The organism is Nonomuraea typhae (genome assembly GCF_009760925.1).
GTDB classification, from domain to species: Bacteria; Actinomycetota; Actinomycetes; order Streptosporangiales; family Streptosporangiaceae; genus Nonomuraea; species Nonomuraea typhae.
In genome coordinates this window covers 227,545-680,822 of sequence record NZ_VRLV01000004.1, presented here as the reverse complement: position 1 = coordinate 680,822, position 453,278 = coordinate 227,545, and the positions used below count along the sequence as shown (strand labels likewise).

The window sequence follows — 453,278 nt, the reverse complement described above, 5'->3', positions numbered from 1 at the left end:
GTGGCGCTTGCCGGGGCCGCGGGGGTGGGCAAGACGCGGCTGGCCCGCGAGACCGTGGCCCGGCTGACCACCGCGGACCGGCGCGTGGAATGGGTGAGCGCCAGCCGTACCGCGAGATGGGTGCCTTTCGGGGCGATCGCCCATCTGATCCCGCCGGGGGCGACGGCGTCCGGGTCGCTGGCGTTGTTGCGGAGCGTCGTGGCGGACTTCGCCGCGCCCGGCCGCGCGGTGCTCGGCGTGGATGACGCGCACCTGCTCGATGAGGGTTCGGCCACCGTGCTGGCCCACCTCGCCCATCGCGGGCGCGTGTTCCTGGTCACGACCGTGACCGTCGGCCTGCCCGCGCCGGACGCCGTGGTGGCGTTGTGGAAGGACGGCCACGTGCCGCGCCTGCGCGTGCCCGCGCTGCCCGCCGGCGCGATGGACGCGCTGCTCGAGCACGAGCTCGGCCCGCACCTGGACGGGATCAGCCGCCACCGCCTGCGCCGCGCCGCCCGCGGCAACCCGCTGGCTCTGCGCGAGCTGCTGGCCTTCGGCAGGCAGTCCGGGGCCTTGCGGCAGCGCGGGGAGTTCTGGCGGTGGGAGGGCACCGATCAGCCCAATGTACGGCTGGCCGAGATCATGGCCGGCGCCCTGGACGAGACCTCACCCGCCACCCGCGCGGTCATCGAGACCGTCGCCTGCGCAGAACCCCTGCCCTTCGGCCTGCTGGAGAAGGTGTCCCACCGCCCGGCCATCGAGGAGGCCGAGCGCCACGGCCTCCTGTCGGTGGAGACGCATGGCGGGCGCGTGCTGGCCTGCCTGACGCCGCCCCTGTCCGCGGCGGCCGTCAAGGCGACCCTCCCGGCCGGCAGGGCTCGCGCCATCTACGGCGATCTGGCCGTGGCGCACGCCTCGGGCCCCCTGCGCCGCGCCGACGACATGCTGCGCCTGGGCCTCTGGCGCCTGCGGGCCGGCCAGGCCGCCGACCCGGGTCTCCTGCTCACGGCCGCACGCCAGGCGGTGGCCAGGTTCGATCTCGGGCTGGCCGAGCACCTGGTGAACGCGGCCCGCGCACTCCGCGCCGATCCGGCCGCCGACCGGCTGCTGGCCGAGGTCCTGGAGTTCCGGGGCAACAGCGCGGGCGCGGCCGGGGTGCTGCCGTACGCGCCGCCCGCCGGTGATGCGGCCGAGCGCACCGCCTGGGCACTGACCAGCGCCGAGATCAGCTACTGGGGCCTGGCAGGGAACGCCGAGCACGCCGAGCGCACCCTCGACGGCGTGGCACACGGCCGGGACCTGGCGGAGGCGACCCGCTCCTGGATTCTGCTGTTCGACGGCCGCTGCGAGGAGGCGCTGGCGGCGGCCGAACGGGTGCTGGCCGCCCCCGGCGCCGAACCACAGGCGCGGATCTGGGCCGCCGCCGCCGGAGCCGCGGCCGCCGGGCTGCTCGGCCGGGCCGTACGAGCTGCCGGGATCCACCGGGACGGGCGGGCGGTGGTCGAGGCCGCGGGCGGCCGGTTTCCGTGGGGTGCGGCGCAGGTCGGCTACGGCGGCTGCCTGGCGCTGCTCGCCCTCGGTACGCCGCGGCCCGCCGGGCGGATGGCGGAGGACGGCTACCGTACGGCGGTGCGGGCCCAAGCTCCATCGATGGCCGGGATATGGGCGGCGTTCATGGGCCTGGCCGCCAAGGCCGAGGGCAGGGTGGCCGCCGCCCGGTCGGCGCTGCACGAGGCCGTCGTGCTGATGGAGGGCGAGGACATCTACCGGCTGCGCCAGCCCTGGATGGCCGAACTCGCCACGGCCACCGCCCTCGCCGGCGCCGCCGAGCCCGCCGAGCGCTGGCTGGCCCTGGCCGAAGGGTGCGAGCGGGGCGGCAGCCGGCTGTTCGAACCCTGGCTTGAGCTGAGCCGGGCCTGGACCCACGCGGCGTCCGGCACCCTGTCGCAGGCCGCGCGCTGTGCGCTGAACGCCGCATCGCTGGCAGAAGAGCGAGGCCAGCCGGCCTATGCGGCGTTCGCCCTGTACGACGCCGCCCGCCTCGGCACACCCGCAACCGTGCACCAGCGCCTGGCCGACCTCGCCGACCGCCTGGAGGGCGAACTCGCCCCGGCCATGGCGTTGGCCGCCAAGGGCCTGGCCACGGGCAACGGGCCGATGCTGGAGGAGGTTCTCCCCGTTTTCGCGAACCTGGGCCACAACCTGCCGGCCGCCGAGATCGCGGCGGCCGCCGCGGCGGCACATCGCGCCGACGGGCGCTGGGCCAGGGCCGGACTGCTGGTGGAGCGCGCCGCCGCACTCGCCGCCCTCTGCGAAGGGGCACGGCCCCCGCTGCTCGCGCCCCGCCGCCTCCACTCCATGCTCACCCCGCGCGAGCGGGAGGTGGCGCTGATGGCGGCCACGCTGTCCAGCCGGGAGATCGCCGAACGGCTCGGCCTGTCACCGCGCACCGTGGACAACTACCTGCAGCGCGCGTACGGCAAGCTCGGCATCTCCGGCAGGAAGGACCTATGCGCCGGCCTGGAGTAGGAGCGACGCAGAGGATGCTCGGCCTCACGCTGACCGTGACCGGGACAACCGCCTCGGCCGGCACGCAGCAGCCCTTTGGCGACCGGTCGCAGGGCAACGGATACGTGTGGGAGGAACGCCTCGACAACGGGTACGAGCACGCGCGCCTCATCGCCGGCCATCGGGGCAACGGCCGCTTCGTCGAGGTCAACGACCTCGACGACCCGACCTGGGCCAACGCCAGGCTGATCGGCTAGGTCACATCAATTGACAACATGTACCCAAAATGACAACATGTGGTCATGCGACAGATTTATCACGCGATTTACGAGACCATGGCCGACTGGGAGACCGGGTTCGCCACCGCCCACATCAGGAACGGCGAGTACCACAAGGAGCCGGGCCGCTACGAGCTGGTGACCGTCGGGCTCACCGCCGAGCCGGTCGTGTCCATGGGCGGGCTGCGCATCACGCCCGACGTCACCCTCGAGGCGATCGAGGACCCGGCGATGCTCATCCTGCCGGGCGCCGCGCTCTGGGACGCCGGTGACGAGCTCGCCCCCTTCGCGATCAAGGCGCGCGACCTCCTGGAGGCGGGTGTCCCGGTGGCCGCCATCTGCGGGGCGACCGCCGGGCTGGCCAGGGCAGGCGTGTTCGACACGCGCAAGCACACCAGCGCGGCCCTGCCGTACCTGCAGATGCAACAGGGGTACGGCGGAGCCGGCTGCTACGTCGAGGCGCCCGCGGTGACCGACAGCAATCTGATCACCGGCAATCCGGTCAAGCCCGTCGAGTTCGCCCGGGAGATCTTCGCCCGGCTGGATCTGTATGAGCCGGCGATCCTGGACGCCTGGTATCGGCTGTTCGCCTTCGGGGACGCCTCCGCGTTCGAGGCGTTGCAGTGACGGGGCGGTATCTCACCGAGGCCGCGCTCACGGTCTACCGGCTCAACGGGCAGTTCCAGGCGGCGGGCGACTCGCTCGCCCGTCCGGTGGGGATGACCGTGGCCTGGTGGCAGGTGCTCAGCGCGGTGCTCGAGGAGCCGATGCCGGTGGCGGCCATCGCCCGGCTCAGAGGGCTCAACAGGCAGGGGGTGCAGCGGATCGCGGATCTGCTGGTGGGCAACGGGCTCGCCGAGTACGAGCCCAACCCGGCCCATCGCCGTGCCAAGCTGCTCATGCCCACGGCCGAGGGTCGGGCCGCGGTCAAGCGGATCGATCCGGACCTGACGGCGCTGGCCGACCGGGTGCTGGAGGAGCTCGGGCACGACGCGTTCATGGAGATCATCGAGGGGATGAAGCGGCTGTCGGCCGCCCTGGACCGGATCTCCGAGCGGTAGTGGTTCAGCGGAGACGGTCGTAGACCATGGCGATCTCGCCCAGGTCGCCGGTCTCCTGGTGGGTGAGCGCCCACTTCGTGGCCGGCAGGCCGTCGTCGAACAGGCGCTGCCCGCCGCCGGCGATCTCGGGGAAGATCATGAGGTAGAGCCGGTCGAGCAGGTCCGCCGCCAGGAGCGGCTTGATGACGCTGGCGCTGCTGTTGACGAGGATGTCGCCCCGGCCGGCGGCCTTGAGGTCGGTGACGACGTCGGCGGCGGGGGCGTTCACCACGCGGGTGCGTTCCCACGGCGCCTCAGTCAGGGTGGTGGACAGGACCACCTTCTCGCTGTCGACCAGCCAGGTGGCGTAGCCGCGATCGCGCGGGTCGGCGGTGGCGTCCTCGGCGACCGAGGGCCAGTAGCCCATGAACCCTTCGGCGTTGATGCGGCCGAGCAGCGCGGTCGTGGCGTCCTCCCAGATGCGGCCCATGTGGTCGCGGGCGACGTCGCTGGTCACGTACGGGGCGAACGCGCTGAAGTCGCCGGGCCCGCCCGGGCCGTTGTAGCGGCCGTCGAGGGTGAGGCTCAGGTTCGCGGTGACCTTGCGGGCGGTCGGGCCGGTCATTTCTTGCTCCTTGTGGTGGTGTCCGCGGCGAGGGTCGTCACGAGCTTGTCGAGGCTCTGGCCGAAGCCGATCTCGATGCCGGCGACGAAGTCCGCGGACTCGACGGTGCTGTCGGTGATGCGGAAGAGAACGTCGAGCTCGGTGCCCGTGCCGGTGGGGCGGAGGTCGAGGTCGAGGTGGGCGGTGAAGGCGTCGCCGCCGCCGGGCAGCAGCGGGGAGAGGCGGTAGGCCAGGTGCTCGTCCGGGCGCACGGCCACGACGACTCCGTGTGCGCGCCCCGCGACGGGGTCGGCGCCGTCGGCGTCCTCGGCGTCGCGGTACTCGTGGACGATCCGCCCGCCCGGCCGTGCCTCGAAGACGAGCTCGGAGACGCGCAGGTCGTCCGGGGTCCACCAGCGCGCGAGCAGGGCGGCTTCGGTCAGGTGGCGCCAGACCAGCTCGGGGCGGGCCGCCAGCGAGCGGTGGAAGGTGAACGAACGGCCGTCGGCCCACCCGTGCTCCCCGGCGGCCAGCCGCTCGGCCTCGAGGCTGAGCCCGTAGCGGTCGAAGGTCTCACGCGAGCCGCCGGCCTGGTCGGCGGTGTCGGCCAGCCGGTTGAGCGCCGCCGCGAGCTCCCTCAGGGGTGCGCCGCGCAGCGCGTAGATGCGGCGCTGGCCGGAGCGCTGGGAGGTGACCAGGCCCGCGCGTTCCAGGGCCTGCAGGTGTTTGGTCGTCTGCGGCTGGCGTGCCTGGGCCAGCTGGGCCAGGACCCCGACCGGCCGGGGCCGTTCGGCCAGCAGGCTCACCAGCCGCCAGCGGGCCGGGTCGGCCAGTGCGGTGAGGAGTGCGTCCATGCTCAGAAGTATTCACCACGACGAATATTCGTGTCAAGGAATACACCTCAGGAGCAGGTCGCCATGTACGGCTCGCCCGGCGGCAGGAACTGGCTCCACTCCTGCTGGGTCAGCGATCGCCCGGCCAGCGCGCACATCGCCCGGAAGGGGTCGGCGGGCAGCCGCAGCGGCCACCGCTTGCCGGTGCCGCTGCCCGCGACGGCCAGCAAGGCGGTGCCGTCCGGGGTGAAGCGCAGGCTTTCCGGCTGCTCGGTGGGACCGACGGGCGGCGCGACCGCGATCTGACGCTGGGAGCGGATGTCCCACAGCCGCAAGGTGCCGTCGGGTTCGCCGATCGCCAGATGGGCGCCGTCGCGGCTGAGGGTCATGGCGGTGATGGGGGCGGGGTTGGGGATGGGGTTGCCGATGTGCGTCCAGTCGCTGGTGCGCCGCACGTGGATGAGGCCGCCGGTGTAGGTGTGGTTGTTCTGCGCCGTCACGATCGCCTTGCCGTCGGGAGTGAAGACGATGACGTCGAGGGTCGCGTCGAGCGAGGGTGAGACCGCGATCTGCCGCAGAGTGGCCATGCTGCGCAGCGTGAGGCGATCTCCCGCCGTCGCGATCACTCTGTCGTCGGGGCTGACGGCGAGGGCGTTGATCTCGCCGGGGACGAAGTCGAGCCGATCTCTCGGGCGATGCGTCGCCAGGTCCAGGACCACGATCCGGCTGCCGTCGACGGTGGTGTATCCCTCCGGGGTGCCGACCTGGTGGCTCGCGCCGACCAGCAGCAGCCGGCCGTCGTGGCTGAAGGCGATGGCGCTGTTCATCTCGAGATGGTCGTCGGACAGCCCGAGGTCCAGCGGGCCGGAGATGACCCGGCCGGTCGCGGCGTCCAGGAGATGAGCGGCTCTCACGGTGTGGTTGTGCCTGATGTCCAGCCAGGTAAAGGCCGCCATAGTGCGGCCGTCGGCGCTGATCGCGGCGCTGGTGAACCGGTCGCCGTCCCCGGTGGGGCCGGGCGTCTGGGCCCAGACGGTGGTGTTCCAGACGCGGGCGCTGCGATCCAGGACCGTGGTCGCCAGACGGCGGCCGTCGGCGGAGTAGGCCAGGCCGTCGATGTAGCTGCTGTGGCCGCGCAGGACGGCGCCCGTCTGCCGCCGGGTCCGGGTGTCGACGAAGCGGACGGCGCCGTCGCCGCCGCCGACCGCGAGATTGCGGCCATCGGGGCTGTAGAGCAGGGAGTACACCGATCGGCCGACGCGGACGGGTTTGCCGATCTTGTGCTGCGCGGCGATGTCCCACTGCTGGGTCAGGGCGGTGTCGTCGCTGAGGTTGTCGTCGGCGGTGGTGATCGTCCGCCTGTCCGGGCTGAAGGCCATCTCCCCCGCGCGGATCGCCGGGCCGTACGGCCGGCGGGCGGCCAGATCCCAGACCTGCCACGCGGAGTCCACGCTGAACCGGTCGGTCTGGACGGCCAGCCTCGTGCCGTCGGGGCTGAGCTTGCTCCAGGTGTCGCGGCCGGTGACCAGCGGCCCGATGGCGGGGCCGAGACGGGTCCAGGTCCTGGTGCTCCACCGCTGGACGATCTGGTGGTCGTCGGCCGTGGTGAGCTTCGTGCCGTCGGAGCTGAAGACGATGGCGCTCAGCGAGCCCTTGTGACCGGTCAGCGGCGCGGCCCGTGGCCGTCCGGTGGCGGCGTCCCTGATCAGGACGATGCCGTCCTGGTTCTCGCCGCCGTCTCCGGAGGCGATGAGGGTGCCGTCCGGGCTGAAGACGATGGGGTAGACACCGGAGTGGTGGCCGGTGAGCGGCGCCCCCTTGGGCCGGCCGGCTCTGTCCCACAGGCGGACGGTCCCGTCCATGTCGCCGGTGGCGACCGTCGTGCCGTCCGGGCTGAGGGCGACCGCGCTGACATCGGCCGACGGGTGGTTGAGCACGGCGTCCAGCGGGGTGGCCAGCGTCGCCAGCATGCCGGTCCTGGCCTCCCCGGTGGGCGCGTACCGCCAGGCCGCCGCGGCGAGCAGGCCCGCCACGACCGCGTCCGCCGTGCGCATCACGTCGCTGCGCGCCGTCAGCAGCCGGGACAGGGCCTGACGGCGCTGGGCCTCGGCCCGGTCGGCCCCGCGCATGGCCAGCACTCCCGCGGCCGAGGCGACCAGGGCCAGCACCGTCACCACGACCAGGGCGGCCCGGGTCAGCCACCGCCCGCGCACCGCCATACGCCGGGCCAGGGCGGCGGCCTCCTGCGCGGCGGCCAGAAACGCGCTGGTCACCGTGTCGGCCTCCGGCTGCGCCCACGACGCCGCCGCGGAGGCGTCACGGGCCGCCTGCAGCCGGTTCCCCGCGTACAGATAGGCCGGGTCGCGCCCGTGCAGCTCCCACTGGGCGGCGTCGGCGTCCAGGCGCTGCAGCACGATGAGGTCTGCGCGGTCCTCCTCCACCCAGGTCCGCAGCCGCGGCCATCCGCGGATCAGCGCCTCGTGCGTGATCTGCACGGTCGTGGCCTCGACGGTCACCAGCCGGGCGTGGGCCAGATGGTCCAGCACCCGCTGGATGTCCGGGTCGTCGGGCAGGTCGGCCAGCGGCAGCCGCCGCGCGGTGTCGGCGGCGTCGACGCCCAGCTGGACCAGCCGGGTCAGCAGCCGCCGTGCCGTATGGCGCGCGGCGCTGTCCAGCCCGTTGACGGTGGCGTCCGCCGTCTGGGCCAGCGACCGGATGATCCCTCCTGACGTCCGGTACCCGGCCAGCGTCAGGCTCGTACCCTCGCGGTGCGCCCACGTCTCGCGCAGCACGTGCGAGAGCAGCGGCAGCACGCCGACGACGTCGGCGTGGTCCCGGTCGCTGCGCAGGTCCTCCAGCAGCAGCTCGGCCAGGCCGTCCTGCAGGGTCAGGCCGCCCGCCCGCGCCGGCCCCCGGATGACCTCCAGCAGGTGCTCGCGGGCCATCGGCGTGACCACGACAGGACGTTCGACCGCGGGGACCAGGCCCGGGTGCTGGGCGCAGCGGCCCAGGAAGTCGGCCCGGACCCCGAGCACGATCGCCATTGGACCGTTCCCACCCGAGCCCAGCGCCGTCAGGACCCGGACGAACGGCCGGCCGTCGTGACCGCCGGTGAAAACCTCCTCGAACTGGTCGATGATGACCGCTCTGCCCGACCACCGCGTCCTGAGGGCCGCGACCAGCTTCTCCGGGCTCGCGTCGTCGTCGAGCTCGGCCAGTTCGCGCAGCGTCCGCAAGGGGTCCGGGCCCGGCGTGAACACGACCGGAGCGCCGGCGGCGTCGCGGGCGAGCGCGGGCACCAGCCCCGCTTTCAGCAGGGAGGACTTGCCCGACCCCGAAGGCCCCATCACGATCAGCGGCCCGTCCGCGCCGGCGACCCGGTCCACGAGCGCGGCCGTCAGCGCGTCGCGGCCGAAGAAGTAGTCGGCGTCGGCGGTGCCGAAAGCCTCCAGACCACGGTACGGCGGGCGTGGGTCGGCCGGGCGAACGGCACGGGCGGCCGGGCGGACCGGCTCACGCTCCTCGATCTGCTCCCGCAGCGCCCGATAGGCCGCGTCCCAGGCATCGCGCTCCCCCAGCCCGTCAGGCAGGGCGCGCCCGGACTCGGCGGCCACCCGCAGGCAGGTGTCGACGAAGACCTCGAAGTTGTGCCGCTCGGGCCGCACCGGCCGGCTCTGGCTGATCATCCCGTCGATCGTGCTGCGCCGCAGCCAGATCGGCTCCTGGCCGGGCCGCCGGCGGGGCGTCCTGCCGCTGGCGATCGTCAGCCCGCGCACCGAAAGGCCCGAGGCGTCCTTCAACGCCCGGAGCCGGAGGGCGAATCGCGCCCTGGCGTCCTCCACCACGCCGCGAGTGTAGGCCGGGCGTCCATGGGTTCGGGGTGACGTATCCCTCTTTGGCCGGACATGGACGTGACCATGGGCGCTTGCCCTCTGACAGCCGATGATTGACACTGCCGACTATCGCGTGAAAAGCGCCATGCACAATCACGTCCATCCCCCAGGGAGTGATCGCTGTGGCACCCTCGAATCGCTACACGCCCTCACGTCGCAGTCTCCTGAAGTCCGGCCTCGCCATAGGCGCCTTCACCGGTGCCGGAGGCGCCACCGTCTGGGAACCTCCTCGCGACCAGCGCGAGAGGAGCATGGTCAAGGTCCCGTTCGAAGGGTTCGAGAAGGTCCGGGCCGGGCTCATCGGGCTCGGCAACCGCGGCGGCAGCCAGGACGTGCGGTTCGGCGCCGTCGCCACGGTCACCGCCGTGTGCGACATCCGGGCCGAGCGGGTCAGCCGCACGATCGGCCGGATCATGCAGCAGGGCCTCCAGGACGTCGAGCCGGTCGGATACTCCGCGGGAGAGGAGGACTTCCTCAATCTCCTCCGGCGCGACGACATCGACCTGGTCTACGTCGCCACCCCGTGGGAGTGGCACTATCCCCAGGCCAAGGCGGCCATGGAGCACGGCAAGCACGTCGCCGTCGAGCTGCCGATCTCGCCGCATCTGGATGAGATCTGGGACCTGGTCCGCACCTCCGAGCGGACGCGCAAGCACTGCATGCTGCTGGAGAACGTCAACTACTTCCGGCCCGAGTTACAGATGTTCGGCATGGTCCAGGCGGGGCTCTTCGGCGACGTGCAACACGGCTCCGGTGGTTACGTCCACGACCTGCGCTGGCCGTACCTCTTCGGCGCGGCCTACTATCCCGAGCACTGGCGGCGGCGTTGGCAGACCCGGATGAACGCCCTGCACTACCCCATGCACGGCCTGGGGCCGGTGTCGGCGGCCATGGGCATCAACCGCGGCGACCGCTTCGACGAGCTGGTCGCCGTGGCCTCGCTGCCCAAGGCGCTGGCGCTGTTCCGGGAGGAGGATCCCCGGGTGGGTCCCGACCATTCGTCGTGGCAGGACAAGCCGTACATCTCGGGTGACCGGCACACCTGCTTCGTCACCACGACCGGGGGCCGGTTCATCCGGGTCGAGCACGACGTGAACTCCCCGCACCCCTACACCCGGGAGACCACGCTCACGGGGACCAGGGGGTCGGTCGAGCTCGACAACGCCCGGATCTACCTCGAGTCGCTCGGCCACAACGACCACGCGTGGCGGACCGGCAGCACGTACGCCGCGATCCTGAAGCAGTACGACCACTGGCTGTGGCCGCTGCTGGAGCGGCTGGCCGACCGCTACGGCGGGCACGGCGGCGGCGACTTCGTGTCCATCTTCCGCCTGGTCCAGCTGATGCGGCTCGGCATGACCCCGGACATCGACGTCTACGACTCGGCGGCGTGGTGCTCGGTGATCCCGCTCAGCCACGAGTCCTTGAAGGCCGAGCGGCTGCGCCCGGTCAAGGTGCCCGACTTCACCCGCGGCCACTGGAAGGAGGCCCGGCCCACGTTCGGGCGTCCGCAACCGGAGGACCCGCTGCTGGCCGGCGCCTAGTGAACCCGCTCGCCGGAGATCACCGCGCGCCCTCGTCGACGGCGCCCAGCGCGCGCAGGGTCTCCCGCTGCGCGTCGGTGAGCCCGTGCGCGCCCGTGATGTCCATCTGCTCGTACGGGCGGTCCGGGACGAGCATGGACACCTGCCGCCCTCCCCCGTCCCAGAGTCGCGCGGTGCCGTCCAGGCTGGCGCTCGCCAGAGCCGCCCCGTCCGGGGTGTAGGCCAGGGCCTGCACCGGTCCCGAGTGGCCCACGATCACCATGGGGTCGGTCAGGCTCTCCGTCCGCCACACCCGGATCAGCCGGTCGTCGCCGCCGGTCGCGACCGTACGGCCGGCCGGGTGACAGGCGACCGCCCGCCAGTAGCCCTCGTGGCCGTGCAGGCTCGTGAGCAGCCGCCGTTCCCCGAGGTCCCAGACGTCTATCGGGCCCTGCCCGACCGCCGCGAAGAGACGGCCGCCGTCGGGGGTGACGGCCAGGGCGAGCACTCCACCGGGGGTGCCGCCGCGCAGGGTCGCCACCGGGGTCCCGTCGCGGGCGTCCCACAGCTTCACCGGGTCGTGGTGGTCGCCGCCGCCGGTGATGAGCAGGCTCCCGTCCGGGGTGTAGGCCACCGCCCCGGCGGCCGACTCCACCGCGGGGACCGAGAACAGGATGTTGCCCGTCGTGAGATCCCAGACGTGGACGAGCTGGTGCTGCCCGCCGCTGGCCAGCCGCTGCCCGTCCGGGCTGAAGGCGAGGTCGGAGACGTAGCCGCGGTGACCGGTCAGCACCCGCAGCGCGCGGCCGGTCGCCACGTCCCACACCCGCACCGTGCGGTCGTCCCCGCAGGACGCCAGCCGCGTGCCGTCGCCGTTGAACACGAGCGGGCCGACCTTGGCGCCGTGCCCGGCGAGGAGCCGCAGGCAGCGGCCGTCCCGGTCCCACAGCCGGATCAGGGTGTCCATGCCGCCCGTGGCGATGATCCCGGCGGGCGAGCACGCCACGGAGTTGATCGGCTGCTCCTGCCCCTCGAACGACGTCTGGCAGGCGCCCGTGCCGATGTCCCAGACACGCAGGCTCTGGTCTCCGCCGCCGCTGACGGCCAGCGGGCCCGCGCCGAGCAGGGCGACGGCGTTGACACCTCGCTGATGCCCCTCCAGCCTGCGCAGCATCCGGCCGGTCGCCACGTCCCAGACGCGGACCAGATGGTCGTCGCCGCCGCTGAGCAGCCGGTCGCCTTCAGGGGTGAAGGCGACGGCGCGGACCCGGTCGGAGTGCCCGAGCCCGAGCTCGCGCGGCGCTCCGGTGGCCCGCTCCCAGACGCGGATGTCGCCGTCGTAGTCGCCCGCCGCCACGAGCTCGGCCGACACCGCCACGTTCCAGTACGCCTCGTCCGGATCCCCGCGCAGGATGCGGACGCACCGCCAGTCACCGGTGTCCCACAGCCGGACGGTGCCGTCCAGGCTCGCGCTGACCAGGATCGTTCCGTCGTCGGCGAAGCGTACGGACCGGACCCAGTTCCCGTGGTCGGCGAGGGTGCCGAGCGGGTCCCCGGTGAGGGCGTGCCACACCCGCACGGTGTTGTCGTAGCCCGCGGTGGCCAGGATGGGGCGGGACGGATGCCAGGCGACGTCGGCGACGATGTGCTCGTGCCCGCGTAACACCCGCACGGCCCGGCCGGTGCGCAGCTCCCACACCCGGACGGTCCGGTCGACGCTGGCGCTGGCCAGCCACCTGCCGTCCGAGCTGAACGCCACCGCGGTCACCGCGTTCATGTGCTCGCGCCAGACGGCGACGGGCTGGCTGTCGGACATCCGCCACAGCCGCACGTCGCCGCCGGCCGTACCGGCTGCGGCGAGCTGCGCGTCGGGTGCGCCCGCGACGGCGTTGACGATGCCGAACGTGTCCGCGAACGACGTCCCGACGAAGCGCGTGCCGCGGAACGACACCCGGCTCAGGCGCGCGCTCTGCAGCGCGGCGTGCCTGACCGTGAGCCCCGACAGGTCGAAGCGCGACAGGTCCGCGCCGACGGCGAGCGCGAGGTGGAGCGCGTTGGCGGCGGCGTACCCGCCGGCCCCCTCCGGTCTGCCGCGCAGGCCCTCCACGAAGGAGCGCAGCAGCTCGCGGCTCCCGTCCGGGCCGTAGACGTCCAGCAGGCGCGCGGCGAGCGGCGCCAGCAGGACGCGCCGCTGCGCCCCCTGGACGTACTCGCGAAACGAGGACCGCAGGAGGCCGTGAAGGGACAGCACGTGCGGCTCGCCCGCGACGAGTTCGGAAAAGGCCAGGTCGAGAAGGTCTTCGATCATGTACTCGGCGATCACCGGGATGACCGTGAAGCGCCCGGGATCCGTGCGCACCGCCAGCGCCCGCGTGAGGAGCGTGCCCATGGCGTCGAGGACCTTGCTCTTGGCGATCACCGACGGCGTCAGGCAGTGGATCAGGTCGTCGAGGCCGAGCGGCTCGCGTCCGAGGGACAACCATCGCAGTACGGCGAGCGCCAAGGGGTTCAGCCGGTTGACCTGACCGGCCAGCAGGCCCCGGACATCCCCGGTTACCGCCACCTCCTCCCGCAGGAACGCGCCCGCGTCGCCACCGTATAGATCGTGGACGACGCCGATCGCGAGGGTCATTTCCCAGGGATTGCCGGAGTACACCTCCGCCATGCGCGCGGCCGCCGCGGCGCCGGCGTCTATCTCCCGCGCGGTCAGCAGCTCGGCGCACGCGGCGGTGTCCAGACCGCCCAGTCGCAGCGTGCGCACCTGCCGTCCCGGGCGATCCAGCAGCTCGGCCGGCGCCTCGCGCGTGGTGATGAGGACGGTCCCCTCGTGCTCGGCGTCCGCGAGCGCGTGCAGGAGGCGCAGGTACCCGCGCTCCTCCGGCGACGGCACGGAGGTCCCCGGCGGCAGCACGGACTCCATGTTGTCGAGGACGACCAGGCAGCGCCGTACCCGCAGCACCCGGAGGAACTCGGCGGTCAGCTGATCGGCCGCGTCCTCGGACACCGCCTCGGGAGCCCTGGCGGGCACCAGGACGCCGGCGAGGTCGCGCAGCAGTTCCTCCGGGGACTGCCGGTCGGCGAGGGAGCGCCAGACCACCACCTCGAACAGGTCCCGCCGGTCGCGGGCGACCCGGGCCGCCAGCGTCGTCTTGCCCATCCCGCCCCGCGCGACGATGACGCCGAGCCGGACTCGGTCATCGAGCCAGCTCGCCAGCGTGGCGACCTCCTGGTGCCTGCCGAAGAACGCGGCGGGCGCGGGCGCCCGCCCCCAGTCGGTCAGCGTGCGGACGGGCTCGGGCCGGCGGGTCTCCGGCGCGGCCTCCGGCTGCGGCGGGAGTTCGGCGGGCGGTTCCGGCGGGCCGGCCGCCCGCCGCGGGTGCGGCGCGAGGGCGCGCGGCTGGCGCGGGCGCAGCCATTGGAGCCCGGCGACGGCGAGACCCACGAGGGTGACGATGGCGGCGCCGAGGGACTGCGTCGTCACGGCGCCGCCCGCGACCACGAGGCCGACGCCGCCGAGCGCGAGCAGCGCCAGCGCGGCTATGCCCAGCCGGGACAGGGCGGGCGACCGGGCGATCCTTCTGAACCACGTCATCGACCTGCGTAAAACGTGCTTCACCGACGTCTCCTCGCGGTGATCTCCTGCGGGCGGCGGCCCCGGCGCAATTCTACGGGGACGACATGCCGCGGAAGGCGGCCCTGATCTCGGAGACCAGGAGGTCCGGCTGTTCGAGACCCGGGAAGTGGCCGCCCCTGTCCACTGCGTGCCACGACCGGACGTCCTGGTAGCGGCGCTCGGCCCAGCGCCGGGCGGTCGGCCACGGCTCGGCCGGGAACAGCGAGCAGGCGGTGGGCACCGTCACCGGCTGCGCGTTCTCCTCTTCGGCGCTGCGCGGCACCCACCGCATGGCCTCCCAGTACCAGCGGGCACTGGAGGCGCCGGTCCCCGTCAGCCAGTACAGCGCGAGGTTGTCCACCTGCCGCGCCACGCTCACCCCGCCGCCGGCCTCCGGGCGGGTGTCGGAGTAGGCGGCGAACTTCTCACCGAGCCACGCCGCCAGGCCGGCGGGCGAGTCGAGCAGGGAGTAGCCGAGCGTCTGCGGGCGCGTGCTCATGATCAGCCCGAAGCCGTATCCGTCCGCGAGATGGAGGTCGCGCCGCTCGAGCATGCGCTGCTCGGCCGGGTCCGGCGAGCTCCGGTCCTCCGGCAGCGGAGAGGCGAGCGGCATCGTCAGGTGCAGGCCGGCGACCCGCTCGGGCACGATGCGCGCCAGTTCGGTGCCGACGTAGGCGCCCCAGTCCCCGCCGTGGGCGCCGAACCGCTCGTAGCCGAGCAGGGTCATCAGCTCGGCCCACGCCCGCGCCGTGCGGCCGGGGTTCCAGCCGCGTTCACGTGGACGCTCGCTGAACCCGAACCCCGGCAGCGCCGGCACGACCACGTGGAAGGCGTCACTGGCCGACCCGCCGTGGGCGACCGGGTCGGTGAGCGGGCCGAGGAGGCTCTCGAATTCGAGGACGGAGCCCGGCCAGCCATGGGTCAGCACCAGGGGAAGCGCCGCGGGCTCGGGCGAGCGCACATGCCAGAACGCGACGTTCAGGCCGTCGAGGCGCGCGCGGTAGTGCGGAATCGCGTTCCACCGCGCTTCCGTGGCCCGCCAGTCGTGCTGCCGCCAGGCGTCCAGCAACGTCCTCAGGTCGCTCAGCCCGATGCCCTGGGTGGCGTCCGGCACCGTTTCCGGCTCGGGCAGCCGGACCTCGTCGAGGCGGGCCCGCAGCGCCGCCAGATCGCGGTCGGGAACGTGCACGGGGAAGGGCTCGATCTCAGTCATGCACGAAACCCTAGAAACGGATCGCTCCCCCGGGCCATGCCGCAGATTGCCGGACGTGCGGTCAGGAATTGCGGTACGCCGAGGGCCGCATCCCCGTGTGCCGCAGGAACGCCGTCGACAGGGCGCCGGGACTCGCGAAGCCGCACAGCGGAGCGATCTGGGCGACCGGAAGGTCGGTGTCCAGCAGCAGGCGTTGCGCCTTCTCGATCCGCAGCCGGGTGAGGAACCGGTGGGGCGTTTCCCCTGTCGCCCGGCTGAACACGCGCACGAGGTGGAACACGCTGAGATACACCTCGTCCGCGAGGTCGGCCAGGGTCAGCGGCTCGGCCAGCCGGTCGCGCATGAAGGCGATCGCCGCCCGGACGCGGGCGTCCTCCCGCTCCGGCGCCTTCTGGGCCGGCGGCCGGGAGTGCCGGCTGAGCAGGTGCACGGCCAGGAAGGCAGCCGCCGACTCGGCGTACAGGTCCCCGATCTCGTCCGCGGCGCCGACGGCGCGCACCGCCTCCTCGATCAGCGGATCACCCGTGGCCACGGACGCCGCCATGCCCGCGTAGTCCACCGCGCCGATGCCCAGGTGCTCCGCGGTGCGTTCGACGGTCCCTCGCGGGATGTGCACCTGCACGCTGCGCAGCGGATCGTCCCCGCGGTAGCGGCGGACGACTGGCCGATCCGGAATCCCCAGCTCGAGCCGCCCCGGCAGCCAGGTGTGGCGGCTCCACCGGCCGCCGCTCCGCGTCTCCATCACGGCCCTGCCGCCCACGGGAAGGATCAGGTGCAGATCCGCCGCGGCCGGCAACGCCATGTCCTCGACCCGCGGAACGTGCTCGAACCGCTGCACCAGCAAGGACTGCCAGCCGAGGTCCGCCCAGCTGCAGTGCGTCCGCCGGACGTAGCGATCCATGTCGAATCCGGCATAGGGCTGAAGATCCAGACGAACGGAGTCGAACACCATGCAACCGAGGCTAGCCATGTCGGGTCAGGACTCGGGGGCCGCCTCTGCCAGAAGGCGGGCGAGGACGGCCGGCTTGGTGATCATGGGCCAGTGGCCGGAGTCGAGGTCCACGAGGTCGAGGTGCCTGGCTTTGGCCAGCTCGGGCAGGTCGCCGGCGGCTATCCACTCCTTGGCCCGGGCGGGGGTGAATTCGGGGCACACGAGGAGGACGGGGATGTCGAAGCGTCGCTCGTCCGCCAGCCGTACCACGCCCTTCACCACCCCGGCGGGGGCGGGGATCGCGGCGGCCGCGAAAGCCCGCCGGGCCTCCTCGCCGAGGTCGGCGGAGTCCGGGCCCTCGAACGGGCCCCATCCGGGGAAGGGCATGACGCCGTCCGTCAGCTCGAAGAAGTCGGCGTACGACTGCCCGTCCGCGGCCGGGAAGCCGCCGATGCACACGACCTTGGCGACCCGCTCCGGGCGCGCGTCGGCGGCCAGCCAGGCCAGGGTGCAGGCGGCGGAATGTCCCACCACCATGGGGTTTCCCGGTGCCGCGTCCACGGCGGCGAGCACGGCGGCGACCTGGTCGTCGAGCGTGGCGTCACGCCGGTTGGGCAGGGTGATCGGCACGGGGCGGTGGCCGAGCGCTTCGAGGGCGGGGACGACGTCGTCCCACGCGGATCCGTCGAGCCACAGGCCGGCGATGAGCAGGATGTCCACGGTCGGTTCCCTTCGTCAGCACGTTCCGGGTCAGGCTAGAGCCGATTCCGGACGTTCTGCTTCCTATTCAGGCCGTGACCTCCTACTGTGCTCGTGTGCCGACCGACCTCAGTCCCACCGCACGAGCACTGCGTGCCCTGGAGCTGCTCCAGGCCCGTCCCGGCCTGACCGGCGGTGAGCTCGCCGCCTGCCTGGGGGTCACCGAGCGGGCCGCGCGCCGGTATGTCGGGATCCTCCGGGAGGCGGGCATCCCCGTCGAGTCGGTCCGCGGACCCTACGGCGGGTACCGGCTCGGGCGCGGGACGCGGCTGCCTCCGGTCGCCTTCACCGAGCCCGAGGCGCTCAGCCTCGTCATGGCGGTGCTCGACGGCCAGCCCGCCGCCGCCGACGCGGACGACCTCGTCGGCGCCGCGCTGGGCAAGGTCATCCGGGCGCTGCCCGAGAGTGTCGGACGGCAGGCGGCCGCGCTGCGCGAGCATGCGTCGGCCGCGCCCGACCGGTTCTCGGCCCGTCCGGATCCCGCCATCACCAGCGCGCTCGTGGCCGCCGGCGCGGGCCGGCGGCGCGTGCTGATCGCCTACCGGAGCGAGTCCGGCGACGAGTGGGAGGCCGAGGTGGACCCCTGGGCGGTCGTCGTCCGCCACGGGCGCTGGTACCTGCTGTGCCACTCCCACCGCGCGGACGCCGTCCGCACCTACCGGATCGACCGCGTCCGCCGGGTCCAGCGGAGCACGCACGCGTTCGAGCCGCCCGGCGACCTCGACCCGGTGGCCGCGCTGGAGGAGAACCTGGGCCTCGGGTGGAAGTTCGCCACGCGGGTCGTGTTCGACGCTCCCCTCGCCGAGGTGGCGCCGTGGATCCGGCCGCCCATGGGACGGCTCGAACCGTCGGAGGACGGGTGCGTGCTCATCGGCAGCACGCGCAATCCGGCGATGTACGCGCAGGAGTGGCTGCCGAACGTGCCGCTCCCCTTCCGGGTCGAAGGCGGGCCGGAACTGCGCGCCGCGGTCGCGACGCTCGCCGCGCGGCTCACCGCCGCCGTGGCGGACCCTCCCGATGCGCGGCGCGGATGATGCGGCCGGCGGCGCGCCGGCCGCTGCGGATCGCGCCCTCCATGAGGCCGATCCGGCTGATGCCCACGGCCACGCCGACGGCGGTGGCGCGTACCTCGGTCGGGAACAGTTCGTTGGGGTAGATCCACTCCAGGATGCTCGGACCGCCGGAGGCGAAGGCGTAGAAGGCGAACGCCGTCACCACGAACCAGGGCGGGCTGCCGGTCCACAGGCCGTGACCAGTGTGGTGAACACCGTGCTGTCCACGTCCCTGCTGACCGAGGCCAGAGGCGAGCAGTTGGTGTCCCTGGCGCTCGCCGGCCAGGTGCCCGCGCACGTCCTGACCGCTCAGGCGCGCGAGCTCGGCCTGGCCGCCCGCATCGGCCCGCTCGCCGCATCGGACGAGCGCAACACGCGGTTCCTCGACACGCTCAGGTGCTACCTGGCCAACGCGCGCAGCTGGGCGGCGACCGCCGAGGAGCTGAGCACCCACCGCCAGAGCCTGGCCTACCGGCTCCAGCAGATCGAGGAGGCGACCGGCCGAAGCCTCAAGAGCTCCCGCGACCTGGCCGAGCTGTGGATCGCGGTGACCGCGCACGATCTGTTCGGGCCCTCCTGACCTGTCAGAGCCGCACCCTTGCCGGGAACCCGGTCCAGCGCAGATCGGGCGGAAGGTGGCTCATGTCGTTGAACATCACGATCGCGGGTGGCAGGCCGGTGCGGTACTCGATGACCGTCAGCGCCGCGTTGGCGCTGTTCAGCCCGAGCCATCGGGACGGCGGCGCGTCCATCGCGTGCCGGAGCAGCCACGCGATCTGGTAGGCGTGCGTCACCAGGACCTCGTGCGTGTCGGGCCCGCCGGGGCCGGGGGCGTAGGCGAACCGCTCGATCAGGGCGTCGGCGAGCCTCCGGCCCGAGGCCGCCTCGGCGTCGTCGAACCCGTCGAAGAAGCCGGCCCAGGCCGGAGGCAGGTCGGCCGGGCCGGGAACGTAGGGGATGTGGTCGGCGAGTTCCGCGGCCTCGGTCACGGGCACGCCCGGAAGCTGCCGGGCGAGTTCGGCGGCGCTGGCCACGGCGCGGGCCAGCGGCGAGTGCCACATGGCGTCGACCGGTACGCCGGCGAGTCGTTCGCCCAGCAGCCGCGCCTGCCGGCGGCCGGTACCGGTGATCGTGCCGAGCGCGTCGGCGTCGCCGTGCCGTACCGCGTAGAGGTGCCGCGTGGTCATGAGCCGTCCGGAGTGGGTGTGACGGTGCCGTTGGTGCCGTCGACGGTGATGAGGGTGTCGTCGCGGAGCGTGCGGGTCGCGCCCGGGATGCCGAGGACGGCGGGGATGGCGTGCTCGCGGGCGACGATCGCGGCGTGGGAGAGCACGCCGCCGGTTTCGGTGACCACGCCGGCGGCGATGCGCAGCAGCGGCGTCCAGGCGGGATCGGTGAAGGGGCAGACGAGGATGTCGCCCGGGCGCACGCGGGCGAAGTCTCCGGGGCCCCGGACGATTCTCGCGGTGCCGGTCGCGCTCCCGCGGCTGCCCGGCGTCCCGGCGAGCGCGGCGGCGGACGTGCCCGTCCCCGGTGGCGGCTGCGCGGCGGCGGACGTGCCCGTCCCCGGTGGCGGCTGCGCGGCGGCGGACGTGCCCGTCCCCGGTGGCGGCTGCGCGGCGGCGGACGTGCCCGCCGCCGGTGGCGGGAGTGCGGCGGTGACCGGGCGGGCCTGCAGGATCCAGGTCTTGCCGCCGGCGATCGCCCACTCGATGTCCTGCGGCCCGCCGAGCACGGCGGCGATCTCCTCGCCCAGCCCGGCCAGGTCCGCGGCGGTCGTGTCGCCGATGGCCGGCCGGCTCCGGCTGCCGGTGGGCACCTCGCGCGTGACCAGCCGCGTGCCGTGCCGGTCGAGGCGGGTCCGCTTGTCCGCGACGGTGCGGCCGACCGCCCCGTCGCCGGCGACGCGGTAGGCGTCAGGGGTGACCGTGCCCCCGACGACGCTGGGCCCGAGCCCCCAGGACGCCTCGATCCGGGTGACGTCGTCCGGGCCCGCGGGCGTGAACATGACCCCGGACACCTCGGCGTCCACATGGCGCTGGACGAGGACGGCCATCATCGGTTCGTCGTACGGCGAGGCGTCGCCGCGATAGTCCACGGCACGCGGCGCGTACAGCGAGGCCCAGCAGGCGCGGACGGCGGTGACGACCGCCCCGGCTCCGTGCACGGCGAGGAAGCTCTCGTGCTGCCCGGCGGCCGAGACCTGGCCGGTGTCCTCGTTCGCCGCCGAGGACCGCACCGCCACCGGCGGGCCGCCGAGCGCGTCGAGCGCGGCCGCCACCGCCTCGGCGAGTGGCTCGCCGGCCGTGATGCGCCGCCGTATCTCGTCGGGATCGCGCCCGAGGCCGCGGACGGCGGCGCGATAGGCGGCGAACGAGACGACGAAGCCATCGGGCACCGGCAGTCCCGCACGGAGCAACGCCCCGAGCGCGCCGGCCTTGCCTCCGCAGGTAGCGGCGGCGGCCTCCTCAAGGGGTACGATCACACGTCCTCCTATCAACGAAACGTTGACAACATTTCGTTGATTCTGCATCCTGGGTCGTATGCCACGCAAGCAGGACATCGCACACCCCGATCACGCCCAGGCCCGCCGTGAACAGGAGGCCCGTGAGCGGCTCCAGCGCCTGGGCGCGGACATGCTCGGCCCTCGCCCGTGGCGGCCCGCGCCCGCCCCGCCCTCCGCGGTCGACCTGGCCCAGTTCGCCGTCTGGCGCTGGGCCGACCTGGGCCCCGACGACATCCTGAGCGCCCTCACCCTGCTGCCCGCCGCCAGAGCCGAGGTCGAGGGACTCGAGTCCGCCCTGCTGTTCACCGCCCGGAGCGCGGGCCTGACCTGGGCCCAGATGGCGCAGGCCATGGGGTTCAACTCGCCGCAGGCCTGCCAGCAGCACTTCACCCGCCTGACTGCCCGGCAGGACACCGGCTCATGACGCGGGACTCCTCGCTCGACCTTCTGGTCCTGCATGCCGTACGCATCACCGGCTTCGCCGACACCCCGGTGATCGCGCGACGCTACGACCTCGACGCCGCCACGACGACGGAGCTGCTGCACGACGCCGAGGCCCGCGGCTGGGTCACGCACACCTCCTTCGCCGGCAGCGGCGGCTGGTCGCTGACCGAAGCGGGCCGGGCCGAGAACGAGCGGCAGCTGGCGGCCGAACTCACCGGCGCCGGCGGCGCGGACGAGGTCCGCGACGTCTACCGCGCGTTCCTCCCGCTCAACGCCCTCCTGCAACGAGCCTGCACCGACTGGCAGCTCCGCCCCGCCGCCGGCGACCGGCTCGCCGTCAACGACCACTCCGACCGGGCGTGGGACGCCAGGGTTCTCGATGAACTCACCAGCGTCGGCCAAGGGCTCACCCCCCTGGCGGGCCGGCTCCAGGAGGTCCTGACCCGGTTCCGCGGATACGACACCCGCTTCACCACGGCCTTGGCGCTCGCCCGGTCCGGCGACGGCTCCCGGGTCGACCGGACGGACGTCGACTCCTGCCACCGGGTCTGGTTCGAGCTCCACGAGGACCTCATCGCCACCCTCGGCCTGAACCGCAACGAGGAACCCTGACCTCGGGGCGCCCGCGTCACCGAAGCCCGTCGAAGAAGCCGGACAGGTCCGCGGCGAGCTGGGCGGGCGCCTCCAGGGCGGGGAAGTGGCGGCCGCGCTCGTGTTCGGTCCAATGCACGCCCTCGCCCGGCTCCAGCAGGCGGCGTACGGTCGGGTCGGCGCCGAAGACCGAGTAGCCCTGCGGCACCGTCGGCGGGGCGCCCCAGTCCGAGGCGTGGTGCTGCTCGTACAGGAAACGGGCGGCCGAGGGGCCGGTGCGGGTGAACCAGTAGATGCCGACGTTGGTGATCAGCTGCTCGTCGTCGATCGGCAGGTCGGTCCAGGCGTCGAAGCTTTCCGCGATCCACGCGAGCTGGAGCGCCGGCGAGTCGCTCAGGCCGAAGCCCAGCGTCAGCGGGCGCGTGTTCTGGACGGCCAGGTAGCCGGAGTCCTCGTTGCGGAACCTCTCCATGCGGTCCAGAGCCAGTTGGTCGACCTCGTCCGCGGGGTCGAGCTTCTGGGCGACCCAGGGCAGGAACGTCGCGGTGGCCGCCGCGGTGAAGGGGTCGGTGACGACGTGGATGCCGACGACGTGCTCGCCGTCCAGGGCTCCGACCGCGCCGGAGATCCCGGCTCCCACGTCGCCGCCGTGCACGCCGTACCGATGGTGGCCGAGCGCGGCCATCAGCGACGCCCACGCCCGCGCGGTGCGGCTCATCGCCCAGCCCGGCTCGCGCACCGGCGTCGAGAAGCCGAATCCGGGCAGCGACGGGATGACCAGGTCGAAGCCGCGATCGAGCAGAAGCGGGATGAGCTTCTCGAATTCGGCGAACGAGCTCGGGTAGCCGTGGGTGATCAGCAGCGGCAGCGCGTCGTCGTGACTGGAGCGCACGTGCACGTAATGGATGCGCTGGCCGTCGATCTCGGCGACGAACTGCGGCAGCCGGTTCAGCCGCGTCTCGGCGGCCCGCCAGTCGTGGCCGAGACGCCAGTACTCGGCCAGCTCCCTGACCCGCTCCAGCGCGATGCCGTCCCCCAGGCCGGGCATCTCGTCGGGCCAGCGGGTACGGCCGAGCCGCTCGATCAGGTCGTCGACCTCGGCCTGCGGGACGTCGATGCGGAAGGTCTGGATGTGCGCGTTCATGGCCTTCTCCGTCGTCGATGGTGCGCGAGGGCCCCCGCATCCCCGCGGAGACCCACGATGCCCGAGGACGACCCGGCCCGGTATCCGGCATCCGCCGGCGCGATTGCGCGTTGCGGATAGACAACGGCAGGATGTGCCCCGTCGGCATAAGGGGGCCCCGTGCTGGTCGATGAAATGTACGAACTGGTCACGCGGCATTTCGCGCCGCACCGGCTGAAGGTGCGCGAGCTCAGCCCGGACGGCGCGCGTTACCGGCCGCTGCACCAGGGGACGCTCACGATGCAGACGCTCGCCTACGGAGCGGAGATCAACGTGGGCGTGTGGGATCTGGAGGACTTCTACATCCACGTGCCGATCCGCGGCCACGGGCGGCTGAGCGTGGACCGCCGCGAGGTCTGCGCCCCGATCACCGTCATCGGCCCGGGGCAGCGGCCGGTCATGAACTGGAGCGTCGATCACGAGGTTCTCATCGTCCGGGTGCCGCAGGCGCAGGTCGAGCGGACGCTGGCGGACTACCTCAGCGGCCCGGCCGCGCGGGTGCCGGTGTTCGAGCCGGAGATCGAGCGTGACGGCCCGCTCGGCGGGGCGCTGCGCTGGCTGGCCGCGGGGGCGCTGCCGGTCCCTGACTCGCCGATGGCCGCGCACCACCTGGAGCAGTTCCTCCTGCACACGATGGTCACCTCGCACGCCGGGAACTTCTCCCCCGGCCCGGCCGATCCCGGGCCGCCCGCGGGACAGGCCGCGCTGCGGCGGGCCCGCCGCTACTGCGAGGACCACGCCGGCGAGCCGGTGTCGCTGCGTGACATCGCCGCGGCGGCCCGGGTCGGCGTCCGCACCCTGCAGGCGGGTTTCCGCCGGCACATGCAGACGACCCCCATGGCGTACCTGCGGGAGGTACGGCTCGCCAGAGCCCATGCCGACCTGCGGGAGATCGCCGAGACCGGCGCGCCGACGAGCGTCACGGACGTGGCGTTGCGGTGGGGGTTCACGCATCTGAGCCGCTTCGCCGGCGAGTACCGCAAGAGGTACGGCGAGCCGCCCTCCGCGACCCGGCGCCGTATCGGCTAGGTCGCGTTGAGGAGCGCCGCGTACTCACCGACGTTCAGATGCTCCCCCTTGAGCTGGGAGGTGAGCTCCGCGCCGAGGATGCCCAGGGCGAGCAGGGTGTCTCCGCGTTCCCTCGCCTGTTGCCCGATGTGCGCGGCGGTGGCGGGGTCCACCTGGTCGCGCCAGTTGGGTGCGTACGTGGCGCCGCCGTGGGGGCCGAGCGGGAGCACGATTCCCGGCGGGCCGGGCTGGTAGGCGGTGAGGGGGCCACCGCCGTCCAGGAGGGTGCGGATGTTCGCCGCGATCACGGGTGCGTGGGCCACCGCCGTACCGGCCTGTTTGGGCTCCTCGATCGCGGTGATGTCGCCGAGGGCGAACACCCGCTGCTGGCCGGCCAGGCGAAGGTCGGGAGTGACCGTGAGCCTGCCGTCGGGCCGGCGGGCCGTCGTCAGGTCGCCGGCCAGGTAACCGGTGTCCGGGGAGCCGCCGAAGCAGCGGAACCAGAGGTCGGCGGTGAGCCGCTCGCCGGACTGCAGGGTGGCGGTGAACGTCCTGGCCTCGCCGGCGGCGGAGGGTGGTTGCTCGCGCAGCCGGGTGCCGAGGATGACGCGGATGTCCATCGCGTCGAGCTGGCGGCGCAGCTCGGCGCGGAACGCGTCGGAGTAGCCGCCCGAGACGATCTCGGGTCCCGGGTCCACGATGGTGACCGACTTGCCGGGCCAGGCGGCCTTGATCTCCCCGGCCAGTTCGAGCCCGACCGGGCCGGCGCCCAGCAGCAGGATCCTTCCGGCCCGGGCGAGGGCCCGGCGGGTGTGGTGGTACCTGCTCTTGGCGGTGGCGCTGTCCTCGGTGTCGGCCTTGGCCGGGAACGGGTAGGCGGAGCCCGTGGCCAGGACGATGTGGCCGGCCTCGATCCGGGTTCCCGACCTCAGCGTCACGGAGCCGGCCTCGACGCGCACGGCCCGGTCACGGATCACCGTGCCACGGGTCAGCAGCCGGTCGTAGGGCAGGAACAGCCGGTCCGTCCACTGCGAATCGGTGAGGCCGCGCAGTGCGGCGACGTTGTGGACGAAGGTGTCGCGGGCTTCGATGAGAACCACGTCGGTGAAGGCGTCGAGTTCCTTGGCGACGGCGATGCCGCCGTATCCGCCGCCGACGACGGCCACGGTCGTGCGCATGGGGTGTTCCTTCTGGTGAGTCACAGCAGGGTGGTCGGGGTGACGGTGCCGACCTGCAGCACGGCGTCGAACCATTCGTCGAGCGGCCCGGTCGTCAGGTAGTGGCCGGAGTCGTCCGCGGCGTCGTAGATCCCGCCGATGATCCGCAGCTTGTGCGGGCCGCGCAGCCACTCGCTCACCGGCCCGGGGCGCGGGGCGCGCAGGCCGAGCAGGTAGCGCTCCGGTCCTGCCGAGGTCAGTACGGCGTCGGCGGACCCGGCCATCGGCGCCGGGACCCACTGGCCCGGATGAAGCCCGCTCACGTCTCCTCCGGCGAACCCGATCAGCAGGGAGAAGTAGCCACTGCCCAGCTGGGCGCGCAGCTCGTTGCCGACGCTCCGGAAGGGGTCGAGCAGGGCGGCGGGAACGACCAGGGCGGCGTTGGCGGTGAACACCATGCCCTCCCAGTAGACGATCTTCGTGTCCCCGCCGTGCAGCAGCGAGGTCAGCTTGGCCACCGACCGCCGCCGTGTCACGCCGTAGTCGAACCCGCCTCCGGCGAAGCTGCCGGTGTGCCAGTCGAGGATGAGCTTCGCCTTCTCCAGCGCGGCGCCGGGGCCGGCGGCCGATGCCACCAGGTCGTAGGCGTCGCGCGCATGCTCGGCGAACGGGCGGCCGGGGTGGGTGCCGCGCGCGTGCTGCACGTGTTCCGGCACCTCGTGCGCGGTCACGATGGTGGCGTAGTGGCCGCGCAGCTCGTCCAGCCGGTCCCCGGCCATCTGGTCGAGGACGGCCTGGTAGTCCGAGGGACGCGCGGCCGGCGGCTCCAGCCCGATCATCCGCAGCGGGTCGGACGGGTGCCGCCGGTTGAACGCCCGCGCCCACTCGAGCACGGCGAGCATCTCCATGGTCCGCCAGGGTGTCCACAGGTCCCCCAGCGCCGCGCGGGCGGTTCCCTCGCCGCCGCGGACGTAGGCGTCCACCCGCTCGACCGCCGTCTCGTCGTCCTGGATCGCGAGGACGCGGAAACCCAGGTTCTCCACGAGGAGGCGGAGCACCCGGTGTCCCTGGGTCACCACCTCGTGCGCCGCCCGGGTCGGCTCGCCCACCCCGACGATCCGCGCACCGGCCAGCATGGCTTCGAGGGGTTCCAGATCGGTGAGCACGTGCGCCGGGTCGGTGGTCGTGAGAGCGTGCGCGTTCTCGGCTGTCCAGTGCCGCACAGTCGTCATCATGGGATTCAGGCTATGAGGGCACCTTGCGACAATGAATACGTGATCCTAGCTGTTTTATGCGCGATCGTATCAATGACATAGGGTTCGGTAGATGGACATCCTGAGCGACGTGATCTCGGCCGTCCGGGCCGGCAGCCCGGGCGGGCAGCGGGTCGAATGGCGGGCGCCGTGGCGTCAGGACTTCCCCGACCTGCCGGGAACCGCCGGCTTCCTGGTGGTGCTCCAGGGCACGTGCCGGCTGATCGAGGGCTCCGCCGCGCCCGTTCCCCTCGGGCCCGGCGACATCGTGTTCTCCCCGCACGGCAACGGATACACCATGACCGACCACGCGGCTTCGTCCACCACCGTCACCCTGTGCGGCGGCTACGAACTCACCCCCGAGTGGACCCATCCCCTGCTGCGGGAGCTGCCCGGGACGATTCACCTGCCCGCCCGCCTCGGCCACGACTCGGGGCTGCGCTCGGCCGTGGACATCCTCGGCGCCGAACTCGGCGGCAGCCGCCTGGGCGCCGCCGCCCTCCTGCCCGTGGCGCTCGACCTGCTCCTTCTGTACGTCTTGCGAGCCTGGTTCGAAGGGCACCCTCACGACGGGACGGCGAGCGGATGGGCCGCGGCGCTGGCCGACCCGGACATCAGCGCCGCGCTCAACGCCATGCACGACGACCCGGCCCACCCCTGGACCGTGCAGGAGCTGGCCGACCGGGCACGGCTGTCGCGCGCCACCTTCTCCCGCCGCTTCGGCGCCCTCACCGGCCAGCCGCCCCTGACCTACCTGACCTGGTGGCGCATGACCACGGCGGCCCGGCTGCTCCTCGAGCCCGCGGCGTCCATCGAGGCCGTGGCCTCCCGCATCGGCTACACCTCGGAGTTCGCCTTCTCGAACGCCTTCAAACGCCACTTCCGCCTCGCCCCGGGGCGGTATCGCCACCAGGTCCTGACGCGCCGCCGTACGACGGCCGCCGGTTGATCACCCTCGCTCGGCTGCGGTTTCGAGCTCGGTGACGGCCTCGAGTTCGGCGACGGCCCGGTCGGTGGCGGTCTCCGCGGCGATCTCGGCGGCCAGCCGCTGCGCCGCCCGCCGGTAGGACGGCTCGCCGAGGACCTGCCGGACGGCACGGGCGATCACGGCCGCCGGAGCGGTCTTGCTCACGGTGATCCCGGCGCCCGCGGCCTCGACCCGCCGGGCCACCTCCATCTGGTCGCGCCCGAGCGGAATGGACACCAGCGGGACGCCCGCGGCCAGGGCCTTGACGACGGTCCCGTGCCCGGCGTGCGTGATCGTCACCGCGGCGTGCCGCAGGGCCTCGCTGTGGGGTACGGAGGTGGTCACCAGGACGTTGCCGGGCGCGTGGACGGACGCCGGGTCCACGGCGGGGCCGGTCGTCATCAGCCCGCGCACCGGCAGCGTGCCCAGGGCCTCGCCGATGCGCCCGAGCAGCGTGGTCTGGTTCATGTACGTCGAGCTCAGGCCGACCAGCGCCAGCGGCGCGTCACCGCCGGGCAGCCGGAGTTCCCCGGCCCAGGCCGGATCCTCCAGCCGTGGCCCGGTGTGCCGGACATAGGAGGGGAAGGTACGGCCGGCGTAGTCCAGCACGCGCGGGGACAGCACGAGAGCCCGATCGACCCGGCCGAACGCCGCCATCACCGACTCCAGCGGCGCCAGCCCGTTCTCCCTGCGGGCGGCGTTGAGCGCGGGCAGCCCCTTCTGCCACGGCATCTGGGTCAGCTTGGTCAGCACGCGATCACGCAGGCGGCCCAGCGGGCCGGTGGCGGGCGCGAGCCCCGGGCCGAACGGTGGCGCACCGGGCGTGGCGAACGGGTACAGCGTCGTCACCAGCGCGACCACGGGGATCCCGGCCGCCTCACCGGCGGTCAGCACGCCGAGCAACGGAAAATCGGTGACGATCGCATCGGCCGGATGGTCGCGCAGCTCGGCCAGCGTGTCCCGGGCGTAGTCCGCCGCGGGGCCGGTCACAATGCGGTCGCGCAGCCGGGCGAAGGCGCCCATCGCCGTGCGGGCCTCGAAATCCTTCAGGATGTCCGCCTCCGGGTTGGCGGCGTCACCCTGGGGCGCCGTCGTCCAGGCGACCGGTTCCACTCCCGCGGCGGCGACCTCGTCGTGCACCGACCTGTCGGACAGCACCCGCACACGATGGCCACGCTCACGCAACGCCCGCGCCACCGACAACACCGGCGGAACGGCACCGCCACCGGACCAGGTGGCGAAAAGGAAACGCTTACTCATCACTGCTCCTTCTCGGATCAATCGCGATCACCATGTCGTGCATCGCGCGCTCGGTCTCCTCGCGCGACAGGCCGAGGTCGCGCCGCCACAGCTTCCAGAGCGCGACGTCGGTCGCGGCGTAGTGCAGGTTCAGCGCGTGCTCGCGCTCGGGGCCGCCGGCCGGGAGCCGGTCGGCGAAGACCTGCTCCAGCCACGCCCGGTGCCGGCTGCGCGCGCCGGCGATCGCGCGGGCGATGGCCGGGACCCGCTCGGCGTCCACTCCCCAGCGCGCGTTGGCGTCGCCGTGGAGCTCGTAGTCGGCGATCAGCACGGCCACGATCGCCTTGACGTCGCCCGCCGGCGCCCGCCGGTCGTCGGCGACCCGGTTGGCCAGCCAGTCCGCCGCGGCGTCGGCGAGACCTTCCTTGCCGCCGAAGCGGTTGACGATCGTCTGCACGGAGACCTCGGCCGCCGCGGCGATGTCGGCCAGCGTGACCTCGTCGTACCAGCGCTGCATCCACAGCGCGACGGCCGTCCGCAGGATGTGCGCGCGCGTGGCCTCCATGGCCGCGGCACGAGCGCCCATGCGGTACGGACGCCTTTCGGCCTTTTCCATGGATCCATACTCTATTCAATTTAGTAAGAAGTCAATCGAAAGTTGTCCTCAGTCGTCGTGGGCGATGAGCATGAGCTGCCGCCACAGCAGCACCAGGAACACCGCCGAACCGCCGAAGGCGAACCAGAACGGCGCCGCGACGCCGAAGCGGGTGGCCAGAATGCCCCCGATCAGCGAACCGACCACCAGGCCGGCGTAGACGCAGATGGTGTTGACGCTGCCCACCCGGCCCTGCAGCTCGGGCGGGACCGCGCGCTGGCGGACCGTGACCGAGGTGGTGCCCCAGATGAACGCGTGCGCGCCGAAGACCAGGAAGATGCCCCCGGCGACCCAGGGGGAATGGGTGAGGGCCAGCCCCAGGTGGGTGAGCGTCTCGATGATGAGCCCGATCCGCATCAGGGCGCCGAGACTGACCTTGCGCGTGATGAGCCCGTACAGACCGGTGCCGATGAGCCCGCCGATCCCCCCGATGGTGGTCATCAGGCCGAAGCCGACGGCCCCGAGGCCGAGCTGCTCCTGGGTGTAGAGGACGAGAACCGACCAGGCCGCGCCGAACGTGAAGTTGAAGATCAGGATCGTGAGCGCCAGCGTGCGGACCGCCGCGTGCCGGAAGGTCCAGCTGAACCCGGCGATGAGTTCCTTCACGGCATTGGGCCTGGCCTCGCCGTCCTGCCTGCCGTGCGGCGGCAGCGTGATCCGGGAGACCAGCACGATCCCCGCCAGCACCAGGAGCAACTGGCCCGCGAACGGCCAGACGAAGCCCAGGCCGAACAGCGCCGCGCCGATCGGCGGCCCCGCGAGCTGGTTGAGCGTGATGAACCCCGTGCCCAGGCGGGCGTTGGCGATGACGAGGTCGTCCCTGCCGACCATCATGGGCGTCAGCGTCTGCGTCGCGTTGTCGGCGAACACCTCGGCGATGGACCGGAGCGTGAGCGCCACCAGCGCCGTCACCACCGTCAACGTGCCGGTCACCATGAGCGCCACGAGCGCCGCCAGCACCACCGCCCGCGCCGCGTTCGCGACCAGCACGATCTTGCGCCGGTCGTAGCGATCCGACAACACCCCGGCATACAGCCCGAACAACAGCGGCGGCGCCCAGCTCACCAGAGCCGACAGCGAAATCAGCAACGGATCCCGGGTCAACGCCGCGATCAGCAAGGGCCCCGCGGCCGCCGCGACCCCGTCACCGAGGTTCGTCAGCCAGCTCGACGCCAGCAGCCACCGAAACCCCGTCCCCAGCCGACCAGGCAGGACTTTCTCCACGAGTGTGATCACGAACGCACTACCCTAGGATTTTCGCCCGATTCGCGGCAACGTGTTTTCCGGGCTCAGGACCAACGCCCGCTGCGGCCACGGCCTCCGCGCCGAGCTGCGCGAATACTCGGAAGTGGGTCCGTGGCCGCAGGGCCGCCCTCGGAGGCGGCCGGGGAGGGGCGACGTGGACAACCCGCACACTGGTTTTCGCCTGCCGCGAGGCGCCACGGGGTTCCGTCGCGCCAAGGATCCGGCGTTGCCGGAAACCGATCCCCGGGTGTGTCGGGCCGCCTGGTACGCGGCGGCGCGAGCGGCCGGCGGGCAGGTCGGGAGGTTCCTGAAGCGGGAGTATCCGCGAAACTTCCACACCGCCACGATCAGCGGCCGGGACGGCGAGCACGTCGCCCTGTTCCACTCCGGCCTTCCACTGGTCGCCTTCGTCGACGAGGAGCGCTACCGGTATGACAAGGAATTCCTGGACCCGCCCGCCTGGGCGGAGTCCATCGGCGACTTCGGGTTCGCCGTCTTGGACAGGTCGCTGCTACTGGCGCCGCTGACGGAGGCGCACACCGCCGAGTTGTCCGGCGCGGAGCCGAGGGAGATCAGGTATTGGCGGGCGGAGACGGTCGGCGCGACACTCTTCAACTCGTGGGACTGACGGACGGGGCCCGCCGCCGGCGCAGCGGGCCCCGTGCGGGTCAGAAGAGGGCCTGGCCGACCGTCGGCCTCGCACAGACGGAGCTGTTCTCGAAGCAGGCTTCGGCCGGCAGGGTGCCGTCCACCATCTTCGTCCACACCACATGGTGGATCATGTTCGCGAACAGGGGTGAGCCGTCGCTGTTCCTGACGTAGATCCTGCGGTTCAGCGGCGCGCCGATGACGGTGGCCCACTTCGCCTTGCACGACGGGCTGTAATAGCCCTGCAGCAGGCGGTCGCGGTACCACACCTCCGCGATCGGCCTGCCGTCCTTGTCGCAGCCGGTGGTGACAGGATCCTTGTTGACGCAGCCCGCCCCCGTGCACGGGGGCGCCGCCGCGGCGGCTGCCGGGCAGGGTACGGACAGCAGTGCCGCGGCGATGAGGCCGGTGACGATGTTCCTAACGCGCATGACTCCCCTTTGACGCGAGCCGATCACTCGGTGTTGTCAGTCAGGAGCATAGGGCAACAATGATCTTGAGCCGGTCAGGCGAAGGGGAGGGTGGGGAGGTCGACGGCGGTGGCGCCGCCGTCGGCGACCACGACCGCGCCGGTCATGATGGCGCTGTCCGCGCCGGCCAGGAAGAGGCAGATGGCGGCGATCTCCTCGGGAGTGGCGGGGCGGCGGAGGGGGACGTCCTTGGTGACCAGGCGGTAGGCGTCGTCCCGGGTGATGCCGTCGCGCCCGGCGAGGACGTCCATCTCGGCGTCGGCCATGGGGGTGACGACCCAGCCGGGGCACAGGCAGTTGGCGCGGACGCCCGCGGGGCCGTAGTCGCGGGCGATCGAGCGGGTGAGGCCGATGAGGGCATGCTTGGTGGTGACATATCCGGAAATGGCGGGGGCGGCGGCCAGGCCGGCGATCGAGGAGACGACGACAATGGCGCCCCTGGCCTCGATCAGCGAAGGCAGCGCTTCCCGGCAGGTCACGAAGCAGGTGTTGAGGTTGGCGTGCAGGGCCTCCTGCCAGGACGCGTCACCGGTGTCGGCGACGGCCTCCCCGCCGTGACCTCCCGCGTTGGCGACCAGGACGTCCAGCCGGCCGAAGCGGTCCAGGCAGGCCGCGACGGCCGCGCGGGCCTGCTGGGTGTCGGCCATGTCGGCGGCGAAGGTCGCCGGTGACCCGCCGTCCGCCGTACCGGCAGACTCCTTCTCCACCTCGCGGGCCACCTGTTCCAGAGGCGCCGGGCGACGGCCGGTGAGGAAGACCCGGGCGCCCTCGGCGGCGAAGCGGCGGGCCGTGGCGGCGCCGATGCCCGTGCCCGCGCCGGTGATGAGCGCGACCTTGCCGTGGAGCCTCATCGGCACTCCTTCTTTCCCCATCGAAACTATATGATTTCATAGACGACTTCATGGAGGAAGGTGCCGCCGTGAGCAAGAACCTCGACGTGGTCCGCGCCTCGTACGCGGCCTCCGGCTCCGGCGACGTCACGGGCATCGTGGCGCCGCTCGCCCCCGACGCGCAGTGGACGGAGATGGCCGGCTTCCCGTACGCGGGCACGTACACGGGACCGCAGGAGGTGCTCGACCACGTCTTCGCCCGCCTCGGCAGCGAGTGGGACGGCTACCAGGCCGACCCCGAGGAGTTCGTGGACGGCGGTGACGTCATCGTGGTCGTCGGCACCTACAGCGGCACCTACCGGGCGACGGGCCGGCACATGCGCGCACGCTTCACCCACGTGTGGCACCTGGAGGACGGCGTCGCCCGCCGTTTCGAACAGTTCACCGACACGGCCCTGGTCAGGGAGGCGCTCTAGCTCGACACCCGGCACATCACCTCGCGGCAGAACGCGCCGACCTTCGCGGGGTCGTCGGTGAACTGGGAAGGCTTGATGCAGAAGGTGGTGTAGCCCTCCGCCATGCGCTGAGGGATGTGCTCCAGCGCGGCCTCCAGCGGCGCAAACGTATGGTTGTCCGGAAATATCGCGCGAGTTCCGCCGACGAGTTCTATTTCGGAGATCGAGCGGCCCTGCGCCGCCAGCCCGGACGCCAGCTTCCGGAGATCCTCCTCGGGGGGATACCCGAGCGGATTGAAGCCGCTCCCCCACCGCGCCAGCCGCCGCAGCAGGTGCGCACTCATGCCCGCCCCGCCGAACCACAGCACGGGCCCGCCCGGCCGGTGCGCCTTCGGCTCGAAGTACACGTCCTTGAACGAGTAGAACTCGCCGTCGTAGGAGACCGGCGACGGCCCCCACAGCAGGGACCAGATCTCCAGGTGCTCGTCGAGCAGCCGCCCGCGCTTGGCGAAGGGCACCCCGAGGGCGGCGTACTCGTCCCTGCTCCAGGAGACCGTGGGCAGCACGATCAGCCGCCCTTCGGACAGCAGGTCCAGGGTCCCGAGTTCCCTGGCGAGCACGAGCGGATGCCGCAGGGGCGCCAGCACCCCCGCGGCCGCCAGCCGCAGCCGGGTGGTGACCGCGGCGATGGCGGCGAGCAGCGTGAGCGAGTGCGGCCAGGGCGTGAACGGATCCTGGTTGCCGGGCAGGGCGTACTCGCGGGGGTTGGCCATCCGCCCGTCGGCGCCCGCGTCGGGGCCGAGCACGACGTGCTCACTGATCATCACGGAGTCGAAGCCCGCGTCCTCCGCCTCGCGTGCCCAGCGCACCAGCACGGGGAGGTCTTGGGTCATCGTCCAGTTCTCGGACAGAACGAGTTGCATACGTGGAGTAGGCACAACAAATTCGTATCCAAACGACGAATGTATGTACAGCCCTTGCCGAGGATCGTTTGGGACCATACGATCCCGTCCACGATCGCACGAGAGGCTCGCGCCATGATCGCTTCCAGGGCATCAGCCGTCCTACTCCTCGCCACGGCGGTCACCGCCTGCGGGCTCTCCGACGAGCCCACCGGCCAGAGCGGCGGCGACGGCACGATCAAGGTGGGCAGCGTCAGCTCGCTGAGCGGCCCCGTCACGTTCCCCGATTCGTCCTCCGCCGCCAAGGCCGTCTTCGACCGGGTCAACAAGCAGGGAGGCATCAACGGACGCACGATCGAGTTCATCAGGGCCGACGACAAGGGCGACCCGGCCGCCGCCGCGCAGGCCGCGAGGGACGTGGTCACCAACCAGGCGGTGGTCGCGCTCGTCGGCTCGGCCAGCCTGCTCGACTGCGCCGTGAACGCCCCCTTCTACCAGCAGACGGGCATCGTCGCGATCCAGGGCACGGGCGTGGACCCGACCTGCTTCGAGTCCCCGGCGATCTCGCCGGTCAACACCGGCCCGTACCTGAACACCGCGATCAACCTCTACTACGCCTCCGAGGTGCTCAAGCACGCCAAGGTCTGCTCGTTCCTGGCGATTCTCGGCAACACCAACGACGCGTACGGCGGAGCCATCCAGAGCTGGACGAAGCTGACCGGCAAGCAGCTCGTCGTCGACGACCGGACCGTCAAGCCCGACTCCGACCCGACGCCGTTCGTGCTGCGCGCCAGGAAGGAGGGCTGCCAGGCGGTCCTCTACAACGGCACGGAGCCGATGGCGATCGCCTGGATGAAGGTGGTCAAGCAGCAGGACGTCACCGGCATCGACTGGCTGATGACCACCGCCCCCTACACCGAGGCGGTGGCCAAGGCGCTGGGTTCCGACGGCGACGGCGCCTACGCCAACGCCGAGTTCGAGCCGTTCACCGACGCGGACTCCCCCGCGCTGAAGGACTGGCGTGAGCTGATGACCTCGGCCGACGTCCCGCTCACCAGCTTCGGCCAGGGCGGCTACCTGGCGGCCACGTACTTCGTGGACACCCTCAAGTCCATCCAGGGCCCCATCACCCGGGAATCGGTCGCCAAAGCCTTCAAGTCCCTCAAGCCCATCCAGACGGGCATGACCGGCACGCCGTACGAGTTCGGGGCGGCGGCCAGACACCTGTCGAACCGGGCGGGCAAGATCGTCCAGCTCCGCGGCGGCACGTGGCACGTGGTCACGCCCGACTGGGTGCGCTACCCGGGGACGCTCGGCTGATGCAGGGGCTGGTCTCGGGGCTGGCCGCGGGCGGCACGTTCGCCGCGCTCGGGCTGCTGCTGACCGCGATGTTCCGGCTGACCGCCACGGTGAACCTGGCCGTGGCGGCGACCGGGGTCGCGGGGGTGTACGTCATGGCCTGGACAACACAGAACGGCCTGCCGTACCACATATCGGCCTTTATTGGGATTGCGGCGGCGGCGCTCGTGTCGGTGATCTGCGGATCCATCGTGACCAGGTGGTTCGCCGACAGCGGGCCGCAGCAGCGCACGGCCGTGTCGATCGCGCAGCTCATCGGGATCATCGCGCTCGCCTACATCGCCTTCGGCGACCACCCGCGCGTGCTGCCGAACCCGGCGCCGCAGCGCGTCGCGACGCTGGCCGGGGTCGTGGTGACGCTCGGCGCGGCCGTGCTCATCGCGCTGGCCGTGCTCATCGGCGCGGGCACGCACCTGCTGCTCACCAGGACGCGGCTCGGGCTCCGCCTGCGCGCGATGGCCGAGCGGCCCGTCACGACCGAGCTGCTCGGCATCGGCACCAAGGCCATGACGGTGACCGTGTGGGGTCTGGCGGGCGCGCTGTCGGGCCTGGTGCTCCTGCTGGTCGCGCCGGTGCGCTCGAGCGACATCCTCTCGCTGAGCATGCTGATCGTGCCGGCCTGCGCGGCGGCGCTGGTCGGCGGGCTGCGCCGGTTGTCGGGCGCGCTGCTGGGCGGGCTGGGCCTGGGGCTGCTCGAAGGGCTGCTCTCGTCATATGCCGCGTTTCAGCAGTTCCGGGATGTGGTGCCGTTCGCGGCGATCCTCCTGATCCTGCTGTGGAGCCAGCGCGGGGAGGTGTGGGATGCGGCTCGCTGACCCCCTCCGCGTGGCCGTCGGGTGCGCGGCGCTCGCCCTTCTGGCGTACGGCCTGGCGGCGCTGCTGCCGGCGTACTGGGTGTTCCTGGCCATGTCGGCGGTGATCTCCGGAGTCCTGCTGCAGAGCCTGGGCGTGGTGGCCGGGCAGGCCGGGATGGTGTCGCTGTGCCAGATGGCCTTCGCCGCGATCGGCGCGTGGACGACCGCCCAGCTCAACGTCTGGGGCGTGCCCGGCGGGCTGTGGGTGTGGACGCCGCTGGCCGGGCTGGCCGCGGTGCCCCTGGGGTTGCTGATCGGGCTGCCGGCGCTGCGGCTGCGCGGGGTGCACCTGGCGATCGTCACGCTCGGATTCGCGGCCACGGTCGACGTGGTGCTGGCGGCGACCTCGTTCCCCGGCGTCAACCAGGGCCTGGCGGTGGGCCGCCCGGCCGGGCTGGCCGCCGACCGGCAGTACTTCCTGTTCTGCGTAGGCGTGTTCGCCCTGGTCGCGGTGCTGCTCGGGCTGGTACGGCGGAGCCGTCCGGGCGCCGCGTGGCGCGCGCTGCGCGAGTCGGAGCGGGCCACGGCCGCCGCGGGCACCGGCGTGCCCGGGGCCAAACTGAGCGCGTTCGCCGTGAGCGCGTTCATCGCGGGCCTGTCCGGCGCGCTGCTGGCCGGGCAGCTCGCCATGGTCGTCTCCCGCAACTTCGACCCGGGCCAGTCGCTGGTCGCCTACGCGGTCGCGGTCTTCGCCGGGGCCCAGTACGCCGAGGGCGCGCTCATCGGGGGCGCCCTCGGCGTGGCGGTCGCCGAGGTGCTGCGCCGCCTCGGCATTCCCCAGCAATGGGCCAACGTCGTCTTCGCGGCCGGCGCCATCCAGGCCCTCACCCAGGGCTCGGGCATCAGCGAAGCCCTGCGCGCCGCCCTCCGCCGCGCACCGGGCTCCGGTGTGGGCGCGGCCCTGCGTGCTGTCCTGGGCCGCGTGCGCGGTTCCCGCCCGAGCCCGGCCCCCCACCCCTCCCCGCGTACGGCGGGCACCCCCGCCCCCGCACACCCGGCACAACCAGGCCCGGAGGCGCTGAAGGTGCGCGGGGCCTGTGTGCGCTACGGGCAGGTGGTGGCCGTGGACGGCGTGGACCTGAGCGTGCCGGCGGGTGCCGTCGCCGGGCTGGTGGGGCCCAACGGGGCGGGCAAGTCCTCGCTGGTGGACGCGATCACCGGGTTCACCGCCGCGCGGGGAAGCGTGGCGGTCGACGGCGAGCCGGTCGACCGCCTGCCGGCGCACCGCCGGGCGCGGGCGGGGCTGCGGCGCACGTTCCAGCAGGACAGGGTGCCCGCCGGGCTGAGCGTCCGTGAGTACCTGCGCTTCGTGGCCCGGCGGCCGTTGACCGACGCCGACCTCGGCGAGGTGCTCGACGGATTGGCCGCGGCGGGTCCCGGCGACCGGATCGCCGAGCTGGACGTGGGCACCAGACGGCTGCTCGAGGTGGCGGGGGCGGTGCTGGCCCGGCCGGCGGTGGCCGTGCTCGACGAACCGGCCGCCGGGCTCGGGCACGCCGAGACCGAGCGTCTCGGGGCGTGGCTGCGGAGCGTGCCGCGGCGGCTCGGGGTCGCCGTGCTGCTCATCGAGCACGACCTGGACCTGGTCAGGGCGGCGTGCGAGCGGGTGACCGTACTGGACTTCGGGCGGGTGATCGCGGAGGGGCCGCCCGCGGAGGTGTTCGCCGACCCGCGGGTCCTGCGCGCCTACCTCGGCGAGGAGGTGGCGGCGTGAACCTGGTGCTCGACGGGGTGAGCGTGGCGCGCGGCGGGCAGCCGGTCGTGCGCGACGTGACGCTGACCGCGGCGGCCGGGCAGGTGACCGTGCTGCTGGGGCCGAACGGCGCGGGCAAGACCACGCTCCTGGAGGCGGTCTCCGGCGTGGTGCCCGTGCGGGCGGGCCGGATCACGCTCGGCGGCGACGACCTCACCGCCTGGCCGCGCACCCGGCGCGCGCGCCGCGGCCTGGCCCACGTCGAGCAGGGCCGTACGGTCTTCGCCGCCCTCACCACCCGCGAGAACCTCGAACTCGTGGCCGTGGACGCCGTCGGCCGGGCCCTGGCGGTGTTTCCCGAGCTGGAGGCCCGGCTCGGCGTGCGGGCCGGGCAGTTGTCCGGCGGCGAGCAGCAGATGCTGGTCCTGGCCAGGGCGCTGGTCGCGAGCCCGGCTGCGCTGCTGCTCGACGAGATGTCCCTGGGCCTGGCGCCGGGCGTGGTGCGGCGCCTGCTGCCCGTGATCAGGACGCTGGCCGGCGACGGCATGGCGGTCCTGCTGGTCGAGCAGTTCGCGCACGCCGCGCTCGCGCTGGCCGACGCCGCGTACGTGCTCGCGCGCGGCGCCATCACCTACGGCGGCGCCCCCGGCCCGCTGCGTGCCTCCGACGACGCCCTCCGCCGCGCCTACCTGGGAGACGGGCCATGACACTCGCCCTGGTCAACGGGCGGATCCTCACCCTGGATCCGGCCCGTCCGCACGCCACGTCCGTGCTGGTCGCGGACGGCACGATCGCCGCGCTGGACGCGGCGCCACCGCGCGGCGCGGAGGTGGTGGACCTGCGCGGGCGCCTGGTCCTGCCCGGCGTCAACGACTCCCATCTGCACGCCTGCGCCTATGGCCTGAACCGCCCGCCGTACTGCCTGGACGTCGCGCGCGACTCGATCGCCGCGATCACGGCGCAGGTCCGCGAGGCCGTACGGCGGGCCGTCCCGGGAGCGTGGATCCGGGGAATCGGCTGGAATCCCGGCTCCCTGGCCGAGGCCAGGATGCCGACGAGGGAGGACCTCGACGCCGTGGCACCCGACAATCCCGTCCTTTTACAGGATTTTTCGGGGCATGCGACGTGGGTGAACACCAGGGTCATGGACGCGGCCGGCGCCAAGGGGGACGGCGTGTTCCACCACGGCGACCAGGGCCTGGTCCAGCGCCTGATTCCGGCACCCGAGGGCGGCCTGCCGGGAGTCCTGCGCGAGACGGTGACCGGCCTGAACCGCCTGGGCATCACCAGCTTCACCGAGCCGGGCCTGGGCCCCGGCGGCGCCGAGTCGTTCGGCGGCGGCATGGGCCCCGGTGTGCTGGCCGCCTACGCGGACCTGGCCGGGGACGGCACGCTGACCGCGCGGGTGAGCGTGCTCGGCCTGCCGAGCCCGATGTCGGGGGCGTCCGTCGCCGACACCCTGGCCTGGCTGGCCGCGCCGCCCGGGCTGGGCGACGTGGACCCGAGGGTGCTGCGGCTGACCGGGGTGAAGGTGTTCGCCGACGGCATCCCGCCCTCCGAGACGGCCTGGATGCGCGAGCCGTACCCGGGCGGCGGGCACGGCGCGCTGTGCGTCCGGGGCGGCAGCGACGGCGAGCGGGTCGCCGAGCTGGCCGAGATCCTGCGCCTGGTGCACGTGGCGGGCTGGCAGGCGGGCGTGCACGTGGTCGGCAGCCGGGGCATCGACGCCGTGACCGAGGCGCTGGCGGCCATCGCCCGCGACCATCCCCGGCCGGACGCCAGGCACTACGTGATCCACGGCCAGTACGCCTCGGGGCAGGCGCTGGCCACGCTGGGCGGGCTGGGGTACGGCATCAACCTGCAGCCGGTGCTGCAGCGCCTGGAGTCGGGCACCACCCGCGCCCTGTTCGGCGACGAGGCGGCCGAGCGCGAGTGGCCGGCTCGCTCCGCGCTGGCCGCGGGGGTGCACACGGCCTGCAGCTCCGACGCCCCGGTCACCAGCCCCGACTGGCGTCCGGGGGTGGCCGCGCTGCTCGCGCGCGCCGGCGAGGGCGTCACGCTGGAGGAGGCGCTGCGCTCCTACACCACGGCGGGGGCCTGGCAGGACTTCGCCGAGACGTGGAAGGGAACGATCACTCCGGGCAAGGTCGCCGACCTGTTCGTCAGCGCGGCCACGGCGCCCGAGGAGCTCACCGACGCCCCTGTCGAGCTGACCGTGTTCGCCGGCCGCATGGTCCATGCTTCGTGAACCGTTCGCTCCCATACGATGTGTCGGTGACCGGACACCACACGCTCCACCAGACCGAGGAGGCCATCGGCCGGCGGCTCGGGGGGATGAACATCGACTTCGAGGCCATGTGGGCGGTCTCGCACATCTACCGGGCCTCCTCCGCGATCCGCAATCATTTCGAGCGGACGGTGCTGCGCGACACCGGGCTGACCTGGACCGGGTTCGTGGTGATGTGGGTGGTGTGGATCTGGGGCGAGAGCGAGACCAAGCACGTGGCCGCCGAGGCGGGCATCTCCAAGGGCACGCTGACCGGCGTGGTGAAGACGCTGGAGTCCTACCGCCACCTGCGCCGCGCCCCGCACCCGACGGACGGGCGGCGGGTCATGCTGTCGCTCACCGCGACCGGCGAGCGGCTGATGCGGGACGTGTTCCCCGACTTCAACCGGCAGGAGGCGTTCGTGGTCAAGGAGCTCGACGGCGAGCAGCGCCGCGAGCTGGCCACCTCGCTGCGCCGCATCCTCGAGCACCTGGAGAACAGCTGAGGGTCACAGATGGTAGGCGTACTCCCGGAACTCCCAATCGGTGACGTACCGGGAAAACCTCTGCACCTCATCCCGCTTGTAGGCCAGGAACGCCGCCGTGAACTCCTTGCCCAGCACTTCGCTGAGCTCGGTGTCGGCCGCGAAGGCGTCCAGCGCGGCGGGCAGGGACATCGGCAGCACCGGGGCCCTGGCCGGGTCGTAGCCGTAGCCGTCGAGGGGCTCCGGCGGCTCGGTCTTGTCCCTGATGCCCAGGTAGACGGCGGCCAGCAGGCCGGCGATGCCGAGATAGGGGTTGGCCGAGGCGTCGCCGAGCCGTACCTCGAGCCGGGTGGCCTCCCCGCGCTCGGGCGGGATGCGCAACATGGCGCTGCGGTTGTCCAGGCCCCAGTCGTTCAGCCAGGGGGCCAGGCTGTCGGGGCCGAAGCGCTTGTAGGAGTTGATCGTCGGGTTGAGCAGCGCCGCCAGCGCGGGCGCGTGCGCGATCACCCCGCCGATGGCGTGCATCGCCTGCTCCGACAGCTGGTACGGCGCGGCCGCGTCGGCGAAGGCGTTGACCCCGTCGGGGCCGAGGCACGACAGGTGGACGTGGAAGCCCGAGCCGCCCTCGTCGTTGAACGGCCTGGCCATGAACGTGGCGTTCAGCCCGTCGGCCCTGGCCAGCTCCTTGACGGCGCTCTTCAGCCGGAACGCGCGGTCGGCGGCGTCGAGCGGCTCGCCGTGCAGCAGGTTGATCTCGAACTGGCCGGGGCTGAACTCGTGGTTGCCCATGGTGACGCCGAGCCAGGTCAGCGAGCGCATGGCGCGCAGCAGGTGCCCGGACTTGTCGCCCTTGTTGCCGACGATGTAGGCGTTGCCCGGCCCGCCGTCGTAGCGGGTGCCGTCGGGTTCCAGCAGGAAGTACTCCAGCTCGGGCCCGACCACCGCGGCCAGCCCGAGCTCGGCCAGCCGGGCGATGGCGGCCTTGAGCACGGCCCTGGGCTCCTCCAGGAAGGGCGGTCCGCCGGGCAGGTAGGCGTCGCCCAGGCAGTGCGCGACGCCCGGCGCCCACGGGAGCTCCTTCACCGTGGCCAGGTCGGGCTTGATGACGATGTCGGGCAGCCCGCGGTCGAGGCCGCCGGGCACCGGGACCACGTCCGCCTGGGGTGAGGTGTAGTAGGCCGCCTGGCAGAACGACAGTCCGTGCTCGACCACCCTGGGCAGGGAGTCGAGCAGCACGTCCTTGCCGCGCTCGACGCCGATGAGGTCGGGGTAGCAGATCCTCACCACGTCCACGCCCGCCTGCCGCAGGCGCTCGACGGTGTCCGCACTCACCGGCGTCTCCTCTCGTTTGGCCACAAACATTACGCAGGCGTGTAGCCACGGACAACCCCTAGCTCATATCGTAAGGATCCAAACGAAATGGAGGGGTTGTGCACGGTTTCTTCACCCCGAAGTCGGCGACGGGCCGCGCGTCGCTGATCCCCCCGCCGCCGTGGCACTACTCGGGCGACCTGCTCACCGTCGAGTACAGGACCGACCCCGCGCGGGTCGCCGAACTGCTGCCACCGCCCCTCGGCCCGGCCCCCGACGACCCCGGCGCGGTCGCGATCATCTGGGCCGACTGGCAGTCGTGCTCGGACTCCCGCGAGGAACTCCTGGACCCGGTGCGGGCGCAGTACAAGGAGTGCTTCGTCGTGGTCCGCTGCTCCTACCGGGACCGGGTGTACTCCCGGTGCGTCTACATCTGGGTGGACAAGGACTTCGCACTGGTACGCGGCCTGCACCAGGGCTACCCGAAGAAGCTCGGCTCCATCCACCAGACCCGGCCGCACCCCTACGGCCCCGCGGCGCCGCGCCTGGCACCGGGCGGGGCGCTCGGCGCCACCCTGGCCGCGGCCGACCGGCGCCTGGCCCAGGCAGTGGTACGGCTGAGCGGCCCGAGCCCGCACAACGGGTTCGTCAACGCCCACCCGATGGCCCACCACCGCTGGCTCCCGTCGATCGCCCCCGGCGGAGGGCTGGCACTCGACGAGCTCATCTCCAGCGGCGCCGAGTCCGCGGAGGGCGGGCAGTCCTGGGCGGGTGAAGCCACCCTCGAGCTGTTCGAGGCGCCCACGGAGGAACTCGCCGCTCTGTCCGTCCACGAGGTCATCGGCGGCTACTACCGGCAGGTCGGCGTGACGTGGAACGGCGGCGCCCTCCTCGAGTCGGGCACCAGCGCAGCGGAGGGGTCATGAACGTCGACCACTGGATAGGCGGCGAGCGCGTGCCCTCCGCCGGACGCTTCGAGGACCGCTCCCCCATCGACGGAACCCTCCTCGCCCACGTGGCCAGGGGCGGCCAGGACGAGGCCGCGGCGGCGGTAAGGGCGGCGACCGGCGCGTTCCCCGCCTGGGCGCGCACCTCCCGCGAGGAACGCGCCCGGCTGCTGCACGCCGTCGCCGACGGGGTCGAGCGCCGCGCCGACGAGTTGGCCATGCTGGAGACCACCGACAACGGCGCGCTCCTGCGCTCGCACCGCCGCAGCGTCATGCCGAGGGTGGCGCACAACTTCCGCTTCTTCGCCGACTGGCTGCTCGGGCTGGGCCACGCCGCGTTCGACACCCGCGGGCACGCCAACCACGTCAGCTGGGATCCCGCCGGCGTCGCCGTACTGATCACCCCGTGGAACGCGCCGCTCATGCTGGCCACGTGGAAGATCGCGCCGGCGCTGGCGGCCGGGAACACGGTCGTCCTCAAGCCCGCCGAGTGGAGCCCGCTGACCGCCTCCCTGCTGGCGGACATCACGGCCGAGGCGGGCCTGCCGGACGGGGTCTTCAACGTGGTGCAGGGCCACGGCACCGAGATCGGCCCGCCGCTGACCGGCCATCCCGGGGTGCGCAGGATCAGCTTCACCGGCTCGGTCGCCACGGCCAGGGCCATCGCCGCCGCGGCCGCGCCCAACCTCACGCCGCTGTCGCTCGAACTGGGCGGCAAGTCACCGCTGCTGGTGTTCGCCGACGCCGACCTGGACCTGGCCGCCGGCCTGGCCGCCGAGCAGTACGACAACGCCGGGCAGGTGTGCCTGGCCGCCGTCCGGCTCCTGGTCGAGGAGTCCGTGTCGGCCGCCTTCCTGGAGCGCTTCCTGGCCAGGACCGCCACTCTGCGCCAGGGCGACCCCCGCGACGCGGAGACCGACATCGGCCCGCAGATCCACCCCCGCCAGTTCGGCAAGATCGACGGCTTCGTACGGCGGGCCGTCGCGGCGGGCGCCACTCCCGTGCTCGGCGGCGGCCCCAACCCTGACCTCGGCGGCCTCTACTACCAGCCGACACTGCTGACCGGCGCCAAGCCCGGCAGCGAGATCCTCACCGAGGAGGTCTTCGGTCCCGTGCTGACCCTGCAGACGTTCGCCGACGAGGAGGAGGCGGTCGCGATGGCCAACTCCACCCACTACGGCCTGGCCGCGACCGTCGTCACCGGCTCCCCTTCACGAGCCCGGCGCGTCTCCGCCCGCCTGGTGGCGGGGACGGTCTGGGTGAACTGCTTCTTCGTCCGCGACCTGCGCGCCCCCTTCGGCGGCGCCCGCCGGTCGGGGGTCGGGCGCGAGGGCGGCAACTGGAGCTTCGACTTCTACTGCGACGTCAAGAACACGGTGAGCGCGCCATGGGAGAAGTGACGGGGGCGGGCCTGCTGGCCCACGTGCCCACCATCGTGCTGCCGGAGGCCACCCGGCGGCAGCTGAACGAGGGCCGCGAGATCAGCCTGGTCACCGGGCTGCGCCGGCTGCGGGCCGAGGTGTTCGACGCCGGGTCCTACGACGCGGTCGTCGTGCTGGACTCGCACTGGGCCACGACCGTGGAGTTCGTGGTGGCCGCGCAGGCGCGCCGGGCCGGGCTGTTCACCTCCGACGAACTGCCGCGGGGGATGTGCCGCATGCCGTACGACTTCCCCGGCGACCCGGAGCTGGCGCGGATGATCGCGGCGCGGGCGGGACGGCACGGGACGTGGATCACCGCGATCGACGATCCGGGCCTGCCGATCCACTACGCGACGGTCAACCTGTGGACCTACCTGGGCGTGCCCGAGCGGCCGTGGGTGTCGATCGGGGTGTGCCAGACGGGCGACGCGGAGGACCATCTGCGGCTGGGGCGGGCGCTCGGGGAGGCGATCCACGCCAGCGACCGGCGGGTGCTGCTGATCGCCTCGGGGGCGCTGTCGCACACGTTCTGGCCGCTGCGGGAGCTGCGCGCGCACGAGTCCTCCGACCCTGTGCACGTCCGTACGCCGGAGGCCCGCGCGGCCGACCTGGAGCGGGTCGCCTGGCTGGAGGCCGGGGACCATGCCCGTGTGCTGGCCACCATGCCACAGTTCCTGAAATATCGCCCGGAGGCGGGCTTCGGGCACTATCTCATGATGTTGGGGGCGCTGGGCGAAGAGTCGTGCACGGCGCCCGGGCGGCTGTTCGGGTCCTACGAGAACTCAATCGGGACGGGCCAGGCCCACCTGTGGTTCGACCGCCCGGACGGCGGCTTTCCCACGCCGAAGGAGACCCATGCCTGAGTACCGCAGGATCCTGCTCGACGGCGCCGTCACCCGGGTCCGCCGCGACGGCTCCGCACTGGTGAGCCCCGACGGCCGGACCACGGGCCTGGACGCGATCCACCTGCCGCCCTGCGAACCCACCAAGATCATCGCCGTGCACCTGAACCACCGCAGCCGGGTGGCGGAGTTCCAGGCCCGGCTGCCCGCCGCGCCCACCTACTTCCACAAGCCCACCTCCGCGCTGAACGCCCACGGCGGGGCGGTCGTCCGGCCCGCGGGCTGCCGGTACCTCAACTACGAGGGCGAGGTCGCGATCGTCATCGGCCGCACGGCCCGCGGCATCACCCCCGCGCAGGCAGGCGCGTACATCGCCGGCTACACGATCGCCAACGACTTCGGCCTGCACGACTTCCGCGACACCGACGCCGGGTCGATGCTGCGGGTCAAGGGCTCCGACACCCTGTGCCCCCTGGGCCCCGGCCTCGTCGACGACTGGGACTTCCGCGGCAAACGCATCAGGACCCACGTCAACGGCGCCGTCGCCCAGGACGGCTCGACGGACGAGATGACCTGGGACATGCACTACCTGGTCGCCGACATCGCCCGCACCATCACCCTCAACCCGGGCGACGTCCTGCTGTCCGGCACCCCCGCCCACTCCCGCCCCGTCGAGCCGGGCGACGTGGTCGAGGTCGAGGTCGAGGGCCTCGGCACCCTCACCAGCCACGTCGTCGAAGGCCCCGTCCCCGTCCCGGCGGAGTACGGCGCCCAGCCCACCGCCTCGGACGAGGTCGTCTCCACCGCCCTGGGTGGCGACTGGGAACACCGCTGACGGATCAGCACACCTTGCGGTAGGGCAGGTCCGGGACGTAGGTCGCCCATTCCTGCTGGGTGAACTCTCGGTCGGCGATCACGCACGCGCTGCGGACGGGATCCGTGACAGGCGGCACCGTCCAGAACCGCACGGTGCCGTCCAGGCTCGCCGCCGCCAAGGTCTTGCCGTCAGGCAGGTACGTCACGGACGTCACGCTGTCCGTGAACCCGGTCAAGGTCCTGCCGACCTGGCGATGGGACACCACATCCCAGAGCCGGACCGTCCGGTCGCGGCTTCCGGTGGCGAGCGTCCGTCCATCAGAGGAGAAGGCCACCGTTTCGATGCCGGCGGTGTGCCCGGTGAAAGGCGGGCCCAGGAGCCATGATGTCGCTACGTCCCAGAGCCAGACCGTCCCGTCGAGGCCAGCCGTCGCAAGGGCCTTGCCGTCCGGGCTGAATGCCAGCGCTAACACGGAATCCATGCGGCCGGAGAACCTGGTCAGCCGGGGCGTCTCGCCGGACATATCCCAGAGGCTCACGTCTCCGCTCGCGTCAGCTCCCGCCAGCATCCTGCCATCGGGGCTGAAGGAGAGGGACTGCAGGGGGGATCCAGAACCGGACAGTCGAAGAGAGGGCCTGCCCGTGGCCGGGTCCCAGACGTGGACCGACCCGTCCTGTCCCGCTGCCGCGAGCAGACGCCCGTCGGGACTGAAGGCGACCGCATGCGCGGCTGCCGAGGAAAGCGTACGTGCGGTCCGCGACGCGCGATCGACCTGCCCCGCCTTGAGGCGCCACCACAGCACTTCGTCGCCGCGTGCGGCGGCGATCCATGAGCCGTCCGGACTGAAGGCCATCGAGCTGACGTCTCCGGCGGCGTCGGTGAGCGCGCTCCCTGCGGAGACCCGCGTGCTGACATCCCACAGGCGGATGACCCCTTCCGTCGTCCCCGTCACGAAGGTCCGGCCGTCCGGGCTGAAGGCCAGGGCCGACACCGGACTCCTAGCGCTAACGCTAGGTTCCGTGACCGGACGGGTCAGCACGCTCTCAAGGCTGACCCGGGCCTCCTGGGTCGGGCTGGTCCGCCAGGCTGCAACCGCAAGGAGGGCGGACAGGCGCGGGTCCGTTGCGAAAGAGGCGCTGCGCTCAGCCAGAAGGCGAGAGGTGGCCTCGGCCCGTTGCTCTCCGGCAACCCTGCTCTCCTGGAGCGCCACGACCGCGGAACCCGTCGCGACGACCGACAGAACGATCAGGGCGATCATGATGAGATTGCGCAACCGGGCGCCGCGGCGATGTGCTCGCATGCTGGCGTCGACAAACGCCTTGGCCGTGCCTGGTACTTCGCCCGACTCCACGTGCTCCCGGTCGTGGAGAACGGTCCCGAGCTGGGTGCCCCGGTAGAGGAAGGCCGGGTCGCGGCCGGAACCCTCCCACTCGGCGGCGGCGTCAAGAAGCTGATGGAACCGGAGCAACTGTTCCCGATCCGCCGCCAGCCACGCCCGGAGGCGTGGCCAGGTCTGCAGGAGGATCTCGTGCGAGATCTGCACGGTTTCCTCGTCGAGGGTGATGAGCCGGGCGTCGCTGAACGCCATCACGACTTTGAAGTCCCCATCGCCCAGCACCTCTGCTCGCCTGACCACGCGGCGCATGGGGACGCCTTCGCGGGTTACGGTGACGAGTTGCCTGAACAACTCTCGCGCGGTGGTCCGCTCTTCGGGCGTCAGCGAGTCGAGGACCTCCTCGGCCCGCTGCGCCACCCCCGCGGCGACTCCCCCACTGCGCCTGTACGCCTGGACGGTGAGCCGCCCGTTCTCGCGTCCCTCCCACACCGTGAACATCGCCATGGCCAGCAAGGGGAGGGCACCGGCCGCATAGGTGCCGCTGGAGGTGCGCAGATCAGCGAGGATGGCCTCGACCAGCCCGGGCTCGACGGCGAGACCCGCCGCCCTGGCCGGTCCTTCGATGGCGGCCCGCAGGTCGATCTCCCGCATGGGACCAAGGACGAACAATCCCTCCCCGAGCGCCGTCACCAGCTCAGGATGGTCGGCGCACCGGTCGATGAAGTCCGCCCGCACCGAGATGATCACGTGTGCCTTGCCCGGCCCGGTGGCGATCGCGTGCAACGCGGTCACCGTCGCCGCCCGTTCAGCCTCCTCGGCCATGGTGAAGAGTTCCTCGAACTGGTCGATCACCAGAATGAGCCCAAGCTCGCCGACCGGTACTCTGCGGCGGGCCGTGTCAGCCGCGAGCGCCTGGCTCGCCAGAAGCCGGGCGTCCTGGGGGCGAGCGAGCAGGGTCTGTCTCACCGTCGGCGCGTCCAAGCCCGACAGGACCGAGAGGTGGACGGCCAGTTCCGACAGCGGGGTTCTGCCCGGGGTGATCAAGATCTGCGGCCAGCGGGCTACGTCCGCGCCCAGGGCTCCACCCGCCAGCGCGGACAGCAGGCCGGCACGCAGCAGCGATGATTTGCCCGCACCAGACGCCCCCGTCACGATCAGCGGACCGGCGTCCCTCTCCGCCAGCCTGTCGACAAGGGCCGCGACTTCGTTCTCGCGCCCGTAGAAGATCCCGGCGTCTTCCTCCCGGAACGGGGCGAGTCCCCGGTACGGCGCCGCCCTCGGGCCGAGCCGGAGCGACGACGCCTCGAGCCCGCGAGCCTGGCCGCGCAGCCGGTCGAGAGAGTGTACGCCGGCGAACACCACCACCTCGTGGGCGACCCGGCGAAGCGCGGAGAGCGCCGCGGGACTCGCGTACCCGGCGACGATCAGCAGGACCCGGGCCGGCCATCCGCGCTCGCGGGCCTGCTCGAGCAGCTTGAACCGCTCTGACAGCCGGGCGGCCTGCGCGATGGTGTAGACCGGCCCCTTGACCTCGATGAGGAGCTGGGGGCCGACGTCGGACAAGACCGCGAAGTCCGCCACGACCCCGTCGCCCCGCCAGTCCCGCACGTAGGCGGCGCGCTCGTCGAGCAGCCACGCCTCGACGGCCAGTTCCACGTCCGCGAGCGTGATGAACGCGGCTCCGACGACCTCTCGCACAAGGTCGGTGCCCACCATGAGCCGCAGGCCGCCCTCCGCGCGGGCCGCCTCCACGACACGGTAGGCGAGCTGGAGCAGGATCCGGATGTTGCCGCCGCTCACCCGGAGGAGGTCGTTCACGGCGGCGACCTGGAACCCGGCGACTCCCGAGGCGTTGCCGACATAGGCCGCAAGCACCTTGCCCGCCTCGCCGGGAGTGATGACCGAGGTGTCCACATGGCTGCCGCCGAAGCGCTGCCGCAGGTCGTCCGGCAGCGCCTGCCAGGCCGCCGTGCTGCCCGCCAGCACCAGCATCCCGGCTTCCTGCGGAATGCGTTCGACCAGCGAATGGAGCAGCCCCAGGTTGGCCGGTCGCCCGAGGACGGGGCGCTCGCACTGGTCGATGATGATGATGATCGGCCACCCGACGCGGGTGCACAGCGCGGTGAGAAGCTGGAGGCCGTACCTGCACCGATCCGGATCGTCGAGAGGCCCGGCGACGCCGAGCCGTTCCTCGTCCGCCGGATCCAGTTCGCGCCCGGTGAACCAGGCGTAGGCCGCCTCCTCGTTCGCCGGTTCGAGCAGCGCCGCCAGCGCGCGCTGGAACTCCTCGCCGTTGCCGGAGACCCGTTCCAGCTCGCCGGCCTCGGCCTCCAGCACCGAGCCCGGCTCCACCAGCAGCTCGTCGTAGAGCAGGGACAGCCGGTCCGGATCGTCCAGGACGGCCGCGAGCAGGCCGGGCTCGGTGCCCGTGCCGGAGCGCGCGCCGAGCTGCTCGACGGCGAGCACGCCCCGGAACCTCTGGCTGAGCTCCCTGAGCCGGTCGCGGCCGACCTGGCTCATCAGCCGCCGGTAGACGGCCACGAAGTCGTCGTCCTGGGCCTTCACGTACAGCCGGAGCGCACCGGTCTCCCGGGCCCGCCCGGCCGTCTGGCCGAGTGCGTAGCGGATCGCGTGCGTCTTGCCCGAGCCGTGCTCGCCGTGCAGGAAGACGGCTTGGCCGCTGTTGCGCGCGCGTGCGGCGGCCTCGTCGAGGTAGCGCTCGACGAGCCCGGTCAGGCGTGCCACCGCGCGGAGCCGGACGGTGGGACCGGTGATCTCCGTGTCCAGGATGTCGGCGTCCCGCACGTGCTCTTCCATGCTCATGGTTCCGCGCGCGGGGAACGGGTTGCGCGGCCGGGCCGTCACGACGCGCCTCCCATCGTCTTGAGCATGTCGAGGGTCGCGGTCATGAAGCGCTGCCCGATCTCGAGGTCGGTGTTGTGCGGCCAGGCGCCCTGCTCGGAGCTGGTCCGGAGCCTGAAGTCGATCCAGGCGCCGAGCATCTTGACGACGGACTTGATCGGAGCCGGTTCGCACCACACCGCTTCGAGGCTGTCGGGCGGGAACGGGCTCGGCAGCGGGGACGCTCCCTTCCAGCGTGCCTCGGCCACGCAGCGGATCTGCGGGCCGTCCAGCGAACGCAGCGAGACGATGTGCACGCCGAGCGAGCGGAGCTCGTCGAGCATCGGCGTGTTCGCGTGTTTGTAGGCGCTGTGGGTGAAGACGGCGATGGACCGGCTGTCCTCGAACACCTTCTGCATCTTGCCGATCAGGTCGGCCTGGCGCAGGCCCTCGAACACGGCCGCGAAGCCGTACTCCCCCGAGGGGTGCCCGGACAGTTCGCCGCGCAGCCGCCTGGCCAGGGTCCGGTAGCGGCTGGGGTAGATCGTCTCCCCGCTGGTGGCGCCGATCGTCTCGATGGCGTCGAGGGCCTCCTGCAGCTTGGGCGAGAGGGTCAGGTCCGCCTTCTCGATCTCGTTCTGCAGCTCGACCATCGCCGCGGTCACCCACTCGACGGCGCGGTTGTTCTCGATCGCGACCCTGGCCACCAGCAGCCGCCGGTCCAGGCCGCGGATCTGGCGGTGGAGGTCGAGGACGTGGTTGGCGACGGAGGTGCGGCCGGTGAAGTCGGTGCCGCTGACCACGACGAAGGCCGACTCGCCCGACTCCGCCCTGGCCTGGAGGTAGGCGCCGAGGGCTTCCGTGGCGGCGGCGTAGCCGTTGACGTCGACGAGCAGGGCCCGATGGCCGGCATGCGTGAGCGGATCGAGCGGCTCGACGCGGTACGGATTACCGCCGCTCAGCCCGTAGAGCTCGTAGCGTAGCGCCGCCTCGGTCATCCGCTAGCTACCGAGCATCATGATGTAACGCGACACATCATCCTGCACCTCGGTGAACACGGTGCCCGAGAAGACGGCGCTCAGATATCCCTGCGATCGGTAGAACTTCTGCACCGCCGTCTTCATCGCCTCGGCCTCGACCTGGCCGTAGATCTCGATGAGCCGGTCGGGGTGGCCGAGCCGCAGGCGCCCGCCGTACATGGCCTCGAGAGCCGCGGCCAGCCCCGGCCGGACGGCGATCGCCGCGTAGAGCTCGGGGCTCTGCACGCGCAGGACCACCAGCCTGATCAGGACGTCGAGGCGCAGGTCGGGGTCGCCGCTCCTGGTCACCGTCCGCAGGATCGAGCACGTGTTCAGCACCCGCTTGATCCGGCGCGGATTGGGCGCCACGATCGCGCGCAGCAGGCCGGCGTGCGCGGCGAGCTCACCGGTGAGGCCCAGCCCGGACAGGTATCCGCCGGCGTCGAGCGGGGGAAGGTAGAGCGGTAACTGGATCATCTTGTCGAGGTACTCGTCGCCGATCTCGACGACCTTGTCGGGACCGAAACCGAAGTCCTTGTACTTGACCGCGACCCCGCGATCGACCACGTTCTTCGCGACCGCGATGACGACGAGGACGTGACGCAGGTCGAGGAAGAGCTTCACCGACTCGAGCAGGTCGATGATCTCGTGCGGCTCGCAGCGGTCGAGGTCGTCGACGAGAATCAGCAGCCGCGCCCCCTTCGCGGCGACGTCGTCGGCCTGCTCCTGCAGCGTCCGCCGGAGATTGCGCATCTCGCTCTCGACCTTGCCGCGCTGCTCGGCGTAGCGCTCGGCCAGCTCGCCGATCCTGTCCATGGTCACGGCTCCGCCCGAGAGCCTCTTGAGCAGCGCGTCGGAGGTCAGGTTGGCGATCACGTAACCGAGCTTGCCGGCGACCTCGCGAAAGCGGTTGCCCCGATCCTCGGCCAGCGCGTCGTGCAGCGTGTGCAGGAGCGGCAGGAGCATGTTCGGCTCCCGGCGGTGGACCCACGGGTTGAAGTGCACGCGGACCACCCGCTCGGCGTGGTCCTCGGCCAGCCGCTGGTCGAGCATCCGCAGCAGGCTCGACTTGCCGCTCCCCCACGGGCCGAACACGCCGATGGTGAACGGGGTCTCGGTGGCCGCGTCGGTGATGACCTCCGCGAGCGCGTCGGCGTAGCGGGTGAAGTCCAGCCGGTCGCCGAGGAGGCTCACGGGCGCGTCCGACAGCACGAGGAAATCGCTCTTCACGCCGGCGCCTTTCGCAGAGCCCGCCCTGTCACGGGGATTATCCAGCCTCGGATCCGCCCGGGCCGCGACTTCGGCCAATCTCGTGCCGCGCGGGTGTCGATTCGGGGCGGCCGGGATTGTCGTGGTCGGTAAAGGGGCGCCGATCCCGGCGGCCCGTGAAGGAAGGAAACGGGCATGCGCAAGCTCATGGTGACGGCGTTCATGTCACTGGACGGCGTCGTGCAGGCGCCGGGCGGCGGCGAGGAGGAGGACGACGGCGGATTCCAGCACAGCGGCTGGGGCGTGCGGTACTTCGACGAGCCCCTCATCGCGGCGATGGCCGAGCTGACCGGACGAGCCGGGGCACTGCTGCTCGGCCGCAGGACGTACGACATCTTCGCGGCCACCTGGCCGCTGGCCAAGGCCGGCGACCCGATCGGGGATCGGATGAACGGCCTGCCGAAGTACGTCGCGTCGCGGACGCTGGACTCCGTGGCCTGGCAGAACGCGAGCCTGCTCACCGGCGACGTCGCCGCGGCGGTCGGCGAGCTCAAGCGGGGCGAGGGCGGTGAGATCCAGGTGCACGGCAGCGCCCGCCTGGTGCAGACGCTGCTCGCCCACGACCTCGTCGACGAGTTCCACGTGCTGGTGTTCCCCGTGCTGATCGGATCCGGCAAGCGGCTGTTCGCGGACGGCACCATGCCCGCCGGGCTCAAGCTGACCGGCACCACCACATCCGCCAGGGGTGTCATCACCTGCACCTATGTGCGGGACGGCGCGCTGGAGTACGGCGTGATGGGCCCGGAGACGGACAACTGGTAACCGCCGCCTGATCCAGACTGCGGGGCCCGCCGTACATCCGCGCACGGACGGCTCACCGGGTTGTCGGTGGCGATCACTAGGCTGCCGGCCGTGATCGAGAACACGGTGGGCCCGGCCGTGCAGTACGTGCTCGGGCGGATCGAGAACGGATCCGTCGCGAGCCTCGTGACGGCCCTGAACGGCCTCGGCGACGACGACCGGCGCGCGCTGGCCCGGCTGTTGCCCGCTCACCTGGCCGAGCGTACGCGCGCCGGGGCCGACGGAGGGCGGGTCGTCACCCGCTACCGCCTGGCCGGGGCGGCCTGTTTCGGCGGGGCGGAGCAGGTGGCCGCCTGGCTCTACCGGCGGGAGCTGGCGTGGGTGGAGACGGGCGACGACACCGGCCACGTCCTGGCGGTGCTGGCCCGCCGGCCCGAGACGTGGCGCCGCGACCTGGCCGTCCGGCTGGTGCGGCGGCTGCGGCCGGGCACCGGGCCGCTGTGGTGGCGCATGCAGGCGCGGGGCAACTGGGAGCTGGCCGCGGCATTGGTGGCCGAGACCGGGGCCGAGCCGCCGGAGAACGACGCGTTCGTGGCCGGGTGGGTGGCACGGCTGGCCTACCGGCAGCGGATGCGGCGCGAAGCGCCGGCGCTGGGCGACGACCGGCTGCTCGATCACATGCTGCCGCGGCTGTTCCAGGCGCAGGGCGTGGCGGAGGTGCTGGAGTCGAACCGGCTCTGGTCCGACGGCCCCACCATCGTCGGCGAACTGGCCGCGCTGTCCGCGACGGGCCGGGTGCCGCGCCAGGCGCTGCTCGACGGGTGCGTGAGCCGGTTCCTGACCGGGGTCGTGGCGGGTGAGGCCGGGCCCTTCGTCGCGCTGTGGCGGGAGCTGGCGCCGCGGGTGGCCGAGATCCCGGTGGCCGACCTCGTGCGGATGCTGCCGTCGGCGTCCTCCCCTGTCGTCCAGCTCGCGGTGGAGGAGCTGCGGCGGGCCGAGTCCGAGGGGGCGCTGGCCGACGAGTTGTTCGCCGAGGCGGCCGAGGCGCTGGCGTACCGGCCGGAGAAGAAGTACATGACGGCCGCGGTGAAGTGGATCGCCGCCGCCCCGCCGCCCAGGGGCGGCCGCGCGGTGGGCGCGCTGGCGGCGGTGTTCCTCGTGGACACCCCCAGCCTGCGCGAGCGTGCCGTCCGGGCCGCGGTCAAGCTCGCTCCGCACGCCTCCGCGCAGGACCGGGACGCGGTCCGTGAGGCGGCCGCGCGGCTCCCCGCCGACCTGCGCGTACGGCTGGCCGCCGGGTTCGGCGCGGTGGAGGAGATCACGGAGGACGCCGGGGCCGCCCCCACGCTGACGGCCAGGCCGCTGCCCGCCCCGGACCCGCCCATCGCCTCGGTGGCGGAGCTGGCCGCCGAGCTGGGCAGGCCGCTCTGGCCGGAGAGCCCGGCGCGCTTCGAGCGCATCCTCGCCGCCCTGGTCACCCTGACCTGTCACGACCGCGACGCCGTCGTGGCCGGGCTGCAGCCGTGGTGGGAGTCGAACTGGCAACATCCGTTCGACGCCGGCGCGTACGCGTCCTGGTACGGCGAGGACATCCGCTTCCTGCTGGAGCGCTGTGCGCTGGCCGTGGTCTCGCCCGCCGACAGCCGCGCGCTGACCGCGGCGTGCGGCGAGCACCGCGGGCCGGACACCGACCCGGCGCCGCAGCGCTTCGTCCGGCGGCGCTTTCTCGAGGTCGTGTCCCTGCTCGAGCGCGGTGAGACGATCCCCGTGCTGCTGGCCACGCCGACCTCGGCCACCGGGCACGTCGACGCCGCCACCCTGGTCGCGCGCATGGAACTCCTCGGCGAGGCCGAGCCGCCGGCGCACGACTTCGCGCAGGCGCTGCTGCGGCTGCCGCGCCTGATCGAGCCTGAGCCGGTCGCGCGGGCGGAGAAGCTGCCGTCCCGGGCGGGCCGGCGGCTGGCGGAGGTGCTGCGGGCCGGCGGGCTGCCCGATCCCGTCGTGACCTGGGCCATGGAGAAACACGCCCGCCCGGCGTACTACCACGAGTCCCTGGAGGAGGCGCACGCCCGGCTCGTGCCGCCGGAGGGCGTGCCCGAGCAGGTGGCCGTGGTGTGGACGCTAATGCCCAAGACCGGCTATCCCGCCTACTCCCGGGACATGGTGTGGTGGCCGCCGATCATGCCCTCCCACCGGGAGGCGGCGGCCGCGCAGGTCCTGGAGTGCCTGCCGTGGTTCATGACCGGCAGCGACGGCCAGGTGGCGGTCGTGGCCGCGCTGGCGCACGGCGACGGCCCGGCGGGCCTCGCGACGGCGAGCGCGATCGTCATCGGCATGGGCCACGACCGGGCCGCCGAGCGGGCCAAGGCCGCCGACGCGATCATCACGCTGGCCGCGCACGGGGAACTGCCCGCCGGCGACCTGGGCCTTGCCGTGGCCCGCCTGGTCCGCGGCGAGCAGGTCAAGCTCAACCGGGTCACCGGCGTCCTGGACGAGGTCACGGCGGCCGGGGCGCACGCCGAGGTGTGGGCCGCCCTGGCTCGGGCGCTGCCGCTGCTGCTGCCCGGGCCGGGCGAGAAGGTCAGGGCGGGGCTGGGCGAGCTGCTCAAGGTCGCCGTGCGGGCAGCCGCGCAGGCGGGGGCCCGGGCCGAGTTGCCGGGGCTGGCGGAGCTGGCCGCGCGCAAGGGATCGAGCCTGGTGCTCCACGAGGCCCGGCGGCTGCGCGAGGTGATCTCCGCCTGATGTGAGGAATCCACATCGACTGGTGACGGGTGCCTCTGGGCGGCGTCTAGCGACATTCCTAGCGTTTGGTGCGAAATGCTCAGCATGCGCCAAGGAGGGAACACCGTGCCACTCATCCGGCGCTCCACCGTCGTGGCCCTGGCCGCGGCGGCCCTCGTCACCTCGCCGGCCGTGGGCGGCGCCGCCCACGCCGCCGCGGGGTCCTACACCTGCTTCGGCGGCACCGTCACCGGCGGGCACATCTCGGCCAACCCGTGCGACGGCTGGGGCGGCGTCAACGTCCTGGTCACGCTCCGGTTCGGCGCCAACGCGGGCACCTATCGCTGCCAGAGCGCCTTCTCCTGGAACGGCTTCCTGGGAGCGGACGGCTGCCGGCGCGAGCCGGCGTCATGAGAAGGCCGAGCCTCGCCCTCGCCGCGGTCGCCCTGGCGGGGATGTACCCCCGGCCGGCGACCTTCGCCTGCCAGAGGGCCCTCCTGACCCAGGGAGGGACGGTGATCGCCGGCGGCTGCCGAGCTACTTGTCCTCGCCGGTCTTCCTGTCGTCCGGGTGCTCGACGACCTGGTCGTAGGTCGTGGGGAAAAGCGCCCGGAACGCGGTGTCCACGCCACCGCCCAGCACGATCTTGCCCTCGCTTGTGATGTCCCGGATGTGATCGACCTGGTACTCGTGGACATCACGCGCGGACGAGTGCGGGAACTCCGGCGGCTGCCCGCCTTCTGCGCTCTCGGTCATGGAACGCCCCTTCACCCGGAATGCGCCTTCTGCTGATCACCCTACTCGGGCCCACCACGCGGCCGAGCAGGATCTCGCCGCACGACGGCCGTTCCCGGCCGTCGTTCCGTTCCGTCAGGACGACGATTCAGGGTGCGATGCGTTCGATCCGGGGCGCCGCCACGCGCCGGTAGTCGTCGGTGGCCAGGGCGATCGAGCGGTCCAGCCGGGCGGCGTTGAAGAACACCTCGGGAGAGCGGAGCAGCGCCGGATCGGCGATCAGCTCCAGGCGGGGGTGGTAGCTGAAGGGCAGGACCGTGCCGCTCACGCTGCCGGCCAGTTCCTCGGCCTTGTCCTTGGCGGCGAAGGCGGCGTAGGTGCCGCCCAGCAGCGCCTTGACCGCCTCCAGGTCCACGCGGGCGTCGCCGGGCACCACGGCCAGGACGTAGCGGGTCTGCTTCTTCCCGGTCTTGACCATGACGACCAGGCATTTGGCGGCGTGCGCGACCTCGTGCCCGCGCAGGGCGCTGACCAGTTCGGTCCGCCCTTCCGGCGCGTGGTCGATCAGCCGGTAGCACGCGCCCGCGGCGTCCAGGTCGCCGATCAGCCGCTCGTAGACGTCGATGTCACCAATCTCCACTCAGCATCTCCTTGACCGCGGCGATGCGTTCCTCATCGCGCTGGTAGAACACCCACTGCTTGATCTTCTTGCTGCGCAGCAGCCCGGCCCGGCCGAGCACCTTGAGATGCTCGCCGCAGGTCGGCTGGCTCACGCCGAGCTTCTCGGCGATGAACAACGAGCACACCCCGTCACGCACCAGGTCACCGTCGCGCTGCGGCGGGAAGTGCGCCTCCGGGTCGCGCAGCCACTCCAGGATCTGCAGCCGGTTGTCGTTGGCCAGCGCCTTGACCAGATCCGCCTCGAGCATGAAGGCATTATGGCAATTAGCTAATTACCTGTCTAGCAAACGGGCCTCGCCGTCGACCGGGTCCGCGTTCAGCCGCCGGTACTCGCTCGGACTGACCCCCAGCACCCGCTTGAACGCCGAGCTGAACCCGAAGGCGTCCGCGTACCCCACCCGCCGCGCCACCGTCGCGACCGTCGTCTCATGCGCCCCCGCCAGCAGGTCGGCGGCCCGGGCCATCCGCCAGTCGGTCAAATAGGCCATCGGCGGCCGCCCGACCGTCTCGGTGAAGTGCTTGGCCAGCGTGGTCCGCGAGACCCCCGCCTCGGCGGCCAGCGACGCCAGGGTCCACGCCTGCTCCGGCGCCGCGTGCATGGCCCGCAGCACCGGTCCGGCGATCTCGTCGCTGAGCGCGCGGTACCACCCGGGCCGGTTGCCGTCCTCCAGGTCGAACCAGTCGCGCAACGTGCACACCAGCAGCCAGTCGAGCAGGCGGTCGAGCACGATCTGGCGGCCGGGGCGGCCGTCGGTGAGCTGTGCCTCCAGGAAGTCCCGCATCGCGGCGCAGCCATGCTGGTCGGGCACCACCAGGGCGGGCGGCAACACCGACAGCAGCCGCCGGGGCAGCTCGCCGCGCAACCGGTAGGTGCCCACCAGGAGCACGGTCTCCTCATCGCCGCCGGGCTCCCCGCCGGCCGTGAACGGCTCCGGGCCGCGCATGATCGCGGTCTCCCCCACCTGGATCACCCGCGTGTCGTCGCCACGCGTGAGGCGGGCCGTACCTCGCAGCGGCGAGCACAGGGTGAGCGAGGAGCCCTCGGCGAAGGACATCTCCCACGGCGGCGCCAGAACGGAACGGTCGAAGATCGCGGAGTCGCCGCGCACACCACGCAGCAGGTCATCGTAGAGGTCCACGCCCCCACGATAGGCGCGCAGACGATCGCCTATGGACCGCGGACGCTCACCGATGCCCCGCACTGACCTGTCCGTATTGACTGGTCGCATGAACGAGATCCTGGTACTTGGCGCGACCGGCAAGACCGGTCGCAGGATTGTCCCGCAGTTGCGCGCGAAGGGCCACAAGGTGCGCGCGGCCTCGCGTTCCGGTGAGACGCTCTTCGACTGGACCCGCCCCGAGACGTGGGCGCCCGCCGTGGCGGGCGCGGGCGCGGTGTATCTCATCGCACCCGACGACCCCGCCCCCGTCCACGCCTTCGTACGGCAGGCCGAGCAGGCGGGCGTGGGCAGGTTCGTGGTGTTGTCCGGGCGCAACATGGACAAGGTGACCAACGGCTTCGGCGAGGGCATGAAGACGGCCGAGGCGGCGGTGCGCGAGACCGGCGCCGAGTGGACGGTCATCCGGGCGAACAACTTCCACCAGAACTTCAGCGAGGACCTCTGGCTGGAGCCGGTGCGCCAGGGACGGCTGGCCCTGCCGGTCGGGGCGATGACCGAGCCGTTCATCGACATCGAGGACGTGGCCGCGGTGGCCGTGGAACTGCTGACCGGCGGCGGCGAGCCCGGGCAGGTCTACGAGGTGTCCGGGCCGGAGGGCCTCACCTTCGCCGAGGCCGCGGAGATCATCGGCGCGGCGGCGGGACGGCCGGTCCGCTTCGAGGAACTGACCCCGGAGGGCTACCGGGCGGAGCTGACGGCGCTGGACTACCCGGAGGAGGTGGTGAGCACCCTGGACACGATGTTCGCCCTGATCCGCGCCGGGCTGGTCACGGGACTCGGCGACGGCGTGCAGAAGGCGCTGGGCCGGGAGCCGGCCGGGTTCCGCGACTACGCGCGCCGGACGGCGGCCACGGGCGTCTGGTCCTGACCGGCATTCCTTGACCTCAATATTGGTTGAGGTAGCAAGCTGCTCTCAGACACCTCGAAGGGAGCAGGACCATGAGCAAGGACCGAGTGATCATTTACGAAGAGGCCGGGGCGGACCCGCAGGCCGACGTCCTGGTGATCGACAACGAGCACGGCCGGACCCGGGTCCGCGCCGTCCCGGAACCCGGACAGCTGGCCGGCCTGGTGAGACAACTGGCCGACGAGGGCGCCGACCGGTTCGAGCTGTGCGGCGGATTCGGGGCCGTGTGGCAGGCCGAGGCGCGTCGCGTCCTGGGCGAGAGGGCCCCGGTCGGCGCGATCTACTACGGCTTCGAGTCCCTGGCCTCCATCGCCTCCTACAAGGCGCGTTTCGAGGCGGGCGAGGTCCTGGCCGAGGCGTTCCTCATCGTGCACGAGGGCGCCGACCCCGGCTCCGACCGCGTGGTGCGCCACCGGGACGAGGGCGGCCGCACCACCCTCGTGGCGGTGCCCGACCTCGCCACCGCGGCCGAGGTGGCCGCCGAGATGGCCGGCGGGCTGCAGCTCATCGAGCTGTACGGCGGGCGCCGCCCGGACGACGCCGAGCCGGTCATCCGGGCCGCCGTGGACGCCGGCGTGCCCGTGGGCATGAGCGCGTTCTGAAGATCGTCCGCACGGCGCAATTCGATGGACAACCCGGAGGTCCATGACCATCGTTGACGGCATGCAGCAGGAGGACATCTGGGACTTCGACGCCGCCCAGCACTATGACACCCCGGGCGTGGGCATGTTCGCGCCCGAGACCCTGGGACCGGCCGTGGACCGCCTGGCCGAGCTCGCCGGTGGCGGCCCCGCGCTCGAGTTCGCCATCGGAACCGGGCGCGTGGCCGTGCCGCTCGCGGCGCGGGGAGTGCCCGTCACCGGCATCGAGCTGTCGCCCGCCATGATCGACCGGCTACGTACGAAGGCGGACGAGTCGGCCATCCCCGTGATCGCCGGTGACATGGCGACCGCGCTCGCCCCGGGGAAGTACGCGCTGGTCTACCTGGTCTACAACACAATCTCCAATCTCCTTACCCAGGCGGAGCAGGTCGCCTGCTTCCGCAACGCCGCCCGCCACCTGCTGCCCGGCGGGCGGTTCGTGATCGAGCTCTGGGTGCCCGAACTGCGCAGGCTGCCACCGGGCCGGCGGGCCACCGTCTGGCAGTGCGAGCCCGGCTACATCGGCTTGGACACCTACGACGTGCTGCGTCAGCACGTGGTGTCCCATCACTTCAGGTTCGGCGAGGGCAAGCAGGCCGAGCTGTTCCGCAGCCCGCACCGCTACATCTGGCCGGCCGAGCTCGACCTCATGGCCCAGCTGGCCGGGTTCGAGCTGGAGACCCGGCACGCGGACTGGTCCGGTGCCGAGTTCACCGCCGAATCGAGTTCCCACGTGTCCGTGTACCGCGTCCCGCCCGGCTGAGGCCGGTCAGCCCCAGGCGCCGGCGATCTGCCGGGTGGTGGCGTTCAGGCGGTTGAACAGGTTGGTGACGCCGATCATCATCACGATCGCGGCCAGTTGCTTCTCGTCGAAGTACGTGGCGGCCGTGTCCCACACCTCGTCGCTCACCGCGTCGGCCCGGTCGGCCAGCCTGGTCGCCGCCTCGGCCAGCGCCAGCGCCGCCCGCTCCTCGTCGGAGAAGTACGGCGCCTCCCGCCAGGCCGCGACGGTGGCCAGCCGCTCGTCGCTCACCCCGGCCTTGCGGGCCGTCTTGGCGCCGCCGTCGACGCAGGCGCTGCACCCGTTGATCTGGCTGACCCGCAGGTGCACGAGCTCCAGCGTCTGCCCGTCCACGCCACCGGCGTGCACGGCCTTGAAGATGTCCTGGATCGGCTGCATCGCGCCGGGCAGGACGTAGGCGGGGTTCTTCATACGGGACTGCATCACGGTTCCTCCTGGTCTGGTCCGCTCCCCGGTTCCCCCGGGGGCGTGACACCATCACAGCCGAACGGCCTCGCCATGACGACGCCGATGGGACACCGTGGGACACCTGACAGGACTCCGACCTGCGGCGACGCGGCCGGACAAGGCTCTTCGGCCATGGGACAGGGGCAGGCTCAACGGCCGCCCTCGTCGAAGCCCTGCGGGAGCGCGGTCAGTCGTGACGATCGTCCTCCACCCGTTCGTCCTCCACCCGTTCGAGGTCCGGCGGCACGAGCGTCGTGGAGTCGACCAGCCCCCTCAGCAGGTTGTGCAGGAGGCTGTTGTCGCTGGGCCGCCCCATCCCCATGTCGTGGGTCAGCGGATACGGGAACGCCATCTTGTTCAGAGTGCGCCGCACGGTCTCCACCCTCGCCTCGATCTTGCGCTCGGTCCAGTTCTCCTCCGGCCGGATGGAGGTGAGGTACTCGGCGGCCTGCCGGTAGGTCAGAGGGCGCGGGTTCTCCTCGTACAGCAGATACCGCCGGCCCAGGACGATGAGAAGGATCCGTTCCATCTCGTCGAGCGGCCAGATCTTCGGCGGCAGCGTCTCGGCCCGGCGGCGCGGGATCAGGCCCTCGTCGTCGTCGCCGGTCACGTACAGCTCGACCAGGTGCTCGCGGTAGCCGGAGCCCTTCACGAACAAGGGCGTGTAGCCGGTGGCCAGCGGGATGGGGTCGGTCGTGGTGTGCATGAGCCGGCCGCGCGGCAGCCGTACCAGCTGCTGGCCGATGTTGCGCAGCCACCACTGCCGACGGCGGTAGGTGAGCTCGCCGTGCCGGCGGCTCACGTGCAGGTCGTCCTCACCGACGCCCAGGTCCACCTCCGGTTTCCCGGCTCTGCCGAACTTGACGGTCGCGCCCGGCCGCGGGGCCGCCCGGACGCCGCCGGTGACGGAGCGGGCGTGCAGGGTGCCGGCAGGAGAAGGCGAGACGCCACGGGCGAGGGTGTCGGGGAAAGACATCGCGAGTCTCCTTCGAAGATCACGGGCACCGGACGGCCCGCGCCTTCAGGATCCATTGCCCGTTTCGGGACCCGTCCCGAGACTCACCGCCGCGGACCCGGTGAGCCTTCTGGCCAGCCCGCAGAGCCGATCGGCGGAGCCCGAGCCGGTGACGCGGACGTTGAGGGTCTCCGCCATCCGGCCGATGCGGTTGGTGTAGGTGCGGTAGACCAGCTGGCCCAGGCAGTCGCCGTCATCGGGGAACAGGTAGGCGCGATACCCGTTGAGCCGGGTGGCCGAACCGTCCGCGGCGTTCGGCGGCCGGCCCTGGTCGAAGCGGACGTCGAGCCAGAGCTTGCTGGTCGTGCTCTCCCACGCGCACTGCCAGCTGCCGAACCCGGCTTCCGGGCTGTTGGCGTCGATGCCGGGGATGACCTCGAGCGCGCGGGCGGGCAGCAGCGCGCAGGCGTCCTTGTGCGCGAGCGACCGCGGAGGGATCGTACGGCGGGGCAGCGGGCCCCGGTTCAGCACGGCCACGGCGCTGCCGGTGGCGACGTCGGCCATGGCGCACAGCGCGTCCCTGCCGCCCTCCTCGCGTTTGGCGGTGACCAGGACGTTGAGGTCACGATCCCCGTCCAGCAGCAACGTCCGCTGGCACGAGTCGCTCTCGGGCCGGTGTTCCACGATGCGGACCCGGCCCACCGCCCGCACGGGCGACGGCTGCTCGGTGTCCGGGTCGCGGTTGAAGTCCACGTTGACGTCCACGACGTCGCCGTCCGGCGGATCCACCAGCACGTCGCACCGGTCGAAGCCGCCGTAGGAAGGGTCCAGCTGGGTGTCGCCGAACCCGCCGAGCGCGGCGGCGTCGGTCAGCGCGCACGGGTCGATCGTCCGGGGGTCGCCGATGACGGACCCGGCCTTCTGCGCCTCCGCCCCGGGGCGGCCGCCCTTGCCGGGCTCCGGGCGGGGCTGGGCGATGGACAGGACCACCGCCACCACCACCAGGGCCCCGACGGTCACGCCGGTCGCCCGCGGGTGGTTCCTGACGGCGGCGACAAGGACGCTGCCGGGCCCGGCGACGGCCTCCCCGGCCGTCCAGAAGTCGTCCGTGTCGCGGGCGAGGGCGGCCGCCGTCGTGTCGCCGGCGATCTCCGTCATCCGGCGCACGACCTCCGCGGCGACCGGGCGATCCTCGGGATCCTTGCTGAGCATCGCGCGCACGACGCCGTCCAGCACGCCGAGATCGGCCTCGAGCGTGACGCGCCCCTGCGCCGCGAGCGAGCCGCTCCCCCGCCGCGGCGGCGAGCCCGCGACGAGCGCGTAGAGCATCGCGCCGAGGGAGAACACGTCCGAGCCCCGCACCAGCCGGCCGCGGATGACCTCGGGGGCGGCGTAGTCGGGCGTGTAGCTGATGGCGTTGTTCGGGGTGATGGTCTCCTGGCCGCCGACGCGGTAGGCGGCGCCGAAGTCGGCGAGCTTGACCGTGCCGTCGCCGGTCACCACGACGTTGCCGGGCTTGATGTCGCCGTGGACGATGCCCTCGGCGTGCAGGACCACCAGGGCGCCGGCAACCTGCGCGCCGACGCTCGCCGCGACCTCGGGGGGTACGGCCGGCCTGCCGTACAGGCTGCCGCCGGAGACGTGCTCCATGACCAGCCAGGACGTGGCCCTGCGCCCGCGTCCGGCCTGGACGGCGTCGAACAGCGTGACGATGTGCGGATGGTTGAACCGGGCCAGCGCGCGGGCCTCGGCCTGCAGCGCGCTGAAGCCGCGGACGCTGTCGTGGCCGGTCAGCATGCGTTTCAGGACGACGCCGCGGCCCAGCTTCTCGTCGCGGGCCAGCCAGACCTCGCTGGTCCGGCTGCGGATGGGACCTTTGGTGAGCCGGTAGCGACCGCCGACCGACATGCCCAGACGCACCGTGGTTCCCTTCGGCGGGGACGGAACACTGCGCACTTTACCGAGCGATGTACCGGGAAGTCAGCGCCTTGGTTCAGGAGATCGGTCCTGCTTCCTTTCTCCACCAATCGAGCAGAACGCCGCGCTCCAGGGTGTTGAACGCGAACACCTGGATCTTCAGCTTTTCGTTGGTCCACGAGAGGTACGTCTCGCCGGAGCCGCTCTCGCCGCACAGGAGGTGGCCGGCGACCTTGCCCCCGATCGTGTACGGGCCGTCGCCGCGGAAGGTCCGCGAGCCCCTGTCGCACGGGCCGCCGTCGGGGGCGTCCGCCGCGTAGTTCCGCCGCATCGTGGCGGCGTCGCCGTACTGGTAGTAGAAGACGACGCCCGCGCCGGCCGTGGGGCCGCACGCCACCGCGATCACCTTCGCTTCGCGCACGTTGCTCTTGACCTGTTCCGGGGTCGGCCTCAGGCAGTTGACCTTGGACGCCTCGGGGACGCGGGCGAGCAGGGCCTGCTCCTCCTCGGTCGGGAAGGGCGGCGTGGCCTGGGCGTTGGCCGCCTTGATCACCGTTGCGGAGGAGGGGTCGCGGGACTCCTCCCACCACGTGCCGAGGTCCTCGGCGTCCTTGCCGGTGGCCTGGCCCATCAGGAGCAGCGGTTCGACGGTCCACTCGACGACCGGCGTGCCCTGCTTGTGGCAGAGGACCTCGCCGAGGCGGACGCTCTTGTTGTCGTAGGTGGAGTGGCCCAGGAACTTCGCGGGCTTCTCGTTCACGCAGTACTTCTTCGGCGCTTTGATCCTGGCGACCTGACCGGCGTGGCTGCGGCGCAGCCCGTCCAGGCTGGCGAAACGGTAGTAGGCGACGTCGTCCACACCCTGGTCGGTCGGCGTGCAGACCACGCCGGCGACGACGTCGCGGAACTGGTCCAGCGTCCCGGCCTCGGCGCGCTTGCAGTCCGTCTGCCCGACCAGGCTCATGATCTCCTGCTCCGGTTTCGCGGGGAAGCCCGGCGCCTTGGTCCAGGCGACCCACGCCTGCTGGAGTTTGAGCACGTCCGCGGTACGGCCCCGCATCCGCGCCAGGGTCTTCTGCCTGTCGTCGGTCCATACGAGCCAGGCCGCCGCGTTCTGCTCGAAGCACAGCAGCCGGCCCTGGGGGGCGCCGACGTTCGGGTAGCGGTGCTCGGCTCCCGACTTGTTGGAGCAGTCGCCCTGTTCCCTGCGCACGTTCGCCTCGCGCAGGGCCTGGTCGTAGGCCCTGGCCAGGCCGGCGTCGGAGTCGTACAGCCCGACCAGGACGACCTGACCCGACGCCCGGCAGCTCAGCGACGCGGCCGGCAGCGGCGGGCCCGCCGCGTCGCCGGCCCGCTCGCACGCCCCGCGCACCGCGGCCGGCACGCGGGCCAGCGTCGCGGGGTCGGCCGCCCACGGGCGCATCAGCGCGACGGCCCCGGCGACCAGGACCAGGACGGCGAGCGCCGCCAGGATCAGCTTGTGCGTGCGCGTGAACCCGCGCACGGGGCCCGCGGCCCTCACCGCCTGGCCGGGAAGGGCCGCGGCCAGGTGGCCGCAGGTGGCGAAGCGCTCCTCCGGCCGCTTGGCCATGGCGGTCGCGACCACGTCGTCGATGGCCGGGGCCAGGTCGGGCCGGCTGTGCGTGACCTTCGGCGGCGCCTTGTGCAGGTGCGCCCACAACACCGCGGACGGCTCGCGGTGCGGGAACGGCTTCTCGCCGGTCAGGCACTGGTACAGGACGGCGCCCAGGGCGTAGACGTCGGTCCGCCGATCGATGCGGCCCGAGCTGAACTGCTCCGGCGCCGCGTAGTCCATCGTCCCCAGGAACTGGCCGGCGGTCGTGAGGGAGGCGGCCGACTCGACCTTCGCGATGCCGAAGTCGCACAGGTAGACGTGGTCGGCGGTGTCGATCAGGATGTTGCCCGGCTTGACGTCCCGGTGCACCAGGCCGGCCTCGTGGGCGGCGTCCAGCGCCGCGGCGACCTGGCCGACGATGCGTCCCGCGCGCGCCAGGCCGAGCCGGCCCTGGTCGCGGATCACCTGGCCGAGGTCCCCGCCGTTCACGTGGCGCAGCACGAGGTAGACCGTCCCGTTGACGTCGCCGCTGGCGTACACGGGGACGATGTTCGGGTGGTCGAGCCCGGCCGCGATGCCCACCTCGCGCGTGAACCGCCGGCGGAAGCCCGGGTCCCCGGCCAGGTTCGGGTTCATGACCTTCAGCACCACCCGGCGCGGAAGCGTGCGGTCCTCGGCGAGGTAGACCGAGCTCATCGCGGTCTGGGAGATGATCCGGAGAATCCGGTAGCCGGGCAGTTGCCGCATCACCTCGGGTGGTGACGCGAACCAATCGACCGTGGAATCCACGCCAGGTCCCTCCGAACGCCGGAATCGTGCCGGTGCCGTCTTAGCATCGCGGCGCCGGGACCGGTCCCAGCCGGGGCGGTGCATCATCGGGGCTGACGATGCCGAATACCGCTGAAAGGGATGCCATGCGCCGTACGACCTTCACCGCCGTAGCCCTCGCCGCCGTCATGGTCGCGACGCCGTTCGCCGTCACCGCTCCGGCGAGCGCCGCGGCCAAGCCGAACCTCCGCGCCTGCTACGACGGAAAGTGCAAGATCACGATCACGAAGGCGGTGAGCTTCCGCGTCGCTCCACGCTACCGCCTGGGCCGCCTGCGCGTCTCCAGGGTCTGGAGCAGCACGTTCAGCCAGTACCTGGTGCGCGTGGAGGCGCCCGGCCTCACCGGGACGATCAGCGAGGGCGGCCGGGGCCGGCTCAACAGCCTCGACTACCGCGTCCTGTCGATCACCGGCAAGGGGGCGACGATCCGCTTCGAGGGCTGACTCGGCGACCGGTCAGACCGGGCGCTTCCGGACTCTTGAGGGGAGCTTTGCCCCTGTCAGAGCCCCGCTGACCGGCCGAATCCCCATTTCCCGATGATCATGGGGAAATGGGGACACAAGATCTGAGCCGCCGCACCGCGCTGCACGGCGGGCTGGCGGCGATCGGCAGCCTCGCCCTTCCGCCGGTCGCACCCGGCCCGGGCGAACCCGCGCCCGTGAAGGAGGAGAACCGGCACCAGGGCGATCCCGGCTGGAACGGCGGCCGCCTCCGCTCCTTCGACGACCTGCGGGACATCCAGGGGTATCCCTCCTCCCCCAGCGTCAACCTGGGCGAGTCCATCGCCTTCCACGTCTCGACCGGTTCGCGGGCGATGCCGTTCCGCGTCGAGGTGCACCGGATCGGCCACTACGCGGGCGCGGGAGCGCGGTTCATGGTGCGGAGCCCCGTGCTGCGCGGGGTTCCGCAGCCGATCCCCCGGCAGGGCGAGCACGGCGTCATCCGGTGCGGGTGGAAGCCGTCCTGGCGGTTCACCGTCCCGCGCTCGTGGACGTCGGGGCTGTACATCGCCTCGTTCGTGGACGCGCACGGCCGCCGGGGGCAGGCTCCTTTCGTGGTGCGCGACGACCGGGCGAAGAGCGCCCTCCTGGTGATCCTGCCCTTCACCACCTACCAGGCGTACAACCTGTTCCCCGCCGACGGCAGCCTCGGGGCCAGCCTCTACTACGGCTACGTGCCGGCCTCCGACACGGCCCGGCTCGGCCAGCCCGCCCCGGACGGCGGCGTCTACCAGGCCAAGGCCGTGCCGGGGAAGAACTACGTCATGCACTACCCGGCCAGGGCCAGGACCGTCTCCTTCGAACGGCCCTTCGCCTGGCACGGGCTGCCGTCGGGATTCCACCTGGACCTGGCCTTCGTCAGGTGGAGTGAGGCCATGGGCCTCGACGTGTCCTACGCCGCCGGCACCGACCTCGACGCGGGCCGGGTACGGCCGGCCAGGCATCGGGCGCTGGTCTTCTGCGGGCACGACGAATACTGGTCCAGCCGCATGCGCGACGCCGTCGAGGGCGCGGTGGACACCGGCGTGAGCGTGGCGTTCCTGGCCGCCAACAACGTCTACTGGCGGGTCCGCCTCAGCGGCGGGGACCGGCCCGACCTCACCTGCTTCAAAACCGATCCCGACCCTCAGGACGAGCTCTCCACCAACACCTGGCGCGCTCTGGGCGACCAGGGCGAGCACGCCGAGCAGCGCCTGCTGGGCACGCAGTATCTGGGCATCGTCACCAGCCCGGCGCCGTTGATCGTCCGCGACCCGCGGCACTGGTTCTGGCGCGGTACGGGCGTGCGCGACGGCGACGCCCTGCCCGGCCTCGTCGCCGGTGAGGCCGACGGCCTGGCGCCCGGCACGCCTCGGCCGGACGCGGCCAGGGCCTGGTTCCTGTCGGAGTCGCCGGTCGCCACGACCCAGGGGACCACGATCCAGCGCACCAGCCTGTACCAGGCGCCCAGCGGGGCCTGGGTGTTCAACGCCGGAACGCTGGGCTGGACCCCGGCGTTGCTGACCGACGCGCGCATCCGGACCGCCACGGCCAACCTCCTGCGGCGGATGGCGAGAACCCGATCCGGCGCTTCGGGTGAAAGCGGGTGACGGCACCGAGGAACGGAGCGCACGCTTGACCCCTGACGTGGGCCTGGACGACGCGGAACTGATCCGGCGATCCGGGAGCGACCCCGCCGGCATCGCCGCCAACCTGATCGGCAAGCACCGCCGTACGGAACAGCGCTTCTACCTCGCGCTGGCGAGGACCGGCGTGGACGAGGTGGCGGAGAGCTACGCCGACCGGGTCGAGGCGCGGGTGTCGGCGTCGGCGGCGCAGCGCGAGCTCGCGGAGGCGCTCGCGGTGTTGTCGCCGGAGGACCGTGAAGTCCTGCTGATGATCGCCTGGGCGGATTTCAACTACGAGGAGGTGGCGCTGGCCCTGGGCATCCCCATCGGCACGGTCCGCTCGCGGCTGCATCGCGCCAGGAAGAAGACGCGCGCGGCGCTGGGCGGCGTCGACCCGTCGGCCATCAAGGAGGCAGACCGTGGATGACCTGAAGATCCTCGCCGAGCTCCGGGCGGACGCGCCGCTACCGGACGCCGACCGGCTGCGCGGGCTGCGCCGCCGCGCGACCCGGCGCCGGCGGTGGCCCGTGATCGTGCCGTCCCTTCTGGTCACGGCCGTGGCGGCGGTGACCGTGGTGATCGTCGCCTCGACGAGCCGGGCGCCGGAGGTGCGGCCCCTGCCCGCCGTGGAGACGGTCCTTCTGAACTCGGAGACCGTCCTGGAGCGGGCGGCCAGGACCGTCGAGAAGCGGGCGGCCGCGCCGGAGCCCCGGCCCGGGCAGTGGCAGTACACCAAGACTCTGAACGTCCAGCCCGCGGACGGCCGGACCACGACGCAGGAGGGCGCGGTCTTCGCCGATGTGTTCCTGGCGGCCGGCATCGTCGACCGGCCCGGTGACGTCCCCTAGTGGGGACGGGCGGCGGTGGCGTACAGCGCCCAGATCTCGTAGGCGACGAAGGCCAGCGCCGGCGCCCCGATCGCCACGAGCAGCCGCCCGGGGCGGCGCAGGCGCTCCTCCCCCTCGGGCGGGGCCGGGTCCGGTGCCGGGATCGGCGCCGGGACCCGCAGGCCGGGGTGCCAGCCGGACGGGAACGAGGTGGCGTGGTAGGCCCCGCACCCGGGACAGCACGCCTCGGCCGACCACGGCGGCTGGACGGTCACCCCGGCGCGCAGCCACACCTGCACCTCATGACCGTGGTCGTCGGTGAGGCGGCGGGCGATGCGGCACGGAAGGTTAGCGAAGACTCACCGTCCGTCAGGGTTCGCGGCCGAGCTGCTTTGATCGGATCATGCGGAAATACATCATCATCGGCGTCCAGGGCAGCGGCAAGGGGACCCAGAGCGCCCTGCTGGCCAAGGGCTACGAACTCGTCCACATCAACGTCGGCGACATCTTCCGCTGGCACGTGCAGCAGCACACCAAGCTCGGCGCGCTGGTCCGGCGCACCATGGCCGCCGGTGAGCTGATCGGCGACGACCACGTGGAGAAGGTCGTGCGCGACCGGCTGGACCAGCACGACTGGAACTACGGCTTCATCATCGACGGCTTCCCCCGCAACCGCCGCCAGGCCGAGTTCTTCCTGGAGTCCTACGACCTCGACGGCGTCATCCACCTGGACCTGCCCGACGAGGAGGTCCGGCGCCGGGTGCTGGCGCGGCGGCTGTGCCCCGGCTGCGGCATGGACTACAACCTCATCTACGACCGCCCCGCCGAAGAGGGCGTCTGCGAGGTCTGCGGTCACGAGCTGGTACGGCGGGCCGACGACACCGAGGAGGCCCTGGCCGAGCGGCTGCGCATCTACCACGAGAAGACGAACCCCATCCTTGACCTGTTGCGCCGCAAGGAGTACGTCTTCACCGTCGATGCCAGCCGATCGGTCGACGAGGTCCAGGCCGCCATCAGGGAGAAGCTGGGGCTTCCCGCGCGGTAGCCGTACCGGATCACCGTGTCCGAGGAAAGGAGCACCATGAGAACATCGAGCCTGACGGTCGCACTGAGCGCGGCGCTCCTCACCGCGTCACTGTCCGCTCCCGCCCACGCGGCGGCGAGCGACGCCGTCTGCTTCTCCGGCGGCCGCACGCCCACCACCGGCGGGTACTACCAGGTGAACGGCAGCGGCTGCGACGGCCACAGCGGCACGACGGTCACCATCCGCTTCGGTTACGCGGCGGGGGACTACTCGTGCGGGTGGACGTTCCTGTGGAACAGCATGCTCGGCGCCGACAACTGCGTCCTCACGTCAGCCGGCACCTGACCGCGGCCAGGTTGGTGGTCGCAAGGAAGAAGATCGCCGAGCCACACCGGTAGACGCCGGCGGCGGAACCCTCCTTGATCCAGACGTCGACGTCGAAGATCCCGGACCCGCCGCAGATCCGTCCGCCCAGCGCGTAGCCCTGGCCGGACGGATCGGGTACGCGCGAGCCGTTCCTGCAGTCGTAGAAGCCCGCCGCCTGCGCGGGCGCGCTCATCAGGGGCACGACCAGCAGGGCCGCGCCGAGCATCGTTGCCATGCGTCTGGGGAACATGACCTGACGGTAGGCGCGCCGGCTGGACGGTCCTATAGGCCGTCGTCACCACCGGATGTGCATATCTCATCGACCTGGTGCCAGATTGCGCGCCCTGGTTTACATATTGACGACTCCGCAGGCAGAGGTTAACGTCTCGAAGTAATTAAAAGGAAACTTTCCTAAGAGTTCCTTAAAGCCTCTCTTCATCCCACCCCCCAAACATCGGATGTCGAAGCCCATGAAACATCGCAAGGCACTCGCAGTCCTGACGGCCTTACTCCTGCCCTTCGGCGCAGCCGTCGCCGCCCCGACCACGGCCTACAGCGCCGCCAGCAACCAGGTGGCCTTCGCCGAATGGGCCCCGTGGACCGCCTACACCGCGGGCACCCGGGTCACCTACCAAGGCGTCGAGTACGAATGCCGGCAGAGCCACACCTCCCAGCCCGGCTGGGAACCGCCGAACGTCGGCGCCCTGTGGCGGACCACGGGCGGCGGCGGCCCGGACACCCAGGCGCCCTCGGTACCCGGCAACGTCCGCTCGACCGGCGTCACCTCCAGCAGCGTCTCGCTCGCCTGGAACGCCTCCACCGACAACGTCGGGGTCAGCGGCTACGAGATCTACCGCGGCGGCACCCTCGTCACCACCGTGACCGGCACCACCCACACCGACAGCGGGCTCAGTGCGAGCACCACCTACAGCTACACCGTGCGCGCCCGCGACGCCGCTGGCAACCTCTCCGCCCACAGCACGGCGGTCAGCGCGACCACCTCGGGCGGCGGCGGTGACACCCAGGCGCCCACCGTGCCGGCCAACCTGCGCTCGACCGGCGTCACCTCCAACAGCGTCTCGCTCGCCTGGAACGCCTCCACCGACAACGTCGGCGTCACCGGCTACGAGATCTACCGCGGCGGCACCCTGGTCACCACCGTGACCGGCACCACCCACACCGACGCCGGGCTCGCCTCCAACACCACCTTCACCTACACCGTGCGCGCCCGCGACGCCGCCGGCAACCGCTCGGGCGACAGCAACGAGGTCTCCGCCACCACCACCGGCGGCCCCGGAGGCGGCGGCAACAAGGTCCTCGGCTACTTCGTTCAGTGGGGCGTCTACGCCCGCAACTACCACGTCAAGAACATCGACACCAGCGGCTCGGCCGCCAAGCTGACCCACATCAACTACGCCTTCGCCAACACCACGGGCGGCAGGTGCACCATCGGCGACTCCTTCGCCGACTACGAGAAGTCCTACACCGCCGACCAGAGCGTCGACGGCGTCGCCGACACGTGGGACCAGCCGCTGCGCGGCAACTTCAACCAGTTGCGCAAGCTCAAGAAGAAGTACCCGAACCTCAAGATCCTCTTCTCCATCGGCGGCTGGACCTGGTCCGGCGGCTTCACCCAGGCCGCGGCCAACCCCACCGCCTTCGCCGAGTCCTGCTACAAGATGGTGGAGGACCCGCGCTGGGCCGACGTCTTCGACGGCATCGACATCGACTGGGAGTACCCCAACGCCTGCGGCCTGACCTGTGACACCAGCGGCTTCGCGTCCTTCAAGAACGTGATGCAGGCCGTGCGCAACCGCTTCGGCCCCAACAACCTGGTCACCGCGGCCATCACCGCCGACGGCACCAGCGGCGGCAAGATCGACGCGGCCGACTACGGCGGCGCCGCGCAGTACGTCGACTGGTACAACGTCATGACCTACGACTTCTTCGGCGCCTGGGCGGCGCAGGGCCCGACGGCTCCGCACTCCCCGCTCACCTCCTACACCGGAATCCCGATCGCGGGCTTCTACTCCGACAACGCCATCCAGAAGCTGAAGAGCAAGAACATCGACGCGAAGAAGCTGCTGCTCGGCATCGGCTTCTACGGACGCGGCTGGACCGGCGTCACCCAGTCCGCCCCAGGCGGCACAGCTACAGGACCGGCTCAGGGCACCTATCCCGACTCACCCGGCATCGACGACTACAAGGTCCTCAAGACCAAGTGCCCGGCGACGGGCACGGTCGCCGGCACGGCCTACGCCCACTGCGGCAACAACTGGTGGAGCTACGACACACCGGCCACCATCGGCGGCAAGATGACCTACTCGAAGAACCAGGGCCTCGGCGGCGCGTTCTTCTGGGAGCTCAGCGGCGACACCACCAACGGTGAGCTGATCACCGCGCTCAAGAACGGCCTCGGCTGATCCTCTGAGCGAGGGCCGGTCCCCGCGCGGGACCGGCCCTCACGCGTGCGCCGCGCCGCACAGGTAGGCGGCGTCCGGGTGGCCCGCCTCGCAGTAGCGGACGTGCAGGTGGTTGTCGTGGTTGGGCCAGTGGTCGGTCAGGCCCTCCTGGATCAGCACCGGGTCGTTGAACCAGATGTACTTGACGTGCCCGGGCGCCGTCGCGCGCACGGCCTGCGCCAGCCGCCGCGTGGCGTCGCGGTCGTAGTCGGCCGAGCGCCAGGTGATCCGCTCCGCCGTACATTGGGCGTTGTCCGAGCGGATCGGCCACAGATCGACGTCGAGCCCGGCCTGATGACTGGCGTGGCCCGGGATGGGCCCGCCGTGCTCGAAGCCCACGTCGCCCAGCGGCACCGTGCCCGTGGCGAACGCGCGGACGGCGGCCTCGAGCTGCCCGATCGCCGCGCCGGTGCCCCAGTTGGCCGGGCCGTTCCCATCGGGGTCCTTGTCGCACATGCCGGCCGGCGCGGGATAGGCGTAGTGCCAGACGAGGTTCCGCCAGGTGATCGGGCCGGCGACGGCGTCGGCGCCGATCCCCGCGTGCGCCTGGAAGGCGCGGACCGCCTGGCCGACCTCGGCGGTGAACCGGCCGTCCACCGGCAGGGAGAGCCGGCGCTTGGCGTTGAGCTGGGCCTGGAGCGCGCGCACCGCCGTACCCGACGCGCCCTCCCGCAGCAGAGGCGTCAGCGCGCGCCACGTCAGCGGGCCGGCGATGCCGTCGGCCGCCAGGCCCTTCGATCGCTGGAAGGCCATGACCGCCGATCTGGTCGTGGCGCCGAAGATCCCGTCCGGGCCGCTCAGGGCGAGAAGGTGCTGGATGGCGAGCACGTCCACGCCACGGTTGCCGAGATCCTGAGTATGGAAGAAGGCGTTGGGGAACACGAAGTCCCATACCCGGTCTAGCCAAGGGCAAAGGCGCTGGGCGAAGATCGAGGCATGGCGACACCGGTGTTCGTCGCAGGCACGGGGTACCCGGTGTTCCGGATCCCCGCGGTCGTGCGCGCCCAGGACGGCACGCTCATCGCCTTCGCCGAGGGGCGGCAGAAGATCAGCGACACGGGCGCCATCGACGTCGTGTGCCGGCGCTCCACCGACGACGGCGCGACCTGGGGCCCGCTCCAGGTGGTGACCAGCCACCCCGGCGACACCGCGGGCAACCCGGCGCCGGTCGTGCTGCCGTCGGGCCGGATCCTGCTGCTCACCTGCCGCAACGCAGGCACGGCCACCGAGCACGAGATCATGCAGGGCGTCGAGGCCCCCCGCCGCGTCTACCAGCAGCACTCCGACGACGCGGGCGCGACGTGGAGCCGGCCCGCCGAGATCACCGCGGCCGTGAAGCAGCCGTCCTGGCGCTGGTACGCCACGGGCCCCGGCCACGGCATCGTCACCGGCTCCGGCCGGGTCGTCATCGGCGCCAGCCACTCCCGCCCGCCCGCGGCCGGCGACACGGGCTCCGAGCCGAAGTACTACGGCGGCCACTGCGTCTACTCCGACGACCAGGGCGCGACCTGGCGGATCGGCTTCACCTCCTCCAACCCCAACGGCTACGTCAACGAGAACGAGACCACGCTGGCCGAACTCCCCGGCGGCCGCCTCTACTTCAACTGCCGCGACCGCGGCGGCACCGGCCCCGGCAACCGCGCCGACGCCTACAGCCACGACGGCGGCCAGACCCTGGAGTTCCCCTATCGCGCGCAGGCCACGATCGTCACCGCCGACGTCCAGGCCAGCGTGCTCGCCCTGCCCGGCGGCGACCTGGTGTACTCAGGCCCGTCCCACCTGGCCGACCGGGCCGCGATGGCGCTGCGCCGCAGCACGGACGGCGGCCAGACCTGGCAGGTCGTCCACCAGGTCTCCGGCCTGCCGGCCGCCTACTCCGACCTGGTGGCGCTCGGCGAGGCCACGGTCGGGCTGCTGTACGAGACGGGGAACTGGTCGCCGTACGACCGCGTCGTGTTCACCACGGCCCGGCTCGACGGCCCTTGACGGGCGGCGGCACGTCGTTACCGTGGAGCAGGTAAAGAAGGGCGCGGGTACGAGCGGTGTCCGACACCGCAACCGCCACATCTGCCGGCAGATTCCCCATGAGGAGGGACCGTGGCCGCGGTGCACCCCGACATGCTCATCGACGACGAATTCACCGAGCTGGACCAACTGGAAGTGATCGACTCCAGCGAGCTCAAGCTCAGCGGGTCCTACCACTCCTACACCTACAAGGCGGCGGAGGACACCGGAGACCTGCCTGCCAGGGCCTGACACGGGCGCCGGCCGGGTTCCCGCCCGGCCGGTGACCGGAATGCGCTTGCCCCGGAGCCCGAGGAGGTTGATGGTGCCGTCCGGGCAGGAGGCGGACTGCGACGGCGCCGACGTCGTGCTCATCTTTCCGCCGCAGACCGAGGCCAGGTTCTTCCCGTACCTGAGCCTGCCGTACCTGACCGGGCATCTGCGACGGCGCGGCCGGCGCGTGCATCAGGCGGATCTGAACATCGCCTTACTGCACGACCTGCTACGGCGCCCGCGGCAGCTCGAGCAGGCGCCGGGCGAGGACGTGAGCGGCTGGTACCGCGCGGCGATGGCCGAGGCCGTCGCCCGGCACGCCGGCGACCTCAGGGCGCACGTCCTGCGCAAACAGGCGTCCGGCGAGCTGGGGGCGGTGCGCGCCGTACGGCTGGCGCACCACGCGATCGAGCTGTTCGTCCGTGACACGTTCCTCGCACGGACGTGGCGGGACCTGCCCGAGCTCGACGCGGCCGCCCAGCAGGCCGCGCGGCTGCCGCCCGCCGCGTCGGGCGCCGCGGTCGCGCGCCTTCACGCCATGGTCGAGGAGCTTCTGGTACGGCGGCGCCCGCGTGTCGTCGGCCTGTCGGTGGCGTTCTTCAGCCAGCTCGCCCCCGCCTTGCTCGTGGCCGCCTGGGTCAGGAAACTCCTGCCGCGGGCCCGGATCTGCCTCGGCGGGCAGCAGGTGATGCTCCGGCACGAGGAACTGCGGCGCCTGCCCGGCGTGCTCGCCACGGTGGACGCGTTGTGCTGGACCGCCGGCGAGCAACCGCTCGAACGCTGGCTGGACGCCCTGGACGGCGCGGCCGCGATGAGCGCGGTCCCCGGCATGATCTGGCTGCCCCGCGGCGAGCGCTCCGCCGAGCCGGTCACGCTGCGCTTCCACGAGCTCGGCCCGCCCGACTTCACCGGGTTGCCGTTCCGGTCCTATCTCAACGAGACCATGGAGGCCGCGATCGTCTCGTGCGTCGGCTGTTTCTGGGGCCGGTGCGCGTTCTGCTCCTACGGCAACCGGTCCCTCGCCCCGGGCGCCTACCAGCAGGGGACGGTCCGGCAGATCGCCGACGCCGTGCAGGCCGTGGTCCGCGACACCGGCGCGGCGTTCGTGGCGATCTCGGATGAGAACACCAACCTGCGGCTGATCGTCAAGGCGATGCGCGAGGTGCGCGAGCGCGGCGTCAGGGTGGGGTTCGGCGTGCGCAGCAGGCTGGATGCGACGCTGGCCGACCCCGGGTTCTGCCGCGACCTGGCCGAGGCGGGCTGCGAGCTCATGTCGGTCGGCTACGAGGGTACGGCGCAGCGGCTGCTGGACCGGATGGACCGGGGCGTGCGGGCCGCCGACTACCAGCGCATCCTGGACAACCTCGCGGCGGCGGGCATCGTGGTGCGCCTGTCGGTGATGGGGCACGTCCTCGACGAGACGCCGGCGGAGTTCGCGGAGTCCCTGCGGTTCCTGCGCGCCAACCAGGAGCGGATCGGCATCGACGCGCTGGAGCTCATGGTGGCCGAGCCCGGCAGCCGGCTCGCGCAGGACCCGGACGGGTTCGGGCTGTCGCTGGGGAGCGCGCCGGCCGGCAATCCCGAGCTGAGCTATCTGTCCGGCCGGGTCGGGCGGAGCATGACCGTGCGGGACGGGCCGACCCGGGGGCAGGCGCTGGACCGGCTGGTGCGCGTCTTCCACACGGTACGGCCCGGCAAGGCGACCGCGGTCGTGCCACGGGGCTCCGGCCCGGCGGACGCCGATCCGGTCGCGGCGGTCCTGCCGTACCCGTGGGTGAGGACGGTGCCCGCGCACGTCGAGATGGGCGGGAACGGGCGGGCCGAGAGGGGCGGGGACGCGCGGACGGAGATGAGCGGAGACGGGCGGATCGTCCTCGCGGACCTGGTGTGGGAGCGGTTCTACGCGCTGCCGCGCCGTGATGTCGAGCAGCGTGCCGACGGCGAGGTGCTCGCGGCGCGCACGGCGCGCGGGCGGCGGCTGCTGGCCCGCCTGGTGGAGGAGACCGCGGGCACGAGGAGGCCGGCATGACGACGTCCAGGATGGGATTCGGCCTGCTCATGGACATGCCGTGGGGCGGCGGGTCCCTGGGCCGGCGCGGCGTCGGGTTCATGGAGAGCGACGACGGCGGTGACGTGATGCCGCGGGTGCGCGCCTTCGCCGACCGGCACGGCAAGGACTTCGGCTACGCCGCCTTCGCCTACCAGCCGCGTTCGCGGGCCAGGCCGCGGGCGGCCGACTACGTGCGCGCTTACGACCGGTTCTTCGCCGCGCTGCCCCACGGGCTCGGCCGGGCCTTTCACCAGACCGAGTTCAACATGGGCACGCCCGAGCGCTACGACCGGCGGCCGGCGGCGGAGTTCACCAACGAGCTGGCCCGGCGGTACGGCTTCCGCTGGGTGGTGGAGGATCTGGGCATCTGGAACCTGCGCGGGTATCCGATGCCCTATCCCCTGCCGCCGCCGCTGACCGAGCCGGGCCTGGAACTGGCCACGCGGAACGTGGCCGAGACGGCGGCGCTGCTGGAGCTGCCGCTGCACGTCGAGTTCCCCGGGTTCACCGAGGGCGGATCGTTCGTGCTGGGCGGCCTGGACGCGTTCGCGTACTTCGCGCGGCTGGCCGACGACGCCGACGTGGACGTGACGCTGGACGTGGGGCACCTGCTCAGCTACCAGTGGCTGCGCGGGCGCACCGGCCGCCACATGGTCGAGGAGATCGAGGCGCTGCCGCTGACGCGCTGCCGGGAGCTGCATCTGTCCGGCTGCCAGATCGTCGGCGGCAAGTTCCGCGACCTGCACCACGGGGTGCTGCTGGACGAGCAGCTCGAGCTCACCGCGTACCTGCTGCCGCGCTGCCCGAACCTGCTCGGGGTCACCTACGAGGATCCGATGTTCCGCGACGACGGCGAGCTGGTCGAGAAGTCGCGGCGCAACTACTGGCGGCTGAAGGAGATGGTCGAGGCGTGGCGGGACGAGGTCGCCCGATGAGCGCCCCGTCGCTCGACGGCGACCGGCTCACCGGCCTGATCATGCGGCTGCTGCTCGACCAGGGGCTGCGCGCGCGTCTGGCCGATGAGGGCGCCGAGGCGGTGGCCACCGATGCGGGCGAGCTGGAGTGCCTGGCGACGATCGACCTGGACGAGCTGGACGCCGCCGCGCGCCGGTTCCGTTCGACGATCTGGCGGCTGGGCGCGCACGGCACCCTGGCCGAGACGTTCCCGCGCAGTGTGCGCATGCTCGGGCTCCCCGACGCCGAACTGCTCGACGGGTTCCTCGCCTCGCCGCACTTCGCCGCCTTCCGGCTGGTCCCCTACGCGGGTCCGGGCGTGTCGGTGGAGGAGGCGTTCGCGGCGTTCCTGCTCGACCGGGCCGGGGAGCGGGTCGTGCGGGAGACGGTGACGCACGAGCTGATGATCGCCCTGTTCGCCGCGCTGTCGTGCGAGCAGCCGCTGTCGTTCGTCATCGGCGGCGACGTGGGCGCGATCGTCGAGACCGGCCGCGGGCACGCCGCCCTGCGCCGGTACGCGCCGTCCGCCCTCGCCGCCTGGGGGGAGAACGCCCCGGGCGGGGCGGCCGTGCCGTACGCCTATTTCGCCACGCCCGCCGGAGTCACGCGCGGTGTGGTGTCGGAGCGGGTGGCGGCGGCGTTCGCGGCGGAGCCGACGGACGAGACCGAGGCGGCACGGCGCGCGCTGGCGCGGCGGGGCCTGTGGTGACACCTGGAGGACGCATGCGCATCGTGCTGGCGGACATGCCGTGGTCGACGGTCGACGCGCCGTCGCTCTCGCTCGGCGTGCTGAAACGCCGGGTCCTCGACGTCTTCCCCGGCGACGAGGTCGAGGTCGTGCACGCCAACCTCGACTACATCGACTGGGTGGACGCCCACGTGGGCTTCAGCTTCGAGGAGTACGACACCTTCGTCAGCTCCTTCTTCTCCGGGCACAGCGAGTGGATCTTCTCGGCGGCGCTGAACGAGCGGGCGCGCTGGAAGGTCGAGGAGTACACCGCGTTCCTCGACGGCAGCGTGCCGGAGCCGATGCTGGCCAAGGCGACGCAGCTGCACGAGCTGGCGCCGCGGTTCATCGAGGAGATCGCCGCCCGGATCGTGGACATGGAGCCGCAGGTGGCCGGGTTCACCGCCACGTTCGCGCAGAACGCCGCCGCGCTGGCGGCCGCGCGCGAGATCAAGAGGCTGGCGCCGGAGATCGTCGTCGTGTTCGGCGGCCCGAACTGCGAGGGCAGGCAGGGCGCGGCGATGCACCGCAACTTCCCGTTCGTCGACTTCGTCGTGCGCGGCGAGGGCGAGCTGGCCTTCCCCCGGCTGCTGGAGGCGATCCGCGGCGGGGACGCGGAGGCCGCAGCGATCCCCGGCCTGTGCTGGCGCGGCCCGGCCGGCGAGAGCGTCACCAACACCGAGGAGGCCCGCCCGCTGCCGCCGGGCGCGCTGGTCACGCCCGACTTCGGCGACTACTTCGAGCGGCACGCCAGATCCGTCGCGGGCGCCTGGGTGGAGCCGCGGCTCACCGTGGAGGGCTCGCGCGGCTGCTGGTGGGGCGAGAAGCACCACTGCACGTTCTGCGGGCTCAACGGCTCGCTCATGCAGTTCCGCAGCAAGGACCCCGGCGCGTTCGTCGAGGAGATCCTCGGCCTCGTCGAACGGCACCGCATCCTCGACGTGTGGGTGACCGACAACATCCTCGACATGGCCTATCTGAGCTCGATGGCGCCCCGGCTGCGGGAGTCCGGCTACGACCTGCGGATCGGCTACGAGATCAAGTCGAACCTGCGCCGCGACCAGCTCGAGATCCTGCGCTCGGCCGGGATCTCCTACGTGCAGCCGGGCGTGGAGAACCTGAGCAGCAGCGTCCTGACCCTGATGGACAAGGGCGTGAGCGGCTGCCTGAACGTGCGGCTGCTGCGCGACTCCGAGACCGTCGGCATCAACCTGAACTGGAACTACCTCTACGGCTTCCCCGGCGAGTCCGAGGCCGACTACGACAACGTGATCGACCAGGTGCCCGCCCTGCACCACCTCATGCCGCCGTCCAACGCCACCCGGATCAAGGTCGAGCGCTTCAGCCCGTACTTCGACCGGCCCGAGCTGGGGTTCGGCGAGCTCCGCCCGGCCGCGCACTACTTCCACATCTACGACCTGCCGGAGGCGGAACTGGCCGACCTCGTCTACGTCTTCGACTCCCCGCACCGCGGCATCGGCGCCGGCTGCCTGGACCGGCTGCGCGCGGCGGTGGCCGCCTGGAAGGACGCCTACCCGCGCAGCCGGCTGACCCACTGCGACCTCGGCGACCACATCGTGCTGGTCGACACCCGGCCCGGGTTCTCGTGGGGGGTGCTGGACCTGACCGATCCCCTGGAGGTGACGGTCTTCCGGCTGCTCGACTCGCCCCACAGCGCGGCGGGGCTGGCGCGCAAGACCGGGGCCGCGCAGGAGCGGATCGACGCGCTGGTGACGGAGTGGCGGGCACTCGGCGTGATCTTCTGCGACGCGGGCCAGGCGGTACACGTCGCGCCCGCCGCGGCCAATCAGGACCTCCTGCGGCTCGAAGGCGAGAACCTCGGGCGCGGCGAGCCGCTGGTGCCCGCGCTGGGACAGGCGGTGGCGGCGCGATGAGCACGCTCACGGTGTGGAGGGACCGCGACCCGGAGGCCATGCGGGTGCCGGGGATGTACGCCGGGCGCGTGGACGTCACCGGCGACCCGGTCGCAACCGCTGCGCGGCTGGCCGCCGGCGGGATTCAGCTCGCCCGGCTGGACGATCCGGTCGATCTGGCCGACGCCGACGGCGCCGCCGCGGTGGCCGCGCTCACCGTCGTCCGCGAGCTGACCAGCCACGGCATCGCGGTGGACTGGGCGGCTGGGGTGCCGGAGGACGGCTGGCGGCCGTTGAGCCACCTGTATCCTCCGGCGACCGTGTACGCGGGCCCGGCGGGTGACGGCATCGCGGCGCGGTGGCGGGACTCCTTTCACGTCGCCATGTGCGGCTACCGGCTGGGGCCCGGCTTCATGGAGGTCCGTGACCGGCGCTCGGGCACGTTCCGGCGGCTGGTCATCCGCGGCCCGCATCGGGAGAAGGCGATCGCGCCGCTGCTGCGGGGCGTGCGGGCGGCGTCCCTGCCGCCCGCGGTGGCCGAGCGTTACCTGAGCGCCGACCTGCTGCATCAGGTGGGCCGGTACGTGTGGTGGACGCCGTACCGGATCCGGCGCTGGCCGCTCAGCTCGACGATTCCATGACGGCCGGCGCGTCTCCGTGGCGGGCGCTGTCGCGCGCGAACCACTCCAGCCACCGCTCGGTGGTCTCGCCCGCCTGCCGCTGGATGCCGGGGTCGGGCAGGCGCCCGGGCGAGTCGACCCCCAGATGCCGCAGGCAGCCGTGGACCGCCCGTCCGTAGTCGGCGATCAGGTCCTCGTAGAACAGGATGTGCGGTACGGCGGAGCGGCTCGCGAAGTAGTCGTCCCACATCCTCGCCTCGCGCTCCAGCCAGGACAGGTGGCCGCGGATCTCGGCGTAGTCGTAGCGGGGCTCGGACGTCGTCCGGCTGATCGAGACGTAGACGCCGTCCACGATCCAGACGCCGGTCTGGTGGGCCAGGGCGAACGAGATGGCCTGCCGTACCCGGTCTCTGCGCTTGAGCCAGATGTAGCGGGGGGACATGAGCAGGTCGTCCAGGTCGGCTTCGAGGCCGATCAGGTGGCCGCCGTGCACCTTGATGCCGAAGACGCCGTTGGGGCTGGTCCGGCAGGTCATCAGGCGTCTGAGATAGCGCGTGACCAGTTCGGCGGGGTCGGCGGTGTCGAAGCCCCAGCGTTCGAAGTAGTCCAGGACGTGGGTGTCGGTGAGGTAGCCGTCGGCGAACCCGGCTTGCCCGGTGTGCCAGAGGGCGCGGGCCAGCATGTTGCTGCCCGAGCGTGGCGCCGCGGCCAGGACGTAGCGGACCGGGGGGAGCCCGGCGTAATCCGGAAAGTCGAATTCTTCGCGATTGGTCCGGACGAAAGGCGGCACTCCTCATACCTACCATCGCTACCGGCGGGCGGTGAAGGACAGCGCGGCGGCCCGGGCCAGCCTGCGGCAGGTGTGTTCGGCGCCGGGGTCGATGCCGAGGGCGCGTAGGTGGTGCAGGTGCAGGAAGGAGTCGATCACCGGTGACCTCGCGCCCACGAGGCCCGTGTACGCGGCCACGGCCCGGCGCCGGTCCCGCCAGGCGGCGGCGAGCTCCGTACCGCCGGGGAGGTTCGCCGGCGCGTTCTCGCCGGTCAGTTCGAGCACCTGGCGGGCGAGCGCCCGGCCGCCCGCGGGGGCGGGTCCGGGCTCCGGGTGCCGGATCAGCCAGCGTGCCCCCTCCGCCCGGCCGCCCAGCAGGGCCGCGGCCAGATCGGCCAGGCTGGCCGCGGTGAGCGCGTGCGGGTGCACCCGGCGGGCCGCCGACAGCGTCGCCACCTGGGCCAGCGCCGCCGCGGAGTCGGCGGCGAAGGCGGCATGCGCGGCGGCCAGCGCCTCGCCCGGGCCGTACCGCGCGGTCTCGGGATGGTAGGTGTCCAGGACCACGTCCCCGATGAGGCCCCGCTCGCGCAGACCGGCGGCCCAGGTCCCGAGGCGGGCGGCGGCCGGGCCGTACGCGCGGGCGCCGGTCAGGTGCAGCCGCAGGCGCAGGTGCGGCCGAGGGTCGCGGTAGCGGACGAACCACCACATCGGCGGCCCGTCCTCCCAGGTCCGGAGCAGCTCGGGCAGATGCCGGGTGAGGATCGTGTCCACGACGGCGGGGTGACCGTACAGCTTGGCGTACACCACGTCCGCACCCGGCGGGACGGCGTGCGCCGGACTGAACAGCGGCCCGATCACGGGCGCCCGGGCGGGCGGGGCGGTGGCGGCCAGGGGGACGACGATCTCGTGCGCGCGCCCGCCGAACAGCTCCGCCGGGCTCGACGCCTCCGCCACGACCGCGGATCCGGCGCGGCCGAGGTGGGCGCGCAGCAGCGCCAGGCTCATGGGCTCGTCCAGGTCGAGCCGCAGGCGCCGGTCGGCGGCGCCCACGGAGACGATGGCGGGCAGGCGCAGGCGCTCGCGCAGATCCCGCAGCGCTCGCGCCCATTCCGGCCCGGCCGCCCGCGGTCCGGGGAGGGTGACGTGCCAGCGGGCGGGGGCCAGCACGGCGCGGCCGTAGCGCACGCGCGGCAGGTACGGCAGGCCCGCGGCCGCCCCCCACGAGAACGGCGACACCACCGCGCCCCGGGCCCGCGGCAGCTCGAACAGCAGGCGGGCCACCGGTGGCATGGCCTCGCGGGCGACCGCGCTGGTCAGGGCGGGTTCCACCACCTGCCGCCGGTCCGGCCGCAGCACGTACATCCGGTCGCGGTCCGCGGTCACGGCCAGCTCGCGCCACGGGATGCCCGGGCGCGCGCGGTGCTCGGCCACGCTGATCAGCTCGGGCAGGAGGAGCGGGGTGCGGGCGAGGTCATGGGCCCGGGGATGCCGGGGCGGGAACGACAGCTGTGCCTTCACCGCGCCCCGCACCGCGACCGGCAGCCGCGCGTCCAGGCCCGCCTCCCCGGGGAGAAGGCCGGCGAACCGGCCCATCAGGCCGCCCGCCGTACCGTCGGCCGCGAGGACCTCCAGGCTGAGGTCCGCGCGCACCTCGGCGACGAGCTCCAGGTACGGCAGGGCCCGCGGCTCATGACCGGCGGCCAGGTCGTCGATCGCGGCGTCGTCCAGGACGACCTCCCGGGCGCCGTCCAGGGCCGCCTGCTGCGCCAGCGCCAGCAGGCGGCGGTCCCGGTGGGTGAGGGGTCCCGGCTCCCATGGTTTCCGGTAGTGGGCGGGGAAGCCCAGGCCCGTCGCGGGGTCGATGAGCTGCCCGATCGGGACGACGGCGCCTTCGCCGTAGCGCTCCAGGAAGGCGAGGTGGTAGTCCTGCCAGGCCGGATGCCCGGCCGGGTGCGGCGTCAGCCGGAGCAGCGCACCGGCCGCCGCCTCGACCTCGGCCGCGACCTGGGCGGGCAGGGTCACGGAGCCGTCCAGCCGCAGGTCCACGCGGAGAGGCTGGGCGTCCTCGGCCGGGTGGAGGGCCCGCATGCGGGCCGCGACCGCTTGCCGTGCGCGGGCGGCGCCCTCGCCGCGCAACCGGTCGGCCGCCGCCAAGGCCGCCTGGATCTCGCGCAGTTCCCGTGCCGCCGGCCCCTCGGGCACGTGGCCGATCAGGTGGGTGAGCGCGTCGGGGCCGGTCGAGGGTGGGCGCAGGCCGGTGATCAGCACCCCGCAGGCCACGAGCTCGGCGACCATCTTCCCCAGCGCCGCGCCACTGGCGCCGGGGAACGCCTCGGTCAGGGCGTCGAGCAGGTCCGCGGTCAGGATGGGCGCCCCGGCCAGCTCCACGAGCTTGCGGACGGCCGGGCCGTACCTGACCGACACCTCGTCCGCCTCCGGCCGCCAGGGCACCACGAGCCGGTCCCCGCGCACGTGGGCCAGGTCGTTCACCATGACCGGCAGGCGCGCCGGCATGGCCGCCTCCAGCCGGGCGATCAGCCCGTCCAGCCATAGGCCGTCCGGGCTCGTCCTGGTGACCGGCTCCCCGAGGCGGCACTCGGCCGCCCCGCCGAACCTCAGCGGCGCGACCCCCGCGAACAGCCCGAAGGGCGTGGCCCTCCCCCGCATCCGCACGAGGTATCCGGCCAGCGACAACGCCATGCGCCGCAGGCGGCCGTCGGCCATCTCCCGCCCGGCGCGCAGCGCCTCGACGCGCTCGGCCAGGACCGGGCTGGCCAGCGTGACGGCCGCGGCCACGCAGGGGTGGGCCCAGACCTGGACGATCCAGTCACGCCACTGCCCGCCGGGCCATGGCGGGAGATCCGCCTCGCCGTAGGTGGTGACGCGGATCAGCGCGATGTCGAGGTGCCGGTACGGCTGCGCCACGCCCCGAGTGTCGCATGTCGCGAAATATCCCCTTGCCACCCGGCGGGAGACCACGTCCACCTGTCCGCCGACCGGGAGACCGCGCTCCGGGTGGGCGGGCGGCGCGGCGTACCCGTCGTCCTGGTCGTGGACGCGGCCGGGATGCACGCCACCGGGCACCCGTTCTACCGCAGCGCCAACGGCGTCTGGCTGGCAGACCACGTGCCGCCCGCGTTCCTCAGGTAGGCGGTCAGTTCTCCACGCTGGTGGCCGCGTGCGCGGCGCCGACCGGTTTGGACTCGGGTGAGCCTTTCTGGCGAAGGTAGACGGACAGGACAACCATCGACAGGACGGCCAGCAACTCCGACTGCCAGTTCTGCAACGTCCGGTTCCAGAAGTCCGCCGAGGTGACGTAGCCGCCCCAGCTGACCGGGTCCTGCAGCTGGGCGAGCCGCTCGTTGTTGTAGGCCGTGGTCCCGGCCAGCGACTGGGCCAGCCACGACAGCACGAAGATCGCGCCCATGACCAGGCCGAGCGAGTTCGCGTACACCCGGCGCCGCCAGCCTTTCGCCCTGGCCCACGCCGGGCTGGCGCGGTTCACCTTGCCGACGCGGGCGCCCTCCTCGCCCGGCTGCTTGGACTCCGGCGAGCCCCGCTGCACCAGCCAGACCGTGACCATGATGAACAGCAGGAACTGCAGGTACTCCGACTGCCAGTTCTCGGCCACGTCGACGGCGAAGTCGGAGGAGGTCACATAGGCGACCCACGGCACCGGCGCCCCGCCCTCGGCCAGTTGCCGCGCGTTGTGGTCGGCCGCCCCGGCGATCGACTGCGCGGCGAGCGTGACCAGGAACCCCATGAGGAAGAACAGGCCGAGCGTGTTCTCCCGCAGGAACCGCCTCATCGACCCAGCACCCCCACGGTGATCATGTACAGGAGTCCCGCGGCGATGATGAACACCGTCACCGCGAACATGATCCGCATCGCTCATCCCCCGATCTCGCACTGGTACGGCAGGCCCGGCCGCGGCCGGCAACCGGCGCCGTGCACCCGCCACCGGTCACCGAATCGGTGCAGGAAGACGGTGTCGCCGGCCAGCCGTACCCGGGCCTCGTCGCCGTACGTCAGCGTTTCGTGCGGCGGCCCGCCCGGCAGCCTCAGCTCCCGGATCGTCTCCTCGCACGCCTTGCCGCCGGTTTCCAGGCCCTCGCGAGCCCGCTCGGTCAGCAGCGCGCACGCCTGCCCCCAGCGGGCGCCCGCGAGCGCGGCGGAGAACTCGGCGGCGGCGCGGGCCGCGCCGGCGTCCGGCCGCGCGCACCCCGCGGCGGCCATGGCCACCAGGAGCATGACGGCTACGCGGTTCATCTTCTCCCTCTTCCCGCCTCCACCAGCCGAAACATGCGCGGCCGCCTGGCGGGGTTTGGGCGGCTCCGGCCGGGTAGCCGCGGGGACGTGACGTGCCGCCTCAGTGGAAAGGTCCACCATGACGTCGTTTCCCGTCTGGCCGACGGTCTCCTCGATCCCCGTCTCCGCGCGGACCGACGATCCCCCCGCTTCCCTGGACGACCTCGCGGGCGTCTCCGGAACCGGCCGCGACGCCGGCCGCGCGCCCGCCGCTCCGGGTGAGAACCGGGGGGCGGGCGCTCGCGGAGCCGAGGCGAACCCCGCCGCCGGATTCGGTTTCTCCGGCGACCCCGAGCAGCGCGGCGAGGTCCGGGAGGACATGGTGCACGCCCAGCGGGTCTGGGACGCGGCCCTGGCCGCGAACCGGCTCGACGACGCGGGCCTCGTGCGCGAGCGGCAAAGGGCGGAGACCGCGGAGCTGACGGTCACGGCCGGGCTGCTCGTCGACGGCCGCCCCGGCCAGGCCGCCGCCTGCCTCGACGCGCTTCTCGCCCACACCACCGCGCACGTGCTCGCCCTGGACCTGGGCGACGTCGACGGCGCCGGAGCCGTCCTGCACGAGCGGGCCGAGCGCCGCCCGGACCGCGTCACCGCCTGGCACACCCGGGAACGCGCCAGCGGACGGGCGGGGAGCGCCACCTGGAGCGAATGCCGCGCCAAACTGCTGCACCTGGACACGGCCGCCGTCCACGTCTTCCTGGACCTCGGCCTGACGATGGACGGCGACGCCATCACCCCGCTCGTCGCCCGGATCGAGCAGGGCGCCGTCGCGGCCGGGTGGGACGAGCCGATCGGACCCGGCCGCCTGCTCGCCGTCCGCCGGTCGGCCGCCCTGCATGCTCTGCCCGAGGACAGCGCCCACGACGCCACCGCGCTCCTCTGGCAGGCGCTGCCGGGAGCCGTGACGCTGCCGATCGCGGCCGGGATCGGCCTGGCCTGACCGTTCCGGACACCGGTACCAATCGGGCCGCCTTTTTCGTATCGGCGTCCAGAGAAACGCCCCCAAGAATTCCCCTAATCTGCACATGCCAGCGCATTGACCCGGGACAGGGGAATTCATGTTCTCGCACGAGGAAATCGTCATCCGGGCCGGTCAGCGCACCGGCCTGCCGATTATCATCGCGATTCATTCCACCGCTCCGGGCCGTTCCGGCGGCGGCTGCCGGGTGAACCACTACGCGGACTGGCGTGACGGGCTGAGCGACGCCCTCCGGCTGTCGCAGGCCATGACGTACAAGTGCGCGATCGCCGGGCTGGACACCGGGGGCGGGAAGACGGTCGTCGCGCTGCCGATCGGGCACGTCTTCACGCCGGACAGCCGTCGGGACCTGCTGCACGACGTGGGCGATGTCATCGACTCCCTCCAAGGGCGCTACGTGACCGGGCCGGACGTGGGGACGGGGCCCGCGGACATGGCGGTGATCAAGGAACGGACCCCGCACGTCGTCTGCACGCCCGTGGAGATGGGCGGGTGCGGCGACTCCTCCCCCGCCACGGCCGCGGGGGTGATGTCCGCGCTCCACGCCGTCTGCGCGCGGCTGGGCGACGGCGGGCTCAAGGGGCGCAGGGTCGGGTTGCTGGGGCTCGGGCACGTGGGCTCGCATCTGGCGCGGCACCTGGCCGAGGAAGGGGCGTGGATCCTCGCGGCCGACGTCGATCCGGGCAAGCGGGCGCTCGCGGAGGACGTGGGCGCGAGCTGGACCGGCCCCGACGAGCTTCTCGGGGCGGAGCTGGACATCCTGGTCCCGGCGGCGCTGGGCGGGCTGCTCACCGAGGAACTGGTGCCGCGGCTCAGGTGCGCCGCCATCGCCGGTCCGGCCAACAACCAGATCGCCACGCCCGAGGTCGCGCAGATGCTGCACGACAGGGGTGTCCTCTGGGCGCCGGACGACATCGTCAGCGCCGGGGGCGCCATCTACGCCCATGCCGTCGAGCTGCGGCGGCAGACCCCCGAGCAGGCCGACGCACTCGTGGCCGGGATCGGCGACCGGCTCGGCCGGGTTCTCGACCGGGCCGGGCGGGACGGCGTCAGCCCGTACTTCACGGCCCAGGAACTCGTGCGCGAACGGCTGAGGGACCGCTAGCCGTCATGCCACCGGACAACGCGCTCGACGACAAGTACACCCGCTCCGACGGCCGCGTGCTGATGACCGGGGTCCAGGCCCTGGTGCGGCTGACGCTGGAGCAACGCCGCCTGGACGAGGCACGCGGCCTCGACACCCGGGTCTTCGTCAGCGGCTACCGGGGATCGCCCCTGGGCGGCGTCGACCTGGAGATGGAGCGGGCCGCCCGCTTCCTCGGCCCCGCCGGCGTGGTCTTCGGCCCCGGCCTGAACGAGGAACTGGCCGCGACCGCGGTGGCCGGAACACAGCTCCTGGGCCGCGCCCCGGGCAGGCTGCACGAGGCCGTCACCGGATTCTGGTACGGCAAGAACCCGGGCCTGGACCGGGCGGCCGACGCCGTACGGCACGGCATGGTCACGGGCACGGCCCCGCTGGGCGGGGTCGTGGCGTGGATCGGCGACGACCCGGCCTGCAAGTCGTCGTCGGTGCCGAGCTCGTGCGAGCAGATGTGCCAGAGCCTGTCGATGCCCCTGCTGGTGCCGGGCTCGGTGGGCGAGGTCGTCGAGCTGGGGCTGCACGCCGTGGCGCTGTCGCGGGCCAGCGGGCTGTGGGTCGGCCTGAAGATGCTCTCCGACGTGGCGGACGGCTCGGCCACCGTGGACCTGACGAGCCCGGGTGACCGGATCCCGATGCCGGACCCCTCCCGGGCGGGGGCGGCGGGCCTGGGCGCCGCCGTGCTGGAGGCCGAGCACGACATGCGCACCCGCCGGCTGGACCTGGCCCGCGCCTACGCCCGCGCCAACGGCCTGAACCGCGTCACCCATGACCCGGAGGGCGCCACGCTGGGCGTCATCGCCCCCGGCGGCGCCTACGCCGCGGTGCTCCGCGCGGTCGCAGACCTGGGGACGGGCGAGAAGCTGCGGCTGATCAAGCTGGCCATGCCGTACCCCCTCGCCGACGACGAGCTGGTGGAGCTGACCCGGGGCCTGAAGACGGTCCTGGTGGTGGAGGACAAGGTCAGTTTCGTGGAGTCCCGTCTCAAGGAGGCGCTCTACCGGTGCCCGGACGCCCCCGACGTGATCGGCCGTGAGCTGCTGACCGCGAAGGGCACGCTCACCGCCGACGACGTCGCCGGCGCGCTGACCGTGCTGACCGGCGGGCCCCGGCGGCGGGAGCCGCTCGCCGGGCGGCCCCTGCCGGTCGTGGCCGCCAGGGCTCCGTTCTTCTGCTCGGGCTGCCCCCACAACACCTCCACACGCACGGACGACGACACCCTGGTCGGGGCGGGCATCGGCTGCCACGCCATGATCGCCCTGGACGGCAAGGGACGCGGCACCCAGCTTGGCCTGACCCAGATGGGCGGCGAGGGCGCCCAGTGGTTCGGCATCGCGCCCTTCACCCGGGACCGGCACTTCGTGCAGAACCTGGGCGACGGCACCTTCCACCACTCCGGCTCCCTGGCGATCAGGGCGGCCGTGGACGCGGGCGTGACCATGACCTACAAGCTGCTCTACAACGACGCGGTCGCGATGACCGGCGGGCAGCGGGCCGAGGGCCGCCTCGACGTCCCGACGCTGACCCGGTGGCTGGCCGCCGAGGGCGTCAGGAAGGTCATCGTCACCACGGCCGACCCGGCCTCCTACAGGGGCGCGCGCCTGGACCCGATCGCCTCGGTCCGGCACCGGGACGAGTTCGCCGCGGCCGAGCGGAGCCTGGCCGCGCTCGACGGGGTCACGGTGCTGATCCACGACGACCGGTGCGCCGCCGAGGAACGCCGGCTCCGCAAGCGCGGCCTTCTGCCCGCCCCGAAGGAGAAAGTGGTCATCAACGAGCGGGTGTGCGAGGGCTGCGGCGACTGCGCGGAGCAGTCGACGTGCCTGTCCGTGCACCCGGTCGAGACCCCGTTCGGCGGCAAGACCCGCATCCACCAGGCGTCCTGCAACACCGATCTCAGCTGCCTCAAGGGCGACTGCCCCTCGTTCCTGCTGGTGACGCCCGGAACCAGGCGGAAGAAGGCGCCGCCGCCCCCGCCGGGCGGCCTGCCCGAGCCGGAGCGCCGCTTCGAGGAGGTGCTGATCCGGATGCCGGGCATCGGCGGCACCGGCGTGGTCACGGTGTCGCAGGTCCTCCAGATGGCCGCCCGCCTCGACGGGCGGCACGCGGCGGGCGTGGACCAGACCGGGCTGGCCCAGAAGGGCGGGCCCGTCGTCAGCGACCTGCGGATCTCCGCGCGGCCGATCGACGGCGCGGTCAAGGCCGGGCAGCGCACCGCCGACGTCCTGCTGGCCCTCGACCTGATCGGCGCCGCCGCGGACGCCAACCTGGCCGCCGCCCGCCCCGGTCACACGATCGCGGTCGTCAACACGACCCTGGTGCCCACCCTCGGCATGATCACCCACCGCGCCGCGCTGCCGAGTTCGCCGGCGGACGCGCTGGAGCGCATCGAGTCCGTGACCGACGCGGACCACAACCTGTACCTGGACGCGCAGGGGCTGGCCGAGAGGCTGTTCGCCGATCACCTTCCGGCCAACCTGCTGCTGGTGGGCGCGGCCTTCCAGCACGGCTGCCTGCCGCTGAGCGCCGAGGCGATCGAGCGGGCCATCCGGCTCAACGGCGCCGCGGTGGAGAAGAACCTGGCCGCCTTCCGCTGGGGCCGCGCCGCCGTGCTGGAACCACCCGAGGCGGTCCCGCCCCAGGACGCGCCGGGCATGGAGCTGTGGCTGGCCGACCTGGCCGACTACCACAGCCCGGCCTACGCCCGCCGCTTCGCCGACGCCGTACGCGAGGTCGAGACCCTGGTGGCCGAGCGGGTGGACGAGGAGACCGGCCGGGCGCTCACGGCGGCCTACGCCAGGAACCTGCACAAACTCATGACCTACAAGGACGAGTACGAGGTGGCCCGCCTCCACCTGGATCCGGCGGAGAAGGCCCGCCGCGTCGCGGAGTTCGGGCCGGATGCGAAGGAAACGGTCCTCCTGCACCCGCCCGTGCTGCGCGCTCTCGGCATGAAGCGCAAGATACGGCTGCGCCGTACCGCGGGACCGATCTTCAGGCTGCTCAGGGCGGCCAGGAAGCTGCGCGGCACCCGCTTCGACCCGTTCGGCGGCCCGCGGGTGCGCCGGGTGGAAAGGGCGCTCATCCCCGAGTACCGGCAGCTCATGGCACGAGCGCTGGAGCGGCTCAACCAGGAGACGGCCGATCAGGTGGCGGCCATCGCGGCGCTTCCCGATCTCATCCGCGGCTACGAGGACATCAAGCTCGCCCGCGTCGCGGAGTTCCGTGAGCGGGCCGCGCAGGCGCTCGCCGAGCTGGCCGCGGGGGTGCCGCGATGATCGTGCGCGACCTCCACGAGCTGACGGACCTCCAGGACGTCGTGGGGTTGTTCAACCGCATCTGGAAACCGCCGCCCGGCGTCGACGCCGTCGGCGTGGAGTGGCTGCGCGCCCTGTCGCACGCCGGGAACTACGTGGCCGGGGCCTACGACGGCGGCCGGATGACCGGCGCGTCCGTCGGGTTCCTGGCCGCGCCCGCCGGGCGGGTGCTGCACTCCCACATCACCGGCGCCGACCAGGGGCGCGGGATCGGCTTCGCGCTGAAGCTGCATCAGCGGGAGTGGGCCCTGGAGAGGGGGCTCGGCGAGATCACCTGGACGTTCGATCCGCTGGTCCGCCGCAACGCCCACTTCAACCTGGTCAAGCTCGGCGCCCGGCCCGAGACCTACCTTCCGGCGTTCTACGGGTCCATGACCGATGCGATCAACGGCGGCGGTGACGACTCCGACCGGGTGCTCATGCGGTGGCGGCTGGCCGAGCCGTGCGTGGTGGCCGCGGCGGGGCGGCAGCCGTACCGGAGCGCGATCCCGCCGGACGCGGTCGCGGCGCTGCGCGACGTGGACGGGCGGCCGGTCCCCGGGAGTACGGCGGCGGCCACGGTGCTGGTCGCGGTGCCCGCGGACATCGAGGGGCTGCGCAGGAGCGACCCCGCCGCGGCCCGGTCGTGGCGGCTGGCGCTGCGCGAGGTGCTGGGCGGGCTGCTCGGTGAGGGGGCACGGGTGACCGGGTTTCACCGGCGCTCCGGATACGTGATCGAGAAGGGGATGCCATGAAGATCAACGGGGTTGAGCTGCGCCGGCTGGCCATGCCGCTGAAAGCGCCGTTCAGGACGTCCTTCGGGGTGACGTCGTCGCGGGACGTCCTGCTGATCCGCGTGGTCACCGCCGACGCCGAGGGGTGGGGCGAGTGCGTGACGCTGAGCGAGCCGCGCTACAACGCCGAGTACGTGGAGGGCGCCGCGGACATGCTGCGCCGCTTCCTGATCCCGGCGCTGGCCTGCGCCGAGCGGCCGCACCTGGCCGGCGCCGCGTTCGCGCCGTTCAAAGGGCATCGCATGGCCAAGGCGGGCCTGGAGGCCGCCGTCCTGGACGCCTGGTTGCGCTCCTCGGGGGAATCGCTGGCCGGGTACCTGGGCGCGGAGAAGAACCGGGTGCCGGCGGGGGTGTCGGTCGGGATCATGGAGACCATCCCCGAGCTGCTGAACGCCGTCGAGGGGTACGTCGCCGAGGGTACGTCAGGATCAAGCTGAAGATCGAGCCCGGCTGGGACTTGGAGCCGGTCCGCGCGGTGCGCGAGATGTTCGGTGACGACCTGCTGCTGCAGGTGGACGCCAACGCCTCCTACTCGCTCACCGACGCCCCGCGCCTGGCCCGGCTCGACGACTTCGACCTGCTGCTCATCGAGCAGCCGCTGGCCGACGACGACCTGGTCCAGCACGCCCAGCTCGCCAGGCGGCTGCGCACGCCCATCTGCCTGGACGAGTCGATCGACTCGGCCGCGCAGGCCGCCGCCGCGATCACGCTGGGCGCCTGCTCGATCATCAACATCAAGCCCGGAAGGGTCGGCGGCTACCTGGAGGCCCGCCGGATCCACGACCTCTGCCGGGCGCACGGCGTCCCGGTCTGGTGCGGCGGGATGATGGAGACCGGCATCGGGCGCGCGGCGAACATCGCGCTGGCGGCGCTGCCCGGATTCACCCTGCCGGGTGACACCTCGGGCTCGAGCCGCTACTTCGCCACCGACCTGACCCCGCCCTTCGAACTGTCCGAGGGCCACCTGGCCGTGCCCGCCGGTCCCGGCATCGGCGTGGACCCGCTGCCGGAGGTGTTGTCCGAGGTCACGGTCTCCACGGAGTGGATCACCAGCTGACGTCCCGGTCGCGGGGCGGCGGCGTGAAGATCTCCATCTGGAGCATGACGTGCAGCCGTGCGCGGTGGTCGTTCAGCTCGATGCCGCTGACCTCGACCGCTCGCTTGAGGCGATACCTGAAGGTGTTGGCGTGCACCTCCATGGCCGCCGCCGCGGAGACGACGTCCCCGAACGCCTCCAGGTAGGCGCGCAGCGTGCCCGCCAGGTCGCTGCCGTGCCCGGCGTCGTGCTCCAGCAGCAGCTGGTACGGCCCGCGGGGTCGTTGTCCCTCGGCCGCGGCCAGGTCACCCAGTTGCAGCAGCAGCGACTCGAACTGGACCGCCGGGTAGGCGGCCACGGCGCCGCTGGCCCGCCGGGAGCGCAGGACCCGCAGCGCGCGATCGGCGTCCGCGCGCGACCTGGCGACCTCGATCAGGCCCGCGGCCGACAGGCCCACGCCGATGTTGGCGGCGTAGCGGTGGCCGACCCGGTGGAGGAAGTCCTCGGCCACGCGGACCGCCCGCTGCCCGGCGTCGCCGGCCGCGGGCGCCGGCAGGATCGCGTAGGCCACCGAGCCGATCAGCGCGGCGGCCGAGCGCGGGTGAATCGTCCCCAGGTGCAGCGCCAGCGCGTCGCCGAAGCGCTGGCGCTCGCTCTCGGCCCTGACCGGATCCTCGTGCTCGGCCTCCGGGACGAGCTGGGCGGCCAGCACGCACAGGCACCCGCCGGAGACGCCCAGCCTGCCCGCCGCCTCTACGGCCTGCGCCCCGCCGGCCAGCACGGTGGACAGCAGTTCGGTCCGCAGACGCCGCCGGGTGTCGGCGCCGGCCCGGATGCGCAGCAGGCGCATGGCCACGATCGTCGCGGCGTCGGCCAGCGCCCGCTTGCGGGCCGGGCTCAGTTCCTCGCGGGTCACGGCCCAGATGGAGCCGAGGATCTCGTCGCCGGAGCGCACCGCGACGGCCGTGCGGTGGATGTCCCCGTGCTGGATGTACACCGGCTCCCGGCTCTTGTAGAGCTCCCGGTAGGTGCCGAGCCGGTCCATGAGCTGCCGCAGGTGTTCCGGCACCTGCCGGCCGAGGATGGTCTCCACCCGCGGGGCGTCGGCCTCGTCCTGCCGCTCCGAGTAGGCCAGCACGCGGCAGGCGCGGTCCTCGATCGTGATCGGCGCGTCCAGCAGCGCGCAGACCGCGTTGGCCAGGGTGAACAGGTCGTCCGGCGGGTCGTCGGGCGCTTCCGGCCCGTCCTCGTCGAGCATCGACCGGATGAGCGCGGCCACGTGGGACCACGAGGCGCTCCGGTTCAGCCCGAGCACCGGGGTCCGCGTCCGCCGCGCGACGGCGCGGACCTCGTCGTCCACCTCGACCGGGTGTTTGACGACCAGCGCCGCACCCGGCTCGGCGGCCCCCAGCAGGTCACGGAGCTGCCGTGCGCCCACGACGCCGACGCCGAGCACCAGCGCGCCGGGCGGCACCAGCGGCTCGTCCGCCGGGTCGTGAATGTGGACGCCGGTGACCTCGGCGTCCAGGTCGCCTTCGGCGGCGGCCACGTCCAGCACCGAACTGCCCAGATACTCCAGGATCCGGTGCACGCCGGTCCGCGACCGCCTCGTCATCAGCGGCGGACCACGGGAAGCACCACGGCGGAGGCGAGCCCGGCCTCGTGGTGGATCTGCTGGTCGGCGACGACGATCGTGTCGTCCGTGAACGGGTTGTCCGCGCCGGAGTTGGTGTTGCGGTCGTAGCGGTTGAAGGCCGAGCTGCTCACCTCGACGCGGATGCGGTGCCCGGGCAGGAAGCGCACGCCCGTGCCGTCCATGGTGAACTCGAACAGGGTGGGCTTGCCGGGTTCGAGCAGCTCCGGCTCGTCGAAGGAGTGGCGGAAGCGGGCCCGCAGCGCGCCGCGGCACAGGAAGCGCGCGCTGCCGTCCGGGTGCACGTCGGTCAGCCGCACGTGCCAGTCGGTGTCGAGGGCCGACGAGGACGCCCAGAGCCGGCAGGTGACCCAGCCGACGACGTCGAGCGGCGCGGTCAGCGGCTCACTGGTGTAGTAGACGGCGTCCTTACGCGGCGTCGCCGGGCCGTCGTCGACGGGGCCGTCGTGCAGGCTCCAGGCGCGCAGCCCCGGCTCGGCCGGGTCGTAACGGTAGGAGTCGGGCGGCTCGATGCCCGGCTGCTCGGGAGAGAGCCCGCCCTCGGCGCGGAAATAGTAGGGCACCTCTTCGGTGCCGGGCAGCGGCCAGTCGTCCTCGGCCCACCACTGGTTGGCGCCCGTGACGAAGACGTGGACCGGCTTCTCGTCCTCGATCCCGTTCCCGACGCCCTTCAGCCACCGGTCGAAGAAGCGGATGACGTGGTCGTACAGCGGGATGACGGCTTCTTCCCCGAAGTCGACGCCGTTCAGCTCGCGGCTGGTGTTCACGACGTGCGGCCACGGCCCGATGACCAGCTGCTGCTTGGCCGCGGAGGGTCCGGCGCGCATGGCCTCGAAGTTCAGCGGCGCGCCGGGGAAGTTCATGTCCCACCAGCCGGTGATGTTCAGGACCGCGAGATCCTCGGGGTGCTCGTACTCCCGCCGCTTCCAGAAATCGTCGCGGACGGGATGCTCCATCATCTCGTCCCACCAGGGCGAGGAGACTCCCGCCGCCCCGGGCACCGCCGCCAGGGGCAGGGTGTCGAAGTACGGCTGATGCTCGCTCAGCATGGTCAGGGGGTTGAGAAGCTGCCAGGATCGCGCGCCCATGGCGACCGCCCATTCCGCGGTGCCCACCAGCCAGCACCCGCCGAAGATCGGCTCGTTGCGCCACAACGACGAAGGCGGTGAGCAGAACGGCACGATCGCCTTCAGGTGCGGCGGCCGCCGGGACGCGGCGTACCACTGCGTCTGCCCGCCGTACGAGCCACCGCACATCCCCACGTTGCCATCGCACCATTCCTGCGCGGCGATCCATTCGACCGTGTCGTACCCGTCGTCGGCCTCGTCGGCCTGCGGGCGGAACACCCCGTCGGAGTTGAACCGCCCCCGGCAGTCGTTGAAGGCGGTGATGTACCCCCGCTGCGCGAGTTTCACGTACAGCTCGCCGTCCCGGCTGGAGACCTTGTCGTACGGCGTGCGTACCAGCACCACCGGCAGCGGGCCGGGAAGGTCGGGCCGGACCAGGTCCAGCGACAGTTCGACCCCGTCGCGCATCGGGACGCGCAAGCCGTGCACCACCCGGGTCGTCTCCGTCAGCACCGGCGACGTCTCGCTGTCATCAAAGAGCACCATGCCGAAAAGCTAGCCAGGTTCACCGGCGCGGCTTTGGGACGAGTGTCGAAAACTGCCGCGTCCGTCTTGAACAGATCGTCAACCCCTGATCTGGCGGGTGATCGACGGGTCGGTGATGGCGGTGTCGTGCGCGAGCAGGAACGCCTTGCTGAGGATGAGCGCCAGCCGCCCGTCCTCCTCGAAGGGCAGGAAGAGCCCGGCGTGGGGATCGACCCCGGCGACGATGCACAGGTAGGCGTCGTTGGGCTCCATGAGGATGTTCCCCGACCCCAGGTGGATCTTGTAGGTGCGCAGATCTCCCCGGACCACCAGGAACCGCCCGGCCACCGTGCACCGATCGGCGATGGCCGTCCGCCCGATGAGCCGCGCCAGCGCGTCCCTGCGCACCTCGGCCGAGGGCGTCAGCTCCGCGAACGAGCCCGTCTCCCAGTACTCCCGCAGCCGGTCGGGCCCGTGGCCGATCCACGTGGGGTCGGCCGCGATCGAGGTGACGGCCACGAACAGGTCGACGTCCCGCATGGCCTCGCTGAACACCAGCGCCGGGACCTCCGGCAACGGGGCCGCCCGCCAGGCGCCGCCGGTCAGCCGCTCGAAGCGGACCGTTTCGACACCGGCGTACTCATGCTCGTAGAGACCGTGATCCAGCACCGCCCGCCACAGGCCGCCCGCCATCACCCGCCGCGCCGTCCCTTCGTAGCCGCCGTCCCACGGCCCGAGGAAGTCGGCCTGCCAGCCGCGCTGCTTGAACAGCGCGTAGAGCCGCCGATAGTGCACCACGTGCCCGGCGAACCGGCCGGAGTGGGTCGCGGTCTCCTCCTCGGCGGGGGTGAGCAGGTAGACCTCGCGAAACGCCTGCTTGAACGGCTGACGCAGCTCCTTGTCCTGGACCGTCTCCCGCCAGGCCCGCACCTCCTCCACCCGCGCGCGGGCCGGATGCCACAGCCGCACCGGGACGTCCGGCACGCTCATCCCCAGCTCGCCGCGCCACACGCCGGGCTCGACCTCGAACTCCCAGATGAGCCGGTCGGTGATCGGCTGCCCCTCCAGCCGCCGGTACGGCGGAGCCGCCGCGCCGGCGGCGTACCCGGCCTCCAGCGCCCTGGCCAGGGTGGCCTGCTGCCGCTGGGTCTGCTTGGCCAGCTCGCGCAGCCGCTTGACCTCGCCGGGATGCTCCCGCCTGACCGCCGCCGGGACCGACTTCAGCTTCTTGTCTCCGTGCCACCACGACAGCTCGACCCCGTCGCCGACCTCGATCACCGCCGTGTGCTCGCCGACGGCCTGCCGTACGCGCCCGTCGGGCAGCCGGAACGCCACCTCCAGCCGGTTGGCCAGCGCGGGCTCGATGCGCTTGAACATGCGGTCGAGCTGCGTGGGCACGCCCGCGTGCCGGGTGGCGGCGCGGGCGGCGCGCAGCGCGGAGATCGCCTCGGGGGTCGGGTGCTCCTCGGTCGCGCGGGCGAGCTCGAACAGCAGCCCCTGGGAGGGCAGGGTCCTGGCCCGGGTGGGCGCCACCGCGATCCCGGGCAGCAGCTCGTCGAGCAGGGCGGGCAGCCAGGGCTCGTCCAGGTGGAGCGCCACCCGGGCGGCCCGGCCGAGGACCGCCTTCTCCGTGCCGGTGACCGCCTTCTCCGCCTGGTAGGCGAGCTCACCGGCGTGGATCGCGGCCACCCTGGCCGCGGCCGCCTCCAGGACGGTCCTGGCGACGTCGCGGTAGCCGGGCAGGCCGCTGAGCCACGCGGTCACGCCGTCCGGCCGGCGGTGCGGCTCGTAGTCCGCCCGGATGCGCACCGCCTCGGCGAACAACGCCCGGCCCTCGACGTCCCAGCCGAGCACCAGCGCCTGCTCGGCGGCCCAGATCGGCCCGTGCTCCGCGGCCAGGCGCGCGCCCACTTCGGCGTCCATGCCCGCGGCCCCTGCCGTGACGAGCACGTCGTAGGGTTCGCGCCCGGGCTCCCGCAGCAGGTGCGCGGTCAGCTCACGGGCCGCCGCGGCCAGCAGCTCCTGGTCCACCCCGGCCAGGCCGGTGCTCCACAGCGAGGTGACGGGCCAGTACGTGGGATCGTTCACAGTCCCGCGCAGGAGCTGGTCCAGACGCTGGGCGAGGGGGGATGGCCGCATGCCGATGATCTAAGCAGCAGCGGGCGACAGAATCGTCACGCCTGCTGGGTGACCACGCCTTCCGGGCCCGCGGCCAGCCGTACCGTGTCGCCCTCGGACAGCGGGTGCCGGGTGCCGGGCGGCAGTTCCGCGCCGTTGAGGAAGGTGCCGTTCGGGGTCGGCTCGGGGTCGATCCACGCCTGGCCGTCGGCGTCGAGTCCCAAGGTCGCGTGCTTGCGCGAGACGTTGCCGTGGGCGGCCAGGGCGGCGCCGAACGGCGACCAGGCGGGGTCGCGGCCCAGCCGTACGGGCGCGCTCGTGCACGGGGTGACGTCCCCGAAGGCGAAGCGCACCACGAGCACGCAGGGCGGGGCCTGCTCACCCGGGCCCGGGCCGGTCACGAGGTCGGAGCCGCACCTCCGGCACATCGTGGTCGGGCCCGGGTCCGGGCAGTTCAGGGGGCACCTCATCGCGCCTCCACCCGCAGGGTCACGGGGTCGCCGCCGTTGACGCCGAGGATCCGCAGCGTGCTCCCGGGTACGGCGTCGCGGTCGAACAGCTCGCGGGCCAGCGGGTTGATGAACGCCGACTCCAGCGCGTTGCCGATGCCCCTGCCGCCGTTCTCCGGGGAGAACGGGCACCGGGCGCGCAGGGCGTCGCGGGCCTGGGCGGTGAGCTCGACGCGGACGCGATGCTGCTCCTCCACCGCGCGGATGATGTTGTCGACCTGCGCGTCGAAGATCAGGGCGGCGACCTCGGGCGAGATGAAGTCGAAGACGACGATGTTGTCGCCGAACCTGTTGAGCAGCTCGGGCCGGTTGAGCCTGTCGGTGAAGTGCTCCTTGATGGTCTCCAGGACGATCGCGCGCACCTCCTCCTGCGCCATCGTCTCGTCCACGGTGCGGACCTTCCGCCGGGTCTCCGGATCCTCGCGGTAGATGCCGAGGTTGGAGGTGAAGACCAGCACGCACTCGGAGAAGTAGGTGGTCATGCCCTGGCCGTCGGTGAGCCGGCCGTCCTCCAGGATCTGCAGGAACTTGTCGAGGACCAGCGGGTGGGCCTTCTCGATCTCGTCGAACAGGATGACCCGGAACGGCATCCTGCGCACCGCGCTGGTCAGCTCGCCGCCCGCCTCGAAGCCGACGTAGCCGGGCGGGGCGCCGATCAGCCGGTCGGCGGCGTGCTCGGCGGCGAACTCGCTCATGTCGAAGCGCAGGAACGAGTCGGCCTCCCCGAACACCAGCGCGGCCACGGCCTTGGCCAGTTCGGTCTTGCCCACTCCCGTGGGCCCGGCGAAGAACAGGATGCCGCGGGGCCGGGTTCCCGGCGAGGTGGCCTGGGCGCCGGACAGGCCGAGCGCGGCGCGTTTGAGGATGTCGAGGGTCTTGAGCACCGCCCGGCGCTGGCCCTTGACCCGGTCGTGCAGCCAGCTCTCGCCCTCCTGGATGCGTTTGCGCAGCTCGCCGCGGCGCCAGAGGTTGTCCTCGATGCCCAGTTTGTAGATGCGCACGGCGTCGGGCAGTTCCACGGCGCCCATGCCGCGGTCCCACGCCAGCCGGACGATCTCGTGCAGGTCCCTGGTGCGCATGCCGTCGGTCTGGCGGGCGAACGCCTCCAGGGCGCGGGCGCCGTCGGAGTCCTTGGGCGGATCCACCAGGCCGAACTCCCTGGCGAGCATCCGGGCGGCCTTGGTGCGCTCGTCCAGGCCGGGGAACGGCACGCCGATCGGCCGGACCCGCGCCCCCGAGGCCATCAGCCAGGCCGGCAGGTCGCGTTCGCCGTCCACCAGCCAGATCAGCGGGTTGAACAGCGCCGCCTGCCGCTCCGGCGGCCCGCCCAGCCGCGGGGTGGCGGTCTCGGCGAGCTTGAGCGCGTAACGGAACAGGTCGTGCTCGTCCTGGCTGAGGTGGGCGGGCGAGACCACCAGGCGGGAGGCGAAGTCGAGGACCAGCGCCAGCCGTGCCGAACCCGCCTGGGTCACGGCGGCCAGTTGCGCCATCAGCCTGTCCATGGACGGCGCCGAGCCCAGCACGCCCGACCCGAGCGCGTGGGCGGCGGCGCCCTTCTCGGCCTCGGCGTGCAGGGAGAAGCCGGTCACGGGGTCGTAGCGGACCAGCGCCAGATAGCCGTCGGGCCGCAGCGCCTCCCACAGGACGTCCACGAGCGGGAGCGAGATCGGCCCCGGCGGAACGAGGAAACGGTCGCGCACGTTGCCGTGCAGGATGTACTGGGCGTGGACGGACAGCGTGCCCTGCAGTTCCCTGGCGAACGGCGGCCAGTCCGTCAGCCGCTTCGACCAGCCGTTCACGAGCGCTCCCGGTAGATCGGGCCCTCGTGGCGGCGGGTGGCCCCGGCGGCCGGGGCCGCGACCTCGACCGCGGCGTCCACGGAGATCTCCGGACGGCTGTGCTCGGCGGGCAGGCGCGCGGCCATGCCGTCGAAGTACCGGGCGAAGTCCGCGCACCGCTCGCGGTCCTGGCGGCGGCCGTCGGCTCCGGCCGGCGGCGCCGTCCTGACCACGTGGCCGCGCACCATGCGGTCGCCGACGTCGACGGTGGCGTGGTGGCCGCTCCAGTCGTCCCTGGTCAGGGTGAGGACCTGCGCGTCACCGGCGACGTCCCAGCCCATGTCCCGCATGAGCGCGGCCACGGTCTCGCGCAGGTACATCTGCTGGGCGCGGCACAACGCCTCGCGGTTCAGCTCCTCGGCCCGGCCGCGCAGGTCGTCGTCGAGGGGCGCGTCACCGGCGACGACGGCGTTCAGCCGCTCGAGCACGCGCGCCGCGCCGCCGTCCCCCGCGTCGGGCAGGCCGGTCGCGTGGAAGGACTGCAGGTACGCGCCGGCGCACACCGCGTCCTCGCGGCGGCGGCGGGCCGCCGCGTTGGCGTCGTGCACCTGCCGGACGAGCTGGTCGAGCCCGGCGCGCTCCGCCTGCACGGAGGTGGCCATGCGGATGCCCGCCGCCGTCTCCAGGATCCGCGCGTAGTCCTCCGCGCTCACCTCGTGGCTCAGTTTGGCGAGCTGGGTGTCGAGCTTGTCGGCCACCCCGCCGGGCGCCGCCGGCGCCGACCTGGGCGTCGTGAGCCTGGCCCTGGCCAGCGCCTGAGCCACGGTGACCAGCGGCGCGGACGTGCCGCCGAGCTTGCCGGCCAGTCTGCGGCAGGCCGCGCCCGCCGTATGACTGCTCAGTACGGCCAGCGCCTGGTCGAGCCGGGCGGTGGTGTCCGCGCACCAGGCGCCGATCGTGGCCAGGTCGGCGCCGGCCACCGTCAGCGGCTCGGGCAGGGCCAGCGCGATCGACATCTTGCCGGCCGCCGCGCGCAGCGCCGCGATGCGCGCGTTGTGCTTCACGACCAGCGCCGCCGCGTCCCGCCACTGGTCGGCGGCGCGGCGTTCGTCGGCCAGCCGGGCCAGCTCCGCCTCCATCGTGTCGCCGAGCACGGCGGCGCCCTCGGCCGCCAGCTCGGCGCCCCGGGACGCGGCCCGCGCGATCAGCAGGGCCGCTCCCCCGATCGCCAGCACACCCACCGCCACCGGCAGCACCGCCGGAACCGCGACCACCGCCATCGCACCCGCGCTCATGTCCGTTCCCCTTCGTCGTCTTCCTGCTGTTCCCGTCGTGCCTGCGCGAGCTGTACGGCCCGCTCCTCCTCGTCGGCGGCCCAGCGCCGCCAGCGGGCCGCCGCCCAGATCGCCTGGGCGGCGACCGTGCCGATGGGCAGCGCCGGAGGCAGCAGAGCCGTCGCCGCCACCACGGCCGCGAACCCCGCCCCCACGAGCACGAGGCCCATCCACGCGGCGCCGCGGATCGGCCGGGCCGCCGCCCTGGCCAGCCGTACGACGCCGCCGATCAGCGAGTACGCCGGGTGGTACGGCCCGCCGACGCCGGCGGCCAGGGCCAGTTCCATCCCGATCACCGGGGCGATCGCCAGGATCGCGCAGACCCAGGCGAGATCGACCATGGCCGTCGTGGCGATCGGGATCAGGTCGCTCACCACGATCAGCCACACCCAGAGCGCCCCCACCAGGCAGCAGCCCGCGACGGCCCAGCCCAGCGCCAGCGGCCGGTCCTGCTCGCGGTACCACAGGTGCGCGTCCTCCTGCCGCAGCAGCCAGGCCCGGCGGGCGCGCGCCGCGTGCAGGTCGGCGGCCTCGGCGCGGGCGGCGGCCTCCAGCAGCAGGGCGCACAGCCGGTCGAGCGGCCCGGCCCGCGCGTCGGCGAGCTCGGTGAACCACGGCACCTCTTCAGGCAGGTCGGCGCGCACCTCCTCGGCCGCCTGGCGCAGGGCCGCGGCGGCGGTCTCCGGGCTGGTGGCCAGCGCCAGGAGGTTCGGCAGCAGGACCCGGGGCTCGATCCCGTCCAGGGCCGGGGCCAGCTCCGGGCGGGTGGCGCGGACCCGGGCGGCGACGGCCTGCCAGTCGGCGTGCAGGTTCCGCCATCGGGCGTCGGCCTCGGCCAGCCCGCCGCCGAGGGGCGCGTGGGCCAGGTCCGGCAGCAGCCGGTGGTTCCACAGCTGGAGGATCAGGTCGGGGACGTTGCCCGGGATGTCGCCGAGCGCCTTGCGGGCCAGTTCGGTGAGCCGGTCGAGGCTGAGCACCTCGTTGCGGTAGACGGCGGGCAGCGTGGGATCCAGCCAGCGCACCAGGCGCAGCAGCTTGACGTCGGGTGGCAGCTCCGTCTCCACGAGCGCGAACAGCTCCGCCGGGTCGCCGCCCACCTGGGAGATCCAGGCACGCAGGTCCCGCCAGGGCGGTGCCGTACCCGTGGGGGTGAAGTAGTGCGCCGCCGCGCTCTCCCACTCCGCGGCCAGCAGCTGGGCGAGCTGCATGCGGCCGGTGACCGTTCTGCCCTGGTGGTCGTACGGCTCGAACTGGGGCTCCTCGACGCCGGAGGCGATGACCGGCGGGGACTCGCCGCGCAGCCACGCCGCCACCTGGCCGGCGCCCCAGCGGTCGGCCGGGTCCTTGGTGAGCAGGCCGCGCAGCAGGAGCCGCACGCGCTCGTCGTCCACCCCCGTGAGGTCGACGTCGCGGGTGGCCAGCTGCAGCATCACCACTTCGGCGTCCAGCAGGTGGCTGTAGGGGTGCCGTCCGGCGCTCAGCTCGAGCAGCGTCATGCCCAGGGCCCACCAGTCGACGGTGGGCGAGATCATCCGGCCGATGAGCTGCTCGGGCGCCATGTAGATCAACGTGCCGTGCCGGCTCTCACGGATCTCGGTGCCGTCGATCGCCCGGCTGATGCCGAAGTCGATGACGGCCAGGTCCAGCGGCTCGCGGGAGCGCAGCAGCAGGTTGCCCGGCTTCAGGTCGCGGTGCGGGACGCCCGCGCCGTGCAGCGCGCCCAGCGCCTGCGCCGCCTGGCGGGCGATCTCGGTCACCGTCGCGGGAGGCAGTCCCGCGGGCGGGTCGCCTTCGCCGAGGAGGACCAGCAGGTCGCCGCCGGCCAGGTGCTCCATCAGCTCGTACGCGCGCTCGGCGACCGCCCCCCGCTCGAACACCTCCACCAGGTGCGGCACGCCCACCAGCCCGGCCAGCGCCGCGGACGCGGCCGGGTCGGGCCCGTGCCCGGCCCGGTAGATCTTGAGGATGCGCTCACGGCCCTCCTCGTCGGTGACCAGGAAGAGCTGCGCCTCGGCGCCGCCGGGCAGCTCCCTGACCAGGTTCAGCCGGCCGGTGAAGGCGCGCGGGAGCCTGCCGGGGCCCCAGTCGTCCTCTGCGGGCGGCTCGCGGCCCGGGTCGAGGGTGGTCGGCGGGGGCACACGCCCTGGATCGAGTTCGGTGGGCGGTGGACGGCTCATCATTCCGATTCCCCGCATTCCATGAATTCCGCCATTTATATGGAACGGCGACTCCCCCATTCCACAAAACAAGCCGCAGATCTGGAATATCACCTCCTATCCCGTCAACCTAGCTGGAGTATGACATAGTTTTTCTATTGTCCCCAGAAAACGTCAATGGCTGGATAAGTCGATAAGGAGCAACGCCATGAAGGCGGTGGACGACACACCGGAGGAGCCGTCCGAGCGCCAGCGCCGGGCGGCCATGCGGGAGGGCAAGCGAGCCTCGCGCCGCATCTGGATGCAGGCCCAGGCCCAGCACAAGCTGATCACCGCGCCGATGACGGCCGCGATGGCCAGCGCGCTGGGCGCGACCTTCGTGCACGAGAGGCAGGAACGTTCCAGAGCCGAGTCCAACGCGATGCAGAAGCGGCTGCTCGACGAGAACGCGGGCCTCATCAGGGCGATCTGCCGCGAGGCCAGCGAGGTGCTGCGCGAGCACGAGGCGAACGGCACCGTCACGCCCAGGACCCGCGTCGCCTTCGTCGACCTGATCGCGCGATGGCGGGTCGGCGTGGCCGCGTGCCGGCACGAGCTGCTGTCCCGGCACGGCCAGGCCGGGCAGCTGGTGGCCTGGTACTGGGAAGGCGTGCTGCGCCGCCGGGTCCGGCGCAGGAGCAAGGGCGGGCTGACCGTCGGATCCGTGCCCGTGCTCGATCACGAGCCGGTGTGGGACACGCCCGACGAGCTGCTGTTCACCCACCTGCAGGGCGCCGCCGGCGTGGTGCGGCGCGCGCTGGAGATCGTCGCATAGTCAGGAGCACGGACATGCCCCCCTTCCACCGGCTCATGGCATCCTTCGCGGCGACCGTCGTGCTCGGCGCCGGGCTCACCGCCTGCGCCGAGGAACGGCTGGCCGGAGTCTGCGACGTCGTCCTGGACGGCTCCGGCTCGGCCAAGCCGGTGACCGGCTTCGACGCCGGGCAGCGGATCAAACAGGAGCTGCCGAGGCTGCTCAACGAGGCGGGCTGCAGGAGCGTGACGTTCGAGCAGATCACCGGCTCGTCCCGTGCGGCCTACTGCCGGGTCAAGAACCTGGACATCGACCCCGACGTCTCCGGCAACGTCGACCGGGACTCGCTGCGGGCCGCCCGGCAGGACGCCGCGGTCAAACGCGCCGACGACCTGCTCGGCTGCGTGCGCACCGACGCCCGGGAGGTCCAGGGGTCCGACGTCCTCGGCGGCCTCTGGCGGGCCGTGGAGGAGCGCCCCGCCCGCGAGGTCCCCTACCACCTGATCGTGTTCAGCGATTTCCTGGCCACCGATCCGAAGGGCAGCACGCACGGGCTGAACCTTTACACAGCGGATTTGACCACCCCGGACAAAAGGCGTGCCCTTATCGAGCAGCTCGCCGCGGGCGGCCGCATTCCCGACCTTTCCGGAGTACAACTCGTCACGATCGGATACGGCATGCTCCAGAGCGCGGACCCGGCGAAATTCGCGGGATTCGACGCCTTCTGGACCGAGCTTCTGAAAGACAAGGCCAAGTGCGCTGTCCCGCCGAAAAAAGTCTGATCGGAGGATTACGGGCATGACCCATCCGCAGCCCCCCGGGACCGAACCCTCCGGGACCGGGCCGGTCGGCTACGACGGCACCGGTGTGATCGAGCGGGCCTACCAGCAGGGCGTGTCCGACGCGCACTCCGGCATCCTGGACAACTGGTCCTTCACGGCGCTGCCACCCCACGTGAGCTACCTGAAGGCCGAGGAGAAACGGGTGCTGGACGGGCTGCCCAGCGACGACCGGACGCGGATGGAGGCGGTACGAGGACGCCTGGCCGGCCTCGCCGCCGAACAGGCCGTGACCACCACCCGGGTCACGGAACTCGAGACCAGGCACGACAGAGCCGAGGAGGACGTCGGCGGCATCCGGACGCGGATCGACAGGATGGCCCAGGACGACGAGCGCAGGCGCCGGCGCAGGCTGCGGCACGAGGGCGACGCCCCCGAGGAGCAGCCGGGCGGCATGGACGTGACCGGGCCGGAGACGACCAGATGGGAGGGGCCCTACACCTCCCCGCCGCTGCCCCAGTGGCTCAAGCTGACGATCCTGGCCGCGCTCGTCGCCATCGACGTGCCGATCCAGTGGGTCATCTTCGACTACTTCCACGGCAACGAGGTGAGCGAGCAGGTGCTCGCCGGGATCTTCGCCGTGTCGGTGGCCTCGATCATGGTGTTGCTGCCCCACCTCGCCGGCTACCTCTACCGGGGCCGCCACGCCACCGGCGAGGAGCGCCCGGTGATCCTGACCGCGCTGATCCTGCTCCTGCCCTGCCTCTACCTGGCCGCCATGCTCGGCTACCTGCGGGCCAGGGTGCTGCTCGTGCCGCCCAAGGTCGCCGACGAGAACAACCGGCTCGTCCCGCAGGAAGGCGTGGAGAGCGCCGCCGAGCCGCTGCACGCCAGCGACTTCAGCATCATCGCGCTGTTCGTCATGCTGCTGTTCATCACCGCCGGGATCTCCTTCCTCCTCGGGACGGCCCGCTTCCACCCGCTGCGGACGGCCTACGAAGGCGCCACCGGCCACCGCGACCAGATGTCCGCCCAGCTCGTCGCCGCCCGCGGCCACCTGGAGACCCTCACGGTCCAGCGCACCGAACTGGAGGCCGCCCGCGACCGCCTGGAGACCTCCGCGCAGCAACGGCTGACCGACGACCGGAACGCCGTCCAGCAGACCTTCAAGGCCGCCCGCGTCCGCTACCTGGACGGCGTCGCCGCCGGCCTGGCCGACCCGAAGGCCACCGAAGCCATAGCCGCCCTCATCGAGACGATGGAATGACCACCACCCTGCGCGTGAACCGCGTCCACAGCCCCGTCACCACCCTCGGCTACGGCCGCCGCCTCGGCATCTGGACCCAGGGATGCCCGCTGGCCTGCCCCGGCTGCATGTCCCGCGACACCTGGGACCCCGCGGCCGGAGCCGAGGTGCCCGTCGACCGGCTCGCCGCCCTCTGGCGCGAAGCCGTGCGCGGCGGCGCCGACGGGCTGACCATCAGCGGCGGCGAGCCGCTCACGCAGCCCGAGGGGCTCGCCGCTCTCCTCACCGCCGCCCACGAGATCAGATCGGGTACGGCCCGCGAACTCGACCTGCTCGTCTTCACCGGATACGAGGAATCCGAGCTGGACGACGCCCAGCGGGCGGCCGTCCGGCACGCGGACGTACTGATCACCGGCCGCTACGAGGCCGGGCGGCCGACCGGCCTGATCTGGCGGGGCTCGGCCGGCCAGCACATGCTGCTCCGCACCGAACTGGCCGAACGCCGCTACCAGCCGTTCGTCGGCCACACGCCGGACAGCTCCCCCATGCAGGTGGCGGCCGACGAGCACGGCGTCTGGCTGATCGGCGTCCCCGCGAGCGGCACCCTGCCCAGGCTGGAACGCGCCCTGAGGACCCGCGGCGTGGAACTCGGCCCCACAAGCTGGCGCCCGGACCGGAGACCGTGACCCCGGTCCCGGCAGGAGACCTCGGCCGTGGTCATCTGCGGGCGGCCAGGACCGCCTGGGCCTCCGCGCAGTACACGCTGTTCTCCGGGAACCAGGCCAGCCGGGCGCGCAGGGCGCGGCGGGCGGCGGCCAGCGCGTCCACCGTGTCCGTCTCGGCCAGGACGCGGGCCAGGGTCAGCGCGGCCAGGCCCGGATCCACGCCGCCCGGCCAGGCTTCGTGTCCCGTGCGGTGGAGTTCGCCGGCCAACCGGGCCTCGACCTCCGCCTCGGCCTGCCGGCCTGCCGCGAGCAGCGCCTGGGACCGCAGCAACCGCGCCTGCAACAGACGCGGCTCCCGCCGTACCTGCCGACCGGCGATGAAGGCGGCGGTCATGCGCACCACGCGGTCGGCCGAGGTTCCGGTACGGCTCAGCTGCGCCTTCCCCAGGACGCCCCGGGCCTCCCAGGTGCGCAGGTCGTCGTGGCCCCAGACGCGGCCGCGGTGCTCGATCTCCGCCTCGCTCAGCTCGATCGCCTCCGCCAGGTCGCCGGCCGCGCTGTCCTTCACGCCGAGATCCAGGTGGCCGAGGCGGGCCCGTTCGCCCAGCGCCGCGGCGAGGTCGAGCCGGGCCACGCCGGTCCAGTAGGCGTGGGCGCCCAGGCCCTGTTCCCGGCGGTGCAGTTCGCCACGCTGATGGCGGACGGCCTGGTCCAGGTCGGCAGGCTCGCCACGGCGGCCGAGCCACCTGCCGTACCTGGAGATGATCTCCAGGCGGGCCGGATCGTCGAGGTCGAGGACGGCGTCCGCGCTCCGGACCAGCCGCGCCCACACCCGCACCGACTCGGCCACCGGACGGGCACGGCTGGCGTGGGTCTCGGACTTGCAGGCGATGAGCAGGGTGACCGGATCCGCCTCGCCGAGTTCGGCCTCGGCACGCCGGTGCAGATCAGCCAGCCCTCGCGGCCGCCCGGTCATCATGGTCAGCATCTGCGCCCGCAGCTCGGCCGCCACCGCCTTCTTCCGCTCGGCGTTCTTCCGCCCGGCCTCCGCACCGGGCCACCGGCCTGGCTGCGCGGGTGTCCCATCGGGGCGCCGGCCCGTCGTCCCGTCGGGCCGCCGGCCTGGTTGCGTGTCCGTCCGCCGATCCAGAGTGCCGTCCGACCGGTGGCCCGGTTTCGCGTCGGGCCGCCGGTGCGGCGTCATGCCGGGCTGTCCGCTTGGGGTCACGTCACGCCGCCGACGAGCCGGCGCGGCCGGATCCGCCCAGCAGCAGTTCGCCGGCGCTTCTCAGCATCTTGCCGATCTCCATGAGCCTCTCGTCGCTGATGTCCGGGTTGCTCAGCACGTTCTCGACGGCCTCGGCGAGGCGGGCCTGTGCCGCCGCGCTGCCGGCCGGTCGCAGCAGGTCGTCCAGTTCGCGTTCCGCGCTGTCGGCCGCCGCCTCGGGTGGCAGCCCGGGGGCGGCGGCGACGGCTTTCAGGAGGCGCGCGAGCGGGTCGTACACGTTCTCGGGCGAAGGGCCGCCGCCCAGGACGATGGCGAAGTCCTCCACCGCGCAGATCGGCGGCCGCCAGTCGAGCGCGTGCATGAGGTCGCGCTGCCCGGCGGCGAAGTCGGCCAGGACGATCACGAGCGAGCGGCAGGCCCGGTCGCGGTCCTGGCCGCTGATCGCGCGCAGCCAGCCGGTGCGGTGCTGCCAGTAGGCCCACACCGCGGTCTCGTGCCCCAGCCAGGCGGCCACGCTGGGGGTGGGATAGCGCTCGGCCAGGGAGGGCAGCGCCGCCCGGTAGCGCGCCAGCAGGGTGTGCTGCGCCTTGGGCCCGGCCACGGTGTAGAAGGTGCTCGTCGGACCGCCGGCCCTGGCCACCAGGGCTCTGCCGTCGGGGTGGCCATCGGCTTCCGCGGTGCACGTGAGGAAGGCTCGGTAGTAGATCTGGGAGGTGTTCCAGTGACGCCGTCGTCGCTCGCCGTCCACCCACCAGCGGGTGGCGACGCTGGAACGTAACGCGTGGATCATGTCCGCCATGACGCCGAACCGTTCTTTAGCTAGCTAAAGTTTTTCATCGCGTATAGCTGAAGGCCACTGTACTACAAAGCCGGGCGAAGCCATTGATACTTCATCAGCATGAATGTCTGCGACATCTGCCATAAGTCGCTGCGCCGCGGGCCAGCGCCGGGTGAGCGCCGACCAGCGCCCGAGCAGATCCCGCCACAGCCGCGCGGGTAACGCGTGCCCGTCTCCGACCGGCGAGGGGCCGTGGCCTGCCGATGCGGGGCCGTGTCCGGCCAGCAGGCGGAGCGGGCCGGTCACATAGGTGGCGGCCAGCCGGGGGAGGTGGGCGAGGTCGGGCGACCGGTGGCCGGCGGCCCGCCGTACCGTGCGCCCGGCCTGGCGCAGCGGACCGGGGAAGCCCGGCAGGCGGCCGATCCGCTCGGCCAGGCCGTCCCGCAGGCAGGCGGCGACCTGGACGTCGCCGCGTTCCAGGCTCTCCAGGAGCGCGACCAGTTCCACCGCCATGGCGTAGGACTCGGCGGCCAGCAGCCCGTGCCCGAACTCGACCGGCCCCTCGCCCGCCAGGGCCAGGTGGTCGAGATGGGCGCCGTCGTGGATGCCCCGCCAGACCCGCCGGACCGGCTCGGGCCCCTGCCGCGGCACGTCGACCAGCACCGCGGGGTGACCGGGCAGGCGGATCCAGGTACGCCGGACCAGCCCCGCGAAGCGCTCCCCCGCGACCACCCGATGCCCCCTCCGGGCGGACGGCCGATACCGCTCACCCCACCGCAGCTGCGCCCGCGCCCGATCGGGAACCGGCACGAACCCATCCCGAGACCATGAGAAGCCGCCGGCCGCCGCACACCCAGACGGCAGCGCGTCGCAGAAGGCGGCCAGGGCCGCGCAGGCCCGCCAGGTGTCCTCCCCGACCGGAGGAACGGGCCCCGGCGGGCCGGCGTCCGGGTAGAACCCGGGCACCGGACCGGCCATCGCGCGCAGGGCACTCAGCCGCTCGGCAGCAGGACCGCCATGCCGTACGGCACCGGCCGCCACGACCTCGTCGAGCCCGGCGAAGGCGGCGGGTTCGCCCAGCACCGCGCAGGCCAGGGCCACCTCGGCCCAGCCGTACACGGTCCAGGCGGCGGCCTCGGCGCCGACCGCGGGAACCTCGGCGGCGGCGCGCGCCGCCTCCACGGCCCAGCAGCGAGCGGCGGCACCCGCGGCGCCGGCGGCCCAGCCTCCGGCGGCGGCAACGGCCCAGCGCCCGGCCGCACCCACCGCGCCCACCGCCCAGCGGCGAGCGGCGCCACCCACCGTCCCGGCCTCCCAGCCACCCATCACCCAGCGGCGGGCCGCGCCACTCACCGTCCCGGCGTCTCTGCCGCCCGCGGTCCGGCGGCGGGCGGTGTTCACGATGCCCACAGCCGTACCCGGAGCAGCAGCCGGCGCGGGTCGCGGAACCAGGCTCGGGCGTGCATCGTCCGGTGGTTGTCGATGATGATCACGTCGCCGGGCCGGTGGTCCACGGTGACCGTCTGCGGCAGCACCTTGAGCAGGCGGGCGAACCACGCGGCCACCCGGCGCTGCTCGCAGGTGAGACCGGCCAGGTTGTCGGCCCGCCAGCGGATGGTCCCGTCGCCGGGCAGGACGGCCGCGGGCGGTGAGAGGCCGGCCACGGCGCCGCCGAACACCTCGGGGACCCGCCAGCGCCACTGCGGCGTGGCGAGCGTGTCCAGGAGGCGGGCGCCGAGGGGGTGTTTGCGGAGTTCCGCGGCCACGGCGGTGGCGCCGAGCAGCAGGGTCCGCCCGCCGTCGGCCGCGGGGCGGACGACGAACATGCAGATGACGGGCTCGGGGTCGGGCCGGTAGGCGGCGTCGGTGTGGAAGCCGGCCGCGCCGGCGCGCTCGGACAGGGTGGCGGCCGGGTCGGTACGGGAGGGCCGGACGGGCCAGATCTCGCGGCCGCCGTCCCGGCTGGACGGCACGCCGAAGTGGCCGGCCAGGCCGAGCACCGCCGCCGAGTCGATCTTGTCACCGTCGGCGAAGCGCCGTCCCGTTCTGAGCACCGCCCATCCCTGCCGGGCGAGATCGTGCTTGGCGCCGTGGATGTTCATGGGAAACCCCCTTAGCTCCTGTGATTCCAGGCAACCAGCGGGGCCGTCCGCGATCCGGTCGCATTCCGGTCGAAAGCCGGGCGACACATCAATTTATAGTTAAGTAGATTCTCTTCCCTTAAATTGACAATAGTCAGATATAGTGGATTTCATGATGCCGTCTGAGGTGTCGTCCGGCCAGGCGCAAGAACGCCGGCTCGCGGCGATCGCGACCGCCGCGGCGGAGGCTTTCCGGCAGACCGCCTACCACCAGGTGCGGGCCGAGGACGTGGCCGAGAGGGTCCGCCTGCCCAGGAAGGGCGAGCGGGGCGGGGCGCGCAGCGCGGTGTGGCTCTACAACGAGGTGCGCAGCCGCCGGGTCATGGTGGCGCTGGCGCTCCAGCACGCGTTCGAGGAGTTCGCCGCCGCCGACCCCGAACCCGAGCCGCCGGAGACGGTCATCGAGGCCGAGGCCATGGTCGCCGCCGCGCTCATGCGGATCGCCGCCTTCCACCAGACGGAGCGGTTCCTCGTGGGCCAGGTCAGGCTCGGCATCGGCGACATCTCCACCTCCGAGAAGCGCCCGGCCACCCAGCAGAGCCCGCCCGAGTGGCCGGACGGCCCCTATGGGCGGGCGGCGGAGTCGGGCTGGGACGGCAGGGTGACCGCCTACGCGCGCTACCTCGCCTCCCGGATCGCGGTGGCGATCTCCTCGGTGGCCGCCGCCCCGGAGAGCTGGGCCGTCGACAGCGCGGAACGGCTGTCCGAGGTGGCCTTCCGCGTGATGGCGGACGACACGGGCGCGGCGATCGAACGGCAGGCCGAGGCGCTGGCCGCGTACTGGTTCGAGCGTGACGTGGTACCGCTCACCGGGGAGTGGGTGAGCAGGCTGCGCACCGCTGAGCGGGCGGCCGCGCTGGCCGTACGCGACCACGCGGGGGGACGGGTCACGTCGGGCTCGCTCAAGCAGGTCCTGCACGTCCTCAACGAGGGCACGCCCCTGACGGCGCGCTCGATCCAGGTGGCCGCGGAGCTGACCGAGCTCCTCGAGAGCTCGGCGGAGGAGGGCCGGCCGGACGACGACGTGCGCCTGCTGTGCGACGTCACCAGCCGCCACGGCCTGTTGCTGCTGCGGCTCGGCGATCCGGCGGGGGCGATCGCGCGGCTGGAGCATTCGCGCGAGGTGGCCGCCCGCCTGCCCGACCGCGACGAGACCACCTCCTACGCGGCCCGCGCGGACCACAACATCGCCGACGCGCTGATCGCCCTGGGACGGACGACGGAGGGCGTCGAGCTGCTGGCAGCGGTCGAGGCGACCCGGACCAGGCGCCGTCCCGGTGAAGGGGCGGAGGCGCAGTGGCGCAGGCTGACGCTCACCCAACAGGCCGCCGCCAGGGCGGCCACCAGGGCCGGACGGGTGGGCCAGGGGGTGACGCGCGCCGAGGACGTGCTGCGCGACCGGGTCAAGAGGCTCGGCCCCGGTGACGTCAACACCGCCTCCGCGCGGGTCACGCTGGCCGAGGCGCTGGCCGCGGCGGGCGACCCGATCCACGCGCGCCGGCACCTGCTCGAGGCCATGAGCCTCCGCGCGCAGTACCTGCCCGCCGACGGCTACTGGCGCCAGTACGACAACGTACGGCTGGCCGAGATCGAGCTGGCCGCCGGCTTCCCCGTCCTGGCGGTCGTCACGCTGGCCGGGGCGGCGGTCAGCACGCCGTGGTTCGGCAGCCGGGTCTCCGGGCGGCTGTGGGAGGAGGGGGCGATCGTCCGCGCCGAGGCGCTGGTGGCCTGCGGGGAGGCGGGGACGGCCCTCGGCCTGCTGGACGAGCTGCCCCCCGGCGATCGCGGGGCGGGACGGGCCAGGGCCGCGGCTCTGCTGGCGCTCGGGCGCCCGGAGGAGGCCGCCGACGTCCTGGCGCGCGTGGCCGCGGCCGAGCGCGCGCTGGGCGACGACTTCCCCGGCCAGGCGCGCACGTTCCTGCTGGCCGCCCGTACGGCCGACGCGCTGGGCCGGACCGCCGCGAGCGAGGAGTCCGCCGCCGCGCTGCAGGCGCTGGCCGGGACCCGCCTGGACGAGCACCACCCGGCGGTGCTGGCCGGACGGCTGGACACCGCGGCGCGGCGGGCGGCGACCGGCGCGATCGGCGAGGCGGCGGAGCTGCTGGAGCCGCTGCTGTCCCGCATCCCCCTCGACCACGCCCGCCCCGCACTGGCCGAGGGCAACCCGCTGCTGACCGAGGCCCGCGTGCTGGCCACCCGGCTGGGCGCCCCGGTGCCGGCCGCCTCCACCGCACAGCTCTGGGAAGACATCTGACGGAGGGCCCCGCCCATGAGCGTTTCGCCCGATTACGACGAGCTCCGCGATGAGCTGGGCGGCTCGCTGCCCGCCGATCCCGTCGATCGCGCCGCGCTGGCCACGGTCGCGGGTGACTGCGGTACGGCGTTGCGGCTGCTGGAGCAGGCGGGAGAAGGCCGGGGCCCCGGCGACCCGGCACTGGTCCGCGCGCTGGCCTGGACCAGGCTGGCCAGGACCGGCAGGTACGCGATGTGGCCCGACGGCTGCGGGGTGATCACGCCCGAGATGGAGGCGATCGAGCCGCAGATGGAGGCCGCGGAACGCGACAACCGGCGTTTCCTCGCGGCGAGCGCGCCCGTGGACAGCTTGGAGCTGCGCCTGGAGACGGTGGTGGTGAAGGACGTGCTGGCCGCGACCCCGGGCGCCCAGGCGGCGTTACGCTCGGCCGCCTTCACGGGCACGGGCCAGGACGCGATGGCCGGGAAGCTCGGTCTGCTGGCCGGGAAGCTGCTGCAGTACTACGACCTGCTGAAGAAGGACGCCCGGCACGACTGGACGACCGCGCTGATCGCCCGCTGCCTGGCGACGCTGTACCACGAGGCCGGTGACCTCGACACGGCCACGGCCAAGCTGGTGGACGCCCAGGAACGCAGCTACCGGATCGGCGACGCCTACGGCGTGGCCGCCACGCTCGTCAGGTTCGGCGACTGGGCGGCGGCGCCGCGTACTTCTCCTCTGCTCCTGGACCTCCTTCCGATGATCACCCTGGGCGCGGACACGGACCGGGCCCACGAGGAGGCCCACGTGCTCGAGCCCGACCTCGAGGCGGCCGAGGCGGTGTACGCGGAGGCCGAGCGGGTGCTGCGCACGCAGGACGCGGACGTGCCCCTGCGCCCCCGGGCGGCGCTCGCGCTGCGGCGCGCGTTCCTGAGCCGCCGCGCGGGCGAGCACGAGCGGGCCGCGACGCTCGCCGGGCAGGCCGAGCGCATGGCCTCGGCCGCCGGGGACCAGCGCCTGCGCTGGACCGCCCGGGTGCACCGGGCGCTGGCGGACCTGGCCGCCGGCGCCTCGCCCGAGCTGGACTCGACCGCCCGCGACCTGGCGGCGTGGGCCCGCGGGCCGGGCAGCATGAGCATCGGCGAAGGGCTCGGCGCGTTGTGCTCGCAGGCCGGGCACCAGGCGGGGGCCGCGGGCCGGTACGAGCAGGCCGTCGGCTGTCACCGGCTGGCGAGCGTGATCCACGAGTCGCTCGGCCTGCGGGGGTCGCGGGCGCAGGCGCTGACCGACCTGGGCGCGCTGCGCTACCGGGCAGGGGACCTCAGCGCCGCCCGGGCCGAGTACGAGCAGGCCGCCCTGCTGTGGGAGCGGCCGGCGCAGGAGCCGGAGGCGCTCAGGCTGTGGACGTGCGTCCGGCTGACCGCGCTCCTGGCGCTGCACGTGCACCCCCTCGACGTGCAGCGCAACGATCCGGACGCGGTCGAGCGCACGGCCGCCCGGATCCGGCGGGCGCTCGGGGAGCTGCGGCACGTCCCGGACGAGGAGGGCGTCGAGGCGGTCCTGGAGACGTCGCGCGCGGCGGAGCGCCTGGTCGCGGGCCTGCCCGACACCGGGCCCGTGGACCGGGACCTCGTCTTCGCCACCTGGTACCACCGCCGTGCCGCGCAGGACGTCCTGGCCTGGAGCGACGTGCTGGCCCCGTCGCTGCGCGGCCGGTCCGCCCTCGTGGCGGGCACGCCCGCGGACGGGCACTTCGCCCGCGCGGCCGAGGCGGCCCGCCGCGCGCCCGCGGGGCAGCGTGAGCACCTGCTGTCCTATGTGTACGGCGAGCAGGGCCGCCGCCCTGAGGCCGCGGCCGCCTACCGCCGCTTCCTCGACCTGGGCGGCGAGGTGGTGAGCGCGACGGCCGAGCTGGACAGCGCCGGCGTGGAGCGCGCCCCGGCCGCCGTCCGGCGGGACCGGGCCCGCGTCCATCAGTCCGCGGCCAGTGCCTTCGTCGCCTTCGAGTCCTACGACGAGGCCGAACGCGAGCTCGCCGCCCTGCGCGAGATCCTCGGCGCCGACTGGTGGGAGCGGGCCGACGAGCCGTGGTCCGGGCTGGAGATCGAGGCCGAGACCGCGCTCGGGCGCGGCGACCCCGCACGCGCGGTCAGCCTGTACGGCGCGGCCGTGACCCGCCTCGAAGGGCTGCGCCAGGGTCTGCGCACCGACGGCGGCCGGGTCGCGCTGGCCGACTCCGCGGCGGTCTCCCGGGTGCGGTTCGGCGCGGCCCGCGCGCTGATGGCGCTGCGGGAGGCGGCGCTGGCCCAGGGGCGGGCCGACGCGGCGCACCGGCACGCCGAGGAGGCGTTCGAGGCGTCCGAGCGGGCCCGCGCCCGGGCGTTCCTGGACCTGCTGCACTCCCGCTGGACGACGGACCTGGCCGAGACGCCCGAGCTGGCGGCGTGGCGCCTGGCTTCGGCCGAGGTGACGCTGCTGCGCCGCACCGCCGAGGAACGGGCCGCCGCGGGCGGGGCGGCGCCGCTGGAGGAGCTACGGGCGGCGCAGGACCGGCTCGCGGCGATCGAGACCCGGCTCAGCGAGGAGCGCCCGCGGCTGTGGCGCTCGCTGGACCTGGCGGCCGAGCCCGCAGGGTTGTCCGAGGTGGTGGCCGCGCTGCCCCGCCGTACCGTGATGCTCGCCTACCACCTGCGCAAGACGCGCCTGATGGCCTGGGCGGTCTCCGGCGAGGGGCTGCTGGCGGCGGGCGCCTGGACCTGCGACGACCTCGAACGGCAGGCGGGCACGTTTGACGGGGCCTGCCGTACCCCCGGCGGCGATCCCGAAGAGGCGGGGCGGCGGCTGGCGGCCATGCTGCTCGTGCCGATGAAGGAGGCGCTGGACGGGCACCCGAACGTCGTGATCGTCCCCTCGGGCATCCTTCACACGGTGAGCTTCGCGGCCCTCCCCTGGTACGGCGGGCGGCTCGGCGACCGGCGGACGCTGAGCACGGTGCCCAGCGCCAGCACGCTGCCCATGCTCAAGGCCGCGGCGCCGCCTTCACCCGGTGGGCTGCTCGTGCTCGGGGATCCGGAGGGCATGACGCTGCCGCCGCTGGACGGTATGCCGGCGAGCGAGGCCAGGCGGCTGCCGGCGAGCGCGGTTGAGGCGTGCGCGGTGGCGGGGGTGCACGGGCGGGGCACCGTGCTGATGGGACGCGCGGCGGGCAAGGAGGAACTGCTGGAAGCGCTGCCGTCGGCGTCGCTGGTCCACCTGGGCACACACGGCCAGTGCAGCGAGCGCGCTCCCCTGGCCTCGGTGGTGCTGCTGGCCGGCGGCGCGTCGCTGAACGTGGCCGAGCTGGCGGGGGTGAGCCTGGGCGCGGACCTGGTGGTGCTCAGCGCCTGCGAGACCGGGCGCGGCGGGCCTTCCCCCGGCGACGACGTGCAGGGGTTGCTGCGCGGGGTGCTGGCCTCCGGCGCCCGGGCGGCGATCGTGACGTTGTGGCAGGTGCACGACGTGGTCACGGCGATGATCATGGTGGAGTTCCACGCGCGGCTCGCGCGCATGTCTCCGGCGGCGGCGCTGCGGGCGGCGCAGTCGGCGTTCGCCGGGCGGAGCAGGGAGGAGCACCGGGCCGCGTACAAGGACCTGGTCGAACGGGCGCGCAACGCCGCCGCGGGCGACCCGGCACTGTCCGAGCGGCTGGAGGACGCGGTGTACCGCCTGGAGTCGCTGGATCCCTGGGAGTGGCTGGCGGACTCCGCCCACCCCCGGCACTGGGCGGCGTTCACGGCCGTCGGGGAGGCGTAGATGCTGGTCGCGTATCTCCTGGCCCGGCTGCCTGAGCTCTGCTCGCATCTCGACGAGCCGGCATGGCTGCTGGCCCGCCAGTTGCTGCTCCGGGTCCGGCTCGACGATCACGAGAGCGCCGTGCGCGCCTGGTCGGACTTCCTCGACCTGCTCAGGCGCCACCTGCCCGAGGATCACGAGGTACGGCTGCGCATCGCGGCCGAGCTCGGCCACCGGGGTCCGGCGCTCTCGCTGGACGACCTGGCCACCCTGCGGGAGGCACTGGCCGGCATGGCCGACCTCGCCGTGGACGAGGAGGTGTTCCGGGCCCGCGAGAAGCTGCTGGAGACGCCCGTGCTCGACGCCGGGCAGGTCCGCGACCCGGACGTGCCGGAGCTGCTGTGGCTGCCGCGCGGGGACGGCACCAAGGTCGCGCCCGCCTTCCAGTTCGACGCCGCGGGCGCGCTGCTGCCCACCGTGCGGGCGGTCAACGAGATTCTCGGCGCGGGCCTGGACCCGTGGGGCGCCGCCGGCTGGTGGCTGGGGGCCAATGCCCTGCTCGACGGCGTCCCGGCCAGGACACCCACCGACGCGCGGCTGGTCGAGGCCGCCGAGGCGCTGCTGGAGGACTGCTGAGATGCCCGACGAGAACCCGCCGGCCGGGCGCGGCTTCGTTCCCCACCGCGTCATCCTGCCGAAGGGGACGCCGCTGTGGCGGGTCCACAGCCGCAAGCGCCCGTGTGAGCAGTTCGTCGACCGCCTCCCCCGGCCCGGCCTGGCCGGCGGGCGGTTCGACGGCACGGCAGAGGACCGCTACCAGCACGTTTACCTGGCCTACGAGCAGAGCACCGCGCTGGCCGAGTTCCTGCTGCGCTCGGTGGGCTTCGACGGGGTGGGGCTGCGCCAGCTGCCGCACGTGACCGTCACCGGCAAGCGGCTGTCGCTGCTGGAGACCACGCGGGAGATCGCGCTCATCACCCTGTCCAGCACCCCTGCCCTGGCGGCGGTCGCCCAGGACGAATGGCTGATCCAGGCCCAGCCGCTCGACTACCCGCGCACCCGGCGCTGGGCGCACTGGCTGCGCGCGATCGACGAGGACGCGGCGGGACTGGAGTGGATCTCGCGCCGGAACCTGCCGCACCGCTGCCTGGTCCTCTTCCGGGACCGGTGCGGCCCCGCCCCGCTGACCCCTACTCCGCTGCACGTGGACCTGGACTCCGAGAGCGGTCTGACCTGGCTGAACGTGATCCTGCGCCCCTACCGGGCCTATGTCACCTCGCCCGTGGCGGATGGATGATCGCATGCCCTCGGTGATCAGGCACGCCGACCTCGTCGCGGAGCTCAGGACGGTGCGTGAGCGCGGGTTGCTGCGGCTGCGCCACTCGCCGCTGCCCGCCCTGGCCGCCGCGGCCGGGGCCGGCGACGAGGAGCTGACGCCGTCGGCGATCACCGCCCTGCTCGAACGGGTGGTGGGCGGCATGGCCGACGGCACGCTCGCCACCGCCTGCGCATACACGTTCGGGGTCGTCGCGGGGACCCGGGACTGGCCGGCCCAGAGCCGCAGGCGGCGCGCGGCCGAGGTGTACGCGGTCTCGCCGGAGCGGTTCCGCAAGCATCACGAGCACCTGATCGTGGAGTACGTCGCCGAGGAGATCCTGCGGCTGCACGACCGGCCCGCGGCCGAGGAGGGACTGCCCGTGGGCGCGCGCCGCCGGCTCACGCTCGGGCACGGGCGATGCCTCACGCTGTGCCGCATGCCGGTGCAGGCGCTGCGCGACGTGGACATCCTGGTCTCCTCCGAGAACGTGTACCTGGAGATGTCCAAGATCTTCAAGTCGTCGCTGTCGGCCGGCCTGCGCGCGGCCGCCGCCCGCAGGAACGAGGCCGGCGAACTGGTCGACGACGTGCTCCAGCGGGAGCTGCGGGACTGGCTGCGCGCGCACGCCCGCGAGGGGCTGGCCGTCGCGCCGGGCACCGTGGTGGCCACCTCTTCCGGCGAACTCGCCTGGACCGGGATCAGGCGGATCTACCACGCGGCGACCGCGATCCCCCGGACCCACACCAACGACTACGACGTGGATCCCACCGGGACGCTGCGCGCGGTGCGCAACGCCTTCCGGCTCGCCGGCCAGGAGCGCGAGACGTTCACCCCGCCGCTGCGCTCGATCTGCTTCCCGCTGTTCGGCGCCGGCCGCGGCGGGCTCGATCCGGCGACGAGCTTCGCCTATCTGTGGGCGGGGCTGGAGGCGGAGCTGCCGGGGCCGTGGGAGGTGCATCTGCTGACGCGCAGCGCCGCGAGCAGCGCGGCGGTGCTGCGGGCGCTGACCGAGCTGGGCGCGCGGCCGGCCGCGTCGTAGCGCGTCGCCCGGGTACGGGTCACGCCGCCCCCGGCCTCAGGCCAGGGCCGCGGCGCCGAAGGACACGCTGAATCGCTTGCACCAGATCGTCACGCTCTTGAGCACGCCGAGATCGGCGCCGGCGGGGATGGCGTAGTTCGCGTTGCCCTTGTTGCCCTTGAGATGGCCCAGTTCCAGCGTCCTGCCCTTGCCCACGCTGAACCAGTCGCCGGTCACCGGCTGATCGGTGAGCCAGACCCGCAGGTCGGGGCCGTCGGAGGTGGAGAGGTTCTCGATCCTCAGCACCCTGTCGCCGTTCGGCAGCCGCAGGATCGTGGCGGTGCCCTTGGTCGGGTGCTCGTGGCTGCGGAACCTGCCCCCGGCCAGCCTCTGGACCGCGGGAGCGCCGGCGGGCGCCGAGGCCGCAGGAGCCGGTACGGCGGGCAGCGCCTCGTTCACCTCGACCGTGGTGAACAGCCGCCACGGCTGGAAGAGGTACAGGCCGATCGACAGGACCACCGCGGCCAGGACGGCGACCACCCAGGTCACGGGCTTCCTGAAGAGGTTCATGACTCCAGGTAACACCCTCCTCCCCCTCCGAGGTCTTACGGCGCCCTTACGAAACGCGTAACCATCATGTTACGCTTTCCGGTATGGACGAGGTGGCCGGCGCGATCGCCGATCCGGTGCGCAGGGAGATCCTGCTCATGCTGCGCGCGGAGCGACTGTCCGCCGGGCAGATCGCCGGGCGTTTCCCGATCAGCCGGCCGGCCGTGAGCCGCCACCTGCGCGTGCTCAGGGAAGCCGGCCTGGTCCACGACGAGCTCGTGGGCAGGCAGCGCCTCTACGAGCTCGACACCCGGCGGCTGACCGAACTCGCCGCCTGGCTCGGCCAGTTCGCGCAGCCGTCCGTCTGGGAGCGCCGCTTCGACGCCCTGGAGACCGAGGTTTACCGGACCCGCCGCGAGCGCCGCACCGGCGAATCGGGCGGGCAGGCCACAGAGGAGACCGCATGAAGCCCACCGCGCAACTCCTGCGCGCCGGCACCGGCAGCAGACTGGTTCTCACGCGCACCTTCCGGGCGCCCATCGACGACGTCTGGGCCAGCCTCACGGAGTCCGAGCGCACCGCCCGCTGGTTCGGGCCCTGGGAGGGCGAGCCGGGGCCGGGCCGTACGATCAAGGTGCAGATGGTGCACGAGGACCAGGCTCCCTGGATGGACGTCCGCATCGACGCCTGCGAGGCGCCGCGCCGGCTGCTGGTCTCCTCGCTCGACGAGCACGGCGTCTGGCGGATGGAGCTGCTGCTGTCGGAGTCGGGCGGGACCACCCGGCTGGAGTTCGTCCACCACCTCGAGACCGAGGACAACCTGGGCGACGTCGGCCCCGGCTGGGAGTACTACCTCGACATGCTCGTGGCCGCGCGCGACGGCTCGCCGCCGCCCGCGTTCGACGCCTACTATCCCGCGATGAAGGCGTATTTCGAGGAGCTCACCCAAGCTCGTCCAGATGGGCCCGCAGCTCCGCCCGCCCCTGAACCCCCAGCTTGACGTAGACCCGCGACAGGGCGTTGTCCACCGTGCGCACCGCGAGCCCCAGACGGGCGGCGATCTGCTTGCTCGTGTGCCAGGGCGCCAGCAGGGCGATCTCCCGCTCCCTCGGGGTGAGGAAGTCCCGGAGCAGCCCGTCCGCGGCCAGCAGCGGCGTCCGCGCGCCCGGGCACTTGGCCCGCAGCTCGTTGGCCGTCGCGGTGAGCAACGGGCCGCGGGCCCGGTCGGCCCGGACCGCCGCGGTGGCCAGTTCGGCCGCGTGCAGGTGGTAGCCGAGCCGGTCGAGGGCGCCCGCCGCGTCGGCCAGCGCCGCGGAGTCGCGCGCCGCCAGCGCCCGCGCGGCCCCGGCCAGCTCGCGCGGGAGGGCGCCGGGCAGCGCCGCCAGCGCGGCCACGTCGGCGGCACCGCCCAGCCGTACCGTCTCGTAGCGCGCGAGCGCCTCCACGTACGGCAGGCCAGCGGCGGCGGCCAGGGCGGCGGCGCGGGCGGCGTGCTCGAGGGCCCCGGCGGTGTCGCCTCCGGCGCGGGCCGCCCAGGCGCGCCACGTCTCGACCCAGGGGGCGAAGATCTGGTTGGTGCCGTTGTCCAGCTTGTCGGCGCGGGCCATCAGGTCCAGCGCCTCGGCGTGCCGTCCCTGGACCGCGCGCGTCCCCGCCAGCGCGGCCAGGCAGCAGCGGTGTAATCGCTGGGTGTCGGCCTGCTCCAGCCCGGCCCGGGCTTCGCGGAGCAACGCCTCCGCCCGGTCGAGGCGGCCTTGGGCGAGCGCGACGACGCCGCCGAAGAACGCCCAGACGTTGACCGGGAGCGGCGCCTCGCCGTCCGGCCTGTTCCGGTACCCGGCGGCGGCGATGGCCGCGGCCCGGCCCGGCTCTCCCGCGGCCAGCCGGGCCAGGCAGGCGCCCGCCTCCATCTGGAACAGGCCGACCGGCAGGGCGGCGGTGTGGGCGGCGGCGACCGCGTGGCCGCGGGCGAAGATCCGCTCGGCCTCCGGCAGGCGGCCCAGGAAGCCCAGCGCGACGGTGGCCGCGGCGGCCGCCCAGATCGTCGCCTGGGCGCTGCTGTCCGGGTCGGCCAGCACCTGCTCGGCGAGGGGCACCACGTCCCGGCACCGGCCCGCGAACAGCAGCACGAACGCCCGCGCCGCCTCGACGACCGGGTGCCCGGCCACGAGGTCCCAGGTGGCCATGGCGGCGGGCAGGTCGCCGCGCGACCAGTACTGCACCTTGGCCCGGATCACCGCCCAGGCGACGCGCTCGCGCGGCTGGTGGGGCGGGGTCGGGGGCAGGAGTCCAGCGGCCTCGGCGCTGCGGCCCTGGTATTCCAGGATCTCGGCCATGAGCCAGTCCGAGCGCGGTCCGGGCTCGGCCGCGCGGAACGCCTGGGCCAGCCGTTCGGCCAGCGTCAGCCCGGCCCGGCCGACCGCCTGCAGCGCGCCGCCCCGCACCAGGTCCGCGCGGACGATGTGGCCGCCTTCCACCTGCCACAGCGCGGCCCGCAGCACGTCCTCGCCGCGGCGCATCGGCGTGGCCATCAGCTCGCGCGCGAGCGAGCGGTAGGTGCTGCGGCGGCGCGCCACCGGCATCCTGGCCCGCAGCACCTCGCTGAACAGCGGATGCTCCAGCCGCGCCTGCACCCGGTTCTCGGCCCGCTCGCAGATCACCACTCCGGCCTCCTCGGCCGCCGCCACCTGCTCGGCGCCCGCCCGGCGTTCCAGGAGGCTGAGCGGCACCGGCTCGCCGCAGGCCACCATCTCGACCACCGTGCGCACCGCGGTGTCCAGCCCGGCCAGGCGGGAGACGACGTGGTCGGACAGGCCGCCCGGCACCGCGCCGTGCAGCAGGTCGCGTAACGCGGCGGGATTGCCCCGCGCGGTCGCCCGCAACCGGCGGCGGGCCGCGACGTCGATCCGGCCGCCGGTGCCGTGGTCGATGAGCCGGTCCATCACCGCCTCGGGCAGCGCGTCCACGTGCACCACGCCCACCTGGCCCTCCACGGGCAGCCGGGCCAGGCAGTCGGCCGGCGCCTCCCCCGCGCGCACGGTCATGACCACGAACGCCGCCCGCGTGGTGATCAGGCCGGCGACGACCGCGGCGGAGATGTCGTCCAGCAGGTGCGCGTCGTCCACGCCGATCGCCACGTGCCGCCGCCCGCCCCACGAGGCCACCTGCCCGCGGATCGCACGGACCAGCTGGGCGAGTTCCGCGGCGATCGGGGTCTCCTGCGGCACCAAAGGTAGGAGGACTCCCAGGGGGATCCGGGCGGCGGCGCGGGTGGCGGCGATCCACTCCGACCGGCGGCCGAGGCGCTCGACCGCCTCCTGCGCCAGCCGCGTCTTGCCCGCCCCCGCCGCGCCGACCAGCACCATGCCGTGCGTTTCCGCACCTGCGAACGCCGATCGGAGCGCCACCAGCTCCCGCTGTCGTCCCTCGAACGGCCACCGACGCACCCGCGGATCCTGCCCTTGCCAGACGTGGGCCTGTCTCACATTTCGCGATCAGTGTCAAGAGTAGTCGGATCTACTCTATTCGCAAGATCCAGGCCCTCTGACAATGCGGATGCGCAATGAGCCGAGGCGGATGCCCCTTCTGTCCCGCCCACGGTCTCCGGGTAGCTGCTCCACCACGTTTTCACCGGTGTTGAGGAGGTGTCCATGGAGCTGCGGCTACTCGGACCTGTCGAGTTGCACGCGAACGGGCGGGTGCTCGCGTCCGGGCGCCCCCAGCAACAGGTGCTGCTGGCCGTGCTGGCCGTGGACGCGGGCCGCCTGGTGTCGGCGGAGTCCCTGATGGACCGGGTGGCCGGACCGGCGCCCGCCAAGCGCACGACCCGGCTCCTGCACACCCACGTCACCCGCATCCGCAGGGTGCTGGAGCAGGCCCAGCCCGCCGAGGGCGCCACGGTACGGCTGTCGCGCCGCGCGGGCGGCTACGTCCTGGACATGCCCGCGCACCAGATCGACGTCCACCGTTTCCACCAGCTGGTACGGCAGGCCGGCCGTACCGGCCTGCCCGCCTCGGAGCAGGTGATGGTGCTGCGCGAGGCCCTCGACCTGTGGCGCGGCGAGCCGCTGGCCGGGTTGTCCGGGTCGTGGGTGGAGACCACGCGCCAGGTCTGGCGGCAGCAGCGGCTGGCCGCGGTCATCGCCTGGGCGCGGTCGGCGCTGGCCGCTGGTGAGGCGGCGGCCGTGGTCGGGGCACTGGTGCCGGAGCTGACCGAGTACCCGCTGGCCGAGCCGCTCGTGGCGGTGCTGATGCGGGCGCTGTCGGCCACCGGCCGGGCGGCGGAGGCGCTGGTGTACTACGCGGCGATGCGCCGCCGCCTGGCCCAGGAGCTCGGGGCCGATCCGGGGATGGAACTGCAGGCGGTGCACCAGGCGATCCTGCGCGGCGAGCGGACCGTGCCGGCGGCCCCGGCGGCGCGGGCCAGGCCGGCGCAGCTGCCCGCCGGGGTCCGCGCGTTCACGGGCCGCGCGGGCGAGCTGGAGCGGCTGGACGCGCTGCTGGCCGGGGTAGCCGCGAGCAGCCCGGCCGAGGTCCCGATCGTGGTGCTCGCGGGCGCCGCCGGGGCGGGCAAGACCGCGCTGGCCGTCGAGTGGGCGCACCGCAACGCCGACCGGTTCCCGGACGGGCAGTTGTACCTGAACCTGCGCGGCTTCTCCGCCGAGCGGCCGATGACCACCGCCGACGCGCTGGCCAGACTGCTGAGCGCGCTGAACGTGCCCGCCGCGAGCGTCCCGCCGGACGTGGACGAGCGGGCCGCCCGCTACCGCAGCGAGGTGGCCGGGCGCCGCATGCTGATCGTGCTGGACGACGCCGCCTCCAGCGAGCAGGTGCGGCTGCTGCTGCCCGGGACCCGCAACTGCGCGGTGCTGGTGACCAGCCGGGACAGCCTGGCCGGGATGGTGGCCGTGCACGGCGTGCACCGGCTGGTCATCGGCCCGCTGCCCGACGCCGACGCCGTGGCGCTGGTGCGCCAGCTGGTCGGGCCGCTGCCGGGCCAGGAGTCGGTGGCCGCCGCCGCGCTCGCGCACCGGGGGGCCGGTTCGCCGCTGGCGTTGCGGGTGGCGGCCGAGCTGGGGGTCTCGCGGGCCACTCCGGAACTGGTCGAGCTGCTGGTCAAGCTGGCCGAGCAGGAACGGCTGAACGTGCTGGACGAGTACGCCACCGGCATCAACCGGGAGTAGCCGCCGCCACCCGGAGTAGCCGCCACACCGCCGGCGTCAACCCGGAGTGGCCGCCACACTGCCGGCGTCGCCGGGCGCGCTCTCCTTGTGCCTGCGCCGGTGCATGTGCTGGGCCAGGGCCAGCCCGGCCGCGCCCACGAGGGCGCCACTCAGCGCGCTGACCACCCGGCTGGCCAGGACGACGGTCCCGGCCAGCGGCAGCGGCATCACGGTGGCCAGACCTGCCACGAGCACCGCCTCCCGCACCCCGATCCCGTCCGGGGCGACCATGACCAGGATCCCGGCGGTGGTGGCCACCGCGAACCCGGCGATGCACACCAGGTACGCCCGCCACGGCGGCGCGCCCGCGGCCACGGCCAGCAGCCAGAGGTGGTGCCCGGAGACCACCCAGGACAGGGACTGGGTCAGGATCGCCTTGCGCAGGCCCGCGTCCGACGCCGAGACCGGCGGCGCCGGGCGGCGCAGCACCCGGGCGGCCGTCCTGAGGCACAGGTTGAGCAGGCTGGGCCGTACCAGGAGGGCGAAGGTCGGCAGCGACGCGGCCAGCAGCCAGCCCGTGCCCAGCCCGGCGACCGCGGGCCCGGCCGCCAGGCCGATCGTCAGCCCGGTCAGCGCGACGATGGCCCAGCTCAGCAGGAACACCGAGGCCAGCCGGAGCGGTCCGACGTCGATCGCCCGGCCCATGCGCACCAGCACCGGCAGCGCGACGAACCGCCCGGGCACGAACTTCGTGAGGAACCCGACGAAGAACAGGCGCGAAGCCGTCCACCCGTCCACCGGCGCGCCGAGGTCGGTGAACAGCGCCCGCCACGACACCAGCCCGAGGAGCAGCCCGGCGGAGTTGATGAGGAAGGCCGCCCCGAACGTGAGCACGATCTCGCCGGCGCCCAGCCGCGCGGCCAGGCGGCCGACGGACGACCAGTCCTGGTCCCTCCACATGATCATCAGGCCGACGCCGAGGGCGGCCACGAACACCGCCACGAGCACCCGGTCGAGCACCCGGACCCAGCGCCGGCGGCTCGTCGTCATCGGGACCGCCCCCGCGCGGGCCGGGCCACGGCGTGCACGGCTCCGGCGAGCATCCCGGCCATCTCGGTGGCGTGCATCACGAAGTGCATCGCGACGAAGTACACGAGGAAAAGCCCGCCTTTCTCCCGCCGGACGAACCCCCACAGCGGCCGGTCGATGGCGACGAACACCGCGAAGAGCGCCAGCGACCCGAGCAGCGCCCACCCGTTGAAGACCGCCAGCGGCAGCAGGAGGGCCGCCAGCGCGCAGCTCACCATGCACGCGACGGCGGCCACGTCGATGCGCCGGGAGGCGCGCCCGGCCTCCGGATGCCGGCTCCGGCCGAGCAGGAGCCGGGCGACGAGCGCCCCGTAGGTGCGGGCCCGGCGCAGGTGCTCGCGCAGATAGGGCCAGAAGCGGTCCACGTCGTCGTGGCGGCCCAGCACCTGGTCGCTCATCCAGATCACGTACCGCGACGGCAGCCGGGTGCCGAACTCGATGTCCTGCGTGTCCCGCATCTCCTCGTCGAAGCCGCCGACCTCGTCGAACACCCGCCGCGGCACCGCGGTGAGCGCGAACAGCGTCGCGTCGGCCACCCCCGAACGCCGGCGCCGCCAGAAGTGCTCGAACAGCGTCTTGTAGACCTCCACCGGCCCGTCCGCGAACAGCGGCTGCGCGGCGTAGATGCCTTGCACGACGCCGGTCTCGGGCCGTTCGCGCAGGATGCGCAGAGCGGTGGCGATCGCGCCCGGGTCCAGCGCGATGTCGGAGTCGACGAAGAACAGCACCTCTCCCGTGGCCGCCGCCGCGCCCGCGTTGCGCGCCGCCGAGACGCCCCGGTTGACGTCGAAGGCCAGCAGCCGGCAGGGGAACGCGGCAGCGATCTCCCGGGAGCCGTCGGTGCTGGCGTCGTCCACGACGATGACCTCGAGCTCCTGATGGGTCTGCGCGTACACCGACTCCAGGCAGGCGCGCAGCGTCTTGGCCTTGTCGTAGTTGGGAATGATCACCGACACGAGCGTGCCGGGATCGGGGGCCGCCGGCGGCCGTTCCCCGACCGGCCGGGGCGCGGCCGTGAATCGCCGCACCAGGGCCTTCCCCAGCCGCTGCCCGGGGAGCTCGATCAGCCGGTACGACAGGTAACTGACCGGCAGCAGCACCGCGAGCAGCCCGGCGAAGGCGACGACCTGGAGCCACCAGTCCGCCCGCCCCGCGGCCCGCAGCCACGGCATCAGCAGCAGGATCGCGCCCATCTGCAGCAGGTAGACCGAGTAGCTGCTGACTCCGGTCAGCGTCAGCCCGCGCGGGATCAGCCGATCGCGCACCAGCGGCGCGACGGCGAACACCAGCAGCCCCGACGCCAGCCCGGCGAACCACACCCTGGCCGCGTCGGCCGCGGGCAGCTCCTTCAGGTAGGCCAGCTCGCCGCCGCCCCACCCGGTGACCACCGCGGCGGCCAGCAGCACGACCGCCGCCACCGCCGCCCGCCACCGGCGCGCCTCACCCTGCCGCGCCTGGTAGAGCGCGGCTCCGGTGAACATCATGGCGAGGATGAGCAGCCCCCACCCGTCCGCGTGCTGCGCGCGGGCGGCCAGCCCCACGATCACCACCACGAGTACGGCGGAGCCGGCGAGCGCGGCCGGGCCGGCCCGCCGTACCGCTGCCCAGAGCGCGACCCCGAGCACCGCCAGCGTCACCGCGACGAACCAGCCGGTGCGCGGCAGCTCGATCGGCCCGGCCACCCGTTTGGCGGCGGTGACCACCACGACGAGCGCGCACAGCCCGACGGCGATCTCGGCGGAGCGGCGATGCAGGCCGAACCGCCAGGCCGCGGTCGCCAGGGCGTAGAACGCCACCTGGTAGCTGAGCGTCCACAGCACGACCAGGAGCGCGGGCACGCCCAGCAGGCTCTGCAGCAGGGTGCCGTTGGCCAGCAGCATCATGAGCGGCTGGCTGCGCACCTCGACCGGCAGCGGCGCCAGCCCGAGGAAGCCGACGGCCAGCGCGCCCGCGGCCACGACCGCCCACATCGGATAGAGCCGGAACGCCCGGCTGACCCAGAACCGCGCGGGGCTGCCGCCGCGCCCCAGCGAGGCCGGGATCACGTAGCCGGTGACCAGGAAGATCAGGGTGACGGCGAAGGCGCCGATGTGCCACCAGCGCATCATCCCCGTCCACGCGTCGCGGAAGGCCAGGTAAGAGGCATGGTCGAAGACCACTCCGAGGACGGCGAGGCCGCGCAGGGCATCGAGCCACCGCTGCCGGGGACGCGGGGTCACAACGGGCTGGGCCGGGGCAGCACCGCCCGCGGGCCGGGCCAGAGCGGGGTCGGCCGTGGGCTGGGTCATAGGGACACCACCAGATACTGGAGCCTGTGGTCGGACTGGCCGGCGGGATCGCGCAGCTCGTACCGGTGCGTCGTCACCTCGGGCGAGACCAGCGCCCAGTCGAGCCGCCACCAGGTGGGGAAGTACACCCCGTTGACCGGCCAGGTGGCCGGGTAGGGCGTGTCTCCCGCGTCGGCCGCGTCGCGCAGCCCGCCGGCGAACGCGTGCCGCTCCCCCATCGCCGGCGTGGTGTTCATGTCGCCGGCGACGAGCTTCGCGTTGCCGTTGGCCGCCAGGTCCCGGTTCAGCGCGGCGAGCTGGGGCCCGCGTTCTTCGTGCAGGTTCCTGATCGTGTCCCAGAAGGCGGCGCTGAGCGGCCCGCCGCCGCCGATCCACAGCGGGGTCGGCAGGTGCACGTTGTAGACCGACAGCACCCGATCGCCCACCCGGAGGTCGGTGCGCAGCGTCTTGTACCGCCAGAACTCGGGGAAGGCGGCGCCGGGCGGCGGGTCCGCGCCGGGCGCGTCGAGGCCGTACCGGGCGGTGATCGGGTAGCGGGAGAGCGTGATGAGCTCACCGGCGACGGCGATGTGGTAGCCGGGCAGCCGGGCGCGCAGCTCGGCCAGTTCGTCGATGCGCAGGGGCGAGTCGCCCGGGTAGCGGAGGTATTCCTGCAGCAGGTAGACGTCGGCCCGTTGCCGGGTGAGCAGGGCGTAGAAGTCGGCGGCCAGGCCGGGTTCGTGCCAGTACTGGGTGTTCCACGACACCACCCGCAGGGCGCCGGCCGGGGCGGGCGGGGCGGCGGTCAGCGGCGCGCCCACGTTGAGCCCGGCCAGGCTCAGCCCGGCGGCGAGGCCGGCGAGCGACAGCACGGCCGCGGGCCGCCGGGACCTCCGGCACGGCCAGGCCGCCAGCGTCAGCAGGATCGGCACGGCCGGGAAGAGGAAAGGGGGCAGCAGGTCCGCCGGGCGCCACCACCAGACCCGCCCGCTGACGAGGAGGTGGGCGAGCACGAACACCAGCCACAGGGCGGGGGCGCCGATGAGCACGACACGCAGGGGGCGCCGCCAGGTCCGGTCCTTCGGAGGGGGAACGGTCACCCCGACAGTCTCCGCGGTGCTCGTCATGCCGTGGACTCCCGGGGGAACGTGCCGTCGTACAGGCGGCGGAACGGCCGGGAGACCGCCCACTGCGCGGCTCCGGCGCAGACGCCGGCGGAGATCGTCACGTTGACCAGGAAGTGCACGGCGGCGAAGTACCCCAGGAACGCCACCCCCCGCCGGCGCCGGACGAATCCGTACATGCCGCGGTCACCGGCGAGCGAGGCGGCGAACAACGCGCCCGGCGCGGCCAGCCACAGCGGGCCGAGCAGCGGCGTCAGGGCCAGCGACGGGAGCACGGCGAGCGCGGCCAGGCTGGACCAGGCGCGCGCGGCCGTCTCGAAGCCCGTCGCGAACTCCCGGGCCTTCGCGTACAACGGCACCCGCAGCCGGGCCCGGTGGAAGAGCTTGCGCAGCAACGGCCCCAGGGCGTGGTCGTGGTCGTGGCGGCCGCGGACCGCGCCGGTCAGCCGGATCCGGTGCCGGCGCGACAGCCGGTAGGCGTAGTCGACCTCCTCGGTCTGCATGAGCCCTTCGTTGAACGGGCCGACCTCGTCGTAGACCGCGCGCGGGATGGCGAGCATCGCCGGGAACAACACGGTCACGTCGCCTTCGCCGCTGGCCGACCAGTAGTGGTACTGCAGGCCCCGGTACTGGGCCACGAGCGTGTCGTGCAGCAGCGGCTCGGGATCCTCCAGCCCGCACACCGCGCCCAGGCCGGGTTCGGCTCGCAGGACGGCGACGGCGCGGGCCACCGCGTCCGGCGCCATCGCCAGGTCGGAGTCGACGTAGAACAGGATGTCGCCGCCGGTGTGCGCCGCGCCGACGTTGCGGGCCCGGCCGCAGCCGCCGTTGCGGGGCAGGGCGAGCACCCTGACGCCGAGCGCCTCGGCGACCGCCACCGAGTCGTCGGTGCTGGCGTCGTCGACGACCAGCACCTCCAGATCCGGGTAGGTCTGCGCCTGGATCGCGCGCAGGCACACCTCGAGCGAGGCGGCGTAGTTGTAGTTCGGCACGATCACCGACACGCGCGGGGCGGCCATTCAGCTCACCTCCGCGGGCCGGTCGTACAGGCGGCGGAACCGGGGCGAGGCCAGCCAGCCCGCCAGCCCGGCCACCGCCGCCGTGGCCATGACCACGTTGAGGAAGAAGTGCACGGCCACGAAGTAGACGACGAAGACGGGTGACCGCCGGGCCGCGACGAAGCGGTACATCGGCCGGTCGCAGCCGAGGTAGGCGGCGAAGATCGCCAGCGGCGCCAGGCCCCAGATCGCGCCGAACGCGACCGGCAGCGCCAGCGTCACCAGCACGGCCAGGGCCGCCACGCTCCCCCAGGCGCGCGGGCCGCTGGTCAGCCCGCCGGGGAAGTCCGGCCGCCTGGCGTACATCGGGATGTGCAGCATGGCCCTGGTGAACACCTTGCGGACCAGCTCACGCAGATCGTGGTCGTGATCGTGCACGCCGCGCACCGCCGGGGTGAGCAGGATCCGGTAGCGCCGGGCCAGCCGGAGGCCGTAGTCGGCGTTCTCGGTCTCGCGCAGGCGCGGGTTGAAGGGGCCGATCTCCTGGAACACCTCGGCCCGCATGGCCAGCAGCGCCGTGTAGAGCGTGGTGATGCGGCCCTCGTCGGCGATCAGCCAGTACGACTGCTGGAGGCAGCGGTACTCCTCCAGGAGGCCGTCCTTGATCAGCGGCTCCGGGTCGTAGTTGCCGCACACCGCCCCCAGCTCCGGGTCGGCGCGCAGCAGCGCGACCGCGTTGGCGACCGCGTCGGGCTTGGCCGCCACGTCGGAGTCGCAGAAGAACAGCACCTGCCCGCCGGCGTGCTCGGCGCCCAGGTTGCGGGCCACCGCGGGGCCGCCGTTGACCGGGGTGCGGACCACACGGACGCCGAAGGACTCGGCCACGGCCACCGAGTCGTCGGTGCTGCAGTCGTCGGCGACGATGATCTCCAGGTTGGGGTAGGTCTGCGCGCGCAGCGCGGCGAGGCAGAGCTTCAGCGCGCGGGCGTAGTTGTAGTTCGGGACCACGACCGACACGAGCGGATCGGACACGGCGAGGCTGCCTTTCTCGGTCAGGGTGCGGGGTTGGCGGCGGCGACGAGGGCGATCAGCACGGCCGCCCCCAGGAGCAGCCCGTCCACGATGATCAGCCGGTCGCGCAGAAGCGTGCGCACGGGGTCGGCGCCGCGCTGCCGTACCAGGACCGCCTGCAGGTAGCGGAAGACGCCGAACAGCGCGAGGGGGGCGGCCACCGCGGACAGGCCGTTCCGGTAGACGCCCACGGGGGCGTCGAAGCGCAGGTAGAGCAGGAACGTCAGGACGGCCAGCGTGGCGTTGACGGCGAGCAGCTGGTCGGTGAGGGCGATGCTGTAGCCGCGCAGCGCGGGCCGGCCGGCGGTCCCGGCGGTGGTGAGCTCGTGCCGGCGTTTGCCGACGGCGAGCACCAGGCAGCCGGTGAGCACGGCGACGAGGAACCAGCCCGAAGGGGTGCCGCCGGTGGCCGCGTGCCCCTGGAGCACGCGCAGGCCGAAACCGGCGGCGATCACGCAGATGTCCAGCAGCGGCACGTGCTTGAGGCCACGGCTGTAGGCGAGGTTCAGCACCACGTAGGCGGCCAGCGGCCACCACGGGAGCGGCGGTCCCACGGCGACGAGCACGCAGGCCAGCGTGGCGAGCGCGGCGGCGTAGAGCCGGGCGCCCGCCGGCGGGATGCGGCCGTCGGCGATCGGCCGCAGCCGCTTCACCGGGTGACCGCGGTCGAGGCGCCGGTCGGCGAGGTCGTTGAGCACGTACACCAGCGACGAGGCCAGGCAGAACACGACGACGGCCCAGCCCGTGCGCAGCAGGTCGGAAGGGCTCCAGCGCGCGTCGTGGACCAGCGCGAGCGGGATCACCAGCAGGTTCTTCGACCACTGCGCCGGCCGGGCGAGCGCGATCAGGTCGGCGCAGATCCGGGCCAGCCGGCGCGTCCCGGCCCGCGCCGGCCCGGTCGGCAACTCGTCGGCGACCCCCCGCGCGGCCGCCCTCGTCGTGGTCATGCCGTCCTCCCGCTCAGAAGAAGACCTTCGCGGCGGCGAGGATGCCCTGGCGCCACGGGTCCCGGCTGGTCCGTCCGCCGCGGGTGGCGGCCGGCCGCGCCGCCTCCGCGCGCCACCACGCGAACGTCTGCAGAATGGCGTCCCGGTTGGAGTAGCGCGGGACGAAGCCGAGCCGCCGGCTCGCCTTGGTGATGTCCACGTAGGAGTCGGTCTTGAGCTTGTGCAGCAGCCGGCCGTACACCGGGGAGAGCCCGGCGCGCTCCAGCATTCCCAGGACGGCGACGGCGGGCCGGGCGGGCAGCGCGACCACGCGCTTGCCGTGCCCGGCGGCGTCGAGCACCGCCTGGAAGTCCTCGCGCAGCGTGCCGAACTCGGCGGCGGCGATGTTGTAGGTGTCGCCGGCCGTGGCCGCCGGGGCGAGCAGGACGCGGGTGACGGCTTCGACGAGGTCGTCCACGTGCAGCATCTGGATGCGGACGCCGCCGTCGCCCAGCACGGGGAAGCCGCGGCCCTCGTGCGCCCACTGGAAGAGCATCGAGAACAGGCCCATCCGGCCCGGCCCGAGGAAGGTCTTGGGGCGCAGCACCGGCACGATCATGCCGGTCCCGCGGTGGGCGGCGGCGATGCGTTCCGCCTCGGCCTTGGCCGTGCTGTAGGGGTCCACCGGGGCGTGACCGTGCTCCTCCGGGGTCGGGACGAGCGCGGGCAGGCCGTACACGGCGGTCGAGGAGATGTGGACGAGCCGCGGCACCCCCGCGGCGGCGGCCGCGCCGAACACGGCGCGCGTGCCGTCCACGGTGATCGAGCGGATCTGCTCCGGCGGATAGCTGGGCAGCGCGGCCGCGCAGTGGACGGCCGCGCCCGCGTCGCGCATGACCGCGGCCAGCGCGCCGGCGTCGCGGACGTCGCCGGTGACGTGCCGGTATCCGGGCCGCTCCGCGACCTCGCGCAGGTCGAGGCCGACGACGGCGTGCCCGTCGGCGGTCAGCCGGGCGGCCACGGCCGAGCCGAGCATGCCCGCCGCGCCGGTCACCACGGTCACCACAGCGAGCTCACCTTCTGCGCGGCGAAGCGGGTCAGCAGCTTGGTGAGCCCCTGGCCGAGGACCGTGTCGAGGCTGTCGAGGAAGCGTTCGACCTCGTCCGGCTCGATCACCAGCGGCGGGCCGGCGATCAGCGGGTGGTCGCCGTTGAGCGCGTAGTAGGAGTAGATGTCGTGGTCCAGGTAAAGGGCGCTGACCACGGCGGCGGTGACCAGCTTGGCGCGCAGGCGCGGATCGCGGGCCAGGCCGCCGGGGGCGAGCTTGGCGGCCAGGTCCAGGACCTTGGGGCCGCCCGCGATCGACACGCCCCACAGGGCGCCGGCGCCCTCGACCCGGGCGACCGCGTCCGGATGCTGCTTGGCGATGCGCCGCAGGCCGGGGCCGAGGATCTCCCCGATCCTGCGTGCCCGCCCCGGATAATCGTCCTCGACCGCGATGTTGACCGCCTCGATGGCGGTGGCGCACTCCTCGCCGAAGCCGTAGTAGGTGGTGGAGGTCGAGTGGGCCAGCGCGTCGGCCGCGTTGTCGTACGCCTTGCGGAAGATCGGCTGCCGGGCGACGTATGCCGAGATCGACGACTTGCCGCCGCCGAACGACTTGGACGTGGTCAGCACGTCGGGCACCAGACCCGGATAGCGCATGAAGTAGAAGAGGCTGCCGGTCTTGCCCCAGCCGGTGTAGATCTCATCGAAGATCAGAACGATGTCCTCGGCGGTGCAGAGCTCGCGCAGCCCGCGCAGGAACTCCTCCGAGCACTGCCGCACCGTGGACGCGCTCATGGGCTCGACGAGGATCGCGTAGACGTCGCCGCGGTGTTCGCGTACGGCGGCGCGGACCGAGTCCAGGTCGCCGTAGGCGAACGGGACCGCGCCCGGGATGCCCGGGTAGGCGAACTGGCCCCTGGCCGCGCCGGTGAGCGTGCCCGAGCCCAGCAGCTTTCCGTGGAAGCTGATGTCGGCGTGCAGGATCGTGTGCCGCCTGCCGCCGTGGTACTTGTACGCCAGCTTGACGGCCCCCTCCACGGCCTCCGCCCCGGAGTTGGGCAGGAACGACATGCTGAGGTCGCCGGGCAGCAGCTCGGCCAGGTTGTGGCCCAGCGCCGCCACGTAGGGCGAGAAGTAGGTCTTGTGCACCTCCATCCGCCGCTGCTCGGCGAAGCGCCGCCGGACGGCGAGGATGCGCGGATGGTTGTGGCCGTGGCTGAGCACGCCCACGCCTCCGGTGAAGTCGAGCACGCGGCGCCCGTCGCGAAGGTGGAGATAGGCGCCCTCGGCCCGCTCGACGAGCTCCCGGCCGAAGCCGAACGAGGTCATCAGGCGGACCTGGCTGCGATTGACGAAGCGCCGGTACAGGTCGTGCACCTGCCCGACCGTCAGCCCGTCGCAGTCCTCGACACTGAGCAAAGTCGACACTTGTCCGTCCACCCTTCGCCGGGGTCTGACACCGAGAGCGATTCTTGGCCCCCGGTCTGGACACCGGCACAACGCGTTGTTGACAAGCGCTCAACCGGGCGCGCCCGGGCCGCCGGCGGTCGGTTACGGTGAGGCCGCGCGTTCCCTCCCGGACAAGGCGGTACGTGTCGATGAGCCCTTCCATCTCCGTGATCGTCCCGGCCTTCAACAGCGAACGGACCCTGCGGGCCTGCCTGGCGGCGATCCACGCCCAGACCCGCCCGCCCGACGAGGTCGTCGTGGCCGACGACGCCAGCAGCGACCGGACCCGCGAGATCGCGCGGGAGTTCCCGGTCACCCTGCTCGAGACCCCGGTCAACCGGGGGCCTGCGGCCGCCCGCAACCGCGGGATCCTGGCCAGCCGCGGCGACGTCCTGTTCTTCGTGGACTCCGACTGCGCGCTGTCCGGCGACGCGATCGCGAACGCGCTCCGCCTGCTCGACGAGACGCCAGGGGTGTCCTGCGTGCACGGGACGTACCTGACCGAGCCGCTGTTCGACGACGGCCCGGTGGAGGCGTACCGGCTGCTGCACGCCCGCCACTGGCGGCTGCGCCACGCCGGACGGGTGCGCACGGCGGTCTTCGCGGTGTGCGCGATCAGGCGGGCGGTCTTCGACGACGTCGGGCTCTTCGACGAGAACCTGCGGGCCTCGGAGGACGTGGAGCTCAGCGACCGGATGGCCGATCGGCACGGCATCCTGCTCACCGCCGAGGTGTCCTGCCGGCACGACGACGACAGCGCGTTGTGGCCGATGCTCCGCAAGCAGTTCGGCCGCTCCCAGTTGCTGGTGCCGGTGGCGGTGCGGGAGCGCGGGCCCGCCGGGATCCGCGCCAACAGCGCCGCCGGCCTGCTCGCGGCGGGACTGGCGGTGGCGTCGGCGCCGGCCGGGCTGGTGGCGGCTCCGCTGTCCGCGCTCCCGGCGGCCTTCCTGGTGCTGTTCGCCGTGGCCGATCCCGGGCTGGCGCGCTTCGTCCTGCGGCAGCGGGGGGCCGGGTTCCTGGTCTTCTTTCTCGCGGTCCACTTCCTGGTGCAGCTCGCGATCCTCGCCGGGGCGGCCGTCGGCGCGGTCCGGTTCCTCGTGCGCAAGGACTTCGGGCCGTCGCGGGCGGAGGCCCTCCGGTGAAGGCGGAGGCGACCTCCGCGCTGCCGTACCTGCGGGCGCGGTCGCTCGAGTGCCTGCTGCTGGGCGTGCGCGCGCTCCGGCGGCGGCGGCCGCGCGCCTCCACACGGCCGATCTTCACGGTGGACGGCGGCGGCGTGGCGCTCACCGTCGACGACGGCCCCGATCCGCGCTGGACCCCGGCGCTGCTCGACGTGCTGGCCCGCCACCAGGTGACGGCCACGTTCTTCCTCATCGGCGCCCGCGCCGCCGAACACCCCCGGCTGGCCCGGCGCATCGCCGAGGCGGGGCACGCGGTCGGCAACCACTCGGCGCACCACCCGCAGCCGTTCGCCGCCCTCGATCGGGTACGGCTGCGCGCCGAGATCGGGCGGGCGCAGGAGCAGATAGCCGAGGCCGTGGGCCGGGCGCCGCGGCTGTTCCGGGCGCCCGGCGGCGGCTGGTCCAGGACGGTTCTCGGCGTCGCCGCCGACCACGGGCTGACCGCCGTGGACTGGACGGTCAACCCCAGTGACTGGAAGGAGCCCGGTGTGCCGCACATCGTCCGCGTGCTGTCGCGCGGCGGACCCGGGCACGTGCTGCTCACCCACGACGGCGGCGGCGACCGGTCGCAGACCGTGGCCGCGCTGGACGTGGTGATTCCCCGCCTGCGGAGCCGTGGGTTGCGGTTCGTCCCGGTGGAGGGGTGAACGATGGGCGTCGTCTTCCGTGCCGCCGGCCGCCTGCTGAAGTGGCCGCTGACCGTGCTGGTCCGGCCGTACCCGTGGCTGAACGCGCGGGTGTGGGATCTGCAGTACGCCCTGGGCCTGTGGTCCTACCTCGACCGGCCGGGGGGCAGCACCGTCCCCGACCTGATCGGGAAGTACGCGCGCCTGCCGCGCATCCTCGACCTCGGCTGCGGGGCCACCGCCAACCTGACGCTGCACCGGTACGCGTCCTACCACGGTGTGGACATCAGCCGGACGGCGATCCGGCGGGCGCGGGCGCTGCGCCGGCCCGGCTCGACCTACGAGGTCGCCGACGTGCTGACCTACCGCCCGGCCGCGCCGTACGACGTGATCCTGCTGCGTGAGGTCCTGTACTACTTCCCGGACGAGCAGGCCGTCGCGCTGCTGCGCCGCCTGGCGGCCACGCTGGCCCCGGACGGCGTGGTCATCGTCACGATCACCGCTGGCGGCGGCGCGCTCCTCGGCAAGGTGCGGGCGTGCGGGCTGGACGTGGCCGAGGAACTGGCCGACCCGGCCGGGCCCGCCACGATCGTGCTCCGCCCGTGAGCGCGCGGCTCTCCCGCGTGCTCGCGGGCGCGGCGGCGGCCGTGCTCGTGGCGGTCGTCGTCGCCGCGGTCGTGCTCCATGCGGTGACCGGCCGGTTCTGGCAGGACCTCGCCGTGCTGAGGGCGGGCGCGGCGATCGCCGGAGGCGGGGACGGCGAGGTGTACCGGGTCGCCTTCACCAGCGGAGGCGGGGTGGAGTACGGCTTCACCTACCCGCCCTTCTCCGCCCTGCTGCTCCAGCCGCTCGCGCACCTGGGCATGACGGCCGCCGTCGGCCTCTGGACACTCGCCTCGGTCCTGGCGCTGCTGGCCGCCGTCTGGGCCACGCTCAGGGCCGGCGGCCTCCCCGCCGGCCGGCGCGCGGTGCCCGCCCTGCTCGCCACGGCCGCCTCCCTGCCCATGCTCGCCGTCTCCGGGCACCTGCAGACCGGGCAGGCCGGCGTCTTCCTGATGGCGCTCGTGCTGCTGGACCTGACCGGCGACCCCCGGCGCCGGTGGTACGGCCTGGCGACCGGGATCGCGGCGGGCATCAAGCTCACCCCGCTCATCTTCGTCGCCTACCTGCTCGTCACCCGCCGCTTCCGGGCGGCGGCGACCGCGGCGGGCGGCTTCCTGGGTACGGTGGCCGTCGGCTTCGTCTGGCGGCCGGAGGACTCCCACTGGTTCTGGGGCGGCGGGCTGTTCGCGGCCTCCCGGGTCACCGAGGACCCGCGGACCATCCTCAACCAGTCACTGCGCGGCGCCCTGGCCAGGGTGCTCGACTCCGGCGACCCCGGCCTCGCCTGGCTGCTCCTGGCCGGGGCCGTCGGCGTCGCCGGTCTCGTGGCCGCCGCCCGCGCCCGTGATCCGCTGCTGGGCCTGTTCTCCTGCGCGGTCACCGGGCTGCTGGTCTCCCCCGTCTCCTGGCACCACCACTGGGTCTGGGTCGTGCCGGTGCTGACGCTGGCGGCCGTACGCCGGCGTGACGTCCGGGGCCGGGCGGCCGTCGGCGTGGTCTGGCTGGTGTTCGTCGCGAGCACCACCTGGGTGCTCGCCGGTCTCCAGGGGTGGGACCTGCACTTCGGCGGCTGGGGACTGATCTACAGCAACCTGTACGTCCTGGCGGGCCTGGTCTTCCTGGCGCTGCCACACCGCGTGAAAGGCGAGGCCGAGAGCCACCAGGAGAAGGGCGTTCCTGCCGGCCAGTAGCGCCGTGCCCGGCCAGGCGGGGTGGTAGGCCACGTCGGCGTAGAACCAGGGGAACAGCGCGGCGGTCAGCGCGGTCGCCGCCACGACCAGGGCGGCGGGCGCCCGCTGCGTGGTGTCCCTCCGGGTCAGGCAGACCGCCGCCACCCCGATCAGCCAGAGCATGTACTGCGGGGAGAAGACCCGGCTCGTCACCACCAGCACCAGCACCGCCGGCAGCGCCACGTCGACGCCGGCCCGCCCGGTGACCAGCCATCGGAGCCCCAGCACGCCCAGCCCGAGCAGCGTCAGGCCGGGCAGCACGAGCGTCGCGGGCCGCACGAACGGATGCCCGACGACCTCCATCGCCCCGTAGACGAACTCGACCCGGAGGGAGTCGTCCCAGAGCCGGGCCAGCACCAGCGGCGTCGCGCCCGCCGACTCGACCTGCAGCCCACGCTCCACCTGGTTGCCGGTGAACCCGGACCAGGCCCCGGCGAAGGCGAACGTCAGCGCGCCGCCCAGGCCCGCGAGCCCCACCGCGAACCCGGCGAGCCCCCGAGCGGGCCTGGCGGTGAGGAGCAGCACCGCGGGCCACACCTTGACCAGCGCGCCCGCCGCCATGAGGGCGCCCGCGACCGCGGGCCGCCGGACCACGGCGGCCAGCGCGGCCACGGCGATCGCGGTGACGAAGATGTCGTACCGGGCATAGGCCAGCAGGTTGAGCATCGGCACCGCCAGCGCCCACACCCAGGCCCCCAGCAGGCGCCCGTTCCCGCGGACCAGGCGGAGCAGTGTGAGAAGGATCAGCAGGTCGGCCAGGAGGGCCAGCGTGAAGAAGGCGGTCAGATAGCCGGCCGGGACGAACCGCAGGCCGAGGAAGAGCGCGGCGGCGCCGGGCGGGTACTGCCACATCGGATCGCCGGCGGGAGTGCGCCCGCCGGCCAGGACGTCGCTCCAGCGCGCGTAGAGGCCGACGTCGTCGAAGACGCCGCCCACCGGCGCGTCGACGACACCGGCGACGATCAGGACGAAGGGTGTGCGGCTGAGGACCCAGGCCGCGAGCACCACGGTGCCGTTCAGGCGTAATCGCACGCCGAATTCTAGATCACAGATCCACCCCCGTCGCGCTGGAGGCGTAGGCGCGCAGGTGACGCTCGGCGACCGCCGGGGAGAGCGTGGGCACGGCCATCGTGATGTGCAGGCCGTACCCGTCCTCGAGCGTGACCAGGTTGCGCGCGATCATCAGCGGTTCCCCGGTCAGCGTGAACGCGCCGGACGCGGCGCCGGCCTCGAGGATGGCCATGTAGAGGCCCACCTGACGTTCGTACAGGCCGATGTAGGCCGCCGCGCACGCGGGGTCGCGCCTGGCGAACGCGCCCAGCTCGTACAGCAGGACGCACAGTTCGTCGCGGGGTTCGCCGGGCAGCCCGCTGGCGATCATCGCATCCAGTTTGCGCCGCGGGTCGCTTTCCTGGCCGATGGCGGCCGCGCGTTCGTCGCAGAAGCGCTCGACGGCCTCGCGGTGCACCTCGCGCAGCAGTTCGGTGAGCCCGGGGAAGTAGTAGAGCACCGAGCCCGACGACATGCCGGCCTTCTCCGACACATCCCGCAGGCGCAACCCCAGCAGCCCCCGCTCGACCACGCTGCGCCGGGCCGCCGCGATCAGATGGGCGCGCCGCTCGTGGGCGCGGCTGGGTCGGGCCATGGAACCTCACATTCTTTGACGATCATTCAAATTTACCCGACGGCTCTTGACGGCCTTCGGACGGAGTTCTTTGATGCTTGTTAAAAGTATGGAGGCGCGGCATGAGCACGTCCCAGACCCATCAGCAGGCCCGCCTCAAGCGCGGGCTGCGAGCCTTCGGCACCCTCTTGATCGTCCTGTCGGCCATCACCCCGGCCTCGTCCGTCTTCATCATCGGCCCGGGCGTCATCGGCACCGCCGGGACGGGCGCGTTCTGGAGCTACGTCCTGGCCGCGGTCGTGGGCGTCTTCATGGCCTTCGTCTACGCCGAGCTGTCCTCCGCCTATCCGCTGACCGGCGGCGAGTACACGATCATCGGCAGAATCCTCGGCCCCCTGCCCGGCTTCCTGGCCCTGATCCTGGTCCTGGTCACGCAGCTGCTGATCCTCGCGGTGATCGCCCTGGGCGTCGGCACCTACCTCGGCGTCCTGTTCCCCGGCCTGCCCGGCCCGCTCGCCGGGGCGGTCACCGTGGCCCTGGCCGCCGTCGTGGCCATCTTCGACATCCGCCTCAACGCGGTGGTGACGGGCGTCTTCCTCGCCCTGGAGATGCTGGCCCTGCTCGTGCTGTCCGGAATCGGCGTCCTCAACATCGAACGGCCCTTCACCGACCTGCTGACCCGCCCGGTGGCGCCCGACGGCTCCGCCGCCACGTTCGGGCTGATCGCGCTCGCCACCGCCGTGGCGATCTTCTCCTACAACGGGTACGGCTCGGCCGTCTACTTCGGCGAGGAAACCCAGGGCGCCCGGCGCAACATCGCCCGCGTCATCCTGTGGGCGCTGGCGATCACGGTGGCCGCGGAGCTGATCCCCATCACCGCCGTGCTGCTCTCGGCCCCCGACCTGGCCGGCGGCAACGTGGTCCGCGAGGTGGTCACCACCTACGCCGGCGGCCCCGTGGCCACGATGATCAGCCTGGCCGTGGCGCTGGCCATCGCCAACGCGGTGATCGCCATCATGCTGCTCACCGCCCGGCTGCTGTTCAGCAGCGCCCGCGACGCCACCTGGCCCCGCCCGGTCAACGCGCTCCTCGGGCACATCCACCCGCACTTCGGCACCCCGTGGGCGGCGACGCTCGCGGCCGGCGTGGTCAGCGCGGCCCTGTGCTTCGTCAACGAGCGCTTCCTGCTCGTCGTCACCGGCACCTCGCTCGTGGTCATCTACGCCGCCCTGTGCGCCGCGGTCATCGGCGGCCGCCGCAACGGCAGCACCGGCCACGGCGTCTACCGCATGCCGCTCTACCCCGTGGCCCCCGTCGCGGCCCTGGTCGCGCTGGCGTACGTGATCTACACCAGCGCCATCGACCCCGTGATCGGCCGCCCCAGCCTGATCGTCACCGCCGCCATCCTGACGGCCGCCGCGCTCGCCTACCTCCTCCTGGTACGGCGGCGCGGCGCCTGGACCCTCCACGATCCCGAATGACGCCCGTCTGGGTTATGGGTCTTCCGCATAACGCTCTAGCATTCCATTATCCGGAATATGCGAGGGAGACGTCATGGCGGAGACCCAGTCACCCGTGGGCAGCGTGGACCGCGCCCTGCTGATCCTCCAGGAGATCGGCAGGCACAGCCGCGGAGTCACACTCGACGAACTGGCCACGCGGCTCGGGTTGCCCAAGAGCTCGCTGCACCGCCTGCTGGGCGCGTTGAAGCACCGCGGGTTCGCCGCGCAGCCCGAGCCCAGCGGGCCGTACTTCCTCGGCACCGAGATGCTCGCCACCGCCTTCAGGTTCTACGAGAGCATGGACCTGCGCACGCTGGTGCGCCCGCTGCTGCTGCGGCTGAGCGAGGAGTTCGCCGAGACCGTGCACATGGCGACGCTCGACGGCGCCGAGGTCGTCTACCTCGACAAGGTCGAGGCGGTGCGGTCGATCACGATGACCTCGGTGGTGGGCGGGCGCAACGCGGCGCACTGCACGGGCGTGGGCAAGGCCCTGCTGGCCTGGACGTACCCGAGCGACGAGGAGATCAGGGCGTGGGCCGACCGCGCCGGCCCCCTCGCGACCAGGACGCGCAACACGATCACCAACCCCGCCAAGCTGGCCACGCACCTGGACCAGGTCCGGCGCCGGGGTTACGCGCTCGACCTGGAGGAGAACGAGCCGGGTGTGCGGTGCGTGGCCGCGCCGCTGTTCCTGGGCAGGACCTCCCCGGTCGCCGCGGTGAGCGTGACCGCGATCAAGGACCGCATGCCGCCGGCCCGGATGGAGGAGCTGGGGCACAGCCTGCGCAAGGCGATCGAGGAGCAGGTCTGACGGGTTGACAGCCGATCTCCCCGGTGATGTTCTGGCATCGATTCGGAATTGGATTCTGTATTACGGAAACTAGGGGTGCTCATGGAGCCGGAGGTTGTTCCCGTCCCTCGTGCGCAGCTGGGCGAAGGGCCGCGGTGGGACGGCGGCACCGGCACGCTGCTGTGGGTGGACATCCCGGCCGGGCTGGTGCACCGGCTGGACCCGGCCGACGGCTCGCAGGTGACGATCGACGTCGGCCAGCCGGTGGGCGTGGCGGTGCCGCGTGCCGGGGGCGGCCTGGCGCTGGCGGTCCGTGACGGCTTCGCCGTACTGCCAGAAGCCGGGACGCCTGAAGCCGGGACGTCTGAAGCGGGGACGTCTGAAACCGGGACGGGCGGGGCGGGCGGGGCGGGCGTGCTGCTTCCTGGAGCGGGCGATCTGCGGGTGGTCGCGGCGGTCACGGCGGCGGAGCGGCCGGGCAACCGGATGAACGACGGCGCCTGTGACCGCGCCGGGCGGTTCTTCGCCGGGACCAAGGCCGAGGACGACACCCCCGGCGCCGGGGCGCTGTACCGGCTGGATCCCGGCGGCGCGTGCGAGCGGGTGCTGGGCGGGGTGTCGATCTCCAACGGCCTGGCCTGGAGCCTCGACGAGCAGCTGCTGTACTACGTGGACACGCCGACCGGCCGGGTGGACGTCTTCGACTACGACCCGGCGAGCGGGAGCCTGGGCGATCGCCGGGTGTTCGCCGAGATCCCGCGCGGCTACCCCGACGGGATCACGGTCGACGCCGACGGCCACGTGTGGGTCGCGCTGTGGGACGGCGGCGCCGTCGTGCGCCTGCGGCCGGGCGGGCAGCTCGACCGCACGATCGAGCTGCCGGTGGCCAACGTGACGAGCTGCGCGTTCGGCGGAGCGAACCTGGACGAGCTGTACATCACCACCGCCTGGGACGGCAGGGGAGGCGGGGAGCTGTGGCGCTGCCGTACTCCCTACACGGGTCTGCCCGCCTGCCCCTACCGCGACCTCAGCCCTTGACCGCGCCGGTCAGCGCCTGGACGAACCGGCGCTGGCCGAACAGGAACACCAGCAGGACGGGCAGCGTCGTCAGCACCGTGCCCGCCATGACGGCCGGCCAGTCCGCGCGGTGCTGACCCTGGAAGGTCGTCAGCCCCACCTGGACCGTGTAGTTGTCCTCCGAGTTGATCGCCACCAGCGGCCAGAACAGGTCGTTCCACGCCGTGATGAACGTGATGACCGCCAGGGCGGCCAGCGCGGGCCTGGCCACCGGCAGCACCACCCGGTAGAACACCGCCACCCGCGAGCACCCGTCGATGCGCGCGGCCTCCTCCAGCTCCTTCGGGAAGGACTGGAAGAAGGAGGTCATCAGGAAGATGCCCACGGCCGAGGCCAGCTGCGGCACGATCAGCGCGCCCAGCGTGTCGGTCAGCCCGGCCTCGTTGAAGATCAGGAAGGTCGGGATCACCGTGAGCTGGAACGGGATCAGGGCGGTGGCGATGACCAGGATCAGCACCAGCTTGGAGCCGGCGAACCGGATCCGGGCGAACGCGTACCCGGCCATGCTGCACAGCACGACCTGGGCCACCACGATCGCGCCCGAGACGATGACGCTGTTGACGAACCAGCGCAGGAAGTTCGAGCGCTCCATGACCGTGCGGTAGCCGCCCAGGTCGACGCCGTCCGGCCAGAACGCCGGCGGGAAGCGGTTCAGCTCGGCCTGGGTCATCACCGAGCTGAGCAGCAGCCACACGAACGGCAGCACGACCACGGCCGCCATCGGCACCAGCAGCAGGTGCCACCTTCCCGCCCAGCGCCTCATGTCGCGGCCCCCTTGCGCCGCGTGAGCAGCAGGCCCGCGACGATCAGCACCAGGGTCCCGGCGAACAGGGCGTACGCCACGGCCGCGCCGTACCCGGCGGTGGAGAAGCTGAAGGCGAGCTGCCACACGTAGTAGACGATGGTCACGGTCGCGTTGGCCGGGCCGCCCTTCGTCGTGGTCATCACCAGGTCGAAGAACTGCAGCGCGTCGATCACGCCCCAGACCGTCAGGAAGATCGTCATCGGCCGCACCGACGGCACGATGACGTGCCGGAACCTGGCCCAGGGGCCCGCGCCGTCGATCGCGGCGGCGTCCAGCACCTCCTTGCTGATCTCCTGGATCGCCGCCAGGTAGATGACCACGGCGAAGCCGAAGCGGGTCCAGAAGAAGATCGCCGTGAGCACGAACATCGCCTGCGAGGGGCTGCTGAGCAACCCCTGCAGCGGCAGCCCGAGCTTGGCCAGGAACCCGTTCACCAGGCCGAAGTCGCGGTCGAAGATGAAGCCCATGAGCAGGCCCGTCGCGGTGGCCGAGACGACGTAGGGCACGAGGAAGCAGGTCCGGTAGAACCCGATGCCGCGCACCTTCCTGTTCAGCAGCACCGCCACGAGCAGCCCGGCGACGAGCGAGGACGGGATGTAGAGCACCAGCAGCAGCCCGGTGTTGCGCAGCGCCTGGAAGAAGACCGGGTCCTCCAGCAGCGCCTTGTAGTTGTCCAGCCCGACGTTGCGGCCCGGCGTCATCAGGTCGGAGTCGGTGAACGACAGCGCCAGCGCCCAGGCCATGGGGATCAGCGAGAACCCGAGGATGACCAGGGTCGCCGGTCCGGCGAAGGACCACCCGGCGAGGTTCTCGCCGAGCTTTCTGCGGTCCTTGTGGCGCCGGTGCTGGCTGGCGGTGGCGCCGAGGGTGGTCGCGCTCATGATCCCGGTACGGCCAGCGCCGCGTCGGCCTTCTTGGCCGCCTCGTCCAGGGCCGTCTTGGCGTCGCTCTTGCCGAGCAGGGTCTGGGCGATGGCCTCGGCGACGAACGCGGACACCCGCGGGTATCGGGTGGTCGGCGGCCGGACCCGTTTGGCGTTGGCCAGGTTCCCGGAGATCACCTCGATGCCATGATATTTCGCGAGATAGTCCTTGTAGCCGGGCAGCCGGGTGATCGACTCGCGGATCGGCAGCGATCCGGTGTCCGTCATCCACACGAGCTGCTGCTCGGCCGCCGTCAGCCAGGTCAGGAACGTCGCCGCCGCCTTCACCCGGCGCTGGTCGTGCTCGAAGACCACCCAGTTGTCCGGGCCCGAGATGGTCTCGTGGTTGCCGTTCGTGCCCGGCAGCGGCGAGACGCCGTAGTCGACCTCGGCCGCCTGAAGGTCGGGCAGCACCCACGGCCCCGACAGGAACATGCCGAGCCGGCCGGACTCGAACAGTTTCTGCCCCTTCTCCGCCGGGCTGGAGTCGAGGTAGAGCGACTTGTCGTCGACCGCCATCGCGCGCAGCCGGTCGAGCGCCTGCTGCCCCTGGGCGGAGTTGAAGACCGCCTTCTTGTGGTCGGGCGTGAGGATGTCGCCGCCGGCCTGCCAGACCATCGGCCACAGGCCCCAGACGGCCTCCTCGCCACCGCTGATCGGCCAGGTGGCGCCGAAGACCCCGGCCTTCGCGTCGGTCGCCTGTTTGGCCATCGCCCGGAAGTCGTCCCAGGTCCAGTCCGGCCCCGGCGGCTTGACCCCCGCCTTCTGCAGGACCTTCTTGTTGTAGAGCACGACCATGTTGTCGACGATCGCGGGGAAGCCGACGACCTTGCCGTTGATGGTGACGGCTTCGCGCTCGCTGGCCCAGAAGTCGTCCCACTTGACCGCCGGGTCCTTGACGATCTCGGTGAGGTCGGCCGTCTTGGGGTTCCTGGCGATGTTGGGCGCCCAGGAACCGTAGAGGTAGGCGATGTCGGGGTAGGCGTCGGAGGTGAGCGCCGCGGTGATCTTGGGCAGCATGCCGTCCGCGGTGACCCCGCCGGACTCGGTCTTGACCTTGATGTCCGGGTGGCTCTGGTTGAACCGCGCCACCAGCTTCTCGATCGACTTGGCGGAGGCGTCCTCCTGGCCGTGCCAGATCGTGAGCTCCACCGGCCCGCTCGCCTGCTGCTTCTGGCCGCCCGCGCCGCATCCGGTCGCGGCCAGCGCGAGCACCGCGGCGACGGCCATGGCCCGCCTCATCGCACACCCTCGGGAAGCAGGTCGCCGTGGGCGGCGATCATCTCGTCCACGAGGTCGTGGATCTGCTGGAGCGTGAGGGTCGCCGAGGCGTTGGGATCGAGCATGGCCGCGTGGTAGACGTGGTCGCGGCGGCCTTCGAGCGCGGCCCGCACGGTCAGCTCGCCCACGTTGAGGAAGGTCGTGTTGAGGGCGGCGAGCTGGGGCGGCATCGCGCCGATCCTGGTCGGGCGCAGCCCGGAACGATCCACCAGGCACGGCACCTCGACGCAGGCGTCGGCGGGCAGGTTGGCGATGAGCCCGTCGTTGCGCACGTTGCCGTGGACGACCCGGCGGGCGCCGGTCTCGATGGAGTGGATGACCTCGGAGGCCAGCTCGCTCATGGGCTCGATCGCGACGCCCTCCCCCGCGGCCAGGCGCCGCTTGGTCTCGGCGTAGGTGTCGAGGTTCTCCTCCGACCACCGCAGGTAGATCTCCACCGGGATGCGGAAGTGCTCGACCTGGTCGTCGTGGTGGAGGAACCAGGGCAGGTACTCCGAGCCGTGCTCGCTGGACTCGGTGGGGAAGCGGCCGAAGCGGCGGTACATCTCCACCCGGACGGTGCGCCGCAGCTCGGGGTCACCGGCGATGACCTCGTCGAGCGCGGGGTAGAGGTCCTGCCCGTTGTGCTCGAAGGTCAGGACGAACGCCTGGTGGTTGGCCCCGGCCGTGACGAAGGAGACCTCCTCCTCCGGCACGCCGACCAGCCCGGCCAGGCGGGCCTGGGTGTCGCGGACCGAGTGGCACAGGCCCACGACGTTCTTGAAGGGCGTGCCCTGGTAGACGGCGCGCGGGATCATCGCCATCGGGTTGGTGTAGTTGAGCAGGAGGGCGTGCGGGGCCAGCTCCGCGAGGTCGTTGCCGAGGCCGACCATGACCGGGATCGTGCGCAGGGCGCGGAAGATGCCGCCGATGCCGAGGGTGTCGGCGATCGTCTGGCGCAGGCCGTAGCGGCGCGGGATCTCGAAGTCGGTGCGGGTGGCGGCGTACCCGCCGACCGCGATCTCGTTGATCACGTAGTCGGCGCCGTCGACGGCCCTGCGCCGGTCGAGGTGCGCCTCCACCTTGGCGCCCAGGCCCAGCTCGGCGACCATCCAGTTGGCCATGGCCTCGGCGGTCGCCAGCCGCTCGGCGTCGATGTCATGCAGGACGAGGGTGGACTCCCCCAGCTCCGGAAATGTCAGGATGTCCGAGAGGACGTTCTTGGTGAATTCGACGCTGCCCGCGCCGACGAACACGATGCGTGCCATGGGCCACTTTCCCTCCACAGAGCACGGAGCGGGGCAAAGGAGACTCCGCCACGTGCGGCAGTATAACTAAGCTATCCGCAATACAGACCAAGGTTCCACAATGTGGAACGAGAGTCCTGGCGTCAACACCCCGCGATCGACGCCGGTGGCGCGGAATTCTCGACATCGAGAGAAGGTTGACAACCTCCGATCTCCCTCGGTTTCCTTGGTTGCGGAACATGATTCCACAATACGGAATGGAGGGTTGACACGTTGATCAAGCGCATTTCCCGGCTGGCGCTCGTGGCCGCGCTGGCGCTGGCGCCGACGCCGGTCCTGACCGCCACGGCGACCGCGAGCGCCGCCACGGGCACGAGCACGAGCGCCGCCATCTGGCGTCCGCCGGTGCAGAGCCGCTGGCAGTACCAGCTCCAGGGCAGCAAGGCCCACGCCGCCACCGGCGGCATCAACGTCGGCATCTGCGAGGTGCCGCAGTCGGGCGGCGCGTGCGTACGGCCCGGCGTCTTCGACATCGACCTGTACGTGGACGCCCAGGTGGCCGGGAACAACACCACGCTCAACACCGCCGGCGTCCGGGCCATCCACGCCAGGGGCGCCAAGGCCGTCTGCTACATCGACGCCGGCTCGATCGAGGACTTCCGGCCCGACTACCAGGCGTTCCTCGACTGGCACGACAGCCACGGCAAGTCCCTGCTCGGCAAGCCGTTCAGCGACGAGTTCCCGAACGAGCGCTGGGCCAACATCAACAACGACAAGGGCCAGCGGGACTTCCTGCTGAAGATGATGGAGGCCCGCGTCGACAAGTGCGTCCAGGCCGGGTTCGACGGCGTCGAGTTCGACGTCGTGCACGCCCACGAGGAGGGTCAGCCGGTCACCGGGTGGAACATCTCCGCCCAGACCCAGCTCACCTACAACAAGGCGCTGGCCGCCATGGCCCACGGGAAGGGCCTGTCGGTGGCGCTCAAGAACGACCTCAGCCAGGTGGACGAGCTGGTCTCCCACTTCGACTACGCGGTCAACGAGGAGTGCTTCCAGTGGAAGGAGTGCGACGTGCTGTCCGCCTTCGTCAACGCCGGCAAGCCGGTCTTCCAGGTGGAGTACAAGACCGCGCCGGCCGCCTTCTGCGGTAAGGCCGCGCGGCTGAAGTTCAACTCCATCAAGAAGGCGACCGACTACTCGCTGTACGACAAGCCGTACAAGCCGTGTAAGTGAGCGCGCGTGGCCCCGCCCCCGGCGGGGCCGCCCGTTCACGCCAGCCTCGGCACGAGCGCGCGGGCGTTGCCGGCGTACACCCGGCTCAGCACCTCGTCGGGGAGATCCAGCCCGCTGATGGTCCAGCGGCCCATCAGCGGCGGGTCCTCCAGGGAGTGGGCGAACGCCTCGTCGGCGGTCTCCATGAAGCGGAAGTGGATCCGGTAGACCTGCGGGTCCGGCGGGATCTCGTCGGTGCCGAACAGCACGCGGCCGGGATGGCGCGTGATCAGCTCGCGCGCCGCCCGCGGCGCCCGGCCCAGCTCGGCCAGGCGCGCCGCGATGTCGATGTGGAAGTTGGGGTAGGCGCCGAGCATCCGGCCCACCCAGGCGAGGTTCTCCGGCCAGCATCCGGCGTGCACGCCGATCACCGTGGTCGCCGGATGCTCGGCGATCATCGCCTCCATGGCCTCCATCAGCCGCTCGAAGGGCGGGAACTCCGGGCCGGAGAACACCCAGTCCGGGTGGGCGAGGAGCTGTTCGAGGCGTTCGTTGCGCTCGTCGACCGGCTGGAAGAACGCCACCGGGTCGGCGGTGTGCAGGGCGATCGGGATGCCCAGTTCGCCGGCCGTGGCCCACAGCGGCGCCAGCCGTACGTCGTCGAGCATGATCAGCACGCCGCGGGCGTCGCGCACGCGCAGGCCGACGTCCTTCCAGACCTTCAGCCCCGCCGCGCCCTCGGCGACCGAGGCGCGCAGCTGGGCGGCCAGGCGCTCGCCGAAGCGCGGCTCGGCGGCCCGCGACCAGTCGACGTGGCAGAAGGTGGCGAACCTGCCGGGGTGGGCGGCGTCGTAGCGCTCCAGGTTGGCGGCCAGTTCCCCGCCCCAGCGGCCGTCGAGGTTGACCATGGAGCGCACGTTGAGCGCGTCCATCGTGTCCAGCAGCGCGGGCACGTCCTTGACCGCCCAGTCGCCGTCCTCACTGAGCCAGCGGCCGAGGTGGACGTGCGCGTCCACGACCGGCAGCCGGGCCCGCTCCACGTGGTGGGCGGGCACTCTGAGCTGGGAGATCGGGCGGTAGCCGGAGAGGGGGACGCGCGCGGGCATGGGCACCTCGATTCAGACGGTCAGCAGGGCCTTGACGGGGGCGGTGGCGCCGTTCATCAGCGAGGTGAAGACCTCCGCGCCGTCGCCGAGCGGGTAGGTGTCGACCCAGCTCAGGTCCCAGGCCGGGACCAGGCTCACCGCCCGGGCGAAGTCGGCGGCGCCGTACGCGAAGGAGCCGAGCACCCGCTTCTCCCCGCGCACCAGCGCGGCGGCGTCGAAGCCCGCGTCCGTGTCGAGCAGGCCCAGCCAGACGGCCACCCCGCCCGGGCGCAGGCGGCTCAGCGACTGCTCGTGCGTGGCGGCGGCGCCCACCGCGTCGAAGACCACGTCGTACTCGCCGCTCAGTTCCGTCACGGCCGCGGCGGCGCCGAGCCGCTCGGCGATCGCGCGGCGGTGCTCGGAGCGGTCGGCGACCTCGATGCGCGCCGCCCCGCCGGACGCGGCGACCAGCAGGCAGGCCAGGCCGATCGCGCCGGCGCCGATGACGCCCACGCGGGCGCCCGCGGGCGCGCCGGCCAGCGACCAGGCGTGCACCGCGTTGGCCGCGGGCTCCACGATCGCCGCCGCCGTCCAGGCGAAACCGTCGGGCAGCACGGTCAGCGTGCTCGTGGGCACCGCCACCCGCTCGCCGAAGCCGCCCGGCCGGTGCACGCCGACGATCTCCCGCTTCCTGCACACGTTGCCCAGCCCGAGCGCGCACAGGTCGCACGCGCCGCACGACAGGATCGGGTTCACCACGACCGCCCTGCCGTCGTCGGTACGGCCGGCGAACTCGTGTCCCATGACCAGCGGCGGCACCCGGAATCCGGGGGTCTTGACGCCGTGCAGCTCGCTGCCGCAGATGCCCGTGGTCACCACGTGCACCAGCGTCTCGCCGGGGCCGGGCGCCGGCTCGGCGACGTCACGCATCTCGACGACGCCGGGTCCGGTGAACACCATGGCCTTCATCGCGCGGCTCCTTCGACGGGGTTGGTCAGGACGCCGATGCCCTCGACGCCGGCCTCGACGGTGTCGCCGGGGCGCAGGGAGCGGCGCGGGGTCATGAACTCGCCGCAGCCCCACGGGGTGCCGGTCAGGACGACGTCGCCGGGTTCGAGGGTGAAGGCGCGTGAGCAGTAGGCCAGCAGCTCGCCCACCCCGAAGAGCATCTCGGCGGTGCTGGAGTCCTGGACGGTCTCGCCGTTGACCCGCGTCCACAGCCGCAGGGCCTGCGGGTCGCCGAGCTCGTCGGGGCTGACGATGACCGGGCCGAGCGGGCAGAAGGTGTCCAGGCTCTTGCCTCGGGTCCATTGGCCGTCGGCGAACTGCAGGTCACGCGCGGAGACGTCGTTGGCCACGGTGTAGCCGGCCACGCCGGCCAGCGCCTCGGCCGGGCTCGCGTGCCGGATCGGGGCGCCGATGACCGCGGCCAGCTCGACCTCCCAGTCCACGCGCCCGGTCAGCGCGCCGTCGATGACGACGGGCTCGCCCGGGCCGATCACGCTGGAGGGGAACTTGGCGAACATCAGCGGGCGCTCGGGCCTCTCCATCCCGGCCTCGCGGATGTGGTCGAGGTAGTTGAGCCCGATCGCCACGATCTTGCCGGGCCGCAGGGGCCGCACGGGCACCGCGCCGTCGAGCCGCCTGGTGGCCGTCGTCGCGCCGAGCCCGGTGGCCAGCACCGCCTCCAAAGGGGTGCCCGGGGGGACGTCGAGGGCGTACCAGCGCCCGTCGCGTTCCTCGGCGGCCATGCGGGCCTGCCCGACCCGTACCGTGCCGAATCTCATACAGGGGTCCTCATTCCGTAATGCAGAATGCCGTTCCGGCCACGCGAAAAGGACAGCAGGGCTGGGGGCACCTGTCAAGGGTTCCCTGGAACCGTCCAGCATTCTGTATAGCGGAATGCTGGTGCATATGGCGGAATGCGTGTTAGGTTCGACCGCACACACCCGGAGGGGCACCGATGTATCCAGAAATCGACACCCCAGCCCTGCTCATCGACCTCGGCGTCGTCAGGGCCAACGTGAGCGAGATGGCGAAGACGGCCGCCGCCGCCGGCGTCAGGCTCCGGCCGCACATCAAGACCCACAAGATCCCCGAGCTGGCCCGGCTGCAGCTCGAAGCCGGCGCCACCGGCATCACCTGCGCGAAGCTCGGCGAGGCCGAGGTGATGGCCGACGCCGGCGTCGACGACATCCTGCTGGCCTTTCCCCTCTGGGGCCGTCCCAAGCTGCGCCGCCTCGCCGCCCTGCGCGAGCGGGCCAGGGTGCGCGTCAGCCTCGACTCCCCCGAGGTCGCCGCCGGACTCGGCCGCCTCGGCGGGCCGCCCGTGGAAGTGCTCGTCGAAGTGGACACCGGCCAGCACCGGCTCGGCCGCCCGCCGGGACGGCCCACCGCCGACCTGGTCGCCGAGATCGCCGCCGTCCCCGGCGTGGAGGTCGTCGGCCTGCTCACGCTCGCCGGGCACGCCTACCACTCCCGCACACCCGGGGAACTCGCCGAGACCGCCCGCCGCGAAGGCACCGACCTGGTCGAAACGGCCGAACTGTGCGCCCGCGACGGGATCGCCCTCCGCGAGATCAGCGTCGGCTCCACCCCCACCGCCCGATACGTCGCCGGGGTCGCCGGCGTCACCGAGATCCGGCCGGGTACCTACATCTTCAACGACACCGCGATGATGCGCCTCGGCGTCGCCACCGAGGAGACCACCGCCGCCAGGATCCTCACCACGGTCATCGGCCGCCCGATGCCGGAACGGGTCGTGTGCGACGCGGGCACCAAGTGCCTCACCTCCGACGGGTACGGCACGCCGGGCTGGATTCGCGCCGCCGGCCTGCCGTACCTGCACATGAACTTCCTCAACGAGGAGCACGGCGTCGCCCATCTGGAGCCTGAGCACACCGGCGAGCTGCCTGTCGGCTCGCGGCTGCAGCTGATTCCCAGCCATGCTTGCTCTGTCGTCAACCTCTTCGACACCGTCTACGGCGTCGAGGACGGAGAGATCGTCACCGAACTGCGCGTCGCCGCCCGCGGGGCCGTGCGCTGAAGGGAAGCAACAGCATGCGCGGACTCGCCGGCAAGCGAGTACTGATCAGCGGCGGCAGCAGCGGCATCGGCGCCGCCACCGCCCGCAGGTTCCTGGAGGAGGGCTCACGGGTCGTGCTCGGCGGCCTCGACCAGGCGGAAGTGGACGCGGCGGTGGCCGGCCTCGCCACGCTCGGCGAGGTGAGCGGACTGGCCGGCGACGTCAGCGAGGAGGCCGGCGCCGCCCGGCTCGTCGAGGGCGGTCTCGCGGCGCTGGGCGGCATCGACGTCCTGGTCAACAACGCCGGCACCGCCTGGCGCGAGCCGTTCCTGGAGATCACGCCCGGCCACTGGGACCGGATCGTCGCGGTGAACCTGCGCGGCATGTTCCTGGTCGCCCAGGCCGTCGCCCGGCACATGGTCGAGCGCGGCTCCAGCGGGGTCATCCTCAACATGTCGTCCACGAACGGCCTGGGCGGCGAGGCGGACTACGCCCACTACAACGCGTCCAAGGGCGGTGTCCTCCTGCTCACCAAGACCATGGCCGTGGAACTCGGCAAACACGGCATCCGGGTCAACGCGCTGTGCCCCGGCTACATCCAGACGCCGCTGAACTCGTCGATCTCCTCCGGCCTGGCCGGCGACTTCGTCACCGCCTACGCCCGCGACCACATCCCGCTCGGCCGCCCCGGGCTGGCCGAGGAGGTGGCCGCCGGGTACGCCTTCCTGGCCTCGGACGACGCCGCCTTCGTGCATGGGACCGAACTGGTCATCGACGGCGGGCAACTCGCGATCATGTGAACGACGAGACGCCCATGGGCCGGATCATGTCGAGGATCTGTCGAGAGCACGTTCAGCGGACACCTCATGTTCACGGAGGCGGCCTAGCGTCGGTGGCACACCCCTCAGTCAGGAAAGGGTTGCACCGTGAAACGTCGCAATTTCCTGCGGGCCTCAGTCATCGGCGCCGGTAGCCTGGCGCTCCCCTTCACGCTCTGGGAGGGTACGGCACTCGCCGCCCCCGCGCAGAACGCCCCGAGCCCCTACGGCCCCCTGCAGCCCGCGGACGCCAACGGCATCCTGCTGCCTGCCGGCTTCACCAGCCAGATCGTGGCCCGGTCCGGCCAGACGGTGCCGGGTACGTCACTGACCTGGCACAGCGCGCCAGACGGCGGCGCCTGCTTCGCCGACGGCAGCGGCTGGATCTACGTCTCCAACTCGGAGATCAACCCGGGCGGCGGCGCCTCGGCGATCCGGTTCAACTCCTCCGGCACGGCCACCTCGGCCAGCCGTATCCTCAGCGGCACGCGGCAGAACTGCGCGGGCGGCAAGACGCCGTGGAACACCTGGCTCTCGTGCGAAGAGGTGAGCAGGGGCTTCGTGTACGAGACGTTCCCCTTCGGCGGCACCGCCGTACAACGCCCGGCGATGGGCCGGTTCAAGCACGAGGCCGCGGCGGCCGACCCGGTCCGTCAGGTCGTCTACCTGACCGAGGACGAGAGCAACGGCAGGTTCTACCGGTTCGTCCCCTCGACGTGGGGCAACCTGTCCAGCGGCACGCTCCAGGTCATGGTCGCAGGATCGGGCACGTCCGGCTCGTTCACCTGGGCGAACGTCCCGGACCCCGACGGCTCGCCGACCGCGACCCGCAGCCAGGTGTCCGGTTCGAAGTCCTTCAACGGCGGCGAGGGCTGCCACTACGCCGCCGACACCGTGTGGTTCACCACCAAGGGCGACAACCGGGTCTGGCAGCTCAACCTGGCGAACAGCACCTACGAGCTGGCCTACGACGACAGCCTGGTCAGCCCGGGCAGCCCGCCGCTGACCGGCGTCGACAACGTGACCGGGTCGGCTGGAGGCGACCTGTACGTGGCCGAGGACGGCGGCAACATGGAGATCTGCATGATCACCCCCAATGACCAGATCTCCGTCTTCCTCCGCATCAACGGGCAGAGCAGCTCGGAGATCACCGGCCCGGCGTTCAACCCGGCGGGCAACCGCCTGTACTTCTCCTCCCAGCGCGGCACCAGCGGTTCGTCGTCCGGCGGCATCACCTACTGCGTCACCGGCCCCTTCCGGCCGTGAGCCTTGAGCCGCGAGGCGGCACACCCGGTGCCGGGTGTGCCGCCCGCGGATTCACTTCTGCTGGATGAAGAACCGCTGGGCGTCGCCGCCGTTCGCAGCGACCCAGACCGTTTGGTGTCGCCGGGGGTGGACTACGGGATGTCCATGCACCGGCGCTCTTCGTTGATCTCGTGCACCAGGTTGCAGAAGGTCAGGCGCAACTGGTGAACGTGATCGGCTGACCGGCTCCCGAGGCGGTGATGACCTCGCCGTTCGGGAAGGTGACGCGGCCGGTGGCCACGCCCTGGAACTCGATGCCGGTCGAGCAGAACGTCGGGATCGTGTCGACGGTCAGGCTGAGCCTGGCGTACTTGTCGTCCCGGTTGACGGAGCTCTGGATCAGGACGCCGCGGTCCAGGAGGCCGACGGCGAGCTGGATGCGCGACACCGGGGCGTCGCAGAACACTCCGGCGGTGACGGTGACCTTGCTCCCGCCGGCCAGGCGCGGGACGCCGACGCTGCCGAGGCAGCTGATCAGGGCGCCCGACTTCTTGACGCCCTGCAGGGTGAACCGGGTCTCGCCGAGGGGAGTCCGCGGCGGCTCTGCCCTGGCCGTGGCGGGCAGGGAGACGAGGGCGGCCGTGGCGATCACGGCGGGCAGGACGAGCCTGCGCAAGATGTGCATGAGCATTCCCTTTCCGGGTTGGTGGATGCGGCTGATCAGCACATTCCGCATTGTGGGGAGCCGGAGATCTTGCGCACAGAGCAGGGCAGACTACTCTTGACAGGCAATCCGCCGTTCGCGTTGAGAACCGTGCAAAGCACTGAGTCATCCTGATCGGACAGGAGCCGCGGGTGCGTAGATGGCCGTTCGAGGGGCGTCAGCAGGAATTGGCTGCGATCCGGTCGGCGTTCTGCGGCTCGGCCGCGCATGCCGTCCTGCTCATGGGCGCCGCGGGTGTCGGGAAGACCCGGCTGGCCCGGGAGACGCTCGCCCGGCTGGGCGGCCGTGGCGACTGGATCGCCGGCACCCGGTCGGCCTCGCAGATCCCGCTCGGGCCGATGCTGCACCTGGTGCCGGAGGAGGTCCCGGTCACCGCCGGGTCGGCCGAGCTGGTGCGTGCGATCCACTCCCGGGTGGCGGGCTGGGGCGGGCGGCACGACGGGGTGCTCGGGGTGGACGACGCCCACCAGCTCGACGCCGCGAGCGCGATGGCGATCGCCGCCCTGATCACCAAGGGGTCGGCGTTCGTGGTGCTGACCGCCAGGAGCGGCGAGCCGCTGGCCGACTGCCTGTCCCGGCTGGTCAAGGAGGGCCAGGCGGACGTGCTCGAGCTCGGCGTGCTGCCCGACGCGGTCATGGACCGGCTCATCGACCACAGCACCGGCGGCAGGATCGACGTGACGGCCCGCCGTACGCTGCACGCGACCGCGCGCGGGAACCCGCTGGCGTTGCGGGAGCTGGTGCACGGCGCGGTGCCCGGCGGGCTGGCCGACCTCATCGTCTCCCGGCTCGCCGGGCTGAAGGCGGAGGTCCGGGCGGTGGTCGAGATGGTCGCCTGCGGCGAGCCGGTGCCGCTGAGCCTGCTGGAGCGCTCCGCCGGGGCCGAGCCGGTGATGGCCGCCGAGGAGGCCGGCGTGGTCGTGTGCGAGCGGGCCGCCAACCGGGTCCAGGCGCGGCTGGAGCATCCGCTGTTCGGCGAGGTGCTGCTGGCCAGGATGCCGGTGACGGGGCGCAGGCGGGCCTACCAGACGCTGGCGCGCGAGCTGATGGCCACGCCGATGCGCCGCCGCGAGGACGTGCTGCGGGCCGCGCTGTGGCAGGTGGAGTGCGGCCGGATCACCCGGCCCGACCTGGTGCACGAAGGCGCGTTGCAGGCTGTGGGCAGGACCGGGATGGCGCTGGCCGAACGCCTGGCCCGCGCCTCGCGCGAGGTCGAGCCGGGACCGCGGGCGAACTGGCTGATGGCCGAGATCCTCGAGTACCAGGGCCGCAGCGGCGAGGCGGCCGGCCTGCTGCCCGCCACCCCGCCGCCCGATCTCGCCGAGCGCATCGCCTGGGCGATCATCCGCGCCAAGGTTCTGTACTGGTCCCAGGGCGACGTGCCCGGCGCGACGGCGACCTGGGACACCGTGGCGGGCCATCCGGTCATCGAGGCCGCCCGCGCGTTCGTGCTGTTCTTCGACGGCCGCTGCCGGGACGTCGTGCGCATCGCCGACAAGGTGCTGGCCGACCCCGGCGGCAACCCGCAGGCCGTGGTGTGGGCCGCGGGCGCGGCGACCGCCTCGCTCGGCTTCCTCGGCCGCATCGAGGAGGCCGGGCGGCGGCACGCCGAGGGCCGCGCCACCGCGATCGCGCACGCCGCGGCCCTGCCCGTCGGGGCGTTCCAGATGGAGGTGGGCGCCTGCCTGGCCCAGCTGGCCGCCGGAGAACCCGGCCGGGCCGCCGCCACCGCCGCCGCCGCGTACCAGGCCACGCTCAGCGGGGGCGCGCCGATCCTGGTCAGCGGGTGGGCCTTCTTCGGCGGCGTGGTCGCCCTGGCGCAGGGCCGCCTGGACCGCGCCGGCTCCCTGCTGACCGAGGGCCGCGCCGGATTCGGGCAGACCGATACCCAGCGATTACACCGCTGCTGCCTGGCCGCCCTGGCGGGCGTGCGCGCGCTCCAGGGCCGCCGCGCCGACGCCGTCGAGCTCCTGGCCCGCGCCGACGCCCTGGACAACGGCACCAACCAGATCTTCGCCCCGTGGGTGGAGACCTGGCGGGCGTGGGTGGCCCGCGCCGGAGGCGACGTCGACGCCGCTCTCCGCCACGCCGCCCGCGCCGCCGCCCTGGCCGCCGCGGCCGGCATGCCGTACGTGGAGGCTCTCGCGCGCTACGAGGCGGTACGGCTCGGCGGCGCCGCGGACCAGGAGGTCCTGAGGGCGATCCCCGGCGCCCTGCCCGCGCTGCTGGCCACCGCCGTGCGCGCGCTGGCGGCGAAGGACACCCCGGCCTTGTCGCGCACGGCGCGGGAGCTGAACCGGCTCGGCTACCACCTGCACGCCGCGGAGCTGGCCACCGCCGCGGCCCGGCACGCCCGCCGTACCGGATCGCCGCCGGAAGCCGGGCTGGCCGTCGCCGCCGCCAACGAGATGCGCGCGGCCTGCGCGGGGGCGCGCACCCCGCTGCTGGCCGAGGAGCCCCAGGACGACCTGAGGGACTTCCTCACCCCGCGCGAACGGCAGATCGCGCTGCTGGCGCCCTGGCACACCAGCAAGCAGATCGCCCAGCGGCTCGGCCTGGCGGTGCGCACGGTGGACAACGCGCTGTCGCGCGTCTACGTCAAGCTCGGCGTCAGCGGCCGTGCCGACCTGCGTCCCTACCTGGAGCAGCCGCCGGACGACGGCGCCTAGGGCGGGCCGGTGGCCCGGGGAGTCACGACATGTCGGGACCCGCCGCCCCCCGAGCGTGAACATTGGGCATGGACATCGGCGACATCCCCTGAACGCGGCGCCCGGCTGGGCCAGACTCTCGGCATGAGCTCAACAGTCATGGCGACGGCCCAGGTAGCGGCCGACGCCACACTCGGCCCGGGCACCAAGGTCTGGGAGCTGGCCCAGATCAGGGAACGCGCCCGGCTCGGCGCCTCCTGCGTGATCGGCCGGGGCGCCTACGTGGGTCCTGGCGTGCTGATCGGCGACAACGTCAAGATCCAGAACCACGCCCTGGTCTACGAGCCGGCCAGGATCGCCGACGGCGTCTTCGTCGGCCCGGCCGCGATCTTCACCAACGACCACAACCCGCGCGCCGTGGCGCCCGACGGGTCGCAGAAGAAGGCGGGTGACTGGGCGGCGGTCGGGGTGACCGTACAGGAAGGGGCCTCGATCGGGGCGCGCGCGGTGTGCGTCGCCCCCGTGACCGTCGGCGCGTGGGCGATGGTCGCCGCGGGCGCCGTCGTCATCCGCGACGTGCCCGCCTTCGCGCTGGTGGCGGGCAACCCCGCGCGCCGGATCGGATGGGTCGGCCGCGCGGGGGTGCGCCTGGTGGAGAGCGGGCCCGGCCTGTGGCGGTGCCCGCAGACCGGGGAGCTCTACACCGGGGACGAGGACGGACTCCGCCTCAAGGGATGAACCTCAGCCGCCGATGACGATCCGCCGCACGCCCGGCCACAGGCCCGGATCGGTCACCCGGCGCCCGTCCACGAGCACGGAGACGCCCGGCAGGTCGGCCGCGCGCAGACCGGCGTACTCCGTGTGGTCGGCCTGCACGAGCGCCGCGGCGACCGGCTCGCCGCGGTGCGCCGGCAGCCCGAGCGCCTCCAGCTCGGCGGCCGTGTACAACGGGTCGGAGACGTACGGCACGGCGCCGCGCCCCCGCAGCCCGGCGACCAGGGGAAAGGCGCCGGAGAACGCCGTCTCCTTCACTCCCCCGCGATAGGCGGCCCCGAGCACGAGCACGCCCACGCCGGTCAGGTCGCCGAAGGCGGCGGCCAGCCGGCCCACGGCGTACTCCGGCATCGCCGCGTTCGCCTCCCTGGCCGCCCGCACCACCGTGGCGGACGGGTCGTTCCACAGGTACAGGCGGGGGTAGACGGGAATGCAGTGCCCGCCGACCGCGATGCCGGGCTTGTGGAGGTGACTGTACGGCTGGCTGTTGCACGCCTCGATGACCCCGGTGATGTCCACCCCGAGGGAGTCGGCGTAGCGGGCGAACTGGTTGGCCAGGCCGATGTTGACGTCCCGGTAGGTGGTCTCGGCCAGTTTGGCGAACTCGGCGGCCTCGGCGCTGCCGAGGTCCCAGACGCCGTTGGGCCGGGGCAGGTCGGCGCGCTGGTCGAAGTCCAGGACGGCCTCGTAGAAGGCCATGGCCTGGGCGGTCGAGCGGGCGTCGACGCCGCCGACGAGCTTGGGGTAACGCCGCAGGTCGGCGAAGACGCGGCCGGTCAGCACGCGCTCCGGGCTGAAGGCCAGCGCGAAGTCGGCGCCCACGGCCAGCCCGGAGCCCTCCTCGAGGAGGGGACCCAGGCGCGTGCGCGTGGTGCCGACCGGCAGCGTGGTCTCGTAGACCACCAGGGCGCCGGGACGCAGCCCGGCCGCGATGGCCCGGGTGGCCGCGTCCATGGCGCTGAAGCCGGGCCGGCCGGCGTCGTCGGCGTACAGCGGGACGACCACCACGACGGCGTCGGCCGCGCGCACGGCCGCGGTCGTGTCGAGGGTGGCCGACAGGGTCCCGGCCTCGACGGCCGTCTTGAGCCCGACGTCCAGGTCGGCCTCGCCGGGGAACGGCGCCTGGGCCCGGTTGACGTGCTCCACCACGGCGGGATCGATGTCGGCGCCGATCACCGTGTGGCCCTTGCCGGCGTACTGCACGGCCAGCGGCAGCCCGATCTTGCCGAGGCCGACGACGCAGATCTTCATTGGAGGAACTCCTTGAGGGCGCTCACGGTCTGCGTGCCGCCGTGCACGGCCCGGGCGAAGGCCGCGGACCTGCGGCCCAGCTCGGCGCCGGCGTCCCGGTCGTCGAGGAGCCGTTCCACGGTCTCGGCGAGGGTGGCGGGCACGGCGTTGACGATGGGGTGCTCACCGAGCGCGTCGGCGACGCCGTCGGACAGGTAGGCGATGACCGGCTTGCCCGCGGACATCGCCTCGCAGGCGAAGGTGCCGTAGGCGCCGATGGCGAACTGGTCGACCACGATGTCGGCCTCCCAGACCTGCTCGCGCATCTGTGACCAGTTGACCTTTTCGGCCAGGCGGAATTCGATCACCTTGCGCTCGTGCAGCTCCTCCAGGATGGGCACGATGTCGCCGGTGCCCTTCGTCCAGCGTTTGGACGGCGCGTGCAGCACGATCGGCCGGGCGCGCTCGAGCACCGGCTCCGGGCACGCCCAGGCGTCCACGTCCACGACGAGCGGGACCCACACCGCCTGGGGCAGGTCGTCGAGCAAGTCGGGCGTGGTGACGAAGCACGGCAGGCCGGACTCCGCCGCTGTCCGCGCGTTCCGCTCGGCGGTCTTCGTCATCCGCTCCACGAACCCCTCGGGCGCGGCGCGGAACAACGACGTCGGGTGCCGCTCCATGTGCCGTCCGGGGTGGCGGATCTCGCTGCCGTGCGCCAGCAGCGCCACCTGGATCTGGGCCCGGCGCAGCGCGGGCAGGTCGGCGCCGATGTGATCGCCGTTCAGGTGCCCGAGCACGGGCAGGAAGGCGTCGGCCAGCAGGTGCGTGTAGCGCCCGGCGATGCGGCCGACCTGCTCGACCTGGAAGGCGACCTGGCCGTAGCGGCCGGGGCCGAAGGTCACGTCGGCCGGGTAGTCGAAGGTCGAGGTGGCGGCCTTGGCCATGAAGACCTCCATGGAGACGTCGCGTCGCTCCTTGGAGATGGCCTGGGCGAAGGTGGCCAGCTGGCCGGCGTAGTTGGCGGGGCCGAGCCCGAGCCGGATCGGCGTGCTGTCGTCCAGCGCGGTCCACGGGTTCTCGCTGGTGCCCTTGTCGCGCTCGCGCACCTGCCAGGTGGGGTTGCCGACCGCGATGCGCGGCTTCTTGCCGGACAGCTTCCGGTAGAGCCCGAGCAGGCCGGCGCTCTGGTGCTCCCACGACAGCTCGTCCAGCAGGTCCGGGGTGATCCTGGCCGCCAGGTCGGCGCGCCGGTCGAGCGCGGCGGCCACCGCCGTGGCGAAGGTGGCGGGGTCGGTGGCGGTGAAGACCTCCCCCACCCCGGTCGCCTCGACGAACTTCGTCACGGTGGCCACGTCGCTGGTGACGACCGGCAGCCCGGCGTGGAGGTACTCGGGCAGCTTGGTCGGCAGCGACACCTCGCAGTTCGGCGTCTTCCTGAAGCAGATGAGCCCGAGGTCGGCCGAGGCCAGGAAGTCGGGCACCTGGGCCTGCGGCACGTACGGCACGACGTGGATCCGGTCGCCGACGCCGAGCTCGTCGCCCAGCTCCAGCAGTTGCTCCAGGGCCGGGGTGCGCTTGCCCACGACGAGCGCCAGGTGCACGCCGGGCAGCCGGGCCAGCCCGGTGACCGCGGTGTCCAGGCCGCGCTGCGCGTCGATCCAGCCGGCGTACACCAGCAGGGGCACGTCGCTCGCCAGGCCGCACACCTCGCGCAGGCCGGCCCGCTCGATCGTGGCGCCGATGACCGAGCGCACCGGCGCGTTGCGCACCACCAGCGGCGTCTCCTCCAGGCGGTAGGCGTCCTCGAGGATGGCCGCGAGCTCGGGCGAGACGGTGACGACGGCGTCGGCCTGGCCGATGTACTCCTTCTCCAGCGCGTGGTAGGCGCTGGAGCGCAGCGCGCTGCGCCAGTCGACGCCGCGCACGTACTCGTGGGCGTCGTACAGCCAGCGGCAGGTCCACCCGCGGTTGCGCAGGCGGGCGGCGCTGCGGGCGGCCACCCCGATCATGGTGATGTCGTTGGCGTGGATCACGTCCGGCCGGAACTTCTCGATCACCGGCCCGAAGGCGGCGTCCAGGTCGAGCAGCGAGGGCATGTCGATGCGCCAGTCGCCGTCCGGCCTGCGCTCGCGCCAGCGGCGCTCCTGCCACTGGTACACGGTCCGCTTGGCCGCGTACGCTCCGGTGCCGAGCCGCAGGACCGTCCGCAGCGCCGTTCTGACCAGCGCCGGGCCCAGGCCGGGCCGTCCCACGGTGCTGCCGATGCGCGCGGTCAGCTCGCGGATCTGGATCTGCCGCGTCACCTCGTCCGGCCGCTGCACGAACCGGAACCGGCGTTTCACCTCGCGGCGCGGGATGGGAACCCGGACCACGCGCACCGGCCCCATCTCGCTCTTGGCCTTGCGCGCGGACGAGCGGCCGAGCAGCAGGACTTCCCAGCCCGCGTAGGCCGCGGCCAGCGCGATCTTCTGCACCCGGCTGTCGCCGGTGATGTGGTTGCCGACGATGACGGCCAGCCGCGGCTGCCGCGGGGAGACACTCATGACCGCTTCCCCTGGAACAGGTCGCGGACCGCCTGCCACAGCGGCAGGGGCACGGCGACGATGGTCAGGTGCCCGTGCTCGTTGGCGCGCGCTCTGATCCGGTACGGCCGGCCGCGATACCAGGTCCGCACGGGTTCCGGGGCGTGCGAGACCGGCACCGGCAGCTCGTAGGTGGAGCCCGCCACGTCGGTGTAGAGGCGCACCGAATACCGGGGAGCCCGTTTGCGCAGCAGGGAGCGCACCCCGATGTCGAACCGGAAGTCCCCGGCGGCCTGCCCGGGCGCGCGGCCGGCGGCCCCGTCGTCCTCCTTGAGCCTGCGCCCCTGGCGCAGCGCCCGCGCGGTGCCTGCGGGCACCACGTCCATCGTGACCTTCGCCTCGGCCCCGGTCAGGCACAGCTGCCCGGCCAGGTGCAGCCTGGCCCGCTGCCAGCCGAGCGAGGAGACCTCGACCCCGGCGGCCAGCCGCCCGGCGAGGTTGCCGGTCAGCTCGAAGCAGTCGTCGGGCAGGTCGCCGAAGCCGTTGCCCTGGGAGTAGGCGCTCTGGCCGCGGACCAGGATCGGCGGCTGCACGCCGTCCGCCTCCTCGCGCAGCGACCGGCACAGGGTCTCCCGGTCGCCGCGCGCCGCGAGCGTGAGCCGGTACCGCTGGGGGGAGGTGAGCTGGGCGCGCAGGCCCGGCGTGAGGTACAGGGTGCACAGGCGGGCGATCGACTCGCAGATCTTCTTCTGCTCGTCCTCGGTGAAGGTGAGGAACTCGGCGCGCAGCAGCTTGGCCAGCTCGTAGCCGAAGTGGCGCTTGAGCACGAAGTCGCGCTCGGCTCCGGGGGGCAGCAGCCGGACGACGTGCTCGATCACCTGCTCGCCGCCGCGCAACTGGCTCAGCGGCGCGGCGCGGCTGGTGATGTTGTCGCCGTTGTCCCGGCTCACCGCGTAGTAAAAGACGTAGTCGGCCAGCACGGAGACGCGGCGGGCGTGGAGGAAGGCCGCGAGCGTGAAGGGCTGGTCGCTGAAGATCGGCATGTCCTCGGGGAAGCGCAGGCCGTGCTCCTCGATCAGGCTGCGGCGGAAGAGCTTGGTGTTGGACAGCGAGTACGGCAGCGGCGAGTCGAACAGGCCGATGTCCATGCGCGTCTCGGCGTAGACCTTCTGGGGGATCTGGCGGCCGTTGGCGCCGACCATGCGGCCGAGGACCACGTCGGAGTCGTAGGCGTCGGCGGCCCGCACGAGGCGTTCGAGCGCCTGCTCGGCGAGGAAGTCGTCGGCGCCGACGAAGTAGACGTAGCGTCCGGTGGCGTGCTCGAGCGCGCGGTTGGACGGCGCCGCGGGCCCGCCGGAGTTGGCCTGCCGCAGGACTGTGACGGTGCCGGGGTAGCGCGCGGCGAAGTCGTCGAGCTCCTCCGCGCTGCCGTCGGTCGAGCCGTCGTCCACGGCGATGACCTCGAGCCGGCTCGTGCCGATGCTCTGCCCGATGACCGAGTCCAGGCATTCACGCAGGTGCGGCATGGTGTTGTACACCGCGATGATCACGCTCACGTCGGGCACGGTCATACAAGGGCTCCCTTGAGGTCGGCGGACTTCAGCGAGATCGTGCGCCCCTGCCCGGCCGAGGCCAGCACGGCCTCGGACACCTCCACGGTCCGCACCCCCTGCGCCAGGGTGACGATGTCGGAGGACAGGCCGAGCAGCGCGTCGCGGAACCTCTCGTGCTCGACCACGAGCGGCTCGCGCTTCTCCAGCGCGTAGCGGATCATGTCGCCTTCCGACACCCCGCGGAAGGCGCTCAGCGACTCCCACTGCATGGACTGGGCGCCGTTGGCGTAGAAGGTGAGGTCGGCGGTGAGCGTGTCGGCCACGAAGCAGCCACGCTCGCCGGTCACCACGGTCGAGCGCTCCTTGAACGGGCTCAGCCAGTTGACCAGGTGGCTCACCATCGAGGAGTCGCTGAGCTGGCCGACCACGGCGACCATGTCCTCGTACGGCCGGCCGCTGCGCGAGGCGGTGCGCGCGGAGACCGACACGTACTCCTGCCCGGTGATCCAGCTCGTCAGGTCGATGTCGTGGGTGGCGAGGTCCTTCACCACGCCCACATCGGTGATCCGGTGAGGGAAGGGTCCCTGCCGCCGGGTGACGATCTGGAAGACCTCGCCGAGTTCCCCGGCTTCGAGGCGGGCGCGCAGGCTCTGCAGCGCGGGGTTGAAGCGTTCGATGTGCCCGACCGCGCCGAGGACCCCGCCGGCCTCGAACGCCTCGGCCAGCCGGTTGGCCCCGGCGACGGAGTCGGCCAGCGGCTTCTCGATGAGCGCGGAGACGCCGGCGCGGGCCAGGGTCAGGCCGACGCTCTCGTGCAGCGCCGTGGGGCAGGCGACGACGGCGTAGTCGAGGCCGAGTTCGAGCAGTTCGCCCACGTCGCGGGTGACCTGCGCGCCCTGGGCGACGCGGTGGGGGTCGCCGGCCGGGTCGGCGACGCCGGCGAACTGCACGCCGTCGAGCTTCGCCAGCACCCGCGCGTGGTGGCGGCCCATGGCGCCGAGCCCGATCAGCCCGGCCCGCAGCGGCCTCACGTGCGCTCCCGCAGGGAGTTGACCGCGCCGGCGATGCGGTCCAGGTCGTCGCCGGCCAGCGCGGGGTGGACCGGCAGGGACAGCACTTCGCGGGCGGCCCGGTCGGTCTGCGGCAGCTCCCAGGTGCCGCCTCTGTACGGTTTGAGGCGGTGAATGGGCGTCGGGTAGTAGACGGCGCTGCCGACCCCGCGCTCGGTCAGCCACTGCTGGGCGGCGTCCCGGTCCGCCGCGATCCGCACGGTGTACTGGTGGAAGGCGTGCGCGGCGTCCTCGGCGACGTGTGGCACGGGCACGCCGCGGATGGCGGCGCTGAGGTGCTTGGCGTTGGAGCGGCGCTGTTCGACCCACTCCGGCAGCCGCTTGAGCTGCACGCGGCCGATGGCGGCGGCCACATCCGTCATCCGCATGTTCGCCCCGACGATCTCGTTGGCGTAGCGCTGCTCCATGCCCTGGTTGCGCAGCAGCCGCAGGGTTCTGGCGACGCCGGCGTCGGGCGTGACGATCATGCCGCCTTCCAGGGCGTGCATGTTCTTGGTGGGGTAGAAGCTGAAGCAGCCCGCGGTGCCCAGCGCGCCGACCGGCTTGCCGCGCAGGGCGGCGCCGTGCGCCTGGCAGGCGTCCTCGACGAGCGCGAGGTGCCGGCCGTCGGCCAGGGACCGCAGCGCCGGCATGTCGGCCGGGTGACCGTACAGGTGCACGGGCATGATGGCGGCGGTGCGCGGGCCGATGGCGGCGGCCACGGCCGACGGGTCGAGGCAGTAGGTGTCCGGGTCGATGTCGGCGAAGACCGGGGTGGCGCCGGCGAGCCGCACCGCGTTGGCCGTGGCGGCGAAGGAGAACGACGGGACGATCACCTCGTCGGCCGGGCCGATGCCGAGCGCCATGAGCGTCAGGTGCAGCGCGGAGGTGCCGGAGTTGACGGCCACGCAATGTCGGCCCTCCACCCAGGCGGAGAACTCCTCCTCGAAGGCCGCCACCTCGGGTCCTTGGACGACGGATCCGCTGCGCAGGACGCGGACCGCCGCCGCGATCTCCGCTTCTCCGATGACTGGCTTGGCTGACGGTATGGGCACTTCGCCGGGCAACACGAGCTCCTAAGCCTGATGACCACTGGGTGAGTGAACCGCCACGGACTGTAGGGGATCGCTACGGAGGGTCACACGACTGTCGGCGAGCGCTTGCGTGAATGCTTACCCATGGCCGCGAGTCATTGCCCGGCCTTGACCCGGCGCTGACGAATCCGTTGACCGGGTCTGGTCGGCGGCGAGGCCCCGCCGTACCGTCGCGGTGTCGTCACTCCGGAAAGGAGCCGTACGCCATGTCCCTGCGCGTCAACCCCTTCATCCGCCGCCTCGCCCTGGTTCTGGTGAGCCTCGGCCTGCTGGCCGCGACGTTATCCCCGGCCACGGCGGCCTCCGATCGCCCGCAACGGGACCGGGAGATCGAACGCATGGTCCGGGCCGTGGACCCGAGCGGCATCGAGCGCGTCATCGCCAAGCTGGTCTCGTTCGGCACCCGGCACACCCTGTCCAGCCAGACCGATCCGGTCCGCGGCATCGGCGCCGCCCGTGACTGGATCTTCGAGGAGTTCTCCCGGATCGCCGCGACCTCCGGCGGGCGCATGACCGTGGAGAAGCAGTCGTTCGTCCAGCCGGTCTCCCCGCGCATCCCGGTGCCCACGACGATCACCAACGTGGTGGCCACGCTGCGCGGCACCCAGCCCGCGTCGGCCGGCCGTACGTATGTCGTCAGCGGGCACTACGACTCGCGCTGCTCGGATCCCTTGAACGCCACGTGCGACGCCCCCGGCGCCAACGACGACGCCTCCGGTGTGGCCGTGGCCATCGAGGCCGCCCGGGTCATGGCGCCACGCACGTTCGACGCCACGATCGTGTTCATGGCCGTCGCGGGCGAGGAGCAGGGCCTGTACGGCGCCGCCCACTTCGCCGAGCAGGCCAAGCAGCAGGGCGTCGACATCCAGGGCATGTTCACCAACGACATCGTCGGCAGCCCGATCGGGCCGAACGGCCGTGACCCGCGTGCCGTGCGGGTGTTCTCCGAGGGCGTGCCCACCTCGGAGACCCCGGCCCAGACGGCGATCCGCCAGTCGATCGGCGGGGAGAACGACGGCGTCTCCCGGCAGCTGGCCCGGTCGGTGAACGAGGCGGCGGCGGCCTACGTGCCCGGCTTCGACGCCCGCCTGTACTTCCGCCGCGACCGCTACCTGCGCGGCGGCGACCACATCCCGTTCCTGCAGCGCGGCTTCTCGGCGGTGCGCTTCACCGAGGTGCACGAGGACTACGCGCACCAGCACCAGGACGTCCGGGTGGAGGACGGCGTGCAGTTCGGCGACCTGCTGCGGTTCGTCGACTTCGGCTACGTCGCCCGGGTCGCCCAGGCCAACATCGCGGCGCTGGCCGTGCTCGCCCGCGCGCCCAAGTCTCCGCAGAACACCGCGATCCTGACGGCCCAGCTCACCAACGACACCGACCTGCGCTGGACCGCCGCCCCCGAGCCCGACCTGGCCGGGTACGAGGTCGTCTGGCGCGAGACCACCGAAGCGCTGTGGACCCACTCCCGCTTCGTCGGCAAGGTCACCTCGTACACGCTCAAGGGCCTGTCCAAGGACAACTTCCAGTTCGGCGTACGCGCGGTCGACACCCAGGGCCACCGCAGCCCGGTCTCCTTCCCGGTGCCCGCGGCCAACTAGCGCGTCAGGACACCGATCGCGCCGGGGATCGCCTCGTCCCCGGCGCGGCGGTTTCCCCTTGGGGTGGTGGCGTCCGTGAACCGGCCGACCAACACTGAGCGGTGAGATCGTCTACACGTGAGGCAGCCACAATGCGTAGGGCGCGCTGGATCGAGGACTGGAGACCTGACGACGTCGGCTTCTGGGAAGGGGGTGGCCAAGGCGTCGCCCGGCGGAACCTGATCTTCTCCATCTTCGCCCTGCACCTGGGTTTCTCGATATGGACGATCTGGAGCGTCGTCGCCGCCCGGATGGGCGCCTTCACGGTGGATCAGCTGTTCTGGCTGGTGGCGTTGCCGAATCTGGTGGGGGCCCTGGCACGGGTCCCCTACAGCTTCGCCCCCGCCCGGTTCGGCGGGCGGAACTGGACGGTGGTGAGCGTCCTGCTCCTGCTGATCCCCGCGGGCGCGCTGGCGCTGGCCGTGAGCGTGCCGGGCACGCCGTTCTGGGTGTTCCTGCTGATCTCCGCGGCCGCGGGGCTGGGCGGGGGCAACTTCGCCTCGAGCATGGCCAACATCGCCTACTTCTACCCGGCCGGGCGGCTCGGGTGGGCGCTCGGGGTCAACGCCGCGGGCGGCAACATCGGCGTGAGCACGGTGCAGCTCGTGGTTCCGCTGCTCATCGGCGCGTTCGGGCTGGCCGCGGCGGGGCTGCTCTGGGTGCCGCTGATCCTGATCTCGGCGGGCTGCGCCTGGCTGTTCATGGACAACCTCGCCATCGCCCGTTCGTCCGTCCGCGACCAGGCGAAGGCGGCGCGGCACCCGCAGACGTGGATCATGGCCTTCCTCTACATCGGCACGTTCGGCTCGTTCATCGGCTACTCGACGGCCTTCCCGCTGCTGACCAAGAACGCCTTCCCCGCCGTCGCCTGGGCGTCGTTCGCCTTCGTCGGGCCGCTGGTGGGCTCGCTGAGCCGGCCGTGGGGCGGGTGGCTGGCCGATCGGCTGGGCGGGGCGCGGGTGACGCTGTGGGTGTTCACGCTCATGGCGCTGGGCGTGGCGGGAGTGTGGTGGTCGCTGCTCGGGCGGACGTTCGCCGGGTTCGTCGCCGCGTTCGTGCTGCTGTTCGTCGTCTCCGGGATCGGGAACGGCTCGACGTACCGGATGATCCCGGCCATCTTCCGGGTGAAGGCGGCGGCCGGGTCGTGCGGAGGGGTGAAGGCACGGCTGGCGGCGGGACGGCGGCTCAGCGCGGCGGCGGTCGGCATCATCTCCGCGGTCGGCGCGCTCGGCGGGTTCTTCGTCAACCTGGCCTTCGGCAGCTCCATCGCGGCCACCGGCGGGCCGCAGGCGGCGCTGGTGGCGTTCGCGCTCTTCTACGGCGTGTGCGCCTGGGTGACCTGGAAGTGCTACCTGCGCCCGGCGTGGACGCGGGCGCAGGCCGGCCTGGCGTCCGCGGGGGTGTAGGCGGATGAAGACGCACTGCCCCTACTGCGCGCTGCAATGCGGCATGCACGTGAGCGCGTCGGGCGCGATCAGCCCGCGCGACGACGTGCCCGCCAACGCCGGCGGCCAGCTCTGCCTGAAGGGCTGGACGGCGGGCGAACTGCTGCGCACCCCCGATCGGCTGACCCGGCCGCTGGTCCGCACGCCCGACGGGCTCAGGCCGGCGAGCTGGGAGGCCGCTCTGGACCACGTCGCCGGGGAGATCCGCCGGATCCAGGCCGCCCACGGCCCCGACGGCATGGCGGTGTTCGGCGGTGGCGGGCTGACCAACGAGAAGGCGTACCTGCTCGGCAAGTTCGCCCGCGTGGTGCTGCGGACCAGCCAGATCGACTACAACGGCCGGTTCTGCATGTCCTCGGCGGCGGCCGCGTGCAACCGGGCCTTCGGCGTGGACCGCGGCCTGCCGTTCCCGATCACCGACGTCGCGCAGGCGCGGACGATCATGCTGGCCGGCGGCAACCCCGCCGAGACGATGCCGCCGTTCGTGCGGCATCTGGAGAACGCGCGCATGCGCGGCGGCACGCTCATCGTCATCGACCCGCGCGAGACGCCGACGGCCCAGCTTGCCGACCTGCACCTGCAGGTCACGCCCGGCACCGACCTGGCGCTCGCGCTGGGCATGCTGCACGTGGCCGTCGCCGACGGCCACGTCGACTCCGGCTACGTCGCGGCCCGCACCACCGGCTTCGACGACGTGGTCACCTCGGCCAACTCCTACTGGCCCGAGCGGGTGGAGCGGATCACCGGCGTGCCCGCCTACCAGATACGCGCGGCCGTGGGGCTCCTGGCCCGCAGGCCCGCGATGATCCTCACCGCGCGGGGCGCGGAGCAGCACGCGAAGGGGACCGACACCGTCACCGCCTTCATCAACCTGGCGCTCGCGCTGGGCCTGCCCGGCCGCCCCGGGTCGGGCTTCGGCTGCGTGACCGGCCAGGGCAACGGGCAGGGCGGCCGCGAGCACGGGCAGAAGGCCGACCAGCTGCCCGGCTACCGCAAGATCGACGACCCCGCCGCACGGGAACACGTGGCCCGCGTGTGGGGTGTGCGGCCCGACGACCTGCCGGGCCCGGGACCCTCGGCCTACGAACTCCTCGACTCCCTGGGCACCGGCCCCCGCGGGCTCCTGATCTTCGGTTCCAACCCGGTGGTCTCCGCCCCGCACGCCGCCCGCGTCACCGACCGGCTGCGCCGCCTGGAGCTGCTGGTCGTCTCGGACTTCGTGCTCTCCGAGACGGCCGCGCTGGCCACCGTCGTCCTGCCGACCACGCAATGGGCCGAGGAGACCGGCACCATGACCAACCTCGAAGGCCGGGTGCTGCTGCGCCGGCAGGCCGTGGACCCGCCGCCGGACGCCCGCACCGACCTGCGCATCCTGGCCGACCTGTCCGTACGGCTCGGCGTCACGCTCCCCTCCCACCCCCGCGAGGTCTTCGCGGAGCTGGGCCGGGCCAGCGCGGGCGGCCTCGCCGACTACTCGGGCATCACCTACGAGCGCATCGACGCGGAGACCGGGGTCTTCTGGGGCGGCGGCCCCCGCATGTTCCTCGACGGCTTCCCCACGCCGGACGGCCGCGCCCGCCTCCTCCCGGTACGACATCGCGGCCCCGCAGAAGAGGCCGACGACGACTACCCGCTGTACCTGATCACCGGGCGGCTGCTGGCCCATTACCAGAGCGGGGCGCAGACCCGCCGCGCTCCCACGCTGGCCGCCGCGGCCCCCGAGCCGTTCGTCGAGATCCATCCCAGCCTCGCCGAACGCCTCGCCGTGACCCCCGGCGCCCCGCTGCGCGTGACCAGCCGGCGCGGCAGCGCGGTCGCACCGGCTCGCATCAGCTCAGCGATCCGGGCCGACACGGTGTTCATGCCGTTCCACTGGGCCTGCGTCAACCTGCTCACCAACCCGGCGCTCGACCCCGTGTCCCGCATGCCGGAGTTCAAGGTCTGCGCGGTCCGCGTGGAGCCGGGGACATGAGCCTGCCAACCCGCATCGTCGTCGTGGGCAACGGCATGGCCGGGGCCCGCCTGGTCACCGAATTGCGCGCCAGGAACGCCAACACGCAGATCACGGTCTTCGAGAGCGAGGGACGCCTGCCGTACAACCGCACGCTGCTGTCGGCGGTGCTCGCCGGGACGGCGCGCTTCGAGCAACTGAGGCTGGTGGAGCCGGCGTGGTACCGGGATCATGGGGTGACGGTGCACCGGAGCATCACCGTGACGGCGATCGACCGGCGCCGCCGTCAGGTCATATCGCCGGTTCCACCCCATGTCACGCCCTATGACCGGCTCGTCCTCGCGACCGGCAGCGAGCCGATCATCCCGCCGATCCCCGGCGTGCACCTGGCGAAGGGGTTCCGGACCCTCGGCGACTGCCAGGACATCCTGACGGTCGCCCGGGCCTCCCGGAGAGCCGTCGTGATCGGCGGCGGCATGCTCGGCATCGAGGCCGCCCGGGGGCTGGCCGGCCTCGGCCTCCGGGTGACCGTCGCCCACCTGGCCGACTACCTCATGGAGCAGCAACTCGACGCCGAAGCCGCCGCCATCCTGCTCGGCACCCTGCGCGACCTGGGAGTCCGCGTACGGCTCGGCGCCACCGTCACCCGGGTCACCCGCGACGGCGCCTGGGTGGGCCCCGACCTGCTCCCGGCGGATCTGGTCGTGGCCGCCTGCGGCGTCCGCCCGATGACCGGGCTGGCCCGGGCCGCCGGACTCGTCGTGGACAGGGGCATCGTGGTGGACGACGAGCTCCGGACCAGCGACCCGGTCATCCACGCGATCGGCGAATGCGCGCAGCACGGCGCGTCGGTGTACGGCCTGCTCGCCCCCTGCTGGGAGCAGGCCGACGTCGTCGCCGCGCTCCTGACCGGCACGCCCGCCGCCTACCAGGGTTCCCGGCGGGTCCTGCGGCTCAAGGCGGCCAGCATCGAACTGGCCTCCCTGGGCGACGGGATGAGGGAGGAGGGCGTGGAACTGGTCAGGTTCAGCCATCCGGCCGGCGGCACCTACCGCAAGCTGGTGATCCGGGAGAACCGTCTGGTGGGGGCGATCCTGCTGGGCGAGACCTCGGCCGTGGGGACGCTCACCCAGCTCTACGACCGGGGCGCCGACCTGCCGGCCCGCCGCGAGGAGCTCCTCTTCCCCCGCATGCGCCACGGCAGGGACGACGTCGGGGACCTGCCCGAGACGGCGGTGGTGTGCTCGTGCAACCACGTCACCAAGGCGTCCATCAAGGAGGCGTGGCAGCACGGCGCCGCCGACGTCACCGCGGTGGCCGCGGCCACCCGGGCCACGACCGGCTGCGGAAGCTGCGCCGACACCGTGGACAGGCTGCTGAGACAGGCTTCCGCGCAGGCGCCGTAGAGCTCAGTGCCCGGCCAGCCACCAGGCCGAACCGAAGGCGGCCACGGCCAGCGCCGCGCCCGCCGCGGCCGGCGGATGGCCGTTGAGCAGGTGCACCACCGCGTCGCCGGCCTGGAGCAGGCCGGTGACCCACAGCAGGGCGAGCGTCCCGGAGCGCGCGCCGCGGGCCAGCAGCACGAGCAGCACGGCGCCGATCGCCAGGGACCGGATCGAGGTCGCCCTGGCGAAGGTGTCCACGGCCGCGGTCACCTCCGCTCCGGCGGGCAGGGCGAAGCCCGGATCGGCGATCACCAGAACCGAGACGACCATGGTCAGCAGGGTCGCGAGCACGTTGATCGTGAGGAACACCGGGTTACGCATGGCGCAGCGGCTCCAGGGGGCCGGTGAGCCGCTCGGGCCGCAGCCCCAGCGCGACCACGCGGCCGAACAGATGCGGGAAGCCGCTCCAGTGCCGCAGCGTGCGCAGGGGTTGCGGGAGGCGCAGCGGTTCGGGCGGGGTCCCGTCCTCCTCCGCGACGGCGGCGGCCACGAAGCCGGCCTGGGCGCGCTTCTGGGCGAACTGGGTGACCGCCGCCGGCCAGCGGCGGCGGCGCTGCACGCGGGCCAGGTCCTTCGGGGACACGTGGCCGCGGCGCAGGCCGGGCAGCAGGATGCGGGCGGCGGCGACGGCGTCCTGGACGGCCAGGTTGATGCCGACTCCGGCGATCGGGGACATGGCGTGCGCGGCGTCGCCGATCAGCAGGGCACCCGGTGTCCACCAGCGGTCCAGCCGGTCGATGCGGATCTGCAGCGCCGCGATGTCGCAGGCGGCGATCCCGGCCGTCCGGTCCGCGGTGTACGGCGCCAGCCGGGCGATCGTCCGGCGCACCCAGGCGCCGTCATCGGCCAGGGCGGCCTCCGCCGTACCCTTGCCGATCAGCAGGGCCGCCTGCCAGTAGTCGCCACGGTTGATCATGATCAGCCCGCCGGAGGCGGAGAAGCGCAGGACGGTGCCCTCCGGGTCGCCTTCTGCGCGTGGAATGCGGACGTACAGGCAGTCGTGCGGGGTGGCGGCGGCGCGCGGGCGCAGGCCCAGCAGGCGGCGTACCGTCGAGTGCCGCCCGTCGGCCGCCACGACCAAGGGCGCTTCGAGCCGGTGCGCCCGCCCGGTGTCCTTGTCCAGGTAGCGCACCCCGCGCACCTGGCCGGCGGTCGTGATCAGGTCGTCCACCTCGGCGTTCTGCGCGAGGTGGAAGCCGGGCGCCGTGCTCGCGGCGTCGGCCAGCAGGTTGAGGAAGTCCCATTGGGGCACCAGCGCGATGTGCTGGTGGCGGCCGGGCAGGCGGGTGAAGTCCTCGCTGACGGCGCCGTCGTCGAAGCGCATGACGAGGCGTCGTTCGCGTTGCTGGGGCAGGGCGGCGAAGCGCTCGCCCAGGCCCAGTTCGTCGAGGAGGCCGAGGGTGGAGGCGTGCACGGTGTCGCCGCGGAAGTCGCGCAGGAAGTCGGGGTACTTCTCCAGCACCGCCACCTCCACGCCGGAACGGGCCAGCAGCAGGCCGAGCACCATGCCGGCGGGGCCACCGCCGGCGACGACGCAGGAGACCGAGGTTCTCGGGATCGATCCCATCTCATCCCTTTCATAAGTGGGGGGAAACTCCCCGCTTTCTTGGCACGCTAACATAAGCGGGGAGAGAGTCCACGGTTAGGGGGATATTTCGTGAAAGAGCTGCGCGCCGACGCCCGGCGCAACCGGGAGCAGATCCTGCGCGCCGCGCACCTGGCCTTCCTCGACCAGGGCCCCGAGGCCCCGCTCGACCAGATCGCCGAGCGGGCCGGCGTCGGCAACGCGACCCTCTACCGCCACTTCCCGACCCGCGGGGAACTCATCCGGTGCGTGGTCCTCGACCACATGACCCAGGTGGCCGCGCTGGCCGCCGACGCCCTGTCCGCCCATCCCACCGCCGGTCAGGCGCTCACCGCGTTCGCCACCCAGGTCGTGGAGCGGCGCGTCGTCGCCATGCTGCCGATCCTCGGGGGGTACGCCGAGGACGAGCCCGGCTTCGCCGTCGCCCGAGAGAAACTGCTGCAGGCGCTGAACGCCCTGGTCGCGGCGGCTCGCGAGCAGGGGGCGCTGCGGGCGGACGTCGGGGCCGCCGACCTCGTCATGTTCCTGGCCGTGCTGACGCGGCCGCTGCCCACGATCTCCGCCGCGCTCAACGACGACGTGCGCGCCCGCATGCTCGCGACCCTGCTGGACGGCCTGCGCCCGCACGGGGCCGGCCCGCTGCCCGGCGAAGCGATCAGCGCCGGCCGCATCACCACCGACCTGGCCGCCGCCCGGAGGTCATGAGGGCCCGCACGTCTCCGAGCCCGCGCTCACCGGCAGGGGGCGGAGCCGGCCTCCGTCCAGTGCATGTCGTCCGCGACGATCAGTAGCGCCCGTACGGCTCCGCCCCGCGCGCGAGGGACCCCGTCGTTCCAGATGTCCACCGGACCCGACCACCCCGTCTTCCCCGCCCGCCGGCTCGGCAGGCTCCCAGAAAGGAGGGCGTTCCATACGGTTCCCCAGCGTTCCACCCCAGCGGTTACGTCACCCTCTGTAGTGGAATAAATACGGCATGACGGTATTTGCCGGGGGAAAGATTGAGGCGTTTGTCGGGCCTGCCGAACTGGGGGCCGCCGACAACCTCGAACAGGTCATCATCGACTTCATCGGTGGCGCCAGGCGTCATCTCGACATAGCCGTGCAGGAGCTCGACTCCGAGCCCATCGCGCAGGCCATCCTCGACGCCCGCTTTCGCGGGGTCAGCGTCCGCATGGTTCTGGAGCAGGACTATCTGGTCACCGCCAAGGTGCCCAGGATCACCGCGTTGCGGGGCGAGGACGCGGCCGCGGCCCGCCGCCGCGTCCAGTGGGGGCTGGAGGCCGGCCGCAGGAGCCTGGAGCCCAACCGCACGATCCTGTCGGCACTGCTGCGCTGCAACGTCGACGTGAAGGCGGACTACAACCCGGCGATCTTCCACCAGAAGTTCATCATCCGCGACTTCCGCGAACGAGCGCTTCCGTCGTCGGCGATCCTGTCGGGCTCGGCGAACTTCACCACGACGGACTGCCACAACAACCTCAACCACATCGTGATTTTTCATGATGCGCGCATCTGCCGTACCTACACCACCGAGTTCGCCCAGATGCGGACCGGCCAGTTCGGCCGGGGCGCCCACGGCAAGGTGCCGGCGGCGTACAACCTCAACGGCGTGCCGGTGAAGGTGCTGTTCGCCCCCGACCACGCGCCCGAACTGGAGATCATCAAGCAGATGCTCAAGGCCACCAAACGGGTGGACTTCGCCATCTTCACCTTCTCCGGCTCCTCCGGCATCGACGACGCCATGATCGCCCTGGCCGCGGCGAAGCGTTCCGTCAGCGGCGCGGTGGACCCCGGGCAGGGCGTCCAAGCCTGGGCCGCCACCCACGACCTGGACCGCGCCCGCATCGAGCTGTTCTTCCCCAAGGACGTCGACGGCTTCGGCAAGCTGCACCACAAGCTCATGGTCATCGACGAGAGCGTCGTCATCGCGGGCAGCTTCAACTACACGGCGCCGGCCAATCTCTACAACGACGAGAACATCTTCGTCATCGGCAGCCCGTACCCCGACCTGCCCAAACGCGAGGGAGGCCCGGTGAATCCGGAGGCGTGCGCCGAGCTCGCCCGCTTCTTCCGCACGGAGATCAAGCGCATCGAGGCATCAGGAGAGCGTTTCGCCGTCCGCCGATAGGAGGTAGGCTATGACTCAATGACCAAAGGAGTCATAGCTATGGCCACCGCCTTCACGCCGGAGGAGAAGGAGCGCATCGCGCGCACGCTCCTCCACACGGGCGAGGAGCTGTTCACCACCCAGGGCCTGAAAAAGACCTCGCTGGACGATCTCGTCGGCCCCGCCGGGATCGCCAAGGGCAGCTTCTACGCCTTCTTCGACTCCAAGGAGTCGCTCTACCTGGAGATCATGCTCAACCGGGCACCCCGGGTCACCGCCGCCGTCTCCGCCGCGCTGGCGCTCCCCCCGGGCGAGAAGGGCCTGGTCACCCTCATGCACGCGATCACGGACGTGCTCGCCTCCGACCCCCTCTACCGGCGCCTCCTCACCCGCCCGGAAGAACTCGAGGCGGTGGCCCGGCGCGTCGGCCCCGAGCAGATCGCCCGGATCACCCCGCAGATCGTCACGCCGCTCCTGGACTACCTGGCCGCGGGCCAGCGCGACGGCGTCATCGTCACCGACCTCGCGCCGGAGACCCTGGCCGGCGTCATCCGCACCGTCGGCCTGGTCGTCGTGCACCGCGACCGCTTCGGCCCCGCCTACGAGCAGGTGCTCGAGGCCACCATCACGACCCTGGCAAGGGGGATGCTCCGATGAGTCTTCTCGACAAGTACTCCCAGATGGCCGGCATGACCGACGAGGCGTGGAAGCGTCACGCCAACCCCTGGAGCGTCTGGACCAGGTTCGCCGCGATCCCGCTGGCCATCCTGGCGATCTGGAGCCGCGTGTGGCTCGGCTGGTGGGCCCTGGTCCCGCTGGGCCTCGTGGCCCTCTGGCTGTGGGCGAACCCGCACGTCTTCCCGCCCGTCTCCGAGCCGTCGGCCTGGTCCTCCCGGGGCATCTTCGGCGAGAGACTCTGGCTGCGCGACCGCTCCGCCATGCCCGACGGATTCCGCGTCGTGCAGCGCATCTGGGTGATCGGCGCCGTGGCCGGGCTCGCCATGCTGGTCTGGGGGCTGATCGCGCTGCAGCTCTGGCCGACCGTCTTCGGCGCCGTCCTCATCGTGTACGGCCAGCTCTGGCGCATCGACCGCCTGGGGATCTTCTACGACCGGAGCTGAACCGGTGGTGGCCATGATCGCCCTGTGCGCGCGACGCCGGCATGACAGCATGAGGATCGCCGGACGCCCCGAGCCCCTGGAGGGGTCCTCATGCCGAACGGAGCACGCGCCGCCGCCGCGGCAGGCTGCATTCTCGCCACCCCGGTGGCCGTGTGGTGGCTGGTGGGAGACCTGAGCGCGACCGCGCCGCCGGGCGCCGAACTCGACTATGCGGTACGGCCGCCGGACCTCGGCGCGGGCGTCGAGCGGGTCGCCGGCCTGCTGGCGGTGCTCGTTGTGGCCGGCGCGCTCGTCTTCCTGGTCTGGTCGGCACGGCGGGGCCGCCTCGACGGCCGCTGGTGGGCCGCGCTCGGGCCGGCGCTGGCCGCGGGGGCGCTCGCCGGAGCGGGCGCGCGGGTCGTGACCGCGGGCACCATCGGCGCGAACATCGGCGCGGGGCTGACCGTGGCCGGCGGCGGCGCGCTCGTGGCCGTGCTCCTGCTGTGGGCGGCCGGCTGGTCGCTACGCATCTTGCTGACCCGGAAATCCGGCTGACTGTAAACGGCGACTGTCCGCAAACCCTTCCGGAAAACTTGAACAAGATCTGCTTTCAGTTCTCCGGCGCTTCGCTTCATTGTTAGGTCGTCGGGCGAACCTTGCCACCGCATTCATCCAGACACCCCCTGGCAGTGAAAGCAGGTTCTCATGGTGAGACGGTCAATCTCCGCCTTATCCGCCGCCTTCCTCTCCCTGATCGCCGTTCTCGGATTCGCGTTGCCCGCCCACGCGGTGACGCCGGAGCAGAAGCTCGCCGCGATGTCGGCCTTCAGCCAGCCGAACGCCACCAGCTTCAACGCCTGGCACGCCGCCTGGCAGAACCAGGCCGCATGGGCCGACTACAACTTCGACTGGTCGACCGACCTGTGCTCCAGCAGCCCGGACCAGCCGCTCGGCTTCGACTTCAGAATGCCCTGCCGCCGCCATGACTTCGGCTACCGCAACTACAAGGCGATGAACGCCTTCCCGGCGAACAAGGCGCGCATCGACGACGCCTTCTACTTCGACATGCGCGAAGTGTGCGCGCGTTACTCGGGACTGCCCAAGTCCACCTGCAACGGCCTGGCCTGGACGTACTACCAGGCGGTCAAGAACCTCGGCAGCCTGCAGGTGACCGACGAGCAGATCCAGCAGGTCAAGCTGGAGGCCGAGCTCAACTACCAGAACGAAGCGGCGTAGCGGCGTCCGGGGGAGGCCCGGCCTCCCCCGGACCGTCCGTCAGCAGGCGCAGGCGGCCCGGGCGGCGGGGATGCCCGGGTCCTTGGCCGCCGCCTCGACCTCCGCCAGGATGCGCTCACGGTCGTCGGGGCCGAGGTAGCGCCCGCGGGTCACGACCGCGTGGATGCGGCGGACGTTGCGGATGTCGGCCAGCGGGTCGGCGTCCAGCGCGACCAGGTCGGCGAGCTTGCCGGGCGCCACGGTGCCGGTGGTGGCGGCGCGGCCGAGGAAGCGGGCGGCGTCTCGGGTCATGGCCTGCAGCGCGGCCATCGGCGACAGCCCCGCCCGGACCAGCAGCGAGAGCTCGTCATGGGCGCTGAAGCCCGGGATGACGTAGGGGTTGTAGCAGTCGGTGCCGCCGAGCACGCCGACGCCCGCCCGGTGCAACCGCCCGACCATGGTCAGGAGGTGCTCGAAGTAGCGGCGCTCCAGGGCGATCTCCTCCGGGGTGTCCGGGGCGACGAGCTTCAGGGTCTCGGCCCACCAGGCGCGGTCGGCCGCGGGGATGTACTTCAGCCGCGGGTCGCCGGCATAGGTGTCGGCGGGCTGGGAGAACACGTTGAGCACCCACAGCGTCGGCGAGTGCCGGCTCCCGTTGCGGATCAGCGCCGCGTACAGGCGGCGGGCCTTGGCCGGGTCGTAGCTGGCGGCGGCCTGCCGTTCCAGGCTCTGCACCATCTCGAACCAGGCGCGCGGGGCGGCGGGGTCCATCGGAGTGTCCTCCATCGTGCGGCGGAACTCCGGCTCCCGGCTGGAGGTGGCCAGGGTCAGGCCGAACAGGTGCTCGAAGCTGCGCTGGCCGAGCCTGCTCGCCTCTTCCATCGGCACGAGGTACGGCACGTGGCCGTCCACCCGCAGGCCGAGCTTCGCAGCCTCGTCGGTCAGCGCGGGCAGCACGTCGCGGCCGAGGTAGGAGTAGATCTTCAGGAAGTCCGCGCCGCCGGCCTTGGCCTCGCGTACGGCCTGCCTGGCCTCGGCCTCGGTCCGCACCTTGGCGGACAGCGGTCCCAGCAGCGAGACCGGGCCGTCGACGATGGTGCTGGCGATGACCATGCGCGGCCCGAGCACCTCGCCCCGCTCGATCCGGTCGCGCAGCGCGTGGATCTCGGGAAAGCCCCACATCTCCCGGATGCCGGTGACGCCGTTGACGACGAACAGCGGCGGGGCGATCTTCTCCTGGGCGACGCCGTGGGTGTGCATGTCCCACAGGCCCGGGATGACGAACTTGCCGTGCAGGTCGATGACCCGGGCGCCCCGGTGCCGGGGCGCGTCGTGGCCGCCGCCGACCCAGGCGATGCGGTCTCCGATGACGACGATCGTGACGTCCCGGCGCGGGGGCGCCCCGGTGCCGTCGATGAGGGTGGCCCGCCGTAAGACCGTGACGCCGTCGCTCGAGGCGGACGCGGCCGCCGGCACGGCCGATGCGAGGGCGGCGCCCGCCCCGGTGAGGGTGATCCCGCGCAGGAAGGCGCGGCGGCCCGCGGGCATGGTGAACGTGCTGGGCATGAGCTTTCTCCCCGTCTGCGATGGTTGCGCGCAGTGTCAGTGATGCGGCTGGTGCAGAGGCCCCGTGGTCGGGCAAGCGGTCAAGGTCCCGCCGTCATGCTCCCCGCGCGAGCGCCCATGGTCAACAGCCGCTCAGCTCGCCGAGTTCGAGCCCGCGGAAGGCGGCGACCCTGGCCGCCTCCTCCCCGATCGGCGCGCGGTGCTTCGCGCCGAGCCGGCCCAGCGGCTCGACGGCGACGTCCAGGGTGCGCCGCCGGGTTTTCGGCCGCCACACCGCGCGGATGTCGCCGTCCACCAGGACCGCCCCCGGCCCGCCGATCGTCCGCCACAGCGCCTTTCGCCGGTCCCGGTCGGGAAGGAGCACCTGCCGGTCCCTCGCCTGCAGGTACGGGTCGTGCGGCGGCAGCAGGCGCACGCCCTTCACCTCCTCCGGCGACTCCAGCCGCCCGAGCTCGCCCTTGAGCACCCATCGCGGGCCGCCGCCGGATTCCACCTCGGCCAGGCCCGGCTCGGCGGCCTCCCACAGCCGCTCCGCCTGGGCGCGGCCGATCCCGCCCCACTCGGCCAGGTGCGCGGGCGTGGCCGGGCCGTAGCAGCGCAGGAACCTCTCGACGAGCTCGCCGGGCGCCTTCTCCAGTCCGCCCTTGATCGCGCCCGCCCACTGGTCGGTACGGCGGAGCAAAGGCGAGCGCCCTTGACGCCCTCCATGGCACAGGATGCCCCGCAGGGACACGACCGGCAGCGCGAAGCGGACCAGCGACTCCCCGAGGAACTGCTGGGCCGAGTAGGGCGAGTGCCCCTGCCAGCCGTCGCGCTGCCCGGCGGGCAGCCGGTCGGTGATCAGCTCGCCGGCCCGGCGGCCCAGGTCGTCCTTGACGAGCGCGGTGCCGTCCAGGATCTCCTTCACCGCCTCCGCGGCCAGGCCGGCGAGGTCGGTGGCGGCCAGCCCGATCCGGTCCAGCGAGGGCACGGCCCCGCGCAGGAACGCGCGCAGTTCCTCCTCCGTCTCCGGCAGCAGGCCGCGGGTGAAGACGGCGGCGTCGCGGGCCGGGAAGACGTGCGGCGCCCCGCGTGCGCCGAACGCCTGCAGCAGGCGTTTCCCGTCGAGCTCCGCGGTGATCCGCTCCTCGGTCACCTCGTGGACGCGGGCCGCCAGCGCGAGCCCGGCCGCGCCCGGCGGCGTGTTCTGCGGGTAGCACCGCCCGGCGACGCCGGTCAGGTCGGCGGCCGGCGCGCGGTCCGTGAGGCGGTGCCCGTGGAGCCGGTAGACGAGGATCTGCTCGCGGGTGACCTTCGGCATGCTCCTCCCCTACCCGCTCGCTATCGGGATGTGCGGCGGAAGCGCGCGACCGACAACGTCATGAACACGAGGGTCAGGCCGATGGCCCAGGCCAGCGCCTGCACGGCGGCCGAGCCCGCGTCCCGGCCGGTGAACCAGGCCCGGAGCGTGTCGATCATCACGGTGACCGGGCTGTGGTCTGCGTAGGCGCGCAGCCAGTCCGGCATCGACGCGGTCGGCACGAAGGCGGAGCTGACGAAGACGAACGGGAAGACCCAGACCATCCCCATGCCCTGCGCGGCCTCCACGCTCCCGGCCAGCAGCCCGATGTAGGCCGCCACCCAGGAGAAGGCGAAGCCGAGCAGCAGGAGCAGCCCGAAGCCGAGCAGGATCCGCCCCGGGTGGGCGTGGAAGCGGAAGCCGACGACGAGGCCGCAGGCCACCATCACCACGATGCTGAGGAGGTTGCGCAGCATCTCGGAGAGCAGCCGGCCGAGCAGCACCGACGAGCGGGTCATGGGCAGGGAGCGGAACCGGTCCATCACGCCGCGTTCCATGTCCTCGGCGATGCCGACGCCGACCGCGCCCGTGGACGTGAACAGGACGATCATCACGAAGACGGCCGGGAGCAGGTACTGCACGTAGTTCCCGCCGGGCACCGGGATCGCGCCGCCGAACACGTAGGCGAACAGCAGGATGAACATGACGGGCTGGATGAGCGCGTACATCACCAGCAGGTGCGGGGCGCGCAGGATGCGCCGGACGTTGCGGCCGGCCAGCAGCCACGCGTCGCGCAGCCACCAGGAGAAGCCGGTGGTCACGGGGACGGTCATCGCGCGCCCTCCCCTGAGGTCGTGTGGCCGGTGAGCGCGAGAAAGGCGTCGTCGAGGCTGGGCCGGCGCAGCGCCAGGTCGGCCACGCGGACGCCGGCGGCGTCCAGGTCGCGCAGGATGCCGGGGACCGTGGCGAAGCCCTCCTTGACGGTCACGGTCACGGTGTCGTGGTCGACGTCGGGAGGGCCGTCGCCGTGGCGGCCCATGACGCCCGCCGCCTTCTCCGCGTCGGCTGGGGCGGCCAGCACGACCTCGGCGCGGGCGCCGCCGGCCAGCGCCTTGATCTCGTCCGGGGTGCCCTCGGCGATGGCGCGGCCGTGGTCGATGATGGTGATCGAGCCGGCCAGCCGGTCGGCCTCCTCCAGGTACTGCGTCGTGAGCAGCACGGTGGTGCCGTCCTGGGGCAGGCGTTCGATGACGTTCCACAGCGCCCGCCGCGAGCGGGGGTCGAGGCCGGTGGTGGGCTCGTCGAGGAACAGCACGCGCGGCCGCGTCATCAGGCTGGCGGCCAGGTCGAGGCGGCGCCGCATGCCGCCGGAGTACGTCCTGACCTGCCGGTCGGCGGCCTCGGCGAGCTCGAACATCTCCAGCAGCTCCGGGGCCCGGCGCCTGACCTCGGCCGGTGGCGAGCGGAAGAGGCGGCCGATGAGCAGGAGGTTCTCCCGGCCGGTCAGCAACTCGTCCACCGCGGCGTACTGGCCGGTCAGGCCGATCAGGCCGCGCACGCGCTGGGGGCCGGCGGCGACGTCCACGCCGAGCACCTCGGCCCGGCCGCTGTCGGCGCGCAGCAGCGTGGCGAGGATCCTCACCACGGTGGTCTTGCCCGCGCCGTTCGGCCCCAGGAGCCCGAGCACGGCCCCCTCGGGGACGGTCAGATCGAAGCCGGCCAGGGCGGTGGTCCTGCCGTAGGTCTTGCGGAGGTTCTCGATCACGATGGCGGCCATCCGGGGTTCCCTTCGGTGAGTGCGTCGAGGAGCTTGGCCATCGCCGTCTGGGCGGACGCCGACGTCCAGGGCCCGATGGCGGCCAGGGAGACCACCAGCGCGGACGCCTCCGCGGCGTCGAACGCCACCGGCGGCAGCCTGCTGCGCGCCCGGATCCTGTAGCCGCCGCCCGGCCCGCGCCGGGTGGCGATGGGGACCCCGGCGTTCAGCAGGTCGGCCACGTCACGTTCGATCGTGCGGACGCTGACGCCGAGTCGCCCGGCCAGCGAGTCCGCGGTCAGAGGCCGTCTGTCGCAGGCGCGGAGCTCTTCGATGAGCCGATGCTGGCGCTCGACTCGGGGAACAAGAGGATGGGGGCTGACCACCATGCCGTTCAGCTTAAGGAGGGCTACCCGACGCGCCTGTGTCGGTTATTTCAGAAATTTCACCGGGCTCGTCGCCCCGGCCTGAGTAGCCCCCTACTCATGCCCGCCGCTCCGGGCACCGGCACCGTCGGATCATGACGAACGAGCGGTTCACCGTGATCCGCGGCGAGGACCTGCTGGTGGCCGACGTCGAGCTGATCAACCTCGTGGTCGACGACCAGCGGCTGGCGCGCGCGGACCCGGGTCAGCCTTCGCTGGTGGTGTTCCACCTGCCGCCGCAGCACGTGACCGAGCGGCCGGTCGTGCCGTGGGAGGCGCTGCCCCGGCCGGTGCCGGCGCACGTCTCGGGGCCGTCGCGGCTGGCGTTCTTCCTCGACGACGACACCGCCGGCCTGGAGTTGTCGGCGGCCGGTCTGCTCGACTGGTCGGGGCTGAGCCACGCCAACGTGCCGCGGGGCACCTTCGACCCCGACCCCGGAGACCCGACGAGCTTCCTCGGGATCCCGCGGATGGCGATCGAGTTCCCGTCGCGGCTCGTGCTCACGCAGGAGGGCGACGGCACGTGGGCGCACCGGGCCGAGCCGTTCACCGCCGGAGGGCGCACCGAGCTGTGGCACACCCGGCTGGTCCCGGCCGAGGCCGGAGTGCCCGAGGTGCGGCTGCGCGCGTACGCCCGCCGTACCGGAGGAGCGCCGCGCGAGGGCGCGCTGCCGGACGACGGCCAGCTCGACGACATCCTCATGCTGGTCAACTCGTTCGAGCTGCTCGCGCCCACCCTGCACGAGTTCCGGGAGGCGGCCGACCGGCTGCGGGCGATGGGGCTGGACGACGGCCGGGCCCGGCACTACAGCGAGCACGGGTGGCCCTGGGGGAACTATCAGGCCGAGCCGCTGCTGGCCGAGCGGTTCCTGCTCAGCGCGCTGGGCGCCTCGGTGCGGATCCGGGGGCAGTGGAACTATCCGGTCGAATCCGCCGATCTGCTGCGCGTGCTCGGGCGGCCCACGCCGGCGGTGTCGCACTATCACCACATCACCGGGCTCGGGCGTGACCAGTACGTGCGGGTGGTGGAGCGCGGATATCTGAGCACCGGGCACCGGGCGGCGATCACCACGGTGAGCGAGCGGCAGTTCCTCGCCGACGAGGAGAACCGGCCGGTCGCGCCGCTGGTGACCAAGCGCTACATCACGGTCCAGGAGCCGGAGGTGCGGTACGGGCCCGGCGCCGGGTATCCGCACGAGGGGCGGGAGATGCCGTTCGCCGCCCTGCGGATCACGAACCTGGTGACGCCGGAGCTGGCCGAGGAGCCCGAGGGGCCGTTCTGGATCCGGGTGAGCTCGGGCGCGGACCACGCGTTCACGATGATCGGCACGGACGCCGACGGGCGGCAGGTGACCTTCACCATGCCCGCGGTGTTCGTGCCGGCCAGCGCGAGCCAGGCGGCGGCCTCGGCCGTCTACTTCGACGGGCCCGAGGAGCGGCGCACCCGGCCGCTGCACAACCAGACCATGGCGCCGGCGGCAGGGGGCGGCGCCTTTCCGGTGGCCGCGATCACGTTCGGGCTGTCGCCGGCCGGCGGGCATCCGCTCGGGGAGCTGCCCCGGATGGCCGCGGCGCGGATCCGGGTGCCGGAGGTCGAGCAGCTCACCGGGCAGGCCGGCGAGCGGACCGTCTGGCTGCACGACGCGTACCTGACCGCCGGGCTGGACGGCCTGCCGTCCGGGGCGTTCCTGCGGATGGAGGCGCTGAGCCTGCGGATGGGCCCGGAGGTGGCGGGGGGCATCGCGCGCCCCGACGCGGTCGTGGACACGATCTCCAGCCGGGGCGGGGTGCTGGCCGAGCGGTTCACCGGCGGCCCGGTCGGCGTCGGCGACCTGGCCGCCGTCTTCCGCGGCGCGAAGGTGCTGGGCACGATCGAGCTGACGGACATCCTGGCGGAGATCACCGGTGGCCTGCCGCGGGAGGCATTTCCCGACCAGCTCACCGACGCGCTGCGCGACCGTCTCATCGCCACCCGCGACAGCTCGCTGCCGGTGCCGATCCTGCGCTCCACCCCGCTGCCCGACGGCTCGGGCGTGGAGCTGCGGTACCTGTGGAAGCCCCGGCTGCGCGACGGCGTGCCCCTGCTGAAGCTGGCACGGGCCTGGCTGGTGCTGGAGAGCAGGATCGTGCGCGGCACGGACGGCGCGGTCGCCACCACGGTCACCGGCACGCTGCGCGACTTCGACCTCGACTTCGCCGGACTCGCCGCGGTGCACTTCGACGAGCTGACGTTCTCCTCCAGGCCCGGCTGCAAGCCGGACATCAGCGCGCGGGGCGTCAGCATGCGCTTCCGCGGCCAGTTGCGCTTCGTGGACCAGCTGCGATCGCTGCTGCCCGCGAACTGCTTCGGCGACGGCTCGATCGTGCGGGTCACACCCGAGGGGATCACCGCGGGCTACTCGGTGTCCCTGCCCTCGGCTGAGGTCGGCGTCTTCACGCTGCGCAACCTCGCGCTGTCGGCGCTGCTGAGCATCCCGTTCGACGACCGGCCCGTCCGGCTGCGGTTCGCGCTGTCGGAACGGCACAGCCCCTTCGGCCTGACGGTGGCCATGTTCGGCGGCGGCGGCTTCTTCGCCCTGGAGGTCGGCGCCGACGGCGTCGAGCTGGTCGAGGGCGCGCTGGAGTTCGGCGGCGCGGTCTCGCTCAACCTCGGCGTGGCCAGCGGCGGCGTCTACGTCATGGGCGGCGTCTACTTCGCGCTGAGCGGGGACTCCGTCGTCGTCCGCGGCTACCTGCGCTGCGGCGGCCACCTGTCGGTGCTCGGCATCGTCAGCGTCTCGGTGGAGTTCTACCTGGCCCTGGAGTACGCCGAGACCGGCGGGACCAGCGTGGTGCGCGGGATCGGCAGCGTGACGATCAGCGTCCGGGTCGCCTTCTTCAGCAAGTCCGTCACGCTCAGGCTCGAGCGCAGCTTCGCGGGCTCGCCGGGCGACCCGACCTTCGACGAGTGCGTCGAGCCCGCCGACTGGGACGCCTACTGTCTCGCCCACGCCGCGTGAGGAGCCGGTCATGACCGCCAGGCAATGCATCCAGTGGATCACCCTTCCGGGCGGCTACCTGCCGGACGGGTCGCTGCGGGCGTCGGTGTTCGTCGCGCCCCGGCTCGAGGCGGACGGCCCCGCCACGCTGGCCGCCTTCCCCGACTTCCTGGACTGGCCGGCCAGCCTGACCGGCGCGGTCTTCCGGGCGGACGTGGACGACCCGGCCGCGCCGTTCGAGGGAGTGCGGCCGGTGGGCCCGCCGCCGGACCCGGCGTTGTGGCGGGCGTTGTTCGGCCCGCACACGCCGGTGCGCTCGTACGTCTTCGACGACTACCGCGGGCACGAGGTCCGGACGTATCCGGCGAAGGACGTCTCGTCGGCGGTACGCGGCGGGTACGCGCGGGCGGCGGCCGACTCGCCCGAGGAGATGCCGACCGAGCACACGGTCACGCTCGGCGACGAGGCGGGCGCCCGCTTCGGCGCCTTCCACGAGCGGCCGGAGGACACCGCCGGGCTCGACGGCCCGGAGGCGTTCAGGGAGAACGTCGACTTCCACCAGATGATCTCGGCGCTGGGCGACCACCCGCTGCTGCTGCGCCGCCTGGGCCTGGTCTTCGACGTGTCGATCCCGGCCGCGCACGTGCCGGTGAACGACCTCCACCAGACCATCCGCGTTCTGCCGGCCTGGCAGTCGCTGCTGCCCGCCGGGCAGAGCCGCGACGTGTGCGCCCACACCTGGTACGTGCACCGCCCCGGCCTCTTCGCCGCCGTGGGCCGGGGCGCGAGCATGCTCGGTTCGCTGACCGGGGGCCTCATCGCGCTGCCCGAGGAGCAGTTCTCCGTCGAGCAGGCCGACATCGACGGCACCGTGCAGAAGGCGCTCACCATGGACCCGGCCGACAGCAGCGGCTTCCCCGCGCTGCGTACCAGCGGCTTCTCCGTCGTCCGCGACAAGCGCGCCGCCTACCTCGTGGACGACTTCGCGCTGGCCGCGAGCCGGGAGGCCGACCTGGCCGCGTTCCGCGCCATCGACCTGCACGCCGACGACCTCGTGCGCGGCCACCGCCTCGACGTCTGGGACGAGCGCGCCGGGCGCTGGTACTCCCTGCACGAGCGCACGCTCGACTACACCGTCCCCGGCGACCCGGCCAACTCCGTCACCGGGGTGCGCGCCGAGGGGTTCTTCCAGGTGAGCCTCGCGGGCGCCGGCGCGGGCGGGCTCTACGTCCACGAGCGGCTCATCTCCTGGGACGGCTGGAGCCTGTCGGCGCCCCGGCCCGGCAAGGTGCTGAGCGAGGACCCGCGGGCGCCGGCGCCCGGCGCCCCGGAGACGCAGCCGAAGCACGTGCCCAACACCGCGTGCACCGCGCTGCCGCTGGAGATCGAGTCCGCGGTGCTGCCCGGTTCCCTGCCCCGCCTGCGCTTCGGCCGCCGTTACCGCTTCCGGATCAGGACCGTGGACCTGGCCGGCAACGGGCCCACGCTCGAGGACGCCCCCGACCTCGGGCCCGGATACGCCCTGCCCGGAGACGGGCCCGCCGTCTTCCGCCGCTTCGAGCCGGTGCCCGCGCCGACGCTGGTGCCGCGGGTCCCGTTCACCGAGGGCGCCTCCACCCACCGGCTGGTGATCAGGAGCACGCCGGGGCAGAGCGCCGGGGAGTACGCCGCCGCCTTCAACGCCGCCCCGCCCGCGGGGCACCCGCCCTACGCGGCGGCGGACGAGCGGCACCTGGTCGCGCCTAAGGCGGCGCTGCAGCTCGCCGAGTGGCACGGGATGCTCGACGCGGCGATCGGCTCGGCCGATCCGGCGATCCGGCGGGAGGTGTACGAGCTGGCGCGCAGGGAGAAGGGCCGGCTGGACGATCCCGGGCTGCCCGGCGCGCAAACCGCCGGAACCACGGGGCCCGCGGGCACTCCCGGGCTGCCCGGTGCCGGGCCCGGTGGGCAGGGGGTCGTGCTGCACACCGGTGAGCAGGTGGCGGTGCCGTACCTGCCGGATCCCCTCGCGCTCGGGGCGGTCTTCCACGGGCTGCCGGGCGCGGGCGGGCGGGCGTTCGTGATCCGGTGGGACGGCGTGAGCTGGGATCGGCCGCGCTCGTTCCGGCTGGTGCTGGCCGAGGGCCGCGGGGCGCCGCGCTGGGACGAGGCGGCGCGGGTGCTCACGGTCGAGGCGCCGCCGGGGCTGGTGGCGACCGTGCGGGTCGGCTCGCTGGTCGAGGCGGGTCCCGAGCTGCTCGGGGTGCTCGGGTGGTGCGAGGAGGAGCTGGACGCCCAGGAGTACGCGGTCGTCGCGCGGGCCGCGGCGGCCGGTCGGCACTGGATGATCACGCCGTGGCACGAGGTGACGCTGGTGCACGCGGTCCAGCGCCCGTTGCTGGAGCCCGAGCTGAGCGTGCGCGCCGAGGTGAATCGGGGGCCCGGCGACACGTTCGCCCACCTGTCGGGCCGGGCCCGCCTCAGCGTGGCGACGACCGAGCAGATCGACCTCGTCGCCTCCTGGACGGAGACGATCGACGACCTCGCCTTCGACGGGCCGCGCGAGCGGGCGTGCTCGGCGCGGGTCTTCCGGCTGCCGGTCGCCTCCGGGGAAGAGTCCGGGGTCGCGTTCGACACGCGGTCCGGGGAGGTGGCCAGGCAGGAATTCGGCGACACCCGCTTCCGGGCGGTCCACTACCACGCCGTGGCGGGGTCGGCCTTCCGCGAGTACTTCCCGCCGGAGTTCGCCGACCAGCTCTCGGTGCGCGGCCCCGCCGTACTCGACGAGGTGCTGAGCAGCGCGCGCCCGCTCGCCCCCAAGGTGCTGTACGGCGTGCCGACCCAGCGCTGGGAGACCCGGGAGGACGAGCGCACGGTCACCCGGATCCGCCACGGCGGCGGTGTCCGGATATATCTGGACCGGCCGTGGTTCTCCTCCGGGGCGGGCGAGCTGCTCGGCGTGCTCGGCCACCGGTCGGGCAACCCGCAGCCCTACGAGGACGTCTACCAGCACGTCACCCTCATCGGCCGCGACCCGATCTACGAGAGCGAGTCCCTGCACCCGCTCGGCCTGGACTCCTTCCCCAACGCGGTCGCCAGGGCCGAGGAGCTCAGGCTTCCCCAGGGCTTCGACGTGTGGGTCGCCGGCCACCGCCCGGAGTACGACCCCGCGACCCGGCGCTGGTTCTGCGACATAGACCTCGACACGGGCCTGGCGTACTTCCCCTTCGTCCGGCTCGCGCTGGCCCGCTACCAGCCGCGGTCGATCGGCGGCATGCACCTGTCGGAGGTCGTCCAGGCGGACATCCTGCGCACACTGCCCACCCGGACCCTGTCCGTGACCAAGGGGTCGCCGCTCGGCGTCTCCCTGACCGGCCCCGCCTACGTGGCTCCGGAGGGCGCCCGCGTGGCCGCCCGCCTGGACCGCCGGGATCCGGCCGTGGCCGACGAGGTGCTGGGCTGGAAACCGGTCGCGGGCACGATGGTCACGCTGCGGCCGGAGTTCACCGAGGAGGGGAACATCCTGGGCTTCCTCGGCCAGGTCCCGGTGCCGCCGGCCCGCCCGGGTGAGCGCCGACGGCTCACGGTCACCGAGTACGAGCGGCTGCCCTCCGACGGGGACACCTCGGAACGGGTGGTCTACTGTGACACTGTCGACCTCTAATACCCCCTATGGGTATAGTGGCGGCCATGATCGAAGGATTCGCGCAGAACGGCTACGAAGCGGTCAGAGACGTCTTCCAGCGCCTGCACGACGAGGGCCGGGAGACCGGCGCCGGACTGTCGGTGTGGCGGGCCGGCCGGGAGGTGGTGAACCTGAGCTCCGGCTGGCGTGACGCCGACCGGCGCCAGCCCTGGACCGCCGACACGCTCGTGCAGACCTACTCGGTCTCCAAGCCCTTCGTGGCCCTGATCGCGCTGGCCGCCGTCCGCGAGGGCGCCCTTGACCTCGACACCCCGGTCGCCGCGTACTGGCCCGCCTACGCCGCCAACGGCAAGGACACGATCACCCTGCGCCACGTGCTCACCCACCGGGCCGGCCAGCCCCGCTTCCCGGACAGCGCCCGGCACCTGGACCCGCTGGACGACGCGGCGCTGCGCGACACCCTGGCCGCGGCGGCCCCCGAGTACGCCCCGGGCGCCGCGATGGGCGAGCACGCCATGACCTACGGCCATCTGGTGGACGGCATCCTGCGCGCCGCCACCGGCGCCTCGCTCGACGACGTCTACACCCAGAAGGTCCGGCCCGCGCTCGGCCTGGACGCCTGGTTCGCCGTCCCGGACGAGCACCTGCACCGGGTGGCCGACCTGGAACCGTCCGCCGCCCACAACTGGGACGAACGGCCCTCCGCTCCCTGGCTGCGCGTCCCCGCCGGCGTCCTCGACCCGGCGCTGGTCAACTCCCGGGCCTGGCGGCAGTCGGTCTTCGGCGCCGTCAACCTGCACGCCACCGCCTCCTCGATGGCCGGCTTCTTCGCCACCCTGCAGGACGAGGACGGGCCGCTGCGCGCCCTGCTGGGGCCGGAGTTGCACGCCGCGTTCATCACCTCCCAGGTCACCGGCCACGACCACGTCTTCGGCACCCGGCTGAGCTGGACGCTGGGCCTCATCCGCGACCAGGGCAAGATCGCCAAGGGCGGGATCGGCGGCGCCGCCGCCTGGCTGTCGCTGCGGCACGGGCACGGCGTCGCCTACCTGACCCGCCACCTGGCCGACCACTCGCGGGCCGCAGAGGTCGCCGCCGTGCTGGGCGACGACCTGTCCGTGGTGGGCGAGGACGAGCCGGCAGGCGAAGACGGCGGCGGGACGACGGCTAGGCGGCGCTGAGACGGTTGCTGAAGCGGGCCAGCAGCCCCGTCTGCGCCGTCTCCGGGAACAACCGGCCGATCATCGGAGGGATGCGCCAGTTGGCCGGGTTGCGCTTGGCCATCCGCGACACCAGGTTGACGTGCGGGTAGCGGGCCTTCTCGTAGGCGCGCAGCCTCGCCACCGGATCCCCGCCGGCCGAGCCCAGTTCGCGGGTGAGCACCCAGGCGTCCTCGAGCGTCTGGTTGGCGCCCTGGCCGAGCGTGGGCGGCATGATGTGGGCGGCGTCGCCGAGCAGCGTGATGCGGCCCTCGCCCCACACGTGGCGGACCTTGGTCCAGTGGTGGCCGAAGAAGATGAGGTCGTCCTCGGCGGCCCCGGCCAGCACCTCGGGCACCGGCGCCGCCCAGTGCGAGAAGCGGCGGCGCAGCATCTCCAGGGGCCGGGCCGGACGGGGGTCTGAGGGCGTCCAGGGCACGTCGAACCACCACTGCAGCAGGCCGTCGCCGGCCGGCATGAGCCCGCAGGCGCCCTCCTTGCCGGTGATCATGAGGTGGAGGCGGCCGTGCGTGATGTCGATGTCGATCGGGCTGAGCCCCTGCCAGGTGCCGAAGGTGACCGGCTGCACGCTCCCCTCGCCCCACACCTGCCGGCGGACGACGGAGTGGTGCCCGTCGGCCCCGATGAGCAGGTCGCCGGTCACGCTCGTCCCGTCGGCGAACGCGGCCGTCACGCCGCCGGCGTCCTGGCTGACGGTCGTGACGGCCATGCCGTACCGGACGAGGTCGTCCGGCAGGCCCTCGGAGAGCCTTTCCGCCAGCGCGCGCCGCGAGATCGCCATGCTCTCGAAGCCGAAGCGGGCCGCGGCGTGGGCGAGGTTCTGGCTGGTGCGCAGCCGGCCGTCCGAGGTGAGCGCGTCGATGCGGTCCAGCCGCCCGCCGACGCCGTCCAGGCTGACTCCCAGATCGTGCAGTACGGCGGCGCCGTTGCTGAACATCATCAACGCCGCCCCGGTCGTGCGGTGGACCGGCGCCTGCTCGAACACCCTCACCCGGTGCCCCGCCGCCAGCAGCCCCCGGGCGACCGCCAGCCCGCCGATACCCGCACCGATGACAAGAACGTCCATTTTTCCTCCAAGTCGGAGTATCTCCGATATGAAGATACACCGGATTGAAGTAGGTTGGGCACATGGACATGGAGAAGCACCCCGACGACGTCTGGCGCGAGTTCCTGATCGCGGTCCTGCTGTACAACGAGGCGGTGGCCGACCGGCTCGGCCTGCAGCCCGTCGACGTGGCCGCGGCGATCCTGCTGGACATGCGCGGCCCGATGGCCGTCGGCGCGCTCGCCGAGGAGCTCGGCCTGCCGTCCGCCTCCACGACCCGCCTGATCGACCGGCTGGAGAAGGCGGGCTACGCGCGCCGGGTGCGCGGCGAACGCGACCGCCGCACCGTCACCGTGGAACTCGTGGACGGCGGCCTGAGCGACTACGAGGCCGCCGCCGAAGCGGCCAAGCGGCACCTATCGGCGGTCGCCACCCACTTCAGTCCGGAGCAGGTGCCGGTCATGATCGAGATGTTCGCCCGCGTCACCGACGCCCACCGCGCGGCCATCAAGGAACTGCGCGAAAGCTGAGCACACCCCGGGCACCTGGACCCCGACGCGAACGCCTACGACCGCGGCAACACCGGCCTGCCTCGGGCATCGGCACCGTCATTCCCGGCTGCTGACGGGCAGGAGCCGCTCGGCCAGCGCGGCCAGCGGCTCCTCCAGCGCCAGCAGCGCGTCCATGTCCCCCTGGACCAGCGCCGCGGTGACGAGCTGGGCGACGGCGGCGACCAGCGCCAGGCAGGCGAACCGCTGCTCGCCGGTCCGGGCCTGGAACATCTCCGCGAGCGCGCCGGCGAAGCGCTGCTGGTTCGCGGTACGGCGGGCCATCGCCTCCGGCCCGGCGGCGTAGACCTCGACGAGGTAGAGCCTGGCCAGCGCGGGATCGGCGGCCAGCGTCCTGAGGTAGACGCGGAGTAAGGAGCGGAAGGAGCGCGAGCCGGCGGCGCGCAGGTTGCCCGACAGGGTGTCCATGGCCTCGTCGAGCCCCTGGACGAAACAGTCCTGCTTGGAAGTGAACTGCTGGTAGAACGTCTCGCGGGAGACCCCGGCGCGGCGGACGACGTCGGTGACCGAGGTGCCGACGTAGCCGCGCTCCATCATCGACTCGCGCATGGCCTTGAGCATGCGGCCGCGCTGGGAGGAGACGACCTGCTCGCGGCTGAGGTGGTGCCGCCCGCTGGGCAGGGGGCCCGTCTTGGTGTCGTGGTCAGTCACTTCCGCTCCGCGGCTGATCCGGTGCGATGCGCAGGGCCGTGATCGCCGTGGCGAGCATCTCGTAGTGCCCGACGAGCATCACCAGCTCGATCAGCACGGTATCACCGAACGCGGCGAGAAGATCATGACGGGTCGCGTCGGACAGATCCCGGGTGGCGTGCAGTTCGTCGGCGGCGCTCAGGAGCAACCGCTCGCGCCACGTCCAGCCGGGCGCCGCGGGGCCGTGCCGTACCCGCCGGAGGTCGGCGGCGGTGAGGCCCGCGCGGCGGCCCAGCCGCCGGTGGTGCTCCAGCTCGTAGGCGCACTCCCGCAGCGTGGCCACCCGCAGGATGACCAGCTCACTCAGGCGCCGGGGCAGCCGCCCGCCGGGCATGAGCCGCCCGGCGAAGTGCAGCCAGCCCCAGAACAGCCGCCGGTGCCGTCCCAGCGTGAGGAACAGGTTCGGCGGCCCGGTCCCTGCCACGCGCCCGGCCAGCCTGCTGAAGACGCGGACGGGCACGCTCACCCCGTGCCGCCTCATGCGGCGATCCGGTGGATGAGCCGGTTCAGCGCCCGCATGACGACGACGTAGAGCGGCGGGCACACGCGCTCGGCCAGGTGCAGCAGCCGCACCGCCGTGGAGGTGTGCACGAGGTAGCGCCCGCGCGCCATCCCCCGCATGATCGTCTCCGCCACCTGGTACGGCGGGGCCGCGTGCCGCCGGAACAGTGCCTGAAGACGCCGGAACCGGCGACCGTCCTTGTCGATCCCGGCGATCTCGACGGTCTCGGTGAGCCCGGTGTCGACCGCGCCGGGGCAGACCAGGGTGACGCCGATGCCGTGCCGGCGCAGGTCGAAGCGGAGCACCTCGGAGACCCCGCGCAGGCCGTACTTGCCGGCGCTGTAGGCGGCGTGCCAGGGCAGGCCGACGAGCCCGGCGGCGGAGGAGACGTTGACCAGGTGCCCGCCCCGTCCGGCGGCGATCATGGCGGGCAGGAAGCACTCGATCACGTGGATCGGGCCCATGAGGTTGACGTCCACCATGGCCCGCCACTGCCGGTGCTCGAGCGTCTCGACGGTGCCCCAGGCGGAGATCCCGGCCACGTTCATGACGACGTCCATGGGGCCGTGGGCGGCGTGGATCTCGGCGGCCAGGTCCTTGACCTGGCCGTGGTCGGCCAGGTCGGCGGCCTTGGCGTGCACGGCCGCGCACTCGCGGGCGACCGCGCCGAGCGGCCCGGCGCGCAGGTCGGTGAGGAAGAGGAGGGCGCCTCTCCGGGCGGCGAACACGGCGAGCGCGCGGCCGATGCCGCCGGCCGCGCCCGTGATGAGGACGCGGCGGCCGGCTAAGGATGCGGTTTTCACGAACACCTGTGTACACCACGGGGAGCGACAGGGCCCGCCGTATCGGAAAAGGATGACCCCGGCGGCCCGGTGCCGTGTCAGCGGCCACGTCAGGACGGCGGCGGCCCGCTATCAGGACGGCCCGCGATCGTAGCTGTCATGAGCGGTTCAGCCGCCCGAATCCCCTGACTGACTTCTTGGAGCTCACCATCATGTCTCTCACCCTTACCGCCCAGGACAAGCTCGCCCTCCGCACGGCCGCCTACGGCGCCGTCACCCTGCTGGCCGCCGCCGATGTCGCCGGCTCGCCGCACAAGGCCGCCACCGCGGGCTCGCTCTCGCTGTACTCCGCCACCGGCCCGGTCGGGCACGTGCTGGCCGAGAAGAAGCCGGGCGTCGAGGTGAGCGGCACGTCCGTGGCCGCGATCGCCGACCACGTGCTGCCCGCGCTGACGGCGGCCATGAGCCTGCTCAACGAGCAGGACCCGGCAGAGGCCGGCAACTTCCGCGACACCGTCCTCGTCGCCGTCGAAGCCGCCGCCCAGGCCGCGAACGGCCGGCCCAGCCCCACCGCGGCCGCCATGATCCGCAAGATCACCGAAGCCCTCGACGCCGCCTGACAGCACGCCGGCCCGGGCTTCGTACGGCTCGCCCGACGGCAGCAAGACCTTGACCGCCTCGGTGACCTGGGTGGACTCGGCACCAGAGGCCCGGCCAAGGACTTCCAGAAGCTGACCGACGCCCTCGTCAAGCAGGTGTTCCGCGACGGGCAGGCCGGATCGGCCCCATAGACGCCCCTGCGGCGGGAACGTGCCGGGCACGTCCCGCGGCAGGGATCGACCACCGAAGCCGCCGCGCGCGAGGCGGGCTTCGGGGACACCAGGACGCTGCGCGCAGCGTCACCAGAAAAGAAACACCGTTAAGGAGATATCCATGAGCCGCAAGCTTGTGGCATCGCAGTTCATATCGCTCGACGGCGTCGTGGAGGCGCCCACCGAGTGGCACTTCCCCTACTTCGACGGCGAGATGGGCGCCGCGGTCGGTGAGATGTCGGCCGCGGCCGACACGCTGCTGCTGGGCCGGGTGACCTACGCGGAGTTCGCCGCGGTCTGGCCGCACCAGAGCGGCGAGATGGCCGATGCGATCAACGGCATCCGCAAGGTGGTGGCCTCCACCACCATGACGGAGCCGGGCTGGCAGAACGCCACCGTGATCGAAGGCGACCTCGTCACCGCCGTCAAGCAGCTGAAGGAGGAGCCCGGCACGAACATCAACGTCACCGGCAGCATCACCCTCACCCGGGCGCTGCTGGCGGCCGGGCTCGTCGACGAGCTGCGGCTGATGGTGCACCCGATCGTCGTGGGCAGCGGCCGCCGGCTGTTCCCCGAGGGCGCCCGGGTGCCGCTGACGCTCACCCAGTCGCTCACCTTCGCCACCGGCGTGCTCGACCTGACCTACCGGCCGGCATGACGAGGATCCTGCTGGCCTGCGGGATCGCCGCGGGCCCGTGGTTCCTGGGCGTGGCGCTGGTCCAGGGGCTCACCCGTGAGCCCTTCGACTTCTCGCGCAACGCCATCAGCCAGCTCAGCCTCGGCGAGCTCGGCTGGATCCAGGTGACCAGCTTCGTCATCACCGCCTGCCTGGCCATCGCCGCCTCGATCGGGCTGTGCCGGGCACTGACGGGCGGCCCCGGCGGCACGTGGGCGCCTCGACTGGTGGCGGTGTTCGGGGTCTCGTTCCTGGTCAGCGCGTTCTTCAGCGCCGACCCCGGGGCGGGCTTCCCCGACGCCGCCGATCAGGCGGCGCTGCTCAGCACCACCGGCGCCATCCACATGGCAGGGGCCATGGTCGGCTTCCTGTCGCTGTGCGCGGCGTTCGTGGTGATGGGCCGGCACTTCGCCGCCCGGGGTGAGCGCGGGTGGGCGATCGCCTGCCGGCTCGTGCCGGTCGGCGTGCTGGCCGGGTTCGCCGGGTCTTCGGCCACCGTGATGGCGTTCACTGCCGGAGCGGGGCTGGGGCTCATCTGGCTGGCCGTGGTGTCAGCCAGAGTGCGCGCCACCGTCAGCGCGTAAACCGGCGGCCGGGCTCCTACGGGAGCCCGGCCGCTTTCGTGTGCCGTCCGGGTGTCCTTCGGGTGTCCGAGGGGGCCGAGCTCGGACGTGCTCGGGTATGCGGCGCCGGCCGCCGGGCTCGCCTTCGTGCCGCTCACGGTCATCTTCATGGCCGCCTCGCCGCGCCTGGCCGGCACCCTGCTCGCGCGCCGGGGTCGGGGGCGCGTGCCGCCGCGCCGAGGCCGGGCGCGGCGGTCGTCGGGCCATGACCGAGCCGGTCGCCGGGCTCAGAGGCTGAGCCGGCTCCCGGCCAGCGGCCGCATGGCCAGGCGCATCAGGGTGAGGGCGTTGTCGTCGCCCGCGATGCGGTTGACGCCGAGCCCGCCGCACCGGCGGCACTCGTGGATGAGCATCCACTCCCCCGCTCCCTTGACGGTGACCCCGATCGCCTCCATCCGCCCGCCGCACCCGGCGTCGCGATCACCGGGCACCCGCCGGTCGAGGTGCAGGCTGGTGAGGCACTGGGGGCAGTGGTTGCGATGCGCGGTGCCGGGGGCGTCCATGGGCACGTCTGCCTTGCACCCCGCGCACCGGAACGATCCGGCCCGGGGCTGCTTGCGCCGCTGCGGGCGCCGCTGCCTGGCCATCACATCCGCCCGAACATCTCGAACGGGAACGGCGGCGAGGCCAGCGGGCGTACCGCCATCCGCATGAGGATGAGCACGTTGTCGTCGGCGCGGGCGGGCGAGGACGCCAGCCACCCGCACCTCTCGCAGCGGTGGACGATCACCCATTCGCCCTCCCGCGGCACGGCCACGGCGATGGGCGCCATCCGCGCCCCGTCGCCGGGATGCACCCCGGTCAGGCACTCGGGGCAGTGGTTGCGCCGGTCACCCGGCGCGAGCCCGCACAGCGGGCAGGTGAAACAGTCGGACACGTTGAAGGGCTCCTTGCCGTTACCTCACGAACACAGCAGCAAGGAAGCGCCGAGCGGACCTAACTCAGCATGGCGAATGACACGGACACTGCAGGCGCGCTCGGCGCGGACCGGGGCATACACCACTCTCCCGGGCCCACAGGCCCCTAGGTCACTCGGCTGGACACCGCCGACGCTACCAACACCCTTCCCCGCCCCGCCAACGGGTTTAGCCGCGGTCGCTGCGTTCCAGGACGAACCACCAGCCGAGGCAGACCAGGGCGAGCACGCACAGGGAGGCGATGAGGAACGGCGAGGTGACCAGGAACGCCAGGACGATCGCGGCCACCGCGATGCCGACGGGCACACTCTTGGGGGTCATGTGAGCAATTATCCGGGAACCCGGGTCATCCCGGAGCCCGTTCGCGGATGGCGTCGGCGACGCGGGTGGCCAGCGCCATGACCGTCAGCGACGGGTTGACCGACAACGAGACCGGGATGAGGGAGGCGTCACCCACGTACAGGCCCTCGACGGCCTCGACCCTGCCGTTCTCGTCCGTGACGCCGCCGATGGGCGCGCTGCCCTGGACGTGAGAGGTGCACAGGCCGGTCCACACCACGCGCTTGGCCCCCGCCGCCTCCAGAGCGCGGACGGCGAAGGCCAGCCCGGCGGACATGCGCTCGCGTTCCAGCGCGGTGAAGCTCTTGCGGAAGACGTCGCCGGGCGCCACCGAGGCGGTGTTCAGGTCGTTGGCCATGACGAGCAGCCCCGCCCAGTGGCGGTAGTCGCGCACGACCTCGGTCAGCGCCCGGCCCCACAGCGGGAGGCCGGCGGAGTCCACGAGGCTGGCGGCGAAGGCGACCGGGTCCTGGATGGTGGTGGCCTCGACGATGAAGTCCCGCTGGAAGTCCAGGCAGTGAGCGGTGATCGGGTAGACCATGTGGCAGTCCTGCGGCGTGTCGAACAGGCCGTAGACCAGGCGGGCCGGGTGCAGGCCCAGGGTGCCGGGGAAGGCGGGGAAGCCGGGGGTGCGGCGCAGGATCTGCGGGGTGTTCAGGGCGCCGGCGGCCAGCACGACGACCGGGGCGCGGGCCACGCCGCCCGCGTGGGCCACGCCGGTGACCCGGCCGGCCGAGATCAGGAGGCGGTCGGCCTGCACGCCGGTCCGCAGCCGGATCTCGCCGCGGGCCAGGGCGGGGGCCAGCCAGGTGTTGAGCGTGTTGCGCCCGGCGTTGGTCGGGCAGCCCTGAAGGCAGGAACCGCACCGGCTGCAGGTGTAGTCGGTGTACGACTCGACCGGCTTCAGGTCGGCGCCCAGGGCCTGGAAGCCACGCCGTACCAGGTGCACGCTGGGCGGCCAGTCGGCGCGCACCCGCACGCCCAGCGCGGCCTCGACCCGGTCGTAGTAGGGGCCCAGCGCGAACGGGAGCTCGTCGTCGGGGGCCCGCAGGGCGACCTTGGTGTTGATCACGGTGGTGCCGCCCACGCAGCGCCCGGACAGCAACGCCAGCGGGCGGTCCCCGGCGACCTCGGCGAACCGGGCCGGCCACCACAGGCGGTGGTTGGCGCGCAGTTCGAAGCGGGTGTGGTCGGCGGCGCCGTGCAGCTCGCCCGCCTCCAGCAGCAGGACGTCCAGCCCGGCCCGGCCGAGTTCGGCGGCGATCAGGCCGCCGCCCGCGCCCGAGCCGACGACGATCACGTCGGCCTCGTCGTCCCCGGCGTACGGCACGGGCCGCTCGTCGAGGAACTCCCAGGACTTGCGCAGCCGTACGGCCTGCGGCGGCGTGAACCCGATCGCCTCGTGCCCGGTCTGCCCGGTGTATCCGGGGCTGGCGTAGTCGCCGTAGTACGCCTCGATGGCCACGGCTCGCACGAGGTCGAAGGCCGGGGTGCCGGCCAGGGCCGCCAGGTCGCCGCCGGACAGCTCGGCGAGCGCGGCCCCCAGCCCGGGACGCCCCGTGCGGGCGGCGTACTCCTCCGCCCCGACCTGCGCGGAGCCGGGCACGAGCCGGTCGAAGACGTTCACAGGAAGGCCGCCCCTCCGTCGACGTTCAGGGTCTGCCCGGTGAGGAACCCGCTGGCCGGATCGCACACGTAGAGCAGCGTGGAGACCAGGTCGGCGGGCTCCTCGACGCGGGGGACGCGCTGCATGGCGGCGACCCGTTCGAAACCGCCGTCGGCGCCGGTGCTGCGGGCGGCGGTTTCGGTCCTGGTCAGGCCGGGTGCGATGGTGTTGACGGTGATGTTGTCCGGGCCGAGGAGCGTGGCCAGCGACCGCGTGAAGCCGATCAGCGCGGCCTTGGAGGCGGTGTAGGCGACGAGGTCGGGCGGCCCCACGAACACGGCGCCGGACGCGATGTTGACCACACGTCCCCATCCCGCTCTCCGCAGGTACGGCAGCGCCGCCTGCGTCACCACGAACGGGCCTTCGACGTTGACCCGCAGGATCCGCCGCAGGTCTTCCAGGCTGGTCTGCTCGAAGGGGATGGGCGGGTAGACGCCGGCGTTGTTGACCACCAGGTGCGGGCCGCCCAGTTCGGCGTTCACCAGCGTCAGGGCACGGGCGACCGCGGCCGGGTCGGTGACGTCCACGGTGTACGGCGTGAACCGCTCTCCGGCCCGGGCGCCCGTTTCCGCCTGCCCGGCGATGTCGAAGCCGGCCACCCGCGCTCCGGCGGCGGTGAGGGCGGCGGCGAACTCCCGGCCCAGCCCGTTGGCCGCCCCGGTCACCACCGCGGTCCGGTCAGTCAGCATGGCCGGGGCCGGGGTCGGCGTGGCCGGAGGAGGCGTCGTCATGGTTGGCTCCGTGGGCGGTGTGCAGGATCGCGGACTCGCTGAGCCGGTCGCCGGACAGCTCGGCGGCGACCCGGCCCCGGCGGAAGACGAGCACGCGGTCGCAGAGCCCGGCCAGCTCGGCCGGGTCGGTGGAGGTGAGCAGGACGATCCCGCCCTCGGCGGCGAGCTCGCGGACGATGGCGTGCATCTCGGCCTTGGCGCCGATGTCCACGCCCCGCGTGGGATCGTCGAGCAGCACCAGCCCGGGCGCCGCGGCCAGCCATTTGGCGAACACGACCTTCTGCTGGTTGCCGCCCGACAACTGCCCGGCCGGGCGTTCCGGGTCCCCCGCGCCGATGCGCAGCCGCCGGGCCGCGGCCGCCGCCCGCTCGCGCAGGTCCCGGGCGCGCACCCACCAGCCGGTACGGCCCAGCGCGACGGTGTCGACCTGGGCGATGTTCTCCCACAGGGGCCGGTCGAGCATGAGGCCGAGGCGCCTGCGGTCACTGGGCACGACGGCCACTCCGGCCTTGACGGCCTGGCGCAGGTCGCGGGGTCGCGGATGGCCGCCTGGATAGGTGAGCACCCCGGCGGAAGGGGCGGTCAGGCCGCACACGACCTCCAGGACGGCGTGCTGGCCCGCGCCCGCGATGCCGGCCAGGCCCACGATCTCCCCCGCCGCCGCGGACAGGTCCACCTGGTCGAGCCGGCCGGGCACGCTGACCCCGGCCAGCCGGAGCACGGGGCCGCCCGCCGTACCTCGGGGCGGGGTGGCGGGGGCGGCGGGGCGGTTGCCCACCATCGCGTGGACGATCTTCTCCAGGGTCAGCTCCGCCATCGGCGTCCCGGTCAGCACGTTGCGGCCGTCGCGCAGCACCGTGACCTCGTCGCACAGCTGGACCACCTCTTCCAGCACGTGGGAGACGTAGACGACGGCGACCTGGCGGGTGCGCAGCGCCGCGAGGATGCGCAGGAGGCGGGCGGCGGCGTCGGCCTGCAGGGCGGAGGTGGGCTCGTCCAGGATGAGGACCGCGGGGTCCTCCAGGAGGGCGCGGGCGATCTCGACGAGCTGGCGTTCCGCCAGGCTCAGCTCGCCGACGCGGGTCGTGGGCGGGCGGGTGAACTCCAGTTCGGCCAGCACGGGCGCGGCCTTGCGGGCCATGGCCGGGCGGTCCAGGAAGAGTCCGGCCCGGCGCAGCTCGCAGGCGGGGTAGAGGTTGGCCAGCACGTCCAGGTCGGGGAAGAGGCTGGGTTCCTGGGAGACGACGGCGACGCCGTGCCGTACCGCCTCCCGGGTGGTGGCGAAGCGCACGGGACGCTCGCGCAGCCGCAGCTCGCCCTCGTCGGGCGGGAGCGCCCCGGCCAGGATCTTGACCAGCGTCGACTTGCCGGCGCCGTTCTCGCCGAGCAGCGCGTGCACGCTGCCGGGGCGCAGGTCCAGGCGGGCGCCGTCGAGGGCGACGACGCCGCCGAACCGCTTGCGGATGCCCTCGGCCACGTACATCGGCTACTTCGCCTCGCTCATCGGGCGCAGCTTGGCGGCGAGGTCACGGAAGAACAACTCGGCACGGGAGCTCAGCCAGGCGCGTTTGGCCTGGTCGGAGGATTGCCGGGCGGTGATCTCAGCGACGTTGGCCTTGGTGACGAGCAGGTGCCCGGGGTCCGCCCAGCCCTCGGGCAGGGTTTTGCCCGCCTTGGCCGCCTCGGCGAGCATGCGGATGGCGACGTAGCCCTTGAAGTAGTGCTCGGGCGACATGAGGGCGAAGCTGGTGCCGTCCTGGACGGCGGCCAGCGACTTGGGGTCCAGGTCGAAGGCGGCCACGAGGTAGGAGCCGCCGTTGGTCTGCTTGGCCTTGGCCAGGTTGTAGGCGTCCTGATCGCCGGTGCCGAGGAAGGCCAGCGCCTTGGGGTGGGCCTTGACCAGGCCGTTCCAGGCGTCGTAGTTGGAGGCGGGGTCGTTCTTGGTGTCGAAGGGCCCGAGCACCTTCACGCCGGGCAGCTTCTCGGCGAACGCCTCCTTCATGCCGTTGGCCCGTTCGTCCAGCACGGGCACGCCGGGGGCCGAGGTGCCGAGCACGACCTCGCCGGCGGCGCCGGGCGGCAGCAGCCTGATGGCCTCCAGCGCCAGCTCGCGGCCCGCGGCCCGGTTGTCGTTGCCGACGTAGAGGCCGACGTTGCTGCCGGGGGCGGGCACGGTGTCCACGCCGACCAGCCGGATCTTGCGCGCCGCCAGGTCGGCGAGCGGCCGCACGAACAGCTCGGGCGCCAGGTCCTCGATCGCGATGCCGTCGGGGGCGGTGCGGCCGAGGTCGCCGAAGAGCTTGACCTGGGCGGGCGGGTCGATCCCGTTGGGGGCGCTGATCTGGAGCCGGACGCCGCCGACGGCGTCGGCGCCGAACTGGCCGCCGGCCGCCATCTCCTGCGCGAAGTCGGAGTCGGTGGTGGCCAGCGAGAAGCCGATCCTGGGCTGGCCGGGCGCGGCCGGCCCGCTCGAACAGGCCGTGGCCAGGAGGAGGATGCCGATCAGGGCACGTTTCATGGGGAGCCTCCTAGAGGGTGGGTGCGCGCTCGCCGGCGCCGCGGCGGCGCAGCAGCGCGTCCAGCGCGACGGCGAGGAGGATGACGATGCCCGTGGCGAACAGGCTCCAGTTGATCGGGACGCCGAAGTACACCAGGCCGCTGGCGACCGTCCCGAGGATCACCGTGCCGAGCACCGATCCCCAGACGGTGCCCGAGCCGCCGCGCAGCGGGGTGCCGCCGATGATCGCCGCGGCGATGGCCTGCAGCTCGTAGCCCTGGCCGATGGTCGGCTGGCCGGAGGCGAAGAAGCCGAGCGTGAGCACGCCCGCCACTCCGGCCAGCGCGCCGGAGAGCACGAGCACCTGGAGGCGGACGCGCGGGATGGAGATGCCGGAGAAGCGGGCGGCGTCGGGGTTGGAGCCGATCGCGCGCACCCGGAAGCCGAACGGCGTGGCCTTGAAGACGACGGTCAGCAGGAGGGCGACCGCCGCCAGCACCCAGATCGAGGTGGGCAGGCCGAGCAGGTCGCCGCCCACGATGGCGAAGAAGGAGTCCTCGCGGGGCAGCCCGCCCACCTGGCGGCCCTCGCTCAGCGCCAGCGCGGCGCCGCGGAAGACCGACAGCGTGCCCAGCGTGGCGATGATCGACGGGATGCCGAGGGTGTTGCACAACGCCCCGTTGACCAGGCCGAGCGCGGCGCCGGCCGCCACGCCTCCTGCCGCGGCCAGCCACGGGTTGACGCCGGAGCGCATCATCATGCTCGCCGCGATGAGGCTGAGGGCGTAGGTGGAGCCGACGGACAGGTCGAGCTCGCGCATGGCGAGCAGGTAGGTCATGCCGCAGGCCAGCACGGCGATGAAGCTGGCCTGCCGGACGACGTCGATGAGTTGCGCGCGGTCCAGGAAGGCGGGGTGGAACAGGCCGATGGCCACCACGAGCACGACGAGCACCACCACGACGCCGAGCTCGTCCACGCCGAAGACGCGCCGCACCAGGGTCCGATCGCTCACGCGGGATCCTCCTAGAACGGGTAGGTCTCGATCGGGCCCTGGACGGTGATCCACCGGGTTTCGGTGAACGCCTCGACGTTGGCGGCGCCGCCGCCGAAGCGGGCGCCGGTGCCGGAGGCCGCGACGCCGCCGAAGGGGGCGACCGCTTCGTCGTCGACGGTCTGGTCGTTGATGTGGACGATGCCGGTCGGGATGCGTTCTGCCAGGTCGAGGGCGCGCATGACGTCGCTGGTGAGGATGGACAGGGACAGGCCGTATTCACTGCCGGCGGCCAGCGCGACCGCCTCGTCCTCGTCGGTGAAGGTGAGGACGGGCGCGACGGGGCCGAAGACCTCCTGGGCGTAGGCGGGGCTGTCGGGGGTGAGGCCGGCGAGCACGGTCGGCCGGTAGAAGAGCCCGTCGTAGCTGCCCCCCGCGGCGATCTTGCCGCCGCTCGCGCCGACCAGCGTGTGCACCTTGTCGCGCTGCCCGGCGTCGATGAGCGGGCCGAGCGCCACGTCCTGGGTGAACGGGTCGCCGACCGTCAGCTCGCCGGCCTTGGCGGCCAGCCGTTCCACGTATTCCCCGGCGACGGCGGCGTGCACGAGGTGGCGGCCCGCGGTCATGCAGATCTGGCCCTGGTGGAAGTAGGAGGCCCAGGCGCCCGCCGAGACCGCCCGCTCGAGGTCGGCGTCGGGCAGGACGATCAGCGCGGAGTTGCCGCCCAGCTCCAGGTGGGCCCGCTTGAGGTGGCGGGCCGCGAGCTCCCCCACCTGGCGTCCGGCGGCCGTGGAGCCGGTGAACGAGATCACCCGCACGCCGGGCTCCTCGACCAGCGCCCGGCCCACGTCCGGGCCGCCGGGCAGCACGTGCAGCAGCCCCTCCGGCAGTCCCGCCTCCTCGAAGACCCGCGCCAGGGCCACCCCGCCGCAGACCGCGGTGCGCGGATCGGGTTTGAGGACGACCGCGTTGCCGAGGGCCAGCGCGGGCGCGACCGAGCGGATGGCGAGGATGAGCGGCGCGTTGAACGGCGCGATCACTCCCACGACGCCCGCGGGCACCCGCCTGGCCAGGCTCAGCCGCCGCTTGGCCGTCGGCAGCACCTCGCCCGGGGGCCGTGAGGCCAGCGCCGCCGCCTCGTAGCACTCCTGGGCGGCCACGTGGGTCTCGAACCCGGCCTTGCCGCGGATGGCGCCGGACTCACGCATGATCCACTCGTGGAGTTCCGCCGCGTGCTGCTCGAAGGCCAGTCCGGCGCGGCGCAGCACCGCCGCGCGCTCCTCGAAGCTCGTGCGGGCCCATTCCCGCTGTACGGCGGAGCCGCGGTGTGCGGCGGCCGCGACGTCGTCCTTGGTCGCCAGGCCGGCGGTGCCGAGGCGGGCGCCGGTGGCCGGTTCGATCACGGGTGCGGTGGTGGCGGCTTCCGTCCACCGGCCGCCGAACAGGCGGCCCGTCCAGGTGGCCGGGTCGAGCAGGGTCATGGGGACGTACTCCTTACGGGTGGAAGTGGTGGTCGGGCGCCACCGCGATGTCGAGGAGGAGGGGCTGGGTGCGGTCGGGCAGGCTCGGGACGACGTCGTTGAGCACGTCCAGGAGCTCGTCGTGGGCGGTGATGCGGCGGGCGGGGCAGCCGAAGGACGTGGCCAGGCCGCTCAGGCTGACCTCCTCGAAGGCGGGCCACGGCGGTTTGCCGGCGTCGGCGGTTTCCGCCAGCCGGTCCAGGACGGCGTACCTGCCGTTGGCCAGCACGACGAACAACGCCCCCACGCGGTAGCGGGCCGCGCTCCACAGCGCCTGGATGCCGTAGATGGCCGAGCCGTCCCCAAGCACGGCGACCACCGGCCGCTCCGGCAGCGCCATCCGCAGCCCGATCGCCGCGGGCAGCGCGAACCCGAGCCCGCCCATGGCCGCCGAGACGAACCCCAGGGGCCGCCTGGCGGGCAGCAGCCGGTGCAACTCCGGCCGGGACGAGGGCGTCTCCTCGACCACGATGGTCTCCGGGGCCAGCCGTACGGCCAGGGCGGCGAGCACGTGTCCGGCCCGCAGCGGCTCGCCCACCTCGGGCGCGGCCATCGTCTCCCGCCTGCCCGGCGGCGGCTCGTCCGTGCGGCAGGGGCGCTGCGGGAGGCGGGCGGCCAGGTGCTCCACGACGATCGCGGGGCAGGCGAGCACGGCCAGGTCGGCGGGGGCGCGGTGGGCCTCGGCGGGGTCGTCGGTGATGACGGCGACCCGGGTGCCCGGGGTGAGGAGGTGGCCGGGCTGGTAGGGGTAGTGGCGGAAGACGGGGGCGCCGACGGCCAGCACCAGGTCGTGGGCGGAGAGCACGTTGCGCTGCTGGGCCCGTCCGGCGGGCAGGACGCCCGCGTACAGGGGATGGTCCTGCGGGAAGCCGGCCCTGGCGCCGAAGGACTCCTGCCAGACCGGGCAGGACAGCCGCTCGGCCAGCGCGACGAGCGCGCTCCAGGTGCGCGGGTGGTCGGCGCCGGCGCCCACGACCAGCACGGGCGCGACGGACTGCGCCAGCAGGCCGGCCAGGGACGCCCCGGCCTCGTCGGCGGCGGCCACGGGGCGCAGGAGGGTCTGCGGGGCGGCGACGACCTGGTCGGGCGGCATGACGCAGAGCCAGTCGTCCATCGGGACCACCACGAGGGCGGGTCCGCGGCCGGTCTGCGCCTCGTGCCAGGCGCGGGCGACGGCGCCGGGCACGTCCTGGGCGCGGGCGGGCTGATGGGTCCAGACGGGGTAGTCGCCGGCCAGGCCGTCGAGCTGGCCGGTCAGAAACGGTTCGAGAGCCAGGTGGCGGCGGTCCTGCTGGCCGACGAGGACGACGAGCGGGGCGCGGTTGACGCGGGCGGTGGCCAGGGCGCCGACCGCGTTGCCGAGGCCGGCGGTGGTGTGCAGGATCGCCAGCGCCGGGCGACCGGTGGCGATGGCCTGGCCGGTCGCCATGCCGACCACGGATCCCTCGTGCAGGGCGAGGACGAAGGTCAGGTCGTCGGGCAGGTCCGCGAGGAGGGCGACCTCGGTGGAGCCCGGGTTGGCGTACAGGGTGGTCAGGGCGTAGCGCCGGAGCACGTCGAAGGTGGCGTCTCGGACCGTCTGCATCATCGCCTCAGTGTTCGTATGCCGCACGATCGTTCGCACAGTGTGCGTTGTCGTGACCGTAAAAGGCGAAAGCGACGGCGTCAATGTTCGTTATCCATACGAAAGTACGGATGGCGAACGCGTCCTATAGTTACCTCATGGTAAGTAAGGACACTTCCGACAACCGGGCATCAGAGCACGTGCAGTCGCTCGCCCGGGGGCTGTCGGTGATCCGCGCGTTCGACGCCGAGCACCCGGCGCTGACGCTGGCCGACGTGGCCCGGGCGACCGGGCTCACCCGGGCGGCGGCCCGCCGGTTCCTGCTCACGCTCGCTGACCTGGGGTACGTGCGCACGGACGGGCGGTTCTTCACGCTCACCCCGCGCGTGCTGGAGCTGGGCTACGCCTACCTGTCGAGCCTGTCGCTGCCCGACCTGGCCCAGCCGCACCTGGAACGCCTCGTCGCCGAGGTGCACGAGTCCACCTCCGTGGCCGTGCTCGACCAGGAGGACGTCGTGTACGTGGCCCGCGTGGCCACCTCGCGCATCATGCGCGTGACCATCAGCATCGGCACCCGCTTCCCCGCCCACGCCACCTCGATGGGCCGGGTGCTGCTGGCCTGGCTGCCGCCGGCCGAGCTGGACGCCTACTTCGCCCGGGCGACGCTGCGCCGCCACACCTCCCGGACGCTGACCTCCCCCATCCAGCTCAGGGCCGAGCTGGACCGGGTCCGCGCCCAGGGCTGGGCCATGGTCGACCAGGAGCTGGAAGAGGGGCTGCGCTCGCTGGCCGCCCCCATCCGCGACGCCACCGGGAAGGTGGTGGCGGCGGTCAACGTGTCCACCCACGCCAGCCGTACCACGCCCGACTCCGCGCGGCGCGACCTGCTGCCCTCACTGGTGGCCGCGGCCGCCCGCGTCGAGGCCGACCTGCACGCCACCGGCACCGCGCGCTTCGTCGGCCGACTGCCCTCCTGACCTCAGGCCGTGAAGCGCGGAGCCTCCGGGGTCAGGACGGCGGTGGCCGGGGTGGTCCCCCAGACGGCGGTCAGCTCGCCGGCCAGCGTGCGCACCAGCTCCGGGACGTCGGCCGCGGCCGTTTCGTGGACCGCCTCGGCGACGATCAGGACCGAGGTGGTCTCCTTCCTGACCGCCGAGTAGCCGCTCTGCCGGTTGGTCCAGCGGCGGGCGTGCGCGCGGCCGGTGGCGTCGGCGAAGACGACCTCGCCCGGCAAGGGGTTCTCCACGTCGCCGGCGAACGTCTCGTAACGCTCGTCGCCGTACGCGTGCCGTACCGTCAGGTCGCCCGAGACGCGCTCCACGTCGATCGCGGCCACCGGGATGGCGAAGGCCAGCGAGATCGCGTTGCACAGGTCGATGAGCGGATGGATGCGCGGCACCTCGCCCTGCTGGCGGAAGCGGCGCAGCAACGCCTCCGACGCGCAGCGGTACTGGGTGGGCTTGAGCCCCATCGCGGCGAACGTGCGCCGCCACGCCTGGATCTCCGGCAGCTCGGACTCGTTCCCCCCGGCCAGCCGCTCGGCGGCACGCGCCCAGTAGCGGGCGACCGGCGCGTCGACCTGCGCGTCCGGATTCAGGCCGTCGGCACGGACGACCCCGGCGACCAGGTCCGGGTGGGCCGACCACATGGCGGCGGCGTGCTGGAAGTTCATGAGACGACACCCTGCTGCGCGCGCGGCCGATCGGCAAGACCAATCACGTGCCCGTGCCGGGGACCAACAGCCCCGCCGCCGCCAGCAGCTTGCCGATCCTGGCGTGCTCGTCGGCGTTCAGCGGGATCTGCGGCGGCGCGGTGACCGGGTGGTCGATGACGCCGCGCAGGAACAGCGCCGCCTTGAAGGCGCCGAGCCCGGCCGAGCTGGCGCCCATGCGCGGGCCGCCGACCCGGACGATCTCGAACAGCCGGGCCAGCCGCTCCTGCTCCTCCCTGGCCGCCGCCCAGTCCCCCCGGGCCGCGGCGGCGACCAGGCGGACGTAACCGTGCGGATCGACGTTGCCGAGCCCCGGCACGACGCCGTCGGCGCCCATCCACAGCGCCGCGTCCACGGTCAGCTCCGAGCCGGTCAGCACGCTGAACCCGGCCGGGCGGCGCAGGATGACCTGGCGCATGGCCCCGTCGTCGCCGCTGGAGTCCTTCACCCCGGCCAGCGCGCCCTCGGCGGCCAGGTCCAGCAGCAGGTCGGCGGAGAGCTTGGTGTGGACGGAGACGGGCAGGTCGTAGGCGTAGACGGGCAGCCCGGCCCGGTCGGCGAGGATGCGGAAGTGGTCGCGGATCTCGGCCGGATGGGTGCGGGTGTAGAAGGGCGCGGTGGCGACCAGGGCGTCGGCCCCGGCGGCGACGGCTGCGCGGGCGTGCTCCAGCACCCGGGGCGTGGTCATGTCGATCACCCCGGCCAGCACCGGAACCCGCCCGCCCACGTGCCCGGCGACCGTCTCCAGCACCAGCGCGCGCTGCGCGCCGGTCAGGTACGCCGCCTCCGAGGAGGAGCCGAGCACGAACAAGCCGTCCACGCCGCCCTCCAGCAGATGGTCCACCAGCCGGACCAGCGAGGCGGCGTCCACCTCGTGGCCGGGCGTCATCGGGGTGCACACCGGTGGGATCACCCCGGTCAACGGCACGGTCATGCGCGCTCCTGGATCAGGTCGAGGTCCGTCGCCCCCGCGGTCACGGGGTGATGGCAGTGGAAGAGGTGCCCGTCCTCCTCCTGTACGGCGGGCATCTCCGCGGCACAGAGGTCATCTGCCCGCCAGCACCGGGTGCGGAACGGGCAGCCGCTGGGCGGCCTGGTCGCCGAGGGCACGGCGCCGACCAGCGGGATCGGGGTGATGGGCGAGATGAGGCCGGGCGTGGCGGAGAACAACGCCCGCGTGTAGGGGTGCCGGGCCCGGCCGGGCACCCCGTCGGCGGGGCCCTGCTCGACGATCCGGCCGAGGTACATCGTGACGACCCGGTCGCTCATCCGCCGCACGGTCTGGATGTCGTGCGAGACGAAGACCAGCGCCAGGCCCAGCCGTGCCTTGAGGTCGAGCAGCAGGTTGAGGACCTGGGCCCGGACGGAGACGTCCAGGGCGCTGGTCGGCTCGTCGGCGATGACCAGGCCGGGCTCCAGCGCGAGCGCCCTGGCCACGGCGACCCGCTGCCGCTGCCCGCCCGACAGCTGGCCGGGCAGCGCGCCGGCGGCGCTCGGCGGCAGGCCGACCAGGTCGAGCAGCTCTTTGACCCGCTCCTCCCGCTGTGCCGGGGTGCCACGCCGGTGCACGTCGAGCGGGTCGCGCAGGATCCGGCCGACCGGGAGCCGCCGGTTGAGCGCCGTGGCCGGATCCTGAAAAATCATGCCAACGCCGGTGCCGATGAGCTCGCGGCGTTCGCCCTCCTTCATCGCCCACAGATCCTGCCCCCGAAGCCTTACCGTCCCCTGCGCCGGCCGCTGCAGCCCGACCAGGACCCTGGCCAGCGTGGACTTCCCGCACCCCGACTCGCCCACGATCCCCACGGTCTCGCCGGGCGAGACGGCCAGGTCGGCGCCGGTCAGGGCGTAGACGCGGTCGCGGGTGAACAGGCCGCCGGAGCGCGCCTTGTGCACGACGTGCACCCCGCGGAGCTCGGCCTGGACTTCGATCGGGTCAGGCATGATCGGCTCCTGCCTGCGCGAGGGCGGGGTGGTGACAGGCGACGGCGTGGACGTGCACGTCCCCTTCCAGCGTGGGACGGGTCTCCCGGCACTCCGGCCCCGCCATCGGGCACCGGTCGGCGAAGCGGCAGCCCGCGGGGAAGCCCGCCGGCGACGGCACCACGCCGGGGATCTGGGTGAGGCGTTCCGCCCCCGCCTCCAGCGACAGCACCGAGCCGAGCAGGCCCCGGGCGTAGTGGTGGGCCGGGGCGCCGACCAGCGTGGCGGTGGCGCCGGTCTCGGCGATCTGCCCGCCGTACATGACGACCACGCGGTCGGTCACGTCGGCGACCAGCGCGAGGTCGTGCGAGACGAGGATCAGCGCGAACCCGAGCTCCTCGCGCAGGCTCAGCAGCAGCTCGATGACCTGGGCCTGCACGGTGACGTCGAGCGCGGTGGTGGGCTCGTCGGCGACGATCAGCTTGGGCTCGCGGGAGAGCGCCATCGCGATGAGCACCCGCTGGCGCTGCCCGCCGGACAGCTCGTGCGGGTAGGACGAGAGGGTACGGCCGGCGTCGAGGCCGACCAGGGCCAGCAGCTCGGCGGGCGTGCGCCGGCCGCCACGCCGGGTGAGCTGCTTGAGCTGGGCGCGGACGGTCATGGCGGGGTTCAGGGAGGACAGCGCGTCCTGGTAGATCATGGCCATCTCGTGGCCGAGCAGCCGCCTCCTGGCGCGGCGCGGCAGGGCGATGAGCTCGCGCTGGGCGAAGCGGATCTGCCCGCGTACCCTGGCCTCGCGCGGCTGCAGGCCCATGATCGCCAGCGCGGTCAGCGACTTGCCGCAGCCGGACTCGCCGACCAGCCCGAGCACCTCGCCGGGGCGCACCTCGAACGAGACGCGGTCCACGATGTCCACGCCGCCGTGGCGGTGCTCGAAGCCGATGGCGAGGTTCTCCACCGACAGGATCGGCGGGCCTTCGGGGCGCGGGCGCGCGCGTTCGGCCAGACGGCGGGCGGCCTCCTCCAGCCCCGGCAGCTCGACGACCCGGCCGGAGCCGGGGACGGCCCGCTCGAAGGCGTCCTGCGCCCGGTCGGGCCGCCCCCGATCGCGGGCGGCGGGCGCGGCCCAGGCGTCGGAGATGCCCTCCGACAGGATGTTGAGCGCGAGCACGGTGAGCAGGATCAGCAGCCCGGGGAAGACGGTGGCCCACCAGCCGCCGATCAGCACCATGTTCTTGCCGTCGGCGATGACGCTGCCCCAGGAGGGGTTCGGCGGGCGCACCCCGGCGCCGATGAACGACAGCGACGCCTCGAAGACGATCGCGTCGGCCACCATGACCGTGCAGAACACCAGCACGGGCGCGGCGGTGTTGACCGCGACGTGCCGGATCACGATGTACGGCGTGCGGGCCCCGATGACGCGTTCGGCGGCGACGTAGTCCTCCCCGTACTGGGCCAGCACGTTGGCGCGCACGACGCGGGCCACGGACGGCATGTACAGGAAGGCCATGGCGAAGACGAGCACCGGGACGCTGCCGCCGAAGACGGCGACGAGCACGGCGGCCAGGGCGATGCCGGGGAAGGCCATGATCACGTCGAGGGCGCGCATGAGGGTCTCGTCCACGGCCTTGCCGGAGGTGGCCGCGATGGCGCCGATGACCGCTCCGGCCAGCAGCGCCAGGCCGGTGGCGCCCAGGCCGATGAGCAGCGACCACCGCGCGCCGTACAGCAGCCTGGACAGGATGTCGCGGTTGGCGCTGTCGAGCCCCATCCAGTGCGCGGCCGACGGGCCGCCGCCCGCGGCCTCCTGGAAGTACGGCGAGTGCGGGGCCAGCCAGGGCGCGAGCAGGGCGGCGAGCACGACCAGCGCGACGACGGCGACGGCGGCCCACGACAGCGGGGGCAGGCGTCTCATGCGGCGCTCCTGAGGCGGGGGTTGACCAGCAGGTAGAGGACGTCCACGAGCAGGTTGACGAGCATGAAGCCGACGGCGATGGTGAGCACCACGCCCTGGACGACCGCCGGGTCGCCGTCGCGGACCGCGTTGATCATGAGCTGGCCCATGCCGGGCAGGCCGTAGATCTGCTCGATCACGACCGCGCCGCCGATGAGGTAGCCGATGCGCAGGCCGAGCACGGTGAGCGGGTTGATGAGGGCGTTGCGCAGCACGTTGCGGCCGACCACGACGACGGGTGGCAGGCCGCTGCCGATCGCGGTGCGGACGTAGTCGCGGTCCAGTTCCTCGACCATGGAGGTGCGGATGATCCGGGTGAGCTGGGCGGCGACGGGCAGCGAGAGCGAGAGCGCGGGCAGGGTCATCGAGCGCAGCCAGCCCGCGGTGGAGTCGGCCGGGTTGATGTAGCCGCCGCTCGGGAAGAGTCCTTCGCCGACGGCCAGCCACTGGATCATCAGCAACGCCAGCCAGAACGCGGGGGCGGCCACGCCGACCAGCGAGACGACCCGGATGAGCTGGTCGGGCCAGCGGTCGCGGAAGAGGGCCGCGGTGACGCCGAACACCAGCGCCAGCACGGCCGCGACGCCCAGCCCGAGCAGGGTGAGCTGGAGCGTCAGCGGCAGCGCGGTGAGCACCGAGTCCAGGACCGGTTTCTTGGTGAGCACGCTGGTGCCCATGTCGCCGGCGGCCAGCTCGCCGACGAAGCGCAGGTAGCGCACCGGCAGCGGGTCGAGCAGGCCGTTCTCCAGCTGGAACTGGCGGATCTGCTCGGCGGTGGGGTTGGCGCCCTGGAAGTAGGCGTACTCGGGTTTGCTGGAGGAGAAGCGCATCACGATGAAGACGAAGGCGATGACGCCCAGCAGCAGCGGGATGAGGATGAGGATGCGGCGGGCCAGCATCCGGGCGACGAGGGTCATGTCCTCTTGGCCTGCAGGAGGTTGATGCCGGGGTAGGGCTGGGCGCGGACGCCGGAGAGCTTCTTGGGGTCCCAGGCGGTCATGAGCTCGGTGTGGACGACGGGGTAGAGCACGGCCTGCTCGGCGATCACGTCCAGATATTTGTGGATTAAGGCGGTTTTAGCGGCCTTTTCGGGCTCCTGGGTGGCCTGGTCCATGAGGGCGAACAGGTCCTTGGCGTCCTTGCTCTGCTCCCAGTGGGAGTACTTCATCCACAGGCCGCCGGGCACGTAGTTGTAGTGCAGGATCAGGTCGGCGTCCATGCCGAACTGGTTGGGGTTCGAGGCCGCCGCGACCACCTGGTAGTCCTGGAACTGGTCCATCTTGGTGAACAACGCCGCGGTGTCCTGCGGCTCCAGCGTGGTCCTCACCCCGATCGCCTCCCAGGAGGCGGCGATCGTGGGCAGGCAGTCGGCCAGCCAGCTCACGTTGACCGCCATCAGGTTGACCGTCAGGTTGCCGACGCCCGCCTCCTTGAGCAGCGCCTTGGCCTTCTCCGGGTCGTAGTCGTAGACGACCTTCGCCGGGCGGTGGTCCGGGTGGCCCTCGTTGAGGAAGGAGCTGGAGGGCGTGCCGTGGCCCTTCAGCGCCACGTCGATCATCTTGCGCCGGTCGACGGCGTAGTGGAGCGCCTGCCGTACGCGCACGTCGTCGAAGGGTTTGGCGGCGGTGTTGAACATGAGGAACAGGTGGTTCATGCCCTTGCCGCCCTCGACGGTCAGCCCCTGGCCCTTGAGGCGGTCGATGTTGGCGTAGGGGATGTTGTCGGCGATCTGCGCCTCGGCGGCGCCGCCGGAGATCTTGGCGACGCGGGCGGCGGCGTCCACGATCGTCAGCCAGTTCATCCGCTTGGCGGTGGCCGGGCGCGGGCCGTTGTAGGCGGCGTGCGCCTCGAAGGTGGTGTTGGACTTCGGGTTGTGCGCCACCATCTTGTACGGCCCTGAGCCGACCGCCTTGCCGCCCTTGGCCTGGTCCCAGCCGCCCGGCTGGCCGAAGACGTGCTTGGGCATGATCTTGGCGATGGTCAGCCGGGCCGCGGCGTCCGGGAAGGGGAACTTGAAGACCAGCTCGACCGCGCGGTCGCCGGTCTTCTTCACCTCCTTCAGCCAGGCGCGGAAGAAGTTGCCGATGAGCACGTTGGCCTGCGGGTCCAGGACGCGCTCGAAGGTGAAGACCACGTCGTCGGCGGTGACCGGCTTGCCGTCGTGCCAGGTCGCGCCGTCGCGGAGGGTGAAGGCCCAGGTGGTCGCGCTGAGGTCCGCGGGCAGCGCGGTCGCCAGCGCGGGGTACGGCTCCCGCGTGATCGGGTCGGTGTCGAGCAGGCCCTCGTAGATGTGGGTGATGCCGGCCATGGCGAAGGCCGAGGCCGTCTGGGTCGGGTCCCAGCTCTGGTCGTTGCCGTAGCCGATGACCGCGGTGATCAGGTCCTTGTCCGATCCGGCGCCGACCGAGCCGGTCGAGGCGGGGCCGCCGGAGCAGGCCGAGAGGGTGGCGGCGACGAGGGCCGCGGTGCCGGTGTGGCGCAGGAAGTCACGGCGGGTGAACTCGGAGCTCACGGTTAACCTCCTTCGGGGAGGGAGATAGAACATGGGACATCCCATGTCCTATCTTGTGCGTAACGGTGACGCTAAGCGGACAGACGGCTTGCGGTCAACGGATGGATACCGGAAAGTTACGCAGTGATCGCTTAGGAGGGCTATACATGCGTCCGCGACTGAGCCGAGCCGTCGAGGCCCAGGAAGCCGTGAAGGAGATCATTCTCCGGCGGCGTCTCGTGGCCGGCGACCCGCTCCCCACCGAGTCGGAACTCATGGAGGAGCTGGGCATCAGCCGCAACTCGGTCCGGGAGGCGCTCAAGGCACTGCAGGCGGTGGGCATCGTGGACATCCGGCACGGCTTCGGCATGTTCGTCGGCCGCATGTCGCTGGCCGGGCTGGTGGACGAGCTCACCTTCCACGGCCGCATCACCGGGCGCGGCCACCTCGCCCACCTCGTCGAGATCCGCGAACTCCTCGAGACCGGGCTGGTGCAGAAGCTCATCGACATGGGCTCCGACGCCGACCTGTCGGCCGCCGCCGACGTGATGGCCAGGATGGAGGCCGAGGCCGAGAAGGGCGAGGTCTCCCCCGAGATCGACCGCCTCTTCCACGACGTCCTCTACCGGCCCCTCGGCAACCCCCTGGTCAGCCAGCTGCTCGGCGCGTTCTGGGACGTCTACCACCAGCTGCGCGACGAGGTCGGCACCCCCGACGAGCCTCCGCTCGACGTGGCCCGCCGCCACCGCGACATCTACGCCGCCGTCACCGCCGGCGACAAAACCGCCGCGATCGCCGCCCTCCAGGCGCACTTCGAGGGAGTACGCAACCGGGTCGCCCGGCTAGGCTCCGTGGGATGAGCTTCGATCTGGCCGTGTGGTTCGAGGACGAGCCGATCACGCCACTGCGGGCCACGGCCAAGTTCCTCGACTGGTGCGAGAGTACGGCCGAGCCGGTGGAGGCTCCCCGGGCCGAGGTGGCCGCCTTCCTCGACGACCTGACCGCCCGCTACCCCGACCTGACGGCCGACAACTACGCCGCCTCCCCCTGGGCGGAGCCGCTGACCGTGGCCGACGACACCGTGCTGGCCAGCGCCGTCTTCCCCAGGGCGGCCGAGGTGTGCCGGACCGTCTTCGACCTGGCCGGCCGCCACGGCCTGGTCGTCTTCGACCCCCAGTCCGGCACCCTGCACACCCCTGATCAGAGGTAGACGCGGGGGTCGGCGTTCAGGCCGCGCGTCAGCCGTACCTTGATGAACTCGTTCGGGTCCGGCGCGCCCGGCGTGCGGCCGGAGGAGAACGGGAAGTTGTTGTCGTTCAGGATCCCGAGCGTGCGGTCGTCGAGGATGATGACGTCCTCGATGGTCTGGAACGGGAAGGTGAACGTGCCGCCGCCGGGCGCCGCCAGGTCGAGCAGGTCGGCCACCTGGGTCTTGTCGAGGGCGCCGTCACCGTCCCTGTCGCGGGTGTCGGCCAGGTAGACGCGCTTGAAGCGGGCCGCGGCGCCCTGCAGGCTGTCGCGTTCGATGATGAGGAAGCGGTGGCGGTCCACGGCGACGGCGTCGCCGATCGCGTGCGAGGGGTCCTCCAGGCGGTACGTCCAGCGGCGGTCGGTGTAGGTCCGGCGGCGCAGGTCGTACTCGTACATGCGCAGCGAGCCCGCCGGATCGCCGGTGACCGTGCCCTCGAGCAGCGGGTGGAGGCGGCGGCCGTCCACCGAGCGGGCCATGCCCTCGAAGCCCTTGCTGCGGCCGAGGTTCGGCTGCTCGCCGCCCGGCGCCGGATGGTCGGGCGACTTCACGCCGGGCAGCGGCACCGGGGCGTCGACGAGCCGGCCGCGGGAGTCGGCGTGCAGGAGGAAGGGGCCGAACTCGTCGCCGAACCAGTAGCTGCCGTCGGCGGAGCGCACGATCGACTCCACGTCGAAGTCGGCGCCGGTCAGCGTGCGGTCGGGGCGCGTCAAGGGGAACGGCACCAGCCCGCGCGGATCGGACAGGTTGACGCCGCCCGCCACCGTCACCGTCTTCGCCCGGAAGTCGGGGCGCACGTGGTGCACGCGCAACAGGAAGTCGGCGCTGCCGGGCACATAGGTCTGCGCGGGCAGGGAGGCGAACCCGGCCAGGGCGGCCCGGCCGTACTGCGGCTTCCCGCCGTAACCCCGCTCGCCACCGGAGTCCTGCTCACGGCCGGGGCCGGTCTCGGCGGCCGGGACCGCGGCGGCGCCGAGGGCCAGGAGGCCGGTGCACGTCAAGATGGCGAAAGGTCTCATGGCGGGCCACCTTAGGGTCGCCGGATGACGGGACGTCGAACACCGCCCAACCGACCGTAGCGCGAGAGCGCTCTCAGTCAAGTTGACACGCTGCTAACCGTGTGCTTCTTTCTGATGTGAGAGCGCTCTCTGACCTCTGTCACCCCCCAAGAGGAGCAGTCATGCTGCGCCGCCGTCTCACCCTCCTGGCCACCGCGTTACCGGCCCTTCTCGCGTTGTTCGTCCCGGCCGCCTCCGCCTCCGTCCCGCCCCCGCCGTCCGGCTGGTCGCTGGTGTGGGCCGACGACTTCAACGGGCCCGCAGGAACCCTGCCCGACCCCGGCAACTGGATCATCGACACCGGCCACTCCTACCCGGGCGGCCCCGCCAACTGGGGCACCGGCGAGATCCAGAACTACACCGCGAACCCCGGCAACGTCGGCCTCGACGGATCCGGCAACCTGCGCATCACCCCGCTGGGCGCCAACCGCGACTGGACCTCCGCCCGCATCGAGACCCGCCGCACCGACTTCAAGCCCGCCGACGGCCGCATCCTGCGCATCGAGGGCCGCATCCAGATGCCCGACGTCACCGGTCAGGCCGCACTCGGCTACTGGCCCGCCTTCTGGGCGCTCGGCGCCCCGTTCCGCGGCAACTACTGGAACTGGCCGGGCATCGGCGAGTTCGACATCATGGAGAACGTCAACGGGATCAACTCCGTCTGGGGCGTGCTCCACTGCGGCGTCGCGCCCGGCGGCCCCTGCAACGAGTTCAACGGCCTCGGCGCCAGCCGCGCCTGCCCCGGCGCCACCTGCCAGTCCGCCTTCCACACCTACCGCTTCGAATGGGACCGCAGCGTCTCGCCCAACCAGTTGCGCTGGTACGTGGACGGCCAGCAGTACCACGCGGTCAGCCAGTCCCAGTTCGACGCCGCCACCTGGACCGACATGACCGGCCACGCCGGCTACTTCATCCTGCTCAACGTGGCCATGGGCGGCGCCTTCCCCGACGGCGTGGCCGGCTTCGCCACCCCCACCGCCGCCACCGTCTCCGGCCGCCCGATGATCGTCGACTACGTGGCCGTCTGGCAGAGCGGCACCGCCCCGCCCGGCGGCGTGGACGCCCGCTCCACCATCCAGGCCGAGAGCTACCAGGCCCAATCCGGCACCGCCCTCGAAGCCACCGGTGACACCGGCGGCGGCCAGAACGTCGGCTGGATCGCCAACGGCGACTGGCTCCGCTTCGACAACGTCGCCTTCGGCGGCACCGCCGCCACCCAGTTCCGCGCCCGGGTGGCATCCGGGGCGCCCGGCGGAGTGAGCGGCCTGGTCCAGGTACGCCTGGGCGCACCCACCTCGGCGCCGATAGGCGAGTTCGCGGTGGGCAACACCGGAGGCTGGCAGAGCTGGCGCACCGTCCCCGCCAACATCTCCCAGGTCACCGGCACCCACACCGTCTACCTGACCTTCACCAGCGGCCAACCGGCCGACTTCGTCAACGTCAACTGGTTCACCTTCGCCACCTGACCGCCGGGGCGGCCACCGCCGCCTTCACGCCGGTACGGCACCGCCGCCCCAACCCGGGAACTGGGCCGCGGATCGGCCTGCCCGGCAGGGTCTCCGCCTGCTCCAGGCGGCGGTGGCGCCGTCCCCCCACGGACATACTTCAGCAGCGCCACCGCCGCGGTCTCTTACGCGCACGGTCCGGCGCGGTTTGGGAGGCGGCGGCGCGGTCACCGGGGCGGGACCGGGATCCGCCGTGTCCCGCCCCGCCAAGCCCCACGTCCTGGAAGCCCACACCCGCGAGATCCACACCATCCGGGTCCACACCACCAGCATCCACACGACCCAGGTCCACACCATCCGGGTCCACACCATCCGGGTCCACACCCTTGGGGTCCACACCACCGGGATCCGCGTGGCAGGGAGCAGGAGGGAGGCGGTCATTGGGGTGTGGTCCAGTCTCGGCGGGCCCATCGGTCCGTGGCGCGATGGGCGATCGCCTCGGCGTCCTCGCGCCCGGCGGAGCGCAGGTGGTCGGTGATCACCGCTTCCGCCTCGGGGAAGGCGTCCCCCAGAGCGGGCAGAGGCGCGTCCGGGCCGCCCGCCTTGCGGCGCTGCCGTTCCTGCCGCCAGCGGGTGCGACCGGGGCGCACCCCGGCGAGGGTCATCTCGGTCGTGAGACCGCCCATCACGCCCCAGAGCAGGCCGGTGAGGGTGGGGTCCGCCAGGCCGGCGCCGGAGACACGCGCGCCGCCGGCCTTGCCGGGGGCGGCGAAGCAGGCGCTGGTCAGTAAGTCGAAGGCGGGCAGTTCCTCCGGAGCGAACTCTGCCACCAGCGCGCATACGAGTGCGCGACGCTCACCGTCACCGTCGGTCGTCACGCCCGCACTGTAAGCCGCCACAACTCAGGCGAAAAAGCGCTTCACCTATTTGACACGACATGCACACCGCCTGAAGTGCAATCGGTCAACAATGCAGTGACTCCACACGCAATCAGGGCCGGAGCGGACACGGGGATCCGGGAAAACCCACGGCTCGAGGCGCCGCGAACGAAGGCGCGGCCGGATCGGCGGGAACGCCCTTCCCGAGGAGGTCGCCCGCGTGCCCGTAGTCGTCCAGAGGGGCCTGCCCCAGGTCAAGGGCCAGCTTGGCACGCCGGTAGACGACGCCCCGCCGCTCCCATTCCATCTCGTCGGTCATGCCGCCCATCGTGACCACAAAGAGTGATCAGCCGCATGCGCCTTGCCATCAGTTGAGGACTTCCACGGTCCCCCGTTCACCGTCGACGCGGATCCGGTCGCCGTCGTGGATGCGCATGGTGGCGTTGCCGGTGCCCACGACGGCCGGGATGCCGAGTTCGCGGGCGACGATCGAGGCGTGGGACAGCGGGGCTCCCATGTCGGTGACGACGGCGGCCGCCCGGGGGAACATCGGCGTCCAGCCGATGTTGGTCAGCGTGGTCACCAGGATCTCCCCGGCCGCCAGGCGGTCGCCTTCCTCGGGGCCGGACAGCACCCGGGCCACGCCCTCCACCACGCCGGGCGCGCCGGGGAAGCCGGTGACGGCCTCCCCCACGGGCGCCTGGCCGCCGCGGGCGTCGTAGAGGTCGACCCGCCGATCCGGTGACGCGGCCCAGCGCACCGGGTCGAAGTGGCCGACGATGAGCATCGGATAGATCGGCAAGGAGGCGTATTTCCGGTGGGTGGCCTGCCGTACCGGAATGCGCTCCACCGGAGCGACGCCCCCGCGCAGCAGCGTCAGGATCTCGTCCACGGACAGGTAGAAGACGTCAGAGCCGAGGCCGGTCAGCTCCCCCGCCCGCAGCACGAACGCGCGCATCGCCCAGAAGACCCGCATGTTCTCCGACCTGGCGTCCTCGCGGTCCCGCACGATCGCGTTCCACTTGGCCACCCGCTCGCGCATCGCCGCGCCCTTGCCGGGGTAGCGCCGGTCGAAGCGCGCCCAAGCCGCCGTACGCGCCTCCTCCTGCCGGGCCAGCAGGTCACGGGCGTCGGCGGGGGCGGTCTCGGCGAGCTGCTTGTCGATCCAGGCGGGATCCTCGCCGGGCCGGGGGATGCTCACCTCGAACTCGTGGGCGCCCCGATGGCCGTAGAGCGCGGCGTACTCGTCGCGGCCGATCTCACCGCGGGCGAGCTTGTCCAGGCCGATGATCGGGCCCATGCTGGCCAGCTCGCCACCGGCGTTCGCGCCGGTCAGCATGGCCTCGGCGTCGCTCTCCCCGACCATGGCGCGGAGCTTGTCGCGGGTCATGACGAGCGCGGCGCCGCCCTGCCGTCCGGCCGCCTCCAGCATCTGGCAGGTCAGCACGACGTACGGCAGAAGCTCGGCGTCCCAGAAGGCGGCCAGGGCGGCGGGCTCCTCGATCCGCCCGGCGCGCGAGCGCAGCGCCTCGCACCGTTCGCGGGCCGTCGCCAGGAAGCCGGGCAGGAGCTTGACGTTGGCGTTCACGCGCCTGCGCACGCGGATCGCCGCCGGCACCATGGCCTTGATCAGCTGCCAGCGGCTCGCGGGCAGCAGCGGCACGTCCAGGCCGGGCGGGATCTTGCCGAAGACCTGCTCGATCGCGCCGAGCCTGCTGCTCATGCCGAACGCCTTGGCGGCCGAGATGGCCATGCTGAGGTTGAGATAGAAGCGTCCGCCGATGTTGCCGACGAGCTGGAAGCCGGGGACGTTCGCGGCGGACATGGCCTCGCGGATGAACAGCCGCACCAGCGACCAGGTGACCGGGGTCATCACGTCGGGGATGGCCTCGCCGAGGTTGCCGCTGGTCCACAGGTACTCGCCGATGCCGCTGTCGTTCCACTCCTCCAGTTCCTCGGGCAGGCCGGTGATGGGGCGGGCCTGGAGGACGAACAGGTCCGCGCCCCGCCTGGCCCACTCGACGTCCATCGGCACGCCGTACAGCTTCTCGATCGCCTGTCCGAGTACGGCCAGCCGTACGACCTCGTCGTCGGCGAGCACGCGAGCGTGCCGGCGGCCGGCCGGGACCTCCTCCTCACGGGTGCCGCCGGCGCCGCGCACGGTCATGACGGCCTTGTCGGCGACGGTGTAGGAGCGCACCCCGCCGCCCGACACGACGGCGGAGTCCGGGGTGACCAGGCCGCCGACGACGGCCTCGCCCAGTCCCCAGGCGGCGTTGACCGCGGTCTCACCGCGGGCGCCGGTGACCGGATCGGCGGTGAACAGGATCCCGGCGGCGTCGGCGTCCACGAGTTCCTGGACGACCACGGCCAGCGCCACGTCGTCGTGCGGGACGCCGTTGTGCTCGCGGTAGGCGACGGCCCGCGGATTCCACAGGGAGGCCCAGCAGCGGCGGACGGCGTCGAGCAGGCCGTCGGCGCGGACGTCGAGGTAGGTGTCCTGCTGACCGGCGAAGGACATCCCGGGCAGGTCCTCGGCGGTCGCCGACGAGCGGACCGCGACCGCCAGGTCCCCCGCACCCCCAGCGTCTCCAGAGTCCCCAGCGTCCCCAGCGGCCGCTTTGTCCCCCGCTTCCGCTCTGTCGGCAGCGCCCGCCGCGGCCGCGCCGAGGGCGTCGAAGGCGGCGCGGATCTCGGCGGCCAGCGCGGCGGGGATCTCGTGGGCGGCGAACAGCTCCTGGGAGTCCGGCCCGCCGAGGCGGCCGCGGAAGGGGGCGACGAACTCGCGGTAGGCCGCGGTGGTGATGTGGAACCCGGCGGGCACCGGCAGCCCGGCGCGGCTCAGCCGGGCCAGGGACGCGCCCTTGCCCCCGGCGGTGGGCAGGTCGGCGCCCGCGTCGCCGAGCGGGAGAACCATACGCGAGGAAGCCGTCATGGCAGGTGTCCTTCCAGTGCGGCGTCGAGCTTGCTCTCTGCCAGGGCCAGGGTGTGCTCGACGTAGCCGGTCACCGCCCGGGCGACCGCCTCGGCCGCCTGGCCGGGCAGGTCGCCGCCGGCTTCGAGGGTGCGGTGGACGGTGTCGGCCAGGAGCTCGGCCGTGCGCTCCGGCGCCAGCCGGTAGGGGGTCAGGCGCTCGGAGGTCAGGAAGCCGAACAGGGCCGAGGTGAGCACGCTGACGTGTTCCGCCACGGTGAGGTCGGCGCGGACGGCGCCGTGTTCGGCCAGTTCGGCGAAGAAGCGCTCGAGGCCGTCGATCTGCAGAGGGTCGGGGGCGCGGGCGCTCTTGATCCGGGCCAGGCGGCCCAGGACGCCGGAGTCCCCCAGCAGGGCGGCGCGCATGAGGGGCCGGCGCTGGAGTTCGGTCGCCATCAGGCGGACGAGGTCGTGGAGCGTGCGGGGCGCGGCCTGCCGTACCTCGCGGAGGCTTTCGACGCGCTCGCGGCGCAGCAGTGTGGCGAACAGGAGCTCGCGGGTCTTCCAGTGGAGGTAGATGGTGCCTTTGGCGACGCCGGCGGCGCGGGCGACGTCCTCGATGGTCGTCTTGTCGTAGCCCCAGCGCACGATCAGGCCGGCGGCGGCGTCCAGGACCCGGTGGGCGCGCTCGCGGCGGCGCGCGGGGTCCGCGGGTGGCCGGGCCATGTGTCCTCCAGTTTCTTGACCAGATAAGCATAACTGGTCAAAAAACCGGCATTCACCGATCTTCGGCACTCTGCTGCGCGCCGCGCCGTACGGTAGACCTCATGGCCAAGGCCTTCTGGATCGATCAGGACTTCGACAGGGAACGCTACGGGCGCTACGCGGCGCACGTGGAGAAGCACCTGCCGGAGTTCGAGTGGGGTGACATCGCGCCGGTGCGCTTCGCCTGCGCGGCCTGGCGGCTGGCCGTGCCGCCCTCGCTGTCGCCCGGCTTCGTCCGCTGGGATCGCCGGGTGCTCGACGCCACCTGCGAGCGCAACACCTGGGACGGCACGCTGACCGCCCGCATCCGGATCGTCTCACCGCTGCCCGAGCCGCTGACCACCTCGCGCACCTGGTGGCGCGACCGCGGCTGGCAGGGCTGGCCGAGGATGTTCGGCCAGTACGTCGAGCCGGCCCAGCAAGACCTCGCCAGGAGCCCGTTCCTGCGCGCGACGCTGCTGGTGGAGGCGCCGGTGCCGCTGGGCGGGCTGCCGCCGGAGCCGGAGGGGCCGCACGACCGGGTCGAGGAGAGCGCCGAGCACGCCGTCACCGCGCTGGTGCGCGAGCTCAACGAGCTGGTCACGCCCATCCTCGACCAGCTCGACTAGGGCTCCAGCACCACCCGGAGCGTCCGCGGCTCACGCAGGTCGCCGGTGCGGTAGACCAGCTCCTCCTCCACCAGCCGCATGCCCGGGTAGCGGGTCAGCAGCGTCGACAGCGCCACCTTGATCTCGGCCCTGGCCAGCGCCGCGCCCAGGCAGAAGTGGTGCCCGTAGCCGAAGGCCAGATGGGCGTTGTCCCGCCGGGCCGGGTCGAAAGCGTCCGGCTCGGGGAACCTGGCCGGATCCCGGTTGGCGGCGCCCCACGCGCAGCGCACCACCGCCTTCTCCGGCAGCTCCGCGCCGCAGACCTCCACCGGGGCCGTGGCGTGCCTGGGCACGCTCAGCGCGATCGGGGTGACGTAACGCAGCAGTTCCTCCACGGCGTCGTCGAGCCGTTCCGGCAGCCGCGCCCACAGGGCCGGGTCCCGCAGCACCATCGCCAGGCCGTTGGCCAGCAGCCCCGTGACCGCCCGGTGCCCGGCCACCAGGGTCAGCCGGACCGCGGCCACCAGGTAGGCGTCGGCCAGCCCTTCGGCGTCCGCCTGCCGGATCATGCCGCTGATCAGGTCTGCGGCGGGCGCCCGGCGGCGCTCCGCAATGAGCGCGCCCAGGTAGGCGACCATCTCGGCGGTCTCCGGCGAGGTCATGTCCGGGCCGGGGGAAAGCGCCCGCGGCTCGTCGGGCAGGGTGGCGACCCGGCCGGTCACGTAGGCGTTGACGTAGGGCCGGTCCGCGTCCGGCACCCCGACCAGGGCGCACAACGTCATGATCGGCATGGGCCGGGCGAAGGCGGCGACGAAGTCCACGCTCGCGCCCCGGGGGATCTCCGCGAGCAGCTCGTCCGCGATCTGCCGGATCTTCGGCTCCAGCGCCGCCACCCGGCGCGGCGTGAGCTGGCGGGAGATCAGCCGGCGCACCCGCTGGTGGTCCCGGCCGGACAGGTCCACCAGGTCCTCCTCGAAGATGACCCGGCCCGCCCGCTCCGCCTCCTCGATCGGGTGCTCCCCGGCGCCGCCGTCCCCCATCAGGCGCTGGTCGGAGAAGCCCGTCACGGCCGCCTCGTAGCCGGTCAGCAACCACTCGGCGCCGCCCCGGCCCAGGTCCACGTGGTGCACCGGAGCGGCCTCGCGCAGGCGGCGCAGCGTGGGCACGTCGTTGAGCTGGGCGGGGGTGAGTTCGGTGGTCATGCGATCCGCTCCTCGAGGTAGCCGTCGGCCTGCAGGGTGAACAACTCCGCGTACCGGCCGCCCAGCGCCATGAGCTGGCCGTGGGTGCCCTCCTCCGCGATCCGGCCGCGGTGCAGGACGTAGATGCGGTCGGCGTGCCGTACGTTGGCCAGCCGGTGGGTGATCAGCACCGTGATCCTGCGCTCGGCCCCGGCGCGCAGGCTCGCGAACAACGCGTGCTCCGCCTTCGGGTCCAGGGCCGCGGACGGCTCGTCGCAGATGAGCAGCGGCGCGTCCCGGTAGAAGGCACGGGCACAGGTGAGCCGCTGCCACTGGCCGCCGGACAGGTCCTGCCCTCCGGCGAAGACCCGCGAGAGCAGGGTGTCGTACCCATCCGGCAGGTTCTCGATCATCTGGTGCGCCCCGGCCTTCACCGCGGCGGCGCGCATCCTGACGGGGTCCTCGTCCGCGGCGCCCAGGGTGATGTTGCGGGCCGCGGTGAACGGCCAGCGCCAGTACTCCTGGCTGACCAGCGCCACGTGCCGCCACACCTCGGCCCGCTCGGCGCGGTGCAGCGGCAGGCCGTCCCAGGTGACCGCGCCCGAGGTGGGCACGCGCAGCCCGGCCAGCAGCGTGGCCAGGCTGGTCTTGCCCGAGCCGTTCTCGCCGACGAGCGCGATCGTCTGGCCGCGGCGGGCGGTCAGGCTGACACCGTCCAGCGCGGCCGGGCCGTCGTCGCCGTAGCTGAGCCCGGCGAGCTTGACGTCGATGGCCCGCGGCGCGGGCACGCTCGCGGTCTCGGCGGGCGGCGGCAGGCGTCCGGCGCAGCGGTGGGCGAACTCGGTGTAGTCGCCGAAGTAGAGGCCCTCTTCGTAGATCTTGTTGACGTTGGTCAGCGCCAGCGTCAGCGACATCCGGGCCGCCTGCAGCGCGAGGACCGCGGTGGCCGCCGCCGCCAGCGGCAGCGCGCCCCCGGCCAGCAGCAGCCCCAGCACGGCGTACAGCCCGGCCGTGGTGCACCCGGACAGCAGGCCGCCCAGCACCCGCACCCGCGTCTGCCCGGCCACGACCTCCAGCTCGGCCTCGGTCTCGGCGGCCACCATCCGGTCGTACTCGCCGAGCAGGAAGCCGCGCATCGTGAACACGCGCACCTCGGCCGCGGTCAGCCGCTCGGCCATGAGCTCGCCCAGCATCCACATGCGCCGCCGCCGCGAGGTGCGGTTGCGCTCGCTCACGTACGACAGCCGTGCCACGCGCACCGCCGCCCACGCGCCCGGCAGGCTGGCCAGGAACAACGCCGCCAGCAGCAGCGGATGCACCACCAGCAGCGCCACCGCGGTCCCCGCCAGCCCGGCCAGGCCCGCGGCCAGGTCGAGCGTGCCGCGCACCACCGCCTGCAGGGCCAGGCCGCCCCGGTTGCGGGCCCGCTTCATCTCGTCGGTGAACCCGGGGTCGTCGAAGGCGGCCAGCTCCACCCGCGTGGTCAGCTCGAACAACTGCCGCTCCACCAGCGTGAGCACCCGGGGCATGAGCCTGGCCTGCGCCCACCCCGCCCCGATCGACAGCGCGGACCTGACCGCGACCGCCACGGCCACCGCCACCAGCGCGGGCAGCGCCGCCTGGACGCGATCGAGCGTGGGCCCGGCGGCGAACAGCGCCACCAGCACGTCGCGGGTGGCCAGCAGGCCGTAGGAGGTGGCGACGCCGCCGAGCAGGCTGAGCACGAGCGCGATCACGGTGTCGGCGCGGCCGGCCCGCCAGGCGACGGCCACCGCGCCGGCCATGGTGGCGGGCAGCCGGGCGGCGATGCGCAGGAAGCCGGTCCGGGCGAGGGCGTCGGTGTGGGCGTCCCACCAGGCCGTCGCCAGCGACGGCAGCACCGCCGCGCTCTCCGACCCGCGCCGCCCCCGTTTCTCGCCCGCGCCTCTCTCCGGCGCGCGCCGCCGTCCCCCCTCGCCCTCTGGCCCGCGCCCCCGTCCTCCCTCGCTCGCGTCGCTCTCTCGCCTGCGTCCGCGCATGTGTCCTCCGGTTGTCCCTGGGCGACGCCGCTGGCCAGCGTAGGAAGACGGACTTGGAAGCGGCTTGACGACCACGGCAACCCGGCCTGAACTGCGGTTTCGCGCTCCGGGCGGGCTCGCGGGTTCCGCCTGCCGGGACGACGACGATGGTGGTACGGCCCCGCCGTACCCCTTGACCTGCGCGAACGCGGATGGAACGGGTTTTGCAGCCATCTCCCAGGGCGATCCAAGTCAGCCCGTTCATCCTCGAGCTGTCGGCACGAGGACGTGAGGGAGCGCAGATGACGGGGACCCTGGTGGTGTTCGGCGCGGGGGCGCCGCCGGTGCGCGACGGCTGGCGGGTCCGCACGCACGAGACGCCCGCTGGTGACCGGGCCGCGTGCGCCGAGGCGGTCGCCGACTGCCTCGCCGCGCCCGGCAGCCCGGCCCGCGCGGTGCTCCTAGGGTACGGCGCGGCCGCCGCGGCCGTGGTGGACTTCGCCGATCTGCACCCGGAGCGCGCGGCGGCGGTCGTGGCCGTGGGCTCGCCCGACGCGCTCGACCCGTCGGGCCTGTGCTGCCCGGCGCTGGTGCTGGCCGAGGACGACCCCAGGAGCGTGGCGTCGTTCCTGGCGGCCCTGGAGCCGGAAGGGCGGGCGAGCTGCCCGGTGCGGCTGCCCGCGCTCACGCCGGTGCTGCTCAACGACCCGGACGTCATCCGGCAGCTGCGCGAGATGGGCCCGGTCCATCGGGTCAACGCGCCGGGCGTGGCCACCTCGTGGATCATCACCGGGCACGCGGCCACCACGGCGGCGCTCGGGGACGCGGCGCTGGTGAGCGAGACGGAGATCACGGCCGGCTTCCGCCTGCAGGGCGACCTGGAGCACCGCGGCGAGCAGGACCTGGTCACGATCGACGGGGCCGAGCACGCCAGGCTGCGCAGGCTCGTGGGCCAGCACCTGACGCCCCGGCGGATGGAGACGCTGCGCCCGCGCATCCAGCGGGCCTGCGACGAGCTGCTGGACGCGCTGCCGGTGGACGAGCCGGTCGATCTCGTGGCCGCCTTCGCCCGGCCGCTGCCGATCGTGGTCCTGTGCGAGCTGCTCGGCATCGCCGCGGCGGACCGGGCCGACATCGCCGACTGGCTGCTGGTGCGGATGAACACCGTGCCACCGCAGGCGCATCCGGACATCGACGAGCGGCTGCGCGCGCTGATCGCCGAGCGTGCCGCCGTTCCCCGGGACGACCTGCTCGGCTGGGTGGTGGCCGCGGAGGGCCCCGGGCTGTGCGCCGGCGACCTGGTCGCGGCGAGCCGGTTGCTCATGGTCGGCGGGCACCGCGCGCCCACGACGCTGCTGGCCAACGGCGTGGCCGCGCTGCTAGGCGACAGGCGGCGGTGGAAACGCCTGGTGGCCGAGCCCGGCCTGGCCGAGAGCGCGGTCGAGGAGCTGCTGCGGTACGTCACGCCGTTCCCGGTCGGCCTGGCCAGGAACGTCTCCTGCCCGGTCGAGGTCGGCGCCACCCGCCTGCCGCGCGGCGACCTCGTGGCGGCCTCGCTGGTGGCCGCCAACCGCGACCCGGCCTTCTTCGACGAGCCCGAGGAGCTGGACATCGGCCGCGCCCGCAACCCGCACCTGGCCTTCGGCCACGGCCACCACCACTGCCTGGGCGCCGCCCTGGCCAGGACGCAGGCCCAGGTCGCCCTGCTGACCCTGGCCCGCCGCTTCCCCGGCATGGACCTCACCCAGGACGCCAGGGACCTGCACTACCGGCAGAGCCGCGTGCGCTACCTGCTGGAACTCCCCGTCGTCCTCCGCCCGCGCTAGGAGCCCGCCCCATGGACGCGACCATCCCTCAGCTGCTCTCCTTCTGCCAGGCGGACCCGCTGTTCTTCGAACCGCCGTCGCGCATCCCCGACGGCCGCAGCCGGTTCGCCGCCGGGACCCGGCCGCTGCCGGACGGCTGGAGCGCCACCGAGCGCGACCTCTGGGTCGTGCTGCGCCCGCCCGGCGTGGACCTGCCCGACCAGGGCTGGAAGATCCATGTCTCGGCCACCGCCGGCGACGCCGAGCGCGTCGTGGACCTGGTCGTGGACTACTGCCTGGAGCACCGGATCGCGGTGAAGTTCCTCCGGAGCGGGGCGGCCGTGCGGCTGCTCAACAGCAAGTACGCCGACCGCGGCGGCAGCGGCAAGCTGCTGGCCCTCTACCCGGTGGACGTCGCCGAGCTGAGCCGCGTGCTGCCCGAGCTGGACAAGCTGCTGGACGGCTTCGCCGGGCCGTACGTGCTCACGGACCTGAGGTACGGCGGCGCCCCCGTATACGTGCGCTACGGCGCGTTCAAGCCGATGACCTATCTCGGCCCGGACGGCGAGACCGTGTACGCGGTCCGGACGCCGGACGGCGAGCTGGTGCCCGACGACCGCTCGCCCGCCTTCACCGTGCCGGCGTGGGCGGAGGTGCCCGAGGTGCTGCGGGAGGCGCTGGCCAGGCGGGGCGAGGGCGGCGCGGAGCAGTTCCCCTACCAGATCGAGCGGCCGCTGCACTTCTCCAACGGCGGCGGCGTGTACCTGGCCCGTGACAAGGGGTCCGGGGGGTACGTGGTGTTGTCGGAGGGCCGTCCACACGCGGGGCTGGACGGCGAGGGCATGGACGCCGTGACCCGGCTGGGCCGCGAGCGCGACATGCTGAGGCGGCTGGAGGGCCTGGACTGCGTGCCGCGGGTCCTGGACTACCGGGTGATCTGGGAGCACCACTTCCTCGTGGAGGAGTACATCGAGGGCAAGACCCTGATGGAGGAGGTCTTCGACCGGTACCCGCTGGTGGGTCCCGACCCGGCGCCCGAGGACGCCGCCGCCTACGCGCGGTGGGCGATCGACGTGCTGGCCAAGGTGGACCAGGCGCTCATGGCCGTGCACGCGCGGGGTGTGCGCTACGGCGACCTGCATCCGGGCAACGTCATCGTGCGCCCGGACGGCCGGGTGGCGCTCGTCGACTTCGAGATCGCCTGTGACCTCGCCGACCCGCAGGGGGCGGGGCTGGCGGCGCCGGGGTTCGCCGCGCCCGCCGGGCTGCGCGGGCGCGCGGCCGACCAGTACGTGATGAACTGCCTGCGCCAGTGGGTCTTCCTGCCCATCTCGCCGCTGCAGGATCGCGACCGGGTCAAGCTCGCCGCGCTCACCGGCGTCATCACCGAGCACTTCCCGCTGCCTCAGGGCTTCGGGCCGCGGATGGTGCGGCAGTTCGGCCTGACGGCCGGCACGGATCAGAAGGCCGCGCTCTTCGCCGAACCCGGCTGGGAGCCGCTCAGGGACTCGATCGCCGCGGGCATCCTGGCCAGCGCGACTCCCGAGCGCCGGGACCGGCTCTATCCGGGCGACCCGCGGCAGTTCGTCACCGGCGGCCACACCGTCGCGCACGGCGCCGCCGGAGTGCTCTGGGCCCTGCGTACGGCGGGCGTGCCCGCCCCGGAGGAGCACCTGGACTGGCTCGTCACCACCACCCGGCAAGCCGAGCCGCGTCCCGGCCTGCTGGACGGGCTGCACGGCGTGGCCGTCGTCCTGGACGAGCTCGGCCGCCGCGAGGAGGCGATGGAGACGCTGGCCCGCGCCAGGGCCACCGAGGACGGCCTGCTGACCCCGGGCATTCACGGCGGCCTGGCCGGAGCGGGGCTGAGCCTGCTGCACTTCGGCGACCTGGACGGCGCGGCCCGGCTCGGCGACCGGCTCGCCGCCGGGCTCGAGGGCTGCGAGCGCGGCGGCCTGCAGCACGGGCTGACCGGCGTCGCCCACTACTTCCTGCGGCTGCACGCGGAAACCGGCCGGGAACTCCATCTCGACCGCGCGCTGCTCGCCCTGCGCCGCGCGGTCGAGCGTGGCCGGGTGCTGCCCGACGGCGGTTTCCAGCTGCTGGAGGAGAACCGCTACCACGCCTACCTGGGCACCGGCAGCAGCGGCCTGGCCGTGGTCCTGGCCCAGTACCTCGCCGTGCGCGAGGAGCCCGGCTTCGCCGAGGTCGTCGCCGGCGCCCGCACGTCCTGCCGGGCGCCGTTCGTCCGGCACCCGTTCCTGTTCATGGGCCGGGCCGGGACCATCGCCGCCCTCCACTACCTGGGCCTGGCCGAGGACCGGCCGGTCATCCACGACCACGTGCGCAGGCTCGCCTGGCACGCGCTCTCCTACCAGGGCCATCTGGCCTTCCCCGGCAACCAGTTGCTGCGCCTGTCCATGGACCTGGCCACGGGCACGGCGGGCGTGCTTGCCGCCCTAGGCGTCGCGTTCGACCGGAACGCGTCGGTCATCCCCGCCCTCGACCTGCGGATCCCCGCGGTCGAAGGCACCAGAAGGAGGTGAACCCCATGGCATTCGTCCTCGAGCTTCAGGCTCTCAACGCCCCCAAGGCGCTGACGGCGCACCCGTGCTACAGCCACGTCACGTCGTACGCAGGCACCTGCTGATGACGAACGGCGCCGGGGATCGGACAGCGATCCCCGGCGCCGACCACGGAAGGGTTTTCCATGGACAGTAGTTTGCCCCTCGTCAGCGTCGAGATGCTGCGTGATCCGCAGGCGCTGCGCGCGCTGCGCGAATCCGGCCCGCTGCACCACGTCAACATGGGCGGCCGGGAGCCCGGCTGGATCCTGACCTGTCACGAGTCGGCCGCCAAGGCGCTGGTCGACCCGCGCCTGCGCGGCGAGGCGCCTCAGGCCAAGGGTCCGGAGAAGGAGCTGGCCGACGAGGAGGACCTGTTCTTCCTGCCCAGCGAGCAGCATGCCAGGCTGCGCAGGATGATCTCCCGGCAGCTCACGCCGCGCCGGGTCGCCGGCCTGCTGCCGCGCATCCAGCGCGAGGCCGACGTCCTGCTCGACGCCATGCCGGTGGACGAGCCCGCCGACATCATCGCCGCCTTCTCCCGCCCGTTCCCCGTCGCCGTGCTGTGTGAGCTGCTCGGCGTGCCGCGGGACGGCCGCCACTACATCCGCGACTACGTCTTCGGCTGGGTCGCCGAGGCGGGGGCGGGCACCGTGGTCACCGAGAGCGCGGGCGTGGCCATGGCCGCCTACCTCGAGGACCTCATCGCCGAGCGCCGGGCCCGCCCCCGGGACGACCTGATCAGCGCCATGGCGGACGGAGACCCGCGCGACGTGCTCTCGGCCGTCCGGCTGGTGCTCATCGCCGGTCACCGGCCGGTGACCCGCCTGTTCACCGAGGGCCTGCCGCTCCTCCTGGCCCACTGGAGCATGCTCGCCGAGGACCCCTCGCGCCTGGACGGCACGGTCGAGGAACTGCTGAGGTTCGTCACCCCGACCGCCCTGTCCTCGAGGTACGTCAAAGAGGACCTGGAGATCGGCGGCGTGGAACTGCCGGAGGGCAGCGGCGTCCACTGCGTGCTCACCGCGGTCAACCGGGACCCGGACCGCTTCGCCGACCCCGACGCCTTCCTGCCCGGCCGCGCCGACAACCCGCACCTGGCCTTCGGCTTCGGCCACCGGCACTGCCTGGGCGCGGCGCTGGCCAGGGCCGAGGCCCGGGTGGCCGTCGGGACGCTCACCCGGCGCTTCCCCCGTCTGCGGCTGGCCGCCGACCAGGGCCCGCGCCCGGTCCGCGCGGGCACCAAGCGGCAGCTCGTCATCCTCGAGCCCGGAGAACCCACGTGACCATCCCCGACCGCCCCCTCGAGATCATCTGGGACATCACCTACGCCTGCCCGCTGCGCTGCGTGCACTGCTACTCGGAGTCCGGGCGGCGGCCCAGCCGCCAGCTGCGCCGCGACGACCTGCTGCGCATGGCCGACGCCATCGCCGCGATGCGCCCCTACGGGATCTCGATCGCCGGCGGCGAGCCGCTGCTGGTCAAGGAGCTGTTCGAGGTGACCGCGCGGATGACCGCGGCCGGGATCAAGGTGGCGTTGTTCACCGGCGGGTGGACGCTGCGCCCGGAGATGCTGGACGACCTCGCCCGCGCCTTCTTCCGGGTCAGCGTCAGCGTGGACGGGGCCACCGCCGGCGTCCACGACCGCGTCCGGGGGCGGCGCGGCTCCTTCGACCGGGCGATGGATGCCCTGGCCATGCTCGACGGCTCCGCGATGACCTTCGGCATCGACTGCGTCGTGGTGCGCAGCAACGTCCACCAGGTCGAGCAGATGTGCACCGAGCTGGTGCCGCGCTTCCCCGGGCTGGACTTCGTCTCCTTCGGCGCCGTCGTGCCCGAGGGGCTGGCCAGCCGTACCGGCTTCGCCGAGCGCGAGCTGCTCACGGACGAGCAGGTCACGACGCTCGGCGACCCCGCGTACGGCGAGCGGCTGCGCGGGCTGGTCCCGTCCTCGGTGCACGTCACCGCCACCGACAACCTCGCCCTGCAGATGCACCCGGACCGCATCCGCGCGGGCTGCTTCTTCCCCGCGCTGCAGATCGAGCCCGACGGCGCGGTGCGGGCGATGCCGGCCTACGAGGGCACGGTCGGCAACCTGCTCACCGACTCCCCCGCCGAGCTGTGGCGGCGCGCGGTCGAACGCTGGCACGACCCGTTCGTGGTCGAGACGCTCGGCCCGGTGCGGACCATGCGCGAGTGGGCCGAGGCCACCAGGAAGATCGACTACCACTTCGGCTCGGCCGCCGACCGCGCCCGCATCGACCGGCGGCCCGCCTTCGTCCCGCTGTGACACCGTTGAGCGGACGTTGATTCGACGTTGGCAGGCCGCGATTAGCCTCCCCGGTAGAGATGGGGAGAACGCACCGGACCCGCGGCGTGGCGACAGGCGTCGTCACGCTCGCCGGCATGCTCGCGGCCGTCGCGGCGGCCTACGCCTTCGGCCAGTGGGCGGGCCTGGGGGCCGCCCTGCTCGCCGGCGCCTTCTACCAGCCGCTGCACCGCCTGGCGCGGCGCGCCGCCGACCGGCTGCTGGACGGGCGCGCCACCGACGTGCGCGCGCTGGCCGCGTCCGCCAGGCAGCGGTTGCAGCAGGGCGACCCGCACTCCGGCCTGCGCGCCATCCTCGCGCTGCTGAGCGCGGCGCTGCCGGCCACCGGCGCCGCCGTCGAGCTCGGCGACCGGGTCGTCCGGTCGGGCACGGTGCCGGTCGTCGCGACCGCCCTGGACCTCGACTGGCACGGGGAGCCGGTCGGCCGCCTGCTCATCGGGCCCTTCACCGGACGCGGCGAACCGGGGGCCGACGCCGACCGGGTCCTGGCCGCGCTCCTGCCCAGCGTCTCCGACGCCGCCCATGCCGTACGGCTGGCCGCCGCGCTGGAACGTGAGCGCGAACACGACTCGGACCTGCGGGCGCAGGAGCGCCAGAGGCTCGGCCGCGACCTCCACGACGGGCTCGGGCAGTCGCTCAGCGGGCTGGCGATGTCCATCCACGCGGCCCGCGCGGCCGCCCGCAGTGCCCCGGAACAGGCCGAAGCGCTGTTTTTCCGGTTGCTCTCCGCGATGGAGGAGGTGAGTATTGAGGTCGGCAGGCTGGTGGACGGCGCGCCCCCGCCCCAGCTGGCCGAGCTCGGCCTCGCCAGGGCGATCGAGGAACTCGCCGGCGCCCCGCTCACGTCGGGGGGCGGTGACCTGGAAGGGTTGCCGCCCGCGGTGGCGCTGACGGTCTACCGGATCGTCCAGGAGGCGGTGACGAACGCGCACAGGCATGCGGCGGCGACCTCCGTCGACGTCGGGTACGAGCGGCGCCCGGACGGGCTCCGCGTGACGGTCCGCGACGACGGCCGCGGGCTGCCGGTCCGGCCGCGGACGGGGATCGGCCTGCGGTCCATGCGCGAACGCGCCGCGGAGCTCGGCGGCTGCTGCGTGATCCGGCACGCGGAGGGAGGCGGGACGGTTGTCGAAGTCGATCTACCACTCTGAGCTCTACCACGGGGAGGTCTACCACCCCGAGGTGGCCGCGTCGGCCAGGTTGAGCCTGCACGCGCTTGGACCGTTCCGCGCCGACCGCGACGGGCGTCCGCTCGATCTCGGCGGGCTGCGCCAGCTCGCGGTGCTCGCCCGGCTGCTGGTGGCGCGCGGGCGGGCCGTGCCCGTGAGCACGCTCGTGGACGAGATCTGGCCGGGACGCCCGCCCGCCCAGCCGCTGGCCAGCATCCAGGGGTACGTCTCGCGGCTGCGCCGCGCGCTGGAGCCCGACCGGGCGCCGCGCCAGGAGGCCAGGGTGCTGGTCAACGCGGCGCCGGGGTACGCGCTCCGGGCCGAGACGGAGCAGGTGGACGCCTGGCGCTTCGAGGCGCTGGTGCGCGGCGGTCCCGGCGAGCCCCGGCAGGTGTGGGCGGACATGGAGACGGCGCTGGCGCTGTGGCGCGGGCCGGCGCTGGCCGAGCTGGCCAACCTGCCGTGGGCGGCCACCGAATCGGCCCGCCTGGAGGAGCTGCGGCTGGTGGCGCTCGAACGGCACGCCGACGCGGGCCTCCGGCTCGGGATGGCCGCCGCGCTCGTGCCCGACCTGGAGGCGCACGCCGCCGCCCACCCGCTGCGGGAGGAGGCGTGGCGGCTGCTGGCCGGCGCCCTGTACGGCTCCGGCCGGCTCGGGGACGCGCTGGGCGCGCTGCGCCGGGCCCGCGCGCTGTGGCGGGAGGAGCTGGGGCTCGACCTGTCGCCGGGGCTGCGGGGCCTGGAGGCCGACTTCCTGGCCCAGCGGCCGGCCGCGCCGTCCTGGCTGCCCGAGCAACGCCGCTCGCCCACGCCGCCCGTGCCCGGCCCGCCCGCCGTACCCGTGCCCTCGCACGATGCGCACACAGCGCACACAGCGCACGCGGCGTACGTGCCGCGGGTGCTGGTCGCCGACGATCAGGCGCTCGTGCGCGCCGGGCTGCGGGTGGTGCTGGACGCCGAACCCGACGTGCGCTTCGCCGGGGAGGCAGCCGATGGCGAGGAGGCAGTCGCCGCCGTGCAGGCGCTGCGGCCCGACGTGGTGCTGCTCGACATCCAGATGCCGCGCATGGACGGGCTGGCCTCCGCGCGCCGCATCCTGGCCGGGCCGCGACCGCCCAAGGTGATCATGCTGACCACGTTCGGCAGCGACGAGAACCTCTACGCGGCGCTGCGGGCGGGGGTGAGCGGGTTCATCCTGAAGACCTCGCCGCCGGAGCAGCTCGTGGCCGCCGTCCGGGCGGCCGCCGCGGGTGACGCGCTGATCGACCCCGCGGTCACGACCAGGCTCATCGCCGCCTTCGCCCACCGCCCCCAGGAGACGCCGCCGCCCGCCACCCCGGTCGAGACGCTGGCCACGCTGCCGGAGGCGCAGGTGGAGCTGGTCCGCCTGGTCGCGCGGGGGCTGAGCGACGGGCAGATCGCCGGCATCCTGCGGGTGCCCGACGCCGGCGCCCTGGTCGGTGACCTGCTGGCCAGGCTGAACCTGAGCGACCGCGCCCAGCTCGTGGTCCTCGCCTACGAGTCCGGCCTGGTCACGCCGGGGCTCCCATGAGCCGATGGCTGGCCGCGGCGTCGGCGGGGCTGACGCTGGCGGCGCTGGTGATGCGCGTGCTGCTGCCCGCCGCCTGGTCCCCAGGCGTGCCGCTGTTGCCCGACTACGCCGCCGGGCTGGCCTTCCCCGTGCTCGGCGCGTTCCTACTGCGCCGCCGTCCCGGGCACCTGCTGGCCCTGCTGATGTGCGCGGGCGGGCTGACCTGCGCGGTGCGCGTGGCCGCGGAGACGGGCATGCTCACCGCCGCCGCCGCGGGCGAGCTGGAGCTGGCCGGGCTGCTGCGCTACCCGGCCGCGATCGCCCGCGTCACGGGCGGGATGCTGCTGGCCGGGCTGCTGCCGCTCTACTCCCCCGACGGACGGCTGCCCTCGCCGCGCTGGCGCCCGGTCGCCGGATTCGCGGCGCTGACGGCGGCGCTGGAGTGCGTCCGCGTGATCGTGCGCCCGGTGCCCGCCTCCTCGCCCTGGCCGCGGCCGATCCCCAACCCGCTGGCCGTCCAGGCGCTGGCACCGGTCAACGACCTGCTGCGCACCTGCGCCGAGGCCGCCACGCTGGCCGTCGTGGTGGCAGGTCTGCTGTCGCTGCTCCTGCGCGCCAAGGACGCCTCGTTGCGCCGCCAGCTGGCCTGGCCGATCGCGGCCTTCGCGCTGTACGTGGCCTTTCTGCTGGCCGGGCCGGCGTTCTGGGCGCCGTGCCTGGTCGCGACCGCGCTCGTGCCCGTCGCCATGGCCGCCTCCGTGCTGCGGCACCGGTTGTTCGGCGTCGAGGTGCTGCTGGGCAAGGCGCTGGTCGGCGCGGGGGTGGCGGGCGTGGCCGGCGCGGCCTACCTGGCCGTCTCCGGGACGGCCAGCCTGTTCGTCTCCGGCCACGGGCAGCTCGCCGGGCTGGCCGCCGCCCTTCTGACGGGCGCCGCGTTCCAGCCTCTGCGGGTACGGCTGCGCCGTATGGTCGACCTCGCCATGTACGGCCCGCACGGCGACCCTCAGCGCCTGGCCAGGCGCCTGGCGGCGGAGGTGCGCCGGTCGGACCCGTACCACGCGCTGGCCGACACGCTCACGGTGACCGCCGACGCGCTGGGGGTGCGCGGGCTGGCGGTCCGGATCCGCCAGGGGGCGACGGTGACGACGGGCGAACCGGGCACGGGCGGGCGGGAGCTGCCGCTGATCTGGCACGGCGAGCCGGTGGGCACGCTGGTCGTCGGCCCGCCGGGGGCGCGGCGGTTCACGTCCGAGTACGCCGAGCGGCTGGTGTGGACGGCGGTGCCGTACCTCGCCGACGTCACGCACGCCGTGCAGATGTGCGACGACCTGCGCCGCTCCCGCGAGCGGCGGGCGGCGGCGTGGGAGGAGGAGCGGCGGCGGCTGCGCGACGGGCTGCGCGCCGAGCTCGGCCAGACGCTGGCCGGGGCCTCGCGCTCGCTGCGGCTGGCGGGCACGAGCCTGCGCAGTTCGCCGTCGGCTGCCGACCGGCTGCTCGGCGACGTGGGCACGGACGTGCACGACGCGGCCATGCGGGTGCGGGAGCTGCTGCACGGCCTGTCCGCGGACAGGGAGCCGGTGTCACGCCGGGATGCCTGAGGTGACCAGGGCGATCACCCGCGTCCCCCGGGGGAAGGCGCCCTTGGCGGCCAGGTCGAGCACGCCGTACAGCATCTTGGCCACGTAGACGCGCTCGACGCCGTGACGGGCGGCGAAGGCGTCGAGCTCGGGGGTGGTCCTGGCGTAGCCGCCGAAGTGGTAGCCGGTCTCCAGCCGCCAGTTGTCCCATACGCGCCCGTAAGCCTCCCGCTGCAGCCGCTCCACCTCTCCCGCCAGGAAGCCGCCGCCCTTCAGCACCGGGAAGCCGATGGCCCGCCTGCCCTCGGGCAGGCCCGCGGAGACGCCGGCCAGGGTGCCGCCGGTGCCCACGGCGCAGCAGATGACGTCGTACTCCTCGGTGATCTCCGCCGGCAGTTCGGCGCAGCCGCGCACGGCCGCCGCGTTGCTGCCGCCCTCGGGCAGGATGGCGGCCTCGCCGTACCTCTCCAGCAACCCTGCCTGGACGGCGGGCGTGTGCTTGAGCCGGTAGGCGGCCCGGTCGAGGTAGCCGAGGCGCATGCCGCAGGAGACGGCGTGGGCGAGCGTCGGGTTGAGGGGCAGGTGCTCCTCGCCGCGGATGATGCCGACCGTCTCGATCCCGTGGGCCTGCCCGGCGGCGGCGACGGCGCGGATGTGGTTGGAGTAGGCGCCGCCGAAGGTGAGGATGCGGCGGTGGCCCAGGTTGTACTTGAGCTTGCGCGGCTTGTTGTCGTCGGGCTTCAGCAGGATCCGGACGCCGTGGTCTGCCATTTCCCGCATGGCGCTAGTCTACGGACGGGCCCATGTTGAGAGGTGTTGGATTATGCGGGTTGCTGAAGCTTTTCGTGCGGCGTTCGGAGCCGACCCCGAGACGGTCTGGCACGCTCCCGGCCGGGTCAACCTGATCGGCGAGCACACCGACTACAACGACGGCTTCGTGCTGCCCTTCGCGGTGCCCTGGGGGGTGACGGCCGCGGTCAGCCCGCGGGAGGACGGCGTGGTCCGCCTGTTGTCGCTGCAGTCCGGGAGCGGCCCGGTCACCCGCGATCGGCTGGAGGACACCGCGGGCTGGGAGCGGTACGCCGCCGGGGTCCTCGCCATGCTCGGCGACCGGGTGCGCGGCGCCGACATCGCGGTGGACGGCGACGTGCCCCAGGGCGCCGGGCTCAGCTCCAGCGCCGCGCTGGAGGTCTCGGTGGCCTCCGCGGTGAACGAGGTCTGCGCCCTCGGCCTGACGCCCATGGAGATCGCGCTGACCTCGCAGAAGGCGGAGAACGACTTCGTCGGCATGCCCTGCGGGATCATGGACCAGGCGGCGTCGGCCCTGGCGAAGGAGGGCCACGCGCTCTTCCTCGACTGCCGCTCGCTCGGCTACCGCAACGTCCCGCTCGACTTGGCCGCCCACGGCCTGGAGATCCTCATCATCGACACCCGCGTGCACCACGAGCTGGCCGACGGCGAGTACGCCAAGCGCCGCGCCGAGTGCGAGTCGGCCGCCCGCACGCTCGGCGTGCCCGCCCTGCGCGACGTCACCGACCTGGCCGCCGCGCTGGAGCGGCTGTCCGGCAACGAGCGCAAGCGCACGATGCACGTCGTGACCGAGAACCACCGGGTCGAGGCCCTGATCGGGCTGCTGCGCGCGGGGCACCCGGCCGAGACCGGCGCGCTGCTGAACGCCTCCCACCTGTCGCTGCGCGACCAGTTCGAGGTGACCGTGCCCGAGCTCGACCTCGCCGCCGAGGCCGCGGTGCGCGGTGGCGCCCGGGGCGCCCGCATGACCGGCGGCGGCTTCGGCGGCTCGGTCATCGCCCTGGTGGCCGCCGACCGGGTGGCGTCCGTGCGGGAGTCCGTCTCCACGGCCTACGCGGCCAAGAGCTGGCGCGAACCCCGCTACCTCCGCGCCACCCCCGCCCAGGGCGCCCACAAGGTCGGCTAGGTCTTCACCCTTTGTCACCATAAGATCACAGGGTTTTCGATTTTGTGGGACAAATCCCCGGTCGCCGGTTAAAGATGTGGATGCTGCGGAGCCGCGGCGGCGAGGAGAGGGCGCCGCCACGAGGACGCCCGGCCGGCCCGGAACCGGTCAGGCGATCCGTGTTGTGGATTGCGCTGGTTGCTGCGTGCGTACCTGGATCAGGTCCCTGCGTCCCTTCGATGCCGTCTCGCACACGATCATCGACCTCCGCGAGGCGGAGCGTTTCCTCAGGCTCTTCCACACCGAGAACCCCGATTCCGGCGACCTCCTGACCCGCCTGGCCCACGTGACCGCCGAAGTCGCCCGGACCGGCACCTACACCCACACCCCCGCGGAACTCGAGTTCGGCGCCCGGGTCGCCTGGCGCAACAGCAACCGGTGCATCGGCCGCCTCTACTGGCGCTCGCTCAAGGTGCGCGACCGGCGGGCGATCTCCAGCGCGGAGGGCGTCGCCCTGGAGTGCGTGGAGCACCTGCGCCAGGCGACCGGCGAGGGGAAGATCCGGCCCACGGTCACCGTCTTCGCCCCCGACACCCCGGCCCGCCGCGGGCCGCGCATCCTCAACGACCAGCTCATCCGCTACGCCGGGCACCGGGCCCCCGACGGCTCGGTCGTCGGCGACCCGCGGCAGGCGGAGCTGACCGCCCTGGCCCGCGAGCTCGGCTGGCGCGGCGGCCAGGGCCGTTTCGACGTGCTGCCGCTGATCATCCAGCCCGCGTCCGGGCCGCGGCTGTTATGCCATCTGCCCGGGGACGCGGTGCTGGAGGTGCCGATCACGCACCCGGAGTACCGGTGGTTCGCGGAGCTGGGGCTGCGCTGGCATGCCGTACCGGCCATCTCGAACATGTGCCTGGAGATCGGCGGCGTCTGCTACCCCTGCGCGCCCTTCAACGGCTGGTACATGGGGGCCGAGATCGGCGCCCGGAACCTGGCCGACGCCGACCGGTACGACCAGTTGCCCGAGGTGGCCCGCCGGCTCGGGCTGGACACCTCGACCGAGCGCTCGTTGTGGCGCGACCACGCGCTGGTGGAGCTGAACGTGGCCGTGCTGCACTCCTTCGACCGGGCCGGGGTGTCAATGACCGACCACCACACGGAGTCGCGCCGGTTCCTGGCCCACCTGGAACGCGAGGAGCAGGCCGGGCGGGTCTGCCCGGCCGACTGGTCCTGGATCGTCCCGCCACTCTCGGGCGCGGCCACGCCGGTCTTCCACCGGTACTACGACCAGCGCACGATGACACCGGCCTTCGTCCCCCGCCACTGAACTTGCGGACGCTTCTAGAACATGATTCTGTCGGACCATGTCCGAACTCGTGCTCTCCTCGGTGGACCAGGGCGTGCTCACACTCACGTTCAACCGCCCCGACCGCCTGAACGCCTGGACCGACGCCCTCGGCCGCGAGTATTTCGACCACCTCGAACAGGCCGAGAAGGACCAGGCCGTCCGCGCGATCGTGGTCACCGGGGCGGGCAAGGGCTTCTGCTCCGGCGCCGACTTCCAGACCCTGTCCGCCCTGCGGACCGGGGACTACCACGAAACCCCCGATCCCCGGCCCGTCACCTATCCCACCACCATCCGCAAGCCGATCATCGCCGCGGTCAACGGCGCCTGCGCCGGGCTCGGCATGGTCCACGCCCTCGTCTGCGACCTGGTCTTCACCGCGGCCGACGCCAAGTGGACCACCGCGTTCCCGCGCCGCGGGCTGGTCGCCGAGTACGGGCTGTCCTGGGTGCTGCCCCGCCTGGCCGGGCAGCAGCGGGCCATGGACCTGCTGCTGTCCGGCCGGGTGTTCAGCGGGGCCGAGGCGCATGAGCTGGGGCTGGTCAATCGCGTGCTGACCGGCGACGAGGTGCTGGCCGCGGCCCGGGAGTACGCCGGGGAGCTGGCCGTACACAGCTCGCCCGCGTCGATGGCGATCATCAAGCGGCAGGTGTGGAACGACTGGAACGTCACCCTGCAGGCGGCGGAGCAGGAGGCGGTACGCGAGATGCTGGCCTCCTTCGGCCGCCCCGACTTCGCGGAAGGCGTGGCCAGCTTCCTGGAACACCGCCCACCCGGCTTCCCGCCGCTGTCCTGACGTTAAACATCTTTGACACCATGTTAAGAATGTCGTACCTTCACGGGTATGACGTACGAAGAAAAAGGCATCTGGGTCTTTCTCCTCGTCAACGCGGTGACCTTCGTGACCTACGTGGTCGTCATCCTCACCCGCGCCGGTGACGGCGAACTGGCCCAGGTGCCCTACGTGTCCACGCTGCTGTGGACGATCGGCGTCTCCATCGCCGCCGCCGTCGTCGGCCGCATCCTGGTGGAGATCGCCAAGCCGAGCGACTCCCACCGGGCCGACGTCCGCGACAAGGAGATCAACCGCTACGGCGAGTACGTCGCCGGCTCGATCCTCGCGGTCGGCATGGTCATCCCCTTCGCCCTCGCCCTGGCGGGGGCGGCCCACTTCTGGATCGCCAACGCAATGTACGCGGTCTACACGCTGGCCTTCCTGATCGGCCCGGCCCTCAAGCTCGTCGCCTACCGGCGAGGCATGTAGCCATGGTCAAACCCACCAAGGTCACCAACTCCATCCGCGCGCTCCGCTTCGCGCACGGCGAGATGACCCAGGCCGACCTGGCCGAGCGCATCGGCGTCACCCGCCAGACCGTCATCGCCATCGAGCAGGGCCGCTACTCGCCCTCCCTCGAAATGGCCTTCCAGATCGCGCGCGTGTTCCGCGTCCCCTTGGACGACGTCTTCCAGTACCCGGAGGAGCCATGAAATCCCTCGCCCGCCTGACCGGCGCCTTATACCTCGTCGTCGCCATCCTCGGCGGCTTCGCCCAGTTGTACGTCCGGGCCCGCGTCTTCGTCCCCGGCGACGCCGCCAGGACAGCCGAGAACGTGGTCGCGCAGGCCACGATGTTCCGCCTCGGCTTCCTCGCCGACCTGGTCCAGGTCACGTGCTTCCTGGGCGTCGCCCTCCTCCTGCACCACATCCTCCGCCAGACCTCCGCCGCCCTGGCCCGCGCCATGCTGGTCCTCATGGCCGTGGCGGTGTCGATGATCTGCCTCAACCTGCTCAACCACCTCGCCGCCCTCCTGGTCGCCACCCAACCGGCCTACGCCGACGCCTTCGGCGGCACCGGCGGCTCGCAGGCGCTGGTACTCCTGCTGCTGGACATGCACCGCTACGGCTACCTGCTGGCGCAGATGTTCTTCGGCCTGTGGATGCTGCCCGCCGGCCTGCTGGTCCGCCGCTCCGGCCTGTTCCCCAAGCCGCTGGGCCTCGTCCTGATCGCAGGCGCCGCCGGCTACCTCGCCGACCTGTTCGCCCAGTTCACCGTGCCCGCGCTGGCCGGGACCCTGGCCCCCTTCGTCCTGACGACCGCGACCGTGGCAGAAGTCTGGCTGCTGGTCTACCTGCTCACCATCGGCGTCCGCACCCCCCGCCCCGCGCCTGCGACCGTGTAGACCGTTCAGGCTCCCGGAACGCCGGCCGATAGCGCTGTGTAACGATCCATGCGCGCACCACGAACTCAAGAATGAGTGGCCGACGTTTCGCCGGGCTTCAACGGCTCGGGCGCCCTGGATGAGCCCCCACCTCTTCCTCATGAAGGATTCGGAGGTGGTTGTCATGTGGATGCAGCTAGTGCCAACCATCGTCGGTCTTGCCGGCGTGGTGATCGGGGTGCTGGTCGGCGCCTGGCGGCAATCACTGCTTCAGCAGGGTAACTGGCTGCGCGACGACCTGAGGCGTTGGCAGCAGGACCGAAGGGAGTCGTACCTCAAGCTCGTCCAGGCTGACGATGAACTGTACCGTTGCGTGATCCGGGAGCTACCCGACCCGCCGCCCGGGCAGGTGGTGACCGATAGTGGAACAGCAGGTCTGGATGACGTGATTCCGCCACTCGCCGCGGATGAACGCGCAGAGCTGATCCAGGCGTTTGACCGCCTCTGGCGCGCGAAGCGCGAAATCGAGCTGCTCCACTTGACGGACGACGCACTCCTACTGGCCACCAACAGGCTCACGCTCAAGGACGCCGAACTGGTGAGCCTCATGCTGTTCGACTTGGCTCACTGCCCTGAAGACGCGCAAGGGGTAACACGGAAAATCCGCGCTGCGCTGAAGACTCGGCGCGACTTAATTGACCAATTCATGCAGGAAGCACGGACGGTTCTGAACGTCCCGCGCAACCGGTCTACATAGTCCGATGTCGGGCCCTGTTCAACCAGTTGGCCCGGCAACGCAGCCCGGCCCTCGCCCTCTCGATCGAGCGCGCCTCCGACCTTGCCCGGCACTCGACGCCCACCACACCCCGGACCGTCCACCGCCACCGGCTCCCGGAACGACTCAGGCCCCCCACCCGTTGACGGAGTGGAGGGCCTGAGCTGTGCTTATGCAAGCACTGTCCTGCTCCCGCGATAGGACTCGAACCTATAACCTGCCGGTTAACAGCCGGCTGCTCTGCCGGTTGAGCTACACGGGATCGAACACTTGCGCTGATCGTCGGGGCTTTGGCCCTGTCCGTTCGGCGCATGAATAGATTAGCGCACTCCTGGAGTGCGTGTCGCATCCATAGCGGGGTAGGCCCGAGACAGCGGAGGTGCAAGATGCGTTATCGGATGGCATTCGCTGTTGGCCTGGCGGTCGGCTACGTACTGGGCAGCCGGGCCGGTCGTGAGCGTTACGAACAGATCAAGCGGACCGCCCAGCGGCTGGCCGACAGCCCCACGGTGCAGGAGGCCGCCGGGCTCGTGGGGGCGCAGGTGTCCAAGGCCGCCGCGCTGACCAAGGCCAAGGTCGGTGAGCGGGTGCCGTTCCTGGCGCGCGACGGCCACCACGACACCGGCACGGGCTGGCCGGAGGAGGAGTCCAAGCCGGAGGAGGCCAGGGTCCCCTACTGACGGGCCACGGCGCGGTGGAGCAGGTCGGTCAGTTCCTCGGCGTAGGACGGTTCGGCCACGCTGCCGCCCAGGGCGACGCGCAGGAAGATCGCCCCTACGAGGAGTTCCAGGAAGATCTCCTGGTTGACGCCGGGCCGGGCCGCGTCCTGGGCGAGGGTCCGTGCCAGGTGGGCGCGGCGCGGGGTGACGAGGTCGTCGCCGAAGGCACGGCGGTCGCGCAGGTCGGCCATGAGGCCGAGGAACGCGGCGGCGAGGGCCGCGTCCCCGAATCTGGCCAGCACGGCGTCCACCCATGCCCGCAGGTCGGCGCGGAGGTCTCCGGTGACGCGCGACGGCCCGGATGCGGTCCGGGTGAACAGCGCCTGGGCCACGACGTCTGACTTGTGCGGCCAGCGCCGGTAGACGGCGGGGCGGCTGACTCCCGCCCGCCGGGCGATGGCCTCGATGGTCGTGCCCTGGTAGCCGCTCTCGCACAGCAGGGCGCGCGTGGCTTCCAGGACGCGGGCGTCCACGCTGGGGTCACGTGGGCGGCCCTTGACAGGAGCGCCCGGTGAATCGACACTGCGAGCCATATACGTTCCACTCTGTCACGTATGTACCTCAGGCGCGAAGGTACGGACCGGGAGCCCCCGTGTTACGAGTCCTCGCCGCCCTTCTCCTCGCGCTGTCCCTGGCCGGCCCCGCCCAGGCCCAGGCTCAGCCGCACACCGTCTCCCTGCGCATCCTGCTGACCAACGACGACGGCTACGCCTTCCCGTTCATCCAGGCGCTGCGCCAGTCCCTGATCGCCGCGGGGCACGAGGTCACCGTGGTGGCCCCGGCCGCCGACGCCAGCGGGAGCGGCACCGCGTTCAACGCCCGGTTCGGCTCCACCCTCGAGGCCGTGGAGCGCTCGCCCGGCGTATGGTCGGTGACCGGCAGCCCGGGTGACGCCGTGGCCTTCGGGCTCCGGGTCGTCCTCGCCGCGAACCCGCCCGACCTGGTCGTCTCCGGGCCGAACGCGGGCCAGAACGTCGCCGCCATTACCAACCACTCCGGCACCGTCGGCGCCACGATCGCGGCGCTGGACGCCGGGGTTCCGGCGGTCGCGATCAGCACCGCGGTGGACACCTCGACCACCCCGCCGTCCTTCCCCAGCGCCGCCCAGTCGGTCGCGTTCGCCACCAAGCTGGTCGATCGGCTGGCGCGCGCGCCCCTCCCGCCCCTCACGGCGCTGAACGTCAACTATCCGGTACGGCCCAGCGGCAAGGTCAGCTTCGCCCGCCTGGGCACCTCGGCGTTCGTCTCCACCCGCTACGTCCCCGCGCCGGAGGCGTGCCCGGCGTGCTACCGCATCCTGCCGGTGCCGGCGAGCGGCCCCGACCCGGTCCCCGCCGCCGACCGTACGCTCCTGGACGCCGGGCACGTGACCATCACCCCGATCGACGGCGACTGGGAGGCCGGCCCGCTGACCACCGCCCTGGTGAAGTCCCGGCTGCGCGGCCTGACTCCCTGAGTCCCGGCTGCGCGGCCTGCCCCCCTAAGACGGGCTCCAGCGCCCGGCTCCCTGAGGACGGGCCCTAGACGCCCATGCTCCGCCGTACGCCCTCGAGGGCCTGCTCGGCCTGGGCGCGCACGCCGGGGTCGGCCGGGTCGATGCCCTCGTCGAAGACGAGCGTCCACTCCTTCACCTCGCCGCCGGGCGGGCGGCGGGCCACCAGGCGCACCCCGCCCCGCCCGGGCAGCTGCACGTGCTTGTTGACCACGATGGTGGAGTTCACGCGCTCGCGCACGGTCTCCGGCACCCGCCGCGGCTCGCTCACCGGCGCCTCGTGACGCTCGCCGTCGGTGGTGGTGACGCGCAGCCCCTCCTCGCTCCACGCGGCCCTGTCGATCATCTCGTACGGCACGCGCGCCCCGCCCGGCAGGTGCAGGGCGAGATCCGTGGCCACCACCCACCCGTCCCCCGAGGGGGCGAAGGCGAGCACACGCTCCCCCGGCTCGGTGGCCAGGGCCTTGCGGACGTCGGCGGGCAGGCGGCGCAGGAAACTCATTCCTCCACGCTATCGGCCAGCAGATCCAGGGTGAGCGCCGCACTCCAGGAGAAGTCCCGGCAGCCGCGTCCGCTGCCGTCGAACGGGTCGAAGCACTCGCGGAACCCGGCCTGCCGGACGAGGCGGAGTGTGCCGGTGGCGAGCTGGCGGCCGAGCTGGTCGAGGGAGTGCACGGCGGCGGCCCGGCGCAGCAGCCAGTTGGTGTTGACCCAGGAGGGGCCGCGCCAATAGCGGGTGCGGTCGAACTGGGCGGCCCTGATCTCGCAGCTGGGCACGGGGTAGCCGGTGGCGCCCATGAACCGGGCGGATTCGAGCACGTCGATGAGGGCGCCGACGTTCGCGGCGGGCAGGTAGGGGTCGAGCAGGGGGCCGAAGCCGCCGACGGTGCAGATGCGGATGAGCCGGTCGGTGCGCAGGTCCCGGGCGTAGAAGCAGCCGTCCCAGAGGCGTTCGAGCAGGGCCTTCCTGATGCGTTCCGCCTGCTCGCGGTGGGGCCGGGGGTCGGCGCCGGCGACGGTCGCGAGTTCGGCCAGCGCCTGGCAGGAGGCGAGCCAGATGCCGTTGAACATCGGGTCTTCGATGGCGAAGGGGTGTTCGTCACGCAGGTACTCGGGGCGGTATCCGGAGTTGCGGTAGCGCAGGGCCAGCCAGACGTAGCGGTCGTGGTCGCTGTCGGGGTGGCGCTCGTCCAGGTCCACGTTGCGGTAGCCGTACCGGATCTCGGGCAGGGCGGCGAGCGGCTCGTCCCAGGCGGGGCTGTCGTCCATGCCCGACTCCCAGGGGTGGATGATCGCGGCCAGGCCGGCGCCGCCGAGGTCGCGGGCGGCGGCCAGGTAGGCGTGCTGGGCGGCGAGCATGGGGTACACGTGCCGGGCGAAGGCGGTGTCGCCGCCGTGCCGCCACAGCCACCAGGTGGCGAGGGCGTGCAGGGGCGGTGCGGTGAGGCCGGAGGTGAGCACGGAGTGGGGCGCGGCGGAGTGGTCCTGGGAGCGCCAGACGGACGGGCCGGGAAAGTATGCCTCGGGGGTGTGGAAGACGATGTGCGGGACCATGCCGGTGGACCACTGGCCGGCCAGGAGGTTGGCCAGCTCGGCCTCGGCGCGCTGGGGGCGGTGGCGGGCCAGGCCGATGGCGACGAAGGCGGAGTCCCAGCTCCACTGGTGCGGGTAGAGGCCGGGCGCGGGCACGGTCGCGGTCCCCGTCCAGTTCGCCTCGAGCACGGCCATGGCCTCGCGCCCGAGCGCGGCGTCATCGACCGCGGGTCGCGCCTCCATCAACCCACTATGCGCGCGTCCATCGAATCACGCTAGGTGAGGAGCGCCTGGCCCCAGAACTGGCCGGGCGCGACGCCGGGCGGGCAGGCCCAGATGCCGGAGCCGATGTGCTGGATGTACTCGTTGAGCGGATCCTGCCGCGCCAACGCCCGCTGAATCGGGATAAATCCGGACTCGGGGTTGCGTTGGTAGGCGATGAAGAACAAGCCCGCGTCCAGCCTGCCCAGACCGTCGGTGCCGTCGGTGAACGAGTAGCCCCGGCGCAGGATCCGCACCCCGCCCAGCGAGCCGGGATTGGACAGCCGCACGTGCGAGTCGACCGGCTGCCTGGCCAGATCGACCTCGTCGTGCTCCCGCCGCCCGCCGTAAGGCGCGCCCTCGCCCTTGGTCCGCCCGAAGATGTCCTCCTGCTCCTTCAGCGAGGTCCGGTCCCAGGTCTCCACGTGCATCCGGATCCGCCGGGCCACGAGATAGGACCCGCCCCGGAGCCACTGCGGCCCCTCGTCCCCTACCCAGACGTGCTGATCCAGCGTGGCCGTGTCGTTGAAGGCGATGTTGTTGGTGCCGTCCTTGAACCCCATGAGGTTGCGCGGCGTCTGCGCCTCGGGCGTGGTGGAGGAGGTCTTGCCGAAGCCGAGCTGCGACCAGCGCACCGCGGCGGTGCCGAAGGCCAGGCGGGCGAGGTTCCTGACCGCGTGCACCGCCACCTGCGGGTCGTCGGCGCACGCCTGCACGCACAGGTCGCCGTCGCTGCGGGCCGGGTCCAGCTTGTCGGCCGGGAAGTGCGGCAGCCTGCGCAGCGCGCCCGGCCGCCGGTCGCCCAGCTTGAGCCTGTCGAAGAACGACGGCCCGAAGCCGACCGTCAGCGTCAGCCGGGAGGCGGGCAGGCCGAGCGCCTCACCGGTGTCGTCCGGCGGGGCCAGCGGCGAGCCCAGCGCGCCGCCGCCCACCTCCTGCCCGGCCGTCATCCGCACCGCCGCCTCGGTCCACGCCTTCAGCAGCGCGACCGCCCGGGGCAGGGACGGCTCGAGGAGGTCGAAGGCGGCGAAGTGCAGCCGGTCCTGGACCGGGGTGGCGATGCCGGACTGGTGCGGGCCGTGGAAGGGGATCGCGGACGGCGCCGCCTGCGCCGGTTCCGGGCTGCCGGGCCGTACCAGGGAGATCCCCGCGGCCGCGACGCCCGCGCCCGCGACCAGACCGGCCCCGGCGAGCAGACTCCGGCGTGAGACGGCCACGGCTCAGCCCGCCACGGCCTGGGCCAGGCCCGACAAGGGCTCGGCGAGGGCGTTGACGGCGTCGGCCAGCTCCTTGATCTGGGGCTTGGTGAGCTTGTCGTAGGTGACCCAGCCGTCGCCGGAGGCGTGCGTCTTGAGCAGCTTGTCCAGGTCGGCGAACTCGGTGTCGAGCGTGGTCACCAGCGCCGGGTTCTTCTCCTGAAGGACCGGGGTGAGCAGGTCGTAGACCTTCTTGGCGCCCTCGACGTTGGCGGCGAAGTCCCACAGGTCGGTGCGGGAGAACGCCTCCTCCTCGCCGGTGATCTTGCCGGTGGCCACCTCGTCGAGAAGTTCCTTGGCGCCGTTGGCCATGGAGGTGGCGTCCATCTGGGCCTCGGGGATGCGTGACTTGAGGTCGTCGAGGTCCTTCAGGAGCTGGTCGCCGTACGCCGCCTCCTTGGCCAGCGTCTTGGGGGCCTTCCAGAGGGCCTTCTCCAGACGGTGCCAGCCGGTCCACTTCTGGCCCTCTTCGAGGTCGGCCTCGCGCAGGTCCACCTTGGGGTCGATGTCGCCGAACGCCTCGGCCACCGGCTCGACGCTCTCCCAGCCGTAGCGGCTGGGGGCGTAGAGCTCCTTGGCCTTGTCCACGTCGCCCTTCTTGACCGCGGCGACGAACTCCTTCGTCTTGGCGATCGAGTCGTCGACCTGGGCGCCGACGTAGGCGCGGTAGTCGTCCACGGCCCGGGTGACGCGCGGGTCGGCCTGCTTGGCCAGTTCGCCGGTGACCTTGACGTCCTGGCGGATGCCGTCGCCCTTGTGACCGGGCTTGCAGGCGAGCTGGTAGGAGCCGCCCCCCAGCTCGACGACGAGGTCGGCGGAGGCGCCCGGCTGGATGTTGTTCCGCTCGGACACCACGCTCTGGTCGGCGCGGTAGACGTAGACGGCGGTGAACTGGGTGCCGGTGTTCTTGATGGCGAACTTGACGACGCCGGCCTGCAGGTCGGTCTTGTCGGCGACGCACGTGGTGTCGGTGGCGGCCACGGCGACGGTCTCCTTGACCGCGCCCGTGGGCGCGGGCTGGACGAAACCGCTGCTACCGCTTCCGCTGCCACTCCCTCCGTCGGTCCCGTCGTCGGCGCCCGAGCAGGCGGCCAGGGCGAAGGCGAGAGCGCCGCACGCGGCGAGCGAGCGAAACACGGTGGCCATGGGGACTCCTTGGTGCCTTAGGTGCCCCTAACTTAGCTTCCCCTAACCTAACAGCGGAGGGTGAAGTGCGCCACGGCCGGATTCGGTCAGTCGGCGAACACCCTCTTGAGCAACAGCACGCCGAACACGACCGCGCCGATGATGAGCCCCCACTTGATGAGCGTGAACACGAAGCCCACGAGCGGGCCGAGCAGAATGAAGGCCGCGACCAACGCGGCGATGATCAGAAGAATTCGTCCCATGCCACCGACGGTATGAGCAGATTTAAGCGAACTGCAGGCGTCACAGGGTTGAATCAGGGTGAAGTCAGGGATCCCCCTACCTGACCTGAACGGGGAGTGTGATGAGCCTGGGTCCACCCATGAGCCGGGAAGGAGCCGACCACGAGCTCCACGCACGGGCAGAGGAGCGCGACCGCATCTCGGGCGACCTGCTCGACCTGGAGGCCCACACCACCTACCAGCTGCTCAAGGGCGCCGCGCTGCGCGGCGAGACCGGGCGGCGGTGGACGGCCGCGCAGGCGTTCGTGGCCGAGATGTGGGCGCTCTACGACCTCTACCGTGCCGTGCTGCGCGCGGCCGAGGAGGTCAGGGCCCGGCGCGGCAGACCCGGCCCCGCCGAGCTGGCCGAGATCACGGCCCTGCTGCTCGGCTCCTCCGTCGTGCTCAAGGCCGCGGTCAAGCCCGTCGAACTGCGCACGCTGGGCGAGGCGGAGCCGGACGAGCACCTGACCCTCAACGAGACCGTGGCCAGAATGGACGCGGCCTTCGGCGAGATCACCGCGACGCTGCAGGCCGTGGACGCGGTCTGGAACCCGGCCCTGCCCCGCCTCGAGCAGGCCGAGGCCGCCGCGCAGGAGCTGGCCGCGATGAGCCGCGAGCTCGGCGAGCGGCTCGACCTCGGCGCCGTCGAGACCGCGTTATCCCGGGTGCGCGCCGAGGTGGTCGAGGATCCGATCGGCGCCGCCCCGCCGGGGCCGGAGCTGGACCGCATCGTCGCGCTCCTGGCCACCGGCCGCGCCGACCTGGAACGCGCGCTGGCCGCCAAACGCGACTACACCGCCCGCCGCGACCGGCTGCTCGCCGCCATCGACACGGTACGGCAGGCCGAGGCGGCCGCCCGGATGGCCCACGGCCAGGTGGTCGTGAAGATCAACCTGCCCGCCTCGGCGGCGCCCGTGAGCCGCCTGCCCGACCTCACCACGACCTTCACCCGCGCCGACGCCGCCACCGACGGCTGGCTGGCCCGGTCCGCCCGCCTCGACGCGCTGGAGAAGGCCGCGGCAGAAGCCGCCGAGCACGCGCGGGGCAAGACCCGTGCGCTATTCGGCCTCATCCAGCGCCGCGACGAGCTGCGCGGCCTGCTCATCGCCACCAACGCCAAGGCCGCCCGCGTCGGCCTGGCCGAAGACCTCGAAGCCACCCGCCTCTACGAGACGGCGCGGACGCTGCTCTGGTCCGCGCCCTGCGACCTGCGGCAGGCGGCCGCCGCCGTCGACCTCTACCAGAACGCCATCCACGGAGGCAGCCGATGACCACCTGCACCCAGCCGGGCTGCACGGGCACGATCGAAGACGGCTACTGCGACCTGGCCGGGCACAAGGCGGAGGCGCCGGCCTCCACCCCCCTGACCGGGCCGATGACCACCCCGACGAGCACGCCGCTCAGCGGGCCGGTCAGCCGGCCGACCAGCGGGCGGCTGGCCGACGCGCTGGAGGACCTGCCACCGGTGCCCACCGTCGACCCCGACGACGTGGTGCTCAAGGATCCGCAGGTCGCCGAGTCGAAGCGGTACTGCACCAACCCCGGTTGCCTGAAACCGGTCGGGCGTGGCAGGGACGGCCGGCCGGGGCGCGCCGACGGGTTCTGCCCGCACTGCCGTACCCGCTTCTCCTTCAGCCCGAAGCTGGCCAAGGACGACCTGGTCGGCGGCCAGTACCGGGTGCGGGGCGCGATGGCCCACGGCGGGCTCGGCTGGATCTACATGGCCACCGACGAGAACCTCGACGGCAAGCCGGTCGTGCTCAAGGGCCTGCTCAACACCTCCGACCCCGACGCGCTGGCGGCGGCCGAGGCCGAGCGGCGCTTCCTCATCTCGGTCGACCACCCGAACATCGTCGACATCATCAACTTCCAGCAGCACGACGGGCTCAGCTACATCGTCATGGAGTTCGTCGGCGGCCAGTCGCTGCACCAGCTGCGCCGCCAGGGCCTGCTGCCGCTGCGCGACACGCTCAAGTACGGCAGGGAGATCCTGCGCGCCTTCGGCTACCTGCACGAACAGGGGCTGGTCTACTGCGACCTGAAGCCGGCCAACGCCATCCGGGTCGGCAAGCGGCTCAAGCTCATCGACCTCGGCGCCGTCCAGCGCATCGGCTCGCCGCCCGGCACCTCCTGGGTCACGGTCGGCTACCACGCACCCGAACTGGACACCGTGGCCGCCTCCGTCACCTCCGACCTGTACACCGTGGCCAGGACGCTGGCGGTGCTGGCCGTACCGAATTTCAGCCCGGCCCGCGACGGCAAGGAGAACCCGCTGCCGGCCGACTGCGGCCACGAGTCGTTCACCCGGCTGCTGCGCCGGGCCACCGACCGGGAGCCGGGGGCCCGTTTCCAGAGCTCGGCCGAGATGGAGGAGCAGCTCACCGGCGTCCTGCGGGAGATCAGCGCTGCGGCGGAGGGCAAGCCGTTCCCGAACGTCTCCGGATTGTTCGGCCCGGAACGGCTGGCGGCGGGGGCGGCGCTGTCGGCCGACCAGAGCCGGGTGTTCGCGCCGCTGGACCCGCTGCAGGTCGCGGCGGCGCTGCCGGTGCCCCTGGCCGACCCAGCGGACCCGGCCGCCGGCGCGCTGGCCGGGCTGGCCGGCCGGTCGCCGCAGGAACTGCTGGCCCAGGTGGAGGCGATGCCGAAGACGACGGAGAGCGCGCTGACCCGGATCCGGCTGCTGGCCGAGTCCGCGCACCCCGAGACCGGGCGGGCGCTGGCCGACGCGGCCGGGCACCTGGGCGGCGACTGGCGCCTCACCTGGTACCAGGGTGTGCACGCGCTGACCTCCGGCCGTCCGGCCGACGCCGTGCAGCACTTCGACGCCTGCTTCTCCTTCTGGCCCGGCGAACCGGCGGCCAAGCTGGCCCTGGGCCTCGCGCTGGAGGCCGCGGGCCAGGACGCCGGCCGCTGGTACGACACGGTGTGGCGGACCGACCGCGCCTTCGTCAGCGCCGCCTTCGGCCTGGCCAGGCACCACCTGGCGGGCGGCGACGGCGCCGGCGCCACCGGCGTGCTCGACCAGGTGCCGGCCAGTTCCAGCCACCGGGTGGCCGCCCAGCTCGCCTGCGTGGCCGTCCACGCCCGCGGCGGGGGCGCGGACGCGCCGGCGCTGGCGGCCGCGGCCGACCGCCTGGAGGCGCTGGCCGACCTCGACCAGAGCCGCCGCGACGGCATGAAGGCCGAGGTGTTCAGCGCGGCGCTCGGCTGCATCGCCCAGAAGGGCCCGGCGGCCGGCGTCAAGCTCGGCGCCGTCCCGTTCACCGACGCGGGCGTGCGCGGGCAGCTCGAGGAGATCTACCGCCGCCTGGCCCGCGCCGCCGCCACCCGGCAGGAGCGGCACGCCCTGGTCGACCGGGCCAACGCGGTCCGGCTGAGGACGTGGGTATGACCTGCCCGATGTGCTCGGCCTCGGTCCTGCCGTCCGAGTCCTTCTGCGAGGCGTGCGGCCAGCCGCTGGCCGTCCCCTTGTGTACGGCGTGCGGCACGCCCACCGTGGACGCCGACGGCTACTGCGAGGTGTGCGGCCTGCGCCAACCGGCCGAGCGTGACCACGAGGAGCTGACCCTGCCCGGAGGCGCGGCGGGGGTGAGCGACAAGGGGCTGCGCCGTACCCGCAACGAGGACGCGATGGCGCTGCTGGAGGCGGGCGACGCGACGGTCGCGGTGGTGTGCGACGGCGTCGCCTCCTCGCCCCGGGCCGACGAGGCGTCGGCGGCGGCGGTCCGGGCGGCCGCGAGCGCGCTGGCCGGTGGCGCCGCCGCGGAGGACGCGTTCAAGCTGGCCGCGACGGCCGTCGCCGACCTGGCCGACCGCCCGGACAACGCACCGGCCTGCACCTACGTCTCGGCAGTGGTCGGCGGCGGCCGGATCACGCTGGCCTGGGCCGGTGACAGCCGCGCCTACTGGCTGCCCGGCTGGACCCAGCTGACCACCGACGACGCCCTGCCGACCGGCGAGATCACCGCCTGGCTCGGCGCCGACGCCGGCCCGGTGGAGCCGCACGTGCGCACGTTCGCGCCCAGCGAGCCCGGCCTGCTGTGCGTCTGCACCGACGGGCTGTCGGGCTACCTCGACGCGGGCGTGCCCGACTCCGGCGAGCCGGCGGCCCTCACCCGCACCCTGCTCAAGCATGCGCTCGACGCGGGCGGGCGGGACAACGTGACCATCGTTCTGATCCCTGTGAACCCCCTAGGAGGCACTGATGGCTGACTTCACCCTGAATATCGATCAGAACAAGTACCTGGCGGTGGACGGCCGCGAGGTGCATGCCGTCCTGACCGTGGAGTCCTCAGGGACGCTCACCAAGGATGCGGGCCCGGCGGAGGCCGCGGAGATCATCATCATCGACGTCTCCGGTTCGATGAGCGGCAGCAAGATCCGGGATGCGCGGGATGCCGCGGCCGCGGCGGTGCAGACGTTGCGCGACGGCGCGTACTTCGCGGTGATCGCCGGCAACCACGAGGCCGCGGTGATCTACCCGCGCAGCGGCGGCATGGTGCAGGCCACCGGGCACACCCGCCAGGAGGCGCTGGGCGCGATCCGGCGGCTGGGCGCCGGCGGCGGCACCGAGATCGGCGTGTGGCTGCAACTGGCCGAGAAGCTGTTCCGCGCCCACGCGAACGCCATCAAGCACGCCATCCTCATGACCGACGGCCAGAACAACCAGAGCCCCGAGGTCTTCGGCCGGGCGCTGAAGGCGTGCGAGGGCGCGTTCGTGTGCGACAGCCTCGGCATCGGCGAGGACTGGGTCCCCGCCGAGCTGCGCAAGGTGGCCGAGGCGCTGCTCGGCACCTCCGCCTACGTCAAGAACCAGGGCGACCTGGCCGCCTTCTTCCAGACCCTGACCAGGGAGTCGATGAGCAAGACCGTGGCCGAGCTCTCGCTGCGTCTGTGGGCGCCGCAGAACTCCCGGGTCAAGTTCGTCAAGCAGGTCAGCCCCACGATCATCGACCTGACTGCCAAGCGCACCGAGGTGAACCCGCTGACCGGCGACTACCCGACCGGCTCCTGGGGCGCCGAGGAGCGCATCTACCACGTCTGCGTCGAGCTCAACCAGTCCGGCCAGTCGGGCCAGGAGATCCGGGCCGGGTGGGTGAAGCTGGTGCTGCCGGAGACGCAGGAGGTCTTCGCCAGCGGCAATGTGCTGGCCCAGTGGACCGACGACGTGGCCCTGTCCACCCGGCTCAACTCGAAGGTCGCCCACTACAGCGGGCAGGCCGAGATGGCCGGGCTGATCCAGGAGGGCCTGGGCGCCCGCGCCGCCGGGGACGAGGACACCGCCACCGCCAAGCTGGCCAAGGCCAGGGACATCGCGGTGAAGTCCGGTCACGACGACACCGTCAAGCTGCTGGACCGGGTGGTCGAGATCGACAGCTCCGGCACCGCCCGGCTGCGCCGCAACGTGGACAAGAGCTCCGAGATCGAGCTCGACACCGGTTCGGTGCGCACCAGCAAGCTGCGGAAGGATGAGGGCTGATGGCCACCTGCCCGAACGGGCACCCGTCGGTGGAGCAGGACTACTGCGACGTCTGCGGCAGCCCGATGAGCGGCGGCCAGGTCAGCGCCCCGCCGCCGGCCGCCGCCCCTTCGGGTGAGCCGTGCCCGGTCTGCCAGACGCCGCGGGCCGCGCAGTACTGCGAGGTCTGCGGCTACGACTTCAACGCGCCCGCGGCCGTGATCCCCGAGGTCCCCGAGGTCACCGAGGTTCCCGGCCCCGCCACCGCGCCCACGCCGCTCGGGCGGGCGACGCGCTGGGAGGCGATCGCCGGTTCCGATCGGGCCTACTTCGACAAGGTCGTCGCCGAGGGCGGGCCCGACGCGGCCACGATGGCCTTCCCGCCGTACTGCCCGGAGCGCTCGTTCGCGATGCTCGGCCAGCACGTGCGGATCGGCCGGCACAGCGCCTCGCGCGGCACCCGGCCGGAGATCGACCTCAGCGGGCCGCCGCAGGATCCCGGCGTCTCCCACCTGCACGCCGTCCTCATGCTCCGCGACGACGGCGGCTGGGACCTGGTCGATCCGGGCTCGGCCAACGGCACGCACGTCAACGGCAAGGGCCTCGCGGTCAACGTGCCGGTGCCGATCAAGGCGGGCGACCGCATCCACGTCGGCGCGTGGACGGTCATCACGATCCGCGAGAACTCGCCATGACCATCACCCAGCCGGCACAGACCGCCCCGCCCGTTCCCGCGCAGGCGGGCGGCGGGGTCCCCGCTCCCGTACCCGCCGTCCCGCCCGAGCGGCGGCGCAGCGTGCCCGGCCGCGTCCGCACGCTCACGCTCGCGACGGTCGTCTCGCTCGGCCTGCTGTTCGGCCTGCTGGCACTCGGCAGCGCCAGCGCGCGGGACGCGCTGCGGGTGATCGGCCACGACGACGGCCCGCAGGTCGTCGCCACCGCCGGCCTCTACTTCGGGCTGAGCGACATGGACGCGCGGGTCGCCGACGTCCTGCTCATGGGCAGCGAGTACGGCGGGCGCCGCGACGAGGCGCTGGCCCAGTACGAGCGCCGCCGCGCCGAGGCCAACCAGGCGCTGCTGGACGCCTTCGAGCTGGCCGCGGGCGACCGGGCCGAGCGGCTCACGATCCAGTCGGTCCTCGACGGCCTGGGCCGCTACGAGCGGCTGGCCGGGCAGGCGCTGCTGCTGAACTCCCAGTCCGGCCACGCCGCGGGCACGCCCCCCGAGGCGGTGCTGCGCGTCTACCGGCAGGCGACCGACCTGATGCGACTGGAGCTGCTGCCCAAGGCGTACAACCTGACGCTGGAGAGCAACACGATCGTGCGCCGCACCCACGACGCGGAGAGCGGGGCGATCGGCCTGTTCATCGCCGGGCTGCTGGTCGTGCTGGTGCTGACCGGCGTCCTGCTCCTGCTTCTGCAGCGCTTCCTCGCCGCCGCCTTCCGCAGGCGGGTGGCGCCCGCGCTGCTGGCCGCCACCGTGCTGACCGTCGTGGGCGGCCTGGCCGGAGTGAGCACCCTGAGCGCCGAGCTCAACGCGATCACGGCGGCCAAGCGCGACGGCTTCGACTCGATGCTGGCCGTGGCCAGGGGCCGGGCCGTCGCCAACAGCCTCCACGCCGACCAGGCCCGCTACCTCCTCGACCCGGCCAGGGCCGACACCTACGAGCACGCCTTCCTCGACAAGTCGCAGTCGCTGATCTACGCCGACGGCGGCAACGTGGAGCAGTACCACGAGACGCTGGCCAAGAACGAGCCGATCCAGCTCGGCCTGCTGGGCAAGGAGCGCACCGGGATGGGCCCGGTGCTCGACGCCTACCGGCGCTTCCAGGAGGCCGACGGCCGGATGCGCACGCTGGCCGCCTCGGGCCAGGCCAGTCAGGCAGTCTCGGCCAAGCTCGACGAGCTGGGTACGAGCTTCGCCGCCTTCGACAAGATGCTGCTCGCCCGCGGCGAACAGTCCCAGGCGACCTTCACCAGGGCCGTGGCCGGCGGTGACGGCGCCCTGGACGGGTTGTGGCGATGGGGGCCGTGGGCCCTGGTGGCCGCCGCCCTCCTGGTCGGCGCCGGCGTGTGGCCGCGGCTGCGGGAGTACCGATGAGACGCCTCGCGGCGCTGGCCGCCGTCGCCCTGCTGGCCGCCTCCTGCGGCACCTCGGCCGGGACCGTCATGGGCAAGGACACGATCCGCGTCGGCATCCGCACCGACCTGCCGGGCATCGGCGTGCGCACGCAGGCGGGCGGGTTCGCGGGCTTCGACGTGGACGTGGCCCGCTACATCGCCAAGAAGCTCGGGGCGCGGCCGGAGTTCGTGCCGATCCTGGCCGCCGACCGGGAGAAGGTCCTGGCCGACGACCGCGCCGACCTGGTGCTGGCCACGTTCTCCATCACCCAGGAACGCAAGGCCCGCGTGTTGTTCGCCGGTCCCTACCACCTGTCGTACCAGGACATCCTCGTACGGCCCGGCGAAACGCAGATCAAGAACGTCCGGGACCTGAAGGACAGGAGGATCTGCGAGGTCCAGGGTTCCAACGCCGGCCAGCGGGTGGTCGAGGAGCGGAAGGTGCCCGCGCGGCTCGTGCCGGTGCCCGACTACGGCGCCTGCCTGAAGAGCCTGAAGGACGGCCAGGTGGATGCCATCACCACCAACGACATCATCCTCGCGGGCCTGGCCGCGCAGGACGGGTCCGGCCTGCGCCTGCTCAACGCCCGCTTCAACGAGCAGCGCACCGGCGTCGGCCTGCGCGTGGGCGACGTGGAGGGCTGCGAGGCGGTCAACCGCGCGATCATCGACATGTATCAGGACGGCACGGCCAAGGCGCTGCTGACGAGGTGGTTCGGCAAGACCGAGCTGGACCTCTCGACGGTCGCCGTGCCCCAGTTCGAGGGCTGCGCATAGCGACGCGCGGGCCCGGCGGCGGCCGGGCCCGCACGCGTCGGCGCTCAGTCCAGGTAGTCCCGCAGCATCTGCGCCCTCGTGGGGTGGCGCAGCTTGGCCAGGGTCTTGGACTCGATCTGGCGGATGCGCTCGCGAGTGACGCCGAACTCGCGGCCGACTTCCTCCAGCGTGCGAGGGTGCCCGTCGGCGAGGCCGAAGCGCAACTGGATGATGCGCTGCTCGCGATCCGACAACGTCGCCAGAATGTCGTCGAGCTGGTCCTGGAGCATGATGAACGCGGCGGCCTCCATGGGGACCACCGCGTCGGCGTCCTCGATGAAGTCGCCGAGGTCGGAGTCCTCCTCCCCGATGGGCGACTGCAGCGAGACCGGCTCCTGGGCGATGCGCTGGATCTCCACCACGCGGTCGACCGGGAGATCCATTTCCTTGGCGATCTCTTCTGGCACGGGCTCGCGCCCGAGGTCCTGGTGAAGCTGGCGCTGCACCCGGACGAGTTTGTTGATCGTCTCCACCATGTGCACGGGAATGCGAATCGTGCGCGCCTGGTCGGCAATGGCCCGGGTGATCGCCTGCCTGATCCACCAGGTCGCGTACGTGGAGAACTTGTAACCCTTCGTGTAGTCGAACTTCTCGACGGCGCGGATGAGGCCGAGATTGCCCTCCTGGATCAGGTCGAGGAACAACATTCCGCGACCCACATAGCGTTTGGCGATCGACACCACGAGCCGCAGGTTGGCCTCGATGAGGCGCTGTTTGGCCCGGGTGCCCTGCCAGACGAGTTCCCGGAGCTCGGGAAAGGCCAGGCGGGAGACCCCGTTGCCCAGCTTGTCCTCGGCGAACAAGCCGGCTTCGATCGACTTGGCGAGCTCTACCTCCTCCTCAGCTGTCAGCAGCGGCACACGGCCGATCTCGCGCAGGTAGATGCGGACAAGATCGCTGGTCGGCGCGCGTTTGCCGACGTCTTCCTCGTCAGCGCGGGTGGTCTCGTCGTCCCCCTGTGGCTCGAGGACCTCCACGCCGTTCTCGGCGAGCATGCGCACGACGCGTTCCAGCGCGTCGGACGGAAGCTCGGATCGGTCGAGCGCGGCGGCAACGTCATCGACGGTTACGCTTCCGCGCTCCCTTCCCTTCGCGACGAGGTCCGCCACCTGGTCTACCGATGGCGGCCCGCTTGGCAGCACCGATGCACCCACGGGACACAGTCTGCAGTATTGGTTCCATAAAATGGCAGACCCATTTTTGTCACCGAAGGTAAGACCATGGTCCTTACCAAATTGAGATCGGTTTAAGGTTTAGCCTGGTTTTGATCAGGAAAGTAAAGATAATTGCGCGATCTAGTTTGGCGCGCCCGGCAGCTGCGCAGCGCTGGGCGCAGGGCTTTCCCTGCCCGCGGCGTCGGGAATCAATCACGAAAAATCATCGGAAATCCTCTGCGTGGTCACGGGCCCATTCGGTGTACGTCCGGCCGGGGCGGCCCAGCACCTGCTCCAGGTCGGGCCACGGCCGCTCCAGCGCCGACCAGTCCTGATCCGAGTAGCCGTCCTCGCCGCCGGCCGCGGAGCCGTCGTAGTCCGAGAAGCCCAGCATCAGGTCGGCCACCTCCGCCGCGAAGCCGCCCTGCGCCTTCAGCAGGATCCTGGCCTCCTCCCGCGAGACCTCCTCGTAGCGCACCGGCTCACCCAGGGCGCTCGCGATGGCCTCGACCTGCTCCCTGACCGTCCAGGACGCCGGGCCGGTGATCGTGTAGGCCCGGCCGTGGTGCCCGTCCTCCAGCAGCGCCTTGACCGCCACCGCCGCGATGTCCGCCTCGTGCACCAGATTGGCCGGCTCGTCGGCGAACGGATACCGCACGACCCGCTCCGCCCTGACCATCGGGGCCCAGAGCTGCAGCATGTTGGCCATGAAGCCGGCCGGCCGTACATGGGTCCACTCCAGGCCCGACTCCTCCACCACCGCCTCGACCGGATTGACGTGCAGCCCGACGCTGACCGAGGCCGCCGACAGATCCACGATGCGCCGCACGCCCGCCTCCCGCGCCAGCTCGACCACGGCCCGCGCGGTGGCCTCGACCGGGAACAGGTACAACGCCTCGACGCCCTCGAGCGCCGGGACCAGCGTCTCCGGCCGGTCCAGGTCGGCGCCGGCCACCTCCACCTGCTCGGGGAATCCGTGCCGCCCCTCCGGCCTGCGGGTCGTCGCCCGCACGTCCACGCCCGCCCCGGCCAGTTGCCGGACCACATTGCGGCCCACGAAACCCGTGGCGCCCGTCACCAGAATCGTCATGCCTGCCACGCTAGGCGGGATTCCGGCCAGTTTCTGACCGGAATTCGGCGATCATAGAATTCATGGCGAACACGAGCGGGCGCATGCTGCGACTGCTGTCCCTCCTGCAGACGCACCGGCACTGGCCCGGCACCGATCTGGCCGACCGGCTCGGCGTCAGCGAGCGAACCCTGCGCCGCGACGTCGACCGGCTGCGGGCGCTCGGCTACCCCGTCGACGCCGGACGCGGGGTCCACGGCGGCTATCGGCTGCGCTCCGGTACGGCGATGCCACCCCTCCTCCTGGACGACGACGAAGCCGTGGCCATCGCCGTCGGGCTCCAGGCGGCGGCCGACGGCGTGGTCACCGGCATCGAGGAGAGCTCGGTACAGGCGCTGGCCAAGGTGGTCCAGGTCATGCCGCCCCGGCTGCGGCGGCGCGTGGACGCTTTGACCCGCTACACCGTCCGCCCCTACAGCTCCAGCGGCCCGGGGGCCGACCCCGCCACGCTGATCACCCTCGCCCAGGCGTGCCGCGACCACGAACGCCTCCGCTTCGCCTACCCGCCACCGGACGGCGCTCTCCGCCGAGTTGAGCCGCACCGGCTCGTGTCCGTCCGCCGCACCTGGTACCTGCTGGCCTGGGACCTCGACCGGCACGACTGGCGCACCTTCCGCGTGGACCGCATGCGGGAACCCGCCCGCGACGGCACCCCCTTCCGGCCCAGGGAGGTGCCCGGCGGCGACCCGGCCGCCTTCGTCCGCGACCGCTTCGCCGCCCTGCCGACCCGATGGGAGATCGTGCTGGTCGTCCACGCGCCCCTGGACCACGTCGAGCGGGTCCTGGCCCACACCGGCGGCCGGGCCGTACCCCTCGGCGAGGGCATCTGCCGCCTGGAGCTGCACGTGGACGCGTTCGACTGGCCCGTGCTCATCCTCACGGCACTGGCCGCCGACTTCGAGGTGGTGACGCCGCCCGAGTTCGGCGCCTACCTCGCCGAGACCGCCGACCGGCTCGGCCGCGGGGCGCTCAGCCGATCCGGTGGGCGGTGAGCGGGCCGCCGCGGGCTTCCTCCGCCGTCATGACGCCGCTCAGCCCGCCGGTGCCGTTGGGGTAGGAGTCGGCCACCGTGCTCTGCCCCGTCTCCAGATCGACGCGCAGCAGCCGGGTCACCTTGCCCTCGTCCACCCGGAACGTCACCGCACCGGGCTCTGTCCAGGCCGCCGCGGTCGGCGCGAACCCCTTCGCCAGCGGCACCTCCCGGCTCACCTTCCTGCTCTCCAGGTCGTACAGCGCCACCCGGGGCCGCCTGCCCGGCACGTAGACGGCCACCGTGCGCCCGTCGGCCGACAGCGCCGCCGCCTCCGACTGGTCCACCGAGTTGAACGCCTGCGGCAGGTTGAACCCCACCACCTGCGGCGGCACGTCGCGCACCACCCGCCGCCCGCGCACGTCGTAGACCAGCAGCTCCCGCACGTTCTCCTGCCCCGTCATCAGCACCTGGTCACCGTCCGGGCTGAACCCCACCAGATGGGCGTCCATGTCGTCGGGCAGCCGCCCGAGCCGCGCGCCGGACCGCGCGTCGTACACGGTCACCGGCCCGTCGCCGGCCATCGACGTGTAGCTCAGCCGCGTGCCGTCCGCGCTCAGCAGGAGCCGCGTGATGTCCGCCCCCGGACCCGGCCGGCCCTTGACCACCCTGGTGACCACGCGCCGGCCGTCCAGCCGGTGGATCACCAGCCGCCGGTCCTTCGCCCGGAAGTACGCCACGGCCCCGGCGCTGAGCGCGATCGGCACCCAGCCCTCCACCAGCGGCCGGTCCGGCACCCGCACGGTCCCGCCGCCCCGCAGCACCAGCCGCAGCCCGCCGCACGCCTTCTCCTTGCACACCTGCACCACCGCGTAGCGGATGGCCGCCTTCGCCGGCCGTACCTCCGCCACGGCCGGCGCCGCCGCCGGCAGCAGGCACAGAACGGCAGCCAGCACGGCCCTCATCGCGGCACCCCCGGCCTGATCGTCCACTGGTCCAGTTTCTTCGTCCGCCCGGTCGCCGGGTCGAGCGAGTAGACCACGGTGGTGAAGTAGCCGTCCTCGTCGCTGCCCTTCATCGCGACCGCCTCCAGGCGCCCGCCGGGCCCCCAGCCGAGGCCCGCCAGCTCGCCGCGCGGGGCGACGATGCGCCGGGCCGGGCCCGTCCAGCGCTGCCCGGCCAGGTCGTAACGGCGTACGCCGGTGAAGTCCTTGGCCGTCACGACCGTGCGCCCGTCGGCCTCCAGGGCCAGCCGCACACCGGTCACGACCAGCTCCTGCGGGGGCTGGGCGGCCACCTCGGAGCCGTCCGCGGCGTGGGCGATCAGGCTCGTGGTGTTGTCCGACAACGCCCGCTCGGCCAGTACCTCGTCGCCGTCGGCGCTGAAGCCGAGCAGCCGGTCGCCCTTGGGGAGCGTCCGCACGGTCGCGCCGGTCGCCGTGTCGACCAGCAGACCGGGACGGCGCTTCCGCCCCGCGCCGCTGTAGTCCACGGAGAGGTGACGGCCGTCGGCCGAGAGGTCCAGCGTCATGAACGCCGTCCCCGTGGCCCGGCCCAGCGCGGGCAGCACGGTCCGCCGGCCACGCGGCCAGGCCCGCACCACCACCCGGCCGTCGCGGGCCCGCACATAGGCCAGGCTCCTGCCGTCCCCGCTGACCGCGAACGGCGCCGGCGAGTCCTCTTCCGCCTTGGCCGGGGACCCGTCAGCCCGGGTGGCATACCTAGCCGCGTCCGGAAATTTCACCTTCTTGCCGTTGCTCAGATACAGCCGCCAGGGCTGCCCCTTGCACGGCATGAAGTAGTCCCCGCCGCAGTTGGGCAGATCCGCCGCCCGCACCCACACCCCGCCACGCCCGGCCAACGCCACCGTCACAGCAGGTACGGCAGGCGTAGCGGGCCCCGTCACGACAGGCACGGCAACCGCCACCGCGCCAGGCACCAGCGCGGCGGCCAGGAGCCCCGTTAAAGCGATCTTGATGGTCACCCCCGGTTAGACGCCACCCCACCACCCAAGGTTCGTCAACCGGAGCCGTCAGCTCCCCGCCGCCCGCTCCCGCAACACCCGCCGCTGCTGCTCGAGCGCCACCAGCTCCCCGAACAACTTGTTGTACTCCTGCTGCTCGTCCACCGGGTTGAGCCGCTGGATCCGCGCCTTGACCTGCGCGATGGCCCGGTCGACCGCGACCGCCTCGATGGCGGCCAGCATCGCCGCGCCGTACCTCTCCTCGACATGCGCCTCGGCCCGGATCACGTCCACCGCGAACCGCGTCACCAGACCACGCGCCGCGCCGTCCGGGGCGTGCTCCAGGAGCCGATCCACCCACTCCCGCCCGCCGTACCCGGCCGCACCCATGCCGCCGGCCGCGACGATCACCTGATGCAGCACGACATGGTCGGCCCCCGTGAACGCGGTCGCCTCCAGCGCGTCGAACCTCGGCCCGAGCAGCGCCGGACGCTGCACGGCCAGCTTGAGCAACTCCCCCTCCACCCGGATGTTGGGATCGACCGGCGCCGCCCGCGGCGCACGCTGCGGCCGGCCCTGCTGCGCCCCGCCCACCTCGGCGATGCGCTGCATGACGAACCGCTCGTCCATGAACCCCAGCCACCGGTCGAGATCGATCGCATACCGCTTCCGCAGCCCGACGTCCTTGATCCCGGCCACGATGGGCGCCGCCGCGTCCAGCGCCGCGATCTTCCCCTCGTTGCTGCGCAGGTCGTAACGCCCGATCGTGGAGCGGATCGCGAACTGGAACAACGGCTCCCGGCTCGCGACCAGATCCCGCACCGCCGCGTCCCCCTGCTTGATCCGCAGATCACAGGGATCCAGCCCGTCGGCCTGGATCGCCACGTACGTCTGGGTGACGAACTTCTGCTCGTCGGCGAAGGCCCGCAACGCCGCCTTCTGCCCCGCCGCGTCACCGTCGAAGGTGAAGATCACCTCTCCGGTGGCCGCCGACTGGTCCAGCAGGAAGCGCCGCAGCACCTTGATGTGCTCCTCGCCGAACGCCGTCCCGCACGTGGCCACCGCGGTGGGCACGCCCGCGAGATGACACGCCATCACATCGGTGTAGCCCTCGACGATCACCGCCTGGGACCGCTTCGAGATCTCCTTCTTCGCCAGGTCGATCCCGTAAAGCACCTGAGACTTCTTGTAGAGCGGCGACTCAGGCGTGTTGAGGTACTTGGGCCCGTCGTCGGCCTCGATCAGCTTCCGCGCCCCGAACCCGATCACATCGCCCGTGGCATCGCGGATCGGCCAGATCAGCCGCCCCCGGAACCGGTCGATGGGCCCCCGCCGCCCCTCCTTGGCCAGCCCACCCTTGACGATCTCCTCCGCGGTGAACCCCCGCCCCATGAGATGCCGGGTGAGCGCCTCCCACTCGTTGGGCGCATATCCCACCCCGAACGTCTCGGCGTCGGCCCGCTCGAACCCCCGCTCCGACAGGAACTTCCGGCCGGGCGCCGCCTCGGGCGCCAGCAGCTTGTCACGGTAGAACTCGGCCGCCGCCCTGTGCGCCTCGATCAGCCGCGCCCGCTCCCCGTGGTCCCGCTTGGGCACATACCCGCCCTGCTCGTACTGCAGGGTGACCCCGGCCCGCGCGGCCAGCCGCTCCACCGCCTCCCCGAACGGCAGATGCTCGGTCTTCTCGACGAACGTGATGACGTCGCCACCTTCTCCGCAACCAAAGCAGTAGTACATGCCGCGTTCCGGGGTGACGTTGAAGGAGGGGCTCTTCTCATCGTGGAAGGGGCAGAGGCCCTTGAGGTTGCCTCCGCCGGCGTTGCGCAACTGGATGTGCTCGCCGATCACCTCGGCGATCGGGGAACGCTCACGAACGAGTGCGATGTCGACATCACGGATCCGGCCAGCCACGCGCCGAGTCTATTGCCGCCCACCGACACAAACGCCGCGCTGCCCGGATCAGGTCGGGGTGACGGTCATTTTGATGTCGTGCTCGGCCCACAGCACGAAGCGCTCGATCGGGACCACGGGGTGGCCGTCGACCGGGGTGAAGGTGAAGCGGTGGAGCAGGGTGGCCAGCACGAGCTGGGCTTCCATCATGGCCAGGCGGGCCCCTTCGCAGCTACGGGGGCCGAAGCCGAACGGGATGTGGGCCAGCCGGGGACGGCCGGCGGAGCGTTCCGGGGTGAAGCGGCCGGGGTCGAAGCGTTCGGGGTCGGGCCAGACGCGGGGGTTGAGGTGGACGGCCCAGATCGGGATGAAGACGGTCGTTCCCGCGGGAAGTTCGTGGCCGCCGAGCACGAGGTCTTCCGTCGTCTCCCTGGCGCCGTAGGGGCCGGGCGGGTAGAGGCGCATGGCCTCCTTCAGGGTGGCCTCCAGCTCCGGCAGACGGGCGAGGTCGGTGAAGGCGGGCACGCGGCGATCGCCCAGGACGCCGGTCAGTTCGGCGCGGAGGCGATCGGTGACCTCGGGGTGCTGGGTGAGCAGATGGAGGGTCCAGGAGATGGCCACGCCGGTGGTGTGGTGGGCGGCCAGCATCATGACCAGGACGCTGTCGCGGATGCGGGCCGGGCTCTCGCCCGCCTCGGCCATGAGCGTGATGAGGTCGGGCCGCTCCCCCGCGCGCCGCTCGGCCAGCACGTGGTCCACGGCGCCGCGCAGGAAGGCCAGGGCCTTCTCGGCCCGGCCCTTCTCGTACGGCATGCCGTACGAGGCGCCGAGGTACTCCGACAGGACCTCCTCGAAGGAGGTGACCACGCGCTGGGCCAGGTCGCCGGTGTTCATCTCCATGCCCAGGGCGTACTGGCAGATCATGCGCAGGGACAGCTCGCTGAGTTCCTGCTGCAGCGCGATGGGGCCGGGGGCGGCGGCCCAGCGGTCGGCGAGGTCGGTGGCCAGGCGGGCGAAGGAGTCGAAGTGGGCCTCGTGCGAGCGGCGGCCGGCGACGGCGGACAGGACGGTTCTGCGCCAGGGGATGTGTTCTTCCGCGGGCATCACCTGGAGGTTGCCGGTCTCGAACAGCGGGGCGAGGAACTCGAAGAGTTCGTCCGGCCGTTTGTTGACCCGCGCCACCTGCTCCAGCAGCACCGGGTCGGCCACGGAGACCAGCCGTGAGCCGGGCAGCCGGAAGGCGGCCACGTCGCCGTGCTCGCGGTGCAGGGCGAGCTGATAGGTGTGCAGGCCGCCGGCCGCGGCGACGTCGTCGAGGTTGTCGCCCGACGGCGACGGAGGAGGACCCGGAATCGGCATGATCATCACCCTTGGCCAGACTCCCACACGCGGCCGCGGAAGCCAATGCCACGCGTGCGCGGGGGCCGGGTTCCCAGCTGATCCTCAGGGTTCTGTCAGGGTTTGCGGCCGACTCCCACGTACCACCACTCGCTGCCCTCGGACTGCTCCTCCCAGGGCTCCTCGGGACGCCACGCGGAGACCTCCACCACGCCGGGCTCGACCAGGTCGAAGCCGTCGAAGAAGCGGCTGACCCGGGCGTGGCTGCGGTGGACCAGCGGAGTGCTGGCCTGGTCGTAGACCTTGCGGGCGGCCCTGCCGATCTCGGGGTGGGCGTCGTCGGTCAGGTGGGAGACGATCAGGTGGCTGCCGGAGGTCATGCGCTCGGCGAAGGCGCCGACGATGCCGTAGGGGTCCTCGGAGTCGGTGACGCAGTGCAGGACGCCGAGGAAGACCACGCCGAGCGGCTTGGAGAAGTCGATCAGCCGGTCGACGTCGGGGTGGCCGAGGATGGTCTGGGGTTCGCGGATGTCGGCGTGCGCGAAGGCGGTGTTGCCGGCGGCGTCGGCCAGGAGGGCGCGGGCGTGGACGATGACGACGGGGTCGTGGTCGACGTAGACGACGGACGCGCCGGGGTGGATCTTCTGGGCGACCTCGTGGACGTTGTTCTGGTTGGGCAGGCCGGTGCCGAGATCGATGAACTGCTGGATGCCCTGACCGGCGGCGTAGCGGATGGATCGGCCGAGAAACCAGCGGTTGGCCAGGCAGATCTCGCGGCTGGGGCCCATCTTCATGATCTTCTCGGCGGCTTCGCGATCGGCCGCGAAGTTGTCCTTGCCTCCGAGGTAGTAGTCGTACATCCGCGCCGCATTGGGGATGTTGGGGTTCACCCCGGTGGGCACACGGGAGGGGTTGGTCATGGTCCTACCTCGGGGAGCGCAGTCCGATGTGCTGATGGTAGTGCCTGATCATGCGTTTTGGTCATGTTCTTCGATGTCGCAGGGCATGATCGGTGCTCACCGCCGCCAGGATCAGCAGTCCTTCCACGATCGGCCGGTAGGTGGTGTCCCAGCCCAGGAGGTTGAAGCCGTTGCCTATCAGGGTGAGGATGGCCACCCCCGCCATGCCCCGCCAGATGGCTCCTTCGCCGCCCAGAATGCTGGTGCCCCCGATCACGGCGGCGGCGATCGCGCTGAGCTCCAGCAGTGTGCCCATGCTCGCCTGGGCCGAGCCGCCGCGCGCGGCGAGGACGAGGCCGGCGAGTGCCGCGCAGACGCCGCTGACGGTGAAGACCGCCAGCCGGATCGCGCCGACCCGGATGCCGGACAGGCGGGCGGCCTCGGGATTGCCGCCCACGGCGTACACGCGCCGCCCGAACGTGGTGCGCCACAGCAGGAGCGAGGTGACGACGGCGACGGCGGCCAGAAGGAGTGAGGGGACGGTGACGCCGCCGAGCACGGTCGGCCAGCTGAGCGACTGGAAGGCGGGCAGTCCGGCGGCGTCGGGGTAGACGATCGCGCCGCCGGTGATGGCCAGCGCGAGGCCCCGGTACACGATGCTGAGGGCCAGGGTCACGATGAAGGAGTGCACGCGGGACAGGACGACGGCCGCCCCGTTGACGGCCCCGAGCAGCGCGCCGGTGGCGATGGCCGCGGCGAACCCGGCGGGCACTCCCGCGCTCCGGCTGACCATGACGGCCACGACCGCGCTCACCGCGAGCACCGCGGCGGCCGACAGGTCGAACACGCCGCAGATCATGCAGACCGTGATGCCGCAGGCCAGCAGCCCCACGATGACCGCCTGGTCGAGGAGGTTGACGAGGTTGCCGCCGGTGAGGAACGTGCTGGTGGCCAGCGAGAGCACGCCCGCGAGCACGATCAGGGCCACCAGGATGCCGGAGTCACGCAGTTTCACCGCGACCTCCCCTCATGACGGCTCGCCGCCGAACGCGAGTGCCATGACGTCCTCCCGGCCAGCGGCGCCGCGGCTGAACTCTCCGGCGATCCGGCCGGCCCGCATGACGATCACCCGGTGCGACAGCCCGAGCACCTCCTCGATCTCCGAGGAGACCAGGAGGACGGCCACGCCTCCGGCGGCGAGTTCGACCAGGAGCCGGTGGATCTCGATCTTCACGGCCACGTCCACGCCCCGGGTCGGCTCGTCCACGAGCAGGACTTTCGGCCGGCGGATGAGCCATTTCCCGAACAGCGCCTTCTGCTGGTTGCCGCCGGAGAGCCCGGCGATGCGGCCCCGGGGGTCGGCGCCGGTGATGTCCAGCCGTTCGGTCCAGGCGCCGGTCTCGCGGGCCTCGGCGGCCTGCCGTACCACTCCGGCGCGTTGCCGGTCGGGCAGGCTGGCCAGCGCGAGGTTCTCGCGCAGCGACCGGACGAGCACGAGCCCCTGGTCCTTGCGTGACTCGGGGACCATCGCGAGGCCGGCCGCCATCGCCGCGGCGGGCGTGGCGCGGCGCAGCGGCCGGCCGCCGACCTCCACGCGCCCGGCGGCCGGCGGGTCGGCGCCGAACAGCAGGCGCAGCGTCTCGCTGCGCCCGCTGCCGACGAGCCCGGCCAGGCCGACGATCTCCCCGGCGCGCACCTCCAGCGCGGGCACGTGCAGCGGCGGTTTGCCGCGCAGCCCGGTGGCGGCCAGGGCGATCGGCGCGCCGGGGGGCAGGGGGGCGGGTTCCGGGTAGAGCACGTCGACCGGGCGGCCGACCATGTGCCGCACCAGCGAGCCGGGCGTCTGCTCCGCGGCGGGCGTGGTGATCACGTGCCGCCCGTCGCGCAGCACGGTGACGGTACGGCAGGCGGACAGCACCTCCTCCAGCCGGTGGGAGATGAGGACCACGCCCATGCCGGAGGCGGCCAGCCGGCGCAGCAGCCCGAGCAGCCGGCCGGTCTCGGAGCGGGTGAGCAGGGCCGTGGGCTCGTCCAGGGCGAGCACTCTGGCCTCGGCGGCCAGTGCCCGCAGGATCTCGGTGCGCTGCTGGTCGGCCACGGACAGCTCGTGCACGGGCCGGTCGGGGTCGAGGTCGAATCCGGTGCGCTCGAGGAGTCCGGCCAGCCGCCGCCGGTCGGCGCGTGGCCGCCACCACCCGCCGCGGTGGGACCAGCGGCCGAGGAAGACGTTCTCCAGCACCGTCAGGGCGGGGACCAGGGCCACTTCCTGGGTGACCAGCGCGATGCCGTGCGCCAGCGCGGCGCGGGGGCCGTCCAGGCGGACCGGGCGCCCGTCGACGAGGACGCGGCCGGCGTCGGGCGGGGTGAGTCCGGCCAGCACTTTCACCAGGGTGCTCTTGCCCGCTCCGTTCTCGCCGACCAGGCCGTCCAGGTGGCCGGCGTCGACTCGCAGGCCGGCTCCGTGCAGCACGGTGATGCCCGCGTAGCTCTTGGTGATGCCCTCCAGCTCGACGACGGCCGGCATCATTCGTCGTATTCGCCCGTGACCCCGGCCAGCGTCTCCTTGGTTCCCATCCCGCGCCCCGGCGCGAGGTCGGTCATGGTGGTGGCGGTGGGAACCTGCTTGCCTTCGGCCTTGTCGAGCCCCAGTTCGGCCGCCTTGGCTCCGAGCGTGCGCACGGGCAGGTAGTAGGCGGCGTACCAGCGTCCCTCCTGGACGGCCTTGACCACCTGGCGCGAGCCGCCGTTGGCGATGTACAGGATCGGCTTGCCCTTGGCCACGGCCTCGGCCCCGGCGATGGCCTGGGAGGAGCCGATGACGACGTCGACGCCCGGCTCGCGCTGGAGGACGTCCTGCATGGCCTTGCGCCCGCTGTCCTGGGTGTAGCCGCCTTCGACCTGTGCGGCGAGCTTGACCTCCGGGCTCTTCTCGAGCGTCTCGACGGCGGCGTTCGTCCGGGCGTTGTCCAGGGGCAGCGCCTTGAGGCCCTCCAGGTAGGCCACCTGGCAGGGGTCGAGTTTCCTGCTCCGGCAGGCTTCCACGGCCAGCGTGCCCAGGGCGGCGCCGTTGGCCACCGGCACGTCCACGAGGGTAATGGTGCCGTCGACCTGCGGCGCTCCGGTGTCGTACCGGGTGCCGACGGGGGTGAACTGCACGACGACCGTGATGCCGGCGCGCACGGCCGCCTCGATGGCCGGGACGACCGCCGCGCCGTCGTTGGCCTGGACGACGAAGACGGTGAAGCGTTTGCTGGTGACCGCGTCCTGGATCTGCCTGACCTGGGCCTGCGCGTCGAAGTTCGGGTCGAAGAACTCCGCGGTGGCGCCGCGTGCCCTGGCGTGTTCCTCGACGCCGGCGAAGGTGGCCGCGGTGAACGAGTTGGCCTTGGCGAAGCCGAAGAACGCGATGCGTTTCTGCCCGCCCGGGCTCGCGCCCGGCGTGGCCTGCTGTGTGGCCTGCGCACCGGTTTGCGGGTTGACGCAGCCCGCCAGGAGTAAGGCGGCGAGGGCGAGCAGCCCGGCTGTTCGTGCCACCATCTGGGTCTCCTTCACGGCCAGGGGGCAGAGTGGACGTGCGGGGTACTGCGAGTTGACGAGAGGCTCTGATCATAAAGGGCGGCCCGCAAGCAAGGTCAACGCGGCGTGAGCGCCAGGGAGCCCTTTCCGTAAACGGATGATGCGGGAACTCCCGGTCGGCTACAAAGGGAACGGTTGTCGTTGGATACGGTGACACGGGTGGAGATCATGCGATCGGGGCATTTCGGACGGTTGAACGGCTGGGCGGCCGTGGCTGGCGCGCTGCTGGCCGTGGCCGGTTGCGCGCAGGGCACCGGGGTGGCCGGGGTCAGTGCCAGTGCCCCGGCGACGGTCCGGCCGTCGGCCGTGCCGGAGGTCACCGGGACCATCCCGCCCCTGGAGTCGCAGTCGCGGCCGCAGGCCGAGGCGCCGGTCAAGGTGCCGCCGCCCAAGCTGTCCAAGTACGAGTACGTCTTCCCGGTCAAGGACTGCAAGACGACCTACCAGCGGCGCCTGCTCATGCTGCCCAAGACGACCGTCTGGGCCGCCCAGGGCTGCGCGTTCGTGGCCCCGATCGGCGGCGTCGTGGACGAGGTCAACGCCAAGAACCGCTGGCGCCCCTCCACCGACAAGGGCGCCGACCGCGAGGGCAGGTTCGTCACGATCATCGGCGACGACGGCGTCCGGTACCTCGGCGGGCACCTGGACAGCGTCGCCGAGGGCCTCGCGCCCGGCGTGAAGGTCAAGGCCGGTCAGGTCCTCGGCCGGGTCGGCAAGTCGGGCAACGCCCGCGACACCGGGGCCAACCTCTACTTCGCCATCTCCTGGAAGACCGGCCCGGCCTATTGGTGGGTACGGCGCGGCATGGTCGAGCCCTGGGACTACCTGGACGCGTGGGCGACCGGCAACAAGACCTACTCCCCCCGCGACGCCACCTTCGACCTGCGCAAGCGGCTGGGCGAGACGCCGCCCTGCCGGGTGCAGTGCAAGGACAGGGCGGCTCCTCAGCCGACCAACGACGACAAGAAGCCGAAGGAGGACGAGGAGCCGCCGGTGATCATCGGTGACCCGACGACAACTCCCGCGACTCGACTTTGACGCCGGAGCGGATGAGCTCCTGGATCTCGCCGACCACGTCACCCCAGACGTTGACGTTCATCCCGGCGACCACGATGTTGTCGCGCAGCCAGTACGCGACGAACTCCAGGTCGTCCACGCTGCCGCGGAAGACGACCTCGTCGTAGCCCTCGACGTCGCCGGAGAACTCCATGCCGAGCTCGAACTGGTCGGTGAAGAAGTACGGCACGCGGTCGTAGACCACCTCCTGCCCGAGCATGGATCTGGCCGCCGCGGGCCCGCCGTTGAGGGCGTTGGCCCAGTGTTCGACGCGAAGGCGCCGGCCGTACAGCGGGTTGAAGGACTCGGCGACGTCGCCGGCGGCGTAGACGTCCGGGTCGGAGGTGCGCAGGGCCGCGTCGGTCAGGATGCCGTCGGACACGTCCAGCCCGGCTTCCACGGCCAGGCCGGTGTCCGGGGCGGCGCCGATGCCGACGACGACGAGGTCGGCTTCGAGGCGTTCGCCGCTGCTGAGCCGTACCCCGGTCTGCGTGATCTCCGCGACGGTGGTGCCGAGGCGCAGCTCGACTCCGTTGCGGCGGTGCACGCCGGCGAAGATCTCGCCGAGCTCACGGCCGAGGACGCGGTGCAGAGGCGTGGGCTCGGGCTCGACGACGGTGACCGTGCAGCCGGCTGTCCGGGCCGCGGCGGCGGTCTCGAGGCCGATCCAGCCGGCGCCGACGACGATGACCCGGCCGCCCTGGGCGAAGCGCTCTTTGAGCGCCTCGCTGTCCTGCACGGTGCGCAGGTAGCGCGCGGGCCCGGGCAGGCGTCTGGGACTGGATCCGGTGGCGATGAGCAGTTTCTGGTACGGCTGCCGCGAGCCGTCGGACAGTCGGACGGTGTGGCTGTCGAGGTCGAGCCGGGTTGCCCGGAGTCCCAGACGCAGATCGATATCGTGTTCCGCGTACCAGTCGGCGGTGTGGACGAAGATTTTCTCGCGTTCGCTTTTGCCCTGAAGGTAGCCCTTGGACAGGGGCGGCCTTTCGTAGGGCCGTTCGCTCTCCGCGCCGATGAGGACGATCTCGCCGTCGAAGCCCTCATCGCGCAGCGTCTGTGCCGCCTTGGCTCCTGCGAGCCCGGCACCGACGATCACAAATGTGGCCATGGGGGCAGTATCCGCCCCCTCGGGTCATCCGGAAAGTCGCTTGTGCCATGCGACGGCTGAAGTGTCGGTGAGCGAGGCGATCTGGTCGATGACGACCCGCACGCGGCCCGCGTCGTCGCCCGCACGCAGGTAGGCGGGACGGAAGGCGGGTTCCAGGGTGCGGGGGGCGCCGAGCGTGATCAGGGAGGCCAGTTCGGTGATGAGCTCGCGCTGCCTGGCCTGGTTGGCGTGGTGGTCGTCGCGGGTCATCACGTAGCGGGCGGTGACGCCCTTGAGGAGCGCGCATTCGAGCCGGGTGTCCTCGGGCACGACGAGGTCGGCGCGGTGCCGCGGGCCGTACGCGCCGATGGTGGCGCTCTGGGCGGAGCGGCAGAAGCGGCCGATGAGGCCGCTGGTGAGGGCTTTGAGGCCGGCCAGGTCGGCGAGCGTGGCGGCGAAGGTGCGCGGCCAGAGCGGGTCGGCGATGAGTTTGGTGAAGACCTCTTCGAGCTGGCCGGGGTCGGCGTCGCGGGCGTACCAGGCGCGCGTGAGCTCGCAGACCTGGCGGCGTTCGCCCGGCGACTGGAGCGCCTCCGGGGTCACGTATCCGGCGTGGAGGGCGTCCTCCAGGTCGTGGACGGAGTAGGCGACGTCGTCGGCCCAGTCCATGATCTGGGCTTCGAAGCTGACCCGGCCCGCCGGGGCGCCGTCGCGGATCCAGGCGAAGACCGGCAGGTCGTCCTCGTAGACGCCGAACTTCGGCGACTTCTCGCAGGTCCAGGGGTATTTGATGGAGGCGTCCAGGGCGGCCCTGGTGAGGTTGAGCCCGGCGCTGCCGCCCTCGCCGGTCAGGACCTTCGCCTCCAGGCGGGTCAGCAGGCGCAGGCTCTGGGCGTTGCCCTCGAAGCCGCCGCAGGTGCCGGCGAGGGCGTTGAGCGCGACCTCGCCGTTGTGCCCGAACGGCGGGTGGCCGAGGTCGTGGGCCAGGCAGGCGGTCTCCACGAGGTCGGGGTCCACGCCCAGGGTGGCGCCCATCTCGCGGCCGACCTGGGCGCACTCCAGCGAGTGCGTCAGCCGGGTGCGCGGGATGTGCTGGCCGACGGCCAGCGTCTCGCCCGGGCCGACGACCTGGGTCTTGGCCGCCAGGCGGCGCAGGGCGGCGCTGTGCAGCACGCGGGCACGGTCCCGCTCGAACGCGCTGCGCTCGGGGTTGCCGGGCGGTTCCGGCACCCACCTTTCCTGATCATGCTGGTCATAGCGGGACATAGGACCGGTGAGTCTACTACTGTCCACCCAACCCCTCCTGTGCTGGAGTACTGCCCCCGTGACCATCGCCCTACGCGCCGTGTCGGCCTTGACCCTGTTGGTTGGTTTCTACCTTCTGGTCGCCGCCCTCGTGGTGGGGACGATCTTCCTGGACGTTTACGCGATCTCCACGTTCCGGCTACCCGGGCTGGAGTTCGCCACCCTGGCCACGTTCGCCACCGCGGCGCTGCTGCGGGCGCTGCTGATCGTGCACCGGGTGCAGGGCGTGGAGCCGCCGAGCGTGCCGGTGCTCCCCGAGGAGCAGCCCGCCCTGTGGCGCGAGGTCGAGGAACTGGCCGCCCGCGTGCGCAGCCCGCTCCCGGACGAGATCCGGCTGTTCGCCGAGCCCACCGCGGCCGTGGCGATCGAGACCCGCCTGTCCGGCCTGCGCGTCGTCGGGCGGACCCTGTTCATCGGGCTGCCGCTGGTCCAGGCGCTGGACGCGGCCGAGCTGCGGGCCGTGCTCGCCCATGAGCTGGCGCACACCAGCGCCGCCCACAGCCGCCTGACCACGGCCGCCTACCGGGGCCGCGTGTGGCTCGTGGCCGCGGTCGACGGCCTGGACAGCCATCCGTACCTGCAGCCGGTCTTCTCCGGTTACGCCAGGATGTACCTGCGCCTGACCCAGGCGATCTCGCGCAGGCAGGAGTACGAGGCCGACGCCCTCGCCGTCGCCCTGGCCGGCCGGGCGGCCACCGCCTCCGCCCTGCGCAAGACCCGCGAGACCGGGGCCGCCTGGGATCTGTACGCCGAGTGCTACCTGTCCCTGTCCGGCGCCGGGGACCTGCGTCCCGCCGAGGTGTTCGCCGGTTTCCGGGCGCTGCTCGCCGATCCGGTACGGCAGGCGGAGGTGGCCGGGCTCGTCGCCGAACCCGAGGAGACCTCGCCCTACGACTCCCACCCGAGCTGGGCGGAGCGCCAGGCCGCCATCGCCGCCCTGCCGGACCCCGGGACGGATCCGGACCCGCGTCCCGCCCGCGCCCTGCTGCCCGACCCGCCGGTCCGCGCGCTGGAACGCGCCCTGTGGCGGGGCACGCGCTGGTCGCCCCTGCCGTGGGAGGACCTGGTGGAGAAGGGCATGTACGCCACCCGCAACGCCGAGGCGCTGCGCGACCTGGCCGCCGCGGGGCAACGGGTCATGGGTACGGCCCGGCCGTACGTGGACGCGGCCTTCGAGGCGATCGCCAGGGGCAGGCAGGACGAGCTCGCCGGGCAGCTGCGCGACCTGGGGTGGAAGCCGTCGCCGACGCTGCTCGGCGGCGTCCTGGGGCAGGCGCTGGAGGCGCTGCTGATCGAGCACGGCCAGGCCCGCTGGACGTTGTCGTGGTCGGGCCCGGCCCGGCTGCTGTACACCGGCGGCGAGGAGGTCGAGGTGGACGGGTACGCGGCCCAGGTGGCGGCGGAGCCGTCGGCGATCCCCGGCCTGCGCGCGTGGCTGGATCGGATGGGGGTGGAGCGCGATTACGTCCCCGCCTGATGGGGGGTGGTCGCCAGGCGGGGACGCAGTCGTGGGCCGGGCGGCGGCGCCGCCCGGATCTGCCTTCAGCGGGTGTCGGAGTCGTTCTGGGCCAGGACCGCCCGCCCGGCCTCCAGGCGGGCCACCGGGATGCGGAACGGCGAGCAGGAGACGTAGTCGAGCCCGGCCTCGTGGCAGAAGTGCACGGAGTCGGGGTCGCCGCCGTGCTCGCCGCAGATGCCGAGCTTGAGTCCGGGCCGGGTGGCGCGGCCCTCCTCGGCGGCCAGGCGGACCAGGCGGCCGACGCCGTCGCGGTCGAGGGTCTCGAACGGGGAGACGCCGAAGATGCCCAGCTCCAGGTAGCGGGAGAAGAACGCGGCTTCGACGTCGTCGCGGGAGAAGCCCCAGGTCATCTGGGTGAGGTCGTTGGTGCCGAAGGAGAAGAACTCGGCGGCCTCGGCGACCTGCCCGGCGGTGAGCGCGGCGCGCGGGGTTTCGATCATGGTGCCGACCAGTGCCTCGACGCCGGTGTCGGCGAGGATCTGGACGGCCTCCTCGCGGACGGCCTCCAGCTCCTGGACGGCCGCCACGAGCGGGATCATGATCTCCGGCGTGGCGCCGGGCACCTCGCGGGCCGCCTCGGCGATGGCCCGCACCTGCATGGCGAACAGGCCGGGGATGACCAGGCCGAGCCGTACGCCGCGCAGGCCGAGCATGGGGTTCTGCTCGTGCAGTCTCTTGACCGCGGCCAGGAGCGCGCGGTCCTTCTCCGTGGCCTCGCCCGTGGCGGCCTTGACGGAGAGGGCGACGAGGTCGGGGAGGAATTCGTGCAGGGGCGGGTCGATGAGCCGGATGGTGACCGGCAGTCCCTCCATCGCACGAAAAATCCCGATGAAGTCGGCTTTTTGCAGCGGCTCGAGGGCGTCCAGCGCGGCCTGCCGTTCCTCACCCGTGGTGGCCAGCACGAGGTCCTCGACGAGCTGACGGCGCTCGCCCAGGAACATGTGCTCGGTACGGCACAGCCCGATCCCCTGGGCCCCGAAGCGGCGGGCCCTGGCCGCGTCCTCCGGGTTGTCGGCGTTGGCCCGCACCCCCAGCCGCCGGACGGAGTCGGCGTGGGACATGACGCGATCCACCGCGCGGACAAGCTCGTCATCCAGTACAGCCCCCTCGAAGTACTCCACGACCGCGGAGTCGACGACCGGTACCTCGCCGAGGAACACCTCTCCGGTGCTGCCGTCGATCGAGATGACCTCGCCCTCGCGGACCTCCACTCCGCCCGGCGCGGTGAAGCGCCTGCCCGAGGCGGAGACCTCTAGTTCCTCCGCGCCGCAGACGCAGGTCTTGCCCATGCCGCGGGCGACCACGGCCGCGTGCGAGGTCTTGCCTCCGCGCGAGGTGAGCACGCCGCGGGCGGCGATCATCCCGGCCAGGTCGTCGGGGTTGGTCTCGCGGCGCACGAGGATGACGTCCTCACCCTGCCCGGCCAGCTCGACCGCGCGCTCGGAGGTGAAGACGGCCTTGCCGACGGCGGCGCCGGGCGAGGCGTTCATGCCCTTGGTGATCTTCTTGCGGTCGCCGTCCTTGGCGAAGCGGGGGAACATCAGCTGGGCGAGCTGGTCCCCGGTGACCCGGGTCACGGCCTCGTCGAGGGTGATCAGGCCCTGGTCGACGAGCTGGGTGGCGATGCGGAACGCGGCGGCGGCGGTGCGCTTGCCGACGCGGGTCTGCAGCATCCAGAGCTTGCCGCGCTCGATGGTGAACTCGATGTCGCACAGGTCCCGGTAGTGGGTCTCCAGGGTCTCCATGATGGCCAGCAGCTCGTCGTAGGAGCTCTTGTCGATGGCCTCGAGGTCCTGCAGCGGGACGGTGTTGCGGATGCCGGCCACGACGTCCTCGCCCTGGGCGTTCTGCAGGTAGTCGCCGTAGATGCCCTGGCGGCCCGAGCCGGGGTCGCGGGTGAAGGCCACGCCGGTGCCGGAGTCGTCGCCGAGGTTGCCGAAGACCATGGCGACGATGTTGACCGCGGTGCCGAGGCCGGCGGGGATGCGCTCCTGGCGCCGGTAGAGGACGGCGCGGGGCGCGTTCCAGGAGTCGAAGACGGCCATGACCGCCTGGCGCATCTGCTCGCGCGGGTCGGCGGGGAAGTCGTGGCCGGTCTGCTCGCGCACGATGCCCTTGTAGGTCTCGACCAGCCTCTGGAGCTCCTGGGCGGTGAGGTCGGTGTCCTGGCGGCCGTGCTTGAGCTCCTCCAGCGCGTGCTCGAACAGCTCGCCGTCGATGCCCTGGACGGTCTTGCCGAACATCTGGATGAGCCGGCGGTAGGAGTCCCAGGCGAAGCGCTCGTTGCCGCCTGCCTGCTTGGCCAGGCCGTACACGGACTCGTCGTTGAGGCCGATGTTGAGGACGGTCTCCATCATGCCGGGCATGGAGAACTTGGCGCCCGAGCGCACGCTGACGAGCAGCGGGTCGTCGGCCTGGCCGAGCTTCTTGCCCATCGCGCCTTCGAGCGCGCTCAGGTGGTCGGCGATCTCGCGCTCCATCCCCGCGGGGACGGAGCCTTCCGCCAGGTAGTGGCGGCACGCCTCGGTCGTGATCGTGAACCCGGGGGGAACCGGCAGCCCGAGGTTGGTCATCTCGGCGAGGTTGGCTCCCTTGCCGCCGAGCAGGTCCTTGAGGTCCCTGTTGCCCTCGGTGAAATCGTAAACGAACTTGGCCACCACAGCTCCAATCAACGCCTCTATCCAGGACTGTACCGGCGAGAATGATGATGAAACTGCACACGTCGGTTAAGTCATTGTTTCCCCAGCTCAACCGCCGTCATGAGGTCTAATCCAATGAAAATTCTGGTATCTTGGAAATTGGTGTAAACCAATTGGTTTACACCAATTCTTGAGAAAGCTGGGAGGTGGGTGCAGAATCGGATCAACCCCCTGACCGGGAGGCGCCGATGGCCACCCCGACCAAGCCCACGCGCCGCGAACGCCTGACCGCGGGCTCCGCGCGGGCGGCGGCGGGCACCGCCCGTCAGCTCGACGACCGCCTCGGCACCGGCCGCTGGCTGCGGCCCAACCTGCGCAAGCTCTTCCCCACCCACTGGTCGTTCCTGCTGGGCGAGTTCGCGCTGTACTCCTTCGTCCTGCTGATCCTGACCGGCACCTTCCTCACGCTCTTCTACAAGCCGGAGGACGCCTTCGCCTCGGTGCGCGAGCTCAGCGTGGACGTGCGCGGCGGCCTGCTCATCCGGCAGATGCACCACTGGGCCGCGACGATCTTCGTGTTGTCGATCGTGGCCCACATGCTCCGCGTCTTCTTCACCGGCGCCTTCCGCAGGCCGCGCGAGCTGACCTGGATGCTCGGGGCGCTGCTGTTCGCGCTGGCGTTGTTCGAGTCCTTCCTCGGGGTCACGCTGCCGGCCAACCAGCTCGCGATGTCCGGGTTACGCGAGGTGTACGGGCTGATCCTGTCCGTCCCGCTCATCGGCACCTACCTGGCCGCCTTCCTCTTCGACGGCGGCTTCCCCGGCGAGGTGATCCCGCGCGTCTTCGCCGCCCACGTGCTGCTCGTGCCCGGCATCCTGCTGGCCGTGGTGCCGCTGCACGCGCTGGTCCTGACCTGGCGGCAGAAGCACACCGAGCACCGGGGCCGGGACTCCCACGTGACCGGCGTGCCGTTCTTCCCCGCGTTCTCCCTCAAACAGGGCATCACCTCGCTCGGCACGTTCACGGTGATCACCGCCCTGGCCACGTTCGTGATCGTCAACCCGATCTGGTCCGCGCGGGACGCCTACCTGCCCGGCAGGCCGCCGCCGTCCGCCCAGCCGTTCTGGTACTACGGCGTGCTCGAGGGCATGCTGCGGCTCCTGCCGCCGTGGGAGTTCACGCTGGGCGGCTTCACCTTCGCCGCCGGACTGTGGATCCCCGCGCTCGTGCTGGGCGGCTTCTTCGGCGTGCTGCTGCTGTGGCCGTTCGTCGAGCGCCGCGTCACCGGCGACCACGCCGTCCACCACGTCGTGCAACGCCCCTCGGCCGCGCCGGTCCGCACCGCGCTGGGCGTGGCGGTCGTCGTATTCTTCACCGTCATCTGGTCGGCCACGTGGTTCACCACCGACCTGGACGCCCCGCCGCCGCTGCTGCCCGTCACCCAGGGGCTCTATCTCTGGATCCTGTACGGCTTGCGCGTCGCCGTCTTCGTCCTGCCCGCGCTGGCCTTCGCCGTCACGCTGCGGCTGTGCCGGAGGCGAGATCGCGATGTGACCTCCGGCTGACACGCTGCCCAGCGTGCGCCTCCTGTTAGCCGTGCTCTTCGCGGTCACCGCCTGCACCGCCTGCACCGCCGCGTCGCCCGCCACCGCCCCGGCACCCACCCCGGCGCCCGCCGCCTCCGCCCCGGAGCGGCACCACGCCACCGTGCTGCGGTCCGGCGACTGCTTCGACTCCCTCCCGCCCGACGGTTACACGACGCTCATCCCCTGCGAGCAGCCGCACGTCCTGGAGTTCGCCGGGAGCTGGGTGCTGGCCGACGGGCCGTGGCCGGGTGACGAGAAGGTGATCGCGGACTCCGTCGAGGGCTGCGCGGAGAAGGTCAAGATCAAGAAGGAGTTCCAGGACACGGTGACCTCGACCACCTGGACGCCGGGCAAGGACACCTGGCCCCGGCACCGGACCGCCTACTGCATGGCCGTGTCGATCGAGGAGGGGACCAAGCTCACCGGGCACGTCCTGCGTTAGCCGAACGGGTTGTCGTGGGGCGCCGGGGTGGGCGCGCCGCCCCGGGGCGGGAGCCAGAGCACGAACGTGGCTCCGGCGCCCAGCGTCGAGAACACCGCCACCCGGCCGCCGTGCGACTCCACGATCTGGCGGACGATCGCCAGCCCCAGCCCGGTGTGCCGGTCGCGGCGGCTGCTCTCGCCGCGCCAGAACCGGTCGAACACCCGGGATTGGTCCTCCTCGGCGAGCCCGGGGCCGTCGTCGGCCACCGCCGCCCAGAGCCAGCCGTCCTCCCGGCCGGCCGCCACCCGGACCCGGCCGTCCGGCGGCGAGAGCCGTACCGCGTTGGACAGCAGGTTGGCCACCGCCCGCCGCAGCGCGTCGTGGTCGCCGGTCATCTCCAGGTCCTGCTCCAGCCGCCGGGTCAGGGTCAGGCCGCGGGAGGATGCGAGCGCGGCGTACTCCTCGCCGGCCTCCTGGACCACCCGGCCGAGGTCCAGGTCGGCGTCGGCGAAGGCGGAGCCCTGGCGCCTGGCGCTGGCCAGGAGGTCCTCGACCAGGCGGGTCATCCGGGTGGTGGCCCGGTCGACGACGCCGACCGCGCGGGCGCGCTCCTCCTCGCTGGCGTCCGGGGTGGCCAGGACGGCGTCCACGTTCGCCCGGATGATCGTCAGCGGGCTGCGCAGCTCGTGGGAGGCGTCGTCGATGAGCTGGCGCTGGGCGCTGAAGGCGGACTCCAGCCGGTCGAGCATGGTGTCCACGGTGTCGGCCAGGTCGCGCAGCTCGTCGCGCGGGCCCTCCAGGCGGATGCGCCGGGTCAGGTCGGTGGCCTGGATCTCCTCGGCGGTCCGGGTGATCGCCCGCACCGGGCGCAGCACCCAGCCGGACAGCACCCAGCCGATGCCCAGGCTGGCCAGGAAGAGGCCGCCCAGCGTGAGCAGCGAGTAGTCGCGCAGCGTCGTCAGGGTCCGCACGTTGATCGCGTTCTCGACCTCCTCGACGAAGACGACCTCCTGCTTGCCCACGTACTCGCCGCCGCGGTACGCCTTGGCGTACTCGGTCGTGTAGGGCCGCTGGTCGGTGGTCATGGAGACGGCCAGGTAGATGCCGCCGAGCACCAGCGCGGCCAGCACGAACAACAGCCCCGAGTAGAGCACGGTGAGCCGGAACCGGATTGTGTGGATCATGCCGGCTCCTTCAGCCGGTAGCCCTTGCTGATCACGGTCTCGATCAGGCCGTCCTCCTGGAGCTTGCGGCGCAGGTTGCCGACCGTGACCCGGACCGTGTTGGTGAACGGGTCGGTGTGCTCGTCCCAGACGTGCTCCAGCAGCTCCTCCGAGGAGACGACGTGCCCCGGCCGGGTCATCAGGTAGTGCAGCACGCCGTACTCCTTCGGCGTGAGCGCGAGCGCGCGGCCGGCCAGCGACACCTCCATCCTGGCCGTGTCGATCCGCAGCTCGCCGACTTCCAGGACGGAGGTGCCGCCGGTGTCCCTGCGCAGTAGCGCGCGCACCCTGGCCAGGAGCTCGGGGAAGGCGAACGGCTTGACCAGGTAGTCGTCGGCGCCCTCGTCGAGCCCGCGCACCCGGTCGTCCAGCCGGTCGCGGGCGGTCACCATGATCACTCGCATGCCCTTGCCCGCCGCCCGGATCTCCCGGCACAGCTGGAAGCCGTCGCCGCCGGGCAGGTTGAGGTCGAGCAGCACCAGGTCGTAGGTGTTGACCTGGAGCTTCTCGTGCGCGACGGGCGCGTCGAAGGCCACGTCCACGGCGTATCCCGCCCGGACCAGGCCGACGCGCAACGCGTCGACCAGGTCCTCCTCGTCTTCGACGACCAGCAATCGCATATTTCCTAGTTTCTGATGATTCGCTCGACTATGGGGGCGGCCCGGTCGATCGGGATCGCGAAACCGATCCCGATGTTGCCGCCGCCCCTGCTCGCCGCGATCGCCGTGTTCACCCCCACGACCTCGCCCCGGGCGTTGACCAGCGGCCCGCCGGAATTGCCGGGATTGATGGAGGCGTCCGTCTGCACCGCCGTGCGGGTCGTGCCGCCCAGCCGTACCTGCCGGTCCAGGGCGCTGACGATGCCGGCCGTCACCGTGCCCGACAACCCCAGCGGCGAGCCGATCGCCAGCACCTGGTCGCCCACGGCCAGATCCGCCGAACGGCCCAGGGCGGCGGGCGCCAGTCCCGTGGCGCCCGCCACCTCCAGCACCGCCAGATCCTCATCCTGATCGGCACCCAGGACCCTGGCGGAGAACCTCCGGCCGTCGTTCAGCACCACGCTGACCGCATCGGCCTCCCCGACGACGTGGGCGTTGGTGATGACATGGCCGCGATCGTCCACGACGAACCCGGACCCGCCCCCTCGGCCCACGTCCACCGACACGACGCTCGGCAGCAGCCGCGCCGCCGTACCGCTGAGGCCGCTGGTGTTCTGCGGCGCGGGCGCCGCGCGGGGCAGCGGCGCGGGCCCCCGTTCCCCCGCCAGCTCCGCCGCCGCCACCCCGGCCACCGCACCGGTCAGCCCGGCCACGAGCACGGCGCCGACCAGCAGCATCCCGCGCCTCGGAGCCTTCGCGACCGGTACGGCCACGCCCCGGACCCCGTCTGCGCCCTCGGCCCCGCTCTGGACGCCGTGCCCCAGAGCGGGCGAGACGAAGTCCGGCCCCCGCGGCGTGCCGAGCCCCCTCTTCATGGCCTCGCCTCGCGCCCGCGGCGTCTCGAGCCCTCGCGTCATGGCCTCGCCCGGCCCCTGCGGCGTCTCGAGCCCCCGCGTCATGGCAGCCTCGAGAACCAGATCATCGAGCCGAGCGCCGCGACCAGCGCCGCGACCAGGCCCGCGGCCACGAACCACATCCAGATCTCCTGCCGTTCCGTCCGGTAGCCCATCGAGGTGCCGATGTCGTCGTAGACCGCCTGCAGCTCGTCACCGCTGGCCGCCTCGTAGAAGCCGCCGCCCGCCGCGCCGGCCAGCTCGCGCAGCGCCGGGCCGTCCACGGGCACCGGCACCTCCGTGCCCTGGAGCTCGACCGTGCCGCCCGGCGTGCCGTACGCGATCGTCGTGACCGGCACGCCGCGGGACCTCGCCTCCGCGGCGGCCTCCGCGAGGCCGCGGCCGGTGGTGTTGGAGCCGTCCGACAGCAGCACGATGTGCGCCGGCGGCGACTCCTGCTCGCCGTCGAGGTTGTCGATGGCCTCCAGCGAGGAGTAGACGGCCTCGCCGATCGCGGTCCCCGAGGAGGTGGTCAGCCTGTTCAGCGCCGAGAAGACGGCCGCGCGGTCGGTCGTCGGCGGCACCATCACCGACGCCTCCGATGAGAACGTCACCAGGCCCAGGTTGAACCGCTCCGGCAGCCCGCGTACGAACTGCGTGGCCGCCTCCCTGGCCGCCGTGAACCGGTCCGGCGCCACGTCCGTCGCGCCCATGGAGGCCGAGACGTCGAACGCCACCATGATCGTGGCCCGTTCCCTCGGCACCTGCACCTCCGCCGTCGGCCGGGCGAAGCCCACCACGAGCAGCGCGAACATGCCCAGCAGTGCCCCCGCGGGCACATGCCGGCGCCAGCGCGGGCGCTTCGGGGCCACCTTGTCCAGCAGGTCCAGGTTGGTGAAGCGGACCGCGTACGCGCTGCGCCGTACCGACGTCGCCACGTAGGCGAGCGCGAGCAGCGCGACCGGGACGAGCAGCCACAACCAGACCGGAGCCAGCAGGCTCACGCCGCGTCACCCCCTCCGAACCGCGGCCGCGCCCCGAGGCGGGCCAGGCGGCGCCGGCGCAGCACGTGCTCCACCAGGTCGCGCACCCAGTCGCCGTCCGTGCGCAGCCGCAGGTGGCTCGCGCGGGCCCGGCGCAGGGCCGCCTCGATCGCGGCGCGCTGCGCTGCCGCCGCCTCGGCGTAGCGGCGGCGCAGCCGCGCACTGGCCGTCGCGTACTCCCCGCGCCGGCCCGTCTCCGGGTCCACCAGCGTGAGCAGCCCCACGTCGGGCAGCGCGAGCTCGCGCGGGTCCAGCACCTCGGCCGCGAGCACCTGATGGCGTACGGCCAGCCTGCGCAGCGCCGGCTCCCAGGTCTGCGGCGGGTCCAGGAAGTCCGAGACCACCACGGCCAGGCCCCGGCGCACGAGCGTCCGGCCCAGCTGATCGGCCGCCGCGCCCAGCCCGGGCACCTTCGCCCCGGGGCGGGTGCGCGGCAGCGCGAACATCCTCTGCAGCAACGCCATCAGATGCGGCCGGCCGGTCCTGGCGGGCAGCACCTGCACGCCGGAGCCGTGCAGCAGGTGCGCGCCGATCCGGTTGCCGGTGCGCTGCGTCAGGAAGCCGAGCGCCGCCGCGGCCGCCAGCGCGAGGTCGCGCTTCTCCATGGCGGCGGTGCCGAAGTCCATGCTGGCGCTGGCGTCCAGCAGGACCCACAGCTCCAGCTCGCGGTCGGCCACCACGTCGCGCACGTGCGGCTCGGCGGTGCGGGCGGTGACGTTCCAGTCGATGCGCCGCACGTCGTCGCCCGCCTGGTACGGCCGGGCCTCGGCGAGCTCGCTGCCCGGGCCGGGCAGCAGGCCCAGGTGCTCGCCCTGGAGCAGGCCGTCCAGGCGCCTCGTGATCGTCAGCTCCAGGCGGCGGAGCGCGGGCTCCGCACGCCGGTAACCGTGGGTGGTCATGCCGCCGGCTCCCTCTGCGTCGCCTCCTCCGGCACCCGCTGGGGTGCGATGACCGGCACGGGTACCGCCGCCAGCACCATGTCCACCAGCGCGCGCGGCACCACGCCCTCGGCCAGCGCGTCGAAGGACAACACCAGCCGGTGCGCCAGCACGTCGTGGGCGACGTCCCCGACGTCCTCGGGCAGCACGTACTCCCGGCCCCGCAGCAGGGCCAGCGCCCGCCCGGCGGCCAGCAGGCCGAGCGTGGCCCGCGGGCCGGCCCCGAACGCCAGCAGGCGGCCCAGGCCGGGCAGCCCGTAGCGGACCGGGTCGCGGGTGGCGTACACCAGCCGGACCGCGTACTCGGCCACCGCGTGGTGCACGAACACCCGATCCGCCCGGCGCTGCAGGGCCACCACCTGCCCGGGGTCCAGCACGCGCCGGGGCTCCGGCGGGTCCACGCTCATGCGGTAGACGATCGCCAGCTCCTCCGATTCGCTGGGATAGCCCACGTCGATCTTCATGAGGAAGCGGTCCCGCTGCGCCTCCGGCAGGTGGTAGACGCCCTCGGACTCGATGGGATTCTGGGTGGCCAGCACCAGGAACGGCTCGGGCACCGCGTGGGTGACGCCGCCGATGCTCACCTGCCGCTCGGCCATGATCTCCAGGAGCGCCGACTGGACCTTGGCGGGGGCCCGGTTGATCTCGTCGGCCAGCAGCAGGTTCGCCATGACCGGGCCGAGCTCGATGTCGAAACTCTCCGTGGAGGGGCGGTAGATCCGGGTCCCGACGATGTCAGACGGGACCAGATCGGGCGTGAACTGGATGCGCGCGAACGTGCCGCCCACCACGCGCGCCGTCGTCTCGGCGGCCAGCGTCTTGGCGATGCCCGGCACGCCTTCCAGCAGGCAGTGCCCCCGGGCCAGCACCGCCACGAGCAGGCGCTCGACCATGTGATCCTGGCCGACGATGACCCGCTTGACGGCGAACAGCGTGCTCTCCAGCAACGCCTCCGGCCGCTGCTCCGGGGTCACGGCTGGACCTGGTCCGGGCAGTCGTGCAGCACGAGCCGGAGCTCGATCGGCTCCGGCCGCGCCACCGCCCGGGCGGCTCCCGTGGTCGCTCCCGTGGTGACCAGGACAGCGCCACCCGCCAGCACCAGCGCCGCCAGGCGTGGCACCGTGGATCGAGGTATGCGAAGCATCTTGCGGTCCTTTCGCAGGGTAAGGACATCGACCCGACCTCACGGGTACGGCTCCGCCGAGACCCCTCGGGCTGCCCGGTGCCCTGGGGTTACCTGGGCCCGCGATTTACTCGGGTATCCCAGGTTGCCCGGGTATCCCAGGTTGCCCAGGTTGCCCAGGTTGCCCAGGCATCCCAGGTAGCCCAGGCATGCCGGATATCCCGGTTGCTCAGGGCCTTCCCGTTGCCCGGAGCCCTGGGGTTGCCCGGAGCCCTGGGGTTGCCCAAGCGCCCTCGGCGCCGGCCCGAGCCCGCTCGGACGCCTTTGGAGGCGGCCCGAAGCGGGCTGCTGTCGTTCCGATGTCTGCGCCCATGTCATCAAGCGCCCGCGAAAACCCCTGTAACGCACGCCTTTATGCGATTTTTCGCCCGACGCCCTCTTTACCTGAGCTTTCGGCCCCCCGGCATAGCATCCAGGCATGATGTCGCCCTTCAAGCGGTATCTCGCGGAAGAGGTCGCCCACGACCACGCCGACGGCCTGATCCCGAGGCGTGAAGCGCTCCGCCGCCTGGGCCTGCTGGGCCTCGGCCTGCCCGCCGCCAGCGCGCTTCTGGCCGCCTGCGGCGCCCCCGCGCCCAGCGGCCCTGCCGCGCCGCCGGCCACCACAGCCACGGCAACGGAACCGGGAACGGGGACCGGCGCCCAGCCCACCCCCACCGCCGCCCCGGTCGGCCCCTCACCCCTGCCCGCCGAGAACATCACGTTCCCCGGCCCGGAAGGCGCGGCGCTCAAGGGCGCATGGGCCCCGGCGGAGAAGGCGAAGGGCGCGGTCCTGGTCATCCACGAGAACCGCGGCCTCAACGACCACACCCGGTCGGTGGCCGGCCGCCTGGCCGCCTCCGGCTACTCGGCCCTGGCCCCCGACCTGCTCTCCCGGGCGGGCGGCACCGACTCCTTCTCCGACACCGCCCAGGCCACGGCGAAACTCGGCGAGATCACCCCCGCCCAGTTCACGGCCGACCTGAAGGCGTCCCTGACCGAACTCCAGAACCGCGCCAAGGGCCGGAAACTGGGCATGGCCGGTTTCTGCTTCGGCGGTGGCATGACCTGGCTGCTGCTGTCCTCGTCGGAGCCCCGCCTGTCCGCCGCGGTGCCGTTCTACGGCCCCCTGCCCGCCAACGCCGACATGTCCGGTTCGACAGCCGCCGTCCTCGGCATCTACGCCGAGCAGGACCAGCGCGTCAACGCCACCCGCGACGCCGCCAAGGCCGCCCTGGAGAAGGCCGGGCTGACCCACGAGATCGCCACGTTCGCCGGCGCCGGGCACGCCTTCTTCAACGACACCGGCCAGCGCTACAACCCGACGGCCGCGGCCGAGGCGTGGGAGCGCCTGATCGCCTGGTTCGACCGGTATCTCGGCTAACTCAGCACGAGGTCCGAAAACCGCGCATCCTACGGGCTGTCCTCGGTGTTCTCAATGACATGAGCATCTACACGACCATCGACAGCCCGATCGGCCGCATCGTGCTGACCGGGGAGGAGACCGCGACCGGCGTGGCCCTGACCGCCGTGAAGGTCGGGACGCCCGCCCCGCAGGGAGCCCGGCGTGCCGACGCCCCCTTCGCCGAGGCGGTGCGTCAGTTCGCCGCGTACTTCGCGGGCGAGCGCACGGCCTTCGACCTCGACCTGCGCCCCGCCGGCACCGACTTCCAGCACCGGGTATGGGCCGAGGTGGCGGCGGTGCCGTACGGACGAACCACCACCTACGGCGAGGTCGCCGCCCGCATCGGCGCCCCGCGCGACCGCATCCGCGCGGTCGGCGCGGCCGTGGGGGCGAACCCGCTGCTGATCGTACGGCCCTGCCACCGCGTGATCGGCGCCGGCGGCGCGCTGACCGGCTACGCGGCCGGGATCGAGCGCAAGCGGTTCCTGCTCACCCACGAGGGCGCGCTCCAGCCCACGCTCATCTGAAGGACGATCATGACCGACATCCGCGAGAGGGTGGCCGCGACCGACTGGTCCGCGGTCACCCGGGAGGCCGACACGCACGGCTGCGCGCTCACCGGCCCCCTGCTGACCCCGGCGGAATGCCGGGATATTTCTGCCCTGTATGGCGAAGTGGGCCGATTCCGCTCCACGGTGGACATGGCCCGCCACCGCTTCGGCTCCGGCCAGTACCGCTACTTCCGCGAGCCCTTCCCCGAGGCGGTGTCCGCCCTGCGCGAGGCCCTTTATCCGCGCCTGCTCCCGATCGCCCGCGACTGGGCCGCCCGGCTCGGCTGGACCGCCACGTGGCCCGACGACCTCGCCGGCTGGCTGGCCCGCTGCCACGCCGCCGGCCAGACCAGGCCCACGCCGATCCTGCTGCGGTACGGCCCGGCCGACTGGAACGCCCTGCACCGCGACCTGTACGGCGACCTGGTGTTCCCGCTGCAGGTCGTCATCGGCCTGGACGTGCCGGGCGAGGACTACACCGGCGGCGAGTTCCTGCTGGTCGAACAGCGCCCCCGGGCCCAGTCCCGGGGGACGGTCACCACGCTCCCCCAAGGCCACGGCCTCGTCTTCACCACCCGCGACCGCCCGGTCCGCTCGTCCCGCGGCTGGTCGGCCGCCCCGGTACGGCACGGCGTCAGCACCGTCCGCTCCGGGCTCCGGCACACACTGGGCCTGGTCTTCCACGACGCCGCATGACCGGGCGGTACGTCCTGCTCGGGGCCGACGGGCGGCCGTACCGCAGCCCGGTGCCCGGAACGCTCGGCGGCTACCGGCGCGCCCGCATCTACGGCCGCCTGGACTGCCCGTCGGCCCTGCGCGCCATAGCGGCGGGCGGCTACGTGCGGCACCGGGTGTTCTTCCCCGACGCCACCACCGCCCGCGCCGCGGGCTACCGGCCGTGCGCGGTGTGCCTGCCCGAGGAGTACCGGATCTGGAGACAACGTGCTTGACGACGTGACGGAGCTGGTCGCCCGGCTGCGCCTGGAACGGCCCGAGGCGCACCGGGTCACCGTGGGCCACGGCCGCGACCCCGGATCGGTCGCCGCGGCCAGGCGCTTCGCCGCGCAATGGGAGGCGGCCGGCGGGGTGGTGGCGGACGTGGTGGACTGGCCCGAGCAGGCCGCCTCCTGGCTGCGCCAGGCCACCCGCTTCACCGCCGCCGCCCCGGACGCCTGGGTGGTTCTCGCGCCGCCGGAGGGCTGGGCCGGAATGCGGAGCCGCCTGCACGACAACCCCGCCTGGGACCCGTCCCGCACCTTGACCACCCCGCCGGCCCCCTGACAACCCGCCTTTGAGGGTGGGTGGTCAGGCGGGTAGCGCACTCCCCGGTGGCCGTCCCGGGTCTGGGCGACACGGGCGCATGCCGTACCCCTGGAAAAGCGCGGGAGGGCGCCCGGCGCAGAAGCCGGACGCCCTCGTATGCCTGGGGAGGTCAGTCGTTGAGGTGCTGCCGCAGGTAGGCGTCCACCTGGTCGAGCGAGATGCGCTCCTGCGCCATGGAGTCACGCTCGCGGATCGTCACCGCCTGGTCCTCCAGGGTGTCGAAGTCCACCGTGATGCAGAACGGCGTGCCGATCTCGTCCTGCCTCCGGTAGCGGCGGCCGATCGCGCCGGCGTCGTCGAACTCGACGTTCCAGCGGCGGCGCAGCTGGGCGGCGAGGTCGCGGGCCTTGGGCGACAGGTCGGCGTTGCGGGACAGCGGGAGGACGGCCGCCTTGACGGGCGCGAGGCGGTGGTCGAGGCGCATGACGGTGCGCTTCTCCATGACGCCCTTGGCGTTGGGCGCCTCGTCCTCGGTGTAGGCGTCGAGCAGGAACGTCAGCGTGGCGCGGTCGACGCCGGCCGCGGGCTCGATGACGTAGGGGACGTAGCGCTCGCCGGTGTCCTGCTCGAAGAAGGACAGGTCGACGCCGGAGGCCTTGCCGTGGGCGGTGAGGTCGAAGTCGGTGCGGTTGGCGATGCCCTCCAGCTCACCCCACTCGGTGCCGGCGAAGTTGAAGCGGTACTCCACGTCGACCGTGCGCTTGGAGTAGTGCGACAGCTTCTCCTGCGGGTGCTCGTACAGGCGCAGGTTGTCCTTGTTGATGCCCAGGTCGGAGTACCAGCGGTAGCGCTCGTCGATCCAGTACTGGTGCCATTCCTCGTCGGTGCCGGGCTTGACGAAGAACTCCATCTCCATCTGCTCGAACTCGCGGGTCCGGAAGATGAAGTTGCCCGGCGTGATCTCGTTGCGGAACGACTTGCCGATCTGGCCGATGCCGAACGGCACCTTCTTGCGTGCCGACTGCTGCACGTTGAGGTAGTTGATGAAGATGCCCTGCGCGGTCTCGGGACGCAGGTAGGCCAGGCCGGACTCGTCCTCGACGGGGCCGAGGTAGGTCTTCAGCAGGCCGCTGAACTGGCGTGGCTCGGTGAAGGCGCCCTTGTTGCCGCAGTTGGGGCAGGTGATGTCGGCCAGGCCGTTTTCCGGGGACTTGCCGTTCTTCTCCTCGTAAGCCTCGATGAGGTGATCGGCGCGGAAGCGCTTGTGGCAGGACTGGCACTCGGTCAGCGGGTCGGTGAACGTCTCGACGTGGCCGGATGCCTGCCAGACCTCGCGGGCGAGGATGACGCAGGAGTCGAGGCCGACGACGTCCTCGCGCGCCTGGACCATCGACAGCCACCACTGCCGCTTGACGTTGTTCTTCAGCTCGACGCCCAGCGGGCCGTAGTCCCAGGACGCACGGAGCCCTCCGTAGATCTCGCTCGACGGGTAGACGAGCCCGCGGCGCTTGGCGAGGCTGACGATGGTGTCCATGACGTCTGTACGGCGTGCCATGAGGTTGGATCTCTTTCCGGCTGGAGGTCGGCGAGGGAACGGATGAGCTCTCAGCTTAGGGGACGCCGGAGCGCCCTCGCGCGCGACTATTCCTCTTGTCCGGATACGTAGACGTCCTCGAAGGCGCTCGGCTCGTGCAGCATGAGGATCATCATGGGATACATGGCCATCTTGGCGGCCGCGAGGGCGCGGCGGTAGTAGCCCGCGCCCTCCCATTCGCTCACCAGCGCCCAGAGGTTCGGCTCGTCGACGGAACGGGCCAGCCGGCCCCGCAGGAACCCGGGCTGGGCCTGCAGGGTCTCGATGATGTTCTGACCTTGTTTGAGGAACTCTTGCGACTGAGCTTCCGGAACGGAGTAGCGAATAACGGCGAGCACCTTCCTAGAATGTCAGACGATCTCCCGCAGCCGGGCGATCGCGGCGGACTCCGCCGCATGGATCGCCAGGACCCGCTCGGCGATCGCGGCGAAATCCACCTTTCTCCGCGCTCTGTCGGCTTCCGCGCGCAGCCGCCACAGCTCCTCGGCGTCCTCCCTGCGCGCTTCGCCGTCGGCCAGCACCGCCTCGCGGACGGCCGCCGTCAGCTCGCGGATCCGCCCGAACTCCTGGTACGGCAGCGCCGTCTCAGCCATCTCGTGCCACATCCCGCAGATGCGCCGGTACTCGGCGGCCAGATCCCCGAGCTCCGGCCTGCCGAGCAGGGGCGCCGCCGCGTCGAGCCCGTCGGCGAACAGGTCCCGCAGGTTCCCTCCGTCGATCCCGACCGCTTCCGCGCACTCCCAGATCGACAGCAGCGCCCCGGCCAGCCGCGTCCCGTCGGCGAACACCCTGGGCCACCCCTTGGCGTTGCGCTCGTCGGTCAGCAGCCGCCCCCACTTGCGCCAGGCGGGCAGCGAGAAGGAGTCGGAGGGGGCGGACAGGTGCTCCGCGCAGTCGCGCAGCCCCTCCCGCGCGACCTCGGCCAGGTCGGCCTCGCCGCGTTCGCCGAGCACGTAGAGGCTGTTCTTGTAGGACGACACGCGTCCCCTGGCCGCCTCCATGCGGTCCTCCGGGACCCGGATCGGCGCGCTGCCCCGGTCGTCGACGTGGACGAACCCGCCTTCGCGCCGATAGGCGATGACCGGATGCCCGCCGTACCCGTCGAGCTCCTTCGGCAGGCGCCAGTAGCCGATGTGGTAGCGGTCGGGCAGCACCACGCACGGGCGTCCCGCGTCGAGCTCCGCGGCCAGCCTGCGCGCGGCCCCCTTGGCGCCGCCGGTCGTGTGGTGGGTGTACGGCACGGCCAGCCGGTCGAGGGTCTTGGCCATCCAGCGGTCGTAGTACTGCCACTGGTTGCTGAAGGCCAGGACGAGGCTGGCGCTGTTGTGCTCCTTGAACTCCCAGAGGATGTATCCGGCGCCGATCCCGCCGCCGGCCAGGAAGACCAGCGGCTCGGGAATCCCGGTCAGCCGGGCGACGACGGCCGTGCCGGGATGGTGGCCGCCCTTGAGCTGCCAGCCGCCGTCCTCGGGCACGGCGGTGGCGCCGAGGACGTGCCGTCGCGCGGTCGTGTAGCTTTCGCCGGTCTTGGCCATGCGGGCCCGGATGCGGGCCTTGAGCTGCTTCTTGTCGGTCATACCCGTGTTTCCGCGGACGCGCGGGGGCCCGGTCCACGCCCGCCGGCCCCGGCCGCCGCGTTGTGTGCCAGGCATGCCGAAGGCTCCCCCGAGGCTCGTTCGTCCCCTTTGCCTCCGTGAAGCCACGGGCAGCGTGGATGCCCGCCTGGGGAGGTGCGGCGCGGGAGTCGCCGTGCCCGCCATCCTAGGCGCCGCCCCTCCACGTGTCATGCCCCGCACGCGAGGGAGCCGGCGGTCAGCCCGCCGGCTCCCTCAGGCGTGGTGGCTTACCACCACCAGCCGCCGCCCCAGCCCCAGCCGCCGCATCCGCGGCCGCGACGACGCCAGCGGCGCCAGCGACGCCTCGAGTGCCTGCCACGTCGGCGTTCGCGGCGATGGAACTCATCGCCGCCGAAGCTGCGATCCATGAGGATGCCAAATGCCATGTTTTCCCCCTTGCATGGGGAGCCCTCAATGAGAACTCCGACAAATCTGACGATAACGCCGGAAAAGTGATGAATCATCACAAAGAGGGTCTGTTGAAGAGGCTTTGGCGAGAGGCTTGGGCACGTTTTATGCGTAGCCGACGATCAGCATGAAGTTCGCGAACTTATGTCGGAGTTATGTAAGGCTGAGTGACGGGATTTTTCGTGTTATCGCAGGTTGGAGGGCCCGAACGGGCCGACATGGCCAGGTGAAGCGAGCGTAAACCGCCTTCAAGCAAGGCCGCTTGTTAGGCTCGGGGCGTGGCTCAGAACGAGGATCACCGGCACCCCCTGGCCCAGCCGCGACCGGCGGGCAAGCCGAAGCGGCCGCTCCCGCCCGGCGAGCAGTTCTTCACCCCGGGCGCGACCGGGCTGCGCAGGAAGGTCGAAGAGCGCAGCGCCACCCCGATGGCCTACCTGTTCACGCAGGTCCCGCGGTGGATCGTGCCCGTCGTGATGGTCGTGCTGCTGCTGGCCGGGTTCGCCGTGCAGAGCTGGCTGGGCGGGGTGGCGGTGCTGCCGGTGATCGCGTTCGTCGGATGGCTGGCCTATCTGTCGTGGCCGTCGCTGCGGACGGGCGGCCGGTTGCTGCGGGTGGCGATGCTGACGTTCCTCCTGCTGGTCGCGGCCACCCGCTTCGGGGCCTTCTAGCTGGCCAGCAGCGTGTAGGTGGGGAAGTTGCCGGGCAGGCGCTCCCCCTCGGGACCGATGGTGACGGCGCGGACCAGAAGGTCGCCGCCGACGAAGGCGCCGCGCCACGAGGCGCCCAGACCGCCGAACAACTCGTCGCGGTCCCCTCTGGAGCGGGGCTTGTTGTGGCCGACCTTGAACGCCCGGACCTCCGGCGCGAGCCGGTGGAAGGCCGCCTCGTCGTCACAGGACAGGCTGGCGACGAGGGCGCCGTTGCTGGCGTTCATGGCGGCCAGCAGTTCGGCTTCGGTGTCCACCAGGACCATCGTGTCGACCGGGCCGAAGGGCTCGGCGTGGTGGAGGGGTGAGGATCGGGGCGGGTTGAGGATGGCGGTCGGGGCGAAGTAAGCGGAAATATCCTGCCCGGGCAGGAAATTTCCGGATTCGACCGGTGCCCGGTACAACGGCACACCGCCCCGCGCGACGGCCTGATCCACCTGTGCGGCCAGCTCGGCCGCCTTGGCCGCGTTGATGAGCGGGCCGAAGTCGAGCTGCGGCAGCGAGTCGTCCGCCGATTCCACCGCGAGCGGGTGCCCAAACCGCAATGAGCCCACCGCTTTCAGATAAGCGGCTAAAAATTCCGGAAAAAGCTCCCGCTGGACGACAAATCGCGGATAGGCGGTACACCGCTGCTTGCCGTAATCGAACGACGCCCGGATCTGCGTCGCCAGCAGCTCCCACCCCGAGTACTCCCAGACGCCCCAGCAGTTGAGCCCCTCCTGCTCCAGCACGTGCCGCCGCTCGACGTCGGCCAGCGAGGTCGCCACCTGGGCCCCGGCGTCCCGTCCGCCGACGAACGACACGCACCCGATCGAGCGCGCCCCCACCAGCACCGGCGACAGCGCCGCCCCTCCCCCGCTGACCAGCGTGAACGGCAGCCCCTCCCGGACCGCCAGCGCGCAGGCCAGCGTGAGGCAGGCCAGCCCGCCGTCGGTGGGCGTCTTGGCGATGACCGCGTTGCCGGCCAGCGCCTGCACGAGCATCGCGTGCATGAGCACGCTCATCGGGTAGTTCCAGCTCGCGATGTTGCTGACCGGCCCGGCCAGGGGGGTGCGGCCGTGGGTCATGCGGTCGATCTCCCCGACGTACCAGCGCACGCCGTCCAGGCAGCGGTCCACGTCGGCGCAGGCCGTCTTCCAGGGCTTGCCGATCTCCCACACCAGCAGCAGCGCCAGCAGGTCGCGGTGGGCGGCCATCGCCTCGACCGCCGCCGAGACGCGGGCCTTGCGCTCGGCCAGCGGCTGGTGGCGCCATTGGCGGTGCTCGGCCTCGGCCCCCGCGACGGCGCGGGCGGCGCCCGAACGGTCCAGGCGGGGCGGGGCGGCGATGACCGTGCCGTCGACGGGCGAGAAGACCGTGGTGTCGGGGCGGCCGTCGCGGTGCCAGAAACCGCCCCAGTGGTTGAGCACCCGGTCGTCGTGGAACGCCTCCGGCGCCGCCGTACAGCATCTGTCGTACGTGTCCTGCCAGGCTGTGCCCGGTTTGATCCGCATCTGGCCTCCTCAGTCCGACCAGTCGACGGTGACGAGCTCGGGCAGCGGCTCGAACTCTTTGATCGCGTCGAGCGACGGGCCCATGGCCGCGTTCGCCTCGCGCTCGACCATGACTTCCACCAGCACCGGCAGCCGCTCGCGGGCGGCCTCTTCGGTGGCCCAGGCCAGCGCATCGCGCAGGTCGCCGGGCAGTTCCACGCGGCGGGCCGGGCAGCCGAACGACTCCATGGCCTTGACGTGGTCGATGCCGCCTTCGCCGTAGTGGAGGTCGACGGCGTAGTTCATGCCGTAGGGGATCTCCGCCTGCCTGATCAGCCCGAGGTACTCGTTGTTGATCATCACGATGACGAACGGGATCCGATACTGCGCCGCCACCGCGACCTCCTCCATCAGGAACTGGAAGGAGTAGTCGCCGACCACCGCCACGACCTGGCGTTCGGGGTGGGCGCACTTGACGCCCATGGCCGCGGGCACCTCCCAGCCGAGCGGCCCGGCCTGGCCGCACACCAGGTAGCGCCTGGGCAGGTAGGTGGTCTGGAACTGGCCCGACCAGATCTGGTAGAGCCCGATCGCGGTGACGAAGGTGGTGTCCCGGGGATAGAACGCGTTGAGCTCCCTGAACACGCGGGGCGGCTTGATCGGCACGTCGTCGAAGTCGTCGCGGCGCGCCATCGTGCGGCGCAGCTCGCCGACCCTGCGCACCCACTTGCCGGGTGCCCGGGCGGTGGTACGGCTGCGCGCCTCGGTCACCATCTCAGCCAATACGGGCCGGGCATGGCCGAACACCCCTAAGTCCGGCTCGAAGACCCTGCCGAACTGCGTGGGCTCGATGTCGACGTGGATGAAGCGCCGGCCCTTGCGGTAGACGTCGAGGTCGCCGGTGTGCCGGTCGCCGAAGCGGGCGCCGACGGCCAGCACGAGGTCGCTTTCGAGGAAGGCCGCGTTGCCCCACCGGGTCTGCGTCTGAATGCCGGCCATCCCGGCGAACAGCGGGTGGTCCTCGGGGAAGGCCCCCTTGCCCATGAGCGTGACCTGGACCGGAACCTGGAGGTGTTCGGCCAGCGCGCGCAGCTCGTCGGCGGCCTCGGCGACGATGACGCCGCCGCCGGCCAGGATGATCGGCCTCCTGGCTTCACCCAGCAGGTCCACGGCCCGGCGCACGGCGGCGGGCAGCGGCTTCGGCGCCTCCACGGGCAGCGGCGCGTCCACCGAGCGGTCGTAGCGGCAGGTGCCGCGCTGCACGTCGATCGGCAGGTCGATGAGCACCGGCCCCGGCCGCCCGGAGCGCGCGATGCGGAAAGCCTCGCGGAAGACCCAGGGCGCCTGGGCGGGTTCCTTGAGCTGTACCGCCCACTTGGTGACCGGCCGGGCGATCTCCACGATGTCCACCGCCTGGAACGCCTCCTGGTGCAGCTTGGAGGTGGCCGCCTGCCCGGTGACGCAGATGATCGGGACGGAGTCGGCCATCGCGGTGTAGAGACCGGTGATCATGTTGGTGCCGGCGGGTCCCGAGGTGCCGACGCAGACGCCGACGTTGCCCGTCACCCTGGCCCACCCGTCGGCGGCGTGGGTGCCGCCCTCCTCGTGCCGCACGGTGACGTGCCGGATCGAGCTGTGCCGGAGCGCCGCGTACAACGGCAGGATCGCGGCGCCCGGAATGCCGAAGACGGTGTCCACGCCCTCGGATTCCAGCACCGCGACAACCGCCTCCATACAGGGCATCCTCGTCATGAATTGAGCCTTTCGATCACCTTGAGCAGGGCGGAGTGGTCGAGCGAGCCGTGTCCCTGGGCGCGGGCGGCGGCCACGAGCTGGGCCACCTGGCCGGTGAGCGGCAGCGCCACCCCGGCCTCGCGGGCGGCGGCGAGGGCGATGCCCATGTCCTTGTGGTGCAGGTCGATGCGGAAGCCAGGGACGAACTCCCGGACGATCATGCTCGTGCGCTTGAGGTCGAGGACGCGCGATCCGGCCAGACCGCCCGCGAGCACGTCCAGCCCCTTGCCCGGATCCACGCCGGACGCCTCCAGCAGCACGATCGCCTCGGCCACCAGGCCGTAGATCCCGCCGACGACGAGCTGGTTGGCCGCCTTGACCGTCTGCCCGGCCCCCGCGGGGCCGACGTGCACGATCGTCTTGCCGAGCACGCGGAAGACGGGCAGCGCCGCCGCGAAGTCCGCCTCCGCGCCACCGGCCATGATCGACAGCGTGCCGTCGATCGCGCCCCGCTCGCCGCCGCTGACCGGCGCGTCCAGCGTCCGCACGCCCAGCCCCGCCGCCCAGCGGGCGGTCTCGGGGCGGATCGTGCTCATGTCCGCCCACAGCAGCCCCGGCCGGCCGTGCGCGGCGATCTCCGGCGCGACCTCCTCCACCTGGGGCGAGTCGGGCAGCATGGTGACCACCAGGTCGGCCTCGGCCACCGCCGCCCCGGCGCCGGTGGCGGTCTTCCCGTCGAACGACTCCATGCGGGCCGGGCTCACGTCATAGGCGGTCACGACATATCCGGCTTTGGTGAGGTTGGTGGCCATCGGCAGGCCCATGATGCCGAGACCGACGAAGGCGACGTTCACGATGTCCTCCAGGTCCTCCAGGTCCTCCAGGTCCTCCAGGTCCTCCAGGCGCCCGGGCCGGTGCCGTACAGGGCAGGGCGCGGCCCGCTCATGCGGACCTCAGCGCCGCGCGCATGAGCCGCGCGGTCTCCGAGGGGGTGCGCCCGACGCGGACCCCGGCCGCCTCCAGCGCCTCCTTCTTGGCCTGGGCGGTGCCCGAGGAGCCGGAGACGATCGCGCCCGCGTGACCCATCGTCTTGCCCTCCGGGGCGGTGAACCCGGCGACGTAGGCGATGACCGGTTTGGTGATGTGCGCGGTGATGTGGGCGGCGGCGCGTTCCTCGGCGTCACCGCCGATCTCACCGATCATCACGATCGCGTCGGTGCCCGGGTCCTCCTGGAACGCCTGAAGGCAGTCGATGTGGGTGGTGCCGACGACCGGGTCGCCCCCGATGCCCACGGCGGTGGAGAAGCCGAGGTCGCGCAGCTCGTACATGAGCTGGTAGGTGAGCGTGCCGGACTTGGAGACCAGGCCGATGCGCCCGGCGCCGGTGATGTCGGCCGGGATGATGCCGGCCGACGACTGGCCGGGGCTGATCAGGCCGGGGCAGTTCGGGCCGACGATCCGGGTGCGTCCACCGGCGGCCAGGGCGCGGAAGCGGATCGTGTCGTGCACCGGCACGCCCTCGGTGATCACCACGCAGAGCGGGATCCCGGCGGTCACCGCCTCCTCCACGGCCGCGGCGGTGAAGCGCGGCGGCACGAACAGCACCGACACGTCGGCGCCCGTCTCCTGCGCCGCCTCGGCCACCGAGCCGAAGACCGGGACCGTGCGCTCGCCGAAGTCCACCGACCGGCCGCCCTTGCCCGGGGTCACCCCGGCCACCACGTCGGTGCCCGCGGCCAGCATGCGCGCGGTGTGCCGGGCGCCCTCGGACCCGGTCATGCCCTGGACCAGCACGCGGCTGTCCTTGGTCAGGAAGATCGCCATCACGCACCTGCCGCGAGTCTGGCCGCCAGCTCGGCGGCGCCGTCCATGGTGGGAATCTGGCGCACCGCCGGGTGCCGGGCGTCGCTGAGGATGCGCCGGCCGACCTCGGCGTTGTTGCCGTCGAGCCGGACCACGATGGGCCTGGCTCGGCCCCGCTCGCCCAGCAGTTCCAGCGCGGTGACGATGCCCGTGGCCACCGCGTCGCAGGTGGTGATGCCGCCGAAGACGTTGACCAGCACCGAGCGCACGTCCGGGTCCGACAGGATGATCTCCAGCCCGTCGGCCATCACCCGGGCACTGGCCCCGCCGCCGATGTCCAGGAAGTTGGCCGGATCGGCCCCCGCCGCCGCCACCACGTCGAGCGTGCTCATGACCAGCCCCGCGCCGTTGCCGATCACCCCGACGCTGCCGTTCAGCTTGACGTAGTTGAGTCCCTTCGCCCGGGCCCGGTCCTCCAGGCTGCCGGTGAGCTCGGCGGGCTCGCGTTCGTGGCGGAAGGCGGCGTTGCCGTCCAGGGTCACCTTGCCGTCCAGGGCCACGATGCGCTGGTCGGTGGTGCAGATGAGCGGGTTCACCTCCACGAGTAGGGCGTCCTCGCCGACCATGAGGTCCCACATCCGCTCCAGCACCTCGGCCGCCGCCGCGGGCAGGCCCGCCTTGGCCGCGAGTTCCTCGCCGTCCACGCCCCGGACCGGATCGACCGGCATCCTGACCAGCGCGCCCGGATCGCGCGCGGCCAGTTCCTCGATCTCCATGCCGCCCTGCGCCGAGACCATCGCGAGGAACGAGCCCGACGCCCGGTCGACGAGGAAGGCGGCGTAGTACTCCTCGAACGGCACCGTCGCCGCCTCCACCAGCACCGCGTGCGCGACGTGCCCCTTGATCTCCATCCCGAGGACGCGGGCGGCCTCCTCCTCGGCGGCGACGGGCCCCGGCGCGGGCCTGATGCCGCCGGCCTTGCCTCTGCCGCCCGTCTTGACCTGCGCCTTGATCACGACCGGAGTGCCCAGTTCGTCGGCGATCACACGGGCTTCCTCCGGAGAACGGGCCACGTCTCCCATGGGGACGGGGATGCCGTGGCGCCCGAAGAGTTCCTTCGCCTGGTACTCGAAAAGGTCCATGCGAGCCTCCTTTGTAGACGGTATACCGTATGGGGTAAACTCCGTCTAGGGCTCGACAGAGAGCCGATCGTGTGGATATTCCATACAGTATGGAGAATGCAATCCAAGACTGGCGAGGCCGCGCCTACCGCGTGGGCCCCGTCCCCTCCGACCGCCCCCGCATGTTCTGGCTGGCCTGGGCGTCCATGGCGGCCATCGCACCCCTCCAGTACGGCTACGCCGCCCTCCTGACCCGCGACCGGGCCATGCTCGTCCCGCTCGCCGCCTGGATCGTCTGCCAGGCGGCCGGCGCCCTCGTCCGGGGCAACCCCCGCGCCTCGCTGGGCGCCGGCGCCGCCCTCACCTCGACCGGCCTGGCCGCCCTCTGGTACGGCCCGGCCTGGCTGCCCCTGTCCCTCTACGCGGTCCTCGGCGGCCTGGGAGCCGGGCTGGTCTACCGGGCGTGCGGCGACGTGGTCGCCGCCTGGCACCCGGAACGCCCGGCCACCCGGGTCGGCCTGGCGACCGGCGCGTTCGGGTACGGGGCGCTGCCGGTGCTCGCCTGGGCCGGGCTGTTCCCCGCCGCGCTCCCCTGGGCCTGGCCGGCCTGGGCGGCCGTGGCCGCGGCGGTGATCGGCGCCGCCGCCCTCCGCCTGCGCATGCCGCCGCCGCTGTGGTGGCCGGACACCGTGGACCCGCGGGCCCACGCCCTCGATGCCGCGGTGCTCCGCCGTACCCCTGGGGCCGTGCGCGACTTCTCCCTGGCCCAGGCGCTGAAGACGCGGGAACTGCCGGTGCTGGCGGCCATCCTGGTGTGCGCCGGCGCGGTCTCCATCGCCGACGTGGTCATCGTGGCCGCGCTGGCCGGCGGCGCCGCGGGAGCCGGAGTCCTGGCGCTGCTGGTCGGCCTCAACGGCGCGGGCCGGGCGGTGGCGATGCGCTGCTCAGAACGGCTGGGCAGAAAGGCCGTCCTCGCCGTCGTCCTCGCGCTGCTGACCCTGGGCCAGCTTCTCCTGGCCGGCTTCGCGGCCACCGGCGCCCCGCTCGCCCTCTGGACCGGCGCGCTGTTCGCCGGACTGGGCGGCGGCGCCTTCTACCCCCTGCTCGCCAGCCTCGTCCGCGACCTGTTCGGCGCCGCCGGGACCGGCAGGATCCACGCGGTCGTCTACAGCGCCAAAGCCGCCGCGGGCCTGCTGGCCGTGGCACTGGCCTGGCTCGCCCTCACGCCCCCTGAGCCGTTCTCCGGAAGGACGGCCCTCGCCCTGCTCATCGCCGCGGCCCTCGCCGCGCTGCCGGCCGTCGCCGCCACGCGCTTGCGCGCACCCGGTCTGCCAGCGACGATCCCCGTGTGATGAGGCTCACCGGCCGGGAAGGAACCACAAACTGTATGCTGTAGGCAGTCGACGACAAACTGTAAAGTGGAGCCGCGAACATGTTGCTGTCGGATCAGGCCGGCCAGGCGGCGGCCAAGATTCCCCGCCCCGCGACACTCCGCGAGAGCGTGATCGAGGCCATCCAGGAGCTCATCGTCTCCGGCCAGCTCAAACCCGGCCAGCACCTGGTCGAAAGCGAGCTGGCCGAACTGCTCGGCGTCTCCAGGCAACCGGTCCGCGAAGCGCTCCAGCAGCTCAGCGGTGAAGGCTGGGTCGACCTGTTCCCCGGCCAGGGCGCCTTCGTCCACGTGCCGACGCTGGAGGAGGCCGACCAGCTGCTGGCCGTACGCACACTCCTCGAAGCCGAGTCGGCGCGGCTGGCCGCGCTTCACGCCGGCGAGGACGGCGTGAAGCGGCTGCGCGCCCTGTGCGCCCGGGGCGTCGCCGCGGTCCAGTCCGACGACGTGGACGCCGCGGTCGCCACCAACTCCGAGCTCCACGCCCTGGTGACCGCCCTGTCGGGCAACAAGGTGCTGGCCGAGCTCGCCGCGCAGGTGGCGCGGCGGGTGCGCTGGTACCACACGCCCGTCGCCCGGCAGCGCGGCATGGCGTCCTGGGAGGAGCACACCGCGCTCATCGACGCGATCGAGGCCCGCGACGAGGAGCGCGCCGCCCGCATCATGCGCGAGCACACCGAGCACACCCGCGCCTCCTACCTCGACTCACGCGCCGGCGAGCCGGTCGAGCCCGCCCCCAAGCCGGTACGGCGGCGCCGCCGCGCCAGTTGACCCGGCGTTCACCGGCGGATGCATGCCGCGAAACACCTCGGGCAGAGGACGAACGCACGTTGGGAGGTGACTTGACCATGAAAGCGTTGCTGAGCTTTCTCCGCGGTGATCCCCTGGGCGGCCCCGGCGACGGCCGCGCCCTGGGCATCGGCCTGACCGCCGCCCTCCGCAAGCAGTACTCGGCCGAAGCCGCCGACCACTACCTGGAGCTGTGGGCGGACGAAGTTATCCACAAGTCTCCGCGCGCCTAGTTCACCATCCGTTACCATGGGTCTATGCCGTATCTAGATGAACGCATGGACCGCGTCGAGACCGACATCAGGGAGACAAGAAGCGACATCTCCGGCCTTAGGGCCGACATGACGACCGTCAAGAAGGACATCGTCGTACTCAAGGCCGACATGACAACCGTCAAGAAGGACATCGTCGTACTCAAGGCCGACATGACAACCGTCAAGAAGGACATCGTCGTACTCAAGGCCGACATGACAACCGTCAAGTACGACATCATCGAGATGAAGGCCGACATCGTTGAGATGAAGGCCGACATCGTCGTGATGAAGGAAGACATCGTCGTACTCAAGCGCTCCGTCGGCAACATGGAGAAGACGGTCGCCGTCATCAGGGACGACCAAGCCGAGATGAAGGCCAGCCTCATCCAGATCGGCCACACTCTGGCCAAGCTCGTGGCCAAGTCCGAAGGCGTGTAGCCGCGGGGCGGACACGGCCGCACCCGCACCGCGGCCGGTGTCACTGCTCCGCAGGTTCCTCGTCCCGGGCGGCACGGGACGACTTCAGCAGACTGAGCACGGTGGTGACGGCGAGGGTGCCGATGATGACCCCGAGCGAGACCAGGATCGGGATCTCCGGCGCCCAGGACACCCCGTCGTTGTGCAGCGCCTCCAGGATCAGTTTGACCCCGATGAACGCCAGCACGACCGAGAGCCCCTTGCTCAGGTAGACCAGGCGGTCCAGCAGTCCCCCGATGAGGAAGAACAGCTGCCGCAGCCCCATGAGCGCGAAGGCGTTCGCGGTGAACACCAGGTACGGCTCCTTGGTCAGCCCGAAGATGGCCGGGATGGAGTCCAGGGCGAACAGCAGGTCGGTGGTGCCGATGGCGACCATGACGATGAGCATCGGGGTCACCATGCGGCGGCCCTGATGCACGGTCAGGCGGGCGCCGTGGTAGGCGTCGGTGGCAGGCAGCACGCGGCGCACGGCGCGCAGCGCGATGTTCTCCGAGAACTCTGCCTCCTCTTCCTCGTGCCCGATCAGCTTCCACGCGGTGTAGACGAGGAAGGCGCCGAAGACGTAGAAGAGCCAGTCGAAGCGGGTCACCGCCTCGGCCCCTGCCGCGATGAAGGCGCCGCGCATGAGCAGCGCCAGCACGATGCCGATGAGCAGCACCTTCTGCCGGTACTGCCGCGGCACCTGGAAGCGGCTCATGATCAGCAGGAAGACGAAGAGGTTGTCCACGCTGAGGGAGTACTCGGTGATCCAGCCGGCGAAGAACTCCCCGCCGCGGCCGGGTCCCGTGAACGCCAGCAGGCCGATGCCGAACACCACGGCCAGGGCCACGTAGAAGGAGACCCAGCCGACGCACTCCCGGAAGGAGGGTTCGCGGGGGTTGCGGGCGACGAGGTAGAAGTCGAGGGCGAGGATGAGGCCGAAGCCGCCGATCGTGGCCAGCCAGACCCACGTGGGCAGGTTCATCTTCTCCTCACGGTCAGGCGTTCGTGCAGCCACACGAAGCCGATGGCGAATCCGACGCTCACCATCGCCTGGTAGCCGAGGAAGGTGAGCACGCCGTCACGCATCCCCGCCCCGGCCAGGCTCTCCTGCAGGAGCCGGGACAGCGGGAAGGCGACCATCCAGAACAACGCGACGGGCGCGAAGGCTCCGGGTTTGAACGGCGGGCGGTCACGCAGCAGGCCGTACGCCCCTCCGAAGAGGGCGAGGGGTACGGCCAGCGCGAGGGCGGACAGCGCGGCCCGTCCGGCGGGCTGCCCTGCGAGCAGGGTCAGCCCACCGGCGGCGAGCCCGGCGACCGCTCCGATGGCCGCCCCGGGCAGGGCGGGTTCGAGGCTGTGCCGGATCGCCATCAGCCCACGACCACGCCGTAGGCGAACAGGCTGTAGAACAGCATGCCGAGGTAGAACACCGCGCCGAAGCCGATGATCACGTTGCTCCACCACCTGGGCCGGATCGGCTTGGGCAGCATGCGGTTGTTGACCAGGAGCAGCGTGACGCAGTAGGCGCCCATGGCGAAGGTGGACAGGAACGCCAGCGTGTCCAGGATCCCGCTGGGCCCGTCGGCGGGTCCGAAGAGCAGGATCAGGATGCCGAAGATGATCACGCCCCAGAGGAACCCGGCGTACAGGTGCGACATCTTCCGCTTCTTCGCCCCGGGGACGAAGTTGTAGGTCATGTCGGCCTGCCCGCGCGAGAACGAGTCGAACAGCCCGAGCGTGGCGTTGAGGCCGATCAGCGCGATGAAGCCGAGGAAGACCACCCCGAGCACCGAGCTGCCCGCCGAGGAGACGGCGTCCGACATGGCGGTGAGCGCAACCTCGCGGTCGTCGCCGGAGATGATCGTGCGCACGCCCGGGTTCTGCCGCACCGCGGCCTGGGCGATGACCGTGAAGGAGATGGTGACCAGCATGGTCACGCCCCAGAACAGCAGCAGCGCGTCGAAGGTGACCCAGCGCCGCCAGCCCTTCCACTTGGCCATCTCGGCCGGGTCGTCGGTGTCGAACATGAAGCCGCGCGAGGGCATGGCCTCTTCTTCGCCGGCGTGCCGCAGGCCGCGGATGCGCGGGATGTGCGCGCCCATGCCGGCTCCGGAGTCGCGCAGATGCAGCGTGTACCACATCTGCTGCATCCCGGACGGCCCGGCGAACGCGCAGGCCCCGACGATGACGGGGAACCAGGCGGCCGACAGCGCCTCGGGCGGCAGGTAGCCGAAGGAGAACATGCCGCTGATGGTGGAGACCACGTCGCCCCAGGAGCCGACCATGGCAGCGACCACCGCGGTGCCCACGACCAGTGCCCCGATCAGCAGCGACAGCACGTTCTCCAGCACGTTGTAGATGACCTTGGCCAGCGAGAAGACCACGCCGACCAGGATCAGCCCGATGACCGCGGTGAGGACCCACGGGATGCCGGTGATCTCCTCGAAGGCCGCCGCGCCCGCGGACAGGTGTCCCGGCCAGATGTAGACGGCGATGGCGACCACGAAGAAGAACCACATGATCGGCTTGAACACCCGGGCCGCGCCGGAGAAGATGCTCTCCCCCGTGGCCATGGCGTAGCGGGCCATCTCCAGCATGACCACGGCCTGCAGGGTGACGCCGATGAGGAACAACCACCTGATCTCCGGCCCGAACAGCAGCACGAGCCTGGGCCACATGTACGACTCGCCCATTCCCACGCCCAGGGCGACCAGGAAGACGGTCGGTCCGAGAATGTGCACCGACGGGGGCGCGTCGGGCAGTTTCCTGATGGGCATCGGCTCCAGCCGGCCCGCTTTCCATACGCGTTCGTCCTCGACCGGTGGCGCCGTAGCCGCCGGTGGTTTGGATGTGTCCACCTACGGACCTCCTGGGGGGTTGGTGAGTTCTCGTGCGCTGCCCCGATGTGCCCCCTCGCCCGCTGCGTTCGGCTCTAACGCAGCAGCCCTGCAGCCCTGGCCCAGCGGTACTTGGCACCGAGGACGGCCACGGGCTTTTCCGTGGTGTAGGGATAGGCGATGACGCCGTGTTCGAACAGGTACTCGCTGGCCTCCTCGACCTCGGTGTCGCCGGCCAGGGACGCGACGACCGGCTTGACGTTGCCCTTGGCCCGCTCCTCGGCCACGACGCGGGCGATCAGCTCCGCGAAGACCATGGGCGGGGTCACGATCGTGTGCCAGTAGCCGAGGACGAGCGCGTGGATGCGTTCGTCGGACAGCCCGAGGCGGACCGTGTTCTCGTAGGTCGAGGGCGGTTCGCCCCCGGTGATGTCGATGGGGTTGCCCGCGGCGCCGAAGGGCGGGATGTAGGCGCGGAATGCCTCGTCGAGGTCGGGCGGGATCTCCATGAGCGTGAGCCCGGCGTCCACGCAGGCGTCGGACAGCAGCACGCCGGAGCCGCCCGCGCCGGTGATGATGACGACGTTCTCGCCCTGGGGCGCCGGCAGCAGGGGCAGCGCCCTGGCGTACTCGAGCATGTCGTTGAGGCCGGGCGCCCGCACGACTCCGGCCTGGCGCAGGATGTCGTCGTAGACCTTGTCGTCCCCGGCCAGGGCTCCGGTGTGCGAGCCGGCCGCCCGCGCGCCCATGGCGGTGCGCCCGGCTTTGAGGACGATGACCGGTTTGCGGCGGACGACCCGGCGCGCGGCCTCGACGAACCCGCGCCCGTCCTTGAGGTCCTCCAGGTGCATGGCGACCGCGCTGGTGTTGTCGTCCTGCTCGAAGAAGGTGAGCAGGTCGTCCTCGTCCACGTCGGCCTTGTTGCCGACGCCGACGATCGCCGAGACGCCCATTTTGGTGGTACGGCTGAAGCCCAGGATGGCCATGCCGATGCCGCCGCTCTGCGAGGTCAGCGCGACGCTGCCCTTGACGTCGTACGGCGTGCAGAACGTGGCGCAGAGGTTTTCCGGCGTGTAGTAGTAGCCGTAGATGTTGGGCCCGAGCATGCGCACGCCGTGCCGCCGGGCGATCTCCACGATCTCCCGCTGCCCGTCGGCGTTGCCGGTCTCGGCGAACCCGGAGGGGATCATGATCGCGCCGGCAACCCCCTTCTTGCCCGCCTCTTCCAGCGCCGGCGCCACGAACGCGGCGGGGATGGCGAAGACCGCCACGTCCACCTCGTAGGGCACGTCGGCGATGCTCTTGTAGGCGGGCAGCCCCATGATGTCGGCGGCCTTGGGGTTGATCGGGAAGATCCGCCCCTGGTAGCCGCCGTTGATGAGGTTGCGCATCACCGAGTTGCCGATCTTGCCCTGTTCGGCGGAGGCGCCGATGACGGCGATGGCCCGCGGCCTGAAGATGCGCGTCATCTGGGCGAGGATCTGCTCCCTGGGCAGGCGTTCGACGGGCGCGGGGGCCGCGCCGACGAGGATGCGCACGTCGGCGGCGACCGCGCCGGAGGCGGAGGCGAAGACGGGGTTCAGGTCGATCTCGACGATCTCGGGGTGGTCACCGACGAGTTCGCCGACCCGCTCGATGAGCCCGGCGAGAGCGGCGCGGTCGGCGGGTTCCGCCCCGCGCGCCCCACGCAGCACTTCCGCCGCTTGGATGTCGTCGAGCATCGTGAGCGCATCATCACCCGAAACCGGGGCGAGACGGAAGGTGACGTCCTTCAGCACTTCGACGAGGACACCGCCCAGGCCGAAGGCGACGATCTTGCCGAAGGTGGGGTCGGTGACCGCGCCGACGATGACCTCGTGGCCGCCGCCGACGAGCTGCTGCACCTGCACGCCGTCGATGCGGGCGGCCGGGTTGTGGGCGCGGGCGTTGGCCAGGATCGTCGCGTAGCCCGCGCGGACCTCCTCGGCGCTCTTGAGGCCGACGAGCACGCCGCCGGCGTCGGTCTTGTGCAGGATGTCCGGCGACACGATCTTCAGGACCACCGGCATCCCGATTTTTCGCGAAATATCCACCGCTTCGTCGGCCGAGCCGGCCAAGCCCTCGCCCGGCGTGGCGATGCCGTACGCCGCGCAGATCTGGCGGCCCTCGGGCGCGGTCAGGGCCGTGCGGCCCTCCGCCAGCGCCTTCTCGATGACTTCCCTGGGGGACATTCAGATGACTCCGTTCGTCTTAAGCTCGGCCAGCTCGCCCGCGCTCACCCCGAGCGCGCCGTAGATCTCCGCGTTGTGCTCGCCCAGCAGCGGCGGCGTGCGCACCTCGACCGGCGAGTCCGACAACTGCAGCGGGCTGCCCACGGTCACGAACTCGCCGCGTTCCGGGTGCGGCACCTTCACGACGATGCCCTCCTCGCGCAGGCTCTCGTCCTCGGCCAGCTCCCTGGTCGACAGGATCGGGCCGCACGGGACGTTCGCGGCGTTGAGCTGGTCGAGGACGGTCCACTTGTCGTGGCGGATCGTCCACTCCTCGATGAGCTGGAACATCTTGTCGAGCTTGGGCAACCGGGCCTCTGGCGTGGCCCACTCGGGGTCCTCGGCCAGCTCGGGGCGGCCGATGATCTTTGACAGCGGCGTCCAGCCGACCGGCTGGACGATCACGTAGATGTAGTCGTTGGGCCCGCCGGGCGCGCAGCGCACCGCCCAGCCGGGCTGGCCGCCGCCGCTGGCGTTGCCGCTGCGCGGCACCTCGTCGCCGAAGGTCCGGTTCGGGTACTCACGCAGCGGGCCGTGCGCCAGGCGCTGCTGGTCACGCAGCTTCACCCGGCACAGATTGAGTACGGCGTGCTGCATGGCCACCTGCACCCGCTGCCCCCGGCCGCTGCTCTCCCGCTGGTACAGGGCGGCCAGAATGCCCGCGACCGCGTGCACGCCGGTGCCCGAGTCGCCGATCTGCGCGCCGGTGGCCAGCGGCGGGCCCTCCTCGAAGCCCGTGGTGCTCATGGAGCCGCCCATGGCCTGGGCGATGACCTCGTACGCCTTGTAGGAGGCGTACTTGCCCGCCCCGAAGCCCTTGATCGAGGCGTAGATGAGGCGCGGGTTGAGCTCCTGGAGGCGTTCCCAGGTGAAGCCCATCCGGTCCACCGCGCCCGGGCCGAAGTTCTCGACCAGGATGTCGGCGTCCTTCACCAGCCCGGTGAACAGCTCCTTGCCCCGCTCGGACTTCATGTTCAGGGTGATGCTGCGCTTGTTGCAGTTGAGCATCGTGAAGTAGAGGCTGTCGACGCCGGGCGCGTCCCGCAGTTGCTGGCGGGTGATGTCGCCGGTGGGCGCCTCCAGCTTGACCACGTCGGCGCCGAGCCAGGCGAGCAGCTGGGTGGCCGAGGGCCCGGACTGGACGTGGGTCATGTCGAGGACGCGGACGCCTTCCAGTGCTGTCATCTGGGGCCTCACTTGTACATCGTCTGGTTCATGGTGCCGGGCGCGTAGACCTCGGGGTCGACCCACACGTTGATCAGGGAGGGCTTGCCCGACTCGCGCGCCCTCTGCAGGGCCGGGCCGATCTCCTCCGGGTCGCGGACCTCCTCGCCGTGACCGCCGAGCAGCTTGGCGAAGTCGCCGTAGCGGATGTCGCCCAGGGTGTTGCCGACCCGCCCCCTGGCCTCGCCGTACTTGACGGCCTGGCCGTACCTGATCTGGTTCATCGAGGAGTTGTTGCCGATGACGCCGATGAACGGCAGGTCGAAGCGGATCATCGTCTCGAAGTCCCAGCCGGTCAGCGAGAAGGCGCCGTCGCCGAACAGGCACAGGACCTCCTTGTCGCGGCGGGCCTGCTTGGCGGCCATCGCGAAGGCCATGCCGACGCCCAGCGTGCCGAGCGGGCCCGGGTCCATCCAGTGGCCGGGCGACTTCGGCTGGACGACCTGGCCGGAGAAGGTGACGATGTCGCCGCCGTCGCCGATGTAGATCGTGTCCTCGGTCAGGAACTCGTTGATCTCGTGGACGAGGCGGTACGGGTCGATGGGGTCGCTGCCGGACAGCTGCCTGGGCAGGCGCTTCTCGTACGCCTGGGTCTCGACCGCGCGCAGCTCGTCCATCCAGGCCTTGCGCTTGGCGACCGCGTCGTTGATCCGGCCGCCGGCGGCCTGGAGGGCGCCGGTGAGGATGAGCCCGGCGTCGCCGACGATGCCCAGGTCGACGTCGCGGTTCTTGCCGACGGTGCGGTAGTCGAGGTCGATCTGGACCACGGTGGCCGAGGGGCTGAGCCGCTTGCCGTACCCCATCCTGAAGTCGAACGGCGTGCCGACGATGATGATCAGGTCGGCCTCGGTGAAGGCGTACCTGCGGGAGAGCTGGAAGTGGTGCGGGTCGCCGGGCGGCAGGGTGCCGCGGCCGGAGCCGTTCATGTAGGCCGGGATGTTGAGCCCGCGCACGAAGTCGGTGGCCGCGTCGGTGGCGCGGCAGGTCCAGACCTGGCTGCCGAGCAGGATGCACGGCTTCTCGGCGTGGGCCAGCATGCCGGCCAGGCGCTCGATGGCCTCGGGGTCGCCCTGCTGGCGGGTGGAGGCGCGGTAGTTCTTGGGGATCCTGGCCTTCTCCAGCGGGATCTTGGCGTCGAGGACGTCCCGCGGGATCTCGAGGAACGACGGGCCCGGCGCGCCGTGGAAGCACTCGCGGAAGGCCATCGAGACGATGTCGGCCACGCGCTCCGTGCTGGGCACCGTCGCGGCGAACTTGGTGATCGGGGTCATCATGTCGACGTGCGGCAGGTCCTGCAGCGAGCCCATCTTGTGCTGGCTGAGCGCGCCCTGGCCGCCGATGAGGAGCATCGGGCTCTCGGCGCGGAAGGCGTTGGCCACGCCGGTGACCGCGTCGGTCGTGCCCGGTCCCGCGGTGACCACCGCGCAGCCCGGCTTGCCGGTGACGCGCGCATAGCCGTCGGCGGCGTGCGCGGCCACCTGTTCGTGGCGGACGTCGATGACCTCGATGCCCTCGTCGACGCAGCCATCGTAGATGTCGATGATGTGCCCGCCGCAGAGCGTGTAGATCACGTCCACGCCTTCTGCCTTGAGCGCCTTCGCTACCAGATGACCGCCAGAGATCGTTTCGGACATCCTCTATCCTTTCCGGCGACTGTCTCCCGCATACTGCATACCGTATGACGCCATGGTTACCCTCTCCCGATCGGCCTGTCCAGACCTCTACGGCAACTCGATCAACTCCACCTGACCGCCCTCCCACCCCGGAGGCACCACCGCCAGCGCCTCGGCCAGGGCCGCGCCCCACAACGACCCGGGCCGGTCATGACCCACCGGAACCGCCCCGTTCTCCCCCCTGCGGACCGGAACCAGGCGGGTGTCACGCGGATGCGCCCGGACCTTCCCCGCCAGCGCGCTCATCTCGCCCCTGCGCGGTCCGCCCAGGATCGGGACGAGCAGCGTCATGGCCGCCCCGAGCGCGGCGAACGGGTTGCCGGGCAGGCCGACGAGCAAGGCCCCGCTCGCGAGCCTGGCCAGGATCTGCGGGTGTCCAGGACGTACGGCCACGCCGTCGATCAGCACCTCCGCATCGCCGAGAACGGCCCGCAGGTGGTCGGCCGGACCCTTCGAGGAGGCCCCGCAGACCACCACGACATCGGCGGGCCGCGCCGGAGCGGCCGGGCCGGAACCGGGCGCGGTCCCGGCGAGGGCCGCGCGCAGCGCCTCGGCTCCGTCCGGCAGCCGGAGGTTCCCGGTCACCCGGCCGCCCGCCCACGCGACCAGGCCGGGCAGCATGGGCCCGATGGCGTCCCGCACCCGCCCCGGCCCCGGCAACCCCTCGAAGACCACCTCGTCCCCGGTCACCAGGACGGACACCGCGGGCTTGGCCAGCACGCGCAGCCGATCGTGCCCCAGCCCCGCGGCCAGCCCGAGCACGGCAGGAGTGACCACGCTCCCCGCCCCGAGCACCACGGCCCCCGCGGGAACGTCCTCACCCCGGAACCGGACGTGCCGGCCCCGCTCGGCCACGCCCTTCACCCACCCGTCCGCCGCCTCGGCGACCTCGTACGGCAGCACCGACCAGGTCCCCTCCGGCACCGGCGCCCCGGTGGCGATCTCCGCCGCCTCCCCGCCGGACAACGCCGGGCCGGGCGCGCCCCCGGCCAGCACCCGGCCGGTCACCCGCCAGGGCGGCGGGCCGCAGACCGCGTAGCCGTCCATGGCCGACACGTCCGCCCCGGGCACCGGGACCAGGGCCCGGAGGGGCTCGGCGAGGCGGCAGCCGTACGCCTCGGACAGCGGGACGTCGGCGGGGGCGGGGGCATGGGCGAGCGCGGCGGCGAGGTCGCGCGCCCGCTCCCAGGACAACGTCGTCATCGGGCGACTCCTTGACCGCATTTTTTCCATACTGTATACCGAATGCACAACGGGCCGCGATGAGCGGCTCGTCGCATGTGGCGGCCACTGCGGCCTACGGACCAACCGTATCCAGCGGTGCCGCGCATCATCCGACGCGAGAACGGAGCGCAGCATGAAGGTCGCTGTTCTTGGCGCCGGCGCCATCGGCGCATACGTGGGAGCCGCCCTGCACAGGGCGGGAGCCGAGGTGCATCTGATCGCGAGAGGCGAGCACCTGGCGGCCATCCGCCGCGAGGGTGTCCGGGTGCTCAGCCCCCGGGGCGACTTCGTCGCCCACCCCCATGCCACCGACGACCCGACCCACGTCGGGCCGGTGGACCACGTCTTCCTGGGCCTCAAGGCGAACCACTACGCCGCCGCGGGCCCGATGGTCAAGCCGTTGCTGCACGAGGCCACAAGCATCATCGCGGCGCAGAACGGCATCCCCTGGTGGTACTTCCACGGGCTCAGGGGCCCCTACGAGGGCCATCGCATCGAGAGCGTCGACCCGGACGGCGCCGTGACGGCGGCGCTGCCGCTGGAGCGGGCGATCGGCTGCGTCGTCTACGCCGCCACCGAGATCGAGGCACCGGGCGTCATCAGGCATCTGGAGGGCACCCGGTTCTCCATCGGCGAGCCGACCGGGGACCTCAGCGCGCGCTGCGCCTCCTTCAGCCGGGCCGCGGTCGAGGGCGGGCTGAAATGCCCGGTCGAGGCGGATCTGCGCAAAGACGTGTGGATCAAGCTCATGGGCAACATCGCCTTCAACCCCATCAGCGCCCTGGCCCGCGCCACCATGGCCGGGATCGCCCGCCACCAGGGCGCCCGGGAGCTGGTCGTGGCCATGATGCAGGAGACCGTCGAGGTGGCCTGGCGGGTCGGCTGCGACCCCGGGGTGTCGATCGAGCGGCGGCTGCGCGGGGCGGAGAAGGCGGGTGAGCACAAGACCTCCACCTTGCAGGACCTGGAGAGGGGCCGCCCGCTGGAGCTCGACGTGCTGCTGGCCGCGGTGGTCGAGCTGGCCGACCTGACCGGCGCGCAGGTGCCGGTGCTGCGCGCGATCCACGCGGTGAGCGACCTGCTGAACGAGAACCTTGTTCGTACGGCCTAACGGGGCATACCGTAGGCGGTATACAGAATGGAGGGATCATGAGCTATGCCCGCCTGACCCATCCACTGGTGCGTGAGGACGGCGTGCTGCGCCAGGCCACCTGGGAGGAGGCGCTCGACCGCGCCGCCGAAGGGTTCCGGCGCAACATCGACCGGCACGGCCCCGACTCCTTCGCCATGTTGTCGTGCGCCCGATCCACCAACGAGATGAACTACATAGGCCAGAAGTTCACCCGCGTCGTCGTGGGCACCAACAACGTGGACTCGTGCAACCGCACCTGCCACGCGCCCAGCGTCGCCGGGTTGTCCGCGGTGTTCGGCAGCGGCGGCGGAACCTCCTCCTACCAGGAGGTCGAGGACACCGATGTGATCATCATGTGGGGTTCCGCCGCCCGCAACGCCCACCCGATCTTCTTCCACCACGTGCTCAAGGGCATCCACAAGGGCGCCCGCATGTTCGCCGTGGACCCGCGGCGCACCGGCACCGCCGAGTGGGCCGACCGCTGGCTCGGCCTCAACGTGGGCACCGACATCCCACTCGCCCACGCCGTCGCCCGCGAGATCATCCACGCCGGGCTGCACAACCGGGCCTTCATCGACCGCGCCACCACCGGGTTCGAGGAGTTCGCCGCCTCGGTCGAGCCGTGGACGCTCACCGCGGCCGAGCAGGTGACGGGCGTCCCGGCGGAGGCGATCCGCGAACTGGCCCACGCCTACGCCCGCGCCGACCGGGCCCAGCTCTGCTGGACGCTCGGCATCACCGAGCACCACAACGCCACCGACAACGTGCGCGCCCTCATCAACCTGGCCCTGCTCACCGGTCACGTCGGCCGGTACGGTTCCGGCCTGTCGCCCCTGCGCGGCCAGAACAACGTGCAGGGCGGCGGTGACATGGGCGCCATCCCCAACCGGCTGCCCGGCTTCCAGGACATCCTCGACCCGTCGATCCGGACTTCCTTCGAAAAAGCATGGAATATCCGGATCCAGCCCCGCTATGGGCTCAACCTCACCCAGATGCTGGAGGCCATGGCCGAGGGCGAGGTCACCACCTGCTACCTCATCGGCGAGAACCCGGTGCAGTCCGAAGCCGACTCGCTGGCCTGCGTGAAACGCCTGTCCATGCTCGATCACCTCGTCGTGCAGGACATCTTCCTCACCAAGACCGCCCAGATGGCCGACGTCGTGCTGCCCGCCAGCGCCGCCTGGTGCGAGAGCGAGGGCACCTTCACCAACAGCGAGCGCCGCGTGCAACGCGTCCGCAAGGCACTCGACCCGCCGGGCGAGGCCCGCGACGACATCTGGATCCTGTGCGAGCTGGCCCGCCGGCTCGGCCACGACTGGGCCTACACCTCCGCCGAGCAGGTCTGGGACGAACTGCGCTCCGTCTCCCCCGCCCACCGCGGCATGAGCTACCAGCGCCTCACCGACCTGCAGGGCATCCAGTGGCCCTGCCCCTCCGAGGACTCCCTCGAACCGCCCTACCTGCACGCCCGCCTCTGGGAGACCGACCCGGTCCGGCGCGGCGAGCCCGCCCCCTTCGCCCTGCTGCGCCACTCACCGCCGGTGGACCTGCTCGACGAGGAGTACCCGCTGCGCCTGACCACCGGACGGCGGCTCGACTCCTACAACACCGGCGTGCAGTCCTCCGGCTTCGCCTCCCCGCTGCGCCGCGGCGAGACGATCGAGCTGTGCCCCGAGGACGCGCGGCGGCTCGGCGTCAGCGCCGGGGAGGAGGTCCGGATCACCTCCAGGCGCGGCTCCGTCGTCGCGCCCGTGTTCATCGACCCCGCCCTGCGGCCCGGGCTGGTCTTCATGACCATGCACTTCCCGGACGAGGTGGACACCAACGCGCTGACCATCGAGGCCACCTGCCCGATCGCGGGCACCGCCGAGTTCAAGGCGGCAGCCGTACGCGTCGAGAAGCTTGTGACGGTGGGCTGATGGACCTGCGCTTCCGCGACGCCCGCCCGACCGCCGAGGAGCGCGCCGCGGTGGACGCGCTCCTCGGCCCGCCCGCCACCGCCTGGGACGGCGGCGCCAGGACCGAGACCGGCCTGCGCTCCGCCGCCCGCGCCGAGCCCGCCCGCGACCTGCTCCTGCCCGCGCTGCACGCGGTCAACGACCGGGTCGGCTGGATCAGCGAGGGCGCCCTCGACTACATCTGCCGGCGCCTGACCGTGCCGCCGGCCGAGGCGTACGGGGTGGCGTCGTTCTACTCGCTGTTCTCCCTGTCGGAGCGGCCCGCCCGGGTGCTGCACGTCTGCACGGACCTCGCCTGCCAGGCTCGGGGCGCTTCCGAGGTACGGCGGGGCGTCGAGGAACGGCTCGGCCCGCCGGGCAGGGATTGGCAGGAGAGCCCCTGCCTGGGGCTGTGTGAGCGGGCTCCGGCGTGCCTGTCCCTGGAGGCCGGGGCTTCCGCGGACGCCGAGCCGGCCGTGGCCGCCGCCGTGCCTCAGGCGGGGCAGCCCGATCTGGTGCTGCTCCGGCGGATCGGGGTGGTGGATCCGGCCAGCCTGGACGACTACCGGGCGCAGGGTGGGTACCAGGCGTTGCGGCGGGCCTTCCAGCTCGGGCCGGCGGGGGTGATCCGGGAGGTCACCGAGGCGGGGCTGGTGGGCAGGGGCGGGGCGGCCTTCCCCACCGGGCGGAAGTGGGAGGCGACCGCGCGGCAGCCCGACCATCCGCACTACCTGGTGTGCAACGCCGACGAGAGCGAGCCGGGCACCTTCAAGGATCGCGTGATCATGGAGGGTGACCCTTATGCGCTGATCGAGGCGATGACGATCGCGGCTTACGCCAACGGGTGCGCCAAGGGCTATCTGTACATCCGGGGTGAATATCCCAGGGCTCGGGCGGCGCTGGAGAACGCCATGGCCACCGCCCGGTCGCGCGGGCTGCTCGGGGCGGACATCCTCGGGCAGGGGTTCGCCTTCGACATCGAGGTGCGGCGCGGGGCCGGGGCCTACATCTGCGGCGAGGAGACCGCGATCTTCAATTCCATCGAGGGGTACCGGGGCGAGCCGCGGACCAAGCCGCCGTTCCCGGTGGAGAAGGGGCTGTTCGGCAAGCCGACCGTGGTCAACAACGTGGAGACGCTGGTCAACGTGCTGCCCATCTTGGAGCGTGGGCCGGAGGCATATCGTGCGGCCGAGCCGAAGCTGTTCTGTGTGTCCGGAAATATCGTGAAACCGGGGGTCTACGAGCTGCCCTTCGGCGCCACGCTCCGCGACCTCCTCACGCTGGCCCAGCCGACCGGCGAGGTCCGGGCCGTCCTGCTCGGCGGAGCCGCCGGGGCCTTCGTGACCGACCCGGACATCCCGCTCACCTTCGAGGGCACCCGCGCGGCCGGGGCCACGCTCGGCTCCGGCGTCGTGCTCGTGCTCGACACCTCCGTGGACCTCAAGGCCATGCTGCTGCGCATCGCCGAGTTCTTCCGCGACGAGTCCTGCGGCCAGTGCGTGCCCTGCCGGGTCGGCACCGTCCGCCAGGAGGAGGCGCTGCACCGGCTGTCGCAGCGCGTGGACGCCTCCGACCTGCTGCTTCTGCGCGAGGTCGGCCAGACCATGCGCGACGCCTCCATCTGCGGCCTCGGGCAGACCGCCTGGAACGCCGTCGAATCGGCCATCGACCGGTTGGGAGTCTTCACGTGATCCCGTTGCAACCCCCGCGCCGCCTGATCGACGTCGAGGTGGACGGCTCCGCCGTACGCGTGCCTGAAGGCGCCACGATCCTGGACGCCTGCGAGACGGCCGGGAAGGACGTCCCCACCCTCTGCTACGGCGACACGCTGACCCCCAAGAACGCCTGCCGGGTCTGCGTGGTCGAGGTGGAGGGCGCCCGCACCCTCGCCCCCGCCTGCTCCCGCAAGGCGGAGGCGGGCATGAAGGTCTCCACCGCCACCGAGCGCTGTGTGAGCAGCCGCAAGGTGGTGCTGGAACTGCTGGCGTCCTCGGCGGACCTGTCCACGACGCCGCGGGCGAAGGAGTGGATGACGGAGTACGGCGCCGACCCGGCCAGGTTCGGCGAGGAGGCGGCCACCGTCGCGCAGCCCGCCAAGGTGGACAACGACCTGTACGTCCGCGACTACGGCAAATGCATCCTGTGCTACAAGTGCGTGGACGCTTGCGGCGAGCAGTGGCAGAACTCCTTCGCCATCAGCGTGGCAGGCCGCGGCTTCGACGCCGCCATCAGCACCGAATGGGACGCGCCCCTGACCGACTCGGCCTGCGTGTACTGCGGCAACTGCGTGGAGGTCTGCCCCACGGGCGCGCTGTCGTTCAAGACCGAGTTCGACATGCGGGCCGAGGGCACCTGGGACGAGTCCCGCCAGCAGGAGACCACCACGGTCTGCAGCTACTGCGGCGTCGGCTGCAACCTCACCCTGCACGTCCAGGACAACAAGATCGTCAAGGTGACGTCGCCGCACGACAACCCGGTGACGCACGGCAACCTGTGCGTGAAGGGCCGCTTCGGCTATGGCTACGTCTAAGGCGATCAAGCGGCGCATCCTCCGCGTGACGGAGACCGTACGCCGCACCACCGACTCCCTGGCCGCCGAGGAGCCCCTGGAGATCCGCCTGGACGGCGTCCCCCTGACGGTCACCATGCGCACCCCGGGCGACGACTTCGACCTGGCCGCCGGCTTCCTCGTCAGCGAAGGCGCCGTCACCCGCTCCGCGGACGTGGTCACGATCCGCTACTGCGCGGGCGCGGTGGCCGGCACGAACACCTACAACGTCCTGGACGTACGGCTCCCGCCCGGCATCCCACGCCCCGAACCGAGAAACTTCTCCACGACGTCGTCCTGCGGCGTGTGCGGAAAGGCGTCGCTGGAGGCGGTCCAGACAGTGGCCAGGTGGAGCCTGACGGCCGACGCCACGACCCTGTCCCGCGAAACGATCACCACCCTCCCGGCCCGCCTGAGATCCGCCCAGCGCGTCTTCGACCGCACCGGCGGCCTGCACGCGGCCGGCCTGTTCACGGCGGACGGCGACCCGCTGTGCGTCCGCGAGGACGTGGGCCGCCACAACGCCGTGGACAAGATCCTCGGCTGGGCCGTCCGCAACGACCGCCTGCCCCTGCGCGCCACCATCCTGATGGTGTCCGGCAGAGCCTCCTTCGAACTGGTCCAGAAGGCCGTCATGGCCGGCATCCCGGCCCTGGCCGCGGTGTCGGCCCCCTCCTCCCTGGCGGCGGACCTGGCCGCCGAGCAGGGAATGACGCTGATCGGCTTCCTGAGGGGCGAGTCGATGAACGTGTACACCGGAGAACACCGCCTGAACGTCACCCCGTCCACCGGTCTCGGCTCAGCCGGTGCGCGCTTCGCGGGGTGATGACGGGATGCCGTACGGCACCTGGTGCCCCCGGTGCCGGACGGCATCCCCCAAAGGCAAGGTCCTCCCTCCCGGGCGCGCTCCGCGCGAGGGGAGGTCGGGCTCCCCTCAGTGGGGGGCCAAGCCCCCCACGACCCCCAGCCGGGCGGCCTTCCGGCCTCCGGACCCCCGAGCGTTGCCCGCTTCCGAAGGGGTGGGGCTCATCCAAAGGCAACAAGTCCGAAGCCCTTGCCCTGGCAGAGTGAACGTAGGCGAGGACTTGTTCCCTTTGGGTGCGGAACTAGGTGGTGAAGACCGCCAAGTCGTCCCAGTGCACGGGCCAACGCCTTGTCATGCCGGGCAACTGGTCGGCGTCCGCGTCGAGTTCGAGCAATGCCAGGGTGCCGTGGCGGAGCACCATGACCACTGTCCCGTGGTGGCCGAGCAATGCGGGAGCATGACTGCGCGTGCGGGCTGGACTGTGCACCAGGTCGATGATCATGGCTCGGCTGCCGATACCGGGCTTAAAGTGTCCCATCGCACTGTCTTGAGGCGGCTGACACAAGGTCGCTGACCACCTCCGAGAGCGGGTGGGTCTTCCGCAGATCGGCGTAACGCAGGGCAACACGGCGAGCCGCACGGGTCGAGTCCGGGGCCGGGTGCCATGCGTAGACGGGACGATTTCGGCCTGAGTCCCAGGCCGTACACCACCAGAACCGCTCGCCGTCGCACCACACCACGAGGCCGACCCACACGGACACCAGGGCCAGCCCGAAGCCGGCGTGTACGTCGGCGAAGACGCCGTGCCTTGCGAGCGCCCGGCGCAGACTCTCGGCTGCGGTCAGAGGAAGCGGCGGTGCCAAGGTCTGACGTTCGGGCTTCATCATGGGTCCAGTCCATCGACCGCGGGGGTTCTCCGTAAGCGCGTGATCAGCGGGATCGGTGGGATCGCGTTCACACGCCGTGTGAATGCGATGCACCTGTAATCGATGCCTGAGGCAAGCGGCGTGTTCGAGCGGTCCTGACCTGCCTACACTCCGAATGGAGGCAGGCAGCCGGGCGCGGAGGGCCGACCAGTGGGTGAGCCGAACATCCTGTTGGACTCACTGCTCGCCGAGGCGGGGATCTCGCATGCGGGTCTCGCTGCACGGATCAACGCCGTGACGGCGACCGCACGCCGTCCCACCAGATATGACCACACGGCGGTAGCCCGTTGGATCAGGGACAACGCGATCCCCCGTGGAGACGTGCCGGAGCTCATTTGCGAGATCATCGGGCCGCGTGTAGGGCGTGTCCTGTCGCTCTCGGAGATCGGCATGGTCAGGCGGGGCACAGATTTCGGTGATGTCGAGCTGCCACAGGCGGTGGATCAGGCGGTCGCTCTCTGGCGGGGAGACCTCGGTAACAGGGTGTTCCTCGCGGGCGCCTCGATGATCGAAGGCCCCGCCGCGATCGCGCCCGTTTTCGAGTGGGAGAACCCGCCCCATGAGATCGACGTCTCTCGCCGAGGCGCGCGCCCGGTGACTCTGGACGACGTTCAGGCGCTTATGGCCACACGCCGTCGATATGAACAGATGTACCGCCGAGTGGGCGGAGTGCCGGTACGTCCTCGCGTCGTCGCCTTCCTCAACACGAGCGTGACGCCGCTGCTCAAGGGCGGCCGCGACGACGGGGTGGGCCGGGAACTGTTCCGCGCCGCCGGTGGCCTGGTCGCGCTCGCCGGTATCTGTGCCTACGACTCCGGCCGGCAGGCGCTCTCCCAGCGCTACCTCTTCCACGCCCTTCGCATGGCGAAGGCGTCCGGCAACCTCGCGTTCGGTGGCTACGTCGTGGCCCTGTTGGCCAACCAGGCGATGGCGCGAGCCAAGCACCGCTACGTGATCCAGTACTGCGAGACGGCCCTCCGAGGAGCGCGCGGGCACCTCAGCCCAGCGCTTGCGACAGACCTTCACACGCTCCAGGCGAAGGCGTTCGCCCGGCTGGGGGACAGGGCGAGCTGTCACGCGCACATGCGGAGTTCGGAGGCGACGGCTTCCCGGATACGCCACGCGGACGAACCTCCCGAGACCGAGTACGTCCAACCCGGGCTTCTGCAATGCCAGCACGCCGAGGCGCTGAGCAGCCTCGGAGACCTCCTGCCCGCCCAGGAGTACGCGGAGGAAGCGCTGCGCTCCGCCGACGACTGTCATCTCAGAGGCCAGGCGCACCGGCTCGCCACACTGGCACTCGTCCTGGCCGATCGCGGCGCGCTGGACCGAGCCGCCGCGACCGCCGAAACGATGCTGGATCGTGCGGAAGGCATGGAGTCCGACCGCATCGCCGGGCGGATCGGCACGGTGGCCACCGTTCTGCGCCCCTTCGACACACGACCTGTACGGGAGTTTCTGGCGCGTGCGCGGCATCAGCCAGGCGTCCCCTTGTAGCGTGGTGCCGAGATCAGGCATCCATACCGGGGGTTACGCCGCATGCGCTGGCAGGTCCACTCCGAAGAACCTCTGTACACCGACCGATGGCTGGATGTGCGGGTCGCGGACGTGGAGTTGCCCGACGGCAGGCACCTGGATCACCGCCTCATCCGCTCCGCGCCGGGGGCTGGAGCCGCCATCACCGATGGTCAGGGGCGGGTCCTGCTGATCTGGCGGCATCGGTTCATCACCGACACATGGGGCTGGGAGATCCCGATCGGCAAGGTCGAAGAAGGCGAGGAGCCAATCGCGGCAGCCGCGCGCGAGGCCGAGGAGGAAACCGGATGGCGGCCCGGGCCGCTGCGCCGGCTGATAGTCATCCAGCCGACGAGCGGCATCTCCGATTCCGTGCACCACATCTTCCGCGCCGACACCGCCACCCACGTGGGCCCGCCGACCGAAGCGTGGGAGGCCGAACGCATCGAGTGGGTTCCGATCGCCGACACCCGCCGGTTGATCGACAAGGGTGACATCGTCAGCGGCACGAGCCTGGCGGCATTGCTCTACCTCCTCACGGATGCCTGAGCCGACGTGCGGCGGCTATCCGCTGCCGGGCCACCTCGGCCCAGAAATGCTTCCCGAGGTGAAGTCCGCAGGGCGAAGACCGGGTCCGACGGGCGTTGCGGTAGAAAGGGCAGTTCTTGCCGCAACCCGAAAGGACTCCCCCCATGGTCTTCACCCAGGCCGAACGTGACTACCTCGCCGCGCAGCCCCTCGGCCGGCTCGCCACCGTCTCGCCCGGTGGGCAGGTGCAGAACAACCCGACCAACTTCTTCCTCGACGCCGAGGCGGGCACGATCGTCATCGGCGGGGGTGCGCTCGGCGGGACGAAGAAGTTCCGGAACGTGCAGCAGGGCAGCACGGTCGCGTTCGTCGTCGACGACCTGGCGTCGGCCGATCCGTGGACGCCCCGGGGCATCGAGATCCGGGGCAAGGCGGAGGCGCTGACCGATCATGAGCCGCCTGTGCCCGGTCTGTCCAGGCAGATCATCAGGATCACCCCCACCACGATCATCTCCTGGGGTCTGGACGGGCCGCGCGCCAGCCGTACGGTCTGAGTGCCGGGGGAGTCGGCCGCGCGCACAGGGGCGAGCCTGGCGATCCACGAGGCTCGGCGCCTGCGCGAGGTGCTTTGCCGTTAGTCATCCCGAGTGCGGCTAAACCTCCCCCACTGGGTTGATTTTGACAACCGTTTTCATTTTGCCGCATACTGACTCCCATGATGTCAGGACATGTCCGTGTTCGTGCCGCGGGTTTGCTCGCCGGTGTCGGCCTCTTCGCGACCACCGCCTGCGGCTCCGGCACCGCGGCGAACAGCATCACCACCGCGCCTGGGGGACAACCCAGCGTGGTCACGGCCTTCTACCCGCTGCAGTGGCTGAGCGAGAAGGTCGGCGGTCCCGACATCAAGGTGTCCGTGCTGACCGCCCCCGGCGTGGAGCCCCACGACCTGGAGCTGGGCGCGCAGCAGATGGCCGACCTCGAGGACGCCACCCTGGCCGTCTACATCAAGGGCGTGCAGCCCGCCGTGGACGAGGCCCTGGAGCAGCGCTCCGACCAGGCGTTCGACGCCGCCACCGCGGTCAAGACCATCCCCCTGGGCGAACACGCCGAGGAGGACGGCCACGACCACGAGCACGCGGTCTCCTACGACCCGCACCTGTGGCTGGACCCGTCCAGGCTGGCCACGGTCGCGGGCAAGCTCGCTGAGCGCCTGGCCCAGGCGGACCCGGAGCACGCCCAGGCGTACCGGGACCGGGCGGCCAAGACCGCGGCCGAGCTCACCGCGCTCGACCAGGAGATGACCAAGGGCCTGACCAGCTGCACCAGCAAGACCATGGTGACCAGCCACGAGGCGTTCGGCTATCTGGCCGACAGGTACAAGCTCAAGCAGATCGGCATCACCCTCGACCCCGAGAGCGAGCCCTCCCCCGCCCGCATCGCCGAGGTGGCCAAGCTCGCCAACTCCGAGAAGGTCACCACGATCTTCACCGAGGCCCTGGTCAGCCCGAAGGTGGCCGAGGTGCTGGCGCAGGAGGTGGGGGCCAAGACCGCGGTGCTGGACCCGCTGGAGAGCAAGCCGGGCACGGGCGACTACCTTACGCAGATGCGGCACAACCTCAAGACCCTCCAGATAGCCCTGGGGTGCGCGTGAACACGGTCTTCCAGATGACCGGCGGCCGGGTGACACTCGACCGCCGGGCGATCCTCGACGGCGTCGACCTCACCGTCTGCGCGGGCGAGGTCGTCGCGATCATGGGAGCCAACGGGTCCGGGAAGTCCACGCTGGTGCGGGCGCTGCTCGGGCTCATCCCGCTGTCGGGCGGCCAGACTCTGGTGTACGGCGAGCCGCCGGCGAAGTTCCGCGACTGGCGGCGCATCGGCTACGTCCCCCAGCGGCTGGCCGTCGGCGGCGGCGTCCCGGCCACCGTGCGGGAGATCGTCGCCTCGGGCCGCATCGCCCGGCAGAGCCGGCTCCGCCGTACCAGCAAGGACGATCGCGCCGCGGTGACGCGCGCGCTGGCGGCGGTCGATCTCGGCGACCGGGCGGGCGATCCCGTGCAGTCGTTGTCCGGCGGGCAGCAGCAGCGGGTGCTCATCGCCCGCGCGCTGGCCGGTGAGCCGGACGTGTTCGTAATGGACGAGCCCACCGCGGGCGTCGACGCCGAGAGCCAGCAGCTACTGGCGGCCACGCTCGGCGGGCTCGTGCGCGACGGGCGGACCGTGGTGCTGGTCGCCCACGAGCTGGGCCCGCTGGAGCCGGTCATCACCCGTGGCGTGCTCGTGCGCGCCGGGCGGATCGAGCACGACGGGCGGCCGCCGCAGCCGGAGGGCGAGTGCGCCAGGCCCGGCCATCAGCATGTTCACCCCCACGCCGAGGAAGAGGACGTCGTCGGCGGCCCTCTGACCGATCTGCGAGTGAAACCGTGAGCGACCTTCTCCAACGGGAGTTCTTCCAGCTGGCCCTCATCGCGGCGCTGCTGGTGGGCCTGTGCGCGCCCGCCGTCGGCACGTTCATCGTGCAGCGCCGGCTGTCCCTGCTCGGTGACGGCATCGGGCACGTGGCGCTGACCGGGGTCGCGCTCGGGTTCCTGACCGGGACGGCGCCGGTGCTGACGGCCGTGGTCGTCTCCGTGCTGGGGGCGGTCGCCATCGAGCTCGTGCGGGCGCGCGGGCGCACCAGCGGGGACGTGGCGCTGGCGCTGCTGTTCTACGGGGGCATCGCCGGCGGCGTCATGCTCATGGGCATCGCGCCCGGCGGCAGCAACGCCAAGCTCAACTCCTACCTGTTCGGGGCGATCGCCAGCGTCACCCGCGAGGACATCTGGGTGATCGGCGGGCTCGCGGTCGCGGTGCTCGCGGTCGTGGCGATCTTCGGCAGGGAGCTGTTCGTGCTCTGCCAGGACGAGGAGGTGGCCAAGGCCAGCGGGCTGCCGGTGCGCTTCCTCAGCCTGATGATCGCCGTCACCGCGGCGCTGACCGTGGTCATCGCCATGCGGGTGGTGGGATTGTTGCTCGTCAGCGCGCTCATGGTGATCCCGGTGGCCACGAGCCAGCAGCTGACCAAGGGTTTCAAGGCCACGATGGGCCTGGCCACGTTGTTCGGGATGGTGGCGGCGGTCGGCGGACTGCTCCTGTCCAGCCTCTCGCCGAAGGTGCCGCCGGGCGCCTCGATCGTCCTTCTCGCGCTCAGCGGCTTCGTCCTGGCCCTCGGGGTGGGTAAATTCGTACGGCGAGGCCGACCACAGGAGTCAACATGACCATCAGGCGTGACGCCGTTCACGACACCCTGCGCCGCAGCGAGGGTTTCCGGAGCGCGCAGGACGTCTATGCCGAGATGCGCCAGGACGGCGCGAAGATCGGACTGACCACCGTCTACCGTGCGTTGCAGGCGCTGGCCGACGGCGGCAAGGTCGACGTGTTGCGTACCGACGACGGCGAGTCGGTCTACCGGGCCTGCGCCACCGACGATCACCATCACCATCTGGTCTGCCGCCGCTGCGGGCGCACGGTCGAGGTGGCCGGGCCCGCGGTGGAGCGCTGGGCCGAGGCCGTGGGCAGCGAGCACGGGTTCACCGAGATCACCCACACCGTCGAGGTGTTCGGCACGTGCGCCGGGTGCTCGACGCGTTAGCGGCTGAGCGCGGGTTCCGACGTCTCTTGCGCCGGGGCTGGTGAGCGGCCGCGGGAGCCGTACAGGACACCCAGGACGATCACCGCGCATCCGGCGAGCTGCAGCGTCGACGGCCGCTCCCCCAGCAGCAGCGCCGACAGCGCGACCGTCGTCATCGGCTGGATGAGCAGCAGCAGGGCGGTCAGCGCGGCGGGCTGGCGGGGCAGCGCCCAGGTGATGAGCGCCCACCCGAGCACCTGCGGCCCCAGCGCGAGCAGCAGCAGCCAGCCGTGCGCGGGCCAGCTCGGTGTCAGGTCGGCGCCGCCGAAGAGGGGGCTGAGCGCGGCCACGGTCAGGGTGGCCACGACGGTGACGTGGGCGAGGGGCAGCATCGCGTGCCGTCCGCCGGCCTTCATGAGCAGCAGGTACGCGGCGTAGGCGACGGAGGTGGCCATGCCGAAGACCGCGCCCAGCATCGGGTTCGCCCCGTAGGCGGCGGCGTCGAAGAGGCCGGAGATCAGCACGACGCCGCCGAAGACGATCGGCGTGGCGAGCATGAGGCGCGTGGACGGCCGCTCCCGGAAGATCGCCCAGGCGGCGAAGGCGACCAGGAACACCTGCAGGTTGCCCAGGACCGTGGCCAGGCCGCCGCCGACGAACTCGATCGCGTGGTGCCAGAACAGCAGGTCGAGGGCGAAGATGACGCCCGCCGCCCACGAGAAGTAGCGGATCTTGGCCGGCAGCGGGCCGAGCCTGCGGCGCTCGAACCAGGCCAGCAGCAGGATGGGCGGCACCGCGTAGGCGCACCGGAACAACGCCGACGTCGCCGGCGCTACACCGGACAGAACCACGAGCGGGGCGGAGGACGAGATGACCAGCGCGCCCACCACCGCGATCAGCACGATACGGCGCTGTGCACTCACCGAGACCCCCGATTGCCTGTTATAGAGATACGCTTCGTCCACGCTATGAGCAGGCGCAGACAGGAGTCAATATGCCGTTTGGCCATGACATGGTGCACTCGCTCGCCACTGTTGTCGAGCTGGTGAACACCTCGCCCTCGACCGGGGGCGACGACGGCCTGGCGGATCTGAACGATCTGCAGACCTTCGTCGAGGCGCGGCAGATCAGCGGCATCGGCGTCCTCACCCCGCGCGACCTCGGGCAGGTGCGGATGATCCGCGAGTCCTTCCACCGCGTCTTCCTCGCCACCGACCAGCCCACCGCCGTGCGGATGCTCAACACGATGCTGTCCGAGACCCGGATCACGCCCCGCCTGGCCGAACACGACGGGCACCCCCTGCACATGCACTACTTCGCCCAGGACGCCAGCCTCGCCGAACACGTCGCCGCCGACTGCGGCGTCGCGCTGGCCCACGTCATCGTCGAGGGCGAATGGGAACGGCTGCGCACCTGCTCGGCGCCCGACTGCGAACGCGTCTTCGTGGACGAGTCACGCAACCGCTCCCGCGTGTACTGCGACAGCCGAACCTGCGGCAACCGCATGCACGTGGCGGCCTACCGCGCCCGCCGCCGCGCCTGAGTCACCGCGCCACCTGGTTGGGTACGGCGCCGCCGTACCGGCGATCGCGCTTGGCGTAGACCTCGCACGCCTCCCACAGGTCGCGCCGGTCGAAGTCGGGCCACAGGCGGTTGAGGAAGACCATCTCGGCATAGGCCGACTGCCACAGCAGGAAGTTGGAGAACCGCTGCTCCCCCGACGACCGCACGAACAGGTCCACCTCCGGGATGTCCGGCTCGTCTAGGTAACGGGCGAAGACCTTCTCGCTGACCTTGCCCGGCCTGACCTTGCCCGCGGCGATGTCGGCGGCCAGCTTCACCGCGGCGTCCACGATCTCGGCCTGCCCGCCGTAGTTGACGCAGAACTGCAGCGTCAGCGTCCGGTTGCGCTCGGTCATCTCCTGCGCCGTCTCCAGCTCCGAGATGACGCTCTTCCACAGCCGCCCCGGCCGGCCCGCCCAGCGCACCCGCACGCCCATCGCGTTGAGCTCGTCACGCCGGCGCCGGATCACGTCCCGGTTGAAGCCCATGAGGAAGCGCACCTCGTCCGGCGAACGCTTCCAGTTCTCGGTCGAGAAGGCGTAGGCCGACAGATACGGGACACCCAGCTCGATCGCACCCTCGATCACGTCGAACAGCGAGGACTCGCCCGCCTTGTGCCCCTCGGTACGCGGCAGCCCGCGCTGCTTGGCCCAGCGGCCGTTGCCGTCCATGACGATCGCCACGTGCCGCGGCACCAGGTCACGCGGGATCGGCGGCGGCGTCACGCCGGACGGATGGGGGGAGGGCGGACGGACGTTCAAACCGGCTCTCTTTCTACGTGTCGGAGCGAGCGGATCCCGTGCTCCAGATGCCACTGCAGGTACGCGGCGACCAGGCCGCTGCACTCGCCGCGATGGCGCGGCTGCGACGCGTCGGCCGCCGCCCAGTCGCCCCGCAGCAGCGCCGTCATGAGCGCGATGGTCTCCAGCGCCGGTACGGCGGAGCCGGCCGGTTTGCAGCCCCCGCACACCACGCCACCGGCCACGATCGCGAAGGCCCTGATGGCCGGGGCGCGGCACTTGGCACACGCCTCCAGCGCGGGAGCGTACCCGGCCACCGCCAGCGAGCGCAGGAAATACGCGTCGAGCACCAGCCTGGCCTCGTGCTCGCCGTCGGCCAGCGTGCGCAACCCGCCCACCAGCAGCAGGAACTGGCGCAACGCCGGCTCCTTCTCGCCGTGGGTGAGCCGGTCGGCGGTCTCCAGCATCGCGCTGCCCGCGGTGTAGCGGGGATAGTCGGTCGCCAGCGCCTCGCCGTACGGCCTGATCGTCTCGGCCTGCGTGACGACGTCGAGCGAGCGTCCGACGTGCAGCTGAAGATCTACGTGAGTGAACGGCTCAAGGCGCGCCCCGAAGCGACTCGTCGTGCGCCGCACCCCCTTGGCCACCGCCCGGACCTTGCCCGTGCGCTTGGTGAGCACCGTGATGATGCGATCGGCCTCGCCCAGCTTCTGCGTGCGCAGGACCACGCCCTCGTCACGATAGAGACTCACCAGGACATCTTATTGGGACACACGGGTGGACCGGCTTTACCCAGGGCTCACTAGACTTTGACGTCTGTCCCCGCATTACCCGTTGTTCAACCCCCCGCAACTGCCTCGAAAGGGAGTCATGACCCGCGTGGTCCTGCTGGGCTCTTCGCCCGGCCCCGACACCGCTCCGACCGGCCTCCGGCTGGCCGCGCTGCCCGGCAACCCCACGGTTGGCGAGCGACTGCGCGGTCAGATCCTCTCCCTGGATCCGCAGCCGGCCACGATCGAGCCTCACGACGTGGCCGCCGCCCTGCGTGCCCTCGCCGACGTCGCAGAATCCGCAACGGACAACCTCTTCATCATCCCGGCCAACTCCGTCATCCACGACGAGCTGATCTACCAGATCACCAAGGCCAAGCGCGGCGCGATCGCGCTCATCGCCAAGGAGCCGCGGCCGGACACCCTCGATGAGGAGGCGCAGGAGGACAGCGTCCCCATCGACGAGGCCGACCCCGAGATCGGCGACCGCACGCTCGAGGGCCTGCCCGTGCGGGCCCGCGCCGGCAAGTCCCGCATCGTCTCCGTCGGCACCGCCCGCATCGCGGTCACCCGGCCCAACGCCGCCCTGCTCGGCCCGCTGCACATCAAGGCCCAGCACCTGCCGCTGCTGGCCGAGACCTGCCGCGAGCTCGCCGAGCTGACCGACCTGTTCGGCGCCGACGACGACCTCGTGCAGCTCATCGCCTTCGGCCTGGTACGGCAGGGCGTCTCGCTCGGCCTGCGCGGCCGGCGCGACCTGTTCTACCGCCGGGTCACCACCCAGGAGGAGGCCAACGAGGCCGGCACCGAGATGGCCGGCATGAACGAGGACCGCGCCCGGCTCGACAACGCGGTCAAGGGCGCCGACGGCTTCTTCACCACCTTCTTCGTCTCGACGTACTCCCGCTTCATCGCCCGCTGGGCGGCCCGCAGGGGCCTGACGCCCAACCAGGTGACGTTGATCTCGATCGTGTTCGGCATCGCGGCGGCGGCCTGCTTCGCCACCGGCGAGCGGCCGTGGATGATCGCCGGTGGCGTGCTCATCTACTTCGCCTTCGTCTTCGACTGCGTCGACGGCCAGGTCGCCCGCTACGCCCGCAAGTTCGGCGTCCTCGGGGCGTGGCTGGATGCCACCTTCGACCGGTTCAAGGAGTACGTCGTCTTCGCCGGACTGGCGATCGGCTGGGTGGTCTCCGGCAACGGCGACGACATCTGGATCCTCGCGCTGGCCGCGATCGGCCTGCAGTCGATCCGCCACCTGCTGGACTTCTCCTTCGGCATCTCCAACCGGCGCAAGCCGCCCGCGAAGCTGCCCACGCTCGCCCTCGCCTCCCCCGACGACCGCCCGCTGCGCAAAGACCTGGAAAAGCGCAAGATCGAACGCAACCAGGGCATCAGGGGCCTGCTGAAGATGTGGACCAAGGCCGGCCGGTACCGCGTCGTCCACTGGGCCCGCAAAATGGTCGTGTTCCCCATCGGCGAGCGGTTCGCGGCCATCGCGATCACCGCCGCCCTCTTCGACGCCCGTGTCACCTTCATCACGCTGGTGGCCTGGGGCACCGTCGCCGCCGCCTACACCCTCACCGGACGCCTCATGAGGTCGCTCGCATGATCACCCAGCCGCAGGCCGCCGCCACCCCCGCACCCGACCCCGACGAAGAGCGCCGCCGCATCCAGACGGCCCGCCTGCTCGCCTACCGCGACGACGGCCCCCTCGTGCACGCCCTGGCGGGCAAACTGGGCAAGGGGCTGCCGCCGGTGCCCGCCACCCTGCTGGCCCTCCTGGCCGTCATCGTGCTGGGCGTGACCGGAACGCTCGTGTCCCGGCCGATGCTCTTCGTCGCGCCGCTGGTCGTGGTCCTGCTCGTCCTGCCAACCGCGCCCCGCGACCACCTCGGGCGATTCGACTGGCTGACGCCGCCGCTGCTGCGCGCCACCGAGTTCCTGACCGTCATCCTGATCGGGCTGGCTGCCGACGCGCCCAAGTGGTTGCTGTTCGTGCTGCTGTACGTCGTCGGATATCACACCTACGACACGGTTTACCGGACGCGGCAGAGCATCTGGCCGCCGGCCTGGGTGTTCCACGCCGGGCTGGGGTGGGAGCTCAGGCTGCTGATCATCGGGGCCGGGGCGGCGCTGGGCATCCTGACACCGGTGCTGGCCGTGCTGACCGCGTACCTGCTGGTGTTGTTCGCGGTGGAGAGCGTGACGTCCTGGGTCCGCCTGGACAAGGCCTCGGCCCAGGCGGGCGCCGACGCCGAACAGGACCTCGAGGCGTCCCCGGAGGAGGCCCAGGAAGCCGCCACCGGCGAGGCCGACAAGGGCTGACGGCCAAGGGGCGGGGGCTAAGGAGGCCGAAGGGCAAGGTCCTTCGCTGGGGGGCGCTTCGCGCCTGGGGCTCGGGCAGCCTTGTGTGGGGGTCAGCCCCCACACCCCCGGGTTCACCAGCAAGGTCCTTCGCTGGGGCGCTTCGCGCCTGGGGCTTGGGCAGTCCTCAGTGGAGGCCAAGCCCCCACACCCCACCCGGACCCCGAGCGATGCCCGGGCACGGCGGGGTGTGGCTGGTTGCTGCGTAGCGAGCGGCGAGTTCGTCAGATCGGGTGGCGATGGCCCTTGACCCGGTTGATACCGCGCCACACGGCCAAGCGGGCACCCTGGCCGAGGGAAGATCACCGCGACGGTCTCACCACTGTCGCCGGTCAGGAGCGCCGCTTCCCGAGGACGAAGCGGCGAACAGGAGGCACCCCGAATACCACTCCCATGAGAACGAGCCATGTCATCAGCACAAGGAACGGATCCGCGCCCGGGACCGCGAACACGGCGACGATCCAGCCCAAGCAGGCGGTCAGAGCAACGGCGACGACGCTGCGGCGGGCGCGCATGCGCACCACCCTACGATGCGCGGCCTCTCGGCCGACGTAGAGGAGCCGGGCGCCACCACGAAGCTGGAGGATGGCATCCGGCATCGCCGCGTCACGCGTGGTTCGTCACCGTCCCGGAGGTGGGGCTATGCCACTTTCGGCAGGTGGGTCGATGAGCTCGATCTCGATGGCCAGGACGCCGAGAGCCTCCTTCTCTGGGCCGTAGATGCGGCGAATGTTGGCCAGCTGCTGGTCGCGAGGACTGGCTGGGTTCACCCGTTCGGGGCCTTCGGCGTCCAGCATGTCCTCGAAGGAGTCATAGCGGGAGACTCGCTTGACCCTGGTGAGGGCGTCGTCTCGGCCGCAGACGAACCGGATGTGGTCGCCGGCCTTGAGGTTGCGCAGATGGGGGTACCGCACCCGTACCTCGATCGTTTTGGAGCCGTCGGCGACCAGGTCGAAGTAGCGGCGGTAGAGGTTCATCTCGCGGGCGCGCACGCCTGTCTGCCTTGCGGATTGTGCCGTCATGATCTTGCCCACTTCAGTGGAGGCGTGCCTGGCCGCAGCCGGCGAGTCACGGTTCGCCATCCCCTTCGACCGCTGCTCGCCCTCGGCATGAGCAAGGGCGCGGGCCCCTTCGGACGGGAGTGGTCTTCACCCGGATGCTTCTGGGACGGCGAGTTCGACGACCTGGGTTGAGCCGCGACGTCTATGGATGCGGCCAGTACGGCGCCGCCCGCCGGGCGGCGGAGGCGATGGCCGTGCCGTCCAGTTCGGTGAGGGTCAGCTCGACTCCGCCCGCAGGCCATTCCACGGCGAGTTCGAAGACCTCCGGGGGCGGCAGGGGCCAGAGCCACAGTCTCTGGGTGGTCACGGTGTCGTCGTCTCCGCCGCTTCGCATGGAGAAGGCGCCGATCAGCAGGGTCAGCCGCGGAGGCGGCGGCGGGTCCTGCTGGAGGCGCAGCCGGTCGAGCTTCTGGCCGACCGTGGTGGCTTTGGCGCCGTCGGCGAAGCGCACGCCGTACCGCAGCAGGGTGTCCGGCAGCGGCTTGCCGCGGCCTACCCCGGTGAATGTGGAAACGTGCATGCCCATCTGGAGGGCCTGATAGTCGTCCGGGGACAGGGTCTGGCGCCTGGTGCCGATGTCCACGTTCAGCAGGCAGCCGCCGCTGAACGCCTCGATCGTCGGCAGGGCGAGGACCACGTTCGGGGTGCGGGCCAGCAGCAGGCCGCTGACGATCACTGCGCCCATCTCGTCCGGCGGCGGAGCGCACCACGCGGGGAGTCCTGGTGGGGAAGGGGCTGCGGATTCTTCTTCCTCTGGCGGGGGTTCGAAGAACATGGGCTCACCCTACGTCGGAGACCTTGACTCCGGGCTCTCTCGGGCAGGATGGTTCCACCAACTGGTTGGTGGAAGACGGGGGCCATGGCGAGATCACAACGAACGGAGGAGCGTCGCCGCGAGCTGGTCAAGGCGGCGTTCGACTGCGTGGCGGAGAAGGGCTTCGAGGGGCTGCGGCTGCGTGACGTGGCGGCCAGGGTCGGGCTCGATCACTCGACCGTCCACCACTATTTCCCCGGCAAACGGGATCTGGTCACGGGGATCGTCGACTACGCCACTCAGCAGTTCTGGACGCCGAGCGTCCCCGTGGGCGACCTCGACGATCACCTGGAGATGCTGATCCGGTTGATCTCCGAGCGGCCGGCGCTCTTCCTGGTGCTGCGTGAGCTGGATTTGCGCGCCACCCGTGACGCCGAGGTGCGCGCGATCCTGGAGAGCAGGGAACGCGGCTGGCGCGACGCGCTGGCCACGCGGGTGCGTCCCGATCACGTGGAACTCGTCATCGCCGCGGTGAAGGGGGTCAGCCTGACCCCCGGCCGCGCCGGCCAGGTGCTCAGTCAGCTCCGGACGTTGCTGAAGGGGTCGGCATGACTCAGGTGATCGTGGTGGGCGGCGGGATCGGGGCCTTCCTGCGGGCCTGCGGCGCCATCCCCTCCCTGCGCCGGGCGGCCTTCGGCAACCGGCGCGAGGAGCCCGCCTGAGCGCTCACCACAACATGGCGGCGACCAGGGCGGCGAGGATCAGAATGGCGGCGATGCGGGGGAACCCCATGCGTCAACCTTAGATTGACGCTCAAATACCGTCAACCCAAGGTTGACGGGAGTCAGCCGGACGTCGGCAGCTCCGATGGGGTGGGCTCGGTCGTGGGGAGCTGCCCCTGCCCGTTGACCTGCACCCGGGTGCCGTTGTCGCCCCGCAGGTTCTGATGGATCACGAGTACGGCCGAGCCGCTCGCCCCGGCGGTCTCCGGCTCGAACCACACCTTGAGCACGCATTCGGCGCCGGCGTCCAGAGACTGATTCTCGCAGGCGCCGTCGTGCCGGAAACTTCCGGCAGACTCCCCTTGGAACTCGATATCGGTGACCTTCAGCATCGCATTACCCGTGCTGAGAATGAGCACCTCCTGCGCGCATCCCGCACCCCCGCAGAGGTCCAGTGATTTCGGGCGGACGACAATTTGGGGCGCCCTTTTCTGGCCTTGCGGCTGGGGCTGAGAAACCCCGCCCCGCCTGGTCTCCGAGGTGTCCGGAGCACCGCCGAACTTCAACTGACCGGAGGTGATCAACGCGGCTGTGATCGTCGCACCGGCGGCGATCAGCGCCGCGACAATGGCCACACCTTTGGTCGACATGACGCTCCTCCGAAAGGGATACGGAGTCCGGCCGCATCATGCGTGTGCGGTTGTTTGCAGTGTTCGGTATTCCCCACTTCCTGTCCATCGATTTAGCCGTTCACGGGAGCAGAACCAAACGGCCGCGCAGGCCGCCCGCGGCAAGGCGGGCGTGGGCGTGCTCGGCCTCCTCCAGCGGGTGCGTCCCGGCCACGCGGAGGGCGAGGTGGCCGCGCTCGACCAGGTGCACCAGTTCGGCCAGGCGGGCGCCGTCCGGCTTCACCTCGATGCCGCCGGTCCGTACTCCGCGCTCCGGGGCGGGCACCGCGTTCGGGATCACGGCCGCGTACGCGCCGCCGTCGCGGGCGAACGCCAGCGCCGGGGTGCCGATGACCGCCGCGTCCAGCACGCCGTCCACCGGTTCCGGCCGCGCCGTACGCGCGACGAAGCCGCCGGCGCCGAGCGCGCGCACCAGTTCCTCGTCGGCGTCACCCGCCATCGCCGTCACCTCCAGCCCGCGCAACCGCCCCAGCTGTACGGCGTAGCCGCCAAGGGCGCCCGCCGCCCCGGTGACCAGCAGACGGTCGCCCGGAGCCAGGGCCAGGAGGTCGAGGGCCTGGGCGGCGGCCAGGGCGTTGAGCGGCAGGGTGGCCGCGTCCACGGCATCGGCCGAACGGGGTGCGGCGGCCAGGGCCGAGGCGTCGAGGACGACGTAGTCGGCATGGGTGCCCAGGGGCTTGTGCGGCCCATAGGCGAGGCCGACCACAAGGTCACCCACGGCCCAGCCGGCCGGACCGGAGCCGAGGGCACCGGAGGAACGGGCCGCGTCCGAGCCGAGGGCACCGGAGGAACCGGTCGCGTCCGGGCCGAGGGCGTCGATGGTTCCCGCCACGTCCCAGCCGAGGCCGAGCGGGCCCTGGCCACCGAAGACGCCGGCGCGGACGCCCGCGTCCACGGGGTTGAGGGCGGCGGCGGCCACCTTGACGCGTACCTGGCCGGGTCCCGGCTCGGGCAGGGGCACCTCGGCGATCTCCACGGCTTCCGGTCCGCCGAACTTTCTGACCAGCGCAGCACGCATCTGGTTCACCACTTTCCAAGGTCATCAGAGGGCGGGAGGTCCGCCGGGCACGACCGTATGGGGTGCTACTCTCCCCCGGTAAGTACGCACCCAGGAGTGCGTACTGAACCCGGAGGTATGCCATGACCACCCTCACCGCCGCCCAGCGCCGCGCCCGGGAACAACGGGCCCACGAGGCGTTCGTCAAGATCTGCCCGACCAACCGGCTGCTCGCGCTGATCAGCGACAAGTGGGTGAGCCTCGTGATCAGCGCCCTGGCCGGGCGGGGGACGTTGCGTTACAGCGACCTCCGGCGGGAGATTCCGGGGGCGAGCGAGAAGATGCTCACGCAGACGTTGCGTTCCCTGGAGCGTGACGGGCTGGTCACCAGGACGGTCACGGCCGCCGTGCCGCCCCGGGTCGACTACGAGCTCACCGACCTTGGCCGGGACCTCAGCGGACTGATCTTCACGGTGAAGGACTGGGCCGAGGCCAACATCGCCCGCATCGACGCCGCCCGCGCGGGCTACGACAGCCCCTCCTGATCCCGCGCCGGGTTTTCGCTTTCGTGGAGGTTGGGGCGATTAGTCTGGGAGGTCCAGGGACACTCGGGAGACGCGCATGGCGTTCTTGTCGCGGCTGTTCAGGCGGGAGACCGGGCCCGATCGCGAGCGCGAGCAGGCCCACGCCCAGGGCATGCGCGACGCCCGGCAGCACGCGCTGCACCAGTTCACCGACCCCGACTGCCGGCCCGCCTACCTGGGTGAACTCCGTGCCATGGCCCGCGAGCGCATCGCCCGGCTGGATCGGGAGCTGGCCGGCGTCAAGACCGCCCTGTTACGGGAGGCGGGTACGGCGCGGCAGGCCGTACTCGAAGTGACGCTCCAGGAGGAGCTCCCCCCGAACGGCAGCGCGAACGGGCAGGCGGCCCCGGCCGGTGAGGACGGGTTCATCTCGATCGCCGAGGCGCGGCGGCGGCGGGAGGAGCGGCGGCGCGCGGAGGCCGTGCGGGCGGCGGTCCAGCGGGTGCACGAGGCGCAGGCCCAGGTGGAACGGCTGGCGCGCGAGTGGGACGGGGCGGTGCTGCGGCGCAACCACGACGTGGAGGAGGTGCACGCGTGGGCGGAGCGGATGATCGCCGCCTACCGGAGCGGGGTGCTGCGGGCCCATCCGCGGCGGGAGGAGATACCGCCGCTGTGGAAGGGCGAGGTGATCGCCATGGACACCGCCGCCGTGACCTCCGGCGAGGAGATGGGGCGTCTTCTGGACGAGGTGGAACATCGCGTGGAGCGCTGGCAGGCCACGGTGAACGGCCATCGCGAACTCACCGGCGCCACCGCCTCCCGCGAACTCGCCGCCCCGCACGACACGGACGAGACCCCCGGCGCCGAGAACACGCCCGCTCCAGTGAAAGAGACGACTTTGGAAGAGACGACGCCGGACGAGACGACGCCGGACGAGACGACGTGAGGGGGCCGGTGGCGGGTGTGCTGGCCGTGGGGCTGGTGATGGCGGGGACCGGCGGATGCGCGGCGCAGGCGCGCGGCCTGTGCGGCACGGTCGTGGACTCCACCTCCTACGCCGAGCCCGCCACCTCCCGCAGCGATGTGACCGCGAAGCTGCCCGAGTTCACCGGCGGCTGCGACTGGATGGGGTTCGCGGCCGTCACCGGCGCCTCGGAGAGCAGCACCTGCCGCGAGACCCCGGTCAGGATCGCCGCCACGGCGCAGGAGAACCCCAACGCCAACCCGGTGGTCGAGGAGCGGATCAGGAAGCACCGCCTGACGCAGGTGGTGCCGAAGGCGCTGAAGTTGTTCGACTGCCCGGACGAGGGCAGGGGTTCGGACGTGATCGGCGCCCTGCGCTACCTGGTCAAGCAGATGGGCGCGCAACGCCGGCCCGAGCGCGTCCATCGCGTCGCCGTCTTCAGCGACCTGATCAACAATCGCGGCGAGCTGGACGTCAACAAGCTCGACCTCAGTACGGCCGGCCGGAAGGGCAAGATCGAGGAACTGCGCCGGGCCCGCCTCCTGCCGGACCTGACCGGCTACGAGATCGTGGTCCACGGGTTCCTGCGCGCCAAGACCTCTGACCCGGACAGGTTCCCGCTGCTGGAGAGCTTCTGGCGGGAGGCGTTCGAGGCGGCGGGGGCGGTTTCGGCTGATCTGCTCTAGTCCAGGACGTCCTCTCTCAGCTGCGGGAAGACCTTGGCCACCTTCCCCAGCAGGTACTCGCCGTAGGTTCCGGTGAAGGCGCGAAGGTCCTGCCCGTCCCAGCGGGCCCGGCCGCCCTCGGTGTACGGCAGCGGCGGCACCTCGCGGTCCGACCCGGGGTCGAAGAAGAACGGGAAGCTGAGCCGCTCGTTCCCGCTGAGGTTCCGCACCCGGTGCGGCGTGGACCGGTAGAGCCCGCCGGTGAGCTTGTCGAGCATGTCGCCGATGTTGCAGACGAACGTGCCGGGGACCGGCGGCGCGGCGATCCATCCATCCGGGGTGTGGACCTGCAGCCCGCCGTTGGCGTCCTGGAGCAGCAGGGTGAGCAGCCCGTAGTCGGTGTGCTCCCCGACTCCCCACTCGGCCCCATCAGGCGCAGAGGGCGGATAGTGAAATATCCGGAACAGGATGGTCGGATCGGCCGTGTATCCGGCGCTGAAGTAGTCACCGGGCAACCCGAGGCTGAGCGCGATCCCCCGCAGCACCGCCTGGGCGACCCCGCCCATGACGTCCAGGTACTCCAGCACCGCCTCCCGCAACGCGGGCACCTGAGCGGGGAACAGATTCGGCCCGTGCAACGGCAGGGAACTGGGCGGCCGCTCGGCGCCGAAATAGACGCCTTCCTTGAGATCGGGACGCCCGGAGGTGAGCTCACCGCCCACGGGGAAGAACCCGCGCCAGGCCCGCCCGCCCCGATCCATGGAGATCTCGTTCTTGACCTCCAGCGGCAGCTCGAAGAACTCCCGCGCGGCGGCGTCGAGCCGGGAGACGAGCGCGGAGGGGACCCCGTGTCCCGTGATGTAGAAGAACCCGCTGGTACGGCAGGCCGCCCCGATCTGGTCGGGCACACCGCCCGCCGTACCCGACAAAAGGGGCGAAATATCGATCACCGGCAATTCACGCACGCCGCCATTCTCCGGGATTTAGCATGAAATCGAAGCCTGGAGGGGCTATGCGTTTCGGCAAACGGCACAAGGACCTTCCCGACGAACCCATCCACCTCGCCCGGCGGACCCCGGCCATCGCCTACGACGGGGACCTGTACCACGTGCCCGACTGGCGGCAGCGCCGGGCCGAGGAGCGTGAGCTGGGCCGCCGCCACGCCGCCGACGGCCAGATCGACACGCTCACGCTGGAGACCGGCAGCGTCCCCCGCTTCCACGAGCTGGAGGACGAACGGCTGGCCGAACTGTCCCGCGTCGACGCCTGCACGGAACGCGAAACCCAGCAGGCCAAGGCCGAGTTCGAGGCGCAGAAGATCAGGCTGGCCGAGTCGCAGCGCACGTTCGCCGAGCTCCGCAAGGCCCTGGAGGACTCCCGGCACCACGTGGCCGAGCTGGAACAGCCCAGCAAACGCCCCGGCGACGGCCGCCCCAGCTCGATCGCGCTGTCCGGCAGCCGCTGGCCCGCCATCCGCCGATGGCTGCCCGGGGCGCTCCTGCTGCTGCTCCTGCTGATCGTCGAGGTGCCCATCCTGTACCAGGTCATCCTGAACTGGGGTGACAGCGTCGCCATGACCGCCCTGCTCGCCGCCGGCGCCGCGCTCATCATGCTGGTCGCGCCGCACATGTACGGCAGGGCGTTCCGCGCCTGGCAGGAGAACGGCAGCCCGGCGCGCGGCCGATGGCTGCTGGCCGGGGTGGCGCTGGTGTGGCTCGGCCTGATCGTCGCCGTGGCGGTGCTGCGCCGCGACGCCCTGGTCAAACCACTGATCGTGGACGGGCAGGAGATCGGCCCCACCTCCGGCGGGGTGGGCGAGCTGCCCACGATGGTCCTGCTGCTGGCGCTGCTGATCGCCACCGCCCTCATCGCCGCCGACCTCGGCCGCCGCATGCACAACCCGAACGACCGGCGCCTGCGCGAGCTGCGCGCCAAGCGCGACCACGACGCCGAAGCCTGCGCCCGCGCGCAGGCCGCCTACCAGCACGACGCCGGCTACGCCGAGAGCATCGGCCAGCACGTCCAGTCGGCCGAGCGGCGGCGCGCGGGACGCGTGCGGCAGATCGACAACGGCTTCCACAGCCTCGCCACCGCCTACCTGGGCGGCGTGGTCGAGGGCCTGAAGGACCCCGAGGCGGCCAGCTGGGCCGAGCGCATCATCGCCCGCCGGGCCACTCCCCGCTGACGGTGCTCTCCCGGACGATCAGCCGCACCGGGAGTACGGCGGGCACGACGGTGTGCCCCTCCAGCGCGGCCAGCAGGCACCTGGCCAGGGCCAGCGCCTGCTCGGTCTCGGCGACCCCGACCGTGGTGAGTCCCGGCGTGAGGTGCCGGCCCGCCGCACCGTCCCCGAACCCGGCGACCGCCACGTCCTCCGGAACCCGCAGCCCCGCCGCACGCAGCGCCCGGATCGCCCCGATGGCCAGCTGATCGGTGACCGCGAACACGCCTCCGGGACGGGCCCCATCGGCCAGCACCCGCTGCATGGCCAGCACCCCCGCCTCGACCCCGGCCCCGGCCTCCACCACAACCGGCGTGACCCCGCCCGCGGGAACGGCCCCAAGAAAGCCCGCCACCCGCTCCCGAGCCGCCACCCCGGGCCCGGCCAAAACCACCAGCCCGCCCTGCCCAGACGGCCCAGACGGCCCAGACTGGCCGGGCTGCCCAGACTGCGTGGGCTGCTCAGGTTTCCAGAGGTGCCCGGGCTGCCCGCGCTCCCCCAGGTGCCGTGCCACGGCCGCACCGCCGCCCGCGTCGTCCACGTCCACGTACGGCACCGCCGTCCCGCCCGGCCGCCCCAGCACCACCACCGGCACCCCGGTCCCCGCCAGCCGCTCGGTCAGCGTGTCGCCCCGGTCCGGCGGCAGCAGGATCACCCCGTCCACCTCCCGCGCCTCGACCCGGGCCAGGATGCGCCGGTGGCTCTCGGCGGTGTCGGCCAGCATGAGCGCCACCTGCCGCCCGGCGGCCTCGAGGACGCTGGTCACGTACTGCGCCACCGCGGCCACCAGCGTGGCATTGTCCTGCCGGGGCCCGGCCAGGACCAGGGCCACCACCCCGGACCGCCGGGTGGCCAGGCTCCGGGCGGCCTGGTTGGGCACATACCCGAGTTCTTCCACCGCCGCGAGCACGCGGGCCCGCACGACCGGCCGTACCGAGGGCTCGCCGTTGACCACGCGGGAGACGGTGGCCCGCGAGACGCCGGCGCGGGCGGCGACGGTCTCCAGCGTGGGCCGCCCGGCGGGCGCCGGCCCGTTGCGGGCGATCAGCTCACGGAACCACCGGGCACTCAACCGCTCCGTCCGCCGCTGAGTCGCGAAATCCACCTGGAAAAGCCCAAATTTCCGCTGATATCCGTCGGCCCACTCGAAGTTGTCCAGCAGCGTCCAGACCAGGAAGCCGCGCAGCCGTACCCCGTCGGCGATCGCCGCGTGCGCGGCACGCACGTGGGCGTCCAGGTAGGCGACCCGGTCATGGTCGGCCGGGGAGTCGTCGAACGCGGCCCCGTTCTCGGTGACGAGGAGGTCGAGCCCAGGATGCTCGGCGGCCAGCCGGCGCAGGACCATGGTCAGCCCGCCGGGCACGATCGGCCAGCCCATGGCGGTGGCCGGGGCGGGCACGGCGGCGAACAGCACCCCGTCACTGCCGGGAAACGCGGGCTCCCCCGGCCGGCTGGGCTGTGCCTGCACCACCTGCGGCGCGTAGTAGTTGACCCCGAGCACGTCGAGCGGCTGCGCGATGACGGCGAGGTCGCCGTCGAGCACGTGATCCAGGCCCCCGTGCTCGGCCACGAGCTTGGTCAGCTCCGCCGGGTAGGAACCTCGCAGCATCGGGTCGAGGAACTGCCGGTTGAGCAGGGCGTCGATCCTGGCCACGGCTTCGGCGTCCTCGGACGAGGGCTCGGCGTCCAGGTCGGCGAGCCCGCCGGGGGTGAGCACGGGCGAGACGTTGAGCGCGATGCCGATCCGGGCCGCGCCCGCCTGCCGGAGCGCCCGGGTGGCCAGGCCGTGGGCGAGCAGCAGGTGGTGGGCGCTGCGGAACGCCTCGGCCGCCGAGCGCCTGCCGGGCGCGTGGGTGCCGTCCGCGTAGCCGAGGAAGGCCGCCACCCAGGGCTCGTTGATCGTGAACCAGGTGTCCACGCGGTCGCCCAGCCGTTCGTGTACGGCGAGGGCGTAGTCGGCGAAGCGGAGGGCGGTGTCGCGCCGCGGCCAGCCGCCCCGGTCTTCGAGGGCCTGGGGCAGGTCCCAGTGGTAGAGGGTGGCGTAGGGGGCGATGCCGCGGCCGACCAGCTCGTCCACGAGGCGGTCGTAGAAGTCCAGGCCGGCGGCGCTGACCCGGCCGTGGCCCTCGGGTAACACCCGGGGCCAGCTCACCGAGAACCGGTAGGCGCCGTACCCGCGCATGAGGGCGACGTCCTCGGCGTAGCGGTGGTAGTGGTCGCAGGCCATGTCGCCGGTGGAGGCGTCCCGGATGCGGCCGGGGGTGTGGGAGAAGGTGTCCCAGATGGACAGGCCGCGCAGGCCGGCGGCGCCCTCGATCTGGTAGGCCGACGTCGACACGCCCCACACGAAGTCTTCGGGAAACCTCATGTCCTCATTCTGCGGGCCGGTCGGCGCAGGTGACTCCAGGGGAAGGCGGTATACAGGTCGCGTGGAACTGGATCGGCTGGACCGCGAGATCATCGCCGCTCTCGTGGAGGATGCTCGGGCGACATATGCGGAAATTGGGCAACACGTGGGCCTGTCTGCCTCGGCCGTCAAACGGCGGGTGGATCGGTTGCGCGAGACCGGGACGATCACCGGTTTCAGCGCCGTGGTGGCGCCGCAGGCGCTGGGCTGGACAACCGAGGCGTACGTGGAGCTGTTCTGCCAGGGCAAGACGAAACCCTCCGACATCGGCGTGGCCGTGGCCAGGTTCCCCGAGGTGGTGGCGGCGGCGACGATCACCGGCGAGGCCGACGCGCTTCTGCATATCCGTGCAACCGACGTCGGCCACGTCGAGCGGGTCATCGAGCGCATCGCGGCCATGCCGTTCGTGGTCAGGACCAAGAGCTCGATCGTGCTTTCGCGGCTGGTCGACGCGGCGGATCCGACCGGACGCAACGGATCGGCCATCTCCGGGTAAGACTCGCAACAGACCCGCGCCAACGCGCAATGCCAGCGGCTTGGCCTGCATAATCATGCATTCTTAGGCTGTCTCCGTCCCCGTGGAGGGGACCCCCCGACGATGGTTGACGGAGACCCGCATGCCCAAGCACTTCCTGATGTGCCGCCCCGAGCACTTCACGGTCGCGTACGCGATCAACCCGTGGATGGACCCCGACGCGGGCGCCGACCGCGACGTGGCGATCCGGCAGTGGGAAGGGCTGAAGGCGGCGTATGAGGAACTCGGCCACCAGGTGAGCCTGATCGACCCGGTCGAGGGCCTGCCCGACATGGTGTTCGCCGCCAACGGCGCGACCGTGGTGGGCGGCCGGGTGTACGGCGCGCGCTTCGCCTTCCCCGAGCGCGGCCCCGAGGGTCCCGCCTACCTGCGCTGGTTCGAGGAGCAGGGCTACCCGGTCAGGGCCGCTGAGCACGTGAACGAGGGCGAGGGCGACTTCCTCACGCTGGACGAGGTGATCCTGGCGGGCACCGGCTTCCGCACCGACACCAAGGCCCACCTGGAGGCGCAGGAGTTCCTGGGCCGCCCGGTGATCTCGTTGTCGCTGGTGGACCCGCGTTTCTACCACCTCGACACGGCGCTATTCTCTCTCGACGGACGCAACGTCGCCTACTTCCCCGGCGCCTTCTCCCAGGGCAGCCAGGAGGTGCTGAGGCGGCTGTTTCCCGAGGCGGTCCTGGCCACGGCGGCCGATGCCGAGGTTCTCGGCCTCAACGCGGTCAGCGACGGCGAGCACGTAGTGATCAACTCCGAGGCGACGGCGCTCCAGTTGGAGCTCAAGCGGCGCGGGTACGAGGTGATTCCGGTCGAGCTGTCCGAGCTGCGCAAGGCAGGCGGCGGCCCGAAGTGCTGCACGCTCGAGATTCGGGCATAACACGAAATAGGGGGAGAAAATGACTAGCCAGACCCAAAAGCTGATCGACATCAGCGAGCGGCGCAGCGCGCACAACTACCACCCGCTTCCCATCGTCATCCACGAGGCGCACGGCGCCTGGGTGACCGACGTCGAGGGCAAGCGCTTCCTCGACTTCCTGTCCGGCTACTCCAGCCTGAACTTCGGCCACGGCAACCCGAAGATCATCGAGGCCGCGCAGGAGCAGCTCAAGAACCTCACGCTGACCAGCCGCGCCTTCTACCACGACCAGTTCGCCGCCTTCTGCGCCGGACTCGGCGACCTGACCGGCAAGGACATGATCCTGCCGATGAACACCGGCGCCGAGGCCGTCGAGACCGCGATCAAGGTCGCCCGCAAGTGGGGCTACGAGGTCAAGGGCGTCCAGCCGGAGCAGGCCAACATCATCGTGATGGAGGACAACTTCCACGGCCGGACCACCACGATCATCAGCTTCTCCACCGACCCGGACGCCCACGACAACTTCGGCCCCTACACGCCCGGCTTCACGATCGTGAAGTACGGCTCGGCCGAGGCGATCCGCGAGGCCGTCAACGCCAACACCGTCGCCGTCCTGATCGAGCCCATCCAGGGCGAGGCGGGCGTGCTGGTGCCGCCGGACGGCTACCTGACCCAGGTCCGCGAGATCTGCACCGAGAACAACGTGCTGATGATCGCCGACGAGATCCAGTCGGGCCTCGGCCGCACCGGCAAGACCTTCGCCTGCGACCACGAGGGCGTCGTGCCCGACATCTACATCATGGGCAAGGCCCTGGGCGGCGGCGTCGTCCCGGTCAGCGCCATCGCCGCCGACGAGGACGTCCTGGGCGTCATCAAGCCCGGCCAGCACGGCTCCACCTTCGGCGGCAACCCGCTGGCCTGCGCCGTCGGCAACGCCGTCATCGAGATCCTCAACACCGGCGAGTACCAGGCCAGGGCCGCCCAGCTCGGCGAGATCCTGCACGCCAAGCTGAACGAGCTCGTCGGCCACGGCGTCGTCACGATCCGCGGCCGCGGCCTGTGGGCGGGCGTGGACATCGACCCGTCGCTGGCCACCGGCCGCGAGGTCTCCAAGGCACTGATGGCCCGCGGCGTCCTGGCCAAGGACACCCACGGCTCCACCATCCGCCTGGCCCCGCCGATCGTCATCTCCGAGGAGGACCTCCTCTGGGCCGTCGAGCAACTGGCCGACGCCATCGCCTCCTTCCGCTGAGGCAACCCCTTGAGGGTACGGCGCCGCCGTACCCTCAGCCGGGGATCGGCGTCGGGCTGACGGTCCCGGTGACGGACGGCGTGGGCTCGGGGTCGCGGCGCTCGCACGGGCCCTGCTCGACGCGCGCGCCGTCCACCTGCGGGAGCTCGTCCACCATCCGCACGCCGAGCCGCACGCTGGATTCCAGGACGAACCTGTCCATCGGCCCGTCGTAGCCCTGGCCGAGGTACTCCCCGCTCTCCGGGTCGACGATGATCCGGCGGGCCGGGGCGGCCTTGACGTCCATCTGGAACGCCGTCCCCAAGCGGCCCAGGTCGTCCGGCACGTCCTCGACCCGGCGGACGCCGGGCATCGCGCCGAGCACGGCCCACAGCGCCTCCTGCTGCTCGGCGGTGAAGTACCGCTCTTTCAGCAACCGTCGCGCCTGCTCGAACGCGGCCAGTTCGCGGTCCTTCTCCCCCGGCTCCGTGGCGTCGTAGATCAGCCGCCGCATCCCCTCCACGTCGGAGGGCAGGGGCGCGGCGCGGCAGCCGTTCCAGCGCAGCCACGAGGTCGGCTGCTTCATCTCCATGCCCTCGATCGGCTCCCTGCGCATGGCGACACTCGCGAGGTCGCCGGTGCTGACCCAGAGCTGCTCCTTCCCCCGATGGGTCCGCCCGGCGCCGCTCATGGTGACCTGCGTCTCGATGAGCATGTAGGCGCCGCGCGGCGCCGCCGTCATCCCCGGTTCGGGCCGGGTCAGCGCCACGCTCACCCCGCCCACCACCGCCGCCGTCACCCCGAACGCGGCCACCGCCTGCCATCCCACGCGAGGCAGCCGGCGAAAGCGCGCGCGTCCCCGCGCGGCGCGCACCAGGTCCTCTCGTGCGCCCAGCCGGGCCCTTTCCGGGTACGGCGCGGCCGCCGGACGTCCCTCGGCGAAGATTCTGATCTCGTCATCCACGGTGCCCCTCCTCGGCAGCGAACGGATCGGCACCGAGAGCCCTGCGCACCTTGGCCCGCAACCGGTGCAGCCGGGAGCGGACGGTCCCGACGGGGATGCCCAGCGCCTCGGCCGCCTCGTCGTAGGTGAGGTCGGCCCAGGCCAGGAGCAGCAGCAGGTCGCGTTCTGCCGCGCTCAGCCGGGTCAGCGCCCTGGCCAGCCGCGGCTGGAGCAGTTCGGCGCTGAGCCGGTCGGCGCTGCGCTCGTCGAAGCCGTCGGGCCGGTCCGCGCCGAGCTTGGCCATGGCGTGGTTGCGGCGCCGCTCCGCCCTGCGGTGCTGGGAGACGACCTTGGTGGCGATGCCGTACAACCAGGGCCGGGCGTCCGGCCTGGTGCGGTCGTAGCGGGCGCGGCCGCGGAAGGCGATGAGGAACACCTCACCGGTGACGTCCTCGGCCAGTTCGCCGCCGAGCCTGCGGGCGGCGTAGCGGTGGATCTCCTCGGCGTGCCGGTCGAACAGCTCGGCGAAGCTCTCGGGGTCGTGCAGAGACCGCTCGATCAACGCCGAGTCGTCCACCCGTTCTTGAACACCCACCACGTTCCGGTCCTCTCGTGTGCCATCACCCTGTTGTTGGCCGCACGTGAGGAGAGGGTTCCGCAGGATTTCAGGACTTGCGCCAGACGAGCAGTCCTTCGGGGGCTTCCTCCCTGGTGAAGCCGGTCAGCTCGGCCTCCAGTTCGGCCAGGCTCGGGCGGTAGCTGTCGCCTTCGGTGACGTCCTCGCTGACGACGACGCCGTGCTGGAGGACGCGGTAGGTGAAGCGCGACCTGGACACGGTCTCGTCGGCCGACAGCACCTGGCCGCGGACCTCGTAGGTGTGCCGGCCGACCTGGTAGGAGCCCATGACCTCGGGTTCGCCGGGCACCGCGACAGGGCGCTGCCGCCAGTTGAAGATCAGGCGGCCGCCGGGGGCGAGCTGCCGGGCCAGCGTGTCCCAGAGCTTCTCCCGCTCGGCGGGGGCGAAGCCGTACAGGACGGAGATCATCACGACGGCCTCGACGGGCTCGTCGAGGTCCACGTCGTGCGCGCCGTAGGGCAGGACGGTCACCCGCTCACGCAGGCCGGGGCGGTCGGACAGGCGGGACAGCAGGGAGGCGCGCATGCCGAGCGACGGCTCCAGGGCGTAGATCTCCCCGGCCACGGTGTCGCCGATGACCAGGGTGATCAGGCCGGTGCCCGCGCCGATCTCCAGGACGCCGCCGGTGACGCCCTCGAGCACGGGCGGCAGGATGCGGCGGATCTCGGGAACGTGGCCGTCCTCGTGCCACAGGTCGTAGAAGGGGGCGGTGCGGGTGTAAGCGTCGTGATTCACAAGTCCCGCACGATAATGGTTTTCATGTTAGATGTACAGTATCGATGGGTTTGACGGTGTCATCCGCGGCCTCGTACCAGGTGACGGAGTTCGGGAAGGTCAGGACCGCCAGCGCGTTCTGGAACCACGGCCCCTTCACCACCCGCCAGCGGATCGGCGGGCGCGGGATGCGGGCCAGCCGGGCCAGCGTGCTCCCGATGAGCGTGGCGAGGCCGAACTGGGTGAAGACGTTGGCCAGGCGCAACACCCGGCTCAGCGGGTTGCGGATGGGCGAGCAGACAAGCTGCGTGATGTTACGAGATTTCGCGACATAGGAGTAGTGCACGTCCCCGGACAGGATCAGCACCGGCACCCCGGTCCCGAGCAGCGTCGTGGCCAGCGCGTCGAACGAGCGCCGGAAGGCCGCCCAGTGCTCCAGGTCGAACGCCTGCCGGAACGCCTCCGACAGCCGCGCCACGAGCCGGCCCCACTTGCCGTCGCACAGCGCCTCGTTCCAGTTCTGCACCGCGTGCACGCCCTCGGGCAGCAGGAACGGGATGGACGAGCCGATGATCAGCCGGTCGGCCGGCAGCGCGAGCTGCTCCTCCAGCCACTGCCACTCGGACGGGTCGAGCATGCGCCGGTCGCCGGGCGTCAGCTGGCGGGCGCACCGGGTGTCCACGACCAGCAGCCGCGTGTGGCCGAGGTCGCGCGCATAACTCCACCGGTTGCTGCTCGGCTCGGCGTCGGCCAGTTCGGCGAAGGCGTCCAGCCGCTCGGAGCCGCCGCCCTTGAGCAGGTCCTGCAGGAGCGGATCGGCGGCCCGCTCGGCCGGGGACAGGTTGCCCAGGTGCTGGTAGACCCAGTAGGCGCCGAGCCCGGAGACCACCCGATGCTTCCACCAGGACACCTTGGCCATGGTCTCGCGCCAGGTCTGCGAGGTGTTCCAGTCGTCGCGCACGTCGTGGTCGTCGAAGATCATGGCGGTCGGCACGGTGGACAGCAGCCAGCGCAGCTCCGGCTCGGTCCAGGCCAGCCGGTAGAGCTCGGCGTACTCCTCGAAGTCGGCGATCTCGCCCTGTGGCTCGGTGGTGCGCCGGGAGCGGATGTAGGCCAGCATCTCGGGCGAGGCTTTGTCGGCGTAGACCTGGTCGCCGAGGAGCAGCAGCAGGTCGGGCCAGTCGGGGTCGGCGGCGGTCTCCAGGTGGTCGCCGTAGGCGCGCAGCACGTCGGGGCCGTGGGTGCGCACGTGCGCGGCGTCGTGCGGCACGCTGGTACGGCACGAGCCGAACGCCAGCCGGCGCGGCCCCTCCGGCGGGATCAGGCGGATCCGGCTGGGCGCCCGTCCTTCGAGCGGCCAGACGGGCGTGCCGCCGAGCGTGACCCCGTAGGCCGGGATGTCCCGGGTGAGCCCGGTGAGGTCGACGATCGCGTAGTGGTGGTCGTGCACGGTGAACGTGGACGCGGCGAAGTCGCCGTCGGGCGTCGTGACCGTGACCTGGCAGGGTTCGTCGGTTTCCACCCAGATGGAGGCGCTGGTCTCATCGACGTAGCGCAGCATGGGACCGATCACCAACGTGGGCATCCCACCCCCTGATGTGACAGTTCGGCCAAGAGCTTCTACCCAGCGTGCCAGTGTGTCACGTTCCCAACGCGGAGATCACCAGGTTGGATTTGTAGACAACGGATCGGCCTCAAATCTGGATGAAATACCTAGGCAACTCTGAACCGAACATATTAGGCTGATCACCATAAGAACGCCCAAAAGGATCAGGCAACGGCGCCTTTTCTGTGGATTTGGGCGTACATAGCAGGAGGATTTCCTTCCATGACTGTCATGGTGCCGTCAAGGACGCCGGCCCTGATAACCCCTGGACAACAAGCCCTCGACTCCGCCCTTCACCAGCTCGGCCAGGCCGCCGAGCACCTCGGTCTGGACGAGGGGCTGCGCACGATGCTGGCCACGCCCCGCCGCTCGCTGACCGTCTCCGTCCCGGTCCGCCGCGAGGACGGCCGGATGGACGTGGTGCAGGGCTTCCGGGTCCAGCACAACGTCTCCCGCGGACCCGCCAAGGGCGGCATCCGGTTTCATCCCAGCACCGACATCCACGAGGTCACCGCGCTGGCCATGTGGATGACGTGGAAGTGCGCGCTGGTCGGCATCCCGTACGGCGGCGCCAAGGGCGGCGTCGCCGTGAACCCGGCCGAGCTCACCACCCGCGAACTGGAGCGGCTGACCCGGCGCTACGTCAACGAGATCCTGCCCCTCATCGGCCCGGAGAAGGACATCCCCGCCCCCGACGTCGGCACCGACGAGCAGACCATGGCGTGGATCATGGACACCTACAGCGTCAACGCCGGCTACTCGGTGCCCGGGGTGGTCACCGGCAAGCCGATGACGCTCGGCGGATCGCTGGGCCGGGCCGGCGCGACCTCGCGCGGCGTGCAGATCGCCGCGCTGACCGCGCTCGGCCGCTCGCCCGAGGGCGTGCGCGTGGCGGTGCAGGGCTTCGGCAAGGTGGGCGCGCTGGCCGCGCAGTACCTCTCCGACGTCGGCTGCACGGTCGTGGCGGTCTCCGACGTGGGCGGCGCGGTGCACGACGCCGGCGGCCTCGACATCGCCGGCCTGCGGGAGCACAGCGCGCAGACCGGCGGCGTGTCCGGCTACCGCCACGCCGACGCGATGAGCCACGACGAGCTGTTCGAGCTGGACGTGGACCTGCTGATCCCGGCGGCGCTGGAAGGCGTCATCACCGCGGAGAACGCCCCGCGCGTGCGCGCCAGGCTCATCGTGGAGGGCGCCAACGGCCCCACCACGCCGGAGGCCGACGAGGTGCTGGCCGCCAACGGCACCACGGTCGTGCCGGACATCCTCGCCAACGCCGGCGGCGTGATCGTCTCCTACCTGGAGTGGGTGCAGAACATGCAGGCGTTCTCCTGGAGCGCCGCCGAGGTCGAGCTGAAGCTGCGCGACCTCATGCAGGGCGCCTTCGGCGAGGTCAAGTCGCTGGCCGCGGAGAAGGGCCTGACCCTGCGCCAGGCCGCCCACGTCATCGGCGTGGGCCGGGTGGCCGAAGCGCACCAGATGCGCGGCCTGTACCCGTGAGCGCGACTTAAGTAGGTGGTGCGACCGCCCTGGGATCGATGCGGCGTTCCCGGGGCGGTCGCCAAGCTGGGCCCATGAGAGCAATCGTGGGGTTCATCGTCCTCATCCAGGGAGTGGTCGGCTTCGTCGGCCTCACCTTCTTCGACTCCAGGTGGGGCCTGCTGCACCGCCTCGTCGAGCTCCCGAGCTGGGCCTACCTGATCATCGCCCTGGCCGGCGCCGGCCTGATCATGTGGGGCGAATCAGCCAAGAAGCGCTAGCACCTCTACGCTCGTACCCATGACCTATCCCGACCCCATCTACTTCGGCGAACAGGGCGAGAAGAGCGCGACGTACCGCCCCAAGGACCACGCCCCCGAACTCGTCTACCCGAACGGCAACGAGGTCCACTACATCGCCACCGGCGCCTCGACCGGCGGCCTGTTCGGCTTGTACCGATGGGTCATGGGCCCGGAGCCCAGCGGCCCCGGCCCCCACTTCCACAGGACGATCACCGAGTCGTTCTACGTGCTCAAGGGCTCGATCCGCATCTTCAACGGCGACAAGTGGATCGACACCGAGCCGGGCGACTGGGTGCACGTCCCGGCGGGCGGGATCCACGGCTTCCGCAACGAATCGGGCGAGCCCGCCGAGATGCTCCTGCACTTCTCCCCCGGCGCGCCCCGCGAGGGCTACTTCGAGGGCCTGCTGAACGCGGCGACCCTGACCGACGAGGAGAAGGCCGCGTTCTACCTCCTCCACGACAACCACTGGCTCTAGGCGTACGGCGCGGTGATCACTTCCATGCTGTGCCCGTCCGGGTCGTCGAAGTAGAAGCCGCGCCCGCCGTACAGATGATTGACCTCCCCGGGGGTGTGGTGGCCCGGGTCGGCCCAGTACGGCAGGCCCTGCTCCGTGATCCGGCCGAAGATCTCGTCGAACTCCTGCTCGCTGACGATGAAGCAGTAGTGGTTCGGCTGGATGGACTCGGACTCCATGTAGTCGAGCGTCACCCCGTTGGCGGTCTCCAGCGGCGTGAAGGGGCCCCAGTCCTTGCCCACCCGGAGCCCGAGGATGCCTCCCAGGAACTCGGCTGAGCGTCGCTTGTTCCGACTCGGCACGATCGTGTGATTCAAGTCGACTGCCATGTCAGCCACGCTATGCCGCGGCCGGAGGCGACGCGAGCCCGGACCCCTCTTCCGCGCCGGGTGTCGCCGGGTGGATACTCAGTTGATCATCATGCCCTCCCGCCCTCACCAGGGCGCCTCCCCCGAGGATCCGGCAGACATGTCCACACCCCCCACCTCCGTGGAGCAGTTCGGCTACCGCCAAGAGCTCCAGCGTTCCCTCGGCTTCACCGACCTCCTGATCTACGGGCTCATCTTCATGGTGCCCATCGCCCCGTTCGGCATCTTCGGCAGCGTCTTCAACGCATCCGGCGGCATGGTGGCGCTCGCCTACGTCGTCGGCATGGTCGCGATGGCCTTCACCGCGCTGTCGTACGCGCAGATGGCCCAGGCATTCCCGATGGCCGGATCGGTCTACACCTACGCCGGGCGCGGCATCGCCGCCCCGGTCGGCTTCATCGCCGGGTGGGCCGTCCTGCTCGACTACCTCCTCGTACCCGGCCTGCTGTACCTGATCGCGGGCGCGGCCATGAACTCCTTCGTCCCCGCCGTGCCCGTCTGGGCCTGGGTGATCGTCTTCGTGGCGCTCAACACCGCGGTGAACTACATGGGCATCCAGATGACCGCCCGCATCACCCGGATCATGCTCGTGGCCGAGCTGGCCGTGCTCGCCGTCTTCCTCGTGGTCGGCGTGGTCGCGCTGGCCCAGGGCAAGGCGCAGACCGGCGCGCTGACCCCGCTGTTCGACTCCGCGACGTTCACCTGGCCGCTGGTCTTCGGCGCCGCCTCGATAGCCGTGCTGTCGTTCCTCGGCTTCGACGGCATCTCCACGCTGGCCGAGGAGAACCGCGAGGACGCCAGGCGTCTCGGGCGCTCGATGGTGGCCGCGCTCGCCCTGGCCGCCGTGCTCTTCGTCGCCCAGACGTGGGTGGCCGCGCTGCTGACGCCCAACCGGGAGACGCTGCTGGCCAAGGGCGACCCGGCGGGCAGCGCCTTCTACGACACCGCGGCCTTCGCCGGCGGCCCCTGGCTCGGCACCCTGACCGCCGTCGCCACCGCGGTCGCCTGGGGCTTCGCCAACTCGCTGGTCGCCCAGGCGGCCACCTCGCGCCTGCTGTTCGCGATGGCCCGCGACCGCCAGCTGCCCGCCTTCCTGGCCCGCGTGCACCCCAAGCACAAGGTCCCGGTCAACGCCACGCTCGTGGTGGCGGCGCTCTCGCTGGCGCTGGGCATCTACATGAGCACCCGCGAGGACGGCATCCCGCTGATGAGCTCGCTGGTCAACTTCGGCGCCATGACCGCCTTCCTCCTGCTGCACGTCGCGGTCGTGGTGCACTTCCTGGTACGGCGGCGCAGCGGCAACCTGCTCGCCCACCTCGTGGTCCCGCTCCTGGGCTTCGCGGTCCTGGTCTTCGTCGTGTACAACGCCAACGTGCACGCGCAGTTGCTCGGGTTCGCCTGGCTCGGCCTGGGCCTGCTGATCCTGATCATCACCTATGCCGCGGGCCGCCGCCCGAGGCTGCCGAAAGAGGACTCGTGACGAACATCGTCTCCTACCACCCGGAGCCGGAAGCGCTCAGCTACACCTTCGGCGGCCGTCCCGCCGTCGAGGAGGTGGCGCCGGGCACGATCCTGGAGCTGTCCACCGAGGACTGCTTCGGCGGCCGGGTCAGGACCGTCGACGACCTGCCCTCGCAGGTGTGCGAGTTCCCGTACCTCAACCCGGTCACCGGCCCCTTCCACGTGACCGGCGCCGAGCCGGGCGACACGATCGCGCTGCACTTCGTCTCCATCACCCCGGCCCGCGACTGGGCCATGTCCACGACGTTCCCCCTCTTCGGCGCGCTGACGGCCACGCACACGACGGCGATGCTGCACGAGCCGCTGGAGGAGCGCGTCTGGCGCTACGACCTCGACCTGGAGCGCGGCGTCGCGGTCTACCGGGCGCGCAAGAGCGACTTCACCGTCGAGCTGCCGCTGGATCCGATGCACGGCACCGTCGGGGTGGCCCCGGCGGCCGGCGAGGTCAAGATGACGATCACGCCCGACGCGCACGGCGGCAACATGGACACCCCGGAACTGCGCGCCGGCGTCACCGTCTACCTGGGCGTCAACGTCGAGGGCGGCCTGTTCGCCATCGGGGACGGCCACGGCCGCCAGGGGCACGGCGAGGTGTGCGGGACCGCGCTGGAGGCCGCCATGAACACCGTCGTCGCCGTCGACCTCGTCAAGGGCGTCGGCACCCCGTGGCCGCGCCTGGAGGACGACCTGCACCTGATGTCCACCGGCTCGGCCCGCCCGCTGGAGGACGCCTACCGCGTCAGCCAGCACGACCTGGTGACCTGGGCCGCCGGGCTGACCGGCCTGGACACCCTCGACGCCTACCAGCTCATCAGCCAGGCGGGCCAGGCCCCGGTCGGCAACGTGTGCGACACCAACTACACGATGGTCGCCAAGGTGGCCAAGGCCCACCTGCGCCACCCCGAGGCGTACGGCGCGGCCCACGCCAGGCTGCGCGCCCTCGGCGCGGAGTATCTCACCTCGCGCTGAAAAACCGGGTGTCGCAGGTCAGGGTAATGATCACGATCGATCTACAGTGGAGGCGTGCTCCGGCTGCTGCTGATCATCGCCCTGACCCACCCACCGGCGGCCGAGCCACCCGAGCGGTCGGTGCCCGGCCAGCGCGTGCTGACGCCCGGCGGCGACCGGCTGGGGTTCGCCCCCGCCCGCCGGGCCAGGCCCGACACCGGCGTGCTGGTCGGCTACGACCGGGTGGCCGGCCAGGACGTCATGTGCGGCGCGGCCGTGGTCAGGTCGCGCAGCAAGAGCCTCGTGGTGACCGCCGCGCACTGCGTCCGGCACCGGGGACGGGCGCTGGAGCAGATGGCGTTCGTGCCCGGCTACGAGGGCGGGCGGGCGCCGCTGGGCGTCTGGCGGGCGGTGCGCTCCTGGGTGCCGTCCCGGTGGCGCGACCGGCCCGACACCCCCGCCCGGCTGCCCTTCGACCTCGCGCTGGTCGGCGTCGCCAGGAAGGGGCGCGACCCGCTGGAGTCGGTGACCGGGCGCGGGCTGCGGCCCGTGACCCGTGGCGCGCTGTCCCGGCCGCGTGCCCTGGACCTGCTCGGCTACCCGGGCGGGCGGCGCTACCCGGGCACCCGCCTGTATCACTGCCTCGGCCAGGCGGCGCCGTACCGAGGGGTGCTCGTCACGCACAACTGCCACGCGTCCGGCGGCGGGAGCGGCGGTCCCGCCCTGTACGGCGAGGCCGTGGCGGGCGTGGTCTCCTCCTCCAGCCCGATGTCGGACCGGGACGGGTTCACGGTGCTGGCGCCGCTGGGGACGCGGTCCTTCCGCAGGATGATGGCCCACGCCGACCGCGTCATGAGGCGTGGCTGACGATGTCCTCGCAGATCGCGTGGGTGATGAGGGAGTCGGCGGCGTCGACGACGCGCCCGTCGCGGACGGCGGCGAGGAACTCCAGCGTAATCTGCTCGATGCCGCGCTGCCGGGCGACCGGCACCCAGTCGGGCCGGCGGCGCAGGACCTCTCCGGCGCCGGTGTACTCGATGACGTCGCCGAGGTTGACCACGCGGCGCTTGACGCCGTCGCCCATGACCTCGCAGCTCTCCTCGGAGGCGCCGCCGGCGCGGTTCATGACGCCGATGGCGGTGAAGCCGTCGCCGGACAGCTCCAGGACCACGTGCTCCAGGCGGCCGCCGGCGACGCGGGTGCGGATCCTGGTGCCGGTGACCTCGCCGGGGGCCAGGAAGCGCAGGGTGTCGACGACGTGGATGAAGTCGTCGAAGACGACCGGCCGAGGCGCGTCGGGGTGGTTCTCGCGGTTCTTCTCCATGATGACCAGGTGGCGTGGGAGTTCGGCCAGGCCGGCGTAGCCGGGGGCGTGGCGGCGGTTGAACCCGGTCATGAGCGAGCGGCCGGCCTGGCGGGCCAGCCGTACCAGCCGCTCGGTGCCGGCGAGGTTGTCGGCGATCGGCTTGTCCACGTAGACGTGGACGCCCGCGCGCAGCAGGGTTTCCACGATCTCGGGGTGCGCGCTGGTGGCCGCGTGGACGAACGCGGCCTCGACCCCCGCCCCGATCACCTCGTCGAGCGAGGTGAAGCGCCGGTCGATCCGGTGCGCGCCGCCGACGCGCTCCAGGGTGGCGGCGTTGCGGGTGCACAGGTGGAGGTCGAGGCCGGACTGGGCGCTCAGCACGGGAAGGTATGCCTTCTCCGCGATGTCGCCCAGGCCGATCATGGCGATTTTCATCGGGCCAGCGTAGCCTTCAGCGCCTCGTCCATCGGGGTGGGCGTCACGCCGAAGGTGGTCTGGAAGGCGCTGGAGTCGACCACGAACGGGTCGGTGAACTGGTAGCGGACGTGGCGCAGCTCGCCGAGCAGCGGGACGAACAGCCCGGCCGCGCGCATGACCGGCCAGGGCAGCACGGAGTAGCGGGGCTCGGGACGGTCCAGGATGGCGGCCATGCGCGCGCCCATCTGGCGGAAGCTGAGCGGGTCGTTCGTGGGCACGTGCCAGGGGCGTCCCCAGGCGCGCTCGTCGGTGGCGGCGGTGGCCAGCGCGGCGGCGACGTCGGGCAGGTAGGTCCAGCTGTGCGGGACGTCGGCCGGCCAGATGAGCTGGATCGTCTTGCCCGCCCGGAGCGGGCCGAGGAAACGGTCGCCGAGGTAGGACTGGTCGGTGGCGCCGGGGCCGAAGAAGTCGGAGCCGCGCACCTCGGTGACCCGGATGCGCCCGGCCTCGTGCAGGGCCAGGGCGTCCTGCCACATCTTGGCCCGGACCCGGAACTTGGGGTTGGCGGAGGCGAGCGGGAGGTCCTCGGTCATCGGCCCGGCGACCGGGCCGTAGGCGTAGAGGTTGCCGAGCATGACCAGGACGGCGCCGCCGGCCTCGGCGGCGGTGGTGAACGAGGCGGCCATCGGCGGCCAGTCGGTGAGCCAGCGGTGGTACTTGGGGTTGACGCAGTTGTAGAGGGCGTCGGCGCCGCCGGCCAGTTCGGTCAGGCGGGCGGCGTCGGCGACGTCCGCGGCGACCTTGCGCACCCCCTCGGGGCCGCTGCCGGAGCGGGTGACGACGGTGACGTCGTGGCCCTGGTCGCGAAGCTGCGTGGCGAGGTGCGTGCCGACCTGGCCGGAACCGACGATGACATGCTTACCCATGATCAGGCCTGCTTCCAGATGATGCGGAGGACCGCGTTGACGGCGAAGGCGATGGCGAAGACGACGGCGGGGACGGTGCTGCCCGCGGCGTAAAGGGCCGCCGCGCCGCCGCCGAACCAGAGGATCTCCAGGACGACCCGCCAGATCCCGGTGGCGGGGAAGGTGGCGTTGGCGCCGCCACCGGCGCCGAACAAGGCCCAGGCGGCGATGAAGAGCGCGGGCGCGCCGAGTCCGGCGACTACTTTGAGAATCCAGCCGGCATTGAGGGTGAAACCCCAGTAACCAACCGAGAAGAGGACGCCCAGCTCCAAAAGGAACATCAGCCCCATGTTTGCGTTCTTCATGACTAAATCCTCACCCACGTGACTGGTGTTCCCTTACGAGAGCAATGCTCTCTCATGCGAGCGACATACGTCAAGAGCAGCGCTCTCGTTTTTTCGCACCGCTCTGGTACCGTGCTTCACATGACCGCAAGCAGGACCGCGAGAGAACGCGTCAGAGCCGAGCTCACCAAGGAGATCGCCGACATCGCCCGGCGGCAGCTCGCCACCGAAGGGGCAGGAGGGTTGTCGCTGCGAGCCATCGCCCGCGAGATGGGCATGGTCTCCTCGGCCATCTACCGGTACTTCCCCAGCCGGGACGACCTGCTGACCACGCTGATCATCGACGGCTACAACGCGCTGGGCGAGGCCGTCGAGCAGGCCGACGCCGCCTGCGACCCCGGCGACCACCTGGGCCGCTGGCTGACGGTCTGCCACGCCGTACGCGACTGGGCGCTGGCGCATCCGCACGAGTACGCGTTGCTGTACGGCTCGCCCGTGCCCGGCTACCAGGCGCCGATGGACACCGTGGAGGCCCGCGTCCGCGACACGATCGTCTTCGGCCGGATCCTCACCGACGCCCACGCCGCCGGCGCGCTCAGCCCGCCCGACGTCGCCCCCGAACCCCCCTCGTCGCTGGCCCATGACGCCGCCGCCGTGCGCTCGGTCATGCCCGGCGTCTCCGACCTGGTGGTCTTCCGCGCGCTCAACGCGTGGACCGGGCTGTTCGGCTGGGTGAGCTTCGAGGTGTTCGGCCAGTTCAACAACACGCTGATCAACCGCGCCACCGCCTTCGAGCACACCATGCGCACCAGCGGCGGGCTCATGGGACTGGGCAGCCCAGCAGCGGAACCATGATCTCGTCGACCACTTCCACGATCAGCTCGTCGGGAATCGGCGTGCCGTCGAACAGGAAGTACTGCCTGATCAGCGCCTGACCCACGTCCAGGCGGCGCAGGGTGACCGCGGAAGCCTGGATCTCGCCCCGATCCACCGCCCGGCGCACCACCTCCGTCATCACCCTGCGCCCCATGCCCTGGGAGCTCTGCCGGAGCGTCGCCGCCCGCTCGCTGTCGCCGAGCGCCTCGCTCAGCAGGCCGCGCATGGCCTCGCCCGGCGGCCCGGCCAGGGCCGCGGACACCGTGCGCAGCGCTGCCAGCATGTCACCGCGCAGGCTGCCGGTGTCGGGCGTGTCCGACACCGTCGGCATGATGGAGTACACCGCCGCCACGACCAGCTCGATCCGGGTCGGCCAGCGGCGGTAGAGCGACGCCTTGCCCGTCCTGGCCCGCTCGGCGACGCGTTCCATGGTCAGCTTGGCGTAGCCGACCTCGGCCAGCTCGTCGAGCGTGGCCTGGAAGATGGCGGCGTGCAGCGCCGCGCCCCGGCGGCGCGGCTGCTTGCGGTGGTCGGTGACCATGCCTGCATCCTAGGGAGCCTTGGCCACCCGGCCGGTGTCCCCGTCCACGACCACGCTCAGCCCGTCGGTCAGGATGGAGGTGCCCTCGCCCGTCCCCATGACCGCCGGGAGGCCGTACTCCCTGGCCACGATCGCCGCGTGCGAGCCCGGCCCGCCCGTGTCCACGACCACCGCGGCGGCCCGCTGGAACAACGGCGTCCACGACGGATTCGTGTACGGGCAGACCAGCACGTCCCCCGCCACCAGCCGGCCGAACTCCTCCGGCGTGCGGATCACCTTCACCGGCCCCGTCGCCCTGCCGCCGCCCGCGGGCGTCCCCGCCACCAGGGCGTCGCCCGTCTCCGGCACCGGGAAGACGGCCCGCGGGTCGATCATCCGCACGCCCCGCAGTTCCTCCCGCCTGGCCGCCCTGACCAGGATCACCGCCCGCAACCTCTCCCGGTACGGCGCGGCCGCCGGGTCCTCGACGTCCTCCAGCTCCTCCAGGCGCAGGTGGAAGACGTCCTCCGGCGGTTCCAGGCCGAGCCGCCTGCCGATCTCCACCAGCGTCCTGCGCAGGATCGGCAGGGGCTTGGTGAAGTAGAAGTGGCTGTCCTCGCGGAAGGCCATCGCGGCCCGTGCCGCGCGCGCCAGCCGTTCGATCCGCCGGCGGCGCCGCTCCTTGCGCAGCCGGGGATGGGTCAGCAGGCGCTCCAGCGGGTCGACCGGCGCCTCGGCGGGCCGTCCGGCCAGCACCTTCACCAGGTCCATCACCGTTTCCGGGGCATCGGACCACGTCGGCGGCGTGACGAGGATCGGGCTCACGGTCTCCCGGTGCCCGTACTCGGCCAGGAACTCCGCGAAGCGCTCGGCGAAGTCCGGCTCGCCGAGCCGCGTGGCCAGCACCTCCAGCGCCCGGTTGGCGTCGCTCGTGCGGGTGGTGCCGCCCAGGAGCGCGAAGAAGTGCTCGCCCACCCCGTACACCTTCATCGCCAGCAGCAGGCGCGCCCCGGCCAGGAAGGCGCCCGGCAGGTAGTCCGTGCGCAGCGCGCCGACCGGCCGCACCAGGTCGAGGGCGCGCCGGGGCATCGCGCGCAGTTCGGGCCAGGGCAGCGCCGCGAGGTCGACGGCGGCCAGGTCCCGCTCGCGCCGCAGGAAGTCGAGGAAACGCGGATCCCGGGTCCAGGCGGTGGGGTCGTAGCGGCGCGCCTTGCGCCCGATCAGCAGCGGCAGGCCGAGCGCGCGCAGGCCCAGACGGGGCGCGGGCGGGACGATCCGGTAGGCGATGCCGTCCTGCTCCTCCAGGAAGCCCTCGAAGGCGCCCCGGATGCCATAGGCGGCGGTCACCTCGCCCATCATCCCGGCCGGGCCGTAGGGGATCCAGGTCGACATGTCGATCGGGTACGGGCGCACCGGCAGGTACTCGATCAGCGTGGTGGCCAGGCGGCGGCGCATCGGGCTCAGCCTGCCCAGCGGGGGCGGCGGCAGCGCGGTCATCGGCCTGGCCTGCACCAAGTGGATCCGGCCGCCGGCGTAGGCCCATTCGAGGTCCATGGGGCGGCCGAAGTGAGCGGCCACCCGGACGCCGTACCCGGCCAGCTCGCGCAGCGCCCGATCGGGCAGGCGGTCGCCCGGGGGCTCGTCGTGGGTCTCGGTGGTGCCGCCGCCCGCCGTACCTCTGATGACCACCTCGCGGCGGCCTGGGCGGAAGGAGGTGCGGCGGCCCGTGCGGTCGAGCACGTAGTGGTCGGGAGTGACGCGGCCGGAGACGACCGCCTCCCCGAGCCCGGAACTGGCGTCCACGACGATCACGCCGCGCTCGCCGGTGACGGGGTCGGCGGTGAACATGACGCCCGCCGACTCGGCCTCGACCATGGCCTGCACCACGACCGCGATGCGCAGGCCGGCGTCGGGGATGCCGAGCCTGGCCCGGTAGGCGACGGCGCGCTCGGTGAACAGCGAGGCCCAGCATCGCCGGACCGCCTCGATCAGGTCCTGTTCGCCGGTGACGTTGAGGAAGGTGTCCTGCTGCCCGGCGAAGGCGGCGCCGGGCAGGTCCTCGGCGGTGGCGCTCGAGCGCACCGCGACCGGGCCGCCGCCGAGCGCGGCGTATGCCGCGGCGATCTCCCGCCGCAGATCCTCGGACATGTCACCGTCGGCCGCGGTCGTCACGACGAACCCGTCCGGGACCGGCAGCCCCAGCCTGACCAGCTCGCCCAGATTCGCCCCCTTGCCACCGGCGCGGTCCAGGTCGTCCCGGCCGAAGTCCCCCAGCGGTGCCACGCGTGTCATACCGACTCCTCGACATAGGCCCTGGTGCGCAGCGGGCGCACGGGCAGGGTGAGCGCCAGCGCGAACGCCACGATGAGCAGCGGCGCCATGAGCGCGAAGATCGCAGGTACGGCGGCGGCGAACTCGGCCCGCGCCGCCTCGGGCACCCCGGTGGCCACGGAGACGCCCGGCAGCCGCAGGGTGATCAGCGCCCCCACGACCGCCACCCCCGCCGACGCCCCGATCTGCCGCACGAACGTCACCGCCGAGGTCGCCGCGCCCAGATCGGCGTGCCCGGCGGTGTTCTGCGCGATCAGCAGCATGACCTGCATGACCAGCCCCACCCCGAGCCCGGTCACCACCATCGCCGCCCCGATCGCCACCGGCCCGTCGGCCGGCGCCAGCAGCCCGAGCCCGGACGCGGCCACGAGCGTGCCGGCGACGGGATAGGGCTTGTAGCGGCCGGTCCGGGTGATGAGCCGCCCGGAGACGATCGTGGTGACCAGCACCCCGCCCATGAGCGCGGTGATCAGCAGCCCGGCGCCGGTGGCCGTGGACCCGAGCGCGATCTGCAGGTAGGCGGGCATGTAGGTGACGGTCCCGAACAACGAGAACCCGATAACGAAGCTGATCGCCACCGGTACGGCGAAGCCACGGTCGCGGAAGAGCCGCAGGGGCAGGATCGGGTCCGCGGCCTTCCGCGCCGTGATCAGCCAGGCCGCGCCTCCGGCGAGCGCGACGCCCAGGTAGGCCGGGTTCCCGGTCTGCCCGAGCAGGACGGCGCCGAGCACGGTCAGCGCGAGCGCGAGCGCCCCTGCCACGTCCAGCGGCGCCCGGCTCTGGGGCGCGGGCAGCCGCAGGGTGCGGCTGAGCACGACGAACGCGACCAGCCCGAGCGGCGGGTAGAGGGCGAAGATCCATCGCCAGCCCACGGTGTCGATGAAGAGCCCGCCGATGAGCGGCCCGCCGACCGCGGCCAGGACGTAGGCGGCGCCGATCAGGCCGAGGTAGCGTCCCCGCTCCCGTGGGCTGATCACCTCTCCGATGATCGCCTGGGCGCCGATCATCAGCCCGCCGCCGCCCACGCCCTGGAGTGCCCGGAAGGCCACGAACTGCGGCATCGACCCGGCCACGGCGCACAACGCGGCCCCGGTCACGAAGATCACGATGGCCGCGAGCATGAGCGGCTTGCGGCCGAACCGGTCGCCCAGCTTGCCGTACACGGGCATCACGACGGTGGCGGCGATCAGATAGGCGGTGACGACGGCGGGCATCTGAGCGAGCCCGCCGAGGCTGCCGGCCACGGCCGGCAGGGCGGGCGCCATGATCGTCTGGTCGAGCGCGCCCAGCAACATCGCCAGTATGAGCCCGGTCAGCACACCGGACCTCCTTAGAGAACGGTTCGTTCTCTAAGGAGAGTAGATGAACAAGACGTGAAGGAGAAGAGCATCCGGCTTATCCGGATTTAGCCGTCTACGGCGTTACATCTCGCGACATGTGGAATGACACCGATCTGACAGGTCTCGGATCGTGAGCATGCTGACCCGCCGCTCGCTCATCCGGCTGCTGGGAGCAGCCTCGCTGGCCAGTACCGGAACGCTCCGGACCCGGCCCACCCTCGACGCCAGAATCCAGGAGATCATCGGCCGTCCCGTGTTCCGCGGGGCGCGCTGGGGCATGGCGTTCCGCGCCCTGGAGTCGGGCGCGTCCCTGTACGCCATGAACTCCGAGCAGCTCTTCATCTCGGCGTCCGCGTTCAAGATCTTCCCGGCCGGGACCGCGTTCTCGGCGCTCGGGGCCGGGCACCGCTTCCGCACCCGGGTCTGCCGGACCGGGCCCGTCGCGCGCGGCGTGCTGAAGGGCGACCTGATCCTGGTGGCCGGCGGCGACCTGCTGCTCGGCGGCCGGATCCAGCGCGACGGCAGGCTGGCCCTGCCCGACCCCGACCACACCTACAACGGGCAGCCGCTGCCCGGCGACCCGCTGCGGACCTTGCGCGAGCTCGCCCGCCGGGTCGCCGGCCGAGGGCTGCGGCGCGTGGAGGGCCGGGTCCTGGTCGACGCCTCGCTGTTTCGCGAAGGACGCGAAAGCGTGGCCAACGGCGGCATGCTGGTGCCGGTCTCGCCGATCATGGTCAACGACAACATCGTGGACGTCTCGGTGAAGCCGGGGGCCCGGGCCGGCGATCCGGGCGTGCTGCGGCCCTCCCCCGACCTCGAGCGCATCGTCAACGAGGTGGTCACCACCCAGCAGGCGACCCGGCCGCTGCGGTTCACCGCCGACGGCAGGCTCACCGGCGACATCGCCCTCGGCGGCCCGGAGCGGTTCGTGCCGTACTACGTACCCTCGCCCGTCTCCTTCGCCGAAGCCGCCTTCACCACGGCGCTGCGCGACAGCGGGGTGAGCGTCGGCAACCTGGCCCTGCCGCCGGGCGGGCCGCGCACCCAGCTCGCCGAGCACCTGTCACCACCGCTGTCCGAGCAGGTCAAGCCCATGCTCAAGGTGAGCTCCAACCTGCACACCGTGACCTTTCCCTACCTCGTCGGCGCCGTCGCCGGCCGCGACCCCGACGACGCCAAGGCGAAAGGCCGGGAACTCCAGCGGGAGCTCTTCCGCCAGGCCGGTCTCGACCCGGATCCGCCCGGCGCCGCCGAAGGACGCCACACCGCCGACTTCTTCGTCGGCTTCCTCGCGCACATGCGGCGGCAGCCGTACTTCTCCCCCTTCCGGCGGGCGCTGCCCACGATGGGCAGGGACGGCACGCTCGCCGACGTGCAGGTGAACTCGCCGGCGGCCGGCCGCGTGCACGCGAAGACGGGTACGGCGGGCACGGCCGAGCTCATCGCCAAGACGCTGGCCGGATACATCCGGCTGCCCGACTCGTGGATCGCCTTCGCGGCGCTAATGGAGCAGGAGGCCGGCTTCGAGCTGCTGCCCGTCGCCGGCGAGGCGCTGGGCGAGATCGCCACCGCCGTCTACGAGGAGGCCCTCTCGTGACCGTCGCCTCCCGCCGCGCCGTGCTGGGCCTGATCGGCACGAGCGCCTTCGCCGCCCCGGAACCCGGCGGCCTGCGCAGGCTCGAGCGGTTCATCGCCGACCGGGCCGGCCAGGACCTGTTCTCCGGCACCGTGCTGGTCGCCCACCGCGGCCGGCCGGTGCTGCAACGCTCATACGGCATGGCCGACAAGGAGAAATCGCTGCCCAACGGCCGCGACACCGTCTTCGATCTCGCCTCGATCACCAAATGCTGCACCGGCGTCGCGATCGCCCAGCTGGCCCAGCAGGGCAAGCTGGCCTTCCATGAGAAACTGGGCGCCTACCTCGACGGCTTCCCCACGGGCATCGGGGACACGGTCACGGTCCACCAGCTCCTCACCCACACCTCCGGCGTCGGCCGCCCCCCGATCGGGTCAGGACCCCCGGACGGCCCGTGGGACACGATCGAGAGCTTCTGGGACGGCACCGCCCAGCTCATCCGCGGCCTGCCCCGCCGCTTCGTCCCCGGCACCCGGTACGCCTACAGCAACGACGGCTACTTCGTGCTCGGCGAGATCGTGGCCGCGGTCTCCGGCCAGTCCTACTACGACTACGTCCGCCGCAGCATCTTCGCCCCGGCGGGCATGACACGCGCGCACTTCCCCACCAGGCCGCAGATGCGCGCCGACCCCGCGATCGCCCGGCCCTACGCGACGCGGCCCTCCGGCGGACGCGCCGACGTGAGCGACAGCCCGTACTTCCCCTTCGTCGGCTCGCCCGCCCGCGGCGCCTACTGCACCGCCGCCGACCTGCTCGCCTTCCAGCGCGCCCTGCGCGACGGCACCCTGCTCGACCCCGCCTACGCCGGCCTGATCACCGGCGGCAAGATGGTCCTGCCGCCCGAGGAGCGGCCGGACGTCACCCGGCAGAGCATGTTCTACGGCTACGGCTTCCTCAGCACGATCGTCGACGGCCGCACCGTGACCGGCCACTCGGGCAGCGGCCCCGGCGCGGCCAACAACCTCGACCTGTTCGCCGACCGGGTGGCGGTGATCCTCGGCAACTACGACACCACCGTCACCCCGATCGTCGAACAGGCCAGGCGACTGCTCTGAGGGAGTCAGCGGGCGGCGCGGTTGACCGCCGAGATGATGGCCTTGAGCGAGGCGGTGGTGGTGTTGGCGTCGATGCCGACACCCCACAGGATCTGGCCGTCCACCTCGCACTCCAGGTAGGAGGCGGCCTTGGCGTCGGTGCCCGCGCTCATCGCGTGCTCGACGTAGTCCAGGACGCGCACCCGGATGCCGACCCCGGAGATCGCGTCGATGAACGCGGAGATCGGGCCGTTGCCCGAGCCCTCGACCTCGCGGATCTCCCCGTCGAGGCGGACGTCGGCGGCGATGCGGTCCTTGTCGTCCACCGTGGACTCGTGGCGGTGCGCCATGAGGCTCAGGCGGCCCCAGCGGTTGCCCGGCGTCGGGAGGTACTCGTCCTGGAAGATCTCGTACATCGCCGCCGGGGTGACCTCGCCGCCCGCGGCGTCGGTGCGGGCCTGGACGACCTTGGAGAACTCGATCTGCAGGCGGCGCGGCAGGTCGAGCTGGTGGTCGGCCTTCATGATGTAGGCGACGCCGCCCTTGCCCGACTGGCTGTTGACCCGGATGACCGCCTCGTAGCTGCGGCCGATGTCCTTGGGGTCGATCGGCAGGTACGGCACGGCCCAGGCGAAGGAGTCGACCGGGACGCCGGCCACGGCGGCGTCGGCCTCCAGGTGCTCGAAGCCCTTCTTGATGGCGTCCTGGTGGGAGCCGGAGAAGGCGGTGTAGACCAGCTCGCCGCCCCACGGGTGGCGCGGGTGCACGGGGAGCTGGTTGCAGTACTCGGTGACGCGGCGGATCTCGTCGATGTCACTGAAGTCGATCTCGGGGTCGATGCCCTGCGAGAACAGGTTCATGCCCAGGGTCACCAGGCAGACGTTTCCGGTGCGCTCGCCGTTGCCGAACAGGCAGCCTTCGATGCGGTCGGCTCCGGCCATGTAGCCGAGCTCGGCGGCGGCCACGGCGGTGCCGCGGTCGTTGTGGGGGTGCAGCGACAGCACGATCGAGTCGCGGTGGCGCAGGTTGCGGTGCATCCACTCGATCTGGTCGGCGTACACGTTGGGGGTGGCCATCTCGACGGTGGCGGGCAGGTTGATGATGACCTTGCGGTCGGGGGTGGGCTGCCAGACCTCGTTGACCGCGTCGCACACCTCGACGGCGTACTCCAGCTCGGTGCCGGTGAACGACTCGGGGGAGTACTGGTAGAAGACGTCCACGTCGCTCGCCTCGGCGAGCTTGCGTACCAGCTTGGCGCCCTCGACGGCGATGGCGGTGATGCCCTCGCGGTCCAGGCCGAAGACGACCCGGCGCTGCAGCGTCGAGGTGGAGTTGTACAGGTGGACGATGGCCTGCTTGGCGCCCTGGATGGCCTCGAAGGTGCGCTCGATCAGCTCGGGCCTGGCCTGGGTGAGCACCTGGATGACCACGTCCTCGGGGATGCGGTCTTCCTCGATGATCTGGCGGACGAAGTCGAAGTCGGTCTGGCTGGCGGCGGGGAAGCCGACCTCGATCTCCTTGTAGCCCATCGTCACCAGCAGCTCGAACATCTTGAGCTTGCGGTGGGCGTCCATCGGGTCGATGAGCGCCTGGTTGCCGTCACGCAGGTCCACCGCGCACCATCGGGGCGCCTCGGTGATCACCTTGCTGGGCCAGGTGCGGTCGGTCAGCCGGATCGGCTCGAACGGCTGGTAGCGCTGGAACGGCATGGAGCTGGGCTGCTGAGCGGTCATGTGAGGTGTCCTCTATACGGTCGGTCCGAAAGGCCGACGCGCATGGCTCGCTCCGCGACGAGGGAGCCGGCCTGTTTAGAGGCCCTCGCCGCGGCAGCTAAGAAGCAGCCCGCGCAGCATGCGTTTCACGTTAGCAGACGTCTCGCCATGGACCCTCCCCGATCTCACCTGATGAGAACAGACAGGCACGTGACACAGCCCTCCAGCTTCTCAAACTCCGAAATATCCACACTTATGACGTTAAGTCCGCGATTTTCGAGCATGCGGCGGGTCTCCGGCGCGGAGGCGGCCATGAGCACCGTGTCCTCGGCGAGCACGACCACGTGCGAGCCGGCCTCCTCCAGGGGTTCCAGCATGTCCGGAAGGTCCACACAGGCCGGGTCGCCGATCAGCGTGCCGTCGGGCAGCGCGGTCACCGCCGACTTCAGGTGCAGCACCCCGCGCAGTTCCACCGGCGCCACCCGCCGATCCGGCAGATGGGCGGCGAGCTGGGCGATGCCCTCGTCGTTCGTGCGGGCCGAGCGCCCCACGTAGACGGTCTCGCCGTTCTGCAGGACGTCGCCGCCGTCCAGCGTCCCCGGCGCCTCGATCTCCGCGATCCGCAGCCCCAGCTCCCGCACGGTCTCGGCCACGGCGCCGACCTCGGGCCGCCGCTCGGGCGCGCCCGGCCGCGTGAGTACGGCCAGCCGTCCGCAGACCACCACGGCGTCCTCGACGAACACCGCGTCGGGCAGATCGTGGGCGGACGGGACGCTCACCGGATCCCAGCCCGACTCCCGGAGCGCGCGGACATAACCCGCGTGTTGCTTGAGCCCCAGCTCGTAGTCGACCGGCTGCCGCTCGATGTGCGTGACGAGGCCCTCGGCCAACCGCGGACCCGGGTTTCTTACCAGCGCATAACCCCGCATGGGCCGAGTTCTATCACGTGAGGGTTAGAGTCGGGATCATGCAGGACAACGAGATTCTCACCAGGATCAGCGCCCTCGTCGCCGAGGAGCACGAGCTGCGTGACCGGCTGGCCGCCGGCGAGCTGACCTCGCAGGAGGAGAACACCCGGGTCAAGGAGCTGGAAGTGGCGCTGGACCAGTGCTGGGACCTGCTGCGGCAGCGCCGCGCCCGCCGGGGCATCGGGGAGAATCCGGACGAGGCGGCGGCCCGCCCGGTCAGCGAGGTCGAGGGCTACCAGCAGTAATTCGGTGGCAGAAGGACACGCTCGTGCGCTTGCCTGAGGGCATGCAGATCCAGCGCATCGATCTCGACGGCCCGCTGCGGGATGTGTACGACGCCTACCACGCGGCCACCGCCCACCGCCCCGGACCGGCGTTCTCCTTCCCCCACTATTCCTGGCTGCTACGGCGCGGCGGCTCGGGTGACCGGGTCGAGGCGTGGGCCGTGATGGACGGCGACCGGGTGGCCGGCGCCTGCGGGCTGCAGTTCCCGCTCCTCGACAACACCCATCTGACGGAGGTGTTCGAGGGGTTCACCCACCCGGACTTCCGGCGGCGCGGCGTCGCGAGGGCGTTGTTCGACCACGCCAGGCGGCGCACTCTGGCCGAGGGCCGCAGGCTGGTCGTCGGTGAGACGGAGACCGGGGGGATCGGGGCCGCCTTCATCGCCGCCATGGGCGGGGAGGCGGTGTTGTCGGAGGCCCGCCGTACCCTTGACCTGCGCAAGGCCGACTGGGCGACGCTGGAGGGCATGCTGCCCGACGTCCCCGGCTACTACCTGGAGGGCTTCACCGGGCCCGCGCCCGAGGAACTGCTGACCGACCTCGCGACGCTGATCGGCGGCATGAACGACGCGCCGCGCGGGGCGGACATCGAAGGTCTGTTCGTGGACGCCGGCCGGATGCGGGAGTTCGAGGAATCGGTGGTGCCCAGCGGGCAGGAGTCCTACGTCATGATCGCCCGGCGGGCGGCCGACGACGCGCCTGCCGGATATACGCGCATTTATCTGGATGCCGCAAGAGATGACGGGTGGGCCCGCCAGGCCGACACGGTCGTGCTGGCCGAGCACCGCGGGCACCGGCTCGGGCTGCTGCTCAAGCTCGCCAACCTCCTGTGGGTGCACGAGAGCGAGCCGCACCTGGAGCGGGTCATCACCTGGAACGCCACCTCCAACCGGCACATGCTGGCGATCAACGAGGCGATGGGGTTCGAGCTGCTCGACGAGTGGTTCACGTGGCAGGTGGCCGCCTGAGGTTTCGCCGATGTTAAGCGCAGGTTAGATATGCGCCAACTCCCCTTGTCCGAACAACCTTCGGTGGAGAGGCTCTGGCCAGCACAGACTCCCCCCTGGAGGTTTCCCATTGAGCAAGGCACGCATGCCGTGGAAAAGCGTCATCGGCGGTTCCATCGGCAATCTCGTCGAATGGTATGACTGGTTTGTCTACGCCAGCTTCGCGACCTACTTCGCGGCGTCCTTCTTCCCCAAGGGTGACTCCACCGCCCAGTTGCTGAACACCTTCGGCATCTTCGCCGTCGGCTTCTTCATGCGCCCGATCGGCGGCTGGCTCCTCGGCCGCTACGCCGACCGCAAGGGCCGCAAGGCCGCGATGACGATGACGGTCACGCTGATGTCGGCCAGCGCGCTGCTCATCGCCATCGCGCCGACCTACGACGCCATCGGCCCGGCCGCCGCCGTCGTGCTGCTCGTGGCCCGCCTGCTCCAGGGCATCTCGGTCGGCGGCGAGTACGCGGCCAGCGCCACCTACCTCACCGAGGCCACCCCGCCCGGCAGGCGCGGCTTCGCCTCCAGCTTCCAGTACGTCTCGATGACCGCCGGTCAGCTCGTCGGCCTCGGCCTGCAGATCATCCTGCAGAACTCCATGGCGGACGAGACGCTGAAGTCCTGGGGCTGGCGCATCCCGTTCATCATCGGCGCCCTGGCCGCCGCGGTCGTGTTCTACCTGCGCCGCAGCATGATGGAGACCGAGGCATACGGCGAGGAGGCCGGTTCCTCGCACGCCGGCGAGAACCGCGGCACCATCAAGGCGCTCCTCACCCACAAGAAGGAGTTCCTGCTGGTCATCGCCCTGACCATGGGCGGCACGGTCGCGTACTACACCTACACGACCTACCTGACCACCTACCTGTCGAACACCGCCGGGCTGCCCAAGTCCACGGCGTCGGCGGTCAGCTTCTGCGCGTTGTTCATCTTCATGTGCATCCAGCCGCTGGCCGGGGCGCTGTCGGACCGCATCGGGCGACGGCCGCTGCTGATCACCTTCGGCATCGGGTCCACGCTGGGCACCGTGCCGCTCATGTACGCGCTGTCGGCGGTGAGCGGGTTCTGGGGGGCGCTCGTGCTGTCGCTGACCGGCCTGCTCATCATCACCGGCTACACCTCGATCAACGCGGTGGTGAAGGCCGAGCTGTTCCCGACGAACGTGCGGGCGCTCGGCGTGGCGCTGCCGTACGCGATCGCCAACGCGCTGTTCGGCGGCACCGCCCAGTACGTGGCGCTGTGGTTCAAGAACGCGGGCATGGAGCCCGGCTTCTACTGGTACGTCGCCGGGTGCGCGGCGGTTTCGCTGGTCGTGTACTTCACCATGCGCGAGACCCGCGACGCGGCCCTGTCCCGCAGCGAGCAGGGCGTCACGGCCCGGCCGGTCCCCGAGCGCGTCTAACCTGGGCGCCATGCGAGTTCTCCTGGTCGAGGACGACGACCGGCTCGCGGCAGCACTGACCACGGCACTGTCGCGGCACGGACACGAGGTCGTCCGCGCCGCGCTGGCCGTCGACGCCCTCCGCCTGGCGGGGGGCGTCGACTTCGTCCTGCTGGACCTCGGCCTGCCCGACATGGACGGCCTCGACGTGCTGCGCAGGCTGCGGCGCAGCTCCGCCGTACCGCTGATCGTGGTGACGGCGCGCGTCGAGGAGCGCGACGTGCTGCGCGGGCTGCGCTCCGGCGCCGACGACTACCTCGTCAAACCCTTCCGTACGGCGGAGCTGATGGCGCGCATGGAGACCGTGCTGCGCCGGGGCACGCGGCCGATGCCGGTGCTCGACCAGGTGGTGACCGTCGGCGACGTGCGGATCGACCTGGGGGCGCGGCAGGTGCACGTGGCCGGGTCGCCGATCACGCTGACCCGGCGTGAGTTCGACGTGCTGGCGCTGCTGGCCCGGCAGCCGGGCGTCGTGCGCAGCCGTGAGGAGATCCTCGACGAGGTCTGGGGCGACCCGCTGCTGTCGGCCTCCCGGTCGCTGGACGTGCACGTGGCCGGGCTGCGCGCCAAGACCGGCCGCCCCGGCCTGGTCGAGACCCTGCGCGGCACCGGTTACCGGCTGGGCTCCACGGCGTGAACTCCCGGCTGGTGGTCACCTTCACCACCCTGATCGCCTTCCTCATCGCGGCGCTGGCCGTGCCGCTCGGCCTCTTCTACGCCTCCCACCGCACCAACCGGCTGCTGCTGGACCGCCGCGCCGACGCCACCCGCTTCGCCGAGCTGGCCGACCAGGCGGTGCGCGACGGCGACCACCTCGCGCTGCGCGCCGAGATCGAGCGTTACTGCGAGCTGTACGGCGCGGCCGTGCGCGTCCTCGGCCGCGACCGGAGCGTGCTGGCCGAGGCGGGCACGATGACCGCCGGCACCGAGGCGGCGGTGCGCCTGGCGCTGTCCGGCCGCACCACCGAGGAACTCCCCGCCCTGGACCCCTTCGGCCCCGCGAGCGTCCTCCTGGCCGAGCCCGCGGGCCGTGACGCCCAGCTGTCCGGCGTGGTCCTGCTGCAGGCCCGCACCGACACCGCCCGCGCCGACGTCACCCTGGTCTGGCTCGCGCTGGCCGCCGGCGCCCTCATCGCCCTGGCCTACTCGGTCATGGCGGCCAGGCGGCTGGCCCGCTGGATCCTGCGCCCGGTCACCGAACTGGACCGCACCACGCGGGCGATCGCGGAAGGCCAGCTCGACGCCCGCGCGCACCACGGCACAGGCCCGTCGGAGCTGCGCCGCCTGGAGGAACGCTTCAACGCCATGGCCGACGCCGTCTCCGGCGCGCTGGAGCGCCAGCGGGCCTTCGTGGCCGACGCCTCACACGAGCTGCGCACCCCGCTGACCGTGCTCTCGCTGCGGCTGGAGAACCTGGAGCCGCACCTGCGCGACGAGGGCTCGGCGGAGTTCCAGGAGGCGCTGGCCGAGCTCGACCGGCTGGCACTGCTGGTGGAGGACCTGCTGGCGCTGGCCCGGGTGGAGGCGGGCGCGGTGGCGGTCACCGCCGTGACCGCGCTCGCGCCGCGCCTGGCCGGGTGGCGGGAGGTGTACGCCGCCCGGGGACTCACGCTGGACGCCCCGATCCCCGAGGACGCCGTGGTGCCGGAGCCGATCGCGCGCATCGCCGACATCGCGCTGGACAACGCCCAGAAGTTCGTCCCGCCGGGGGGCACGGTCACGGTGACGCTGGACGACGGGGTGCTGCGGGTCGAGGACGACGGCCCGGGGCTCAGCGAGGAGGAGCGCGCCGAGGCCCAGGGGCGGTTCTGGCGCTCCGGCTCCCACGCCAACGTGCCGGGCAGCGGCCTCGGGCTGGCCATCGCCGCCGAACTGGCCAGGGCGTGCGGGGCGCGGCTCAGCTTGCTGCCGGCCGTACCCCATGGGCTGGTGGTCGAGGTTCAGCCGTACACCGAGCGGTAGTAGCGGGCCGCGCCCGGGTGCAGGGGGACGACGCCGGTGCCGATCGCGTAGCGGCGGTCGAGGCGGCCGCCGGGCGCGTCCGGGGCCTGGAGGCGGTCGCGGCTGGCGAACAGCGTCTCGGTGACCCGCCTGGCCAGTTCCTCGTCCAGGTCGCGGCGGCAGACCAGGTAGCTGGGGGTGCCGACCGTGGCCACCGGGGCGGCGGCGCCGTACACCTGGGCGGGGACGGCGGCGTGCTCGTACAGCGGCCCGTAGGCGCGGCGCAGGACCGGCACGAGCGCGTCGAGCCCGAGCAGGCGGATGTCCTCGAGCGCGGCCAGCGCGGGCGTGGGCACGCCGCCCGACCAGAAGAAGGCGTCCACGCGGCCGTCCGCCAGCGCCTTGACGGAGGCGTCCAGGCCGAGTTTGACCGGCCGGGCGGTGCTCAGCCCGGCGGCCCGCAGCACCCGCTCGGCGGTCACCGCGGTGCCCGAGCCCTCGGCGCCGATCGAGACCGCGCGGCCGGCCAGGTCCTTGGGCGTCATCACCGCCGAGCCGGCGCGCACGACCAGGTGCACGTAGTTCATGTACATGCGGGCCAGCGCGGCCACCGGCTGCCTGCGCACCCGCACCGCGTAGTCGGCGCTGTCGGCCAGCGCGAACGCGGCGTCGGCGCGGCCGTCGCCGAGCATGGCGAGGTTCTCCACGCTGGCGGCGGTCTTGAGCACGCTCGCCGTGAAGCCGACCCGCCGCAGCTCGGCGGCGAAGCGTTCGCCGAGCTGCCCGTACGGCCCGCCCGCCGGCCCGGTGGCCAGCCGGATCCGCCCGGTCCCGCTCTCGCCCGCCGCGCATCCGGCCACGGTCAGCCCGGCGAGGGCGAAGAGGGCACGGCGCGACAGGTTCACCTCCTCACGGTATCCGCACGCCAGGTAAAAGCGGATGATCCCCACCAGGCCCCATGGCATGCTGACCATGTGGACGAGACGGACATTCACCTTCGCATCGCCCCCGAGCTGCGGTTCTTCCTGCCCTCCGGCCGCAGGCACGACGACTGGCAGCAGGCGCCGGTGGACGGCACGTCCTCGCTGGGCCACGTGGTGGAGTCGCTGGGCATCCCTCTGACCGAGGTCGGCCCGATGACGGTCGGCGGCTCCGGCGTCGGCCCCTCCTACCAGCCGCGGCCCGGCGACGCCGTGGACGTCGCGCCGGTGCCGCGCCCGCAGCCGCTCGCGGAGGAGCCCCGCTTCCTGCTCGACGTGCACCTGGGCACGCTGGCCAGGCGGCTGCGGCTGCTGGGCATCGACACCGCCTACCACAACGACATGGACGACCCGTCGCTGGTGGTGCAGGCCAACGCCGAGCGCCGGGTGCTGCTCACGCAGGACCGCGGCCTGCTGCGCCGCCGCGCGCTGTGGCTGGGCGCCTACGTGCGCGGCACCAAGGCCGAGAGCCAGCTCGAGGACCTCCTCGACCGGTTCGCGCCGCCGCTGCGCCCGTGGACGCGCTGCACCTCGTGCAACGGCGAGCTGACCCAGGTCGCCAAGAGCGAGGTCGCGCCCAGCCTGCCGGACGGCACGCGGCGCGGCTACGACGCCTACGGCCGCTGCCGGGAGTGCGGCCAGGTCTACTGGCGCGGTGCGCACAGCGGCCACCTGGAGGAGATCGTCCAGTCTTGTCTAGACAGGAGGACCCACTTGTCCAGCTCTGAGCTGGGGTGATAGTTGTCAATCTGCGTACATCCGGGCTTTACTTTTCCCGTGGATGCTCTCTTCGGAAAGCCATCTCAAGGAGCCCCGATGCGACACCTACTCCTCCTCCTAGCCGCCGCGATCCTCACCGCCACCGCCCTGACCGTCCCCGCCCACGCCGCTCCCGACGGCACGCTGTCCCTCGGCAGCGCCACGGTGAAGCCGGGCGAACCGATCAAGCTCACCTACTCCACGCCCCGGCCCCACGCCAAGAACTGGGCCGGCCTGTACACCGAGCCCGGCAACGGCCCCGCCGGCGAGCAGTACGTCGGCCCGTCGCTGAAGTGGGCCTACACCCCCAGCGCCGCCGGTGAGGCCACCCTGCCCACCGACGGCCTGGAGCCCGGCGACTACGTCGTCTACCTCCTGGCCCAGGACGGCTACGCGTGGCTGGCCCAGCCCGTACGGCTGAAGCTGGTCAGCGCCGCTCCCCCGCACTTCGTCACCTCGCCCTTCACCCTGCGCAACGGCCGGGCCGGCCAGCCGTACGCGGCGAGCGTCGGCGGCCTGGTCAAGGGCGACACCACCGGCCTGACCTTCACCAAGAAGGCCGGCGCCGCCTGGATCGAGGTCGCCGCCGACGGCCGGGTCACCGGCATGCCGCCCGCCCGCGGCACCGCCGCGCTGACCGTCGAGGCACGCAACAGCGCCGGCCAGAGCACCGCCGCCGAGATCTCCATCCGGGTCCGCGGCTCCGGCCAGCCGCTCGTGCCCCGGCTCAACGCGCTCAGCTGGAACCTCTGGCACGGCGGCAGCCAGGTCTCCGGCGCCCGCGAGAAGCAGCTGCGCTTCCTGCTCGACCGTGACGTGGACGTGGTCGGCATGCAGGAGACCTCCGGCACCTCGGCCCGCGAGCTGGCCGAGTCCCTGGGCTGGGACTACCACCAGGCCGGTGCCGACATGGGCCTCATCAGCCGCTACCCGATCACCGCCCGCGGCCCGCTGCCGTCGCAGTCCGGGCTGGCCGGCGTCTACGCCCGCGTGCGCATCGACGAGCGCACCGGCCGCGAGCTCGTCCTGTGGACCGCCCATCTCGGCTACACGCCCTATGGGCCCTACGACGCCTGCTTCTCCGGCCGCAGCACCCGCGAGCTCCTCAGCCGGGAGGCCGAGGCCGGCCGTACCCGCCAGATCCAGGAGATCGTCGCGGCCATGAAGGACCAGCTGCGCGCGGCGAAGAGGAGCCCCGTGCTGCTGACCGGCGACTTCAACGCCCCCTCGCACCTCGACTACACCCCCAGGGCGGCGCCCTCGCACTGCGGGCGCCAGCGCGTGCCGTGGCCGACCTCGACCATCCCCGAGGAGGCCGGTCTGAGGGACTCCTACCGCGTCGCCAACCCCAACCCGGTCGCCAAGCCCGGCACCACCTGGTCGCCCCTCTACAAGACCTTCACCGGCGGCTACGGCTACGACGATCGCTCCGGCGCGCCGGAGCCGCAGGACCGCATCGACTTCGTCCACTACGCCGGAAAGCTGACCGTCGAGGCGTCGGACGCCGTCGTCGCCGGGACCCCGCGCCCCCACCCCGACCACCGCGACAACGAGTGGACCTCCGACCACGCCGCCGTCTTGACCACGTTCAGGGTCAACTGACCGATCGGGAAACCGAGCCGACACCCCTCGGAAACGCGGGGGCAACGCCCGATCTTTAGGGTCCGGGCATGCGGCTCACCTCACACGAGCAGGAGCGCCTGCTCATCCACGTCGCCGCAGGACTCGCCCGTGACCGCCGGGCCAGGGGCCTGCTGCTCAACCACCCCGAGGCGACCGCGATCATCGCCGCGTTCCTCCTGGAAGGGGCGCGGGACGGGCGCGGCGTCGCGGACCTGATGTCGGCCGGGCGAGAGGTTCTCGCCCGGTCGGACGTCATGGACGGCGTACCGGAGATGCTGGAGTCCGTCCAGGTCGAGGCCACCTTCCCCGACGGCACCAAGCTCGTCACCGTCCACAGGCCGATCCCGTGATCCCCGGCGAGTACGTCCACCCGTCCGGGCGGATCCCGCTCAACCCCGGCCGGCCGCGCGTGCGCCTGCGCGTCGTCAACACCGCCGACCGGCCCGTGCAGGTCGGCTCCCACTACCACTTCGCCGCCGCCAACCCCGGCCTGGCCTTCGACCGCGCGGCCGCGTGGGGACTGCGCCTGGACGTGCCGGCAGGTACGGCGGTGCGCTTCGAGCCGGGCATCGAGCGAGAGGTCACGCTGGTCCCGATCGCAGGCGAGCGCGTCGTCCCCGGACTGCGCCCCGAGTCGGCGGGAGCCCTCGATGCCCTCGATTCCTGAGCTGTCACGCGCCCGCTACGCCGCCCTCTACGGGCCCACCACCGGCGACCGCATCCGCCTGGCCGACACCGACCTGTTCATCGAGGTCACCGAGGACCGCTCGATGGGCCCGGCCGGGGCGGGCGACGAGGCCGTGTTCGGCGGCGGCAAGGTCATCCGCGAGTCGATGGGCCAGGGCCTGGCCACCCGCGCCGAGGGCGCCGCCGACCTGGTCATCACCGGAGCGGTCATCCTCGACCACTGGGGCGTGATCAAGGCCGACGTCGCCGTCACCGACGGCCGCGTCTCCGGCATCGGCAAGGCCGGCAACCCCGGCACCATGTCCCACGTGGACATCGTCATCGGCCCCTCCACCGAGATCCTGGCCGGCAACGGCAAGATCCTCACGGCCGGGGGCGTGGACTCGCACGTCCACCTCATCTGCCCGCAGATCCTGGACACGGCCATCGCCTCCGGCATCACCACGATCATCGGCGGCGGCACCGGCCCCGCCGAGGGCACCAAGGCCACCACGGTGACCGGCGCCTGGTACCTGGGCCGCATGCTCGAGTCTCTGGACGCCTACCCGCTCAACTTCGCCCTGCTCGGCAAGGGCAACACCGTCAGCCGCGAAGGTCTGCTGGAACAACTGCGGGCCGGGGCCTCCGGATTCAAGCTCCACGAGGACTGGGGCTCCACGCCCGCCGCCATCGACGCCTGCCTGCGCGTGGCCGACGAGACCGGCGCCCAGGTGACCGTCCACACCGACACCCTGAACGAGGCCGGCTTCGTCGAGTCGACCCTGGACGCGATCGCCGGCCGGACGATCCACGCCTATCACACCGAAGGCGCCGGCGGCGGCCACGCGCCCGACATCATCACCGTCGCCGCGCACCCGAACGTGCTCCCGAGCTCCACCAACCCCACCCGCCCGCACACCGTCAACACGCTCGACGAGCACCTCGACATGCTGATGGTCTGCCACCACCTCAACCCTGCCGTCCCCGAGGACCTCGCCTTCGCCGAATCGCGCATCCGCCCGACCACGATGGCCGCCGAGGACGTCCTGCACGACATGGGCGCCATCTCCATCATCGGCTCGGACTCCCAGGCGATGGGCCGCATCGGCGAGACCGTCATCCGCACCTGGCAGACCGCCCACGTCATGCAACGGCGGTTCGGCGAACTGCCCGGCAACCTGCGCGCCCGCCGCTACATCGCCAAATACACGATCTGCCCCGCCGTCGCGCACGGCCTGGACGCCGAGGTCGGCTCCGTGGAGGTGGGCAAACTCGCCGACCTGGTCCTGTGGTCGCCCGCCTTCTTCGCCGTCAAACCCGACCTGGTGCTGAAGGGCGGCGTGGTGGCCTGGGCCCAGATGGGCGACGCCAACGCCTCCATCCCCACGCCGCAGCCCGTGTTCCCCCGTCCCATGTTCGGCGCCTTCGGCGGCACACCCGCCGCCACCTCCCTCCACTTCGTCTCCCCGCTGGCCCTGGACGCCGGGCTGGCCGACCGGCTCCGGGTGCATCGGCGCCTGGCCCCGGCCGCCTCCGTCCGCAGGCTGGGCAAGGAGGACATGCCCCTGAACTCCGCCATGCCCAAGATCACCGTCGCGCCGGACACCTTCACCGTCACCATCGACGGCTGGCCGGTCGAACCCGCTCCCGCCGAGTCGTTGCCGCTGGCCCAGCGGTACTTCCTGTTCTGATGCACCCCGCGCTGCTCCTGCTGGCCGACTCCCGCCTGCCCGCCGGAGGCCACGCCCACTCCGGCGGCGCCGAGGCGGCCATCGCGAGCGGCCACGTCACCGGCCTGCCCTCCCTGGCCGCCTTCCTGCGCGGCCGCCTGCACACCACCGGCCGGGTCTCCGCCGCACTGGCCGCCACAGCGTGCACCCTCGCCCAGCGGTCCGGCCCTTCGGCGCCCTGGCGTGACCTCCAAGCCGAGGCCGACGCCAGAACCACCTCCCCCGCCCTCCGGCGCGCCTCCTGCCGGCAGGGCAAGCTCCTCCTCCACGTGGCCAGGCGCCTGTGGCCCGGGCTCGACGCATTGGCGGCAGCCGTACCGGAGCCGCATCACCCGCTGGCCCTCGGCGCGGCGGCGCACGCGGCGGGCGCGGCCCCCGGGGACGCGGCGCTCGCCGCCGCCTACCACTCCGTCACGGGTCCGGCCACCGCCGCCGTCCGTCTCCTGGGCCTGGATCCCGTCGAGGTCCACCGCCTGCTGGCCGGCCTGACCGGCGACCTGGCCAGGATCGCCGGTCAGGCCCACGGGTCCCCGGAGTCGCTGCCCGCCTGCTCCGCTCCCGCCCTCGACCTCCTCGCCGAACAGCACGCCAGGGCGGACCTCCGCCTGTTCGTCTCCTGAACCCCCGGAAAGGACGGCCATCATGGGCGCCGGCCACGAAGACCACCACCCCGCCCCTGCGGCACCCGGCCGCGCCCTGCGCCTGGGCGTGGGCGGCCCGGTGGGCAGCGGCAAGACCGCCCTGGTCGCCGCGCTCTGCCGCGAACTCGGTCCAGCCCTCCACCTGGGCGTGGTGACCAACGACATCTACACCACCGAGGACGCCGACTTCCTCCGAGCGGCCGGAGTCCTGGACCCGGAACGCATCATCGCGGTCGAGACCGGATGCTGCCCCCACACCGCCATCCGCGACGACATCGCCGCCAACCTCGACGCCGTCGACACCCTGGAACACCGCTTCGGCCCCCTCGACCTGGTCATCGTGGAAAGCGGCGGCGACAACCTGACCGCGACGTTCAGCCGCGGGCTGGCCGACCGCCAGATCTTCGTCCTCGACGTGTCGGGCGGCGACAAGGTCCCCCGCAAGGGCGGCCCCGGCGTCACCGCCGCCGACCTCCTGGTCGTCAACAAGACCGACCTGGCCTCTCTGGTGGGCGCCGACCTCACGGTCATGTCCCGGGACGCCGCCAAGGTCCGCGGCACCCGCCCGGTCCTGTTCACCAGCATCCGTACGGCGGGCGCCGCCAACGTGGCCACCTGGGTCACCGGCCAGCTGGAGTCCTGGCGCCACCACCCTGCCCCGGCCTGACCCGTGCCCCCGTCCACTCCACCGGCCCCGGGCCGGACGATCACGGCGGCGGCCCGGGTGGCCACCACGGCCGTCGCCGGCCGGACGGTCGTCTCGGAGCTCCGCTCGTCACCGCCTTTGACCCTGCGCCAGACGGGTCCGCACACCGTCCACCTGGTCGCCACCGCCGCGGGCCCGCTGGGCGGCGACACCCTGACCCTGGACATCGACGTGGCCCCCGGCACGTCCCTGGACGTGCGTTCGGCCGCGGCCACGCTCGTCCTGCCCGGGCAGGGGGCCTCACGCATGCTCATCACGGCTTCGGCCGGCCCCGGCGCCACCCTCCGCTATGCCCCCGAGCCCACGATCGTGACCTGCGGCGCCGTCCACCACCAGGTGGTACGGCTGTCGCTGGGCGCCGGCTCCAGGCTCACGTGGCGCGAGGAACTCATCCTCGGCCGCCACGGCGAACCCGGCGGACGCTGCCGTGCCCGCCTCGACGCGGTGTATGCCGGTGTCCCGTTGCTGCGCCAGTCGCTGGACACCGGCTTCCCCGCCTCACCGGCGGTCTACGGCACCGCCCGCTGCCTGGGCACCACTCTCCTGGCCGGCCGTACCGGGGAGGGCGCGGTGGCCGACGGCGTGGCGGTACTCCCGCTGGCCGGTCCCGGCCTCCTGGTCTCCGCCCTGGCCGACGACGCGATCGACCTGCGCCGCCGCCTCACCTGGGGCGAGTCCCGCATCTCCTAGCGATGGGCCGTCACCGCCGCCGCCGCCGCGGCCAGGACAACACCCCGAAGGCCACCACGGCCAGCGCACTGGCCAGCGCCCCGAACCACCCGAACCGGATGACCGGCGCAATCGACAAAACGCCCAGATCCACAGAAACCCGATCCGCCAGCCCCTGGGGAGCGGCCACGAACGTCACCAGCAGCACCATCGCCGCCAGCCCCGGCAGCGCGGCCAGCACCGCCCACGGCTTGCCCGTCATCAGCCCCGCCGCCCCCAGCACGACGGCCACCAGCCCGGCGAGCAGCGTGTAGACCCCGAGGCTCCCGTCAACCCCCCGGACGTCCTTGGCAACCCCGGCCCCGAGCAGATCCACCCGCGCCTCGACCCCGGCCCAGGGCAGGATCGCACAGACCACCAGCACCGCCCCGGCCACGATCACGGCCAGCGCATAGCCGCCCCGCGCCTTGCGCTCCGGCTTCCCCGACACCCGCGGCGAAAGGTAGTCGCCCACCCGATCACCATAAGCCGTCCCACCGCCCCACACCACAACCCCGGGAAGGGGAAGGACGGCCGGCGGGAGGCGCCCACACGGCCCCGCCGTAAAAGACCACCCTCCACGAACGCGCCGGAAGCGCCCCTCAGTCGTAAAAGCCCAGACGACGGAGCTGCTTCGGGTCGCGTTGCCAGTCCTTGAGGACGCTGATGCGTAGGTCGAGGTACACGCGCGTGCCCAGGAGCGCCTCGATCTGCTTGCGGGCCCGGGTGCCCACGTCGCGCAGGCGTTCCCCCTTGTGCCCGATGATGATGGCCTTCTGCGACGGCCGCTCCACGAACAGGTGCGCGTAGATGTCCAGAAGGTCGTCCCGCCCCTCGCGGGGGATCATCTCGTCCACCACCACGGCGATCGAGTGCGGCAGCTCGTCGCGCACCCCCTCCAGCGCCGCCTCCCGGATCAGCTCCCCGACCAGCACCTGCTCCGGCTCGTCGGTCAGCTGCCCGCCCTCGTACAGCGGCGGCGACACCGGCAGATGCCGGGTCAGGACCTCGGCCAGCGCGTCGAGATTGTCCCCCGAGGTGGCGGAGACGGGGACGATGTCCGCGAACTCCCCCAGCTCCGAGACGGCCAGCAGCTGCTCGGCGATCTGTTCCTTGGATGCGAGGTCGCACTTGGTGACGACCGCCACCACCGGCGTCTTCTTCACCCCCGCCAGCTTCTCGGCGATGAAGCGGTCGCCCTTCCCGATCGGGTCGCCGGCCGGGACGCAGAAGCCGATCACGTCCACTTCGGTGAGCGTGGACAGCACCAGGCTGTCGAGACGCTCACCCAGCAGGGTGCGGGGCCGGTGCAGGCCGGGGGTGTCCACGACGATCAGCTGGGAGTCGGGGCGGTGGACGATGCCCCGGATGACGCGGCGGGTGGTCTGCGGCTTGGATGAGGTGATGGCCACCTTAGTGCCGACCAGGGCGTTCATGAGCGTGGACTTGCCGACGTTCGGCCTCCCCACGAAGCAGGCGAATCCGGCGCGATGGTTGTCTGGCGAAGTCACATAGTTGATTGTGGCCCATCAGCCACCGTGCTGCCGCCACCAGGTGAACGCGTCGGGCAGCACGTGGGGTGACCACGGGCTCATGTCGAGGCCGCCCAGGTCCTCCTCGTTCGCCCAGGTGAAGCCGGTGATCTCGGCTCCGTCGGGCACTGGGTCGGCCGCGCCGGTCAGCACGCAGGCGTAGGCGGCGATCACGTAGGCGACCTCGTGGCCGTTGGGGTAGTGGGTGCGGAAGTCCGGCCCGCCGTACACGCCGATGAGTCCGCGCACCGCGATGGTCACCGACAGTTCCTCGGCCAGTTCGCGGACGACGGCGTCCTCGGGCCGCTCGTCGGGGTCGATGCCCCCGCCGGGCGTCGCCCAGGTGCCGACGTCGCCGTGGCGGGCCACCAGCAGGCGCCCTTCGGCGTCGAACACGCAGCCGGTCACCGACGGCAGCACCAGCAACCGGCCGCCCACCGCCGCCCTCAGTTCGGCCAGGAACGGCGACATCGCCATGTCGTCAGCCCCTCACCTGGCCGTCGGGCCCGGCCACCAGCAGGGTCCCGCCGAGCTCCCGCACCAGCGCCGCGTCGTGGTCCGCGGCCGGCTCGCCGGCGGTGACCAGCGCGGCGGCCTCCAGCGACGCCGCGCCGCTGGAGATCGCCATGGCCACCGCGACCTGCAGCGCGGAGAGCGTGAGCGAGGTGAGCGCGACGTTGGTGGCGGAGTAGGTGCGTCCGGTCTCGTCGCGTACGGCGGCGCCTTCACGTGCGCCGGTGCGCGCCCTGGCCGCCCGCGCCAGGGTAATGATCTTGCTGTCTTCGGGATCGAGAGTCACGGGAGTCTAGGTTAGGCCCTGGTCATCCCGAGCACCGACTGCGCCAGTTGTTCGGTCCGCCGGGGATCCACCTGGTTCATCCCGGTGTGCACGAGCGAGAGCAGGGTGTCCCCTTCGCGGACCAGCAGGACGTTCAGCGCGTAGGGGTAGCCGTTGAGCCGCCCGGTCAGCGTTGCGGCCACCGCCTCGTCCCCGACGCCGCCGACCGGGCGCGTCCGCACGCGCAGCTCGGTCCCGGCGCCGGTGTCGACCGCGTGACAGGACCGCAGGGCCTTGCCCAGGTCGTCGATGTGCCAGGCGGCCTCTTCGCCGGAGTACCTGGCCAGCCCGACCCCCGCCGTCTCGCCGAGCGCGTTGCCCGGATAGCTGGCCGCGGCCTGCGCGGTGAGCGCCCGCTGCGGCGCCCGGCCCTCCGCGGGAGCGAGTACGGCCCGGCAGTCGCGGTCACCCGCGGCGAACGGCGTCTTCCAGGGTTGCTGGGCCCGTGCCGTGAACCCCTCGGGCAGCCGGGGATCCTTGTTCAGAATCTCCCGAAGCCGCACCTGAGCCTGCTCGTCGATGTCCGGTCCGGCCGAGTTGCCCCCGCAGGCGACCAGGCCGGCCATGAGCAGCGCGGCGGCGATGATCCGCAGTCCCCGTTCCATGGTTTCCCCCCGGACTGCGATCTCCCCCAGCGGCGAATGCGGCAATCCACCAGAGTCACCAATAACCGGTCAGATCCCTATGGAGACGCTTAAGGGTGCCCTCGCCCGGTTTATCGGACGAGAGCACCCTTTTACGCCGAGCAACGTCCGATCGGCTAGCTGATCGAGACGTTGCCGTCCCCCCAGGGACTCCCCTCGCGCCGCGAACCCCACCCGGCGTCCAGGTCCTCCCCCTCAGACACCCACCGCACTGGGCGTCTGTGAACAGATTGGAGCACGTCGCTTGCATTTCGCTTGTAGAACACTTGATACGACTTTGTACGACTTTTCACGCTTGCTGACCTGGGCCTTCACTCCTGCCCGGCCTCGTCGCCGGCCTCGGTACCGGACCGTCGCACCACGACGGTACTGATCCGGTTGCGCCGCCCGGCCAGGCTCTCGGCCGTCAGTTGCAGACCTGCCACCTCGGCGTGCGAGCCGGCGATCGGCACCCGGCCCAGCGCGTGGGCGAGCAGCCCGCCGACGGTCTCGACGTCGTCCACCTCGATCTCGGTGTCGAACAGCTCACCCAGCTCGTCCACCGGCATGCGGGCGGTCACCCGCATCGCGCCGTCGGACATCGCCTCGACCCGGGGCGCCTCCTGGTCGTACTCGTCGGTGATCTCGCCGACGATCTCCTCCAGGACGTCCTCGATCGTGACCAGCCCGGCGGTCCCGCCGTACTCGTCGATGACGATCGCCAAATGGATCCGCCTGGCCTGCATCTCCCGCAGCAACTGGTCGGCCGGCTTGGACTCCGGCACATAGGTCGCCGGGCGCATGATCGACTCGACCTTGTCGGTGCCCTCGCCGCTTTCGTGCACGCGCCGGGTGATGTCCTTGAGGTAGGCGATGCCGATGACGTCGTCCTCGTTCTCCCCGACCACCGGGATGCGCGAGAAACCGCTGCGCAGGTGCAGGGAGAGCGTCTGGTCCAGCGTCTTGCCGCGCTCGATGAAGACCATGTCGGTGCGCGGCACCATCACCTCGCGCACCAGCGTGTCACCGAGCTCGAAGACCGAGTGGATCATCTCCCGCTCGTCCGGCTCGATGACCCGGCGCTCCTCGGCCAGGTCCACCAGGTCGCGCAGCTCGGCCTCGGAGGTGAACGGGCCCTCCCGGAAGCCCTTGCCCGGCGTCAGCGCGTTGCCGAGCAGGATGAGCAGCTTGGGCAGCGGGCCGAAGATCTTGGTCAGGCCGTAGACGACGGGCGCGCCGGCCAGCGCGATCGGCTCGGCGTGCTGGCGGCCCAGCGTGCGGGGCATGACGCCGACGATCACGTAGCTCACCACGATCATGACCGCGGCGGCGCTCACGTAGGCCCAGCCCTGATCGCCCTGAACGTCGATGAACAGCAGCGTCACGATCACCGTGGCGACCAGCTCGCAGCTCAGCCGCAGCAGCAGGAGCAGATTGAGGGAGCCGGACGGGTCGGTGACGATGTCCTGCAGCCGTTTGGCCCCCCGCTTGCCCTCGCGCACGAACTCCTCCGCCCGCACCCGGGAGATGCGGGTCAGCGCGGTCTCCGCGCTGGCGATCAGGCCGGCGATCACCACGAGGACGATGGCCAGAGGCAACCAGCCGTTCACCGCTGGACGCGCACCTCTTTCCACGACGCGAGAAGCTGGGCCTGCAGCCCGAACATCTCCTTGTGCTCCTCTGGCTCGGCGTGGTCGTAGCCGAGCAGGTGGAGGATGCCGTGCGTGCACAGCAGCTCCAGTTCCTCACGGGCGCTGTGGCCGGCCTGCTCGGCCTGCCTGGCCGCGACCGGCGGGCAGAGCACGACGTCGCCGAGCAGCCCGGGGTCGGCCGGGCTCTCGGAGTCGCCGCGCGCCCCGCCGCCGGGGCGCAGCTCGTCCATCGGGAAGGCGAGCACGTCCGTGGGACCGGGCTCGCCCATCCACTTCTCGTGGAGGTCGGCCATGGTGCCCTCGTCCACGATCAGGATGGACAGCTCGGCGAGCGGGTTGATGCCCATCTCGCCGAGCACGTGGGTGGCGAGGGCGACGAGCCGTTCCTCGTCGACCTCGTCACCCGACTCGTTGTTGATCTCTATGGTCATCGGCGCGGCCCCCGCTGCTGCCTGTTGACGGACTTCAGCTCCTGCTGCTTCTCCGCGTCGTAGCGGCCGTAGGCGTCGACGATGTCGCTGACGAGCCGGTGGCGCACCACGTCGACGCTGGTCAGCGTGGCGAAGTGGATGTCGCGGATGTCCGAGAGGATGCCCTGCACGACGCGCAGGCCGCTCTCGGTGCCCGAGGGAAGGTCCACCTGGGTGATGTCGCCCGTCACCACGATCTTGGAGCCGAAGCCCAGCCGGGTGAGGAACATCTTCATCTGCTCGGGCGAGGTGTTCTGCGCCTCGTCGAGGATGATGAACGCGTCGTTGAGGGTACGGCCGCGCATGTACGCCAGCGGGGCGACCTCGATCGTCCCCGCGGCCATGAGTTTGGGGATGGTCTCGGGGTCGAGCATGTCGTGCAGCGCGTCGTACAGAGGACGGAGGTAGGGGTCGATCTTCTCGTAGAGCGTGCCGGGCAGGAAGCCCAGCCGCTCGCCCGCCTCGACCGCCGGCCGGGTGAGGATGATCCGGTTGACCTTCTTCTCCTGCAGCGCGCGCACCGCCTTGGCCATGGCCAGATAGGTCTTGCCGGTGCCGGCGGGGCCGATGCCGAACACGACCGTGTGCTTGTCGATGGCGTCGACGTAGCGCTTCTGGTTGGCCGTCTTGGGGCGGATGGTCCGCCCCCTGGAGGACAGGATGTCGAGCGAGAGCACTTCGGCGGGCCGCTCGGAGGTCATCTTCATCATCGCGATGCTGCGCTCGACGGCGTCGGGCGAGAGCTCGCCGCCGTTGCGCAGCACCTCGACCAGCTCCTCGAACAGGCGCACCACGGCGCCGCTCTCGTCGGGGGTGCCGGTGATGGTGATCTCGTTGCCCCGGACGTGAATGTCGGCCCGGAAGGCGCCCTCGATGACGCGCAGCAGCTCGTCACGGGAGCCCAGGAGGCTGACCATCGGGTATTCGTCCGGGATCAGCACCTTGGCCTGAGTGCGCGAGGGAGGTGCCGCTCGTCGGGTTTCGTGTAGTTCGGACATGGGTCAGGCCCTAGGGCCTGATGCCTCCCGGTCTCATTTCGGGGTGTATCTTCTCTGGCCCCATCGTAGCCGGGAGCTGCCAGAAGGCTCGCGTCAATATCAGCCGGGCGGCCAGGTCAGGTTGCGCCCGCCGAGAACATGGGCGTGCACGTGGAAGACCGTCTGCCCGGCGCCGGGGCCGGTGTTGAACACCACGCGATAGCCGGTCTCGGCCACGCCCTCCCGCACGGCCACCTCGTGGGCGGTCTTGAGCACGTCGTCGGCCAGCCCGTCGTCGGCCACGGCCAGCTCGGCGGCGTTGGCGTGATGCTCCTTGGGAATGACCAGCACGTGCATGGGCGCCTGCGGGTTGATGTCGCGGAAGGCCAGGGTGCGGTCCGTCTCGAGGACGACGTCGGCGGGGATCTCCTTGGCCACGATCTTGCAGAAGAGGCAGTCGGTCACGGGAGTACCCTAGCGAGGCGACCCGTTGCCAATCGGTAATCCGGCGTACCGTGCGCCGGGTGATCCCTGCGGTTAGGGTTTGTGTGCGACACTTCAGCACAATAAGACAAAACTGGCTCGGTCGAGGCCACCTGGCGAGGACACGACTGGGTAATGCACCCCAAGGAACCGGGAATTCCTCCAGAACCGGAAGAGCGTAAACCCACCGGGAAGGCCGAGCGTCCTATCGATGTGACCACCGAAACCCTTCTGGCCGACAGGTCGTTGGGGGCGGTGCCAGTCGGATGGGACGCCGACATGGCCGTGACCGCGTTGTACAGTGCGCACTTTCGGTCATTGGTTCGTCTCGCCGTGTTGCTTGTGCGCGACATAGCAACCGCGGAGGAAGTCGTGCAGGACGCGTTCGTCGCCATCCATGGCGCCTGGCGCAGACTGCGTGACCCCGACAAGGCACTCGCCTACCTGCGCCAATCTGTCGTCAACCGGTCCCGTTCCGTGCTGCGTCACCGAGCGGTCGTCGAGAAGTACGCGCCCAAGGGCCTGCCGGACGCCCCGAGCGCCGAGAACGGCGCGATCGGCGAGCTGGAGCGCTCCGCCGTCATCGAGGCGTTACGAGCGCTGCCCACCCGTCAGAGAGAGGCCCTGGTCCTCCGTTACTACGGTGATCTGTCCGAGGCTGAGATAGCCCACGCCATGGGCATCAGCAAGGGCGCGGTCAAGAGCCACACCGCACGTGGCATGGCCGCCTTGCGATCCGTTCTGGAGAAAATGTCATGACCCAGTCCCCCGACGAGTACGGCGACATTCTGCGCCGTGTGCTCCGCGCGGAGGCGGACGCGGTGGTGCCTTCTCCGGACGGCCTGGAGATCATCCGCGACCGCATCGAGCGGCGGGGCGTGCGCGGCGTGTTCTGGTGGCGCATCGGCGCCGCCGCGGTGAGTGCCGTACTGGTCGCGGGCACCGTCGTCATGGTGGTCCCGTCGCTTCGGGAGCGGGTCATCACGCCCACCCAGATCCAGCCGATGGAGGACTCCACCACCCAGCCGGACAACTCCTCCACCAAGCGCCCCCTGGAGCCCAGCGACCCCGTCAAGTCCCAGCCCGCCGTGGTCCCGCCGGACCCGACGCCGGCCCAGCCGGAGCACCAGCCCACCGAGTCCGCCAAGTCCACCGCCAAGCCGTCGCCGTCGCCCACGCCCACGCCGACCCCGTGCCCCTCCTCGCCCGACGCCGCCGAGCTCGACGACTGCCCCGAGCCCACGGCGACGTCGCCGACGCCCAGGACCAGCGAGTCGCCGTCCCCGACGGGAAGCTGCCCGCCCGAGGAGTGCCCGCCCGACGACTCGCCGCCGGTGCCGCCCACCGAGCTGGCCACGCCGCTCACCGACAACCAGGTGGGCTGAGCGCCTACCAGCGCCCGGTGCGCGCCATCAGCACCGACGCCGCCGCCACCCCAGCCGTGGACGTCCGCAGCACCGTGGGTCCCAGCAGAGCGGGTACGGCTCCCGCCGCCCGGAACGCGGCCAGTTCCTCCTCGGTGATCCCGCCTTCTGGCCCGACCACGAGCACGATGTCCCCGCCGGAGGGCAGCGCGGCCCGTGACAACGGCTCGGCCGCCTCCTCGTGCAGCACCAGCCCCAGCGCCGCCGCCCCCAGCAGGGCGACGACCTGCGCCGTCGAGGCCGGCTCTGCCACCTCCGCCTGGTGGAAGCGCCTGGCCTGCTTGCCCGCCTCCCGCGCGGTGGCCCGCCACTTGCCCAGCGCCTTGGCGACCTTGTCGCCCTTCCACTGCGTGATGCTGCGCGCGGCCGGCCACGGCACGATCCGGTCCACCCCGGCCTCGGTCATCATCTCGACCGCCAGCTCGCCCCGGTCGCCCTTGGGCAGCCCCTGGACGACCACGACCCTGGGGCTGGGCGCCGGCACCTCGTACCGGTCGAGCACGTCGAGCAGGAGCCGGTCCTTGTCGGCCGCGCGCACCACGCACTCGGCCACCGCCCCCGCCCCGTCGGTGAGATCGACCCGCTCGCCGGCCCGCAACCGCCGGACCGTCGCCGCGTGCCGCCCCTCCGGGCCGTCCAGCACCAGCTCGCCGCCGCCGAACGCCGCGCGCTCGGCAAGGAACACCGGAACGCTCAAGGCCGCCCCCGCTCGCCGTACAAGAAGAACTCAGCGTCCGTTGAACGCGTCCCGCAGGCGGGAGAAGAAGCCCTGCTGGCCCGGTGCGAACTTGCCCGGCGGGCGCTCCTCGCCGCGCAGCTTGGCCAGCTCGCGCAGAAGCTCCTCCTGCGCCGGGTCGAGGCGCGCGGGGGTCTCGACGTTGACGTGGATGAGCAGGTCGCCGCGGCCCGGGTCGTTGAGCCGCTGCACGCCCCGGCCGAACATGGTGATCACCTGGCCGGACTGCGTGCCCGGCCGCACGTCGATCTCCTCGGGACCGTCGAGCGTCTCCACCGACAGCACGGTGCCGAGCGAAGCGGCGGTCATCGGGATCTGGACGGTGCAGTGGAGGTCGTCGCCGTGCCGTTCGAAGATCTCGTGCGGGCGTTCGGTGATCTCCAGGAAGAGGTCTCCGGGCGGGCCGCCGCCGGGGCCGATCTCGCCCTCGCCGGCGAGCTGGATGTGGGTGCCGCCCTCGACGCCCGGGGGGATGCGGACCTTGATGGTCCGGCGGGTCCGCACGCGGCCCTCGCCCGAGCACTCCAGGCACGGGTTGCGGATGATGCTGCCGTAGCCCTGGCACTGGGGGCACGGCCGCGAGGTCATGACCTGGCCCAGGAACGAGCGCGTCACCTGGGAGACCTCGCCGCGGCCGTTGCACATGTCACACGTGTCGGGGTGCGTGCCGGGGGCGGCGCCGGCGCCCTGGCAGACGTCACACAGGACGGCCGTGTCGACCACCAGCTCGCGCGTGGTGCCGAAGGCGGCCTCGCGCAGGTCCAGCTCGACCCGGATGGTGGCGTTGCGCCCCCTGCGGGCACGCGGGCGCGGGCCGCGCCCGCCGCCGGCCGTACCGAAGAAGGCGTCCATGATGTCGCTGAAGGGGAAACCCTGGCCGAACCCGCCCGCGCCCGCACCCGCGCCGGCGGCGCTGAAGGGGTCGCCGCCGAGGTCGTACATCTGCCGCTTCTGCGGGTCGGACAGCACCTCGTACGCCTGCGTGATCTCCTTGAAGCGCTCCTGCGTCGCAGGATCGGGGTTCACGTCCGGGTGCAGCTCACGGGCCAGCCGGCGATATGCCTTCTTGATCTCGTCCTGACTGGCGTCACGGCGCACCCCGAGGGTGCTGTAGTAGTCGCTGTTTGCCACTTATCGACCTCTTAAGAAGCAGCCAGGATCTGGCTGACGTAGCGTGCCACTGCGCGCACGGCGCCCATCGTCACCGGGTAGTCCATCCTCGTGGGGCCGAGGACGCCCAGCCGAGCCAGTTGCTGATCACCTGAACCGTATCCGGTGGCGACGATCGACGTGCCGTGGAGGTAGGGGTTTTCCGCTCCGATGCGCACGGTGAGCGCGCTCGGGGTGTCCGATGTCGTCTCGCCGAGCAGGCGCATGAGCACGACCTGCTCCTCAAGTGCTTCGAGCACGGCGCGCAGGCCACTGGCGAAGTCGGCGCCGGCCAGGTTGGCCGCGCCCGCGAACACGATCTTCTCGTCATGCCGTTCGACGAGCGTTTCCAGCAGGACCGACAGGATGGTGGCGGCGGCCGGGCGGTCCCCCACCGGCAGCCGTTCCGGCAGGTCGGCCACCAGCTCGGGGACCTCGGCCAGCCCACACCCGTCGAGACAGGCGTTGAGCACCGCCCGCAGGTGCGCGATCCGGAGGTCGTCGATCACCTCGGGCAGCTCCACCGCACGCTGCTCGACGCGGCCGGTGTTGGTGATGAGCACGAGCATGATCCGCCGCTCGCTCAGCGGCACCAGCTCGACGTGGCGCACGGTGGAGCGCGTCAGCGTCGGATACTGCACCACCGCGACCTGCCTGGTCAGCTGTGCCAGCAGCCGAACCGTGCGGGTGACCACGTCGTCGAGGTCCACCGCCCCGGCCAGGAACGTCTCGATGGCCCTGCGCTCGGCCGCCGACAGCGGCTTGATCTGCGAGAGCCGGTCGACGAAGAGCCGGTAGCCCTTGTCGGTCGGCACCCTGCCCGCGCTGGTGTGCGGCTGGGTGATGTACCCCTCCTCCTCCAGCGCGGCCATGTCGTTCCTGACCGTCGCAGGGGAGACCTTGAGATTGTGGCGCTCGGCCAGGGCCTTCGAGCCCACCGGTTCGTTGGTGGACACGTAGTCCTCGACAATGGCGCGGAGCACCGCGAGTTTCCGATCGTCGAGCACGTGTGCACCTCCTGCCTCTTCCCTCGGGAAACGCCAGGTCTGGCACTCTGTGTTCCCGAGTGCCAAGTGTACGGCTCTCGCCCACAAGGTGCGATAATCCTCGTGCTAGCGGACGGCAAGCGGGTGCGGCCACACTGGCCGTTATGAGTGAAGATTCCCGGCAGGGTGGAGGATGGCAGCCTCCTCAGCAGCCACCGTATGAGCCTCCGCCGCACGGCGGGCCCCAGTACGGCCCTCCGCCGCAGCAGGATCAGCCGCCCCAGTACGGGCCCCCACCGGGACCACCGCAGGGACCTCCCCAAGGCCCGTCGCAGGGGCCCCCGCCCGGCCCGCCGTACGGGCAGCCGCCATCCGGCCCGCCGTACGCCCCGCCACCGCAGCACGGCCCGCCGCCCGGTCCCCCGTACGGCCAGCCATCGGATGCCCCGTACGGCCAGCCATCGGATGCCCCGTACGGCCAGCCGTCCGGCCCTCAGTACGGCCAGCCTTCAGGCCCTCAATACGGCCAGCCTTCAGGCCCTCAATACGGCCAGCCGTCGGACTTCCCGTACGGCCGGCCTTCGGGGCCCCAATACGGTCAGCCTTCTGGCCCTCAGTACGGGCAGCCGCAGTACGGTCAGCCCCCGTTCGGCGGGCAGCCCTTCCCCGCCGCCCACCTGGACAAGAAGCAGCTGCGCCCGAAGCTGATGTGGGTCGGCGTGGCCTGGGGTGTGGCGGTGCTGTTCGTGATCGCCGGGATCGTGGTGTTCGTGACCGGCCTCGCCGGCGGCGTCACGAGCGCGGCCCCGTCCGGCTCCTTCGCGCCCGGCCAGCAGTCCACGGTGACGATCGACCCGGGTGACCGCCCGGCGCTCTACCTCACCCGGGGCACCCAGGTGAGCTGGGAGTGCCAGATCAACGGCAACGCCAAGCTGATCAACGTCCCGGCCAACCAGACGGTCACGGTCAACGACACGAGCTGGGAGCTGATCGCGCTCATCAACGCCCCTGCGGCGGGTGACTACCAGGTCACCTGCACGATCGACCCCAGCGCGCCGACCCGCTTCGGCGTGGGCAGCGACCTGTCCACGGCGGCCGGCGGCATCGTGGGCGGCGTCGCGGCGCTGTTCCTGCTGCCCGCCCTCGGCGTCCTGATCGCGATCGTCTGGACGGTCGTGGTCGTGGTACGCCGTGGCAGCCACCGCAAGCGCCTCGCGGCGGGCGGGTGATTTGCTACGGTCCCCGTGTGTACGACGGTGATGTGCTGGCGGGGAACTGGCGGCGTCCGGGCAAGGGCAAGATCCCTCAGGTCCCGGCGGAGCTCGACCTGGTCGTGGAGGACGCCGGCAGCGGCTTCTGCGGCGCCGTGGTGGGCTGCGACAAGGAGGCCGTCACGCTCGAGGACCGCTTCGGCAAGCGGCGGCTGTTCCCGCTGGCTCCGGCGGCCTTCCTGCTGGAGGGCCGGCCGGTGACGCTGGTGCGGCCCGCCCCCGCCCCCGCGGCGAAGGGGGCGCGGCGCAGCGCGTCGGGCTCCATCGCGGTCGAAGGGCTGCGGGCCAGGGTGGCCCGCGAGAGCCGCATCTACGTCGAGGGCGTGCACGACGCCGCCCTGGTGGAGAAGATCTGGGGCCACGACCTGCGGGTCGAGGGCGTGGTCGTGGAGTACCTGGAAGGCGTGGACGACCTGCCGGCCATCGTCGAGGAGTTCGGCCCCGGCGAGGGGCGGCGGCTCGGCGTCCTCGTCGACCACCTGGTGCCCGGCTCCAAGGAGAGCCGGATCGCCGCTCAGGTCAGCTCGCCCGGCGTGCTGATCGTCGGACATCCCTACATCGACATCTGGCAGGCGGTCAAGCCGTCCGTGCTGCGCATCCCCGCCTGGCCCGAGGTGCCGCGCGGGGTGCCGTGGAAGGAAGGCGTGATCGCCGCTCTGGGCTGGCGCATGGAGCCGGCCGAGGCGTGGCGGCGCATCCTGGGCGCCGTCTCGACCTATTCCGACCTCGAACCCGAGCTGCTCGGCCGGGTCGAGGAACTGATCGACTTCGTGACGGAGGCATCATGAGCCAGGACTTCCCCCAGCAGCCGGACGGCGACGCGACCCGCCGTGTGGAGCGCTCCGACTTCCCGCCCGGTTATGGCCAGCAGTCCGGCCCTCAGCAAGGGTACGGCCAGCAGTCCGGCCCTCAGGGTTACGGCCAGCAGTCCGGCCCCCAGCAGGGCTACGGCCAGCCCTCGGGTCCTCAGCAGGGCTACGGCCAGCCCTCCGGCCCCCAGCAAGGCTACGGTCAGCAGGGGTACGGCCAGCCGGGCTACGGCCAGCCGCAGTCCGGCGGGTACCCCTACGGCCAGCAGCCCTCGGGCCCCCAGGGCTACGACCAGGGCGGCTACGGCTACGCGCAGCCGGGTTACTCCGCCGCCCAGCAGCAACCGCACGCCCCCGGCGTGTACGGCCCGCGTCCCGGCACCGACGACACCACGATGGCCATGGTCGCCCACCTGCTGGGCCTCCTGGTGTCGTGGATCGGCCCGCTGATCATCTACCTGATGAAGAAGGACGAGTCCCCCTACGTCCGCGACCAGGCGGCCGAGGCGCTGAACTTCCAGCTCACCATGTTCATCGGCTACTTCGTGGCGGGCATTCTCACGATCATCCTCATCGGCTTCCTGCTGCTGCCGGTGATCTGGGTCGTCTCGCTGATCTTCCACATCCAGGCGGCCATCGCCACCAACAAGGGCGCGAACTACCGCTACCCGATCAGCATCCGCATGATCAAGTAATACGGAGAATCACAGTTCGATCACTCTCCGGAATGATCGCAGCTCCCGGGGTGACGATGAAGAGGTCACCCACGGGGAGGTCACGGTGCCCGAGCGCCTGCGCAACACCACCAGGTACCTGGCGGCCGCCGCCTATCTGGACACCGGTTTCCGCGACCGGGCCCTGACCGCCCTGATCGGACGCCGCCACCACGCGGTCGCCCCGTCCGTGGGCGGCTTCGACCTGGGCCCGGTGCTGCGGCACTGCCTGTACTCCCGGTCGCTGCTGACGGTCAGGGACGCCGCGGTGACGGTCATGCTGGCGCTGACGCTGATCTTCAACGCTGCCGGCGCGGCCCCCTGGCTGATCGTCATGAGCGTCCTGGCCATCCTGGCGCCCGGCGGTTTCGGCTCGCCAGGCGGCCGGCAGCGGCGGGGCAAGGCGAACCCGGTGAGCCTGGTCGTGGCGCTGGTCGGGGGTCTCCTCGTCGTGTCCACCCTGGTCGTGATGCTGACGAGGTATCTGGACATCGGGGCCGCGGCGGAGGGCGAGGCTCCGGCCACGGCCTGGTTGGCCCCGGTCATGTTCTTCGGTGCCATCGGCACGGTGCTGGCCTACCGGGTGCGGATCTACCGGATCCTGTCGGAGACGCTGTACCCGGGGGCCGGCCGTACCGGAGCCGAGGCGGGACCGCGGATGACGGAGATCACGCTCGCGCAGCGCGGCAACCTCACGCTCTACTCCGGCGAGAACCCGTTCGTCGGCGCCGGGGACCTCGTGCGGGCCTGGACGATCGCCGCCGAGCTCGACCGGCGCGCCGACGCCGGCGACCGGGCACCGGCCGAGGTGGACGCGGTCGAGCTGCACCGGTTCGTGGGCGAGCGGCTGAGCCAGATGGGCACGGACGCCGCGCCCGGCATGCCCGTCCACCTGGAGATCCGCGACCACGTGATCGCGCAGGGGCGGCTCAACCAGCTCCACGGGGAGCATCCGCTGCTCGAGGACACCCAGCCGCGTTATCAGCTCAGCGACGCGGAGCTCCATGCGATCATCCGCAACTCCCAGGCGGGCGCCCGCCACTACCGCTGGATCGTGGTGGGCACCAGCGGCACGGCCGTGACCGACGCGCGGGGCGAGGAGGTGCTGCCCGCCGAGGAGCGCGACGCCACCGTCTCGGTCCTCATCCACATGGCGGTCGAGGGGCGGATGCTCTACACGGAGTTCATCGTCATGGCGCTGCCGCCCGTGCGCGCCGCCTACCGGGTGGTGGACGAGCTGCCCAGGGCGGCGGGCGCGACGCTCGTGCTGGCCGCGTTCAAGCGTTCGACGCTCGCCCTGGCCCGCGACCTGATGGCCGCGCCCCTCCGGCTGCTGGTGCGGGGGATCACGGCGATGTCGCTGCCCGAGGAGCCGGAGAAGTTCGTCGTCTACGACTACGGGGCGCGGCTGAGCGTGCGCGAGCTGGCGGCCGAGCGCGGGATCAGCACCTTCCTGGAGGAGCTGGACGCCTTCAAGTACGCCAAGCTCGTGGAGGAGCGGCTGAACAACGCCGTCCTGGACTTCCTGGAACACCACGGCGTCGACACCGCGGCCTACCGGCAGCAGATCGCCGCCGTCATCAACAACGGCACGGTCGTCAACGGCGGCACGTTCACCGGCAGCACCATCGGCGGCCAGGGGGCCAAGTTCGCCATGCAAGGAGCGACGTCATGACCGACCCGCGGATCACCACCAACTACGGCACGGTCATCAGCGGCGGCACGTTCACCGGCAGCAACATCGGCGGCCAGGGGGCGGTGTTCGACGCCTCCGGGCGGGGCGAGGAGCTGCGGCGGCGGGTCGAGGCGCTGCTGGGCCTGATCGAGGCGCATGCCGGGGACCTGCCCGAGGCCCGGCACGCGCGCCGGGATCTGGAGGAGGTCCTGACGGAGGTGGAGGCGGTCCCGCAGGAGCGCGACCCGGCCCGCGTCGGCGCCGCCCTGGACCGCCTGAGCACCCGCCTGGCGCCGGTCACCGCGCTGGTCACCGCCCTGGGTCCCATCGCGGAGCTGGTCCAGAGCCTCCTCTGACCCCATCCGGACGGCAGCGGAGCACGGTCAGAGGGTCAGGTCGCGGATCAGGGCGTCGGCCAGGAGCCGGCCGCGCAGGGTCAGCACCATGCGCCCGGCCTTGAACGCCTCCGGCTCCAGCAGCCCGTCGCCCAGGGCCCGGGCGACGGCCGGGCGCGCGCCCGGGGCCACGTCGCCCAGCGGGAAGCCGGTGATCAGGCGCAGCTCCAGCATGAGCCGCTCCACCTCGCGGTCGGCGTCCTCGAGCACCTCGCGGGCATGCGCCGGCGAGACCCCCTGGGCCAGCCGCTGGGCGTAGGCGGCGGGGTGCTTGACGTTCCACCAGCGGGTGCCGCCCACGTGGCTGTGGGCTCCGGGGCCGACGGCCCACCAGTCGCCGCCAGTCCAGTACAGCAGGTTGTGCCGGCAGCGTCCCGCCTCCGAGGCAGCCCAGTTGGACACCTCGTACCACGCGTATCCGGCCTTGGCCAGCAGCTCGTCGGCGATGAGGTAGCGGTCGGCGGCCACGTCGTCGTCGGGCATCGGCAGCTCGCCGCGCCGGATGCGGGCGGCCAGCCGGGTGCCCTCCTCGACGATGAGCGAGTAGGCCGAGACGTGATCGGGACCGGCCGCGATCGCCGCCTCCAGCGAGGCCCGCCAGTCGTCGTCGCTCTCGCCGGGCGTGCTGTAGATGAGGTCGAGGTTGACGTGCTCGAACCCGGCCGTCCGCGCTTCGTGTACGGCTTGCGCCGCCCTGCCGGGCGTGTGGTGGCGGTCGAGGACCTTCAGGACGTGTTCGCTGGCCGACTGCATGCCGAAGCTGACCCGGTTGAAGCCGCCGGCGCGGAGCTCGGCCAGGTAGGCGGGGTCGACGGACTCGGGGTTGGCCTCGGTGGTGACCTCGGCGCCGGGGCGCAGGCCGAACTCCTCGTCGATCGCCTTCAGGATGCGGGCCAGGTCGCGGGCGGGCAGCAGGGTGGGCGTGCCGCCGCCGAAGAACACCGTCTCCACGGGCAGTTCGGCCGTGCCGAGGACGCGGCGGGCCAGCCGTACCTCCTCGATGGCGATGTCGGCGTAGTCGCGGTGGGAGGCGCCGGGACCGAGCTCGGCGGCGGTGTAGGTGTTGAAGTCGCAGTAGCCGCAGCGCGTCACGCAGAAGGGCACGTGGACGTAGAACCCGAACGGGCGCTCGCCGAGGCCGCGCAGCGCGCTCGCGGGCAGTTCGCCGGAGGGCGGCGCGGGATCTCCGTCGGGCAGGGTCGATGGCACGCTTCCAGTCTGCCGTCTGCCATTGACTGCCCCAGCACACCGAAATACTGTCGGGAACAACTTACAGGAAAGTTTCCTATAAATTCGGGAGACGCCGCGTGAAGAAAGTCCTGCTCGCCCTCTCGCTCTTACTCGGCATGACGGCGGTGTCCGTGCCTGCCGAGGCGCAGAACCACGGTTCCGGGTACAAGAGAGTCGCCTACTTCATCCAGTGGGGCGTCTACGGCCGGAATTACCACGTCAAGGACATGGACGCCAGCGGCGCCGCCGCCAAGCTCACCCACATCAACTATGCCTTCGGATTCGTCAACCAGCAGGCCGAGTGCTACTCGGCCGACCCGTGGGCCGATTGGCAGCGGCCGGTGCCCGCCGAGCAGAGCATCGACGGCGTGGCCGACCCCGAGGGCCAGGCCCTCAACGGCAACCTCAACCAGCTCAAGAAGCTCAAGGCCAAGTACCCCAAGCTCAAGATCCTCATCTCTCTGGGCGGCTGGACCGGCTCCAAGTACTTCTCCGACGCCGTCCTGACCGCCGAGTCCCGGGCCAAGCTCGCCAAGTCCTGCATCGACCTGTGGCTGCGCGGCAACCTGCCCGGCCTGCCCGAGGGCACCGGCGCCGGCATCTTCGACGGCATCGACCTCGACTGGGAGTGGCCCGGCTACCCCGGCGCCCCCGGCAACGTCGTGCGCCCCGAGGACAAGCAGAACTTCACCGCCTTCCTCGTCGAACTGCGCAGCCAGCTGAACGCCTACAAGCGCTCCTCCCTCATCACCGCCTTCTTCCCCGCCGCCGAGCGCGTCATCGACGCCGGCATCGAGGTCAGGAAGGTCTTCCGCCTGCTCGACTACGCCACCGTCCAGGGCTATGACCTCCACGGCCCCTGGGACAAGATCACCGGCCACCACTCCAACCTCTTCAACGACCGCCGCGACCCCAACGAGATCCGCGAAAGCCTCGACTCGACCATCGGCTACTACCAGAGCCGCGGCGCGCCCGCCCGCAAGCTGGTGGCCGGCGTCCCCGCCTACGGCAAGGGCTGGACCGGCGTGCCCGCCGGGCCCGCACGCGACGGCGTCTACCAGCCGGCCACCGGCGCCGCCCCCGGCAAGTGGGAGGCGGGCTCCGAGGACTACAAGGACCTGCTCGCCAAGCCCGGCAAGCGCTACCGCGACGTCCGGACCGGCGCCGTGTGGCTCTACGACGGCAACGAGTTCTGGACCTACGACGACCCGGCCGTGATGCTCCAGAAGGCCGCCTACATCCGCCACAAGGGCCTGGGCGGCTACATGATGTGGTCGATCGACGCCGACGACGCCAAGGCGTCGCTCACCTCGGCCCTCTACCGCGTCCTGCGCTAACCCCCTCGTGCCCGCCCAGGAACCCCCTCCCCTGGGCGGGCACCCCGTCGGGCGCACGGGCCGCACCATCGGGGGGCCGCCCGTGCGCCTTTCCTGCCAACCAGGCGTACGGCGCGGCCCCTCAGCCGAGAAGGCGGGCCGCGCGCTCGTCCCAGAAGGGCGAGTGTCCCGGGTAGGCCAGGATCCGGGCCAGGGCGTCCTTGTCGCCGTGGTAGGCCAGCACCGACTCGGCCACGGACACGCTGCCGTCCGGCCGTTCCACGATCGTCACCTGGTCCTCCACGCCCACGTCGCCGTTCTCCACCACGCTCAGGTAGGCGCCGGTGCGGTTGGCCTCGGTGAAGCGCTTGACCCAGCCCTTCTCCTCCATCCAGTTGCGGAAGACCACACAGGGAATCCGCGGCCCGCTCACCTCCAGCAGCGCACTGCCGACCCGCCACCGCTCCCCCAGGACCGCGCCGTTGACGTCGATCCCGGAGGTGGTGAGGTTCTCGCCGAACTCGCCGTCACGCAACGGCCGCCCCAACTCCCCCTCCCACCACGCGTAATCCTCGCGCGCATAGGCGTAAACGGCATGCGTCGCATCACCGTGGTTGGCCCGGTCGGCACGCTCGTCCCCGGCCAGCCCGCCGGGGCTCACCGGGACCCGGTGCGTAACCGGCTTCTTGTCGATGGCAGTCCGCCCGAGCTTGCCCGCCCAATCGGCGTCAACGGCCCGGCCCACGTTTACTGAGATCACCCGCATGCTTTCGACGGTAGCCGACCCCGCCTGACCACCATGCGCCGATGCGATGGGATCTACCGAAAGGCAGAGCCGATCACCGGTTGAGCTGAGAGCCCGCGTGGAAGTCGGCCAGTTGTAACAACGTCTCCAGCGCCGCCTGCCTGGCCTGCTCCGCCGTACCCTCCTCGCCGAAGCACTCCGCGGCCACGTCCAGCACGGCGCAGACCACCACGGCGTCGGGGAAGGGCACCTCCAGCCCCACCGTCCCGTCGGCGGCCACCTCGGCGGGCCGCAGGTGCAGGCGCAGCAGCCGGCGCATCTCCTCGGCGATGGCCACGCCCAGCAGCGCCGCCCGTTCGTACCGCTCGGAAGCGATCACATCCGCCCTCCAATCGAACACAGTTTCGGGATCGAAGGTAGAGGACGGCACCGACAGAATCCGTGTGCCGCATGGGGCGGGGCTAGACTCGAACGGTGTGCGATCCCCTCGTCACCACCACCGACCTGACCGTGGAACTGGGTGGCGACCCCGTCCTCACCGGCCTCACCCTGGCGGTGCGGCCCGGCGAACTGGTGGCCGTGGTCGGTGAGAACGGCTCCGGCAAGTCCACGCTGCTGCGCTGCCTCGCCGGTCTGCAGCCGCCCACGAGCGGCGAGGTGACGGTCCTCGGTGCCGCGCCGGCCGACACCGCCGCGTTCTGGGCGCGGGTCGTGCTGACCGCCGACGAACCGGCCTGGTACCCGGGGCTGACCGTGCGCGAGCACCTCGACCTGGTGCTCGCCGTGCACTCCGCCCCTCGCATGAGCACCGGCGCGGCACTGGAGTCCTTCGCCCTGACGGCCCGCGCCGACGCCGTCCCCGCGAGCCTGTCCACCGGCCAGCGCCAGCGGCTGTCCCTGGCCGCCACGCTGCTGCGGCCCAGCCGCCTCCTGCTGCTCGACGAGCCGGAACGCGGCCTGGACGCCGATTTCCGCCCGCGACTGGGCGACCTGCTGGAGGAGTACGCCGGGGCCGGAGGCACGGTCATCATGGCCACCCACGATCCCGCCCTCGCCGCCCGCGCCCGCCGCCTGTCCCCGGTCCCGGCATGATCGCGCGGGACGTCCGCGGCATCCGCGCGCTGACCAGGGCGCGCGGGCGGGCGAGCCTGAGCGACCGGTACTCAGCCGTGTTCGGCCTGGCGATGCTCGGCGCCCTGCTGGCCCAGCCCGTGCTCGACGCCGTCGCGGCCGTCCAGGGGCCGGTGCGGCCGGACCGGGCCGGCGCGGGGCTGGCGCTGGTCGCGCTGGTGTACGCCGCCTTCCTGTGGGCGGCCAGAACGCTGGGCCCCGTCGTACTGTCCGCGGCGGACGCGGCCTGGCTGCTGCTCTCCCCGCTGGACCGGCGCGCCGTCCTCGGCCGCAGCGCCCGTACGTTGCTGCTGGTCGGCCTGGTGGCGGGCGCGGGACTCGGCCTGGCCGCCCTGGCGGTGACCGGCGCGCCCGACCACCTGGCGTGGCGCCTGACCGGCGCCCTCGTGCTCGGCGTCTCGGCGGGCACGGGCGGGATGGCCCTGGCCGTCCTGGCGCAGACCTCAGACCCGTGGGACCTGGCGCTCCGCCTGCTGATCGCCGCCCTGGTGGTGGCCGCGGCCGTCCTCATGCTGGTCGCGGGCGCCCACGTCCTGGCCGCCGTGCCCGCACCCGCCTGGTCGGCCGTGCCCGCCGCGCTCGCCGCCTTCCTGGTACGGCTGGCGCGACGGGCCCTGCCCCGCATCCCGGCGCGGCGCCTGCTGAGCTCGTCGGCCCGCGCCGGCCACCTGGCCAACGCCGCGACCGCCCTGGATCCCAGCCTGCTGACCTGGATCGCAGAGGACACCCACTGGCGCGGCCGCCGCCTGCGCAGCAAACCCTGGCCCGCCCTGCCTGGGGCACCCGCCCGGCGGATGCCGGCCTTGTTCGTTCCCATGTGGCAGGAGGTGCGGCGGCTGCTGCGGTGGCCGGGGCGGCTTGCCGTGCTGGCCGGGGCGGTCGCGCTGCCCGCGATGATCTCGCGGGCCGGTGGCGGCGCCGGGCTGGTGGCGGTGGCGGTGCTGGCCGGAGGGCTGACGGCGGCGGCGTGCGCGGTGTCGGGGGTCCGGTGGGACGCCGGCGACCCGGCCTTCTCCCGCCTGCTCGCGCTCCGGCGGCGTGACCTGCTGGCCGCGCGGGCGGTGGTGCCCGGGCTGCTCGCGGCCGCCTGGATGGCGGCGGCGCTGGCGATCCTGCCGGGCCTGCCCGCCGCTCTGCTGTGGTTCGCTCCGCCGGCGGCGCCGGCCCTGGCCGCGGCGGCGCTGCGGATGGCGCGGCGCGCTCCGGTGGACCACGCGATGCCGGTGCTCAATACCGCGGGCGGCGCCATCCCGACCGGGCCGCTGATCTGGGGGCTGACCGGCCTCGACCTGGCGTTGGCCGGCACCTGGCCGGCGGCGTACGCGCTGGCGGCACAGCCCGCGGACCTGCGGACGGCCTTGATCCTCCAGGCGGTGGCGGGGGCCGGGGTGCTGGCGGGCTATCTGACGAGAACCTCAAATCGCTAGGCAATCGCTACCGATCGCTCTACGATGGCCGGTATGGACGTCTCGCGGGCACAGGCCGCCCTCAGGCAGATCGCCAAGGGCTTCGAGGAGCTGGCCGCCGCCCTGGGTCCCGCGGACGAGCCGGACGAGAGCGAACGCACCGCCGGGCTCATCGCCGAATGGGGCACGAGGGGGCTGACGCAGCGCCAGGCGTCGGCCCTGTTCAGGAAGCACGGCTTCGCCCCGCAGACCGCCGGCGGCTGGGCCCGCGGCGACTGGATCGCCATCGGTGAGGACGGCCTGCGCTACCTCACCGCCCGATCCCACGAGTGGCTGGAGGAACGGGCATGACCTTCTCGGTACGCATCGCCGTACGCGGATATGAACTCGACACCCAGGGCCACGTGAACGGCGCGGTCTACCACCAGTACGGCGACCACGCGCGCTGGGAGTGCCTGCGCGCGGCCGGGGTCACGGCCGCGGGCATGCGCGCGGACGGGATCAGCCCGGTCACGCTGGAGAACACCATCCGCTACCACCGCGAGCTGCGCGAGGGCGACGAGGTGGAGGTGACGTGCGGGTTCGTGTGGGGCGAGGGGAAGACGTTCCGGATCGTGCAGGAGTACCGCCGCCCGGACGGCGAGCTGGCGGCCGAGGTGAGCAGCGTGGGCGGGCTCCTCGACCTGCGGGAGCGCCGCCTGGTGCCGGACCCGGCGGGGCGGTGGCGAGCGCTGGCCGCGGACCCCGCCCCGCTCGGGCTGTAGCTACTTCTTGGCCTTGTCCGTGCTGGAGTCGGTGGACAGGGCGGCGACGAACGCCTCCTGCGGCACCTCCACGCGGCCGACCATCTTCATCCGCTTCTTGCCTTCCTTCTGCTTCTCCAGCAGCTTGCGCTTACGGCTGATGTCACCGCCGTAGCACTTGGCGAGGACGTCCTTGCGGATGGCGCGGATGTTCTCGCGGGCGATGACCCGGGCGCCGATGGCGGCCTGGATCGGCACCTCGAACTGCTGCCTCGGGATCAGCTCGCGCAGCTTCTTGGCCATGTCGACGCCGTAGGAGTACGCCTTGTCCTTGTGGACGATGGCGCTGAAGGCGTCGACCGCCTCGCCCTGCAGCAGGATGTCGACCTTGACGAGCTCGGCCTCCTGCTCGCCGGCGGGCTCGTAGTCGAGCGAGGCGTAGCCGCGGGTGCGGGACTTGAGCTGGTCGAAGAAGTCGAAGATGATCTCGCCCAGCGGCAGGGTGTAGCGGATCTCGACCCGGTCCTCCGACAGGTAGTCCATGCCCAGGAGCTGGCCGCGCCGCCCCTGGCAGATCTCCATGATCGCGCCGATGAACTCGGCCGGGGCCAGGATCGTCGACTTGGTGACCGGCTCGAAGACCTTGTCGATCTTGCCGCCCGTGGGGAACTCGGAGGGGTTGGTGACGGTCAACTCCTTGCCGTCCTCCATGACCACGCGGTAGACGACGTTGGGCGCGGTCGAGATCAGCGACAGGCCGAACTCGCGCTCCAGCCGCTCGCGGACGATCTCCATGTGGAGCAGGCCGAGGAAGCCGACGCGGAAGCCGAAGCCCAGGGCGGCCGAGGTCTCCGGCTCGTAGATGAGGGCGGCGTCGTTGAGCTGCAGCTTGTCCAGCGCCTCACGCAGCTCGGGGTACTCGTCGCCGTCGATCGGGTAGAGGCCGGAGAACACCATCGGCTTGGGGTGCTCGTATCCGGCCAGCGGTTCGGCGGCGGACCTGACCGCGGAGGTGACGGTGTCACCGACCCGCGACTGGCGCACGTCCTTCACGCCGGTGATGAGGTAGCCCACCTCGCCGACGCCCAGGCCCTTGTCGGCGACCTTCGGCTCGGGCGAGATGACGCCGATCTCCAGCGTCTCGTGGGTGGCCTGCGTGGACATCATGAGGATGCGCTCGCGCTTGGACAGGTGGCCGTCCATGACCCGGACGTAGGTGACGACGCCGCGGTAGGTGTCGTAGACCGAGTCGAAGATCAGCGCGCGGGCGTTGCCGGAGGCGTCGCCGACCGGGGCCGGGACCGTGGCGACCACGTGGTCGAGCAGCTCGCGCACGCCCTCGCCGGTCTTGCCCGACACCCTGAGCACGTCCGACGGGTCGCAGCCGATGAGGCCGGCCAGCTCCTCGGCGAACTTCTCCGGCTGCGCGGCCGGCAGGTCGATCTTGTTGAGCACCGGGATGATGTGCAGGTCGGCGTTCATGGCCAGGTAGAGGTTGGCCAGGGTCTGCGCCTCGATGCCCTGGGCGGCGTCGACCAGCAGGATCGCGCCCTCGCACGCCTGCAGCGACCGGGAGACCTCGTAGGTGAAGTCCACGTGGCCGGGCGTGTCGATCATGTTGAGCACGTGCCCGTCCCAGGGCAGCCGGACCGCCTGGGACTTGATGGTGATGCCGCGCTCTCGCTCGATGTCCATCCTGTCGAGGTACTGAGCGCGCATGGAACGGTCGTCGACCACGCCGGTGAGCTGCAGCATGCGGTCAGCAAGCGTCGACTTGCCGTGGTCGATGTGCGCGATGATGCAGAAGTTGCGGATCAACGCGGGGTCGGTCTGGCCAGGCTGATTGCGCACCGAAGTCCGTTTCGACAGGGTTGAGGTCAAGCGTCTTTCATGGTGACATGCCCGGGTGATTGCCCGAACCGTCATCCGCCGCGGCCTGCGCCTGCTCGCGCTGGCCTTGGTCGTCATGGTCGCGCTGGTCGGCGTGGTCGCCGCAGCGTTCCGCGTCCAGTTTACCGGCGAGGCCGCCGACTGGGCGAAGAGCACCGGTAACGACGCACTGTGGATGGGCCACAGGTGGGTGGACGGCCGGAAAACCGAGAAGGACGTCAAGGCTCTGGCGGAGCGGCTGCGCCGTACCGGGATCAAGGATATCTACGTGCACAGCGGGCCTTTCACCCGCGACGGGAGGCTCGACCCGGCCCTCATCCCGGCGGCGGAGAGCTTCGTGGCCTGGGCGCACAAGCACCTGCCCGGCGTGCGGGTCTCGGCCTGGCTCGGGCAGAAGGTGGACGGCTTCCTCGACCTGAGCTCCCCCGCGACCAGGGCGAACATCCTGGGCAGCGTCAAGACGATCATGAGCATGGGCTACGACGGCATCCACTACAACTTCGAGCCCATCTCCTCCGGCGACACCGCCTTCCTGGACCTCCTGGACCGGACCCGGCCGCTGACTCCGCTGTTGTCCACCTCCACGCCGCAGATCGAGCCGTATCCGCTGATGCGCCCCGTCACCCGGGTCTTCCTGGACCATGACAAGTACTGGGCGTCGGGGTACTTCGCCGACGTCGCCCGCCGCACGGACCAGGTCGCGGTCATGGCCTACGACTCGGGCATGCCGCTCGGGTCCCTGTACGGCGGGCATTCCGTACGGCAGGCGACGCTCGCCCTGGACCTGGTGCCCTCGGAGAAGACGGTGCTGCTCGGCGCCCCCGCCTACCACGACCACGGCATACCCTGGGGTGACCAGGCGGAGAGCGTGGCCGACGCGGCCACCGCCGCCCGCCTGGCGCTCACCAGCCGGGGCCCGCGCGAGCGCTTCGGGCTGGCCGTGTACGTGGACTTCGCCGCCACCGAGCAGGACTGGCGGGAGTACACTGAAGGTTGGCTACGCTCGCGGTCGTTGATTTGAGCGGCGACCTGGGTTATTGGTAGCCTGTTCAACTGCGTGTGGCGCGCCCTCTCTCGAGCCCGCGCGCCCCATCCATCACCAGATTCTCACCGAGGCTTCTTCGTGGCGAACATCAAGTCCCAGATCAAGCGCAACAAGCAGAACGAGAAGGCTCGTCTGCGCAACAAGGCCGTCAAGTCGTCTCTGAAGACGGCGGTCCGCAAGTTCCGCGAGGCCGCTGAGCAGGGCAACGTCGAGGAGGCCGCGGCGCTGCAGCGCGCTGCCGCCCGTCAGCTCGACAAGGCCGTGAGCAAGGGCGTCATCCACAAGAACCAGGCCGCCAACCGCAAGTCGGCGATCGCCAAGCAGGCCGCCGCGCTGGCCGCCAAGTAGTCTGACGCTTCCTGGACGCCGTGCCCCGTAGGGGTGCGGCGTTTCCGTGTTACAAAAGCGTGCCAAAGCGTCACGATTACCGCATCAAGGTGGCGTCTCAGCTAGATCACCATTGCGTCCCCCGCATTGCGGGGGCGGCGTCCGCCTGCCGATGGTTGAGCCATGCGGGGGCTGCTGGTCGTCAGACGGGCGTTGAGCGAGCCCTTGCTGCTTCTGGCCGCTTTCGTGGCGATCCTCCTGGCCACCTCGACGCTGGTGGCGCTGACGCTGTACGCCTCCACGATCACCGAGGCCGGGGTGCGAAGGACGATGGCCACCGCCGCCGTCCCCGCCAAGGCCGCGGCCTTCTCCGCGCCCGTCACCCGGGAGAGCTTCCGCGACGTCGACGGGCTGGTGCGCGAGCAGGTCCGCCGGGCCTACCTCGGGCTGCCCGCCGAGGTGACGGCCACGGCCAGATCGGACACCTACGTCGTGCCCGGGCAGCGGCGGCGCACGACTCCCGAACTGCTCACGTTCGGTCTCTACCAGGGGCTCGAGCGGCACGCCACGCTCGTCTCCGGCACCTGGCCGCGTGAGGGGGCGGTGGTCGAGGCCGCCGTCTCGCAGCCGGTGGCCGGCGCGCTGGGCCTGCGCGCCGGGCAGACGTTCACCACCGAGGGCCGGGTGAGCAAGGCGCCGCTCGAGGTCCGGATCTCCGGGGTCTTCCAGCTCGACGACCCGTTCGGCGCCCGCTGGTTCGCCGAGCCGCTGCTGGTGCGGGGCAGCGAGGTCGGCAACTACACCACCCACGGCCCTCTCGTGGTGGCCGAGGGCACGTTCCTGAAGGAGTTCGCCGAGCACGTCAGCGTCTCCTGGCTGGCCATCCCCGACCTGCGCGACCTGCCCCCCGCCGACCTCGCCACGCTGGCCGCCGGAGTGGCGGCCATGAAGGAGCGCCTGGCCGCGGCGGGCTGCGTCAACTGCGGCGCCACCTCCCAGCTCCCGGAGATCATCACCCAGCTCGACACCGCCGCGCTGGTGGCCCGCTCGACGATGCTCATCCCGGTGCTGCAGCTCATCCTGCTGGCCGGGTACGCGCTCCTGCTCACCGCCCGGCTGCTGGCCGACCATCGGCGCATGGAGGTGGCGCTGCTGCGGGCGCGCGGGGCGGGCAGCCTCCGGCTGGCGGCGCTCACGGGCGGCGAGGCACTGCTGGTCGCGGTGCCGTGCGCGGTGGCCGCGCCGTTCCTGGCGCCGGTGCTGCTGACGCTGACGGGCGCCGACGCGCCGGGACCGCTCGGAACTGCGGGCGCCGACGCGCCGGGACCGCTCGGAACGGGGGGCGCCGGAGCGCCGGAAGCGGGCGCGTTTCTGGTGGCCGGGCTGGTGGCGCTGGCCTGTGCGGGGCTCCTGGCGCTGCCCGCCCTGGCGGGGGCCCGCCGTACGTATGTGGAGACGCAGACCGCCCGGGTCCGCACCAGCCTGATCCAGCGGGCGGGCGCGGACGTGGTGCTCGTGGTCGTCGCGGGGCTGGCGATCTGGCAGCTGACGCGCTACGGCGCGCCGGTCACGGCGACGGCCGCGGGCGGGCTGGGCATCGACCCTCTGATCGTCTCCGGCCCGGCGCTGGCCCTCCTGACGGGCGGGCTGCTCAGCCTGCGGCTGGTGCCACTGGTTTCCGGGGCGGCCGAGCGGCTGGCCGTACGGCGGAGCGGACTGGCCCCGGCGCTGGGCGCCATGCAGGTGAGCCGCAGGCCCCTGCGGTACGCGGGACCGGCGCTGCTGCTGACCATGGCGGTGGCGATCGGCGGCCTGTCGCTGGCCACCAGGGCCACCTGGCAGACCGCCCAGACCGACCAGGCCGCCCACGCGACCGGCACGGACCTGCGCATCTCCGACCCGCCGGAGAACCAGGAGCTCGGGGTGTTCGGCCGCGGCGGCACGTTCGCGGCGCTGCCCGGGCTCACCGCGATCAGCCCGGTCTTCCGCGGCAGCGCCGACGTGGGCGGCACGGACGTGACCATGCTCGGAGTGGACGCGGCCAAGCTGGGCGGGCTGATGCGGCTGCGCCGGGACCTGTCGGCGGACGGCGTCCCGGAGATGGCCGCGCGGCTGCTGGCCGGGCGGCCGGACGTGCCGGTCGTCCCGCTGGGCGGCGACCGGCTGCGGCTGAAGGTCCGGGTGACGGCGCCGGAGCCGGTGCCGGTCAAGATCAGTCTGGTGGACGGGCAGGGGGTGTGGCGGGAGTTCGCCGCCGGTCCGCTGCGGCCGGGCGAGGGAGAGCTCGCGCTCGACCTGCGCGCCCTGACCGGCCGATCCGGTACGGCGGGCGGCCGGTTGGGCCTGCGCGGGCTCACGTTCGAGCTGCCGGCGCCGGCCAGAGGCGTGCCCGTCGAGATCACGGTCACGGGCCTCGCCCCGGAGCAGGGGGCGCGGTGGGTGCACGCGATCCAGCGGCCCGGCCGGTTGGCCGGCGAGCGGCTGACGCCCACGGCCGCCGGCTTCACCGTGCGGATCCCGGCGCCCAGACCGGCGTCCGCCCCCTCCGACCCGCAGCCGCTGGTCGTCACCCTCGCCCGCGGCGACACGCGGACGAACCCACCGTCTGCACCCGGCGACACGCGGGCGGACCTGCTGGCCGCGCCGAACGACCCGCGGGCCCCGCTGCCGATCGTGGTCACGCGTGACCTGGCCGCCGTCATGAAGGCGCGCACCGGCCAGGTCACCTCGGTGGAGATCGAGCGGCGTAACACCGCGGTGCGCGTCGCCGGGATCGTGGACGAATTGCCCTCGACGGCCGCCGGGCGGCCCGCCGTACTGCTGGATCTGCCCACGGTGCAGGCCAGGGCGCAGGCGTGGGCGCAGGCGCCGAAGCCGGTCACCGAGTGGTGGGCGGCCGCGCGCGACGGCGAGACCGGGCCCGCGGTGGACAGGCTCCGGCGGACGCCGGCGTGGGGCGCGAGCGTGGTGGACCTGCCCGCGCAGGTGGCGAAGGCGCGCGAGGACCCGCTGGCGGGCGGGCTGGCGGGGGCGCTGACGCTGGGGTTCGCGGCGGCCCTGCTCTTCGCCGTGCTGGGGTTCCTGGTCAGCGCCGTGGTGTCGGCGCGGGAGCGGGCGGCGGAGCTGACGGTCCTGCGGGCGCTGGGGATGAGCTTCCGGCAGTTGCTCGGGCTGCTGGTGATCGAGCAGGCGTTCGTCGTGGGGCTGGCGATGGCGGCGGGGCTGGGGCTGGCCGCGGCGGTCGGCGGGCTCGTGGTGCCGCGCATCGTGCTGACCGGGCAGGCGGTGGCCGGGGTGCCCGCGGTGGTGCCGGTGATCCCGTGGGGGGCGACGCTGGCGATGGCGGGGGCGATCTGCCTGGTGTTGTTCGCCGTGGTGGCGGGGCTGGCCGGGAACCTGCGCCGCGGGGCGCCGATGGTCCGGGAGGAGCTGTGAACCCTCTGCGCCTGGTCAGGGAGCACGCCGGGGCGCTGGGCGTGTTGTGCGCGCTGGTGGCCGCCGCGGCGCTGCTGGTCTCGGCGCTGCCCAGGACGATGGAGGCCGCCTACGACGCCGCCCTCGCCCACGCGATCGGCACCGCCCCGGCCGACTGGGCCGATCTCACGGTCGAGTACTCCGCGCAGGAGTTCCCCGCCCGCCACCGCACCGTCGCGGACTTCGCCCGCCGCGACGCGCGGCTGCGCGAGATCCTGCCGCCCGCCCTCGGCCGCGTGGCCGGCGGCGGCCACCAGATGGCGACCACGACCGGCGGCCTGGTGCTGAAGGGGCCGCCCAGCCCCGCCGGGCTCTACGTGAACCTGGCCTGGGTCTCGGGCGCGGGCGACCGCATCCGGTACGTGGCCGGGCGCCCGCCGGGCCGGCCGAGCACCTCCGGCGGCCTCCAGCACTTCGAGATCGCGATCGTCCGCTCGGCGGCGGAGGAGATGAAGCTCCCGGTCGGCACCCAGCTCGAGATCGGCACCGTGGGCAAGCTGCGGGCCACGGTCACCGGCCTGTTCGACGTCGTGAACCCCGACGACCGCTTCTGGGACCACAACCGCTCCGTGCGCGCGGTCAACCGCGTGCCCAGGCCCGGGGACGACGTCTACGAACTGCACGTCACCTCGCTGATCTCGGCGGAGAGCCTGGAGGTCCTCGACGGCGAGGAGCGGGATCTGCGCTACGCGTGGGTGATCTCCCTGGACCCGGCCAATGCAACCGCGCGGGAGGCGCCCGCCCTGCCTGCCGCGATCGCCGAGTACGACCGCCTGGCCGGGGTGGAGAGCAGCGACGCGTGGAGCCGCTTCATCCTGGTGACCCGGCTGTCCGAGCTGCTCGCGGCCTTCCTGGGCGAGCTGGCCGGGGCGCAGGCCGTGCTGACCGTGGTGCTCGGCGGGCTGCTGGCCGTCGCGCTGTGCGTGGTGCTGCTGGCCGTACAACTGCTGGTGGAGCGGACCGAGCGGGCGCTGGCGCTGGGGCGGGCGCGGGGCGGGTCGCTGCGCCAGGTCGTGGCCGCGGGGACGCTGCCGGTGGCGGTGACCGCGCTGCCCGCCGCCGCGGCCGGATACGCCCTGTCGTATGCGGTGCCGGGGCCGGTCACGCCGATCGTGCACGCCGCTCCCGCGCTGATCGGGGCCGTGGTGGTGGCGGGGACCATGGCGCTGCTGGCCGTCCGGCACCGGGCGCCGCTTTTGGAGCGCCGCGCCGACCTGGTGGCCTTCCGGGTGTCGCCGGTGCGGATCACGGTGGAGGCGGCCGTGGTCGTGCTGGCGCTGGGCGGGGTGTTCCTGCTGCGCACGCGCGGGCTGGCGGGCGGCGACCCGTTCCTGGTGCTGGTGCCGTTCGGGCTGACGGTCGCGGTGGCGGTGATCACCGTACGCTGCTATCCCTTCCCCCTGCGCCTCCTGGTACGGCTGGCCGCCCGTCGCCGTGCGGCGGTGCCGTTCCTGGGGCTCACGCTGGCGGCCAGGGCGCGCGCGTTCTCGGTGCTGCCGGTGCTGGTGCTGCTGCCCGCGCTGGCCGTGTCGGTGTTCTCCGCGGTGGTGTCCGGCGGGGTCGCGACCGCGCAACGGCAGGCGGCCTACGACGAGGTGGGCGCCGGCGCCCGGGTGTACACCACGGGGACGCTTTCTCCCGAGGCGATCGAGCGGGTGCGCCGGGTGCCCGGGGTGGGGCGGGTGGTTCCGGCCCAGATCGCCACGGTGGGCGTCGGCGAGCGGCATCCGATGCTGATCGCCGTCGACATGGACGCCTACCGGGCGATCGTGGCGGACACGCCGCTGCGCCCGCCCCGTGGCGGCGGGGTGCTGGTGCCGCCGGATCTGGTGGGCGCGGACGTCACGATCACCCGGGGCGGCAGGCAGGTGCGGCTGCGCCCGCAGGGATCGGTCACCTCGTTCCCGGGTTTCGCCGAGGTGCGTGAGTTCGTGGTGCTGCCGTTGGAGACCGATGCGCAGGTCAACACGCTGTTCGTCGAGGGCGAGGGGGTGCCGGCGGCGGCGCTGGCCGCGGCCGCGGGGGCGCGGGCGGAGACGTTCGGCGCGGCCCTGCGGGCGATCGAGGAGGAGCCGCTCACGGCGGCGGTCCAGTTGGTGTTCCTGGTGGTGACGGCGGCGATGGGCGGGTACGTGCTGGCGGCGGTGGTGCTGGCGCTGGTGGTCGGCGGGCAGGAGCGGGCGCGGGCGCTGTCCTTCCTGCGTACGCTGGGGCTGTCCACGGGGCAGGCGCGGCGGATGACGGCGCTGGAGGTCGCGCCGATGATCGTGCTGGCCGTGCTGGCGGGGCTGGGACTCGGTCTCGGGCTGCCGCCCGCGCTGGGCTCGGCGATCGACCTGTCGGCCTACGCGGCAATTCGGTGATTCTGTGCGATTTCTGTCACAGTTTCGATATCACACACGCATCGCCGCAGCGTATCAAGGACACAACCCTTCAGAAGATCACCTTGCCCTGGCTTCCGTTGATCCTCAAAGGTTCACTAAACGGGTTAAGGGGGTCATATGCGGGGGCCGTTGATCGTCAAGCGGGCGTTCAGTGAGCCGTTGCTCCTCCTCGCCGCCCTCGGCTCCATCCTCCTGGCCACCACCACGCTGGTCGCGCTGACCATGTACGCCTCCTCCATCGCCGACGTCGGCGTCCGGCGCACGATGGAGACCGCCTCCTTCGGCAGCACCGCCGTCACCGTCACCACGCCGATCACCGCCGAGACGTTCCCCAAGCTGGACCGCGCCGTCCGGGCCGACATCGGCAAGGTGTTCACCGGCGTGCCCACCGAGATCGGCGCCAGCTTCCACTCCGACTCCTTCACCATGCCCGGCCAGGAGGGCAGGCAGAAGCCGGAGCTGCTCAGGTTCGGCAGCTACGACGGACTCGACCGGCACGCCAAGCTCGTCTCCGGCGTCTGGCCCGCGAGCGGCGCCGACCCGGTCGAGGCGGTGATCTCGCTGCCCGCCGCCTCGGCCACCTCCTTCGAGCTCGGCCAGGTCATCTCCACCCAGGGCCGCGTGAACAAGAAGACCCACCGCGTGAAGATCGTCGGCGTCTTCCAGCTCGACGACCCCTTCGGCGAGCGCTGGAGCGGCGAATCGCTGCTCAGCCGGGGCGTCGAGGCCGGTTCCTTCACCACCTACGGCCCGCTGATGGTCGCCCGCGACACCTTCCTGGACCGCTTCGCCACCACCGTCAGCACCAGCTGGACCGCCCTGCCCGACCTGCGCGGCGTCTCCCCCGAGCGCCTGCGCCCCCTGGCCGACGGCGTCGCCGGGCTGCGCGACCGGCTGGAGGACGGCGGCTGCGGGGACTGCACCGCCACCAGCCGCCTCAACGGCATGCTCACCCAGCTCGACACCGCCGCCCTCGTCTCGCGCTCCACCATGCTCATCCCGGTCCTGCAACTGCTCCTGCTGGCCGCCTACGCGCTCATGCTCACCGCCCGCCTGCTGGCCGACCACCGCCGCATGGAGGTCGCGCTGCTGCGCTCGCGCGGCGCGGGCACCCTGCGCCTGGCCGCCCTCGCCGGTGGCGAAGCCCTGCTCGTGGCCATCCCGTGCGCGGTCGTCGCGCCGTTCCTCGGCCCGCCGCTGCTGGCCGCCGTCAATTCCCTGCCGTGGATCCAGGCCACCGGGGTACGGCTGGCGCCCGTCGCCGACCTCGGCACCTTCCTCGTCTCCACCTCGGTGGCGCTGGCCTCGGCCGTGCTCCTGGCGCTGCCCGCCCTCGCCGGGGCCCGCCGTACCTATGTGGAGGAGCAGTCGGCCCGCGGCCGCAGCGGGGCGCGCGGCCTCATCGAGCGCGCGGGCGCCGACCTCGCGCTCCTGGTCGTGGCGGGGCTGGCGATCTGGCAGCTGCAGCACTACGGCGCGCCGGTCACCTCCACCGCCACCGGCGAACTCGGCATCGACCCGCTCATCATCTCCGGCCCCGCGCTCGCGCTGCTCACCGGAGGCATGCTCGGCCTGCGCCTCGTGCCGCGCATCTCCAAGATCGCCGAGCGGTTCACCAGCAAGCGGGCGAGCCTGGCCCCGGCGCTCGGCGCCTGGCAGGTGGCCAGACGGCCCCTGCGCTACTCCGGGCCCGCGCTCCTGCTGACCATGGCCATCGCCATCGGGATCGTCTCCATGGCCACCGCCTCCACCTGGCGCGCCTCGCAGCTCGACCAGGCCCGCCACCAGGCCGGCGCCGACCTCCGGCTGACCGGGCCCCCGGAAAGCGGCGAACTCGGCGCCTTCGGCCGCGGCACCGCCTTCTCCACGCTGCCCGGCGTCCAGGCCGCCGCGCCCGCCTACCGGGGACGCGCCGACCTCGACAACACCCTGGTCAGCCTCCTCGCCGTCGACGCGGCCAAGATGGAGAAGGTCTTCCAGCTCAGGCCCGACCTGTCCGCCCAGGACGTCGCCGGCCTCGGCGCCGCGCTGACCTCCGGGCGGCCCACGACCACGCCGGTCGAACTGCCCGGCACCCCGCGCACCCTCACCGTCGAGACCCGGAAGGGCGGCGGCGCCGTCCAGGTCGTCCTGTCGGACGCCCTCGGCGTGTGGCACGCGCTGCCCGTGGGCGCCGGCGCCCTCGACCTCACCGGGCTGGCCGGACGCAGCGGGACCATCAGCTACCCGCTGTCCCTCCAGGGCTTCGTCGCCTCCGGGCGCGCGGCCCAGGTGCTGTCCTTGCGCGCCGACGGCAAGGACGTGACCATGCCCGACGGCGTCCGGTGGACCGGCGAACAGGGCTCGGGGCTGTTCACGGTCGAACCGGGCGCCGTCGCCATGCCCGCGCCCCCGGGCACCGACCCCGCCGCCATGCTGGCCCCGCCCCGCACGCCCGGCGCCGTGATCAACACACCGCTGCCCGTCGTGCTCAGCGCCGACCTGGCCGCCTCGCTCAAACTCGCCGTCGGCCAGGTCGCCCCGATCACCTTCGACCGGCAGGTCATCGAGATCAAGCTCGCCGGCGTCGTGGAACGCATGCCGACGACCACGCCCGAGCAGCCCGCCGTACTCGTGGACCTGAAGACCCTCCAGGACCGCAACCTCAGCGCCGGGCACCTCCCGCTGCCCGCGACCGAATGGTGGCTCGGCACCGCGGGCGACTCCGCCGCCGCGCAAGAGGCCATCAGGACCCACCCCACGTGGGACGTCACCGCGATCGACCAGCGGCGCCTGGCCACCCAGCTGCGCGACGACCCGCTCGGCAGCGGCCTGCAGGGCGCGCTGATCCTCGGCTTCCTGGCCGCGCTCGTCTTCGCCGCCCTCGGCTTCCTCGTCAACGCCGCCGTCGCCGCCCGCGAGCGCATGTCGGAGTTCACCATCCTGCGGGCGCTCGGCGTCAGCTTCCGCCAGGTGTTCGGGCTGCTGGCCATCGAGCAGACGTTCGTCATCGGGCTGTCGCTGGCCGCCGGGACCGGGCTCGCCGTCGTCGTCGGATACCTGGTCGTGCCGCACATCGTGCTCACCGGGCAGGCCGCCGCGGTCACGCCCGACGTGCGGCTGGACATCCCCTGGCCGGCGACCGTGCTCATGCTCGTCCTCGTGGCCGCGGTGCTGCTCGCCATCGTCGCCGGGCTCGCGCGCAGCATGCGGCGGCAGGGGCTCGGGTCAACGCTGCGCATCGGGGAGGACCAATGAAGACCCTGCGGCTGGCTCGGGTGAACCCCGGCGCGCCGGCCATGCTCGCCGTTCTCGCCCTGAGCGCGTGCCTGCTCATCGCCGGGATGCCGCGGATGATGCAGAACGCCTTCGACCAGGCGATGACGCAGGACTTCGACTCCGCCCCGGCCCAGCAGTACGACCTCACCGCGGTCACCGAGTCGTACGGCGGGCCCGACCAGCACATCGGCGACGCCGCCCGCTTCGCCCAATGGGACAGGGAACTGCGCGCCCTCCTGCCCGCCGGACTGCGGCCCGCCGTACGACCCACCGGGGCCGGGACCTCGCACACGAGCGCCAAGACGGTCTCCACCCCCGTCTTCGGCACCGGCGGGATGTCCTTCGTCAACCTGGCCTGGCTGTCGGACGGCCTCGAGCGGGTGGAGTGGGTCGAAGGACGCCCGCCCGGCAAGCCGTCCACCCGGCGCTTCCAGAACGCCGACATCCCGTTCTTCGAAGTCGCCGTCGTCGCCGAGGCCGCCCAGAAGATGGGGCTCACGATCGGCGCCGAGAAGATCCTCGGCGAGAGCGACTTCGCCGCGATCAAGGTCGTCGGCCTGTTCAAGGCCAAGGACCCGGCCGACCGCTGGTGGTCCCACAACCGCGACGCCCTCGCCGTCAACGAGGTGCAGCCACCCGGCAAATCCGACGTCGAGCGGCACATCACCGCGCTCATCCCCGCCGAGGCCCTGTCCGCGCTGCGCGGCGACAGCCGCCGGCTCTACTACTCGTGGATCCTGTCCGTCGACACCGCCGCCCTCAGCCGCATCGACCCCCTGGACGCGCTGGCCTACGTCAAGGAGTACGACAAGGCGGTCGCGCTCAACGCCAGGAACCGCGTCTCCCACCGCCTCGAAACCCAGTTGCCCAGCCTCATGTCCGCGTTCCTGACGAAGCTCGCGACGGCCCAGACGATCATGTACCTGGCACTGGGCGGGCTGCTCGTCGTCTCGCTCGGCGTCATCGTGCTCGGCGTGCAGCTCGTGCTCGACCGCATCGACCAGGCCCTCGCCCTGATGCGGGCCCGCGGCGGCGCGCTGCCCCAGGTCGTCGCGACCGCCACCGGCATCACCGCCGCCGCCCTGCTGCCCGCCGTCATCCTCGGGTACGGCCTCGCCTACCTCGTGCCGGGGCCCGCGGTGATCCTGGTCCACGCGGGTCCCGCGCTGCTCCTGCTGACCGGCATCGGGTACGCCGCCGCCCGCGCCGCCCTGGAACACCGCACCCCCCTCCACGAACGGCGCGGCGACGTGGCCACCGCCAAACCCTCCGCCAAGCGGATCACGCTCGAAATCCTGGTCATCGGCCTCGCCCTGGCCGGCGCCTACGCCCTGCGCAGCCGCGGCCTCACCACCCAGGTCGCCACCCAGGGTCAGGACCCGTTCCTGCTGCTCGTGCCGATCGCGCTCACCCTGGCCGCCGCGCTGATCACCCTGCGCTGCTACCCGTATCCCCTGCGCCTCGTGGTACGGCTGGCCGCCCGCGCCCGCGCCGCCGTCCCCTTCCTCGGGCTGACCAGGGCGGCCCGGGCCAGGACGTTCAGCGTGCTGCCCGTGCTCATCCTGCTGCCCGCGCTGGCCGTGTCGGTCTTCGCCTCCCTGATCTCCAGCGGCATCACCAGCACCCAGGAGGTCGCCGTCTGGCAGCGGGCCGGGGCGCCGATCCGGCTGGAGTACCGCGGCATCCTCACCGACCAGGCCATCGACCGGATCCGCAAGACGCCGGGCGTGGACCGGGTCGTGCCGGCGCAGGCGGGGCGGGTGCAGATCGGCTACAGCTCCGAACGCGCCGACGTCCTCGCCGTGGACCTGGCCGCCTGGCGCGACCTCGTCGCCGGCCGGCCGCTCGACCTGCCCGCCCAGCCGGGCGGCGCCGCCGTACCCGCGCTCGTCTCCCCCGGGCTGAAGGGCCGCGGCACCATGGACATCGGCTGGCAGAGCCGGATGAAGGTGACCGAAGCCGGCGTCATCGACGCCGTGCCCGGATTCTTCACCAAGGGCCGCTTCATGGTGGTGCCGTTCGACACCAACCAGCGGACCGGGACCCGGGTCAACGTCAACACCCTGCTCATCGGCGGCAGCGCCGACGCGGCCGCCATCCGGGCCGCCGCCGCGGCGGTCGCCGACGCCAAGCTCCTCAGCGTGACCGGCGCCGGCGAGATCCGCCAGGCGATCACCGGGGACGCGCTGACCGGCACCATCCTCACCATCCTGCGCATCGTGACCGTCGCCCTGGCCGCCTACGCGCTGGTCGCCGTCATCGTCACCCTCGTCATCAGCGCCGCCGACCGGGCCGCCGCCGTGTCCTTCCTGCGCACGCTGGGGCTGTCGGCCCGGCAGGCGCAGGGGCTGACCGTCCTGGAGATCAGCCCCATGATCGTGCTGACCTCGCTGGCCGGGCTCGCGCTCGGCCTCGTCCTGCCCGCCGCCCTCGGACCCGGCGTCGACCTGTCCGCCTACACCGGCGACCTGGCCATCCGCGGATACGACCTCGACCTGCTGACGCCGGCCCTCCTGGCCGCCGGGCTGACCGGCGTCGCCGTACTGGGCGCCTACACGCACACCGCCATCAGCCGTCGCCGCAGCCTCGGCTCCGTACTCCGAGTGGGTGATTGACGTGAACCCGACCTTGTCCGAGCTGGAAGCCCAGGCGAGCCAGGAGAAAGCCGCCTTCGGCGAAAACGCGCACATCGTCTGCGACAACCTCGTCCGCATCTACAAGACAGAAGGCGTCGAGGTCGTCGCCCTGCAAGGGCTGGACCTGCTGATCCAGAAGGGCGAACTGGTCGCCATCGTGGGCGCCTCCGGCTCCGGCAAGTCGACGCTGCTGAACGTGCTGTCCGGCCTCGACGTGCCCACCGCCGGGCTGGCCCGGGTGGCGGGCACGGACCTGCTGGCCATGTCCGCCAAGGACCGGCTGCGGTACCGGCGCGAGGTCGTCGGGTTCATCTGGCAGCAGACCGCGCGCAACCTGCTGCCGTACCTCACTGCCCGGGAGAACATCGAGCTGCCGATGAAGCTGGCCGGCAAGGCGCGCAGGGGGCGGGCCATGGAGTTGCTCACCCTGCTCGGGGTCGACTACTGCGCCGACCGCCGGCCGTCCGAGATGTCCGGAGGCGAGCAGCAGCGCACCGCCATCGGCGTCGCATTGGCCAACTCGCCCCAGCTCATCCTCGCCGACGAGCCGACCGGCGAGCTCGACAGCGAGACCTCCGGGGACGTCTTCGACGCGCTGCGCACGGCCAACCGCGAACTCGGCGTCACCGTCGTCATCGTCACCCACGACCCGCTCGTCTCCGAGCAGGTCGATCGGACCATCGGCATCCGGGACGGGCGTACCTCCAGCGAGACCCTGCGGCGGGAGGGGGCCGAAGGGCAGATCATCGCCGAGGAGTACGCCGTGCTCGACCGGGTCGGCCGCCTCCAGCTCCCGCGCGACTTCATGAACGCGCTGGAGATGGAACGGCGGGTGCGGCTGGAGCTCGAAGCCGACCACATCGGCGTGTGGCCCGCGCGAGAGGAGAACAACGGTGAGTGAGCCCCTGGTCGTCGTGGACGGGCTGCGCAAGGTGTACCGGACGGGGCCCAAGGAGGTCGTGGCCCTGCGGGAGGTGTCCTTCCAGGCGTTTCCCGGCGAGCTGATCGCCATCCGGGGGCGGTCGGGGTCCGGGAAGACCACGCTGCTCAACCAGATCGGGGGACTGGACCGGCCCGACGCCGGGCGGGTGGTGATCGCCGGGGACGAGGTCACCGCGATGGCCGAGGACGGCCTGCTGGCGCTGCGCCGGGACACCGTCGGGTTCGTCTTCCAGTCGTTCGGGCTCATCCCCGTGCTGTCGGCGGCGGAGAACGTCGGGGTGCCCATGCGGCTCACCAGGACCCCCGTCGAGGAGCGCGAGAAGCGGATCCGGATGCTGCTGGCGCTCGTCGGGCTCGAGCCGCACGCCAATCAGCGGCCCTACGAGCTGTCCGGCGGGCAGCGGCAGCGCGTCGCCATCGCCAGGTCCCTGGCCAACCGGCCGCGGCTGCTCATCGCCGACGAGCCCACCGGGCAGCTCGACTCGCAGACCGGGCGGCAGATCATGCAGCTCATCCGGGCCCTCGTCCGCAGTGAGGGGGTCACCGCGCTGGTCGCCACCCATGACCCGAGCCTGATCACGCTGGCCGATCGGGTGCTGGAGATCGGTGACGGGGTGTTGCAGGAGGCCGTGCTCCAGGAATCCTGACCACCGCGGCCAGGTTGGCGGCGGCCACGAGCGCGCCTGCCGTCAAGAGCAGAGGCGTGCTGCCGGCGACTCCCGCCAGGGGCAGCGCCACCGCCAGGCCCAGCGGGCGGGAGGCGAACGAGATCAGCTGGTCGAAGGAGCGCACCCGGCCCAGGGCCGCCTCCGGGATCTCCGCCGCCACCGCCGTCTCCCACAGGGGGCTCAGCAATCCCAGGCCGAACATCGCCACGCCGTACGCCGCCGCGATCAGAGGCATCGGCGCGCCCGCCGCCAGGGCCGCCATGGGGAGCAGGTAGAGCGCGGCGCTCACCTGGACCACGACGAGGGGGCGGCGGATCGGCAGTCTGGGAGCCGTGAAGACGCCGGCCACCATGCCCGCCGTCCCGCACTGGACGATCAGGACCCAGCCGGCCTCGCCGGCCGCCTTGGTGACGGCCAGGGGGCCGAGGGTGAGGAAGAGACCGGCCGCGAAGTGCCAGACGCCGTGACCCAGGACGCTGGTCAGGAACCAGGGGCGGTGCCTGACCTCCTGCCAGCCCTCCTTGAGGTCGGCGGTGAAACGCCGGGTCCTGACCTCGGCCGGGTGCTGGAGCGTCGTGCGCACGCCGCCAGGGGTGCCGGCCGGGGGCTGGAGCTTTGTGCGGACGCCGCCGAGGGTGAGGGCCGAGCAGGCGTAGAGCAGCGCGGTCAGGAGCGCCGCCCAGCCGGGCCCCGCCGCCAGCGCCACCCCGCCCGCGAGCGCGGGCGCGGCCACCGCGGACAGGCTCGTGGCCACGCCGATGCGCGCGTTGACGCGCAGCCGCTCGTGCTCGGCCGCCACCCCCACCACCAGCCTGGGTACGGCAGGCATCCCGAAGGCGATCGCCGCGCCCGCGACCGCGGAGAGCACGGCCAGGTCGGCCACGCGATAGACGCCCAGCACGAGCTCCAGCCCGATCGCGAGCTGGGACAGGCAGCGGACCAGGTCGGCGGCCAGCGCCACCCGCTCCGGCCTGAGCCGGTCGGCCAGGACGCCGCCGACGGGCAGGAGGAGCAGCATCGGCAGCAGTTCGGCCGCCAGCACCAGACCCAGATCGGAGGCGTCGCTACGAAGCACCGCCAGCGTGAGGGTGGTCGGGATCAGGGCGGTGGCCAGGGCGGACAGCGCCCGCCCTATCAGCAGGCGAGTCGTCATGGGTTCGAAGGGTAATTCGCCAGCTAATGTTTCGTCAACAAAATACTTGAGGGCATATCATTCTCGGCGTGGAGGACTCCGTCGACCGTCACCTCGCCCGCTGGCGCGGCAAAGCCCCCTACGACGAGCTCGTCGAGGGGGTGGTCACCCGGATGCAGATGCTGGTCAAACACCTGCACCAGACGAAGGCGACAGCGCTTGCCGAGGTGGGCATGCAGGACTTCGAGTTCGAGACGCTGCACCGGCTGGAGGCGCACGGGGGGAGTTGCACGCCGTCGGTGCTCGCGGGCGAGCTGCTGCTGTCGCCGGCCGGGATGACGGGGCGGCTGGACACGCTGGAGCGGTCGGGGCTGATCCGGCGGGTGCGGAGCTCGGATGACCGGCGACGGGTGGACGTCGAGCTGACGGCCCGGGGGCACGAGCTCTGGATGGACACGATGACGATCCAGGCAGAGGTCGAATCGGGGATGGTCGCGGCTTTGGCGGCTGAGGACAGGCGGACGCTGGACCGGCTGCTGAAGCAGTTGCTGCACAACGTGGAGTCCAGCCGCTGAGGGCCTTGTCCACAGGCACGGCCCGGCGCCCCCGCGTTGTGCACAGAACCGCATTCGCCCACCCTGCCACGGCCTGCCCCCTCGTACTGTCACTGCCGTGCGCTCCCCCGACACCCCCACCGAACAAGCCATCGCCGAGGCGAGGCTGCATTCGATCACCACCTCCGGCTCGGGCGAGCGCACCTTCATCCCCCGGCTCCCGCCCACATTCCAAGCCATCCGCGACGCCGTAACCACACAAGCCCCGACCCGCACGGGCCTTCGCGTCCTGGTGGCGATCGGCGTGGCAGCCACCCTCCTGGGCGCCCTGTACCTCTGGCGCTCCGCCCCCGCCCCCGCCCCGCTCCCTCCTCCGCCACCCGCGACCACCCCGGCAACCCCACGCCCGACCGCCTCGGTCACCATCCACGTCACCGGCAAGGTCCGCACCCCGGGCGTCTACACCCTCCCCACAGGCTCCCGGGTGACCGACGCGCTGACCGCCGCAGGCGGCGTGAAGAAGGGCTCTAGCCCCAGCCCCCTCAACCTCGCCCGCCGCCTGATAGACGGCGAGCAGATAGCCGTGGGCACCGGCGCCTCCGCCCCTCCCGTGCCCGTCCCGCCGGAGGAGCCCACCGTGGACCTGAACACCGCCACCCCCGCCGAGCTGGAGTCACTACCAGGCGTAGGCGAGGTCCTGGCCACCCGCATCGCCGAGTACCGCGACACCCACGGCGGCTTCACCAGCATCGAGCAGCTCAAGGAGGTGACCGGCATTGGCCCCAGCACATTCGACGACCTCAAAACCCGGGTCCGCGTCTGACCTCCTCCGCAGCCTCACCCTCCCCGCGATCGCCACCTGGCTCACCGCGCTGACCCTCCTGCCGGCCCCCGCCGCCGTGAACTTCACCATCGCGGCCGCAGCCGCCCTGACCACAGCCGCCCTGTTCCGCACCCCCCGAACCACCGCCCTCTCCATCACCACCTGCGTAGCCGCGACCGCCGCCACGGTGGGCTTCCACACCCACGCCGTCACCACCGGCCCCGTCCCCGCGCTGGCCAGAGAGGGCGCCACGGCCACCGCCGAGGTGGTCCTGACCGCCGACCCCAAAATCCGGGCCGCCAACCGCTTCCCCACCGAAAGCGTGGTGGCCGAAGCCCGCCTCGAACTCCTGGAAACCCGCTCCCAACGCTTGCCGGCCCGAGTTCCCGTCCTCGTCTTCGCCACCGGCCCCGCATGGCGCCAGTTGCTCCCCAGCCAGCGCATCCGCATCACCGCCCGCCTGACCACCCCCGGCCCCGGCACCCTGACCGCCGCCATCCTCCTGGCCAAAGGCACACCAACCCTCCTAGGAACCCCGTCCCCCCTCCAAACGGCAGCCAACGCCCCACGCGCCGGCCTGCGCACCGCCGCCGCGCCCCTTCCACCCGAGGAACGCGGCCTCCTCCCCGCCCTGGTGGTAGGCGACACCACCCACATGCGCCCAGAGGTAACCGCCGACTTCAAAACCGCCGGCCTGACCCACCTGACAGCCGTGTCCGGCGCAAACCTCGCCATCATCGCCGGCGCCGCCCTGGCCCTGTCCCGCCTAGCGGGCCTCCCCCTGCCCATGAGAGCAGCCCTGGCCGCCACCGCCATGATCGCCTTCGCCGTGGTGGCCCGCCCCTCCCCCAGCGTCCTACGCGCCCTGATGATGGGCCTGCTAGCCGCCCTAGCCCTAGCCACCGGCCGTACAAGAGACGGCATGACCGCCCTGTCCGCCTCCGTCCTCCTCTTGATCCTCTTCTCCCCCGACCTGGCCCGCTCCTGGGGCTTCGCCCTCTCAGTCACGGCAACCGCCGGCATCCTCGTCCTGGCCCCGAAATGGCGCAACCACCTAACCCGCCACCCCACCCCCGGCACCCCACCCTCAGACTCCACACCCCCCAAACCCCCGCAATCCCAACCCACGCACCCCCAGCCCATCCGCCCAAAGCCCACGGACTCCCAGACCACGGACTCCCAGACCGTCCGCCCCAAGCCCACGCACGAACCCACGCACCCCGAACCCACGCACCCCGAACCCACGCACCCCGAACCCACGCACCCCGAACCCACGCACCCCGAACCCACGCACCCCGAACCCACGCACCCCAAGACCACCAACTCCCAGAGCGGGCACTCCCAAGTCGGGCACTCCCCGGGCGGGGAGTCCCAGAGTGGACATCCCCAGATCGGGGGCTCCCAGATCGGGGGCTCCCAGGGCGCGCAGTCCCAGAGCGGGCACTTCAAGACCACGCGTGCGGCCACCTGGGAGGGCACCCTCACTCAGGCCGCCCTCCCAGAGCCTCACCCACGCCGCAGCCACCCGGTCACTCGCCTCACCCGCCACCCAGGAGGAATCCCCACGGCACTCCAGCGCCTCATCCCGAAACGCCGCCCCCCGAAACGCCTGGGCCCACGAGGACGAGGACTCCCCGGCTGGCTGGCTGAGGCCATCGCCGTACCAGCAGCCGCCCAGGTGGCAGTAACCCCGCTCCTGGTGTTGATGTCCGGCCAGATCACCCCCATCGCGGTGATCGCCAACCTCCTGGCCGGCCCAGCGGTGGCCCCGGCAACGGTGCTGGGCTTCGCCGCCTCCCTGGTCGCCCCGTTCAGCCTGGAGGCAGCCCAGATCCTGACCATCCCGGCGGGCTACGCCGTGGGCTGGATCATCACGGTCTCCAGATGGGCAGCCGACATCCCCTTCGCCAGCATCCCCTGGCCAGGCGGCTTCCTGGGCCTGACCCTCCTGGCAGCGACGGCCGCACTGGCCATAGCCCTGCTACGCCACCCTCAATCCCGGGCCATAACCATGGCAACCCTGGCCGGCATCCTGGTAGCCGCCACAACCCTGCCTCCGATCATCTCCCCATGGCCCCCAAGAAGATGGCTGCTGGTGATGTGCGACGTAGGCCAAGGCGACGGCATGGCAATCGCCGCAGGCCCAGGCCGAGCCGTCGTAGTGGACACCGGCCCCGACCCCACCCCGATCAACCGCTGCCTACGCGACCTGAACATCCAGGAGATCCCCCTCCTGATCCTCACCCACCCACACGCCGACCACACGGCCGGCCTGGAAGGCGCGATCGAAGCCCGCAAGGTAACCAGAGCCATCCTCACACCCCCCACCCCCGCGCCTCTGGCCCACACCCTGAGAACCCACAACATCCCCACCCAAGCCCCCGTCCCCGGCACCCAATGGCGCCTGGGCCCCTCAGAACTGACGATCCTCGCCCCACCCGAATCCCCCACGCGAACAACCGCCCCCACCCACGCCGGCGAAATCAACAACTCCAGCGTGGTGATACGAGTCCGCTGGCAGGCAGGCTCCATCCTCCTGAGCGGCGACATAGAAACCGAAGCCCAATCCGCCCTCCTACAGACGATCGCCCCCACCGCCGACATCCTGAAGGTCCCCCACCACGGCTCCGCCCGCCAAGACCCCGCCTTCATCGCCGCGATAGGCGCCCGAGCAGCCTTGATCAGCGTCGGCGCCGACAACGACTACGGCCATCCGGCGCCGGCCACCCTGTCCCTCCTCCACCGCAACGGCACCCGCATCTACCGCACCGACCAGTCCGGCGACCTAGCCATCACCGACCACAACACCACCCTCGCCATCACCCCCCGCCACTAACCGCCCTCATCCCCAGTGCAACGCCCACCCTCACCCCAAACACTTGCCTCCACCTTCACACCGTCCTCCCCCATACACCTCCTGCACCGCCTACGGAGCACCGCCCCACGAAGCGCCGCCCACGGAGCACGGCCCCACGAAGCGCCGCCCTCACCACGCCTACGCAACACGCCTACGCACCACGGCCAGGCCACGCACCCCACTCACCACGCAGCCACCATGAATCCCACACGCCCGGACATCTCACACACCACCCTCGCACCGTGCGCACTCCAGGCACCACACGCACCCCAGGCACCACTTACGCACCCCAGGCACCACACACACTTCAGACATAACGCGCACCCCAGACACCCCAGACTGAGCACTCCACGGGCACCTCAGACACCCCAGGCACAGCGCGCTCCACGGGCACCCAGGCGCACCACGCGCGTACCCCACTCAGCACACGCGCGACCGCACACGTGCGACCGCACAGGGGTGGCGTGGTTCTGGAGGCGGTCGGGGAGTTACTAGCGAGTGGGTCCGCAGCCACCGGTGACGGCAGGATCAGCGGGTGTGGAGGGTGCGGAGGCGATCGGGTTGTGCTGGATCTCGGTCGGCGACCTGGATGGGGGGCCAAGCCCACTGCCACACGCTGACTCCTGGCACACGGGAGAACCTGATCTGCCCGCGGGTCCCTTCGACTGCAACGTGTGGCCACGATCCGGCGATGCGCGCCCGGTCCGTGCCGTGAGCACGTAGCACCTCGGCCAGGACGGCGACCGTGTCGTAGCCCTCGAAGGCGACGAAGGACGGTGGTTCGGCCAGGCGCTCATGGAGGGCTGTCTTGACTCGTGCGCCCAGAGGGCTGAGGCGCTCGGGCAGGTAGCGCAAGAACGGCACGGCGGCCCCCTCGCCGCCCAGCAGCGTCGCCCACTCGGCGAACTCCGGCTGCCCGGCCGGAGCACCGATCAAGATCGTGGCGAGGCGCTGGTCGGCCCGGGCGGCCTTGACGATCGACGTGGCCGGCTCAGGATGGCCGACCAGAAGGAGGAGGGCTGTCGCACCACTGCCGGCTACCTCGTCGCACACGGTTGTGGGGGTGAGCGTGCTCATGTCGAGTTCGATGACGGTGCCGCCGCGGGGAGTGAGGTGGTCCCGTAGGATGCGCGCCCCTGACGCCCAGTAGACGCTCGGCTGGGTTGCTACGGCGATTCGGCTGTGGCCCGTGCCGAGGAGGAAGTCCGCGTAGGTCTGCCAGCCGCGGGACTGCGGCGGGGCGAGGCGCGCGATCCATTCCGTCGACTGTTCGGTGAGCGTGTCGAGGACCGCTGACGAGCAAAGGTACGGCAGGCCGAGGGCGTCGGCCCTGGCGGCCACGGCGCGAGCGACGACGCTGTGATACTCCCCCGCCAGGGCGGCCACGCCCAGGTGAGCCAGTTCGTCCACGGCTGCCGCGGCCCGCTCTGGATCAGCCGCGGTGTCCCGAACCACCAGTTCGAGCGGACTTCCGGCGATCCCACCGGCGTCATTGACCTCGCGAACGGCCAGCTCGAGTCCAGCCAGCAGGTGCCGGCCTGCCTCCACCCAACCGGGCCGGCTCAGCGGCACGAGAGCGCCGATCCGGATGGCGGATGCGGCAGTCCGTTCCAGGGCGACGGTCCCGTCAGCCGGCTCCGCTCCAGGGGGCGATGGGGGCGTGTTCATGCGTTGGCGTCTCCCGGGTGATGATTCGGTGCGGTGTGCCCCGGATCGCAGAGTTGACGTGAGTTTCGCCGAGAGTAACCGAGCCGAAAATGGCCAGGTTCGGCGCCCCGTCCCGAAGCCGTCTACCGCTAGACCCCTGAGCTCGCAGAGCGTAAATCCCAAGGCCGTAAATCCCAAGGCCGTAAATCCCAAGGCCGTAAATCCAAAGGCCGCAGATCCCTTGGCCGCAGATCCCTTGGCCGCAGATCCCTTGGCCGTAGATCCCTAGAGGCCGTAGATACCCAGGCCGTAGATACCCAGGCCGTAGATACCCAGGCCGTAGATACCCCAGGCCGTAGATCCCCAGGCCGTAGGAGCCGGGCAAGGTCCCTAGGGCGCCAGGCCGTAGATCCACACATCCAGGGTGCACAGGCTCAGGGCACACCGTGCGGTGATCAGAACCCATAAACCCACAGACAGACCCCATCGAGCCGCCGGAAGTAGCAAGGGCCCAGATGCCGACACCTAGAAGGAGACGGGCTGCTCGGTTGAGTTCCGGGTTGTCGGTGGGACGTGGCATGCTGCTCGACATGGCCGCAACCGATCCACCACTCGTGACCTTGGTCGTCGGCGACGAGGAGCTGCTGGCCGAACGGGCCGTTGGCGAGGTCGTCGCGCTGGCGCGAGCCGCGGACGCGGGGGCCGAAGTGCATGATCTGGTGGGGTCCAAGGTGGCCCAGGGGGAGCTGACCCAGCTGACCTCGCCGTCGCTGTTCGGTGATCGGTCGGTGGTGGTGATCCGGTCGGCGCAGGATCTGGGCAAGGATGTGATCGCCGAGGTCGTGGCCTATGCGGGGCGGCCTTCGGATGACACGGTGCTGGTGCTGGTGCATCCGGGCGGGGTCAAGGGGAAGGCGCTCCTTGACGGGCTCAAGAAGGCCAGGGTCAACACCGTGACCGTGAGCAAGATGACCAAGCCCGGCGAACGGCTGGACTTCATCAAGAAGGAGATCAAGCGGGCCGGGCGCACCATTCAGGCCGATGCTGCCCAGGCGCTGCTCGACGCCGTGGGGAACGATCTTCGGGAGCTGGCCGCGGCCTGCAGTCAGCTGGCGTTCGACACCCAGGAGAAGTCGATCAATCTGGCGGCCGTGGCCCGGTATCACAAGGGGCGGGCCGAGGTCACCGGGTTCAATGTTGCCGACTCGGCGGTCGAGGGCCGGTTGGGTGAGGCGCTGGAGCAGTTGCGCTGGGCGCTGGGCACGGGAGTGGCGCCGGTTCTGCTGGTGAGTGCGATGGCCGGTGGGCTTCGGTCGCTGGCCAAGGTGGGTGGTGCGCCGCGGAATCTCCGCGGTGGTCAGCTGGCCAGCCATCTCGGGATGCCGCCGTGGAAGGTGGATCGGGTCCGGCGTCAGCTCAACGGGTGGGGGCCGGAGGGGCTGTCCCAGGCGCTGCAGGCGGTCGCGGTGGCGGACGAGCAGGTCAAGGGCGGCGGTGCCGACCCCGGGTACGCGCTGGAGCGGGCGGTCCAGACCATCGTGGCCAGCCGCACGGGCCGCTGATTCAGGCACATCCCGCCGCGCGAGTCGCTGATTCGGCACATCCCACCGCACGGGCCGCTGATTCGCGCACATCCCACCGCACGGGCCGCTGATCTGGGCACATCCCGCCACACAGGTTGCTGATCCGGGTCCCGCCGTACGCCCTACCGCAGCATGGAACCAAAAACCCATTGGCGATGGGCCGGAGAGCTTCAACAGGCGGCGTCGCCGGCACCCCGCCCATAGCCCCGGGCAACCTCAGTGACTGCCCGGCGCAACCGTGATCCCCACCATGCCCGGCCCCACATGCGCGCCCACCACGGCCCCTGCTTCCACCACCCGCAACTCCCGTACGGCCGGCAGCCTCCCCTTGATCCGCTCGGCCAGCGCCTGAGCCCGTTCCGGCGCCCCGACATGCTGAACGGCCACGTCCACCGGCGCCGACCCCGCCGCCTCCACCGCCAGATCTTCCATCCGAGCCACAGCCCGAGCAGCGGTGCGTACCTTTTCCAGCGGCTGGATGGTCCCACCCGAGATGTGCAGCAGAGGCTTGATCATAAGCGCGGACCCGAAGATGGAGGCGGTGGTGCTGACCCGGCCACTGCGGCGGAGTTGGTCGAGCGTGTCGACGCAGAAGAACGTCCGGGTGGCGGCGGCGCACGTACGGGCCGCCGCGGCGACCGCGGTGAGGCCGGCGCCCCGAGCGGCCTCGCGGGCAGCCGCGAGGACCGGGTACCCCAGGCCCATGGCCAGGGATCGGCTGTCCACGACCTCGACGGGTAAGGCGGCCGACGCGCCGGCCAGGGCGGCCGCACCGGCGGTCCCGGACAGGGCGGATGACAGGTGGACGGAGACCACGCCCGTGTGCCCGGCCTCGGCCAGCGTGGCGTAGACGGCGGCGAAGCGGTCCGGGGAGGGCTGCGAGGTGGTGGCCGCGGCCAGGTCGCCGGTGTAGTCGGGTTCGTCGTAGGAAACGCCTCCGGCCACCACGGTGAGTGGGACCACGGTGATCCCCTCGACCGGAGGCAGGTAGGCGGTGGAATCCGTGACAACGGCAACCGAAGGCGGCATATCCCCGAGATTAACGAGTGAAGCCCCGAGATGAACTATTGAACGGGAGTCCCGCCGCGCCAGACCCGGCGTGGCTTGAGGCCGAAGGACCAGGCGAAGGCGCCTTCGTGGTCGGCGTCCCACTGGACGATGTCGGCCAGGCGGCCGGGTGCGAGGACGCCGCGGTCCGGAGCCCCGAGCACGGTGGCGCCGCCCAGCGTGGCGGCGCGGAGGGCGTCGTTGACGCTCATGCCGAAGGCGGCGACGGCCATGGCGATGATCTGGGACATCGAGGTGATGCCGCAGTAGCCGGGGTTGTGGTCGCTGCCCAGGGCGACGATCACGCCGTGCTTGATCATCTTGCGGACCGGCGGCAGGTTGCCGCGCTGCAGGGCGGTGGCCGGGCAGACGACGGCGGGCACGCCGTACCGCGACAGGATGGCGAGGTCCTCGTCGGAGCAGTGGTGGAGGCCGTCGGCGGAGGCGCAGCCGAGTTCGGCGGCCAGTTGGACGGCGCCGCGGCGGCTGAACAGGCCGGCGTGGATGCGCGGCAGCAGGCCGACGTTACGGCCGGAGGCGAGGACCCAGCGGGATTCCTCGGTGGTGAAGTGGCCCTCGTCGCAGTAGACGTCGACGCTGTCGGCTCCGGCGGCCGCCGCGTCGGCGCACCAGGCGCCCACCGCTTCGACGTATTCACGCTGGCGGCCGAAGTACTCCGGCGGGACCACGTGGGCCGCGAGGAAGGTGACGTGCACCCGCGGCATCATCGGCTCCTTCTCCAGCTCGCGCAGGAGCCGGACGTCGGCCAGTTCGCCGTCGCGGGTGAGGTGGTAGCCGGTCTTGGCCTCGACGGTGGTGGTGCCGCTGAGGAGCCAGGCGCGCAGGCGTTCGCGCACGCCGTTGCAGAGGGTCCAGGGGTCGGTGCCGCGGGTCACGGTGACGGTGGAGCCGACGCCGCCACCGGCGGCGGTGATCGCCGAGGAGGTGGAGCCTCCGGTGCGGATGGCGAGCTCGGCGTAGCGGTTTCCGGCGTAGACGGGGTGGGTGTGCGCGTCGATGAGGCCGGGGGTGACGAGGGCGCCGCCGAGGTTCTCCACGTGATCGACGTCGACGATGTCGTCTACGACTCCTGGCACGCTCTGGGGCAGGTCGGGTGCGCGGCCGACCCAGGCGATGCGGTCGTTGTGTACGAGGATGGCCGCGTTGCTGAGGACCTCGTTGCCGGTCCAGAGGCGGCCGATGTTGGTCAGCAGGCGAACGGTCACCGCATCACCGCCCCGCACGGATGCGAAACAGAGCGCACGGCTGCCGCCGCGCCCACTGAGTCCGCTCCGGGTCCGGACGACATGGGGTCTCCTGCTCTCATCCGCCAATGATGTGCGGTGACCTTGGCACCGGACTCATGATCCGGCGATTTCAGTTCAGTTACGTTATTTCACAGGTCGGCTGGCTGTACAGGGTTATTCGGAAGAAATCCCAAGCGTCACGGTGCCCCCTGCTTGCGTCACGTCCCGCAGCAGCCATCATCTGTAACCCGCGCCTTTGCTGTCCTGAGGCTTGGCCAATGGTAGCAATCCCAGGCACATCAAGGCCACTGTCGCATTTGTCAGGATTTAAGCTGTACGGCTACCGCCATACGCTGGGCATTCACCGATACCCGTTAGGCCGGCCGGCCCAGAGCCCCGGCGAAGAGGGTGACCGTCGACACACGGATGGCCGCAAGACACCCACGCGACCGGAGTGTACATGGAGGCGCGTGACCGAACATCCGAAAAAGCCCCATAAAACCCAAAAGCCCCACACGCCACACAGGCCCCACCGGCCGCACAAAGCCCAAGCACGTGTACGGCTCACGCACCCGCGAGCCGTACACGCACCCGAAAATCAGACCCGCTCGACAGGCTTGGCGACCCTCTCCAGCTCATGGAAGAGGCTGCCCAGCACCCAGGCGTGCAGGATCGTGCCCTCCTCCACGTGCTCGACGGAGACGACCTCGCCCTCCTCATGAGCCCGCGACACCAGGTCACCCCGCTCATAGGGCACCAGCAGCCGGACTTCGTGATCCAGCCGGGGAAGCTGCCGCTCGATGAGGTCCAGCAGCTCCGGGATCCCCGCCCCGGTACGCGCGGAGACCACGATGCTGTTGCGCTCACGGCGCTGGATGCGGTCGAGAACGTCCTGCGACGCCGCGTCCGCCTTGTTGATCACCACGACCTCGGGCACGTCGAGGGCGCCGTCGATGGTGGAGAACACCTCGCGGACGGCCGCGATCTGCCCTTCGGGGTCGGGGTGTGAGCCGTCGACCACGTGGAGGATCAGGTCGGAGTCGGCGACCTCCTCCAGCGTGGACCGGAACGCCTCGACGAGCTGGTGCGGCAGGTGCCGGACGAACCCGACGGTGTCGGCGATCGTGAACAGCCGCCCGTCGGGCGTGCGGGACTTGCGCACCGTCGGGTCGAGGGTGGCGAACAGGGCGTCCTCGACCAGCACGCCGGCGCCGGTGACGCGGTTGAGCAGCGAGGACTTGCCGGCGTTGGTGTAGCCGGCGATGGCCACGGCGGGCACCTCGCGGCGCTGGCGCTGGTGGCGCATCACCTCGCGGGAAGTGGACATGCCGGAGATCTGCCTGCGCAGCTTGGCCATGCGCTCGCGGATACGCCGGCGGTCAAGTTCGATCTTGGTCTCACCGGGGCCGCGCCCGCCGACGCCGACGCCGTTGGAGGAACGGCCGCCGACCTGCCGGGACAGGTTGCCACCCCAGCCGCGCAGACGCGGCAGGAGGTACTGCAGCTGGGCGAGCTCGACCTGGGCCTTGCCCTCGCGGCTCTTGGCGTGCTGGGCGAAGATGTCGAGGATCAGCATGGTCCGGTCGACCACCTTGACCTTGACGACCTCTTCCAGCTCCCGCAGCTGGGCGGGGGTCAGCTCACCGTCGCAGATCACCGTGTCGGCGCCGGACGCCTCGACGATGTCGCGCAGCTCCAGCGCCTTGCCGGAGCCGATATAGGTTGCCGGGTCGGGCTTCTGGCGGCGCTGGATGAGGCCCTCGAGCACCTCGGATCCGGCGGTTTCGGCCAGGAGCTTGAGCTCCAGCAGGGAGTTCTCGGCATCGATCGAGGTGCCGGAGGTCCAGACGCCCACGAGGACCACCCGCTCGAGTCGGAGCTGGCGGTATTCGACCTCGGTGACATCCTGGAGTTCGGTGGAAAGGCCCGCTACGCGGCGGAGCGCGTGGCGCTCCTCGAGGTCCATCTCGCCGGTCTCGATCTGGTCGAGCGTGGAGTATTTCTGCATTCGTGTCATCTCTATGAGGGAACGTCTGGACACCGTGGTGTCTTCCCCAGATGGTGACACGACATCCACGCCGCAATCATCTGGTTATCCAGGCACCACGTTGATGTTTCCGGATCCGGCTTCGATGGTGACCCGGTTGGCCGAATTCCGGTCGTTGGCGACCTCGACCTTGGCGTCGCCGGAATCGGCCTGCGCGCTGACGTTGTAGGGGCCGTTGGGCAGCGTGAGCGTGATGTCGCCGGAGCCCGCCTCGAGCATGACGTCGCTGGGCGCGCTGGCGTACTTGAGGTCCATGCTGCCGGAGCCGGCGTCCGCGATGACCTTCTTGCCGCCGAGGTCGGAGGCTTCGATGTCGCCGGAGCCCGCGGAGGCTTCGAGTTCGCCGGTGAGGCCGCGCAGCGTGATGTGACCGGAGCCGGCGTCGGCCTTGACCTTCAGGCCCTTGGGCACCTCGATCTTGTAGCTGACGCTGCAACTTCCGGAGCCGGGCCGGCAACTGTAGGTGACCCTCAGCGTGTCGCCTTCGACCTTGTGCTCCGCCTCGGGCTTGTTGTTGCGCCATTGGAGGGTCTCGGTGACGCGGATACCGGATCGGTCGGTCTCGGTCACCACGATGTCGCCGGACCCGGAGTTGACGTCCAGGAGCGCGACCTTGTCGTTGACGTCGTAGTTGACGACGCTCTCCTCGGTGGGCCCGCCGATGCTCGCCAGCCCGCACCCGGTGAGCACTGCCGCGGAAGCCAGCAGGGCTCCTGCGAACACGATTGGTTTCATACTTCGAATCTTCCCGGCGCTGACGGGCAGTGGCATCCGGGATGCCCCCTACCCGACCCCCGTCTTTGACCCTTGCACCTCCATGAAGTAGCTTCCCTTCCATAATCCAGAACGCATTTTCCACAGCTTGGAAAGAGGTCGCCGCCATGGAGATCACCGGCCCGATGCACGACCGGTTCGACGAGATCCTCACCCCGGAGGCGCTCGACTTCGTGGCCGCGCTGCACCGCCGCTTCGACGCCCGCCGCCTGGAGCTGCTGCAGGCCAGGCAGGTACGGCAGGCCGAGCTGTCGGCTGGTGGCACCCTCGACTTCCTGCCGGAGACCAAGGCGGTCCGGGAGGGCGACTGGCGGGTGGCGGCGCCCGCTCCGGGTCTCGAGGACCGCCGGGTCGAGATCACCGGCCCGGTCGACCAGAAGATGACCATCAACGCCCTCAACTCCGGTGCGAAGGTCTGGCTGGCCGACTTCGAGGACGCCAACTCCCCGCTCTGGGAGAACTGCGTCCGCGGCCAGCTCAACCTGCGCAACGCCCTCGACCGCACGATCGACTTCGAGACCGGGGGCAAGAGCTACACGCTCAAGCCCGACGCCGAACTGGCCACGGTCGTGGTCCGCCCGCGCGGCTGGCACCTCAACGAGAAGCACGCCAAGGTGGACGGCGAGGAGGTCTCCGGCTCGCTGTTCGACTTCGGCCTCTACTTCTTCCACTGCGCCCAGCGCCAGCTCGCCAAGGGCAGGGGCCCGTACTTCTACCTCCCCAAGATGGAGTCCCACCTCGAGGCCCGCCTCTGGAACGACGTCTTCACCCACGCCCAGGAGGCGCTCGGCATCCCGCAGGGGACGATCCGGGCAACCGTCCTCATCGAGACGTACCCGGCCGCCTTCGAGATGGAGGAGATCCTGTACGAGCTGCGCGAGCACTCGGCCGGGCTCAACGCGGGCCGCTGGGACTACCTCTTCAGCGTGATCAAGAAGTTCCGCACGCGGGGCCGCGAGTTCCTGCTGCCCGAGCGGAACGCGGTGACGATGACCGCCCCCTTCATGCGCGCCTACACCGAGCTGCTGGTGCGCACCTGCCACAAGCGCGGCGCGCACGCGATCGGCGGCATGGCCGCGTTCATCCCGAGCCGGCGTGACCCGGAGGTCAACGCGGTCGCGCTGGAGAAGGTGCGCGCGGACAAGACGCGTGAGTCGGGCGACGGCTTCGACGGCTCGTGGGTGGCCCACCCCGATCTGGTGCCGATCTGCCGTGAGGTCTTCGACGGCGTGCTCGGCGAGCGCCCCAACCAGCTCGACCGCACCCGCGAGGACGTCCAGGTCGGCGCCGAGGACCTGCTCGACGTGGCGGCCACGCCCGGCGGCATCACCGAGACCGGCCTGCGCAGCAACGTGGACGTCGCCCTGCGCTACCTGGCCGCGTGGATGGGCGGGCTGGGCGCGGTCGCCATCCACAACCTCATGGAGGACGCCGCGACGGCCGAGATCTCCCGCTCGCAGATCTGGCAGTGGATCCACAACGGCATCGCGCTGGCCGACACCGGCCAGACGGTGACCAGGGACCTGGTCGAGCGGATCATCGCCGAGGAACTCGTCACGATCGCCCAGGAGCCCGGCTATGACGCCGGTCTTTACGCACAGGCCGAAACCCTGTTCAAGGAAGTCGCCCTGGACGAGGATTTCGCGGAGTTTCTCACTCTTCCGGCTTATGCTCGCATGCCATGACCCCTCTCGATGAGCTCGTCACCACCCTGGCGGCGGTGGCGGACGTCATCACCGACCCGGTCAGGCTGCGCACCTACGAGTGCGACGGCCTGACCATCCACCGGGCCACCCCGGGCGCCGTGGTGCTCGCCGAGTCCGCGGCGCAGATCGCCGCGGTCGTCAAGCTCTGCAACCGGTACGGCGTGCCGTTCGTGGCCCGGGGCTCGGGCACGGGCCTGTCCGGCGGCGCCCTGCCCAGGACCGACGGCGTGCTCATCGTCACCTCGAAGATGCGGCGCGTCCTGGAGATCGACCTGCCCAACCGGCGCGCGGTCGTGGAGCCCGGCGTCACCAACCTGGCGATCACCGAGGCCGTGCGCGAGCAGGGTTACTACTATGCCCCCGACCCCTCCAGCCAGCAGATCTGCTCCATCGGCGGCAACGTGGCCGAGAACTCCGGCGGCGCCCACTGCCTGAAGTACGGCTTCACCGTCAACCACGTGGAAGCCTGCGAGATCGTCACCCCCGACGGGGACGTCGTCACCCTTGACCGGATGGACCCGGGCTACGACCTGCTCGGGGCATTCGTGGGCGCGGAGGGCACGCTCGGCATCGCTACCAAGGTGGTCGTACGGCTCAGCCGTACCCCTGAGGCGGTCACCACGGTGCTGGCGGCCTTCGAGAGCATCGAGCAGGGCGGCCAGGCCGTCTCGGCGATCATCGGGGCGGGCATCGTGCCGGCGGCCATTGAGATGATGGACGCCTTGTCCATCGAGGCGGCCGAGGCGGCGGTGGCCTGCGCCTACCCGGAGGGGGCGGGCGCGGTGCTGATCGTGGAGCTGGACGGGCCTGCCGAGGAGGTCGAGCGGCAGTTCGCGCGGCTCACGGAGATCTGCGCGCAGGCGCTGGAGCTGCGGGTGGCGGCCGATCCGGCCGAGCGGGCGGCGATCTGGAAGGGGCGGAAGTCGGCGTTCGCCGCGGTGGGGCGGATCAGCCCGGCCTACATCGTCCAGGACGGCGTGGTGCCGCGCACCTCCCTGCCCGAGGTGCTGGCCGGTATCGACCGGCTGTCGGCCGAGTACGGGATCAAGGTGGCCAACGTCTTCCACGCCGGTGACGGGAACCTGCATCCGCTGGTGTTGTTCGACGACGCCGAGCCCGGGGCGGGTGAGCGGGCCGAGACGGTGTCGGGCAAGATCCTGGATCTGTGCATCGAGCACGGGGGGTCGATCACCGGCGAGCATGGGGTCGGGGTGGACAAGTCGCGATATATGCCGAGGATGTTCTCGGATGACGATCTCGACACCATGCAGCTCGTCCGGTGCGCCTTCGACCCCGGAAACCTGTCCAACCCCGGCAAGGTCTTCCCCACGCCCCGGCTGTGCGGCGAGGTGCCCGGCGTGCGCAAGGGTGTGCACCCGCTGGTCGAGGCGGGGAAGGCGGAACAGTACTGATGCCGGGTGGCAAGGCCCAGAACGTGACCCGGGTGCTGGCCGGGAGCGGGGTGACCGTGCGGGAGGCCGGGCCGCCGGACGCGGTCGGCGGCGTGCTGCCCGGCTGGGTCGCGCTGCCGGAGAGCGTCGAGGAGGTGTCGGCGCTGCTGCGCGCCTGCGCCGGGGCCGGCCTGGCCACGACGGCCGTGGGCGGCGGCACCAAACTGCACTGGGGCGCCCCGCCCGAGCGCTGCGACGTCCTGATCGACACGTGCTGCCTGAACGAGGTCATCGAGTACACCCCGGGTGACCTGGTCGTGCGCGTCCAGGCGGGGGTCACGCTGGAGGCCCTCGCCGCCCTCCTGGCCGAGCAGGGGCAGGAGCTCGTCTGCGACGGCCCGTTCGGCGACGAGGCCACGATCGGCGGCATGCTCGCCACCGGCGCCACCGGCCCCCGCGCATTCCGGTACGGCACGCCCCGCGACCTGCTCATCGGCATCACCGTCGTCCTGGCCGACGGCACGATCGCGAAGTCCGGCGGCAAGGTCGTCAAGAACGTGGCCGGCTACGACCTCGGCAAGCTCTTCACCGGCTCCTACGGCACGCTCGGGGTGATCGCCGAGGCGGCCTTCCGTCTCCATCCCGTGCCCGCCGCCCGCGCGTGGGTGCTGGCCCGGCTGTCCCGCGACGCCGTCCAGCGGGCAGCGGTACGGCTGGCCGCCGCCCAGGCCGAGCCCGCGGCCGTGGAACTGGACTGGCCGGACCTCCGGGGACCCGTGAATCTGGCCGCGCTCGTCGAGGGCGCCGCCGCCGGGCAGCGGGCCCACGCGCTGGCGGCCCTGCTCGGAGAGGGCGCCGAGGTCACCGGCGAGGGGCCGGAGTGGTGGGGTGAGCCGGCGGGGAGCGAGGCGCTGGCCGAGGTCCGCTGCCTGCCCGCCCAGGTGACGCGGGTGCTCGGCAGAGTGGCCGAGTGGCCGGGCCTGTCGCTGCGGGGTTCGCCGGTGGCCGGGAGGTTCTGGCTGGAGGGCGCCGGTGAAGGGTTCGGCGCGGCGGTGGCCGGGCTCCGGGAGGCCGGGGCGCGGGTGAGCGTGCTGGCTGCGCCGTACGATCTAGGGTTGGACAAAATAGACAGGTGGGGCGAGGTGTCGGCACTGCCGCTGATGCGGCGGGTGAAGGAGCAGTTCGATCCCGGGCGCAGGATGTCTCCTGGCCGGTTCGTGGGAGGGATCTGACGTGGACCCGAAGCTGATCAAGGACTGCGTGCACTGCGGCTTCTGCCTGACGACCTGCCCGACGTACGCGTTGTGGGGCGAGGAGATGGATTCGCCGCGTGGCCGGATCCACCTCATGAAGCAGCACACCGAGGGCACCCCGCTCACTGCCGAGATGGCCGGGCATTTCGACGCCTGCCTGGGGTGCATGGCGTGTGTGACCGCGTGCCCGTCGGGGGTGCGCTACGACCGGCTGATCGAGCAGACCCGGGCCGAGGTCGAACGGGTGCACGTGCGCGACCCGCAGGAGCGGGCGGTGCGCGGGATCGTCTTCGGGCTCTTCCCCTACCCGCGGCGGCTGCGGCTGCTGCGCCCGGGCATGGGGGCGGCCGCGCGGATGGCGCCGTTCCTGGAGCGCGTGCATCCGAGCCTGGGCGCGATGGCCGCCCTGGCGCCCGAGGTGAAGCACCGGCAGCGGCTGCCCCGCCGGGTCCGCGCGAGGGGCCCGCGGCGCGCGGTCGTCGGCATGCTGACCGGCTGCGTGCAGGGTGAGTTCTTCCCGCAGGTGAACGCGGCCACCGCGCGGGTGCTGGCCCTGGAGGGATGTGACGTGGTCATCCCGCCCGGGCAGGGGTGCTGCGGCGCGCTGAGCGTGCACGCCGGGCGCGAGGACCAGGCGCGGCGCTTCGCCAGGCGCACGATCCGCACGTTCGAGCGCGCCGGGGTGAGCACGGTCGTGGTCAACGCGGCCGGGTGCGGATCGTCGATGAAGGAGTACGGCGAGCTGCTCGCGGACGATCCCCGCTGGGCGGCCAGGGCGCGCGCGATCAGGACCGTCGACCTGGCCGAATGGCTGGCCGAGCTGGGCCCGGTGGCGCAGCGGCACCCGCTGCCGGTCACGATCGCCTACCACGACGCCTGCCATCTGGCCCACGCCCAGGGCATCCGGGCGCAGCCGCGGGCGCTGCTGGCCGCGATCCCGGAGCTGGTGCTGCGCGAGGTGCCGGACGCCGCGATCTGCTGCGGCTCGGCCGGAACCTACAACATCTTCCAGCCGGAGGCCGCCCGCGACCTGGGCGATCGCAAGGCCGAGTCGGTCGCCTCCACCGGGGCGCGGCTCCTGGTGTCGGCGAACCCGGGCTGCACCATGCAGATCGCCGCGGCCATGACGAGGGCGGGCGGCTCGATCCGGGTCGCCCACACGGCCGAGGTGCTGGACGCGTCCTTGCGCGGAGTACATCTGTGAGACGAGCGGGGGTGTGCCGGTGAGCGTGCAGTCGGTCGACCGGGCGCTGGACGTGCTGGAGGCGCTGGCCGAGCACGGGGGCGAAGCCGGTCTGTCGGAGATCGCGGCCAGGACGGGCCTGCCGTACGGGACGATCCATCGGCTGCTGCAGACGCTGCTGACGCGAGGCTACGTACGCCAGGAATCCGACCGCCGCTACGCCCTGGGCGGCGGGCTGGTACGGCTGGGCGGCATCGCCGAGCGGATGGTCGGGGTGTGGGCGCAGCCGTATCTGAGCCGGATGGTGGAGTTGTCCGGCGAGACGGCGAACCTCGCCGTGCTGGAGGGCGACTTCATCGTCTACGTGGCGCAGGTGCCCTCGCCGCGCAGGCTGCGCATGTTCGCCGAGGTCGGGCGGCGGGTGCTGCCGCACAGCACGGCGGTGGGCAAGGTGCTGCTGGCCGACCGGAGCACCGGTGAGGCGCTCAGCCTGTTCGAGCGGACCGGGATGCCGCGCAAGACCGCCAACACCATCACCGATCCGAAGGCGATGCTGGACGAGCTCGACCGGGTCAGGGATCGCGGCTATGCGATGGACCTGGGCGAGGAGGAGCTGGGCGTGCACTGCCTGGCCGTGCCGGTGCACGACGGCGACCGGGTGGTGGCCGCCATGTCGGTCTCCGGCCCGGCCGAGCGCATCGACGCCCTGGACCGCGACGACCTGGCGACCGGCATGCGCCGCATCGCCGCCGCCTTCGGCACCGAGCTCAGCCCCACGCCCTGACCGCGCCCTCCGCCGGGATGATCGTGAACGGGACGCCGCCGGGGTCACCGATGATGGCGAGCCTGCCGTACGGGCTGTCCACGGGCCCGTAGCCGACCCGCCCGCCCAGCCCGGCGGCGCGCTCGGCGGCCCGATCGACGTCGGGGACGGCGAAGTAGGCCATCCAGTGCGCGGGAACCCCGGCCCACTCGGCCTCGTCCATCTCCAGCCGCCCCGCGACCGGCCGGCCGGACACGCGCCACAGCGAGTAGCCCGCCTGCCCCGGCACCGGCTCGGGCGTGTAGCCGAAGACGGCGGCGTAGAAGGCGTCGATCTCCGCGCCGCCCCGGGTGTTGAGGTCGAGCCAGGCCGGCCCGCCGCCGGTGAACTCGCCCGCCTGCCACAGCGCGAACGGCACCCCGGCCGGATCGACGGCGCGTGCGTACCGTCCGTGCCCCGGCAGATCGAATGGCTCCACCAGAAGGGAACCACCCGCCGCACCGACACGGGCCACGGCCGAGTCGACGTCATGCGTGGCGAGATAGACCTCCCACGCCTCACCGGGCGCCTGTGTGATCTGCGCGACCGGTCTTCCGCCGGCCAGGCACAGGCGGTCGTCGAAGGTCCAGCCGAACAGGGCGCCGTAGAAACCTCTGGCCGCGTCGGCGTCGGGGGTCAGCAGTTGCGCCCAGCAGGGCGTGCCCTCCGAGAACTCCATGCCGGAACCCTCTCAGACGGCACCGACAGAAACCCACTACGCTGTTGCGCCATGAGCAACTTGGGTTCGTCTGGAGAGGTCGGGGGGAGTCGATCAGGGCTCGGCGACCTGCACTGATTACCTGAGGGCGTCGGTGATCATCTGAGGGAGTCTGACTACGGTGGCTCCCTAAATGGCTCCCCGGCTCCCGATCAGAAGAGGCTCACAGGTGACGAAGCTCCCGGACCCAGCACGGTCCGGGAGCTTCGTCACGTCTCCTAGCAGTTGACGAGTTCGGGGTTCTGATTGAGTAGTTGAGCTTCTGTGCTCGTGAACCGGTTGTACGCGTCACCCGTTGCCCTGAACAGCGCAACCCTGTGGCAGTTCTGGAATGCCACCCGAACACCGAAGTGCCGTTCGATGGCTGACCTCATGGCATCGCTTGCCATCATCCGTAGTAGCTGACCTGCAACGTCATCAGTCAGCACGGTTCGATTGTCCACGTACTCCAGTCCTTGGACCTCACGTTCGTGGGCCAGCTTGGACACGAGAGCCCAAGCGTCGGGAAGAGACTCACTCATGCACTTAAGGAACGCGTCGTCGGCGACCTTCCCCGATCGAGCGTCCTCCAGCAGTTCCGGTGAGACCTTTAGGGACACGAAGCATCGCCCTCCCTCAGAGTCGGAGTCTCCTCCCTCATTCCCCACCTCGAATAGCTGCTAAAGGTGGCGTGACCGCCATCCTTACCGTGCCGCTTAGCCAGAACCTCTCCCTCTGGACAACGCAGACATGCGATGGGTCGTGGTCGCTCCGTCACTCCGCTGGGTCTGGTGGTCGGATGATGCTGCCGTGCGGGAGGACGCGTACAGGGGTATCCGGCAGCCTGAGTGTCAACTCAGTATGCTCCCCGCGTTCCGCTTGGCGTGCCACGACGCCGGGAAGGATCTCGGTCTCAGGCAGTACAGCAACGACGCGCACCTCCTCAGGCGTGCACTCGTCTCCCTGAGGCATGGACTCGTAATCGCGGACCACTAGCCAGCTATCAACATCACATTCGGCGTAGATCGATTCGTGATCGCCAGCCGTACAGAGGAGTTGCAGCCGGAAATACTCCTTTCCACCCTGATCGATCTTGTTCGGGCGAACATCTTCGATACGCCACCATTGGTAGAGGTCTACCGGCGTTTCTGACGGGACCACGACCGGGGTGATCGCGTACGGGTGGTTGGGGTGGCTTGCCGGGAAGGGCTCGAACGCCAGCACGTTCCCCACCTTGACGAACGCCGCGTGCACCGTCCATATGTGCTCGTGGTGGCTAGGCACGGTCGAGTGACACATAGAGACGAACTGTTGATTGCCCCTCAGGGTCGAGTAGATCCGTACCAACGGATCCGAACTGCCGGCACATCTCTCTGACGATTCGATCGCGCGGAGTCTCGCCGAAGTTGAGAGCCATGACCATGCCGGGGAGGGATGCCCCCTCGGGCAGACGGGACGCCTCCTCGACGGATTGAGTCCACATGAACACTCCGCCACGAACCAGGGCAGTGATGCCAAGAGGTTGCCTGTCGGGATTGCTGCCTGAGAGCGATACTGCGCCCATTCGTCGGACGTGGCCTTGAATGTCGCGTGCACCCTGGGGCAGTCCAGCGAGCAGTGCTGTGATGCGCTGGCGTGCCGTCTCCGGTGCGAACGTCCGGCCGACAGAGCCCCCGCCTCTGCCGTGCCTCACGTACGTCACTTCCCAGTCCCACGCTCCCCCTTCCCAAGGGGGAGGTTGCGGTGGCGTGATCGCGGATTGGTTGACCTCGGTACGTTCATCGCTCATGCGGGGACTCCTGCACGTCGGCGAGCCTAGTATGTGAACATACTAGGTATGAACCTCGTATCTTCGCATGTCAATGTGTGAGATCATGCGCGCATGCCGGATCAGGACCCGCACAAGCCGATGTACCTGGTGATTGCCGACGATCTCCGCGGCAAGATCAAGAGTGGCGCACTGATCAGCGACGCACGCATTCCGAGCGAGCGTGAATTGTGCGAGCGCTGGAATGTTTCGGCCATTACAGCCAAGCACGCGATTACCTCATTGAGAAATGAAGGTCTGATCTACTCACTCAAAGGCAAGGGATCGTTCGTAGCAAGGCATCGGCCGCTAGTGCGTATGGCACCAGACCGTTTCAAGCGCACAAATACTAGCCAAGCGTACTGGAGTGAGGCAGAGAAATCCGGCCTTGACATTCAGGTCGAATACGAAACCGAACTCACGGAAGCACCCCTTGAGGTCGCCGAGCGTCTTGGGATCGAAGAGGGCGATCCGGTTTCCGAAACCTCATACAACATCAGTATGGGCGGAGAACCGGTTTCCTTCAGTCTCGCATGGGAGCCGCTCGCACTGACAGGCGGCACAGCGATTGAACGGCCCCATGAAGGGCCATACGCAGGAAGAGGAATCGTTCCCCGCTTCGACGCAATCGGCATTCAGGTGGATGACGAGGAAGAGATCGTTCGCGCACGCATGCCAGAGCCGCACGAAGCGTTTCGCCTAAAGTGCCCACCCGGTATTCCAGTCATTCAGATGTGGCAAACTTTTTGGGCGCAAGACATAGCTGTCGAAGTCGCCAAGATTGTATATCGTGGCGATAGATACGAATTCCACTATCGGATTCCGATCAGGTAACCGATGGTGGACAGTGATCCAAGTGAGCCAGGCGTCCAGCCGGAGGAAGCCTGTGGCGAGACGGAACTGTGGCCGGATTCCTGGGAGTCATTCACCGTGATCTGCGTGCTTCCACAAGGTCACCAGGGAAACCACCAGGATAAGTCCGGCGCTTTTTCGTGGGGTGGAGAGTAGGTTTCACTTTGAAGTGTGCCCCCTCTCAAATGATCGAAGGGCGTACCGGTCCATCACGGTACGCCCTTGCGTTTGAGCCTTTGTCAGGCAAGCGCCAAGCGAGTACTGTCACCCGGCCACACTGTGACGGTAAAATCGACTGGATTACTCTCCTTATCGCGCGTTAGTTCCGCACGGACAAGCACACAGGCTGTCTGCGAAATCTTTAGTACCCTTGCTTCATTGTCGCTGGGATGGCGCGCTTGTATATAGCCATCGACGGGCAGTAGATCACGGTGGGCATGGGCAGCGAGCGCCTCCCGCCATTCACGATCAATTGCTACCGGCTCGACCAAGGGCGTATTCTCGCCCACCCCAGGAGCGAGATAACTCGTTTTGAGCTGGACGGGAATACCGTCAGCATCGATCGATAGCCTACGACGTGTTACAACAGGCGTACTAAGGTCGCCTAGTCGGAGGGCAAGCGCGGCTTCCGGTAGAGCTGGCTCTATGCGAACGTGAACGGTTGCGGTATCCGAATGCGAGCCTCCGGACGGGCCGACCACGCGCACGCTCGGAATTCCGAGAGATGACCCATCATCTGAGGTAGTAGCGCTATCGCTTGATTGCGAAATTGAGCGCTGCGGCCCGTTGGACACATGCCCACGCGTGCTGTCTGTGCGCGCATATCCGGCAGCGACCAACTCTTGCATGACGCGTCTCGCCGTGGTGGTGCTGACGGTCCACCTGACACGCATCTCTCGAACTGACGGCAGCAACGCGCCGGCCGGATACCGCTGTCCGGAGTCGATCTCCGTCATGAACTCATCTCGAATCATCTGCCAGAGCGGCAGATCGGGTGCGCCCTCGCGACCTTCATCGTCCTTAGCCACCGTTGCACCTCCTCTCACGTGCGAAAACTGGTCACCACGACCTTAGCGCGCACAACTGTGTACGTCAAATTTGACGCACACACTTGCGCGCGCACAACTTTGCGCGCATAGTTTGACGTACACAGTTCGGCGCGCACAGCGCTCCTGGGTCTGGAGGTGAAGCCGTGATGATCAACCCGCCAACGCGCCTGATCACTGGGACCCGCCTCTTGGCCGAGTTTCTAGACAACTGCCCTGACGGGTGGGTGTGTAGCGAGCTGGCCGCAACCGTGCTGGTGCTGCTCACCGTGGCGCTACACGTGGTGGCCGAATTCCTTCAGACCTGCTCCGACCTGCACGAAGGGAAGTGATCTTCATGAACTACCTCGACGCTGACGACCGCATGAAGTTCATCACGGACTTGCGGCGTTTCACTGCCTACCTGGAGGAGCACAAGGACCTACCAATCCCCCGCTATCTGGACTTCGAGCTTCAGGTCCATCCGCGCAGCGGCCCGGACTTCACCAACGAGGGCGAACGGATCGCGGAGGTCCAGCGGATCGCGGGGATTCTCGGGGTGCCCGTCGCGGTGGACTCTGGTCACCACACCGCCCGGTTGCGCTTTGGCCGGATCGTGTACGCGGCGGTGGCAATCGAACGGCAGACCATCGACGAACACCGCGCGCTGTCCTCCTACACCTCGAACTTCCACCTATCCGGCGGGAAATGAGGTGGATCTCCCGCTGCTGATTGTCCTGGTAGCGCTGCTGATGGTGATCACCACCCTGGTCGTGTTTGTGGTCGTGGTGATCGCCATCCGCTCTGAGGATCACCGCCGCCGCCTGGACGGGACCGACCCGACGCACGCCGAGCGGATGACGCGTCGCCTGGTCGGTGCGTACTCCCATCACTGCACGCGATCACAGCAGCCGAGTGCCCGAAAAGGAGGTGATTGCCGTTGACGCCCATGCCCCGGTCCATGCGTCGCACCTGCCCGTGTGGTGCCGCTGTACGTCCCGGATGCCGTAGGTGCGTCAAGTGCCGTGCCCGCTACCGCTGGCACCGCCGTAAGGCCACCCTCGACGGCCTCTGATCCCCTGCCAGACACCCGCCGCTACGGCATGAGAGGAGGTGAGGCACCTAATGAATATCTCAGTCCCCGTGGTCGTGCTGCTGGGCCTAACCGTGTTCATCGCCATGAGGTACCTGGGGTTGCGCGTGTGGGAGGCCGTTGTCTGCATCCTTTTCGGATTCATGCTGGCAGGCACCGTGATCTCACCCGACATCCGGCGATTCCTCGTCGGCGTGTTCAACCTGATCACCAACCAATGACCCGCCGCCGGCATCCCCCGGCCCCGACGGAACCCCTGTGCCAGGCTCGCGCGCACCTGGCACCACCACCCGCCCGAACCGCTCACCAACCGCCAACGAAAGGAACCGCCCTTGGCCCCACCACCACCGCCGATTGAAGGAGGCGATCACTAATGACCCACCGATACCGCCACCCCTACCCGCACCCTGACCTGGAGTCCGTGGCTACCCGCAACACCACTGCCACTCACCTGGTCGCAACCTTCGCCAAGTCCGCTTCTGCCCTCAACGAGATGTGGCGTCACATCCTTGAGGCCCTGGCCGACACCCCTGACCTGATCGACCAGGTCGCGAGCCTGCGAGCCGACCTGGCCGCCACACGCCGCCGCCGCGCCGACCTGATCGCCGCCATCCAGGCCACGTTGAGCGCCCACGCTGATGGCGACCGCGACCCGCTGTACTACATCCGTGACGAGCTGGGCCACCAGCAACGCGCCGACGCCCGCCACGTTCCCGGCACCAGCGGGGGCGGCCGATGACCAGCCACCGCCGCGTGTCCCGCCACCACATGCGACGCAACGCCCGCCGCATGCGCCGGTACGGCATCCAACCCATGGCCTCCATCACCGATGACCTCGACTTCGCGCCCCTGATCATCGACGGCATCGGGCGGGCACTGTGGCGCTACCGCTCCGAACTGGCCCCCGTGACCACGCTCGCCCTGCTCATGGGGTCGGGGATGATCCTGCACACCTTCTACCCGCTGTGGTGGCCCACCGTCGCTGGCGGCACCGTCACTGCGGCGGGCGCGCTGCTGATGGCAGGTCGCTGGGTCAACCTCACCCGCCCGATCGAACGCGGATACGCCGCTGGCGTCACCGTGTTCGCGGGGGGATGGCTCACGGCCGCCACGATGCACGGGCCGTTCACCAGACCGTGGCCGCTCGTGCTCAACATCGGGTGCCTACTGCTGGCCCTGCCCTGGTGGGCACACCGCCGCCGCCGCGCCCGCGTCCGCGTCGAACGCACCTTGGCAGCATGGCCCGACATCGCCCAAGCGGCCGGTCTGGCAGGCTCGCGCGTGCAATCGGCAATCGTAGACCTGTGGGGCTACCGCTTCCGCCTCGGGCTCGGCCTGGGGCAGACGGTAGAGGACGCCATCACGGCCATCCCCCGCCTGGAATCAGCCCTGGGCAGCATGCGCGGCGGGGTACGCGTCCAACCGGTGGCCAGCAAGAAGGCCAACCGCGCCGACGTGCGCGTGATCGAAACCGACCCACACGCCGACGCCATCACCTACCCAGGCCCGTCGATCACCTCCATAACCCAACCGGTCAAACTCGGAGTGTTCGAGGACGGCAGCCCGGCACGGGTGCTGTTCCTCCGGAGGCATGCACTGTTCGGCGGGTTGTCAGGCGGGGGCAAATCCGGCGGCCTCAACGTACTGCTTGCCGAACTGACCGCATGCCCGGACGTGATCATCTGGGCAGTCGATCTCAAGCGGGGGATGGAGCTGCAACCGTGGGCTTCGTGCATCGACCGGTTGGCCACCACCCCGCAAGAGGCAGAGGCGCTCCTCCGGGACGCAGTCACCATCTTCGACGGACGAGCTGACGACCTCACCCGGCACGGCCTACGGGTCTGGGAGCCTACCCCGGAGCGTCCCGCCCTGGTGATCATCATCGACGAGTACGCCGAACTCGCCGAAGAGGCACCAAAGGCACTCAAGTACGCCGATTCCCTCGTACGGCGCGGCCGCGCCTCTGCGGTCAACCTGATCCTTGCCACACAACGCCCGTCCAAGGACGCCATGGGCGGTAGGAACGCCGTGCGTTCGCAGACTGACATCCGGGTGGCCTTCCGGGTACGTGAACCCCGCGATGGCGACCTGATATTCGGCCAGGGCATGGTTAAGGCCGGATGGCACGCCCACAAGCTTGATGCCCCCGGCAAATTCCTCGTCTCCGCCCCCGAACACGACATCCCCCGCCGCGCCCGCACCTACCTCCTCAACGACGCCGGCGTGCAGGTCACCGCCGAACGTCACGCCCACCGCCGCCCAACTCTCGACACGGTATCCCTGGCCGCTCTGGAAGCCGCCGCGCACGCGCCTGAACCGCCCGCGGACGCGAGCCGGACGCAAAGCCAGACATCACCACGACACGCCCGCCGCGATGCACCCAGACACGACGACAGCGCATTGTGGACCGTTCTGCGTGACGCCCCCGAAGGGGGGATATCCATCGATGAACTCAAACAGGTCACGGGAATGAGCCGTCCCACCATTTACCGGCGACTAGCCCGGCTCGAAGACGACGGGAGAGTACGTCAGGTGAGTCGTGGCCGCTGGCGAGCCCGACTCGACTCCGACACCGCGTAGTCATCCACTCTCGGTAGTCGTCTCATCGTCTCAATGTCTCAGTCTCACGTGCGTCTGCGCGTGTATAGGCCACACGCGCACCGTGAGACGAGACATTGAGACAACTACGGACCGTAGCGGAAGGGGGTGGTACCTGAGTGAGGGCGTACAAGGTCGAACAGGTAGCAAAGCTGCTCAACGTCGGTCGGGACAAGATCTATGAACTGATCAGGAACGGTGAGTTGAGAAGCATCAAGATCGGAAAGCTTCGTCGCATCACCGAACAGCAGTTGGCGGACTTTCTTAAAGCACGCGAAGAGGAGGATACAAAGACCTAACTATCGAGTGCATTGCGCCGCAGTGCACTGCAATGCAGGCTGTGAGTGGCTTGCCGGTAGAGGTAGAGGGAGTCTCAGATGGCCACCACCGAGAACTTCACACTCCGACTCGACAGTGAGCGTCGCCGCAAGCTAGAGGAGATCGCCAAGAAGCAAGAAAGAGACTTGGCTTTCATTATCAGAAAGGCCATCGACGATTACATCCAACGAAACACGACTAGCTAACCAACCGCCTTGATCTCCACGAAACTGGTGGCGCGCCTCAAAAGCAGATCAAGGCACGCGCAATCACATTGAATGGAGGTGATCTAGTGAGAATTTCGATTGGCGACTACGAAGGGTCGATCTACCCCGAGAACGGTAGATGGACTGGAGCCATCGATCTCGACCCCAAGCCGGACGGGACACGCAATCGACTCAAGCGAAAGGGGAGGACCAAGAGTGAAGTAAAGCAGAAGCTGAAAGAGGCTATCAAGGAGGTAGAAAGAGGAGCAAAGACCTCTGAGACCTATACGGTCACTCAGTGCATGCGTGACTTCTTGGACCAAGGTCTGAATGCGGAGTCGCCGGAAACATTGCGGCAATACAAGTCGATTTCCAAAACATACATCGAACGACTTATAGGAGGAGGGAGCCTCAAGAAGCTAACTGCCGACATACTTCACAAATGGCTCACGGGCCTGAGTGCGACATTGTCCACCAGATCCCTTAGTCTCCTCCTAAACTTACTGCGTCGCGCAATTCGTATGGCAATGCGTCGCGGACTGGCAATACAAAACGTTGCCGAACTCATAGATGCACCCAAGGGCACGACGGGCCGCGCCAGCAAATGCCTCAATCTCGAACAGGCCAGCATCTTGGTGAAAACCTCGATGAACAAGAAGTGGCGCATAGGTCCCTACGTGATCCTATGCCTTCTCACTGGACTTCGCACAGAAGAGGCAAGAGCACTTAAATGGGATGACGTCGACCTGACCAAGGGCGTCGTTTACGTCCTCAGGTCTGACAGAGCGAGCGGAGACACCAAGACAAAGAAATCTCGAAGAGGTTTCGCTATCGCGAAGCTTGGAATAAGAGCACTCTCGACACACAAAAAACGCCAGGCAGCCGAACGGCTCGCTGCCGGAGATGCATGGCAGGACAACAACCTAGTTTTCTGCCATGAGGACGGCACAGCCTTTACTGATACCCAGATCCGCTACAGATTCCGTCAGATCACAACCGCTGCCGGACTCGGAAAGGAATGGGTGCCTCGGGAACTTCGACACACATTCGTATCCCTGCTTAGCAACCACGGAAACGTATCCATCGAGAACATCGCGACCCTCGTTGGGCATTCCAACACCGCTACAACTGAGACCGTTTACCGTCACGAACTACGCCCCGTGATCATCGACGGAGCTCAGGCAATGGATAAGATCATTAAGGTCGGGTCCGCGTGACGGCTCCCGAATTGGCTCCTCCAGACGCTCAAATCATGCCTGACCTGGCCTAGACTGTTGCGCCATGAGCAACAGCTCGGTGCAGTCGGTCGATCGGGCGATCGCGATCCTCGAGATCCTGGCCCGCGAGGGAGCCACGCGGGTGACCGACCTGGCGGTGGAGCTCGACGTCCACAAGTCCACCGCGTTCCGCCTGCTCAGCGCCCTGGAGCAGGGCGGGCTCGTGGAGCAGAGCGGCGAGCGCGGCCGCTACCGCCTCGGCTTCGGCGTGGTACGGCTGGCGGGCGCGGCCACGGCCCAGCTCGACCTGTCCAAGGAGAGCCGCGAGGTCTGCCGCAGGCTGGCCGAGGAGGTCGGCGAGACCGTGAACCTGGCGGTCCCGCAGGACGGGTACGCGGTCAACATCAGCCAGGTGCGCGGCCCGGCGGCGATCAGCGGGCACAACTGGGTGGGCCAGCGCACCCCGTCCCACGCCACCTCCAGCGGCAAGGTGCTGCTGGCGTTCGGCGCCCTGCGCCTGCCCGGCGAGCTGGAGCGTTTCACCCCGGCCACGATCGTCACCGCCGAGGGCCTGGGCCTGGCGGAGATCAGGGAGCGCGGCTGGGCCAGCGCGGTCGAGGAGCTGGAGGTGGGCCTGAACGCGGTAGCGGCGCCGGTCCAGGGGGCGGACGGCGCCGTGGTGGCGGCGGTCAGCGCCTCCGGCCCGTCCTACCGGCTGACGCCGGAGCGCCTGCCCGAGGTGGGGGCGATCCTGGCCGCCGGCGCCCGGGAGATCAGCCAGCGCATCGGCTATTACCGTTGAGGCATGTGTAGAAGCATCAAGACCCTGCGCCCGCCGTACACCGACGACGTGACCGAGGAGGACGTGCGGGCGGCGGCGTTGCAGTTCGTGCGCAAGATCTCCGGATTCCGCGCGCCCGCCGCGCACAACGCGGAGGCGTTCGACCGTGCGGTCGAGGCGATCACGCGGGCTTCGGAGGAGCTTCTCGGCTCACTGGAGGTACGCGGAGCGGCTCGGTAGCCGACATATCGGGCGATTCATAGCTTCGCAGGTAGACCCTGTTGACAGGCCGTGCACGCGGGTGGAACGTCCCCGATGTAACCCCT

Annotated in this window: 421 protein-coding genes, 1 tRNA gene and 1 pseudogene (1 of these 423 running past the window's edge); 221 read left to right on the top strand and 202 right to left on the bottom strand. The window is 72.1% G+C overall.

Annotated elements, in window-relative coordinates; translation table 11 throughout:
• The 4 genes in view from FVE25_RS19140 to FVE25_RS19125 are tightly spaced (at most 45 nt apart) and all read left to right on the top strand, a layout consistent with a single transcriptional unit that may run on beyond the window.
• A protein-coding gene (locus tag FVE25_RS19140; RefSeq protein ID WP_219825558.1) for a helix-turn-helix transcriptional regulator crosses the window boundary here: on the top strand, positions 1-2,508 show its 3' portion. 84 nt of this gene lie to the left of the window's left edge; 2,508 of the gene's 2,592 nt are visible here — the last part of the coding sequence; its start codon lies off the left edge, out of view; its stop codon occupies positions 2,506-2,508.
• Positions 2,509-2,522: 14 nt separating this feature from the next.
• Positions 2,523-2,744, top strand: coding sequence for a hypothetical protein (locus tag FVE25_RS19135; RefSeq protein WP_157248308.1), 222 nt, complete (start codon positions 2,523-2,525; stop codon positions 2,742-2,744).
• A gap of 45 nt (positions 2,745-2,789) precedes the next feature.
• Positions 2,790-3,392 (top strand): DJ-1/PfpI family protein, encoded by a 603-nt coding sequence (locus FVE25_RS19130; protein WP_157248307.1) that lies wholly within the window; start codon positions 2,790-2,792, stop codon positions 3,390-3,392.
• Positions 3,389-3,826 (top strand): MarR family winged helix-turn-helix transcriptional regulator, encoded by a 438-nt coding sequence (locus tag FVE25_RS19125; protein ID WP_246267156.1) that lies wholly within the window; start codon positions 3,389-3,391, stop codon positions 3,824-3,826. Before FVE25_RS19130 ends, FVE25_RS19125 begins: the two co-directional genes overlap by 4 nt.
• Positions 3,827-3,830: 4 nt before the next feature.
• On the opposite strand, the gene FVE25_RS19120 is transcribed toward FVE25_RS19125, so the two are convergent.
• From FVE25_RS19120 to FVE25_RS19110, 3 genes are read right to left on the bottom strand one after another with little or no spacing between them, the layout of a single operon-like run.
• Complete coding sequence (locus FVE25_RS19120; protein ID WP_157248306.1) at positions 3,831-4,430, bottom strand: dihydrofolate reductase family protein; 600 nt, start codon at positions 4,428-4,430, stop codon at positions 3,831-3,833.
• The gene (locus FVE25_RS19115) at positions 4,427-5,263 is read right to left on the bottom strand and encodes a metalloregulator ArsR/SmtB family transcription factor (protein WP_157248305.1); all 837 of its coding nucleotides are present in this window, start codon (positions 5,261-5,263) and stop codon (positions 4,427-4,429) included. The genes FVE25_RS19120 and FVE25_RS19115 overlap by 4 nt, the downstream gene beginning before the upstream one ends.
• 47 nt (positions 5,264-5,310) lie before the next feature.
• A complete protein-coding gene (locus FVE25_RS19110) occupies positions 5,311-9,087 on the bottom strand; it encodes a WD40 repeat domain-containing protein (RefSeq protein ID WP_157248304.1) in 3,777 nt (1,258 codons plus the stop codon).
• Between the two features lie 170 nt (positions 9,088-9,257).
• On the opposite strand from FVE25_RS19110, the gene FVE25_RS19105 reads away from it, so the two are divergent.
• A complete protein-coding gene (locus tag FVE25_RS19105; RefSeq protein WP_157248303.1) occupies positions 9,258-10,679 on the top strand; it encodes a Gfo/Idh/MocA family protein in 1,422 nt (473 codons plus the stop codon).
• A 19-nt stretch (positions 10,680-10,698) separates the two neighbouring features.
• Here FVE25_RS19105 and FVE25_RS19100 read toward each other — a convergent pair whose 3' ends face one another.
• The 4 genes from FVE25_RS19100 to FVE25_RS19085 all read right to left on the bottom strand — a co-directional run bounded on the left by FVE25_RS19100 (position 10,699) and on the right by FVE25_RS19085 (position 17,135).
• Entirely contained in the window at positions 10,699-14,274 is a 3,576-nt protein-coding gene (locus FVE25_RS19100) for a WD40 domain-containing protein (protein WP_157248302.1), read from the bottom strand.
• Positions 14,275-14,323: 49 nt separating this feature from the next.
• Positions 14,324-15,484: an epoxide hydrolase family protein gene (locus FVE25_RS19095; RefSeq protein ID WP_157248301.1), complete on the bottom strand. Its 1,161-nt coding sequence runs from the start codon at positions 15,482-15,484 to the stop codon at positions 14,324-14,326.
• A gap of 61 nt (positions 15,485-15,545) precedes the next feature.
• Positions 15,546-16,436 (bottom strand): helix-turn-helix domain-containing protein, encoded by an 891-nt coding sequence (locus FVE25_RS19090; protein WP_157248300.1) that lies wholly within the window; start codon positions 16,434-16,436, stop codon positions 15,546-15,548.
• A 24-nt stretch (positions 16,437-16,460) separates the two neighbouring features.
• Positions 16,461-17,135, bottom strand: a complete 675-nt coding sequence (locus tag FVE25_RS19085; RefSeq protein WP_157248299.1) for an alpha/beta fold hydrolase — start codon at positions 17,133-17,135, stop codon at positions 16,461-16,463.
• 95 nt (positions 17,136-17,230) lie between these two features.
• On the opposite strand from FVE25_RS19085, the gene FVE25_RS19080 reads away from it, so the two are divergent.
• On the top strand, positions 17,231-18,208 hold the full coding sequence (locus FVE25_RS19080) for a helix-turn-helix transcriptional regulator (RefSeq protein ID WP_157248298.1): 978 nt from the start codon (positions 17,231-17,233) through the stop codon (positions 18,206-18,208).
• On the opposite strand, the gene FVE25_RS54400 is transcribed toward FVE25_RS19080, so the two are convergent.
• Positions 18,165-18,389 (bottom strand): hypothetical protein, encoded by a 225-nt coding sequence (locus FVE25_RS54400; protein ID WP_219825557.1) that lies wholly within the window; start codon positions 18,387-18,389, stop codon positions 18,165-18,167. The genes FVE25_RS19080 and FVE25_RS54400 overlap by 44 nt on opposite strands.
• Before the next feature lie 33 nt (positions 18,390-18,422).
• Between FVE25_RS54400 and FVE25_RS19070 the strand changes: the two genes are divergently transcribed.
• Complete coding sequence (locus tag FVE25_RS19070; RefSeq protein ID WP_219825556.1) at positions 18,423-18,806, top strand: PucR family transcriptional regulator; 384 nt, start codon at positions 18,423-18,425, stop codon at positions 18,804-18,806.
• 4 nt (positions 18,807-18,810) lie between these two features.
• Here the strand turns inward: FVE25_RS19070 and FVE25_RS19065 are convergent, their stop codons facing one another.
• Together FVE25_RS19065 and FVE25_RS19060 are read right to left on the bottom strand one after the other, a co-directional pair.
• Positions 18,811-19,413, bottom strand: coding sequence for a histidine phosphatase family protein (locus FVE25_RS19065; RefSeq protein WP_157248296.1), 603 nt, complete (start codon positions 19,411-19,413; stop codon positions 18,811-18,813).
• Positions 19,410-20,711, bottom strand: coding sequence for a PEP/pyruvate-binding domain-containing protein (locus FVE25_RS19060; RefSeq protein WP_157248295.1), 1,302 nt, complete (start codon positions 20,709-20,711; stop codon positions 19,410-19,412). The genes FVE25_RS19065 and FVE25_RS19060 overlap by 4 nt, the downstream gene beginning before the upstream one ends.
• Before the next feature lie 58 nt (positions 20,712-20,769).
• Between FVE25_RS19060 and FVE25_RS19055 the strand changes: the two genes are divergently transcribed.
• Positions 20,770-21,156 (top strand): DNA-binding protein, encoded by a 387-nt coding sequence (locus FVE25_RS19055; protein WP_157248294.1) that lies wholly within the window; start codon positions 20,770-20,772, stop codon positions 21,154-21,156.
• Positions 21,153-21,788 carry a helix-turn-helix domain-containing protein gene (locus FVE25_RS19050; RefSeq protein ID WP_157248293.1) on the top strand — a complete coding sequence of 212 codons (636 nt, stop codon included), beginning with the start codon at positions 21,153-21,155 and terminating at the stop codon, positions 21,786-21,788. Before FVE25_RS19055 ends, FVE25_RS19050 begins: the two co-directional genes overlap by 4 nt.
• Positions 21,789-21,804: 16 nt before the next feature.
• Here the strand turns inward: FVE25_RS19050 and FVE25_RS19045 are convergent, their stop codons facing one another.
• Positions 21,805-22,911: an epoxide hydrolase family protein gene (locus tag FVE25_RS19045; RefSeq protein WP_157248292.1), complete on the bottom strand. Its 1,107-nt coding sequence runs from the start codon at positions 22,909-22,911 to the stop codon at positions 21,805-21,807.
• 159 nt (positions 22,912-23,070) lie between these two features.
• Between FVE25_RS19045 and FVE25_RS19040 the strand changes: the two genes are divergently transcribed.
• Positions 23,071-23,979, top strand: a complete 909-nt coding sequence (locus tag FVE25_RS19040; protein WP_157248291.1) for a helix-turn-helix transcriptional regulator — start codon at positions 23,071-23,073, stop codon at positions 23,977-23,979.
• Here the strand turns inward: FVE25_RS19040 and FVE25_RS19035 are convergent.
• Both FVE25_RS19035 and FVE25_RS19030 read right to left on the bottom strand, forming a co-directional pair.
• Complete coding sequence (locus FVE25_RS19035; protein ID WP_157248290.1) at positions 23,976-25,136, bottom strand: FAD-dependent oxidoreductase; 1,161 nt, start codon at positions 25,134-25,136, stop codon at positions 23,976-23,978. The two genes, FVE25_RS19040 and FVE25_RS19035, sit on opposite strands and share 4 nt — an antisense overlap.
• 20 nt (positions 25,137-25,156) lie before the next feature.
• Positions 25,157-26,350, bottom strand: a complete 1,194-nt coding sequence (locus FVE25_RS19030; protein WP_157248289.1) for an erythromycin esterase family protein — start codon at positions 26,348-26,350, stop codon at positions 25,157-25,159.
• Positions 26,351-26,441: 91 nt separating this feature from the next.
• Between FVE25_RS19030 and FVE25_RS19025 the strand changes: the two genes are divergently transcribed.
• A complete protein-coding gene (locus tag FVE25_RS19025; RefSeq protein ID WP_157248288.1) occupies positions 26,442-27,317 on the top strand; it encodes an AraC family transcriptional regulator in 876 nt (291 codons plus the stop codon).
• Here the strand turns inward: FVE25_RS19025 and FVE25_RS19020 are convergent, their stop codons facing one another.
• Genes FVE25_RS19020 through FVE25_RS19010 form a run of 3 tightly spaced genes read right to left on the bottom strand, consistent with a single transcriptional unit; the run spans position 27,318 to position 30,465 of the window.
• Complete coding sequence (locus FVE25_RS19020) at positions 27,318-28,595, bottom strand: glycosyltransferase (protein ID WP_157248287.1); 1,278 nt, start codon at positions 28,593-28,595, stop codon at positions 27,318-27,320.
• Entirely contained in the window at positions 28,588-29,190 is a 603-nt protein-coding gene (locus FVE25_RS19015; RefSeq protein WP_157248286.1) for a TetR/AcrR family transcriptional regulator, read from the bottom strand. The genes FVE25_RS19020 and FVE25_RS19015 overlap by 8 nt, the downstream gene beginning before the upstream one ends.
• A 48-nt stretch (positions 29,191-29,238) precedes the next feature.
• Positions 29,239-30,465: an MFS transporter gene (locus tag FVE25_RS19010; protein ID WP_157248285.1), complete on the bottom strand. Its 1,227-nt coding sequence runs from the start codon at positions 30,463-30,465 to the stop codon at positions 29,239-29,241.
• Between the two features lie 235 nt (positions 30,466-30,700).
• Here FVE25_RS19010 and FVE25_RS19005 point away from each other — a divergent pair, with 235 nt between their 5' ends.
• Positions 30,701-31,102, top strand: coding sequence for a hypothetical protein (locus FVE25_RS19005; RefSeq protein WP_219825555.1), 402 nt, complete (start codon positions 30,701-30,703; stop codon positions 31,100-31,102).
• A gap of 40 nt (positions 31,103-31,142) precedes the next feature.
• On the opposite strand, the gene FVE25_RS19000 is transcribed toward FVE25_RS19005, so the two are convergent.
• Together FVE25_RS19000 and FVE25_RS18995 are read right to left on the bottom strand one after the other, a co-directional pair.
• Positions 31,143-31,553, bottom strand: a complete 411-nt coding sequence (locus FVE25_RS19000; RefSeq protein ID WP_157248283.1) for a DUF2690 domain-containing protein — start codon at positions 31,551-31,553, stop codon at positions 31,143-31,145.
• A 74-nt stretch (positions 31,554-31,627) separates the two neighbouring features.
• The gene (locus FVE25_RS18995) at positions 31,628-32,443 is read right to left on the bottom strand and encodes an SDR family NAD(P)-dependent oxidoreductase (RefSeq protein ID WP_157248282.1); all 816 of its coding nucleotides are present in this window, start codon (positions 32,441-32,443) and stop codon (positions 31,628-31,630) included.
• Between the two features lie 68 nt (positions 32,444-32,511).
• On the opposite strand from FVE25_RS18995, the gene FVE25_RS18990 reads away from it, so the two are divergent.
• Complete coding sequence (locus FVE25_RS18990) at positions 32,512-32,898, top strand: nuclear transport factor 2 family protein (RefSeq protein ID WP_157248281.1); 387 nt, start codon at positions 32,512-32,514, stop codon at positions 32,896-32,898.
• Here the strand turns inward: FVE25_RS18990 and FVE25_RS18985 are convergent.
• On the bottom strand, positions 32,895-33,770 hold the full coding sequence (locus FVE25_RS18985; protein ID WP_219825554.1) for a TIGR03619 family F420-dependent LLM class oxidoreductase: 876 nt from the start codon (positions 33,768-33,770) through the stop codon (positions 32,895-32,897). The two genes, FVE25_RS18990 and FVE25_RS18985, sit on opposite strands and share 4 nt — an antisense overlap.
• Positions 33,771-33,914: 144 nt before the next feature.
• On the opposite strand from FVE25_RS18985, the gene FVE25_RS18980 reads away from it, so the two are divergent.
• From FVE25_RS18980 to FVE25_RS18955, 6 genes are read left to right on the top strand one after another with little or no spacing between them, the layout of a single operon-like run.
• Entirely contained in the window at positions 33,915-35,099 is a 1,185-nt protein-coding gene (locus tag FVE25_RS18980; protein ID WP_219825553.1) for an ABC transporter substrate-binding protein, read from the top strand.
• Positions 35,099-35,953: an ABC transporter permease subunit gene (locus FVE25_RS18975; protein WP_157248278.1), complete on the top strand. Its 855-nt coding sequence runs from the start codon at positions 35,099-35,101 to the stop codon at positions 35,951-35,953. The genes FVE25_RS18980 and FVE25_RS18975 overlap by 1 nt, the downstream gene beginning before the upstream one ends.
• Positions 35,940-37,706, top strand: a complete 1,767-nt coding sequence (locus FVE25_RS18970) for a branched-chain amino acid ABC transporter ATP-binding protein/permease (RefSeq protein ID WP_157248277.1) — start codon at positions 35,940-35,942, stop codon at positions 37,704-37,706. Before FVE25_RS18975 ends, FVE25_RS18970 begins: the two co-directional genes overlap by 14 nt.
• The gene (locus FVE25_RS18965; RefSeq protein WP_157248276.1) at positions 37,703-38,392 is read left to right on the top strand and encodes an ABC transporter ATP-binding protein; all 690 of its coding nucleotides are present in this window, start codon (positions 37,703-37,705) and stop codon (positions 38,390-38,392) included. The genes FVE25_RS18970 and FVE25_RS18965 overlap by 4 nt, the downstream gene beginning before the upstream one ends.
• Positions 38,389-39,933: an amidohydrolase gene (locus FVE25_RS18960; RefSeq protein WP_157248275.1), complete on the top strand. Its 1,545-nt coding sequence runs from the start codon at positions 38,389-38,391 to the stop codon at positions 39,931-39,933. Before FVE25_RS18965 ends, FVE25_RS18960 begins: the two co-directional genes overlap by 4 nt.
• 26 nt (positions 39,934-39,959) lie before the next feature.
• Positions 39,960-40,457, top strand: a complete 498-nt coding sequence (locus FVE25_RS18955; protein WP_219825552.1) for a MarR family winged helix-turn-helix transcriptional regulator — start codon at positions 39,960-39,962, stop codon at positions 40,455-40,457.
• Between the two features lie 3 nt (positions 40,458-40,460).
• Here FVE25_RS18955 and FVE25_RS18950 read toward each other — a convergent pair whose 3' ends face one another.
• Complete coding sequence (locus FVE25_RS18950) at positions 40,461-41,768, bottom strand: glutamine synthetase family protein (RefSeq protein WP_219825551.1); 1,308 nt, start codon at positions 41,766-41,768, stop codon at positions 40,461-40,463.
• A gap of 98 nt (positions 41,769-41,866) precedes the next feature.
• Here FVE25_RS18950 and FVE25_RS18945 point away from each other — a divergent pair, with 98 nt between their 5' ends.
• From FVE25_RS18945 to FVE25_RS18930, 4 genes are read left to right on the top strand one after another with little or no spacing between them, the layout of a single operon-like run.
• A complete protein-coding gene (locus tag FVE25_RS18945; protein WP_157248273.1) occupies positions 41,867-42,673 on the top strand; it encodes an acetoacetate decarboxylase family protein in 807 nt (268 codons plus the stop codon).
• On the top strand, positions 42,670-44,094 hold the full coding sequence (locus tag FVE25_RS18940) for an aldehyde dehydrogenase (RefSeq protein WP_157248272.1): 1,425 nt from the start codon (positions 42,670-42,672) through the stop codon (positions 44,092-44,094). Before FVE25_RS18945 ends, FVE25_RS18940 begins: the two co-directional genes overlap by 4 nt.
• Positions 44,082-44,978, top strand: a complete 897-nt coding sequence (locus FVE25_RS18935) for a 3,4-dihydroxyphenylacetate 2,3-dioxygenase (RefSeq protein WP_157248271.1) — start codon at positions 44,082-44,084, stop codon at positions 44,976-44,978. The genes FVE25_RS18940 and FVE25_RS18935 overlap by 13 nt, the downstream gene beginning before the upstream one ends.
• Positions 44,971-45,792, top strand: a complete 822-nt coding sequence (locus FVE25_RS18930) for a fumarylacetoacetate hydrolase family protein (RefSeq protein WP_157248270.1) — start codon at positions 44,971-44,973, stop codon at positions 45,790-45,792. The genes FVE25_RS18935 and FVE25_RS18930 overlap by 8 nt, the downstream gene beginning before the upstream one ends.
• Before the next feature lie 4 nt (positions 45,793-45,796).
• On the opposite strand, the gene FVE25_RS18925 is transcribed toward FVE25_RS18930, so the two are convergent.
• From FVE25_RS18925 to FVE25_RS18915, 3 genes are read right to left on the bottom strand one after another with little or no spacing between them, the layout of a single operon-like run.
• On the bottom strand, positions 45,797-49,975 hold the full coding sequence (locus FVE25_RS18925) for an nSTAND1 domain-containing NTPase (RefSeq protein ID WP_157248269.1): 4,179 nt from the start codon (positions 49,973-49,975) through the stop codon (positions 45,797-45,799).
• Positions 49,972-50,949: a hypothetical protein gene (locus tag FVE25_RS18920; RefSeq protein WP_157248268.1), complete on the bottom strand. Its 978-nt coding sequence runs from the start codon at positions 50,947-50,949 to the stop codon at positions 49,972-49,974. Before FVE25_RS18920 ends, FVE25_RS18925 begins: the two co-directional genes overlap by 4 nt.
• 3 nt (positions 50,950-50,952) lie before the next feature.
• Complete coding sequence (locus FVE25_RS18915) at positions 50,953-52,200, bottom strand: KAP family P-loop NTPase fold protein (RefSeq protein WP_157248267.1); 1,248 nt, start codon at positions 52,198-52,200, stop codon at positions 50,953-50,955.
• Between the two features lie 174 nt (positions 52,201-52,374).
• Between FVE25_RS18915 and FVE25_RS18910 the strand changes: the two genes are divergently transcribed.
• The 3 genes from FVE25_RS18910 (at position 52,375) to FVE25_RS18900 (ending at position 56,115) form a co-directional block, all read left to right on the top strand.
• Positions 52,375-53,001 (top strand): dihydrofolate reductase family protein, encoded by a 627-nt coding sequence (locus FVE25_RS18910; RefSeq protein ID WP_157248266.1) that lies wholly within the window; start codon positions 52,375-52,377, stop codon positions 52,999-53,001.
• A gap of 90 nt (positions 53,002-53,091) precedes the next feature.
• Entirely contained in the window at positions 53,092-55,722 is a 2,631-nt protein-coding gene (locus tag FVE25_RS18905; protein WP_157248265.1) for a DUF6493 family protein, read from the top strand.
• 105 nt (positions 55,723-55,827) lie between these two features.
• A complete protein-coding gene (locus FVE25_RS18900; RefSeq protein ID WP_157248264.1) occupies positions 55,828-56,115 on the top strand; it encodes a hypothetical protein in 288 nt (95 codons plus the stop codon).
• A 123-nt stretch (positions 56,116-56,238) separates the two neighbouring features.
• On the opposite strand, the gene FVE25_RS18895 is transcribed toward FVE25_RS18900, so the two are convergent.
• The 4 genes from FVE25_RS18895 to FVE25_RS18880 form a co-directional block, all read right to left on the bottom strand.
• Entirely contained in the window at positions 56,239-56,457 is a 219-nt protein-coding gene (locus FVE25_RS18895; protein WP_157248263.1) for a hypothetical protein, read from the bottom strand.
• Between the two features lie 127 nt (positions 56,458-56,584).
• The gene (locus tag FVE25_RS18890; RefSeq protein ID WP_246267154.1) at positions 56,585-57,076 is read right to left on the bottom strand and encodes a YbaK/EbsC family protein; all 492 of its coding nucleotides are present in this window, start codon (positions 57,074-57,076) and stop codon (positions 56,585-56,587) included.
• A complete protein-coding gene (locus FVE25_RS18885; RefSeq protein WP_157248262.1) occupies positions 57,063-57,365 on the bottom strand; it encodes an ArsR/SmtB family transcription factor in 303 nt (100 codons plus the stop codon). Before FVE25_RS18885 ends, FVE25_RS18890 begins: the two co-directional genes overlap by 14 nt.
• A 24-nt stretch (positions 57,366-57,389) precedes the next feature.
• Complete coding sequence (locus FVE25_RS18880; RefSeq protein WP_157248261.1) at positions 57,390-58,256, bottom strand: AraC family transcriptional regulator; 867 nt, start codon at positions 58,254-58,256, stop codon at positions 57,390-57,392.
• An 88-nt stretch (positions 58,257-58,344) separates the two neighbouring features.
• On the opposite strand from FVE25_RS18880, the gene FVE25_RS18875 reads away from it, so the two are divergent.
• The 3 genes from FVE25_RS18875 (at position 58,345) to FVE25_RS18865 (ending at position 60,609) form a co-directional block, all read left to right on the top strand.
• Positions 58,345-59,166: an SDR family oxidoreductase gene (locus FVE25_RS18875; protein WP_246267152.1), complete on the top strand. Its 822-nt coding sequence runs from the start codon at positions 58,345-58,347 to the stop codon at positions 59,164-59,166.
• A 71-nt stretch (positions 59,167-59,237) separates the two neighbouring features.
• A complete protein-coding gene (locus FVE25_RS18870) occupies positions 59,238-59,807 on the top strand; it encodes a DUF6506 family protein (protein WP_157248259.1) in 570 nt (189 codons plus the stop codon).
• A 43-nt stretch (positions 59,808-59,850) separates the two neighbouring features.
• Positions 59,851-60,609 carry a class I SAM-dependent methyltransferase gene (locus FVE25_RS18865; RefSeq protein ID WP_246267151.1) on the top strand — a complete coding sequence of 253 codons (759 nt, stop codon included), beginning with the start codon at positions 59,851-59,853 and terminating at the stop codon, positions 60,607-60,609.
• 6 nt (positions 60,610-60,615) lie between these two features.
• On the opposite strand, the gene FVE25_RS18860 is transcribed toward FVE25_RS18865, so the two are convergent.
• From FVE25_RS18860 to FVE25_RS18845, 4 genes are all read right to left on the bottom strand, one after another.
• A complete protein-coding gene (locus tag FVE25_RS18860) occupies positions 60,616-61,071 on the bottom strand; it encodes a carboxymuconolactone decarboxylase family protein (protein ID WP_157248391.1) in 456 nt (151 codons plus the stop codon).
• Between the two features lie 211 nt (positions 61,072-61,282).
• Entirely contained in the window at positions 61,283-62,071 is a 789-nt protein-coding gene (locus tag FVE25_RS18855) for an FHA domain-containing protein (RefSeq protein WP_157248258.1), read from the bottom strand.
• A 45-nt stretch (positions 62,072-62,116) separates the two neighbouring features.
• A complete protein-coding gene (locus tag FVE25_RS18850; protein WP_181019627.1) occupies positions 62,117-63,958 on the bottom strand; it encodes a serine/threonine-protein kinase in 1,842 nt (613 codons plus the stop codon).
• A gap of 85 nt (positions 63,959-64,043) precedes the next feature.
• Entirely contained in the window at positions 64,044-66,332 is a 2,289-nt protein-coding gene (locus FVE25_RS18845; protein ID WP_181019626.1) for a serine/threonine-protein kinase, read from the bottom strand.
• Between the two features lie 125 nt (positions 66,333-66,457).
• Here FVE25_RS18845 and FVE25_RS18840 point away from each other — a divergent pair, with 125 nt between their 5' ends.
• From FVE25_RS18840 to FVE25_RS18825, 4 genes are all read left to right on the top strand, one after another.
• Positions 66,458-66,814 (top strand): hypothetical protein, encoded by a 357-nt coding sequence (locus FVE25_RS18840; RefSeq protein ID WP_157248255.1) that lies wholly within the window; start codon positions 66,458-66,460, stop codon positions 66,812-66,814.
• Positions 66,815-66,921: 107 nt separating this feature from the next.
• Positions 66,922-68,460, top strand: a complete 1,539-nt coding sequence (locus FVE25_RS18835; protein ID WP_157248254.1) for a N,N-dimethylformamidase beta subunit family domain-containing protein — start codon at positions 66,922-66,924, stop codon at positions 68,458-68,460.
• A gap of 25 nt (positions 68,461-68,485) precedes the next feature.
• A complete protein-coding gene (locus tag FVE25_RS18830) occupies positions 68,486-68,905 on the top strand; it encodes an RNA polymerase sigma factor (protein ID WP_246267149.1) in 420 nt (139 codons plus the stop codon).
• A complete protein-coding gene (locus tag FVE25_RS18825; RefSeq protein ID WP_157248252.1) occupies positions 68,898-69,326 on the top strand; it encodes a hypothetical protein in 429 nt (142 codons plus the stop codon). The genes FVE25_RS18830 and FVE25_RS18825 overlap by 8 nt, the downstream gene beginning before the upstream one ends.
• Here FVE25_RS18825 and FVE25_RS18820 read toward each other — a convergent pair.
• Entirely contained in the window at positions 69,323-69,604 is a 282-nt protein-coding gene (locus tag FVE25_RS18820) for a hypothetical protein (RefSeq protein ID WP_157248251.1), read from the bottom strand. The two genes, FVE25_RS18825 and FVE25_RS18820, sit on opposite strands and share 4 nt — an antisense overlap.
• A gap of 104 nt (positions 69,605-69,708) precedes the next feature.
• Between FVE25_RS18820 and FVE25_RS18815 the strand changes: the two genes are divergently transcribed.
• Both FVE25_RS18815 and FVE25_RS18810 read left to right on the top strand, forming a co-directional pair.
• Positions 69,709-70,350: an adenylate kinase family protein gene (locus tag FVE25_RS18815; RefSeq protein ID WP_157248250.1), complete on the top strand. Its 642-nt coding sequence runs from the start codon at positions 69,709-69,711 to the stop codon at positions 70,348-70,350.
• A 36-nt stretch (positions 70,351-70,386) separates the two neighbouring features.
• A complete protein-coding gene (locus tag FVE25_RS18810; protein WP_157248249.1) occupies positions 70,387-70,674 on the top strand; it encodes a hypothetical protein in 288 nt (95 codons plus the stop codon).
• Here FVE25_RS18810 and FVE25_RS18805 read toward each other — a convergent pair.
• The gene (locus FVE25_RS18805) at positions 70,655-70,945 is read right to left on the bottom strand and encodes a hypothetical protein (RefSeq protein ID WP_157248248.1); all 291 of its coding nucleotides are present in this window, start codon (positions 70,943-70,945) and stop codon (positions 70,655-70,657) included. The two genes, FVE25_RS18810 and FVE25_RS18805, sit on opposite strands and share 20 nt — an antisense overlap.
• A gap of 220 nt (positions 70,946-71,165) precedes the next feature.
• Between FVE25_RS18805 and FVE25_RS18800 the strand changes: the two genes are divergently transcribed.
• Positions 71,166-73,118, top strand: coding sequence for a glycosyl hydrolase family 18 protein (locus tag FVE25_RS18800; RefSeq protein ID WP_219825549.1), 1,953 nt, complete (start codon positions 71,166-71,168; stop codon positions 73,116-73,118).
• Positions 73,119-73,157: 39 nt separating this feature from the next.
• Here the strand turns inward: FVE25_RS18800 and FVE25_RS18795 are convergent, their stop codons facing one another.
• Complete coding sequence (locus tag FVE25_RS18795; protein ID WP_219825548.1) at positions 73,158-74,039, bottom strand: penicillin-insensitive murein endopeptidase; 882 nt, start codon at positions 74,037-74,039, stop codon at positions 73,158-73,160.
• Between the two features lie 54 nt (positions 74,040-74,093).
• Here FVE25_RS18795 and FVE25_RS18790 point away from each other — a divergent pair, with 54 nt between their 5' ends.
• The 7 genes from FVE25_RS18790 to FVE25_RS18760 all read left to right on the top strand — a co-directional run bounded on the left by FVE25_RS18790 (position 74,094) and on the right by FVE25_RS18760 (position 81,680).
• A complete protein-coding gene (locus FVE25_RS18790) occupies positions 74,094-75,143 on the top strand; it encodes a sialidase family protein (RefSeq protein WP_157248246.1) in 1,050 nt (349 codons plus the stop codon).
• Positions 75,144-75,254: 111 nt separating this feature from the next.
• On the top strand, positions 75,255-75,413 hold the full coding sequence (locus FVE25_RS18785) for a hypothetical protein (RefSeq protein ID WP_157248245.1): 159 nt from the start codon (positions 75,255-75,257) through the stop codon (positions 75,411-75,413).
• A gap of 70 nt (positions 75,414-75,483) precedes the next feature.
• Positions 75,484-77,463: a B12-binding domain-containing radical SAM protein gene (locus FVE25_RS18780; RefSeq protein WP_157248244.1), complete on the top strand. Its 1,980-nt coding sequence runs from the start codon at positions 75,484-75,486 to the stop codon at positions 77,461-77,463.
• Positions 77,460-78,419, top strand: coding sequence for a multinuclear nonheme iron-dependent oxidase (locus tag FVE25_RS18775; RefSeq protein WP_157248243.1), 960 nt, complete (start codon positions 77,460-77,462; stop codon positions 78,417-78,419). The genes FVE25_RS18780 and FVE25_RS18775 overlap by 4 nt, the downstream gene beginning before the upstream one ends.
• Positions 78,416-79,147 carry a hypothetical protein gene (locus FVE25_RS18770; RefSeq protein WP_157248242.1) on the top strand — a complete coding sequence of 244 codons (732 nt, stop codon included), beginning with the start codon at positions 78,416-78,418 and terminating at the stop codon, positions 79,145-79,147. Before FVE25_RS18775 ends, FVE25_RS18770 begins: the two co-directional genes overlap by 4 nt.
• A 14-nt stretch (positions 79,148-79,161) precedes the next feature.
• Positions 79,162-81,060, top strand: a complete 1,899-nt coding sequence (locus FVE25_RS18765; protein WP_157248241.1) for a RiPP maturation radical SAM C-methyltransferase — start codon at positions 79,162-79,164, stop codon at positions 81,058-81,060.
• Positions 81,057-81,680, top strand: coding sequence for a DUF5825 family protein (locus tag FVE25_RS18760; RefSeq protein WP_157248240.1), 624 nt, complete (start codon positions 81,057-81,059; stop codon positions 81,678-81,680). Before FVE25_RS18765 ends, FVE25_RS18760 begins: the two co-directional genes overlap by 4 nt.
• Here FVE25_RS18760 and FVE25_RS18755 read toward each other — a convergent pair.
• Together FVE25_RS18755 and FVE25_RS18750 are read right to left on the bottom strand one after the other, a co-directional pair.
• Positions 81,661-82,449 (bottom strand): Stf0 family sulfotransferase, encoded by a 789-nt coding sequence (locus FVE25_RS18755; RefSeq protein WP_157248239.1) that lies wholly within the window; start codon positions 82,447-82,449, stop codon positions 81,661-81,663. The two genes, FVE25_RS18760 and FVE25_RS18755, sit on opposite strands and share 20 nt — an antisense overlap.
• Before the next feature lie 18 nt (positions 82,450-82,467).
• Complete coding sequence (locus tag FVE25_RS18750) at positions 82,468-85,353, bottom strand: lantibiotic dehydratase (RefSeq protein ID WP_246267148.1); 2,886 nt, start codon at positions 85,351-85,353, stop codon at positions 82,468-82,470.
• On the opposite strand from FVE25_RS18750, the gene FVE25_RS55260 reads away from it, so the two are divergent.
• Entirely contained in the window at positions 85,333-85,578 is a 246-nt protein-coding gene (locus FVE25_RS55260) for an RNA 2'-phosphotransferase (protein ID WP_343046148.1), read from the top strand. The two genes, FVE25_RS18750 and FVE25_RS55260, sit on opposite strands and share 21 nt — an antisense overlap.
• Positions 85,579-85,582: 4 nt before the next feature.
• Here FVE25_RS55260 and FVE25_RS18740 read toward each other — a convergent pair whose 3' ends face one another.
• Both FVE25_RS18740 and FVE25_RS18735 read right to left on the bottom strand, forming a co-directional pair.
• Positions 85,583-86,236, bottom strand: coding sequence for a DUF6766 family protein (locus FVE25_RS18740; RefSeq protein ID WP_157248237.1), 654 nt, complete (start codon positions 86,234-86,236; stop codon positions 85,583-85,585).
• 83 nt (positions 86,237-86,319) lie between these two features.
• Positions 86,320-86,697, bottom strand: coding sequence for a hypothetical protein (locus FVE25_RS18735; protein ID WP_157248236.1), 378 nt, complete (start codon positions 86,695-86,697; stop codon positions 86,320-86,322).
• Positions 86,698-86,815: 118 nt separating this feature from the next.
• On the opposite strand from FVE25_RS18735, the gene FVE25_RS18730 reads away from it, so the two are divergent.
• The 6 genes from FVE25_RS18730 (at position 86,816) to menC (ending at position 94,000) form a co-directional block, all read left to right on the top strand.
• Positions 86,816-87,676 carry a hypothetical protein gene (locus tag FVE25_RS18730; protein WP_157248235.1) on the top strand — a complete coding sequence of 287 codons (861 nt, stop codon included), beginning with the start codon at positions 86,816-86,818 and terminating at the stop codon, positions 87,674-87,676.
• A 118-nt stretch (positions 87,677-87,794) separates the two neighbouring features.
• A complete protein-coding gene (locus FVE25_RS18725; RefSeq protein ID WP_157248234.1) occupies positions 87,795-88,820 on the top strand; it encodes a Glu/Leu/Phe/Val dehydrogenase dimerization domain-containing protein in 1,026 nt (341 codons plus the stop codon).
• A gap of 5 nt (positions 88,821-88,825) precedes the next feature.
• Complete coding sequence (locus FVE25_RS18720; RefSeq protein ID WP_157248233.1) at positions 88,826-92,131, top strand: indolepyruvate ferredoxin oxidoreductase family protein; 3,306 nt, start codon at positions 88,826-88,828, stop codon at positions 92,129-92,131.
• Positions 92,128-92,904, top strand: coding sequence for a GNAT family N-acetyltransferase (locus tag FVE25_RS18715; protein WP_157248232.1), 777 nt, complete (start codon positions 92,128-92,130; stop codon positions 92,902-92,904). Before FVE25_RS18720 ends, FVE25_RS18715 begins: the two co-directional genes overlap by 4 nt.
• Positions 92,901-93,380, top strand: a complete 480-nt coding sequence (locus FVE25_RS57020; protein ID WP_246267147.1) for an enolase-like domain-containing protein — start codon at positions 92,901-92,903, stop codon at positions 93,378-93,380. Before FVE25_RS18715 ends, FVE25_RS57020 begins: the two co-directional genes overlap by 4 nt.
• A complete protein-coding gene (menC, locus tag FVE25_RS57015) occupies positions 93,371-94,000 on the top strand; it encodes an o-succinylbenzoate synthase (protein ID WP_246267186.1) in 630 nt (209 codons plus the stop codon). The genes FVE25_RS57020 and menC overlap by 10 nt, the downstream gene beginning before the upstream one ends.
• Here menC and FVE25_RS18705 read toward each other — a convergent pair.
• The 7 genes from FVE25_RS18705 to FVE25_RS18675 form a co-directional block, all read right to left on the bottom strand.
• Positions 93,990-95,594 carry a helix-turn-helix domain-containing protein gene (locus FVE25_RS18705; protein WP_157248231.1) on the bottom strand — a complete coding sequence of 535 codons (1,605 nt, stop codon included), beginning with the start codon at positions 95,592-95,594 and terminating at the stop codon, positions 93,990-93,992. The two genes, menC and FVE25_RS18705, sit on opposite strands and share 11 nt — an antisense overlap.
• A complete protein-coding gene (locus FVE25_RS18700) occupies positions 95,594-97,246 on the bottom strand; it encodes a CocE/NonD family hydrolase (RefSeq protein ID WP_157248230.1) in 1,653 nt (550 codons plus the stop codon). The genes FVE25_RS18705 and FVE25_RS18700 overlap by 1 nt, the downstream gene beginning before the upstream one ends.
• Before the next feature lie 78 nt (positions 97,247-97,324).
• Positions 97,325-99,364, bottom strand: coding sequence for a DUF4132 domain-containing protein (locus FVE25_RS18695; RefSeq protein WP_157248229.1), 2,040 nt, complete (start codon positions 99,362-99,364; stop codon positions 97,325-97,327).
• Positions 99,365-99,399: 35 nt separating this feature from the next.
• A complete protein-coding gene (locus FVE25_RS18690; protein ID WP_157248228.1) occupies positions 99,400-99,813 on the bottom strand; it encodes an FHA domain-containing protein in 414 nt (137 codons plus the stop codon).
• Positions 99,810-101,651 (bottom strand): AAA family ATPase, encoded by a 1,842-nt coding sequence (locus FVE25_RS18685; RefSeq protein WP_157248227.1) that lies wholly within the window; start codon positions 101,649-101,651, stop codon positions 99,810-99,812. The genes FVE25_RS18690 and FVE25_RS18685 overlap by 4 nt, the downstream gene beginning before the upstream one ends.
• Entirely contained in the window at positions 101,648-102,925 is a 1,278-nt protein-coding gene (locus tag FVE25_RS18680) for a hypothetical protein (protein ID WP_157248226.1), read from the bottom strand. Before FVE25_RS18680 ends, FVE25_RS18685 begins: the two co-directional genes overlap by 4 nt.
• A complete protein-coding gene (locus FVE25_RS18675) occupies positions 102,922-105,102 on the bottom strand; it encodes a serine/threonine protein kinase (protein ID WP_181019625.1) in 2,181 nt (726 codons plus the stop codon). The genes FVE25_RS18680 and FVE25_RS18675 overlap by 4 nt, the downstream gene beginning before the upstream one ends.
• A gap of 226 nt (positions 105,103-105,328) precedes the next feature.
• On the opposite strand from FVE25_RS18675, the gene FVE25_RS18670 reads away from it, so the two are divergent.
• From FVE25_RS18670 to FVE25_RS18655, 4 genes are read left to right on the top strand one after another with little or no spacing between them, the layout of a single operon-like run.
• Positions 105,329-105,934, top strand: a complete 606-nt coding sequence (locus FVE25_RS18670; RefSeq protein ID WP_157248224.1) for a hypothetical protein — start codon at positions 105,329-105,331, stop codon at positions 105,932-105,934.
• Between the two features lie 14 nt (positions 105,935-105,948).
• Positions 105,949-106,695: a hypothetical protein gene (locus FVE25_RS18665; protein ID WP_157248223.1), complete on the top strand. Its 747-nt coding sequence runs from the start codon at positions 105,949-105,951 to the stop codon at positions 106,693-106,695.
• Positions 106,696-106,711: 16 nt separating this feature from the next.
• Positions 106,712-107,959, top strand: a complete 1,248-nt coding sequence (locus tag FVE25_RS18660; protein ID WP_157248222.1) for a hypothetical protein — start codon at positions 106,712-106,714, stop codon at positions 107,957-107,959.
• On the top strand, positions 107,956-108,624 hold the full coding sequence (locus FVE25_RS18655) for a 4Fe-4S single cluster domain-containing protein (protein WP_157248221.1): 669 nt from the start codon (positions 107,956-107,958) through the stop codon (positions 108,622-108,624). The genes FVE25_RS18660 and FVE25_RS18655 overlap by 4 nt, the downstream gene beginning before the upstream one ends.
• 31 nt (positions 108,625-108,655) lie before the next feature.
• Here the strand turns inward: FVE25_RS18655 and FVE25_RS18650 are convergent, their stop codons facing one another.
• The 4 genes from FVE25_RS18650 to FVE25_RS18635 are packed head-to-tail and all read right to left on the bottom strand — an operon-like array spanning position 108,656 to position 112,711.
• Entirely contained in the window at positions 108,656-109,807 is a 1,152-nt protein-coding gene (locus tag FVE25_RS18650) for a hypothetical protein (protein WP_157248220.1), read from the bottom strand.
• A 25-nt stretch (positions 109,808-109,832) separates the two neighbouring features.
• On the bottom strand, positions 109,833-110,621 hold the full coding sequence (locus tag FVE25_RS18645) for a hypothetical protein (RefSeq protein WP_157248219.1): 789 nt from the start codon (positions 110,619-110,621) through the stop codon (positions 109,833-109,835).
• 33 nt (positions 110,622-110,654) lie between these two features.
• Positions 110,655-112,019 carry a hypothetical protein gene (locus FVE25_RS18640; RefSeq protein ID WP_157248218.1) on the bottom strand — a complete coding sequence of 455 codons (1,365 nt, stop codon included), beginning with the start codon at positions 112,017-112,019 and terminating at the stop codon, positions 110,655-110,657.
• Positions 112,007-112,711, bottom strand: coding sequence for a TauD/TfdA family dioxygenase (locus FVE25_RS18635; RefSeq protein WP_157248217.1), 705 nt, complete (start codon positions 112,709-112,711; stop codon positions 112,007-112,009). The genes FVE25_RS18640 and FVE25_RS18635 overlap by 13 nt, the downstream gene beginning before the upstream one ends.
• A gap of 151 nt (positions 112,712-112,862) precedes the next feature.
• Here FVE25_RS18635 and FVE25_RS18630 point away from each other — a divergent pair, with 151 nt between their 5' ends.
• The 5 genes from FVE25_RS18630 to FVE25_RS18610 are packed head-to-tail and all read left to right on the top strand — an operon-like array spanning position 112,863 to position 121,111.
• Positions 112,863-115,004, top strand: coding sequence for a hypothetical protein (locus FVE25_RS18630; RefSeq protein ID WP_157248216.1), 2,142 nt, complete (start codon positions 112,863-112,865; stop codon positions 115,002-115,004).
• 15 nt (positions 115,005-115,019) lie between these two features.
• Complete coding sequence (locus FVE25_RS18625) at positions 115,020-118,775, top strand: CHAT domain-containing protein (RefSeq protein ID WP_157248215.1); 3,756 nt, start codon at positions 115,020-115,022, stop codon at positions 118,773-118,775.
• Positions 118,776-119,390 (top strand): hypothetical protein, encoded by a 615-nt coding sequence (locus FVE25_RS18620; RefSeq protein ID WP_157248214.1) that lies wholly within the window; start codon positions 118,776-118,778, stop codon positions 119,388-119,390.
• Position 119,391: 1 nt separating this feature from the next.
• Positions 119,392-120,051: an RES family NAD+ phosphorylase gene (locus tag FVE25_RS18615; RefSeq protein WP_157248213.1), complete on the top strand. Its 660-nt coding sequence runs from the start codon at positions 119,392-119,394 to the stop codon at positions 120,049-120,051.
• 4 nt (positions 120,052-120,055) lie between these two features.
• On the top strand, positions 120,056-121,111 hold the full coding sequence (locus FVE25_RS18610) for a macro domain-containing protein (protein WP_157248212.1): 1,056 nt from the start codon (positions 120,056-120,058) through the stop codon (positions 121,109-121,111).
• A gap of 36 nt (positions 121,112-121,147) precedes the next feature.
• Here the strand turns inward: FVE25_RS18610 and FVE25_RS18605 are convergent, their stop codons facing one another.
• The gene (locus FVE25_RS18605) at positions 121,148-121,660 is read right to left on the bottom strand and encodes a DM13 domain-containing protein (protein WP_157248211.1); all 513 of its coding nucleotides are present in this window, start codon (positions 121,658-121,660) and stop codon (positions 121,148-121,150) included.
• 83 nt (positions 121,661-121,743) lie between these two features.
• Here FVE25_RS18605 and FVE25_RS18600 point away from each other — a divergent pair, with 83 nt between their 5' ends.
• Both FVE25_RS18600 and FVE25_RS18595 read left to right on the top strand, forming a co-directional pair.
• Positions 121,744-122,106, top strand: a complete 363-nt coding sequence (locus FVE25_RS18600) for a metalloregulator ArsR/SmtB family transcription factor (RefSeq protein ID WP_157248210.1) — start codon at positions 121,744-121,746, stop codon at positions 122,104-122,106.
• Positions 122,103-122,639: an SRPBCC family protein gene (locus FVE25_RS18595; RefSeq protein WP_157248209.1), complete on the top strand. Its 537-nt coding sequence runs from the start codon at positions 122,103-122,105 to the stop codon at positions 122,637-122,639. Before FVE25_RS18600 ends, FVE25_RS18595 begins: the two co-directional genes overlap by 4 nt.
• Here FVE25_RS18595 and FVE25_RS18590 read toward each other — a convergent pair.
• A complete protein-coding gene (locus tag FVE25_RS18590; protein ID WP_157248208.1) occupies positions 122,581-125,085 on the bottom strand; it encodes a LuxR family transcriptional regulator in 2,505 nt (834 codons plus the stop codon). The genes FVE25_RS18595 and FVE25_RS18590 overlap by 59 nt on opposite strands.
• Positions 125,086-125,289: 204 nt before the next feature.
• On the opposite strand from FVE25_RS18590, the gene FVE25_RS18585 reads away from it, so the two are divergent.
• On the top strand, positions 125,290-126,822 hold the full coding sequence (locus FVE25_RS18585) for an AfsR/SARP family transcriptional regulator (protein WP_157248207.1): 1,533 nt from the start codon (positions 125,290-125,292) through the stop codon (positions 126,820-126,822).
• Positions 126,823-126,858: 36 nt separating this feature from the next.
• Here FVE25_RS18585 and FVE25_RS54395 read toward each other — a convergent pair whose 3' ends face one another.
• The 8 genes from FVE25_RS54395 to FVE25_RS18550 are packed head-to-tail and all read right to left on the bottom strand — an operon-like array spanning position 126,859 to position 136,751.
• A complete protein-coding gene (locus tag FVE25_RS54395) occupies positions 126,859-127,851 on the bottom strand; it encodes a lysylphosphatidylglycerol synthase domain-containing protein (RefSeq protein ID WP_219825546.1) in 993 nt (330 codons plus the stop codon).
• Positions 127,848-130,178, bottom strand: a complete 2,331-nt coding sequence (locus FVE25_RS54390; RefSeq protein ID WP_219825545.1) for a glycosyltransferase — start codon at positions 130,176-130,178, stop codon at positions 127,848-127,850. The genes FVE25_RS54395 and FVE25_RS54390 overlap by 4 nt, the downstream gene beginning before the upstream one ends.
• On the bottom strand, positions 130,175-131,284 hold the full coding sequence (locus FVE25_RS18575; protein WP_157248206.1) for an endonuclease/exonuclease/phosphatase family protein: 1,110 nt from the start codon (positions 131,282-131,284) through the stop codon (positions 130,175-130,177). The genes FVE25_RS54390 and FVE25_RS18575 overlap by 4 nt, the downstream gene beginning before the upstream one ends.
• Positions 131,281-132,300 (bottom strand): glycosyltransferase family 2 protein, encoded by a 1,020-nt coding sequence (locus FVE25_RS18570; protein ID WP_157248205.1) that lies wholly within the window; start codon positions 132,298-132,300, stop codon positions 131,281-131,283. The genes FVE25_RS18575 and FVE25_RS18570 overlap by 4 nt, the downstream gene beginning before the upstream one ends.
• Positions 132,301-133,311: a glycosyltransferase family 2 protein gene (locus FVE25_RS18565; protein WP_157248204.1), complete on the bottom strand. Its 1,011-nt coding sequence runs from the start codon at positions 133,309-133,311 to the stop codon at positions 132,301-132,303.
• A 20-nt stretch (positions 133,312-133,331) separates the two neighbouring features.
• On the bottom strand, positions 133,332-134,297 hold the full coding sequence (locus tag FVE25_RS18560) for a UbiA prenyltransferase family protein (protein WP_157248203.1): 966 nt from the start codon (positions 134,295-134,297) through the stop codon (positions 133,332-133,334).
• Positions 134,298-134,310: 13 nt separating this feature from the next.
• Complete coding sequence (locus FVE25_RS18555; RefSeq protein WP_157248202.1) at positions 134,311-135,342, bottom strand: NAD-dependent epimerase/dehydratase family protein; 1,032 nt, start codon at positions 135,340-135,342, stop codon at positions 134,311-134,313.
• Positions 135,336-136,751 (bottom strand): aspartate aminotransferase family protein, encoded by a 1,416-nt coding sequence (locus FVE25_RS18550; protein WP_219825544.1) that lies wholly within the window; start codon positions 136,749-136,751, stop codon positions 135,336-135,338. The genes FVE25_RS18555 and FVE25_RS18550 overlap by 7 nt, the downstream gene beginning before the upstream one ends.
• A 170-nt stretch (positions 136,752-136,921) precedes the next feature.
• Between FVE25_RS18550 and FVE25_RS18545 the strand changes: the two genes are divergently transcribed.
• From FVE25_RS18545 to FVE25_RS55245, 4 genes are read left to right on the top strand one after another with little or no spacing between them, the layout of a single operon-like run.
• Positions 136,922-137,914, top strand: coding sequence for a glycosyltransferase (locus FVE25_RS18545; protein WP_157248201.1), 993 nt, complete (start codon positions 136,922-136,924; stop codon positions 137,912-137,914).
• Positions 137,911-138,600, top strand: coding sequence for a polysaccharide deacetylase family protein (locus FVE25_RS18540; RefSeq protein ID WP_219825543.1), 690 nt, complete (start codon positions 137,911-137,913; stop codon positions 138,598-138,600). The genes FVE25_RS18545 and FVE25_RS18540 overlap by 4 nt, the downstream gene beginning before the upstream one ends.
• Before the next feature lie 3 nt (positions 138,601-138,603).
• Positions 138,604-139,185: a class I SAM-dependent methyltransferase gene (locus FVE25_RS18535; protein ID WP_157248200.1), complete on the top strand. Its 582-nt coding sequence runs from the start codon at positions 138,604-138,606 to the stop codon at positions 139,183-139,185.
• Positions 139,182-140,372: a glycosyltransferase 87 family protein gene (locus tag FVE25_RS55245; RefSeq protein WP_246267144.1), complete on the top strand. Its 1,191-nt coding sequence runs from the start codon at positions 139,182-139,184 to the stop codon at positions 140,370-140,372. Before FVE25_RS18535 ends, FVE25_RS55245 begins: the two co-directional genes overlap by 4 nt.
• 180 nt (positions 140,373-140,552) lie before the next feature.
• On the opposite strand, the pseudogene FVE25_RS55240 reads toward FVE25_RS55245, so the two are convergent.
• Positions 140,553-141,263: pseudogene (locus FVE25_RS55240) on the bottom strand (glycosyltransferase 87 family protein); the annotation flags it as partial.
• A gap of 193 nt (positions 141,264-141,456) precedes the next feature.
• Positions 141,457-142,056, bottom strand: coding sequence for a TetR/AcrR family transcriptional regulator (locus FVE25_RS18520; RefSeq protein ID WP_157248197.1), 600 nt, complete (start codon positions 142,054-142,056; stop codon positions 141,457-141,459).
• 101 nt (positions 142,057-142,157) lie between these two features.
• On the opposite strand from FVE25_RS18520, the gene FVE25_RS18515 reads away from it, so the two are divergent.
• From FVE25_RS18515 to FVE25_RS18505, 3 genes are all read left to right on the top strand, one after another.
• A complete protein-coding gene (locus FVE25_RS18515; RefSeq protein WP_157248196.1) occupies positions 142,158-143,516 on the top strand; it encodes an APC family permease in 1,359 nt (452 codons plus the stop codon).
• A 73-nt stretch (positions 143,517-143,589) separates the two neighbouring features.
• Entirely contained in the window at positions 143,590-144,348 is a 759-nt protein-coding gene (locus FVE25_RS18510; RefSeq protein WP_157248195.1) for an IclR family transcriptional regulator, read from the top strand.
• A gap of 81 nt (positions 144,349-144,429) precedes the next feature.
• Entirely contained in the window at positions 144,430-145,365 is a 936-nt protein-coding gene (locus FVE25_RS18505) for an SMP-30/gluconolactonase/LRE family protein (RefSeq protein ID WP_157248194.1), read from the top strand.
• Here FVE25_RS18505 and FVE25_RS18500 read toward each other — a convergent pair.
• Genes FVE25_RS18500 through melA form a run of 4 tightly spaced genes read right to left on the bottom strand, consistent with a single transcriptional unit; the run spans position 145,355 to position 149,659 of the window.
• Entirely contained in the window at positions 145,355-146,167 is an 813-nt protein-coding gene (locus tag FVE25_RS18500) for a carbohydrate ABC transporter permease (RefSeq protein WP_157248193.1), read from the bottom strand. The two genes, FVE25_RS18505 and FVE25_RS18500, sit on opposite strands and share 11 nt — an antisense overlap.
• Positions 146,164-147,090 carry a carbohydrate ABC transporter permease gene (locus tag FVE25_RS18495; protein WP_157248192.1) on the bottom strand — a complete coding sequence of 309 codons (927 nt, stop codon included), beginning with the start codon at positions 147,088-147,090 and terminating at the stop codon, positions 146,164-146,166. Before FVE25_RS18495 ends, FVE25_RS18500 begins: the two co-directional genes overlap by 4 nt.
• On the bottom strand, positions 147,087-148,373 hold the full coding sequence (locus FVE25_RS18490) for an ABC transporter substrate-binding protein (RefSeq protein ID WP_157248191.1): 1,287 nt from the start codon (positions 148,371-148,373) through the stop codon (positions 147,087-147,089). Before FVE25_RS18490 ends, FVE25_RS18495 begins: the two co-directional genes overlap by 4 nt.
• The gene (gene melA, locus FVE25_RS18485; protein ID WP_157248190.1) at positions 148,370-149,659 is read right to left on the bottom strand and encodes an alpha-glucosidase/alpha-galactosidase; all 1,290 of its coding nucleotides are present in this window, start codon (positions 149,657-149,659) and stop codon (positions 148,370-148,372) included. Before melA ends, FVE25_RS18490 begins: the two co-directional genes overlap by 4 nt.
• Before the next feature lie 252 nt (positions 149,660-149,911).
• Between melA and FVE25_RS18480 the strand changes: the two genes are divergently transcribed.
• Complete coding sequence (locus FVE25_RS18480; RefSeq protein ID WP_157248189.1) at positions 149,912-150,871, top strand: endo alpha-1,4 polygalactosaminidase; 960 nt, start codon at positions 149,912-149,914, stop codon at positions 150,869-150,871.
• 35 nt (positions 150,872-150,906) lie between these two features.
• On the opposite strand, the gene FVE25_RS18475 is transcribed toward FVE25_RS18480, so the two are convergent.
• From FVE25_RS18475 to FVE25_RS18465, 3 genes are read right to left on the bottom strand one after another with little or no spacing between them, the layout of a single operon-like run.
• Positions 150,907-151,956, bottom strand: a complete 1,050-nt coding sequence (locus FVE25_RS18475) for an amidohydrolase family protein (RefSeq protein ID WP_157248188.1) — start codon at positions 151,954-151,956, stop codon at positions 150,907-150,909.
• A gap of 12 nt (positions 151,957-151,968) precedes the next feature.
• Entirely contained in the window at positions 151,969-152,904 is a 936-nt protein-coding gene (locus FVE25_RS18470) for a zinc-dependent alcohol dehydrogenase (protein ID WP_157248187.1), read from the bottom strand.
• Entirely contained in the window at positions 152,901-153,722 is an 822-nt protein-coding gene (locus FVE25_RS18465; protein WP_219825542.1) for a fumarylacetoacetate hydrolase family protein, read from the bottom strand. The genes FVE25_RS18470 and FVE25_RS18465 overlap by 4 nt, the downstream gene beginning before the upstream one ends.
• Positions 153,723-153,898: 176 nt before the next feature.
• Here FVE25_RS18465 and FVE25_RS18460 point away from each other — a divergent pair, with 176 nt between their 5' ends.
• The 3 genes from FVE25_RS18460 to FVE25_RS18450 all read left to right on the top strand — a co-directional run bounded on the left by FVE25_RS18460 (position 153,899) and on the right by FVE25_RS18450 (position 157,044).
• A complete protein-coding gene (locus tag FVE25_RS18460; protein ID WP_157248186.1) occupies positions 153,899-154,981 on the top strand; it encodes an alanine racemase in 1,083 nt (360 codons plus the stop codon).
• 14 nt (positions 154,982-154,995) lie between these two features.
• The gene (locus FVE25_RS18455) at positions 154,996-155,760 is read left to right on the top strand and encodes an SDR family NAD(P)-dependent oxidoreductase (protein ID WP_157248185.1); all 765 of its coding nucleotides are present in this window, start codon (positions 154,996-154,998) and stop codon (positions 155,758-155,760) included.
• Positions 155,761-155,886: 126 nt separating this feature from the next.
• The gene (locus FVE25_RS18450; RefSeq protein WP_157248184.1) at positions 155,887-157,044 is read left to right on the top strand and encodes an alkaline phosphatase PhoX; all 1,158 of its coding nucleotides are present in this window, start codon (positions 155,887-155,889) and stop codon (positions 157,042-157,044) included.
• Between the two features lie 190 nt (positions 157,045-157,234).
• Here the strand turns inward: FVE25_RS18450 and FVE25_RS18445 are convergent, their stop codons facing one another.
• A complete protein-coding gene (locus tag FVE25_RS18445) occupies positions 157,235-157,708 on the bottom strand; it encodes a hypothetical protein (protein ID WP_157248183.1) in 474 nt (157 codons plus the stop codon).
• Between the two features lie 170 nt (positions 157,709-157,878).
• Between FVE25_RS18445 and FVE25_RS18440 the strand changes: the two genes are divergently transcribed.
• Both FVE25_RS18440 and FVE25_RS18435 read left to right on the top strand, forming a co-directional pair.
• On the top strand, positions 157,879-160,416 hold the full coding sequence (locus FVE25_RS18440; protein ID WP_157248182.1) for an AAA family ATPase: 2,538 nt from the start codon (positions 157,879-157,881) through the stop codon (positions 160,414-160,416).
• A gap of 123 nt (positions 160,417-160,539) precedes the next feature.
• Positions 160,540-161,133, top strand: coding sequence for an acyltransferase (locus tag FVE25_RS18435; protein ID WP_157248181.1), 594 nt, complete (start codon positions 160,540-160,542; stop codon positions 161,131-161,133).
• Between the two features lie 3 nt (positions 161,134-161,136).
• On the opposite strand, the gene FVE25_RS18430 is transcribed toward FVE25_RS18435, so the two are convergent.
• Genes FVE25_RS18430 through FVE25_RS18410 form a run of 5 tightly spaced genes read right to left on the bottom strand, consistent with a single transcriptional unit; the run spans position 161,137 to position 168,590 of the window.
• Positions 161,137-162,420, bottom strand: a complete 1,284-nt coding sequence (locus tag FVE25_RS18430) for a nucleotide sugar dehydrogenase (RefSeq protein ID WP_157248180.1) — start codon at positions 162,418-162,420, stop codon at positions 161,137-161,139.
• Positions 162,417-164,942: a glycosyltransferase gene (locus FVE25_RS18425; RefSeq protein WP_157248179.1), complete on the bottom strand. Its 2,526-nt coding sequence runs from the start codon at positions 164,940-164,942 to the stop codon at positions 162,417-162,419. Before FVE25_RS18425 ends, FVE25_RS18430 begins: the two co-directional genes overlap by 4 nt.
• Entirely contained in the window at positions 164,939-166,492 is a 1,554-nt protein-coding gene (locus FVE25_RS18420) for a glycosyltransferase family 2 protein (protein WP_157248178.1), read from the bottom strand. The genes FVE25_RS18425 and FVE25_RS18420 overlap by 4 nt, the downstream gene beginning before the upstream one ends.
• Positions 166,489-167,505: a Gfo/Idh/MocA family protein gene (locus FVE25_RS18415; RefSeq protein WP_219825541.1), complete on the bottom strand. Its 1,017-nt coding sequence runs from the start codon at positions 167,503-167,505 to the stop codon at positions 166,489-166,491. Before FVE25_RS18415 ends, FVE25_RS18420 begins: the two co-directional genes overlap by 4 nt.
• Positions 167,502-168,590, bottom strand: a complete 1,089-nt coding sequence (locus FVE25_RS18410; protein WP_219825540.1) for a DegT/DnrJ/EryC1/StrS family aminotransferase — start codon at positions 168,588-168,590, stop codon at positions 167,502-167,504. The genes FVE25_RS18415 and FVE25_RS18410 overlap by 4 nt, the downstream gene beginning before the upstream one ends.
• A gap of 233 nt (positions 168,591-168,823) precedes the next feature.
• On the opposite strand from FVE25_RS18410, the gene FVE25_RS18405 reads away from it, so the two are divergent.
• The 4 genes from FVE25_RS18405 (at position 168,824) to FVE25_RS18390 (ending at position 175,056) form a co-directional block, all read left to right on the top strand.
• The gene (locus tag FVE25_RS18405; protein ID WP_157248176.1) at positions 168,824-170,215 is read left to right on the top strand and encodes a M20/M25/M40 family metallo-hydrolase; all 1,392 of its coding nucleotides are present in this window, start codon (positions 168,824-168,826) and stop codon (positions 170,213-170,215) included.
• 131 nt (positions 170,216-170,346) lie between these two features.
• A complete protein-coding gene (locus FVE25_RS18400; protein WP_157248175.1) occupies positions 170,347-171,660 on the top strand; it encodes an MFS transporter in 1,314 nt (437 codons plus the stop codon).
• A 4-nt stretch (positions 171,661-171,664) separates the two neighbouring features.
• Positions 171,665-173,671 (top strand): molybdopterin oxidoreductase family protein, encoded by a 2,007-nt coding sequence (locus FVE25_RS18395; protein WP_157248174.1) that lies wholly within the window; start codon positions 171,665-171,667, stop codon positions 173,669-173,671.
• Positions 173,668-175,056: an FAD-dependent oxidoreductase gene (locus tag FVE25_RS18390; RefSeq protein WP_157248173.1), complete on the top strand. Its 1,389-nt coding sequence runs from the start codon at positions 173,668-173,670 to the stop codon at positions 175,054-175,056. The genes FVE25_RS18395 and FVE25_RS18390 overlap by 4 nt, the downstream gene beginning before the upstream one ends.
• Before the next feature lie 3 nt (positions 175,057-175,059).
• On the opposite strand, the gene FVE25_RS18385 is transcribed toward FVE25_RS18390, so the two are convergent.
• Entirely contained in the window at positions 175,060-175,416 is a 357-nt protein-coding gene (locus FVE25_RS18385; RefSeq protein WP_157248172.1) for a hypothetical protein, read from the bottom strand.
• Positions 175,409-176,662 carry an FAD-dependent oxidoreductase gene (locus tag FVE25_RS18380; protein WP_157248171.1) on the bottom strand — a complete coding sequence of 418 codons (1,254 nt, stop codon included), beginning with the start codon at positions 176,660-176,662 and terminating at the stop codon, positions 175,409-175,411. Before FVE25_RS18380 ends, FVE25_RS18385 begins: the two co-directional genes overlap by 8 nt.
• Positions 176,663-176,752: 90 nt before the next feature.
• On the opposite strand from FVE25_RS18380, the gene FVE25_RS18375 reads away from it, so the two are divergent.
• The 6 genes from FVE25_RS18375 (at position 176,753) to FVE25_RS18350 (ending at position 181,123) form a co-directional block, all read left to right on the top strand.
• A complete protein-coding gene (locus FVE25_RS18375) occupies positions 176,753-177,385 on the top strand; it encodes a TetR/AcrR family transcriptional regulator (protein WP_157248170.1) in 633 nt (210 codons plus the stop codon).
• A gap of 268 nt (positions 177,386-177,653) precedes the next feature.
• Positions 177,654-178,808 (top strand): phospholipase D-like domain-containing protein, encoded by a 1,155-nt coding sequence (locus FVE25_RS18370; RefSeq protein WP_157248169.1) that lies wholly within the window; start codon positions 177,654-177,656, stop codon positions 178,806-178,808.
• A gap of 39 nt (positions 178,809-178,847) precedes the next feature.
• Entirely contained in the window at positions 178,848-179,444 is a 597-nt protein-coding gene (locus tag FVE25_RS18365; RefSeq protein ID WP_181019624.1) for a TetR/AcrR family transcriptional regulator, read from the top strand.
• Positions 179,441-179,908, top strand: a complete 468-nt coding sequence (locus tag FVE25_RS18360; RefSeq protein WP_157248167.1) for a DUF6653 family protein — start codon at positions 179,441-179,443, stop codon at positions 179,906-179,908. Before FVE25_RS18365 ends, FVE25_RS18360 begins: the two co-directional genes overlap by 4 nt.
• A 90-nt stretch (positions 179,909-179,998) precedes the next feature.
• Complete coding sequence (locus FVE25_RS18355) at positions 179,999-180,442, top strand: hypothetical protein (RefSeq protein ID WP_157248166.1); 444 nt, start codon at positions 179,999-180,001, stop codon at positions 180,440-180,442.
• A 150-nt stretch (positions 180,443-180,592) separates the two neighbouring features.
• Positions 180,593-181,123 (top strand): phospholipase, encoded by a 531-nt coding sequence (locus FVE25_RS18350; RefSeq protein WP_157248165.1) that lies wholly within the window; start codon positions 180,593-180,595, stop codon positions 181,121-181,123.
• A gap of 39 nt (positions 181,124-181,162) precedes the next feature.
• Here the strand turns inward: FVE25_RS18350 and FVE25_RS18345 are convergent, their stop codons facing one another.
• From FVE25_RS18345 to FVE25_RS18325, 5 genes are all read right to left on the bottom strand, one after another.
• Positions 181,163-182,668, bottom strand: coding sequence for an amidohydrolase family protein (locus tag FVE25_RS18345; RefSeq protein ID WP_246267142.1), 1,506 nt, complete (start codon positions 182,666-182,668; stop codon positions 181,163-181,165).
• Between the two features lie 121 nt (positions 182,669-182,789).
• Positions 182,790-183,968 carry a winged helix DNA-binding domain-containing protein gene (locus FVE25_RS18340; protein ID WP_157248164.1) on the bottom strand — a complete coding sequence of 393 codons (1,179 nt, stop codon included), beginning with the start codon at positions 183,966-183,968 and terminating at the stop codon, positions 182,790-182,792.
• 20 nt (positions 183,969-183,988) lie between these two features.
• The gene (locus tag FVE25_RS18335) at positions 183,989-184,780 is read right to left on the bottom strand and encodes an ABC transporter permease (protein ID WP_157248163.1); all 792 of its coding nucleotides are present in this window, start codon (positions 184,778-184,780) and stop codon (positions 183,989-183,991) included.
• A complete protein-coding gene (locus FVE25_RS18330) occupies positions 184,777-185,724 on the bottom strand; it encodes an ATP-binding cassette domain-containing protein (RefSeq protein ID WP_157248162.1) in 948 nt (315 codons plus the stop codon). The genes FVE25_RS18335 and FVE25_RS18330 overlap by 4 nt, the downstream gene beginning before the upstream one ends.
• The gene (locus FVE25_RS18325; protein ID WP_157248161.1) at positions 185,709-186,092 is read right to left on the bottom strand and encodes a helix-turn-helix transcriptional regulator; all 384 of its coding nucleotides are present in this window, start codon (positions 186,090-186,092) and stop codon (positions 185,709-185,711) included. The genes FVE25_RS18330 and FVE25_RS18325 overlap by 16 nt, the downstream gene beginning before the upstream one ends.
• 131 nt (positions 186,093-186,223) lie before the next feature.
• On the opposite strand from FVE25_RS18325, the gene FVE25_RS18320 reads away from it, so the two are divergent.
• The 3 genes from FVE25_RS18320 to FVE25_RS18310 are packed head-to-tail and all read left to right on the top strand — an operon-like array spanning position 186,224 to position 193,912.
• Positions 186,224-189,127: a hypothetical protein gene (locus FVE25_RS18320; RefSeq protein WP_157248160.1), complete on the top strand. Its 2,904-nt coding sequence runs from the start codon at positions 186,224-186,226 to the stop codon at positions 189,125-189,127.
• A 10-nt stretch (positions 189,128-189,137) separates the two neighbouring features.
• Positions 189,138-192,749 (top strand): hypothetical protein, encoded by a 3,612-nt coding sequence (locus FVE25_RS18315; RefSeq protein ID WP_157248159.1) that lies wholly within the window; start codon positions 189,138-189,140, stop codon positions 192,747-192,749.
• 26 nt (positions 192,750-192,775) lie between these two features.
• Positions 192,776-193,912, top strand: a complete 1,137-nt coding sequence (locus tag FVE25_RS18310; RefSeq protein WP_157248158.1) for a serine hydrolase domain-containing protein — start codon at positions 192,776-192,778, stop codon at positions 193,910-193,912.
• On the opposite strand, the gene FVE25_RS18305 is transcribed toward FVE25_RS18310, so the two are convergent.
• Positions 193,899-195,017 carry an FAD-dependent oxidoreductase gene (locus tag FVE25_RS18305; RefSeq protein WP_157248157.1) on the bottom strand — a complete coding sequence of 373 codons (1,119 nt, stop codon included), beginning with the start codon at positions 195,015-195,017 and terminating at the stop codon, positions 193,899-193,901. The genes FVE25_RS18310 and FVE25_RS18305 overlap by 14 nt on opposite strands.
• 62 nt (positions 195,018-195,079) lie before the next feature.
• On the opposite strand from FVE25_RS18305, the gene FVE25_RS18300 reads away from it, so the two are divergent.
• Positions 195,080-195,526: a MarR family winged helix-turn-helix transcriptional regulator gene (locus tag FVE25_RS18300; RefSeq protein WP_157248156.1), complete on the top strand. Its 447-nt coding sequence runs from the start codon at positions 195,080-195,082 to the stop codon at positions 195,524-195,526.
• A gap of 78 nt (positions 195,527-195,604) precedes the next feature.
• On the opposite strand, the gene FVE25_RS18295 is transcribed toward FVE25_RS18300, so the two are convergent.
• The 3 genes from FVE25_RS18295 to FVE25_RS18285 are packed head-to-tail and all read right to left on the bottom strand — an operon-like array spanning position 195,605 to position 197,560.
• Positions 195,605-196,216, bottom strand: a complete 612-nt coding sequence (locus tag FVE25_RS18295; protein ID WP_219825539.1) for a TetR/AcrR family transcriptional regulator — start codon at positions 196,214-196,216, stop codon at positions 195,605-195,607.
• Positions 196,209-196,736, bottom strand: coding sequence for a carboxymuconolactone decarboxylase family protein (locus FVE25_RS18290; protein WP_157248155.1), 528 nt, complete (start codon positions 196,734-196,736; stop codon positions 196,209-196,211). The genes FVE25_RS18295 and FVE25_RS18290 overlap by 8 nt, the downstream gene beginning before the upstream one ends.
• Positions 196,733-197,560: an SDR family oxidoreductase gene (locus FVE25_RS18285; RefSeq protein WP_157248154.1), complete on the bottom strand. Its 828-nt coding sequence runs from the start codon at positions 197,558-197,560 to the stop codon at positions 196,733-196,735. The genes FVE25_RS18290 and FVE25_RS18285 overlap by 4 nt, the downstream gene beginning before the upstream one ends.
• Positions 197,561-197,751: 191 nt before the next feature.
• Between FVE25_RS18285 and FVE25_RS18280 the strand changes: the two genes are divergently transcribed.
• The 3 genes from FVE25_RS18280 to FVE25_RS18270 all read left to right on the top strand — a co-directional run bounded on the left by FVE25_RS18280 (position 197,752) and on the right by FVE25_RS18270 (position 199,611).
• Entirely contained in the window at positions 197,752-198,159 is a 408-nt protein-coding gene (locus FVE25_RS18280; protein ID WP_157248153.1) for a hypothetical protein, read from the top strand.
• A 313-nt stretch (positions 198,160-198,472) separates the two neighbouring features.
• Positions 198,473-199,009 (top strand): dihydrofolate reductase family protein, encoded by a 537-nt coding sequence (locus tag FVE25_RS18275; protein ID WP_157248152.1) that lies wholly within the window; start codon positions 198,473-198,475, stop codon positions 199,007-199,009.
• Entirely contained in the window at positions 199,006-199,611 is a 606-nt protein-coding gene (locus FVE25_RS18270; RefSeq protein ID WP_157248151.1) for a DUF998 domain-containing protein, read from the top strand. Before FVE25_RS18275 ends, FVE25_RS18270 begins: the two co-directional genes overlap by 4 nt.
• Positions 199,612-199,877: 266 nt before the next feature.
• Here the strand turns inward: FVE25_RS18270 and FVE25_RS18265 are convergent, their stop codons facing one another.
• The 10 genes from FVE25_RS18265 to FVE25_RS18220 form a co-directional block, all read right to left on the bottom strand.
• Positions 199,878-200,237, bottom strand: a complete 360-nt coding sequence (locus FVE25_RS18265; protein ID WP_157248150.1) for an RNHCP domain-containing protein — start codon at positions 200,235-200,237, stop codon at positions 199,878-199,880.
• Complete coding sequence (locus FVE25_RS18260; RefSeq protein ID WP_157248149.1) at positions 200,237-200,527, bottom strand: RNHCP domain-containing protein; 291 nt, start codon at positions 200,525-200,527, stop codon at positions 200,237-200,239. Before FVE25_RS18260 ends, FVE25_RS18265 begins: the two co-directional genes overlap by 1 nt.
• Positions 200,528-200,735: 208 nt before the next feature.
• On the bottom strand, positions 200,736-200,888 hold the full coding sequence (locus FVE25_RS18255) for a hypothetical protein (protein WP_157248148.1): 153 nt from the start codon (positions 200,886-200,888) through the stop codon (positions 200,736-200,738).
• A 25-nt stretch (positions 200,889-200,913) separates the two neighbouring features.
• Positions 200,914-202,533, bottom strand: coding sequence for a GMC family oxidoreductase N-terminal domain-containing protein (locus FVE25_RS18250; RefSeq protein WP_181019623.1), 1,620 nt, complete (start codon positions 202,531-202,533; stop codon positions 200,914-200,916).
• Complete coding sequence (locus tag FVE25_RS18245) at positions 202,530-203,303, bottom strand: SDR family NAD(P)-dependent oxidoreductase (protein WP_219825538.1); 774 nt, start codon at positions 203,301-203,303, stop codon at positions 202,530-202,532. Before FVE25_RS18245 ends, FVE25_RS18250 begins: the two co-directional genes overlap by 4 nt.
• Entirely contained in the window at positions 203,251-204,786 is a 1,536-nt protein-coding gene (locus FVE25_RS18240) for a sugar ABC transporter ATP-binding protein (protein WP_157248146.1), read from the bottom strand. Before FVE25_RS18240 ends, FVE25_RS18245 begins: the two co-directional genes overlap by 53 nt.
• A gap of 3 nt (positions 204,787-204,789) precedes the next feature.
• Positions 204,790-205,821 carry a sugar ABC transporter substrate-binding protein gene (locus FVE25_RS18235; RefSeq protein ID WP_157248145.1) on the bottom strand — a complete coding sequence of 344 codons (1,032 nt, stop codon included), beginning with the start codon at positions 205,819-205,821 and terminating at the stop codon, positions 204,790-204,792.
• 10 nt (positions 205,822-205,831) lie between these two features.
• A complete protein-coding gene (locus FVE25_RS18230) occupies positions 205,832-206,812 on the bottom strand; it encodes an ABC transporter permease (RefSeq protein WP_219825537.1) in 981 nt (326 codons plus the stop codon).
• Positions 206,813-206,823: 11 nt separating this feature from the next.
• Complete coding sequence (locus tag FVE25_RS18225; RefSeq protein WP_157248143.1) at positions 206,824-208,272, bottom strand: benzaldehyde dehydrogenase; 1,449 nt, start codon at positions 208,270-208,272, stop codon at positions 206,824-206,826.
• A gap of 13 nt (positions 208,273-208,285) precedes the next feature.
• Entirely contained in the window at positions 208,286-209,899 is a 1,614-nt protein-coding gene (locus FVE25_RS18220) for a thiamine pyrophosphate-dependent enzyme (protein WP_219825536.1), read from the bottom strand.
• Between the two features lie 134 nt (positions 209,900-210,033).
• On the opposite strand from FVE25_RS18220, the gene FVE25_RS18215 reads away from it, so the two are divergent.
• On the top strand, positions 210,034-210,852 hold the full coding sequence (locus tag FVE25_RS18215) for an IclR family transcriptional regulator (protein WP_157248142.1): 819 nt from the start codon (positions 210,034-210,036) through the stop codon (positions 210,850-210,852).
• A gap of 2 nt (positions 210,853-210,854) precedes the next feature.
• On the opposite strand, the gene FVE25_RS18210 is transcribed toward FVE25_RS18215, so the two are convergent.
• Genes FVE25_RS18210 through FVE25_RS18185 form a run of 6 tightly spaced genes read right to left on the bottom strand, consistent with a single transcriptional unit; the run spans position 210,855 to position 217,972 of the window.
• On the bottom strand, positions 210,855-211,547 hold the full coding sequence (locus tag FVE25_RS18210; protein WP_157248141.1) for a B3/B4 domain-containing protein: 693 nt from the start codon (positions 211,545-211,547) through the stop codon (positions 210,855-210,857).
• A gap of 43 nt (positions 211,548-211,590) precedes the next feature.
• Positions 211,591-212,520, bottom strand: a complete 930-nt coding sequence (locus FVE25_RS18205) for a dihydrodipicolinate synthase family protein (protein WP_157248140.1) — start codon at positions 212,518-212,520, stop codon at positions 211,591-211,593.
• Entirely contained in the window at positions 212,517-213,527 is a 1,011-nt protein-coding gene (locus FVE25_RS18200) for an oligopeptide/dipeptide ABC transporter ATP-binding protein (protein ID WP_157248139.1), read from the bottom strand. Before FVE25_RS18200 ends, FVE25_RS18205 begins: the two co-directional genes overlap by 4 nt.
• Positions 213,520-215,421 carry a dipeptide/oligopeptide/nickel ABC transporter permease/ATP-binding protein gene (locus FVE25_RS18195; protein WP_157248138.1) on the bottom strand — a complete coding sequence of 634 codons (1,902 nt, stop codon included), beginning with the start codon at positions 215,419-215,421 and terminating at the stop codon, positions 213,520-213,522. The genes FVE25_RS18200 and FVE25_RS18195 overlap by 8 nt, the downstream gene beginning before the upstream one ends.
• Entirely contained in the window at positions 215,418-216,377 is a 960-nt protein-coding gene (locus FVE25_RS18190) for an ABC transporter permease (protein WP_157248137.1), read from the bottom strand. Before FVE25_RS18190 ends, FVE25_RS18195 begins: the two co-directional genes overlap by 4 nt.
• The gene (locus FVE25_RS18185; protein ID WP_219825535.1) at positions 216,374-217,972 is read right to left on the bottom strand and encodes an ABC transporter substrate-binding protein; all 1,599 of its coding nucleotides are present in this window, start codon (positions 217,970-217,972) and stop codon (positions 216,374-216,376) included. The genes FVE25_RS18190 and FVE25_RS18185 overlap by 4 nt, the downstream gene beginning before the upstream one ends.
• A gap of 146 nt (positions 217,973-218,118) precedes the next feature.
• On the opposite strand from FVE25_RS18185, the gene FVE25_RS18180 reads away from it, so the two are divergent.
• Positions 218,119-218,811: a FadR/GntR family transcriptional regulator gene (locus tag FVE25_RS18180; protein ID WP_157248135.1), complete on the top strand. Its 693-nt coding sequence runs from the start codon at positions 218,119-218,121 to the stop codon at positions 218,809-218,811.
• Positions 218,808-219,161: a hypothetical protein gene (locus FVE25_RS18175; RefSeq protein WP_157248134.1), complete on the top strand. Its 354-nt coding sequence runs from the start codon at positions 218,808-218,810 to the stop codon at positions 219,159-219,161. The genes FVE25_RS18180 and FVE25_RS18175 overlap by 4 nt, the downstream gene beginning before the upstream one ends.
• Here FVE25_RS18175 and FVE25_RS18170 read toward each other — a convergent pair.
• On the bottom strand, positions 219,152-220,219 hold the full coding sequence (locus FVE25_RS18170) for an esterase-like activity of phytase family protein (protein ID WP_157248133.1): 1,068 nt from the start codon (positions 220,217-220,219) through the stop codon (positions 219,152-219,154). The two genes, FVE25_RS18175 and FVE25_RS18170, sit on opposite strands and share 10 nt — an antisense overlap.
• A 161-nt stretch (positions 220,220-220,380) precedes the next feature.
• Between FVE25_RS18170 and FVE25_RS18165 the strand changes: the two genes are divergently transcribed.
• Positions 220,381-221,724 carry a glycoside hydrolase family 16 protein gene (locus tag FVE25_RS18165; protein WP_157248132.1) on the top strand — a complete coding sequence of 448 codons (1,344 nt, stop codon included), beginning with the start codon at positions 220,381-220,383 and terminating at the stop codon, positions 221,722-221,724.
• Positions 221,725-222,140: 416 nt separating this feature from the next.
• Here the strand turns inward: FVE25_RS18165 and FVE25_RS18160 are convergent, their stop codons facing one another.
• The 4 genes from FVE25_RS18160 to FVE25_RS55235 form a co-directional block, all read right to left on the bottom strand.
• Entirely contained in the window at positions 222,141-222,581 is a 441-nt protein-coding gene (locus tag FVE25_RS18160; protein ID WP_157248131.1) for a hypothetical protein, read from the bottom strand.
• 112 nt (positions 222,582-222,693) lie between these two features.
• Entirely contained in the window at positions 222,694-222,900 is a 207-nt protein-coding gene (locus tag FVE25_RS18155) for a hypothetical protein (RefSeq protein WP_157248130.1), read from the bottom strand.
• 48 nt (positions 222,901-222,948) lie between these two features.
• Positions 222,949-225,516 (bottom strand): PEP/pyruvate-binding domain-containing protein, encoded by a 2,568-nt coding sequence (locus FVE25_RS18150; RefSeq protein ID WP_157248129.1) that lies wholly within the window; start codon positions 225,514-225,516, stop codon positions 222,949-222,951.
• The gene (locus FVE25_RS55235) at positions 225,513-226,220 is read right to left on the bottom strand and encodes a TetR/AcrR family transcriptional regulator (RefSeq protein ID WP_246267140.1); all 708 of its coding nucleotides are present in this window, start codon (positions 226,218-226,220) and stop codon (positions 225,513-225,515) included. The genes FVE25_RS18150 and FVE25_RS55235 overlap by 4 nt, the downstream gene beginning before the upstream one ends.
• A gap of 101 nt (positions 226,221-226,321) precedes the next feature.
• Between FVE25_RS55235 and FVE25_RS18140 the strand changes: the two genes are divergently transcribed.
• Positions 226,322-226,867: a hypothetical protein gene (locus tag FVE25_RS18140; RefSeq protein WP_157248128.1), complete on the top strand. Its 546-nt coding sequence runs from the start codon at positions 226,322-226,324 to the stop codon at positions 226,865-226,867.
• On the opposite strand, the gene FVE25_RS18135 is transcribed toward FVE25_RS18140, so the two are convergent.
• A complete protein-coding gene (locus tag FVE25_RS18135; RefSeq protein WP_157248127.1) occupies positions 226,864-228,048 on the bottom strand; it encodes a cytochrome P450 in 1,185 nt (394 codons plus the stop codon). The genes FVE25_RS18140 and FVE25_RS18135 overlap by 4 nt on opposite strands.
• On the bottom strand, positions 228,045-229,907 hold the full coding sequence (locus FVE25_RS18130; protein WP_246267138.1) for an ABC transporter ATP-binding protein: 1,863 nt from the start codon (positions 229,905-229,907) through the stop codon (positions 228,045-228,047). The genes FVE25_RS18135 and FVE25_RS18130 overlap by 4 nt, the downstream gene beginning before the upstream one ends.
• Positions 229,908-230,326: 419 nt before the next feature.
• Between FVE25_RS18130 and FVE25_RS18125 the strand changes: the two genes are divergently transcribed.
• The 7 genes from FVE25_RS18125 (at position 230,327) to FVE25_RS18095 (ending at position 241,020) form a co-directional block, all read left to right on the top strand.
• Positions 230,327-231,850 carry a cytochrome P450 gene (locus FVE25_RS18125; protein WP_157248125.1) on the top strand — a complete coding sequence of 508 codons (1,524 nt, stop codon included), beginning with the start codon at positions 230,327-230,329 and terminating at the stop codon, positions 231,848-231,850.
• A gap of 11 nt (positions 231,851-231,861) precedes the next feature.
• Positions 231,862-234,375, top strand: coding sequence for a class III lanthionine synthetase LanKC (lanKC, locus tag FVE25_RS18120; protein ID WP_157248124.1), 2,514 nt, complete (start codon positions 231,862-231,864; stop codon positions 234,373-234,375).
• Positions 234,376-234,539: 164 nt separating this feature from the next.
• Positions 234,540-235,679: a cytochrome P450 gene (locus FVE25_RS18115; protein ID WP_157248123.1), complete on the top strand. Its 1,140-nt coding sequence runs from the start codon at positions 234,540-234,542 to the stop codon at positions 235,677-235,679.
• Positions 235,676-236,683, top strand: a complete 1,008-nt coding sequence (locus tag FVE25_RS18110) for a radical SAM protein (protein WP_157248122.1) — start codon at positions 235,676-235,678, stop codon at positions 236,681-236,683. Before FVE25_RS18115 ends, FVE25_RS18110 begins: the two co-directional genes overlap by 4 nt.
• A gap of 86 nt (positions 236,684-236,769) precedes the next feature.
• On the top strand, positions 236,770-237,873 hold the full coding sequence (locus FVE25_RS18105; RefSeq protein WP_219825534.1) for a sensor histidine kinase: 1,104 nt from the start codon (positions 236,770-236,772) through the stop codon (positions 237,871-237,873).
• Complete coding sequence (locus FVE25_RS56825) at positions 237,848-239,443, top strand: BTAD domain-containing putative transcriptional regulator (protein ID WP_343046147.1); 1,596 nt, start codon at positions 237,848-237,850, stop codon at positions 239,441-239,443. The genes FVE25_RS18105 and FVE25_RS56825 overlap by 26 nt, the downstream gene beginning before the upstream one ends.
• Positions 239,440-241,020 carry a sensor histidine kinase gene (locus FVE25_RS18095; protein WP_157248120.1) on the top strand — a complete coding sequence of 527 codons (1,581 nt, stop codon included), beginning with the start codon at positions 239,440-239,442 and terminating at the stop codon, positions 241,018-241,020. The genes FVE25_RS56825 and FVE25_RS18095 overlap by 4 nt, the downstream gene beginning before the upstream one ends.
• On the opposite strand, the gene FVE25_RS18090 is transcribed toward FVE25_RS18095, so the two are convergent.
• Positions 241,003-241,779 (bottom strand): 1-aminocyclopropane-1-carboxylate deaminase/D-cysteine desulfhydrase, encoded by a 777-nt coding sequence (locus FVE25_RS18090; protein WP_157248119.1) that lies wholly within the window; start codon positions 241,777-241,779, stop codon positions 241,003-241,005. The two genes, FVE25_RS18095 and FVE25_RS18090, sit on opposite strands and share 18 nt — an antisense overlap.
• Before the next feature lie 43 nt (positions 241,780-241,822).
• Between FVE25_RS18090 and galK the strand changes: the two genes are divergently transcribed.
• The 7 genes from galK (at position 241,823) to FVE25_RS18055 (ending at position 247,172) form a co-directional block, all read left to right on the top strand.
• On the top strand, positions 241,823-242,935 hold the full coding sequence (gene galK, locus FVE25_RS18085; RefSeq protein ID WP_157248118.1) for a galactokinase: 1,113 nt from the start codon (positions 241,823-241,825) through the stop codon (positions 242,933-242,935).
• A 184-nt stretch (positions 242,936-243,119) separates the two neighbouring features.
• Positions 243,120-244,238, top strand: coding sequence for a nitric oxide synthase oxygenase (locus tag FVE25_RS18080; protein ID WP_157248117.1), 1,119 nt, complete (start codon positions 243,120-243,122; stop codon positions 244,236-244,238).
• Positions 244,239-244,275: 37 nt separating this feature from the next.
• On the top strand, positions 244,276-245,052 hold the full coding sequence (locus FVE25_RS18075) for an enoyl-CoA hydratase-related protein (RefSeq protein WP_157248116.1): 777 nt from the start codon (positions 244,276-244,278) through the stop codon (positions 245,050-245,052).
• Positions 245,053-245,100: 48 nt separating this feature from the next.
• A complete protein-coding gene (locus tag FVE25_RS18070) occupies positions 245,101-245,520 on the top strand; it encodes a hypothetical protein (protein ID WP_157248115.1) in 420 nt (139 codons plus the stop codon).
• A gap of 2 nt (positions 245,521-245,522) precedes the next feature.
• Positions 245,523-245,744 carry a helix-turn-helix transcriptional regulator gene (locus FVE25_RS18065; protein ID WP_157248114.1) on the top strand — a complete coding sequence of 74 codons (222 nt, stop codon included), beginning with the start codon at positions 245,523-245,525 and terminating at the stop codon, positions 245,742-245,744.
• Positions 245,741-246,436: a DUF4386 domain-containing protein gene (locus FVE25_RS18060; protein WP_157248113.1), complete on the top strand. Its 696-nt coding sequence runs from the start codon at positions 245,741-245,743 to the stop codon at positions 246,434-246,436. Before FVE25_RS18065 ends, FVE25_RS18060 begins: the two co-directional genes overlap by 4 nt.
• Before the next feature lie 139 nt (positions 246,437-246,575).
• Complete coding sequence (locus FVE25_RS18055; protein WP_157248112.1) at positions 246,576-247,172, top strand: hypothetical protein; 597 nt, start codon at positions 246,576-246,578, stop codon at positions 247,170-247,172.
• Between the two features lie 207 nt (positions 247,173-247,379).
• On the opposite strand, the gene FVE25_RS18050 is transcribed toward FVE25_RS18055, so the two are convergent.
• A tRNA-Asn gene (locus FVE25_RS18050) sits at positions 247,380-247,452 on the bottom strand.
• Between the two features lie 124 nt (positions 247,453-247,576).
• On the opposite strand from FVE25_RS18050, the gene FVE25_RS18045 reads away from it, so the two are divergent.
• Positions 247,577-247,870 carry a YtxH domain-containing protein gene (locus tag FVE25_RS18045; protein ID WP_157248111.1) on the top strand — a complete coding sequence of 98 codons (294 nt, stop codon included), beginning with the start codon at positions 247,577-247,579 and terminating at the stop codon, positions 247,868-247,870.
• On the opposite strand, the gene FVE25_RS18040 is transcribed toward FVE25_RS18045, so the two are convergent.
• Entirely contained in the window at positions 247,864-248,382 is a 519-nt protein-coding gene (locus FVE25_RS18040; RefSeq protein ID WP_219825533.1) for a TetR/AcrR family transcriptional regulator, read from the bottom strand. The genes FVE25_RS18045 and FVE25_RS18040 overlap by 7 nt on opposite strands.
• Positions 248,383-248,501: 119 nt before the next feature.
• Here FVE25_RS18040 and surE point away from each other — a divergent pair, with 119 nt between their 5' ends.
• Positions 248,502-249,365: a 5'/3'-nucleotidase SurE gene (gene surE / locus FVE25_RS18035; RefSeq protein WP_157248109.1), complete on the top strand. Its 864-nt coding sequence runs from the start codon at positions 248,502-248,504 to the stop codon at positions 249,363-249,365.
• A gap of 64 nt (positions 249,366-249,429) precedes the next feature.
• On the opposite strand, the gene FVE25_RS18030 is transcribed toward surE, so the two are convergent.
• From FVE25_RS18030 to FVE25_RS53870, 5 genes are all read right to left on the bottom strand, one after another.
• Positions 249,430-249,903 carry a hypothetical protein gene (locus FVE25_RS18030; RefSeq protein ID WP_157248108.1) on the bottom strand — a complete coding sequence of 158 codons (474 nt, stop codon included), beginning with the start codon at positions 249,901-249,903 and terminating at the stop codon, positions 249,430-249,432.
• Positions 249,900-251,177 carry an amylo-alpha-1,6-glucosidase gene (locus tag FVE25_RS18025; RefSeq protein ID WP_157248107.1) on the bottom strand — a complete coding sequence of 426 codons (1,278 nt, stop codon included), beginning with the start codon at positions 251,175-251,177 and terminating at the stop codon, positions 249,900-249,902. The genes FVE25_RS18030 and FVE25_RS18025 overlap by 4 nt, the downstream gene beginning before the upstream one ends.
• A gap of 32 nt (positions 251,178-251,209) precedes the next feature.
• On the bottom strand, positions 251,210-252,412 hold the full coding sequence (gene efeB, locus FVE25_RS18020; protein WP_157248106.1) for an iron uptake transporter deferrochelatase/peroxidase subunit: 1,203 nt from the start codon (positions 252,410-252,412) through the stop codon (positions 251,210-251,212).
• A 3-nt stretch (positions 252,413-252,415) separates the two neighbouring features.
• The gene (gene efeO / locus FVE25_RS18015) at positions 252,416-253,597 is read right to left on the bottom strand and encodes an iron uptake system protein EfeO (protein WP_157248105.1); all 1,182 of its coding nucleotides are present in this window, start codon (positions 253,595-253,597) and stop codon (positions 252,416-252,418) included.
• 86 nt (positions 253,598-253,683) lie between these two features.
• A complete protein-coding gene (locus FVE25_RS53870; protein ID WP_181019622.1) occupies positions 253,684-253,839 on the bottom strand; it encodes a hypothetical protein in 156 nt (51 codons plus the stop codon).
• Between the two features lie 119 nt (positions 253,840-253,958).
• On the opposite strand from FVE25_RS53870, the gene FVE25_RS18010 reads away from it, so the two are divergent.
• The 7 genes from FVE25_RS18010 to FVE25_RS17980 are packed head-to-tail and all read left to right on the top strand — an operon-like array spanning position 253,959 to position 262,216.
• Positions 253,959-255,131 (top strand): hypothetical protein, encoded by a 1,173-nt coding sequence (locus FVE25_RS18010; protein WP_157248104.1) that lies wholly within the window; start codon positions 253,959-253,961, stop codon positions 255,129-255,131.
• Positions 255,128-257,251, top strand: a complete 2,124-nt coding sequence (locus FVE25_RS18005; protein WP_157248103.1) for a serine/threonine-protein kinase — start codon at positions 255,128-255,130, stop codon at positions 257,249-257,251. Before FVE25_RS18010 ends, FVE25_RS18005 begins: the two co-directional genes overlap by 4 nt.
• Positions 257,248-258,072, top strand: a complete 825-nt coding sequence (locus tag FVE25_RS18000) for a PP2C family protein-serine/threonine phosphatase (protein WP_157248102.1) — start codon at positions 257,248-257,250, stop codon at positions 258,070-258,072. The genes FVE25_RS18005 and FVE25_RS18000 overlap by 4 nt, the downstream gene beginning before the upstream one ends.
• Positions 258,065-259,339, top strand: a complete 1,275-nt coding sequence (locus FVE25_RS17995) for a VWA domain-containing protein (protein WP_157248101.1) — start codon at positions 258,065-258,067, stop codon at positions 259,337-259,339. Before FVE25_RS18000 ends, FVE25_RS17995 begins: the two co-directional genes overlap by 8 nt.
• Complete coding sequence (locus FVE25_RS17990; RefSeq protein ID WP_157248100.1) at positions 259,339-260,013, top strand: FHA domain-containing protein; 675 nt, start codon at positions 259,339-259,341, stop codon at positions 260,011-260,013. The genes FVE25_RS17995 and FVE25_RS17990 overlap by 1 nt, the downstream gene beginning before the upstream one ends.
• Positions 260,010-261,419, top strand: a complete 1,410-nt coding sequence (locus tag FVE25_RS17985) for a hypothetical protein (RefSeq protein WP_157248099.1) — start codon at positions 260,010-260,012, stop codon at positions 261,417-261,419. Before FVE25_RS17990 ends, FVE25_RS17985 begins: the two co-directional genes overlap by 4 nt.
• Positions 261,416-262,216 (top strand): transporter substrate-binding domain-containing protein, encoded by an 801-nt coding sequence (locus tag FVE25_RS17980; RefSeq protein WP_157248098.1) that lies wholly within the window; start codon positions 261,416-261,418, stop codon positions 262,214-262,216. The genes FVE25_RS17985 and FVE25_RS17980 overlap by 4 nt, the downstream gene beginning before the upstream one ends.
• A gap of 44 nt (positions 262,217-262,260) precedes the next feature.
• Here FVE25_RS17980 and rpoD read toward each other — a convergent pair whose 3' ends face one another.
• Both rpoD and FVE25_RS17970 read right to left on the bottom strand, forming a co-directional pair.
• Positions 262,261-263,364, bottom strand: coding sequence for an RNA polymerase sigma factor RpoD (rpoD, locus tag FVE25_RS17975; RefSeq protein WP_246267136.1), 1,104 nt, complete (start codon positions 263,362-263,364; stop codon positions 262,261-262,263).
• A gap of 268 nt (positions 263,365-263,632) precedes the next feature.
• The gene (locus FVE25_RS17970; RefSeq protein WP_157248097.1) at positions 263,633-264,499 is read right to left on the bottom strand and encodes an NmrA family NAD(P)-binding protein; all 867 of its coding nucleotides are present in this window, start codon (positions 264,497-264,499) and stop codon (positions 263,633-263,635) included.
• 62 nt (positions 264,500-264,561) lie between these two features.
• Between FVE25_RS17970 and FVE25_RS17965 the strand changes: the two genes are divergently transcribed.
• Complete coding sequence (locus FVE25_RS17965) at positions 264,562-265,530, top strand: helix-turn-helix transcriptional regulator (protein WP_219825532.1); 969 nt, start codon at positions 264,562-264,564, stop codon at positions 265,528-265,530.
• On the opposite strand, the gene FVE25_RS17960 is transcribed toward FVE25_RS17965, so the two are convergent.
• The 8 genes from FVE25_RS17960 to FVE25_RS17925 all read right to left on the bottom strand — a co-directional run bounded on the left by FVE25_RS17960 (position 265,508) and on the right by FVE25_RS17925 (position 275,135).
• On the bottom strand, positions 265,508-266,473 hold the full coding sequence (locus FVE25_RS17960) for a YncE family protein (protein ID WP_157248096.1): 966 nt from the start codon (positions 266,471-266,473) through the stop codon (positions 265,508-265,510). The two genes, FVE25_RS17965 and FVE25_RS17960, sit on opposite strands and share 23 nt — an antisense overlap.
• Positions 266,470-267,381, bottom strand: coding sequence for a WD40 repeat domain-containing protein (locus FVE25_RS17955; protein WP_157248095.1), 912 nt, complete (start codon positions 267,379-267,381; stop codon positions 266,470-266,472). The genes FVE25_RS17960 and FVE25_RS17955 overlap by 4 nt, the downstream gene beginning before the upstream one ends.
• Before the next feature lie 159 nt (positions 267,382-267,540).
• Positions 267,541-269,382 (bottom strand): DNA primase, encoded by a 1,842-nt coding sequence (gene dnaG, locus FVE25_RS17950; RefSeq protein WP_157248094.1) that lies wholly within the window; start codon positions 269,380-269,382, stop codon positions 267,541-267,543.
• A 48-nt stretch (positions 269,383-269,430) separates the two neighbouring features.
• Positions 269,431-270,720: a cytochrome P450 gene (locus FVE25_RS17945; RefSeq protein WP_157248093.1), complete on the bottom strand. Its 1,290-nt coding sequence runs from the start codon at positions 270,718-270,720 to the stop codon at positions 269,431-269,433.
• Between the two features lie 95 nt (positions 270,721-270,815).
• Positions 270,816-271,619: an SAM-dependent methyltransferase gene (locus FVE25_RS17940; protein WP_157248092.1), complete on the bottom strand. Its 804-nt coding sequence runs from the start codon at positions 271,617-271,619 to the stop codon at positions 270,816-270,818.
• A 61-nt stretch (positions 271,620-271,680) separates the two neighbouring features.
• On the bottom strand, positions 271,681-272,613 hold the full coding sequence (locus tag FVE25_RS17935) for an ABC transporter permease (RefSeq protein ID WP_219825531.1): 933 nt from the start codon (positions 272,611-272,613) through the stop codon (positions 271,681-271,683).
• Between the two features lie 12 nt (positions 272,614-272,625).
• The gene (locus tag FVE25_RS17930; protein WP_246267134.1) at positions 272,626-274,125 is read right to left on the bottom strand and encodes a sugar ABC transporter ATP-binding protein; all 1,500 of its coding nucleotides are present in this window, start codon (positions 274,123-274,125) and stop codon (positions 272,626-272,628) included.
• Positions 274,122-275,135 (bottom strand): sugar ABC transporter substrate-binding protein, encoded by a 1,014-nt coding sequence (locus tag FVE25_RS17925; RefSeq protein WP_157248091.1) that lies wholly within the window; start codon positions 275,133-275,135, stop codon positions 274,122-274,124. Before FVE25_RS17925 ends, FVE25_RS17930 begins: the two co-directional genes overlap by 4 nt.
• A 207-nt stretch (positions 275,136-275,342) precedes the next feature.
• Between FVE25_RS17925 and FVE25_RS17920 the strand changes: the two genes are divergently transcribed.
• Positions 275,343-276,212, top strand: coding sequence for a M23 family metallopeptidase (locus tag FVE25_RS17920; RefSeq protein ID WP_157248375.1), 870 nt, complete (start codon positions 275,343-275,345; stop codon positions 276,210-276,212).
• Here FVE25_RS17920 and FVE25_RS17915 read toward each other — a convergent pair.
• Together FVE25_RS17915 and FVE25_RS17910 are read right to left on the bottom strand one after the other, a co-directional pair.
• Positions 276,172-277,338 (bottom strand): NAD(P)/FAD-dependent oxidoreductase, encoded by a 1,167-nt coding sequence (locus FVE25_RS17915; RefSeq protein ID WP_157248090.1) that lies wholly within the window; start codon positions 277,336-277,338, stop codon positions 276,172-276,174. The genes FVE25_RS17920 and FVE25_RS17915 overlap by 41 nt on opposite strands.
• Positions 277,339-277,362: 24 nt before the next feature.
• The gene (locus FVE25_RS17910; RefSeq protein ID WP_157248089.1) at positions 277,363-278,583 is read right to left on the bottom strand and encodes a deoxyguanosinetriphosphate triphosphohydrolase; all 1,221 of its coding nucleotides are present in this window, start codon (positions 278,581-278,583) and stop codon (positions 277,363-277,365) included.
• 88 nt (positions 278,584-278,671) lie between these two features.
• Here FVE25_RS17910 and FVE25_RS17905 point away from each other — a divergent pair, with 88 nt between their 5' ends.
• Positions 278,672-280,099 carry a M48 family metallopeptidase gene (locus FVE25_RS17905; RefSeq protein WP_157248088.1) on the top strand — a complete coding sequence of 476 codons (1,428 nt, stop codon included), beginning with the start codon at positions 278,672-278,674 and terminating at the stop codon, positions 280,097-280,099.
• Positions 280,100-280,164: 65 nt separating this feature from the next.
• On the opposite strand, the gene ppdK is transcribed toward FVE25_RS17905, so the two are convergent.
• Entirely contained in the window at positions 280,165-282,798 is a 2,634-nt protein-coding gene (gene ppdK, locus FVE25_RS17900) for a pyruvate, phosphate dikinase (RefSeq protein ID WP_157248087.1), read from the bottom strand.
• 230 nt (positions 282,799-283,028) lie between these two features.
• Here ppdK and FVE25_RS17895 point away from each other — a divergent pair, with 230 nt between their 5' ends.
• Both FVE25_RS17895 and FVE25_RS17890 read left to right on the top strand, forming a co-directional pair.
• Positions 283,029-284,345 (top strand): cytochrome b, encoded by a 1,317-nt coding sequence (locus FVE25_RS17895; protein ID WP_157248086.1) that lies wholly within the window; start codon positions 283,029-283,031, stop codon positions 284,343-284,345.
• A 13-nt stretch (positions 284,346-284,358) separates the two neighbouring features.
• Positions 284,359-284,808, top strand: a complete 450-nt coding sequence (locus tag FVE25_RS17890; RefSeq protein ID WP_157248085.1) for a septum formation family protein — start codon at positions 284,359-284,361, stop codon at positions 284,806-284,808.
• Here the strand turns inward: FVE25_RS17890 and FVE25_RS17885 are convergent.
• From FVE25_RS17885 to FVE25_RS17855, 7 genes are read right to left on the bottom strand one after another with little or no spacing between them, the layout of a single operon-like run.
• The gene (locus FVE25_RS17885; protein ID WP_157248084.1) at positions 284,805-285,974 is read right to left on the bottom strand and encodes a sensor histidine kinase; all 1,170 of its coding nucleotides are present in this window, start codon (positions 285,972-285,974) and stop codon (positions 284,805-284,807) included. The two genes, FVE25_RS17890 and FVE25_RS17885, sit on opposite strands and share 4 nt — an antisense overlap.
• Positions 285,971-286,633 (bottom strand): response regulator transcription factor, encoded by a 663-nt coding sequence (locus tag FVE25_RS17880; protein WP_157248083.1) that lies wholly within the window; start codon positions 286,631-286,633, stop codon positions 285,971-285,973. The genes FVE25_RS17885 and FVE25_RS17880 overlap by 4 nt, the downstream gene beginning before the upstream one ends.
• Before the next feature lie 5 nt (positions 286,634-286,638).
• Positions 286,639-287,571: a S1C family serine protease gene (locus FVE25_RS17875; protein WP_157248082.1), complete on the bottom strand. Its 933-nt coding sequence runs from the start codon at positions 287,569-287,571 to the stop codon at positions 286,639-286,641.
• A complete protein-coding gene (locus tag FVE25_RS17870; RefSeq protein ID WP_157248081.1) occupies positions 287,568-288,509 on the bottom strand; it encodes a VWA domain-containing protein in 942 nt (313 codons plus the stop codon). Before FVE25_RS17870 ends, FVE25_RS17875 begins: the two co-directional genes overlap by 4 nt.
• Positions 288,506-289,447 (bottom strand): DUF58 domain-containing protein, encoded by a 942-nt coding sequence (locus FVE25_RS17865; RefSeq protein WP_157248080.1) that lies wholly within the window; start codon positions 289,445-289,447, stop codon positions 288,506-288,508. Before FVE25_RS17865 ends, FVE25_RS17870 begins: the two co-directional genes overlap by 4 nt.
• Positions 289,444-290,460: an AAA family ATPase gene (locus FVE25_RS17860; RefSeq protein ID WP_246267132.1), complete on the bottom strand. Its 1,017-nt coding sequence runs from the start codon at positions 290,458-290,460 to the stop codon at positions 289,444-289,446. The genes FVE25_RS17865 and FVE25_RS17860 overlap by 4 nt, the downstream gene beginning before the upstream one ends.
• Complete coding sequence (locus FVE25_RS17855; protein WP_157248079.1) at positions 290,457-290,630, bottom strand: hypothetical protein; 174 nt, start codon at positions 290,628-290,630, stop codon at positions 290,457-290,459. Before FVE25_RS17855 ends, FVE25_RS17860 begins: the two co-directional genes overlap by 4 nt.
• 457 nt (positions 290,631-291,087) lie before the next feature.
• Between FVE25_RS17855 and FVE25_RS17850 the strand changes: the two genes are divergently transcribed.
• From FVE25_RS17850 to FVE25_RS17830, 5 genes are read left to right on the top strand one after another with little or no spacing between them, the layout of a single operon-like run.
• Positions 291,088-292,032: a dienelactone hydrolase family protein gene (locus tag FVE25_RS17850; RefSeq protein ID WP_219825530.1), complete on the top strand. Its 945-nt coding sequence runs from the start codon at positions 291,088-291,090 to the stop codon at positions 292,030-292,032.
• 59 nt (positions 292,033-292,091) lie between these two features.
• Positions 292,092-292,580, top strand: a complete 489-nt coding sequence (locus FVE25_RS17845) for a methylated-DNA--[protein]-cysteine S-methyltransferase (RefSeq protein ID WP_157248078.1) — start codon at positions 292,092-292,094, stop codon at positions 292,578-292,580.
• A gap of 9 nt (positions 292,581-292,589) precedes the next feature.
• Complete coding sequence (locus FVE25_RS17840; RefSeq protein ID WP_157248077.1) at positions 292,590-293,300, top strand: 2OG-Fe(II) oxygenase; 711 nt, start codon at positions 292,590-292,592, stop codon at positions 293,298-293,300.
• On the top strand, positions 293,297-293,554 hold the full coding sequence (locus FVE25_RS17835) for an Ada metal-binding domain-containing protein (protein WP_157248076.1): 258 nt from the start codon (positions 293,297-293,299) through the stop codon (positions 293,552-293,554). The genes FVE25_RS17840 and FVE25_RS17835 overlap by 4 nt, the downstream gene beginning before the upstream one ends.
• Positions 293,547-293,885, top strand: coding sequence for a hypothetical protein (locus FVE25_RS17830; RefSeq protein ID WP_157248075.1), 339 nt, complete (start codon positions 293,547-293,549; stop codon positions 293,883-293,885). The genes FVE25_RS17835 and FVE25_RS17830 overlap by 8 nt, the downstream gene beginning before the upstream one ends.
• Positions 293,886-294,036: 151 nt before the next feature.
• Here FVE25_RS17830 and FVE25_RS17825 read toward each other — a convergent pair whose 3' ends face one another.
• The 3 genes from FVE25_RS17825 to FVE25_RS17815 form a co-directional block, all read right to left on the bottom strand.
• On the bottom strand, positions 294,037-295,422 hold the full coding sequence (locus FVE25_RS17825) for a glycine--tRNA ligase (protein ID WP_181019621.1): 1,386 nt from the start codon (positions 295,420-295,422) through the stop codon (positions 294,037-294,039).
• A gap of 86 nt (positions 295,423-295,508) precedes the next feature.
• Positions 295,509-295,799 carry an antibiotic biosynthesis monooxygenase family protein gene (locus FVE25_RS17820; protein ID WP_157248074.1) on the bottom strand — a complete coding sequence of 97 codons (291 nt, stop codon included), beginning with the start codon at positions 295,797-295,799 and terminating at the stop codon, positions 295,509-295,511.
• 12 nt (positions 295,800-295,811) lie between these two features.
• The gene (locus FVE25_RS17815; protein ID WP_157248073.1) at positions 295,812-297,038 is read right to left on the bottom strand and encodes a BtrH N-terminal domain-containing protein; all 1,227 of its coding nucleotides are present in this window, start codon (positions 297,036-297,038) and stop codon (positions 295,812-295,814) included.
• Between the two features lie 725 nt (positions 297,039-297,763).
• Here FVE25_RS17815 and FVE25_RS17810 point away from each other — a divergent pair.
• On the top strand, positions 297,764-298,153 hold the full coding sequence (locus tag FVE25_RS17810; RefSeq protein WP_246267130.1) for a DUF6703 family protein: 390 nt from the start codon (positions 297,764-297,766) through the stop codon (positions 298,151-298,153).
• On the opposite strand, the gene FVE25_RS17805 is transcribed toward FVE25_RS17810, so the two are convergent.
• From FVE25_RS17805 to sucC, 5 genes are all read right to left on the bottom strand, one after another.
• Positions 298,150-299,685, bottom strand: coding sequence for an aldehyde dehydrogenase family protein (locus FVE25_RS17805; RefSeq protein WP_157248072.1), 1,536 nt, complete (start codon positions 299,683-299,685; stop codon positions 298,150-298,152). The two genes, FVE25_RS17810 and FVE25_RS17805, sit on opposite strands and share 4 nt — an antisense overlap.
• Before the next feature lie 9 nt (positions 299,686-299,694).
• Positions 299,695-301,416 carry a glyoxylate carboligase gene (gcl, locus tag FVE25_RS17800; RefSeq protein ID WP_157248071.1) on the bottom strand — a complete coding sequence of 574 codons (1,722 nt, stop codon included), beginning with the start codon at positions 301,414-301,416 and terminating at the stop codon, positions 299,695-299,697.
• Entirely contained in the window at positions 301,413-302,252 is an 840-nt protein-coding gene (locus FVE25_RS17795) for an NAD(P)-dependent oxidoreductase (RefSeq protein WP_157248070.1), read from the bottom strand. Before FVE25_RS17795 ends, gcl begins: the two co-directional genes overlap by 4 nt.
• 88 nt (positions 302,253-302,340) lie before the next feature.
• A complete protein-coding gene (gene sucD, locus FVE25_RS17790) occupies positions 302,341-303,222 on the bottom strand; it encodes a succinate--CoA ligase subunit alpha (RefSeq protein WP_157248069.1) in 882 nt (293 codons plus the stop codon).
• The gene (sucC, locus tag FVE25_RS17785) at positions 303,222-304,343 is read right to left on the bottom strand and encodes an ADP-forming succinate--CoA ligase subunit beta (protein WP_157248068.1); all 1,122 of its coding nucleotides are present in this window, start codon (positions 304,341-304,343) and stop codon (positions 303,222-303,224) included. The genes sucD and sucC overlap by 1 nt, the downstream gene beginning before the upstream one ends.
• 89 nt (positions 304,344-304,432) lie before the next feature.
• Between sucC and FVE25_RS17780 the strand changes: the two genes are divergently transcribed.
• The 4 genes from FVE25_RS17780 to FVE25_RS17765 all read left to right on the top strand — a co-directional run bounded on the left by FVE25_RS17780 (position 304,433) and on the right by FVE25_RS17765 (position 307,193).
• On the top strand, positions 304,433-305,674 hold the full coding sequence (locus FVE25_RS17780; protein WP_157248067.1) for an MFS transporter: 1,242 nt from the start codon (positions 304,433-304,435) through the stop codon (positions 305,672-305,674).
• An 80-nt stretch (positions 305,675-305,754) separates the two neighbouring features.
• The gene (locus FVE25_RS17775) at positions 305,755-306,483 is read left to right on the top strand and encodes a GntR family transcriptional regulator (RefSeq protein WP_157248066.1); all 729 of its coding nucleotides are present in this window, start codon (positions 305,755-305,757) and stop codon (positions 306,481-306,483) included.
• Between the two features lie 77 nt (positions 306,484-306,560).
• Positions 306,561-306,734, top strand: a complete 174-nt coding sequence (locus tag FVE25_RS17770; protein WP_157248065.1) for a hypothetical protein — start codon at positions 306,561-306,563, stop codon at positions 306,732-306,734.
• A 45-nt stretch (positions 306,735-306,779) separates the two neighbouring features.
• Entirely contained in the window at positions 306,780-307,193 is a 414-nt protein-coding gene (locus tag FVE25_RS17765) for a hypothetical protein (RefSeq protein ID WP_157248064.1), read from the top strand.
• 40 nt (positions 307,194-307,233) lie between these two features.
• Here FVE25_RS17765 and FVE25_RS17760 read toward each other — a convergent pair whose 3' ends face one another.
• The 7 genes from FVE25_RS17760 to FVE25_RS17730 form a co-directional block, all read right to left on the bottom strand.
• On the bottom strand, positions 307,234-308,196 hold the full coding sequence (locus tag FVE25_RS17760; RefSeq protein ID WP_157248063.1) for a TerC family protein: 963 nt from the start codon (positions 308,194-308,196) through the stop codon (positions 307,234-307,236).
• A complete protein-coding gene (locus tag FVE25_RS17755) occupies positions 308,193-308,585 on the bottom strand; it encodes a hypothetical protein (protein ID WP_157248062.1) in 393 nt (130 codons plus the stop codon). Before FVE25_RS17755 ends, FVE25_RS17760 begins: the two co-directional genes overlap by 4 nt.
• Positions 308,585-310,072, bottom strand: coding sequence for an Nramp family divalent metal transporter (locus FVE25_RS17750; RefSeq protein ID WP_246267129.1), 1,488 nt, complete (start codon positions 310,070-310,072; stop codon positions 308,585-308,587). Before FVE25_RS17750 ends, FVE25_RS17755 begins: the two co-directional genes overlap by 1 nt.
• A 74-nt stretch (positions 310,073-310,146) precedes the next feature.
• The gene (locus FVE25_RS17745) at positions 310,147-312,261 is read right to left on the bottom strand and encodes an acetate--CoA ligase family protein (protein WP_157248061.1); all 2,115 of its coding nucleotides are present in this window, start codon (positions 312,259-312,261) and stop codon (positions 310,147-310,149) included.
• A complete protein-coding gene (frc, locus tag FVE25_RS17740) occupies positions 312,262-313,485 on the bottom strand; it encodes a formyl-CoA transferase (RefSeq protein ID WP_157248060.1) in 1,224 nt (407 codons plus the stop codon).
• An 8-nt stretch (positions 313,486-313,493) separates the two neighbouring features.
• Positions 313,494-315,158 (bottom strand): thiamine pyrophosphate-binding protein, encoded by a 1,665-nt coding sequence (locus FVE25_RS17735; protein WP_157248059.1) that lies wholly within the window; start codon positions 315,156-315,158, stop codon positions 313,494-313,496.
• Positions 315,159-315,245: 87 nt separating this feature from the next.
• Positions 315,246-316,400 carry a molybdopterin molybdotransferase MoeA gene (locus FVE25_RS17730; RefSeq protein ID WP_246267127.1) on the bottom strand — a complete coding sequence of 385 codons (1,155 nt, stop codon included), beginning with the start codon at positions 316,398-316,400 and terminating at the stop codon, positions 315,246-315,248.
• Positions 316,401-316,554: 154 nt separating this feature from the next.
• Between FVE25_RS17730 and FVE25_RS17725 the strand changes: the two genes are divergently transcribed.
• The 5 genes from FVE25_RS17725 to fdhD are packed head-to-tail and all read left to right on the top strand — an operon-like array spanning position 316,555 to position 322,864.
• Entirely contained in the window at positions 316,555-317,532 is a 978-nt protein-coding gene (locus FVE25_RS17725) for a 2-dehydropantoate 2-reductase (protein WP_157248057.1), read from the top strand.
• A 38-nt stretch (positions 317,533-317,570) separates the two neighbouring features.
• Positions 317,571-319,472 (top strand): molybdopterin oxidoreductase family protein, encoded by a 1,902-nt coding sequence (locus FVE25_RS17720; RefSeq protein ID WP_157248056.1) that lies wholly within the window; start codon positions 317,571-317,573, stop codon positions 319,470-319,472.
• Entirely contained in the window at positions 319,472-321,181 is a 1,710-nt protein-coding gene (locus FVE25_RS17715; RefSeq protein ID WP_157248055.1) for an NAD(P)H-dependent oxidoreductase subunit E, read from the top strand. Before FVE25_RS17720 ends, FVE25_RS17715 begins: the two co-directional genes overlap by 1 nt.
• Complete coding sequence (locus FVE25_RS17710; protein ID WP_246267182.1) at positions 321,181-322,020, top strand: 2Fe-2S iron-sulfur cluster-binding protein; 840 nt, start codon at positions 321,181-321,183, stop codon at positions 322,018-322,020. The genes FVE25_RS17715 and FVE25_RS17710 overlap by 1 nt, the downstream gene beginning before the upstream one ends.
• Entirely contained in the window at positions 322,007-322,864 is an 858-nt protein-coding gene (gene fdhD, locus FVE25_RS17705) for a formate dehydrogenase accessory sulfurtransferase FdhD (protein ID WP_157248054.1), read from the top strand. The genes FVE25_RS17710 and fdhD overlap by 14 nt, the downstream gene beginning before the upstream one ends.
• Positions 322,865-323,144: 280 nt before the next feature.
• On the opposite strand, the gene FVE25_RS17700 is transcribed toward fdhD, so the two are convergent.
• On the bottom strand, positions 323,145-323,345 hold the full coding sequence (locus FVE25_RS17700) for a hypothetical protein (RefSeq protein WP_157248053.1): 201 nt from the start codon (positions 323,343-323,345) through the stop codon (positions 323,145-323,147).
• Positions 323,346-323,919: 574 nt separating this feature from the next.
• Between FVE25_RS17700 and FVE25_RS17695 the strand changes: the two genes are divergently transcribed.
• From FVE25_RS17695 to FVE25_RS17665, 7 genes are all read left to right on the top strand, one after another.
• The gene (locus tag FVE25_RS17695) at positions 323,920-325,266 is read left to right on the top strand and encodes an NsdA family TPR-like regulatory protein (RefSeq protein ID WP_157248052.1); all 1,347 of its coding nucleotides are present in this window, start codon (positions 323,920-323,922) and stop codon (positions 325,264-325,266) included.
• A 42-nt stretch (positions 325,267-325,308) separates the two neighbouring features.
• Positions 325,309-325,833: an NUDIX domain-containing protein gene (locus FVE25_RS17690; RefSeq protein ID WP_157248051.1), complete on the top strand. Its 525-nt coding sequence runs from the start codon at positions 325,309-325,311 to the stop codon at positions 325,831-325,833.
• Positions 325,834-325,976: 143 nt separating this feature from the next.
• Entirely contained in the window at positions 325,977-326,366 is a 390-nt protein-coding gene (locus FVE25_RS17685) for a PPOX class F420-dependent oxidoreductase (RefSeq protein WP_157248050.1), read from the top strand.
• 161 nt (positions 326,367-326,527) lie between these two features.
• The gene (locus FVE25_RS17680; RefSeq protein ID WP_157248049.1) at positions 326,528-327,463 is read left to right on the top strand and encodes a metal ABC transporter substrate-binding protein; all 936 of its coding nucleotides are present in this window, start codon (positions 326,528-326,530) and stop codon (positions 327,461-327,463) included.
• Positions 327,464-327,477: 14 nt separating this feature from the next.
• Positions 327,478-328,239, top strand: a complete 762-nt coding sequence (locus FVE25_RS17675) for a metal ABC transporter ATP-binding protein (protein ID WP_157248368.1) — start codon at positions 327,478-327,480, stop codon at positions 328,237-328,239.
• Positions 328,236-329,069: a metal ABC transporter permease gene (locus tag FVE25_RS17670; RefSeq protein ID WP_157248048.1), complete on the top strand. Its 834-nt coding sequence runs from the start codon at positions 328,236-328,238 to the stop codon at positions 329,067-329,069. The genes FVE25_RS17675 and FVE25_RS17670 overlap by 4 nt, the downstream gene beginning before the upstream one ends.
• A complete protein-coding gene (locus FVE25_RS17665; protein ID WP_157248047.1) occupies positions 329,066-329,443 on the top strand; it encodes a Fur family transcriptional regulator in 378 nt (125 codons plus the stop codon). The genes FVE25_RS17670 and FVE25_RS17665 overlap by 4 nt, the downstream gene beginning before the upstream one ends.
• Here FVE25_RS17665 and FVE25_RS17660 read toward each other — a convergent pair.
• Positions 329,440-330,345, bottom strand: a complete 906-nt coding sequence (locus tag FVE25_RS17660) for a DMT family transporter (RefSeq protein WP_157248046.1) — start codon at positions 330,343-330,345, stop codon at positions 329,440-329,442. The two genes, FVE25_RS17665 and FVE25_RS17660, sit on opposite strands and share 4 nt — an antisense overlap.
• A gap of 71 nt (positions 330,346-330,416) precedes the next feature.
• Here FVE25_RS17660 and FVE25_RS17655 point away from each other — a divergent pair, with 71 nt between their 5' ends.
• A complete protein-coding gene (locus FVE25_RS17655; protein ID WP_157248045.1) occupies positions 330,417-330,965 on the top strand; it encodes a CGNR zinc finger domain-containing protein in 549 nt (182 codons plus the stop codon).
• 1 nt (position 330,966) lies between these two features.
• Here FVE25_RS17655 and FVE25_RS17650 read toward each other — a convergent pair whose 3' ends face one another.
• Both FVE25_RS17650 and recO read right to left on the bottom strand, forming a co-directional pair.
• A complete protein-coding gene (locus tag FVE25_RS17650) occupies positions 330,967-331,746 on the bottom strand; it encodes an isoprenyl transferase (RefSeq protein WP_157248044.1) in 780 nt (259 codons plus the stop codon).
• On the bottom strand, positions 331,743-332,477 hold the full coding sequence (gene recO / locus FVE25_RS17645) for a DNA repair protein RecO (RefSeq protein ID WP_157248043.1): 735 nt from the start codon (positions 332,475-332,477) through the stop codon (positions 331,743-331,745). The genes FVE25_RS17650 and recO overlap by 4 nt, the downstream gene beginning before the upstream one ends.
• 118 nt (positions 332,478-332,595) lie before the next feature.
• Here recO and FVE25_RS56315 point away from each other — a divergent pair, with 118 nt between their 5' ends.
• Together FVE25_RS56315 and FVE25_RS56310 are read left to right on the top strand one after the other, a co-directional pair.
• Positions 332,596-334,107: a CDP-alcohol phosphatidyltransferase family protein gene (locus FVE25_RS56315; protein WP_157248042.1), complete on the top strand. Its 1,512-nt coding sequence runs from the start codon at positions 332,596-332,598 to the stop codon at positions 334,105-334,107.
• Positions 334,104-334,823, top strand: coding sequence for a DUF5941 domain-containing protein (locus FVE25_RS56310; protein WP_157248041.1), 720 nt, complete (start codon positions 334,104-334,106; stop codon positions 334,821-334,823). The genes FVE25_RS56315 and FVE25_RS56310 overlap by 4 nt, the downstream gene beginning before the upstream one ends.
• A 371-nt stretch (positions 334,824-335,194) precedes the next feature.
• On the opposite strand, the gene FVE25_RS17630 is transcribed toward FVE25_RS56310, so the two are convergent.
• From FVE25_RS17630 to FVE25_RS17620, 3 genes are all read right to left on the bottom strand, one after another.
• Complete coding sequence (locus tag FVE25_RS17630; RefSeq protein WP_157248040.1) at positions 335,195-335,377, bottom strand: hypothetical protein; 183 nt, start codon at positions 335,375-335,377, stop codon at positions 335,195-335,197.
• A 105-nt stretch (positions 335,378-335,482) separates the two neighbouring features.
• A complete protein-coding gene (locus tag FVE25_RS17625) occupies positions 335,483-335,854 on the bottom strand; it encodes an ASCH domain-containing protein (RefSeq protein ID WP_246267125.1) in 372 nt (123 codons plus the stop codon).
• A 211-nt stretch (positions 335,855-336,065) separates the two neighbouring features.
• Positions 336,066-336,608 carry a hypothetical protein gene (locus FVE25_RS17620; protein ID WP_157248038.1) on the bottom strand — a complete coding sequence of 181 codons (543 nt, stop codon included), beginning with the start codon at positions 336,606-336,608 and terminating at the stop codon, positions 336,066-336,068.
• A gap of 174 nt (positions 336,609-336,782) precedes the next feature.
• Between FVE25_RS17620 and FVE25_RS17615 the strand changes: the two genes are divergently transcribed.
• On the top strand, positions 336,783-337,289 hold the full coding sequence (locus tag FVE25_RS17615; protein WP_157248037.1) for a TetR/AcrR family transcriptional regulator: 507 nt from the start codon (positions 336,783-336,785) through the stop codon (positions 337,287-337,289).
• Between the two features lie 232 nt (positions 337,290-337,521).
• On the opposite strand, the gene FVE25_RS17610 is transcribed toward FVE25_RS17615, so the two are convergent.
• Together FVE25_RS17610 and FVE25_RS17605 are read right to left on the bottom strand one after the other, a co-directional pair.
• Positions 337,522-338,049, bottom strand: a complete 528-nt coding sequence (locus FVE25_RS17610) for a hypothetical protein (RefSeq protein ID WP_157248036.1) — start codon at positions 338,047-338,049, stop codon at positions 337,522-337,524.
• Positions 338,050-338,149: 100 nt separating this feature from the next.
• Positions 338,150-339,106 (bottom strand): NADP-dependent oxidoreductase, encoded by a 957-nt coding sequence (locus tag FVE25_RS17605; RefSeq protein WP_157248035.1) that lies wholly within the window; start codon positions 339,104-339,106, stop codon positions 338,150-338,152.
• Positions 339,107-339,228: 122 nt separating this feature from the next.
• Between FVE25_RS17605 and FVE25_RS17600 the strand changes: the two genes are divergently transcribed.
• The 3 genes from FVE25_RS17600 to FVE25_RS17590 all read left to right on the top strand — a co-directional run bounded on the left by FVE25_RS17600 (position 339,229) and on the right by FVE25_RS17590 (position 341,259).
• Entirely contained in the window at positions 339,229-339,630 is a 402-nt protein-coding gene (locus tag FVE25_RS17600; RefSeq protein WP_157248034.1) for a winged helix-turn-helix transcriptional regulator, read from the top strand.
• Between the two features lie 76 nt (positions 339,631-339,706).
• Complete coding sequence (locus FVE25_RS17595) at positions 339,707-340,555, top strand: hypothetical protein (RefSeq protein WP_157248033.1); 849 nt, start codon at positions 339,707-339,709, stop codon at positions 340,553-340,555.
• On the top strand, positions 340,552-341,259 hold the full coding sequence (locus FVE25_RS17590; protein ID WP_157248032.1) for a hypothetical protein: 708 nt from the start codon (positions 340,552-340,554) through the stop codon (positions 341,257-341,259). The genes FVE25_RS17595 and FVE25_RS17590 overlap by 4 nt, the downstream gene beginning before the upstream one ends.
• Here FVE25_RS17590 and FVE25_RS17585 read toward each other — a convergent pair.
• Positions 341,256-342,203: an isopenicillin N synthase family dioxygenase gene (locus tag FVE25_RS17585; protein ID WP_219825529.1), complete on the bottom strand. Its 948-nt coding sequence runs from the start codon at positions 342,201-342,203 to the stop codon at positions 341,256-341,258. The genes FVE25_RS17590 and FVE25_RS17585 overlap by 4 nt on opposite strands.
• 47 nt (positions 342,204-342,250) lie before the next feature.
• On the opposite strand from FVE25_RS17585, the gene FVE25_RS17580 reads away from it, so the two are divergent.
• Positions 342,251-343,423 (top strand): hypothetical protein, encoded by a 1,173-nt coding sequence (locus FVE25_RS17580; protein ID WP_157248031.1) that lies wholly within the window; start codon positions 342,251-342,253, stop codon positions 343,421-343,423.
• Here the strand turns inward: FVE25_RS17580 and FVE25_RS56820 are convergent.
• The gene (locus tag FVE25_RS56820) at positions 343,395-345,827 is read right to left on the bottom strand and encodes a GH1 family beta-glucosidase (protein WP_157248030.1); all 2,433 of its coding nucleotides are present in this window, start codon (positions 345,825-345,827) and stop codon (positions 343,395-343,397) included. The two genes, FVE25_RS17580 and FVE25_RS56820, sit on opposite strands and share 29 nt — an antisense overlap.
• Before the next feature lie 61 nt (positions 345,828-345,888).
• Between FVE25_RS56820 and FVE25_RS17570 the strand changes: the two genes are divergently transcribed.
• From FVE25_RS17570 to rocD, 3 genes are all read left to right on the top strand, one after another.
• Positions 345,889-346,362 (top strand): Lrp/AsnC family transcriptional regulator, encoded by a 474-nt coding sequence (locus tag FVE25_RS17570; protein ID WP_157248029.1) that lies wholly within the window; start codon positions 345,889-345,891, stop codon positions 346,360-346,362.
• A 121-nt stretch (positions 346,363-346,483) separates the two neighbouring features.
• A complete protein-coding gene (ddaH, locus tag FVE25_RS17565) occupies positions 346,484-347,275 on the top strand; it encodes a dimethylargininase (protein WP_157248028.1) in 792 nt (263 codons plus the stop codon).
• A 19-nt stretch (positions 347,276-347,294) separates the two neighbouring features.
• Complete coding sequence (gene rocD / locus FVE25_RS17560; protein ID WP_157248027.1) at positions 347,295-348,506, top strand: ornithine--oxo-acid transaminase; 1,212 nt, start codon at positions 347,295-347,297, stop codon at positions 348,504-348,506.
• A gap of 34 nt (positions 348,507-348,540) precedes the next feature.
• Here the strand turns inward: rocD and FVE25_RS17555 are convergent, their stop codons facing one another.
• The 4 genes from FVE25_RS17555 to FVE25_RS17540 all read right to left on the bottom strand — a co-directional run bounded on the left by FVE25_RS17555 (position 348,541) and on the right by FVE25_RS17540 (position 352,365).
• Positions 348,541-349,449 (bottom strand): hypothetical protein, encoded by a 909-nt coding sequence (locus FVE25_RS17555; protein WP_157248026.1) that lies wholly within the window; start codon positions 349,447-349,449, stop codon positions 348,541-348,543.
• Positions 349,442-350,026 (bottom strand): RNA polymerase sigma factor, encoded by a 585-nt coding sequence (locus tag FVE25_RS17550; protein ID WP_157248025.1) that lies wholly within the window; start codon positions 350,024-350,026, stop codon positions 349,442-349,444. Before FVE25_RS17550 ends, FVE25_RS17555 begins: the two co-directional genes overlap by 8 nt.
• A 67-nt stretch (positions 350,027-350,093) precedes the next feature.
• The gene (locus tag FVE25_RS17545) at positions 350,094-350,801 is read right to left on the bottom strand and encodes a class I SAM-dependent methyltransferase (RefSeq protein ID WP_157248024.1); all 708 of its coding nucleotides are present in this window, start codon (positions 350,799-350,801) and stop codon (positions 350,094-350,096) included.
• Between the two features lie 22 nt (positions 350,802-350,823).
• Entirely contained in the window at positions 350,824-352,365 is a 1,542-nt protein-coding gene (locus FVE25_RS17540) for an alkaline phosphatase D family protein (protein WP_157248023.1), read from the bottom strand.
• Between the two features lie 243 nt (positions 352,366-352,608).
• Here FVE25_RS17540 and FVE25_RS17535 point away from each other — a divergent pair, with 243 nt between their 5' ends.
• The 3 genes from FVE25_RS17535 to FVE25_RS17525 all read left to right on the top strand — a co-directional run bounded on the left by FVE25_RS17535 (position 352,609) and on the right by FVE25_RS17525 (position 354,645).
• A complete protein-coding gene (locus FVE25_RS17535) occupies positions 352,609-353,886 on the top strand; it encodes a Glu/Leu/Phe/Val family dehydrogenase (protein WP_157248022.1) in 1,278 nt (425 codons plus the stop codon).
• Positions 353,887-353,960: 74 nt separating this feature from the next.
• Positions 353,961-354,146: a hypothetical protein gene (locus FVE25_RS17530; RefSeq protein ID WP_157248021.1), complete on the top strand. Its 186-nt coding sequence runs from the start codon at positions 353,961-353,963 to the stop codon at positions 354,144-354,146.
• 19 nt (positions 354,147-354,165) lie between these two features.
• Positions 354,166-354,645, top strand: a complete 480-nt coding sequence (locus FVE25_RS17525) for a cupin domain-containing protein (RefSeq protein WP_157248020.1) — start codon at positions 354,166-354,168, stop codon at positions 354,643-354,645.
• On the opposite strand, the gene FVE25_RS17520 is transcribed toward FVE25_RS17525, so the two are convergent.
• Positions 354,642-355,013 carry a VOC family protein gene (locus FVE25_RS17520; RefSeq protein WP_157248019.1) on the bottom strand — a complete coding sequence of 124 codons (372 nt, stop codon included), beginning with the start codon at positions 355,011-355,013 and terminating at the stop codon, positions 354,642-354,644. The genes FVE25_RS17525 and FVE25_RS17520 overlap by 4 nt on opposite strands.
• 139 nt (positions 355,014-355,152) lie before the next feature.
• Here FVE25_RS17520 and FVE25_RS17515 point away from each other — a divergent pair, with 139 nt between their 5' ends.
• From FVE25_RS17515 to FVE25_RS17505, 3 genes are read left to right on the top strand one after another with little or no spacing between them, the layout of a single operon-like run.
• The gene (locus tag FVE25_RS17515) at positions 355,153-356,532 is read left to right on the top strand and encodes an APC family permease (RefSeq protein ID WP_157248018.1); all 1,380 of its coding nucleotides are present in this window, start codon (positions 355,153-355,155) and stop codon (positions 356,530-356,532) included.
• Complete coding sequence (locus tag FVE25_RS17510; RefSeq protein WP_157248017.1) at positions 356,529-357,542, top strand: acetamidase/formamidase family protein; 1,014 nt, start codon at positions 356,529-356,531, stop codon at positions 357,540-357,542. The genes FVE25_RS17515 and FVE25_RS17510 overlap by 4 nt, the downstream gene beginning before the upstream one ends.
• Positions 357,543-357,596: 54 nt before the next feature.
• Positions 357,597-358,388 (top strand): trypsin-like serine peptidase, encoded by a 792-nt coding sequence (locus FVE25_RS17505; protein ID WP_157248016.1) that lies wholly within the window; start codon positions 357,597-357,599, stop codon positions 358,386-358,388.
• Here the strand turns inward: FVE25_RS17505 and FVE25_RS17500 are convergent.
• The 3 genes from FVE25_RS17500 to FVE25_RS17490 are packed head-to-tail and all read right to left on the bottom strand — an operon-like array spanning position 358,372 to position 360,514.
• Positions 358,372-359,262: a Gfo/Idh/MocA family protein gene (locus FVE25_RS17500; RefSeq protein ID WP_157248015.1), complete on the bottom strand. Its 891-nt coding sequence runs from the start codon at positions 359,260-359,262 to the stop codon at positions 358,372-358,374. The two genes, FVE25_RS17505 and FVE25_RS17500, sit on opposite strands and share 17 nt — an antisense overlap.
• A complete protein-coding gene (locus tag FVE25_RS17495) occupies positions 359,259-360,170 on the bottom strand; it encodes an NAD-dependent epimerase/dehydratase family protein (protein WP_157248014.1) in 912 nt (303 codons plus the stop codon). The genes FVE25_RS17500 and FVE25_RS17495 overlap by 4 nt, the downstream gene beginning before the upstream one ends.
• Positions 360,171-360,172: 2 nt before the next feature.
• Positions 360,173-360,514 carry a YrdB family protein gene (locus tag FVE25_RS17490; protein ID WP_157248013.1) on the bottom strand — a complete coding sequence of 114 codons (342 nt, stop codon included), beginning with the start codon at positions 360,512-360,514 and terminating at the stop codon, positions 360,173-360,175.
• Positions 360,515-360,634: 120 nt separating this feature from the next.
• On the opposite strand from FVE25_RS17490, the gene FVE25_RS17485 reads away from it, so the two are divergent.
• Entirely contained in the window at positions 360,635-361,348 is a 714-nt protein-coding gene (locus FVE25_RS17485) for a TetR/AcrR family transcriptional regulator (protein ID WP_157248012.1), read from the top strand.
• Here the strand turns inward: FVE25_RS17485 and FVE25_RS17480 are convergent.
• From FVE25_RS17480 to FVE25_RS17470, 3 genes are read right to left on the bottom strand one after another with little or no spacing between them, the layout of a single operon-like run.
• Positions 361,314-361,910, bottom strand: a complete 597-nt coding sequence (locus FVE25_RS17480) for a TetR/AcrR family transcriptional regulator (RefSeq protein ID WP_157248011.1) — start codon at positions 361,908-361,910, stop codon at positions 361,314-361,316. The two genes, FVE25_RS17485 and FVE25_RS17480, sit on opposite strands and share 35 nt — an antisense overlap.
• 9 nt (positions 361,911-361,919) lie before the next feature.
• Positions 361,920-364,181, bottom strand: a complete 2,262-nt coding sequence (locus FVE25_RS56305; protein WP_157248010.1) for a PEP/pyruvate-binding domain-containing protein — start codon at positions 364,179-364,181, stop codon at positions 361,920-361,922.
• Positions 364,178-365,539: an MFS transporter gene (locus FVE25_RS17470; protein ID WP_246267123.1), complete on the bottom strand. Its 1,362-nt coding sequence runs from the start codon at positions 365,537-365,539 to the stop codon at positions 364,178-364,180. Before FVE25_RS17470 ends, FVE25_RS56305 begins: the two co-directional genes overlap by 4 nt.
• Positions 365,540-365,696: 157 nt before the next feature.
• On the opposite strand from FVE25_RS17470, the gene FVE25_RS17465 reads away from it, so the two are divergent.
• Together FVE25_RS17465 and FVE25_RS17460 are read left to right on the top strand one after the other, a co-directional pair.
• Positions 365,697-367,157 (top strand): D-alanyl-D-alanine carboxypeptidase/D-alanyl-D-alanine-endopeptidase, encoded by a 1,461-nt coding sequence (locus FVE25_RS17465; protein WP_246267177.1) that lies wholly within the window; start codon positions 365,697-365,699, stop codon positions 367,155-367,157.
• Complete coding sequence (locus FVE25_RS17460; RefSeq protein WP_157248008.1) at positions 367,154-368,251, top strand: serine hydrolase domain-containing protein; 1,098 nt, start codon at positions 367,154-367,156, stop codon at positions 368,249-368,251. Before FVE25_RS17465 ends, FVE25_RS17460 begins: the two co-directional genes overlap by 4 nt.
• Positions 368,252-368,256: 5 nt before the next feature.
• Here FVE25_RS17460 and leuA read toward each other — a convergent pair whose 3' ends face one another.
• Both leuA and ddaH (FVE25_RS17450) read right to left on the bottom strand, forming a co-directional pair.
• Positions 368,257-369,963 carry a 2-isopropylmalate synthase gene (gene leuA / locus FVE25_RS17455; RefSeq protein ID WP_157248007.1) on the bottom strand — a complete coding sequence of 569 codons (1,707 nt, stop codon included), beginning with the start codon at positions 369,961-369,963 and terminating at the stop codon, positions 368,257-368,259.
• Between the two features lie 164 nt (positions 369,964-370,127).
• Positions 370,128-370,871, bottom strand: coding sequence for a dimethylargininase (gene ddaH, locus FVE25_RS17450; protein WP_157248006.1), 744 nt, complete (start codon positions 370,869-370,871; stop codon positions 370,128-370,130).
• Positions 370,872-370,909: 38 nt separating this feature from the next.
• Between ddaH (FVE25_RS17450) and FVE25_RS17445 the strand changes: the two genes are divergently transcribed.
• The 5 genes from FVE25_RS17445 (at position 370,910) to FVE25_RS17425 (ending at position 375,592) form a co-directional block, all read left to right on the top strand.
• On the top strand, positions 370,910-371,155 hold the full coding sequence (locus FVE25_RS17445; protein WP_157248005.1) for a DUF2630 family protein: 246 nt from the start codon (positions 370,910-370,912) through the stop codon (positions 371,153-371,155).
• A 23-nt stretch (positions 371,156-371,178) separates the two neighbouring features.
• On the top strand, positions 371,179-372,162 hold the full coding sequence (locus FVE25_RS17440) for a GNAT family N-acetyltransferase (RefSeq protein ID WP_157248004.1): 984 nt from the start codon (positions 371,179-371,181) through the stop codon (positions 372,160-372,162).
• Between the two features lie 109 nt (positions 372,163-372,271).
• On the top strand, positions 372,272-373,591 hold the full coding sequence (locus FVE25_RS17435) for an MFS transporter (RefSeq protein ID WP_219825528.1): 1,320 nt from the start codon (positions 372,272-372,274) through the stop codon (positions 373,589-373,591).
• A gap of 10 nt (positions 373,592-373,601) precedes the next feature.
• Positions 373,602-374,267, top strand: coding sequence for a response regulator transcription factor (locus FVE25_RS17430; RefSeq protein ID WP_157248003.1), 666 nt, complete (start codon positions 373,602-373,604; stop codon positions 374,265-374,267).
• The gene (locus FVE25_RS17425; RefSeq protein WP_157248002.1) at positions 374,264-375,592 is read left to right on the top strand and encodes a sensor histidine kinase; all 1,329 of its coding nucleotides are present in this window, start codon (positions 374,264-374,266) and stop codon (positions 375,590-375,592) included. Before FVE25_RS17430 ends, FVE25_RS17425 begins: the two co-directional genes overlap by 4 nt.
• Here FVE25_RS17425 and FVE25_RS17420 read toward each other — a convergent pair.
• Complete coding sequence (locus FVE25_RS17420) at positions 375,571-376,476, bottom strand: TAXI family TRAP transporter solute-binding subunit (RefSeq protein WP_246267121.1); 906 nt, start codon at positions 376,474-376,476, stop codon at positions 375,571-375,573. The two genes, FVE25_RS17425 and FVE25_RS17420, sit on opposite strands and share 22 nt — an antisense overlap.
• Positions 376,477-376,545: 69 nt before the next feature.
• On the opposite strand from FVE25_RS17420, the gene FVE25_RS17415 reads away from it, so the two are divergent.
• From FVE25_RS17415 to FVE25_RS17380, 8 genes are all read left to right on the top strand, one after another.
• The gene (locus FVE25_RS17415; protein WP_246267119.1) at positions 376,546-377,289 is read left to right on the top strand and encodes a Mut7-C RNAse domain-containing protein; all 744 of its coding nucleotides are present in this window, start codon (positions 376,546-376,548) and stop codon (positions 377,287-377,289) included.
• 78 nt (positions 377,290-377,367) lie between these two features.
• On the top strand, positions 377,368-378,912 hold the full coding sequence (locus FVE25_RS17410; protein WP_157248001.1) for an endonuclease/exonuclease/phosphatase family protein: 1,545 nt from the start codon (positions 377,368-377,370) through the stop codon (positions 378,910-378,912).
• A 68-nt stretch (positions 378,913-378,980) separates the two neighbouring features.
• The gene (locus tag FVE25_RS17405; RefSeq protein ID WP_157248000.1) at positions 378,981-379,283 is read left to right on the top strand and encodes an urease subunit gamma; all 303 of its coding nucleotides are present in this window, start codon (positions 378,981-378,983) and stop codon (positions 379,281-379,283) included.
• A complete protein-coding gene (locus tag FVE25_RS17400) occupies positions 379,280-379,600 on the top strand; it encodes an urease subunit beta (protein ID WP_157247999.1) in 321 nt (106 codons plus the stop codon). The genes FVE25_RS17405 and FVE25_RS17400 overlap by 4 nt, the downstream gene beginning before the upstream one ends.
• Positions 379,593-381,290, top strand: a complete 1,698-nt coding sequence (locus FVE25_RS17395) for an urease subunit alpha (RefSeq protein WP_157248362.1) — start codon at positions 379,593-379,595, stop codon at positions 381,288-381,290. The genes FVE25_RS17400 and FVE25_RS17395 overlap by 8 nt, the downstream gene beginning before the upstream one ends.
• Positions 381,290-381,949, top strand: a complete 660-nt coding sequence (locus tag FVE25_RS17390; RefSeq protein WP_157247998.1) for an urease accessory protein UreF — start codon at positions 381,290-381,292, stop codon at positions 381,947-381,949. Before FVE25_RS17395 ends, FVE25_RS17390 begins: the two co-directional genes overlap by 1 nt.
• 22 nt (positions 381,950-381,971) lie before the next feature.
• Positions 381,972-382,637: an urease accessory protein UreG gene (gene ureG / locus FVE25_RS17385; protein ID WP_157247997.1), complete on the top strand. Its 666-nt coding sequence runs from the start codon at positions 381,972-381,974 to the stop codon at positions 382,635-382,637.
• Positions 382,638-382,694: 57 nt separating this feature from the next.
• Positions 382,695-383,366 carry an urease accessory protein UreD gene (locus tag FVE25_RS17380; RefSeq protein WP_246267118.1) on the top strand — a complete coding sequence of 224 codons (672 nt, stop codon included), beginning with the start codon at positions 382,695-382,697 and terminating at the stop codon, positions 383,364-383,366.
• A gap of 10 nt (positions 383,367-383,376) precedes the next feature.
• On the opposite strand, the gene FVE25_RS17375 is transcribed toward FVE25_RS17380, so the two are convergent.
• The 9 genes from FVE25_RS17375 to FVE25_RS17335 all read right to left on the bottom strand — a co-directional run bounded on the left by FVE25_RS17375 (position 383,377) and on the right by FVE25_RS17335 (position 389,941).
• A complete protein-coding gene (locus FVE25_RS17375; protein WP_157247996.1) occupies positions 383,377-383,859 on the bottom strand; it encodes a hypothetical protein in 483 nt (160 codons plus the stop codon).
• 127 nt (positions 383,860-383,986) lie between these two features.
• Positions 383,987-384,895 carry a GTPase Era gene (gene era, locus FVE25_RS17370; protein WP_246267116.1) on the bottom strand — a complete coding sequence of 303 codons (909 nt, stop codon included), beginning with the start codon at positions 384,893-384,895 and terminating at the stop codon, positions 383,987-383,989.
• An 18-nt stretch (positions 384,896-384,913) separates the two neighbouring features.
• Positions 384,914-385,393, bottom strand: a complete 480-nt coding sequence (locus tag FVE25_RS17365) for an NUDIX domain-containing protein (RefSeq protein ID WP_157247995.1) — start codon at positions 385,391-385,393, stop codon at positions 384,914-384,916.
• 4 nt (positions 385,394-385,397) lie between these two features.
• The gene (locus FVE25_RS17360; RefSeq protein WP_157247994.1) at positions 385,398-385,715 is read right to left on the bottom strand and encodes a cytidine/deoxycytidylate deaminase family protein; all 318 of its coding nucleotides are present in this window, start codon (positions 385,713-385,715) and stop codon (positions 385,398-385,400) included.
• Between the two features lie 11 nt (positions 385,716-385,726).
• Positions 385,727-386,359 carry a hypothetical protein gene (locus tag FVE25_RS17355; RefSeq protein WP_157247993.1) on the bottom strand — a complete coding sequence of 211 codons (633 nt, stop codon included), beginning with the start codon at positions 386,357-386,359 and terminating at the stop codon, positions 385,727-385,729.
• 350 nt (positions 386,360-386,709) lie between these two features.
• On the bottom strand, positions 386,710-387,987 hold the full coding sequence (locus FVE25_RS17350; RefSeq protein ID WP_157247992.1) for a hemolysin family protein: 1,278 nt from the start codon (positions 387,985-387,987) through the stop codon (positions 386,710-386,712).
• On the bottom strand, positions 387,984-388,460 hold the full coding sequence (gene ybeY, locus FVE25_RS17345) for an rRNA maturation RNase YbeY (protein WP_157247991.1): 477 nt from the start codon (positions 388,458-388,460) through the stop codon (positions 387,984-387,986). Before ybeY ends, FVE25_RS17350 begins: the two co-directional genes overlap by 4 nt.
• Entirely contained in the window at positions 388,457-389,497 is a 1,041-nt protein-coding gene (locus FVE25_RS17340) for a PhoH family protein (RefSeq protein WP_157247990.1), read from the bottom strand. Before FVE25_RS17340 ends, ybeY begins: the two co-directional genes overlap by 4 nt.
• 99 nt (positions 389,498-389,596) lie before the next feature.
• Entirely contained in the window at positions 389,597-389,941 is a 345-nt protein-coding gene (locus tag FVE25_RS17335; RefSeq protein WP_157247989.1) for a histidine triad nucleotide-binding protein, read from the bottom strand.
• A gap of 297 nt (positions 389,942-390,238) precedes the next feature.
• Here FVE25_RS17335 and FVE25_RS17330 point away from each other — a divergent pair, with 297 nt between their 5' ends.
• On the top strand, positions 390,239-390,718 hold the full coding sequence (locus FVE25_RS17330) for a SigE family RNA polymerase sigma factor (RefSeq protein ID WP_101783532.1): 480 nt from the start codon (positions 390,239-390,241) through the stop codon (positions 390,716-390,718).
• Complete coding sequence (locus FVE25_RS17325) at positions 390,715-391,344, top strand: hypothetical protein (RefSeq protein WP_157247988.1); 630 nt, start codon at positions 390,715-390,717, stop codon at positions 391,342-391,344. The genes FVE25_RS17330 and FVE25_RS17325 overlap by 4 nt, the downstream gene beginning before the upstream one ends.
• A gap of 4 nt (positions 391,345-391,348) precedes the next feature.
• Here FVE25_RS17325 and FVE25_RS17320 read toward each other — a convergent pair whose 3' ends face one another.
• The 3 genes from FVE25_RS17320 to hrcA are packed head-to-tail and all read right to left on the bottom strand — an operon-like array spanning position 391,349 to position 394,275.
• Complete coding sequence (locus FVE25_RS17320; RefSeq protein ID WP_157247987.1) at positions 391,349-392,080, bottom strand: 16S rRNA (uracil(1498)-N(3))-methyltransferase; 732 nt, start codon at positions 392,078-392,080, stop codon at positions 391,349-391,351.
• A gap of 30 nt (positions 392,081-392,110) precedes the next feature.
• Entirely contained in the window at positions 392,111-393,250 is a 1,140-nt protein-coding gene (dnaJ, locus tag FVE25_RS17315) for a molecular chaperone DnaJ (RefSeq protein WP_157247986.1), read from the bottom strand.
• A gap of 11 nt (positions 393,251-393,261) precedes the next feature.
• On the bottom strand, positions 393,262-394,275 hold the full coding sequence (gene hrcA, locus FVE25_RS17310; RefSeq protein ID WP_157247985.1) for a heat-inducible transcriptional repressor HrcA: 1,014 nt from the start codon (positions 394,273-394,275) through the stop codon (positions 393,262-393,264).
• A gap of 686 nt (positions 394,276-394,961) precedes the next feature.
• On the opposite strand from hrcA, the gene FVE25_RS17305 reads away from it, so the two are divergent.
• The 5 genes from FVE25_RS17305 to FVE25_RS17285 all read left to right on the top strand — a co-directional run bounded on the left by FVE25_RS17305 (position 394,962) and on the right by FVE25_RS17285 (position 399,078).
• On the top strand, positions 394,962-395,483 hold the full coding sequence (locus FVE25_RS17305; protein ID WP_246267175.1) for a hypothetical protein: 522 nt from the start codon (positions 394,962-394,964) through the stop codon (positions 395,481-395,483).
• Between the two features lie 17 nt (positions 395,484-395,500).
• Entirely contained in the window at positions 395,501-396,313 is an 813-nt protein-coding gene (locus FVE25_RS17300) for a DUF3097 domain-containing protein (RefSeq protein ID WP_157247984.1), read from the top strand.
• Positions 396,310-397,029 carry a DUF4870 domain-containing protein gene (locus FVE25_RS56300; RefSeq protein ID WP_157247983.1) on the top strand — a complete coding sequence of 240 codons (720 nt, stop codon included), beginning with the start codon at positions 396,310-396,312 and terminating at the stop codon, positions 397,027-397,029. The genes FVE25_RS17300 and FVE25_RS56300 overlap by 4 nt, the downstream gene beginning before the upstream one ends.
• Before the next feature lie 85 nt (positions 397,030-397,114).
• A complete protein-coding gene (locus tag FVE25_RS17290) occupies positions 397,115-398,722 on the top strand; it encodes a hypothetical protein (protein WP_157247982.1) in 1,608 nt (535 codons plus the stop codon).
• The gene (locus tag FVE25_RS17285; protein WP_157247981.1) at positions 398,719-399,078 is read left to right on the top strand and encodes a hypothetical protein; all 360 of its coding nucleotides are present in this window, start codon (positions 398,719-398,721) and stop codon (positions 399,076-399,078) included. The genes FVE25_RS17290 and FVE25_RS17285 overlap by 4 nt, the downstream gene beginning before the upstream one ends.
• A 27-nt stretch (positions 399,079-399,105) precedes the next feature.
• Here the strand turns inward: FVE25_RS17285 and hemW are convergent, their stop codons facing one another.
• Positions 399,106-400,326: a radical SAM family heme chaperone HemW gene (gene hemW / locus FVE25_RS17280; RefSeq protein ID WP_157247980.1), complete on the bottom strand. Its 1,221-nt coding sequence runs from the start codon at positions 400,324-400,326 to the stop codon at positions 399,106-399,108.
• Between the two features lie 98 nt (positions 400,327-400,424).
• Between hemW and FVE25_RS17275 the strand changes: the two genes are divergently transcribed.
• Positions 400,425-401,684 carry a glycoside hydrolase family 18 protein gene (locus tag FVE25_RS17275; RefSeq protein WP_246267114.1) on the top strand — a complete coding sequence of 420 codons (1,260 nt, stop codon included), beginning with the start codon at positions 400,425-400,427 and terminating at the stop codon, positions 401,682-401,684.
• 121 nt (positions 401,685-401,805) lie between these two features.
• On the opposite strand, the gene FVE25_RS17270 is transcribed toward FVE25_RS17275, so the two are convergent.
• A complete protein-coding gene (locus FVE25_RS17270) occupies positions 401,806-402,429 on the bottom strand; it encodes an MOSC domain-containing protein (protein ID WP_157247979.1) in 624 nt (207 codons plus the stop codon).
• A gap of 73 nt (positions 402,430-402,502) precedes the next feature.
• Positions 402,503-402,787, bottom strand: a complete 285-nt coding sequence (locus FVE25_RS17265; RefSeq protein WP_157247978.1) for a hypothetical protein — start codon at positions 402,785-402,787, stop codon at positions 402,503-402,505.
• A 95-nt stretch (positions 402,788-402,882) separates the two neighbouring features.
• Between FVE25_RS17265 and ccmA the strand changes: the two genes are divergently transcribed.
• The 4 genes from ccmA to FVE25_RS17245 are packed head-to-tail and all read left to right on the top strand — an operon-like array spanning position 402,883 to position 405,709.
• Complete coding sequence (ccmA, locus tag FVE25_RS17260; RefSeq protein ID WP_157247977.1) at positions 402,883-403,500, top strand: heme ABC exporter ATP-binding protein CcmA; 618 nt, start codon at positions 402,883-402,885, stop codon at positions 403,498-403,500.
• Complete coding sequence (locus tag FVE25_RS17255; RefSeq protein ID WP_157247976.1) at positions 403,497-404,966, top strand: DUF6297 family protein; 1,470 nt, start codon at positions 403,497-403,499, stop codon at positions 404,964-404,966. Before ccmA ends, FVE25_RS17255 begins: the two co-directional genes overlap by 4 nt.
• A gap of 33 nt (positions 404,967-404,999) precedes the next feature.
• Positions 405,000-405,296 (top strand): hypothetical protein, encoded by a 297-nt coding sequence (locus FVE25_RS17250; RefSeq protein ID WP_157247975.1) that lies wholly within the window; start codon positions 405,000-405,002, stop codon positions 405,294-405,296.
• A complete protein-coding gene (locus FVE25_RS17245; protein WP_157247974.1) occupies positions 405,293-405,709 on the top strand; it encodes an acyl-CoA thioesterase in 417 nt (138 codons plus the stop codon). The genes FVE25_RS17250 and FVE25_RS17245 overlap by 4 nt, the downstream gene beginning before the upstream one ends.
• Here the strand turns inward: FVE25_RS17245 and lepA are convergent, their stop codons facing one another.
• The gene (gene lepA, locus FVE25_RS17240; protein ID WP_157247973.1) at positions 405,710-407,539 is read right to left on the bottom strand and encodes a translation elongation factor 4; all 1,830 of its coding nucleotides are present in this window, start codon (positions 407,537-407,539) and stop codon (positions 405,710-405,712) included.
• Positions 407,540-407,594: 55 nt separating this feature from the next.
• On the opposite strand from lepA, the gene FVE25_RS17235 reads away from it, so the two are divergent.
• From FVE25_RS17235 to FVE25_RS17200, 8 genes are all read left to right on the top strand, one after another.
• Complete coding sequence (locus tag FVE25_RS17235) at positions 407,595-408,599, top strand: glycoside hydrolase family 18 protein (RefSeq protein ID WP_157247972.1); 1,005 nt, start codon at positions 407,595-407,597, stop codon at positions 408,597-408,599.
• Between the two features lie 102 nt (positions 408,600-408,701).
• Positions 408,702-408,971: a 30S ribosomal protein S20 gene (rpsT, locus tag FVE25_RS17230; RefSeq protein ID WP_157247971.1), complete on the top strand. Its 270-nt coding sequence runs from the start codon at positions 408,702-408,704 to the stop codon at positions 408,969-408,971.
• 162 nt (positions 408,972-409,133) lie between these two features.
• Positions 409,134-412,385 carry an FtsX-like permease family protein gene (locus tag FVE25_RS17225; RefSeq protein ID WP_157247970.1) on the top strand — a complete coding sequence of 1,084 codons (3,252 nt, stop codon included), beginning with the start codon at positions 409,134-409,136 and terminating at the stop codon, positions 412,383-412,385.
• A complete protein-coding gene (locus tag FVE25_RS17220; protein ID WP_157247969.1) occupies positions 412,382-414,787 on the top strand; it encodes a hypothetical protein in 2,406 nt (801 codons plus the stop codon). Before FVE25_RS17225 ends, FVE25_RS17220 begins: the two co-directional genes overlap by 4 nt.
• 138 nt (positions 414,788-414,925) lie before the next feature.
• Complete coding sequence (locus FVE25_RS17215; RefSeq protein WP_157247968.1) at positions 414,926-418,045, top strand: ABC transporter permease; 3,120 nt, start codon at positions 414,926-414,928, stop codon at positions 418,043-418,045.
• Positions 418,042-420,681: a hypothetical protein gene (locus FVE25_RS17210; protein ID WP_157247967.1), complete on the top strand. Its 2,640-nt coding sequence runs from the start codon at positions 418,042-418,044 to the stop codon at positions 420,679-420,681. Before FVE25_RS17215 ends, FVE25_RS17210 begins: the two co-directional genes overlap by 4 nt.
• A gap of 1 nt (position 420,682) precedes the next feature.
• Positions 420,683-421,603: an ABC transporter ATP-binding protein gene (locus tag FVE25_RS17205; RefSeq protein ID WP_157247966.1), complete on the top strand. Its 921-nt coding sequence runs from the start codon at positions 420,683-420,685 to the stop codon at positions 421,601-421,603.
• On the top strand, positions 421,596-422,291 hold the full coding sequence (locus tag FVE25_RS17200; protein WP_157247965.1) for an ABC transporter ATP-binding protein: 696 nt from the start codon (positions 421,596-421,598) through the stop codon (positions 422,289-422,291). Before FVE25_RS17205 ends, FVE25_RS17200 begins: the two co-directional genes overlap by 8 nt.
• On the opposite strand, the gene FVE25_RS17195 is transcribed toward FVE25_RS17200, so the two are convergent.
• Positions 422,221-423,465, bottom strand: coding sequence for an MFS transporter (locus FVE25_RS17195; RefSeq protein ID WP_157247964.1), 1,245 nt, complete (start codon positions 423,463-423,465; stop codon positions 422,221-422,223). The two genes, FVE25_RS17200 and FVE25_RS17195, sit on opposite strands and share 71 nt — an antisense overlap.
• Before the next feature lie 68 nt (positions 423,466-423,533).
• Here FVE25_RS17195 and FVE25_RS17190 point away from each other — a divergent pair, with 68 nt between their 5' ends.
• From FVE25_RS17190 to FVE25_RS56295, 3 genes are all read left to right on the top strand, one after another.
• Positions 423,534-424,019, top strand: coding sequence for a MarR family winged helix-turn-helix transcriptional regulator (locus tag FVE25_RS17190; RefSeq protein ID WP_157247963.1), 486 nt, complete (start codon positions 423,534-423,536; stop codon positions 424,017-424,019).
• Positions 424,020-424,116: 97 nt separating this feature from the next.
• The gene (locus FVE25_RS17185; protein WP_157247962.1) at positions 424,117-424,821 is read left to right on the top strand and encodes a ComEA family DNA-binding protein; all 705 of its coding nucleotides are present in this window, start codon (positions 424,117-424,119) and stop codon (positions 424,819-424,821) included.
• The gene (locus FVE25_RS56295; protein ID WP_181019620.1) at positions 424,775-427,657 is read left to right on the top strand and encodes a ComEC/Rec2 family competence protein; all 2,883 of its coding nucleotides are present in this window, start codon (positions 424,775-424,777) and stop codon (positions 427,655-427,657) included. The genes FVE25_RS17185 and FVE25_RS56295 overlap by 47 nt, the downstream gene beginning before the upstream one ends.
• A 549-nt stretch (positions 427,658-428,206) precedes the next feature.
• Here FVE25_RS56295 and FVE25_RS17170 read toward each other — a convergent pair.
• Complete coding sequence (locus FVE25_RS17170) at positions 428,207-429,346, bottom strand: ABC transporter substrate-binding protein (protein ID WP_157247961.1); 1,140 nt, start codon at positions 429,344-429,346, stop codon at positions 428,207-428,209.
• Positions 429,347-429,915: 569 nt separating this feature from the next.
• Between FVE25_RS17170 and holA the strand changes: the two genes are divergently transcribed.
• Entirely contained in the window at positions 429,916-430,887 is a 972-nt protein-coding gene (holA, locus tag FVE25_RS17165) for a DNA polymerase III subunit delta (RefSeq protein ID WP_157247960.1), read from the top strand.
• 237 nt (positions 430,888-431,124) lie between these two features.
• Here the strand turns inward: holA and FVE25_RS17160 are convergent, their stop codons facing one another.
• The 4 genes from FVE25_RS17160 to FVE25_RS17145 all read right to left on the bottom strand — a co-directional run bounded on the left by FVE25_RS17160 (position 431,125) and on the right by FVE25_RS17145 (position 435,972).
• Positions 431,125-431,937: a DegV family protein gene (locus tag FVE25_RS17160; RefSeq protein ID WP_157247959.1), complete on the bottom strand. Its 813-nt coding sequence runs from the start codon at positions 431,935-431,937 to the stop codon at positions 431,125-431,127.
• 35 nt (positions 431,938-431,972) lie between these two features.
• The gene (gene hutI, locus FVE25_RS17155; protein ID WP_157247958.1) at positions 431,973-433,181 is read right to left on the bottom strand and encodes an imidazolonepropionase; all 1,209 of its coding nucleotides are present in this window, start codon (positions 433,179-433,181) and stop codon (positions 431,973-431,975) included.
• Between the two features lie 619 nt (positions 433,182-433,800).
• Positions 433,801-435,219 (bottom strand): GTPase HflX, encoded by a 1,419-nt coding sequence (gene hflX, locus FVE25_RS17150; protein WP_425489493.1) that lies wholly within the window; start codon positions 435,217-435,219, stop codon positions 433,801-433,803.
• Between the two features lie 75 nt (positions 435,220-435,294).
• Positions 435,295-435,972: a DUF4097 family beta strand repeat-containing protein gene (locus FVE25_RS17145; RefSeq protein WP_246267111.1), complete on the bottom strand. Its 678-nt coding sequence runs from the start codon at positions 435,970-435,972 to the stop codon at positions 435,295-435,297.
• A gap of 158 nt (positions 435,973-436,130) precedes the next feature.
• On the opposite strand from FVE25_RS17145, the gene aceB reads away from it, so the two are divergent.
• Genes aceB through FVE25_RS17120 form a run of 5 tightly spaced genes read left to right on the top strand, consistent with a single transcriptional unit; the run spans position 436,131 to position 442,340 of the window.
• Positions 436,131-437,708, top strand: a complete 1,578-nt coding sequence (aceB, locus tag FVE25_RS17140; RefSeq protein ID WP_157247956.1) for a malate synthase A — start codon at positions 436,131-436,133, stop codon at positions 437,706-437,708.
• Complete coding sequence (locus FVE25_RS17135) at positions 437,705-439,141, top strand: FAD-linked oxidase C-terminal domain-containing protein (protein WP_157247955.1); 1,437 nt, start codon at positions 437,705-437,707, stop codon at positions 439,139-439,141. The genes aceB and FVE25_RS17135 overlap by 4 nt, the downstream gene beginning before the upstream one ends.
• Entirely contained in the window at positions 439,141-440,352 is a 1,212-nt protein-coding gene (locus FVE25_RS17130; RefSeq protein WP_157247954.1) for an FAD-binding oxidoreductase, read from the top strand. The genes FVE25_RS17135 and FVE25_RS17130 overlap by 1 nt, the downstream gene beginning before the upstream one ends.
• A gap of 1 nt (position 440,353) precedes the next feature.
• Positions 440,354-441,577, top strand: coding sequence for a (Fe-S)-binding protein (locus tag FVE25_RS17125; protein ID WP_157247953.1), 1,224 nt, complete (start codon positions 440,354-440,356; stop codon positions 441,575-441,577).
• Positions 441,578-441,602: 25 nt separating this feature from the next.
• Positions 441,603-442,340, top strand: coding sequence for an IclR family transcriptional regulator (locus FVE25_RS17120; protein WP_425489494.1), 738 nt, complete (start codon positions 441,603-441,605; stop codon positions 442,338-442,340).
• Here FVE25_RS17120 and FVE25_RS17115 read toward each other — a convergent pair.
• The 3 genes from FVE25_RS17115 to FVE25_RS17105 all read right to left on the bottom strand — a co-directional run bounded on the left by FVE25_RS17115 (position 442,324) and on the right by FVE25_RS17105 (position 444,279).
• Entirely contained in the window at positions 442,324-443,037 is a 714-nt protein-coding gene (locus FVE25_RS17115; RefSeq protein WP_157247952.1) for a VOC family protein, read from the bottom strand. The two genes, FVE25_RS17120 and FVE25_RS17115, sit on opposite strands and share 17 nt — an antisense overlap.
• 257 nt (positions 443,038-443,294) lie before the next feature.
• A complete protein-coding gene (locus FVE25_RS17110; RefSeq protein WP_157247951.1) occupies positions 443,295-443,675 on the bottom strand; it encodes an SCO5389 family protein in 381 nt (126 codons plus the stop codon).
• A 154-nt stretch (positions 443,676-443,829) separates the two neighbouring features.
• Positions 443,830-444,279, bottom strand: coding sequence for a hypothetical protein (locus FVE25_RS17105; protein ID WP_157247950.1), 450 nt, complete (start codon positions 444,277-444,279; stop codon positions 443,830-443,832).
• Between the two features lie 658 nt (positions 444,280-444,937).
• On the opposite strand from FVE25_RS17105, the gene FVE25_RS17100 reads away from it, so the two are divergent.
• A complete protein-coding gene (locus FVE25_RS17100) occupies positions 444,938-445,696 on the top strand; it encodes a GntR family transcriptional regulator (protein ID WP_157247949.1) in 759 nt (252 codons plus the stop codon).
• Positions 445,697-445,953: 257 nt separating this feature from the next.
• On the opposite strand, the gene FVE25_RS17095 is transcribed toward FVE25_RS17100, so the two are convergent.
• Positions 445,954-446,742 carry a GntR family transcriptional regulator gene (locus tag FVE25_RS17095; RefSeq protein ID WP_157247948.1) on the bottom strand — a complete coding sequence of 263 codons (789 nt, stop codon included), beginning with the start codon at positions 446,740-446,742 and terminating at the stop codon, positions 445,954-445,956.
• A 164-nt stretch (positions 446,743-446,906) separates the two neighbouring features.
• Here FVE25_RS17095 and FVE25_RS17090 point away from each other — a divergent pair, with 164 nt between their 5' ends.
• The 11 genes from FVE25_RS17090 (at position 446,907) to FVE25_RS17040 (ending at position 453,192) form a co-directional block, all read left to right on the top strand.
• The gene (locus FVE25_RS17090; protein ID WP_157247947.1) at positions 446,907-447,092 is read left to right on the top strand and encodes a hypothetical protein; all 186 of its coding nucleotides are present in this window, start codon (positions 446,907-446,909) and stop codon (positions 447,090-447,092) included.
• Positions 447,093-447,097: 5 nt separating this feature from the next.
• Positions 447,098-447,451, top strand: a complete 354-nt coding sequence (locus FVE25_RS17085; protein ID WP_157247946.1) for a hypothetical protein — start codon at positions 447,098-447,100, stop codon at positions 447,449-447,451.
• Between the two features lies 1 nt (position 447,452).
• The gene (locus tag FVE25_RS17080) at positions 447,453-447,683 is read left to right on the top strand and encodes a hypothetical protein (RefSeq protein WP_157247945.1); all 231 of its coding nucleotides are present in this window, start codon (positions 447,453-447,455) and stop codon (positions 447,681-447,683) included.
• 199 nt (positions 447,684-447,882) lie between these two features.
• Positions 447,883-448,053, top strand: coding sequence for a hypothetical protein (locus FVE25_RS17075; RefSeq protein ID WP_219825526.1), 171 nt, complete (start codon positions 447,883-447,885; stop codon positions 448,051-448,053).
• A gap of 152 nt (positions 448,054-448,205) precedes the next feature.
• The gene (locus FVE25_RS17070; RefSeq protein ID WP_157247943.1) at positions 448,206-448,571 is read left to right on the top strand and encodes a hypothetical protein; all 366 of its coding nucleotides are present in this window, start codon (positions 448,206-448,208) and stop codon (positions 448,569-448,571) included.
• A complete protein-coding gene (locus FVE25_RS17065; protein WP_246267110.1) occupies positions 448,568-450,412 on the top strand; it encodes a winged helix-turn-helix domain-containing protein in 1,845 nt (614 codons plus the stop codon). The genes FVE25_RS17070 and FVE25_RS17065 overlap by 4 nt, the downstream gene beginning before the upstream one ends.
• Before the next feature lie 137 nt (positions 450,413-450,549).
• Entirely contained in the window at positions 450,550-450,729 is a 180-nt protein-coding gene (locus tag FVE25_RS17060; protein WP_157247942.1) for a helix-turn-helix domain-containing protein, read from the top strand.
• 78 nt (positions 450,730-450,807) lie between these two features.
• On the top strand, positions 450,808-450,954 hold the full coding sequence (locus tag FVE25_RS17055) for a CopG family ribbon-helix-helix protein (protein ID WP_157247941.1): 147 nt from the start codon (positions 450,808-450,810) through the stop codon (positions 450,952-450,954).
• Positions 450,955-451,040: 86 nt separating this feature from the next.
• Complete coding sequence (locus tag FVE25_RS17050; RefSeq protein ID WP_157247940.1) at positions 451,041-452,171, top strand: site-specific integrase; 1,131 nt, start codon at positions 451,041-451,043, stop codon at positions 452,169-452,171.
• A 64-nt stretch (positions 452,172-452,235) separates the two neighbouring features.
• Positions 452,236-452,973: an IclR family transcriptional regulator gene (locus FVE25_RS17045; protein WP_181019618.1), complete on the top strand. Its 738-nt coding sequence runs from the start codon at positions 452,236-452,238 to the stop codon at positions 452,971-452,973.
• A gap of 3 nt (positions 452,974-452,976) precedes the next feature.
• Positions 452,977-453,192, top strand: coding sequence for a DUF2277 domain-containing protein (locus FVE25_RS17040; protein WP_157247939.1), 216 nt, complete (start codon positions 452,977-452,979; stop codon positions 453,190-453,192).
• Positions 453,193-453,278: the final 86 nt, after the last annotated feature.

What these genes read in the sequence shown, in the direction of transcription:
- FVE25_RS19135 (WP_157248308.1), top strand. Translation starts at nt 2,523, where the DNA reads ATGCTCGGCCTCACGCTGACCGTGACCGGGACAACCGCCTCGGCCGGC.
- FVE25_RS19130 (WP_157248307.1), top strand. Translation starts at nt 2,790, where the DNA reads ATGCGACAGATTTATCACGCGATTTACGAGACCATGGCCGACTGGGAG.
- FVE25_RS19120 (WP_157248306.1), bottom strand. Translation starts at nt 4,430, where the DNA reads ATGACCGGCCCGACCGCCCGCAAGGTCACCGCGAACCTGAGCCTCACC.
- FVE25_RS19115 (WP_157248305.1), bottom strand. Translation starts at nt 5,263, where the DNA reads ATGGACGCACTCCTCACCGCACTGGCCGACCCGGCCCGCTGGCGGCTG.
- FVE25_RS19095 (WP_157248301.1), bottom strand. Translation starts at nt 15,484, where the DNA reads ATGACTGAGATCGAGCCCTTCCCCGTGCACGTTCCCGACCGCGATCTG.
- FVE25_RS19090 (WP_157248300.1), bottom strand. Translation starts at nt 16,436, where the DNA reads ATGGTGTTCGACTCCGTTCGTCTGGATCTTCAGCCCTATGCCGGATTC.
- FVE25_RS19065 (WP_157248296.1), bottom strand. Translation starts at nt 19,413, where the DNA reads ATGACCACGCGGCACCTCTACGCGGTACGGCACGGCGACGCCGACGCG.
- FVE25_RS19055 (WP_157248294.1), top strand. Translation starts at nt 20,770, where the DNA reads ATGCCACGCAAGCAGGACATCGCACACCCCGATCACGCCCAGGCCCGC.
- FVE25_RS19050 (WP_157248293.1), top strand. Translation starts at nt 21,153, where the DNA reads ATGACGCGGGACTCCTCGCTCGACCTTCTGGTCCTGCATGCCGTACGC.
- FVE25_RS19045 (WP_157248292.1), bottom strand. Translation starts at nt 22,911, where the DNA reads ATGAACGCGCACATCCAGACCTTCCGCATCGACGTCCCGCAGGCCGAG.
- FVE25_RS19035 (WP_157248290.1), bottom strand. Translation starts at nt 25,136, where the DNA reads ATGCGCACGACCGTGGCCGTCGTCGGCGGCGGATACGGCGGCATCGCC.
- FVE25_RS19030 (WP_157248289.1), bottom strand. Translation starts at nt 26,350, where the DNA reads ATGATGACGACTGTGCGGCACTGGACAGCCGAGAACGCGCACGCTCTC.
- FVE25_RS19025 (WP_157248288.1), top strand. Translation starts at nt 26,442, where the DNA reads ATGGACATCCTGAGCGACGTGATCTCGGCCGTCCGGGCCGGCAGCCCG.
- FVE25_RS19020 (WP_157248287.1), bottom strand. Translation starts at nt 28,595, where the DNA reads ATGAGTAAGCGTTTCCTTTTCGCCACCTGGTCCGGTGGCGGTGCCGTT.
- FVE25_RS19015 (WP_157248286.1), bottom strand. Translation starts at nt 29,190, where the DNA reads ATGGAAAAGGCCGAAAGGCGTCCGTACCGCATGGGCGCTCGTGCCGCG.
- FVE25_RS19000 (WP_157248283.1), bottom strand. Translation starts at nt 31,553, where the DNA reads ATGCGCGTTAGGAACATCGTCACCGGCCTCATCGCCGCGGCACTGCTG.
- FVE25_RS18995 (WP_157248282.1), bottom strand. Translation starts at nt 32,443, where the DNA reads ATGAGGCTCCACGGCAAGGTCGCGCTCATCACCGGCGCGGGCACGGGC.
- FVE25_RS18985 (WP_219825554.1), bottom strand. Translation starts at nt 33,770, where the DNA reads ATGACCCAAGACCTCCCCGTGCTGGTGCGCTGGGCACGCGAGGCGGAG.
- FVE25_RS18980 (WP_219825553.1), top strand. Translation starts at nt 33,915, where the DNA reads ATGATCGCTTCCAGGGCATCAGCCGTCCTACTCCTCGCCACGGCGGTC.
- FVE25_RS18975 (WP_157248278.1), top strand. Translation starts at nt 35,099, where the DNA reads ATGCAGGGGCTGGTCTCGGGGCTGGCCGCGGGCGGCACGTTCGCCGCG.
- FVE25_RS18970 (WP_157248277.1), top strand. Translation starts at nt 35,940, where the DNA reads ATGCGGCTCGCTGACCCCCTCCGCGTGGCCGTCGGGTGCGCGGCGCTC.
- FVE25_RS18960 (WP_157248275.1), top strand. Translation starts at nt 38,389, where the DNA reads ATGACACTCGCCCTGGTCAACGGGCGGATCCTCACCCTGGATCCGGCC.
- FVE25_RS18940 (WP_157248272.1), top strand. Translation starts at nt 42,670, where the DNA reads ATGAACGTCGACCACTGGATAGGCGGCGAGCGCGTGCCCTCCGCCGGA.
- FVE25_RS18935 (WP_157248271.1), top strand. Translation starts at nt 44,082, where the DNA reads ATGGGAGAAGTGACGGGGGCGGGCCTGCTGGCCCACGTGCCCACCATC.
- FVE25_RS18930 (WP_157248270.1), top strand. Translation starts at nt 44,971, where the DNA reads ATGCCTGAGTACCGCAGGATCCTGCTCGACGGCGCCGTCACCCGGGTC.
- FVE25_RS18920 (WP_157248268.1), bottom strand. Translation starts at nt 50,949, where the DNA reads ATGACCGAGGCGGCGCTACGCTACGAGCTCTACGGGCTGAGCGGCGGT.
- FVE25_RS18910 (WP_157248266.1), top strand. Translation starts at nt 52,375, where the DNA reads ATGCGCAAGCTCATGGTGACGGCGTTCATGTCACTGGACGGCGTCGTG.
- FVE25_RS18895 (WP_157248263.1), bottom strand. Translation starts at nt 56,457, where the DNA reads ATGACCGAGAGCGCAGAAGGCGGGCAGCCGCCGGAGTTCCCGCACTCG.
- FVE25_RS18885 (WP_157248262.1), bottom strand. Translation starts at nt 57,365, where the DNA reads ATGCTCGAGGCGGATCTGGTCAAGGCGCTGGCCAACGACAACCGGCTG.
- FVE25_RS18875 (WP_246267152.1), top strand. Translation starts at nt 58,345, where the DNA reads ATGAACGAGATCCTGGTACTTGGCGCGACCGGCAAGACCGGTCGCAGG.
- FVE25_RS18870 (WP_157248259.1), top strand. Translation starts at nt 59,238, where the DNA reads ATGAGCAAGGACCGAGTGATCATTTACGAAGAGGCCGGGGCGGACCCG.
- FVE25_RS18865 (WP_246267151.1), top strand. Translation starts at nt 59,851, where the DNA reads ATGACCATCGTTGACGGCATGCAGCAGGAGGACATCTGGGACTTCGAC.
- FVE25_RS18860 (WP_157248391.1), bottom strand. Translation starts at nt 61,071, where the DNA reads ATGCAGTCCCGTATGAAGAACCCCGCCTACGTCCTGCCCGGCGCGATG.
- FVE25_RS18855 (WP_157248258.1), bottom strand. Translation starts at nt 62,071, where the DNA reads ATGTCTTTCCCCGACACCCTCGCCCGTGGCGTCTCGCCTTCTCCTGCC.
- FVE25_RS18850 (WP_181019627.1), bottom strand. Translation starts at nt 63,958, where the DNA reads ATGTCGGTCGGCGGTCGCTACCGGCTCACCAAAGGTCCCATCCGCAGC.
- FVE25_RS18840 (WP_157248255.1), top strand. Translation starts at nt 66,458, where the DNA reads ATGCGCCGTACGACCTTCACCGCCGTAGCCCTCGCCGCCGTCATGGTC.
- FVE25_RS18835 (WP_157248254.1), top strand. Translation starts at nt 66,922, where the DNA reads ATGGGGACACAAGATCTGAGCCGCCGCACCGCGCTGCACGGCGGGCTG.
- FVE25_RS18815 (WP_157248250.1), top strand. Translation starts at nt 69,709, where the DNA reads ATGCGGAAATACATCATCATCGGCGTCCAGGGCAGCGGCAAGGGGACC.
- FVE25_RS18810 (WP_157248249.1), top strand. Translation starts at nt 70,387, where the DNA reads ATGAGAACATCGAGCCTGACGGTCGCACTGAGCGCGGCGCTCCTCACC.
- FVE25_RS18805 (WP_157248248.1), bottom strand. Translation starts at nt 70,945, where the DNA reads ATGTTCCCCAGACGCATGGCAACGATGCTCGGCGCGGCCCTGCTGGTC.
- FVE25_RS18800 (WP_219825549.1), top strand. Translation starts at nt 71,166, where the DNA reads ATGAAACATCGCAAGGCACTCGCAGTCCTGACGGCCTTACTCCTGCCC.
- FVE25_RS18790 (WP_157248246.1), top strand. Translation starts at nt 74,094, where the DNA reads ATGGCGACACCGGTGTTCGTCGCAGGCACGGGGTACCCGGTGTTCCGG.
- FVE25_RS18780 (WP_157248244.1), top strand. Translation starts at nt 75,484, where the DNA reads ATGGTGCCGTCCGGGCAGGAGGCGGACTGCGACGGCGCCGACGTCGTG.
- FVE25_RS18775 (WP_157248243.1), top strand. Translation starts at nt 77,460, where the DNA reads ATGACGACGTCCAGGATGGGATTCGGCCTGCTCATGGACATGCCGTGG.
- FVE25_RS18770 (WP_157248242.1), top strand. Translation starts at nt 78,416, where the DNA reads ATGAGCGCCCCGTCGCTCGACGGCGACCGGCTCACCGGCCTGATCATG.
- FVE25_RS18765 (WP_157248241.1), top strand. Translation starts at nt 79,162, where the DNA reads ATGCGCATCGTGCTGGCGGACATGCCGTGGTCGACGGTCGACGCGCCG.
- FVE25_RS18760 (WP_157248240.1), top strand. Translation starts at nt 81,057, where the DNA reads ATGAGCACGCTCACGGTGTGGAGGGACCGCGACCCGGAGGCCATGCGG.
- FVE25_RS18740 (WP_157248237.1), bottom strand. Translation starts at nt 86,236, where the DNA reads ATGAGGCGGTTCCTGCGGGAGAACACGCTCGGCCTGTTCTTCCTCATG.
- FVE25_RS18735 (WP_157248236.1), bottom strand. Translation starts at nt 86,697, where the DNA reads ATGAACCGCGTAGCCGTCATGCTCCTGGTGGCCATGGCCGCCGCGGGG.
- FVE25_RS18730 (WP_157248235.1), top strand. Translation starts at nt 86,816, where the DNA reads ATGACGTCGTTTCCCGTCTGGCCGACGGTCTCCTCGATCCCCGTCTCC.
- FVE25_RS18725 (WP_157248234.1), top strand. Translation starts at nt 87,795, where the DNA reads ATGTTCTCGCACGAGGAAATCGTCATCCGGGCCGGTCAGCGCACCGGC.
- FVE25_RS18720 (WP_157248233.1), top strand. Translation starts at nt 88,826, where the DNA reads ATGCCACCGGACAACGCGCTCGACGACAAGTACACCCGCTCCGACGGC.
- FVE25_RS18715 (WP_157248232.1), top strand. Translation starts at nt 92,128, where the DNA reads ATGATCGTGCGCGACCTCCACGAGCTGACGGACCTCCAGGACGTCGTG.
- FVE25_RS57020 (WP_246267147.1), top strand. Translation starts at nt 92,901, where the DNA reads ATGAAGATCAACGGGGTTGAGCTGCGCCGGCTGGCCATGCCGCTGAAA.
- FVE25_RS18705 (WP_157248231.1), bottom strand. Translation starts at nt 95,594, where the DNA reads ATGACGAGGCGGTCGCGGACCGGCGTGCACCGGATCCTGGAGTATCTG.
- FVE25_RS18700 (WP_157248230.1), bottom strand. Translation starts at nt 97,246, where the DNA reads ATGGTGCTCTTTGATGACAGCGAGACGTCGCCGGTGCTGACGGAGACG.
- FVE25_RS18695 (WP_157248229.1), bottom strand. Translation starts at nt 99,364, where the DNA reads ATGCGGCCATCCCCCCTCGCCCAGCGTCTGGACCAGCTCCTGCGCGGG.
- FVE25_RS18690 (WP_157248228.1), bottom strand. Translation starts at nt 99,813, where the DNA reads ATGAGGTGCCCCCTGAACTGCCCGGACCCGGGCCCGACCACGATGTGC.
- FVE25_RS18680 (WP_157248226.1), bottom strand. Translation starts at nt 102,925, where the DNA reads ATGAGCGCGGGTGCGATGGCGGTGGTCGCGGTTCCGGCGGTGCTGCCG.
- FVE25_RS18670 (WP_157248224.1), top strand. Translation starts at nt 105,329, where the DNA reads ATGAAGGCGGTGGACGACACACCGGAGGAGCCGTCCGAGCGCCAGCGC.
- FVE25_RS18665 (WP_157248223.1), top strand. Translation starts at nt 105,949, where the DNA reads ATGCCCCCCTTCCACCGGCTCATGGCATCCTTCGCGGCGACCGTCGTG.
- FVE25_RS18660 (WP_157248222.1), top strand. Translation starts at nt 106,712, where the DNA reads ATGACCCATCCGCAGCCCCCCGGGACCGAACCCTCCGGGACCGGGCCG.
- FVE25_RS18655 (WP_157248221.1), top strand. Translation starts at nt 107,956, where the DNA reads ATGACCACCACCCTGCGCGTGAACCGCGTCCACAGCCCCGTCACCACC.
- FVE25_RS18650 (WP_157248220.1), bottom strand. Translation starts at nt 109,807, where the DNA reads ATGACGCCGCACCGGCGGCCCGACGCGAAACCGGGCCACCGGTCGGAC.
- FVE25_RS18645 (WP_157248219.1), bottom strand. Translation starts at nt 110,621, where the DNA reads ATGATCCACGCGTTACGTTCCAGCGTCGCCACCCGCTGGTGGGTGGAC.
- FVE25_RS18635 (WP_157248217.1), bottom strand. Translation starts at nt 112,711, where the DNA reads ATGAACATCCACGGCGCCAAGCACGATCTCGCCCGGCAGGGATGGGCG.
- FVE25_RS18630 (WP_157248216.1), top strand. Translation starts at nt 112,863, where the DNA reads ATGATGCCGTCTGAGGTGTCGTCCGGCCAGGCGCAAGAACGCCGGCTC.
- FVE25_RS18625 (WP_157248215.1), top strand. Translation starts at nt 115,020, where the DNA reads ATGAGCGTTTCGCCCGATTACGACGAGCTCCGCGATGAGCTGGGCGGC.
- FVE25_RS18620 (WP_157248214.1), top strand. Translation starts at nt 118,776, where the DNA reads ATGCTGGTCGCGTATCTCCTGGCCCGGCTGCCTGAGCTCTGCTCGCAT.
- FVE25_RS18615 (WP_157248213.1), top strand. Translation starts at nt 119,392, where the DNA reads ATGCCCGACGAGAACCCGCCGGCCGGGCGCGGCTTCGTTCCCCACCGC.
- FVE25_RS18610 (WP_157248212.1), top strand. Translation starts at nt 120,056, where the DNA reads ATGCCCTCGGTGATCAGGCACGCCGACCTCGTCGCGGAGCTCAGGACG.
- FVE25_RS18605 (WP_157248211.1), bottom strand. Translation starts at nt 121,660, where the DNA reads ATGAACCTCTTCAGGAAGCCCGTGACCTGGGTGGTCGCCGTCCTGGCC.
- FVE25_RS18600 (WP_157248210.1), top strand. Translation starts at nt 121,744, where the DNA reads ATGGACGAGGTGGCCGGCGCGATCGCCGATCCGGTGCGCAGGGAGATC.
- FVE25_RS18595 (WP_157248209.1), top strand. Translation starts at nt 122,103, where the DNA reads ATGAAGCCCACCGCGCAACTCCTGCGCGCCGGCACCGGCAGCAGACTG.
- FVE25_RS18585 (WP_157248207.1), top strand. Translation starts at nt 125,290, where the DNA reads ATGGAGCTGCGGCTACTCGGACCTGTCGAGTTGCACGCGAACGGGCGG.
- FVE25_RS54395 (WP_219825546.1), bottom strand. Translation starts at nt 127,851, where the DNA reads ATGACGACGAGCCGCCGGCGCTGGGTCCGGGTGCTCGACCGGGTGCTC.
- FVE25_RS54390 (WP_219825545.1), bottom strand. Translation starts at nt 130,178, where the DNA reads ATGACCCAGCCCACGGCCGACCCCGCTCTGGCCCGGCCCGCGGGCGGT.
- FVE25_RS18575 (WP_157248206.1), bottom strand. Translation starts at nt 131,284, where the DNA reads ATGACGAGCACCGCGGAGACTGTCGGGGTGACCGTTCCCCCTCCGAAG.
- FVE25_RS18570 (WP_157248205.1), bottom strand. Translation starts at nt 132,300, where the DNA reads ATGGCCGCCCCGCGCGTGTCGGTGATCGTGCCGAACTACAACTACGCC.
- FVE25_RS18560 (WP_157248203.1), bottom strand. Translation starts at nt 134,297, where the DNA reads ATGACCACGACGAGGGCGGCCGCGCGGGGGGTCGCCGACGAGTTGCCG.
- FVE25_RS18545 (WP_157248201.1), top strand. Translation starts at nt 136,922, where the DNA reads ATGAGCCCTTCCATCTCCGTGATCGTCCCGGCCTTCAACAGCGAACGG.
- FVE25_RS18535 (WP_157248200.1), top strand. Translation starts at nt 138,604, where the DNA reads ATGGGCGTCGTCTTCCGTGCCGCCGGCCGCCTGCTGAAGTGGCCGCTG.
- FVE25_RS18520 (WP_157248197.1), bottom strand. Translation starts at nt 142,056, where the DNA reads ATGGCCCGACCCAGCCGCGCCCACGAGCGGCGCGCCCATCTGATCGCG.
- FVE25_RS18515 (WP_157248196.1), top strand. Translation starts at nt 142,158, where the DNA reads ATGAGCACGTCCCAGACCCATCAGCAGGCCCGCCTCAAGCGCGGGCTG.
- FVE25_RS18510 (WP_157248195.1), top strand. Translation starts at nt 143,590, where the DNA reads ATGGCGGAGACCCAGTCACCCGTGGGCAGCGTGGACCGCGCCCTGCTG.
- FVE25_RS18505 (WP_157248194.1), top strand. Translation starts at nt 144,430, where the DNA reads ATGGAGCCGGAGGTTGTTCCCGTCCCTCGTGCGCAGCTGGGCGAAGGG.
- FVE25_RS18500 (WP_157248193.1), bottom strand. Translation starts at nt 146,167, where the DNA reads ATGAGGCGCTGGGCGGGAAGGTGGCACCTGCTGCTGGTGCCGATGGCG.
- FVE25_RS18495 (WP_157248192.1), bottom strand. Translation starts at nt 147,090, where the DNA reads ATGAGCGCGACCACCCTCGGCGCCACCGCCAGCCAGCACCGGCGCCAC.
- FVE25_RS18490 (WP_157248191.1), bottom strand. Translation starts at nt 148,373, where the DNA reads ATGAGGCGGGCCATGGCCGTCGCCGCGGTGCTCGCGCTGGCCGCGACC.
- melA (WP_157248190.1), bottom strand. Translation starts at nt 149,659, where the DNA reads ATGGCACGCATCGTGTTCGTCGGCGCGGGCAGCGTCGAATTCACCAAG.
- FVE25_RS18475 (WP_157248188.1), bottom strand. Translation starts at nt 151,956, where the DNA reads ATGCCCGCGCGCGTCCCCCTCTCCGGCTACCGCCCGATCTCCCAGCTC.
- FVE25_RS18470 (WP_157248187.1), bottom strand. Translation starts at nt 152,904, where the DNA reads ATGAAGGCCATGGTGTTCACCGGACCCGGCGTCGTCGAGATGCGTGAC.
- FVE25_RS18465 (WP_219825542.1), bottom strand. Translation starts at nt 153,722, where the DNA reads ATGAGATTCGGCACGGTACGGGTCGGGCAGGCCCGCATGGCCGCCGAG.
- FVE25_RS18460 (WP_157248186.1), top strand. Translation starts at nt 153,899, where the DNA reads ATGTATCCAGAAATCGACACCCCAGCCCTGCTCATCGACCTCGGCGTC.
- FVE25_RS18455 (WP_157248185.1), top strand. Translation starts at nt 154,996, where the DNA reads ATGCGCGGACTCGCCGGCAAGCGAGTACTGATCAGCGGCGGCAGCAGC.
- FVE25_RS18445 (WP_157248183.1), bottom strand. Translation starts at nt 157,708, where the DNA reads ATGCACATCTTGCGCAGGCTCGTCCTGCCCGCCGTGATCGCCACGGCC.
- FVE25_RS18435 (WP_157248181.1), top strand. Translation starts at nt 160,540, where the DNA reads ATGAGCTCAACAGTCATGGCGACGGCCCAGGTAGCGGCCGACGCCACA.
- FVE25_RS18430 (WP_157248180.1), bottom strand. Translation starts at nt 162,420, where the DNA reads ATGAAGATCTGCGTCGTCGGCCTCGGCAAGATCGGGCTGCCGCTGGCC.
- FVE25_RS18425 (WP_157248179.1), bottom strand. Translation starts at nt 164,942, where the DNA reads ATGAGTGTCTCCCCGCGGCAGCCGCGGCTGGCCGTCATCGTCGGCAAC.
- FVE25_RS18420 (WP_157248178.1), bottom strand. Translation starts at nt 166,492, where the DNA reads ATGACCGTGCCCGACGTGAGCGTGATCATCGCGGTGTACAACACCATG.
- FVE25_RS18405 (WP_157248176.1), top strand. Translation starts at nt 168,824, where the DNA reads ATGTCCCTGCGCGTCAACCCCTTCATCCGCCGCCTCGCCCTGGTTCTG.
- FVE25_RS18400 (WP_157248175.1), top strand. Translation starts at nt 170,347, where the DNA reads ATGCGTAGGGCGCGCTGGATCGAGGACTGGAGACCTGACGACGTCGGC.
- FVE25_RS18395 (WP_157248174.1), top strand. Translation starts at nt 171,665, where the DNA reads ATGAAGACGCACTGCCCCTACTGCGCGCTGCAATGCGGCATGCACGTG.
- FVE25_RS18390 (WP_157248173.1), top strand. Translation starts at nt 173,668, where the DNA reads ATGAGCCTGCCAACCCGCATCGTCGTCGTGGGCAACGGCATGGCCGGG.
- FVE25_RS18385 (WP_157248172.1), bottom strand. Translation starts at nt 175,416, where the DNA reads ATGCGTAACCCGGTGTTCCTCACGATCAACGTGCTCGCGACCCTGCTG.
- FVE25_RS18380 (WP_157248171.1), bottom strand. Translation starts at nt 176,662, where the DNA reads ATGGGATCGATCCCGAGAACCTCGGTCTCCTGCGTCGTCGCCGGCGGT.
- FVE25_RS18370 (WP_157248169.1), top strand. Translation starts at nt 177,654, where the DNA reads ATGACGGTATTTGCCGGGGGAAAGATTGAGGCGTTTGTCGGGCCTGCC.
- FVE25_RS18365 (WP_181019624.1), top strand. Translation starts at nt 178,848, where the DNA reads ATGGCCACCGCCTTCACGCCGGAGGAGAAGGAGCGCATCGCGCGCACG.
- FVE25_RS18360 (WP_157248167.1), top strand. Translation starts at nt 179,441, where the DNA reads ATGAGTCTTCTCGACAAGTACTCCCAGATGGCCGGCATGACCGACGAG.
- FVE25_RS18355 (WP_157248166.1), top strand. Translation starts at nt 179,999, where the DNA reads ATGCCGAACGGAGCACGCGCCGCCGCCGCGGCAGGCTGCATTCTCGCC.
- FVE25_RS18350 (WP_157248165.1), top strand. Translation starts at nt 180,593, where the DNA reads ATGGTGAGACGGTCAATCTCCGCCTTATCCGCCGCCTTCCTCTCCCTG.
- FVE25_RS18345 (WP_246267142.1), bottom strand. Translation starts at nt 182,668, where the DNA reads ATGCCCAGCACGTTCACCATGCCCGCGGGCCGCCGCGCCTTCCTGCGC.
- FVE25_RS18340 (WP_157248164.1), bottom strand. Translation starts at nt 183,968, where the DNA reads ATGCCGAAGGTCACCCGCGAGCAGATCCTCGTCTACCGGCTCCACGGG.
- FVE25_RS18335 (WP_157248163.1), bottom strand. Translation starts at nt 184,780, where the DNA reads ATGACCGTCCCCGTGACCACCGGCTTCTCCTGGTGGCTGCGCGACGCG.
- FVE25_RS18330 (WP_157248162.1), bottom strand. Translation starts at nt 185,724, where the DNA reads ATGGCCGCCATCGTGATCGAGAACCTCCGCAAGACCTACGGCAGGACC.
- FVE25_RS18325 (WP_157248161.1), bottom strand. Translation starts at nt 186,092, where the DNA reads ATGGTGGTCAGCCCCCATCCTCTTGTTCCCCGAGTCGAGCGCCAGCAT.
- FVE25_RS18320 (WP_157248160.1), top strand. Translation starts at nt 186,224, where the DNA reads ATGACGAACGAGCGGTTCACCGTGATCCGCGGCGAGGACCTGCTGGTG.
- FVE25_RS18315 (WP_157248159.1), top strand. Translation starts at nt 189,138, where the DNA reads ATGACCGCCAGGCAATGCATCCAGTGGATCACCCTTCCGGGCGGCTAC.
- FVE25_RS18310 (WP_157248158.1), top strand. Translation starts at nt 192,776, where the DNA reads ATGATCGAAGGATTCGCGCAGAACGGCTACGAAGCGGTCAGAGACGTC.
- FVE25_RS18305 (WP_157248157.1), bottom strand. Translation starts at nt 195,017, where the DNA reads ATGGACGTTCTTGTCATCGGTGCGGGTATCGGCGGGCTGGCGGTCGCC.
- FVE25_RS18300 (WP_157248156.1), top strand. Translation starts at nt 195,080, where the DNA reads ATGGACATGGAGAAGCACCCCGACGACGTCTGGCGCGAGTTCCTGATC.
- FVE25_RS18290 (WP_157248155.1), bottom strand. Translation starts at nt 196,736, where the DNA reads ATGAGGCGGCACGGGGTGAGCGTGCCCGTCCGCGTCTTCAGCAGGCTG.
- FVE25_RS18280 (WP_157248153.1), top strand. Translation starts at nt 197,752, where the DNA reads ATGTCTCTCACCCTTACCGCCCAGGACAAGCTCGCCCTCCGCACGGCC.
- FVE25_RS18275 (WP_157248152.1), top strand. Translation starts at nt 198,473, where the DNA reads ATGAGCCGCAAGCTTGTGGCATCGCAGTTCATATCGCTCGACGGCGTC.
- FVE25_RS18270 (WP_157248151.1), top strand. Translation starts at nt 199,006, where the DNA reads ATGACGAGGATCCTGCTGGCCTGCGGGATCGCCGCGGGCCCGTGGTTC.
- FVE25_RS18265 (WP_157248150.1), bottom strand. Translation starts at nt 200,237, where the DNA reads ATGGCCAGGCAGCGGCGCCCGCAGCGGCGCAAGCAGCCCCGGGCCGGA.
- FVE25_RS18255 (WP_157248148.1), bottom strand. Translation starts at nt 200,888, where the DNA reads ATGACCCCCAAGAGTGTGCCCGTCGGCATCGCGGTGGCCGCGATCGTC.
- FVE25_RS18245 (WP_219825538.1), bottom strand. Translation starts at nt 203,303, where the DNA reads ATGACGACGCCTCCTCCGGCCACGCCGACCCCGGCCCCGGCCATGCTG.
- FVE25_RS18240 (WP_157248146.1), bottom strand. Translation starts at nt 204,786, where the DNA reads ATGTACGTGGCCGAGGGCATCCGCAAGCGGTTCGGCGGCGTCGTCGCC.
- FVE25_RS18235 (WP_157248145.1), bottom strand. Translation starts at nt 205,821, where the DNA reads ATGAAACGTGCCCTGATCGGCATCCTCCTCCTGGCCACGGCCTGTTCG.
- FVE25_RS18225 (WP_157248143.1), bottom strand. Translation starts at nt 208,272, where the DNA reads ATGACCCTGCTCGACCCGGCCACCTGGACGGGCCGCCTGTTCGGCGGC.
- FVE25_RS18220 (WP_219825536.1), bottom strand. Translation starts at nt 209,899, where the DNA reads ATGATGCAGACGGTCCGAGACGCCACCTTCGACGTGCTCCGGCGCTAC.
- FVE25_RS18215 (WP_157248142.1), top strand. Translation starts at nt 210,034, where the DNA reads ATGGTAAGTAAGGACACTTCCGACAACCGGGCATCAGAGCACGTGCAG.
- FVE25_RS18210 (WP_157248141.1), bottom strand. Translation starts at nt 211,547, where the DNA reads ATGAACTTCCAGCACGCCGCCGCCATGTGGTCGGCCCACCCGGACCTG.
- FVE25_RS18205 (WP_157248140.1), bottom strand. Translation starts at nt 212,520, where the DNA reads ATGACCGTGCCGTTGACCGGGGTGATCCCACCGGTGTGCACCCCGATG.
- FVE25_RS18200 (WP_157248139.1), bottom strand. Translation starts at nt 213,527, where the DNA reads ATGCCTGACCCGATCGAAGTCCAGGCCGAGCTCCGCGGGGTGCACGTC.
- FVE25_RS18195 (WP_157248138.1), bottom strand. Translation starts at nt 215,421, where the DNA reads ATGAGACGCCTGCCCCCGCTGTCGTGGGCCGCCGTCGCCGTCGTCGCG.
- FVE25_RS18190 (WP_157248137.1), bottom strand. Translation starts at nt 216,377, where the DNA reads ATGACCCTCGTCGCCCGGATGCTGGCCCGCCGCATCCTCATCCTCATC.
- FVE25_RS18180 (WP_157248135.1), top strand. Translation starts at nt 218,119, where the DNA reads ATGCGTCCGCGACTGAGCCGAGCCGTCGAGGCCCAGGAAGCCGTGAAG.
- FVE25_RS18175 (WP_157248134.1), top strand. Translation starts at nt 218,808, where the DNA reads ATGAGCTTCGATCTGGCCGTGTGGTTCGAGGACGAGCCGATCACGCCA.
- FVE25_RS18170 (WP_157248133.1), bottom strand. Translation starts at nt 220,219, where the DNA reads ATGAGACCTTTCGCCATCTTGACGTGCACCGGCCTCCTGGCCCTCGGC.
- FVE25_RS18165 (WP_157248132.1), top strand. Translation starts at nt 220,381, where the DNA reads ATGCTGCGCCGCCGTCTCACCCTCCTGGCCACCGCGTTACCGGCCCTT.
- FVE25_RS18155 (WP_157248130.1), bottom strand. Translation starts at nt 222,900, where the DNA reads ATGACCGACGAGATGGAATGGGAGCGGCGGGGCGTCGTCTACCGGCGT.
- FVE25_RS18150 (WP_157248129.1), bottom strand. Translation starts at nt 225,516, where the DNA reads ATGACGGCTTCCTCGCGTATGGTTCTCCCGCTCGGCGACGCGGGCGCC.
- FVE25_RS55235 (WP_246267140.1), bottom strand. Translation starts at nt 226,220, where the DNA reads ATGGCCCGGCCACCCGCGGACCCCGCGCGCCGCCGCGAGCGCGCCCAC.
- FVE25_RS18140 (WP_157248128.1), top strand. Translation starts at nt 226,322, where the DNA reads ATGGCCAAGGCCTTCTGGATCGATCAGGACTTCGACAGGGAACGCTAC.
- FVE25_RS18135 (WP_157248127.1), bottom strand. Translation starts at nt 228,048, where the DNA reads ATGACCACCGAACTCACCCCCGCCCAGCTCAACGACGTGCCCACGCTG.
- FVE25_RS18125 (WP_157248125.1), top strand. Translation starts at nt 230,327, where the DNA reads ATGACGGGGACCCTGGTGGTGTTCGGCGCGGGGGCGCCGCCGGTGCGC.
- lanKC (WP_157248124.1), top strand. Translation starts at nt 231,862, where the DNA reads ATGGACGCGACCATCCCTCAGCTGCTCTCCTTCTGCCAGGCGGACCCG.
- FVE25_RS18115 (WP_157248123.1), top strand. Translation starts at nt 234,540, where the DNA reads ATGGACAGTAGTTTGCCCCTCGTCAGCGTCGAGATGCTGCGTGATCCG.
- FVE25_RS18095 (WP_157248120.1), top strand. Translation starts at nt 239,440, where the DNA reads ATGAGCCGATGGCTGGCCGCGGCGTCGGCGGGGCTGACGCTGGCGGCG.
- FVE25_RS18090 (WP_157248119.1), bottom strand. Translation starts at nt 241,779, where the DNA reads ATGCGGGAAATGGCAGACCACGGCGTCCGGATCCTGCTGAAGCCCGAC.
- galK (WP_157248118.1), top strand. Translation starts at nt 241,823, where the DNA reads ATGCGGGTTGCTGAAGCTTTTCGTGCGGCGTTCGGAGCCGACCCCGAG.
- FVE25_RS18075 (WP_157248116.1), top strand. Translation starts at nt 244,276, where the DNA reads ATGTCCGAACTCGTGCTCTCCTCGGTGGACCAGGGCGTGCTCACACTC.
- FVE25_RS18070 (WP_157248115.1), top strand. Translation starts at nt 245,101, where the DNA reads ATGACGTACGAAGAAAAAGGCATCTGGGTCTTTCTCCTCGTCAACGCG.
- FVE25_RS18065 (WP_157248114.1), top strand. Translation starts at nt 245,523, where the DNA reads ATGGTCAAACCCACCAAGGTCACCAACTCCATCCGCGCGCTCCGCTTC.
- FVE25_RS18060 (WP_157248113.1), top strand. Translation starts at nt 245,741, where the DNA reads ATGAAATCCCTCGCCCGCCTGACCGGCGCCTTATACCTCGTCGTCGCC.
- FVE25_RS18055 (WP_157248112.1), top strand. Translation starts at nt 246,576, where the DNA reads ATGAAGGATTCGGAGGTGGTTGTCATGTGGATGCAGCTAGTGCCAACC.
- FVE25_RS18045 (WP_157248111.1), top strand. Translation starts at nt 247,577, where the DNA reads ATGCGTTATCGGATGGCATTCGCTGTTGGCCTGGCGGTCGGCTACGTA.
- FVE25_RS18030 (WP_157248108.1), bottom strand. Translation starts at nt 249,903, where the DNA reads ATGAGTTTCCTGCGCCGCCTGCCCGCCGACGTCCGCAAGGCCCTGGCC.
- FVE25_RS18025 (WP_157248107.1), bottom strand. Translation starts at nt 251,177, where the DNA reads ATGGAGGCGCGACCCGCGGTCGATGACGCCGCGCTCGGGCGCGAGGCC.
- efeO (WP_157248105.1), bottom strand. Translation starts at nt 253,597, where the DNA reads ATGGCCACCGTGTTTCGCTCGCTCGCCGCGTGCGGCGCTCTCGCCTTC.
- FVE25_RS53870 (WP_181019622.1), bottom strand. Translation starts at nt 253,839, where the DNA reads ATGGGACGAATTCTTCTGATCATCGCCGCGTTGGTCGCGGCCTTCATT.
- FVE25_RS18010 (WP_157248104.1), top strand. Translation starts at nt 253,959, where the DNA reads ATGAGCCGGGAAGGAGCCGACCACGAGCTCCACGCACGGGCAGAGGAG.
- FVE25_RS18005 (WP_157248103.1), top strand. Translation starts at nt 255,128, where the DNA reads ATGACCACCTGCACCCAGCCGGGCTGCACGGGCACGATCGAAGACGGC.
- FVE25_RS18000 (WP_157248102.1), top strand. Translation starts at nt 257,248, where the DNA reads ATGACCTGCCCGATGTGCTCGGCCTCGGTCCTGCCGTCCGAGTCCTTC.
- FVE25_RS17995 (WP_157248101.1), top strand. Translation starts at nt 258,065, where the DNA reads ATGGCTGACTTCACCCTGAATATCGATCAGAACAAGTACCTGGCGGTG.
- FVE25_RS17990 (WP_157248100.1), top strand. Translation starts at nt 259,339, where the DNA reads ATGGCCACCTGCCCGAACGGGCACCCGTCGGTGGAGCAGGACTACTGC.
- FVE25_RS17985 (WP_157248099.1), top strand. Translation starts at nt 260,010, where the DNA reads ATGACCATCACCCAGCCGGCACAGACCGCCCCGCCCGTTCCCGCGCAG.
- FVE25_RS17980 (WP_157248098.1), top strand. Translation starts at nt 261,416, where the DNA reads ATGAGACGCCTCGCGGCGCTGGCCGCCGTCGCCCTGCTGGCCGCCTCC.
- FVE25_RS17970 (WP_157248097.1), bottom strand. Translation starts at nt 264,499, where the DNA reads ATGACGATTCTGGTGACGGGCGCCACGGGTTTCGTGGGCCGCAATGTG.
- FVE25_RS17965 (WP_219825532.1), top strand. Translation starts at nt 264,562, where the DNA reads ATGGCGAACACGAGCGGGCGCATGCTGCGACTGCTGTCCCTCCTGCAG.
- FVE25_RS17960 (WP_157248096.1), bottom strand. Translation starts at nt 266,473, where the DNA reads ATGAGGGCCGTGCTGGCTGCCGTTCTGTGCCTGCTGCCGGCGGCGGCG.
- FVE25_RS17945 (WP_157248093.1), bottom strand. Translation starts at nt 270,720, where the DNA reads ATGCCGATTCCGGGTCCTCCTCCGTCGCCGTCGGGCGACAACCTCGAC.
- FVE25_RS17940 (WP_157248092.1), bottom strand. Translation starts at nt 271,619, where the DNA reads ATGACCAACCCCTCCCGTGTGCCCACCGGGGTGAACCCCAACATCCCC.
- FVE25_RS17930 (WP_246267134.1), bottom strand. Translation starts at nt 274,125, where the DNA reads ATGATGCCGGCCGTCGTCGAGCTGGAGGGCATCACCAAGAGCTACGCG.
- FVE25_RS17925 (WP_157248091.1), bottom strand. Translation starts at nt 275,135, where the DNA reads ATGGTGGCACGAACAGCCGGGCTGCTCGCCCTCGCCGCCTTACTCCTG.
- FVE25_RS17920 (WP_157248375.1), top strand. Translation starts at nt 275,343, where the DNA reads ATGCGATCGGGGCATTTCGGACGGTTGAACGGCTGGGCGGCCGTGGCT.
- FVE25_RS17915 (WP_157248090.1), bottom strand. Translation starts at nt 277,338, where the DNA reads ATGGCCACATTTGTGATCGTCGGTGCCGGGCTCGCAGGAGCCAAGGCG.
- FVE25_RS17910 (WP_157248089.1), bottom strand. Translation starts at nt 278,583, where the DNA reads ATGTCCCGCTATGACCAGCATGATCAGGAAAGGTGGGTGCCGGAACCG.
- FVE25_RS17895 (WP_157248086.1), top strand. Translation starts at nt 283,029, where the DNA reads ATGGCCACCCCGACCAAGCCCACGCGCCGCGAACGCCTGACCGCGGGC.
- FVE25_RS17885 (WP_157248084.1), bottom strand. Translation starts at nt 285,974, where the DNA reads ATGATCCACACAATCCGGTTCCGGCTCACCGTGCTCTACTCGGGGCTG.
- FVE25_RS17880 (WP_157248083.1), bottom strand. Translation starts at nt 286,633, where the DNA reads ATGCGATTGCTGGTCGTCGAAGACGAGGAGGACCTGGTCGACGCGTTG.
- FVE25_RS17875 (WP_157248082.1), bottom strand. Translation starts at nt 287,571, where the DNA reads ATGACGCGGGGGCTCGAGACGCCGCAGGGGCCGGGCGAGGCCATGACG.
- FVE25_RS17865 (WP_157248080.1), bottom strand. Translation starts at nt 289,447, where the DNA reads ATGACCACCCACGGTTACCGGCGTGCGGAGCCCGCGCTCCGCCGCCTG.
- FVE25_RS17855 (WP_157248079.1), bottom strand. Translation starts at nt 290,630, where the DNA reads ATGCTTCGCATACCTCGATCCACGGTGCCACGCCTGGCGGCGCTGGTG.
- FVE25_RS17850 (WP_219825530.1), top strand. Translation starts at nt 291,088, where the DNA reads ATGATGTCGCCCTTCAAGCGGTATCTCGCGGAAGAGGTCGCCCACGAC.
- FVE25_RS17845 (WP_157248078.1), top strand. Translation starts at nt 292,092, where the DNA reads ATGAGCATCTACACGACCATCGACAGCCCGATCGGCCGCATCGTGCTG.
- FVE25_RS17840 (WP_157248077.1), top strand. Translation starts at nt 292,590, where the DNA reads ATGACCGACATCCGCGAGAGGGTGGCCGCGACCGACTGGTCCGCGGTC.
- FVE25_RS17835 (WP_157248076.1), top strand. Translation starts at nt 293,297, where the DNA reads ATGACCGGGCGGTACGTCCTGCTCGGGGCCGACGGGCGGCCGTACCGC.
- FVE25_RS17825 (WP_181019621.1), bottom strand. Translation starts at nt 295,422, where the DNA reads ATGGCACGCCGTACAGACGTCATGGACACCATCGTCAGCCTCGCCAAG.
- FVE25_RS17815 (WP_157248073.1), bottom strand. Translation starts at nt 297,038, where the DNA reads ATGACCGACAAGAAGCAGCTCAAGGCCCGCATCCGGGCCCGCATGGCC.
- FVE25_RS17805 (WP_157248072.1), bottom strand. Translation starts at nt 299,685, where the DNA reads ATGCGGATCAAACCGGGCACAGCCTGGCAGGACACGTACGACAGATGC.
- gcl (WP_157248071.1), bottom strand. Translation starts at nt 301,416, where the DNA reads ATGACGAGGATGCCCTGTATGGAGGCGGTTGTCGCGGTGCTGGAATCC.
- sucD (WP_157248069.1), bottom strand. Translation starts at nt 303,222, where the DNA reads ATGGCGATCTTCCTGACCAAGGACAGCCGCGTGCTGGTCCAGGGCATG.
- sucC (WP_157248068.1), bottom strand. Translation starts at nt 304,343, where the DNA reads ATGGACCTTTTCGAGTACCAGGCGAAGGAACTCTTCGGGCGCCACGGC.
- FVE25_RS17780 (WP_157248067.1), top strand. Translation starts at nt 304,433, where the DNA reads ATGGAGAATGCAATCCAAGACTGGCGAGGCCGCGCCTACCGCGTGGGC.
- FVE25_RS17775 (WP_157248066.1), top strand. Translation starts at nt 305,755, where the DNA reads ATGTTGCTGTCGGATCAGGCCGGCCAGGCGGCGGCCAAGATTCCCCGC.
- FVE25_RS17770 (WP_157248065.1), top strand. Translation starts at nt 306,561, where the DNA reads ATGAAAGCGTTGCTGAGCTTTCTCCGCGGTGATCCCCTGGGCGGCCCC.
- FVE25_RS17765 (WP_157248064.1), top strand. Translation starts at nt 306,780, where the DNA reads ATGGACCGCGTCGAGACCGACATCAGGGAGACAAGAAGCGACATCTCC.
- FVE25_RS17760 (WP_157248063.1), bottom strand. Translation starts at nt 308,196, where the DNA reads ATGAACCTGCCCACGTGGGTCTGGCTGGCCACGATCGGCGGCTTCGGC.
- FVE25_RS17755 (WP_157248062.1), bottom strand. Translation starts at nt 308,585, where the DNA reads ATGGCGATCCGGCACAGCCTCGAACCCGCCCTGCCCGGGGCGGCCATC.
- FVE25_RS17745 (WP_157248061.1), bottom strand. Translation starts at nt 312,261, where the DNA reads ATGTCCCCCAGGGAAGTCATCGAGAAGGCGCTGGCGGAGGGCCGCACG.
- frc (WP_157248060.1), bottom strand. Translation starts at nt 313,485, where the DNA reads ATGACAGCACTGGAAGGCGTCCGCGTCCTCGACATGACCCACGTCCAG.
- FVE25_RS17735 (WP_157248059.1), bottom strand. Translation starts at nt 315,158, where the DNA reads ATGTCCGAAACGATCTCTGGCGGTCATCTGGTAGCGAAGGCGCTCAAG.
- FVE25_RS17730 (WP_246267127.1), bottom strand. Translation starts at nt 316,400, where the DNA reads ATGACGACGTTGTCCTGGGAGCGGGCGCGCGACCTCGCCGCCGCGCTC.
- FVE25_RS17725 (WP_157248057.1), top strand. Translation starts at nt 316,555, where the DNA reads ATGAAGGTCGCTGTTCTTGGCGCCGGCGCCATCGGCGCATACGTGGGA.
- FVE25_RS17720 (WP_157248056.1), top strand. Translation starts at nt 317,571, where the DNA reads ATGAGCTATGCCCGCCTGACCCATCCACTGGTGCGTGAGGACGGCGTG.
- FVE25_RS17715 (WP_157248055.1), top strand. Translation starts at nt 319,472, where the DNA reads ATGGACCTGCGCTTCCGCGACGCCCGCCCGACCGCCGAGGAGCGCGCC.
- fdhD (WP_157248054.1), top strand. Translation starts at nt 322,007, where the DNA reads ATGGCTACGTCTAAGGCGATCAAGCGGCGCATCCTCCGCGTGACGGAG.
- FVE25_RS17700 (WP_157248053.1), bottom strand. Translation starts at nt 323,345, where the DNA reads ATGATCATCGACCTGGTGCACAGTCCAGCCCGCACGCGCAGTCATGCT.
- FVE25_RS17690 (WP_157248051.1), top strand. Translation starts at nt 325,309, where the DNA reads ATGCGCTGGCAGGTCCACTCCGAAGAACCTCTGTACACCGACCGATGG.
- FVE25_RS17685 (WP_157248050.1), top strand. Translation starts at nt 325,977, where the DNA reads ATGGTCTTCACCCAGGCCGAACGTGACTACCTCGCCGCGCAGCCCCTC.
- FVE25_RS17680 (WP_157248049.1), top strand. Translation starts at nt 326,528, where the DNA reads ATGATGTCAGGACATGTCCGTGTTCGTGCCGCGGGTTTGCTCGCCGGT.
- FVE25_RS17675 (WP_157248368.1), top strand. Translation starts at nt 327,478, where the DNA reads ATGACCGGCGGCCGGGTGACACTCGACCGCCGGGCGATCCTCGACGGC.
- FVE25_RS17665 (WP_157248047.1), top strand. Translation starts at nt 329,066, where the DNA reads ATGACCATCAGGCGTGACGCCGTTCACGACACCCTGCGCCGCAGCGAG.
- FVE25_RS17655 (WP_157248045.1), top strand. Translation starts at nt 330,417, where the DNA reads ATGCCGTTTGGCCATGACATGGTGCACTCGCTCGCCACTGTTGTCGAG.
- FVE25_RS56315 (WP_157248042.1), top strand. Translation starts at nt 332,596, where the DNA reads ATGACCCGCGTGGTCCTGCTGGGCTCTTCGCCCGGCCCCGACACCGCT.
- FVE25_RS56310 (WP_157248041.1), top strand. Translation starts at nt 334,104, where the DNA reads ATGATCACCCAGCCGCAGGCCGCCGCCACCCCCGCACCCGACCCCGAC.
- FVE25_RS17630 (WP_157248040.1), bottom strand. Translation starts at nt 335,377, where the DNA reads ATGCGCGCCCGCCGCAGCGTCGTCGCCGTTGCTCTGACCGCCTGCTTG.
- FVE25_RS17620 (WP_157248038.1), bottom strand. Translation starts at nt 336,608, where the DNA reads ATGGGCGCAGTGATCGTCAGCGGCCTGCTGCTGGCCCGCACCCCGAAC.
- FVE25_RS17615 (WP_157248037.1), top strand. Translation starts at nt 336,783, where the DNA reads ATGGCGAGATCACAACGAACGGAGGAGCGTCGCCGCGAGCTGGTCAAG.
- FVE25_RS17610 (WP_157248036.1), bottom strand. Translation starts at nt 338,049, where the DNA reads ATGTCGACCAAAGGTGTGGCCATTGTCGCGGCGCTGATCGCCGCCGGT.
- FVE25_RS17605 (WP_157248035.1), bottom strand. Translation starts at nt 339,106, where the DNA reads ATGCGTGCTGCGCTGGTCAGAAAGTTCGGCGGACCGGAAGCCGTGGAG.
- FVE25_RS17600 (WP_157248034.1), top strand. Translation starts at nt 339,229, where the DNA reads ATGACCACCCTCACCGCCGCCCAGCGCCGCGCCCGGGAACAACGGGCC.
- FVE25_RS17595 (WP_157248033.1), top strand. Translation starts at nt 339,707, where the DNA reads ATGGCGTTCTTGTCGCGGCTGTTCAGGCGGGAGACCGGGCCCGATCGC.
- FVE25_RS17580 (WP_157248031.1), top strand. Translation starts at nt 342,251, where the DNA reads ATGCGTTTCGGCAAACGGCACAAGGACCTTCCCGACGAACCCATCCAC.
- FVE25_RS56820 (WP_157248030.1), bottom strand. Translation starts at nt 345,827, where the DNA reads ATGAGGTTTCCCGAAGACTTCGTGTGGGGCGTGTCGACGTCGGCCTAC.
- ddaH (WP_157248028.1), top strand. Translation starts at nt 346,484, where the DNA reads ATGCCCAAGCACTTCCTGATGTGCCGCCCCGAGCACTTCACGGTCGCG.
- rocD (WP_157248027.1), top strand. Translation starts at nt 347,295, where the DNA reads ATGACTAGCCAGACCCAAAAGCTGATCGACATCAGCGAGCGGCGCAGC.
- FVE25_RS17540 (WP_157248023.1), bottom strand. Translation starts at nt 352,365, where the DNA reads ATGCCCACGTTGGTGATCGGTCCCATGCTGCGCTACGTCGATGAGACC.
- FVE25_RS17535 (WP_157248022.1), top strand. Translation starts at nt 352,609, where the DNA reads ATGACTGTCATGGTGCCGTCAAGGACGCCGGCCCTGATAACCCCTGGA.
- FVE25_RS17530 (WP_157248021.1), top strand. Translation starts at nt 353,961, where the DNA reads ATGAGAGCAATCGTGGGGTTCATCGTCCTCATCCAGGGAGTGGTCGGC.
- FVE25_RS17525 (WP_157248020.1), top strand. Translation starts at nt 354,166, where the DNA reads ATGACCTATCCCGACCCCATCTACTTCGGCGAACAGGGCGAGAAGAGC.
- FVE25_RS17520 (WP_157248019.1), bottom strand. Translation starts at nt 355,013, where the DNA reads ATGGCAGTCGACTTGAATCACACGATCGTGCCGAGTCGGAACAAGCGA.
- FVE25_RS17515 (WP_157248018.1), top strand. Translation starts at nt 355,153, where the DNA reads ATGTCCACACCCCCCACCTCCGTGGAGCAGTTCGGCTACCGCCAAGAG.
- FVE25_RS17500 (WP_157248015.1), bottom strand. Translation starts at nt 359,262, where the DNA reads ATGAAAATCGCCATGATCGGCCTGGGCGACATCGCGGAGAAGGCATAC.
- FVE25_RS17495 (WP_157248014.1), bottom strand. Translation starts at nt 360,170, where the DNA reads ATGGGTAAGCATGTCATCGTCGGTTCCGGCCAGGTCGGCACGCACCTC.
- FVE25_RS17490 (WP_157248013.1), bottom strand. Translation starts at nt 360,514, where the DNA reads ATGAAGAACGCAAACATGGGGCTGATGTTCCTTTTGGAGCTGGGCGTC.
- FVE25_RS17485 (WP_157248012.1), top strand. Translation starts at nt 360,635, where the DNA reads ATGACCGCAAGCAGGACCGCGAGAGAACGCGTCAGAGCCGAGCTCACC.
- FVE25_RS17480 (WP_157248011.1), bottom strand. Translation starts at nt 361,910, where the DNA reads ATGGTCACCGACCACCGCAAGCAGCCGCGCCGCCGGGGCGCGGCGCTG.
- FVE25_RS56305 (WP_157248010.1), bottom strand. Translation starts at nt 364,181, where the DNA reads ATGACACGCGTGGCACCGCTGGGGGACTTCGGCCGGGACGACCTGGAC.
- FVE25_RS17465 (WP_246267177.1), top strand. Translation starts at nt 365,697, where the DNA reads ATGCTGACCCGCCGCTCGCTCATCCGGCTGCTGGGAGCAGCCTCGCTG.
- leuA (WP_157248007.1), bottom strand. Translation starts at nt 369,963, where the DNA reads ATGACCGCTCAGCAGCCCAGCTCCATGCCGTTCCAGCGCTACCAGCCG.
- ddaH (WP_157248006.1), bottom strand. Translation starts at nt 370,871, where the DNA reads ATGCGGGGTTATGCGCTGGTAAGAAACCCGGGTCCGCGGTTGGCCGAG.
- FVE25_RS17445 (WP_157248005.1), top strand. Translation starts at nt 370,910, where the DNA reads ATGCAGGACAACGAGATTCTCACCAGGATCAGCGCCCTCGTCGCCGAG.
- FVE25_RS17430 (WP_157248003.1), top strand. Translation starts at nt 373,602, where the DNA reads ATGCGAGTTCTCCTGGTCGAGGACGACGACCGGCTCGCGGCAGCACTG.
- FVE25_RS17410 (WP_157248001.1), top strand. Translation starts at nt 377,368, where the DNA reads ATGCGACACCTACTCCTCCTCCTAGCCGCCGCGATCCTCACCGCCACC.
- FVE25_RS17405 (WP_157248000.1), top strand. Translation starts at nt 378,981, where the DNA reads ATGCGGCTCACCTCACACGAGCAGGAGCGCCTGCTCATCCACGTCGCC.
- FVE25_RS17390 (WP_157247998.1), top strand. Translation starts at nt 381,290, where the DNA reads ATGCACCCCGCGCTGCTCCTGCTGGCCGACTCCCGCCTGCCCGCCGGA.
- ureG (WP_157247997.1), top strand. Translation starts at nt 381,972, where the DNA reads ATGGGCGCCGGCCACGAAGACCACCACCCCGCCCCTGCGGCACCCGGC.
- FVE25_RS17365 (WP_157247995.1), bottom strand. Translation starts at nt 385,393, where the DNA reads ATGGCGATGTCGCCGTTCCTGGCCGAACTGAGGGCGGCGGTGGGCGGC.
- FVE25_RS17355 (WP_157247993.1), bottom strand. Translation starts at nt 386,359, where the DNA reads ATGGAACGGGGACTGCGGATCATCGCCGCCGCGCTGCTCATGGCCGGC.
- ybeY (WP_157247991.1), bottom strand. Translation starts at nt 388,460, where the DNA reads ATGACCATAGAGATCAACAACGAGTCGGGTGACGAGGTCGACGAGGAA.
- FVE25_RS17340 (WP_157247990.1), bottom strand. Translation starts at nt 389,497, where the DNA reads ATGTCCGAACTACACGAAACCCGACGAGCGGCACCTCCCTCGCGCACT.
- FVE25_RS17330 (WP_101783532.1), top strand. Translation starts at nt 390,239, where the DNA reads ATGGCCGTGACCGCGTTGTACAGTGCGCACTTTCGGTCATTGGTTCGT.
- FVE25_RS17325 (WP_157247988.1), top strand. Translation starts at nt 390,715, where the DNA reads ATGACCCAGTCCCCCGACGAGTACGGCGACATTCTGCGCCGTGTGCTC.
- FVE25_RS17305 (WP_246267175.1), top strand. Translation starts at nt 394,962, where the DNA reads ATGTGGGTCGGCGTGGCCTGGGGTGTGGCGGTGCTGTTCGTGATCGCC.
- FVE25_RS56300 (WP_157247983.1), top strand. Translation starts at nt 396,310, where the DNA reads ATGAGCCAGGACTTCCCCCAGCAGCCGGACGGCGACGCGACCCGCCGT.
- FVE25_RS17285 (WP_157247981.1), top strand. Translation starts at nt 398,719, where the DNA reads ATGACCGACCCGCGGATCACCACCAACTACGGCACGGTCATCAGCGGC.
- FVE25_RS17270 (WP_157247979.1), bottom strand. Translation starts at nt 402,429, where the DNA reads ATGCGGGTGATCTCAGTAAACGTGGGCCGGGCCGTTGACGCCGATTGG.
- FVE25_RS17255 (WP_157247976.1), top strand. Translation starts at nt 403,497, where the DNA reads ATGATCGCGCGGGACGTCCGCGGCATCCGCGCGCTGACCAGGGCGCGC.
- FVE25_RS17250 (WP_157247975.1), top strand. Translation starts at nt 405,000, where the DNA reads ATGGACGTCTCGCGGGCACAGGCCGCCCTCAGGCAGATCGCCAAGGGC.
- FVE25_RS17245 (WP_157247974.1), top strand. Translation starts at nt 405,293, where the DNA reads ATGACCTTCTCGGTACGCATCGCCGTACGCGGATATGAACTCGACACC.
- FVE25_RS17225 (WP_157247970.1), top strand. Translation starts at nt 409,134, where the DNA reads ATGCGGGGGCTGCTGGTCGTCAGACGGGCGTTGAGCGAGCCCTTGCTG.
- FVE25_RS17215 (WP_157247968.1), top strand. Translation starts at nt 414,926, where the DNA reads ATGCGGGGGCCGTTGATCGTCAAGCGGGCGTTCAGTGAGCCGTTGCTC.
- FVE25_RS17210 (WP_157247967.1), top strand. Translation starts at nt 418,042, where the DNA reads ATGAAGACCCTGCGGCTGGCTCGGGTGAACCCCGGCGCGCCGGCCATG.
- FVE25_RS17195 (WP_157247964.1), bottom strand. Translation starts at nt 423,465, where the DNA reads ATGACGACTCGCCTGCTGATAGGGCGGGCGCTGTCCGCCCTGGCCACC.
- FVE25_RS17170 (WP_157247961.1), bottom strand. Translation starts at nt 429,346, where the DNA reads ATGAACACGCCCCCATCGCCCCCTGGAGCGGAGCCGGCTGACGGGACC.
- holA (WP_157247960.1), top strand. Translation starts at nt 429,916, where the DNA reads ATGGCCGCAACCGATCCACCACTCGTGACCTTGGTCGTCGGCGACGAG.
- FVE25_RS17160 (WP_157247959.1), bottom strand. Translation starts at nt 431,937, where the DNA reads ATGCCGCCTTCGGTTGCCGTTGTCACGGATTCCACCGCCTACCTGCCT.
- hflX (WP_425489493.1), bottom strand. Translation starts at nt 435,219, where the DNA reads ATGACACGAATGCAGAAATACTCCACGCTCGACCAGATCGAGACCGGC.
- aceB (WP_157247956.1), top strand. Translation starts at nt 436,131, where the DNA reads ATGGAGATCACCGGCCCGATGCACGACCGGTTCGACGAGATCCTCACC.
- FVE25_RS17135 (WP_157247955.1), top strand. Translation starts at nt 437,705, where the DNA reads ATGACCCCTCTCGATGAGCTCGTCACCACCCTGGCGGCGGTGGCGGAC.
- FVE25_RS17130 (WP_157247954.1), top strand. Translation starts at nt 439,141, where the DNA reads ATGCCGGGTGGCAAGGCCCAGAACGTGACCCGGGTGCTGGCCGGGAGC.
- FVE25_RS17115 (WP_157247952.1), bottom strand. Translation starts at nt 443,037, where the DNA reads ATGGAGTTCTCGGAGGGCACGCCCTGCTGGGCGCAACTGCTGACCCCC.
- FVE25_RS17100 (WP_157247949.1), top strand. Translation starts at nt 444,938, where the DNA reads ATGCCGGATCAGGACCCGCACAAGCCGATGTACCTGGTGATTGCCGAC.
- FVE25_RS17085 (WP_157247946.1), top strand. Translation starts at nt 447,098, where the DNA reads ATGAACTACCTCGACGCTGACGACCGCATGAAGTTCATCACGGACTTG.
- FVE25_RS17070 (WP_157247943.1), top strand. Translation starts at nt 448,206, where the DNA reads ATGACCCACCGATACCGCCACCCCTACCCGCACCCTGACCTGGAGTCC.
- FVE25_RS17065 (WP_246267110.1), top strand. Translation starts at nt 448,568, where the DNA reads ATGACCAGCCACCGCCGCGTGTCCCGCCACCACATGCGACGCAACGCC.
- FVE25_RS17055 (WP_157247941.1), top strand. Translation starts at nt 450,808, where the DNA reads ATGGCCACCACCGAGAACTTCACACTCCGACTCGACAGTGAGCGTCGC.
- FVE25_RS17045 (WP_181019618.1), top strand. Translation starts at nt 452,236, where the DNA reads ATGAGCAACAGCTCGGTGCAGTCGGTCGATCGGGCGATCGCGATCCTC.
- FVE25_RS17040 (WP_157247939.1), top strand. Translation starts at nt 452,977, where the DNA reads ATGTGTAGAAGCATCAAGACCCTGCGCCCGCCGTACACCGACGACGTG.